At 72.7% G+C, this 400,340-nt stretch carries 261 protein-coding genes, 2 tRNA genes and 3 pseudogenes (1 of these 266 running past the window's edge); 132 read left to right on the top strand and 134 right to left on the bottom strand.

Annotated elements, in window-relative coordinates:
* The first annotated feature begins 833 nt into the window (after positions 1–833).
* Positions 834–1,385 carry a BON domain-containing protein gene (locus tag WMF31_RS18250; RefSeq protein ID WP_436603172.1) on the top strand — a complete coding sequence of 184 codons (552 nt, stop codon included), beginning with the start codon at positions 834–836 and terminating at the stop codon, positions 1,383–1,385.
* 270 nt (positions 1,386–1,655) lie between these two features.
* Positions 1,656–3,212 carry a hypothetical protein gene (locus tag WMF31_RS18245; RefSeq protein ID WP_436603171.1) on the top strand — a complete coding sequence of 519 codons (1,557 nt, stop codon included), beginning with the start codon at positions 1,656–1,658 and terminating at the stop codon, positions 3,210–3,212.
* Between the two features lie 76 nt (positions 3,213–3,288).
* Here the strand turns inward: WMF31_RS18245 and WMF31_RS18240 are convergent, their stop codons facing one another.
* Positions 3,289–3,756, bottom strand: coding sequence for a hypothetical protein (locus tag WMF31_RS18240; protein ID WP_436603170.1), 468 nt, complete (start codon positions 3,754–3,756; stop codon positions 3,289–3,291).
* 220 nt (positions 3,757–3,976) lie between these two features.
* Here WMF31_RS18240 and WMF31_RS18235 point away from each other — a divergent pair, with 220 nt between their 5' ends.
* The 3 genes from WMF31_RS18235 to WMF31_RS18225 all read left to right on the top strand — a co-directional run bounded on the left by WMF31_RS18235 (position 3,977) and on the right by WMF31_RS18225 (position 6,214).
* Positions 3,977–4,279: a DUF3817 domain-containing protein gene (locus WMF31_RS18235; protein ID WP_436603169.1), complete on the top strand. Its 303-nt coding sequence runs from the start codon at positions 3,977–3,979 to the stop codon at positions 4,277–4,279.
* A 167-nt stretch (positions 4,280–4,446) separates the two neighbouring features.
* Entirely contained in the window at positions 4,447–4,833 is a 387-nt protein-coding gene (locus tag WMF31_RS18230) for a PEGA domain-containing protein (RefSeq protein WP_129348247.1), read from the top strand.
* A gap of 31 nt (positions 4,834–4,864) precedes the next feature.
* Positions 4,865–6,214, top strand: coding sequence for an adenylate/guanylate cyclase domain-containing protein (locus WMF31_RS18225; protein WP_436603168.1), 1,350 nt, complete (start codon positions 4,865–4,867; stop codon positions 6,212–6,214).
* Between the two features lie 51 nt (positions 6,215–6,265).
* Here the strand turns inward: WMF31_RS18225 and WMF31_RS18220 are convergent, their stop codons facing one another.
* The 4 genes from WMF31_RS18220 to uxuA form a co-directional block, all read right to left on the bottom strand.
* Positions 6,266–6,865 (bottom strand): SgcJ/EcaC family oxidoreductase, encoded by a 600-nt coding sequence (locus WMF31_RS18220; protein ID WP_436603167.1) that lies wholly within the window; start codon positions 6,863–6,865, stop codon positions 6,266–6,268.
* A 174-nt stretch (positions 6,866–7,039) separates the two neighbouring features.
* Positions 7,040–8,665 carry a BNR repeat-containing protein gene (locus WMF31_RS18215; protein ID WP_436603166.1) on the bottom strand — a complete coding sequence of 542 codons (1,626 nt, stop codon included), beginning with the start codon at positions 8,663–8,665 and terminating at the stop codon, positions 7,040–7,042.
* Positions 8,666–8,842: 177 nt separating this feature from the next.
* Entirely contained in the window at positions 8,843–9,226 is a 384-nt protein-coding gene (locus tag WMF31_RS18210) for a VOC family protein (RefSeq protein ID WP_129348251.1), read from the bottom strand.
* Complete coding sequence (uxuA, locus tag WMF31_RS18205) at positions 9,223–10,302, bottom strand: mannonate dehydratase (RefSeq protein ID WP_436603165.1); 1,080 nt, start codon at positions 10,300–10,302, stop codon at positions 9,223–9,225. The genes WMF31_RS18210 and uxuA overlap by 4 nt, the downstream gene beginning before the upstream one ends.
* A gap of 520 nt (positions 10,303–10,822) precedes the next feature.
* Between uxuA and WMF31_RS18200 the strand changes: the two genes are divergently transcribed.
* The 3 genes from WMF31_RS18200 (at position 10,823) to WMF31_RS18190 (ending at position 14,294) form a co-directional block, all read left to right on the top strand.
* Positions 10,823–11,584 carry an SDR family oxidoreductase gene (locus WMF31_RS18200; RefSeq protein ID WP_436603164.1) on the top strand — a complete coding sequence of 254 codons (762 nt, stop codon included), beginning with the start codon at positions 10,823–10,825 and terminating at the stop codon, positions 11,582–11,584.
* Positions 11,585–11,961: 377 nt separating this feature from the next.
* A complete protein-coding gene (locus WMF31_RS18195) occupies positions 11,962–12,540 on the top strand; it encodes a Uma2 family endonuclease (protein WP_436603163.1) in 579 nt (192 codons plus the stop codon).
* 203 nt (positions 12,541–12,743) lie between these two features.
* Positions 12,744–14,294, top strand: a complete 1,551-nt coding sequence (locus tag WMF31_RS18190; protein ID WP_436603162.1) for an Hsp70 family protein — start codon at positions 12,744–12,746, stop codon at positions 14,292–14,294.
* Positions 14,295–14,796: 502 nt separating this feature from the next.
* Here WMF31_RS18190 and WMF31_RS18185 read toward each other — a convergent pair.
* The 4 genes from WMF31_RS18185 to WMF31_RS18170 form a co-directional block, all read right to left on the bottom strand.
* Positions 14,797–15,735, bottom strand: a complete 939-nt coding sequence (locus WMF31_RS18185) for an AEC family transporter (protein ID WP_436603161.1) — start codon at positions 15,733–15,735, stop codon at positions 14,797–14,799.
* Between the two features lie 59 nt (positions 15,736–15,794).
* Positions 15,795–17,783: a transketolase gene (gene tkt, locus WMF31_RS18180; protein WP_436603160.1), complete on the bottom strand. Its 1,989-nt coding sequence runs from the start codon at positions 17,781–17,783 to the stop codon at positions 15,795–15,797.
* Between the two features lie 503 nt (positions 17,784–18,286).
* Positions 18,287–19,186, bottom strand: a complete 900-nt coding sequence (locus tag WMF31_RS18175) for a DUF4041 domain-containing protein (protein WP_436603159.1) — start codon at positions 19,184–19,186, stop codon at positions 18,287–18,289.
* Between the two features lie 291 nt (positions 19,187–19,477).
* Positions 19,478–20,419 (bottom strand): hypothetical protein, encoded by a 942-nt coding sequence (locus tag WMF31_RS18170; protein WP_436603158.1) that lies wholly within the window; start codon positions 20,417–20,419, stop codon positions 19,478–19,480.
* Positions 20,420–20,592: 173 nt separating this feature from the next.
* Here WMF31_RS18170 and WMF31_RS18165 point away from each other — a divergent pair, with 173 nt between their 5' ends.
* Both WMF31_RS18165 and gstA read left to right on the top strand, forming a co-directional pair.
* A complete protein-coding gene (locus tag WMF31_RS18165; protein ID WP_436603157.1) occupies positions 20,593–21,099 on the top strand; it encodes a GNAT family N-acetyltransferase in 507 nt (168 codons plus the stop codon).
* A gap of 132 nt (positions 21,100–21,231) precedes the next feature.
* Entirely contained in the window at positions 21,232–21,840 is a 609-nt protein-coding gene (gene gstA, locus WMF31_RS18160; protein ID WP_436603156.1) for a glutathione transferase GstA, read from the top strand.
* Between the two features lie 91 nt (positions 21,841–21,931).
* Here gstA and WMF31_RS18155 read toward each other — a convergent pair whose 3' ends face one another.
* From WMF31_RS18155 to WMF31_RS18145, 3 genes and pseudogenes are all read right to left on the bottom strand, one after another.
* Positions 21,932–22,702: a Uma2 family endonuclease gene (locus WMF31_RS18155; protein WP_436606573.1), complete on the bottom strand. Its 771-nt coding sequence runs from the start codon at positions 22,700–22,702 to the stop codon at positions 21,932–21,934.
* Positions 22,703–22,860: 158 nt separating this feature from the next.
* Positions 22,861–22,995, bottom strand: a pseudogene (locus WMF31_RS18150) (sugar O-acetyltransferase); the annotation flags it as partial.
* A gap of 66 nt (positions 22,996–23,061) precedes the next feature.
* Positions 23,062–23,961 (bottom strand): S-adenosylmethionine decarboxylase, encoded by a 900-nt coding sequence (locus WMF31_RS18145; protein ID WP_436603155.1) that lies wholly within the window; start codon positions 23,959–23,961, stop codon positions 23,062–23,064.
* Positions 23,962–24,480: 519 nt separating this feature from the next.
* Here WMF31_RS18145 and WMF31_RS18140 point away from each other — a divergent pair.
* The 6 genes from WMF31_RS18140 (at position 24,481) to WMF31_RS18115 (ending at position 35,933) form a co-directional block, all read left to right on the top strand.
* A complete protein-coding gene (locus WMF31_RS18140) occupies positions 24,481–26,805 on the top strand; it encodes a response regulator (RefSeq protein WP_436603154.1) in 2,325 nt (774 codons plus the stop codon).
* A gap of 222 nt (positions 26,806–27,027) precedes the next feature.
* Positions 27,028–28,989 carry an ATP-binding protein gene (locus WMF31_RS18135; protein WP_436603153.1) on the top strand — a complete coding sequence of 654 codons (1,962 nt, stop codon included), beginning with the start codon at positions 27,028–27,030 and terminating at the stop codon, positions 28,987–28,989.
* A gap of 83 nt (positions 28,990–29,072) precedes the next feature.
* Positions 29,073–29,693, top strand: coding sequence for a class I SAM-dependent DNA methyltransferase (locus WMF31_RS18130; RefSeq protein WP_436603152.1), 621 nt, complete (start codon positions 29,073–29,075; stop codon positions 29,691–29,693).
* 123 nt (positions 29,694–29,816) lie between these two features.
* On the top strand, positions 29,817–32,189 hold the full coding sequence (locus WMF31_RS18125; RefSeq protein WP_436603151.1) for a heavy metal translocating P-type ATPase: 2,373 nt from the start codon (positions 29,817–29,819) through the stop codon (positions 32,187–32,189).
* A 741-nt stretch (positions 32,190–32,930) separates the two neighbouring features.
* Positions 32,931–33,326, top strand: coding sequence for a hypothetical protein (locus WMF31_RS18120; RefSeq protein WP_436603150.1), 396 nt, complete (start codon positions 32,931–32,933; stop codon positions 33,324–33,326).
* Positions 33,327–34,097: 771 nt separating this feature from the next.
* On the top strand, positions 34,098–35,933 hold the full coding sequence (locus WMF31_RS18115) for an alpha-amylase family glycosyl hydrolase (protein ID WP_436603149.1): 1,836 nt from the start codon (positions 34,098–34,100) through the stop codon (positions 35,931–35,933).
* A gap of 69 nt (positions 35,934–36,002) precedes the next feature.
* On the opposite strand, the gene pucL is transcribed toward WMF31_RS18115, so the two are convergent.
* Entirely contained in the window at positions 36,003–36,851 is an 849-nt protein-coding gene (gene pucL, locus WMF31_RS18110) for a factor-independent urate hydroxylase (protein ID WP_436603148.1), read from the bottom strand.
* Between the two features lie 169 nt (positions 36,852–37,020).
* Between pucL and WMF31_RS18105 the strand changes: the two genes are divergently transcribed.
* From WMF31_RS18105 to WMF31_RS18095, 3 genes are all read left to right on the top strand, one after another.
* Positions 37,021–38,517 (top strand): cobalamin B12-binding domain-containing protein, encoded by a 1,497-nt coding sequence (locus tag WMF31_RS18105; protein WP_436603147.1) that lies wholly within the window; start codon positions 37,021–37,023, stop codon positions 38,515–38,517.
* Positions 38,518–38,975: 458 nt separating this feature from the next.
* Positions 38,976–40,262: a sensor histidine kinase gene (locus WMF31_RS18100; protein ID WP_436603146.1), complete on the top strand. Its 1,287-nt coding sequence runs from the start codon at positions 38,976–38,978 to the stop codon at positions 40,260–40,262.
* Positions 40,259–41,419: an ATP-binding protein gene (locus tag WMF31_RS18095; RefSeq protein ID WP_436603145.1), complete on the top strand. Its 1,161-nt coding sequence runs from the start codon at positions 40,259–40,261 to the stop codon at positions 41,417–41,419. The genes WMF31_RS18100 and WMF31_RS18095 overlap by 4 nt, the downstream gene beginning before the upstream one ends.
* Before the next feature lie 48 nt (positions 41,420–41,467).
* Here WMF31_RS18095 and WMF31_RS18090 read toward each other — a convergent pair whose 3' ends face one another.
* Entirely contained in the window at positions 41,468–42,376 is a 909-nt protein-coding gene (locus WMF31_RS18090; protein ID WP_436603144.1) for a CAP domain-containing protein, read from the bottom strand.
* Between the two features lie 769 nt (positions 42,377–43,145).
* Here WMF31_RS18090 and WMF31_RS18085 point away from each other — a divergent pair.
* Positions 43,146–47,843: an nSTAND1 domain-containing NTPase gene (locus WMF31_RS18085; protein WP_436603143.1), complete on the top strand. Its 4,698-nt coding sequence runs from the start codon at positions 43,146–43,148 to the stop codon at positions 47,841–47,843.
* A 99-nt stretch (positions 47,844–47,942) separates the two neighbouring features.
* Here WMF31_RS18085 and WMF31_RS18080 read toward each other — a convergent pair whose 3' ends face one another.
* The 5 genes from WMF31_RS18080 to WMF31_RS18060 all read right to left on the bottom strand — a co-directional run bounded on the left by WMF31_RS18080 (position 47,943) and on the right by WMF31_RS18060 (position 60,055).
* Positions 47,943–50,633, bottom strand: coding sequence for a glycoside hydrolase family 15 protein (locus tag WMF31_RS18080; RefSeq protein WP_436603142.1), 2,691 nt, complete (start codon positions 50,631–50,633; stop codon positions 47,943–47,945).
* A 399-nt stretch (positions 50,634–51,032) separates the two neighbouring features.
* Positions 51,033–52,160 (bottom strand): ABC transporter permease, encoded by a 1,128-nt coding sequence (locus tag WMF31_RS18075; protein ID WP_436603141.1) that lies wholly within the window; start codon positions 52,158–52,160, stop codon positions 51,033–51,035.
* A gap of 49 nt (positions 52,161–52,209) precedes the next feature.
* A complete protein-coding gene (locus WMF31_RS18070) occupies positions 52,210–53,676 on the bottom strand; it encodes a sugar ABC transporter ATP-binding protein (RefSeq protein WP_436606572.1) in 1,467 nt (488 codons plus the stop codon).
* 44 nt (positions 53,677–53,720) lie between these two features.
* Entirely contained in the window at positions 53,721–54,752 is a 1,032-nt protein-coding gene (locus tag WMF31_RS18065) for a sugar-binding protein (protein ID WP_436603140.1), read from the bottom strand.
* A gap of 224 nt (positions 54,753–54,976) precedes the next feature.
* Positions 54,977–60,055 carry an AAA family ATPase gene (locus tag WMF31_RS18060; RefSeq protein WP_436603139.1) on the bottom strand — a complete coding sequence of 1,693 codons (5,079 nt, stop codon included), beginning with the start codon at positions 60,053–60,055 and terminating at the stop codon, positions 54,977–54,979.
* 257 nt (positions 60,056–60,312) lie between these two features.
* Here WMF31_RS18060 and WMF31_RS18055 point away from each other — a divergent pair, with 257 nt between their 5' ends.
* Complete coding sequence (locus WMF31_RS18055) at positions 60,313–60,753, top strand: VOC family protein (protein ID WP_436603138.1); 441 nt, start codon at positions 60,313–60,315, stop codon at positions 60,751–60,753.
* A gap of 10 nt (positions 60,754–60,763) precedes the next feature.
* Here the strand turns inward: WMF31_RS18055 and WMF31_RS18050 are convergent, their stop codons facing one another.
* Both WMF31_RS18050 and WMF31_RS18045 read right to left on the bottom strand, forming a co-directional pair.
* Positions 60,764–61,351 carry a type 1 glutamine amidotransferase domain-containing protein gene (locus WMF31_RS18050; RefSeq protein WP_129348281.1) on the bottom strand — a complete coding sequence of 196 codons (588 nt, stop codon included), beginning with the start codon at positions 61,349–61,351 and terminating at the stop codon, positions 60,764–60,766.
* 405 nt (positions 61,352–61,756) lie between these two features.
* Entirely contained in the window at positions 61,757–66,670 is a 4,914-nt protein-coding gene (locus WMF31_RS18045; RefSeq protein WP_436603137.1) for an MG2 domain-containing protein, read from the bottom strand.
* A 745-nt stretch (positions 66,671–67,415) separates the two neighbouring features.
* Here WMF31_RS18045 and WMF31_RS18040 point away from each other — a divergent pair.
* Positions 67,416–68,225 (top strand): hypothetical protein, encoded by an 810-nt coding sequence (locus WMF31_RS18040; protein ID WP_436603136.1) that lies wholly within the window; start codon positions 67,416–67,418, stop codon positions 68,223–68,225.
* Positions 68,226–68,452: 227 nt separating this feature from the next.
* Positions 68,453–69,424, top strand: a complete 972-nt coding sequence (locus tag WMF31_RS18035; RefSeq protein ID WP_436603135.1) for a bifunctional methylenetetrahydrofolate dehydrogenase/methenyltetrahydrofolate cyclohydrolase — start codon at positions 68,453–68,455, stop codon at positions 69,422–69,424.
* Positions 69,425–69,505: 81 nt separating this feature from the next.
* Here the strand turns inward: WMF31_RS18035 and WMF31_RS18030 are convergent, their stop codons facing one another.
* Positions 69,506–70,336 (bottom strand): hypothetical protein, encoded by an 831-nt coding sequence (locus WMF31_RS18030; RefSeq protein WP_436603134.1) that lies wholly within the window; start codon positions 70,334–70,336, stop codon positions 69,506–69,508.
* Between WMF31_RS18030 and WMF31_RS18025 the strand changes: the two genes are divergently transcribed.
* From WMF31_RS18025 to WMF31_RS18015, 3 genes are all read left to right on the top strand, one after another.
* The gene (locus WMF31_RS18025; protein ID WP_436603133.1) at positions 70,330–71,580 is read left to right on the top strand and encodes a hypothetical protein; all 1,251 of its coding nucleotides are present in this window, start codon (positions 70,330–70,332) and stop codon (positions 71,578–71,580) included. The genes WMF31_RS18030 and WMF31_RS18025 overlap by 7 nt on opposite strands.
* Before the next feature lie 200 nt (positions 71,581–71,780).
* Entirely contained in the window at positions 71,781–72,800 is a 1,020-nt protein-coding gene (locus WMF31_RS18020; RefSeq protein ID WP_436603132.1) for a hypothetical protein, read from the top strand.
* A gap of 164 nt (positions 72,801–72,964) precedes the next feature.
* Positions 72,965–73,837 carry a DUF4351 domain-containing protein gene (locus tag WMF31_RS18015; protein WP_436603131.1) on the top strand — a complete coding sequence of 291 codons (873 nt, stop codon included), beginning with the start codon at positions 72,965–72,967 and terminating at the stop codon, positions 73,835–73,837.
* A gap of 704 nt (positions 73,838–74,541) precedes the next feature.
* On the opposite strand, the gene WMF31_RS18010 is transcribed toward WMF31_RS18015, so the two are convergent.
* Positions 74,542–76,119 (bottom strand): 5'-nucleotidase C-terminal domain-containing protein, encoded by a 1,578-nt coding sequence (locus WMF31_RS18010; RefSeq protein WP_436603130.1) that lies wholly within the window; start codon positions 76,117–76,119, stop codon positions 74,542–74,544.
* Positions 76,120–76,836: 717 nt separating this feature from the next.
* Here WMF31_RS18010 and WMF31_RS18005 point away from each other — a divergent pair.
* From WMF31_RS18005 to WMF31_RS17995, 3 genes are all read left to right on the top strand, one after another.
* Positions 76,837–77,037: a hypothetical protein gene (locus WMF31_RS18005; protein WP_436603129.1), complete on the top strand. Its 201-nt coding sequence runs from the start codon at positions 76,837–76,839 to the stop codon at positions 77,035–77,037.
* Between the two features lie 71 nt (positions 77,038–77,108).
* Positions 77,109–77,291, top strand: coding sequence for a hypothetical protein (locus tag WMF31_RS18000; RefSeq protein ID WP_436603128.1), 183 nt, complete (start codon positions 77,109–77,111; stop codon positions 77,289–77,291).
* 291 nt (positions 77,292–77,582) lie between these two features.
* The gene (locus WMF31_RS17995; protein ID WP_436603127.1) at positions 77,583–78,110 is read left to right on the top strand and encodes an HD domain-containing protein; all 528 of its coding nucleotides are present in this window, start codon (positions 77,583–77,585) and stop codon (positions 78,108–78,110) included.
* A 477-nt stretch (positions 78,111–78,587) separates the two neighbouring features.
* On the opposite strand, the gene WMF31_RS17990 is transcribed toward WMF31_RS17995, so the two are convergent.
* The 4 genes from WMF31_RS17990 to WMF31_RS17975 form a co-directional block, all read right to left on the bottom strand.
* Complete coding sequence (locus tag WMF31_RS17990; RefSeq protein ID WP_436603126.1) at positions 78,588–79,727, bottom strand: cytochrome c biogenesis protein/redoxin; 1,140 nt, start codon at positions 79,725–79,727, stop codon at positions 78,588–78,590.
* Entirely contained in the window at positions 79,724–80,548 is an 825-nt protein-coding gene (locus WMF31_RS17985; RefSeq protein WP_436603125.1) for an anti-sigma factor family protein, read from the bottom strand. The genes WMF31_RS17990 and WMF31_RS17985 overlap by 4 nt, the downstream gene beginning before the upstream one ends.
* Positions 80,488–81,072, bottom strand: coding sequence for an RNA polymerase sigma factor (locus tag WMF31_RS17980; RefSeq protein ID WP_436603124.1), 585 nt, complete (start codon positions 81,070–81,072; stop codon positions 80,488–80,490). Before WMF31_RS17980 ends, WMF31_RS17985 begins: the two co-directional genes overlap by 61 nt.
* A gap of 221 nt (positions 81,073–81,293) precedes the next feature.
* Positions 81,294–84,839 carry an SNF2-related protein gene (locus tag WMF31_RS17975; RefSeq protein WP_436603123.1) on the bottom strand — a complete coding sequence of 1,182 codons (3,546 nt, stop codon included), beginning with the start codon at positions 84,837–84,839 and terminating at the stop codon, positions 81,294–81,296.
* Between the two features lie 200 nt (positions 84,840–85,039).
* Here WMF31_RS17975 and WMF31_RS17970 point away from each other — a divergent pair, with 200 nt between their 5' ends.
* The 3 genes from WMF31_RS17970 (at position 85,040) to WMF31_RS17960 (ending at position 98,455) form a co-directional block, all read left to right on the top strand.
* The gene (locus tag WMF31_RS17970) at positions 85,040–87,775 is read left to right on the top strand and encodes a bifunctional acetate--CoA ligase family protein/GNAT family N-acetyltransferase (RefSeq protein WP_436603122.1); all 2,736 of its coding nucleotides are present in this window, start codon (positions 85,040–85,042) and stop codon (positions 87,773–87,775) included.
* Between the two features lie 223 nt (positions 87,776–87,998).
* On the top strand, positions 87,999–93,050 hold the full coding sequence (locus WMF31_RS17965) for an AAA family ATPase (RefSeq protein WP_436603121.1): 5,052 nt from the start codon (positions 87,999–88,001) through the stop codon (positions 93,048–93,050).
* A 245-nt stretch (positions 93,051–93,295) separates the two neighbouring features.
* Entirely contained in the window at positions 93,296–98,455 is a 5,160-nt protein-coding gene (locus WMF31_RS17960; RefSeq protein WP_436603120.1) for an AAA family ATPase, read from the top strand.
* A 3-nt stretch (positions 98,456–98,458) separates the two neighbouring features.
* Here the strand turns inward: WMF31_RS17960 and WMF31_RS17955 are convergent, their stop codons facing one another.
* Positions 98,459–99,430: a LysR family transcriptional regulator gene (locus WMF31_RS17955; RefSeq protein WP_436603119.1), complete on the bottom strand. Its 972-nt coding sequence runs from the start codon at positions 99,428–99,430 to the stop codon at positions 98,459–98,461.
* 77 nt (positions 99,431–99,507) lie between these two features.
* Here WMF31_RS17955 and WMF31_RS17950 point away from each other — a divergent pair, with 77 nt between their 5' ends.
* A complete protein-coding gene (locus WMF31_RS17950; RefSeq protein ID WP_436603118.1) occupies positions 99,508–100,182 on the top strand; it encodes a glutathione binding-like protein in 675 nt (224 codons plus the stop codon).
* Positions 100,183–100,227: 45 nt separating this feature from the next.
* Here WMF31_RS17950 and WMF31_RS17945 read toward each other — a convergent pair whose 3' ends face one another.
* Positions 100,228–101,448 carry a cytochrome P450 gene (locus tag WMF31_RS17945; protein ID WP_436603117.1) on the bottom strand — a complete coding sequence of 407 codons (1,221 nt, stop codon included), beginning with the start codon at positions 101,446–101,448 and terminating at the stop codon, positions 100,228–100,230.
* A 6-nt stretch (positions 101,449–101,454) separates the two neighbouring features.
* Positions 101,455–102,195, bottom strand: a complete 741-nt coding sequence (locus WMF31_RS17940; RefSeq protein ID WP_436603116.1) for a TetR/AcrR family transcriptional regulator — start codon at positions 102,193–102,195, stop codon at positions 101,455–101,457.
* A gap of 229 nt (positions 102,196–102,424) precedes the next feature.
* Between WMF31_RS17940 and WMF31_RS17935 the strand changes: the two genes are divergently transcribed.
* Positions 102,425–103,660, top strand: coding sequence for a peptide-N-glycosidase F-related protein (locus WMF31_RS17935; protein ID WP_436603115.1), 1,236 nt, complete (start codon positions 102,425–102,427; stop codon positions 103,658–103,660).
* A 340-nt stretch (positions 103,661–104,000) separates the two neighbouring features.
* Positions 104,001–104,882, top strand: coding sequence for an alpha/beta hydrolase (locus WMF31_RS17930; RefSeq protein WP_436603114.1), 882 nt, complete (start codon positions 104,001–104,003; stop codon positions 104,880–104,882).
* A gap of 123 nt (positions 104,883–105,005) precedes the next feature.
* Here the strand turns inward: WMF31_RS17930 and WMF31_RS17925 are convergent, their stop codons facing one another.
* The 7 genes from WMF31_RS17925 to WMF31_RS17895 form a co-directional block, all read right to left on the bottom strand.
* On the bottom strand, positions 105,006–106,802 hold the full coding sequence (locus WMF31_RS17925) for a CotH kinase family protein (protein WP_436603113.1): 1,797 nt from the start codon (positions 106,800–106,802) through the stop codon (positions 105,006–105,008).
* 228 nt (positions 106,803–107,030) lie between these two features.
* Positions 107,031–108,248, bottom strand: coding sequence for a PAS domain-containing protein (locus tag WMF31_RS17920; protein WP_436603112.1), 1,218 nt, complete (start codon positions 108,246–108,248; stop codon positions 107,031–107,033).
* Positions 108,249–108,695 (bottom strand): response regulator, encoded by a 447-nt coding sequence (locus tag WMF31_RS17915; RefSeq protein WP_436603111.1) that lies wholly within the window; start codon positions 108,693–108,695, stop codon positions 108,249–108,251.
* Complete coding sequence (locus WMF31_RS17910; RefSeq protein ID WP_436603110.1) at positions 108,692–114,088, bottom strand: AAA family ATPase; 5,397 nt, start codon at positions 114,086–114,088, stop codon at positions 108,692–108,694. The genes WMF31_RS17915 and WMF31_RS17910 overlap by 4 nt, the downstream gene beginning before the upstream one ends.
* 347 nt (positions 114,089–114,435) lie before the next feature.
* Complete coding sequence (locus WMF31_RS17905) at positions 114,436–115,818, bottom strand: hypothetical protein (RefSeq protein WP_436603109.1); 1,383 nt, start codon at positions 115,816–115,818, stop codon at positions 114,436–114,438.
* A gap of 222 nt (positions 115,819–116,040) precedes the next feature.
* Complete coding sequence (locus WMF31_RS17900; RefSeq protein WP_129348308.1) at positions 116,041–119,235, bottom strand: hypothetical protein; 3,195 nt, start codon at positions 119,233–119,235, stop codon at positions 116,041–116,043.
* A 237-nt stretch (positions 119,236–119,472) separates the two neighbouring features.
* Positions 119,473–120,348: a Kazal-type serine protease inhibitor family protein gene (locus WMF31_RS17895; protein ID WP_436603108.1), complete on the bottom strand. Its 876-nt coding sequence runs from the start codon at positions 120,346–120,348 to the stop codon at positions 119,473–119,475.
* A gap of 370 nt (positions 120,349–120,718) precedes the next feature.
* Between WMF31_RS17895 and WMF31_RS17890 the strand changes: the two genes are divergently transcribed.
* From WMF31_RS17890 to WMF31_RS17880, 3 genes are all read left to right on the top strand, one after another.
* Positions 120,719–121,612, top strand: coding sequence for a class I SAM-dependent methyltransferase (locus WMF31_RS17890; protein WP_436603107.1), 894 nt, complete (start codon positions 120,719–120,721; stop codon positions 121,610–121,612).
* 366 nt (positions 121,613–121,978) lie between these two features.
* The gene (locus WMF31_RS17885; RefSeq protein WP_436603106.1) at positions 121,979–124,495 is read left to right on the top strand and encodes a PEP/pyruvate-binding domain-containing protein; all 2,517 of its coding nucleotides are present in this window, start codon (positions 121,979–121,981) and stop codon (positions 124,493–124,495) included.
* 113 nt (positions 124,496–124,608) lie between these two features.
* A complete protein-coding gene (locus tag WMF31_RS17880; RefSeq protein ID WP_436603105.1) occupies positions 124,609–125,874 on the top strand; it encodes an MFS transporter in 1,266 nt (421 codons plus the stop codon).
* A 22-nt stretch (positions 125,875–125,896) separates the two neighbouring features.
* Here WMF31_RS17880 and WMF31_RS17875 read toward each other — a convergent pair whose 3' ends face one another.
* The 8 genes from WMF31_RS17875 to WMF31_RS17840 form a co-directional block, all read right to left on the bottom strand.
* The gene (locus WMF31_RS17875) at positions 125,897–126,484 is read right to left on the bottom strand and encodes an ATP-dependent Clp protease proteolytic subunit (protein WP_436603104.1); all 588 of its coding nucleotides are present in this window, start codon (positions 126,482–126,484) and stop codon (positions 125,897–125,899) included.
* A gap of 312 nt (positions 126,485–126,796) precedes the next feature.
* Positions 126,797–128,002 carry a Bcr/CflA family efflux MFS transporter gene (locus WMF31_RS17870; protein ID WP_436603103.1) on the bottom strand — a complete coding sequence of 402 codons (1,206 nt, stop codon included), beginning with the start codon at positions 128,000–128,002 and terminating at the stop codon, positions 126,797–126,799.
* A gap of 59 nt (positions 128,003–128,061) precedes the next feature.
* Entirely contained in the window at positions 128,062–128,808 is a 747-nt protein-coding gene (locus tag WMF31_RS17865) for a class I SAM-dependent methyltransferase (protein WP_436603102.1), read from the bottom strand.
* 88 nt (positions 128,809–128,896) lie between these two features.
* On the bottom strand, positions 128,897–130,138 hold the full coding sequence (locus tag WMF31_RS17860; RefSeq protein WP_129348323.1) for a cytochrome P450: 1,242 nt from the start codon (positions 130,136–130,138) through the stop codon (positions 128,897–128,899).
* The gene (locus WMF31_RS17855; protein WP_129348325.1) at positions 130,135–130,368 is read right to left on the bottom strand and encodes a ferredoxin; all 234 of its coding nucleotides are present in this window, start codon (positions 130,366–130,368) and stop codon (positions 130,135–130,137) included. Before WMF31_RS17855 ends, WMF31_RS17860 begins: the two co-directional genes overlap by 4 nt.
* A gap of 44 nt (positions 130,369–130,412) precedes the next feature.
* Positions 130,413–135,137 carry a beta-ketoacyl synthase N-terminal-like domain-containing protein gene (locus tag WMF31_RS17850; RefSeq protein WP_436603101.1) on the bottom strand — a complete coding sequence of 1,575 codons (4,725 nt, stop codon included), beginning with the start codon at positions 135,135–135,137 and terminating at the stop codon, positions 130,413–130,415.
* 61 nt (positions 135,138–135,198) lie between these two features.
* Positions 135,199–149,322: an ACP S-malonyltransferase gene (fabD, locus tag WMF31_RS17845; RefSeq protein ID WP_436603100.1), complete on the bottom strand. Its 14,124-nt coding sequence runs from the start codon at positions 149,320–149,322 to the stop codon at positions 135,199–135,201.
* Positions 149,323–150,182: 860 nt separating this feature from the next.
* Entirely contained in the window at positions 150,183–150,719 is a 537-nt protein-coding gene (locus WMF31_RS17840; RefSeq protein WP_436603099.1) for a chorismate--pyruvate lyase family protein, read from the bottom strand.
* Between the two features lie 540 nt (positions 150,720–151,259).
* On the opposite strand from WMF31_RS17840, the gene WMF31_RS17835 reads away from it, so the two are divergent.
* A complete protein-coding gene (locus WMF31_RS17835; RefSeq protein ID WP_436603098.1) occupies positions 151,260–151,724 on the top strand; it encodes a ferritin family protein in 465 nt (154 codons plus the stop codon).
* Positions 151,725–151,726: 2 nt separating this feature from the next.
* The gene (locus tag WMF31_RS17830; protein WP_436603097.1) at positions 151,727–152,530 is read left to right on the top strand and encodes a family 1 encapsulin nanocompartment shell protein; all 804 of its coding nucleotides are present in this window, start codon (positions 151,727–151,729) and stop codon (positions 152,528–152,530) included.
* 82 nt (positions 152,531–152,612) lie between these two features.
* Here the strand turns inward: WMF31_RS17830 and WMF31_RS17825 are convergent, their stop codons facing one another.
* On the bottom strand, positions 152,613–153,953 hold the full coding sequence (locus WMF31_RS17825) for a hypothetical protein (protein ID WP_436603096.1): 1,341 nt from the start codon (positions 153,951–153,953) through the stop codon (positions 152,613–152,615).
* Positions 153,954–154,378: 425 nt separating this feature from the next.
* Here WMF31_RS17825 and WMF31_RS17820 point away from each other — a divergent pair, with 425 nt between their 5' ends.
* From WMF31_RS17820 to WMF31_RS17800, 5 genes are all read left to right on the top strand, one after another.
* A complete protein-coding gene (locus WMF31_RS17820) occupies positions 154,379–155,635 on the top strand; it encodes an efflux RND transporter periplasmic adaptor subunit (protein WP_436603095.1) in 1,257 nt (418 codons plus the stop codon).
* Positions 155,636–155,660: 25 nt separating this feature from the next.
* Entirely contained in the window at positions 155,661–158,807 is a 3,147-nt protein-coding gene (locus tag WMF31_RS17815; RefSeq protein WP_436603094.1) for a multidrug efflux RND transporter permease subunit, read from the top strand.
* A gap of 276 nt (positions 158,808–159,083) precedes the next feature.
* The gene (locus WMF31_RS17810; protein WP_436603093.1) at positions 159,084–160,673 is read left to right on the top strand and encodes a serine/threonine-protein kinase; all 1,590 of its coding nucleotides are present in this window, start codon (positions 159,084–159,086) and stop codon (positions 160,671–160,673) included.
* A 53-nt stretch (positions 160,674–160,726) separates the two neighbouring features.
* Entirely contained in the window at positions 160,727–161,704 is a 978-nt protein-coding gene (locus WMF31_RS17805) for a tetratricopeptide repeat protein (RefSeq protein WP_436603092.1), read from the top strand.
* Between the two features lie 35 nt (positions 161,705–161,739).
* Positions 161,740–162,492 carry a hypothetical protein gene (locus WMF31_RS17800; RefSeq protein WP_165373275.1) on the top strand — a complete coding sequence of 251 codons (753 nt, stop codon included), beginning with the start codon at positions 161,740–161,742 and terminating at the stop codon, positions 162,490–162,492.
* An 81-nt stretch (positions 162,493–162,573) separates the two neighbouring features.
* On the opposite strand, the gene WMF31_RS17795 is transcribed toward WMF31_RS17800, so the two are convergent.
* The 5 genes from WMF31_RS17795 to WMF31_RS17775 form a co-directional block, all read right to left on the bottom strand.
* A complete protein-coding gene (locus WMF31_RS17795) occupies positions 162,574–163,320 on the bottom strand; it encodes a phospholipase D-like domain-containing protein (RefSeq protein ID WP_436603091.1) in 747 nt (248 codons plus the stop codon).
* 71 nt (positions 163,321–163,391) lie between these two features.
* Positions 163,392–165,257, bottom strand: a complete 1,866-nt coding sequence (gene drmB / locus WMF31_RS17790) for a DrmB family protein (protein WP_436603090.1) — start codon at positions 165,255–165,257, stop codon at positions 163,392–163,394.
* Positions 165,257–168,688 carry a DISARM system helicase DrmA gene (drmA, locus tag WMF31_RS17785; RefSeq protein WP_436603089.1) on the bottom strand — a complete coding sequence of 1,144 codons (3,432 nt, stop codon included), beginning with the start codon at positions 168,686–168,688 and terminating at the stop codon, positions 165,257–165,259. The genes drmB and drmA overlap by 1 nt, the downstream gene beginning before the upstream one ends.
* A gap of 67 nt (positions 168,689–168,755) precedes the next feature.
* Positions 168,756–169,835 carry an MBL fold metallo-hydrolase gene (locus WMF31_RS17780; RefSeq protein ID WP_129348391.1) on the bottom strand — a complete coding sequence of 360 codons (1,080 nt, stop codon included), beginning with the start codon at positions 169,833–169,835 and terminating at the stop codon, positions 168,756–168,758.
* Positions 169,822–171,807: a hypothetical protein gene (locus WMF31_RS17775; protein ID WP_436603088.1), complete on the bottom strand. Its 1,986-nt coding sequence runs from the start codon at positions 171,805–171,807 to the stop codon at positions 169,822–169,824. Before WMF31_RS17775 ends, WMF31_RS17780 begins: the two co-directional genes overlap by 14 nt.
* 15 nt (positions 171,808–171,822) lie before the next feature.
* Here WMF31_RS17775 and WMF31_RS17770 point away from each other — a divergent pair, with 15 nt between their 5' ends.
* Together WMF31_RS17770 and WMF31_RS17765 are read left to right on the top strand one after the other, a co-directional pair.
* Positions 171,823–172,080 (top strand): ImmA/IrrE family metallo-endopeptidase, encoded by a 258-nt coding sequence (locus WMF31_RS17770; RefSeq protein WP_129348395.1) that lies wholly within the window; start codon positions 171,823–171,825, stop codon positions 172,078–172,080.
* Between the two features lie 153 nt (positions 172,081–172,233).
* A complete protein-coding gene (locus WMF31_RS17765) occupies positions 172,234–172,410 on the top strand; it encodes a hypothetical protein (protein ID WP_436603087.1) in 177 nt (58 codons plus the stop codon).
* 452 nt (positions 172,411–172,862) lie between these two features.
* Here the strand turns inward: WMF31_RS17765 and WMF31_RS17760 are convergent, their stop codons facing one another.
* The 6 genes from WMF31_RS17760 to WMF31_RS17735 form a co-directional block, all read right to left on the bottom strand.
* Complete coding sequence (locus WMF31_RS17760; RefSeq protein ID WP_436603086.1) at positions 172,863–176,927, bottom strand: type IIL restriction-modification enzyme MmeI; 4,065 nt, start codon at positions 176,925–176,927, stop codon at positions 172,863–172,865.
* Positions 176,928–177,089: 162 nt separating this feature from the next.
* A complete protein-coding gene (locus tag WMF31_RS17755) occupies positions 177,090–177,899 on the bottom strand; it encodes a hypothetical protein (protein ID WP_436603085.1) in 810 nt (269 codons plus the stop codon).
* Positions 177,896–178,489: a hypothetical protein gene (locus tag WMF31_RS17750; protein WP_436603084.1), complete on the bottom strand. Its 594-nt coding sequence runs from the start codon at positions 178,487–178,489 to the stop codon at positions 177,896–177,898. Before WMF31_RS17750 ends, WMF31_RS17755 begins: the two co-directional genes overlap by 4 nt.
* Complete coding sequence (locus tag WMF31_RS17745; RefSeq protein ID WP_436603083.1) at positions 178,486–179,862, bottom strand: AAA family ATPase; 1,377 nt, start codon at positions 179,860–179,862, stop codon at positions 178,486–178,488. Before WMF31_RS17745 ends, WMF31_RS17750 begins: the two co-directional genes overlap by 4 nt.
* 93 nt (positions 179,863–179,955) lie before the next feature.
* Positions 179,956–183,564, bottom strand: a complete 3,609-nt coding sequence (gene drmD, locus WMF31_RS17740) for a DISARM system SNF2-like helicase DrmD (RefSeq protein WP_436603082.1) — start codon at positions 183,562–183,564, stop codon at positions 179,956–179,958.
* Between the two features lie 251 nt (positions 183,565–183,815).
* Positions 183,816–184,193, bottom strand: a complete 378-nt coding sequence (locus tag WMF31_RS17735; protein ID WP_436603081.1) for a hypothetical protein — start codon at positions 184,191–184,193, stop codon at positions 183,816–183,818.
* Positions 184,194–184,832: 639 nt separating this feature from the next.
* Between WMF31_RS17735 and WMF31_RS17730 the strand changes: the two genes are divergently transcribed.
* The 20 genes from WMF31_RS17730 to WMF31_RS17635 all read left to right on the top strand — a co-directional run bounded on the left by WMF31_RS17730 (position 184,833) and on the right by WMF31_RS17635 (position 216,078).
* A complete protein-coding gene (locus tag WMF31_RS17730; protein WP_436603080.1) occupies positions 184,833–186,410 on the top strand; it encodes a phage tail sheath family protein in 1,578 nt (525 codons plus the stop codon).
* A 13-nt stretch (positions 186,411–186,423) separates the two neighbouring features.
* The gene (locus WMF31_RS17725; protein ID WP_436603079.1) at positions 186,424–188,277 is read left to right on the top strand and encodes a phage tail sheath family protein; all 1,854 of its coding nucleotides are present in this window, start codon (positions 186,424–186,426) and stop codon (positions 188,275–188,277) included.
* 9 nt (positions 188,278–188,286) lie between these two features.
* Positions 188,287–188,808: a phage tail protein gene (locus tag WMF31_RS17720; protein WP_436603078.1), complete on the top strand. Its 522-nt coding sequence runs from the start codon at positions 188,287–188,289 to the stop codon at positions 188,806–188,808.
* Positions 188,801–189,526, top strand: a complete 726-nt coding sequence (locus WMF31_RS17715) for a phage baseplate protein (RefSeq protein ID WP_436603077.1) — start codon at positions 188,801–188,803, stop codon at positions 189,524–189,526. Before WMF31_RS17720 ends, WMF31_RS17715 begins: the two co-directional genes overlap by 8 nt.
* A complete protein-coding gene (locus WMF31_RS17710; RefSeq protein ID WP_436603076.1) occupies positions 189,523–190,353 on the top strand; it encodes a hypothetical protein in 831 nt (276 codons plus the stop codon). The genes WMF31_RS17715 and WMF31_RS17710 overlap by 4 nt, the downstream gene beginning before the upstream one ends.
* A complete protein-coding gene (locus WMF31_RS17705) occupies positions 190,350–191,564 on the top strand; it encodes a DUF4255 domain-containing protein (RefSeq protein ID WP_436603075.1) in 1,215 nt (404 codons plus the stop codon). Before WMF31_RS17710 ends, WMF31_RS17705 begins: the two co-directional genes overlap by 4 nt.
* On the top strand, positions 191,561–193,471 hold the full coding sequence (locus tag WMF31_RS17700; protein ID WP_436603074.1) for an ATP-binding protein: 1,911 nt from the start codon (positions 191,561–191,563) through the stop codon (positions 193,469–193,471). Before WMF31_RS17705 ends, WMF31_RS17700 begins: the two co-directional genes overlap by 4 nt.
* Entirely contained in the window at positions 193,459–193,719 is a 261-nt protein-coding gene (locus WMF31_RS17695; protein ID WP_436603073.1) for a hypothetical protein, read from the top strand. Before WMF31_RS17700 ends, WMF31_RS17695 begins: the two co-directional genes overlap by 13 nt.
* A complete protein-coding gene (locus WMF31_RS17690; RefSeq protein ID WP_436603072.1) occupies positions 193,716–201,092 on the top strand; it encodes an eCIS core domain-containing protein in 7,377 nt (2,458 codons plus the stop codon). Before WMF31_RS17695 ends, WMF31_RS17690 begins: the two co-directional genes overlap by 4 nt.
* Before the next feature lie 29 nt (positions 201,093–201,121).
* A complete protein-coding gene (locus WMF31_RS17685) occupies positions 201,122–202,246 on the top strand; it encodes a hypothetical protein (RefSeq protein ID WP_436603071.1) in 1,125 nt (374 codons plus the stop codon).
* A 119-nt stretch (positions 202,247–202,365) separates the two neighbouring features.
* On the top strand, positions 202,366–202,998 hold the full coding sequence (locus tag WMF31_RS17680; protein WP_436603070.1) for a hypothetical protein: 633 nt from the start codon (positions 202,366–202,368) through the stop codon (positions 202,996–202,998).
* An 8-nt stretch (positions 202,999–203,006) separates the two neighbouring features.
* Complete coding sequence (locus WMF31_RS17675; RefSeq protein WP_436603069.1) at positions 203,007–203,303, top strand: hypothetical protein; 297 nt, start codon at positions 203,007–203,009, stop codon at positions 203,301–203,303.
* A gap of 11 nt (positions 203,304–203,314) precedes the next feature.
* Positions 203,315–204,460: a hypothetical protein gene (locus WMF31_RS17670; RefSeq protein ID WP_436603068.1), complete on the top strand. Its 1,146-nt coding sequence runs from the start codon at positions 203,315–203,317 to the stop codon at positions 204,458–204,460.
* Positions 204,457–204,954: a phage baseplate assembly protein V gene (locus WMF31_RS17665; protein WP_436603067.1), complete on the top strand. Its 498-nt coding sequence runs from the start codon at positions 204,457–204,459 to the stop codon at positions 204,952–204,954. The genes WMF31_RS17670 and WMF31_RS17665 overlap by 4 nt, the downstream gene beginning before the upstream one ends.
* On the top strand, positions 204,954–205,289 hold the full coding sequence (locus WMF31_RS17660; RefSeq protein WP_436603066.1) for a PAAR-like protein: 336 nt from the start codon (positions 204,954–204,956) through the stop codon (positions 205,287–205,289). Before WMF31_RS17665 ends, WMF31_RS17660 begins: the two co-directional genes overlap by 1 nt.
* The gene (locus WMF31_RS17655; protein WP_436603065.1) at positions 205,286–205,645 is read left to right on the top strand and encodes a GPW/gp25 family protein; all 360 of its coding nucleotides are present in this window, start codon (positions 205,286–205,288) and stop codon (positions 205,643–205,645) included. The genes WMF31_RS17660 and WMF31_RS17655 overlap by 4 nt, the downstream gene beginning before the upstream one ends.
* 1 nt (position 205,646) lies before the next feature.
* Positions 205,647–208,625, top strand: coding sequence for a putative baseplate assembly protein (locus WMF31_RS17650; RefSeq protein WP_436603064.1), 2,979 nt, complete (start codon positions 205,647–205,649; stop codon positions 208,623–208,625).
* Positions 208,622–211,198, top strand: a complete 2,577-nt coding sequence (locus WMF31_RS17645; RefSeq protein ID WP_436603063.1) for a putative baseplate assembly protein — start codon at positions 208,622–208,624, stop codon at positions 211,196–211,198. The genes WMF31_RS17650 and WMF31_RS17645 overlap by 4 nt, the downstream gene beginning before the upstream one ends.
* Before the next feature lie 25 nt (positions 211,199–211,223).
* Complete coding sequence (locus WMF31_RS17640; RefSeq protein WP_436603062.1) at positions 211,224–213,389, top strand: phage tail protein; 2,166 nt, start codon at positions 211,224–211,226, stop codon at positions 213,387–213,389.
* Positions 213,390–213,399: 10 nt separating this feature from the next.
* Entirely contained in the window at positions 213,400–216,078 is a 2,679-nt protein-coding gene (locus WMF31_RS17635; RefSeq protein WP_436603061.1) for a DUF6519 domain-containing protein, read from the top strand.
* 842 nt (positions 216,079–216,920) lie between these two features.
* On the opposite strand, the gene WMF31_RS17630 is transcribed toward WMF31_RS17635, so the two are convergent.
* From WMF31_RS17630 to WMF31_RS17615, 4 genes are all read right to left on the bottom strand, one after another.
* Positions 216,921–218,210: a vanadium-dependent haloperoxidase gene (locus WMF31_RS17630; RefSeq protein WP_436603060.1), complete on the bottom strand. Its 1,290-nt coding sequence runs from the start codon at positions 218,208–218,210 to the stop codon at positions 216,921–216,923.
* A gap of 576 nt (positions 218,211–218,786) precedes the next feature.
* Positions 218,787–219,461: a hypothetical protein gene (locus tag WMF31_RS17625; protein ID WP_436603059.1), complete on the bottom strand. Its 675-nt coding sequence runs from the start codon at positions 219,459–219,461 to the stop codon at positions 218,787–218,789.
* A 172-nt stretch (positions 219,462–219,633) separates the two neighbouring features.
* Positions 219,634–219,708 (bottom strand) — tRNA-Glu (locus WMF31_RS17620).
* Between the two features lie 262 nt (positions 219,709–219,970).
* Positions 219,971–220,216: a hypothetical protein gene (locus WMF31_RS17615; RefSeq protein ID WP_436603058.1), complete on the bottom strand. Its 246-nt coding sequence runs from the start codon at positions 220,214–220,216 to the stop codon at positions 219,971–219,973.
* Between the two features lie 440 nt (positions 220,217–220,656).
* Here WMF31_RS17615 and WMF31_RS17610 point away from each other — a divergent pair, with 440 nt between their 5' ends.
* The 3 genes from WMF31_RS17610 to WMF31_RS17600 all read left to right on the top strand — a co-directional run bounded on the left by WMF31_RS17610 (position 220,657) and on the right by WMF31_RS17600 (position 225,906).
* On the top strand, positions 220,657–222,888 hold the full coding sequence (locus tag WMF31_RS17610) for a TonB-dependent receptor plug domain-containing protein (RefSeq protein ID WP_436603057.1): 2,232 nt from the start codon (positions 220,657–220,659) through the stop codon (positions 222,886–222,888).
* Positions 222,885–223,964 carry an HmuY family protein gene (locus WMF31_RS17605; RefSeq protein ID WP_436603056.1) on the top strand — a complete coding sequence of 360 codons (1,080 nt, stop codon included), beginning with the start codon at positions 222,885–222,887 and terminating at the stop codon, positions 223,962–223,964. The genes WMF31_RS17610 and WMF31_RS17605 overlap by 4 nt, the downstream gene beginning before the upstream one ends.
* 133 nt (positions 223,965–224,097) lie before the next feature.
* A complete protein-coding gene (locus WMF31_RS17600; protein ID WP_436603055.1) occupies positions 224,098–225,906 on the top strand; it encodes a hypothetical protein in 1,809 nt (602 codons plus the stop codon).
* 38 nt (positions 225,907–225,944) lie between these two features.
* Here WMF31_RS17600 and WMF31_RS17595 read toward each other — a convergent pair whose 3' ends face one another.
* The 6 genes from WMF31_RS17595 to WMF31_RS17570 all read right to left on the bottom strand — a co-directional run bounded on the left by WMF31_RS17595 (position 225,945) and on the right by WMF31_RS17570 (position 233,644).
* Positions 225,945–226,772, bottom strand: a complete 828-nt coding sequence (locus WMF31_RS17595) for a CBS domain-containing protein (RefSeq protein ID WP_436603054.1) — start codon at positions 226,770–226,772, stop codon at positions 225,945–225,947.
* A gap of 563 nt (positions 226,773–227,335) precedes the next feature.
* The gene (locus WMF31_RS17590) at positions 227,336–227,806 is read right to left on the bottom strand and encodes a hypothetical protein (protein WP_436603053.1); all 471 of its coding nucleotides are present in this window, start codon (positions 227,804–227,806) and stop codon (positions 227,336–227,338) included.
* Between the two features lie 567 nt (positions 227,807–228,373).
* Positions 228,374–229,441: an alpha/beta hydrolase gene (locus WMF31_RS17585; protein ID WP_436603052.1), complete on the bottom strand. Its 1,068-nt coding sequence runs from the start codon at positions 229,439–229,441 to the stop codon at positions 228,374–228,376.
* A 367-nt stretch (positions 229,442–229,808) separates the two neighbouring features.
* Entirely contained in the window at positions 229,809–230,900 is a 1,092-nt protein-coding gene (locus WMF31_RS17580) for a hypothetical protein (RefSeq protein WP_436603051.1), read from the bottom strand.
* Positions 230,901–231,080: 180 nt separating this feature from the next.
* Positions 231,081–232,202, bottom strand: coding sequence for a hypothetical protein (locus WMF31_RS17575; protein ID WP_436603050.1), 1,122 nt, complete (start codon positions 232,200–232,202; stop codon positions 231,081–231,083).
* Positions 232,199–233,644: a sigma factor-like helix-turn-helix DNA-binding protein gene (locus WMF31_RS17570; RefSeq protein ID WP_436603049.1), complete on the bottom strand. Its 1,446-nt coding sequence runs from the start codon at positions 233,642–233,644 to the stop codon at positions 232,199–232,201. The genes WMF31_RS17575 and WMF31_RS17570 overlap by 4 nt, the downstream gene beginning before the upstream one ends.
* A gap of 456 nt (positions 233,645–234,100) precedes the next feature.
* On the opposite strand from WMF31_RS17570, the gene WMF31_RS17565 reads away from it, so the two are divergent.
* From WMF31_RS17565 to WMF31_RS17550, 4 genes are all read left to right on the top strand, one after another.
* The gene (locus WMF31_RS17565) at positions 234,101–235,507 is read left to right on the top strand and encodes an FAD-binding oxidoreductase (RefSeq protein WP_436603048.1); all 1,407 of its coding nucleotides are present in this window, start codon (positions 234,101–234,103) and stop codon (positions 235,505–235,507) included.
* A gap of 177 nt (positions 235,508–235,684) precedes the next feature.
* Positions 235,685–237,655: a hybrid sensor histidine kinase/response regulator gene (locus WMF31_RS17560; protein ID WP_436603047.1), complete on the top strand. Its 1,971-nt coding sequence runs from the start codon at positions 235,685–235,687 to the stop codon at positions 237,653–237,655.
* 107 nt (positions 237,656–237,762) lie between these two features.
* Positions 237,763–238,986 (top strand): MFS transporter, encoded by a 1,224-nt coding sequence (locus tag WMF31_RS17555; RefSeq protein WP_436603046.1) that lies wholly within the window; start codon positions 237,763–237,765, stop codon positions 238,984–238,986.
* Positions 238,987–239,330: 344 nt separating this feature from the next.
* Positions 239,331–240,899, top strand: coding sequence for a hypothetical protein (locus tag WMF31_RS17550; RefSeq protein ID WP_436603045.1), 1,569 nt, complete (start codon positions 239,331–239,333; stop codon positions 240,897–240,899).
* A 106-nt stretch (positions 240,900–241,005) separates the two neighbouring features.
* Here the strand turns inward: WMF31_RS17550 and serA are convergent, their stop codons facing one another.
* Positions 241,006–242,256: a phosphoglycerate dehydrogenase gene (gene serA, locus WMF31_RS17545; RefSeq protein WP_436603044.1), complete on the bottom strand. Its 1,251-nt coding sequence runs from the start codon at positions 242,254–242,256 to the stop codon at positions 241,006–241,008.
* Positions 242,257–242,592: 336 nt separating this feature from the next.
* Here serA and WMF31_RS17540 point away from each other — a divergent pair, with 336 nt between their 5' ends.
* On the top strand, positions 242,593–243,762 hold the full coding sequence (locus WMF31_RS17540; protein WP_129348512.1) for a S1C family serine protease: 1,170 nt from the start codon (positions 242,593–242,595) through the stop codon (positions 243,760–243,762).
* A 191-nt stretch (positions 243,763–243,953) separates the two neighbouring features.
* On the top strand, positions 243,954–244,196 hold the full coding sequence (locus WMF31_RS17535; RefSeq protein ID WP_436603043.1) for a hypothetical protein: 243 nt from the start codon (positions 243,954–243,956) through the stop codon (positions 244,194–244,196).
* 1,653 nt (positions 244,197–245,849) lie between these two features.
* On the opposite strand, the gene WMF31_RS17530 is transcribed toward WMF31_RS17535, so the two are convergent.
* A protein-coding gene (locus tag WMF31_RS17530; protein WP_129346188.1) for an IS5 family transposase occupies positions 245,850–246,652 on the bottom strand; the annotation gives its coding sequence in 2 pieces (ribosomal slippage) (positions 245,850–246,328 and positions 246,328–246,652; 804 coding nt in all).
* Between the two features lie 176 nt (positions 246,653–246,828).
* Here WMF31_RS17530 and WMF31_RS17525 point away from each other — a divergent pair.
* Positions 246,829–247,740, top strand: coding sequence for a trypsin-like serine protease (locus tag WMF31_RS17525; RefSeq protein WP_436603042.1), 912 nt, complete (start codon positions 246,829–246,831; stop codon positions 247,738–247,740).
* A 341-nt stretch (positions 247,741–248,081) separates the two neighbouring features.
* Here WMF31_RS17525 and WMF31_RS17520 read toward each other — a convergent pair whose 3' ends face one another.
* Together WMF31_RS17520 and WMF31_RS17515 are read right to left on the bottom strand one after the other, a co-directional pair.
* Positions 248,082–249,461, bottom strand: coding sequence for a DUF1552 domain-containing protein (locus tag WMF31_RS17520; RefSeq protein WP_436603041.1), 1,380 nt, complete (start codon positions 249,459–249,461; stop codon positions 248,082–248,084).
* Positions 249,458–251,188 (bottom strand): DUF1592 domain-containing protein, encoded by a 1,731-nt coding sequence (locus WMF31_RS17515; RefSeq protein ID WP_436603040.1) that lies wholly within the window; start codon positions 251,186–251,188, stop codon positions 249,458–249,460. Before WMF31_RS17515 ends, WMF31_RS17520 begins: the two co-directional genes overlap by 4 nt.
* 508 nt (positions 251,189–251,696) lie before the next feature.
* On the opposite strand from WMF31_RS17515, the gene WMF31_RS17510 reads away from it, so the two are divergent.
* The 3 genes from WMF31_RS17510 to WMF31_RS17500 all read left to right on the top strand — a co-directional run bounded on the left by WMF31_RS17510 (position 251,697) and on the right by WMF31_RS17500 (position 255,263).
* On the top strand, positions 251,697–253,481 hold the full coding sequence (locus tag WMF31_RS17510) for a hypothetical protein (RefSeq protein WP_436603039.1): 1,785 nt from the start codon (positions 251,697–251,699) through the stop codon (positions 253,479–253,481).
* A gap of 116 nt (positions 253,482–253,597) precedes the next feature.
* Positions 253,598–254,968, top strand: coding sequence for a sigma 54-interacting transcriptional regulator (locus WMF31_RS17505; protein ID WP_129348526.1), 1,371 nt, complete (start codon positions 253,598–253,600; stop codon positions 254,966–254,968).
* Between the two features lie 142 nt (positions 254,969–255,110).
* Positions 255,111–255,263, top strand: a complete 153-nt coding sequence (locus WMF31_RS17500; protein WP_436603038.1) for a hypothetical protein — start codon at positions 255,111–255,113, stop codon at positions 255,261–255,263.
* Between the two features lie 20 nt (positions 255,264–255,283).
* Here the strand turns inward: WMF31_RS17500 and WMF31_RS17495 are convergent.
* Positions 255,284–255,565: pseudogene (locus tag WMF31_RS17495) on the bottom strand (MBOAT family O-acyltransferase); the annotation flags it as partial.
* On the opposite strand from WMF31_RS17495, the gene WMF31_RS17490 reads away from it, so the two are divergent.
* Together WMF31_RS17490 and WMF31_RS17485 are read left to right on the top strand one after the other, a co-directional pair.
* A complete protein-coding gene (locus WMF31_RS17490) occupies positions 255,564–255,839 on the top strand; it encodes a hypothetical protein (RefSeq protein WP_436603037.1) in 276 nt (91 codons plus the stop codon). The pseudogene WMF31_RS17495 and the gene WMF31_RS17490 overlap by 2 nt on opposite strands.
* Before the next feature lie 93 nt (positions 255,840–255,932).
* Positions 255,933–256,103, top strand: a complete 171-nt coding sequence (locus WMF31_RS17485; RefSeq protein WP_436603036.1) for a hypothetical protein — start codon at positions 255,933–255,935, stop codon at positions 256,101–256,103.
* Positions 256,104–256,318: 215 nt separating this feature from the next.
* Here WMF31_RS17485 and WMF31_RS17480 read toward each other — a convergent pair whose 3' ends face one another.
* From WMF31_RS17480 to WMF31_RS17445, 8 genes are all read right to left on the bottom strand, one after another.
* Positions 256,319–256,783: a hypothetical protein gene (locus WMF31_RS17480; RefSeq protein WP_436603035.1), complete on the bottom strand. Its 465-nt coding sequence runs from the start codon at positions 256,781–256,783 to the stop codon at positions 256,319–256,321.
* Positions 256,784–256,866: 83 nt separating this feature from the next.
* The gene (locus WMF31_RS17475) at positions 256,867–258,450 is read right to left on the bottom strand and encodes a peptidylprolyl isomerase (RefSeq protein WP_436603034.1); all 1,584 of its coding nucleotides are present in this window, start codon (positions 258,448–258,450) and stop codon (positions 256,867–256,869) included.
* A gap of 188 nt (positions 258,451–258,638) precedes the next feature.
* A complete protein-coding gene (locus tag WMF31_RS17470; RefSeq protein WP_436603033.1) occupies positions 258,639–259,217 on the bottom strand; it encodes a hypothetical protein in 579 nt (192 codons plus the stop codon).
* A 515-nt stretch (positions 259,218–259,732) separates the two neighbouring features.
* On the bottom strand, positions 259,733–261,121 hold the full coding sequence (locus WMF31_RS17465; RefSeq protein ID WP_436603032.1) for a serine/threonine-protein kinase: 1,389 nt from the start codon (positions 261,119–261,121) through the stop codon (positions 259,733–259,735).
* Between the two features lie 73 nt (positions 261,122–261,194).
* Positions 261,195–262,457, bottom strand: a complete 1,263-nt coding sequence (locus WMF31_RS17460) for a hypothetical protein (RefSeq protein ID WP_436603031.1) — start codon at positions 262,455–262,457, stop codon at positions 261,195–261,197.
* Between the two features lie 284 nt (positions 262,458–262,741).
* Entirely contained in the window at positions 262,742–267,049 is a 4,308-nt protein-coding gene (locus tag WMF31_RS17455) for a protein kinase domain-containing protein (protein ID WP_436603030.1), read from the bottom strand.
* 360 nt (positions 267,050–267,409) lie between these two features.
* Complete coding sequence (locus WMF31_RS17450; protein ID WP_436603029.1) at positions 267,410–267,841, bottom strand: hypothetical protein; 432 nt, start codon at positions 267,839–267,841, stop codon at positions 267,410–267,412.
* 114 nt (positions 267,842–267,955) lie between these two features.
* Positions 267,956–269,083, bottom strand: coding sequence for a lysylphosphatidylglycerol synthase domain-containing protein (locus WMF31_RS17445; protein WP_436603028.1), 1,128 nt, complete (start codon positions 269,081–269,083; stop codon positions 267,956–267,958).
* A 322-nt stretch (positions 269,084–269,405) separates the two neighbouring features.
* Here WMF31_RS17445 and WMF31_RS17440 point away from each other — a divergent pair, with 322 nt between their 5' ends.
* On the top strand, positions 269,406–270,713 hold the full coding sequence (locus WMF31_RS17440) for a PAS domain S-box protein (RefSeq protein ID WP_436603027.1): 1,308 nt from the start codon (positions 269,406–269,408) through the stop codon (positions 270,711–270,713).
* Between the two features lie 3 nt (positions 270,714–270,716).
* On the opposite strand, the gene WMF31_RS17435 is transcribed toward WMF31_RS17440, so the two are convergent.
* Entirely contained in the window at positions 270,717–271,529 is an 813-nt protein-coding gene (locus WMF31_RS17435; protein WP_436603026.1) for a HugZ family protein, read from the bottom strand.
* A gap of 404 nt (positions 271,530–271,933) precedes the next feature.
* Here WMF31_RS17435 and WMF31_RS17430 point away from each other — a divergent pair, with 404 nt between their 5' ends.
* The 5 genes from WMF31_RS17430 (at position 271,934) to WMF31_RS17410 (ending at position 276,002) form a co-directional block, all read left to right on the top strand.
* Entirely contained in the window at positions 271,934–273,019 is a 1,086-nt protein-coding gene (locus tag WMF31_RS17430; protein WP_436603025.1) for an acyltransferase family protein, read from the top strand.
* A gap of 275 nt (positions 273,020–273,294) precedes the next feature.
* The gene (locus tag WMF31_RS17425) at positions 273,295–273,735 is read left to right on the top strand and encodes a hypothetical protein (RefSeq protein WP_436603024.1); all 441 of its coding nucleotides are present in this window, start codon (positions 273,295–273,297) and stop codon (positions 273,733–273,735) included.
* Positions 273,732–274,565 (top strand): class I SAM-dependent methyltransferase, encoded by an 834-nt coding sequence (locus WMF31_RS17420; RefSeq protein ID WP_436603023.1) that lies wholly within the window; start codon positions 273,732–273,734, stop codon positions 274,563–274,565. The genes WMF31_RS17425 and WMF31_RS17420 overlap by 4 nt, the downstream gene beginning before the upstream one ends.
* Positions 274,566–274,691: 126 nt before the next feature.
* Positions 274,692–275,549, top strand: a complete 858-nt coding sequence (locus tag WMF31_RS17415) for a CvfB family protein (RefSeq protein WP_436603022.1) — start codon at positions 274,692–274,694, stop codon at positions 275,547–275,549.
* Positions 275,550–275,669: 120 nt separating this feature from the next.
* Entirely contained in the window at positions 275,670–276,002 is a 333-nt protein-coding gene (locus WMF31_RS17410) for a hypothetical protein (RefSeq protein ID WP_436603021.1), read from the top strand.
* Between the two features lie 39 nt (positions 276,003–276,041).
* Here WMF31_RS17410 and WMF31_RS17405 read toward each other — a convergent pair whose 3' ends face one another.
* Positions 276,042–277,871, bottom strand: a complete 1,830-nt coding sequence (locus tag WMF31_RS17405) for a radical SAM protein (RefSeq protein ID WP_436603020.1) — start codon at positions 277,869–277,871, stop codon at positions 276,042–276,044.
* A 26-nt stretch (positions 277,872–277,897) separates the two neighbouring features.
* Positions 277,898–279,184 (bottom strand): glycoside hydrolase family 1 protein, encoded by a 1,287-nt coding sequence (locus tag WMF31_RS17400; RefSeq protein WP_436603019.1) that lies wholly within the window; start codon positions 279,182–279,184, stop codon positions 277,898–277,900.
* A gap of 278 nt (positions 279,185–279,462) precedes the next feature.
* Here WMF31_RS17400 and WMF31_RS17395 point away from each other — a divergent pair, with 278 nt between their 5' ends.
* The 4 genes from WMF31_RS17395 to WMF31_RS17380 all read left to right on the top strand — a co-directional run bounded on the left by WMF31_RS17395 (position 279,463) and on the right by WMF31_RS17380 (position 282,853).
* Positions 279,463–280,140, top strand: a complete 678-nt coding sequence (locus WMF31_RS17395; protein ID WP_436603018.1) for a tetratricopeptide repeat protein — start codon at positions 279,463–279,465, stop codon at positions 280,138–280,140.
* 149 nt (positions 280,141–280,289) lie between these two features.
* Complete coding sequence (locus tag WMF31_RS17390; RefSeq protein WP_436603017.1) at positions 280,290–281,042, top strand: hypothetical protein; 753 nt, start codon at positions 280,290–280,292, stop codon at positions 281,040–281,042.
* Between the two features lie 104 nt (positions 281,043–281,146).
* Positions 281,147–281,761: a GNAT family N-acetyltransferase gene (locus WMF31_RS17385; RefSeq protein ID WP_436603016.1), complete on the top strand. Its 615-nt coding sequence runs from the start codon at positions 281,147–281,149 to the stop codon at positions 281,759–281,761.
* A gap of 39 nt (positions 281,762–281,800) precedes the next feature.
* Entirely contained in the window at positions 281,801–282,853 is a 1,053-nt protein-coding gene (locus tag WMF31_RS17380) for a cation diffusion facilitator family transporter (RefSeq protein WP_436603015.1), read from the top strand.
* 224 nt (positions 282,854–283,077) lie between these two features.
* Here WMF31_RS17380 and WMF31_RS17375 read toward each other — a convergent pair whose 3' ends face one another.
* The 6 genes from WMF31_RS17375 to WMF31_RS17350 all read right to left on the bottom strand — a co-directional run bounded on the left by WMF31_RS17375 (position 283,078) and on the right by WMF31_RS17350 (position 294,577).
* Complete coding sequence (locus tag WMF31_RS17375) at positions 283,078–284,394, bottom strand: PAS domain-containing protein (RefSeq protein WP_436603014.1); 1,317 nt, start codon at positions 284,392–284,394, stop codon at positions 283,078–283,080.
* Positions 284,395–284,612: 218 nt separating this feature from the next.
* Entirely contained in the window at positions 284,613–286,472 is a 1,860-nt protein-coding gene (locus tag WMF31_RS17370) for a phosphoenolpyruvate carboxykinase (GTP) (protein WP_436606571.1), read from the bottom strand.
* 348 nt (positions 286,473–286,820) lie between these two features.
* Positions 286,821–288,323, bottom strand: a complete 1,503-nt coding sequence (locus WMF31_RS17365; RefSeq protein ID WP_436603013.1) for a complex I subunit 4 family protein — start codon at positions 288,321–288,323, stop codon at positions 286,821–286,823.
* Positions 288,320–289,783: a proton-conducting transporter transmembrane domain-containing protein gene (locus WMF31_RS17360; protein ID WP_436603012.1), complete on the bottom strand. Its 1,464-nt coding sequence runs from the start codon at positions 289,781–289,783 to the stop codon at positions 288,320–288,322. The genes WMF31_RS17365 and WMF31_RS17360 overlap by 4 nt, the downstream gene beginning before the upstream one ends.
* Positions 289,773–292,829, bottom strand: a complete 3,057-nt coding sequence (locus WMF31_RS17355) for a YbcC family protein (RefSeq protein WP_436603011.1) — start codon at positions 292,827–292,829, stop codon at positions 289,773–289,775. The genes WMF31_RS17360 and WMF31_RS17355 overlap by 11 nt, the downstream gene beginning before the upstream one ends.
* A gap of 107 nt (positions 292,830–292,936) precedes the next feature.
* Complete coding sequence (locus WMF31_RS17350; protein ID WP_436603010.1) at positions 292,937–294,577, bottom strand: SulP family inorganic anion transporter; 1,641 nt, start codon at positions 294,575–294,577, stop codon at positions 292,937–292,939.
* A gap of 301 nt (positions 294,578–294,878) precedes the next feature.
* On the opposite strand from WMF31_RS17350, the gene WMF31_RS17345 reads away from it, so the two are divergent.
* Positions 294,879–295,007 carry a hypothetical protein gene (locus WMF31_RS17345; protein ID WP_436603009.1) on the top strand — a complete coding sequence of 43 codons (129 nt, stop codon included), beginning with the start codon at positions 294,879–294,881 and terminating at the stop codon, positions 295,005–295,007.
* A gap of 151 nt (positions 295,008–295,158) precedes the next feature.
* Here the strand turns inward: WMF31_RS17345 and WMF31_RS17340 are convergent, their stop codons facing one another.
* The 3 genes from WMF31_RS17340 to WMF31_RS17330 all read right to left on the bottom strand — a co-directional run bounded on the left by WMF31_RS17340 (position 295,159) and on the right by WMF31_RS17330 (position 298,863).
* A complete protein-coding gene (locus WMF31_RS17340) occupies positions 295,159–295,893 on the bottom strand; it encodes a Uma2 family endonuclease (protein ID WP_436603008.1) in 735 nt (244 codons plus the stop codon).
* A 172-nt stretch (positions 295,894–296,065) separates the two neighbouring features.
* On the bottom strand, positions 296,066–296,734 hold the full coding sequence (locus tag WMF31_RS17335; protein ID WP_436603007.1) for a hypothetical protein: 669 nt from the start codon (positions 296,732–296,734) through the stop codon (positions 296,066–296,068).
* 179 nt (positions 296,735–296,913) lie between these two features.
* Positions 296,914–298,863, bottom strand: coding sequence for a DUF6345 domain-containing protein (locus WMF31_RS17330; protein WP_436603006.1), 1,950 nt, complete (start codon positions 298,861–298,863; stop codon positions 296,914–296,916).
* A 315-nt stretch (positions 298,864–299,178) separates the two neighbouring features.
* Here WMF31_RS17330 and WMF31_RS17325 point away from each other — a divergent pair, with 315 nt between their 5' ends.
* From WMF31_RS17325 to WMF31_RS17295, 7 genes are all read left to right on the top strand, one after another.
* Entirely contained in the window at positions 299,179–300,291 is a 1,113-nt protein-coding gene (locus WMF31_RS17325; protein ID WP_436603005.1) for a polyprenyl synthetase family protein, read from the top strand.
* A complete protein-coding gene (mvk, locus tag WMF31_RS17320) occupies positions 300,288–301,313 on the top strand; it encodes a mevalonate kinase (protein ID WP_436603004.1) in 1,026 nt (341 codons plus the stop codon). The genes WMF31_RS17325 and mvk overlap by 4 nt, the downstream gene beginning before the upstream one ends.
* Entirely contained in the window at positions 301,310–302,362 is a 1,053-nt protein-coding gene (mvaD, locus tag WMF31_RS17315; RefSeq protein ID WP_436603003.1) for a diphosphomevalonate decarboxylase, read from the top strand. Before mvk ends, mvaD begins: the two co-directional genes overlap by 4 nt.
* Positions 302,359–303,375 (top strand): hypothetical protein, encoded by a 1,017-nt coding sequence (locus WMF31_RS17310; RefSeq protein ID WP_436603002.1) that lies wholly within the window; start codon positions 302,359–302,361, stop codon positions 303,373–303,375. The genes mvaD and WMF31_RS17310 overlap by 4 nt, the downstream gene beginning before the upstream one ends.
* A gap of 481 nt (positions 303,376–303,856) precedes the next feature.
* Complete coding sequence (locus WMF31_RS17305) at positions 303,857–304,762, top strand: hypothetical protein (protein ID WP_242516604.1); 906 nt, start codon at positions 303,857–303,859, stop codon at positions 304,760–304,762.
* Positions 304,763–304,986: 224 nt separating this feature from the next.
* Positions 304,987–306,078 carry a histidinol-phosphate transaminase gene (gene hisC, locus WMF31_RS17300; RefSeq protein WP_436603001.1) on the top strand — a complete coding sequence of 364 codons (1,092 nt, stop codon included), beginning with the start codon at positions 304,987–304,989 and terminating at the stop codon, positions 306,076–306,078.
* Positions 306,069–307,280 (top strand): tetratricopeptide repeat protein, encoded by a 1,212-nt coding sequence (locus tag WMF31_RS17295; protein WP_436603000.1) that lies wholly within the window; start codon positions 306,069–306,071, stop codon positions 307,278–307,280. Before hisC ends, WMF31_RS17295 begins: the two co-directional genes overlap by 10 nt.
* 18 nt (positions 307,281–307,298) lie before the next feature.
* Here the strand turns inward: WMF31_RS17295 and WMF31_RS17290 are convergent, their stop codons facing one another.
* From WMF31_RS17290 to nuoE, 8 genes are all read right to left on the bottom strand, one after another.
* Entirely contained in the window at positions 307,299–308,270 is a 972-nt protein-coding gene (locus WMF31_RS17290) for a hypothetical protein (RefSeq protein ID WP_436602999.1), read from the bottom strand.
* Positions 308,271–308,540: 270 nt separating this feature from the next.
* On the bottom strand, positions 308,541–310,067 hold the full coding sequence (locus WMF31_RS17285; RefSeq protein ID WP_436602998.1) for an NADH-quinone oxidoreductase subunit N: 1,527 nt from the start codon (positions 310,065–310,067) through the stop codon (positions 308,541–308,543).
* Positions 310,064–312,088 carry a complex I subunit 4 family protein gene (locus WMF31_RS17280; protein WP_436602997.1) on the bottom strand — a complete coding sequence of 675 codons (2,025 nt, stop codon included), beginning with the start codon at positions 312,086–312,088 and terminating at the stop codon, positions 310,064–310,066. Before WMF31_RS17280 ends, WMF31_RS17285 begins: the two co-directional genes overlap by 4 nt.
* Positions 312,085–314,643, bottom strand: a complete 2,559-nt coding sequence (nuoL, locus tag WMF31_RS17275) for an NADH-quinone oxidoreductase subunit L (protein WP_436602996.1) — start codon at positions 314,641–314,643, stop codon at positions 312,085–312,087. Before nuoL ends, WMF31_RS17280 begins: the two co-directional genes overlap by 4 nt.
* 1 nt (position 314,644) lies before the next feature.
* Entirely contained in the window at positions 314,645–314,956 is a 312-nt protein-coding gene (nuoK, locus tag WMF31_RS17270) for an NADH-quinone oxidoreductase subunit NuoK (RefSeq protein ID WP_436602995.1), read from the bottom strand.
* The gene (locus WMF31_RS17265; RefSeq protein WP_436602994.1) at positions 314,953–315,606 is read right to left on the bottom strand and encodes an NADH-quinone oxidoreductase subunit J family protein; all 654 of its coding nucleotides are present in this window, start codon (positions 315,604–315,606) and stop codon (positions 314,953–314,955) included. The genes nuoK and WMF31_RS17265 overlap by 4 nt, the downstream gene beginning before the upstream one ends.
* Positions 315,603–316,955 carry an NADH-quinone oxidoreductase subunit NuoF gene (gene nuoF, locus WMF31_RS17260; protein ID WP_436602993.1) on the bottom strand — a complete coding sequence of 451 codons (1,353 nt, stop codon included), beginning with the start codon at positions 316,953–316,955 and terminating at the stop codon, positions 315,603–315,605. Before nuoF ends, WMF31_RS17265 begins: the two co-directional genes overlap by 4 nt.
* Positions 316,956–316,959: 4 nt before the next feature.
* On the bottom strand, positions 316,960–317,442 hold the full coding sequence (nuoE, locus tag WMF31_RS17255; protein ID WP_129348607.1) for an NADH-quinone oxidoreductase subunit NuoE: 483 nt from the start codon (positions 317,440–317,442) through the stop codon (positions 316,960–316,962).
* 558 nt (positions 317,443–318,000) lie between these two features.
* Between nuoE and WMF31_RS17250 the strand changes: the two are divergent.
* The 3 genes and pseudogenes from WMF31_RS17250 to WMF31_RS17240 form a co-directional block, all read left to right on the top strand.
* A pseudogene (locus WMF31_RS17250) lies at positions 318,001–318,261 on the top strand (zinc ribbon domain-containing protein); the annotation flags it as partial.
* A gap of 39 nt (positions 318,262–318,300) precedes the next feature.
* Positions 318,301–319,593 carry a hypothetical protein gene (locus WMF31_RS17245; protein ID WP_436606649.1) on the top strand — a complete coding sequence of 431 codons (1,293 nt, stop codon included), beginning with the start codon at positions 318,301–318,303 and terminating at the stop codon, positions 319,591–319,593.
* A 118-nt stretch (positions 319,594–319,711) separates the two neighbouring features.
* Positions 319,712–320,071, top strand: coding sequence for a DUF2752 domain-containing protein (locus tag WMF31_RS17240; RefSeq protein WP_436602992.1), 360 nt, complete (start codon positions 319,712–319,714; stop codon positions 320,069–320,071).
* Positions 320,072–320,084: 13 nt separating this feature from the next.
* On the opposite strand, the gene WMF31_RS17235 is transcribed toward WMF31_RS17240, so the two are convergent.
* Together WMF31_RS17235 and WMF31_RS17230 are read right to left on the bottom strand one after the other, a co-directional pair.
* Positions 320,085–320,651 (bottom strand): hemerythrin domain-containing protein, encoded by a 567-nt coding sequence (locus WMF31_RS17235; protein WP_436602991.1) that lies wholly within the window; start codon positions 320,649–320,651, stop codon positions 320,085–320,087.
* Positions 320,652–320,832: 181 nt separating this feature from the next.
* Complete coding sequence (locus tag WMF31_RS17230) at positions 320,833–321,834, bottom strand: serine/threonine-protein kinase (protein ID WP_436602990.1); 1,002 nt, start codon at positions 321,832–321,834, stop codon at positions 320,833–320,835.
* Between the two features lie 372 nt (positions 321,835–322,206).
* Between WMF31_RS17230 and WMF31_RS17225 the strand changes: the two genes are divergently transcribed.
* Positions 322,207–322,761, top strand: coding sequence for an exonuclease domain-containing protein (locus WMF31_RS17225; RefSeq protein WP_436602989.1), 555 nt, complete (start codon positions 322,207–322,209; stop codon positions 322,759–322,761).
* A 28-nt stretch (positions 322,762–322,789) separates the two neighbouring features.
* On the opposite strand, the gene WMF31_RS17220 is transcribed toward WMF31_RS17225, so the two are convergent.
* Positions 322,790–325,186 carry a spermidine synthase gene (locus WMF31_RS17220; protein ID WP_436602988.1) on the bottom strand — a complete coding sequence of 799 codons (2,397 nt, stop codon included), beginning with the start codon at positions 325,184–325,186 and terminating at the stop codon, positions 322,790–322,792.
* Positions 325,187–325,246: 60 nt separating this feature from the next.
* Entirely contained in the window at positions 325,247–327,163 is a 1,917-nt protein-coding gene (locus WMF31_RS17215; RefSeq protein ID WP_436602987.1) for an ImmA/IrrE family metallo-endopeptidase, read from the bottom strand.
* A 143-nt stretch (positions 327,164–327,306) separates the two neighbouring features.
* On the opposite strand from WMF31_RS17215, the gene WMF31_RS17210 reads away from it, so the two are divergent.
* Entirely contained in the window at positions 327,307–327,999 is a 693-nt protein-coding gene (locus tag WMF31_RS17210; protein WP_436602986.1) for an HAD family hydrolase, read from the top strand.
* A gap of 22 nt (positions 328,000–328,021) precedes the next feature.
* On the opposite strand, the gene WMF31_RS17205 is transcribed toward WMF31_RS17210, so the two are convergent.
* Both WMF31_RS17205 and ileS read right to left on the bottom strand, forming a co-directional pair.
* Positions 328,022–329,239 carry an AAA family ATPase gene (locus tag WMF31_RS17205; protein WP_436602985.1) on the bottom strand — a complete coding sequence of 406 codons (1,218 nt, stop codon included), beginning with the start codon at positions 329,237–329,239 and terminating at the stop codon, positions 328,022–328,024.
* 167 nt (positions 329,240–329,406) lie between these two features.
* Entirely contained in the window at positions 329,407–333,291 is a 3,885-nt protein-coding gene (gene ileS, locus WMF31_RS17200; protein WP_436602984.1) for an isoleucine--tRNA ligase, read from the bottom strand.
* A gap of 104 nt (positions 333,292–333,395) precedes the next feature.
* On the opposite strand from ileS, the gene WMF31_RS17195 reads away from it, so the two are divergent.
* Entirely contained in the window at positions 333,396–333,986 is a 591-nt protein-coding gene (locus tag WMF31_RS17195; protein WP_436602983.1) for a Uma2 family endonuclease, read from the top strand.
* 43 nt (positions 333,987–334,029) lie between these two features.
* Here the strand turns inward: WMF31_RS17195 and WMF31_RS17190 are convergent, their stop codons facing one another.
* The 4 genes from WMF31_RS17190 to WMF31_RS17175 all read right to left on the bottom strand — a co-directional run bounded on the left by WMF31_RS17190 (position 334,030) and on the right by WMF31_RS17175 (position 337,641).
* Positions 334,030–334,650, bottom strand: a complete 621-nt coding sequence (locus tag WMF31_RS17190; protein ID WP_436602982.1) for a thiamine phosphate synthase — start codon at positions 334,648–334,650, stop codon at positions 334,030–334,032.
* A gap of 17 nt (positions 334,651–334,667) precedes the next feature.
* Positions 334,668–335,000: a tetratricopeptide repeat protein gene (locus tag WMF31_RS17185; RefSeq protein ID WP_436602981.1), complete on the bottom strand. Its 333-nt coding sequence runs from the start codon at positions 334,998–335,000 to the stop codon at positions 334,668–334,670.
* 67 nt (positions 335,001–335,067) lie between these two features.
* Positions 335,068–336,342 (bottom strand): glycosyltransferase family 4 protein, encoded by a 1,275-nt coding sequence (locus WMF31_RS17180; protein ID WP_436602980.1) that lies wholly within the window; start codon positions 336,340–336,342, stop codon positions 335,068–335,070.
* A gap of 516 nt (positions 336,343–336,858) precedes the next feature.
* Positions 336,859–337,641, bottom strand: coding sequence for a thiazole synthase (locus tag WMF31_RS17175; RefSeq protein ID WP_436602979.1), 783 nt, complete (start codon positions 337,639–337,641; stop codon positions 336,859–336,861).
* Positions 337,642–337,774: 133 nt separating this feature from the next.
* Between WMF31_RS17175 and WMF31_RS17170 the strand changes: the two genes are divergently transcribed.
* From WMF31_RS17170 to WMF31_RS17155, 4 genes are all read left to right on the top strand, one after another.
* Entirely contained in the window at positions 337,775–338,449 is a 675-nt protein-coding gene (locus tag WMF31_RS17170) for a hypothetical protein (RefSeq protein ID WP_436602978.1), read from the top strand.
* Positions 338,436–339,392, top strand: a complete 957-nt coding sequence (locus tag WMF31_RS17165) for a matrixin family metalloprotease (RefSeq protein ID WP_436602977.1) — start codon at positions 338,436–338,438, stop codon at positions 339,390–339,392. The genes WMF31_RS17170 and WMF31_RS17165 overlap by 14 nt, the downstream gene beginning before the upstream one ends.
* Positions 339,389–340,600, top strand: coding sequence for an HRDC domain-containing protein (locus WMF31_RS17160; RefSeq protein WP_436606570.1), 1,212 nt, complete (start codon positions 339,389–339,391; stop codon positions 340,598–340,600). Before WMF31_RS17165 ends, WMF31_RS17160 begins: the two co-directional genes overlap by 4 nt.
* Positions 340,601–340,718: 118 nt before the next feature.
* On the top strand, positions 340,719–342,395 hold the full coding sequence (locus WMF31_RS17155) for a mechanosensitive ion channel family protein (protein WP_436602976.1): 1,677 nt from the start codon (positions 340,719–340,721) through the stop codon (positions 342,393–342,395).
* A 39-nt stretch (positions 342,396–342,434) separates the two neighbouring features.
* Here the strand turns inward: WMF31_RS17155 and bioB are convergent, their stop codons facing one another.
* Together bioB and WMF31_RS17145 are read right to left on the bottom strand one after the other, a co-directional pair.
* The gene (gene bioB, locus WMF31_RS17150; protein WP_436602975.1) at positions 342,435–343,508 is read right to left on the bottom strand and encodes a biotin synthase BioB; all 1,074 of its coding nucleotides are present in this window, start codon (positions 343,506–343,508) and stop codon (positions 342,435–342,437) included.
* Between the two features lie 472 nt (positions 343,509–343,980).
* Positions 343,981–344,865, bottom strand: a complete 885-nt coding sequence (locus tag WMF31_RS17145; RefSeq protein WP_436602974.1) for a hypothetical protein — start codon at positions 344,863–344,865, stop codon at positions 343,981–343,983.
* Between the two features lie 358 nt (positions 344,866–345,223).
* On the opposite strand from WMF31_RS17145, the gene WMF31_RS17140 reads away from it, so the two are divergent.
* From WMF31_RS17140 to WMF31_RS17115, 6 genes are all read left to right on the top strand, one after another.
* On the top strand, positions 345,224–346,669 hold the full coding sequence (locus WMF31_RS17140; RefSeq protein ID WP_436602973.1) for a hypothetical protein: 1,446 nt from the start codon (positions 345,224–345,226) through the stop codon (positions 346,667–346,669).
* Positions 346,666–348,876, top strand: a complete 2,211-nt coding sequence (locus WMF31_RS17135; RefSeq protein WP_436602972.1) for a hypothetical protein — start codon at positions 346,666–346,668, stop codon at positions 348,874–348,876. The genes WMF31_RS17140 and WMF31_RS17135 overlap by 4 nt, the downstream gene beginning before the upstream one ends.
* Entirely contained in the window at positions 348,873–350,027 is a 1,155-nt protein-coding gene (locus tag WMF31_RS17130) for a hypothetical protein (protein ID WP_436602971.1), read from the top strand. Before WMF31_RS17135 ends, WMF31_RS17130 begins: the two co-directional genes overlap by 4 nt.
* A gap of 264 nt (positions 350,028–350,291) precedes the next feature.
* Positions 350,292–351,581, top strand: coding sequence for a hypothetical protein (locus tag WMF31_RS17125; RefSeq protein ID WP_436602970.1), 1,290 nt, complete (start codon positions 350,292–350,294; stop codon positions 351,579–351,581).
* A complete protein-coding gene (locus WMF31_RS17120) occupies positions 351,578–352,630 on the top strand; it encodes a hypothetical protein (protein ID WP_436602969.1) in 1,053 nt (350 codons plus the stop codon). The genes WMF31_RS17125 and WMF31_RS17120 overlap by 4 nt, the downstream gene beginning before the upstream one ends.
* Positions 352,631–352,659: 29 nt before the next feature.
* Positions 352,660–353,721 carry a hypothetical protein gene (locus WMF31_RS17115; protein WP_436602968.1) on the top strand — a complete coding sequence of 354 codons (1,062 nt, stop codon included), beginning with the start codon at positions 352,660–352,662 and terminating at the stop codon, positions 353,719–353,721.
* Positions 353,722–353,798: 77 nt separating this feature from the next.
* Here the strand turns inward: WMF31_RS17115 and WMF31_RS17110 are convergent, their stop codons facing one another.
* From WMF31_RS17110 to WMF31_RS17080, 7 genes are all read right to left on the bottom strand, one after another.
* Complete coding sequence (locus WMF31_RS17110; protein ID WP_436602967.1) at positions 353,799–354,851, bottom strand: type IV pilus twitching motility protein PilT; 1,053 nt, start codon at positions 354,849–354,851, stop codon at positions 353,799–353,801.
* Positions 354,852–354,996: 145 nt separating this feature from the next.
* A complete protein-coding gene (locus tag WMF31_RS17105) occupies positions 354,997–355,749 on the bottom strand; it encodes a thiamine biosynthesis protein (RefSeq protein ID WP_436602966.1) in 753 nt (250 codons plus the stop codon).
* The gene (gene thiC, locus WMF31_RS17100; protein WP_165373657.1) at positions 355,746–357,137 is read right to left on the bottom strand and encodes a phosphomethylpyrimidine synthase ThiC; all 1,392 of its coding nucleotides are present in this window, start codon (positions 357,135–357,137) and stop codon (positions 355,746–355,748) included. The genes WMF31_RS17105 and thiC overlap by 4 nt, the downstream gene beginning before the upstream one ends.
* 120 nt (positions 357,138–357,257) lie before the next feature.
* Entirely contained in the window at positions 357,258–357,710 is a 453-nt protein-coding gene (locus tag WMF31_RS17095) for an ExbD/TolR family protein (RefSeq protein ID WP_436602965.1), read from the bottom strand.
* A complete protein-coding gene (locus tag WMF31_RS17090) occupies positions 357,707–358,132 on the bottom strand; it encodes an ExbD/TolR family protein (RefSeq protein WP_436602964.1) in 426 nt (141 codons plus the stop codon). Before WMF31_RS17090 ends, WMF31_RS17095 begins: the two co-directional genes overlap by 4 nt.
* 102 nt (positions 358,133–358,234) lie before the next feature.
* Complete coding sequence (locus WMF31_RS17085) at positions 358,235–358,957, bottom strand: MotA/TolQ/ExbB proton channel family protein (RefSeq protein ID WP_436602963.1); 723 nt, start codon at positions 358,955–358,957, stop codon at positions 358,235–358,237.
* A gap of 170 nt (positions 358,958–359,127) precedes the next feature.
* Entirely contained in the window at positions 359,128–359,919 is a 792-nt protein-coding gene (locus WMF31_RS17080; protein ID WP_436602962.1) for an energy transducer TonB, read from the bottom strand.
* Positions 359,920–360,194: 275 nt separating this feature from the next.
* Here WMF31_RS17080 and WMF31_RS17075 point away from each other — a divergent pair, with 275 nt between their 5' ends.
* Together WMF31_RS17075 and WMF31_RS17070 are read left to right on the top strand one after the other, a co-directional pair.
* A complete protein-coding gene (locus WMF31_RS17075; RefSeq protein ID WP_436602961.1) occupies positions 360,195–363,401 on the top strand; it encodes a TonB-dependent receptor in 3,207 nt (1,068 codons plus the stop codon).
* A 30-nt stretch (positions 363,402–363,431) separates the two neighbouring features.
* Positions 363,432–364,430, top strand: a complete 999-nt coding sequence (locus WMF31_RS17070; RefSeq protein ID WP_436602960.1) for a hypothetical protein — start codon at positions 363,432–363,434, stop codon at positions 364,428–364,430.
* Positions 364,431–364,610: 180 nt separating this feature from the next.
* Here the strand turns inward: WMF31_RS17070 and WMF31_RS17065 are convergent, their stop codons facing one another.
* From WMF31_RS17065 to WMF31_RS17055, 3 genes are all read right to left on the bottom strand, one after another.
* On the bottom strand, positions 364,611–365,912 hold the full coding sequence (locus WMF31_RS17065) for a hypothetical protein (RefSeq protein WP_436602959.1): 1,302 nt from the start codon (positions 365,910–365,912) through the stop codon (positions 364,611–364,613).
* Between the two features lie 69 nt (positions 365,913–365,981).
* Positions 365,982–366,647 carry a class I SAM-dependent methyltransferase gene (locus tag WMF31_RS17060; RefSeq protein WP_436602958.1) on the bottom strand — a complete coding sequence of 222 codons (666 nt, stop codon included), beginning with the start codon at positions 366,645–366,647 and terminating at the stop codon, positions 365,982–365,984.
* Between the two features lie 11 nt (positions 366,648–366,658).
* On the bottom strand, positions 366,659–367,624 hold the full coding sequence (locus WMF31_RS17055) for an NAD-dependent epimerase/dehydratase family protein (RefSeq protein WP_436602957.1): 966 nt from the start codon (positions 367,622–367,624) through the stop codon (positions 366,659–366,661).
* Between the two features lie 100 nt (positions 367,625–367,724).
* On the opposite strand from WMF31_RS17055, the gene WMF31_RS17050 reads away from it, so the two are divergent.
* Positions 367,725–368,651, top strand: a complete 927-nt coding sequence (locus tag WMF31_RS17050; protein ID WP_436602956.1) for a lysophospholipid acyltransferase family protein — start codon at positions 367,725–367,727, stop codon at positions 368,649–368,651.
* 124 nt (positions 368,652–368,775) lie between these two features.
* On the opposite strand, the gene WMF31_RS17045 is transcribed toward WMF31_RS17050, so the two are convergent.
* The 9 genes from WMF31_RS17045 to WMF31_RS17005 form a co-directional block, all read right to left on the bottom strand.
* Entirely contained in the window at positions 368,776–369,750 is a 975-nt protein-coding gene (locus tag WMF31_RS17045; protein ID WP_436602955.1) for a S66 peptidase family protein, read from the bottom strand.
* Positions 369,751–369,939: 189 nt separating this feature from the next.
* Positions 369,940–375,270 carry a hypothetical protein gene (locus tag WMF31_RS17040; protein ID WP_436602954.1) on the bottom strand — a complete coding sequence of 1,777 codons (5,331 nt, stop codon included), beginning with the start codon at positions 375,268–375,270 and terminating at the stop codon, positions 369,940–369,942.
* Between the two features lie 175 nt (positions 375,271–375,445).
* Complete coding sequence (locus WMF31_RS17035; protein WP_436602953.1) at positions 375,446–376,876, bottom strand: serine/threonine-protein kinase; 1,431 nt, start codon at positions 376,874–376,876, stop codon at positions 375,446–375,448.
* A 260-nt stretch (positions 376,877–377,136) separates the two neighbouring features.
* Complete coding sequence (locus tag WMF31_RS17030; RefSeq protein ID WP_436602952.1) at positions 377,137–378,186, bottom strand: hypothetical protein; 1,050 nt, start codon at positions 378,184–378,186, stop codon at positions 377,137–377,139.
* Positions 378,186–379,277: a tetratricopeptide repeat protein gene (locus tag WMF31_RS17025; protein ID WP_436602951.1), complete on the bottom strand. Its 1,092-nt coding sequence runs from the start codon at positions 379,275–379,277 to the stop codon at positions 378,186–378,188. Before WMF31_RS17025 ends, WMF31_RS17030 begins: the two co-directional genes overlap by 1 nt.
* A 90-nt stretch (positions 379,278–379,367) precedes the next feature.
* Positions 379,368–379,676, bottom strand: a complete 309-nt coding sequence (locus WMF31_RS17020; RefSeq protein ID WP_436602950.1) for a hypothetical protein — start codon at positions 379,674–379,676, stop codon at positions 379,368–379,370.
* A 58-nt stretch (positions 379,677–379,734) separates the two neighbouring features.
* A complete protein-coding gene (locus WMF31_RS17015) occupies positions 379,735–380,715 on the bottom strand; it encodes a DUF4190 domain-containing protein (RefSeq protein ID WP_436602949.1) in 981 nt (326 codons plus the stop codon).
* A 153-nt stretch (positions 380,716–380,868) separates the two neighbouring features.
* Entirely contained in the window at positions 380,869–382,053 is a 1,185-nt protein-coding gene (locus tag WMF31_RS17010) for a hypothetical protein (protein ID WP_436602948.1), read from the bottom strand.
* 167 nt (positions 382,054–382,220) lie between these two features.
* Positions 382,221–382,307: transfer RNA gene (locus WMF31_RS17005), tRNA-Leu, on the bottom strand.
* Between the two features lie 295 nt (positions 382,308–382,602).
* Between WMF31_RS17005 and WMF31_RS17000 the strand changes: the two genes are divergently transcribed.
* From WMF31_RS17000 to WMF31_RS16960, 9 genes are all read left to right on the top strand, one after another.
* Complete coding sequence (locus WMF31_RS17000) at positions 382,603–383,931, top strand: dihydroorotase (protein ID WP_436602947.1); 1,329 nt, start codon at positions 382,603–382,605, stop codon at positions 383,929–383,931.
* Entirely contained in the window at positions 383,931–385,400 is a 1,470-nt protein-coding gene (rimO, locus tag WMF31_RS16995; protein ID WP_436602946.1) for a 30S ribosomal protein S12 methylthiotransferase RimO, read from the top strand. The genes WMF31_RS17000 and rimO overlap by 1 nt, the downstream gene beginning before the upstream one ends.
* Positions 385,401–385,520: 120 nt before the next feature.
* Complete coding sequence (locus WMF31_RS16990) at positions 385,521–385,913, top strand: hypothetical protein (protein ID WP_436602945.1); 393 nt, start codon at positions 385,521–385,523, stop codon at positions 385,911–385,913.
* Positions 385,914–385,993: 80 nt separating this feature from the next.
* A complete protein-coding gene (locus WMF31_RS16985) occupies positions 385,994–387,472 on the top strand; it encodes a sigma-54-dependent transcriptional regulator (RefSeq protein ID WP_436606569.1) in 1,479 nt (492 codons plus the stop codon).
* 84 nt (positions 387,473–387,556) lie between these two features.
* On the top strand, positions 387,557–388,216 hold the full coding sequence (locus WMF31_RS16980; protein WP_436602944.1) for a type IV pilin protein: 660 nt from the start codon (positions 387,557–387,559) through the stop codon (positions 388,214–388,216).
* Positions 388,217–388,361: 145 nt separating this feature from the next.
* Complete coding sequence (locus WMF31_RS16975; RefSeq protein WP_436602943.1) at positions 388,362–388,973, top strand: type IV pilin protein; 612 nt, start codon at positions 388,362–388,364, stop codon at positions 388,971–388,973.
* A gap of 77 nt (positions 388,974–389,050) precedes the next feature.
* On the top strand, positions 389,051–389,665 hold the full coding sequence (locus tag WMF31_RS16970) for a type IV pilin protein (RefSeq protein WP_436602942.1): 615 nt from the start codon (positions 389,051–389,053) through the stop codon (positions 389,663–389,665).
* A gap of 62 nt (positions 389,666–389,727) precedes the next feature.
* On the top strand, positions 389,728–390,228 hold the full coding sequence (locus tag WMF31_RS16965) for a hypothetical protein (RefSeq protein ID WP_129348696.1): 501 nt from the start codon (positions 389,728–389,730) through the stop codon (positions 390,226–390,228).
* Entirely contained in the window at positions 390,228–391,217 is a 990-nt protein-coding gene (locus WMF31_RS16960; protein WP_436602941.1) for a hypothetical protein, read from the top strand. Before WMF31_RS16965 ends, WMF31_RS16960 begins: the two co-directional genes overlap by 1 nt.
* A 171-nt stretch (positions 391,218–391,388) precedes the next feature.
* On the opposite strand, the gene WMF31_RS16955 is transcribed toward WMF31_RS16960, so the two are convergent.
* From WMF31_RS16955 to WMF31_RS16945, 3 genes are all read right to left on the bottom strand, one after another.
* Complete coding sequence (locus WMF31_RS16955) at positions 391,389–393,326, bottom strand: PEGA domain-containing protein (protein ID WP_436602940.1); 1,938 nt, start codon at positions 393,324–393,326, stop codon at positions 391,389–391,391.
* A 13-nt stretch (positions 393,327–393,339) separates the two neighbouring features.
* On the bottom strand, positions 393,340–393,642 hold the full coding sequence (locus WMF31_RS16950) for a hypothetical protein (RefSeq protein WP_436602939.1): 303 nt from the start codon (positions 393,640–393,642) through the stop codon (positions 393,340–393,342).
* 454 nt (positions 393,643–394,096) lie between these two features.
* Positions 394,097–396,916, bottom strand: a complete 2,820-nt coding sequence (locus WMF31_RS16945) for a hypothetical protein (RefSeq protein ID WP_436602938.1) — start codon at positions 396,914–396,916, stop codon at positions 394,097–394,099.
* 221 nt (positions 396,917–397,137) lie between these two features.
* Between WMF31_RS16945 and gatC the strand changes: the two genes are divergently transcribed.
* The 4 genes from gatC to WMF31_RS16925 form a co-directional block, all read left to right on the top strand.
* Complete coding sequence (gene gatC / locus WMF31_RS16940; protein WP_129348706.1) at positions 397,138–397,449, top strand: Asp-tRNA(Asn)/Glu-tRNA(Gln) amidotransferase subunit GatC; 312 nt, start codon at positions 397,138–397,140, stop codon at positions 397,447–397,449.
* Between the two features lie 5 nt (positions 397,450–397,454).
* Complete coding sequence (gene gatA, locus WMF31_RS16935; RefSeq protein WP_436602937.1) at positions 397,455–398,993, top strand: Asp-tRNA(Asn)/Glu-tRNA(Gln) amidotransferase subunit GatA; 1,539 nt, start codon at positions 397,455–397,457, stop codon at positions 398,991–398,993.
* Positions 398,994–398,997: 4 nt separating this feature from the next.
* Positions 398,998–399,585, top strand: coding sequence for a GNAT family N-acetyltransferase (locus WMF31_RS16930; RefSeq protein ID WP_436602936.1), 588 nt, complete (start codon positions 398,998–399,000; stop codon positions 399,583–399,585).
* A 128-nt stretch (positions 399,586–399,713) separates the two neighbouring features.
* Positions 399,714–400,340, top strand: partial view of an NAD-dependent epimerase/dehydratase family protein gene (locus WMF31_RS16925; protein WP_436602935.1) — the 5' portion only. It continues 561 nt past the right edge of the window; the window shows 627 of its 1,188 coding nt (coding positions 1–627); the start codon lies at positions 399,714–399,716; the stop codon falls past the right edge of the window.

The raw sequence follows: 400,340 nt of genomic DNA, 5'->3' as shown, positions 1-400,340 counted from the left end.
CACTGCCGGGCTCCCAGTCCCGCCGACGCGCGACGTGTCCTTCAAAGACCTGCCGCGGTGCTGTCAACCTTCCTCCTTCGAGGAAGGTTGACCGAACGGCCCAGAGCGGCAGCGCTGTCGCCGCCAGCCTCCAGTTCCGCCGATTCGCAAGGGCTTGGTCTACACCACGGTCACGCAGGTGTCAACCGTCCGAGACGGCTCTCGAAGGCGTGCCGGAGAGCGGGCCCGAGCTGTCTTCGCCTGTCTCGCCAGCCTCGACGGGTTCGCGGGTTCTGCCGGATTCGCAGGTTTCGCCCTGTCCTCGGCAGAGCGGCCAGTCCGTGATGAGACGCCGGCGCCGCGGGCCGGCTGTTGAGGCCCTCGTCAGAAGGAAAGAAGACGAGAACGCGAAGCTATGATCATCTGTCCAGTGCGTGAAAGCAGGGCGTTGCGCTCGCTCGCTTGTGCATCGTGCCGAGGCGCCGTGACTCGCCGCGATGCGTCACCGACGGCAGCAGCGTCCTGCGCGCCGCTCCCGCACGAGCGCCCGAGGTGAGCGGCGCTGCTGTCTCGCGGCGCTGCTGTCTCCTGGCTCGCTGTCCGTTGTTGAGCGGACATGCGGGTCGCCCCGACAGGCGAGAGCGGACATGCGGGTCGCCCCGACAGGCGAGAGCGGACATGCGGGTCGCCCCGACAGGCGAGCTCGGCAAGTTCGGCTCATCGTCGACGCGGCCCGGCGCGTCTACCCGGCGCAGAGGCCGGGCGCAGCCGCGGGCATCCGGCGGCTCGCCCCTTACGCCGGGCGTGGCCCGCACCCATGGAAGCGCCAGACGGCTGCGCGATGGGGGTGAGCCATGACAGGCAGCAAGGACGACAGCAAAGGCCAGGTCCGCAGCGCACGCGGCGAGTCGAGCTCGGCAGAGCAGGACAGCGGCCCCAGCGCCGGGCGGCCCGGCGGAATCGCCCCCGGCCTGCCCGGGAGCCAGACCGCGTCCGAGCGCGAGGGCTGGGGGAGCCTGGGAGGCGGCTACGGCGAGCAAACGACCGGCATCTCCGGCCCACGCCGCCGCGCACGGCCGCCGACCCGGGGCGGACCGGCGGCGAGCCCCGGCCCGGACGACGAGCGGACCGATGAGCAGATCCGCGGCGAGGTCTGCGAGCTCCTCGCGGAGCACGACCAGCTCGACACGGCCGACATCCAGGTCGAGGTGCGCGACGCCGTGGTGCGGCTCGAGGGCGACGTGGACAGCGACGCCCTCAAGGCGCTCGCCGAGGAGGTCGCGGGCTCCGTCGGCGGCGTGAAGCGGATCGTCAACGCGCTCCGTCTCCCCGAGACCGGCGTCGGCGGACGCGTCGGCACACGCGGCGGCGGCCGCGGATCCGCGCTCACCGGCCGCGGCACCTGATCCGCTCCCGCTCCCTGGCGCGCGGCGCCGAAGCCGCTCCCGCGCCCCGGCGCGCGGATGGCGCGGTTGGTCGTCGGCGCGCTCCCCACGCTCCAGACACAACGAAGTCGGCCGCCCATCCGCGTCACCGCGGCAGTGCCTATGTCCAGGCGCGACGCGGCTGCACCCGCGTGCAGCGATTGCGCTCTGCGCTCACCCCCCAGCTGGCCTGACCTCTGCAGACATCAGCGACGCAGGTGGCAGGACGTAGGCATCCAGGGAGAAGCAGCCATGACGACGCGGATCAAGGCAGGATCGGTGAGCTCGGTAACCCTAGCGCTGGTCGGTCTCGCGCTGGGCTGTATGGACACGGACCAGCAGCTGCAGAACGAGAGCGCGGCCGCGCTGGAGAGCGGTGGGACGACATCACGACCGCGCTTCATCGAGGGTGGCTCGATGCCGTACGTGCTCGGCTTCTCGCCGGAGACAGGGCAGATCCTCGGCGGCTCGCACACGCTGCTCATTCCCGTGACCGGGGCGCGCGAGATGATGGACGCCGCGAACCTCCCCACGAGCCTTCACCCGGAGCTCGGGGGAGCCTACAACGTCTTCAACTCGAGCGTGAGGCACGGCCAGGCCACCGGACCGTTCGCCTCGCAGTGGTGGCCTCACAGCAGGAACGGCATCGCGGACCGGTGGAACTCCGTGGTCAAGGACTATGGCAACCTGACGTCCGATCCGGACAACCTCTCTCCGGCGGAGAAGTACGATCTGCTGTTCTACGCGGGACAGGCCCGATCGCTGGAGCCGATCACGAGCTTTCGCGTCGACGAGATGAGCCGGCCGGAGGGGCTGCGCGCGGCGCCGCACCTCGCCCGGGCAGCGCGGGTGGCGGGGCCGACGACCGAGTGGGAGCTGCGCCATCACGGCCTGTATCAAGGCGTGACGCCGGAGTACTGGTGGGGGCACTGCAACGGCTGGGCGGCGTACGTGGTCGCGGAGGGCGGCGGGCCGCCGCGGCGCGACGTCCGCGTCAGGCTCGCCGGCGGCAGGCTGATCGAGTGCGCGTCGGTCGAGCTGGGCTGCATCCTGTTCCGGACGGCGGACATCGAGGCGCTCATGACCGAGGTCTACCACCACGACGCCGTCACCTCGTCCGGGCGACGGTGCGAGATGCGAGCGGACCAGGTCCTGCGCGATCACTACGGCAGGCCCATCGATCCAGCGTGCCGCGACCTGAACCCCGGGACGATGCACGTGGCCATGACCGGCCTGCTCGGGCTGGGCGCGGGCCCCATCAGCGCCACGTCGAGCGGAGGACGGGCGCGCCGCTCGTTCGTCGTGGACCACACGTGGCATCGAGAGGTCTGGAGCTATCCGGTGACGTCGTTCTCGATCGACGCCATCGAGGAGGTGAGCGCGCAGCGGGCGGCGCAGCTCGTCTGCAGCGGCGGGTTCCAGGGGGCCGATTGCTACAATTACAGGTTCAACCCGAGCGCGAGCCGCTTCGTCCGCGTCGCGGCGCGCTACGGGATGATCTCGGACGAGGTGAGCACCGCGGCGCTCCTCCAGCCGCCCGCGCTGCGCAACGTCGCGCCCGTGAGCTCGGAGCTCCATTACGTGCTCGAGCTGGACCACCAGCTCCGGGTGCTCGGCGGCGAGTGGATCAAGAACCCCGCGTTCATCAACGGCATCAACGGCAAGGAGATGCACCCGGATTACCTCTGGCTGCCGGTGAGGCCCCAGGGCGCCGGGGAGGACAGCGACGATCTCGGCGGCTCCGGGGACAACCCGTACATCTCGTATTCGCGCGCGAAGGCGCTGCTCACGCTCTCGCGGGGGTACTGAGCCCCCGGCCTCCTCACGCCCGCGCGCGCGGGCGGCCGCCCTCGCCGGCCGGAGCGGCGGCCCCGCGGCCGGCCCCTCAGTCCGCGCGCGGCCCCCTCACCTCGCCGGGCGCCCCGCCGGCCCCGAGGTCCTGTTCGCCCGCCCCCGCCGCCTGCGGCACGACGCCGCGGTCGGGCGCTCCGAGCACGCAGGTCTCTCTCCCCTCGACGACCTTGCAACGGTGGTCGGCCGGGCACTTCCCGCCACACGGCAGCCGCACGCACATCCCTGTCTCGGGATCGCACGTCGTCCCGGCCTGACAGGACGCATAGCAGATGTCGTACACCTCGCGCTGCACCACGGTCGCCCCGGCCGCTCCGACGAGGGTCGCCGCGGCGCCGGCGTAGTCGTTGCCGTGGCTGGCGGGCTCCGTACCGTCGCCGACGGGCGTCGTCCGGACGACGCCCGGTGAGAGCAGGAACTCGGGTGGCCCGTGCTTCGGCTTCAGGCAGCCGACCAGCGCTGGCGCCGCGCAGCAGGACAGCAGAAGGAAGGCGATCCGCATGGAACCGAGATCCTGCATACGACCGATCCAGTTCGCGAACAAGGCAAGAGCACGCCCCCGGTCCCGCTGCCCACGCCCGACGCGCCGCGGCCGCAGCCGCGGGCGGTCAGGTCCCGCCGAGGACCGCGCCGCGGATCGGACCGCGAGAAGGAGCACGCACGTCTCCGACATGTGAGCTGGTCCACGTGACCTCCCCGGCCCTCTACCCTACCCTCCCGCCATGAACGCGCTTCGCCAGCTCCGCCTCATCGCGCTCCTCGAAGGCCTGTCCTTCCTGCTGCTGCTCTTCGTCGCGATGCCGCTCAAGTACCTCGCCGGGCTGCCGCTCGCCGTTCGCGTCGTCGGCAGCGCCCATGGCCTGCTCTTCGTGCTGTTCGTCGCCGCGCTCGTCCGCGCCGCCGCCAGGCACCGGTGGTCGATCGGCCGCGCGTCGCTCGCGTTCGTGTCGTCGCTCATCCCCTTCGGGACGTTCGTCCTCGACCGCTCGCTGCAGCGCGAGATCGCGGCCACCCCGCCGTCCTGACAGAGGGTGCGCGGGCGCCCCTCCGTCCCAAAGATACCGCTTCAGCAGAACCTTGATCCTTCGTATCGACGGGGTGCGCGCGGGCCTCGCGGAGGCGCCGTGAGCGTCGCTCGCGCGGCGCCGCTCGGCCATTTCCTCGCGCGCGTTTCGTGTCTAGCCTCGGCCTCATGCTTCGTCTTCCCACGCTCCTCCTCGTCGTCGCGCTCGCCGGCTGTGGCAGCGCCCCGAGCGCGCCGCCGCAGCCGGCGCCGAAGCCTGTGCCGGTCGCGCCCGAGCCCGAGCCCGAGCCCCCGCTGGACGACACGCCCCTGCTCGACGTCATCGCGGCGCAGCCGACCGAGATCCTGCTGGACGGCGAGCCGATCGGGACGACGCCGATCTCGGGGCGCAAGGTCGAGCCCGGGCTGCACGAGGTGACGTTCGTGGACCCGGAGCGCGGCAACCGGACCATGATGGTCGAGCTCAACCCCGGCGAGGCGAAGACCGTCCAGTCCGACCCGGTGCCTCCCATCAAGGAGATGGGCGGCGGCGACAAGGAAGGCGCCAAGGAGTAGAAGGAAGGCGCCAAGGAGTAGCCGGTTGCCCGTGGACGTGAGCGAGACAGGTCATCGCGTGCTGGTCGTGGACGACACGCCGACCAACCTGCGGGTGCTCGTCGAGCACCTCGATTGTGCCGGGATCGACGCCCTCACGGCCTGCGACGGCGAGAGCGCGCTGGCGCTGCTCCGCCACGAGGTCGCCGATCTCGTCCTGCTCGACGTCGTGATGCCGAAGGTGAACGGCTTCGAGGTGTGTCGCCGGCTGAAGGAGGACCCTGCCACGAGGGACATTCCTGTCATCTTCATGACCGGCCTCACCGAGACGGCCGACAAGGTGAGGGGGTTCGAGGTCGGCGGCGTGGATTATCTGACCAAGCCCATCCAGCACGAGGAGCTCCTGGCGCGAGTGACCACGCACCTCTCGCTGCGCGCCCTGCAACGAGCGCTGCAGGAGGCCAACAGCGATCTCGAGCGCCGCGTCGCGGAGCGCACCGCGGATCTCGAGCACCTCAACGAGGAGCTGCGCGCGACGAACCGGGCCTACAGCCGGTTCGTACCGACCGAGATGCTCGGCTTCCTGGGGCGAGACCGGGTCGTGGACGTCGCGCTCGGCGATCACGTCCAGATCGAGATGACCGTCCTGTTCTCCGACATGCGCGGGTTCGCCGCCCTGACGGAGACCATGACGCCCGGCGAGGCGTTCTCCTTCATCAACTCCTACCTCGGCCGGCTCAGCCCGATCGTCAGGCACCACGGGGGCTTCATCGACAAGTACATCGGCGACGCCATCATGGCGCTCTTCCCGCGGGCGGACGACGGCGTGCGCGCGGCCGTCGCGATGCAGCATGCGGTGAGGGAGTTCAGCGAGGAGCGCCGGAGCGCGGGCCTGTCGCCGATCGGCATGGGCATCGGCCTCCACACCGGCAGCCTGATGCTGGGCACCATCGGCGAAGCGGCGCGCATGGAGGCGACGGTGATCTCGGACACCGTGAACCAGGCGTCGCGCCTGGAGGGGCTCGCCGCCCGTTACCGCGCGGCCATCGTGATGAGCGAGCATACGATGGCGGCGCTGCGCGCCCGGGAGGGCTACGGCCATCGCTCCCTGGACCGGGTGCGGCTCAAGGGCAAGCGAGAGCCCGTCTCGATCTTCGAGGTGTTCGACGGCGATCCCCCGGAGACGAGGGCCCGCAAGCAGAGGAGCCGGCCTCGCTTCGAGCAGGCGCTGGCCGACTATCACGCCCGGAGGTTCGCGGAGGCCAACCTGGGCATCGCTCACGTGCTCTTGCAGGACCCGGCCGACAAGGCCGCGCAGGTCTACCAGCAGCGCATCGCGCACCTGATGGCGCACGGCGCGCCGGACGGCTGGACCGGCATCGAGAACCTCACGGAGAAGTGATGCTCCCCGCCCGGGGCCGCCGGGCCCGCGCGCGGCCGCGCCGGCGGGCGATCACGGGGGCGGGCTGGCCGGCCGATCCATGCCGCGCACCGCGCGGAACGCGTCGGCGGTCGCCTGCGTGTTCTGCGTCGACACGATCCGGAGCCGGTCGCCCTCGCGCCGCGCCACGTGCACGAGGATGCCCTGCATGTCGGGCACCGGTTGGCCCTCGGGGGACAGGACGCCCGTCAGCTCCCAGGCCCAGCGGACCACCGCGATGTCCGGCGCGACGAAGCGAGTCTCGACACGCACGCTGGAGAGGCGGCTCTGCCGGAAGACGGTCTTGTGGATGCCCACGTGGCTCTCGCGGATCGCCGGCCGCCCGTGCCACCACAGCCCGAAGATGTTCACGAAGTCCGCGTCCTCGGCGTGCAGGGCCGCGAACGCATCCATGTCGTGCCGGTTCCAGGTGTCGTTGAAGGCCGCGACGAGCTGCTCTCCCATCGCCTGCTGCGCGCGCGCGTCGGGCATCACCGGCTCTGCGGCCGGCGCGGGCGTCGCAGGCGCGGGCGTCGCAGGCGCGGGCGTCGCAGGCGCGACGGGCGGCGGCGACGCCGGGGCGCACGCGAGGACCGAGAGCGGCAGAGCCAGGGCGGCGAGGGCTCGATGCATGGGGCGTCCTTACATCCGATCTGCGCGGGACGTCAACCGGCGGCGCGCTCGACCGGGGCCACGGGGCTTGTCCGCCGGATCCTGCCTTGGCGCCGCCTGGCGGAGATCGATGGCCAGCGCTGCGGCAGGGCCGGCGAGCTCCGCATCATCGCGAGAGCCCGCGCCGCGCTGAGCTCACCGGAGCGCGTACTCCAGTCCCCAGATGTTCACGGAGCTCCGCTCGGGATAATAGACGGTGAGCTCGTCCGAGGTCTCGAGCCGGGCGGCGTCGATCAGAGGATCGGAGAAGAACCGGCCCGCGTCGGCGGCGTCGAGGAGCTCCCAGGTCGCGTAGCCGTCGCTCGGCGAGGCGCCGGCGATGCGCAGATCGGGGAGGATCGCATAGACGTTCTCCGTGGAGGAGATCGCGAGCTTGCCACGGAAGTTCTGGATCACCCGCAAGCCGAGGCCGTGGCGCGTCCAGGTCCCGTCGGTGTCGCGGACGTAGTGGAAGAACTCGCTGCGTGAGCGGGCGCTGGTGAAGTTCGCGTTGTTGGCCTCGCCGTCGGGAAGGTGCGAGAGCAGCACGTGGACGCGACCGCTCGCGTCGACCGCCATGTGCTCCTGGTTGATGAGCCCGCGGTTCTGGCCGATGGGCCACACCGAGAGGCCGGCGGTGTCCCGCGTGACGAACGACGCGCCGGTCGTCGCGACCTTGTCCCCTGCGCTGTTGTGCCAGGTGCGCCCGTGATCATCGCTGTAGATGTACAGGAGGTCGTGGTTCGTCGTGGGGTCGGGCGTGTCCCGCCAGCACCACGCCGCGTGGAGCCGCGCGCCGCCGCGCGTGTACGCGAGGCCGTGCAGGTACGCGTTCATGCTGGCGTCCGTGCCCTCGATGTACTCGCCGAGCGAGGTCCAGGCGTGCGTCGTGGTGTCGTATTCCCACAGGTGCTCGTCGCCGCTGCCGCTCTCGCCGATCCGCGCGCTCAGGAGGAGCTTCTCCCCGCCTGGCTCGGTGACGAACCGCGGGTACGTGACGAGGGCCACCCTGGTCGAGCCCTCCAGCGCGCTCGAGACCGCGCTGAAGCTCGCGGCGGCCCAGGCCACGTTCTCCGGGTCCGTCAAGAGGCCCGCGACCGAGCGGCGGTAATGCAGCGGGCTGCCGTGGTGGTCGAAGGCGAGGTGCAACGTGCCGTCGCCGGGCGCGATCCCGAGGGAGATCGTGTTGTGGGCGTCGTCGGCGCTCAGCCGGTGGTCCTTGAAGTCGAACTTCTGCCAGGCCCCGGCGGCCCCGCCGGGGCTGGACGGCAGCCGCCGGCGCGCGAGGACGACGTTGCGGTTGGTATTCCAGAAGGCCGTGTACTGGTAGCCGCCGAACGACACGATCGCGTCCTGCTGGAACGACTCGCCGTTCACATAGCCGCCATAGGACACCACGGTGAGCCCCGACTCCGCGAGCTTCCCCTCGCCGAGCTTGTCGATCCCGGGCGCGACGGCCTCCGCACCCCCGCCGCCCCCCGCGCTCGTGCCCCCCTCGCCCGCGCCGCCGGTCCCCGCGCCGCCGGCTCCCGTGCTGCCGGTGCTTGCGCCACCGCCCGCGCCCCCCGCGGGGACCTCGCCCGTCGCGCCGCCGCCCGCGCCGGTGGTCGCCGGGGTCGTCGCGCCCGCGCCCCCCGAGCCCGAGGCCGCGCTGCCCGCGGCGGCCTCCCCGCCCGAGGCCGCCCCGCCGGGTGGGGGTGCGCCCTCGCCGCCGCCGCAGCTCGAGAGGCAGCCGACCGAGACAAGGAAGAGCAGCAGGGAGGAGCGATGGCCGAGGGTCATGGCGAGACGTCCTGGGAATCGATCTTCATCGGATCGTAGGGGGCGGTCATTTCCGGGATGATATCGCAGTTCGGCGCGAGGATACGCTCGTGCCAGCAGGCTCCAGAAGACATCACCGGAGGAAAGATCCGCTGGCGTCACGCCCCCGCACCGCGATCACCGCGGGCGCGTGGCGAGTCAGCCGCTGCTGTCGTAGGGACGGGTGAGGATCTCGAGGTAGTGCCCGTCGGGATCGGCGAAGTACAGGCCGCGCCCGCCATTTTCGTGGTTGATCTCGCCGGGCCGCTGGGCCCGGGGATCGGCCCAGTACGGGATCTGACGCGCGCGGATCCGGCCGAAGATCTCGTCGAACCTGGCCTCGCTGACCAGGAAGGCAAAGTGCCGCGAGCGGATCTCGCCGGGGCTGTCCATGAAGTCGAGCGTGACGTTGTTGTCGAGCCGCACCGCCAGGAAATGCCCGAGGGGCACAGGATCGGAGAGGCCGAGGATCTCGGTCATGAAGGAGGCGGACGCCTTCTTGTCCCGCGCCGCGACGATCGTGTGATTGAGCTGCACTGTCATGCTCTCCCCCTGGTGGTGGCCGAACCGGCAGGTCTCGGTGAAAGCTTGCACGTGGCTTCCCACAAACCGTTGAGATAGACCAGCCCCAGCGCGCGGTCGTACAGGCCATACCCCGGCTTGCCGGTCTCGCCCCAGATCATGCGGCCGTGGTCCGGGCGCACGTAGCCGTCGAAGCCGACGTCGTGATACGCCTTCACGATGGCGGCCATGTCGAGCGAGCCCTCGCAGGACAGGTGGGCCGACTCGAAGAAGGTGCCGTCCTCCTGGACCGCCACGTTGCGCAGGTGGGCAAAGGGAATGCGGCCCATGCCGCCGAGCTCGTACACCAGCGACACGATGCTGTTGCACGGGTCCGCGCCCAGCGACCCGGAGCACAGCGTGATGCCGTTGGCCGGGGAGTCGACCGTCTTCACGAGGCGCATGAGGTCGTCGCGGTTCTTGAGGATGCGCGGCAGGCCGAAGATCGGCCGGGGCGGGTCGTCCGGGTGCATGGCCATGCGGACGCCGACCTCCTCGGCGACCGGGATGATGCGCGCGAGGAAGTGCTCGAGGTGCGCCCAGAGGGCGTCCTCGCCGACGTGCTTGTACTCGTCGAGGATGGCGCGGAGCTGCTCCGGCCTGTAACTCGTGTCCCAGCCGGGCAGCGCGATGCCCTGCTCCGGATCGATCCCCGCCACGGCCTCGGCGTCGAAGGCCAGGGTCCGCGAGCCGTCGGGGAGCTCCCGGGACATCTCGGTGCGGGTCCAGTCGAAGACCGGCATGAAGTTGTAGCAGATCACCTTCACGCCGGCGGCCGCGCAGCGCCGGATGTTCTGGCAGAAACTGTCGATCAGGCGCTCGCGGGCCGGCTTGCCGAGCTTGATGTCCTCGTGCACCGGCACGCTCTCCACCACCTCGAACCTGAGGCCGACGCCCTCGATGCGCGCCCTGAGCGCCTGGAGCCTCTCGGCCGGCCATACCTCGCCCACGGGCACGTCGTAGACCGCCGAGACGATGCCGTGGATGCCCGGGATCTGGCGGATGTGCTCGAGCTTGACGGGGTCGTCCTCGCCGTACCAGCGGAAGGTCATCTTCATCGTTGCGATCTCCTCGGGCGACGGGCTCGGCGAGAGAGCGTGGCGCGGTCGGTTCCCGGCGGGACCGGGGCGCGCGACGTCGGGTCTCGCTGCGAGGCATCGTACAACCAGCGGGGAGCAGGTCCAAGCGATCGGCGAGCGGGCGAGGACTGGGGCCGGCGCGCGGAGGGCGCGGGCGGGGGCCGGGCGTGGAGGGAGGAGGGATAAGCGTGCACGCGCACGCGCACGCGCACGAAGAGGCCAGACGAGGACGGGAGACGGGAGACGGGAGACGGGAGACGGGAGACGGAAGACGGAAGACGGAAGACGGAAGACGGGAGACGGGAGACGGGAGACGGGAGACGGGAGACGGGAGACGGGAGATGGCGGGGTTGCCAGCGTCCGTTTTGTGGATTCGAGAGCAAGATCCGGAGCGCGGGACTCTTCGGGCGTCGCTAGCTTCCCTCGTGATGCGGGCACGCGCAGGGGAGGTCGTTGGACGCGTCTGCGTGCAGACCGCCTTGCACAAGGAGAAGACACCATGACCAGGCGACTCGAGGGGAAGGTTGGTATCGTGACGGGCGCGAGCTCGGGGATCGGGCGGGCGACCGCCGTGGCGTTCGCGCGGGAGGGCGCGAAGGTGGTCGTCGCCGGCCGCCGCCCCGATGAGCTCGAGGCCACGGTGCAGGCCGCCGCCAGGGCCGGAGGGCAGGCCGTCGCGCGCGCCGCGGATGTCACCAGGGAGGAGGACGTCCGGGCGCTCGTCGGCTTCACCCTGGAGAGATTCGGCCGCCTCGACGTCGGGTTCAACGCCGCGGGTGGGACCTTCGGCGGCGCGCTGACCCACCAGCTCGACGTGGGCGACTTCCGCTCCTGGCTGGAGAGCTACCTGGTGGGCGCGTTCCTGTCGACCAAGCACGAGGTCGCCGCAATGCTGGAGTCGGGCGGAGGCAGCGTGATCAACGTGGGCACGTTCGTCGGACACACGAAGGCGCTCCCCGGCACGGCAGGGTACGCCGCGGCCAAGACCGGGCTCATCGGCCTCACGCGCACCGTCGCCGCCGAGTACGCGACGCAGGGAATCCGCGCCAACGTGCTCATCTCCGGCGGCGCCGACACCCCCATGTTCCGCCTCTGGAACGACACCGACGAGAAGCGCGCCTTCGCGGCAGGGCTCCACGCCATGAAGCGCATCGCGTCCCCCGACGAGATCGCCAGCGCGGCCGTGTTCCTCGCGAGCGCGGACGCGTCGTTCGTCACCGGGACCACGATGGACGTCGACGGGGGTGTGTCGCTCGGATAGGCGGCGTGACCACCGCGCTCGCCCCGCGAGGGCGGGCGCGATGACCCGCGGCCCCGGCGCGCGCCGGCGCGATCCCGATGCCATCGATGACATGAGAAGCTCCTGAATCACAAGCCGGGCGGCGCCCGGACAGGCCGAGGGGGATCGGGGGGCTCAGGAGCGGTGGGTCATCGCGCGCACGACCGTCCAGGTCACGCAACGCGGACCCTGGCCCCCGGATTGCGCGCAGAAAAGCCCTCGATGCACCTCGGGCTCGCCGCGGCGTTTCGCGGTGGGAGATCGCCGCGACCGCCAGCCCGGTAACGCGACGCTCCGGCGGCGCCCGCCGTCCCCTCGCCCATCGCCAGCCGGCGGCGCGCCGCGCTAAGGTGCGCGCCATGGGCAACGCCGCCGTCCGCCGGCGCATGAGCGCCGCAGAGTACCTCGCGTGGGAGCGCGAGCAGCCAGCAAAACACGAGTACCACCTGGGTGACGTGTTCGCGATGGCCGGCGGCAGCCCACGGCACGACTTCCTGTCGAACGCCGTGGGCGCAGAGCTCCGCGCGAGCGTGCGCGGCACGGGGTGCCACGTGCTCTCGTCCGATCAACGGATCTCCGCCCGGCAGGGCGAGCGCTACGTGTACGCCGATGCGGTGGTCGTATGCGGTGGTGTGCGGACGGAGCCAGGCGAGAGCGATGTCCTCGCGAATCCCACCGTCGTCGTCGAGGTGCTTTCGCGCAGCACCGAGACCTCCGACCGCGGCGAGAGGTGGGAAGGATACCAGCGCCTCCCCTCGCTGACAGACTATCTGCTCGTCTCGCCGTGGCACGTGCGCGTCGAGCACTTTCGACGGGAGGGGGATGGCTCCTGGCGGTATCGTGTGCACGAGCGGGGCGACACGATCGCGCTGGCGAACGGCGCGCAGGTCTCGGTCGATGCCATCTATGACGGTGCCTTCGAGCTCCCGGCCGACTGACTGACGCCGTGGGCCGTCGCGGCTCGAGGCGCAGCGGATCGCCGCAGCGGGCTCGCCGCAGCCGCGGGCCCGAGGTCGCGCGCGGCGCGCGCCCCGCCCCGAGCTCGCCCCGCGAGGGGCCTGCGACCGGCCCTCGGCCGACCCCGCGGAGTTTCACACCGGGCGGCCGGATGTGGCAGCATGCCGGCCGGAGGAACCCTGCCGTGCGCCTCGGGATCGATTTCGGAACCACGCGGACCGTGGTCGCGTGCTGCGACCGCGGGAACTACCCCGTCCTCAGCTTCCAGGATGCAGCGGGGGATCCCGTGGATTTTTACCCCTCGGTGGTGGCCGAGCGGGGCGGGGAGCTCCGGTTCGGCCTCGACGCCCTCGCGGTCGCCTCGGACCCGGCGTGGTCCGTGCTGCGGTCGTTCAAGCGCGTGCTCTCGGGCCCCGGCGCCTCGCCCGACCTCGAGGTCGCGATCGGCGGGACCCGGCTGCGCGTGCTCGACCTGCTCACCCTCTTCCTGAGGTCGCTCCGGGACGCGGTGCTCCACCGGTCGAACCGGCCGAAGAAGCGGCAGGACGACGAGCGGCTCATCTGCGTCGTGGCCACCCCGGCGAACGCGCACGGGACGCAGCGCTTCGTGACGCTCGACGCCTTCCGCCGCGCCGGCTTCGAGGTCGTCGCGCTGCTCAACGAGCCGTCGGCCGCCGGCTTCGAGTACACCCACCGCTACCGCAGCACCATCACCTCGAAGCGCGAGCACATCGTCGTGTACGACCTCGGGGGCGGGACGTTCGACGCGTCGCTCGTCCACATGACCGGGCGGAGCCACGACGCCGTGGCGACGGCCGGGCTCAACCACCTCGGCGGCGACGACTTCGACGCCGCGCTGGCCTCGGCGGCGCTCGCCGCGGCCGGCGTCGAGCGCGAGGCGCTGCCGGCGCGCGCGCTCGCCGCGCTCGCCGACCAGTGCCGCGAGGCCAAGGAGCGCCTCAACCCGAACACCCGGCGGATCGTCATCGATCTGGAGGCCTGCCTCGGCGATCGGGCGCCGGCCCCGGAGGTCACGATCCCGGCCGCCGACTACTACGACCGGTGCGCGCCGCTCGTCGAGTCGACGATCACCGCGATGCAGCCGGTGATCGCGCGCCTCGACGCCGGCGCGGGCGAGGCGCTCGCCGACATCGCGGGGATCTACGTGGTCGGCGGCGCGAGCTCGCTGCCCATCGTCGCCCGGACGCTGCGCGAGCGGTTCGGGCGGCGCGTCCACAGGTCCCCGTACCCCTCGGCGGCGATCGCCATGGGCCTCGCGATCGCGGTCGACGAGGACGCGGGCTTCGAGCTCTCCGACCGGCTCTCGCGCCACTTCGGCGTGTTCCGGGAGGGGAGCGGCGGGAGCGAGGTGATCTTCGATCCGATCTTCGACCGGGAGGCGCGCGTGCCGTCGAGCCGCGAGGCGCCCGTGGTCTCGCGCCGCGTCTACCGGGCGGCGCACAACGTCGGTCGCTACCGGTTCGTCGAGTGCGCGACGCTCGACCGGCTCGGCGTGCCCCACGGCGACATCACGGCCTTCAACGAGGTCGTGTTCCCCTTCGACCGGCAGCTCCGCGACCGCAGCGCCGAGCTCGCCGCCGTGCCCGTGCAGCGCATGGGCGACGAGGGGCCGCTCATCGAGGAGCAGTACGCGATCACGCCGCACGGGATCGTCGAGGTGACGATCACGGACGTGGAGGCGGGGTACAGGCGCGTGTACCAGGTCGGGGCGTGAGGGGCGCGGTCGCGCCGGGTTGACCGCCGCCGGCCCGGCGGGGGCGCGTGGAGGTCCTCGAGGGCAACGGCCATCGGTCGAAGCGGCAATCGCCCGAGCGGGTCGACGCGCTCGTCGCCGGGTTCCTCGCCGAGGGGCGCGACCGGCACGTGGACGATCGCTGACATCACCTGGGTCACTGCGGCCACCGCAACCTGGGTCGGGATGGAGGCGCCCGAACCGCTCCACGGGTGCCCCGAACCGCTCCACGGGTGCCCCGAACCGCTCCACGGGTGCCCCGAACCGCTCCACGGGTGCCCCGAACCGCTCTACGGGTGCCCCGAACCGCTCTACGGGTGCCCCGAACCGCTCCACGGGTGCCCCGAACCGCTCCACGGGTGCCCCGAACCGCTCCACGGGTGCCCCGAACCGCTCCACGGGTGCCCTTTTCGCCTCAGACCCCCGGTGGCCCCCCGGTCTGGTGCCCTTTTCGCCTCAGACCCCCGGTGGCCCCCCGGTCGCGTCACGGGAGCAGCCGGCGCAGCGCCTCGATCACGAGCGGCAGGCTCACGAGCGCCCCGAGCGTCGTCACGACCGCGGTGGCCGCGGCGAACGGTCCATCACAGCCGTAGCGCGCGGCGATGATCACGGAGACCATCGAGGTCGGCATGGCGGACTGCAGGACCGCCACCTCGGAGACGGGCCGCTCGAGGCCGAGCGCGACCGCCGCGCCGAGCGCGACCGCCGGGGCCAGGAGCAGCTTCACCGCGGCGACCGCCGCGAGCGGGCGCACGCGGCCGCGGAGCGATCGCAGATCGAGGCTGAGGCCGAGCGCGAGGAACACCAGCGTCGGGGTCGCGCTCCCGAGCGCGTCGAGCGCCCGCGTGAGCCACGAGGGCAGCGGGATCGGCAGGGCGTGGAGCGCGAGCCCGACCGCGATCGACGGCACGGCCGGCTGGCGGAGGAGCGCGAGCAGGCTCCGGCCGTCCACGTCGCCGCCCCCGCCCATGCGCGCGGCGATCGCGACGCCGAGCGTCCAGAGCATCAGCGTGGTGACGATGCTGTCGACGAGGATCGCCGTCCCCGCCGCGCCGCCCGTGGGACCGTACAGCGCGAGCACGACGGGCACGCCGAGGAAGCCGGTGTTGGAGAAGCTGCCGACGAGGCCGGCGGCGCCCTGCGCGGCGCGCGGGAGCCCGAGCGCCCGCGCGACCGCGACGCCCGCGAGGGCGCACGCGAGGAGCGCGGCCGTCGAGGCAGCGACGGCGCCCCACGCGCCGTGGCCGATGCCCGAGCGGCGCAGCACCGAGAGGACCAGCGCCGGCGTGGTGACCTCGATGACCAGCCGGTGCAGCACGGCCGCCTCGGCCTGGCCGCCTCGGCCGAGGGCGCGCAGGAGCACGCCCACGCCGAGCACCGCGAACAGGGCCAGGAGCTGCGAGATCAGGTCGCCCGACGGCACGGGCGGCTCTTAGCTCGGCCGGGGGCGCCGTCCAGCGCCCCCTGGGCTCGCGCGCCGCCTCAGGGCACGAGGTCCTGAACGGCCTGGACGATGGCCTTGGGGTTCATGCCCAGGCGATCCATGACCATGTCGCCGGGGGCGCTGGTGCCGTAGCGGTCGATCCCGAGGGCGATCCCCTTGGAGCCGACCCAGCGGTGCCAGCCGAACGTGACGCCGGCCTCGATCGACACGCGCCGGGTGCACGCAGCGGGCAGCACGGCCTCGCGGTAGGCGTGGTCCTGGCGCGCGAACCGCTCGATGCAGGGCATCGAGACGACGCGGACGCCGGGGCCGAGCTGCTGCGCGGCCGCGACCGCGTGCTGCACCTCGCTGCCCGTCGCGATCACGAGGGTCTCGAGCGCCGCGGTCTCCTTGACCAGGACGTAGCCGCCGCGCCGGACGCCCTCGCGCTTCGCCGCGGCGTCGCCGGGCAGCAGCGGGACGGCCTGCCTCGTGAGCGCGAGGACCGTCGGGCCGTCGTTGCGCTCCAGGGCGGCGATCCAGGCGCCGGCGGTCTCCTCGGCGTCGGCCGGCCGGATGACGTCCAGATCGACGATGGCGCGCAGCCCGGCGACGGTCTCCACGGGCTGGTGGGTCGGGCCGTCCTCGCCGACGCCCACGGAGTCGTGCGTGAAGATGTAGATGACGGGCAGGTGCGAGAGCGCGGCGAGGCGGATGCTCGGCCGCAGGTAGTCCGCGAACACGAGGAACGTGGCGCCGCTCGGGCGCAGGCCGCCGTGGTACGCGATGCCGTTCAGGATGGCGCCCATGCCGTGCTCGCGGATGCCGGCGCGGATGTTGCGGCCGCCGGGGTGCTCCGGATCGAAGTCGGCGCTGGACGCGATGTAGTTGAACGTCGAGCCGTAGAGGTCGGCGCTGGAGCCGATGAGCGAGGGCACGGCCTCGGCCACGGCCTGCAGCACGGTCTCGCCGGCCTTGCGCGTGGCGACCTTCGTGCCGGCGGGGAAGGCCGGGACGCGCGCGTCGAGATCGGCGGGCACCTTCCTGGCGAGGGCGTCGTCGAGCTCCTGGGCGAGCGCCGGGTTCTTCGCGCGCCAGGCCTGGAAGGTGGCCTCCCACGCCGCGCGCTGCTTGCCGAGCTCCTCCTTGCGCCGGGCGAAGAACTGCTTCACCTCCTCGCTGACGTAGAAGTGCTCCTGGGGCAGGCCGAGGCTCTTGCGCGCCTGGTCGATGAACTTGGCGCCCCCCTCGCCGTGGGCCTTCTGCGTGCCGGCGACCTCGGGGATCCCCTTGCCGATGAGGGTGCGGGCGATGACGAACCTGGGCTTCCCGCTCTTCGACGCGCGCGCGCGGCCGAGCACCTCGTGCACGGCCTGGAGATCGTTGCCCTGCTCGATGGTGAAGATCTCGAAGCCGTAGGCCTCGAAGCGCTTGGCGGTGTCCTCGCTCTGGGTCTTCGCGGCCATCGCGTCGAGGGTGACGTCGTTGGCGTCGTAGATGAGGATCAGGTTGTCGAGCTTGAAGTGCCCGGCGAAGGCGGCCGCCTCGGCGGCCACGCCTTCCTGGAGACATCCGTCGCCGGCGAGGCAGTAGACGGTGTGATCGACGATCGTGTGGTCCTTGGTGTTGTAGCGGGCGGCCAGCATCCGGGCGGCGACCGCGTGCCCCACCGCGTTGCCCACGCCCTGGCCGAGCGGCCCGGTCGTGGCCTCGACCCCCTCGGTGTAGTGGAACTCCGGGTGGCCGGGCGTCTTCGACTCCCACTGGCGGAAGCGGCGGATGTCGTCGAGGGACAGGGGGTATCCGGCGAGGTGCAGCCAGGCGTAGAGGAACATGCTGCCGTGGCCGGCCGACAGGACGAAGCGGTCGCGGTTCAGCCAGTGCGGGTCGCTCGGGTCGTGGCGGAGGAGGTCGCCATAGAGGACGGCACCGATCTCGGCGGCCCCGAGCGGCAGGCCGAGGTGACCGGACGAGCAGGCGTGGACGGCGTCCATGGCGAGGCCGCGGGCGATCGTGCTCGCGGCGGCGAGCTTGGCGAAATCAGGCATGGCGCGCACTCTATAACCCAAGTTCGACGCGATGCGCGCCCTTTTGCGCACCCTCCCTCCCCCGCCCTTCCCGTGGCTGGTCGGTTCGGGGCGTGCCTCGGTGGGCGATGAATCGTGCGGCCCTCGGCGGGGGCCGGGTCGAGCGCCGCTCGGTGGGCGCCGGGTCGAGCGCCGCTCGGTGGGCGCCGGGTCGAGCGCCGCTCGGTGGGCGCCGGGTCGAGCACCGCTCGGCGGGAGCTCGGTTGTCCACGCTCTCTCGGGATGCGCGAGACGCGTGGGTCGGCTGTCTGGCCAGGGCCTGGCGGGGGCGGCCGCGCGCCCGGAGCTCGCCCGGAGCTCGCCCGGAGCTCGCCCACCGTGCGCTGGTAGACCGCGTCGACGCGGAAGTGCGTGCCGCTGCACGGCCGCCCCGGCCACGCGGTGCGGCGCTCCGCGGTCGACGGCGAGCGCCGCCTGCGGCCCGACAGGACCACGGCCACGCGCTCGATCGGCGGCACGGGCTGTCAGGCGGGCGCAGGCGCGGCGGCCGGCTGCGGCGCGAGGCGGACCGGCGCCGACGCCTGCTGCGCAGCCTCTCGCTCACGCCTCATTGCAACCGTCTTGCGGTACTGCTCGGCCTTCTCGGCCTGGACCTTCTCCTGATACTCGTGCGCGAGATACAGCTCTCGAAGCTTGAGATCGAGGTACACTTTCGTGATCTCGCATTCCTGAACTCCGACGAGCCCGTTGATGGCCTCCCACGACTTCTTGATACGAGACTCCATCACGTTCACGTTCTTGTAGCTCACCTTCGCGATGGCGGCGTCAGATTCGCCGTTGAACGCGCGCAGGATGAGCTTGAGGGTCTGGCTGATCTGCTTCCGCCCTTCCGCGACGCTCCCGTTCACCGTCCATTCAGTGCGGCAGATGGCGGCCGACCTGTCCTTGAGCATCTGCTTCTGGCGCTCGCGAATCCGCTCCAGCTCCTTCTGGTAGTGCTCCGAAGACGAGAAGGCGTACCGGGGCCGGTAGAAGCCAAAGGACTGGAGGTTCGACTCCTCGTCGAGCGCGCGCTGCTCGGCGCGGAGCTTCTCGATACCGGCCTGCAGCGATGCCAGCTCCGCCGTGCCCTGCTGGAGCTGCCCCTGGAGCCCCTGCTGCGCCTGTTCCCACTGGGTCCTGGCCTGTGTGATCTCCCCCTGCAGGCGCGCCCGGTCCGTCTCGAGCTGAGCGAGCACACGCTGTCGCTCGGCTTCGACGTCGAGGACGCCGCGGAAGCGCTCGAGATCCGCCTTCATCCGCTCGGCGGCCTCACGGACCCCGTGGAGCTTGGCCCTCTCGGCCCTCAGCTTCACGACCCATCCGACGAGCACGGCGATCGCAAGGAGCGCGACGCCGAGCAGGGCTCCCGAGAGTTCTTCCATGGCCGAGCACCCTCCCGTGAGGGGCAAACCTGCCAGGGACGATCGTAGGCCCCCTCGCCAGGATCAACGTACAGGGCGTGTCATCGCCATGAAAGGCGTTTCCTCCCGAGCAGCACCATTCGCACCGCTGCACACTCTTCGGCAACCCACGCCTGGGTTGGTTCGCTGCGGCCCGGTGCGGGTTACCCCGAGCTGGGTGGATCGCCGGACGGGATCATCCCACCTGGACACGGTCGCGGGTGCCCGCGCATCGGTGGTCGCGCGTCCGGCAGCCTGTGCTCCCCGGGGAGCTCACGAGGGGCGGATGGGCTCCGTGAGCCAACGAAGCAGCGCCTCGCTCTCGAGATCGAGCAAGGCATCCTCGACCTCGCCCGGGCCGCTCGCGCGCGCTCGCTCGACGATCATGCGCTCCTCGTCGGGCGTCGGGCGCCGCCCGAGCCGCCGCGCGAAGAGGCGACCGAGCAGCTCCGCGATCGCCTTCTGCTCCCCCCGTTGCTCCCCTCGTTGCTCTCCTCGTCGCTCGGCCTCGATGATCATCTCGCCGATGATCGGCGTGCGCCGGAGCAGCCCCTCTTCCTTGTCCTCCACCATCGTGACGAGCTCCTTCCACAGAGTATGCCCCCAGGGATCGAGGGTCGCCATCACCAGCAGCGCCGTGTACAGCTCGGCCCGCTCCTCGGCGCTCGCCGCCCGTGCGTCGATCTCCGCGACGACCCCCCGCAGCGCCGCCGCGGTCGCGTCCCGCGCGAGCGGCGCGAACAGCAGCCACAGCACGCTGCCGCGCGCCCGGAGCTCGCCCACCGTCCGCTGGTAGACCGCGTCGACCCGGAAGTGCGTGCCGCTGAACGGCCGCCCCGGCCACGCCGTGCGGCGCTCCGCGGTCGCCGGCAAGCGCCGCCTGCGGCCCGACAGGACCACCGCCACGCTCTCGATCGGCGGCACCGGCTCGCCGGGCGCCTCGAGCCGGAGCGCCGCGAAGAGAAAGCCGAGGTACTCGAAGATGCGGTCCGGTACGTCGTCACGGAGCGCGAAGCAGAACTCGACGTGCAGCACCCGCGGCTCGCCGCCCACCCGCAGGCGCAGGGCCTTGTCGAGCCGACGCTCGATGTTCGTGACCTGGCTGTCGACCCAGCCGACCACCTCGATCGGGCGGCCCTCGGAGACCAGCGCGCGCACCAGGTCCTCGGGGCGCCTCCGGGCGAGGTGGCGCAACGTGATGTCCGCATCTCCCATGCCCGGCGCCCACGGCAGATCGCGTACCAGGCATTCAGGACACCGGAACCGTGGCCATCCGGGCGGTGGTATGCCCGCCGCGCGCATGGCGGCGCCATGGCGGAGGGCCGCCGCGCGCCCCCCGGGCGCGAATTCCGCGTGCGCCGACAGCGCTCGTCCTGTAGGGCAGATCCATGGCCGACATGCTCGTCAACCTCCTCAAGCTGCCACCCCTGACGCCGCTGCTCCAGGACCTGCGGCGGGCCGGCATCGTCGTGCGCCGGGCGGCGCCGTACGAGATCAGCCGCGTCCGGCAGTTCGTGGAGCGGCACTTCACGGCGGCGTGGGCCGACGAGATCAGCGTGGGCTACGCGCACAAGCCCGTCAGCGTGTTCCTCGCGATCCGCGAGGGCGACGTGCTCGGCTTCGCCGCCTACGAGTGCACCCGCCGCGGCTTCTTCGGCCCCACCGGGGTCGAAGAGCGCGAGCGCGGCAAGGGCATCGGCAAGGCGCTGCTCCTCGCCGCGCTGCACGGGCTCGCGGAGATGGGTTACGCGTACGGCATCATCGGAGGCGTCGGGCCGGCCGAATTCTACGCGTCCGCCGTCGGCGCCACGCTCATTCCCGACTCGACGCCCGGGATCTACGCCGATCCGCTCTCCGACACGGACCCGCGCGACGGCGAGGCGCCGCCGCGCTGACGGATACCCCGGCTGGCGGGCCGGCGGCCTGATCGTCGCCGCGTGCCTCCGCGCGATGACCACCTCGATGGGCCTTGACGGGCCCCGGCGCCGGGAGGAACGATGTCGCCCCGAGCTCCTCCAGAGGTCACGATGAGGCTCTATTTCAGCCCCGGCGCCTGCTCTCTCTCCCCCCACATCGCGCTGCGCGAGGCGGGCCTCGAGTTCCATCTGGAGCGGGTCCACCTCGGCACGAAGAAGACGAGATCAGGCGCGGATTTCACCAGGATCAACCCCAAGGGGTACGTGCCCGCGCTGGAGCTCGAGGACGGCCAGGTGCTCACGGAGGGGCCCGCCATCGTGCAGTACATCGCCGATCTGCGGCCCGGGTCAGGGCTCGCCCCGCCGGCCGGCAGCCTCGATCGGTACCGGCTGCAGGAGTGGCTGAGCTTCATCGGCACCGAGCTGCACAAGCAGTTCTCCCCGCTCTTCACCCCGCGGGCGCCGGACGAGCAGAAGACGGCGGCCAGGGCCTACCTGGGCCGCCGCTTCGCGTTCGCGGCGCAGCGCCTCGACGGCGCCCCGTACCTGATGGGAGATCGATTCACGGTCGCGGACGGCTACCTCTTCACCGTGCTCACGTGGACGCGATTCGCGAGGATCGATCTCGGCGCCTTTCCGGCCCTCGTCGCGTACGCCGAGCGCGTCGGCGCCCGCCCCGCCGTCCAGGCCGCCATGAAGGCCGAGCGCGAGGAGAGGTAAAGTCCGGAGTGTAAGCCGGCACGTGATTCACCGCCGCCGGACAGGCCGGCCGGGCGTCCGGGAAGGCCCTGGCCCCAGGCCGGACAACCCCTCATCCCCGAGAGCGCCGCCGCGCCCGCCGCGTCCCCTTGGCCTGCGCGAGCTCCGCCTGCAGCGCCTTCACCTCGGCCTCGAGCTTCTGGTTCACCTCGCGCACCTTCGCCTCGGCCTCGCGCGCCTGCGCCTCGGCCTCGACCGGCGTCGGCAGCAGCTCGCGGCCCTCGCGGTCGCGCGAAAGCCGGAGCATCGGGCCGATCGACGGGTCCTCCACCACCGTCCACCAGAGGCCCAGCGCCTCGCACACGCGCAGATCCGGGTCGTCCGGCGCTCGCTCCACCAGGTCGCCGTCCAGCGCGTCCCAGACGCGGATCGGTCGCTCCCGATCGTCGGGATGGAAGCGCACGAGCTCGCGGATGCCCGCGGCGCGGTACCGCTCGAGCTTCTCGTCCCAGTCAGGCTCGCCCTCGTCCGACTCGCTCACGATCTCGACCCCGACATCGGGCGCCCCGTGCAACCAGGTCTTCCAGGTGCGGAAGACCCGGTGCGGCATCCCCAGGCGCACGAAGGCGTCGGGGGCGAGGCGCTTCTTCGAGGTCGTCGGGTCCCAGTAGACGAACTGATCCGAGCCGACGGTCGCCACGGAAGCCAGCTCGCGCTTGAGGATCAGGTAAAGCGCCGTGCGAAGCTCCAGGTGGCGGTTCGTCTCGGGCACCTCTTCGGCCTCGGGAAAGTACACCGGCTCGGGCTGGCGGCTGTAGACGTGGGCCCGCGCCCGCGCGCGAGGCGCAGCGGACGGGCGGGCGGTGGGCTCGATCGCGGACATGGCCTTCACGACGATATCATGACCGCCACGGCGCGGCATCGAAGAGCCCGGGGCCGCGACCCGGGAAATGAGCCTCGCCTGCGCGCGAAGCTCCCGCAAGAGCGCCGAAGAAAACCGGACCGAGCCAGCCGGCCGCGGGAGAGGCGCGGAGCCGACCCTCACGCTCTGGCCGGTTCGGCCAGCGGCCGCACGACCCGGCACGGGTTGCCAGCGGCGAGGACGCCCTCCGGGATGCTGCGGGTGACCACGCTGCCGGCGCCGATCACCGAGCCGGCGCCGCCCCACGAACCCCCTCGCCGGGGGCGGGCAGCTCGGCAAGGCCTCCCTCGCCGCCCCGCCCCGCACCCGCGCTCGGGCGCTCAGCCCTTCGAGCTCTTCGGCCCGAGCGGCCCGCCGTCGCCCGGCATCCGCGCATAGACGCCCGGATGCGCGGCCGCGAGCCACTGGTTGACGTGGCTCATCACGTGCGGGCGCTCGGTCCTGAGCTGCAGGTAGCGCTGGCCGCGCGGCACGAGCACCTGCTCGGACACGTCGCTGCCGAACTGCTCGGCCAGCACCTGCACGACCGGCCCCACGTCGAAGAACTTGCAGCTGAAGAGATCGAAGAACGCCTCCTCGCTGTCCGGGAAGATATGCAGCGTGATGTGCGACTCCGCGATCATCACCATGGCGCTGATCACCGGAGTCCCGTCGCGCGTCGCCGTCTTCACCACGAACGGCCGCATGATCGGGGTCATTCCGATCTTCGAGGGCAGGTGGTCGAAGATGTCGAAGAGCGAGTCCAGCGAGGTCGGCCCGCGGTACGGGCTGAAATGCAGGAACAGGTGAGGGCCGAAATCGGCGTCCGGGCTCACCACCTCATGGCCCCTGCGCTCCCGGATGTCCCCGCCGTCGCCGCGATCGACCGTCTGCGTGAACACGCTGCGGCAGGGGAGCGTCGTCTGGAGCATCATCTGCACCCGCTGGGGGTCGAACGTCCCCGGGTACACGAGATCCGCGAAGAAGCACTCGCGGAAGCTGAAGGTGTGGATGGTGAGGTGGCCGCCGAGCAGCAGCACGAAGGCGCTGATGCCGCAGTCCTCCGCCACCACACCGTTGTAGTACGGCAGGATGAACGGGGGCATCACCGGCTTCAGCCGGAGCACGCCGGGCACCTCCTCCAGGAGCTCCTGCGCCAGCTTCACGTCATCAAAACGGCTCCTGAAGCCGTGGAAGCCATCCATCGTGAAATGGGTGAGGTTCTTGCGCGCCTTATGCATGTTGCCCCTTCGTCGACGAGTTGAGCGATGCTACTCCACACGGAGCAGGCGCGAGCGGAGAATTTGAGGATCCGGCGCTCAATCCGCCTCGCGCATGTGCTCCACCCGAAGATCAGGTGGGGAAGCCGGGCACAAGCATGCCTGTCGTGCGTTCCGGCTGGCGTTCCGCTGCTGCTTCATCCAGCCGCTCCCCGGACGACGGCGGCGCGCCCTCGCCACCTCGGATGAGCTCGCCCGCGGCCCGCCGCGCTGGCCAGAGGGCCGGACCAGGAGCCGTGTCGACACAGACCGATCCGTCATGTCCACGCCCAGGACGACAGGGGCGATATCACGTCTCGCTTTCTGGGTGCCGGCTCACTGAAAGAGTTCAGCCCGATGCGCCGCCGTCCGGGCGCGCAGGCTCGCCGGCGCCGGCGATCCACCCGCGCTGGATCGGGCGTCGAGGTGCGATAAAAAAGGCGCGGCCCCGGCGTCATCCGTCGCTGGCTCGACGCGCGGAGGCGTAGAATCCGGGGAACCATGACCCGATCCCCCTCCGACAAGGACCCGCCCAAGATGGCACCGAGCAGCGCCGTGCCGCCGCGAGGGACCCCGCCGGAGCCGACCGCGACGCGCATCCAGAGCAGCAGCTACGTGCCTTCGGCGCCGTCCGCGGCGCGCAACGGCAACAGCAGCTGCCTGCCGCCGGCGCCGCCCTCGAACCGCAACGGCAGCACGCTGCCGCCCCCGCAGCAGGTGCCCGCCCCGCCGCGGGCCAGCCACTTCCCGCAGGACGCGCGCGTCCGGCGCGACCGGCCGAGCGCCCCGCTCGGCGCGCACGCCGGCCCGCTCGCGCAGGACCTGCGCGGCCTCCGGGACCGGCCGAACGCCGCGGCCACGGCGCGCAGCGGCCAGCTCGCGCAGGACCCGCTCAGCGGCTGGGACCCGGCGGAGACCCAGCCCGCGCCGCTCGTGGCCCAGCCGCAGGCGGAGCCGGCGAGCGCGCGCGCGCCGGAGGGGCTGCGCCACGAGGAGCTGGGCGCGGCGCCCGCGCGCGGCCCCGCGCCGGCCTCGTCGCCGGGCCGGCGGCTGTCGGCCGCGGCGTCGCCCTCCTCGCACCACGGCGCGCCGACGGGGCGGCCGGCCGCCGCGCGCGAGCCGCAGAAGGCCCAGGAGGCCCAGGGATCGGGGCACGACCCGTACACGCCCATCAACCAGATCCTCGGGTACACGCGCCTGCTCGTGGCCTCGCTGCAAGGCAAGGTGGCCCCGCAGCACATCGAGGACATCCGCAGCATCGAGCACGCCTCGCGCAAGCTGCTCCGCATCGTGCAGGCGATGGAGGGCGGCGAGGACACCGCGCCGTCGAGCGTGCGCGTCCACGTCCCCTCCGCGCACGAGGAGCCCGCGGCGGTCCACGCCGCCGAGCCCGAGGGCGGCACGCGCGGATCCATCCTGGTGGTCGACGACAGCCGGGGCAACCGGGACGTCCTCTGCCGGGTGCTGCGGACGAACGGCTACCGCACGGCCGCGGCCGAGGACGGCCCCCGCGCGCTCGCGCTCGTCGCGCGCGAGCGCTTCGACACCGTGCTGCTCGACGTGAACATGCCCGGCATCAGCGGCCTCGGCGTGCTCTCCGCGATCCGCCAGGGCCGGTCGCCGGCGGAGCTGCCCGTGATCATGGTGACCACGCGCGGCGCGAGCGAGGACGTGGTGGAGTCGCTCAAGCTCGGCGCCAACGACCACGTGACCAAGCCGATCGACTTCGACATCCTGCTCGGGCGCCTGGACACGCAGCTCACGCTCAAGCGATCGCGCGAGCAGCTCTCGCAGCTCGCCGCGGAGCTGTCGGTCAAGAGCGAGTTCATCCGCAAGACGTTCGGCCGCTACCTCAGCGACGACGTGGTGAACCGCCTGCTCTCCTCCCCCGAGGCCCAGCTCCTCGGCGGCGAGGAGCGCGAGGTGACCATCCTCATGACCGACCTGCGCAGCTTCACCACGATGACCGAGAACATGCCGCCCGACGTGGTCATGCGGCTGCTCAACGGCTACCTCGGCGAGATGGCGCGCATCATCGTCGCGCGGGGCGGCACCATCATCGAGTTCATCGGCGACGCGATCCTCGCGCTGTTCGGCGCCCCCTTCGCGGGCGGCGACGACGCCCGCCGCGCGGTCGCCTGCGCCGTCGAGATGCAGCTCGCGATGGACGCGGTGAACGACAGGAACAGCGCCGAGGGGCTGCCCACGCTCCAGATGGGCATCGCGCTCAACACCGGGCCGGTCGTCGTCGGCAACATCGGCTCCGAGGCGCGCACCAAGTACGGCGTCGTCGGCGCCCAGGTCAACCTGACGTCCCGCATCGAGTCGTGCACCGTCGGACGGCAGATCCTCATCGCGGACAGCACGCGCCGCGCCGCGGGCGCGGGGCTCCTGCTCGGCCAGAGCCACGCGCTCTCGGTCAAGGGCTTCTCGAGCCGCGTGCTGGTCCACGAGGTGCTGGGCCTCGACCACCCCGAGCGGCTGTACCTGCCCGAGCGCCGCGCCGAGATCCTCCCGCTGTCGTCGCCGCTCCCGATCCTGTGCGCGCGGCTGGCCGGCAAGCGGCTGGAGGGCGAGCCGCAGTCCGCCCTCATCCTCGGGCTCTCGCCGTTCGGCGCCGTGCTGCGCCTCCACCCCCGCCCGCCGCCGTTCACGAACCTGAAGCTCCACCCGCCCGGCGCGCTCGCCGAGCAGCTCGGCGGCGAGCTGCACGCGAAGGTGATCGAGCTGGATCCGCGGGCCGAGGATCAGGTGCGCATCCACTTCACGTCGTCGCCGCCCGGGCTCGTCGGGCTGGTTCAGGAGCTCCACCGCGCGGAGGCGTGACCGCGCCGCGACCGCCCGGGCAGGAGCGGAGGAGCGCCAGGAGATCCCATCGGCCGCGCCCGGTCGATCCGGCGGCCGCGGCCCGGCGATCGGGAGCGAGCGAGGCGCCGCGGCCCCCGGCGCCGCGGCTCGACGCCGGAGCGCTGCCAGACTACACCTCGAAATCGAGCACTGTTGCTGCTGCTCGAGCCTCGGTGCTGCCGGCCTGCGCGCATCACGAGCATGACCACGAAGAACCTGCCCGCTCCGGCGCGGTACGCCGCCGCGTTGCTCATCGCAGCCCTCGCCCTCGCGCTGAAATACGCCCTCGGCGGGGCGTCGGAGAGCCAGGTTTCGTTCATTATCTACGTTCCCGCCGTGATCGCCAGCGCGTGGCTCGGAGGGCTCGGGCCGGGCCTCCTCACGACAGGGCTCTGCGCGGGGTTCATCTGGTATTTCATGCTTCCGCCCGCCGGCTCCTTCGGGAGCCCGCCGCATGACGACGCGGCGCAGCTCGGCACGTTTTTCGTCACGTCGGTGCTGAGCTCGGTGATCGCGGAGAACCTCCACAGGGCGCAGCGGCACGCCGAGCGCAGCGCGGCGCGGCTGCAGATCGCGCAAGATCACTCGCTCGACGGCTTCACGACGCTCCAGGCCGTCCGCGATGCCTCGGGGAAGATCGTGGATTTTCTCTGGGAGTACGCGAACCCCGCGGCGGCGCGCCTCCTGGGTCGCGACCGGGAGCGCCTCGTGGGCCGCAGGCTGCTCGATGGGCTGCCGGGGAGCGCGACCACGGCCGAGCTCCTCGAGCGGTGCGCGCGCGTGGTCGAGACGGGCGAGCCCCTCGACCTCGAGCTGCCCTACGCATGCGCTCGGCCCGGTGAGCCGGAGGAGGACCGCCGCTGGTTCCGGATCATGGTGGTCCAGCTCCAGGACGGGATCGCCGTCCACTTCGGCGAGATCACCGGGCGCAAGCGGGCCGAGGCGGAGCGCGCGCGGCTGCTCGAGAGCGAGCGCCGCGCCCGCGCCCAGGCCGAGGGGGCGAACCGCCTGAAGGACGAGTTTTTGGCGACGCTCTCCCACGAGCTGCGGACGCCGCTCAACGCGATCCTCGGCTGGTCGCAGCTCCTCCAGGCGCCGGGCATCGACCCCGAGAAGCGGGCCCGCGGGCTCCAGGCCATCGAGCGGAACGCGCGGGGTCAGGCCCAGATCATCGAGGATATCCTGGACGTCTCCCGGATCATCACGGGAAAGGTGCGGATCGCGCGCCGGCTCGTCGACGCCGGCGCGATCGTCGGGGCCGCGGTCGAGTCGCTGCGCCCGACCGCGGAGGCCAAGGGGGTGGCGCTCGATCTCGCGATCGAGACGCCGGACGCGCGGCTCTCCGCCGACGCCACGCGGCTCCAGCAGGTGTGCTGGAACCTCGTCTCCAACGCCATCAAGTTCACCCCGGCGGGCGGGACGGTGCGCGTCGCGGTCGCCCACGAGGGCGATCGGCTCCGCCTCGAGGTGAGCGACACCGGGCAAGGCATCGCCCCGGACTTCCTGCCGTTCGTCTTCGATCGCTTTCGCCAGGCCGACAGCTCCACCACGCGCCGTCACGGCGGCGTCGGGCTCGGGCTCTCCATCGTGCGCCACCTGGTCGAGCTGCACGGCGGCCACGTCTCGGCCCGCAGCGAGGGCGACGGCAAAGGGGCGACGTTCGAGGTCACGCTGCCGATCACGGGCTCCCCGGGGGCAGAGCGCGCGGGCCCCGCCGAGGCCGGGGGCGCGGCCCCCGGGGACGGCGCGCCCGTGGAGGCCACGCCCGCCCGCCTCGACGGCCTGCGCGTGCTCGTGGTCGACGATCAGCCCGACGCCGCCGAGGTCGCCGGCGCGATGCTCCAGGAGCTCGGCGCGCGGCCGTGGGTGGCGAGCTCGGCGCGGGAGGCGCTGCGCGCGGTCGCGGAGCTGCCGTTCGACGTCATCGTCTCGGATCTCGGGATGCCGGACGAGGACGGCTACGCGCTGATCCGGGAGCTGCGCGCCCTCCCGCCGGCCGCGGGCGGCGCCATTCCGGTCGTCGCGATGACGGCCTACGCGCGGCGCGAGGATCGCCAGCGCGCGCTCGCGGCGGGCTTCCAGGCGTACCTCGCGAAGCCGGTCGCCGCCGGAGAGCTCGCCAGCGTCGTCCGCGGGCTCGCGGCGCCCGCGTTCGCGACCTAGAGCGGCTCCCCCCCGCCTCTGGAACCGGCGCCGCAGGGCGCGCCGGCCTTCTCTCCGGGGCGCGCCGGGACCACACTGCCGCCATGCGCGACCACGACGTCTCCGGGATCACCGCGAGGACCCTCGCCCACTACGGCCAGCACGCCGCGTCGTTCTGGGAGGGCACGCGCGATCACGATGTATCGCAGAACCGCGCCGCGCTGCTCGCGGCGCTGGAGGGGCCGGGCCCCTTCACGATCCTCGATCTCGGCTGCGGCCCGGGGCGCGATCTCGCGGCGTTCCGCGCCGAGGGGCACACCCCGATCGGGCTCGACGGCTGCGCGCGGTTCGTCGAGATGGCGCGGCAGCACGCGGGCTGCGAGGTGCTCCACCAGGATTTCCTGCGCCTCGATCTCGAGGCCGGGCGCTTCGACGGGATCTTCGCGAACGCGTCGCTGTTCCACGTCCCGAGCGGCGAGCTGCCGCGCGTGCTCCGCGAGCTCCACGCCGCGCTCCGCCCGCGCGGCGCGCTGTTCAGCTCCAACCCGCGCGGCGACGACCGGGAGGGGTGGTCCGGCGATCGGTACGGCTGCGCGTGGTCGCTCGAGCGGTGGCGAGAGCACGTGACCGCGGCCGGGTTCGAGGAGGTCGCGCACTACTACCGACCGGCCGGGCTCCCTCGCGAGCAGCAGCGCTGGCTGGCCACGGTGTGGCGCAAGCGCTGAGCGCGCGGCGCCCGAGGCGTCCTGGCGCCTCGCGCCGCGCGGCAGGCCGTAATGGCCCGAAGGGCCGCGCGTCTGCACGGGAGAAGAGGAGACGAGCGCCGCGCTCGTGTCGAAGGAGAGATCATGGCAACGACTTCCCATCCGCTGGACACGAGCGCGGCGCCGGCCGCGCAGCGCGCCCAGGCGGACCTCCCCGTGCAAGGCATGACCTGCGCGGCGTGCGTGCGCCGCGTCGAGCGGGCGTTGCGCGCGGTGCCGGGCGTCCAGGGCGCCACGGTCAACCTCGTGACCCGGCGGGCGACCGTCGCCTACGACGCGCTGGCGACCACGCCTGCGGCGCTCGCCCGCGCCATCGTGGACGCGGGCTACGAGGTGCCGGAGGCCGCCGAGGCGCCGGAGACCGCCGGGGCACCCGCGGCGCCCGGGGCCGCGCCGTCGCCGAGCCCGCGCCCGCTGGCGTCCGAGCGCGCCGCGGCCCTGGAGGAGGCGGAGCTGCGCGAGCAGCGGGCGCTCCGGCGCGACGTGGCGCTCGCGATCGCGCTCACCGTGCCCCTGCTCGTCATGGGCATGTCGCACGGCGCGATCCCCGGGCTCGACGGGGCCTTCGCGCGCTGGCTCTCGCTCGCGCTCGCGACCGTCGTGGTCCTCGGGCCGGGGCGCCGGTTCTTCCGCCTGGGCTGGGCCGCGCTCCGGCACCGCGCCGCGGACATGAACACACTCGTGAGCCTCGGGACCGGCGCCGCCTGGCTCTACTCGACCGTCGCGGTCGTCGCGCCCGGCCTGTTCCCGCGCGCCGAGCACGGCCACATGCCGGCCGTCTACTTCGAGGCCGCGGCCGCCATCGTCACCTTCGTGCTGATCGGCAGGCTGCTCGAGGCGCGCGCGCGAAAGCGGCTCGCCGACGCCGTGCGCGGGCTCGTCTCGCTGCAGCCGAAGACCGCGCGGCGCGTCCGCGGCGAGGCCGAGGAGGACGTGCCCGCCGACGCGCTCGCGCCCGGCGACCTCGTGCTCGTGCGGCCCGGCGAGCGCATCGCGACCGACGGCGAGGTGGTCCGCGGCGCGTCGGCGGTCGACGAGTCGATGCTCACCGGCGAGAGCATGCCCGTCGACAAGGCGGCGGGCTCCCCGGTCTTCGGCGGGACGCTCAACCAGAGCGGCGCCATCACCTTCCGCGTCACGAGGACCGGCGCGGACACGGCGCTCGCGCGCATCGTCGAGGCCGTCGAGCAGGCGCAGGGGTCGCGCGCGCCGATCGCGCGGCTGGCCGACGTGGTGAGCGGCGTCTTCGTGCCCGTCGTGCTCGGGGTCGCGGCGCTCGCCTTCGCCGCGTGGCTCGCGATCGACGCGGCCGGCGCGGCCGGCCTCACCGCCGCGGGCTTCGCCACGGCGATCGAGCGGTTCGTGGCGGTGCTCGTGATCGCCTGCCCCTGCGCGCTCGGCCTGGCCACGCCGGCGGCCGTGGCCGTGGGGACCGGGCGCGGCGCGGAGCTCGGCGTGCTCGTCAAGGGCGGCGCGGCGCTCGAGGCGGCGAGCCGCGTCGACATGGTCGTGCTCGACAAGACCGGGACGCTCACCTCGGGGCGGCCCGCGCTCACGGACGTGCGGAGCCTGACGGAGGGCGGCGACGACGCGCTGCTCGGCCTCGTGGCGGCCGCGGAGCGCGCGAGCGAGCACCCGGTGGCCCGGGCGATCGTCGAGGGCGCCCGCGGCCGCGGGGTGGTCGTCCCGCCGGCCTCGGAGTTCCGCGCGGAGATCGGCCACGGCATCGAGGCGCGCGTGGCCGGCCGCCTCGTGCGCGTCGGCACCGCGGCGTGGCTGCGCCGGGCGGGCGTCGGCGCGGACGCGCTGGAGGCGGAGGCCGAGCGCCTGGCCGCGCTGGGCCGCACGCCGTCGTTCGTGGCCGTGGACGGGCGGCTCGCGGGCCTCGTGGCGGTCGCCGACCGGCCGACCGAGGAGGCGCGGCGCGCGGTGGAGGCGCTGAAGGAGCTCGGCGTCGAGGTGGCGATGGCGACCGGCGACCGGGCGGGCGCGGCGCGCGCGGTGGCCGACGAGCTCGGGATCCACACGGTGTTCGCGGAGGTGAGGCCGGAGGACAAGGCGAGGATCGTCGCCGAGCAGCGGGCCCGGGGCCGCCGGGTGGCGATGGTCGGCGACGGCATCAACGACGCGCCCGCGCTGGCCGGCGCGGACGTGGGCATCGCGCTCGGCAGCGGCACGGACATCGCGGTGGCGTCGGCCGACGTGGCGCTCCTCCGCGGCGGGGTCGCGGGGCTGCCGACGGCGCTCGGGCTGGCGCGGGCCACGCTGCGCACGATCCGCCAGAACCTGTTCTGGGCGTTCATCTACAACGTCATCGGCATCCCGGTCGCGGCGGGGCTGCTCTATCCGCTGACCGGGTGGCTGCTCTCGCCGGTGCTGGCGAGCGCGGCGATGTCGCTGTCGAGCGTGTCGGTGCTCGCCAACTCGCTCAGGCTCCGCGGGTTCGGCCGCGGATAAGAGCGCCGAACAAGACCGGACCGAGCCAGGCGAACGAGGGTGGGTGCAGCGCTAGGCGCGACGAGGAGCCCTGCTGAAGCAGGGCGACGAGGAGCAACGACGCGATGCGCCCGCCCTGGTCCGCCGGGCGACGGGAGTTTTCGAGAGGCGCTCCAAGCTGCGTCGCCCGGGTCTTCGTCCGTTGATGCGCGCACGGAGCGCGAGGCATGCGTGCGGCGGTACCCGCGCGGCTTCGCGGTGGTCGACTTCGGCGCCCCCTCAAGCCGGGCGGCGCGCCCCTGTGCGGCTGAGCAGGAAGGCGTGCATGTCGCTGAACCGAAAAAACAAAGCAACCGCCTCTCAAAAATCGCCCTGCTGGCGGCGTGGGGCGCCGCTTCGTCCCGCGGGGAAGCTATCGACCGATCATCGATTCTCCACAGGCTCGGCGGATTGCATTGGGATTGCGTCTGTCCATTCCGGCGAGCGGGGCGATTCACCATTGACTCCATTGAATCGTTATGTTTTCTCTTGGCGCCGCGCGAGGCGATCCAGCGGACAGGGGGGTGGCGCCTTCGGGTACCAGCGCTCGCGGCGCTGCGATCGTGGAGCTGTTCGTCGGCCCAACTTCGCTGACCAGAGCATCCGAGACACCTCGTGAGCGCAGGGACAGGTTTGTGACCAGGAGGAGAGATCATGCAGACTCGTCACCACAGGAGATACGCCATGGGTAGATGGGCTCGTCGCGTCGGTGTCGCCGCAGCGGTGGGTTCCATCAGCGCCCTCGCGACCCAGGCCGGCGCGCTGACGACGGCGGGCTCCTGGAAGGGCAACACGTACAGCGCTTCCGACATTGTAGGTGCCCACGCACAGGGAAACGCCTATGTGAGCGGCAACCGCGTCTACGTCACAGGCTACGTCCGCGACACCCTGAGCGACGGACATGGAGCCTGCCTCCAGATCCAGGCATGGTATGACGACGATTTCTTTCCCCGCGAGGAGTTCGTCGCCGACACGGACGGAAACAACAGCAGCTACGAGTATTTCAGCCTCCACTTCGACGCCAGCACCATCGAGGAGATCTGGATCCAGGAGTGCCTCACCGAATCCGGAGACATCTGGGACACGGCACCTGGGTGGCAGGTGATCGTCTGGCCGTGAAGGCACCGGGAGCATCTCTCGAGCTGATGCCGGACCACTGGTAATGTTTGTCGCCCCCCCGGACATCGGTGTTCACCAGGCTCGTTCACTCGCGATCAGGGCACCAAGCCCGCCCCCCCAGCGATCACCAACGTGAACGTGGTCGTCTCATCATCCGTCACATCTCGCTCAAGCCCTCGAAATGATTGGACTTTTTCCTCAGGCCAAATGCGAGTAATTTCGCGAGGTTAGGCGAGATGTGACGGATGCTCAGACGTTTACGTTTACGTTACCGCTGGGGGTCGGGCCTGGGGCCCTGCTCGTGAACGGATGAGCTTGGTGAACACCGACGAGGGAGACGGGATAGTAGGAGGGTGTTATGAGGCCGCCCCACATCGGTCCGCACCGCTCGCCGCTCCACGAGAATGGGAGTTGACGGGGCGAGGCGGGATGCGGTTTGCTCCCCACGCTCCGCACGGAGCGCTGACGAATTTTGCATCGCTGGCACGCAGTGCCCCGGCCTTCATGGTTGCTCGATCCGACATGGTGAAGCGCGTCCTCCGCCGCTCGCCCCCCTCGCCCCCGGCTCCGCCCTCCTCTCCACCGGTCGTGTCCAGCGAAGGAAGCCTGCTTGGCCGGCGACATCGCGCGCCTCTCCCGGCTCACCGTCCGCGACCGCTCGAGAGGCTCGCATGGACTGCGGCGCTGCTCGTTTCCGCGTCGTCCTGCGAGCCGGCTGCGACGCCGGGAGCGCAGGCCGCGCCCGGCGCGGCGCAGGCCCGCCTGGAGCTCATGGCCGGCGACGCCGAGGTCTGGGCCTTCAGCGCGCGCATCCACGGCGCCCTCGTCGGACCGGGGACGCTGGAGCGCTGCGTGGTGCAGGTGGGCAATGACCCCCTCCCCGCCGCCGTCGACCGGCAGCGGCTCTCCGCCGACGTTCCGCTGCGCGAAGGGGAAAACGTGATCTTCGCGAGTTGCCGGGAGAAGAGCGGGGGCGAGCTGCGCTCGCAGCGCGTCCGGTACCGCGTGATGCTGCGCGACGCGCCCAGGGCCCACGCCCGCGCGACGCGCGCGGGCGACAGGCTCGTCCTCGACGCCGCCGGCAGCGAGCCGGCCGAGCGCTCGCGCACCGAGCTCGTCGCGTTCGACTGGTACCGGCTGCGCGACGGCGCGCCGCCGGAGCACGTCGGCCACGGCCCTCACATCGAGTTGCCCGCGCCGGACGCCGGCGCCCCCGCGCTGTACGAGCTCCGGGTGCGCGACGCGCGCGGCCGGAGCGACGCCGCGCGCGCCGCAGCGCCGCGCGAGGGGCAAGACGCGGCGGGCGCGCCGGCCTGGATCGACGAGGCCGTCGTGTACGGCGTCGTGCCGCCGTTCTTCGGATCCCCGCCGCTCTCGAGCGTGCGCGCCGCCCTGCCCACGCTCGAGCGGCTCGGCGTGACGGCGATCTGGCTGTCCCCGATCTTCGCGGCTCCCCGGGGCGACTTCGGTTACGCCGTCACCGATTACTCCACGGTCCGCGGCGACTACGGGACGGAAGAGGACCTGAAGGAGCTCGTCGACGACGCCCACCGGCGCGACCTCCGGGTCCTGCTCGATCTCGTGCCGAACCACTCCTCCGCAGAGCACCCGTATTTCCTGAAGGCCGAGCAGAGCAAAGGCCGTCACCATTACTTCTCTTTCTACGATCGCGACGACGAGGGAGAGCCCACCCACTACTTCGACTGGGAGCACCTGCCCAACCTGAACTACGATAACGCCGAGGTCGATCGCTGGATGCGCGAGGTCTCGCTGCACTGGGTGCGTCGGTTCGGCATCGACGGCTACCGCGTCGACGCGGCGTGGGGCATCAAGGAGCGCCGGCCAGACTTCTGGCCCGCCTGGGCCGCCGAGCTCCGGCGTGTGAACCCCGAGCTGCTCCTCGTCGCCGAGGCCTCGGCGCGCGACCCGTACTACGTGCGGCACGGGTTCGACGCGGCCTACGACTGGACCGAGCAGCTCGGGCGCTGGGCCTGGGAAGGGGTGTTCGCGTCGCCGCGCGGCATCGCGGCGCGGCTCGACGCGGCGCTCGCCGAGACGGCGCGGAGCACCCCGCGCCCCGAGCGGACGCTCAGGTTCATCAACAACAACGACACCGGCGCCCGCTTCATCACCCGCCACGGGCCAGGGCTGACGCGCGTCGCGGCCGCGGCGCTGCTGACGCTCCCGGGCATCCCGTGCATCTACTCGTTCGACGAGATCGGCGCCGAGTACGAGCCCTACGCGGGCCTCACGCCGGTCGCGCGACCCGCGCGCGACGATCTGCTCCGCCATTACGAGCGGCTGATCCGGCTCCGGCGCTCCACCGCGGCGCTCCGGTCCCCGGGGCTCCTCACGGTGCACGCCGGGCCGGACGACGAGGTCCTCGCCTACCTCAGGTATGCCGACGGCGAGCCCGGCCTGGCGCTCGTCGTGCTGAACTTCAGCGACCAGCCGGTGAGCAAGCGGCTGGTCGTGCCGGAGCCGTTCGCCACGAGGGCGCGCGGGGGCCTGCGCGAGCGCCTGAGCGGCGCCGCCGCGCGCCTCGACGCGGGCGCGCTCGCGCTCGACCTCGATCCGTGGGACGTCCGGATCTTCACGCCGCGGTAGGCCAGGCCGTGGCCGGGGCGGCGCGCACCGCCCCCCGCGCCGCGCGCCGGGGCGAGCGCTCGCGCGGCGTCACCCTCCCCGCTTCAGGGTGGCCTCGATCAACCCGTGCGGCTCGTCCACCGGGACGAAGATCTCTCCCTCGTTGGCGAGCCCGAAGGGCGAGAGATCGACGAGCAGGCAGTGCTTGTTGGGCAGCGACAGGCTCACCTCGGAGATGGCGGGGCACGCCGCGAACACCGCCTCTCCCAGCGCGTGGAGGGTGTGCTGCACCGAGAGGCTGTGCTGCTCGGCGAACGTCTCGAGCAGGGCGCGGCGGGCGGCCTCCCACGTCCTCGTGGGGGCCTCGTCGCGCCCCGCCGTCCGCCAGCGCGCGACCATGACCGTCGCGAGGATGCGGTCGTCGGCCTCCTTCAGCGTGGTGAACTGATCGCGCGGGAAGCCCGAGAACGCCGATCCGGTGGTCTTGAGGACGAGCAGATCCGCGATGCCGGACTCGACGGCGATCTCCGAGGCGGACGCCGCCGAGATCTCCGCCGTGCGCCGCTCCTGGCCGGCGCGGAGGAAGGCGTGCCGGTGCGGCCCGCCGCCGGCGTCGATGCGCGACCAGACGTGCTCCGTGATCGCGATCCTCACCCGCCGGACGTGGGGCTTGCCGAGGAAGTGCTCGGCGAGCAGGACGCCGAAGTCCTCGATCGGCTCCACCGGGTGGCCCTTCGCGAGCGCGTACACGGTGTTCTTCATCGTGTCCGTGGGCAGCACCCTGCTGTTGTCGCCCCGCGTGTAGGCGTCGTCGAAATCGCCCGCGAGCTGGACATCGACGGAGAGGTCGGTGAGCTCGTGCCGCCCGTCCGCCCGGCGGACCTTGACCAGCCGCACCCGCGATTTGCCGTAGCTGTTCTGCACGAGGGAGGTCGACATCGTCCTTCAGCTCCCGCGCCGGGCGACGGCGCTCCGGCGCAACGCGGCGAGATCGTAGCTTGAGCGATGAGGCGAGCTCAAGCTCGGCGCTCCGGAGGGTGGTGCGCTCGGGCGAGCCCGTGCGCCATGGGACGTGCGCCCGTCGGCGCCCCCGCCCAAGAGAAGCGGCATGGCGATCGCACGACGCGAGAGGGCCGCCAAGCAACTCCTCGCCCACCGGGCGTCGTTGACGGACGCCGCGCTCGACCGCCTGGAGGCCGGGGCGGCCGGGCGGCGCCCCGACGGCGAGCGCGACGAGCTCGCGCGTCGCCGCCGGGACATCGGGGCGCACATCGACGCGCTCGCGGCGGCGCTCCGCGGCCTGGGGCCCGAGGAGTTCAGCGAGTACTGCGCCTGGAGCGCGGTGTTCTCCGCGGGGATCGGGGCGCCGCGGGGAGCGCTCGGCGCCGCGCTGGACGCGCTGCGCGAGAGCGTCGGCGAGCAGCTCGACCCCGCGCTCTCGCGGACCGCGCAGCGCGCGCTCGAGGCTGGCCGGCGGCGCATCGAGGCCTCGCCGCTCGTGACGCCGGCCGAGCTCGCGGCCATCCCCGCCGTCGCCGACGAGCGCGCGGCCGCCTCGGCGGCGGAGGCCCTGGAGCAGGCGGGGCCGCGCATCACCCGGATGACCGTGGCGCTCGCGTACATGCGGCGGCCGGCCGACGCGCTCGCCCACGGCGAGCGGCGCGCACGCTGCCTCGAGGACGCCGGGTTCCACCTCGCCCAGCTCGCCGCCGCGCTCAGGCTCGGGGCGGAAGAGATCTTCGTCGAGTACGCGGACTGGACGCAGACGCTGCTCGTCCGCCGCGGCCTCGCCCCCGCCGAGCTCGTGGGCCACCTCGGCGCCGTGCGCGACGTGCTCGCGATCGCGCTCCCTCCGCACCTCGCCGACGCCCCGCGCCGGTACGTCGCCGCGGCGCTCGACAGGCTCACCTCGCCCGCGATCGAGGCGCCGAGCTACCTCGACCCCGACGCCCCGCTCGCCGCCCTCGCGCGCCGCTACTTCGACGCGCTCCGCGCGGGCGACCGGGCGCGAGCCCACGCGCTCATCATGGAGGCGGTCGAGGCGGGCACGCCCGTCAAGGACATCTATGCTCACGTCTTCGAGCCGTGCCAGTACGAGGTGGGCCGGCTCTGGCATCTCAACCGGATCAGCGTCGCCGAGGAGCACTACTGCACGGCCGTCACCCAGATGATCCTGAGCCGGCTCTATCCGCTCATCTTCAGCGCCGAGCGCGTCAATCGCCGCCTCGTGGCCACCGCGGTGCAGGGGAACCTCCACGAGGTCGGCGCGCGCTTCGTGGCCGACTTCTTCGAGATGGCCGGGTGGGACACCTACTATCTCGGGGCCAACGCGCCGACCGAGCACGTGCTCCACGAGGTCGCTCGCCGGGGGGCCGACGTCCTCGCGGTGTCGGCCTCGCTCAGCGATCACCTCCCCGGCGTCCGCGCGCTGATCGACGCCGCGCGCGGCGACGCCGCGTGCCGGAACGTCGTCCTCCTCGTCGGCGGCCGGCCCTTCCGCATCGTCCACGACCTCTGGAGGCAGCTCGGCGCCGACGGCTCAGCGCCCAGCGCGGAGGGGGCGGTCCCCGTGGCAGAGAGGCTCCTCGCGGCGCGACGCCCATGATCCCCGCCGGTCCGCCGCCCCGGCGCGGCGACGGCGGCGATCCTCAGCGACTCCTCCCTGCCCCCCTTCGAGCGCGGCGGAGCGCATCACCACCGACTCCCCCGGAGACCTGCCGGCCGCAGCGGCGACGTCGCCGGGCAGGGGCAGCGCCCGGAGCCCCCACCCGCCGGCGAGGCGGCCGGCCGCGGCGAGGACCTGGCGCATCCCCCGGTCGATCGTACCGACGGGGACCGGCGCACCGGAGCTCGCTCCATTTTCCCTCCTCTTCGCGGGATGGCGCCGCTGTCGCCCAGCCCCCATAAGAGGGGAGCCGAGATCCAGCTCGGTACGCAATAGGCATAGCGACCGCCGCGCGGGCTTGCCAAACACATCACCTCACCGCGACCGGCGATGAGGGCTGCATTCCAATGGAATCGCGCGAGCTGCGAAGCACAGGAGAAAGCGAAGAAACCTCGCTCATGATCCCGCCCGAGGGGCAGGCGCTCGGCGGCCGGATTGCGGAGCTGGCCTGCTCTTTCCTCATGGACGCCACCGCGCTGGCGATCGGCGTCTTCACGCCGGACGGCGCCCCGCGGCTCCAGAACCGAGGGATGCGCCGGCTGGTCGGCGAGGACGACGGGCCGCCTCGCGCGGCCGCTCGCCTCGTCAGCCCCACCTTCCTGCAGCTCGCCGCGGCAGGCCAGGGCGGCGAGGCGCCGATCTACCGGGGCATCCTGCATTTCGGGGATCTCAGCGCGCGCGCGCACAGCCTGATGGGCGAGGTCTGGCGGGTGGGCGAAGATCTGCTGATCCTGGCCGAGTTCGACGTCGTCGAGCTCGAGCGCGTCATCGCCGAGGTGTCCGCGCTCAACTCGAAGATCACGAACCTGCAGAGGAGCCTCGTCTCCGAGCAGAGGGCCCTCGAGCGATCGCTCGAGCAGCTCCAGGCCACGCAGGCGATGCTCGTCCACGCGGAGAAGATGAACGCGCTCGGCAAGCTCGCCGCGGGGATGGCCCACGAGATCAACAACCCGCTCGCCTTCGTCCGCAGCAACGTGCGCACCCTGGGCGGGTCGCTGGAGCGGCTCGTCGCCGCGTATCAGGCGCTCGATGGGGCGGTCCTCCGCGAAGGGCCCCACGGCCTGCGGGAGCTCGCCGGGGCGCTCCGGGGCGAGATCGATCTCGAGTTCCTGCGCGAGGACGCGGGCGATCTCGTGAAAGGCACCCTGGCCGGGCTCTCGCGCGTGCAGAGGATCGTGGAGAATCTCCGGACCTTCATGCGGATCGACCGGGCCGACGTGGAGCTCTCCGATCTGCGAGAGAGCCTCGACAGCACGCTCGAGATCGCGGGTCCGATGCTGAAGGGCGCCGACGTCCGGGTGACGATCGACTGGGCCGACCTGCCGCGGCTGCGCTGCATGCCGGCGGAGATCGGCCAGGTGTTCCTGAACCTCCTCATCAACGCCGTCCAGGCGGTCGAGTGCCGCGGCAGAGGGGGCGGTCGGATCGCGATCCGCGCGCGCGACGAGGGGAGCCAGGTGGCCCTCGATTTCGAGGACAACGGCGCCGGGATGACCCCCGACGTCCTCGGGAGGATCTTCGATCCGTTCTTCACGACCAAGCCCGTCGGACAGGGGACCGGGCTCGGGCTCACCATCTCGCACAAGATCATCGTCGATCAGCACGGCGGCGCGCTCTCGGCCCGATCGACGCCGGGCGTCGGGAGCACCTTCACGATCGTGCTGCCGAAGGAGCGGGCTCGATGACACGAGCGGCCTCCGAGCAGCGCACGCTGCTCATCGTGGACGACGAGCGGGAGACCTTGAAGGCGCTCCGCCGCGAGCTCCGGCGCGACTACGAGGTCCTCGTCGCGGAGAGCGCCGAGCAGGGGTACGCGCTCCTGCGCGAGCGTCGCGTCCAGGTCGTCCTCAGCGACCAGCGGATGCCGGGCATGACCGGCACGGAGTTTCACGCGAGGGTGAGGGCCGATTTCCCGGACACCGTCCGGCTGCTGATGACCGCGTACGCGGACACGAGCGCGGCGATCCAGGCGATCAACGAGGGCGGCGTGTACCGGTTCATCGCCAAGCCCTGGGATCCGGACACGCTCGCCGCCGTGGTCCGGGACGCGTTCTGCCAGCACGATCGCCTGTGGGAGAGCCGGCGGCTCCTCGGCAGCCTCCAGGCGAAGGCGGAGGGGCTCGAGCGGGAGAACCAGGAGCTCGTCGGGCTGAACCAGACGATCCAGGAGTTCGTGGGCATCGCCGCGCACGACCTGCGCAATCCGATCGCGGCGATCCAGTGGCTCGCGACGATGCTGCTCAAGAGCGCCGGCGATCCCCGCAAGGATCCCCGGGGCCATCTCCAGAAGATCCAGTCGAACGCCGGGTTCACGCTGCAGCTCCTCGAGGACCTGCTCGACATCACCATGCTGGAGCACGGGGACGTCGCGCTGCGGGAGCAGGACGCCGATCTGAGGAGCCTCATCGCGGCGGCCGTGTCCCTGAACGAGCACAGCGCCCGCCAGAAGGGCATCGCCGTGGTGGTCGATGTCCCCGCCGGGATTCCGCAGGTCCGGTGCGATGTCGAGCGGATCGAGCAGGTGCTGAGCAACCTGCTCAGCAATGCGTTCAAGTTCTCCCATCCGGGCACGACGGTGACGGTGAGCGCGCGGGCGGCGGATGGGGCGGCCCTGGTGACGGTCGAGGATCAGGGCCTGGGCATTCGCCCGGAGGAGATCAGCGATCTCTTCTGCAAGTTCCGGAGGACGAGCACCCGGTCGACCGGCGGCGAGAAGAGCACCGGTCTCGGCCTGTCGATCTGCAAGGCGCTCGTCGAGCGCCACGGCGGCGCCATCCGCGTGGAGAGCGAGCTGGGCCGGGGAACGCGGGTGCTCTTCACGCTCCCGCTGTCCGCGCGGTGACCCGCCGCGCCGGGGAGCCCGGCAGGGCGGCGCCCCCCGCCGTGCCGGTCACCGGAAGTTCTGCACCGCCCAGACGCGCCCATCGGGGAGGGTGTGAAACCCGCAGGCCACCTTCGTGTACGAGGTGCTGCTCATGTTGAGGAAATGGCCGTGCTTCGAGAAATCCTCGCCGGGCCCCTCGTCCCACATCATTTGCAGGCACCGGCCGATCATGGATTCGGCGGGCCCTGGCCAGCCGGGGCACTCGTTCTGAGCCCCCTCGTGGCAGGCGCCGAACGCGCCGTGCGCCGTGCCGGTCTTGCTGTCGGATTCGGCCTCTCCGTCCGAGCACGACTCGGCCTCGACCCACCGCATCAGGGGCGGCAACCCGAGCGTGGCGCGGTGCTGGTTGATCGTATCGACGCAGAGCTGCTGCACGCTGCCCGAGCCGTCGTCGCCGCCGCCCGAGCCGCTGCTCCCGCCGCTGCCCGGGCCCCCGCCGCCGCCGTTGCTCCCGCCGGAGCCCGGGCCGTCGTTGCCGCCGCTGCCCGGGCCCCCCCCGCCGCCGCCGTTGCTCCCGCCGGCGCCCCCGCCGCTGCCCGGGCCGTCGCCCCCGCCGCTACCAGCGCCGTTGCTCCCGCCGGAGCCCGGGCCGTCGCCCCCGCCGCCGCCAGCGGCGCCACCACCGGGAACGCCACCGCCGCTGCCCGTGACACCGCTGCCCGCGGTGGAGGATCCGCCGCTGCCAGCGACACCGCCGCCGCTGCCCGCGGTGCCGCTGCCAGCGACACCGCTGCCCGCGGTGGAGGATCCGCCGCTGCCGACACCGTGGCTCCCGGCGCCGGGCTCGCTCGATATCTCGCTGTCTTCGCCGTCGACCGCACCGCCGCCCAGCTCGCCCACGCAGCCAGCGAGCGCCGAAACGAGGAGCGCCGCGGTGAGCCCGATTGCACATTGACGAATCGATGAGTCAAGCATCGGACAAGTCTATTGGCATTCCGTGGCATGCTCAACCTTTACCGATTACGCCACACTTTTGCATGAGTGATCCGCACACACGATAGGCTGACGCTCAACCCTCCTGTGCGTCCAGGGGCGCACACGCCACACAGGCCACCATCTATCAATTTCGAACGCCATTGAACTGACAGGCACTGCGCCTCACCGAGGGAGGGCCCGAATCACCGGCGCTTCGCCGGCCCGGCTCACCCGCCGGCAGCAGGGAGGCAGGAGTCATGGTCGCCCGCCCGCCTCGATGCTGCGATCCGTCCGCCCCCCTCCGGCGTGCCGGGCGTGGCGGCGTGCGTCCGCCCGGCCGCAGCGCCCCTGTCGCGCGAGCGAGCGACCGTATCGGGCAGCGTCACCGCGCTGTGCTCGTCCGGTACATCGCGCCGCGCCCTCCGCGGCGCGCGGCGCCCTGGCGCCGGACGACGAGCGGGGGTCACTCTATGTAATGAAGTGATGGGTAGCGAAGCTCGGCTGCCCGAGCATCCGATCGGCCCCAGCCTCGGGCTCTCCCCCGCGCGCGCGCCTGGAGAGCTCGACATCCGTGCTCGTCGCGATGCTCTCGTGGCATGGAGACGTTCACGCGGTGGTGCCACAGGGCGGACGGCCGCGACCGGAGAGGCTGCGATGAACCAGGAGAGTCTCGCCCCAGGGGCGGTGTTCCAGGGCCGCCACGAACTCCTCTCGCTGCTCCGGGAGAGCCCCGCCAGGCGGGCTCGGCGCGCCGCGCGGAGGGCCTGAGATGAACCGGAAGGGCGAGAAGTGCCGGGCATCCGGGGTGCGCCCGCTGCAACAACCCTCGCCGAGGCGCCTCCCGGATGCGCCGACCGGGGAGGCGGAGACGGCGGTGGCGCCCGGCGCCGCGCCCCTCGGGACCGACGCGACGACGACGCCGCATCTCCCCGTCGCGGGCGACATGCCCGCGGACATCGGCGACACCATCAAGCATTACGAGGTCATCCGCAAGCTGGGTCAGGGCGGCATGAGCGTCGTGTTCCTGGCCCGCGATACGCGGCTCGGCCGCCTGGTCGCGATCAAGTTCCTCCGCGAGCACGGCGGGCAAGGAGCCGGGCGCTTCCTGGCCGAGGCGCGGGCCACGGCGCGCTGCCGCCACGAGAACATCGTGGTCATCCACGAGGTCGACGAGATCCGCGGACACCCCTACCTCGTGCTCGAGTACGTCAAGGGCCGCACGCTGCACGAATGGATCAACCAGCGCGAGGTCCCCGACGCGCCCGGCGCGCACGCGCAGCCCCGAGCGGTGTCGCCCAGCCTGGCCGTCGAGATCATGATCCCGGTGCTCCGCGCGCTCGTCTGCGCGCACGAGCTCGGGATCGTGCACCGCGATCTCAAGCCGGAGAACATCGTGCTGGATGAATCGGGGTGCATCAAGGTGCTCGATTTCGGCATCGCCAGCCAGATCGAGGCCCGGCTCGCCTCGACGGTCACGGACGTGCAGGCCGCGCTCCCCGGAGGCGCCGGCGCGGCGCCGGAGAGCTCGATCCTCGGCACGCCCCGGTACATGTCGCCGGAGCAGCTGCTGCGCCTGGACATCGACCCTCGCGCGGACCTCTGGGCCGTGGGCATCATGCTCTACGAGCTGGTCACGGGGGCGCACCCGCTCGACCCGTTCTCGCTGGCGCGGCTCATGGACATCGCCGCCCTCGACGTCCCCATGCCCAGCGCCGAGGAGCGCCCGGAGGCCGGCGCGCTCGGCGCCGTGATCGACCGCTGCCTGAAGAAGCGCGCCGCCGAGCGCATCGGCTCGGCGAAGGAGCTCCTCGCCGAGCTCGAGGCGCTCCTGCCCGGCCGCAGGGCGCCCGCGCCGGGGGGGGACGAGCCGCCGTTCGCCGGCCTCTCCGCGTTCCAGGAGGAGGACGCCGCGCGGTTCTTCGGCCGCGAGCGCGAGGTCGCGGCCATGGTGGCGAGGCTCCACAAGCAGCAGCTCGTGGCCGTCGCCGGGCCGTCCGGCGCGGGCAAATCGTCGTTCGTGCGCGCGGGCGTGATCCCGGCCCTGAAGCGCTCCGGCGACCGCGGGGAGGTGTTCGTCCTGCGCCCGGGGCGCCGCCCCCTGTCCGCGCTCGTCGACGTGCTCGCGCAGATCGTCGGGGCGGAGGCGGAGTCCACCGGCCCGAGGGCAGGCCCGCTCGAGCTCCTGGACCATGACGAGCTCGTCGCCACCCTGCGCGCCCAGCCGGGCTACCTGGGCGCGGTGCTGCGCGCGCGCTGTCGCCGTGAGGGGCCGAGGCATCGTATCCTGGTCTTCGTCGATCAGTTCGAGGAGCTCTACACGCTCGGCGCCTCCCGCGAGGAGCGGGCCGCGTTCGTCGCCTGCCTGGAGGGCGTCGCCGACGACGCCTCCTCGCCCCTGCGCGTCCTGCTCGCCGTTCGCTCGGATTTCCTCGATCGCATGGCCGAGGATCACCAGTTCATGACCGAGGTGGCCCGCGGGCTCTCGTTCCTGCCGCCGATGGGGCGCGAGGGCCTGCGCGAGGCCCTGACGAGGCCGCTCGAGGCGACCGCCTGCCGGTTCGAGACGCCGGAGATGGTGGAGGACTTGCTCGACACGCTCGAGCGCACGCGCAGCCCCCTGCCGCTCCTCCAGTTCACGGCCACGAAGCTCTGGGAGGCGCGGGATCGCGCGCGCCGGCTCCTGACGCGCGACGGCTATGACCGGCTCGGCGGCGTGGCCGGCGCCCTGTCGGCCCACGCGGACGCGGTGCTCTCGGCGCTGCCGCTGCGCGAGCAGCGGCTGACGCGGGCGGTGCTCCTGCGCCTGGTCACGCCCGAGCGCACGCGCGCGGTGGTGAGCCTCGCCGAGCTCTGCGAGCTCGCGGCGGACGGCGAGGAGGACGCCGCGCGCGCGATCGCGCAGGTGGTCCAGCACCTCGCCGACGCGCGGCTCCTGCTCATCGAGACCGGCGGCGAGCGCGAGGGCACGACCGTGGAGCTGGTGCACGAGTCGCTCATCGACAGGTGGGCGAAGCTCCGGCAGTGGCTCGCCGAGAGCGAGCAGGACGCGCAGTTCCTGGCCCGGCTCCGCGCCGCGGCCCAGCCGTGGGAGGCGAGCGGGCAGGCCCAGGGGCTGCTCTGGCGTGATCGCACGGCGCACGACGCCTGCGCGTGGTACGAGCGCCGCCGCGCCGCGCTGGGCGCCGAGTGGCGCGCCGGGCTCGGCAAGCGCGAGGAGCGCTATCTCCTGGCCGTCGTGGCGCTCTGCGAGCGCGTGCGGCGCCGGCGCTTTCACCTCGCCGTGGGCGCGCTCGCCGCGGTCGCCACGCTCGCGCCCACGGTGTCGTACCTGGCGATCCGCGCCGAGGCGACGACCCGCGCGCAGGCCGAGGCCCTGCTGGCGCGCAACGCCACCCGCATGGCGACCGCGCGAGAGCTGCAGGCCGACCCCACGACCGTGCTCGCGCTCTTGCGGGAGGTCGAGCCGCCCGACATGCCGCGAGGGTGGGCCGTCCTCGCGCGCTGGGCGCTGCACAGCCGGGTCGCGCATGCGGTGCTCACCCATCCGGATGCGGTCCTGTTCGCGGGCTACAGCCCCGACGGGCAGCGCGTCGTCACCGCGTCGTATGACAAGACCGCGCGGGTGTGGAGCGCCGACGGCACGGGCGAGCCCCTCGTCCTCCGGGGTCACGCCGATTCGGTGCTTTCGGCGGTGTTCAGCCCGGATGGCCAGCGCATCGTCACCGCGTCGTATGACAAGACCGCGCGGGTGTGGAACGCCGACGGCACGGGCGAGCCCCTGGTCCTCCGGGGTCACGCGGGTCGGGTCTACTCGGCGGCGTTCAGCCCGGATGGCCAGCGCATCGTCACCGCCTCCGGAGACGGCACCGCGCGGGTGTGGAGCGCCGACGGCTCCGGCGTGCCCCTCGTCCTCCGGGGCCACGACGACGGGGTCCTGGCGGCGGCGTTCAGCCCGGATGGCCAGCGCATCGTCACCGCGTCGTATGACAAGACCGCGCGGGTGTGGAGCGCCGACGGCTCCGGCGTGCCCCTCATCCTTCGTGGCCACGAGGGCGCGGTCTCGTCGGCGTCGTTCAGCCCCGACGGCGAGCGCGTCGTCACCGCGTCGCAGGACAAGACCGCGCGGGTGTGGCGCGTCGACGACGCGGGCGAGCCTCTGGAGCTCCGCGCTCACGAGAATGGAGTCTACTGGGCGGCGTTCAGCCCCGATGGCCGGCGCATCGTCACCGCGTCGCTCGACAACACGGCGCGGGTGTGGAACGCCGACGGCTCCGGCGAGCCCCTGGTCCTCCGAGGTCACGACGAAGCGGTCCGGTCCACCATGTTCAGCCCGGATGGCAAGCGCGTCGTCACCGCGTCGCAGGACATGACCGCGCGGGTGTGGGACATCGACGAGACGAGCGATCCCCTCGTCCTGCGCGGCCACGGGAACGGCGTCATGGGGGCGGCGTTCAGCCCCGATGGCCAGCGCATCGTCTCCGCGTCGTTCGACATGACCGCGCGGGTGTGGAACGCCGATGGCACCGGCGCGCCCCTGGTGCTTCGCGGGCACGAGGATACGGTCTATTCGGCGGCGTTCAGCCCCGATGGCCAGCGCATCGCCACAGGATCGTGGGACAGGACCGCGCGCGTGTGGAGCGCCGACGGCTCCGGCGCGCCCCTCATCCTCAGGGGTCATTCGGGTCCGGTCTATTCGGTGGCGTTCAGCCCCGATGGCCGGCGCATCGCCACAGGGTCGTGGGACAGGACCGTGCGCGTGTGGAACGCCGACGGCTCCGGCGTGCCCCTGGTCCTTCGGGGCCATGACGACGTGGTCTGGTCGGTGGCGTTCAGCCCTGACGGCGAGCGCATCGCCTCCGCGTCCGACGACGAGACCGTTCGGGTGTGGGACGCCGACGGCTCCGGCGTGCCCTCGGTCCTTGGCCACGACGAGGGGGTTTACGCGGTGGCGTTCAGCCCTGACGGCAAGCGCGTCGCCACCGCGTCCGACGACAAGATCGTTCGGGTGTGGAACGCCGACGGCTCCGGCGCGCCCCGGGAGCTCCACGGTCACGAGCACTGGGTCCTCGGGGTGGCGTTCAGCCCCGACGGCACGCGCATCGTCACCGGATCGCAGGACAAGACCGTGCGGGTGTGGAACGCCGACGGCTCCGGCGAGCCCCTGGTGCTCCGCGTCTCCGACTCCGCGGCGAACAGCGTGGCGTTCAGCCCCGACGGCAAGCGCATCGTCGGGGCGTCCGACGACAAGGTCGTGCGGGTGTGGACCGATCTGGAGCCGCTCCGCGGTGTCGACGACCCGAAGCTGTGGCGCGCGACCACCTACTGCATGCCCGTCGAGCGCAGGATAGAGCTCCTTCGCGTGCCCGAGGCCCTGGCCGAGGCCCATCAGCAAGCCTGTCTGCGCCGCGTCGAGGAGGCCCGCGCAGCGACCCCGGGGCCGGAGGCGGCGCGGCAGGGCGACCGGTGAGCCGCGGGGCGCCCCCGTCCAGGGCTCCGCGCGCGGCCGCCAGCGCCCCTGGACCTGGGCGGCGCCCCGCTCGGGTCGCCCCGGTCTGCCCGGGCCGCGTTACCAGATCACCGTGTCGTTGAGGGTGACCGTGCCGCTCGACGGCGTGGTCAGCGCGCGATTGCCGCCGTTCGGCAGGCTCTCCCAGGTCACCTCGCCGTTCTCCTTCCGATAATACTTGTACTGGATGCCGGCGCTGGCCGGCAGGTTGACGCGGTTCGTCCACACCGGGTAGCTGCGCGGATCGACCGGGATGCCGAGATCGGTGTTCCAGTTGCCCAGCGCCGCGGTGTTGCCGGTCACGTACACGTGCTGCCCAACCACGGTGCTCGCGGTCACGTGGAGGGCGACGCCGACCTCGCCGGCCGCGGGCGGCACGACGCAGGCGTCGTAGCGGTCGCAGACCACCGACGGGATGTCGACGACCTTGCCCGCCTGGATCGACGCGAGCAGGCTGATGTACTCGCCCATCGCCCAGTTGAGGGGGTTCATCGACCCCGTGGGGGTGCCCGGCGTGACGGTCGGCGGCGTATCGACGACCCAGCCGGTGACGTTCGTCGACGCGTTCCAGACCTGCTCGGGGATGAAGCCCTCCGGCGTCGAGAACGCCTTGACCGCGGTCAGGAAGGGGATGCCGTCGCTGCCGACGCCCGTGCTGGCGATCGTGAACATGCCGCGCTCGGCGGTGAAGATGGGCCACAGCCGGCCGCGGCCGGTGCCGTCGTAGTTGCTGCCGTCGTTCTTCTCGCCATACCCGTCGTAGTTGTAACGAAACCAGGCGTCGCCCTTTCCGCTGAGGGTCCGCTTCAGGATGGCGTCGTACTCCGGCAGCGTATCGAGGATCGACGGGTCGTCCGGCCGCTTCACGCCCATCCGCACGAGCTCGAGGAACCCGCCGTCGACGATGTAGCGCTGGTCGTGCGTGCCGCCGCCGTTGCCGAGGGTGACGGTGATCGCGGCGTCCGGCCCGGACACCGGGTCATACCGCCCGGGCCCGTCGCCGCTGTTGACACGCACCGACGGGTTGATGCGCAGGTAATACCTGCCGTTGCCGTGATAGCCGGTGGTGGTGAACGTCCAGCGGTCGACGCGCTGCTGCCAGGTGTCGGCCGCGGCCAGGTAGCGGGCGGCGCTCGCGGTGTCGCCGCTCGCGCGGGCGATGGTCGCGGCGCACACGAGGCCGGCGATCTCCGCGGCGATGGTCGACGGCGAGTAGCCCGAGTTCTCCTCCCAGCGCTCCTGCTGGGTCCACGGGCCGACCTCCAGGATGTAGTCGGCGGTCTGCTTGATCTTCGGCCACAGCGGGCCGTACACCGACGGGCCGAGGCGCCACGCGAGGACGATCGGCATCGCCTGCTCGTCCATCTGCGTGCCCTGCCAGTACGGCCAGCCGCTGACCCAGGCGTTCTGCGGGAAGCGGCCGACGCGGCTGTAGCCCTGGGGGCAGCCGGGCGCGTCGTACTCGGCGACCCCGCAGTCGCTCGTCTGCTGGAGCGTGTTGAAGAGGTAGTTGACGACCGAGGTCGCGGTCTGGGTGTCTCCGGCCGTCACCAGCGCGCTGGCGAACTTGAACAGATCGCGCGGCCAGACCAGGTGATAGCCGCCGCTGTTGCTGTCGCCGCTGGTCTCGCCCCACGGCGTGCCCATGCCGGCGATCATGGCCCCGTTGGATTTGTCCTGGATCGACTTCAGCGACATGGCCGCGAGGTAATACTGGTCGTCGGCGGTGCCGCCCTGGGTGCTCAGCGCGCTCGTGTAGCCGTGCCATCCGCTGTCGTAGGCGGCGCTCAGGCTGGCCACGGCGTCGCCGAGGGTCGCGCTCGCGGTGGTCATCGCCTCGGTCTCGGTGGCGCCGAAGCCGAGCACCACGGTGAACGAGGCGCTCTTGGCGGTGCTGGTCCCGAGATCGATCCAGCCCATCTGCGCCACGTTGCCGCCGCTCGCCACGTCGCTGCGAAGGTCCATGGTCCTGTCGGCGCCGCCGCCGAGCAGATCGGTCCAGCCGTCGGTCTCGCCGACGAAGCCGTTCGACACCATCGCCGCGCCGTCGCTCGCCGTCCTCCAGGGCAGCGACGTGGCCAGCGCCGAGGCGCGGCTGTCCTGCGAGGCGACCAGCATCTTGCGCCCGCCCGCGGTCAGGCTCAGCGTCCTGGACGTGTCGCCCGCACCTGAGTTGTCCATCGACGGGTTGTGCAGGAGATAGAGGTTGAAGTGGCCGAGGTTCTTGTCGCCGAGCGCCTCGAACGTCACGCACTGGATCAGCGTGTTGCGACCGGGATCGGAGAAGATGTTCTTGGTGATCCGCCAGTGATGGTCGGCGTTGGTGGTGGTCACCTGCCACCGCATGGATCGCTTGTCCGGCTGGGCGACGGAGTAGGTCTGGAGCTTCTCCTCGTCGACGAACGTCTTGGCGGAATCTCCCACGAGGAACTGCAGATCGACGGTGTTGACCGTGTCGAGCACGGGGTAGAACACCTCGGACACGATCCCCCGGTATCCGGTGAAGTAGACCCTGGAGGCCGCGCTCACGGAGGTACCGAGGAACGACTTCTGGGCGGGCGCCCACACCGGGGGGGCCCCTGCCTCGGCGGCGCCCCCGACGAACCTCAGGTCGTTCCCGGGGTCCGAGTCGCCGTCTTCAGGAGCGCTGACCGCCTCCCCGAGCGTGGCACTCTCCGTGCCGGCGACGCAGCCCGCGAGCCCCAGCGCAAGGGGAACGAGGTTGGCGGCCCATGAACATCGCTTCACCATCACGTCTCACCTCCTGGAAGCGCCCGATGCAGAGATCCGCGCGACCCTTGTAAGTCATCGATTTCGATAGCTATTTGCATGACGCGGCCGGCCCGTGGGTCGGGCCCCGCGCGACCTGCTCGCCCCCCGCCGCGCATGGATCGCAGGCGCTCCTCCAGCGTAGCACGCAGGCGCGCCTCCCCTCCCCTCGGGCGCCACGCGCGCCATCACGGGGGCTCGGGATCCCGCCGCGATCGCTGCCGCGGCCCCCCCGCAAACGTGGACCTGAACGTCTCATCATCCGTCACATCTCGCTCAAGCCCTCGAAATTATTGGACTTTGCCCTCAGGGCAAATACGAGTAATTTCGCGAGGTTAGGCGGGATGTGATGAACGCTCAGACGTCCACGTAAACGTTTGATCAATCGCTCTGAAGCAGCCGGACCTTCCTCGCGGCGGAGTACCGTCGGACCACCTCATCCGCAACGACCCCGATCAGGATCACCGCCCCGATCACCGCAAACTCGATCTGCGTCGGGACCCCCAGCATGTTGATGGCATTGCGCAGCACCTGCATCAGCGCGGTCCCGAGCACCACCCCCGCCACCGACCCCTCGCCGCCGCGCAGGCTCACGCCGCCTAGCACCGCGGCCGCGATCGCGTAGAGCTCGTAGAAATTGCCGAAATCGACCGGCTGGGCCGAGTTGACCTCGAGCGTGAACAGCATGCCCCCGAAGCACGCCAGCACCGAGCAGATGACGTAAGCCAGGATCGTCATCGCGTCGGTGTCGACCCCGCTGTAGCGCGCCGCCTGCTCGTTCCGGCCGAGCGCCATCAGGTAACGGCCGTAAATGGTCCGGTTCAGGAACACCGACGCCGCGAGCGCGATCGCGAGGAAGAGCAAGAACGGCATCGGCACGTCGATCCACGTGATCACGTCCAGGCGCGTCTTCACGCCGGTGAACGGGTGCACCGCGTACGGGCTGAGCTGCCCCTCGGCGATCCACGACAGGAACGGCACCGGGACCGAGAACGGGCTGCCGACCGCCAGGTAACGCAGCGACTCGAACCCCACGCCGAACCCCTGGGTCTGATCCCCCGAGATCCCGCGCGCCGTGCCCCGGTAAAGCAGGAGCCCGCAGAGCGTGACCACGAACGGCTGCAGCCGGAGCTTCGTGACGAGCACCCCGTGCGCGAGCCCGATGAGCACCGACGCGCCGAGCAGCGCCGGCACCGCCACGGCGGGCGGCCAGTGCTCGGCCGCGAGCAGCCAGGGCAGCATGCAGCCGGCGAGCGCCACGACCGAGCCGATCGACAGATCGATGCCCCCCGTGATGATGACGAAGCTCGCGCCGATGCCGAGGATGCCGAACAGCGCCGTGCGCCGGATCAGGTTCTCGATGTTCTCGGCGAGGAGGAACCTTGGGTTCAGGAGCGCCGTGGCCAGGGACACGGCCACGAGCAGCCAGAAGACGCCGACGACCTTCCGCCGCCCCTCGGGCAAGAGCGACGCCGCGCCGCGCGTCCGGGGTTCCGATCTCGTCGCCAAGGGCTCGCTCCTCACGCTCCGCTCCTGCCTCGATCCCGCGGGCTCCTCGTCACGCCGCGGCCTCGCCGCCGGTCGCGAGCCGCAGGATCGCCTCCTCGCTCAGCGCCGCGCGGCCGAGCTCTCCGGCGATGCGCCCCTCGTGCATCACCAGCGCCCGGTCGGACATCCCCATCACCTCGTCCATGTCGCTGGAGACGAACAGGATGGCCATGCCGCCCGCCGCCAGCCGCTCCATCAGCTCGTAGATCTCGTATTTCGCGCCGACGTCGACGCCGCGGGTCGGCTCGTCCATCAGGAGCACGCGCGGCGACATCGCGAGCCACTTGCCGATGGCCACCTTCTGCTGGTTCCCCCCGGAGAGGTGCTGCACCGGCTGCGCGTCGCTCGGCGTCTTCACGTCGAGCTCGCGGACCATCCGCGCCGAGATCCGGGCCTCGCCCCGCCGGTCGAGCACCCCGTGGCGCTGCGCCCGGCGCAGCGTCGGGAGGCTCAGGTTGTGCCTCACGGCCATCTCCAGGATGACGCCCTGCTGCTGCCGGTCCTCCGGGACGAGGCCCATCCCGGCGGCCATGGCGTCGCGCGGCGTGCGCAAGGCGATCCCGCGCCCGGCCACGCGGACCTCGCCGGAGACCGGAGGCGTGACGCCGAACAGCGTCCTCAGGAGCGACGAGCGCCCCGCGCCGAGCAGCCCCGCCACGCCGACGATCTCCCCGGCGCGGACCGTGAAGGTCAGCGCGTGCCCGGGGTGCCTCGGCGTCCTCAGGCCGACGGCCGCGAGCATCGGCTCGCCCGGCGGGTGGGGCACGTGCGGATAGAACTGCGACAGATCGCGGCCCACCATGAGCCTCACCATGCGATCGTGGGAGATCTCCTCGCGCTTCAGCTCGCCCGCGTTCGCGCCGTCGCGCAGCACGAGGACGCGGTCGCACAGCGCCTGCACCTCGCCGAGGCGGTGAGAGATGTACACGACGCTGATGCCGTTCGCGCGCAGCTCCCCGACGACCCGGAAGAGGCGCTCGACCTCGTGCGGGGTCAGGCACGACGTGGGCTCATCCATGATGAGCACCCGGGCGTTCGCCGAGAGCGCCTTCGCGATCTCCACGAGGTGCCGCTGCCCGAGGGAGAGGCGCTCGACGAGCGCCCGCGGCGAGCGCTCGAGCCCGACCTGCGCGAGGAGCGCCCGCGCCTCCCGCTCCATCCGCCCCTCGTCGATGAGGCCGCCCCGCCGCGGCTCCCGGCCGAGGAAGAGGTTGGCCGCGATGTCGAGGTTGTCCGCCAGGTTCAGCTCCTGGTGGATCAGCGCGATCCCGCGGGCGAGCGCCTCCTTCACCGAGCCGAACCGGACCGGCTGCCCGTCGAGGAAGAGGCCCCCCGCGTCGGGCGCCTCGACGCCGGCGAGGATCTTCATGAGCGTGCTCTTGCCCGCCCCGTTCTCGCCGACGATGCCGAGCACCTCGCCGCGGCCGAGCGCGAGGCGCACGTCGTCGAGCGCGAGCACGCCGGGGAAGCGCTTCATGAGGCCGCGGGCCTCGAGCAGCGGGGGCAGGCCGGCCCGGGCGATCACTCGGGCTTCGCGGTCTTCGCCTTCAGATCGGCCCAGAACGGCTCCAGGTTGCCCTTCTGGATCTTCCGCGCCGGCAGCGAGATGAACCGGTTCTCCGGGACCACGGAGGTGTCGCCCCGCACGAGCGCCGCGAGCACGCGCACCGACTCCTTGCCGTACATGTACGGGTTCTGCACCACCGTGCCGACGGTCTGACCGTCCTTGATCGCCTGCAGCGTCGCGTCCTGCTCGTCGAAGCCGACCACCTGGATCTTTCCCAGCTTCCCCGACTGCTTGAGCGCCTCCAGGAGCGCCGGCGTGTGGTACGCGTTCAGGCCGATGAGCCCCACGAGGTCGGGGTGCGCCAGCATCATGTCCTCGGCGTTGCTCTTGGCCTTGGCGGCGTCGATCTGGTCGGTCAGGGTCGCGACGACGGTGTACTTCTCGCCCTTGATCTCCTGGCCCAGGGGGTCCATTCCGGCGCTCGTGTCCGGGCGATCGAGCAGCTCGTCGAGGACGCCCTGCCGGCGCTTGCGGGCGTTGTCCCCCTCGAGCCGCCCCACGAAGATGGCCACCTTCCCGCCGCCCGGGATGGCCTCCTTGACGAGCTCCCCCGCCATCCGGCCAGCGACGTAGTTGTCGATGCCGATATACACGATCCGGTCGCTCTTCGGAGCGTCCGAATCCTGCGTGATGAGCTTGGTCTTGGCGGCCGCCTTGTTGAGGAGCGGGACCTGGTTCTCCGCGTCGATCGGGCTGATCGCGATGCCGTCGACGCCGCGGATCAAGAGGTCCTCGACCCGGTGCATCTGGTCGTTGACGTCGCTGGGCATCACGACGCTCACATCGACGTTGTGCTCCTTGGCCCCGTCGAGCACGCCCTTCTCGGCGATGGTCCAGAACGGCGCGACGCCGTTCGTGATGTAGGCGAGCCTCGGCCTGGCCCCCGCCCCCGGCGCCCCACTGCTGCCGTTGCTGTTGCAGCCCAGCGCGCCGAGCGCCGCCGCCACGCAGGCGCCCGCGATGAACCGACCGATGCTCTTCACCATGACCTCTCCCCTCCTGCCGGGAGCCCGCCGCGCGCAAACCACCCTTGCCGGTCCATCGGAACAGCGCGTAAGCCCGTGCGGCGCGCGATGCAGCAAAACCCCCTGCCTGAATCGCGCCCCCATCATGCGCCGCCCACGGTGTAGCTGTCCACACGATTCAGCACCGACCAGGACATATCCGGCCCCCTCGTCGCCGCCGTATCCTCCGTTGTCGCTGCGCGCCCTCACGCGAACGCCGCGCCCGCGCGCCCGACCGCGTAGGCGATCCCGCTCTGCAAGGTCCCGCGGATGACGATGCGCTCGAGATCGACGTCGAGCCCGACGAGCGCCCGCGCGACCTCGCCGCGGATGCCGGTGAGCACGGCCTGGGCCCCGAGCAGCCGGAGCGCGTTGGCGGCGTTGATCAGGGCGTTCGCCACGCGCTGGTCGACCTCCTTGATCCCGGTGACGTCGATGATGACGACCCGGGCGCTGGTCCTCGTCGCGCCCGCGAGCAGCGTCTCCAGCACCTCCTGCGCGCGCTCCTCGTCGAGCGTGCCGATGAGCGGCATGACCATGACGTCCCTCGTGATGGGGACGAGCGGCGTCGAGAGCTCCGAGATCTTCTCCCGCTGGAAGCGGATCACCTCCTCTTGCAGGGCGAGGCGGTCCTGCTCGGCGCGCTCGCGCTCGCGGAGCTCGTGCACGAGGCGCAGGTTGGCCTCCGAGAGCTCCTCGCTCTGCGCGGAGAGGCGCGCGTTCGCCTGCGACAGCTCCTCGGTGCGCTGCTTGACCTCCCCCTCCAGCCGCTCGTTCGCCTGCCGGAGCGCGGCGCTCGCGGCCTCCAGGTTCGCGTAGAGCAGCGCGTTCTCCAGCGCGGCCGCGGCCTGCGACGACAGGAGCCTGAGCAGCTCGATCCGGCCCCTGGTGAAGGCGTGCTCGGCGAGGTGGTTCTCCAGGTACAGGACGCCGCGGAGCCGCCCCTGGTGGAGCAGCGGCAGGCCCAGGATGGACTTCGGCCGGCGCGAGCGCACGTGAGGATCGCCGGCGAGGCGCGGGTCGTCCTCCGCGCGCCCGATCACGACCGGCTCGCGCGAGCGCGCCACGTAGTGCACGACCGGGCGGGCCAGATCGAGCCGCTCGTCCATCGGCGTGGAGAGGCCGAGGCTCACGGCGTCCGGATCGGCCGAGATGGTCGCCTCGACCCGCAGCGCCTCGCCGCGCGCGAGGATCAGGAACCCCCGGGTCGCCCCCGCGCTCTTCAGCACGCTCCGCAGCACCTGCTCGAGGACCTTGTCGAGCACGATCTCGCTCGAGATCGCCTGCGCGGTCCGGAGGACGGTGGCGAGATCGCAGACCTCGTCCGCGGCGGGCCCCCCGAGGGCGGTGCCCGTCGTGGAGGGCAGGCCGTCCGGCGCCTCCGGCCCGCCCTGGGGCGAGGCGCGGAGCGCCGCGTGCTCCTCGCGGAGGGCGTCCACCTTTCCGCGCGCGCCCCAGCGGTCGTACAGATAGACCGCCTTGCGCAGGAACATCATCGCGAACTCGGTCCTCCCCTGGGCGAGCCAGAACCTGCCGTACAGCTCGTTCCCGAGGGCCTGGTGCTGGATGTAGTCCTGCTGGCGCGCGGCCTCGATCGCCTGCTCGTAGAGGTCCATCGCCTCCGCGACCCGCCGCTCGACGCGGGCCCGCTCGGCGAGCAGCAGGAGGAGCCTGTGCTGGACGTTCTCCGGCCCGCTGTCGGCCCAGCGCCTCATCCGCTCCAGGAGCCGCTCGAGGTGCGCCTCGTGCTCGCGCCGCTCGGCGGGGCCGGCGCCCTCCAGGACCGCGATCCGCATGAGCGCCGCGTAGAACGTCGCGTCGGGGACCTTCGCGTGCGTGGGCAAGGCGCCCTCGACGACGGCGAGCTTCGGCATGAGCTCGGGGAAGCTCGCCCTGTCGCCGAACAGGTACGCATTCCGGATCTTGGCGTGATGGAGCCACCCCATGTGGTAGGGCGAGCCGCCGTGCCTCTCCGCGTAGGACGCCTCGCTGAACGCCTCGTCATCGAAGCTGAGTCGGCTCCTCGTGAGCCCCTGCAGGCACCGCATCGGCTGGATCACGCCCGCGAGGAGGATATCGATGATGTCGTGGCTCCTGGCGCGCTTCAGGAACGCGAGGTGCACCTCGGTCAGCTTCGACAGCTCCGCGAGGGGCATCCCGTAGGTGAGCCGGTCCGAGCCGCTCTGGCTGATGGTGTATCCCATGGCCGTCCAGTCGCCGGCCTGGAGCCCGAGCTCGTAGACCCGGTCGTAATAGGGATCGGCCCGCCTGAGGTGCTGTGTCCAGCTATGAACGTCCGCGGAGAAGATGTGGTACGTCTTGGCCCGGAGCACGAGGTTGTCGAGCCGGTCGGCCAGCTCGATGGCCATCCTGCCGAACCGGTAGGCCGTCCTGTACTCGCCGAGCAGCGGGCCCACCACCATCCCGTAGGCGACGTACCCGAAGGCGGACATGTCACAATTGCCGTGCTGCAGGGAGATCGTCACCATCTTGACGATGGCGAGGTTGGCGAGCGTCTGATCGCTGGAGTTGTAGGCCCCGAAGAACAGGTTCTGGAGGAGCTCGAGCATCACCGGGGGCTCCGGGCTCGTCATCCTCGGGGCGTCGGCGAGCTCCTCGATGCTCCGGCCCGCGAGGAGGACGGGCACCGCCTGGAGCTCCCGCTCGAGCATCGCGGCGACCTCGTCCTTCGCCTCGGGGATCGGGCACCCGAGCAGCCGGAGGCCGGCCTTCTGGACCAGCGTCGCCTCGTGGTTGCGCCACTGGAGCAGGTACTGGTTCGCCTGGACGAGGAGGATCGAGACCTTGTCCATGGCGGTCCGGGCGCGCGCGAGCGCCGCGGCGGCGAGCCGCTCGGCCTCGTCGAAGGCGCCGCACAGGGACTCGACCTCTGCCCGCTCCCGGTGGAGCGCGAGGGCGAGGTCGTAGTGCTCGTCGAAGCCGCCGCCGGGCAGGAGATCCATCCCCGCCCGGAAGTAGCCCGCGGCGGCCTCGTAGGCCGTGGCCGCCCTGGCCTTCCTGCCGGCGGCGAGGTTCAGCGCGGCGGCCTCCGCCCGCTCCTCCGCGGACCGCACGAGGGGCGCGGCGATGTTGAAGTGGTTCACGATATCGAAGATCGCCTCGTCGCGCGCGGCGCCCTCGCTGCTCGCGAGCATGAGCCGCCCGATGCGCAGGTGGACCGCGCGCCGCTGGTCCTCGCCGATGAGCGAGTAGGCCGCCTGCTGGATGCGGTCGTGCACGAAGCAGTAGCGAGCGCGGAAGTCGAGGGCGCTCCGCGCGTCGGCGTCGCTCGCGTGCGCGAGGCGGTACTCGGTGGAGAGGGGCGCGATCAGCCCCTCTTGCAGGACCTTCCACAGCGCGGCCACGGTCTCGTGCGGCGGCCGCTCGTCGATGACCGCCAGCGTGCGGAGGTCGAACTGGTGCCCGACGCACGCCGCGAGGCGCATGACGCGCACGAGCGCGGGGTCGAGCTCCCGCATCTTGCGGGCCATGAACTCGACCACGTTGTCGGTCGCCGAGCGGCGCCGGATCCGCTCGAGATCCCACGTCCACGCGCCCGCGTCGAAGCGGAGCATGCCCTCGGCGTGGAGCGCGCCCAAAAACTGCCGGACGAAGAAGGGGTTGTTCTGGGTCCGCTCGAACACCACGCGCGCGAGCGGCTCGACGCGGTCCGGGGCCGCGGAGAGCGCGTCGGAGAGGAGCGCCGTCACGTCGGGGAGGGCGAGCGGCCTGAGCGCGATCTCGCGGAGCGGCGCGCCCGCCTTCTCGATGGCGGCGAGCGCGAGGCGGAGCGGGTGCGCCGCGTCCACCTCGTTGTCGCGGTAGGCGCCGATCACGAGCAGGTGGGCGCGCTCCGGGTCGGCGGCCAGGACCTCCAGCAGCTTGAGCGAGGCCGGATCGGCCCATTGCAGGTCGTCCAGGAAGAGGACGAGCGGGTGCTCGGCCGCCGCGAAGACGCGGACGAACGCCTTGAAGAGCGCGTGAAAGCGGCCCTGCGACTCCGCCGGCCCGAGCGGCTGGACAGGCGGCTGCGGGCCGATGATCCACTCGAGCTCGGGGACGAGATCGACGAGGAGCTGGCCGCTGCTCCCGAGGGCGCGCCGGAGCTCCGCGCTCCAGCGCGCGAGCCGCTCCGGCCGCTCGGTGACGATGTGGCGGATGAGCTCGCGGAAGGCGCGCGCGACCGAGGCGTACGGGACGCCGCGGTTGAGCTGCTCGAACTTGCCCGCGGTGAAGTAGCCCCCCCGCTGGGCGATCGCCTTGTGGATGTCGTTCACCAGGGCGGACTTGCCCATGCCCGAGTACCCGGACACGAGCAGCAGCTCGCCCGCGCCCTCGGCGGCGCGCTCGAAGGCGTCGAGCAGCGCGCGCTCCTCCGCGGCGCGGCCGTAGAGCTTCTGCGGGATGCGCAGCGTGTCCGGGGTGTCGCGCTGCCCGAGCGCGAACGGCCCCACCGCGCCGGAGGCGTCGAGCCGAGCGAGGCACTCCTCGAGGTCGGCGGAGAGCCCGGCGGCGCTCTGGTAGCGGTCCTCGGCGTTCTTGGCCAGGAGCTTCATGACGATCCGGGAGACCTGCTCGGGCACCTCCGGCGCGCGCTCGTGGGGCGGCGCGGGCGTCCTCGCGATGTGGCCGTGGATGAGATCCATCGGCTCGCTCCCGGAGAACGGCAGGGCGCCGGTGAGCATCTCGTAGAGGGTCACGCCGAACGAGTAGAGGTCGGAGCGGCGGTCGATGACGCGGTTCATCCGGCCGGTCTGCTCGGGCGACATGTACGCGAGCGTGCCCTCGAGCGCCTCGGGGCTGATCGCCTGCTGCGTCTCCTGCGGGAGGAGCGTGGCGATGCCGAAGCCGAAGAAGTGGACAGTCGGCCCCTCGGGGTCGACGAGGAGGTTGTGCGGCTTGATGTCCTTGTGAATCACCTTGCGGCGGTGGATGCCGTCGAGGACGCGGGCGGCGGCGAGGGCGATCGAGAGGGCCGCCCTGATCCCGAGCCCGCCTTCGCGCAAGAGGTCGTGGAGCGTCCGGCCGCCCGGCCGCTCGAGCACGAGGGCGAGCCCGTTCCTGTGCTTCACGAGCCCGCAGGGCTTGACCACCCCCTGGATGTCGAGCTCGCGGAGGACGTTGTACTCGTGCCGGATCGACGCGAGCTCACGCGCGCTCGGGAACTCGCTCTTCAGGATCTTGATGACCGCGGGCCGTCTCTCGGCGCCCCAGTGACCTTCGAAGACCGCGACGCAAGCATCGCTGTAGATCTGCTTCCCCACCGCGTAAGACAAGTGAGCCATCGCACCTCGCCAGGTCATCGGCTGCTCCGCCCCGGACGGCTGTCTGCGCCGAAAGTGCAGCATTATCACAGGATGCGCGCTCCGGTGAATTGCAGCCGAGATCCCGGGGGGGCGAGCGCGGGCCGGCCCCCGGTGGAGTGGAGGCGAGGGCGGCGCTGGACGCGGGCGCAGGCGAGGGCGACGCTGGCCGCGGGCGCAGGCGAGGGCGGCGCTGGCCGCGGAGGCCGGGGTGCGGACGGGCCCCACCCGCTCGCGCCTTGTCATCCAGCCCGACGCGGAACACCCTCGCCCCGGAGATCATGTCCAGCGACGACGCCCGGTACCTGATGCCTGCCTACGTCAAGCTCCTCGTCGCCGACGCCGAGCGCTCCGCCTCGTTCTACGGGCTGCTCGGCTTCGCCCGCGTCCACCAGGATCCGGTGTTCGTCCACCTGCGCTGGGCGCGGTACGCCGACGTCTTCCTCGTCGCGACGCCGCCCGGGGTCGCGCTGGCCGGGCCGCGCGGCCTCGGGGTCATCGTCTGCTTCAGCGCCGCCGGCGACCTCGGCATCGAGACCATCGCCGCGCGCGCCGCGGCGGCCGGCGCCGCCGTGGACGGCCCGCGCGACCAGCCGTGGCACACGCGGGAGGTCCTCGTCACCGATCCCGACGGCTACCGCCTCTGCTTCGTGGAGCCGGGCCCGCTCGTCCCGGTCTGACCGGGCGCTTCTAGGCAGCGCGGCCGGGCGCGGGCTCTTGCGCCGTGCCCTCGGGCGCGGTCGCGGGCTCCGCGCGGGCGGGGGCGCCGCGCTCGAGCTGGCCGAGGAGCGCGTCGCAGAAGGCCGGCAGGTCGTCCGGCTTGCGCGACGTGATGAGGTTGCCGTCCTCGACCACCTCGCGATCGACCCAGCGCGCTCCGGCGTTCAGGAGATCCGTCTTGATGGACGGCCACGACGTGAGCGTCCGCCCGTCGGCGATGTCGGCCTCCGCGAGCACCCACCCGGCATGGCAGATGGCCGCCACCGGCTTGCCCTGGTTGAAGGCGTTCCGGACCAGACCGACCGCGGCCGTGCTCGTGCGCACGTGGTCCGGCGAGTAGCCCCCGGGGATCACGACCGCATCGAAGTCGTCCTCCGAGACGTCCTCGGCCGCCCGCTCGGTCCTGATCGTCTCCTTGCCTCGCTTCCCCACGAGCTCCTTGCCCGCGGCGAGGCCCACGAGGACGGCCTCGTGCCCGGCGCTCCTCACGCGATCGTACGGAACCCGAAATTCCGAGTCTTCGAACATCTCATCCACGAGAAATGCAACGCGTGCCATGGTGACCGGCCTCCGCGCGGAAGCTTGTGCCCCGGGGCGCGCGCGCAAGCGCGCCGGACCGCGCGAGCTCGCCCGGCGGGGCCGTCCGGGCGGCGGCGGCCTGAGGCGTCGTGGATCATCGCGCGGGCATGTCGTCGGAGCCGTCGCAGCCCAGGCGCGTGGGTCGGTACCTGCTTCGCGGTCCGATCGCCTCCGGCGGGATGGCTTCCGTGCACCTCGGCCGGCTCGTGGGCGAGGCGGGCTTCTCGCGCATCGTGGCCATCAAGCGGCTGCCCCCGGAGCTCGCCGCGGCGCCCGAGATCGCCGAGAGCCTGCGCGAGGAGGCCCGCATCGTCGCGCGCATCCAGCTCCATCGGCGCGCGCGCCGGCCGCGCTCCGGCGGCCGGCGCTCCCCCCCTCGGCCGCTCACTCCCCCAGCACGGCCAGGGTCTGCGCGCCGGCGAAGCCCTGCTGATCCGGCTGGTAGTACGGGTGCACCTCCGCGCCGCCGTCCTCCGCCTTGACCGGCATGGTCGCCTGCAGCCGGTAATTGAAGGTGGCCGCGCCGCCCGCGGGGAGCTCCTTCACGTACAGGATGAGCTGCTTGCCCGTCATCTCGAACCTCGAGAGCTGCCCCGCGGCGATGTACTGCTGGAGATCCTCGGTCAGGAGCTGGAACCCGGGCGGGAGCCCGACGGTCACGAGGATCATGTTCTGCGCCGATTGCGTCGTGTTCTGGACCTCCACCGACGCCGTCACCGTGTCGTTCACGTAGAGCTCGGTCTTGTCGTAGCTCACGCTGACCGCGAGCGGCCCTCCCCCGTCGCCCTGGACCGCGGTCCACGGCAGGTTGTGGCGGCTCACCAGGTTGTAGCTGAGCTTCCCCTCCCCCGCGAACGAGAGCGTGATCTCGTGATCCCCGGTCGCCGCGAGGTGCGTGAGATCGACGGTCGTCATCACGTCGGCCTGATCGTCGCGCAGCGAGACCACGCCCGCCTCCTCGCCGTCGACCACCACGGTGAGCGACCCCGTGGCGCCCTCGGTCCCCTTGCTCGCCGCGAGCAGCAGCGTGCGCAGGCTCCAGATCGTCGCCTGCGTCGAGCCGAAGTTGCCATTGGGGTCCTTGGCCCCGGTCAGGAACTTCACGCCGCCGTCGGCGCTCGCCCGGTGAACGCCGGCCGCGAGCAGCGCGTGGGCGGCGAGCGCGGTGGTCGTGACCCTGGCGTCGCCGCCGATCTCGTAGAACGTGGTCTGCGTCCCGCCGTCGTCCCAGAAGAACGCGTCGCCCTCGGCCGACTTGCGATCGTCCAGCGCGTCGAGCACCGTCGCCGTCAGCCCGCCCGAGGGATCGGCCACCGCGAGGGCGTTGGCCACGATGGCCAGCGTGTACAGGTCGTCCGTCGCCGGCTGGACCGACCGGCCCAGGTACCCGAGCCCCGTCGCGACCTCGGGCCCCGTGTACCCCGCGCTCGCGAGCGCCCAGAGCACGAAGGCGGTGTTGCGGAGCGTGCCCGTGTGGAAGCTGAAGAACTCGGTCTGATCGCCCTCCCACGTCCCGTCGGGCTTCTGCTGCCCCGCGAGCCAGGCCACGGTCCGCGCGAGCATCGCCTCGTCCACCGGGTGGACCTTGATCATGTCGGCGAACTCCATGACGCCGAACGCCGTGACCGACAGATAGGGGTGCCCGTCCTGCTCGCCGAACCACGAGAAGCCGCCGCCCGGGTGCTCGAAGGTGAGCAGCCGCTGGTACCCCGCCGAGATCAGCGACTCGGCCTTCACCTCGATCTCCGGCGTGATCTGGCCCGTCTGCTTCATGTACTGCGTGACGAGCACGTTGGGCCAGGTCGTCGAGGTGGTCTGCTCGAAGCAGCCGGACGGCACCTGGAGCATGCTGTCCATGCCGCTCACGACCTGCGACAGGAACGCGGGATAGACCTCGAGATAGAGCTGGTTCGAGCCGGGGACCGCGCCCTCGGGGAACGACGCGACGTGGCTCTCGCTGCCCGGATCGAGCATGCCCGACCGGCTCTCGGCGAACGGCTTGCCGTCCGGGACCACGCGCACGGTGCGCGCCACGGCGTCGGCGCCCTGGCCGCCCCGCGCCGTGACCGTGAGCGCGTTGACGCCCACGCTGTCCACGCGCACCGGGAAGCGCACGCCGCGCACCTCGCCCGGCTGGAGGTCCACCTGGGTGGAGGTCGCGCCGAGCGGCGTGTACCAGCTCCCGGGCTCCAGGCTGAGATCGACCGTCTGCGGCGTCTCCAGGTAGTTGTAGACCGCGATCGGGAACTCGACCTCATCGCCGCGCGTGAGCGTCGCCGGGAAGTTCACGTCGACGAAGAAGTCCTGGAACACCTTGAACCCGCTCTGCACCCCGCCGAGCTTGCCGTCCGCGGAGTTGGCCAGGGCCGAGAGCCGCCACTCGGTGATGCTGTCCGCGAGCGGGATGCTGATCGTCGCCGTGCCGTCGGAGCTCGTGATGACGCTCGGGTTGACGTAGAGGGTCTCGGGGAACTCGCGCCGGACGCGCGGCGCGCCGTCACCGCCGCCGGCGCCGCCGGGATCCATCCCCGCGCCGCCGGATCCCGTGCCCGTTCCGCCGGTCGCCACCGCGCCTGGCCACCCCCCGTCGGCGGCGTCCCAGCCGGCTTCAGGCACCGGCATCGCCTCGAGCCCGGCGACCCCGAGCTCGGCGAACGTGGCCGAGAAGCTCCCGTCATCGACGGTCTCCGAGAGCTCGTCAGGCCCGGACGTCCGCACCGTGAACCCGTTCCAGTTGGCGCTCACGCGGTAGGGGTTGCCCCACACGTCGTAGGCGCGGAGGCCGTCGTAGACCCGGCGCCCGAGCAGATCGACGAACGAGCCCTGTTCCTCTTCGCAGTAATACTGGCTCGGCTCGCAGCCGAGCCGCCGGAGATCCTGCATGGCCCGCTCCGTGGCGGCCCTGAGCACGGGCACGAGCTCGCCCTTCTGGCGCTCGTAGAACGGCGTGAGCTCGGCGCTCACCTCGCGCAGCACGGTGGGCCAGGAGCGCGCCTGCAGGCCGGTGAGCGACGTGCCGGCGAGCGCGGCGAGCGTGGCCTGGGTCGTGCGCTGCGCGGCCTCGGCCTGCTCCGGGTCCTCGCTCGCGGTCGCGCTGAACAGGAGGTCCTGGAGGTTCGCGGACGGGCCGCGGATCTGGTAGGTGGGCTTGGCGAACTCGTCCTCGAGCTCGAAGTAGGTGCGCAGCAGCCCGGGCTGGGCGTCGACCAGCGCGAAGACGGCCTGATCCACCACCTGCAGGCCGAGCGCGGCGACCTTCGGCTGGCCCGCGTCGTCCTTGACCGAGAGCCGCAGCGTCGCCGTCTCTCCCGGCGCGTACAGGGGCTTGTCCGCGTCGACCTCGATGTGGAGCGAGGAGTCGCCCCGCGCGAAGACCGTGCGGCCGGAGCGGACCAGGTTGCCGTCGTCGTCGACCAGGTAGGCCTCGACCCGGTTGCTCCCGAGCAGCTCGGCGTCGACCGGCATGCTGAAGGTGGCGCGCCCGTCCACGAGCTCGAGCGAGCGCATGTCCACGGCCTGGCCGTCGTTCAGCCAGTCGACATAGACGCTGCCCGTCTCCTCGGTGGACTCGATGGCGACCTCGATCGTCTCGCCGGTCTCGTACACGGCGCGGTCGGTGCGGACGATGAGCTGCTCCTTGCCCTGCTGCGCCGCGAACGCGAACTGCCGCTCGACGGCGCGGCCGTCGACCGTGACCCGCACCGAGAACGAGGCGTCGGCCGTGGCGCCGAGGGGCGGCGTGAAGCTCACCGCGGCCTGCCCGAAGGCGTCCGTGCGCGCGGAGAGCTCCGAGCCGTCCGGCGCGACGATCACCGCGTCCGTGTCGGCGAGGGGCGCCCCGAGCGGGTCGGTGACGAAGAGCAGGAGCGTGTTCGGGACGCCGCGGACCAGCTCGCGCGCCTCGGGCACGAGCACGAGGGAGGCCCCGTCCGCGGAGACCTTCACCGGGATCGCCTTGGTGACCTCCTGCCCCGCCGTGTCCTTGACGGTGACCGAGAGCGTCACCGCGGCGTCGCCCTGCTCCAGCGGCAGGCCCGCGAGGCTCGGCGGCAGGGTCAGGCTGAACCCGTAGTGCCCCTCGGCGTCGAGCTCGCCCATGATGCGCTGGAACGTCGTCTGACCGACGTCGAGCGACGCCGCCTCGATGGTCACGGCGCCGCCGGCGACGTCCTTGCCGAAGAAATACCGCGCGTCGACGGTGCCGGTCACCGTCTCGCCCGCGCGGTACCACGGCCTGTCGGTCTTGATCGCGACGTCGAACTTCGGCAGCGCGTACTGCCCCACGGTGACGACCTTCTCCGTCGTGGTCTCGCCGCTCACGACGCGCACCTTGAACTCCCCGACGTTCACGATGGAGCCGATGCGGAAGGTCGTGGAGGCGACGCCGAACGCGTCGGTCGCGACGGGCTTCTTGAAGATCTTGTTGCCCTTGCCGTCCTCGACCTCGAACGTGATCTCCTCGCCGGCGATCGGCGCGTTGTTCCCCCGCTCGAGCGAGAGCGCGCGGAGGTGGATCGTCTGCCCGGGCTTGTAGAGCGGCTTGTCGGTGGTGAGGAGCAGCTTCGGGCCGGGGCCCTCGACGGTGATGCTGTCGTCGATCGCGGCGCTCACCCCGAAGGCGAGCGCGCGCGCGGTCACGGGGTGCGCGCCGAGCGCGTCGGTCTCCACCTCGAACACCGCGGCGCCCAGGTCGTCGGTCGTCCCCTGGAGCCGCCGCGCCGCGTCGCCCTCGCCGACCGCGAGCTGGACGTCGACCTCGGGCACGGGCTGGTGCGTGAAGACGTCCGTGGCGCGCACGCGGTAGCTCGCGGCGCGCCCTCGCACCACGCGGGACGGCCCTTCGAGCTGCACCTCGTACGGCGGGATGGCGCGGAGCAGGCTCCGCGACACGACCAGCCCGTGCTCCGAGCCGTCCTCGATGCGGACGAGGTACCGCGCGAGCGCCGGCTGCCCGTCCACGGGCGGCGCTGGAAGGCGCGCCTCCGCGGTCGCCGAGGCCGAGCCCGCGAGCTCGATCTCGACCTCGGTCGCGCCGCGCTCCGCGTTCGCGTCGAGGTCGACGAGCGTGACGCGCAGGCGGCCGCGCGTCGCCGCCCGGGTGAGGTTGCGCACCGGGATCTGGAGCCGCAGGTCGTCGTCCTCGATCGCGCCCCGGAGCGCGGCCTCATCGACCGCGATCGTGCCGTTCTCCGGCTGGTCGGGTCGGCCGTGCTCCGTCGTTGTCGGCGGGGACTCCGAGTCGGAGGAGCAAGCCCCCGAGATGGCGCCGGCGAGCGCCAGCACGGCCAGGAGGCCCATTGAGCTCCAGGGTCGTCGAAAGGCAAAGAAGCGGTTGCGCATGGTCGTGGTCTCCGCGGAAGGCGCTGGCACACTCCAGCGGCCGGGGCGTGAAATGCATCGATCGTACCAGGCAGGGAATAGCGAGAATTGGCGGAGATCGCCGGCGGGATGGCACAGGGAAGTGTGCCATGCTGCGCCGAGGGCGGGCTGGTGCGGGGAGCGTGGCCCCCTCCGTGTTCGGTCCACCGTCTTCCGTCTGGCCTCCGCGTGCGCGTGCTCGCTCATCCCGTGCACGTCCTCGTGCTCGAACGCATTGAGCATACCCACGATCACGAATCCGCGGACGGGTGCAGGAGCGTATGACGAGAGACGCGGACGGGATGAGCGCGCACGCGGACGCGGACGCAGACGGAAGACGGGAGACGGAGGACGGATGATGGGAGATGGATGACGGATGGGGGATGGCGAAGGGCGGAGGCGGATGAGGGGACATCAGAGGGCCGGAGGCAGGCGACGGGAGGTGGATGATGAACGGCGGATCGCGGAGAGGGAAATCGACTCCGCGCGCATCGATGGCAAGGGACTCCTCCGCGCGAAATCCGTTCCTCCGGATGGGACTGCCCGGATACAGGCGCGCTCCTCAATCCGCGGATCGCTCGCCGCCGGCCGCTCGTCGCAAAGACTCCGTGGCTCCCCTGGACATCGGCGCCCGCTCGCCTCAGGTCTCGATCGAGCGCGAGGCGCGCGGTCCGGGGAGGGAACCATGCAACTCGACTTCGACATGCCCGTGGTCGCCGACGACGGCCTGGAGGCCGGCGTGCTCGACCGGGTCCTCGTGGACCGGGAGCGGGGTGTCTTGACCCATGTGGTGCTCCGCGCTCCGTTCGCGAGCGAGGAGCTGCTCGTCTCGATGGACCTCGTGCAGGGCACGACGGGAGGCGCCCTCCGCCTGCGACCGGGCCGGGACGAGCTCGCGGTGCTGCCCCGGTACTACGAGGGTCGGACGAGCTCCCTCGCGCAGGGGCGAGTCGACACCTCGCGCGTCCCGCAGCCGCCCGAGCGGCGGCAAGAGCTCGACGAGGCGCTGGGGCTCTCGACGGACACCATCGAGCTCGGCCCCGAGACGCGCGTGATGACCACCGACCAGGCCGAGGTGCAGCTCGTGGGCATCGGCGCGAACGATCCGGGCAATGACATCTCGCGGCTGCGCGTGCGCGGCCCGGCGGGCGCCAGGGCCGATTTCCCCGCGTCGTGGATCGACATCCTGCGCGAGGACGTGGTCGCGCTGACCGTGGCGCGCGACGACATCCTCCGGTCGCGCCCCGCGCCCAGGCTCGAGGACGACAAGCTCACCGACCTGGAAGGGCTCTCGGGCATGGGCGGGCTCGACGGCGACACACCGGAGGAGATGTTCGGGCCGGACTTCGTCGACGAGCTGCGCGACAAGAGCGGCGCGTTCCTCGGGGTGCCCGCGACCGGCGGCCCCGCGGAGGCGACCGACAGCCGCGCCGTCCAGCCCGTCGGCAGCGGCAACGAGGCCGGCGCCGAGCGGCGACGCTCCCCGCGCGGCTGAGGCGGGGGCGCGACCGAGGCGGGGGCGCGGCGCGCGGGGGCTCACCTCCGGGGCTTGCGTTCCGGCGAGCCCCTTCTGTGGCTCGCCTGCACTCCAGCCCCTCCGGTGAGCCCCGGCGCGCCGCGCCCCCGCCTCGGCCCCGCTCGTCGGGAGAAGGGATTCCCCTGGTGAGCTCGGGAGACCCTCACTTGACAGCGATGCTCGCGCGTGCTCGTCTCCGCCCCAGAATGGACCCGCACAACACGCAGCCGAGCCCGGACGCCCGCACGGCCAGCGTCCTCGACCCGGCCGCCGTGGCGGAGATGTTCCGCCGCGAGATCCGCGCGGAGCTCGCCACCCTGTCCCAGCCCCTGGTCCTGGTCGGCGTGCTCGCCGCGGATCACGGCCCCTCGTTCACCTACGCGGAGTACACGCGCAAGGCGTGCGAGGACGTGGGCGTCCGCTTCGAGATCCGGCACGCCACGCGGCTCACGGCCGAGGAGGCCATTCGCGCGGCGAACGCCGACCCGGGCGTGCACGGGATCATGGTGTATTACCCGATCTTCGGCACGGAGCAGGACGCGTACCTCCGGGACACCGTCGATCCGTCAAAGGACATCGAGGGGCTCCACACGTTCTGGGCACGTTGCCTGTACGGGAATCTGCGGTTCCTCGACGCGGCCAGGACCAGGAAGGCGATTCTGCCCTGCACGCCGCTGGCCGTGCTGAAGCTGGTCGAGGCCGCGGGCTTCTTCGGCGCCGGGGAGCGGCCGCTCGAGGGGCGGAGCGTGTGCATCTTCAACCGGAGCGAGGTGGTCGGCAGGCCGCTCGCGTGCATGATGGCGCACGACGGGGCCCGCGTGACCTCCTTCGATATCGACGGTCCCCTGCTCTTCGCGCCCAGCGCATCCGGCGAGATGCACGAGGCGAAGGAGACGACGGTGGACCGGGCGACCGCCCTGCGGGAGGCCGACATCGTCGTGACCGGCGTGCCCTCCCGCGAGTTTCCCCACGTGCGGGCGGCGGAGATCCGCGAGGGCGCCCTGTGCATCAACTTCTCCACCTTCAAGAACTTCAGCGACGATGTCCTGAGCAAGGCGAAGGTGTTCGTGCCCCGCGTCGGCCCCATGACCGTGACCATGGCGATCCGCAACAGCCTGCGGCTCTACAAGAACACGCACGGGGGCGGGAAGGTGGAAGAGACGTCGGCGCCGGCGTGATGCGCGCTGCGCGTCACGCGATGGCGGCGGCGCCGGCGTGATGCGCTGCGCGTCACGCGACCGCGCCCGCGGGGCGACGGCTCATCGGCCGCGCGGTCGTCTCGACGAGCCCGCGGCGTCGAGCGCTCGGGGTGCGGCGTCGTCCAGTTGTCCGGCGCCCTGGGGCCTCCGGAGGTCGCTCGCCCGCCGCCGCCGCGCGGGCGGGCCCCCCGGCGTCGTCAGCTGCGCCAGCTCGGCGCGCACATCGGCGCGCACGTGCGGCCCGAGGAGCTGCTCCGCCATGGCGTTCAGCCGTCCGGCGAAGGTGGCCATGATGCAGCCCGCGCGCTGATCGTCGTGCTCCGGCGCCCCCGAGCGCCGGTGATGACGGCCGTAGTCGCGCGTGATGGCCCCGAGATCGCCGCCCACGTGGACTGCCTGTCTCATGAAGAGCCTCGCCGCGCGCTCGTTGGCGATCGGCGGCATCTGCCCGAGCACCAGCGCGACATCGGGCTTGCCCGCGGCGAGCAGCATGGAGATCACGCGCTTGCGGGCGAGCTCCACGAGCCTCGGCGCGAGGGTGTGCTCGTCGAAGACATGGACGTCCACCGACACGAGGTCCCCTCTCGCTCCGCCGAGCTCGTTCAGGAACGCGTTCAGCACCGGCGACCGCGTCGGCTCGGCGTGGAGGTAGCCCCGCGCGCCGCCCGCCGCCCTCGCCGCGCCGCCCGGCGGCGGGTTCGAGGCGGCCCCGGCGGCCTCGGGCTTCCCGGCGGCGTGTCGCGCGGGCTTCGGCCGGCGGGAGCGCTCGAAGTGTCGCTTCGCGCTCCCTGCGCGCTCGTTCATCGCGGCGGGGTCTGTCGCGCCGAGCAGCGCGACCAGCTCGGCGGCCTGCGCAGCGGTGCTTTGCGGGGGAGGCTTCTTGCTTGACATGGGAGCGGATTTCTCCGGGCCGAGAGCTGCTCAGGTGTTTACCACGCCGCTCGAACGCTTGTACAGCACTGAACCCCGGTTCCGATCGCTCGCGCGCTGGCGCAGGGCCGGGCGCCGCGCGTGGTAGCCTGTTTTCATGTCCGCCGGCCTCCCGAGCAGCTTCGCGGTCCACTCGCCCGGAGGTACGCATCGCCTCGAGATCACGCCGACGGGCCCCGCGAGGTTCTCGGTTCTCCCGTGCGCTCTACGAGGAAACGCCAGCGCGCCTCGTATGGCGCCGCGACGCGAGCCCCGGTGAGCTGCATCCCTCGTTCGCGTACCTCGACGACGGCGGGCGCGCCGTCCTCCACACGACGACGTGGAAGGATCACCGCTTCGTCGTTCTCGACGACAGCGGCGACGTCCTCAGCAGCGTCGCGCTCTTCGGCGACGTGATCCCGTGGGACGAGATCGACGCGCACGCCCGATACACCACGGCAGGCGTCGACTGGACGGGCCTCTCTCTCGTCACCTACCCGAGCCTGGAAGGGAGGGCCCATTTCTGCCTGCGCACGTTCTGGGGTCGTCGCATCCTCATCGAGCTTTCGACGGGGCGGGTGATCCCGGCGGGCGAGGGATCCTCCGCGCTCGACGCCGTCGAGCGCGCGTTCGTGGAGGACACGCTGCGGCAGGCGGCGGAGAGCCCGATGGACGCCCTGACGGAGCCGCGCCTCGCGCCCATCCGGGCCGCCGCGCTCGTCGCGGGGAGCCTCGGGGTGCGCTCGGCGATCCCTGCGCTTCAGGCGCTCGAGGCGGTAGAGGACGTGAGCAGCGTCATGGGCGGCGGCTCCAACCCGATCGATCTCGAGATCAGCCGCCACCGGCTCCGATCCATCGTGCATCTTTCGCTGCGGCGCCTCGGAGTCCCGCCCGCAGGGTATCCCGCGACGTGCGTGAGGCTCCGAGGGACCGATCTCCGCGGACGCGTCCCGCTGCCGGAGCGCGCCGCGCGCGCCGCGTCGTTGCGCCTTGGCGCGCGCCGGCTCGATGTGCTCACCGCCCTGGGCCCGCCGGATGCCGTCCCGCGGCGCACCGGCGGAAGGGGTCGATTCGACCCCTGGGAATACGATCTCGACGGGCCAGCGTCGAGGACGCTCCGGTTGTCGTGGCAGGACAAGAAGCAGCCACTCCTCGAGGCGATCGAATCCATCGTTCCGCCGGTGTGGGCGGGGGACACGCGTGATGGGGAGCTCGCGCGATGGTAGTACGTTGTCACCCAACCAGCGGCAGCGGCCGGCCGTACTGCGCTCGGCGGCTGAGCCGCAGGTCGTTGGGCCGGCGTACCATGGCGTGGGGAGTGGGGGCCGCCCCCCTCCGCCATGGCGCCGCCACCCGCTGAGCTGGAGCTCTCCCCGCGTTCTCCCGTCGATTCGCGTCGGTATGGGGCGTGCTCAAGGCCGAAGTCATGCCGACGCTCGAGCATAGCGCCCTCGTCGAGATGTTCCGTGAGCGCCCGGAGCTCGCGCCCCACGTGCTCGCGACGCTCTTCCATGTCGAGGTGCCGCCGCACGCCTCGGTCGCGGTGGTCGAGTCGTCGCTCGACCAGCTCATCCCGGTGGAGTTCCGCGCGGACCTGGTGCTCGAGCTGCGCGATGCGAACGGCACGCTCGTGCTGGCGATCGTCCTCGAGGTCCAGCGCGACGTGGATCCGGACAAGAAGTTCTCGTGGCCGACGTACGTCACGGGCGTGCGCGCCAGGAGGCGCTGCGCCACGGTCATCCTCGTGGTCGCGCCGGACGCCGCCGTGGCCGCCTGGGCGGCGGAGAGCATCGACCTCGGCCTGGGCCTCGGCACCGTCAAGCCGCTGGTGCTCGGTCCGGCCGTCGTCCCCGAGATCACCGACCCTGCCGGCGCGGAAGCGGAAATGGAGGCCGAGCTCGCCGTGCTGTCGGCGGTCGCGCACGGCAACGGGCCGAACGGGCTCACCGTGCTCCAGGCGGCGCTCGCGGCCCTGGGCCGGCTCGACCAGGAACACGCGATGGTCTATTTTCAGCTCATCTGGGACGGGTTGCGCGAACCCATGCAGCAGGCTCTGGAGGCGTTGGTCATGGAACGGCAGATCGAAGGCGAGGCGACTCTCCCCCCGTTCGTGCAGAGGCTCATCGATCGCGGCAAGCTCGAGGGCATGCGTGAGGGAAAGCTCGAGGGCATGCGTGAGGGAAAGCTCGAGGGCATGCGTGAGGGAAAGCTCGAGGGCATGCGTGAGGGCGAGCTCAAGGGCATGCGTGAGGGAAAAGTCGAGGGCGTGCGTGAGGGAAAGCTCGAGGGCAAGAGGGAAATCCTCCTGCGGCTGCTGGCGCGCGCAGGGATCGGGCTCACCGAGGACGAGCACGCGCGCATCCAGGCATGCTCGGACATCGCGACCCTCGACCGCTGGATCGAGAACGTCCTCGGGGCGAAGACTGCCACCGAAGTGCTCTCCTGACGGGTGGCGGTTTCCTTCAACAAGGCATTACACGCGACGACCTCCGGCCGCGTGGATAACGACAGCGTCGGGCAGACACGCGGTCCGCGTGTCGCCGGACCGGCGGCATGCGCTGAACTTGGCCGCCGGCGCGCCCCCGTGTGAGCAACGGCGCGATGCCCTCCATGGCCCACGAGATCCTCGTGGATCTCTTCAAGAATCGCCCGTCGCTCGCCGCCGAGATCCTCGTCGATGTGCTGGGCGTCCCGCTGCCGGCTTACACCGGAGCGCGCCTCACCTCGATCGATCTGACCGACATCCAGCCTGCCGAGTACCGCGCCGACGTGGTCGTCCTCCTGCTCGACGGCGACGTCCCGATCTGGGTGCTCATCGTCGAGGTCCAGCTCGGCGTCGATCCGCGAAAGCGCTTCAGCTGGCCCGACTACGCGATGGGGGCGCGCGCCGCGCATCGCTGTCCGGTCGGGCTGCTCGTCGTCGCCCCCGATCCCGCCGTCGCCGCGTGGTGCGGGGAGCCGATCGAGACCGGAATCCCTGGCTTCGTCCTGTGCCCTCCGGTGCTGGGGCGCGAGGCGGTTCCGATCGTGACGGACCCCGGGGAGGCCGCCCGCCGACCCGAGCTGGCCGTGCTCTCCGCCATGGCGCACGGGCAGGGCGAGCACGGCGTGGCGATCGCGGCGGCCGCGCTGCCCGCGATCCGGGGGCTCGATGACGAGAGGGCCAGGTTCTACGGCGATCTCGTGCTAAATTCCGTGAACGAGGCGGCCCGCCGGGCGCTGGAGGCGATGATGAAGGGCTACGAGTACCAGAGCGATTTCGCGAAGAAGTACGTCGCGCAGGGCCGCCTGGAAGGCCGCCAGGAAGGCCGCCAGGAAGGAGAGCGCGCCATTCTGCTGCGGCAGCTGCGCGCTCGCTTCGGTGAGCTGCCTGCGGCCGCCGTCTCCCGGCTCGAGCAGGCCGAGAGCGCCACGCTCGAGCAGTGGGCCGAGCGCGTGCTCAGCGCGAAGACCCTTGCCGAAGTGCTCGACGAGCCGAGCTGAGGATCGAGAGATGCGGCTCATCCGATGGAATACGAAGATGAGCCCCAGCCGCTCGCGACCTGCATGCTGGACCATGGAGACAGCTCGTGCGTCACAGCGCATTGCGACATCAGGCGCCCCATGTGCCTCGGTACAACAATGAACGTCCCGCGATCGGTAGCGCAGAGAGCTCTGCTGGCTGTTGCATCGCACCCGTTGCACGGAGAAGCAACGGGGTGGGCATATTGCGCGAGCGATGTCTTTGCGGAGCCGAAGAGCTTCCTCGATCGCGCTCGCCTCTCGGATGAAGACAGAGAGCGAATTCAGTCTGCTTTACCCGATGTCGAGACGGTTCTCCTGGTAAGCTACTGGACCTCGGCGGAGAAGCCCGAGCCGCTCTCCGGTGGAGGGAAACATTACGCGTTCCTCGTGCATCCGGCATCGTTTGCCGTCCTGCATGCAGGCGTGGGCACGTGGCGGTCATGAATCAGAGTGCATGGACAGAAGCGCCTGCCCCCCAGCGAGCGGGCAGGCTCCGGCGAGCTGGAAGCTGCCGCTCATGCCGAACCCTGGGCGGCGATCATCATGAAGAGCAGAAGAGACCACGAGGCAACGCTATCCATGGTTCACTGAGTCCTGAATCGATGGGATCCGGCATCCCCTCCTGACGCGCAAGCGACGCGCTTGGCGCTCCGCGTCCCTCGAGCTCCGTGCGCAGGGGTCCCTCAATCCTCGTAGCCATGCTCCGACGGGGAGGACAGCGCGTCCACCTCGCCGCGCGTCACGAGCGTGTCGCCGTCGCGGTCGAGCGCCTTCATCATCTCGCCGACGACCACCTGTGACGGCGTCTCGGAGGTCGCCGTCGCGATGGCGGCCCCCAGCTCTTCGGCCGAGACGCGGCCGTCCCCGTCGGCGTCGATCGCCTCGAAGGCCCCGAGCTGGCGGACGAGGTCCGCGGCGAACGACTCGACGAGGACGAGCTTCGGCTCGCGCCCGCTGTCCGCCGGCGGCACCTTCTCCGGGTGCTCCTCGGCGAAGCGGACCAGCGGCGCGATGTCGTCCATGCCGCCGAGGAGCCCGCGCGGGAGGGCGATCCGGTACTCGCGATCCTCGACCAGCGGAAGGTCGTCGATCGCGGTCAGGACGCCTCGGGCGTCCGTCGCCATCCGGTCGTCGATCTGGAGGTAACCGGCGTGCTGGACCGGGGCGCGCGACCGCGACGCGGCGACGGCATCGCGGACGACGCGGCCCGGCAGGAGGGCCACCACCACCTCGTTGCTGAAGGGCACCTCGGCCTTGAGGTCCCCGTAGGTGAAGCGCTCCCGGTACGCGCGGCCGCCGCGGATGCCGCCGCCGTTGAAGAGGCACCCGTCCGCCCCGAGGGCGTCGCGGATCCGCGAGCAGAGCAGCGCCCCGAGCGAGGTCTGCTGCACCCGCGTCCCGATGGACGAGAGCGCGCTCCCCGGCGGGAGCCGGAGGAGGGTGGCCGCGTCGAGGTCGCGCACGATCTGCATGTGGCGGTCGACCCGCGCGCGCATCGCCGGATCCTCGGGATGGGCGCCGACGTCCTCGATCCGGACGGTGACCGCGGGCAGGTCGGGCACCCCGGCAGGCGGCGCATCGGCCGGCCACACGAGGTCGATGATCGCGGCGCTCTCCGCGTCGGTGCCGGCCTTGACGACCCAGCAGCCGTCCACGTCGTCGAGGCTCACCTCGTGCTCGTGGCCGCCGAGGATCACGGGAAAGCGCGGATCGCGCTGCGCCCGCGCGAGCGCGAGGTCCTGGTCGCGGCTCTGGTGCGTGATCGGGATCACGCAGGCGCACCCCTCGTCGCGGAGGAGCCGGCGGGTCCAGCGGAGGGCCGCCTCGTTCGCCGGCTCGATGTCGATCCCCCCGAACGCGTCCCGTCGGTAGAGGCCCTGCGCATGGACGAGCAGGCCGAGGAGGCCGATCCGGACCGTCCGCCCGCCGGGGCTCGAGAGGTCGAGGATCTCGTGCGTCGGCAGCGCCGGAGCGAACGAGGGCATGTTGGTGTTGAGCCACGTGCCCCGGAACTCCTGCACCCGCGCCCTGAGCTCCGGGAGCTCGACGTCGGCCTCGTGGTTGCCGAAGATGGCGTGGGTGATCGGCAGCGCATTCATGCAGTCGACCATGCCCCTGCCGTGATCGAGGCTCGACAGCAGGCTCGGCGCGAGGAAGTCGCCGGCCATCACCGCGATGAAGCGATCCGCGGGCCCGGCGGCGCGGCGCCGCACGAGGGTCGCGAGCCGCGGCAGGTTGTCGAGCAGGTACACGTCGTTCACGCAGACGATCCGCAGAGAGGGGCCTCTCGGCGAGGCTTGTGCGCCGGCGGTCATGGCCATCGAGGATAGCCCAGGCGCTCGTGATCGCGCACCCCGTCGCTCGCCACGACCCGCGCCGCGGCGAGCTCCGACATGGATGTCGGCGCCGGCTCGCCTCGATGGTCTCGTCGCTGCGCTCCTCTCGGCCGCGCGCTCGTCGAGGGAGCCGTCCTCAACGCGCGCTTGCGGGTGGCCTGAGTTCTGAAATCTGAAGACGCCGAGCTGACCCGGTTCGGCCACCGGAACAACCGGCCGGATCCCGACGCGACGTATCGCAAGTCAGGAATCCGGAGTGTACCTCGGAGGGGTGCATGACTGGCAGCAGCCTCTCGATCTCCTCAACTGCACATCGGGTGCCCCCATGGGCCCAGTGAGCCCATGGCCACGGCGCCAGTACTGCATCACCGAAGCTCGTCCCGGGGTCGTCGCGGGGGGGGCCGGAGCGCACGCGGGCCACAAAAGGGGCCCGCTGGAGCGCAGGCCCCGTGAGCGACGACCCCGGGACGAGCTTCGGTGACAACGTACTATCTGGGCACTCGGACATCGTGAGGTGGCGTGAAGCGTCGATCGCCCCGACGGATCGCGGACACGAGCGAGCCCGACGGATTGTTCATCAAGGCGGCAGCGCTTGCGACGATGAGTGCCCGATGGTAGAATTTCGAGTCGAGGCAATGCGCCATGTCCCTCGTGGAACTGCTCCCGGATATCCAGTCTTTGCCGCGTGCTGATAAGCTCAGGCTGATCCAGTTCCTCGCACAGGAACTGGCGGAGGCGGAGGGGCAGCGGACGCTCCAGGCGGACCAGTCCGCCCCCGCAGGGTCACCTGACCAGGCGTTTGCGACGACCGAGACGCTCCTCCAGATCTTGCGCACCGAATAGGCAGATCTTGCGCACCGAATAGGCGCCGCGACGGGTCCGCCGCTCCCCATTCCTGGCGCGCGCCTCTCTGCATGTGGCTGGGAGTCTCGACGTCCTGCGCGCCGAGGCCGCGCGTGGGGGTCCTCACGCCGGGCGTGGTCAACGGCTGGCCGCGCGGGGGCGCGACGATCGCCGAGACGAGCGGGCGGGAGCTCGCCAGGCTGCGCGATGCGCTCGTCGTTCGCGAGGGCGGGCCGGCGCTCCGCCTGAACTGAAAACGATTACCCCGGAGCCTGACCAGTGCCCCCGACCTGAATTGAAATTCAACCCGGAGCCTGACCAGTGCCCCCGACCTGAATTGAAATTCAACCCGGAGCCTGACCAGTGCCCCCGACCTGAATTGAAATTCAACCCGGAGCCTGCCCAGAGCCCCCAACCTGAATTGAAAATTCGATCCAGCCCCCCATCCGACCCCATCAACCTGCATCAAAATTCACCCCGGACGTTCGCTCACCGGGCCGGATTCCCCCTGTGCACGCCGGGCTCGACTCCTCTACGCTGGAACCATGCCGGAACCCCCTGCTCCCACGCCCTCGACCGGCGCGAAGGCCGACCAGCACGCCATCGAGGCGGCGGCGCAACGCCTCGCGGAGGAACGACACGCCGCCCAGCGGTACGGCAAGCTGCCGTACGTCGTGCACCTCGCCCAGGTCCGCGCGGTGCTCTCGGCGTACGGGTACGGCGGAGCGCTCGGCGTCGCCGCCTGGCTGCACGACACCGTGGAAGACACCGACACCACGCGCGAGGAGATCGCCGCGCGCTTCGGCGAGGAGGTCGCGGCGCTCGTGTGGGCGGTGACCGGGACCGGCGAGAGCCGCAAGGAACGAAACCGATCCGCCTACGAGAAGATCCGGAAGCACCCGCAGGCCGCGATCCTCAAGCTGGCCGACCGGATCGCGAACGTGGAAGCGTCGCGAGAGCACCCGGACAAACGCGCGATGTACCGCGACGAGCACGAGGCCTTCGAGCGAGCCCTGGCCGGCCTGGGAGATCCGCGCATGTGGGCCAGGCTCCGGGCAGCGCTCCTCGCCTGAGCGCGCCCCGGAGGCGAGATGCGCCGCTCCCGCCCCCAGAGCGCAAGCCCCTCTGGGAAAAGGAGCGATGACGTGCGGCCCGGAGGGCGGAGATGGCGATTCCCAGGCTGGATGGACAACATCGCCGCCCTTCCCGTGCGCGCCTGCCAAGGGGGCTGCGCGCCCGCCATGCGCGCCTGCCAAGGGGGCTACAAGCCTACCTCTACTGCGGGAAGTCGGCCTGGAGAGCGAACCGCCATGCCGCCAAGGGCGCCAAGAAATAAGGGTAACAGGAGGGGAAATGCTGGGACGGCCCTCCCCCTCTCCTCTTGGCGGCCCTGGCGTCTTGGCGGTTCTTCTGCTGATCCGGGGCAACTTCCCGCAGCAGCGCTACAAGCCTACCGTCCTCTCCCGAGAAAGGCCCCGCGTGACATCCCAGCTCCGGGACCTGGCCCGCCGGCCCGCGAATGCGCTCGCGCGATCCCCACACCGGATCCGTCAGAGCGTCGGGGGGCAAGCCTCGCCGCGGACGTCTCCGAACAGGCTCGCGAGGCGCTCGCGAGGGAGCTCGCCCACGGCGCGCTCCACCTCCTGCCCGGCCGCGTCGATGCCGAGGAACGTCGGCACGAAGTGCACGCCGTAGCGGGCCGCGAGCGCCCGCCCGCGCGGCTCGTCGACCCGGATCCGCAGCAGGGTGCCGGCCTCCTTGGCGCAGCGCGCCTCGAGCTCCCTCACGAGCGGCGCCATGCGCTTGCAGACGGCGCAATCGGCGCTCTCGAACTCGACCAGGCGAGGCTGCCCCACGGGGAGCGCGACGTCGCCCTGCGCCAGAGCAGCGCCCTCCTCCACCCCCACCCCGCACGCCCCCGCGGGGCCGCCGTCGCACCCGCACGCCCCCTCGGGGCCGCCCTCGCACGGCGCCCCCTCCGCCGCGACCGCCGCGGGCCCCGGCGTGAAGGCGTCCAGGCGGCCGCTGGCGAACGCGATCCCGAGCGCCACGAGCAGCGCGCCCATCACGCGCTGCAGCGTCGGCGTGGCCGGCGCCACCCGCCGGGCGAGCGCGATGGCCGTGGGCGCCGCGAAGGCGGCCGCCACGAGGGGCGCCGCGAGCCCCGCCGCGTAGGCGCCGAGCTGGATCGCGCCGCGGAGCGGATCGGCCCCCGCGCTGGCCGCGTACGTCAGCGCCGCGCCGAGCACCGGGCCGACGCACGGCGTCCACCCCGCCGCGAAGCCGACGCCGAAGAGCAGGCCCCCCCAGAAGCCGTCCGCGCGCGGGAGGCGGGTGAGCAGCGGGCGCGCCTCGCGATCGAGCCACGGGAGGCGCAGCACGCCGAGGAGCTTCGCGCCGAAGAGCGCCATGAGCACGCCGGCCGCCACGACCAGCGCGCGCCGGTGGGCCCCGAGCCCCCCGGCGATCGCCGACGCGAAGGCGCCGAGCGCGACGAGCACGAGCGTGAGGCCGAGCGCGAACCCGAGGCCGGCGGCGCGCACGCGGCGCGTCGTCGCGCCGTCCGGACCGCCGTTCACCCCCGCGCCGCCGAGGGTCGCGAGGTACACGGGGAGCAACGGGAGGACGCAGGGCGACGCGAACGTCAACAGCCCCGCGCCGAACAGCGTCAGCAGCGAACCGATCGTCATGGATCCCTCGTGATGGACAGGTCAGCGCCCGCGAGCGCCGGCGCGAGCGCCGCCGCGTCGACCTCGGCCACGGCCAGCATCGGCTGCGCCACGCTCTTCGCGCAGATCACGTTGCCGAGCGGCCCCCTCGTGCACCCCACGCCGCCGCCCGCGAGGGCGCGCGCGGCCGTCGCCGCCCCGGAGCTCGGCGGCGGGACGAACACCGTGAGCGGGCTTTCCCCGCTCGTGTACATGAGCGCCGCCGTGCGCGTGCCCTCGATCTGGCAGAGGCGCGCGCCGAGCAGCCGGGCCCCGGGCAGCGCCGGGACCGTCACGGCGTAGCCGAGCCGGCCCTCGAGCCAGCCGGCGACGGCGTCCGGGTCCGACGACTCGATGTCGCACGGACGCTCGCGCGCGAACCCGCGCACGTGGTGCGTCACGAGCTCGTCGGCCATCGCCGCGCTCACGCCCCGGCCCGGGCCGCCGACGAGCAGCGCGGCGACGCCCGCCGCGGCGGCGAGCCCCGCCGTGATCGCCCACGGCCACGCGCGCGGGGCGCGCGCCCTGCGCGCAGCAGCCTCGGCGCGCTCGCGCACGCGCGGCGGGACCTCCGGGTCCGCCCCGCGCGCCGCATGCTCGGCGCGCTCGCGCACGCGCGGCGGGACCTCCGGGTCCGCCCTCGCGACGAGCGCGCGCCGCACGCGACCGAGCGCCTCCGCGGCGCCCCGGCACGGCGCGCAGCCGGCGAGGTGCGCCTCGATCCGCGCCGCGTCCTCGGGCGTCACCTCGCCGTCGTGCCACGCTGAGATGTTCTCGAACCAGTCGTCGTCGCACCCTGCCATGACGTCACCTCGCGCCGCTCGGAGAGGCGCTCGATCAGCGCGCGCCGCGCCCTCGAGAGCCGTGATCGCACCGTGCCCACCGGGCACCCCTTCAGCTCGGCGATCTCCTCGTACGAGAGATCCTCGACCTCCCGCAGGAGCAGCGCCTCGCGCCACTCCTGCGGCAAGCTCGTGAGCGCCCGCTCCACCTCGTCGTCGAGCCCGCGCTCGACGATCTCCGCCTCCAGGTCGCCCCGCGGCTCCGGCACCGACTCGGCGCCGCGGCCCCCCTCGATCACCTCGAGGCGCTGCCGCGCGCCGCGCGTCGCGTTGAGCAGCACCGATCGCTCGACGCGGAGCAGCCACGCGCGCATGCGCTCCTCGTCGCGCAGGTCGGCGCGCCGCTCGATCGCGCGCACCACCGTCGCCTGCACGAGATCCTCCGCGTCCTCTTGCGAGCGGGTCAGACGGCGCGCGGCGCGCAGGAGGCTCGGCAGCTCCGCGAGGAGCCGGTCGACGAACGAGGAGCGGGAAAACGAAGGCACTGGGTCGGACCGAGAGGAGGAGAGCCGTACGCCGTCTCCTCTCCCAGGACACGCCGGGCGATGCAAAAAGTTCCCGCGCCGAGCGCCGAGCGCCGAGCGCCGAGCGTCGAACGCCGGCGCGGCGCGGCGCGGCGCGAGCACGACGTTTCCGCCCGAGAGGTTGGCGAGCACCCACCTCCCCTCGCGCGCGGCGCGCGTGTCGCCTGCCCCCCCTGCCCCGCCTACCCGCCCCGCGCCTCCGGCCCGGGCGGCCGGGAGAGCAGCCCCACGAGATCCTCGGTCGAGAGCCGGGCCGCCTCGTCCTTGCCGCGCAGGACCTCGGCCACCAGCGAGCGCTTCTCGGCGTGCAGCGCCAGCATCTTCTCCTCGATCGTCCCCAGCGCCACCAGGCGGTAGATGGTGACCGGCCGCGTCTGGCCCAGCCGGTGCGCCCGGTCCGAGGCCTGGTCCTCGACCGCGGGGTTCCACCACGGGTCGAGGTGGATGACGTTCGTGGCCGCGGTGAGGTTGAGGCCGAACCCCCCCGCCTTGAGCGAGATGAGGAACAGCGGCGCCGTGCCCTCCTGGAACGCGCACACCCGCTCGGCCCGCGCCGCGCGCGGCGTCCGGCCGTCGAGGTAGACGTACGCGACGCCGCGCGCCTCGAGCGCCTCGCGCACGAGCGCGAGGTGCGAGGTGAACTGGCTGAAGACGAGCGCGCGCTGCCCCTCGGCGCAGAGCTCCTCGACGAGCTCCAAAAAGCGCGCGAGCTTGGACGAGCCGAGCTCGGAGCGCGGGTCGTGCAGGCGCGGGTGCGAGGCGAGCAGCCTGAGCCGCGTGAGCGCGGCGAGGACCTCGACGCGCCGCTCCTGCTGCCGCAGCGCCGACCTCCGCGACTCGAGATCGGAGAGGGCCGCGAGGCGCGCGTCCTCGTAGCGCTGCCACTCGGCGCTCGAGAGCACGACCGGCACGCGCACCTCGGTGCGCGCCGGCAGCTCGGCCTCGACCTCGGCCTTCGTCCGCCGGAGGAGGAACGGGGCGAGCACGCGGGCGAGCGCGGGCGCCGCGGCCGGGTCGGCCTGCCGCTCGATCGGCGCGGCGTAGCGGCTCCGGAACGACTCCCAGCCGCCCAGGAGGCCGGGGAAGACGACCGCGAACAGGCTCCAGAGCTCGCCGAGGTGGTTCTCGATCGGCGTGCCCGAGAGCGCGCACCGGAAGTCCGCCTGGAGCGCCCGCGCGGCCCGGACGCGCTGGGTGGTCGCGTTCTTCAGGGCCTGGGCCTCGTCGAAGACGACCGTCGCGAAGCGCCGGGCGGACAGGCGCGCGGCGTCACGGACGAGCAGGCCGTAGCTGAGCACCAGCACGTCGCCCGGCCCGAGCCACTCGAGCGCGTCGTCGCGGTCGGCCGCCTCCGCGTAGAGCGTGAGCCGCAGGGAGGGCGCGAAGCGCTCCGCCTCGGCCACCCAGTTGAAGGCCACGGAGGTGGGGGCGACCACGAGCGCGGGCCCGAGCTCGCGGCGATCGAGCAGCAAGGCGAGGGCCTGCACGGTCTTGCCGAGGCCCATGTCGTCGGCGAGCACGCCCCCCGCGCCCCACGCCGCGAGCCGCGAGAGCCAGCGGAAGCCGTCGACCTGGTAGGGGCGGAGCTCGGCCCGGAGCGCCTCCGGGACCGCGGGCGAGAGCTCCCGCGCCGCGGCGACGCGCTCGACGAGCCGCCGGAAGGCGGCGTCCGCCTCGAGCGCGGCGCCGTCGGCCTCGAGCGCCCGCAGCGCCTCGGCGGCCGAGAGGCCCACCGAGAGGCCGTGCTGCGAGGCGTGGACGTGGTCCGACAGGCGCTCCAGGTGGCGGCGCAGGGCCTCGCTCAGCTCCACGTAGGTGTGGGCCGTGACCTCCACGTAGCGCTCCTTGCGCCGCGCCGAGTCGAGCAGCCGGGCCAGCGTCACCCGCTCGCCCTCCACGCTCAGGCCGCCGAGGACGCCGAACCACGCGCGCCGCCGCTCGAGCACGACCTTGAGCGCTCCGGGGCCGCCCGCGCCCACGACGCGCAGGGGCGTGCCCACCCACTCGAGCTCGGGCGGGGGCGCGCGCCGCGCGCAGGCGGCGACGAGATCCAGCGCCCCCTCCGCGCTCGCGAAGCGGAACTGGAACCTCAGCGGAAGCGCCTCGGCCCCGGCCAGCGGGAGCTCGGCGGCGAGCGCCCGGAAGGCGTCCGCCTCCCGGTCGAGGTCGCGCACCGCGTGCAGGGCCCGCTCGCCGCGCCGCGCGAGCACGTCGCGCGCGCCCTCGCCCGGCACGAGGGCCGGGCTCTCGGGGAGCGGCCGCACGCGGAGCTCGACCTCGACCGCGCCGGCCGGCTGGGGCGTGAGGCGCAGGACCGGCGCGAGCGCCGCGGGGACCGACTCGCCCATGACGCTGCGGGGCATGGCGACCGGGAGGCGCTGCGCCCACCGCGCGAGCGCGCCGAGCAGGGCGCCGCGGCTCTCCGGCGGGAAGACGTGGCCCTCGCGCTGGAGCACGCCGAGCAGCGCGCGGAGCTCCGGCTTGACGTCGAGGAGCGTGAGCCGCCGCGCGTCCCTGTCCCAGTCCCAGAGGAAGAGCGCCTCCTCGGGCCGGGCCCGGCGCACGCGATCGAGCAGCGCGGCGGGCAGCGCCGTCCCGTCGACGCCGGCGCTCACCCGCACGGCGCCGCCGCGCTCCTCCGCCACGAGGCCCACCGGCGCGCGCTCGATGCGCACCGCGACGTCGGGCGCCTCGCCGAGGACGAGGCGCGGGTGGCCGATGAGGGCCTCGAGCAGCGCCCGCGAGGCGAGGCCGTCGCCGTCGGGCAGGAGCGCGGCGACGCGGGCGTCGTCGGCGGAGAGCTTCGCGCCGTGCTCCTGGAGGAGGCGCCGGCGGGTGAGGCGCGTGCCCGCGCCGCCGCGCTGGCCCTTCCTGTTCAGGCGGTGGAGCCAGGGCGCGACCTCGACGCGGGCGTCGTCGAGGACGTCGAGGCGAAAGGTGATCTCGACGCCGGCGCGCGCCGCGGGGCTCTCGTCGAGGGCCCTGTCGAGCAGGAGGAGGGTGCGCTCCCAGGCGGGTCGATCGAGCTCCGCGAGCGCCTCGAAGAAGGCGTCGCCGGGGGGCTGGCGCAGCCAGCGCAGCGCGGCGTCGATGGCGGCGAGCGCGTGGACGCAGGCGCTCGCGCCGCAGGTGCACTCGGCGCGGAGCGCGCCGGGCGCGAGGCACAGCCGGGCCTCGGGCACGACGAAGCCGGGCGAAGCGGGCAGCGCCGACTCGAACGGCCGCGGGTCGTCGAGGCGGAAGCCGGGCAGCGCGGCGTCGAACCGGAGCGCGCCGGCCGCGAGCGCCCGGGCGGGGCGCGGGGCCACGGCGTCGGGCACGCGCGCGCGGAGCTCGCGGAGGCGCGCGTGGACGGCGCGGGCCCGCGGCTCCTCGGGCGGCTCGAGCAGCGCGGGGAGCGCCGCGCGCGCCTCGTCCGCCTCGGCGCGCGCGTCCTCGAGGAAGCGAGCGACCAGGGACGGCAGGGCGTCCCGGAGGCGCGAGGGCGAGAGCCACGCGCGCGCGCCCGCGAGCGCCTCGGCGCTCGCGAGCTCGGTGAGGCGCCGCCGCGCGCCGAGCGCCCGCAGCTCGGGCCAGAGGGCGGGGTCGACGCCCGGCGCCAGCGCCTCGAGGTTGAGCCGGGCGACGTGGGTGATGCCGTGCTGCGAGAGCCAGGCGAGGAGGGCGGCGTGGGTCGCGAAGGGCGCCGTCCGCGCGACGGGCGCGGCGGCCTCGGGGGCGTGGGCCATGGGGGGTGGATGTGGAATGAGCGGGAAAGAGAGAACCGCAAGGGCGCAAGGGGCGCAAGGGACGAATCTGCATCTTCCCGCGCCCGCCCGCGCCCCGGAGACGGCCGATGCATCCCGCCCGGCACCATGGCAAGACAGCCGCCGGTGTCCCCGGGCGATGCGCCCGGAAGCGCCCGCCGCACACCCCTGCGAGGAGCCTCATGGTGGATCCCCTGCCCAAGACGGACCGTGCCCACGACGTGCTTCACCAGCAGTTTCACAGCCTGGATCCGATCTTCAAGCCCCGGAACGTCGCCGTCCTCGGCGCGACCGAGAGCAGCGGCGCCGTCGGCCGCACGGTGCTCTGGAACCTGATCAGCAACCCGTTCGGAGGGACCGTGTTTCCGGTGAACCCGAAGCGGGCCAGCGTCCTCGGCATCAAGGCGTACCCGAACATCGCCGCCGTGCCGGCCAGGGTGGACCTGGCGGTCATCGTCACGCCGGCCGCGACCGTGCCGGGGCTCATCGGCGAGTGCGTGGACGCCGGGGTCCCCGGCGCGATCGTCATCTCGGCCGGCTTCAAGGAGCTGGGCGCGCCGGGCGCGGCGCTCGAGCAGCGGATCATGGAGCGCGCCCGCGGCAAGATGCGTATCATCGGCCCGAACTGCCTCGGCGTCATGAACCCGATCGGCGGGCTCAACGCCACGTTCGCGAAGGGGCAGGCGCGGCCCGGCAAGGTGGCGTTCATCAGCCAGTCCGGCGCGCTCTGCACGGCGGTGCTCGACTGGAGCCTGAAGGAGCAGGTCGGCTTCAGCGCTTTCGTCAGCATCGGCTCGATGCTCGACGTGGGCTGGGGCGATCTCATCGATTATCTCGGCAACGACCCCAAGACCACCAGCATCCTCATCTACATGGAGTCGATCGGCGACGCGCGGTCGTTCCTGTCGGCCGCCCGCGAGGTGGCGCTCAACAAACCGATCATCGTGATCAAGCCCGGTCGCAGCGAGGCGGCCGCGAAGGCGGCGGCGTCGCACACAGGGTCGCTCACCGGCTCGGACGAGGTGCTCGACGCGGCGTTCCGCCGCGTGGGCGTGCTGCGCGTGAACGACATCGCCGACCTGTTCTCCATGGCCGAGACGCTGGCCAAGCAGCCGCGGCCGCGCGGCAACCGGCTCTGCATCGTCACCAACGCCGGCGGCCCGGGCGTGCTCGCGACCGACGCCCTCGTCGCGCACGGCGGCGAGCCGGCGCCGCTCTCGCCCGGGATCGTGAACGAGCTGAACGGCTTCCTCCCCGCCGCCTGGAGCCACAACAACCCCGTCGACGTGCTCGGCGACGCCGGCGCCGACCGGTACGCGAGGGCCCTTCAGGTCTGCGCCAAGGACCCGGACAACGACGGCGTGCTCGTCATCCTCACCCCGCAGGACATGACCGAATCCACCCAGACCGCCGAGGCCCTGCGCAAGCTCGCGCAGCTCGACGGCAAGCCGGTCCTGGCGAGCTGGATGGGCGGCGTGGAGGTGGAGGCGGGCAAATCGATCCTGAACCGCGCCGGCATCCCGACGTTCGAGTACCCCGACGTCGCCGCGCGCGCGTTCTGCTCCATGTACCGCTACACGTACAACCTCAGGGGCCTGTACGAGACGCCGAGCCCGGACGAGCGGGCGGTGGGGGTCGATCGCGAGAGGGCCAGCGCGCTCGTCGCCGCCGCCCGAGCGTCCGGCCGGACGCTGATGGACGAGCACGAGTCCAAGCAGCTCCTGGCCGCGTACGGCATCCCAACGGTGCCGACGGCCACCGCCGGGACCGCGGACGAGGCCGCGGCCGCGGCCCGGCAGATGGGGTATCCGGTCGTCCTCAAGGTGTACAGCAAGACGATCACCCACAAGACCGACGTGGGCGGCGTGAAGCTCGACCTCGCCGACGAGGGCGCCGTCCGCCGGGCGTTCGACGAGATCCGGGAGAGCGTCTCCCGGATGGCCGGCGCGCAGCACTTCCAGGGTGTGACGGTGCAGCCGATGATCTCGCTGAAGGATGCTTACGAGATCATCCTCGGCAGCTCCATCGATCCTCAGTTCGGCCCGGTGCTCCTGTTCGGGGCCGGCGGGCAGCTCGTGGAGGTCTTCCGGGACCGCTCGCTCGGCCTGCCGCCGCTCAACGCGACGCTGGCCCGGCGCATGATGGAACAGACCAGGATCTACCGCGCCCTCAAGGGCGTGCGCGGCCGCGCGCCGGTGGACCTCGAGGCGCTGGAGCACCTGCTCGTGCGGTTCTCGCAGATGGTGATCGAGCAGCGGTGGATCGGCGAGATCGACATCAACCCTCTGGCCGTGAGCGCCGATCGCGTGATCGCCCTCGACGCGCGGGTCGTCCTGCACCCGCCCGACACACCGGAGTCGGCGCTCCCGCGGTCGGCGATCCGCGAGTATCCCACACAGTACGTGACCGAGATCACGAGCAAGGACGGACAGCGCTTCACGATCCGCCCGATCCGGCCCGAGGACGAGCCGCTCCTCGTCAAGTTTCACCAGAAGCTCTCGGAGCGGACCGTGCGGCTGCGGTACTTCTACCCGATGCAGCTCGATCGGCGCACGGCGCACGAGCGGCTGACGCGGGTCTGCTTCGTGGACTACGACCGCGAGATGGCGCTGGTCGTCGAGCGGCCGCCCGCGGGCGGCGCGGAGCGCGAGATCATCGGCGTCGCCCGGCTGAGCAAGCTGCCGGGCACGGACGACTCGGAGTTCGCCATCCTGGTCAGCGACGAGCACCAGAACAAGGGGCTCGGGTCGAGGCTCCTCGGCATGCTCGTCCAGATCGCCCGCGACGAGCGGCTCGCCCGCATCAGCGCCGACATCATGGCCGAGAATCAGGAGATGCAGCGCGTCGCGCAGAAGCTCGGGTTCCGGCTGGCGCGCGATCTGGAGGACTCGACCGTGAGGGCCGAGCTCACGCTCTAGAGCCCCTGTTGCGCCGCCCACATCCGCGGCCGCGCCCCGTCCAGCGACAGCGCGCGCGCACATCGACCTCTCCCCCGATCCATGATGGCGTAAACGCGGTGAGGCGCGTGGCGCGGGCCCACTCCTGGTCACGCGCGGCAGCACAGATTGGGCTTGACAGGACGCATGGCGCCTGCGTCTTCTAGGTGTTCACATCGACGTTCGAAGACGGAGAGAGCTCGAGATGGCGGGCGCAGCGTTTCATGTGCCTCGGTTCACGATCACCTCGGAGATCCAGCAGGGCTCCGACGCCGTGCTGTACCGCGGCCACCGAGACGCCGATCGTGCGCCGGTGGTGATCAAGCTCCCGAGGAGCGATCGCCCCGACCCGAAGGTGCTCGCCAAGCTCAGACACGAGCATGGCATCCTGAAGGATCTCTCGCTGACAGGCGTCGTGAGGACTCACGGCCTCGAGAAGCACGGCGGCGGCCTCGCGCTCATCCTCGAAGACTTCGGCGGCACCCCTCTCAACATCCTCCTGAAGACGCGGAGGCTCGATCTCGAGTCCACGCTGAGGATCGCCTCCTCGGTGGCGGACGCGCTGGCGTCCATCCACCGGCACGGCGTCATCCACAAGGACATCAAGCCGCACAACATCCTCGTTCGTCCAGACACGTGGTCGGCGCAGCTCATCGACTTCGGGATCGCCACCCGGCTCTCGCGGGAGACCCAGGGCGCCGGGCGCCCCGACACGCTGGAGGGGACGCTGGCGTACATGTCCCCGGAGCAGACGGGCCGGATGAACCGGGTCCTCGACGACCGCACCGACCTGTACTCCTTCGGCGTCACCCTGTACGAGATGTTGACCGGCGCCCTCCCCTTCCCGTCGACGGATCCGGTGGAGCTCGTCCACAGCCATATCGCGCGGAGGCCGGTCCCTCCGCACGAGGTCTCGCCCGAGACCCCGCGGGTCGTCTCCGACATCGTGATGAAGCTCCTCTCCAAGGCCGCGGAGGATCGCTACGAGACCGCGAGCGGGCTCAAGGCCGATCTGGACGAGTGCCTGGCGACGCTCTCGTCGACGGGCCGCATCACGCCATTTCCGCTCGGCCGGCACGACCGGTCGGGCAAGCTCCGCCTGCCGCAGAGGCTCTATGGGCGCGAGGCGGAGGTGGCGGCGCTCGGGAGCGCGTGGCAGCGCGCGACCCAGGGCGCGGCCGAGCTCCTTCTGGTCTCCGGCTATGCGGGCGTCGGCAAATCGGCGCTGATCCAGGAGATACACCAGCTCATCGCCCGCGACGGGGGCGATTTCATCGCGGGGAAGTTCGATCAGCTCGACCGCGGCACGCCGTACGCGCCGATCGCGCACGCGTTCCGGGAGCTCGTCCGGAAGCGCCTCGCGGAGCCGCGCGAGGCGCTCGCGGGCTGGAAGAGGCGCCTGCAGCTCGCCCTCGGCGCGAACGGGCAGCTCCTCGTCGACCTCGTGCCCGAGCTCGAGTTCCTGGTCGGGCCGCAGCCGAGCGTCCCGCCGCTCGGGCCCACGGAGTCGCAGAACCGCTTCGCGCTCCTCTTCCAGCGCTTCCTGCGCGCCATCGCCACCCGGGACCGTCCGCTGGCGGTCTTCCTGGACGATCTCCAGTGGATCGATCCGGCCTCCTTGAACCTCATCGAGCAGATGATGTCGGATCCGGACCGCGGTCACCTGCTCGTGCTGGCGGCCTATCGTGACAACGAGGTGGACGGGGCCCACCCGCTGACGCTCACCCTGGAGCGGCTCCGGAAGGCCGGGGCCGCCGTGTCGGAGATCGGGCTAGGGCCGCTCTCCCTGCCGGACGCCACGCAGCTCGTCGCCGACGCCTTGGGCTGCGACAAGGGGCCGATCGCGCCGCTCGCAGCGCTGGTGTGGGATAAGACGCACGGCAATCCATTCTTCCTGAACCAGTTCCTCGGAGCGCTCGAGCAGGAGGAGCTCCTCGCCTTCGACGCGCCCTCGGGCCGATGGACCTGGGATATCGAGCGCATCCGGCGGCGGATGGTCACGGACAACGTGGTCGACTTCATGGCGGGCAAGATCCTGCGCCTGCCGGAGCGCACCCGTCACGCGTTGAGCCTCGCCGCCTGCATGGGTCACCGGTTCGACCTGAGCTCGCTCTCGATCCTCTGCGAGCGATCGCCGGCCGAGGTCGCCGCGGATCTCTGGGAGGCGCTGCGCGAGGGCCTCGTCCTGCCCCTCCACGCCGAGTACCGCTTCCTGGACGGCCGCGCGGAGCAGGACGCGGCGGTCTCCGAGATGTTCCACGTCGCCTACAGGTTCGTGCACGACCGGGTGCAGCAGGCGGCCTATTCGCTCGTCGGGGAGGCCGAGAAACAGGCGGCGCACCTCAGGATCGGGCGGCTCCTCCGGGCGAGGAGCGACGCCGAGCCGCGGGACGAGACGCTGTTCGAGATCGCGAACCACCTGAACCTCGGCGCCGCGCTGATCGAGGATCCGGGCGAGCGGCGCGGCCTCGCGCGCCTCGATCTCGCCGCGGGCCGGAAGGCCAAGGCGTCCGCGGCTTACCAGGCGGCCGCCGGCTACTTCCGGGCCGGCCTGTCCCTGCTCGGCGCGACGGCCTGGGAGGAGGAGCACGCGCTCGTGTTCGCGCTCCACATGGAGCGGGCCGAGTGCGAGTACGCGATCGGGGCGTTCGACGCCGTGGAGTCCTCGCTCGACCCCCTCCTCGGACATGCGAAATCCCAGGTCGACGTGGTGCGGGTCCGAAGGCTCAGCATCGCTGTTTGCTGCGCGAGGAACCAGTTCGAGAGGGCCATCGAGGTCGGCCGGGCGGCGCTCTCGCGCTTCGGGATCGAGCTGCCCGAGACCCCCGAGGCGTGCCAGGCGGCGGCGGACGCGGAGATCGCGCGGGCGCAGGCGATGCTGGTCGGGCGGCGGATCGAGGATCTGCTGCACGCGCCCCTGATGACCGATCCCGACAAGAAGGCGGCGATGCCGATCCTGAGGATCCTGGCCCCCGTCGCCTACATGGTCGACGCCAGGCTCGTCGCCTTCATCATGGCCAGGGAGATGACGCTCTCCCTGCAATACGGCCTCTCGGAGCAGTCGCCCGGCATCTTCGGAGCGTATGCCGTCCTCCTGAGCGGCTGGCTGAGCTCGTACGAGCAAGCGTACAAGTTCGCCAGGCTCGCCCTGGACCTCTGCGAGCGGTTCAACGCCGTCGAGCAGAGGTGCCAGGTGAGCTTCATCTTCGGGCAGGTCAACGCCTTCTGGCGGCCGCTCCGGTCGTCGCTCGACCACTTCGAGCAGGCCATCCACGCGGGGCTCGAGTCGGGCGATCTCATCTTCCTCGCCTACAGCGCTCACCGCTGCCTCGACTTCCGGCTGGGCCTGGGCGACGAGCTCGGCGCGGTGGAGGCGGAGGCCGACCGGTACCTCGCGCTGATGCAGCGGACCAAGACCCCGCTCACCGAGGTCATCCTGCGGATCAGCAAGCAGATGATCGCGAACCTCGCGGGGCGCACCAGGGGCCGCGCCACGCTCAGCGACGAGGCCTTCGACGAGGGGTCGTTCGTCGCGACGCTGGGGCAGCCCGGCATGACGATGGCCGCGGCCTGGTACTACGCGGTCAAGATGCAGCTCGCGACCCTGTACGGGGAGCACGAGGAGGCCCTCGCGATGGCGCGCCTCGGGGACGCGCAGAACGCGGTCGCCAACGGCACCTACGCCGAGACGGACCGGGTCTTCTTCCTCTGCCTGGCCCAGTGCGGGAGCTACCCGGCGAGGCCGGCGGCCGAGCAGCGGGAGATCGCGGAGCGGCTCGCGGACCACCAGCGACAGATCGCGGAGTGGGCGGAGAGCTGCCCCGAGAACTTCCTGCACAAGAAGCTGCTCGTCGAGGCGGAGCGGGCGCGGATCGAGGGCGACGAGCTCAGGGCCATGGGCCTCTACGACGCGGCCATCGAGGCCGCGGGGCAGAACGAGTTCTTCCACCACGAGGCGCTGGCCAGCGAGCTCGCCGCGCGGTTTCACCTGAAGAGCGGGAGGAAGAAGATCGCGTCCGGCTACATGCGGGATGCGATCCAGGGCTACCTGCGGTGGGGCGCGACGGCGAAGGCGGCCGCTCTCGCCGAGGAGCACCCGCACCTCTCGCGGCAGCCGGCGGCGGCGCCCGCCGCGGACGGCGTCGATCTCGTCACGAGGACGACGACGGGCAGGGGGTCCGCGATCCTCGACACGGTCACGATCAGCCGGGCCGCGCAGACGATCGCCGGCGAGATCGTCCTGGAGCGGATCATCGACCGCCTGCTGAGGCTCGTGATCGAGCACGCGGGCGCGCAGCGAGGCGTCCTGCTGCTCCAGCAGGACGGCCGGCTCACGCTCGACGCCACGATCACAATCGACCCCCACAGGGTCACGATCGGCCCCCCCGTCCCGGCGGAGACCAGCGCGGATGTCGCGCTCTCGGTCGTGCATTACGTCGAGAGGACCCGGGAGCCCGTGGTCCTCGGCGACGCGTCCAGCGAGGGCTGCTTCGCCGGGGACCCCTACATCGCCGAGAGGCGGCCGAGATCGCTCCTTTGCCTGCCCATGATGCACAAGGGAGAGCTCACGGGGCTCCTCTATCTGGAGAACAACGCCGCGACCGAGGTCTTCACCCCGGCCCGGCTCGACCTGTGCGCGCTCCTGTCGGCGCAGGCCGCCATCGCCGTCGAGAACGCGCGGCTCGTCGCGCGCGCGGAGGCCGCGGCGCGCGAGCTCGGGCGCGTGAACGAGGCGCTGGAGGACCGGATCGCCCACCGCACGGCGGAGCTCCACCAGGCCAACGAGCGCCTCGTCCTCGAGCTCCGCGAGCGCGAGCGCGCGGAGCAGGAGCGGGCGGCGCTCCAGGAAGAGATCATCCGGGTGCAGACGGAGCGGCTGTCGGAGATGTCGACGCCGCTCATCCCGATCACCGACCGGGTCATGGTGATGCCCCTCATCGGGACCGTGGACGAGGCGCGGGCGCGCCAGGTGATCGAGACCACGCTCGACGGGGCTCAGCGATGCAGCGCGGCGGTGGTGATCATCGACATCACCGGCGTGAAGGTCGTCGACACGCATGTCGCCGCGATGCTGGTGCGGGCGGCGACCGCGCTGCGGCTCATCGGAGCACAGGCGGTGCTCACGGGCATGCGCCCCGAGGTGGCGCGGACGTTCGTCGAGCTCGACGTCGCGCTCCAGTCCATCGTGGTCAAGGGGAGCCTCCAGAGCGGCATCGCGTTCGCGCTCCACCGCCTGGGTCAAGATCGACTGCGATAGCCGCCGCGGGGCGATGTCTCTTGCAGATCGCGCGGAGGCGACCGCCCCGTGAGGCCGGGCCCATCTCCAGCCCCGACCCCGATCACCGTACGAGCGAGCGAGCGAGCGAGCGAGCGAGAACGGACACCCCAGATTTCGAGTGCATCGCGTCGCGCCAGACAGGCTAACATGCAGATCCTCCTGCATGTGCCACGCCGCAATCGCGGTCCGGTGGATTACACATCATACATCGGGGGATCCACAGAATGCTGCTCGAGCTGCCGGGCTACACGCTCACCACCAGGATCTACGAGGGCTCCGAGACCGTCCTCTACCGCGGCCGCCGGGATGCCGACGGCGCGCCGGTCGCGATCAAGGTCACCAGGAACGAGTACCCGACCGGAAGGGAGCTGGCCAGGCTGCGGCGCGAGTTCGCGCTCCTCCGGCAGATCGACGACGTGCCCGGCGTGGTGCACGCGTACGCGCTGGAGCGGTGCGGCAGGAGCCTGGCGCTCGTGATGGAGGACCTCGGCGAGACCTCGCTTCACGACCTGCTCGCCGAGCAGGGGCGGCTCGACGTGGAGGCGGCCCTGAGGATCGCCGCCTCGCTCGCCGACACCCTCGAAGCCCTCCACGGGCGCGACGTCATCCACAAGGACGTCAAGCCGCGCAACATCATGATCGACAGGTCGACGAGCGCGCCCCGCCTGGTGGATTTCGGCATCTCGACCTGCCTCGCGCGCGAGACCGCATCGGCGGCGACCCCCGACGCGCTGGAGGGGACTCTGGCTTACATGTCCCCCGAGCAGACGGGCCGGGTCAACCGGGCCGTCGACCTGCGCACCGATCTCTACTCGCTGGGCGTCACGCTCCACGAGATGCTGGCGGGCGCGCCGCCGTTCTCCGCCGCCGACCCGATGGAGCTCGTCCACAGCCACATCGCGCGCGCGCCGGCGCCGCTGCACGAGCTCTCGAAGGGGGTGCCAGAGGCCCTGTCCGACGTGGTGCTGAGGCTCCTCTCGAAGACGCCGGAGGAGCGTTATCAGAGCGCGCGCGGGCTCAAGGCCGACCTGGAAGCGTGCCTGTCGCAATGGACGGCGACGGGCCGGATCGATCCGTTCCCGCTGGGGCGGCAAGACCGGACGGGCGCGCTCCGCATCCCGCAGAAGCTGTACGGCCGCGAGCGGGAGGTCGCGGCGCTCCTGTCCGCCTTCGAACGCGTGCGGGAGGGCGCGCCCGAGCTCATCCTGATCAGCGGCTACTCCGGCGTCGGCAAGTCGGCGCTGGTGAACGAGCTCCACAAGCCCATCGCCCAGCGCGGCGGCGCCCTCGTGCACGGCAAGTTCGATCCGCAGAGCCGCGACACCCCCCTCGCGCCGGTGGTGGACGCCCTCCGCGAGCTCGTCCGCCAGGTCCTCACCGAGCCGCCGGCCGCGCTCGACGCGTGGAGGACCGCGCTCCTCGACGCCGTCGGGCGGAGCGGGCGGCTGCTCACCGAGCTCCTCCCCGAGCTCGAGCTCGTGATCGGCCCGCAGCCCGAGGTGCCGGCGCTCGGGCCAGCCGAGGCGCGCAACCGCTTCGATCTCGTGATGCGGCGCTTCGTGCTCGTGTTCGCGACGGCGGAGCGCCCCTTGGTCCTCTTCCTCGACGACCTGCAGTGGGCCGATCCGGCCTCGCTCCGGCTGCTCGGCCTGCTGCTCGGCGACAAGGACCGCGGGCACGTCCTCCTCGTCGGCGCCTATCGGGACAACGAGGTGGACGGGGCCCACCCGCTGACATCGACGCTCGACGAGCTCCGGAAGGCGGGCGTGGCGATGACCGAGCTCACGTTGCGCCCGCTCTCGCCGCCCACGGTGACGCAGATCCTCATCGAGACGCTCCACAGGGACGAGCGCGACGTCGAGGAGCTCTCCGCGGTGATCTTCGAGAAGACCCAGGGCAATCCGTTCTTCTTGAGCCAGTTCCTGGACGCGCTCCACGAGGCGCAGAGCCTCTGGTTCGACGCGGGGACCGGCGCCTTCCGCTGGGACCTCGCGCGCGTCCGGGGGGCCCTCGCGACCGATAACGTCATCGATCTCGTGCTGAGCAAGCTGCACCGCCTCGCGCCCGGCACGCAGCGCGCCCTCTCGCTCGCGGCGTGCATCGGCCACGAGCTCGATCTCCCCGCGCTCTCGGTCATCCATGGCAAGCCGCCGGCCGAGACGGCCGCCGATCTGTGGGAGGCGCTGCGCGAGGGGCTCCTCGTGCCGCAGGGCGGTGATTACCGGCTCCTCGACGCGAACCATGGAGTCGAGCCGGGCTCGGACGTCGTCGATCTCGATATCTCCTACCGGTTCCTGCACGATCGGGTGCGAGAGGCCGCCTACAGGCTCATCCCCGACGAGCGCAAGGAGGAGGTGCACCTGTCGATCGGCCGGCTGCTCTGGGCCCGGAGCGGGGAGCCTCCGGCCGACCGCGATGTCCTGGAGATCGTCCGTCACCTCCGCCTGAGCGCCCGCGGGATCACCGACCCGGCGGAGCGGCTTGCCGCGGCCCGGCTCGACCTGCGCGCGGGCAGGACGGCGAAGGCCCGCGCGGCCTACGGCGCCGCGGCCGACCACTTCACCGCCGGCCTCGAGCGGCTCGGCGAAGGCGGCTGGGAGCGCGACGCCGCGCTCTCGTTCGACCTCCACATCGAGGCCGCGGAGTGCCTGTTCCTGAGCGGCAGGACCGAGCAGGCAGAGCCGCTGCTCGACGCGCTCTTGCAGCGCGCCCCCTCCCGCCTGGAGCGGGCGCGGGTCCACCGCCTGCGGGTGATCCTGTACTCCACGGTCACGAACTTCAGCGGCGCCGTGCGCGCGGGGCTCGCCGGGCTCGAGTGCCTCGGCGTGCCCCTGCCCGCGACGTCGGACGAGCAGAAGGCGGCCTTCGGCCGCGAGCTCGAGCAGGCCGCCGCGGCCCTGCAGGGCCGCCGCGTCGAGGACCTCATCGACGCTCCGGAGATGGACGACCCCGAGCAAAGGGCGGTGCTCCAGCTCTTCATCGACGTGATCTCGCCGATGATGCACGTCGAGCTCGATCTCTTCTTGCTGAGCGTCCTCAGGCTCGTGAACCTGTCCTTGACGCACGGGCACTGCGATCTCTCGGCGTACGGCTACATGGCCTATGGCTACCTGCTCTCCCTTTACCTCGGGCGTCCGGACGAGGGCCACGCGTTCGGGAAGCTCTCGCTCGCCCTGAACGAGAAGTTCCCGAATCAGGCCCTCTCCGTCAAGCTGGCCACGAGCCTGGGCATCTACTGGCACCTCCGCGAGCCGATCCGCGCCGCGATCGCCCTCCTCGACGACGGGCGCAAGGCCGCGCTGGAGTGCGGGGATCACGAGAAGCTCGTGGAGAACTGCCATCTCACGATCGCGTTCAAGCTCCTGTCGGGGTATCCGCTCGACGAGATCGAGGGGGAGATCGAGCGGTTCCTGACGCTCCTGCAGCGCACCCGGAGCGCGCGGCCCCTCGCGGACCTGACCGTCGCCTACAAACAGGGGGTCGCCTGCCTCAAGGGGCGCACCCAGAAGAGGACCTGTCTGAGCGACGGGAGCTTCGACGAGGACGCCTACCGGGCGAGGCTCGCGGAGGAGGAGCGGCCCACGGTCGTCTTCGACTTCCACCTGGTCAAGCTGCTCCTCCACGTCCTCCACGGGGAGCACGGGGCCGCGGGCGCGCACATCGAGGCGCTCGACGGCGTGACCGTGTTCGCGAGCGGCAGCTACCTCGCCGCGGCGCGGCTCCAGTTCTACGCGTGCCTCTCGCTGCTCTCGCTCCCTCCCGCCGAGACGCCGGGCGAGGCGGAGCGCCGCGGGTCGTCGCTCGCCCGCCGCAAGGCCAGGCTCGCGGAGTTCGCGGCGGGCTGCCCCGCGAATTTCCAGCACCTCTCGCTGCTCGTCGAGGCCGAGGAGGCGCGCCGGGCCGGCAAGCACGACGAGGCCGCGGGCCTCTTCGATCGCGCGATCACCCTCGCCAGGGAGAGCGACGCCCGGCACGACGAGGCCCTCGCGAACGAGCGGTGCGCGATGATGTACCTCGCCCTGGGGAGGCCCAAGGCGGCGCGCGGCTACCTGAGCGACGCGTACCACGGGTACCTGCACTGGGGCGCGCTCGCCAAGGCAGAGGAGCTGGAGAGAGCGCACGGCGACGCGCTGCTCCTCCCCGCCGCCGGGGGGCGGCGCGCGACCACGTCTCGCTCCTCCGCGAGCACCACGACCATGAACACGACCCTCCTGGGTCACACGCTGATGGGCAACCTCCGCGACGCCGCCCTGATCGTCCAGGCCGCGCGGATCATCGCGCAGGAGAGCGACCTCCCGAAGGTGATCGAGCGGCTCGCGAAGATCGTGCTCGAGAGCGCCGGCGCCGAGCGGGGCGCGCTCCTCCTCGATCGGGACGAGCAGCTCTTCGTCGAGGCGACGTTCGGCGTGAGCCCCGAGCGCCTGCGCGTGGGGCCGAGCGCGCCGCTCGACGCGTCCGCCGGCCTCGCGCGCAGCGTGGCGCTCCTCGTGGCCCGCACCCGCGAGCCGCTCGTCCTCGACGACGCCCGCGACGACCGGCGCTTCGCGGCCGACCCGCACGTCGCGGCCGACGCCGTCCAGTCCGTCCTCTGCCTGCCGCTCCTCTACCAGGACCGCCTGACCGGCGTGCTCTACCTGGAGAACAACCGGGTGTCGGCCGCCTTCGACGCGGCCCGCGTCGAGCTGCTCCAGCTCGTCTCCTCCCAGGCCGCCATCGCGATCGAGAACGCGCGGCGGGTCGCGGAGATCCGCGCCGCCAACGCGCGGGTCCGGCGCGTCAACGAGCGGCTCGAGGCGGAGATCGCGCAGCGGACGGAGGAGCTCCGCGTGGCCAACGGCGAGCTCACCGCCGCGAACGAGCGCCTCCGGCTCGAGCTCGTCCAGCGCGAGGAGGCGGAGAGCGCGCGCGCCGCGCTGCAACAGCAGATGTTCGAGGCGCAGCAGGTCCGGCTCGCGGAGATGTCGACCCCCTTCATCCCGATCACCGATCAGATCATGGTGATGCCGCTGATCGGCACCGTCGACGCCGAGCGGGCGGCGCAGGTGCTGGAGGCCGCGCTCCGCGGCGCGGAGCAGCGGGGCGCGCGCGTCGTGATCCTGGACGTCACCGGCATCCGGCGGATGGACATCACCGTGGTCCGCACCCTCCTCGGCTGCGCGGCCGCGCTGCGCCTCCTCGGGACGCAGGCCGTGCTCACCGGCATCCGCCCCGAGGTGGCCCGGACCATGGTCGAGCTCGGCACCGACCTCACGGCGATCGTCACGAGGGGCACGCTCCAGAGCGGCATCGCCCACGCGCTCCGCCTCACCGGCGAGCTCGTCGGCCACGGGCCCTCCGCTCCTCGGAGCGGCGCCCCCGGGCCGCGGAGCGCTCCCGCGGGCTGAGGGTCACCCGGCGCGCGGGTAGAGCCGCGGCGCCGAGGTCTCGAGCGCGGCGAACAGGCGCTCCACGGCGCCCTCCGCCGCGCGCCGGTAGGCGATCCGCCACGGCCGGCGCAGCGGGCCGGACGACAGCCGCCTGGCCAGGAGATCGCCGCCCCCGAGGTACACCTCCGCCATCCACTCCGAGAGGATCGCGATCCCCATGCCCGCGCGCGCCGCGTCGATCACGGCCTCGGTGAGCGGAAAGCGCAGGATCTCGAGCCTGGGCTTCGTCCGTCCGAAGACGCTCGACATGAACCGCTGCGCCTCGGCGGGCGGCATGTTGGTCCCCGTGATGAGCGTGCTCTTCCGGAGGTCATCGCGCGTGAGCGACGCCCGCCCGGCGAGCGGATGCGAGGCCGATATCACGAAGACGACCTCGTCCGAGAAGAGCGGCCGCGCCACGAGCGCGCCCCGCGCCGCGCGATCGCTCGGCAGCGACGCCGTGGTGAGCAGCGCGACGTCGAGGTCGCCCCGGACGAGCGCGCCGACCGGGTCCTCGGCGTGCTCGAGCGCGAGCTCCACCTCGAGGCGGGGCAGCCTGCGCCGGAGGCTCGCCATCGCCGAGGGCAGCCAGCGGTACGCGGTGGCGCACTCGCACACGAGGCGGAGGCGCGTCGGCGTGACGGCCGGCGCCGCGACCTCGCGCTCGAGCTCCCGGAGCTCCGCGAGCAGCAGCCTGGCCCCGGCGATGAGCCGCTCCCCCGCGGACGTCGGCGCGACCCCGCGCGCGGTGCGCTCGAACAGGCGCACGCCGGCGCGCTCCTCCGCCTGGGTGAGCGCCCGGCTCACGGCGGACTGCGTGATGTGCATCGCCGACGCGGCGCCCGCCGTGGTGCCGGCGGCCGAGAGCGCGAGGACGAGCTCCAGATCGCGGATCTCGAGCTGAGGGCGCGGCGCGAGCGCCGAGGCCCCGGGCGGGGCATGTATGCGTGCCACGCATCGATGCTATCACGAGGATGCGTTGGACGCAGAGCGCCCCGCGAGGCACCTTCGTCGCCGTCAGGAGGTCTCTCATGAAGCTTTATTTCTCTCCGCTCGCGTGCTCGCTCGCCCCCCGCATCGCGCTCTACGAGGCCGGCGCCGAGGTCTCGTACGTCGAGGTCGACCTGAAGGCGAAGCGGACCGAGGACGGCGCGGACTACCGCGCCATCCACCCGCTCGCGCTCGTGCCCGCGCTCGAGCTGGAAGGCGGCGAGCTCGTGACCGAGAACGCGGCGATCCTGCAGCTCATCGCGGAGCGGTTCCCGGAAGCGGAGCTCGCGCCGCGGGACGCGCTCGGCCGGGCGCGGCTAAAGGAGTGGCTCTCTTTCGTCGGGACCGAGCTCCACAAGGCGCTCTACTCACCCCTGCTCAGCGCGGAGGCGCCCGCCGAGATGAAGGCGTATGTGCTCACCAAGGCCGGCTCGCGCCTCGGCCGGGTGGCCGACCGGCTCGAAGGGCGGGAGTTCCTGCTCGACCGCTTCTCGGTGGCGGACGCGTACCTCATCACGGTGCTCAACTGGTCGCAGGTCACGCCGATCGACCTCGCGGCGTGGCCGGCGATCACCGCGTACCAGGCGCGCCTCCAGCAGCGCCCCAGCGTCGCGCGCGCCATGGCCGAGGAGCGGGAGCGCTACGCCCGGGCGCTCAAGCGGCGCGAGGAGCCCGCGGCCGCCCCCGCCGCGCCGGCGCCGAGCGCGGACCGCTGACCGCGCCGCGGGAGCGCGCCCGCCGGGCGACGGGCCGGCGCTGCGCTAGGCGGAGGCCGCGAAGCGCAGCACGTCCACGGGGAGCCGCCGGGCGCTGGCCATGGCGAACGGGTTGTGGAACTCGCAGCGATCATCGCGGGCCACCGCGATGGACCGGTACCGGTCGAGCAGGATCTCCAGCGCGATCCTGGCCTCGAGCCGGGCCAGCGGGGCGCCGAGGCAGAAGTGGATGCTGTGCCCGAAGCTCAGGTGCTGGTTGGGCTTGCGGTGGATATCGAACCGGTCGGGCTCGGGGAACTGGGCGCTGTCCCGGTTGGCCGAGGCGATCCACAGCACGAGGAGCTGATCGGCGGGGATCCGCTGGCCGCCGATCTCCACCTCGGCGGTGGTCCGCCGCGCGAGCCGGGGGAACGGCGCACGGTAACGGAGCACCTCCTCGATGGCCGCCGGGAGCTTGGTCGGATCGGCCCGGAGCTCCTCCGCGGCGGCGGGGTGCTCGTCGAGGCAGAGGATGGCATTGCCCACCAGCGCGGTCGTCGTGATGTGGCCGGCGAGCAAGAGCAGGCCGACGAAGCCGACGATCTCCTCGTCGTCCAGGCGGTGGCCATCGACCTCCGCGCGCACCAGCCTGCTGATCAGATCGTCCGAGGGGCGGGCGCGGCGCTGCCGGATGTGCGAGAGGAGATAGCCGTTCATCTCGCGCAGGATCAGCGCGGAGCGCTCCATCGCGGCCGCGTCCGGCAGGGAGGTCGGGTCCTGCTCTTCCCTCGATAGCAGCGTGTCGGCCCACTTCCGGAAGACATCCCGATCCGCGACGGGGATGCCGAGCAGCTCGGCGATGACGATCACCGGCAGCGGATAGGCCAGGGCGCCGACCAGCTCGAAGCGCTCCTCGTCGCCCACGCCGTCGAGCAGCTCGTTCGTGATCGTGGCGATCCGCAGCCCGAGCGCGGAGACCACGCGCGGCGTGAACGCCTGGCTGACCAGATCGCGGAGCTTCTTGTGCTTCGGCGGATCCATCCGGACGAAGTTGCCCCTGTTGAACAGCTCGAAGTCGGGCTGCGACGGGACGAACATGGACAGGTCCGACGAGAACGTCGCCGGATCGGACAGCACACGGAGGATGTCCGCATGGCCGAAGAGCTGCCAGTAGCGCTGCTTCTCTTCATACTGAACCGGGCTCGATTCCCGCGCTGCGCGCAGCCAGGACAGGAAGGCATCGAAGGTAGGCCGGCTCGGCTGAACGGTCACGTCGGTCGTGCTCATGTCGGATCACTCCTCGGGGCTCTCCCGCGTTGATGTGGAATTTCCTTGTGCGAAGTGCATGTAGTCAGCGCGCATCCGCTCGAACCACCCGATGACCTCGGGCGCGAGCGCGCGCAGGACCTCGGGATCCGGCGGCTCGGGGGGCTCGAAGGCGCGGCGCACGAGCGTGGCGGTCATCTCGGCCCGCTCGTCGACAGACCGCCTTGCCTCGGGCGGAAGCAGCGGATCGATCACATAGAACCCGAGCACCGCGGCGTTGAGCGCGTACATCTGGGCCTCCGGATCCTGATCGGTGCGCAGCAGGCCGTGCGAGCGCAGGAGCGCGCAGTACGCGCGGGTGGCCAGGAATTTCTGGCTCTGGAGCGACCGCGCCGAGCTCTCGTTGACGAGGTTGCCGAGCACCTCCGTGTCCCGGGTGAACATCGCTTGCAGCAGCGGAAACTCCTTCAGCAGGAGGAGCCGCCTCTTCATCACGCGGTGCAGCAGGATCTCCGCTGGATCCTCGCGGATCGCCTCGGTGAACCTGGCGACCATCCTGACCGAGTCGCGCGCGAGCACGGCGAGGAAGAGCGCTTCGCGCGTCTTCCAGTGCAGGTAGACGGTCCCCTTGCCGATGTTCGCCCGCCTGGCGACCTCATCGATGGTGACGCGCTTGTACCCCCAGCGGAGCACCAGCTCCGCCGCCGCATCCAGGATCCGCTCGGCCCGCTGCCGCTGCTTCGAATAGTCCCCGTCGGCCATCATCATTCCCCGTCGGCTGAAGAATGACGCGAATCGAAAATTGGTCAACGGTCAAACGTCATCCGGTCATGGGCCGGATCACGCCCCTGCCCGCCGGCCGCGTGGTCGTGCCGGTCCCGTGGCACGAGCGCAGCACCTGCCACATGCACCGGGTTGGTAGGACCGGCTACCTCCACGGCCTCGTGGGCCCGGGGTGCTCAGGGTCGGAGAGCCGGCGCTCTGATAAGTTCGACGAATGAACCTGCGTCGCGCGACCCCGTACTTCTGTCTGTTGCCCCTGCTCGCCGCGTGCACGAAGGAACAGCGCTCTGACGTGGGCGCTGGCGGAGGCACCGGCGGGACCTCCGAGAGCACCGGGAGCACGACCGCAGCGACCGGGAGCAGCGCAGGCAGTGGCGGCACCGACGGCATGGGCGGCACGGGCGGCAGCGGCGACGTGCCGCCCCCGGCCCCCGAGGAGGTCCCGGTGCTGGAGAACATCGTGTTCTACGACGGCTACGCCGCGACGGTTGACGAGCCGATCCCGGACGGCGTGATCCGCCACAACAACTCGCTGGTCGCGACCCGGTTGACCGACGAGCTGCTCGCCAAGGTCCAAACCACGCTGAAGGTCCGCGTGGTCGTGGGAGCGCTGTGCGACAACTACGATCGACTCGGCTCGGTCAACCTGGCGCTGGTCCCCAAGGGTGCCCAGACCTACGTCCCCGGCGAGGTCGACCGGATCGAGGTCGCACGGTTCATCACGCCGTTCATGAACATGAACGAGCAGCCGACGACCGTCCCCTACGAATGGGAGGCCAGCAACCTCGTCCCGATCTTGAAAGATCCCGACCTCCTGGCCGATCACGATCTTTGGTTCGAGCTGGGCATCTTCGGCGTGCCTTACGCCGCGAACGAGGAGGTCGCCGGTTGCGCTGGTCGCAATGACACGCAGCTCGGATCGCTGCTGTTGTATACCGACAGCACGCAGGAGGCCCAGGACTTCAGCGTCCTGTTGCCGCTGGCGATCGGCGAAGATTTCAACAATTACGCCATGGGCGCCAGCGACAAGGTGGGCACGACCCGCAAGACCGTCCGCTTCGAATTGCCGGCAGATACACAGAATGCACAGCTCGTGCTGATCACGTCGAACCACGGCGCCAACCAGGGCGGCGAGGAGTATATTCGCCGCGAGCATTATGTGTACGTCGACGGCATGCTGGCCTTGCAGTACAAGCCCGGGCGCATGTCGTGCGAGCCGTTTCGCAGGTACAATACCCAGGGCAACGGCATCTACGGGCCGTCCCCGCGCTCGGACGAAGAGTGGCAGTCGTTCAGCAACTGGTGCCCTGGCGACGTGATCGACACCCGGATCGTCCCGTGGGGGGCCGCGAGCTCCGGCATGCACGAATTCGTGATCGACGTCCCTGATGCGACCTTCATCGACGGACAGGGAAATTTCCCGTTCTCGCTGTACGTGCAGGCGCAGTAAATGTGTTCTTGACGTTTTCGACGACTTGTGTCGCGATGCCGTCGTCGTGCTTGAGGTCGAAGGTTCGGCGCTCGCGCCTGCGGTGACGGCTTTGAGGTCGTCGAGTGCCGCGCGGATGACCACGCCCCGGGGGTCGTCCCGCCCGGCCGACGCGCGGAGCGCCAGCAGACGGGCTGACTTGTGTCCACCCCGTCTCCCGTCCTATCCTGACAAGATGCTTGTGCTCTCTCGAACCCTGAAGCAGCCCCGCTCGTGGATTGCCAGCGCCACGCTCCTCGGCGCGACGCTCGCCGGCCTCCCTGCGGCACGCGCGGACAGCGGATCTCTGACCCGAACGCCCGTGACATACCGCGTCACGGATCCCGTCGCGCGCAGCGTCGAGCACGAGATCCACGGCTTTCGCGTCGATCCCCCCTGCGCGGCCGCGTCGGTCGTGCTGCTGCAGCACGGGCTCTCCTACAGCGCCGAGGCCTGGGACTTCCTCCCCGAGCACGGCTATTCCTACGCGCGCACCCTGGCCGAAGCCGGCTATGCGGTGGTGGCCATCGACCGGCTCGGCTACGGCGCGAGCACCCTGGACAACGGATATGCGGCGACGGTGGCTGCCCACGCCGACATCGCGCATCAGATCGTCCAGGAGCTCCGCGGCGAGTTCGAGCACGTCGCGATCGGCGGCCACAGCGCCGGCGCCGAGATCTCGGAGCTCGAGGCGGGCCTGTTCGACGACGTCGACGCCGTGATCGCGATGGGGTATCACCAGTTCCCCTCCACGCAGTTCTTCGCCGACTTCATCACCGGCGACATCCCGCGCGCCCTTCACAGCGATTACGAGTACTTCCTGGGCACGCCGTCCCGTCGCGCCGCGATGTTCTACACGACCGCGGCCGAGCCGTGGATCGTCGCCGCGGACACCGCCGCCGCCCTCCCGACGCCGAGCGGCGAGATCCTCACGATCACCCTCCAGCCCTCGCGCGTCCTCGCGCCGTTCGTCCGTGTCCCGGTGTTCCTGCAGCTCGCCGACGGCGATCGGCTGTTCCCCTCGGCGTATGCGGCCCTCGCGGCGAAGAGCTTCGTCCGCTCGCCCTCGGTGACGCTCGATGTCGTGCCGCAGGCCGGTCACACGTACATGCTCCACCGGAGCGGCCCGGCGGCCGGCGAGCGCATCGCCGACTGGCTGCGCAGCCGGCCCGAGACGCCGAGCTGCGAACCCGCCTCGTCGTAGGATAGATCGCGTGGCCCAGGGAGAGCGCACCGGCCCTCCCTGCGGGGCAGCGCAGGGAGAGCGCACCGGCCCTCCCTGCGGGGCAGCGCAGGGAGAGCGCACCGGCCCTCCCTGCGCGTCGGGTCACTTCCCGAGGTACTCGGCCACGTCCGCCTGACGCCCCCTGGCGTGGGCGATCAGCGTGGCGAGGCCGTTCTCGAAGTCGTCCGGCGACGCGAGGTGCGTGTGCCCCTCGATCTCGCCCTCCGGCCCGACGACGTACGGCGCGATCAGGTCGTGCGCTGCCTGGAACCACGCCACCGCGGCCTCCGGCTCGTACTCCTGCTGCACGGCCTGCGCCACGTACTTGCGGTAGACCTCGAGGTACACCGGATCATCCAACAGGAAGCGGATGAGCGGCCAGTTCTCGGTCACCTCATCCATCGAGAGGGGCAGCGCCGTCAGCCCGATGTTCGCGCCTGCGTCGGGGTCCGTCCACGCGAAGGTGTGGTCCCACGGGATCCACGTGAATCGCCCGCCCTGGTTCGGATCGGAATAGAGATAGTAGTTGTGCGGCAGGCGGCCGTACACGTCCCAGTCCTCGATCACCGCGTTCAGCGCCAACCAGTGCAGGAAGCCGTCGACGTCGAGGCGCGCCTCGAGCCCCGCGCGCCAGGCGGCGGCGTCGGTCCGATCGGCGTGCAGCGCGTCGAACAGCGCGCGCGCGTCCGAGAAGTCGGCCTCTTCCTCGTGGTTCTTCTTGACCAGGGAGTCGGGATCCCACTCCGCCCACCGCGCGCCGGTGCCGTCGGGCTTGTAGATGTTGCCCTTGTGGCCGCCGAAGTGCGTGTCGAGGAACGAGTCGTCCGACGGGACCTCGATCCCGGTGTACAGCCCGAAGTAGATCGGCCCCTCCCCGTGATCGACGAAGACCCGGTAGAACGCGGTCGCGGGCACGGGGATCCCCGCCTTGGCGAAGATGTCGGTGCCGAGCTTCTCGCGCAGGAGCGACGGATCCAGGTAGCTGCTGGTGAGCGCCAGCCCGTCGAACCCGTAGAAGCGCTGGTTCTCGATCTCGGGGTAGGTGTCCTCGAACTTGTCGAAGTTGAGCCGTATCGGCAGCTTCCAGTTCCCCTGCTGCCAGGGCATGAGCAGGCTGACGTTGCCCCGGAAGCGGACGCCGACGTTCTTCCACGTCCGGTCCTCGGTGGCGACGTCGCACTCGACGTACATCGGCGAGCGCGGGAAATGATCGACGCTGCTGATGAGCCCCGGATCGCCGCCCGGCCCGCCCGGCCCGCCCGGCCCCCCGGCAGGCGTGCAGCTCAGCCCGTCGGGCGCGTCCGCGCACGTCCCCGGGACCTCGCTGCCGAAGATCTCGACGGTGCAGGCGTCGCCGGCCGCGAGCCCGACGCAGGGGGTGAGGAAATCCGGCGGCTCGGGCGGGGGCAGCTGGCAGACGAGGTCGTCGCCCTGAGCCCCGCACGTCCCCGCGGTCTCGGTGCCGAAGAGGTCGATGGTGCAGGCGTCGCCGGCCGCGAGTCCGCTACAGGCGTCGATCCACTCCTGCGGCGGCTGGAATCCCCCCGGCCCGCCCGTCGCGCCGAACTCGCCGATCATCTCCGTCATGTCGTCGAGCATCGCCTGCCACTTGTCGGGCGCGATGGTGATGTCGATGCGGGGAACCCGGTCCTGCGGGAACGCCTTGGCGTAGTCGGGCGCCTCCTTGTCGCTGCTCTCCGAGCCGCCCGCGCCCGTGGTGGCGCCCGCGCCGCTGCCGCCCGCGCCGCTGCCGGTCGTGCTGCTGCCGCCCACACCCGTGGTGCCGCCGCCGCCCGTGCCGCCGCTGGTCGCGGTCGCGCTGGGATCGGATGCGCCGCAGCCCAGCAAGGGTGCGGCAGCTAACGTGGCGAACGGCAGCACGTAACGCAAGATTTGCACTATCATCGCCTACTCCTACGAAGCTCGACGGTTCGCGGGCGATATTATGTCAACCTCGCATCGTCTGTGTTACAAAATCGTAACCAACCGTCGAGATCTCGGGGGACGTCCACCTCGAGTCGTTGATTGAGAACGCGTGCTCTATCGGCCGGGTGCGCGCCGAGCAGAAGAACATCTGCTCCGCCCACGAGCACGCCGTCCCTGCGCTCGGCGGCGGCGCGCGCCAGCTCAGCGCCGCGGCGAAGGAGGCGCGGCGCTCCCCATGCAATGCACCAGGGCGTCGCGGAGGTTTGCCAGCGTGGTGATCCTCGAGAGGTCCACGCCGAGAGATACGATGGTCTGCGCCACCTCGGCGCGGATCCCCACCACGATCCCGCGCGCCCCGAGGAGCTCGACGGCGCGGACGAGCCTCATGACGTGATCGCCGGTGCGGTGATCGATCACGTCGGCGCCGGTCAGGTCGATGATGGCCGAGCGACATCGGGTGCGCACGACGGCGTGGAGCAGCACATCCATCATCTGCTCGGCGCGGTGCTCGTCGACGGCGCCGAAGACTGGCATGGTGATCACGCCGTCCCACACCTCGATGATGGGCGTCGAGAGCTCGCGGATCGCCTCTTGCTGCCGCTCGATGATGTCGAGCTTGTCCAGGAGCGTCGCCTCGGCCTGCTTGCGCGCGGTGATGTCGCTGAGCGAGCCCGCCATGCGCGTGGCCCTCCCCTCGTCGTCCCAGAGCGCCTGACCCCGGGAGCAGAGCCAGCGAAGCTCGCCGGCATCCGTGCGGCGCCGGAACTCCACATCGTAAGGGTCGCGCCGCTCCAGGTGGCCGCGGAGGGCGCTCGCCACATGGTCGCGGTCCTCCTCATGGATGAGGCTCAAGAAGGACTCGATGGAGTCGCGGAGCGCGCCGTCCCGGCACCCCAGGATATCCTTGAAGCGTTCGGAGTAGTAGGCGCCCCCGGTGACGAGGTTCCAGTCCCAGAGCCCGTCGCGCGAGCCCTGCACCGCGAGCGCGAACCGCTCCTCGCTCTCCTTGAGCGCGATCTCCGCGCGCCTGCGCTCCCTCCGCTCGTCCAGGTCGCGCAGCGCGCGCTCGATCGCGGGGACCAGGCGCCGCAGGTCGCTCTTCAGGACGTAATCGTGCGCGCCGGCTCGCATGACCTCGGCGACGATCGTCTCGCCGATGCTGCCCGAGACGAGGATGAAGGGCAGATCGAGCCCGCGCTCCTTGAGGATGCGCAGCGCCGAGAGCGAGTCGAACCGGGGCATGCTGTGATCGCAGAGCACGACGTCGTACGCCTGCCGCGCCAGGATGTCCGCCATCCCCTCGGGCGTATGCACTCGCTCGTGCGACGGGCCATAGCCCCCCCGCTTGAGCTCACGCAGGATCAGCCGCGCGTCCAGCTCGGAGTCTTCGACCAGGAGGACGCGAAGCGGTGTGTCCATCTACGACGCTCTCCTCGGCGACGCGACCTCGTTCATCTGCCAGTAGACGTGCAGCCTCTCGATGGCCCTCGTGAGCTCGACGAAGCTCGTGGGCTTGCGGACGTAGCTGTTCGCTCCGAGCCTGTAGCTCGCGGCCACGTCCTGCTCCTCGTCCGACGAGCTGAAGATGATCACGGGCACGAGCATCGTTTGCTGGTTCGCGCGCAGGTGCGCCAGCGTCTGCAGGCCGTCGACCCGGGGGAGCTTCAGATCCAGGAGGATGATCCAGGGCACCCGGCGCACGTCGCGATGGATATACGCACCGGCGCCGAAGAGGTAGTCGAGCGCCTCCGATCCGTCGTGCATCACGACGAGATCGTGGCTGATCTGGCTCTTCTTGATCGCGCGGATGGTCAGCGCGACGTCGCGTTTGTTGTCATCGACGAGGAGGATCGGTCCGTCAGTCATGATGATGTCTTGCCGGCAAATGGGGTTCCAGGCTGGAGGGTGAAATAAAACGTCGCCCCCTGGTCGACCGCGCTCTCGGCCCAGATGCGGCCTCCATGGCGCGCGACGATGCGGTGTACGGTCGCGAGGCCGATACCGGTCCCCGTGAACTCCTCCTCGGTGTGCAGGCGCTGGAACGTACCGAACAGCTTCGCGGCATACTTCATATCGAACCCGGCGCCGTTGTCGCGCACGAAATACGTCGCACCGACGTCGCGCCGCTCCTCGGGCCCGCCCTCGATCTGCCCGAACTCGATCCGGGCGTCCGCCCGCTTGCTCGTGAACTTCCACGCGTTGCCAAGCAGGTTCTCCAGCGCGATCTTGAGCAGGTGCGAGTCGCCGCTCGCGGTCACCGCCCCGGCGACAGCGCACTCCACGGCGCGATCCGGCTGCGACTTCTGCAGCGCGGCGAGCACCTCGCTCGCGAGCGCGCTCATGTCGACGGGCTCGCGCTGCATCTCGGCGCGCGTCACGCGCGACAGCTTGAGCATGTCATCGATGAGGTCCGACATCCGCTCGCTCCCCCAGCGCACCTGCATCAAGAGCTCGCGCGCGTCCTCGTCGAGCGCGTCGCCGTGGTCCTCGAGCAGGGCGAGGCTGAAGCCGTCGATGACCCGGAGCGGCGCGCGCAGGTCGTGCGAGACGGAGTGGCTGAACGCCTCCAGCTCCTTGTTGGCCACCTGGAGCTGCGCCGTCCGCTGCTGGATCCGGAGCTCCAGCTCGGCGTTGAGCTCCCGGAGCGCCTCCTGTGCCCGCCGGCGCTCGGCGTTCTCCCGCGACAGCTCCGCATAAAGCCGCGCGTTCTCCAGCGAGCTCGCGGCCTGGGACGCGAGCAGATCCAGCGTCAAGGCTCGCTCCGGCGTGAACGCGCCGGTGGTCAGGTTGTTCTCGAGATAGAGGAGGCCCACGAGCGCCCCCTGCCGCAGGAGCGGGATGCACAGCACCGACTTCGGCCGCTTCACCCGTATGTACTCGTCGTCCGCGAACCGCGGCTCGCCCGCCGCGTAGTCGAGGACCACGCTCTCCCTCGTCCTCCGGATGTGCCCGAGGAGGGTCATGGGCGCGGCCGAAGCCGGCAGCGGCGCCGCGGGGCTGCGGACGCTGACCACCATGCCCTCGGCGGTCGCCTCCGCCTCGAGGAGCAGCTCCCCGGCGTGATCCCGGATCAGAAACCCCCTCTCGGCGCCCGCGTTCTCGAGCGTGATCCGCATCAGCTTCTGGAGCAGCCGCTCCAGGTCGATCTCCTCGGAGAGCGCCTGGGATGCCTTGAAGACGGTCATCAGATCGATCGCCATGGTCGCGATCGGGAGCCCGAGCCTCTCCGACGTCGAGGGCGAGCGCGCGGCGAGGACGGCGCCGTATTTCTCCTCGAGCTGCGCCACCTTGGCGGATGCGCCCCACGCCTTGTAGCACCGGTGGGCCTCGGTCATGTAAACGCCGGCGACCTTCTCCCGGCCCAGGTTGAGATAGAACCTGGCCGCGAGCTCGTTGGCGAGCGCCTCGTCGTGCGCGAACCGGTTCGTCCTGGCCACCTCGATCGACCGATCATAGAGGTCCATCGCCTCGATCCGCCTCCCGGCGGCGCGCGCCTCCTCGGCCTCGATCAGGAGCCTCTTGTGCTGGAAATTCTCGGGGCACCCCTCCGCGTAAGCGAAGACCTTGCCCCGGTGGCGGGCGAACATGCTCCCGAGCGGCTCCCCGGACGCCTGCGCCGGAGGCAGCGCGAGGATCACGAGGCACAGATGGAACGCCATGTCGACCGAGAAGATGAGGCCCGCGCTCCCTCCGATCGTCCTGTCGGCGATGATCCCCATCTCGATCGCCCCGGCGAGATCTTCGGCGAGCAGCGCGAGCCGGAGCTTGGCCGCGGCGTACCAGCACAGCGTGCTGACGAGCTCCGGCGCCTGGATGCTCTCCACGAAGGCGGCCTCGTCGAGGGTGTCGTCCCCGATGGAGTGGAGCCCCTTCGTGAGCCCTCGCAGGCACGCGACGAGCTGCCTCCCGACCGTCACGTTCGCCGTGCTCGCCGGGTTGTAGGTCTGCCGCACCAGGAGCAGGAGCTTCTCGATCTCCTCGCCGACGGCGCCGAGCTCGTCGCCCAGGCTGATCCTGGTCCAGACGATGTTCGAGAGGGTGTAGGACAGATAGTTCAGGTCGCCCGACTCCGGGCCGGCACGAACAGCGCGCCTCGCATGCTCGAGGGACAGACGGAGCGACTTCCGGCAGAAGCTCACGTTCAACGCGAACATGTAGTGAAGCCGGCACTTTATCGAGATGTTGTTGTACCTCTCGTTGAGATCCAGCGCGAGCTGACCGAACTCGTGCGCTGCCTGGTACTCGCCGCGCGTGGCGAGCACGAAGCCATAGGTCAGGTAGCCGAAGGCCGCCTCCTCGGACTGCCCGTGCTTGAGGGAGATGTTGGCCGGCATCACGCAGACCAGCGCGAGCAGCACGGGGTTGATGATGAAGGCCACCCCCCACAGGTTCGCCAGGATCTTCAAGGCGAGCTGCTGCTCGGGATCGGTCATCGCCGGCGAGTCGATGAGCTCGTGGACCCGGCGCCCGCCGAGGTTCACGCGCACCTGCGCGAGCTCCGCCTCCAGCGCCGCCTGGCACTCCTCCTCGGCCTCGGGCACACGGATGCCGAGGAGCGCGAGCGCGGCCCGCCCGACCTCCATGGCATCGACGTAGCGGATCTGCATGCAGTAGAGGACCACCCTCAAATTGAGGATCCGGGCGCGCTCGAGCGTCGATCGGGCCCGACGCAGGATGACGTCGAAGAGCGCCTCGGCCTCCTCGTGCTGGCCGTTCAGGTACGCGCACTCGGCCAGCTCCGCGGAGAGCTCGAACGTCGTCGCGTACTCGTCGCCCCACCCTGCCTCTCCGAGCAACGCGGCCCCGGCCCGGAAATAGCCGACCGCGGTCTGGAAGGCGGTCGCGGCCTTCGCCCGCTTGCCGGCCACGAGGTTCAGCCGCGCGACGTCCACCTGCTCGCTGCGCTGGGTGATCAGCGACGCGCCCAGGTTCGTGTGGTAAACGATCTGGAACACGTCCTCGTCGTGCCCCTCGTCCCCTCGCGACCTCCTGAGCAGCCTGCCGATCTGGAGGTGGACCTCCTGCCGGCGGTCTTCCTCGATCATCGAGTAGGCGGCCTGCTGGACGCGGTCGTGCAGGAACTTGTACGATACCCGGAGCGCCTCGACGTCGTGCTGCTCCTCGACGTCCTCTCCTCTGGGCGCGTGGAGGAAGCGGTACTCTGCCGTGAGCGGCACGACGAAGCCCTCCCGGAGCGCCTCCCACAGGTCGGCGGCCGTCGCGGCGGGCGTCTTCTCGTGGATGATGGAGAGCGTCTTCAGCTCGAACTGATGGCCCATGCACGCGGCGAGCTTCAGGACACGCTGCGTGCCGGGCGCGAGCTTCCGGATCTTGCCGACCATGAGGACGACCACGTTGTCCGTGATGTCGGCCTGCTGGATGCCCGCGAGATCCCATTCCCAGGCGCCGGTGCCGGCGTTGAAGCCCACCAGTTTGTCCCGGTGGAGCGCGCCGAGGAGCTGACTCATGAAGAACGGGTTCCCCTGCGTCTTCTCGAAGACGATCTCGGCGAGGGGGCTCACCCGGTCCGTCTCGGTCGCGAAGGTGTCGGCGATGATCTGCGAGACGGTGGATGGCGCGAGCGGCTTCAGCGTGATCTCGCTGAGCTTCGCGCTCCCCTTCCTTATCTCCTCGATCGTCAGCGCGAGCGGGTGGGCCGGGCCGACCTCGTTGTCGCGGTACGCTCCGAGGACGAGGAGATGAGCGTTCTCCGGGTTCGCCAGGATGATCTGGAGCAGCCGGAGCGACGCGGAGTCGGCCCACTGCAGGTCGTCGAGGAAGAGCACCAGCGGGCGCTCCTTGGTGGCGAAGACCCGGAGAAAGCTCTGGAAAACGATGGCGAAGCGGTTCTGCGCTTCCGTCGGCCCGAGCTCCGGCACGGTCGGCTGCGGCCCCAGGATGACCGCGAGCTCCGGGAGGAGATCGATGATGAGCTGCGCGTTCGGCCCGAGCGCGAGCAGGAGCCGCTCCTTCAAGGCCGCGAGCTCCTCGGCGGATCGCTGGAGGTGGCCCCGGATGAGATCCCGGAAGGCGTTCGCGATCGGCGCGTAGGGGACGCTCCGGTTCAGCAGATCGAACTTGCCCGAGATGAACGCCCCGCCCCGCGCCGCGATCGGCTTGTGGACCTCGTTGACGAGCACCGATTTGCCGATGCCCGAGAAGCCGGCGACCAGGAGGAGCTCGACGCTCCCCTGGCCCACGCGATCGAACGCGAGCAGCAGATCCCTCGTCTCTGCCTCCCGGCCGTAGAGGCGCTGGGGGATATGGAGCTCCCCGGAGAGGTCGCGCCGGCCCAGCGGGAAGGCCCCGATCGTCCCGTTCGCCTCGAGCCGCGCCAGGCACTCGCGCAGATCGACGGTGAGCCCGAAGGCGCCCTGGTAGCGATCCTCGGCGGCCTTCGCGAGCAGCTTCATCACGAGCTCCGAGACGACCCTCGGGATCTCGGGTGCGATCTCGTGCGGGGGCACGGGCCTCCTGGCGATGTGGCTGTGCACCATCTCCATCGGGTCCGACGATTGGAACGGGAGGCGGCCCGTGAGCACCTCGTACATCACGACGCCGAGCGAGTAGAGGTCCGTCCGGTGATCGAGGAGCCGATTCATCCGGCCGGTCTGCTCGGGCGACATGTAAGGGAGGCTCCCCTCGAGCATATCAGGGCTCTGGGCGCGCTGGATCTCGTGGGACAGGCGCGTCGCGACGCTGAAGGCGCTCAGCCTCGCCGCGCCCGTGCGCATGTTGACGAGGATGTTCCTGGGATTGATGTCCTTGTGGATGACGTGCCGGCGATGCAGCGCGTCCAGCGTCTCCGCGACGGAGGCGGCGATCCGGAGCGCCATCATGAGGTCGACCCGCTGCGCCCTGAGGACGTCCTGGAGCGCCTGCTCCCCGAGGTCTTCCATGACGAGCGCCAGGCCGCTCTCGCTCCGCTCGAGGCCGTACGCCGTGACGACCCCGGGCAGACCGAGGTCGCGGATCATCATGTATTCGTAGCGAAGCTTGGCGACCTCTCGAGGGCTCTCGTGCGAGCGCTTGAGGAGCTTCACCGAGACCGGGGCGTGATCCGAATTCCGGTACCCGCGATAGAGAGCGGTGTCCAATCCAGAGTGGAGCACCTCGGTAATCGTAAATTGGCTCACACCAACCTCCCGCGCCGATGGCTGAGCCCAGCGCTGGGTCGCCCGTGCGGTGGTGACCGATGCAGCCTCACCCGAGCGGACGCCTCGGCGAGGCACACAGCGGCCACAAATGACCCTCCGCATGCGGCGGACCCAGAACCAGCAGGCGACAAGGCCCCGGCCCCCGTTGTTGGGTAGACATACTATTCCTATTTTCCAGACTCAATCAACTGCGAACGCATGCGTCCCGAGCGGGCAGCCGGCGCGATGCCGTCGGGCGTAAGAAAATGCACACCTGACCAGCGGCCTGTGCACAAAGACATACATCGAGCGACCCTGCTCACCCCACGGGAGGCATGTGAAGCCGACAGCACCGGACGCGCCAGCGCGTCCGCTCCTCGAGGACGGCCGAGGATCCTGCGATGCCTGAATGGCGTGGAGTCGAGCTGGAGGGTCGCGCGGAGGGTGGGCGCTCTTGCCGCGCCGCGATCCTACAGCGGCTTCAGGAAGCGCCGATGGACGTATTTGGCGATCTTCTTGCCGGTCCTGGCCCCGACCTCGCCCGAGCTGCGGTAGTGGATGCCTCCCCACACGCGGGCGTTGATCACCCCCTCGACGGCATCCTTGAGGGATGAGAACACGATGTCTCCACAGGTGTTCGTCCCGACGAGCGGCGCATCCAGGCGGCCGCCGCCGAAGAATTCCATCAGCGCATAGAGGGTCGCGCCGCTCACCATGGGGTGGCCGGCGGGGTATTCTTGGTTCGGCGAGGTGAGCATGAGCGGCTTCCAGTCGGAGCCCGGATAGTAGTGGTCGATCGCCGTGATGGGCCGCCAGAAGTGGTAGAAATTCTTGCTGTTCACGTTGGAGATCATGGCGTCTGCCTGGGTGAGCATGGCGAGCGCAAACACCCGCGCGGCGTCGTGGTTGTCCAGCCCGAAGTCCGTGACGAGCTGCCGGGTGAACGAGTACGTGCCGCCGAAGACGAACCCATCGCAGGCTTCCCACCAGAGGGCCTCGAAGGCCTGCTGCGGGGTGCGCACGGCGCTGTCGGCCGCGCCGTAGACGCGGGTCTCCTCCAGGTCCCTGCGGAAGGCGCCGTTTCTGTGGCTGGGCGGAGGAGCGCAACGGAACTGATGGTTCGAGGTCATGGTCCAGGGGGTCATGTACCCCCACCAGAAGAAGAACGGCTGCGACGAGCCGGGGAACGTGTCGGCCGGGTCGAGCATGACATACTCCCCCGGGAGACCGGTCATCGGGTCGTCATCACCGTCGTTGTCGAGGAACTCGAACTCCAGATCATCAGGGTTGTTCCACCCGTCGCCGAGGCGCTCGTTCCACAGCTGGATGGCGGCCGCTTCGCCGATCCGGATCCCCTCTGTCTTCGCCGGGCCGTCCGCGATCGCCGCCAGCTGCATGTCATAGGTGGTCTCCACCATCGGCAACATGTCCTGGAGGAGCGGATTCGAGAACTCCGGCGGGAGGCTCTGGTTCGAGTAGAAGTTGATGTAGGTCGCCAGCATCGTCCGCCCTGCCGCAGCCAGGGCCGCCTCGGGCGAGGCGGGGCCCTGGGTGGCCACGGGCGGCAGGTACGTGTGATAGCGAGCGGTCTCGGGGATCGCGTTGAGCGCGTCGTGGATCGAGACGTGCAGGAGCGCCGCGAGCCGCGAGGCCATGAAGAACCCCGTCAGCGGCTCCATCTGCGCCATGACCGTGTTCCAGTCACGTACCTCCTGGCTGGCGCGAGCCTCGCCGGACCAGGAGAGCGCGGCGACCGATACCGCCGCCGCCAGGATCCCCCTCCACCCTCGGCCCATCATGCCGGTGCTGATCGGGGCACACGCGTCCTTTGGGTCACGTTCGGACAGAAGCATTGAACACCCCCTAGCAAGATCAGGCAGAGACGCCGCACCATGCTGTGCGACCCCCCCGATCCTAGAAATACGATTTCGTCCAAGACGTGCCAATGCATTCCGCCAGTATTTTTGTGTTTTGCGATTTCCCCCTGGAAACGGAGCGCACACATCGCCTCGATTTTGTATGCGGCACCACGGGCCGCACGGCGCTGTGCGCGCTCCGGGACCGACCGTGTTCGCTCAGCCGTCCGGCGTCTGCGCCGCGAGCAGGTGCAGCCGGGTGAGCGTCCCCTCGACGAGCGTGTGGCCCTCGGCCTCGCCGGTCGCGGCGATCTCCGCGATGATGCCGTTCAGCGCCTCCAGCAGCCGATCGGAGCGCTCCGTCGACAGCGACACGACCGCGGGCAGGATGTTGTCCGCCGGAGGATCGTAGGACTGGCTCATGGCCAGGTAGATGGCGCGGACGCTGTTCAGGTGGGCGTCATCGTCGCCGTCGCCGGTGAGCAGCGACTCGCCGCCGTAGAGGAGCGAGCGCAGGGCGTCGTTCTGCTCGAGCGAGCGCGGGAAGCCGAGGGCGACGTACGATTCCCAGAGCCGCTTCGAGCCGGTGAGCTGCCTGCCGGCGGCCTCGATGGGGTCGCCGAGCTGCGAGAGCCTGGCCGCCACCTGGCCGTAGAACACGCGCTGCAGATCCACGAGCTTGCGCTGCACCGCGGCGCGCGTCTGGCTCAGGAGGGACGAGGTGGCGAGGAGGCGGCGCGAGACCAGCGAGCGCTGGCTCCAGACCGACTCGGAGAGCCGGCCCTCCGGCGACCAGAGGGCGTCGGGGTTGAACGGCGGATCGTTGGTCCGGATCAGCCGCTGCGCCCGCTCGTTGGTCTTGAACCGGATCTCGTGGACCGCGGTCGAGCCGTACATCACCCGGATCACGACATCGAGCCGGAAGGTCCAGAACGCGCCCCAGGGGACCTCCGACCACGTGTCCCAGGTCCACGTGGCGAAGATGCACGGCTTCATGTCGGAGAGCCCGCCCAGGTTGTCCGCGATCATGAACGGCGCGAGCGGGGCGTAGTCGGCGGCGAAGGCGCTCAGGTCGAGCGGAAACGATGCCCGGCCGTCCTTGAAGGCGATGTTCCGGCACGAGCGGAGCTCCTTCGTGCCCTTGATGTCGTGCGTGGTCGGGACCTGGTCCGGGCCGCGCCACAGGTCGATGCCGTGGAGCCTGTTGCTCGGGGTGCTCTCGAACGTGGCCTCGAGCTGCGAGATGGCGTTGCGCAGCGCGGTCATCCGGCCGCGGTGGTGGTCCGAAAGCCGCGTCATCAGCGCCGTCGAGGCGATCCGGTCGAGCCCCGCCGCCACGTCCTCGCCCGCGTCGAGGACGCGCGCGAGCCGGCCCGGGTCGATCTGGCTCGCGTGCGCGGGCCACTCCTCGCCGAGCTGCGCATAGCTCTCCGCCGCGATCATCCAGGTGAGCGGGTTGGCCAGCCGCTCGGCCGAGAGGCGCGGGAGGCCGAACCGGACCGAGGGGAGCTCGCTCAGGTAATTGATGTTGGTCGCGAGCGGGTAGTTGCCGAGCTCGGACGCGAGCTGGCCGTCCTGATAGGACCGGCTCGCCGGGCCCGCCTGGATGGCGTCCTTCGCGGTGAAATAGCCCCAGGTGTAGAAGCGGTTCTCCCCGTCGAGGTACGTCGGGGAATACGGCATCTCGAGCCCGGTGCGCCGCCGGTAGTCGAGGAAGCCGGCGATGCCCTCCACGAGCGGCTGCCGCTCCGCCGCGTCGAGGAACGCGTACAGGTCGCGATCCAGCCGGTCGAGGTCGGCCTGCACGGTGTAGAGGGCGAGCTGCACCTCCTCGAGATCCGCCTCGATCTCGCCGAGCTCGAAGTCGATGTGGGCGAACTGCTCCATCATCGCGTCGTAGACGTCGTTGAGCTTCTGATCGAGGCGGTCGAAGCGGGCGTGCATCTCGGTGCGGACGTCGGCGACGAGCGCGCGGATGTCGCGCAGGCTCTTCAGGATCTTCTGGTTGACCGACTCCTGCTCGCTCTCGCCGAACAGCGACGCGATCTGGAGGACGGCCGCGACCATGCCCCCCGTGAACACGGCGGCGCCGATGACCTTGAGGCCGGTCTCCCCGAGGTCGAGGAGGTCGACGAGCTTCGAGGCCGTCTCGATGGCGCTCTCGGAGTATTTCGAGAAGCTGTCGAGGAGGATCGAGGTCGTCCGACTCAGGATCTCGATGTCCTTCGCGAACGCGGGGTCGTTGGAGAGCGACGCCAGCTTCGCGGCGGCCCGGAGCGCGGAGGTGGCGCCCGACTTCACGGTGTCGAGCTTTCCGGCGAGCGCTTGCTGCTTCTTCTTCGCGTCCTCGATGGCCTTCTTCAGCTTCGCCTCGGCGTCGCTCGCGGAGAGCGCGGTCGAGCCGGCGCCGGGCGCGCCCACGATCGATCGCGCGGCCAGGAGATCCTGCTCGGCGGCGTCGAGGGCGAAGAGGCTGTCGGCGTAGCCCCGCGTCTGCGCGAGCGCCGAGCTGCTGGCGGCCTCGATGAGGGTCTCGACCGCGCCCTGGGTCGCCACGAGGCTGCCGTCCGCCTGGAGGTTTCCGAGGACGAAGCCCCGGAGCGGCTCGACGGGGTGGACGCCGAGGATGTGGCTCGCCGGGTCGGTGGTCCTCACGGCGAGGCGCTGCTGGAGGACGCTGTCGTCGACGGCGGCGGCCAGGGCGCCGCTCTCCCGCGCCGCGGCGTGGAGGCGCTCCCAGGACGCCTCGCGGAAGCGCGCAGCCGCGCCGAGCTGGTCGTGGAGCGAGTCGAGGGGCGACACCTTGCGGATCTCGTCGAGGTCGCTGCGCAGGGCGGAGAGGTAGCCGCGCGCGGCGTCGCGCAGGGCGTCCGCGGGCGCGCCGGCGCCGAGGCCGGGGATCAGGCGCGCGAGCGTCCGGCTGATGAAGCGCATCTCCTGGCCGCTCAGGTCGTGCTGCGGGCTGGGCTGGCTCGCCTCGAGGAGCGCCCACATCTCGGCGATGGCGCTCTGGTACTCCTCTGCCGGGAGCCCGGGGTGGCGCGCGGCGAGCCGGCCCGCGGCGTCGGCCAGGAGGTCGAGCCTGGGGTCGTTGACGGTCGCGGCCGCGGCGGCGTACGCGAGGCGGTCGACCTCGGCCGCGGGGAGGACCGCGGCGGTCGTCACGAGCGCAGACCGCGCCCGGCCGGCGCTGCCGCGGAGGGCGGCGCCGGCCGACGCCGACGAGGACCAGGGGGACGAGGAGACCGCGTAGCTCGCCTCGGCGTCGGGGGCGCCGGTCTCGTGGGGCGCGGCGCACGAGACGCCGGCGAGCACGAGGAGCGCCGCGAAGGGCGTCGTGCGGCGCGCCGGCGGCGAGCGGAGGGGGAGAGCGGGGTGTGGACGTCGGGGCGACTCGTCGATTCGAAGGCTCATGTCGATCACCTCTTCCAGCGTTGCGGCCAGAGAGAACAGGGGGCGGAAGGTGGGTTTGGCTACCGAGCGTGTTCGCGTATTTACGCGCGCGCCGTTCCAGCTCGCGCCGGGGGGATCGCGCAAGGTGGTGCAGGCGACGGCGCGGGCAGGGGCTGACCGGTGGGCTGCGACCGGAGCGGGAGCCATCGAGTCGACGTCACGAGACGACGCGACACCGACGGCCCCCGCGGCGCTCTCTCACAGGCGCGCTGCGCACGCGCCGGGCGACGCCACCGACACGCCCGCCGCGTTCGCGACGCACGCGTTGCTGTACGTCTTGCCGTCGCAGCCGCAGACCGGATCGTACACCTGCAAGCACAGCTCCGGCCTGGGCTCGCAGGTGCCCATCTGGTCGCCCGCGCCGCACTGGGCCTCGAGGCTGTAATTGCAGAACTCCCCGCGCTCGCACATGAGCCCCAGGAGGCCGCCGCACGCCCGCTCCGGCGGAGACGCGCACGCGCCGGGCGACGCCACCGACACGCCCGCTGCGTTCGCGACGCACGCGTTGCTGTACGTCTGACCGTCACAGCCGCAGACCGGCCTGTACTCCTTCGTGCACGCCCGCGGGATGGGCTCGCAGGTGCCCATCTGGTCGCCCGCGCCGCACTGGGCCTCGAGGCTGTAGTCGCAGAACTCCCCGCGCTCGCACGTGAGGCCGGCGATGCCGCCGCACGCATCGTTCGGCGCAGGCGCGCACTCGCCGAGCGACGCCACCGACACGCCCGCCGCGTTCGCCTCGCACTCGTTGCCGTACGTCTTGCCGTCGCAGCCGCAGACCGGATCGTACACCTTCAAACACATCTCCGGGATGGGCTCGCAGGTGCCCATCTGGTCGCCCGCGCCGCACTGGGCCTCGAGGTCGTAGTTGCAGAACTCCCCGCGCTCGCACATGAGCCCCAGGAGGCCGCCGCACGCGTCGCCCCCTCCCCTCACCTCCTGCGACGCGGCGTCGATCGAATCGGCGTCGCCGTCGATCGCCTCCACCTGACAGCCCACGGTGAGCGGAGCCACCGAGAGAGCGAGGAAGAGAACGGACGCGATACGGCTGTTCTTGATGCAATCCCGAATGTTCATGAGGTTCCTCCAGCATCGCCTCGCCGCGCGGCGGGCGATCGTCATGCACGAGCTCCTCCCCGCGGCGGCGACCGACGCGCCCGTGGCCGGGTCGAGCGCCGGAGCGCGGACGCGTCGGCGACGAGACCTTCAGGCGACGGTCGCGATGCCGCGGAGTCGTGGTCCCCTTGGCAGGAGTCGGGCCATGCGAGATCGGCGGCTTTCGTGCGCGGCCGTGGGATCCGGGCCGTCCGGTTCGAGCGAACGCCTGCTCGAACAGGCAGGCGGTTGCACAAGTTGTGCAGTGGCGCTCCGGACGGGGATCTCGGGCGCGGGCGCGCGGGCCCTGCCCCCTGGGGCTCCCGCCCTCGATCGTGGTAGGGAAACGCGCATGCACCGCCGTCCTTACCCCGCCGCGTCCTTCGTCGCCCTCGCCGTCCTCCTCGGCGGCTGCAACGCCACCCCTGACGCTGCCGCTCCTGGCAGCGGCGGACGACGCGATCCCGCGAGCGGCGCGCAGGCCGGCCATGCGGACCACGCCGCCCCCGGTCGGCAGGCAGGCGCTGGTCATGCGGGTCACGCAGCCCACACCGGCCACGGCCATGCCCACGGCCACGGCGCCCACGGCCAGCAGGGCCACGGCGCAGGCCACGGCCACGGCGCAGGCCACGGCCACGGCGCGGGGCCGCTCGTGCACCGCTTCGAGCGGGCCGATGACTGGGTGGCCGCCTTCGAAGGCCCCGAGCGCGACGCCTGGCAGAAGCCCGCGGAGGTCGTCGCCGCCATGCGGCTCGCCCCCGGCATGCGGGTCGCCGACCTCGGGGCCGGGACCGGCTACTTCCTGCCCCACCTCTCCCGCGCGGTCGGGCCGGCCGGCGCGGTCATCGGCCTGGACATCGAGCAGGACATGGTCCGCTACATGACGGAGCGCGCCGCCCGCGAGCGCCTCGCCAACGTCACCGCGCGCCGGGTCAGCCCCGACGATCCCGGGCTCGACCCCGGCTCGGTCGATCGCGTCCTCGTGGTCAACACCTGGCACCACATCCCGGAGCGCCCCGCCTACGCGGCGAAGCTGAGGGCCGCGCTCCGCCCGGGCGGCGCGGTGGTCGTCGTGGATTTCACCGACGCCGCGCGCGTCGGCCCCCCGAAGGAGCACCGCATCGGCGCCGAGACGGTCGCCGCCGAGCTCCGCGCCGGCGGCCTCTCGCCCGAGCTCATCGCGGAGGACCTGCCCGAGCAGTACATCGTCGTGGGCAAGCGCGCCGACGCGGGCGCGGCGCCCTGACGCGACCGGGCACTCCGCGGGCCCGACCGGGGCCTGCATGTCGATGACGTGACGCGGCCTTGCCAGTTATAAGTAACATGATAGTTACTAACCGGCGAGGCGAAGACATCCAAGGACGCTTCCGGTGACGGGGCGAGCGATGCTCGGCCCCGACGGCTCCCGTCCATCGGCAACGACCAAAGGACGGGGCGTCGCTCGGCGCTGATCATCCAGGGCGCGCCGCGTCGCTCGGCGCCCCCGGCGCCCTGCTGGCGAGGCGGTGGCGGAGGGCCGATGGCCGACCGTCTCGATGGGGGTGCTCCGTGAACCCCGCGTGCGCGCCGCGCATGCGGACAATGCAACTTTCTTGTCGCAAGGAGACGCTTGATGCCTGTTCATCCCTTGAGCCAGCTATCCCGAGCCTCCCTGTCCACGGCCGGCGGCAAGGGCGCCAATCTGGGCGAGCTGATCCGACTCGGGCTCTCCGTGCCGCCCGGGTTCGTGGTGAGCGCCGACGCGTACGCGGAGCAAGCGCGCGCGTGGGGGCTCGCCGAGCGCCTCTCGGCGCACCTCGCCGCGAGCCGCTGGGAGGCCGCCTCCTCGGCGGCGGCGGAGCTCTTCCAGCAGGGCGCGATGCTGCCCAGGATCGAGGGCGCGGTCCGCGACGCCCACCGCGACCTCGGCGCGGCGCGGGTCGCGGTCCGCTCCTCGGCGACGGCCGAAGATCTCGCCGACGCCTCGTTCGCGGGCCAGCACGAGACGTACCTCGACGTCGCGGGCGAGGACGAGCTCCTCCTCGCGCTGCGGCGGTGCTGGGCGTCGCTCTGGAGCCCGAGGGCGCTGCGCTACCGGGCGGCGCGCGGCGTCGATCACCTGGGGGTCAACATCGCCGTCGTGGTGCAGCGCATGGTGCCGGCCGAGTTCGCCGGCGTCCTGTTCACCGTGGACCCGGTGGCCCAGCGCGCCGACCGCATGCTCCTGGAGGTCGCGCCGGGCCTGGGCGAGGCCGTGGTCTCAGGGCACACGAGCGGCGATGTATATCGCCTGCGGCGCGCGCCGTTCGCCGAGCCCGCAGGGGCCCGCCCCGCCCCGCCGAACGGCGCCCCGGCCCCCGGCGCGGACGACCTCGCGATCGAGGACCGCGACCGCCGGGAGGCCGGCCGCCCCGCGCCGAGCGACGCCCTGGTGCTCGAGCTGGGCCGCCTCGCGCTCCGCCTCGAGGCGCACTTCGGCTGCCCGCAGGACGTGGAGTTCGCCTTCGCGGGGGGCTCCATCCACCTCCTCCAGTCGCGCCCCATCACCACGCTCGGCGCGGCCGAGATCGAGCCCCTCCCCCCGCTGCCGAGGCTCACCCGCCTCCAGCAGAAGATGCTCGAGGCCAACGACAACGACCGGTTCCCCGTCGCCCCGAAGCCGCTCGATCAATGGGGCCTCCGGATCGCCATCCCTGCGCTCCTCCGCGCGGTGCGCTTCATCGGGGCCGACGTGGACGAGGCCGAGGAGCGCGCGCTGGTGGCCCAGGTGTGGCGTGAGCTGTTCGTCCTGCCGCCGATGCGCCCCACGCTCCGGCTGCTCGGGCTGCCGCGGAAGGTCGCGGCCAGCCTGCGCGACGACGGGATGGCGTGGTGGGAGGGCGTGGCGCTCCCGCGGATCCAGGAGGTCTGCGCGCCGGCCGATCTCCGCGCGATGGACGACGCCGCGCTCCTGCGCCGCGCCGACCGGATCGTCGAGACCACGACCGACGTCCTGGGCGAGCGGTTCGAGCGGAGCGCCAGCCAGATGGTCGCCATCGCCCTGCGCATCCCGGTCACCCTCGCCGTGGGGAGGAAGCGCGCAGACGCCGTGATGGGCGATCTCGTCTCGGGCCTGCACACCCGGACCTCCGACGTCAACCTCGCGCTCTTCCACCTCGCGCGCAAGGCGGTGAGCGCCGCGCCGGAGGTCGCCCGCGCGATCCGCGCGGGGCGCCCGGAGGATCTCCGCGCCTCCGAGGCCGGCCGGGCCTACGTCGCCGAGGTCGAGGCGTTCCTGGACGAGCACGGGCACCGGGAGAGCACGGGGTTTTACCTCTCGGCGCCGACCTGGCAGCAAGACCCCACGCCCGTGTGGAAGCTGCTCCGCGGCCTGCTCGACGCCGCCGAGCCGCCGTCCGAGGAGGCCGGGCTCAAGCGGTATCGCGCGGCGCTCGAGGAGGTCACCCAGGCGCTCCGCTTCGTGCCCCGTCTGCCGGCCGCGTTCCAGGTCGCCCTCGAGCGGCTGCGGCGCGCGATCGTCTTCCGGGAGCGCTCCCACTTCGATCTGATGCGCTCGTTCTCGGCGCTCCAGGCGATCGTCGCCGAGCTCGCGCGCCGCCTCCACGAGCGCGGGCACCTGCCGGGCCCCGACGACATCTTCTACCTGACCGACGCCGAGGTCCGGGCGTGGCTCCGCGGGGGGGCGCCGCCGCTCGACGAGGCGAGGCGGCTCGTGCGACGCAGGCGCGCGACGTACGGGGTGGTCAACGGGAGATGGCAGAAGAGGGCGTTCCAGCCGGCCGCGGGGGGCGCCGCCGGCGGCGAGCTCCGCGGCGTCGGGGCGTCGTCCGGGGTGATCCGTGGGAGGGCGCGCATCGTGCGCGACGAGCGCGAGTTCGAGCGGCTCAAGGCAGGGGAGATCCTGGTCTGCCGGTACACGAACCCCGCATGGACACCGCTGTTCACCCTCGCCGCGGGCGTCGTGACGGACACCGGCGGCGCGGTCTCCCACGCGGCCATCGTCGCGCGCGAGTACGGGATCCCCGCGGTGCTGGGGGCCGCCGGGGCGACCGAGCGCATCCCGGATGGCCAGGAGATCCTCGTGGACGGGACCGAGGGCCGGGTGACCCTCTTGCGCCCGGGGCCCGCGGGCGAGATCGTCCCGGGCTGAGCTTGCTTCGCGCCCGGCGGGCCACCGACGCCTTTCGCGTGGACGCTCCCCCCGGATCCCCTGCCGCGCCGGACACCACGCACGAGCCCCTGCGTGGGAAAGAGAGTGAATCGATGAGCACTGCAGTCGTGGGAGGGCGTCCACGCCCGAGCCGGTGGAGCGACCCGGCGCTGCGCCGCACGGCCGGTTACTATGCGCTCTTCATCTGCCTGGGCCTCAACATGGCCATCACCGGGCCGACCCTCCCCGATCTGGCGCAGCAAACGGGGTCGAGCGTCGGGGACATGGGCTCGCTGTTCCTCGGCGGAGGGGTCGGCTACACGCTCGGTACGCTGTGGGGGGGCAAGCTGTACGATCGCGTGCACGGGCACCTGCTGCTCGGGGGAGCGCAGCTCGTCGCGGCCGCGTGCTTCGCCGCCGCCCCGTCCATCCCCTGGCTGTGGCTCCTCGTGGCCCTCTCGTTCTGCCGGGGCCTCGCGGAGGGGCTGGTCAACACGGGCACGAACGCGCTGCTCCTGTGGACCCACGGGGAGAAGGTCAGCCCGTACATGAACGGGCTGCACTTCTGCTTCGGGGTGGGCGCCTTCATCTCGCCGCTGATGGTCGCGCGCATCCCGGTCGCCTGGGGCGGTTACCGCGCGGCGTACTGGGGCGTGGCCGTCATCTCCGTCCTCGCCGCCCTGAGCGTGCTGGCGATGCGAGACAGGCCCGAGCCCCCGGAGCGGGCCGCGCAGGCGTCCGCAGCGCAGGGCGCGGACCGCGACGTTCGCCTCCTCCCGGTGCTCGTGGCGGTGGTGTACCTCTTCGCCTACGTCGGCGGGGAAATCTCGTTCGGGAGCTGGATCTACACCTACGCCGTCACGCTGGGCGTCGCCTCGGCGGCCGGGGCCGCCTACCTCACGTCGGGGTTCTGGCTCTCGTTCACTGTCGGGAGGCTGGTCTCGATCCCCGTGGCGATCCGCTTCACGCCGCGCCAGGTCATCCCCGTCGCGCTGGGCGCCTGCCTCGCGCTGTCCGCGCTGATGCTGCTCCTGCCGCCCTCGATCGCGCTGCTGTGGGGCGCCACGCTCGGGCTCGGGTTCTGCATGGCGCCGCTCTGGCCCAGCGGTTTCACGCTCGCGGGGCAGATCATGCCCATGACGGCGTTCGCGACCGGGCTGGTGCTGCTCGGCGACAGCCTCGGCAGCATGGTCCTCCCGGCCATCACCGGAAAGCTGATCGAGGGGGTGGGCCTGGACAGGCTGGCGTACTCGCTGCCGCTGCTCGTGCTCGGGAGCCTCGTGGTCACGGGGCTCGCGTACCTCGCGCTGCTCTTCCTCGGCCGAAAGACAGCGGCGGCGCCGGCGTCGAGCGTGGCGCGCGACGGCGCGCAGCCGTGAGCCGCAGGCGCGCCGCGGCCGCCTAGCGAATCTCGTCGGACTTCTGGATGATCTGGCCCACGAGCCCGTACTCCTTGGCGGAGACGGCATCGAGCCAGAAGTTGCGCTTGGTGTCCGCCTCGATCCTCTCGAGGGGCTGGCCCGTCTGACGCGCGAAGATCCGGTTGAGCCGGTCCTTCATCATGAGGATCTGCTGCACCTCGATATCGATGACGCTGTAGGGCCCGCTCATCCCGCCCGAGGGCTGGTGCAGGAGGAAGCGCGTGTTGGGGAGGCAGTACCGATCCTCGACCGGCACCGCGACGTAGATCAGCGCGCCCGCGCTCGCGACCCACCCGCTGCCGACCATGCGCACCCGCGGCCGGACGAAGCGGATCATGTCGTGGATCGTGTCGCCCGACTCGACGTGCCCCCCCTGAGAGTTGATGAAGATCGTGATCGGAGCGTCGCTGTCGGCAGACAGCGCAAGGAGCTGAGTCGTCACCTCACTGGCGAGCGACTGATTGATGTCGCCGCTGATGACGATCGCGCGCTGCTTGAAGAGGCGATCGCGCATCGATTCGGTGAGGACGGTCGACGGACGTTTCTCGTCATCCGGTTCGGGCGGCATCGTTAGTACTCCAGAAGAGATGGACAGACGTGGAGCCTGGTGCGGGGTGCAGGGTTCGCGTGATACGGGCTCATCCGAGCCGTTCGGCTCACGGCGACGTATTGATTGATTCTCATCCGTCGCCTGGAGGCTCCGCCCGTACCCCTCGGGCCTGCTCCCCGCTCTAGATCGGGCGCGATGCCATGTCAAGGCGACGTGTACCATGTGGGGGCACATCTCCACGCGCGCTGCTGTGCTCCCGAGAACGCCGCCATCGCCTGCGCGGCGCGGCCCCTGACGCGCGGGCCGCGCGTGGAGGCGTTTGGGGTGGGCTCACCCGCCGGCCACCGCCGTGATCTGCGCGCCTCGCCTGCCCCAGTACAGCGACACGTTCATGACGAGCGCGAACAGCAACATCGTGCCTGTCATGGCCAGCACCCCTATCCGGTCGAACGCCAGCGACGCGAGGAACGTCGACGCGAAGGCCATGAGCGCGACCAGGAACCCGGCCGCGCTGGCGCACGCCCCGGCCCGATCCGGATGAGACTTGATGAGGTAGGCCGTGCCGGTCGGCACGAGGAACCCGTTGCCCAGGGTCAAGAGCATGGCCGGCGGCACGAGCTGCCAGTGCGACGAGACGCCCTGGCTCGAGCTCGCCAGCAGGATGACCGCGCCCGCGAGCCCCAGGCCGGCGCCGAGCGCGCAGCTGCCCCGGTCGCCGAGCGACGGGTGGACGCGCCGCCCGATCTCGGCGCCGACGATGAACGCGACGACGAGGGGCAGGTACATCGAGCCGATGACGTTGGGCGGGTAGCCCAGCCCCGACAGCACGAGGGGCAACAGGGTCAGAAAGGCGAAGTACGCCCCGAGGCCACAGCCGATCGCGCCGGCGTGCCCGAGGAAGAAGCGGCTCCGCAAGAGGCCCGCGTACTGGCGGAGCAGCTTGCTCGCCGAGAAGGGCTGGCGCGCCTCGCGCGAGAGCGACTCGCGGTACACGAGCGCCGTCCAGGCGAGGAGCGCCACCGTGAGGCCCGTGAGCAGCCAGAACACCGAGCGCCACCCCAGCGACTGGGCCATGTAGCCGCCGAGCAGCGGCGCGAGCGCCGGCGACAGGCTGCCGACGGCCATGAGCCGCGCGAACAGCCGCTGGACCTCGTCGCCCTGGAAGAGGTCGAACACCATCGGCTGCCAGAGGACGTACGCCGCGCCCACGCCGATCGCCTGGACCAGCCGGAACGCCAGGAACGCCTCGATGCTGCCGGCGGAGATGCAGCCGAGCGTGCCCAGGAGGAACAGCGTCAGGCCGACCAGGAGCGGCGGCTTGCGCCCCACCTGATCGGACAGGGCGCCATAGAAGAGCTGCGCGACGGCGAACCCGGCCATGTAAATGCTGATCGACAGCCCCACCCTGGCGGCGTCGCTCTGAAAATGGCGCTGGATCGCGCCGAGCGACGGAACGAACATCTCGGACGCGAACAGCCCGACGACCGACAGCAAGGTCGCGTAGACCAGGAACAACGCTTTGCCGAACCCTGACATCGACTCTCCTACCCTGTCCGCGGGCGGACGGAGCGAGACATTTCCCTTGAAAGGACCGCTCAGGGGCGGACCGCGATCACCCCGAAGCTCTCTCGACCGTCGAGGCGAATGGCGTCCGGATAGTACGGTCGGGGGATGAACGACGACCGCTCGATCCGGAACCCGGCCCGCGAGAAGAACGGGGGGAACGTGTCCTCATCGAGGAAGTGGGCCGACTCGGGCACGAGGGCGCGGTACTCGGGAACGACGATCTCCCGGAAGTTCTCGCACCAGCCGGGCCACACGTCGCCCCGGGCCTTGCGCTCGCGGTAGACGGGCATGAACGCCTGGATCGACCTCAGGTAGACCGTGTCGACCACGGCGAACACCTTGCCGCCCGGCGCGAGCGCCGACCACAGCCTGGCCACCGCGGCCTCGATCTCCCGGGGCATCATGTAGTGCATGACGCGCGAGATCAAGACCGCCCCCAGGCTCCCGGGGGGGAGATCGAGCTCGTCCGGAAACCGCCCCGGCATCAGGCGCAGGAGGGGCCGCAACGCCGGTGGGGTGCGCTCCCTGAGGATCTCGAGGTGGCGCGGCTCGATGTCGTTGGCGATGATCGGGACATTCCGCTTCAGGACCTGCAGGGAGGCCGCCCCGAAGGCCGTGCCGATCTCGAGCGCCTGGCCCGGGGCCTGGCCGGCGAACTCGATGAAGGCCTTGGTGTACTCGTCGTCGACATGCTCGATCGCGAGCCCGGTCTGGTTCAGGGTGGAGACCAGGCCATCGCGGGCCTCGGGCATCGGGTGCGGGGCAGCGTCGGACATGCGCGAACTCTCCTCTAGCTGGTTCATGACAAGCAGGTGATGGACGTTGAAAGGAAGCCGGGGCCTCGCGGGCGCGCGGCGCGACACCTTAACCGCGCAGGCGCACCTTGAGCGAGCTCATGCTGCGGTGAATCGGGTGCTTGTATTCGTACACGGGGGGCGCCTCGAGCCGCATCTCGGGGTAGCGCTCGAGCAGCGTGCCGAGCGCGACCCGGCCCTCGAGGCGCACGAGGTGGGCGCCCAGGCAGTGGTGGGCGCCGCGGCCGAACGACAGGGTGGCCGACGGGTCGCGCGTGACGTCGAGCCGGTCGGCGTCGGGCCACACCTCGGGGTCGTGCATGGCCGCGCCCACATAGCCGTTCACCAGGTCGCCCTTCTGGATGGGCTGCCCGCGAATCGTGAGGTCCTCGAGGGCGAAGCGGGGGATCGCCGCCTTGCTCGAGCTGTCGTAACGCATGAGCTCGTCCATCGCGCCGCTCAGCAGCGACGGGTCCCGCTGCACCAGGCGGCGCTGGTCCTCGTGCCGCAGGAGGTTGTAGAGCGCGAAGTTCAGGGCGTGCACCGTGGTGTCGGTGCCGGCCGCGATGATGATCGTGACGAGCGACACGAGCTCGTCCTCGGTCAGGCGGTCGCCCGCCTCCTGCGCCTGGATGAGCTGGGTGAGCAGGTCGTCGCCGGGCCTGCGGCGGCGGTCGGCGATGATCTCGCGCATCATGCCGACGCCGCGCTCGGCCACGTCCATCGTCTCCGCGAGCCGGTGCGGCGCCATCAGGCGCAGCAGGATCTGCTGGAGGATGGCGTAGCCCCACCGCCCGAACGCCTCCTGGTGCTCCCGCGGGACCCCGAAGATGCCGGCGATGACGCGGATCGGCAGGGGGTGGGCCAGCTCGGCGGCGAAGTCGATGACGTCGCGCTCGTCGGCGCGGGCCCGCGCGAGGAGCTCGTCGAAGAGGGCGCGCGTGTGGCGCTCGAGCTGCGCGACCGCGCGCGCGGAGAAGCTCGGCGCCACCAGGCGCCGGATGCGCAGGTGGTTCTCGACGGACGAGTGGAAAGGGTTGTGATCGAAGATCTTCTCGAGCTCCGAGCCCCTGGGGTACGCCGGCGGCTGCGGGTAGCGCCACGCCCGGGGGTCGATCGTGAAGCGGGGATCCCGGGTCAGCGCGTCGATGTCGGCATACCGCGTGAGCACCCAGAAGCGGCCCGGCTCGTAATAATAGACCGGCGCCCGCTCGCGCATCGGGGCGTAGAACCGCTGCGGGTCCTCGGTGAACTCGAGCGACAGGGGGTCGAACTGGATGTCGAGCGCTCGGCTCGGGGAACTCTGGCTCACGGCTGCGTCCTTTCGGGCTGATGGATCGGGTGGTCGTCCTCGACGAGGCGCAAGGCGCCCTTCGGGCAGTAGCGCACCGCGCGCGCGGCGCGGTCGCGCTGCTCGGCGGTGGGATCGGAGGCGGCGTGGACGTGGAGCTGGCCGCCGCTGTCCAGGCGGAACAGCTCGGGCGCGATGCCCTCGCACACGCCGTTGCCCTCGCAGAGGTTGGCATCAACGATGATCTTCATGGGTGAGACTCCTGGGGCCGGGCCGCGCTCGGCCGGCAATCCGTTCAGGTCCGCTCCTGCGCATAGAGCTCCTCGCACGCCCGGCCGATCGCGCCGAGCGGCCCGTCCTCGTACAGGATCGTCATGTGGTTGGACGCGTCGATGTCGACGATGCGCAGCCGCTTCAGCTCGCGCTCCCAGTCCTGCCAGTAATTCACGTGGTCGAGCGAGAACGGATCTTCCGCCACCTTGTAATACGAGCCGAGCTCGCCGAAGAACAGCCCGCGGCGGTTGCGGAAATAGGTGCAGTCGACGGCATCGGCCCGGGCGAGGGGCTGGATGACGTACTCGCCGACCTTGTAAGCCGCCTGCACCTTCAGGTTGCGCTGGATGAACTCGAGCGCCGCCTCGGGGGTCATCGACAGGCCGCGCTCCGCGACGAGCGACGCGAGCCGCGCGATGAACGCGTCGTCATCGAGGGAGCTGTCGACCTCGCCCTGGTGGATCAGCCGGCGCGTCACCCGCGAGAGGTCCTTCTCGTTGGCCGGCCAGAGCAAGGTGTTGGCGAGCTGCAGCGCGGCGTTCTTGATCAGGAAGTCGGGGCTGACGTTCGTGTTCGTGAAGCCCGTGTTGTCGGGCGAGTCGACCATGACGACCGTGTTCACCGCCTCGCCCTGGAGCTGGAGCTGCCTCACCATCTCGTACGAGATGATGCCCCCGAGGCAGAAGCCGCCCAGGTCGTAGGGCCCCTCGCGCTGCACCGTGCGGAGGATGTCGATGTAGTGCGACGCCATCCTCTCGATGCCCTCGATGGGAGGGTGATTGGTCATGAAGCCGCGCGCCTGGATGGCGTAAAACGGCCGGTTGCTCCGGCGGGCGATCGCCTGGAACGTCTCGACGCTGCCGAGCGCGCCGTGCACCCAGAACACCGGGCGGCCCTGCGTCCTGTCGTTCAGGTGCACGAGCTCCGGGTACCGCACGCGGTGCGCGGCCACCCCCCAGCGCGCGCCGTCGCCCGCGACCTGGAGGAGGCGCGCGACCACGGCGTCGAGCGTGTCGTGCGGCTGCAGCCAGCCCGGCTGGAACGCCGGGAACACGCTCCGGATGTGGCTCACCATCGCCACGAGCAGCAGCGAGTTCAGCCCGTAGCGGTCGAGCGGCTGCCGCCGGTCGATCGTCGCCAGATCGAGCCCCAGCACCGACGCGACGAGGCCGGTGACGAACTCCTCCGGGCCGAGCGCGACGTCGCGCTGCGGGCCCGCCGGCGCCCGCGCGGCCGGGGGCGACGCGCGCTGCGCCTCGGGCTGGCTCCAGCAGCGGAGTCGCCTGAACGGATAGCCCGGCAGCGGCACCCGCCGGCGCGGCGCGCCCTCGTGCAGGAGGCTCCAGTCGATGGATGCCCCCTTGACCCAGTAGCCGGCGATCGTGTCGAGCGCGCCCTCGGCCACGAGCGACCGGACGAGCGCCTCGCCCGCCCGGGTCGAGCACAGCGCGACGATCTCGGCGTTCCTTTGCTCGGCGGTCGCGAGGGCGAGCCGGTGGCCGCCCGTCGGCCTGCCGGCCAGGAGGTCCTCGAGCGCGGCGACGACCGCCTCCCGGGTGTCGGCGACGACGGCCAGCCGGCAATCCATCTCCTCGCGCCCGCGCTGCAGCGTGTACGCCACGTCGGCGAGCGGCAGGTCGGGGGCGCTCGCGAGCCGCGCCGCGAGCAGCCGGGCCCGCTCCCGGAGGCGGTCCTCGTCCTGCGCCGAGAGCACGACGATCTGGGCGGACGCGGGGCCCGCGCCCGCCCCGCCGCGCGGCCCACCCGGCGCGGCCTCCTCCAGCACGGCGTGGGCGTTGACGCCGCCGATGCCGAAGCTGTTGATGCACGCCCGGCGCGGCAGCGGCCGCCCGTCGGCGCCCGTCAGCGAAGGCCACGGCATGTTCTCGGTGGCGATCGCGAGCCGGCTGCCCTCGAGCGAGATGCCGCCGTGGAGCCGGCCGAAGTTCGGAATGGCGGGGATGGTCCCGTGGCGGAGCGCCATGACCGTCTTCATCAAGGCCGCGAGCCCCGAGAACACCTCGGCGTGCCCGAGGCACGGCTTCAGGCTGCCGACGTACGCGGGGGCGACGCCGGGCCCCCCGTCGCCCGCCGCCGGCGACGTCGCCCGCAGGCCCGAGCTCAGCGCCCCGATCTCGGCGCTGTCCGCGAGCGGCGAGCTCATGCCGTGCGCCTCGACGTAGGTGACCGTGCCCGGGTCGATCCCCGCCTCGCCGTAGGCCTGCTGCATGGCGGCCTTCATGCCCCGGATGTTCGGCGCGGTGAACGAGACCCCCTTGCCGCCGTGGGCGACGCCGGTGCCCTTGACCACGGCGTAGATGAAGTCGCCGTCCTCCACCGCCTTCGACAGCGGCTTGATCACGATCGCGCCCACCCCCTCGCTCCGGACGGTGCCCTCCGCGTCGTCCTGGAAGGGGCGCACCTCGCCGCTCGGGCTCAGCATGCCCACCGCCTCCATGCTGGCGAAGCCGGTCGGCGACAGGATCAGGTTCACGCCCCCGACGAGGGCCTGGGCGCACTCGCCCCGCCGGATCGACTGGATCGCGCGGTGCAAGGCCACGAGCGACGACGAGCAGGTCGTCTCGCAGCACTCGCTCGGCCCGTGCAGGTTCATCGCGTAGGAGATGCGGCTCGGGATCGTCGACGGGAGGGGCGTGCTGAGCAGGCTCGCCTCGCCCGGGGCGCCCAGGGGGCCCGGGCCGGGGCGGTACTCGCTCGGGCCCGTGGCGATGAACACGCCCGTGGGGCGATTCGCGAGCTCCCTCGGCGCATAGCCCGCGTCCTCCACCGCGTTCCAGGCCGCCATCAGCATCAGGCGCTGCTCGGGGCTCATCTGCCGGGCCTCCGTCATCGAGACGCCGAAGAACATCGGGTCGAACTCGTGCACCCCGTCGAGGAACCCGCCCCACCGCGCCGCGACGTCGCCCCCGCCGCCCGGGCCGCCGTCGGCGTACGCCTTCCAGTCGTCGCGCTCCAGCGGGGGCGCGGTGATGCAGCGCCGGCCTTGCTCGATGATCTGCCAGAGCGCGTCGACGCCCTCGGCCTGGGGGAACCGGCCGCTCATGCCGATGATCGCGAAGCCCTCGGCCCCGTCGCGGGCCCCGGGCGCCGCCTCCGGCCGCGCGCTCGCCTGCGCCGCCTCCGGCCGCGCGCTCGCCTGCGCCGCGGCCGGAGGCGCGCTCGCCTGCGCCGCGGCCGGCTCCGCCTCGGGGGGAGCGCCCCGGGCCGCCTCGGGTGGCGCGAGCTCGGCCGCCGGTGGCGCCTCGCCCAGGCGCGCCTCGTGGTTCGCCACGATGAAGTCGCGGAGCTGCGCCACGGTGCCGTGCTCGAACATCGCGGTGATGTCGAGGTCGATGCCGAGCCGCTCGTTGATGGCGCGCGTCACGCTCACCGCGAGGATCGAGTCCAGGCCGTAGGTCGAGAACGGCTCGTCCGCGCGGATGCGGTCGCGCGCGATGCGCAGCGACGCCGCGAGCTCGTCGACGATCGCCTGCCCCACGCGGTCGCCGGCGGCCGGGGGCCGCGGGGCGCCGCCGTTCGCGGCGCGCGCCCCCGCGCCCCCGGCCCGGTCGCCGGGCGCGACGCGCGCCGCGGCAGCGCCGTTCGCGCCGTTCGTCGGGCGCGGCTCCCGCCCGGGGGCCGGACGCGCCTGGGCCTCGCGCGCCTGGGGCCCCTCGCCGTCGAGCAGCCACACGACGCCGTCGCTCTCGGCCACGATGAGCTCGCCGAGCTCGGACGCGCCGAGGCAGGGGAACGCGACCGACACGAACCGCTCGGCCTCGAGCACATGGCGCCACGTCTCGACCGAGAGGCCCGGGCTGCCCGGGAGGCGCAGCTCCGGGTCCTCGTACAGCCACCACCCCTCGAGCAGCCCGAAGGTCAGGTGGTTGAACAGGTTGTTGCCCGTCATCTCGTTCAGGAAGAGCAGGCCGTTCTTCTTGAGCAGCGCCTTCGTGTTGCGCAGCGTCCTCCGGATGCTGCGGGTCGCGTGCAGCACGTTCGCCGCGATCACGAGGTCGTAGCCGGCGACGTCGAAGCCCTGCCCGGCGACCGGGAGCTCGATGTTCAGCGCGCGGAAGGTCAGGAAGGGATATGCCGGGCCGTACGAGGTCTCGGCGTGGTTCAGGAACGCCCTGGAGATGTCCGTGTAGCAATACTCGCGCACGGCGAGCCCGCGCTCGGCGAGGGCGCGCAGGACGACGGCGCTCGTCGACCCGGTGCCCGCGCCGATCTCGAGGATCCTGACCCCCGCCCCCGGCTCCAGGGACATGCGGTGTCGCACGTGCGCGGAGACCTGCGCGGCCAGCACCGCGTTGAACAGCGCCACCATCGGGTTGCTCTTGTACGCGGCCTCGACCAGCGCGAGCGACGAGCCAGGGAAGATGACCTCCGTCGCCGCCTTCCGGCCGGTGAGGATCTCCGGCAAGGCGCGCATCGTCGCCTCGAGCAGGACGTGGCCGGCGGCCAGATCGGGGTTCTGCAGCCAGCGGGCCTTCTCCTCGTCCCACCGCCGCCACAGCGCGTCGGGCCCGCCGGCGCCGGCGGCGACGGCCGCGCGGATACGGTCGCCTTGCCGTTCGAGATAGCCCTCTCGCTCGAGGACGCGGACGCACTCGCGGAACCACCCGTCGTAGGCGGGGAGCAGGCCGCCTGCCTCCCTCGCCTCGGTCACGGTCTGCCCCCGCCGGCCGAGCGCGCCGAGCTCGCGCAGATGCCAAAAGACCATGTCGATCAGCAGTTTCTTCATGACAGGTTTCCTCTGAACTCGAGACACGGACGCAGCGCCCCGGCCCCAGCCGGCCATCACGTCAGATCGAGAGCGCGGTGAGCTCCCGCATCCGCGCCTGGATCTGGGGCAGTTGCTCGAGCAAGCCCCGGATCTCGGCCGCGCCGGCGCCCTCGCCCTCCGGCGGCGGCGGGGCCTCGCCCCGGCCGAGCACCACGCCGCCCTCGCCCACGACCATGCCGCGCGTGTTCTGCGCCGGCGAGAACTTCATGAGCGTCATCTGGCGCATCGCGCCCGCGAGCAGCGCCTCCACGCCGGAGAGGAGCTCGCCCCGCTCGATGAAATCGATGTCGCCGCTCGCCGCGCCGCCCCGGCCGCCGCGGTCGACGGCGTTGTTGAAGCAATAACCCAGGTTGATCACCTTCGCGGCGCACCCGTACGCGCGCCCCGCCTGGAGCGCGAACGCGTCCAGGAAGGTGCAGGCAGCGGCGTAGCTCGCCTGCCCCATGGCCTTGAGGTACGCGTTGATCGACGAGAGGAACAGCGCGAGCTCGAGCGACGGCCCCCGGAATTCTTCCATCAGCCGCACGCTCACGTCGACCTTGCCGCGCAGCACCTCGTGGAGCTGCGCCTCGGTCATCCGGGCGAGGCTCGCGGCGGAGAGCGCGAGGGCCGAGTGGATCACCCCGTTCACGGGCCCGAAGCGCCGCCTGACCTCGTCGTGCGCGCGCCGCAGCGAGCCGGCGTCGACGGCGTCGGCCTGGATGTAATGCGGGGCCGGCCCGGCGGCCGCGAGCGCCGCGACGGCCGCGTCGATGCGCGCGTCCTTCGCCCGCCGCCCCAGCCACGCCACCCGCGCGCCGTACTGCCGGATCAGGTGCTCGCTGAGCGCGACGCCCAGCCCGCCCGCGCCCCCGGCGATGACGTAGACGCCGCCCTCGCGGAAGCCCCGCCCCCCCGGCCCGGGCGCCGTGATGGGCACCAGGCGGTGGCTGAACCACTGCCGGCCTCGATGAAGGCGCGTGTTCCCGTCCGGATCGGCAGGCAGCTCGAGCACCGCCTCGAGCGACCGCCGGTCGAGCTCGTCCACGTCGGCCGCCCGCACCCGCCAGTGCGGGTGCTCCTTGGCCAGCGAGCCCACGAGGCCCATGACGCTCGCGTGGGTCGGGTCGATCCGCTCGGCCTCGTGCAGCGCCTGCGCGCGGTGCGTGACGAGGGTCAGGCCCAGCGGGCGCCTGTCGTAGCCCGCGGCCAGGAGGGCCTTGTGGAGGCGGAAGACCTCCAGCACCCCGCGCGACTGGCCCCGCACGAGGTCCTCGGCGGTCGGCGCCGGCGCCGCCTCGGGCGAGAGCCAGAACAGGTGCTCGAACGCGGGGGCGGCCCGGACGACCCGCGCGACGTCCTCGGCGGCGCCGCCCGGCGGGAGGTCGAGGACGTGGGCCGCGGGGAACATCCCGGCGAGCGCGGCGCGCGCCTCGCGCGTGCCGCCGGCGATCGCGACCGGCCGCGAGGCCTCCGGCCAGCGCCCGGCGCCGGCGTCGCGCGAGACCTCCCACACGGGCAGCAGGGCGACCGCCGGCGGGCCCTTCGGCGCGGCGCTCGGCCCGGCGCCGGCCGCGACGCGGCGGGCGGAGGCGCCCCGGAGGAGCACGCACGCCCGGCCCTGCTCGTCGACGAGATCGATGTCGATCCGCTCCGCCCCGCGCGGGCCCTCGGCGTGGCGAACCCAGGCCCACATCCTGGCGGCGCAGGGCCCGACGATCTCGACCTGCTTGATGGCGAACAGCACGCCGGCCTCGCCCGCCTCCCCGCCGGGGGTCGTGAGCAGCCGGATGCACTGCAGGGCCGAGTCGACGACGACCGGGTGCACGGCGAAGTCGGCCAGCGTGCCCGCGACCGCGTCCGGCAGCGCGATCTCGGTCAGGACCGCGCCGGGCGCCGTGTACATCGCCGCGCAGCCCCGGAACGCCGGGCCGTAGTCGATGCCGAGCGCGCGGAACTCCTCGTAGAACCGCTCGGCCGTCGTGGCGACCCGCCGGAAGCCGCTCCGCATCGCGGCCACGTCGAGCCGGGGGGCGTCGGGGCGCTCGACGAACGAGGCCTCGCCCTGGCAATGGCTCGTCGCCTCGCCGTCCGCGCCGTGGCTCTGGATGTCGAACCGCGTCACGCCACCCTCGGCGCGGAGCTCGGTGCGCACCCGCACCGGCCCGCCCTCGACCCGCAGCGGGCGCAGCAGGACCACGTTGTCGAGGCGGACGGCGGCGCCCTCGCGGGCCGCTGCCCCGTCGCTCCGGGACAGCGCCGCGCAGGCCAGCTCCAGGTACATGGCCCCGGGCAAGGTCGCGGCGCCGCCGATGCGATGATCGCGCAGGAAGAGCTCGTCGCCCGCGAGCGTCGTCGTCCCCCCCGTCGGGCCCGGGGCGGGGGGCGACGCCGGCTGGGCGGCGCGCTCGCCCCGCGCGGTCGTCGACGGCGCGGGGGCCCGGGGCACCCAGTAGCGCGTCCGCTCGAACGGGTACGTCGGCAGCGACACGTACCGGCGCGGCTCGCCGCCGAACAGCGCGGCGAAGTCCGGCAGCTCGCCCGCGACGTAGCGGGCCGCGAGCGCCCACGGCAGGCCGAGCGCCGGCCCCGCCGCCCCATGGTCGGCCGCCGGCGCGCCCGGCGGAGGGGCGCCCGCGCCCGACGCGAGCACGCCGTCCGACGCCCCGGGCTCGCCCGAGAGCCACGCGTCGAGGCGCCGGCCCAGCTCGGCAGCGTCCTCGACGACGCAGGCGAGCCGGTGCTCGAAGTGCTGCCGCCCGAGCAAGAGCGTGTAGCTCATGTCGGCGAGGTCGATGTCCTGGTGCTGCCGGCAGCGCTGGGCGAGGCGGGCCGCGAGCTGTCGCCGCGCGTCGGCCGTGCGCGCCGACAGGGCGATCAGGCGCGGCCGGCGCGGCCCGGCCGGGCGGGGCGCGACCTCGGCCTCCTCGATGACCGCGTGCGCGTTCGTGCCGCTCGCGCCGAGCGAGGTGACGGCCGCGCGGCGCCTGCCGCCGGCCTCCACGACCCAGTCCCGCGCGTCGGTGTGCACGAAGAACGGGCTGCCCTCGAGCGCGATGTTCGCGTTGGTCCTCTCGTGGTGCAGGAGCGGCGGCAGCTTCCTGTGCTTCATCGCCAGGAGCACCTTGATGATGCCGATCACGCCCGCGGCCATCTGCGCGTGCCCGATGTTGGCCTTGGTCGACCCCAGCGAGCAGAACTGCCGACGATCGGTGTAGTGACGGAAGGCGCGCGTGAGGGCGTTGAACTCGACCGGATCGCCGAGCTTCGTGCCCGTGCCGTGGGCCTCGATCATCTGGATGCCCGCGCAGTCGATCCCGAACTCGTCGTAGATCTGCCGGATGAGCTGCTCCTGCGCCACGGCGCTCGGGGCCGTGATGCCGTTGGTCGTGCCGTCCTGGTTGATGCCGATGCCCTGGATGACGCCGTGGATGTTGTCGCCGTCGGCCTCGGCCTGGGAGAGCCGCTTCAGGATCAGCACGCCGACGCCCTCCGACGGCACGAACCCGTCGGCGCCGTTGTCGAACGAGCGGCACCGCCCCGACGGGGAGAGCATGCCCGCGCGCGACCCCGAGACGTAGCCCTTCGGCGTGCACTGCACGAACACGCCCCCCGCGACCGCCACGTCGGCCTCGCCGGCCCAGAGGCCCTGGCACGCGAGGTAGACGGCCACCAGCGAGCTCGAGCAGGCCGTGTCGACCGTCAGGGCCGGGCCGTGCAGGTCGAGGTAATACGCGACGCGCGCCGGGATCAGCGAGCCCATGTTGCCCCAGAGCGCCTGGGCCGGGTAATCGGCGCGCGTGCCGACGTCGAAGTAGTCGCCCGACGCGCTGCCCACGTAGATGCCGCAGCGCGCTCGCCGGAGGCGCTCGCCCGCGTACCCGGCGTCCTCGAGCGCCTTCCACGTCTCCTCGAGGAACAGCCGCTGCTGCGGCTCCATGTACTGCGCCTCCAGCCCCGAGATGTTGAAGAAGAGGGGGTCGAAGGCGTCGATGTCGTTCATGAACCCGCCGTGCAGACATCGGCTCTCGGCGGCCGTGAGGTCCCAGCGATCGATCCGGGTGATGAAATCGGCGCCTCGCTCCAGGCCGCGCCAGAACGCGTCGACGTCGTTCGCCCCGGGGAAGCGGCCGCTCATGCCGATGATGGCGATCGGCTCCTTGCGACCCCGCCCCGCCCCGCGATCGGCCGCCGCGGGCCGCGGCGCGGGCTGCGCCGCCACGCCATCGGCCGCCGCGGGCCGCGGCGCGGGCTGCGCCGCCACGCCATCGGCCGCCGCGGGCCGCGGCGCGGGCTGCGCCGCCCCTCCGGACGCGGCGCTCGGGCCGTGGTCGTCAGGGCCGCTCAGGCGCGCCGCGATCCGGTCCCGGTACGTCTCCGAGATGAACGCCGTCAGCCGACCGAGGGTCGGGCGGTCGAACAGCACCGTCGCCTCCAGGTCGGTGCCGAGCGCCTGATTGAGCCGTCGCACCAGGTTGACCCCGGTGAGCGAGTCGAGCCCGTAATCGGCGAACGGCCCGTCGCTCTGCAGCTCGTCCCGCCCGAGCTTCAGCGAGGCGATCAGCGCCTCGCGCACCGCCTCCTCGACGTACGCCTCGACCGAGCCCGCGCCCCCGGCGGCGGGCCGCTCCGGCCGCGGCGACGGGCGCCGCGGCGCCCCGTCGTCGCGCGCGGCGTCGACGACGACGACGGCGACGCCGGCGCCGCCGACCGCGCGCGGGATGGCCGCCTGGGGCCTCCGGGCCTCGTCGCCCGCGGCGCCCGCCTGCGCCACGATGACCTGCGCGCCCAGCCGGTGGGCGCGCTCGGCCGGGAACGCGACGGCGTGGAACCCGGCCTCGCGCAGCACCTCGGCCCACGACGCGGGCGAGAGGGCGGGGCCGCCGGCGATGCGCCGGCCGTCGACGTACCGCCACCACCCCTCGAGCAGGCCGAACGTCACGTGGCCGAACAGGTCGTTCTCGGCCATCTCGTTGAGCACGAGCACGCCGCCGGGGGACAGGAGGGCCCTGGCGTTCGCGACCGTCTCGACGATGTCCCGCGTCGCGTGCAGGACGTTGTTGGCGATGACGACGTCGTAGGCGCCGGCCGCGATGCCCTGCGCGCCGGGCGCCCGCTCGACGTCGAACACCCGGAACGTCGCGTACGGCGCGCGCCCGCCGAAGCGCCGCTCGGCCTCGATCACGAACGCCTTCGAGATGTCGGTGTAGCAATACTCGGCGATGTCGCCCGCGCGGCCCGCGAGCCGCTCGAAGACGTGCTCGCTCGCGCTCCCCGTGCCGGCGCCGATCTCGAAGAGGCGGACCGCGGGCCGCGCGCGGCGCCGGCCGAGGGCCTCGACGACGGCGTGCGCCGCGCTCGCCACCACCCCGTGGAGGAGGTCGGACCGCGCGTTCCGCTTGTAGATGGCCTCGACGAGCTCGAGCGACGCGCCCGGGAACATGATCTGCGTGGCCGCGACCTTCCCGGTGAGGACGTCGGGGGTCGCCGCGAGCATGAGCTCGGCCAGACGGGCCCTGGCGAGCGCCTCCGGGTCGTCGCGGCGCGAGGCCTCCCACGCCCGGAAGGCCTGCCAGGCGAGGTCCGCCGTCGGGCCGTCGCCGCGCCGGCGGAGGAGCTCCCCGTCGCGGGCCAGGTAGCCGTGGCCGATCAGCACGTCGACGCTGTGCTCGAGCCACCTCGAGTAGCCCTCGCGGATCCCGTGGCGCGCGCCGAGGCCAGGGGCCCGCTCCGGGGCCTCGAACAGGCCCATCGCCGAGAGCTGCGCGAACAGCACCTGGCCCAGCGCTGCGTCCTGCTCGGCCGTGGCCCGCGCGTGCCGCGCCAGGAACGCCTCGGCGCCGCCCTCGCCGGCGACGGCGTCGAGCCGCGCCGCGGCGTCGGCCTCCAGGGCCTCGCCGAGCCCCGCGAGCAGCCCCCCTCCGGCCGCGGCGGGCGCCCCGTCGACGGCCGCGGCGGGCGCCGCGTCGACGGCGGCCGGCGCGGCCTCTGCCCCCGCGAGCCAGCAGCGCTTCGCGGCGAACGGGTAGGTCGGCAGGCGGACGCGCTCGGGCGCCTCCGCCCCGTAGCAGGCCGCCCAGTCGATCTCGACGCCGCTGACCCAGAGCGAGGCGACCTTCGGCCAGTCGCGCCGCGCGAGCCAGGCCGCCTTGAGCGCCTTCAGCTCGCCCTCGCGGTCGAAGAGCGACGCGAGGTCGCCGCCCTGCGGCTTGACCACGCCCTCGAACGCGTCGGCGGCGCGCCCCTCGACGTAGGCCGCGAGCTGCCGCGAGAGCCCGTCGAGGCCCTCGACGACGAAGGCGACCCGGCTGGCCATCGCCCGGCGGCCGACCTGCAGGGTGTAGGCGAGCGACCGCAGATCGCCCCCCTCGCGGCGGTACTCGGGCAGGAACTCGAGCAGGGACCGCGCGAGCGCCCTGAGCCGCTCGCCGTCCCTCGCGGACAGCACCACGAGGAGCGGCCCCTCGGCCGCCTCGGCCCTGCGCCGGGCGGGCCGGCGGGCCTGCTCGAGCAGGCAGTGCACGTTGGTGCCGCCGATCCCGAAGGAGCTCAGGCCGGCCCGGTTGGGCGGCGTTCGCGCGGGATCGAGCCGCAGGTTCTGGTCGACCACGAAGAACGGCGAGCCCTCCCAGTCGATCTCGGCGTTGCCCTTCTCGTGGTTCAGCGTCCTCGGGATCTCGCCGTGGCGCAGGCCCAGCGCCACCTTGATCAGGCCCGCCATGCCCGCGGCGGCGTCGAGGTGGCCGATGTTCGTCTTGACCGAGCCGAGCCCGCAGAACCGCTTCCGCGCGGTGGTGCGCCGGAACGCCTCGGTCAGCGCCGCGACCTCGATGGGGTCGCCGAGCCGGGTGCCGGTGCCGTGCGCCTCGACGTAGCAGATCGACTCGGGGTCGATCCCGGTCTTCTCGAGCACCTTGCGGATGACGTCGGCCTGGCCGCGCACGCTCGGCGCGTAGAAGCCGGCCTTGTCGGCCCCGTCGTTGTTCGCGGCGATGCCGCGGATCAGGCAGTAGATGGGGTCGCCGTCGGCGATCGCGTCGCGGGCCCGCTTGAGCAGGACCACGCCCACGCCCTCGCCGCCGGCCATGCCGTCGGCGGCGGCGTCGAACGTCCTGCAGCGCCCGCTGCTCGAGAAGTTGAGCCCCGGCTGGTGCACGTAGCCCAGGCCCGCCGCGCCGAAGATCGTCGCCGCCCCGACGAGGGCCTGGTCGGCCTCGCCGGCGAGCAGGCCTTGGCAGGCCAGGTACAGGGCGCTCAGCGCCGACGAGCAGTTGGAGCTGACATGGACGCTCGGCCCCGTGAGGCCCAGCTTGTTCGAGATCATCGTGGGGATGCTGCCGCCCTGCGCGAACATCCACGCGGCGTAGCCCTCGGCGCTCTCGAGGATCCGCGGGCCCGTCGTCGCCCTGGCGAGGCTCGACAGCAGCATCTGGTAGAAGTTGTTGCCGGCGGACGTGAAGACGCTGGTGTTCGGCGTGTCCTGCGGGCGATGGCCGGCGTCCTCGATGGCCTTCCAGGCGTGCACGAGGAGCAGGCGGCCCTGCGGGTCCATGAGCTCGGCGTCGCGCGGCGAGATGCCGAAGAACGCCGGGTCGAAGTCGGCCTGGCCGTCGATCACCGACCGCTGGGGCACGTAGTCGGGCCGGTGGATGAGGCCCTCGGGCACGCCGAACGCGCGCAGCTCGTCGGCCGACCAGAACGCGACGCTGTCCTTGCCCTCGCGGAGGTTCTGCCAGAACGCGCGGGCGTCCCTCGCGCCGGGGAAGTGACACGACATGCCGATGATCGCGATCGCGTCGCCGACGTCGGCGGCGTCGCCCGCGGCGGCCCTCGCCCGGGGGCCCGGGCCTGCCGCCACGGGCGCGGCGCGCCCCGCGGTCGCCTCCGGGGCCGCCCCGAGGGCCGGAGGCAGCAGGGCCTCGAGGCGGCGGCCCATGGCCTCGACCGAGGGGTGCGCGAACAGCTCCGCGACCTTGAGCTGGCAGCCGAACGCCTGGTTGATCCGCTCGGTCGTGACGACGGCCGAGAACGAGTCGCCGCCGGCGTCGAAGAACCCCTCGTCGCGACCGAAATCGTCGCGGCCGAGCGCCTCCTGGAAGATCGCCCGCAGGCGCCGCTCGATCGCGCCGGCCGCGGCCCGGTCTCGCGCGGCGGGCGCGGCCCCCTCGGCGGGCGCGGGCGCCTCGAGCGCGCTCAGCTTCTGCCGGTCGACCTTGCCGTGGGGGGTCAGCGGCAGCGCCGGCAGCTCGACGAGCTCGCTCGGCACCATGTAGGCCGGCAGCGCGCTCTTCAGGTGGGCGCGCAGCGCCTTCACGTCGGCGCCGGCGGTCTCGACGGTGAAGTACGCCGCGAGCCGGTCGCCGTGGTCCCGCTGCTTGACCACGACGGCGCTGGCGGCGACGCCGGGATGGGCGTTCAGCGCCGCCTCGATCTCGCCCAGCTCGATGCGGTAGCCCCGGAGCTTGATCTGATCGTCGAGCCGCCCGAGCAGCTCGATCTCGCCGTCGGGCCGCCGCCTCGCCCGGTCGCCCGTCCTGTAGAGCAGCCGCCCGGGCCGGAAGGGGTCCTCGACGAACCGCTCGGCCGTGAGCGCGGGCTGGTTGAGGTAGCCCCGGGCGACGCCGTGGCCCGAGATGCACAGCTCGCCCGGCACGCCGACGGGCACCGGCCGCAGGTGCGCGTCGACGACGTACACCTGCGTGTTCGCGATCGGCCCGCCGATCGTCACGGGCCCGTCGCGGCGCAGCCGCTTCGCGGTCGCGTGCATCGTGGCCTCGGTGGGCCCGTACAGGTTCCACGCCTCGCCGCCACCGGCGAGCATCTGGTCCTTCAGGGCGTCCGACAGGGCCTCGCCGCCCGACAGGATCTTGACCCCTTCCCTGTTCCGCCACCCGGCCCGGAACAGCCTGCTCCACGTCGAGGGCGTGGCGATCATGACGGTCGGCTGCACGCGCGCGATGACCTGCGCCAGCGCCGTCGCGTCCCTGACCGCGCCCGGGTCGCACGCGCAGTGATGCCCGCCCGCGACCAGCGGCAGGAACAGCTCCATCGCCGCCATGTCGAAGCTGAGGGCGGCGACGGCGAGCAGCCGGTCTCGCGCCGTGATGCCGAGCCGCCGCATCGAGTCGACGACCACGTTGGTGAGCCCCCGGTGCGTGAGGACCACGCCCTTGGGCCGCCCCGTGCTGCCCGAGGTGTAGATGACGGCGGCCACGGGATCCTTCGCGGGGCGATCGGCCGCCGACGGCGGCGCTCCTTCGGCGTCGCGCGCCTCGCCGGTCTCGCGCGCCTCGCCGGCCTCGCGCGCCTCGCCGGCCTCGCGCGCCTCGCCGGCCCCGTCGATGGCGTGAAGGCACACCCCCGGCAGCCCGAGCCCCACCAGCCGGTCGAGCGCGTCCTGCCGGCCGAGGACGAGCTTGCACGCGCTGTCCTGGATCATGTGCGACAGGCGCCCCGGCGGCAGCTCGGCGTCGAGCGGCACGTAGGCGGCGCCGCACCGCATGAGCGCGAGGAGGCCGACGATCGTGTCGAGCGACCGGTCGGCGCACAGGCCCACGAGGTCGCCCGCCGCGACGCCGTGCCGGCGCAGCGAGGCGGCCAGCGCGGCGCTCCGCGCGTCGAGCTCGCCGTAGGTCAGCGTCCCCCCGCCGCACGTGACCGCCGGCCGGCCGGGGCTCGCTGCCGCCCGCTCGGCGAAGAGGTCGACGCACGTCTTCCCGTCGGCGCAGTCGGCCTCGGTCCGGTTCCAGGCGTCGATGAGCTGCTCGTAGTCGCCCTGGCCGAGCAGGCTCAGGCGGCCGAGCGCCGCCTCGCCGGACGAGGCGAGGGCGGCCTCGAGCAGGTGGACGAAGTGCCCCGCCATGCGGGCCACCGTCTCGCCGGCGAACACGTCGGGGTGGTACTTCCAGTGGACGGCGAAGCCGTCGTCCGGCACGACGTCGAGCGCCAGATCATACTCGCCCGTCTGGTGCAGGCCGCCCACCAGCGCGAAGGGCAGCGTCACGCCGACGCGCTCCCGCAGCGCGCCCAGCCGCGAGGCCAGCGAGAAGTTCTGGTAGTTGTACCCGACCTGGAACACCGGCGAGCGCGCGCCCCGCTCGCCGAGGTCGCGCACCAGCCTGCCGAACGGGTAGGCCGCGTGGCCGAGCGCGGTGAGCACGCTCCTCTGCAGGCGCGCGGCGTACTGCGCGAAGCCCTCGCCGTCCGTCAACCGGCTCCGGATCGGGAGCATGTTGATGAAGTGGCCGACGACGTGATCGAAGCGCTCGAGCGGCCGCACGGCCGCCGCCATGCCGACGACGAGGTCGTCGTGCCCCGTGATGCGGTACAAGAGCGCGTTGAACGCGGCCAGGAACACGACGCCGGGGCTGATCCGGTGCGCCTCGGCGAACGCCCTGACGGCCTCGGCCTGGGCCTGCGACAGGCGGTGGCTGTGCACCTCGCCGTCGTGGGGGGCGTCGGCGGGGAGGGCGCGCTCGATCGGCAGGCCCGAGAGCGGGGTCGCGCCGGCGAGCTCCTGCACCCAGAACGCCCGGTCCTCCTCGGCCCGCGGGCCGCGCAGCGCCTCGCGCTCCCACGCGACGAAGTCGTCGAACGACGCGGCGGCCGCGCGCGCCGGCGGCTCGCGGCCCTCGACCCGGTCGTGGTACGCGCCGAGCAGGGTCTCGAGCACCAGGCCCGTCGACGTGCCGTCGAGCACGACGTGGTGGGCGACCAGCAGCAGGTACGCCTCGTCCTCGGCCCGGGTCAGGACCGACAGGCGCACGAGCGGCTCACTGGCCAGGTCGAACGGCCGGCGGGCCTCGCGCTTCAGGCGGCCGAGCACCTCCTCGCGCGACAGGTCCGAGAGGTCGACGCGCTCGACCCGGAAGCCCTCCGCGTCGCCGTAGGCCAGGTACGGGACCCCCTCGTCCTCGCGGACGTTCGCGGCCAGGATCGGGTGCTGCGCCACGGTGTGGCGGAAGGCGGCCTCGAGCGCGGCCACGTCGACGCGGGCGCAGGCGAGGCCGATCGGCACGTTGTACGCGGAGAGGCCCGGCTCCCGCCGCTGCAGCGCCCACAGGCCCCGCTGCGCCTCCGAGAGCGGCCGCCTCGCGCGCCGCGCGTCGTCGGCGGGGGCGCCCGCCGCCGGCGGCGCGCCCGGGCGCTCGTCGCCCTGACGCGCGACGCCCTGGCGCGCGACGCCGCGCGCCGCGAGGTGCTCGGCGAGCGCCGCGCAGGTCGGGTGCGCGTAGAACATGTCCGGCGTGAAGGGCACGCCGAAGACCTCCTCCACCCTGCGGGCGAGGCGGATGTACTGGATCGAGTCGAGGCCGAGCTGGCCGAGCGGGCGCCGCGCGTCGAGCGCGCCGGCGGCCTCGCCGACCACGGGCAGCAGGACCTGCCGGCGGATGCCGTCGACCAGGTCCTCGCGCGCCGGGCTCGCGGCGCTCGCGGCTGCGGCGCGCCCGGGCGATCGCCGCTTGCGGTCGAGGTGAAAGAGGCGCGGCAGCGAGCCGCTCAGGAGCTGCTCCTTGCAGGCCCTGCGGCGGATCTTCTTGCTGCCCGTCACGGGGATGCCCCCCTTCGCCACGAGCAGCACGTCGGAGACCTCGAGCTGGAACCTCTCCGAGACGACGCCGACGATCCCGCTCGAGAGCTCGGAGCACGCCTGCTCCGACGGCTCGCCGTCGACCTCCTGGACGACGGCGACCCGCTCCCGGCCGTCGGCCTCGTACGAGAAGGCGGCGCAGGGCAGCCGCGCGCCGCTCGACCGGTCGTTCGCCGCCGGGTAGCCGTCGAGCGCCCCGCCCAGCGTCAGCTCGACGTCGGCGGCGTCGTACTTCTTGCCGTGGACGACGATGACGTCCTTCTCGCGGCCGACGAGGTACACGTCCCGGCCGACGACGAAGCCGAGGTCGCCGGTGCGCAGGAAGCCGCCCTCGCCGGTCGTCTTCAGCGCGGCGTCGAACGTGCGCCGCGTGGCGTCCTCGTCGTTCAGGTATCCTTGCGCCTTCCGCGGCGTCTTGACCCAGAGCTCGCCGATGGCGTCCGGCGGGCACGGCTCGCCGCTCTCGGGGTCGACGACGACCACGCGGGTCACGTCGTCGGTCTCCCCGCAGCTCACGACCACCCGCGCGTCGTCGCCCGGCGCCGCCGGCTCGACCCGCCGGGCCTCGAGCCCCTTCTTGCTCAGGGCGAGGTGCCTGTACGGGGTCCCCGTCGCCTTCAGCGTGATGGGGAAGGCCTCCGACATGCCGTAGTGCGGCGCGAGCGCGTCGGGCCGCAGGCCCAGGGGGGCGAACTGCCGCGCGAAGCGCTCGTACTGCCGCTGGTCGATGAGGTCGCCGCCGCAGACGAGCGCCCGCAGCGAGGCCAGCGAGAGGCCCTCGAGCGCCCGCGCGTCGATCGAGCGGCAGCAGTAGTCGAAGGCGAAGCTGGGCGCCCCGGTGTGGGTGGCCCCGTGGCGATCGATCAGCGCGAACCAGCTCGCGGGCTCGCGGATGAAGCGCTCGGGCGAGGTGGCGACGCCGAGCGCGCCGTGCGCGAGCGGCGCCAGGGTCCCGAAGCCGAGGCCGAACGCGTGGAACTTGGGCAGCCACGTCACGACGCGGCTCTCCTCGGTCATGCCCCACTGCGCGGCGGTCGCGATCCGGAAGATCGCGGCGTGATCCACCATCACGCCCTTGGGCTGCGACGTCGAGCCGGAGGTGTAGAGCAGGAGCGCGAGGTCGCCCTCGCGCGCGGCCCGCGTCGCGCCGGGCGAGCCCGCGCCGCCCGTCGCGCGCGAGACGTCGACGAGCTCGAGCCCGTGCTGCCCGGCGAGCCGCGACGCCTCGACGCGCATCGCCTCGTCGCAGATCACGTGGCGCGCGCCGCTGCTCCGCAGGATGGCCCGCAGGACGTCGGCCTTCTGCTCGAGCTGGGCCGCGCTCGTCACCGGGGTGGGGATCGCCACGACGTTCGCGTGCCAGCAGGCGAGCAGCGCGCACACGTAGCTCGACCCCTGCGGAAAGCAGAGGACGGCCCTCTCTTGCGGCCGCATCACCGAGGCCAGGGCGTCGCTCAGCGCGCCGACCCGCCCGGCGAGCTCGGCGCCCGTGACGCGCTCGACCGAGTCCTCGTGGTGAAACACGAGGAGCGTCCTGTCGGGGTGGGCGGCGCAGCGCTCGACGATCGCCGAGAGGAGCGGCGCTCCCGGGCGCGGCCCCTCGGGGCGCGGCGGGTCCCCGGGCGCGGCGTCCCCGCCGCGGGCGGCGAGGCGCCCTCCTCGGCGCGCCTCGCCCTGGTCCGGGTCTCCCTGGCCGGAGGGCTCGTCCTCGGCGGGCGGGGGCGGCGCATCGGCCAGGATCCGGTCGATGAGGGTCGTGAGCATCTTGCCCTCGCCGACCTCGATGAAGCTCGAGACGCCGGCGCGGCGCAGGAACTGGATGCTGTCGGTCCAGCGCACCGGCCTCGCGATCTGCTCGGCCAGGAGGGCCGCGACGGCGCCCTTCGGGTACGGGCGGCCCGTCGCGTTGGCGATGACGGGGGTGGCCGGCTCGGCGAGGGCGAGGCCCTCCAGAAACGCCCGGAACTCGCGGCCGGCGGCCTCCATGTGCGGTGAGTGGAAGGCGCCGCTGGTCCGCAGCGGGATGAACGCCTTCACGCCGTCGATCGCCTCGAAGATCGGCTTGAGGCGCCCGAGCTCCGCCCTGTCGCCGGAGAGCACGAGCTGGGCTGGCGCGTTGTGGTTGGCGATCGTGACGTCGACGGCGCCGTGCGCCCTCAGCGCGTCCTCGACCGCCCGCGCAGGGAGCCCGACGACGGCGGCCATGCCGCCGCCGTCGGCCTTCGCCATCAGCTCGCCCCGCCGCTTCACGAGCGCGAGCCCTGTGCGAAAATCGAACGCCCCGGCCGCGAGGAGCGCGTTGTACTCGCCGAGGCTGTGGCCCGCCAGGTAATCGGGGCGAGGCGAGCCCTGCTCGAGCTCCTTCATCAGGTGGAGGGCATTGACGACGTAGATGGCCGGCTGGGCGTATTCGGTCCTGTTCAGCAGGCCCTCGGGGTCGTCCAGACACAGCCTCTCGATCGAGTACCCGAGCACCTCATCGGCCTGCCCGATCAGGTCGCGAAACCGCTCGAACAGGCCCGCGCCCATTCCCTTCTTCTGCGTCCCCTGCCCTGGAAATACGTAGGCTCGCATAAGCTGTCCGTGGTCGATGGCTCGTTCGGGTTGCAGGTGGCGCCGGCGGCTCGCGGTCGCTCGGCTCATCGGTCGGGCGCGCCTCCGGCTGGCCCCCGGGCCGGCGCGCCCGGAGGGGCGCGTCGGGTGGCCGGAGAGGGTCAGCCAGCCGGCGATCGGGCCCCGCTCACCGGGGCGCTCGGCGCTGTCTTACGAACTGCTGCGCGGCCCGATCCGTCGATCGAGCGCGCTCGAGACACTGCAGGTTTCCTCATTCGCTCTCCCCGGGCTCGGGCCGCTCGCGACGCTCGTCAGACAGCGCCTTGGCCCGCGTCCAGCGAGGACGCGGTGACGTGCTCGGCGCCCGCGGCGCCCGCCGGAAGGCGCCTCTTTCGGAGCTCGGACGCCCTCGCGGCCTCGGGGGGCTCGACCTCCCCGGGCGACGTGACGAATCGGCCGCCCGCGAGCGAACGACGCAATGCCTGATCAGCGGTCTCCATGAGGATTCCTGCGACGTAAGCGAATCACAAGAGCGTGTTGCAACAGCCCCCGCGGGCGCACAAACCACCACCCTACCGCGGGCGCAAGGGCGCGAAATCACTGCCCCTTCGTGGACACGGAACGCGAACGGGAGCGCTATACACCATCGAATCGAGAGTATGTCAAGGCACAGTTGAAATAACCGAATGCCGCGAGGCAGGCATGCGCCATTCCGATAACGAGATGACGTCATGAGCCATGGGAGCGACAACCACCACGATCTCGCACCATCCCCTCCAGCGATGTACCCGAGAAGATCAAGCAAACTCACGTGAACCCATGTTAAGTTGTGCAAATCGACGCGAGCCCGATGGAACGATCCTTGATTCATCCGACAGAGCCTAGAGCTGCGTGGCGACGAGCTCAGCCTGGGTGATGCTCACGGGGAACGTCTCGATGAGGTGGGCGACCGCGGCGCCGTCGTCGAGCCGCATCACGTAGCTGCGCCGCACCGCGCGGGTCGCGGGCGGCAGGCCATCGAAGAATGGGCAGAGCTCGCCGAGGTGCTGGTCGACCCCGAAGAGATCGGTCCGGACGATGCGGACCTGCGCGTCGTGGAGGAGCCGCCCGAGCGGGATATCCGAGCGGAGCAGCCCCATGCGCACCGCCACCGGCAGCCGGCGCACCGCAATGCTGGTCGTGGCGTGCAGGTAGGCGCGACCCGACGTCGCGCCGCGCAGCAGGACCGATCGACGAAGGACCTCCTCGTCGGGAGCCCATAGCCCGCGATCGGCCGCCCCGTCGCTGCGCTCGACCGGGGTGAGCACCTGGCGGAGCACCTGCGCACGGACCGGCTCGCCGGCGAGCCGTTCGAGGAGCGTGGTCACGTTCGAGCCGGGAGCGTCCGATGCGTCGGGCCAGAGGGAACGAAGCGACATGCAGGCATCCTTGCGGAGCTGAAGGTGATAGCTCCGTGTCGCAAATGTTAATTTTTGATAAATTTCACCCGTCCAGGACCACCCGCGTGGCGCGAGAAATACAGCGCCGGGGCTGGAGCCGCGAGTATCCTCGGCTCCAGCGCATTGCAGCGACCTCGTCGCAGGGACCCCCGGTGCGCGCGTACTCCTGCCATGGCCGCGGTGGCAGCACAGAAGGGCGAAAGCGGCCCTGAACCTAGTCCATGATTTCTCCATTTTCAAGCGGCCGATATGACCTGATGAAGGGATGATTGTTGCTGCTCGGAGCTGTCGGCGGACGGCATGAGCACGCGATGACGGCTCGCCGTTCAACCCCGGCGCTGTCGACGACACGAAGACGTCGCGCCCGCGCCGGCGACCAGCGCGGCTGAGCTCCGACAACGCTGCCGAGCTCCTCTGCAACCGAGCTCCTCTGCGACGCTGCCGAGCTCCTCCGCAACGCCGCGTCTGGCCGGCGTCGCGCGCGCTCGGCGAACCCCGCGCCGCGTGATACACAGCGAGATGTCGAGCGAGAACTATCATGAGCCGCTCGAGCTCCTGTCGGACGCGACCAAGGAGCGGCACCGCGCGATCGTGTCGCTCATCGAGGAGCTCGAGGCCATCGACTGGTACCAGCAGCGCGCCGAGGCGTGCGTGGACGCGGAGCTCCGCGACGTGCTGCTCCATCACCTCGAGGAAGAGGTGGAGCACGCGATGATGAACATCGAGTGGCTCCGGCGGAACGACCGCCTCTTCCGGGAGAAGATCGGTATCTACGTGGGCAGCCAGGGGCCGATCGTCGAGGTGGAGGCCGCCGAGGAGGCCGCGAAGCTCGGCGCCCCGGCGGGCCGGCTCGCGGCCGCGGAGGCGGCGAGCGACGAGGGGGACGCGCGGCGGCCGCCCGCCGAGGAGGCGCGGCCCGGGGCGGCGGGGGGCGGGCCGGCGCGCCGCGGCGCCCTCGGCATCGGGAGCCTGAAGGGAGCCTGATCATGGATCTGCTCAAGCGTGAGCTCGCGCCCATCCTCCCCGCCGCGTGGGATCTCGTCGATCACGAGGCCGCGCGGGTGCTCAGGCTGCACCTCGCCGGCCGCAAGCTCGTCGACTTCTGCGGTCCGTTCGGCTGGGAGCGCGCCGCGGTCAACACGGGCCGCCTGCGCCTCCTCGAGCAGGATCCCGCGTACAAGATCGCCGCCGGCATCCGCCTCGTGCGGCCGCTCGTCGAGCTCCGCGCGCCCTTCCGCCTCGAGCTCGCCGAGCTCGACGCGGTCGGCCGCGGCGCGGTGGATCCGGACCTGGACGAGGTCGTGCGCGCCGCCGAACGCGTGGCGCGGTTCGAGGACGGCGCGCTCTTCAACGGGCTCGCGGCCGCGGGGATCGAGGGGATCCTGGAGGCCGCGCCGCACGAGCCCGTGAGCGTCCCGGCGCCGGAAGCGTGGCCGCGCGCGGTGGTCGCGGCGAAGGAGGTGCTCCGCGGCGCGGGCGTCGGCGGCCCGTACGGGCTCGCCCTCGGCTCGAAGGCGTACGACGAGGTGGCCGCGGCCTCGGAGGACGGTTATCCGCTCCTCAAGCACATCGAGCGCCAGATCATCGACGGGCCGATCGTGTGGGCGCCCGCGCTCGAGGGCGCCGCGCTCCTGAGCACGCGCGGCGGCGACTTCGAGCTGACCGTCGGGGGGGACCTGGCCATCGGCTACGAGCGGCACGACAAGGACGTCGTCGATCTCTTCCTGACCGAGAGCTTCACCTTCCGCGTGCTCGAGCGCGCCGCGGCCGTCGCCCTGCGGCGGGGCTGAGGCGAGAGGCCCCTCGTCTGCTGGACATCGCTCCGGAGGCGGAGCCCGGCCGCCTCCGGCCCCCCCCCCCGCGCGCGGGCCGTCAGAACTGGTACAGGCCGCCCGCCTCGACGCCCCAGCCCAGTCGGTCGGCCTCCAGCTCTGCCGCGGCCGCCGGATCGAGCTTGTGGCGCGTGAGCATCAGGGACGGCTCGACGACGAACGAGAGCCCCTTCATGGGCGCGAAGGCGTAGCCCGCGCGCAGGGTCACGTTGCGCTCGATGCCGGGACCATTGCCGCCCACACGCACGGGCGCGGTGGCCGGCGCGGCGCCGGTCGCCGGGGTCCCGGGCGTGTAGCCGAGCCGCATCTCGTCGGTGCTTTGCACCGCCGCGGCCCCCGCGACGAGGTGCACCGCGTGGGCGTCGAGGAACGTGAGCTTGCCCGACACCCAGCCGCCGACCTCGGCGACGTCGTTCGTGCGGTAGCCCTGCCCGAGCGTCAACAGGCCCAGGTTGGCGAGGTTCTGGCCGCCGTACGCCTCGGCCCGCACGTTCAGCGCGCCGGCCGTGAGCTCCGCGAACAGGTTGCCGCCGAACGCCGTCCGCGCCGCCTCGGACTCCTGGTTCGCGTCGAAGGTGAGCCGCGTGCCGATCACCGAGGCGCCCACCCACGCGCTCTTCTCGGCGCGATAGCTCGCGCGCAGCGCGACGGTGGGCGTGCGCGAGTACTCCACGTTGTTGAGGAGGGCCGTGACGTTCTGGCCGACCAGGCCGAGCGCGGCGCCCACCTCGACGCTGCCGAGGCTCGCGACGTACATGAGCTGGTGCCGCACGAAGCCCGAGTTCCCGGACTGAAAGAGCGCGCCCACGAGGTTGTACGTGTGCGTGTTCAGCGGCGAGAACAGGTCCCAGGTCTGACCGAGCGTGAGCTTGTGCCCGTCCGCGGGAGACCAGTCCACGAACGCCTGGCGCACGCGGAGGCTCGTCGCCTGCGCCGGCGAGGACTTCGAGAGATCCACGAAATCGACCTCGATCTGCCCCTTCACGGGCGTGCCCTCCCCGACGGCCACGCCGACGCGCGTCTGCTGCGCCTGGAAGCTCAGGCCGACGGCGTCCGGATCGGCGAGGAACAGCGGATTCACCGCGGCCGTGGGGGCGACATAGTTCGGGCTGCCGAAGGACTCGAGGCCGTTCCCCACGACGATCGTGGGCTTGATGATGCCGTAGAGGCGAATGAGAGGCTTGTCGTCGGGCGCCTTCCGCTCGACCGGAGGAGGAGCAGGACGGGGCTCCGCCCCGGAGGGCGGCGCGGGCGCGGGCTCGACCGGCGCAGCCTGCTCCGGCGGATCCGCCGCTTGCGCATCGGCCGTGGCCGGAGCAGCGACCCCGGCCAGCGAGAGCGATACGACGAGGGTTGCGCTGGGCGTCTTCCAGGTGCTCATGAGAATCTCCTCTGGCGGCGATCGGATACGCGGGCTCAGTCCTGTTGAGATCTCGTGGATATCGGCGTCGACGCGACACGCTCGCGTTGCCGAGCCGTCACGCTCCGTCGCTCGCTCGCGGGGATAGCCGATCATCGGCCCGCGCTGAACAGCAATCCTCGCCGACGCGCGAGATCGTCGCGGCCCCTGCGCGTCCGCTCGCGCGAGCGGCATTCGCCCCGGGCCGGAGGCTCCCGGCGGGGCGTCACCGCTCGAGGCGCCCTCGCGACGTCCGTGGGCGCCGGCGCGCTCACGCTCCGGGGCCTATCCCGCTCGGCGCTCGGGCGGCCCCGGAGGTTGAAAGCACCCCTCGATTGCAGTACGTCAGGGCGAAATCACGGGGCGACACCCTCCGTGGCCCCCCCGAGCCAGGCTGAATGTGACGTATGATCGATCTACGTAAGCTCGGCGGGCTCCTCCCGGCCGCCCTCCTCCTCGGCGCGTGCCGCGCCGCGCCCGACGCGCCGCCGCCGCCCCCGCCCGAGGTCAGCGTCATCGAGGTCGCGATGGAGCCCGTCACCCTCCGCGACGAGCTCCCCGGCCGCGTCGCCCCCCTCCGCCTGGCGCAGGTGCGCGCGCGCGTCGCGGGCGTCGTCCTGAAGCGCAGCTTCGCCGAAGGGAGCGAGGTCAAAGAGGGCCAGACGCTCTTCGTGATCGACCCCGCGCCGTTCAAGGCCGCCGTCGACAGCGCCCTCGCCGCCCTCGCCAAGGGGCAGGCCAACCTCGGCCACGCCGAGGCGCGGGCGAAGCGGGCCGGCGCGCTCGCGCAGGAGGGGCTGGTCAGCCGCGAGGCGTACGACGACGCGATGACGGCGCAGGCCATGGCCCGCGCCGAGATCGCCCAGGCGCGCTCGGCGCTCGCGCTGGCCCGCCTGAACCTCGGCCACGCGACCGTGACGGCCCCGATCAGCGGCAGGATCGGCGGCGCGCTCGTCACCGAGGGCGCGCTCGTCGGCCAGGCCGAGGCGACGCCGCTCGCCGTCATCCAGCAGATCGACACGGTCTACGTCGACATCAAGCAGCCCGCCTCGCAGCTCACGCGCCTGCGCCGCGCCGCGCTGGGCGGCGCGGCCAGGGGCGAGGCGGGCGAGCACGCCGCGATCCTCGTGCTCGACGACGGGGGCGAGTACCCCGAAAAGGGCGAGCTGCTCTTCTCCGACATCAGCGTCGATCCCGGCACCGGCGAGGTGACGCTGCGCGCGCGCTTCCCGAACCCCGACCGGCTGCTCTTGCCCGGCATGTTCGTGCGCGTGAAGCTCGCCAAGCACGTCGACCAGGCGGCCCTCACGGTGCCGCAGCAGGCGGTCGGGCGCGACGGCGGCGGCAACGCGACGGTCGTCGTCGTCCAGCCCGACGGCAAGACGGCCGTGCGCCAGATCCAGACGGGCGGCGTCGATCGCGACCGCTACATCGTCACGTCCGGCCTGAGCGCCGGCGACAAGGTCGTGGTCGAGGGCCACCAGAAGGTCGCCCCGGGCGCCGAGGTCCGCGCCGTCCCCTTCACGCCCGCGCCCGCCGCCTCGGCCGTCACACCCGCGTCCACGACCTCGGCGATCGCGCCCGCGCCCGCCGCCTCGGCCGTCGCGCCCGCGTCCACGACCTCGGCGATCGCGCCCACGCCCGCCGCCTCGGCGGCGCGCTGAGATCGACGGAGCAGATCGAGCCAGCATGTCGCGCTTCTTCATCGACCGGCCCATCTTCGCGGTGGTCATCGCGATGTTCATCGCGCTCCTCGGGGCGATCGCGCTGCCGCGGCTCCCCGTGACGCAGTACCCGTCGGTCGCGCCGCCGACCGTCACCATCTACACGAGCTATCCCGGCGCGACGCCGCAGACGCTCGACCAGAGCGTCGTCAGCCTGATCGAGCGCGAGCTGACGAGCGCCAAGCGCCTGCTCTACTTCCAGTCGTCGAGCGACACCTCCGGGACGGCCCAGATCACCGCGACCTTCCTGCCCGGCACCGACCCCGATCTCGCGCAGATCGACGTCCAGAACCGGATCAAGGCGGTCGAGCCCCGCCTGCCCGCGCCCGTGAGGCAGGCCGGCCTCTTCGTCGAGGCCTCGACGTCGAGCTTCCTGATGGTCGTCAGCCTGTCGTCGCGCGACGGCAGCCTGAGCCCCACCGCGCTCGGCGACATCCTCGCCCGCTCCGTCATCGACGAGCTCAAGCGGGTCCCGGGCGTCGGGCGCGTGCAGCTCTGGACGAGCGAGCGCGCGATGCGGGTCTGGATCGATCCGACCAGGCTCGCGGCGCTCTCGCTCTCCCCCGCCGACGTGACGGCCGCCATCGCCGCGCAGAACGTCCAGTTCGCGTCGGGCCGCATCGGCGACCTGCCGAGCCCGCCGACGCAGCAGATCAGCGCCGCGCTCATCGCCGAGGGGCAGCTCGAGACGCCCGAGGACTTCGGGGCGATCGTGCTCCGCGCGAAGCCCGACGGGTCGCGCGTGCTCCTCCGCGACGTCGCGACGATCGAGATCGGCGCGCAGAGCGCGCTGTCGTCGTCGCGGAGCAACGGCAAGCCCGACGCCGCGATCGGCATCCAGCTCGCGAACGGCGCGAACGCGATGAAGACCTCCGACCTCGTGCGCGCCCGCATGGAGGAGCTCTCGCGGGGCCTGCCGCCCAACGTGACCTACAGCGTGCCCTACGACACGGCGCCCTTCGTCAGGATCTCGGTCCGCAAGGTGATCCAGACCCTGGCCGAGGCCATGGTGCTCGTGTTCGTGGTGATGTTCCTGTTCCTGCAGAACATCCGCTACACGCTCATCCCGGCGATCGTGGTGCCGCTCGCGCTGCTCGGCACGTGCGCGGTGATGCTCCTCGCCGGCGCGTCGATCAACATGCTGAGCCTGTTCGGGATGGTGCTCGCGATCGGCATCATCGTCGACGACGCGATCGTCGTGGTCGAGAACGTCGAGCGGCTGATGGCCGAGGAGGGGCTGTCCCCGCGCGAGGCGACGCGGAAGGCGATGGCGGAGATCTCGGGCGCCGTCGTCGGCATCACGCTCGTGCTCTCGGCGGTGTTCGTGCCGATGGCGTTCGCGTCGGGCTCGGTGGGCGCGATCTACCGGCAGTTCTCGATGTCGATGGCGGTCTCGATCCTGTTCTCGGCGTTCCTGGCGCTGACCTTGACGCCGGCGCTCTGCGCGGTCCTGCTCGAGCCCGTCCCCGCCGGTCACGCGAGGCGCCGCGGCCCGCTCGGCTGGTTCAACGCCGGCTTCGAGCGGCTCACCTCCGGGTACCGGCGGTGGGTCGCGGGCTCGCTCGACCGGCGCGCCCGGATGCTGCTCGGGTTCACGATCGTGGTCGCGACGCTCGGCCTGCTCTACGTCCGGCTGCCGACCGGCTTCTTGCCGGAGGAGGATCAGGGGCTCGTGATCGCCGCCGTGGAGCTCCCGCCCGAGGCCACGCAGCACCGCACGCTGAAGGTGGTCGAGCAGGTGGAGGCGCACTACCTCTCCCGCCCCGCGGTCGGCAGCACGGCGGCCTTCCCGGGCTTCGGCTTCTCGGGGTCGGGGCAGAACGTGGCGACGATCTTCCTGAACCTGAAGGACTGGGACGAGCGCCCGGACGGCGCGACGGCCCAGTCCGAGGCCGCGCTGGCGAACGCGGAGCTCGGCCGGATCCGCGACGGCGTGGTGTACAGCCTGGTGCCGCCGCCGATCATGGAGCTCAGCAACACCTCGGGCTTCAGCCTGAAGCTGCAGGACCGGGGCGGTCGCGGGAACGCGGCGCTCGTGGCGGCGCAGCAGCGGCTCATCGAGCTCGCGTCGGCGAGCCCCGTCCTCACGCAGGTGCGCGCCGAGGCGCAGGCCGACGCCGCGCAGATCCGGCTGCGGATCGACCGGCAGAAGGCGAGCGCGCTCGGCGTGAGCTTCGAGCGCGCGGCCGCGGCGCTGTCGACGGCGCTGAGCCCGACCTACGTGAACGATTTCCCCAACCAGGGGCGGCTGCAGCAGGTGATCGTGCAGGCCCACGCGGCGAGCCGGATGCAGCTCGAGGACGTGCTGAGGCTGTCCGTGCCGAACGACGCCGGTCAGATGGTGCCGCTCTCCGCGTTCGCGACGGCGGCGTGGGAGCGCGGCCCGCTCCAGCTCGCGCGCTTCAACGGCTTCCCGGCCGTCGGGATCGGCGGCGCGCCGGCGCCCGGGCGGAGCAGCGGCGAGGCGATGGCCGAGATCGAGCGCCTGGCCGCGCAGCTCCCGCCCGGGTTCGGGGTGGAGTGGATCGGGCAATCGTACCAGGAGCGGCTGTCGGGGGCCGAGGCGCCGGCGCTGCTCGCGCTGTCGCTGATCGTGGTGTTCCTGGTGCTGGCGGCGCTCTACGAGAGCTTCGCGATCCCGCTCGCGGTGATCCTCGTGGTGCCGCTCGGGGTGGTGGGCGCGGTGCTGGCCATGACGGCGCGCGCGCTGCCGAACGACGTGTTCTTCAAGGTCGGGCTGATCACCATCATGGGGCTGTCGGCGAAGAACGCGATCCTGATCATCGAGTTCGCGAAGAGCCTGCACGAGCAGGGCAAGAGCGTGCGGGAAGCGGCGATCGAGGCGGCGCGCCTGCGCTTCCGGCCGATCCTGATGACGTCGCTGGCGTTCATCCTGGGCGTGGTGCCCCTGGTGTTCGCGAGGAACGCGGGCTCGGCCACGCAGCACGCCATCGGGACGGGGGTGTTCGGCGGCATGCTCACCGCGACGGTGCTCAGCATCTTCTTCGCGCCGCTGTTCTTCGTGCTGGTCAGCCGCCTGCGGCGCGGGAGGGCCGCCGGCGCCCCGCGAGGGCCGGAGTCCGGTCGAGCGGCCGAGAACCGCTCTGGGTGATCAGGGGACTCGGAGGCTGGCTCATCCCGCGGCGCGGGGCCGGTGCTCGGCCGATCGCCTCCGGCGCGCGCTCCCCGACAGCATGGGGCAGAATGCTACGGCAATGAGCCGGGGAGCGGCATCTTTCCAGTGAGACCGATGATTGCTCTCCCGGCGGGCGTAAATGAAAGAGCCCTGGCGTTGACGGAGCTCCGCGGCAGCCGTTACGATTGCTTATGATTGCTGCGTCCTCCTGACGGTGGTCGCGTTGTCCTCATCAGCCCGGGGTGAGACGCCGTGAAGGAGCTCGATTCGCCGGTCCATGTGGGAGATGTCCTGCTCGGCAAGTACACGGTGGAGCGGCTCCTCGGCCGGGGCGGGATGGGGGTGGTCGTGGCGGCGCGCCACCGGGAGCTCGGTGAGCTCTTCGCCATCAAGCTCCTCTTGCCCCGGGCGCTCGCCGACGCCCAGGCCGCGGAGCTCTTCCTGCGCGAGGCGCGCGCCGCGGTGCAGCTGAAGGGCGAGCACATCGTCCGCGTCCATGACGTCGGCAGGCTGGAGACCGGCGCCCCTTACATGGTGATGGAGCACCTGGTCGGGTGCGACCTGCAGCAGATCGTCTTTGAGCGCGGGCCGCTGCCCGTTCGCGAGGCGGTGGACCACGTCCTGCAGGTCTGCGACGCGCTGGCCGAGGCGCACGCCCAGGGGCTCGTGCACCGCGACCTCAAGCCGGCCAACCTGTTCCTCACGCGCCGGCCGAGCGGGGCGCCGCTCGTCAAGGTGCTCGATTTCGGCATCTCCAGGCGGATCAAGCCCGACGCCACGGATCTGACGAACACCCTCGTCCTGCACGGCTCCCCTCTTTACATGGCGCCGGAGCAGATGAGACGCGCCAAGCGCGTGGACACGCGGAGCGACATCTGGTCGATGGGCGTGGTCCTGCACCACCTGGTGACGGGGATGATGCCCTTCCCCGCAGAGACGCTGACGGAGGTGGTGGCGCGCGTGCTGCAAGAGGAGCCGATCCTGCCCAGCCAGCAGCGGCCGGGGCTCCCCGACGCGCTGGACACCGTGGTGGCGCTGTGCCTGCAAAGGCGGCCGGAGCACCGGTTTCAGGCGATCGAGGAGCTGGCCGCCGCGCTGCGGGTGCTCACGTCCGAGAGCGGGCCGGAGGCCACGGCGCCTCTGGCCATGAGATCGGCCCCCGGCGCGGCGTCGACGCTGGCGGACACGCAGGCCGCGCTGGACCTGACGCCCGTGCGCCCGTCGCGGCCCACGGTGGAAGCGCCGGCGCCGACGTCGGGCCACGACATGGCGCGGACCCTCTCGGAGTCCGTCGACCGCGCAGCGCCGGCCGCGCGCTCGAGCGACTGGGCGTGGAGCAGGCTGCGCAGGTCCCCCGGGGGGGCGTCGATCGCGGGCGCGGCGCTGGCCGCGCTCGCCGCCGGGATCGGCTGGGTGGCCCTGTCGGGGCAGCAGCGGTCGGCTCCGGCAGCGTCGGCGAGCGTGGCGCAGGAGCGGCCCGCGCCGGTCGGGCCCCCGCCGGTCGCGCCCCCGCCGGCCGCGCCCCCGGCCGGCGTCGTGCCCCCGGCCGGAGAGGGGGCGCCTGCCCCGGCCACGGCGGACACCGCGACGCCCGGCGCCGTCGCCCAGTCGCCGGCGCCGGCCTCCGCCCCGACGCCGGCGCCGCCTCCGAGCGCCTCCGCGCCCCTGGCGCCGGCCGCGCCGGCGAGCGCGGCCAGCGAGCCGCCATGGCAGACGGCGCCCGTGCGCCGGCTGGGCTCGGCGCCGGCCCGGAGGCCCGTCACGCGGAGGGCGGCGGGCGCGGCCGCCTCCTCGACCGCGGCGCCGGCGGTGCCGCGCAGGAAGTACGAGGGAATCTACTGAGCACGTGCCCGCGCGGCAGCCCAGGCCGGACCAACGGGAGGAGTGGAGCACCGATGTTTTCAGCGGATCGAGGCGCTCGTGGGCTCGCCCCAGCCGCGCTCGTCGCGGCCCTGATCGCGCCCCGCCCGGCGCAGGCCCAGGAGGTCGACAGGCACGCCGCCTTGACCGCCCAGGCGCTCTACGATCAGGCCACCGCGGAGATGGATGCCGGGCGCTTCGCGAGCGCGTGCGGCAAGCTGGAGGAGGTCACGCGGCTCGTGCCGGACGGGCTGGGCGCCAAGCTGACGCTGGGCCAGTGCTACGAGGAGTGGGGGAAGCTCGCGAGCGCGTGGGCGCAGTACACGATGGTCGAGGCCCTCTCGGCCAAGGCCGGGCAGGCGGAGCGCTCGGCGCGCGCGGGCGCGTGGGCCGCGGCGCTCAAGCCCAGGCTCGCGACGCTGACGGTCGACGTCCCGGCGGCGGTGCGGGCCTATCCAGGGCTCGAGATCACGCGCGACGGCGTGCCGCTCGGCGAGGCGCAGTGGGGCGCGTCGCTGCCGGTGGACGCGGGAGCGCACGAGATCGTGGCGACGGCGAGGGATCGCAGGCCCTGGAGGGGGTCCGCCGTCGTGACGGCGGACGGCGAGGCGGTGTCGGTGGCGATCCCCGCCCTTTCGCCCGTCCCTGCGATCGTGCCCCAGCGAGCGCGATCCACGACGGGAGGCGCCCAGCGCGCCGCGGGTCTCGTGGTCGGGGGAGCGGGGCTGCTCGGGGCCGGCGTCGGTGTGTTCTTCGGGGTTCGCGCGGTGCTCAAGCGGGACGAGAGCAACGCGGATGGCCATTGCCACCATGGAAACATCTGCGATGACATCGGGTACGAGGCGCGCGAGCAGGCCGTCGCGGCGGGCGACATCAGCACGGTGATGCTCATCGCCGGCGGCGCCGCGCTCGCCGGCGGCGTCGCGCTGTTCCTGACGGCGCCGACGCCGGAGCGCCCGGGCGCGCACATCGCCCTGGGGCCGCGCGGGATCGCCCTGCGGGGGCGCTTCTGATGCGACGCCGCCGGCGCAGGACGGGTGGCGGAGCCGTGGCGCGCGTGCCCCTCGCGGCGGGCGCCGGCGCGCTCTGCGCCGCCGCGGTATGGCCCGGATGCAACGCGATCCTCGGGATCGAGGCGCCCGAGCGAGAGGGCGCGGGCGATCAGCTCGACTGCACCATGCTGGAGGTCGTGCCGGGGGAGCCCCTGGAGCTGTCGATGATCGACGACATGGAGGATGGAAACACCGCCATCCCAAAGGGTGACGGCGCAATCCCTCGGCAGGGGGTCTGGATCCTCTTCCACGACAACTCCGAGGACGGAGATCAACAACCTCCCCACCAGTCCAAGCTCGTCGAGGCGATGAGCCCCGCGCGCGGCGACAGCGAGAGGGGCGTGCACACGAGCGGCAACGAGCTCTTCACCGAGTGGGGAGCCGGCATCGGCATTCGCCTGAGCGGCTACTACGACGCGACCGCGTACCGTGGGGTCACCTTCTGGGCCCGCGCCGAGGAAGGGTCGTCCACGGACCTGTTCGTGACGCTCGTCGATCAGCAGACCGATAACGAGGGTGGGATCTGCGGTGACGACGAGGGGCAGGTGCCCTGCTACGACCATTTCCACACGATCGTCACCCTGACGCCCGACTGGAAGCACTTCAAGGTCCCTGCCGGGTGCCTCGTCCAGACCGGATATGGCGTCTTCGAGGCGCTCGCGCAGGACAGGATCCGGAACATCCAGTTCAGCTTCGGCCCGGGCCAGGCATTCGATATCTGGATCGACGACGTCGCGTTCTACAGGTGACCGCTTCGCCGGCGGGGCCGGCGGGAGGCCGCGCCGTTCGCCTGAACGTCGGGCTGACCCGCGGCCCCGACACGGAGCACCTCATGCCCTGACGACCACCGCCGCGTCCACCAGGTTCCACCATTGCCTCTCGAGGCTCGCGGCAAACCCCCGGTCCTCGATCGCCACGCCGGCCTCTAGATTCCGCGTCTGCCCTCGGTCCGTGAAGTTCGCGGAGGTGATGAGCGTGTACTCGTGATCGATCACGACGCACTTGGCGTGCAGGCTGACCGCGCTCTGCTTCTCCGCCGTCCGCGGGTCGAAGTACACGACCGGCCTCGGATCCCCGAACGGCCACATCAGCCGGTAGAACAGCGCCACGACCGCCCTCCCCCGCTCCACGTTCCCCTGCGCGGCCTCGAGCGGCGCCGACACCAGGGACCAGCTTTGCCCAGCGCCCTTGACCGCGTGCCGCAGCCGCTCCGCGAGCTGTCCCACGTCGACGAAGAGCTCCACCGTCACGCCATGGTCGGCCATGACCCGGTGCAGCGACGCGAACAGCTCCGCGCCGTGGTCGATCGAATACCCGGCGATGAGCACGTGCTCCCGCGCCCGCGCGAAGAGCTCGGGCAGGACGACCCGCGTGTGGCGGGAATGGCTGACGCCCGGGTCGTCGCCCGTCCAGACCAGGGTGAGCCTGGGTGTCTTCCGGTGCCGCCGCTCGGCGAGCGCGACGTCGACCAGCGCGCGAACGCCCTCCCGCCCGAGCCGGAGATAGGGCCTCAGCGGCTCCACGAGGTGCCCGAGGCCGCTGGCTCGCAGGCTCGTCTCGTTGATCGGTACGCGCACGCCCTCTCGGTCGAGAACGGCGACGAGTCCGAGCAGATCCTGCTCCGTGACGGCGGATAACCCCGGTCCCTTCACGGCCGGACCGAGAAGAAAGCGAGCTCGGGATCGTGCCCCATCGCCGGCGCGACGAGCGCTCGGTCCAGGTAGCGGTTGAACCGCTCGCACGCCGGCTCTGCGACGTACAGGCACCCGTGGCACGCGGCGCCCTCGAGGTGGCGCCCCGACTGATCCCTGGGCGAGTGGTGGGCGCACACGGGATCGCTGGAGCACAGCGAGGCCATGTCCCAGGCGCGGCGGAGGTGCCGCTCGATGAAGCGCCCCTGCTCGACGAGCCCTCCGAGCGTGCCCTCCGCGCCGCTCGTGCCCGTCATGATGAAGATCGCCGCCATCGGCAGGTCATCGTTCGCCGGCGCACAGTAGATGCGCTCGGACAGCGCGCTCGCGGAGTAGCCGCACTGGAGCGAGATCGAGGCCATCAGGAGGTGCGAGAGCGAGTGCAGCAGGTAAAACCGGGCTCCAGGGAACGCGGGCCCTCGACTGCTGCCCTTGAACTCCTGCTTGTACCCGTCCTCGAGCTCGTCCGCGCGCCGGATCACCGCCGGCCGGCCCTCCCATTCCTGCACCTTCGCCTCGTCGAGGCAGATCAACACGCCCTCGCCGAAGATCTCTGCCGCCGGCAGCCATGTCGTCGTGAGCCCGAGCGGCTGGAGGTTGCTCACGTCCTCGGTCTCGCCCTGGAGGTTCAGCGGCGTCGCCGACAGGCGGGTCAGGCCGATCTGCGCGCGCACCTGCCGCACCTTCTTGGCGAGCACGATGCGGCTCACCTTCGGCGGCAACGGATAACGCTTCGGCGGGAGGCGGCAGGCGAAGAAGTCGTCGTCCCGCGGCGGGAGCTGGCCGTCGATCTCGTCCCTCGCCTCGAGGAAGACCCTGTACTCCGCGGTCTTGAGCCCGTCCCGCGCCGGCGGCTTGCCCTTGCGGATCGTCTCGATGGCCGCCCACACCTGGTCGTCGCTGTGGCCGCGCAGCGCGTTGCGCACGGCGGCCACGACCTTGCGCAGCACCGGGAGATCCTCGCGCGTGACCTCCGTCACGACGTTCCACACGTCGGATTGCTTGACCTTGTTCTCGATCTCGCGCGCCTTGTCGGGGATCGACAGCGCGCTCATCCATTGCGAGAAGTACCCGCTGCTCGCCGTGCGGACGAGCAGGTTGAGCTTCTCCTGACACCCCTTCTCCTCGCGCCCCTCCGGCCCGAGCCACGGCCTCTCCCCGCGGCACTGCGGCAGGACCTTGGGCTCGCGCGCCTCCGAGAGCTTCCTCTCCGCGCCGCACACGCCGCAGCACACGCGGATATGGGCGAAGTCGCCGGACGCGTCCTCCTTGAGGTAGAGGTCCGGCGCGTCGCACCGCGCCTCCCGGGACGTGTGCACGAACCAGCTCCAGGGGAACTCGTCGAGGTGCCCCCGCTTGCACGTCGCCACGAACCGCACGGGGACACAGACCTCCTTCTGCGTGTTGGTGCAGTGATGGTAATAACGCCCCTTCTCCCGCTCGAGGTTCTTCGACGGGCCGAGCGCGCGGCAGCGCTGGCAGACGAACCACGACGGGAACTCGGCGACCTGGATGCCGCTGTACTGGGACGGCGCGTCGTCGTCGCCCGCGGGGGGCAGGCGGAACGCGCGGTTGATGCTCAGCTCGATCCCGAGCTTCGGGCCGACCTTGGCCACGATGGCGTCACGCAGGCGGGGCTCGTCGATGAAGCCCTGGTCCTTGTACCTGTCGTAACGCCAGAAGTCGGTGCCGCCGATGAGCACGGCGTGGTCGAGCAGGTCGACCATCGCGCCCGGGCCGAACGTCGTCACGACCTGGCTCAGCCGGATCTTCCCCTCGGGGGGCCTGTGCCCGCCCTTCGCGTTCTTCTTCGGCGTGGCCATCAGTCTTGCCTCCCCAGCCGGCGCCCGACGAGCCAGAGGTGCGCCGTGGACTCGACGTCTCGCAGCGAGGTCGGCGCCGCGAAGCGCCCATCGGCCGTGTCGGGGCCCGGGCGCTCCTCGTCGAGCGGCGTGTAGAGCAGCGGCTTGCCGCCGACCTTCTCCCGGTCGAACTTCGAATACCGGCGCTGCTTCGGCTCCTCGGGGGTCGAGCGCACGAGGTCGGTCCACGTGTCGAGCAGGTTGTGGCCGCGCAGGCGGAGCTCCTCCGCGAGCTTCTCCTGCCCGTCCTTTTGCAGCTCGGGCTGACAGCTCGCGCGCGCGGCGATCCGCTCGACCACGGCGTCCGCCAGGTGCCGGTTCGCCGGCAGCGCCATGGCGCCCCTCGGCGGGGTCAGGTCGTGCGACGCGAAGCGGATCATGGAGGTGAGCGTGCCCACGAGCCCCCGGTCGAGGGCGGGGCCCGAGAACGGCGTCACGCTCGTGGCCTCGACGAAGCGGTAAAAGCTCTCGTGGTAGGCGGCGAAGTGCTCGTAGTGCGAGCGGTCCCGCGACTTGTGGAGGTTGTACACGGTGACCACGAGCCCGGGCCACCTCTCCTGGCGGCCGACGCGGCTCGACGCCTGGATGTACTCGGCCGTCGTCTTCGGCTGGCCCGCGACCACCATGAGCCCGAGTCGATCGATGTCGACGCCGACCGAGATCATGTTGCTCGCGAGCAGCACGTTGATCGCCTCCGGATCGCGCCAGGGCTTGTTGAGCCGGTCCTTGGTGCGCTTCACCTTGTCCGTGTGCTCGCGGCTCGTCAGCTCGACCGGCTCGTCCCCGAGCTCCCGGTTTTCGAACCAGAGGTGCTTTCCCGTCGCGTTCAGGGGACGCGCGTCTTCCGCCTGCTTGGTGCGGGCGAGCACCTCGTCGTCGACCAGCCGGCGCATGCCGCCGAGCTCCCGGAGGCTGTTGAAGTAGCCGGCGAGCGTCATGTACGCGTCCGCCGTCTGGTCGGGCGGCAGCGACGGGTCATAGGCCTTCATCGCCCCGGCGAGCAGCGTCCGGTACACGCGCAGGAGGATCGCCTTCATGCTGCGCCCCTGCGCCGCGACGCCCACGTACTTGCGGCCGGGGCTCTTCCCGTCGACGGTCGCGAAGTACGTCTCCGAATCGTCGATGCCGGGCGGCGGGAACACGCTCACCGCGGCGGCCGGGCGGCCGAACAGGGCCTGGATCTGCGTATCGGCGCGGCGGACCGTCGCCGTCGCCGCCAGCACCTTGGGCCGCACGACGGAGGGCGCCGCCGTGGATCGGGGATCGGCGCTCGCCGGCCGCGAGCAGAGGGCGTCGACCGCGGTCTCGTAGAGACCCACCATCGTGCCGAGGGGCCCGGAGATCAGGTGAAGCTCGTCCTGCACGATGAGCTCGGGAGGGGCGAGGCCGCCGGGCAGGCTCTTCGCGGCGCGCGGCGGCTTCCCGTCCATCGGGCCGTAGAAGCGCCGGCCCCCGCGCGCGCTCGCCTTGCCGAACAGCATGCCGGCCTCGCCGCGCCAGGGCATCATCGCGAGCTTGTCGACCGTGGCGATGAGGAAGCTCGGCAGCTCGCGGTAGACCTGATCGTCGACGAAGACGACGGGGATGCCCTCGCTGTTGTTGGCGCACGAGAACTCGCACGTCTCGCTGGTGCAGCCGACCCGCACCTCGTCGGGCGCGGTCTTCGAGGGCAGGAGCGACAGGCTGTTCGGGCCGAGCTCCTTGCCGCACCACGGGCACGCGGGCAGCGGGCACGGATTGCCGTTCACGCCGAGCTTGAAGCCGGTGACGAGCCTGGACGCCTCCTCCATCGTGTTGGCCGTGGCGCTGCGCCCGACCCAGAGGCCGACCGAGAAGCGCGTATCACCGAGCACCGCGGGCCTCTTCCGGCGCTGCGACTCCAGCGCGCAGAGGAGCGTCGCCGCGCGGCCGAGCTGGTCGAGCGTGAGCAGGCGCAGGGTGTACCGGAGGAGCACGGCGACGCCGAGCCCGCCATCCGGCAGCTTCGCCCGCCGGAGGCGGCGGAGGAGCAGGCAAAAGGCGATCACGCCGAGGTACGCCTCGGTCTTGCCGCCGCCGGTCGGGAAGAAGATGAGCTCGACGCGCTCGCGGTCGGCGTGCTCGCCGTCGGCCACGCCGTTCAGGTTCATGAGCAGGAACGCGAGCTGGAACAGGCGCCACTCGGGGCGCTTGCCGCCCTGGTAGCGGGAAGGGCTCCTGTGCCTCGCGGCCTCGGCCATGGCCTCGTTGGCCATGCAGAACGCCTGGCGGATCTGCGCGTCGCTCGCGAGGAGCTCGATCCCCGCCTCGATGCGCCGCCGGGCCTCCTCGGCCTTGCGCATGAGCTCGTCGCGGGTCTCGGCGCGCTTGTCGCCCTCGACCTGCGTGCTCCGCTGCTTCTGGATCCAGGCGCCGTAGGCCGCCGGCAGGCGCTCCAGCCGCGCGCGCACGTCCTCTCCCCGCTCGAGCTTCGCGAGCTCGTCCATCGCGACGGTCACGCCCTCTTCCTCGTGGGCGACGACCCGCCGCACCTCGTATTCGGGCAGCCAGGTGGTCTTCACGCGCGTGACCGGGGGTCTGGGGGCAGAGCCCGGCTCGCCGGGCGAGCCCCCATCGCCGACCCCGCCCTGCCCCGGGGGCACCTCCACGGCGACGCCGTGGCCGACGGCGTACTCGACGCGCTCGCGAAACTGGAGATCGGCGACCTTCTGATCCCACTGGTCGCTGTCCTCGTCGGAGAAGTTCGGCCGCGGGACGATGCCCTCCGCGCATTCGATCTCCAGCTCGACCTGGAAGATCATCTGCTCGTCGCGCCGGCCCTTGTCGCCCTGTCCGCGCCGGTTCACGACGAAGAGCGCGAGCGCCTGTGTCCCTTCCGGGATGCCCCGGGCGCGCTCGACGGCCTTGACCTGGCCATAAAGCATGATGCCCACGGTGTCCTGGAGGCGGATGCCGCTCTGGAGGATCCGCGCGTCGAGCGGCACCTCGGTGACGATCGTCTGCCGGGGTTTCCGCTTCCAGACGCGGTGTCCCCGCCCGCGCCCCTCGGGCTTCACGGTGTCGGGAGAGTACTCGGCGAAACGCACGGTGGCCTTGACCGCGCGAGTCTCCCTCGGGACGAGCACGCTCATGCCGATGGAGGCCGGCCACAGGTTCGGGCGCTTGTCCTCGGGCTCCTCGCCGCCGCCCTGGTTCTCCTCCTCGGGCTCGTCGGGCCCGGCGCCGAGGCCGTCGTCGGCGGTGTCGTCCTCGGGCGAGCGCTCTTCCTCCGACGCGAGGAAGCCGGTGAGGTAGTGCCGGGACGGCGGGAGCTCCAGGATCTCCTGCTCGGCGATGGCCCCCTCGTCGAGCTGGTAGGGGCCGACGAGATCGGCGTGGAGAGCGCGGACGAGGTGGTCTCGGGGAGCGGTCACGTCGGGCATGCGGGCTCCCCAGCGTATCAAGCGCGGCGTGGGACCGGAACCCGCGAAGCGCGGCCGGTTACCTCTCGCCGCCGAGGAGGTGAGTGTGCTCCGTCGTCGGCGCAGCCCCGCTGGAGTCCCGCATGACGCGGAGGCTCCCCGGTCCCTGCACGACCGTGGGAGGTCCGTCGTCGGGTGGGATCGACACGAGCACGTAACAGTCCGGGAAGCCGGTCGTCGTCGGGTCGAAGGAGATCTTGTGGTGCGCCCCGAGCTCCGTGAGGGTGCGGACCTCGGCGCGCCCGGATTGCTGATCGTGGCGTCTCGGCAAGCCTGTGAGATAGCTGGTGCCGCCAAGGGATACGACGCGGTGGGCGCCCCGCCCGGCCGCGAAGCTCGGCAATCGCTTCGTGCTGAACGGCGCGAAGATCCGGAGGGGATCGGGCACACGGGCGCCTGGTCGCAGGATGTCGTCGTGGAGTGCCTCGTCGGAGCCGTGATGAGGCACCTTGAGGACGTCGTGATCACCGAGCTGCGGCTCGACCTCGAAGCAATGGCTCCAGCCGTTGCCAGGCCGCTCGACCAGATCGGAGCCGAGCAGGAGGCGCCGCTTTCGCCACGTCAGGAGTAGCGCAGTGGAGAGGATATTGCTGTTGAACGGCTGCCCGATCCCCCATCGCCTGAGTGCTTCGGCGCGCAGATCCGTGCGCGGGGACACCACACGCAGCGTGGCCTCGCCCAGAGGCTCGAGATCGCCGATGATCATATCCCAGCGGCAGGAGGGCACCTCACTCCAGCGTGTCTCGATCGCGGCGATGACGTCTTCCGTGGCGCCGCCGACGAAGCCCGACGGCCGGCCTCCCGGCGGCGGCACCATACCAATGCGGGGCCACATCTCCTTGCGATCGCGCGGCGTCGCGGCCTCGATCACGCTGGTCAGACCTCCGCTGTGATCATCGTGGGGATGCGTGAGGATCACGATGCGCGGATGAGCATCGTAGTGCGATAGCGCCGCGGCTGCGTAGTCGATCCTGTCGGCGCTACAGCCGTCCACGACCATCCACGCGTCCGGCGGCACACGGACCAGGACGAGCTCTCCCCTGCCGGGGCCGAAGGCGAGCACGACCAGATGATCCGGGGCGAGCTCAGGCAAAGGCACGGCGGACGTACCGGTCAGGATGAGGAAAGAGCTTCGGAAGGCCAGGGACCTCCTCGAAGGACGAGGACAGGCGATCCCAGATCTCCACCCCCTTCGTGCCGTCGGCGTATTCGATCAGCTCCACGAACGTACCCGGGCGCAGCTGGCCCGGCAATGCGCTCCACGCCTCCCGCAGCTCGTCCGCCGAGAGGTCAACGGTCGAGACCGTGTCCGGGCCACTCGCCACGAGCAGGAGCACGATCTCCTCGTCCAGGCCGAGCACTCGCCCCGGCTTCCAGTCATTGACCTCACGCTTGTCGGCGAGGTGTGGTCCCTCCCAGCGCTTGGCGAGCGGCAGTATCGGGGGGAAGACGAGCCGCTCGTCGCGGTCCTCCTCGAGGCAAATTCGAAGCTGATCGAGCGCGTGCCACCAGGAGCCCCGCAGCTCTCGGGGCACGTCTTCGAGCACCTCCGCGGCGAAATCGAGCCTGCTGCGCGACAGCAGGAGCCGCGCGACCGGCCCGTGCAGCTCTTCGTACACATGGGCCTGCAACGGACCGCTCCCCGCGAGCTCGTTCAGCGCGCGGTCCCAGGCGGCCCGCGCCTCCTTCATCCAGACCCTCGTCACGAGGAAGCAGACATAACGACCGTGATACCAGGGATGCCACGGAGCGAGATCTCGCGCCTCGATGTACTCCCGCTCTACCCGTTCGGGATCCATGCCGAGGACATCGAGGTTGAACGCGATGTAATGATGAGCATACGCGTCCCGTTCGTCATGCTCGATCGCCCGCTCATAGGCCCGGACCGCGTCGCGGCGCAGCCTCTCCTCTTGCTCGCGCGGAGCGCGGAGCGCCTTCTGGCTCAGCGCCTTGCCGAGCGCGTCGTACTGCTCGACGAACTGGAGGGATCGGGAGAGCAGCGCTACGGCGTCGCCCGCCTCCGTGAGCTGGTGGATCTCCTCGAGCTCCTCCCGGACGGCGGCGGCGACGTCGCCGCGCTCGTGCGCGGCCTGGAAGCGCTCGCGGTGGTACACGGCTGCGAAGTGATGCGCGTCGGTTTGCAGCTCGTCGAGCTTCCAGTCCCAATGGCCGCGGATCGCTCGCGCCAGCGCATCCGGAATCAGCTTCGATCCATCGTCGAGCTCCTCCACGAGCGGGTCGATGATTCCCCTCACCCGGTCCGAAAGCGAAACGAACCCAGCGCGCTCGAGCAAACTGCTCGAGAACGGGACGCGGAGGGCCGTGAGACGTGCGATGACGCGCCGCCCCTCCGGGCACTCCGCGAGCACGCGTCCGAGCTGTCGGACCAGGTGATCCAGCCGGATCTGCTGGGCGGGGATGCGCGCCACGTCGACGTTCGCCGCGACGAGCGCCCGGAGCACCTGCTGCACGACCGGCGGTGGGACGTGCGGAAGGCGCCCGCCCAGCCGATGGACCGCGTCCTGCGCGTGCGCCGTCCGCGGATCTCGAACGAGTGGCAGCCGGAAGCCAGCGTCCTCGGCGACCCCACCGGGGATCCATGGGCCTGCGAGCACGAGCGTGCCGGTGCATGCGTCGAGCAGCATCTCGGTCAGCTCGACCGCGCGCCGGGCGAACAACTCGCCCTCGGGGCCGGAAGCAGTCTGGAAGCGGGGGCCATCGAGGAGGACCACGACATCTTGCCCTCCGCGGGAGAGCGCCTCCCGTACCGCCAAGAGCCTGCTCGCCCACGCAACCCGGGCGGGCTCGTGCCGCGGCACCACCCGGTCCAGCAGCTCCGGCGTCCCACCGTCGAGCTGCGCCGCCGCCTCGACGAGCGCCACCAGCGCCGCGTCGTCACCCTCGGGCACCTCGATCCGCACGACGCGCCGGCTCCCGGCGAGCGAGTCGGAGAGCCCTCGCAAGACCGTCGTCTTGCCGAAGCCCGGCGGCGCCCGGAGCGCGATTCTCCGCGCGCCGGCTGCGATGCGCTCCCGAAGTTGCTGGATCGCTTCCTCGAGGAGGACGGCCATGGGCAGGCTGATACCATGGCAGCTTCGCGCGAGCCAAGCTGGCTCCGGCCGGTGTCGCTGCCCTGGGCGCCTGCCTCCGTCCGTTCCCCAGCATGGACGGCCAGCGTCGACCTCGCGCACGAGCTCGGGCACATCCTGTTCGATCCTCCGCAGGGAGAGATCCACCTCGTCGTCGATCAGGAGGACGACGTGGGCAAGGGCGTACGGCATGTAGAGCAGCGGGCGCGCGCCTTCGCCGCCGAGCTCCTCATGCCCGCGGAAGGACTGCGGTAGCTCCTGGGGCCATCACCGTACGAAACGGCGCTGTTCCCGGCGCTCGATCTGCTGACCCGGGTCCGGCAGGAGTTCCATGCTCCCATCGAGATCACGGCCGTCCAGGGCAAGCCCAGGCTCTATCGTGAGCTCCCTGGCGACGTTGGCCGGGTCATGGGGCTGCACGCCCTCCTGTGGACGCTGGTCGAGCGAGGGACGCTCTCCGTGACGCTCTCCCTGACGCTCGCCGAGGCGGTGGCGGCTTCCCGTGATCTCGAGGCTCCGCTCTGGTGGGCGGGGTGGATCGCCACCCTCCCGCCGTGGGAGGAGAGAACCCCGGGCGAGGATTGAAATTCAACCTGGAGGCTGCCGACAGCCTCCGGCGAGAATTGAAATTCAACCTGGAGGCTGCCGACAGCCTCCGGCGAGAATTGAAATTCAACCTGGAGGCTGCCGACAGCCTCCGGCGAGATTTAAAATTCAACCTGGAGGCTGCCGACAGCCTCCGCGAGAATTAAAATTCAACCTGGCTGTAAACGGCACATGAAGCGCCGTCGGCCTCGACCTCGGCGAGCGAGCTGCTCGCGGCGGCTGCGGCCAGCGCGCGCCGGGTCGTTCGCCCTCGGCGCGCCCGGCGTTGAGGGCGAAGACGCGGTCGATGCCCGCGTCCTCCAAGGCCTGCACGGCGGCGCGATCCTCGCTGGAGGTCGAGCTCTCCCTGACCGCCGTGTTCCCCGATCGTGGCCCGTGCGGGGCGGCTCCGGGGTGCCCTCGTCGTCGAGGTCTTCCCGCGGCGCGCCGGGTCACGGCTCGCGCTCGTCCTCGAAGCCGGGCAACGTGGCCGTCGCCTTCCTGCGCGGGGAGCGCGGCTTCTTCGCGGGCTCGGCCGGCTTGTTGACGGCGGCTCTGCTGGCGCCCTTCGCGGCCGGCGCGGTGGCGGCGGCGGCCTGCTTCTCCTGCTCGGCGCGCTCGGCGTTGAGGGCGAAGAGGCGGTCGATGACGGCGTCCTCGAAGGCCTGCACGGCGGCGCGATCCTCGTCGGCCTTCGGGCAGTACGGGGGGACGGCGATGTCGCTCCAGCCATAGGCGGCGAGGACGGCGCGGTCCATGTCCTCGTGGAGGGCGCGAAGCTCGAGGATGCGGGGGTCGTCGTTGTCGGGGTCCTTCAGGGCGTTGTAGGTCCTTGTGAGGCCCTGGTTGGTGTCGACCATGAAGCGGGCGCGGGTCTCGTAGAGCTTCTCGCCGATGGCTTCGAGCTCGGGGATGACGGCGCGAGGGTCGGGCTTCGGGAAGGGGAAGGTCTCGAAGCAGTCGGAGGCGGCGTAGCGAAGCCGATCTTCGAGCGAGGACGACAGGAGGCGGGCCCAGGGCTCGTGGATGCGGGATTGGAGAGTTGCGAAGGCGGTCGAACAATCGAGAGCAAACACATACAGCTGCTCGCTAAAGAAGATCTTCTTCTCCTGAAAGGAAAACATAAGATGCTTCGTCACGCGTGCAGTCACCATACAGCGCTCTCGATCCTGCAGAGCTGAGTACATAGCCCCACCGCTCTCCCCCGGTCGCCACCAGTACGTGCGGTAAGTGCCGCGCTTGTCACGCTCTCTGGCCGGGCGAACCTTCTCCTCGGCGATACGAAGCAGCATTGGCCACTCTCGTGCCTGCTCGAGCGACTTCGAGGTAAAGTCGATCATGTAGCGATCGAACTTGCCTCCCGGATTCCGGTTGACCTCTTCACCGCCGAGATATGGCCGCAGGATCCGAGCGTTCTTCGGATCCGCGGCGACCAGCTCGTGATACTGTTCAAGCGTCACGGCGAGCCCTGCACCCACGAGCTTGCCGCCCATGAAGCTGATCTGCTTGTTCGCGGACAAACGCTGCGGATCGCTCCGTTCCCGCTGAGCCAGCAACCTCGAGTCTATCGCCGATACGGGGCGCCCATCAAGGTACCGCTGGCCAACGTCGCGACTGGTCGACCCGAAGGCGATATGCACCACGGAGACCGTGACGGCCGCGTCGCCTGGCCAGGGCTGGTTGGCATCTGCGCGGTAGATGGTTCCGCCGGCGTCCACGAGCGCCTTGAGTGACATCAGACGCGAATCGCCCTCCGCAATCGTGTTCGTGGCGACAAGCCCCAGCGTCCCATTGGCCCCGAGCAGGTCCATGCCGCGTCGAAAGAAATAAGCGCAGAGATCGGTGTTGGGCCGGCCCTGCAACTCCGGCATCAGCGCCATGAACCAGTCGATGTAGTGCTCGCCGCCCGCCGCGCTGATCCCGTTCTTGCCCGCAAACGGTGGGTTTCCCACGAAAGCGTCGATGAACGCTCTCCCGGTCGCCCGATTCCCCTCCAGCGGATCCGCCCTCCCCGGCGCAAACACCTCCGGAAACTCGATCATCCAGTGGAACGGCACCTGCTCCCGCCGGATCTCCGCCTGCATCCCCCGCAGCTCGCCCAGGATCGCCCCCGCCCTCGCCGCGTCCCCCTCCCTCTCCGCCGCGAGCCACGCCGTCACCCGGTCCAGCCGCCGACTCCGCTCCTTCTCCCGCTCCTTGTCGTTCTTCCGCCCGAAGAACGCCCCCACCACCAGATCCGCGATCAGCCGCACCCGGTCGAGCGCGTCCTCCGCGTCGGCCAAAAGCAGCTCCTTCTCCCGCTGCGCCGCGTACGTCCCCTCCCCGGCCAGCTCCAGGATCTTCTTCCGGATCCCGATCGCCTCCTCCAGCGCCTCGCTCAGCAGCCCCGCCGACAGCTCCACCTGCGCCTTCGGCTTCCAGTGGAACGCCCGGATCTGCTCGAACCCGAGCCCCACCAGCGAGTCCCCGTGCCGGATCGCGTGGTCCACGAACGTGAACGGCTCGTTCCGCGCCATCGTCACGAGCCACAGCGACAGCCGCGCGAGCTGCACCGCGTACGTGTTCTTGTCGACGCCATACAGGCACCGCTGCGCCACCAGCCGCCGCGCGTGATTCACGACGTCGTCGTGCGCGCTCGCGACGACCTCCAGCCGCCCCTCCCGCGTCCACGCCGCCACCACGTGGTCCGCCAGGTACCGGCACGCCGCCACCAGGAACGCCCCCGAGCCCACCGCCGGATCGCAGATCACCAGGTTCAGCAGCGTCTCCGAGCTCGGCGCCTCCCCCATCGCCTTGATCAGCGGATCGAGCGTCCGCTGCACGATCGGCTCCGTCAGCTCGCGCGGCGTGTAATGGCTGCTCGTCCTCCGCCGCTCCGGCCCCGGCTGGATCACCAGCGCCCCCGCCCCCGCCCGCTCCGGGGTCCTCCCGCTCAAGGGCTCCAGCGCCCCGAGCGCCTCCTCGGCCGTCCTCGCCCCCTTCACCGCCCCGGCGATCTTCGCCGCCACGTTCTTGTCGAACCCGAGCTCGTCCTGGAGCCACCGCTCCCGCCGGTTCGCCGGCGCCGCGAGCAGCGCGTCCGCCTCCACCCAGACCCGCGCCGCCCCCCTCTTGCTCCCGAGCCGGATCCGCGCCGCGCCGCGCTCGATGCGCCTCACCCCGAAGCCCATCAGCGCCTCGTACACGCTCCCGATCTGCTCCACGTCGAGCGCCTTGTACGAGAGCCGCTGGCCGCCGAGATAAAGCAGCCTCTCCAGGACCGAGTACACCGTGAGATCGTCGACGCTCGGCAGCTTCACCGCCGCGCGCGCCTCCGCCTGCGTGATCGGCGCGCTCCCCTCCGCCCCCCACCCCTCGAGGAACGGATACGCGTTCGGATCGAAGAGCTGCCCGCGCCGCGCCGGGATCACGAGGTCCCGGTGCGACACGCCGAGGAACGCCACGCGGAACAGCCCCACGAGCCGCGGATACGCCCCGAAGCGGCGGTGCATCGTGTCGGGGTACTTCCCGAAGTCGGCCTGCAGCGCGTCGAACAGCCCGAGCAGGCTGTAGTTTCGCGCGAACAGCGGGTGCTCGGTCGGCAGGAGCCCCCGGTCCTCGCAGTAGAGCAGGAACACGAGCCGCAGCAGCACCGTGAGCAGGCCCGCGTAGAGGTGGTCGTCCCCCCGCTCCAGCGCGTCCCGGAGCGCGCCCGTGCCGTCCCGCTCCTCGGCCGCGGCGAACCCCGCGAGCAGCACCTCGAGCGCCTCGAACACCTGGCGCGACAGCTCGGTCGTGACGTCGGCGTTGCGCTTGCGGCTCTCGGCCAGGATCGCCGGGAGCTGCTGCTCCGCCGCCACCCCGAACCAGCGCTGCCGCGACAGCAGCATCACGAACGCGTCGAAGATCGGCCGCCCGCTCACCGACGCCATGTCGGCGGCGCGGAACGCGATCCAGCCGCTCGACTCGCCGTGCGGCGCGTAGACGAGCCGGATCTCGTGACCGTTCGAGAGCAGCCCGATGGGCACGCGGCACTCCCGCAGCAGCCGCTCGAGCTTCGCCTGGGCAGGGTACTCCCACGCGCCCGTGACCTTCTCGGGCCTGTCGAGCAGCTCGACCTCGGGCGGGACCTCCCAGACGAGCATCGCGTACGGCCGCCCGGCCTGCGCCGCGGGCGTGCTGTCGGCGGCGGCGGTCGACTCCTCCCGCGGCTTGTTCCACCGGAGCGCGCGCGTCGGCCGGAGGAGCTGCTTGCCCTCGACGACGTAGAGGGAGAGCTCCTTCGGGAGCGCGTCGCCCACGTCGAAGCGCTCGGGACCGAGGTCGAGGACGGTCGAGAAGAGCCGCGCGAGATCGGAGACGCGGAGCCTCTCCTCGGGGTCCTCCTCCAGGCACTCGAGGAAGGAGAGGTGCGCCTCCCGCGGGAGCTTCTCGGCGCACTGGGCATCGACCAGCACGGGCACCGACACGACCAGCCCCTCGGAGGGCTGCGCCATGCCGAGCCACTGCTCGTGGAATCGCTTGTCGGCGTCGCTCATGTTCGTTCCAGGACCCACCGCATCGGCGTGCGGGCGGACGGAAGGTACGCCCCTCGGACGAGCCGGGGAAGCACGTCCCGAGGGCCGGCGCGCAGGGGAGCGGCCTCAGCGCTGGCCCGGCATCGAGATGACCTCTGGCGACATCGAGGCCCGAGGTGGCGCTCAGGGGGCCTTGGCCGACGGGGGAAAACGGTAGATGAGGGGGCTCGTCGCCGGGATGCGGAGCTCCGAGCGCTCCTGGTCATCCAGGCGCCATTGGCTCGTGAGCAGCCTGAAGACCAGGTTGTGGTAGCTCCACAACCAGATCCACGCGCGCGAAGCGCCGTCGAGGACCGTCGCTGCGTCGAGCTTGCGCGTCACGAGCCGGCGATGGTCCTTGAAGAAGTCGAGGTACAGGGACGGCTCGTCCATCTCCGACCGGATCGCCCAGAGATAATCGACGAACAAGAGGCCATCCGAGTCCACCCGGAGGACCCTGCGAATGTAACCGAGCTCGTCCATCACGGAGTGGTGCGAGGCACGCAGATTCGCGTTCTGCTCGGTCTCGCGGAGCAGGCGGGGATCGACGACGACCCGGGGGACGTGCGCGACCTCATCGCGCAGGCGCTCTGCTTCCGCGATACCACGGCCGAGGAGGAGGTTGCCGTGCGCGACGGCGTCGCCGAGCGCGACCGCGCCGCGCACGAGCACGCCGAGCGGCACGAGGGCCGACTGCAGGTGGACGATGTTGAGCGCCTGCCAGAAGGGGAGCATCCCCGCAGGCTTGATCGGCGCGACGTGGAGCATGCAGCGGGCCGCGATGGACAGGTGGCTTCCGAACAGCCTGGCGAGCTCGGAGTCGCCAAGGTGGCGCTGGACGATAGAGATCACCTGGCGCGCCCGCCCCTCGGGCATCTCGGGGTCATCGACCCCGAGCAACTCCAGCGCCGTGACGATGCACGGGCGCGGCCTGGGCAAGGGGGTCGACGTCATGCAGGCTCGTCCGCGAGCCGGCGGAGCGCGGCGTCGAGCGTGTCCAGCCCCACCCGATCGAGGAGCCCGCCCAGCTCGGGATCGGTGTCGTCGGTCACGAGCATGCACCTCTCGGCCCGGGCGTGCCCGCCGATGAGCCAGTCGACCGTGGCGCCGCAGGTCCGGCCGGTGCCGGGAGCCTGCGCGGCGCTCGCGGGCAGCCCCAGGCACTGGAGGCAGCGGTCACGCTTGGCGCGCTGCCAGGCCGCGTCGTTCGGGTACCGCTCGCCGAGCCGCGCCGCCGTCTCCAGCGCGTGCCGGGCGTCGAACGGCTGCACATCGATCCCCTTGGAGCGAAGCCCGTCGAGGATGACATCGAGGTTGAATGTCCCTCGCCATCGCTGCTTGAGGTCGAACAGCTTCTCGGCGTACGCGACGGCCGAGATCACGAGGCGGACCGGCGCGCGGCCCTCGGCGGCCAGGCGGAGGTTATGCCGTGCGATGCGGTCGCAAAGATCGTTGAGCCGCCGGTCGCGGTACACCGCGTTGGTGTCGAACGCCAGCGTGACGGCGCCCTCGCGCAGGAGCGCCGCGAGCTCGTCGGCCGTCACTGCTGCGGCCCCCGTTCCTCGAACAGGTCGGCGTACTGGTCGTTCGTGAGCATGCGATAATGCCCGTCCTTGTCGCGCACGAAGACCACGCCGCCGCCGTGCGAGAGGCCGAGCTGCTGCCGGACCTCGGGCGGGACCTGCACCACCCCTTCCATCGTCACGTATCCCCGCGGCGCGCGCGCGCTCGAGGGCGGCGACGGCGCCGCAGGCTGGGTGAACTCCCAGGCCTCCTCCGCAGACACCTCGTGGATCCGCGGCCCGTCCTCCGAGCGCGTGAGCAGGTAGAAGGGGGGCTGCTGCTCGAACTGCCCGGAGTGGCTCGTGATGAGGAGCTGTGACGGGGCTTCGGGGTCGGCGGCGAGCTCGTCGAGCACGTCGCGCAGCGCGCGTTGCGCCGACCAGCGCAGGTTCAGCTCCGGTTCCTCGATACCGATGATGTCCGCGCCCGTCATCACGAGGCGCGCGCAGAGGACCGCGATCTGCTGGATGCCGGAGCCCATCAAGCGCAAGGGCGAGAGATCCGATCCGGTATCCAGGACCAGCTCCGCGCGATCGGCCTCGGTGTCGAAGCGCATGCGCCATTGCCCGGGGCCGACCAGATCCCGGAAGCGATCGAGCGCCGCCACGAAACGCTTGAAGCGCTCGCGGGGGGCGCCGATCGCGCTCTCGGCGTCGTGCAGCGCCTTGCCGAGCGCTCGGGGGAGCGGCTCGCGCGTCGCGAGCGGCGAGGCGCCTTCCGATGCCTCGCGCGTGAGGGTGCGATCGGCGCGCACCAGCGCAAAGCGCGGCACGACCTCCTTGCGGCGCACGCGCTGCCCGAGCCGCTCCAGCACCAGGGCAAACGCGGCGTCCGTCGCCGCCTGGTCCCCCGCTCCGGCCGCCAGCTCCGCGCCGTCCGCGGTACGCCGGAGCTCGGTGATCTCGACGGTCACCTCCTCCTCACCGCGCTCGAGGTGGACGCAGGCGACGATCGGCTCACGGAGCCAGGGCGGATCGTCCTTCTCGCAATCGAGCTGGAGCTCCGCTTCGAGGACGATCGGCCCCGCGTTCTTCAAGTTGAAGATCTCGGCCGGCGGGTACCCTTGCTGGGCGAAGTGCCCGTACCCGCGCACAGCCCTGCGCGGCGGCCGCTCGTCCGGCGCGGCCTCGGGCGGCGGCGCGTGGCGCGCGTAGAGCTCCTTGAGGCGCGGGCCGCCCTGCGCCTCCTCTCGCAGCGCCTGGATCGCCACGAAGAACAGCCCGATGCTCTCCAGCAGGTTCGACTTGCCGACGTTGTTGTCGCCGTGCAGCACGTTGAGCCGGCCGAGATCGGCGAGGCGCACCGGAGCGCGGAAATTCTTGTAGCCCTGGACCTGGAACCACTGGAGCCGCATCGTCGGGACCAGGGCATCCTAGGCCACGATTCTTCGAACCGCCAAGCCACTGGCGGGCGGGCCGCAACTGGACCGCCGGCGTCCGGGACACCGCTAGAGGCTCGTCGTCGGCCAGAGGTACACGAGCCCGACCGGCGAGAGCCGCTTCAAGCTCACGGCGTAGAGCGCCTCGAGCTCCGCCGGCTCGTTCCGGATCTCGTCCTCGATGCGGGCGAGGCGCTTTCTCATGTCCTGTCGCTCGCTCTCGAGCTGCTCGCGCTGCGCTTTCATCGTGTCGCCTTCGAGGTGGTCGAAGAGCCCGAGCTGGACGTTGAGCTGGTCCTCGATCGCAGTGCGCTGGGCCCTCAGGATCTGCCGGAGATCCTCGGCCTCCTCGGCGCCGCGGGCCGCGAGGAGCTGCGCGGCCTCGTGCGCCCGGCCGTCGGCCTCGTCCTGCACGTGCCGCCAGAGCACGCCGAAGTCGGCGGCGGCCGTCTTCGCCAGGCGCCGGCGGAGGGGCTCCGGGACGGGCGGGAGCCGGTCGACGCGCGTGAGCAGCTCCTCGAGGTGGGCGACGGCCTGGCGATCCTCGTCGGTGCCCGTGGGCTTCAGGTGGTCGCCCTCGCCGCTCTCTCGGAACGGCGCGGCGACGGCGACGAGCTCGTCGTGCAGGCGCGCGGCCCCGGGGCCGAAGAGCGAGAGGCGGCCGAAGGCGATGACCCGCGGCTCGCCGGAGCGATCGTCGGGGACGACGGCCACGCGCGAGAGGTCCTGGGCGCCGAAGCCCTGGGCCAGGAAGCGCGCGAGGATGCGCTGCACGAACGGGTGCTCCAGGTGCAGGTGCACGCGGTCCTCGCCCATGCGATCGAGCGCCTTGAAGACCACGGGCTGCGGGGGCAGCTTCCGCCACGCCCACTCGGGCTCGTCGCGGCGGCGGGGGCGGCGGAGGCTGTCGAGGGTGCGGTCCCAGCTCGCCGGCAAGGGTGGCAGCGCGAACGCCTGCTGCCCCTCGATCTTCTCGTCGAGCGGCGCGAGGGGCCCGGCGCCGGCGAGATCGAGGCCGACGTCGATGGCGTCGCGCAGGAGCTCCTCGCGGAAGTCCATGACCTTGCGGGACCGGCCGAGGATGCGGCGGGCCTCGTCGATGTCCCGCCTGAGCGTCGCCGCGTCGGCGCGCTGGCTCTCGAGCTCCCGCCTCGTGGTCTCGGCCAGCTCGGGGAGCCGCTCGGCCTCGTCGAGGGCGTCCGCGGTGCTCCGGTCGATACCCCGGCTGAGCGCGCGCTCGATGTTCGCCATGACGACCTCGCCGAGGCTGCCGAGCTCCCGCTGGATGCGCTCGACCTTGCCCACGAGCTTCTCGAGCACGGCGTCCTCGGCGCGCTCCGGGTAGACGAAGTAGTGGCAGCGGACCTCGCGCGCGGGCTGGAGCGTGCGATCGATGCGGCCGTTGCGCTGCTCCATGCGGGCCGGGTTCCACGGCACGTCGACGTGGAAGAGATCGGCGCAGTGGTTCTGGAGGTTCAGGCCCTCGCGCGCGGCGTCGGTGGCGATGAGGATCCGCACGGGGTTCTCCGCCGGATCGCCGTTGAACGCCCGCTGCAGCTCCTCGCGCGCCTCGTCGCCCATGCCGCCGTGGAAGACGGCGATGCGCTCGTCGCCGCGATCGGTGTCCTCCACGGCGGCGCCGAGCGCCTTCTGGAGGTAGCGCATCGTGTCGCCGTACTCGGTGAAGAGGATCACCCGCCGGTCGTTCCACGCTCCGCTCGCGCGCTCGCCCCCCGGGACGCTGACGCCGGGGCAGAGCTCCGCGCGCAGCCAGTGCAAGAGGGCCACCACCTTGGCGTCCGGACGGTGCCGATGCTGGCGGGAGAGGTCGAGCATGCGCTGGAGCAGCTCGCGGGCGCGCCCGTCGGGGGACGCGAGCGCGGTCGACGCCGAGGCGACCTCGGCCGCGTCCTCCACGTCGCGCTGCTCGTCGTCGACGCCGTACGCATCGTCATCCTCCTCGGGACGCCGGCGCGCGATCGGGGGTTCGGGGCGGAGGGCGCCGGAAGGCGACCCGGAGCCCCGAGCGTCGATGCGCAGATCGCGCTGGGCGTCCTCGGCGGCCGCGCGCTCCTGCGAGGTCCGCGGATCGGCGCTCACCGCCCCGGAGGCGACGCGCGCGGCGTGCGCGCTCAGGGTGCGGTGGAACGCCTCGACGCTCGAGAGCAGCCGCTTCTGGAGGTTGATGAAGACGAGCCGCCCGCGCCCGCGCCCGGGCTTCATCACCTCGGTGTACTCGGCGAGCAGCCGCGAGAGCTCGAGCTCGGGCGCGCCGACGGGGCCGAGCGCGACCTCCGCGGTGCGCCGCTCGGCCTTGCCCGGCTCGGCCTCGAAGTAGCGGGCGCGGAAGCCGTCGACGTCACGCTCGAGCGCGATCCGGACGACGCTCCGGACGGGGAAATCGCTCTTGCCGAGCGCCTGGAGGTCGCGCTTGAGCCTGCGGACCATCACGGCGGAGAGCGCCCTCGAGCCGGCCTGGATGGGCACGCCGCGCGTGAAGCGCTGGGGGTCGAGCATCGCCATGAGGGCGCTGAAGCTGTTCGAGTGGCCGTTGTGCGGCGTCGCCGAGAGGAAGAGGCGGTTCTCGAAGCGCGGGCCGAGCTCGTCGCGGATCATGCTCGTGAGGTGGGAGTCGACCGCGTACAGGCTCGCCGAGGCGGGCGCCGCGGTGTGGGCCTCGTCGAGCACGAGCAGGCTCTTCTTCATCCGCGGGCCGAGGTGGGCGAGGAGCGGCTCGCGGTAGTCGGGGCGACGGAGCGTCTGGTACGAGACGATGAACCGGTTGTGCGTGCTCCAGGTGTTGACGCCGAAGCCTCGCTCGCGACGCCGGCGGGCGACGAGCTCGCGCCCCATGATCTCGAAGCGCTGGCCGAAGCGCTTCTCCATCTCGCCGCGCCACTGGAGGCAGAGCGCGGCGGGGCAGACGACGAGGACGAAGTCCACGCGCTGCCGGAGCGCTAGCTCCTGCATCACGAGCCCGGCCTCGATGGTCTTGCCGAGGCCCACGTCGTCGGCGATGAAGAGGTTGGCGCGCGGCAGCTCGAGCGCCTTCTTGAGGGGCGTGAGCTGGTGGTCGAGGAGCTTGATGCCGGCCCGGAACGGCGCCTGGAAGAGGTCGGCGCGCGTGGCCGTGACGCTGCTCCACGTGAGGGCGTGGAAGTAGGCGGCGAAGCGGCGCGGGGGGTCGAGCGAGGCGACCGTGCCGAGCCCCTCGGCCTCGGGCTGGAGGACCTTCGCGCCGAGCTCGATCTCCCAGAGCACCGAGAGCCGGACGCCTTGCGCGTCGTCGTCGAGGCAGACGAGGTCGACGCGGGTGGCCTCGTTCGGCGCTTCGGGCGGGACGACGTCCTCGACGAGGCACTGGCGCTGTCGGACGAGCGCGATGTCCCCCTTCACGGGCGTGAGGCGCTGGGCGCTGGGCGCCCCGAATAGGCCTGTCGGCGGGGCGCTCTTGCGGTCGCCGAGGGCCTGGAGGAGGCGCTCCGCGAGCTCCTGGCGCGCACGGCTGGAGGCGTTCACGCCGAGGGCCTGGCAAGCGGCGCGGAGCTCGTCGCGGCCCATCCATCCGACCAGGGAGCGGGTGCGGATTTGCTCGGAGCGGGCCAGGGCGGCGACCAGCTCGGCCTTCGTGCCGCGCTGGGGTACGAAGACGCCGACGTGGCGCGCGAGCTCGATCAAGCGTCCTCGCGACGGGAGGGATTCGAGGAGAGCGCGAACGGAGGGCGAGGTAGAGGACATCGGGCTTGCACGCGCCGCGCAGGGCGAGGCGCGGACGGCCAAGGTACGCGCCGACCACGACGGGGTGAAGATTGTCGCCGCGACGGAGCCATCCGGCGCGATCGCGCGTGGGATGACCTACGCCAGGGCCTTACCCTCGGCGTGGCCCAGGAGCGAAGACCACCGGCGGCAGCTCGCGCTGACGGGATATCCTACAGCCGCCGGAGGAGGTTCCTGCGCACGTAGCGGGCTATCTGCCTGCCCGCCTCGGCGCCCACCTCGGACGACCCGCGGAAGTGCATACCCCCCCACACGCGAGCGTTGATGACGCCGTCGATCGCGTCCTCCAGCGACGCGTATTCGATGGTGCCGCACCCGCCAGTCCCCATGAGGGGCGTGGCCAGCTCCCCCAGGCCGAAGAGGTGCGCCAGCGCGTACAGGCCCGAGCCGCTCACCATGGGGTGGCCGGCGGGGTACTCCTGGTTCGACGGGGTGATCAAGAAAGGATCCCAGTCGCCCCCCGGATGGTAGTGCTCGATCGCCGTGAACCTGCGTGTCTCCCCACCGGTGGAAGGATGGCTGCTCGGCACCGGGATACGTATCTTCGGAGGCGAGCTGCACGTACTGCCCCGGAGGGCCGGTCCTCGGGTCGTCGTCGCCGTCGTCGTCGGGCCACACCCACAGCGTGGCGTTGGGGTTGTTCCACCCGTCGTTCAGGCGCGCGTTCCAGAGCCGCCGGGCCGCCTTCCGCCCGACGCGAATCCCCTCTGCCTTCGCGGGGCCGCTCGGGATCGCGGCGAGCTGCGCGGCGTAAAGGCTCTCGACCTGCGGCCGGAGGTCCTCCAGGAGCGGGTTATGGAAGGGTGGAGGGAGGCTCGGGTCGGAGAAGAAGTCGATGTACCGTTTCAGCATCGTCCGCCCCGCGGCGGCCAGGGCGGCCTTCGGACTGGCGGGGCCCGTGGTCTCCGCGGCGCCGACACCAAAGGCCACGCTGGGGACGCGCCAGGGGCGTGCTTCGCGCGACGCCCCCGCCCCACGGCAGGCGCCCCGTCGGGTTGGGGGGAGGACCTCCGGACGCACGTGTCCCCGCACGCCGAGGGCCCCCGTCGGCGCGATACGAGGGTCAGCGGACCTTCTACAATCACCGCCCGGGGCGGACCGTGATGATATAGTGGCGCCTCGCTTGCCCGAAGAGAGAGAGCGCTGGGCTGGCGATGGAGGCCGTGACAATGCCCGTACCGTTGCCGTTCCCTGGCGTGCAGATTCAGGAAATCCCAGCCGGCGTGCGGGCAATCGTCGGAGGATCGACCTCCGTGACCGCCTTCGTGGGGCGCGCGTTGCGAGGCCCCAGCGAGGTCGCGACGCGGTGCTTCTCCTTCGACGACTTCGCGCGCAAGTTCGGCGGGCTCTGGGCGGCGAGCCCGATGAGCTACGCCGTCTACCACTACTTCCAGAACGGCGGGACCGAGGCCGTCATCGTGCGGCTGGCGCCCGGGGCGAACAAGAGCACAGTCGACCTCGCGACCGGCGCGCCGCAGGGCCTGACGCTCGAGGCGGCGAGCGAGGGAGCCTGGGGCAGCAACCTCCGCGTGACGGTGACCCACCCGGCGCCGGGCGTGATCCCCGCGGCGGAAGAGGCGCAGGTCTTCACGCTCACGGTGCGCGAGGTGGATCCCGAGGCGCCGAGCGATACGAGCCGTGATCGAGCCACCGAGACGTTCATCAACGTGTCCGTGTCCAGCAGCAGCGCGCGGTACGTGAAGCGGGTGCTGGAGCAGCAGTCCCGCCTGGTGCGCGTGAAGACCGACGCCTCGCAGCGGCCGAGCATCGTCACCGACGAGGCCCTCTCGAGCGTCACCGACGGCGACGACCTCGAGGCCACGGACTACGACGACCCCTCGGACGCGACGTTCCGGTCGAAGCGCCGCGGCATCTACGCGCTCGACGCGATCGACACGGTGAACCTGCTCTGCCTGCCGCCCCCCGCCCGCGCGGTCCCGATGTTCCCCAGCGTGTGGACCGCGGCGGCGGCCTACTGCGAGGGGCGCTTCACGATGCTGCTCGTGGACCCGCCGTCCTCGTGGGTCACACCGGCCGACGCCGCCGGGCGCAAGAGCCTCACGAGCCTCACGAGCAAGAACGCGGCCCTCTACTTCCCGCTGCTCGTGATGCCGGACCCGCTCGCCGCCGGCCGGCCGGCGAGCTTCGCCCCGTGCGGCGCGGTCGCCGGCGCCATCGCGCGCACCGACGCCGAGCGCGGCCTGTGGAAGGCGCCGGCCGGGCAGGACGCGGGCCTGCGCGGCGTCGACGGGTTCACGACGAGCCTCTCCGATCCCGGCGCGCGGCTGGTCCTCACGGACGCGCAGTGCGGCGTGCTGAACCCCGCGGGCGTGAACGCGCTGCGCCCGCTCGGCGTCGCCGGCCCGGTGGTGTGGGGCGCGCGCACGGCGCAGGGCGCGGACGTGCTCGCCTCCGAATGGAAGTACCTCTCCGTGCGGCGCCTCGCGCTCTATGTCGAGCAGAACCTCAAGGACGGCACGCGCTGGGCCGTCTTCGAGCCGAACGACGAGCCGCTCTGGTCGCAGCTCCGGCTCTCGATCGGCACGTTCATGCACCAGCTCTTCCGTCGCGGCGCGTTCAAGGGGGCGCGCCCGCAGGAGGCCTATTTCGTCAAGTGTGACGCCGAGACGACGACGCCCGCCGACCAGGATCGCGGCATCGTCAACGTGATCGTGGGCTTCGCGCCGCTGAAGCCCGCCGAGTTCGTCATCCTGCAGTTCCAGCAGATCACCCGGGCGATCGCCTGAGCGGAGGTAGGACATGCCCGCGAACCTGACAGCCCCCGGCGTCTACATCGAAGAGATCCCGAGCGGAGTGCGCACGATCGTCGGCGTCTCCACCTCGGTCACCGCGTTCATCGGACGGGCGCGCCGCGGTCCCGCGGACGTGGCGACGCGGGTCACGAGCTTCGGCGAGTTCGATCGCGTCTTCGGCGGCCTGTGGAGCCAGAGCGATCTGGGCCATGTGGTCAGCCACTTCTTCCAGAACGGCGGGCGCGAGGCGGTCATCGTGCGCGTCCACGCGGGGGCGCTCGCGTCGACGGCGACGGTGCCCGGCGACATGGTGCTCACGGCGACGGCCGACGCCGCGGCGCTGTCGGGCTTCGATCACCTCCGCGTGGCGGTGACGCACGAGGCCGCGCCGGAGGCCTACACGCTGCAGATCACGGCGGAGGACGCCGAGGACGCCGCCCTGACGGACGGGGACGGCGTGGCCTACCAGGTGACGATCCCGCTGAGCCTCGAGGGCGACCCCGCCGCCGCGATCGCCGGCGCCACGACGGGCACCGCCCCGGCGATCGCCCTGGCGGAGCTGTCGAGCGCCCCGCCCGCGGCGCGCCCGAGCGCCACGGCGGGCGTGCGAGGCACGGGCGACGCCGTGCGCCTGCCGATCCCGGGCGCGCTCTCGTTCGCCGCGGCCAACCCGGGGACCTGGGGCGATCAGGTCCGCATCCAGATCTCGCCCACCGGCTCCACGTTCACGCTGCAAGCGCGCCTCGTCGACGCGACCGGCCGCGAGCTGGAGAGCGAGATCTACTACGGCCTCGTCCACACCCAGGGGGCGCTCACGTACATCGGCGACGTGCTCCGGACGCGCTCGTCCCTGCTCCGGCTGGCCGCCGTGCCCACCGCGGTCCCGGCCGTGGAGGCCAGCGCGACCCTCTCGAGCGGCTCGGACGGCACGCCGCCGGCCATCGGCGCCTACGAGGGCAACGAGGCGAGCCGCACCGGGCTGTATGCGCTCGACGAGCTCGACGTGGTGAACCTGCTGTGCGTCCCGTTTCCGGCGGAGGACGTGACCCAGATCGACGAGGCGGCCCGCGCCGGCTTCTGGAGCGGCAAGGCGCTGCCGTGGTGCCGGGCGCGCGGCGCGTTCGCCGTGATCGACCCGCCGCCGTCGTGGTCGAGCTTCGACGCCGTGAGCGCGGACCTCGCGAACGCCGCCGGGTGGATGAGCAGCCTGCAGTCGCCGCACGGCGCGCAGTACTTTCCGAACGTCCGCGCGCCGGATCCGCTCCAGGAGAACAGGCTGCGCACGTTCGCGCCGTGCGGCGTGATCGCCGGCGTGTTCGCGCGCACCGACGGGGCCCGCGGCGTGTGGAAGGCGCCCGCGGGCCTCGAGGCGACGCTGGCCGGCGTGCTCGACCTGACCGTGGGCCTCACGGACGGCGAGCAGGGCACGCTCAACCGGGAGGGCGTCAACTGCCTGCGCGCGTTCGCGGGGGCGGGCCGCGTGGCGTGGGGCGCGCGCACGCTCACGGGCCAGGACCGGGCCGCCTCGGAGTGGAAATACGTGCCCGTGCGGCGCCTCGCGAGCTACCTCCAGCAGACGCTGCTGCGCGGCACCCGCTGGGCCGTGTTCGAGGGCAACGACGAGCCGCTCTGGTCGCAGCTCCGGCTCAACATCGGGGCTTTCATGCACCAGCTCTTCCGTCAAGGCGCGTTCGCCGGTCGCACGCCCGCGGAGGCCTATTTCGTGAAGTGCGACGCCGACACCACGACCCAGGCCGACATCGACGCCGGGATCGTCAACGTGATCATCGGGTTCGCGCCGGTGAAGCCCGCCGAGTTCGTCGTCATCAAGCTGCAGCAAATCGCCGGTCAGAGCACATAGGAGGAGACGATGCCTGCCTTCACGGTCAACACGCAGCGCTTCGACCCGTACAAGAACTTCAAGTTTCGCGTGAAGTGGGATGGCCGGTACGTGGCGGGCGTGAGCAAGGTGAGCGCGCTCAAGCGCACGACGGACGTGGTGGAGCACAGGAGCGGCGGCGACCCGTCGAGCGCCCACAAGTCGCCGGGACAGACCAAGTGGGAGGCGATCACGCTAGAGCGCGGCGTCACGCACGACACGGCCTTCGAGCAGTGGGCCGCCAAGGTCTGGCGCCTGGGCGCGGGTCTCGGCGCGGAGGTGTCGCTCGCGGACTTCCGCAAGGACATCCTCATCGAGGTCTACAACGAGGCCGGCCAGGTCGTGCTCGCGTACAAGGTCTACCGGTGCTGGGTCTCGGAGTACCAGGCGCTGCCCGAGCTCGACGCGAGCGCCAACGCGGTCGCGATCCAGTCCCTCAAGCTGGAGCACGAGGGGTGGGAGCGCGACGTCTCGGTGGTCGAGCCGACCGAGCCGACGCTGTCCGATGGCTGAGCTCGTGCCGCTGCGACCGGCCGCGGTGCTCGAGGCCTGGGAGGGAGGCCTCGCCCAGGGCACCGTGGAGCGGGCTCTCACGCTGCTCGCGCTGGCGATGCCCGGCGCGACGCGCGACGCGCTCGCCGATCTATCCATCGGTCAGCGCGACGCGCTGCTGCTGGAGCTGCGCACGCGGAGCTTCGGGCCCACGGCGCCGTGCGTGGTGCGCTGCCCCCGCTGCGAGGAGACCCTGGAGTTCCCCGTTCGGCTCCCGGATCTTCGCGTGCCGGCGCCCGCCGCGGCGGAGGCGGTCGTGACGTTCGGCGATCTTCGCCTGCGCGTGCGGCCCGCCACGAGCCGTGACCTCCTGACGATCGCCGGCGCGGCGGATCCGGTGCGCGCGCTGCTCGATCGGTGCGTGATCGCGGAGCGCGCGTCGGCGGGCGATCCCGCGGCCGTGCCCGCGGAGGCGGCCGAGCTCGTGGCAGCCGAGATGGCGCGGCTCGATCCGCAGGCGGACGTGCGCTTCGATCTGTCGTGCGCCGCGTGCGGCGCGGCGTGGACCACCGTGTTCGACGTGGTGTCCTATCTCTGGCGCGAGATCGAGGCCGAGGCGCGGCGGCTGATGGCCGAGGTCGACGCGCTGGCGCGCGCGTACTGCTGGCCGGAGCTGACGATCCTCGAGATGTCGCGGCCGCGGCGCCTCGCTTACCTCCGGCTCGCGGGTGCCGCGTGAACTTCCTGGAGTCGCTCGCGGGGCGCGCCCGAGAGGCCGTGGCGGTCGTGGAGCCGCCGCGCGTGCCGTTCGTGAACGTGTTCCCGGACGGCGGGCCCGCGGCCCAGCGCGACGAGGGCGCGCGCGACGCGGCGCCGGGGGTGGCGATCCTGCGCCCTCCTTCGGGTGAGCCGGATCTCCCACGGGCCGCGCGCTCGGCCCGCGGCGAGGAGCGTGTCGTGACGGCCGCGCTCGGGGAACGGCGCTCGATGGACGTGCCGCTCCGCGCGAGCCCCGTCGCGCCGGCGCCCGAGCCGCCCGAGCCGCCCGAGCCGCGCGCGCCGCGCGTCGAGCGCGGGGTCGAGCAGCGCGTCGTGCGCTCCGGGCCCGCGGCGCAGGAGCCGCCGGCGATCGCGCCGCCGCCCGCGCGCGTCGAGGCGCCGCGCGTCGTGCGCGAAGAGCGCTGGATCCACGAGGTCCACGAGGCGCGGGAGCGCCTCACGGAGCGGCACACCGAGCGCGTGGTGGAGCGCGTCCCGGCGCCGGTCGACGCGCCTCCGATCGTGGCCGCGCCCGCGCCGCCGCGGCGCGCGCGGCCAGAGCCGCCGCGATCGCCGTCGCCCGCGCCGCTCCCCCCTGGACCCAGGAGGGTCGCGCTCCCGGAGGAGCCCGCTGCGCCGAAGGGGCCCGCGGCCCCGCCGCCGCCGGTCCATGTCTCGATCGGCCGCATCGTGGTCCGCGTGCAGGCGCCGGCCGCGGCGCCGCGGACAGAGGTCTCCCGTCCTGCTCCCCCGGCGCTCAGCCTGGAGGCGTACACGGCGGAGCAGCGCCGCGGAGGGCGTCGATGAGCAACTCCCTCGCCATCGCCACGGTCACGGGGACGCTCGTGAACCGCGTGCAGGCCCTGATCAACAGCGTCGGGCTCACCGGCTACGAGGCCTCGGCCGATCACCCAAAGACCGATCCGTCGCCGGGCGTTTACCTCTCGCTGTATCACCTCGCGCCGAACCCCGCGCTGCGGAACCTCGATCTGCCCACGCGGCGCTCGAGCGGCGAGCCGGGCCAGCGCCCCGTGCTCGCGCTCAGCCTGCGCTACCTGTTCTCGTTCGTCGGCGACGCGGCGACGTTCGACGCGGAGCGGCTCGCGGGCCTGGTGCTCACGGATCTCCACGCGCGGCCGGTGCTGACCCCCGACGAGATCACGACGTACCTCGGCACGCTGGGCGACGGCCACTACCTGCTCGCGTCCGACCTCGGGCGCCAGATCGAGCGCGTCAAGCTCACGCCCCTCAGCCTGGACACGGAGGAGCTCTCGCGCGTCTGGGGGCTCTACAACCAGAGCTTCTTCGCGCTGTCGATGGCGTGGGAGGCGACCGCGGTCCTGCTCAGCGGAGAGATCGAGCCCAGGGCCGCGCTGCCGGTGGCCACGACCGGGCTCGTGGTGCGGCCCGCCATCACGCCCGCGATCACCCGCCTGTACGAGGTGTCGAGCCGGCAGCCCGTGGCCGGCGCGGACGACGTGCTGGTGATCGAGGGCACCGGCCTGCTCGGCGAGGTCACGCGCGTCTTCATCGGCGCGGCGAGCGTGAGCGTCGGCGCCGCGGATCTGCAGGACGACGCGCTGCGCGTGGACCTGTCGACCGTGACCGGGCTCTTGCCCGGCGTGCACGCGGTGGTGATCGAGCACCAGGTGCTGGTGCCGGGCGCGGCCGGCGCCGGGCTGCGCCCCGGCGGCGTGTCGAACCCGCTCGCCTTGAGGGTGCGGCCCACGCTCGGCGCGATGTCGTCGTCCGTCGTCGCGCTCACGAACCGGCGCGTGCGGATCGCCGTCACGCCGCTCCCTTCGGCCGACCAGTCCGTGGAGCTCGCGCTGGAGTCGACCACGGGGCCCGATCGGCGCAGCAGCGATCGGTTCACGATCGACGGCGCCGACGTGGTGTTCGACGTGGCGGATCTCCCGAGCGGAACGTGGCGCGTGCGCGTGTCGATCGACGGCGCGGACAGCCTGCCCACCATGACCGCCGGCGTGTACACCGGCCCCACGCTCACCGTGCCATGAAGCCAGCGCGGGCGGCGACCGGGTCCTCCAATCCGCTCTCGGCCTCGCTCGCCGCGGTGCGCGCCTGCATCGAGCGCGCGAGCAACACCGGCCCTCCGCCCGCGCTGCCCGAGCCGCCGTCCGGCTCGCCGCTCGCGGCGCTGCGCGATCGCTTCCACCTGTCCGCGTTCGATGTCGCGGTGATCGCGTGCGCCGCCGCGGTCGAGCTCTCGCCGGGCTTCAGCAAGAGCTGCGGCGCCGCGCTCGGGGATCCGGCGCGCCGCGCGCCCACGGTCGCGCTCTGCATCGCCCGCCTCCCGGGCGCGCGCTGGGACGCGTTCTCGCCGGGCGGCCCGCTCTGCCGCTTCCGCCTCGTGCGCCTCGGAGAGGGCGACGTCTTCACGGGGCGCTCCGTCACGCTGCCCGAGCCCGTGCTGCATTTTCTGGTGGGCGCGCCGGCGCGCGACGAACGCCTGGAGGCGCGGCTCCGGGACGTGGAGCCGCGCCGCGCGCTCCCGCCGTCCCGCGCGGCGGTGGCCAGGGTCATCGGCGAGATCCTGCGCGATCCAGGCGCGCCGCACGTGCAGCTCGTGGTCGCGAGCGCCGAGGAGGCGAGGCCGCTCTTCGCCGCGGTCGCGGCCGAGCAAGGCCGGGCGCTGTGGGAGCTGCCGGCGTGGGCGCTGCCCGACGCGCCCGAGGAGCGCGTGGACCTGCTCTGGACGTGCGCGCGCGACGCGCGCCTGTGCGGCGCGCTGGTGCTGCTCGACGTCGCGAGCGCCGGCGAGCCAGCGCACGCCCGCGCCACCGTCGATTTCGCGACCCGCGCGCCGGACCCGCTGCTGCTCTGCGGGCCCGAGGTGGTGCGGCCGAAGGGGCGCCGCGTCTTCAGCGCGTCGCTCCCGCGCCTGCCTCACGAGGAGGCCAAGGACCTCTGGCGCCAGGCGCTGAACGGCGCCGCGGACGCGGAGTCTCTCGACGTGGCGGGGCTCGCCGCGCGGTTTCAGCTGAGCCCCGACGGCATCGCCTCGGCCGCGACGAGCGTCGCGCACCGGCCGGCCGGCGAGCCCCCGGGCCGCGCCGTGTGGCGCGCGTGCCGGCTGCTCTCCCGCGCGCGCCTCGACGATCTCGCGCAGCGCATCGAGCCGGACGCGGACTGGGATCGGCTGATCCTCCCGCCCGAGGAGATCCGGACGCTGCGCGCGATCGAGGCGCAGGTGCGCCACCGCGCGCGCGTGTTCCACCAGTGGGGCTTCTCCCGCCAGGGGGAGCGCGGCAGCGGCACCGCGGCGATCTTCTCGGGGCCGAGCGGCACCGGCAAGACGATGGCCGCGGAGGTGCTCGCCGGCGCGCTCGAGCTCGATCTCTACCGGATCGATCTGTCGTCGGTCGTGAGCAAGTACATCGGCGAGACCGAGAAGAACCTGCGCCGCGTGTTCGACGCGGCCGAGGAGGGCGGCGCGATCCTGCTGTTCGACGAGGCGGACGCGCTCTTTGGCAAGCGCACCGAGGTGAAGGACAGCCACGACCGGCACGCCAACATCGAGGTAAGCTACCTGCTCCAGCGCATGGAGAGCTACCAGGGCCTCGCGATCCTCACGACGAACCTCCGCAAGAACATCGACGACGCGTTCCTGCGGAGGATCCAGTTCGTGGTGGAGTTCCCGTTCCCGGACGCCACCCAGCGCGAGCGCATCTGGCGCGCGGTCTTCCCGCCGCAGACGCCGATCGACGGCGTGGATCCGCGGCGGCTCGCGCGCCTCGCCGTGGCGGGCGGCAACATCAAGAACATCGCGCGCAACGCCGCGTACCTCGCGGCGGCCCAGGACCGGCCCGTGGGCATGCAGCACCTGCTCGAGGCCACGCGCCTCGAGTACACGAAGCTGGGGCAGCCGCTCACGCCCACCGAGCTGCGCGGGTGGCTGTCGTGAAGCCGCGGGCGGTGACGCTGCACATCGGCGAGCTGGAGATCGCCGGCCTCGATCCCGCGGGGCGCTTCGACGTGGCGCGCGGGCTCGAGGGCGAGCTCGCCAGGCTGCTCGCGAGCGAGGGCGTGCCGGAGGGGCTGCTCGAGGGGCGGGCGGTGCTCCCGCAGCTCGCCCTCGACCACGGGGCCGCCGCGGTCCCGCTGGAGCTGGGGCGCGCCGTGGCCCGCGCCCTCTACGAGGGGTGGCGGTGAGGACCCACGCGACGCGGAAGCACGCGCACGGCGCGCGGCGCGACAGGCGCAAGGACCGCGGCCGGCCGCAGCCCGCGGGGCCGGAGCGCGAGCTCACCGACCGGGAGAGCTTGCTCGATCACCTCGACGCGGAGCCCGTCGAGGCGGCGCCGGCCCCGACGCTGGCCGAGACGTGGGCGCAGGTGACGGCCGGATCCGCGATGGACCTGCCCTACCGCGCCGAGCTCGAGGCGCGCTTCGACCAGGACCTGGGCCACCTCCAGGTGTTCGGCGGCGCGGAGGCGCGCTCGCTCCTGGACGCGCTCGGCGCCGAGGCCGCGACCCGCGGCGCGCAAATCGTGCTTGCCGGCCCGGACGTGCCGCTCGAGACCGTGGCGCACGAGATCGCGCACGCGTTGCAAGGCGGCGGGACGGTCGCGGACGAGTGGCCCGGCGTGCTCGCGGAGAGCCACGAGGCCGAGGCGCGCGCCGACGCCGCCGCGCAGGCCGCGGCGCAGGGCGAGCAGGTCTCGCCCGACCTGCTCTCGGCCGCGCCGATGCGCCGCGGCTTCGTGGCGCTCCGGCGCGCGGGGGCGACCGCGCCCCGCCCGGGCGCCGCGCTCGGCTCGGCGCGCGCCGCCCGCGACATCGACGTGGACGACGCCCCGTCGGCCCGGGACGCCGAGGCGCGCGCGCGCCGCCGGTCCTCGCCGGGGCGAAGGGCGTCGCCTGCCTCGAGGGACGAGGCCGTTGCCCGGCAGCCGCGCGCGCCCCGGCCGCGCGAGGCGAGCCCACGGGCGCCGGCGGCCGCGTCCACCGAGGAGGCGCAGGAGCCCGCCGCGGCGGAGCCGGCCGAGGCGGCGCCGGAAGAGGCGCGCGAGGCCGAGGGGGAGCGGCGCGAGGCCGAGGCCGAGGTCGCTCCCGATCGCCAGCAGGAGATCCGGGATTCGCTGCGATCGGGCCAGGCGACGTGGGACGGCGCGAGCGAGGAGGCGGACCGCCACGAGGTGTCGGTCTGCCCGCGCAGCGCCGTGGGGCCGGGCGAGCGCCCGTTCGCGCGGGGCCCACCGCTCGACGTGCCCCCTGTGTCGGAGGAGACGCCCGGCGCCCCCGCCGAGCCGGAGGAGGTCGACCCGGAGGCGCTCGTGCGCGAAGCGGATGCGGCCGCCGCGCGGCAGGTCGAGTCCGGCCCGGGGACGCGGGGCCGCGGCGATCTGGGCGCCGACGCGCGCGCGCTCGAGCGCCAGATCGACGGGGAAGAGCTCCCGCGGATCCCGGAGGCGCCCGAGCTGGCGCTGACCGAGGAGGCGGATCCGGCGCAGATCGACGAGCGGCACGAGGCGCTCGGGGGCGAGCTCGACCGCGGCACGGAGACCGCGCGCGCGCAGTCCGACGAGGACTTCGGCGAGGATCGCCTCGCGCCCGCGGACGATCCCACGCTCGGGCACGATCAGGGGCTCGACGAGCTCGAGATCCCGGAGGTCGGGCTCGAGGAGATGGTGTCGAGCGAGAGGCTCGACCGCGTGATCACGGACGCGAACGCGGGGGCGCTGCCCCTGGACGAGGCGCTCGTCGTGCGCGACGAGGAGATGGCGCGCTACGAAGAGGCGCTGTCGCTCCAGACGGAGACGCGCGCGGACGTCGATCGGCACATCGGCGCGAGCGAGCGCCGCGTCGACGCCATGTGCGCGCGCGCGTGCGCCGACCGCGATCGGCGGATGACCGAGGCGCTCCGCGGCGTGGACCAGCGCCGGACCGACTGGCGAAAGGAGGCTGACGAGCACATCGGCGCCCGCCGCTCGGAGGCGAAGACGCTGGTCCAGGAGAGCGACGATCACATCGAGCGGGTGCACACCGACACGAACGAAGAGGCCAGCGGGTGCATGGAGACGGCGCGCACCGAGGCCGAGGGCTACTGGAGCGACGCGCAGGAGCGCGCGGAGAACAAGCTGCACGAGGAGCAGGACAGGAGCCTCCTGGAGGAGGCGCTCGACTGGCTCCTGGACCAGTTCCGCGAGTGGATCACTGACTTCTTCGACGCGTGCCGCGAGGCGGTGGACTCGCTGCTCGACGCGTGGAGCGAGGCGGCGCACGCGATCGTGGACGCAGGCCACGCCGCCATCACCGCGACCATCGAGACCACCCAGGACGCGCTCGACCTCATGGCGGACAACCTGCCCGGCGAGCTCGGCGAGATCGCGCGCGCGTGGCGCGACGACGCGCACGCGTACCTCGACGAGGTGCAGGCCGACGTCGATCGCGCGGCCGAGGACCTCCACGCCTCGATCGACGAGAGCATCGAGGGGCTCCGCGAGGACCTCCACGGCGCCCTCGACGACCTCGAGGAGGGGCTGCTCGAGGCCGTCGACGACCTGGAGAGCTTCCTCGAAAACCCGATCTCGACCATCCTGCGCCAGTTCTCACCGGAGCTCGCCGACCTCGTCGACGAGGGGCTCGACGGGCTCGCCCGGCGCGCCGCCGATCACATCAACTCCTGGATGGCGTCCGCGGTCGAGAGCACCGGCCTCGGCCGGCTCACGCGGTGGCTCCAGGACCTGCACACGCAGAACGTGTGCAGCGAGGAGGCGTTCGCCGAGGCGGAGCAGCGGACGTGCGCCGCCTTCGAGGCGCTGCTCCAGCAGGCGCTCGGCTGGTTCGACGGGCTGCTCGCGAGCCCGGCCGCGCAGTCGGTCCAGGAGAGTCTCCAGGAGCAGCGGGACCAGGCCGCCGAGGAGCAGGTGAGTTCCGTGATGGGGTTCCTGGACTTCCTCCAGGACTTCGCGGGGCCGATCTACGAGGTGTGGCTGGTCGTCGAGCAGGCCGCCGGGAGCGTGATCGACGCGCTCGGCGACATCGGCCAGACGGTGTGGCGCCACGTCGCCGAGGCCCTCGGGATCGACCCGAACATCGGCCCGCTGGAGGCGCTCCGGAGCGGCATCCAGAGCGTCTGGGACGGCATCGTCGAGTTCGTGCGGCCGCTCGCCGACGGCATCCTCAGCGCGTGGCGCTGGCTGCGGGACAACACGCCGATCGGCGCCATCATCGATTTCTTCGCCAGCCTGCCCGAGGCGTGGAACACGCTCACCGAGCTCGCGGGCAGCGTCGCCGACGGCCTCGGCGAGGCGCTCGCGGAGGCCGCCGAGCTCCTGAGCGGCACCGTGATCCCCGCGATCGAGGGGGCATTGCAGGCCGTGAGCGGCGTCCTGCACACGCTCATCGACGTCGCGTCGCGGTTCGTCGACGGGATCCTCGGGACGCTGGAGGGCCTGCTGAGCTGGGAGTCGGGCCTCGCGCTGCTCGACGCCCTCGTGGGCGTCGTGCAGGCGGTGTTCTCGCCGATCGTCGCGGGGATGCGCCTGCTCGCGGACTGCGCGATCTTCTTCTGGCGCACCATCGCCGACGGCGTCGCGAGTTTGCTCGACTGGCTCCGCACGCTCGCGGACATCGCCGTCGGCGTCGTCACGGCGCTCGTGGCGCCGCCGCTCTCGTTCGTCACGTTCTTCGCGGGCGCGGTGTGGCTCTACGTCGTCCCGCAGTGCTGCAAGGCGCCGATCCTCAACTTCTTCCTCGACGTCTGCATCCGCATCCTGCGCTTCTTCCCCGAGCCGGCCGATTTCCTCCTGGCGGCCGTGTACAACGGCGCGCTCGCGTTCCTGGAGACGATCCGCGGCTCGCCCGACGAGCAGAAGGTGAAGGCGATCGATCTGTTCGCCAGCATCTTCGCGGGCAACGCGGAGCTCGCCGCCGGCTTCGCGGTCGGCCTGGTCAAGGGCGTCTGGGAGAGCACGGGCGGCACCATCATCTTCCTCCTCCAGGCGGTCGCGTGGCTGATCGCGCTGCCGTTCCGCCTGGTGCAGTGGGCGACGGGCCTCGCCGACGGCACCACCGAGGAGGACGGGGTGAGCCCCGGCGGCGCGGCCGGCGAGGAGCCCGCCCCGGAGAGCGAGGGCGAGGGCGCCGAGGAGGTCATCGACGATGGCACGACCGTGCTGCGCCGCGCGCGCGATCCGCCGGGATCGCGCGCCGCCGAGGAGCGACCGCCGGGCGAGCCCGCGCGGCAGGAGGACTCGCTGCCCGCGGACGGCGCTGCGGCTGGTGGGGCCGGCGCCGGCGGGCGTCAGGCTCGATCGGCCGAGACGCGACCCGCCGAGACGACGCCGCAGCCTGCCGCGCTGTCGGCCACGGCCGAGGGCGCGGCGCGCGCCCGCGCCGAGCCCGAGGACCCGGCCGAGCGGGCCGAGGAGATGGAGGGCGCGGTCGGCCCGAGCACCGACGAGGAGGAGGAGCGCGAGCAGGAGGGCCAGGACGAGGACGACGAGATAGAGGACATCGACGAGGCCGAGGCCGGCGTCGAAGAAGGCGGGGAGCTGGGCGGCGACGAGGGTGACGAGGGCGCGGCGCCCGCGGCGTCCGAGGCGCCGCCCCAGATCCGCACGCCGCCGGGGAGGCCAGCGATCGCGGTGGCCGCCACGACCGGCGGTCGCGTCGCGACGCCGGCCGTCGGCGCGGCGCGGTCGCCGGGGGCGCGTCCGGCGCCGCCGGCCTCGGTGGCTGGGCAGGTCGCTGCCACGGCCGATGCGCCCGTGGCCGCGCCGCCGGAGGAGATCCCCGGCGAGCCGGTGTCCGACGAGGAAGAGGAGATCGACGGCGAGGCTTCCGGCGAGCGGGAGGAAGGCCTCGAGGGGGCGACCGGCGGGGATGGGGCGACCGGCGGCCAGGAGGAGGGCGCGGAGCCGCCCGCGGCGCCCGATCTCCCGTCCGTCGGCGAGTTCTTCCGCCAGCTCGCGACCGAGGGCTTCACGCGCGAGGACGTGCGCGGCCTGCTCGACGGCATCCGCGCGGCGTCGCGCGGGCTCGTGCGCTCGCTCGCGCAGAGCGCCGCGCGGTCGCTCCTCGACGCGCTCAACGCGCGCGGCGCCGCGTACCAGATCGGCGAGACCCTGGGCACGATCGCCGGCATGGTCGTCGTGGAGGTCGTGCTGGCCGTCTTCACGGGCGGCGGCAGCACGGCCGTGACGGCGGCCAAGGCGATCCTCCAGGGGAGCCGCGGCGTGGCGCGCCTCGCGGGCGTGGTGTCCCGGCTGCGGCGCGCGATCCAGCCCCTCTTCGAGATGGTCAACCGCCTCCGGCGCACGGCGCAGGGGCTGCTGTCGCGCGTGATGGGGTGGCTCGACAACGTCGTGCAATGGATGCAGCGCACGCTGCGCCGCTTCCTCGGCCGCGGCCCGCGCGCGCCGCGGCCACGCGCGCCGGCGGCGCGGCCACGCGCGCCGGCGGCGCGGCCGCGTGGGCCGCGGCCCGCAGGACCGCGTAGCGTGGGAGCGCCGCGGAGAGCAGGAGGGCCGCGCAGAGGGACGGGACCGCGAAGAGCGGGGGGACCGCGAAGGGGGACGGGACCGCGAAGAGGAACCGGCCCGCGCCGAGGCCCTGGGCCGCGGCGCACCGGCGCGGGACGCGGTCGCGGCGCGGGACGCGGTCGCGGCGCGGGACGCGGTCGTGGCACCGGACGCGGCCGTGGACGAGGGCGGGGGCGCGGTCGCAGCGGAGGGCGCCGTCGGCGTCGCAGGCGCCGGCGGCGTGATCGCGGCGGGATCGCAGGCCGCGTGCGCATTGCGGCCGCGGCCGCGTGGCGCGCGGTGACCGGGCTGGCACGCACGCGCGTCGTGCCTCGCAACCAGGTCCTGCAGACCGCGCGCGGCGCCGCGCGCTCGGCTGCGCCGGGCATTGCCATCCGAGTGGCAGCGCGCCATCTCGGAACACACATGTGGACACTCCGCATGACCGGCCGGCAGGGCCGCCGGCGCGCGACCGTTTCCCGCGGCCGGGCATGGTTCGGCCGCGACGAGCGGCGGCGACCGTGGTACTCCGCGGCGCCGGATCAGACGCGGCGGCACCGGCGCGCGGTGGAGCACATCGCACAGGATCTCGGCCGCGAGGCCCGCAGGATCGCAGAGCACGAGGCCAGTCCGCGGGAGATCCATCGCAGGTTGTCGCCGGACGTTCGTCGAGAGGAGGCTTCGCCGACACCGCGGCTGCTCACCGGCGTGCGACTGGATGTCGACGAAAACCACTTCGAGACCGATCGGAGGCGCACCGAGCTGCACTATCCGTACGAGCTGAGCCCCAACATGGCCAAGAAGACGCTCCCCCCGATTCCGATAACGGTCACCTATCCCACGGGGCTCACGGACAACACGGGACACTTCCTCGCGACGAGCGCCGATCCACCTATCCGCAACTTCGGGCCGTACTTCCTCCAGGCAGAGGCATTGACGTCCACGACGCACAGCCATTTCGTCCCGATCACGAGCACCAACAAGGGCTCGCTGTCGTCGGGGGACTGGAGCGCCTCCAGCCGCCAGGGACGCGACCGCCGATGGCGCGCGTGCCTGCCTTCATCGAGGTACGCTCCTGAATATTACCATTGGGATGCGACGGGGCGACGATTCAAGAGGGGAGCGTGGAATGGCCCTCTCTTGAACCGGGAAACGGAGATGAGGGCGCTGGCGGTGGCGCTCGACCAGACGCAGACGGACGCCGGGACGGTCGGCGCGCTGCTCTCCAATCCCAACCCCGAGCAGCCGCGTATGCCGACGAACCTCGACGCGGAGGACAGGATGGGGTTGGGCGGTCACGGGGCGTCGAGGCACGTGCTAGGCACCGGGTATGGCGTGGACAACGTGACCGACCTCGCGTTCCGCGCTGCTTTCGATCACATCGTCGAACCGGATTTCAGCGCCGGCGGTGCGAATCGCTTCGTTCGCGCGCCTGTTCCCGGCAACGCGCCGCTCGGCGGGCCGAGACCCGGAGTCGCCTCCTCGTTCAGGGATCTCGCCTCGGCGAACGCGGCGCTCGTCGACGCATTCAGGACGATCGTGCGGGGCTGGCGCCGAGCCGGGTCGGAGTATCGGGACGCGATCGCCAAGCCCTACGGCAAGGCCGACCCAGAAGTCACGTTGAGATCCCCGGTCCGCGTCGTCATCGCTGAACGGCCGTCGACGACCACCCACACGAGTCAGGTTTCCGCTCCTCTCCCGACGACGGACGTGCCGCAATACGTCGGTCATCCCGGCGCGGGGTTGGCCCACGTGAAGAGCAATGGAGCTCCGGTCAGCGCTGCGGTGCAAGCGGCGTGGGCCGCTTTGACCGCGGCCGGACTCCGGCCGCTGTCGAGCGATCCAGCAGAGCGCGCACGTTATCGGGCGTGGTGGAGAGCGAACCATGCGGCCCTCGGGCTGCCCGCGCGGCCGCCGGGGTGGCGGACGATGGCCGGACAACCTCTGACGACGTTGCGTGAGCGGAACACGCGGCGCGTCCAGCTCGTCGTGTTCGGCACGCACCAGCACTCGCCCGCGCACGGCCTCTATGTCAAGACGTTTTACCCCGTGCTATAAGCTCGACGAGGGGAGCGGCGCGGGGTTGTATGGTCTTCGACACCGTCCTGGAGTGGCTGAAGATTGCGGACGCGTGGCCGGGCGTGCGTTCGTGGCACTGCCTGCTGCATGCCTGGGAAGAGCTCGCGTGCCTCCCCGTCCAACGGCCCGCGCTCGTGCAGCAGATGAACCGCCGTCTCGCGTCGTGGCCGGCGCAGGAACGCTCACTGTGGCTCGACAGCCGTCAGGAGCAGATGGAACCCGACCCCCGCGGGTGGCAGGCCGGCTTCCTGACCGCCGTCGAGCAGGAGCTGATCTCGCTCGTTCGCTCCCTGTCGTGCAGCCCTCGCTCGTTGAGCCCGGCCGGCGTCCTTGGGGCGCAGTGGCTGCAGCAGGTGCAGCACTGGACCGTCCTGTTGCCCTGGAACGCCAAGAGCACCCGAGAGGCCGCGCGGCTGTTTCCCGCGCTCGATGCCTTGACGTTCACCGGAAATTTGAGTGGCGACGGAACCTGGTCCAAGCGTCAGCGCGCCGAGCTCCTCTCGTTCGCCGCCACCGAGCTGCCCTTCCACCTGCGGGGCCTCGGCGTCCCCGGCGCAGAGCTGGGCGCCTGCGAGCTCGGGGAGCTCATGGCATCGCCGATTGCGCGAGAGGTGCGTCGCCTCGCGCTGGACAGCGACGGCGCCGCCGCGTCGGTGTTCGACTCCGTTCCGGGGAACATCCCGCTGTCCGAGCTCGAGGAGCTGGATCTGAGCGGCAGCTCCCACATGGCTTACGGAGACAGGCTATCGAACGTCCTCTCATTGACCGCCGGCCTTCAATCGCTCTCCTTGCGCCGCGTGGGCATCGACGAGGATCGGTTGATTCGCCACTTGACGGCTGCCCCGCTCCCTCGGCTCCGAGCTCTCAGCCTCGCCGATACCGCCGCCACCGAGCGCTTCCTCCGCTGGCTGGCAGGCTCACCGCTCGCTGCCACGCTTCGGAGGGTCGATCTGCGCCGCTGCAAGATCCTCCGGGAGAGCGCGGTGGAGAGCGCCCGGCTCATGCTGGCGCAGCGCGCGCCGGACACGGATGGCACGGATGCGGAGCCCCGTCTGCGCATCTGGCTCGACGACGATCTCTGGCTGGACGACACGGCCCCGGTCGAGCTCGCTCTCAGATCCGCTGACGGATGAGGCTCCACGGGCCTCCGCGGGGGTGTCTGCGCGCCGCTGAGGACAGCCGCGGCTCCCGAACGGCGGCCCTTTACCCCGCCCCTCCGTCCGTGGTCTACTCCGTCCCCGGAGGAGCTTCCGTGTCCGCATTCCCCGGCACGCCACGCACGTTGAAGGGGGCGCTCGTGGCCATCGATCCGCTCGTCCCCGTGCCGACGGTCGTGCTCTTCCAGTACAACCCGCACACGCTCACGCGCCAGCTCGAGGCGCGCGGCGCGGACGGCGGGCCCGCGGCCACGAGCTACACGGGCGCGCCCGTCGAGACCATCAACGTCGAGATCGAGCTCGACGCCACCGACGGCCTCGAGACCCAGGACCCGCTCGCCGTCTCCCTCGGCGTCCACCCGCAGCTCGCCGCGCTCGAGAAGCTCGTCTACCCGCCCTCCGCGCGGATCATCGCCAACACCGTGCTCGCGGCGCTCGGCAGCATCGAGGTCGTGCCGCCGCAGGGGCCGCTCATCCTGTTCATCTGGGGGCCCAGGCGCGTGCTGCCCGTCAGCGTCAAGCAGTTCTCCATCGTCGAGGAGGCGCACGATCCGCAGCTCAACCCGATCCGCGCGCGCGTGTCGCTCGGCCTGCGCGTGCTCTCCACCGACGATCTCGGTCCCATGCACCCGGGGCACGCCCTGTTCCTCGCGCACCAGATCGCGAAGGAGGTCATGGCCGGCCTCGCCTCGGTGACGAGCACCGCCAGCGCGCTCAGCGCTTCGTGAGGCAAGCCATGGTCGATCCCACCAGCCGTTACGCCGCCGCCAGCCAGTCCCCGCTCCTCTGGGTCGACGCCACGGGGCGCGAGATCCGCTACCTCCCGCGCAGGTTCCTCGCGCCGGCCGACGCGTTCGAGGTCCTCGCCGAGGTGAGGGTGCAGGGCGGCGAGCGCCTGGACCTCATCGCCGCCCGGACGCTCGGCTCCGCGGAGGCGTGGTGGCGCGTCGCCGACGCCAACGAGGCCCTCGATCCCGCCACGCTCACCGCCGAGCCGGGCGCGCGCCTGCGCGTGCCCGTGCCGCGCCCATAAAGGCCGTCCGGATGCTCCCGGGCGCCGTCCTGACGCTCCTCTGCGGCCCCGCGGTCCCGCTGCCGGCGCCGGATCTCGCCGCGCTGCTCGACACCGTGTCCGTCAGCCACAGCGACGAGGGGCGCTCGACGTTCCAGATCGTGTTCCGCGCGCTCCGCGACACGGTCACAGGGCTCATCGATTATCCGGTCCTGCTCAGCCAGCGCGTGAAGGTCGGCACGCGCATCGTCCTCGTCGTCACGGTGAACGCGATTCCGCAGGTCCTGATGGACGGGATCATCACGCACCAGCAGCTCAACCCGGGCGACAAGCCGGGCAGCGGATCCATCACGGTCACCGGCGAGGATCTCGGGGTGCTCCTCGATCAGCTCGAGGTGCGCATGCCGTTCCCGGGCAACGACACCGCGCTCGCCTACACGCTGCTCGGGCCCTACGCCGCGCTCGGCCTCACGCCCATGGTGCTGCCCCCGCCCACGGACGTGCCGCCGGATCCCACGCGCGAGCTGCCCCACCCCCAGGGCACCGCCTGGGCCATCCTCACGCAGAAGGCGCAGCAGCACAGCTTCGTGTTCTTCGTCCTGCCGGGCCCCCTGCCGGGGCAGAGCATCGCGTACTTCGGCCCGCGCATCCCCGCGTTCTTGCCGCAGCGCGCGCTCACCACCGGCATGGGGGCGGCGAACAACGTCACCAGCATCTCCTTCCAGCACGACGGCACCCAGTCGACGCAGGTGATCGGCCTCGTGCAGGACGACAACCCCGCGGCCACGGTCCCGCCGCTGCCCGTCTACGGCCTGCCGCTGCTCACGCCGCCGCTCGCCGCGATGCCCTCGCTCTATGTCAACGCGCCCATCATGAAGACCAAGTTCCTGGAGGCGACGGCGCGCGCGAACTACGTCCGCGCCCTGCTCCAGGCCTCGTCCGAGACCACGGCCTCCACCGTGAAGTCGGTTACGGCGTCGGGCGAGCTCGACACGGCCCGTTACGGCGCGCTGCTCTACGCGCGGCAGCTTGTCGGCGTCCGCGGCGTCGGATACAGCTTCGATGGCCTCTATTACGTCAAGAGCGTCTCGCACTCGATCCGGCGGGGCGAGTACAAACAGAGCTTTCAGCTCTCGCGCGAGGGCCTGGGGGCCACGGTCCCGGCGGTCATCCCATGAGCACCTACTTCGGCAAGTACCGCGGCACCGTGATCAACAACTTCGATCCGCTGCAGATCGGCCGCGTCCAGATCAGCTGCCCGGCCGTGCTCGGCGAGAGCGTGCTCGCGTGGGCCATGCCGTGCGCGCCCTACGCCGGCGACGGAGAGGGCCTGTGGCTGGTCCCGCCGATCGGCGCGAACGTGTGGATCGAGTTCGAGGCCGGCGATCGCGACAAACCGATCTGGGTCGGCGGCTTCTGGAACGTGGGGCGCACGCCCGCGCTGCCCGGCCTGCCCACCACGAAGATCCTCAAGACCTCGGGCGCGACGCTCAAGCTCGACGATCTGCCGGGCGCGGGCGGGGTCACGATCGAGGTCGGGCCGCCGGTCGTCGGCGTGCCGGTGAAGATCGTGCTCAGCGCGCAGGGCGTCGAGATCTCCTGCGGCGCGGCGAGCGTGAAGCTCGATCCGGCCCGCGTGAGCCTCAACAACGGCGCGCTGGAGGTGATCTGATGGGCTCTCCGGTGCTGCACCAGGGCGCGCAGATCCAGTGCCCGCACGGCGTGCCGGCGCAAGCCGTCCCGTCGCAGGTCCGCGTCACCGTCGGCGGCCAGCCGATGCTCACGCAGATGGACACGTTCACGGTCGGCGGCTGCCCGTTCCAGCTCCCGGGGCCCACGCCCTCGCCGTGCGTGCAGGTGCGCTGGCTCGTGGCCTCGACGCGCGTGCGCGCGGGCGGCGCGCCGGTGCTGCTGCAGACGAGCACGTCGCTGTGCCTGGCCGCCACCCAGGCGCCGCAGGGCCCGGCCGTCGTCGCGGCCGCCTCGCCGAGGGTGACGGCGCTATGAGGGCGCTCTCGTTCCCCTACCGGATCGACCAGACCGGCCGCACGGCCACGGTCTCCGCCGACGACGAGGTGCGCGAGCTCATCGAGCAGCTCCTCTTCGTCGCGCCGGGCGAGCGGATCATGCGGCCCACGCTCGGCAGCGGCGTCGGGCAGCTCGTGTTCGCGCCGGCGGGCGAGCAGCTCGCGGCCACGACGCAGCACCTGGTGCAGGGCGCGCTCCAGACGTGGCTCGGCGATCGCATCCTCGTCGAGAGCGTCGACGTCGCGGCCGAGGAGGCGACGCTGACCGTGTCCGTCCGGTACCGCGTGCGCCTGACCGCCGAGGCGAGCACCGTCGTCGTCCGGGGCGAGGTGTAACGTGAGCGCGTTCGAAGGCCGCCGCCGCGCCCTCGAGGCCGCCTACTCCCTCGCGGACAACGGGCTCGAGCGCCTCGTGATCCCGGGCGCGGATCCGTCGCGCGACCCGGCCGATCTCCCGCTCCCCGCGGCCGGCCTGCCCGCGCGCATCGCCGGGCGCGTGGCGCTGCTCCGGTTCGTGACCCCGCGCGACGTCGCGGCGCTCTCGCCGGCCGAGGTGCACGTCGAGGGCGCGACCGCGCGCTGGATGGTGACGGCCCCGGAGCTCGGGACGATCCAGGGGCTCGACGGCGCGCTGCAGCAGGACGAGCTCGACTGGTTCGCCGCGCTCGCCGCGGCGATCGAGGCGCACCCGGGGCTGCCCGGGCGCTGGCTGATCGTGCACACGGAGGCGGCGCTGCCGGCGACCGTGACGGTCGCGCTCCGGGCGGGCCCGGGGAGCACGGCCCCGCCGAGCGGGTTCGAGGCGCGCCTCGCGTCGCTCCACGCCGCGCAGGCCCCGCCGTTCTCGGCCGCGGCGCGCGCCGCGTGGCTCAACGCGATCCACCACGTGCTGGTCGCGGATCAGCGCCCGCTCCTGTCCGAGCGGCTCCGGCAGCGCGTGGTGTTCGTGCGCTTCGCGACCGCGTTCGGCGTGACCGACCTGCGCGCGTCGAACCTGTCCATCACCGGCGGCGTGCGCCAGCCCGAGGTGCGCGTGCGCTGGGCCTGGCCGCTCGCGGACATCGCCGCCGTGGTCGATCCCGAGCTGACCGGCGCGGAGCGCGCCGAGCTCGGGGCGTTCGCCGCCGAGCGCGCCGCGCGCGGGGACGCGGAGGCGTGGCTCGCCGTCTGCACCGAGGAGCGCGGCGACTTCTCGCTCTACACGCTGCGCGTGTCCGGAGACCCCCTCTTCGACGTCCTGCTCTCCGCCGCCACCGTCAACTTCAAGATCGACTGCCCCTCGCCGCTCGATTGCCGGACCGACGCCTCGTGCGCGGCCGAGCCGCCCGCGCCGCCCGTCCTCGACTACCTCACCCGCGATTTCAACGGCTTCCGGCGGCTCCTCCTGGATCGGCTCGCCGTGCTCGGCGCGGCGGACGCCGAGCAGACCCCCGCGGGCATGTGGTCCGTGCTCGCGGATCTGATCGCGGCGCGCGCCGACCAGCTCGCGTACGCGCAGGACGCGGTCGCGACCGAGGCGTACCTGCACACCGCGCGGCTCCGGCCCTCGGTGCGGCGCCACGCGCGCCTGCTCGACTACCGGATGCACGACGGCGTGAACGCGCGCGCCTTCGTCCACCTCGCCGCGGGCGCGGGGGTGGACCGCGCGGACGCGGTCGCGGTCGGCGACCTCTTCCTCACGCGCCTCCTCGGCGCGAGCGCCCTCCTGCCGCCGAGCGCGCTCGAGGCGACGCTGCCGCCGGAGACGCAGGTGTTCCGCGCGATCCTGCCGCTCGGCAGGCTCGCCGAGGCGCACAACGAGATCACGATCTACGCGTGGGGCGAGAGCGATCTGTGCCTGCCCCGGGGCACGACGCGCTGCGCGCTCCTCGACGCGGGCCGCGCGCTGAAGCTCAAGAAGGGCGACCTCCTGCTCCTGGAGGCGACCGCGAGCGCGGCCACGCGGGCGGCCGAGGACGCGGACCCCGCCCTGCGCCACGTCGTGCGGCTCTCGAAGGAGCCGAAGGAGGTCACGGATCCGCTCCTCGCGCAGGACGTCCTCGAGGTGGAGTGGCTCGTGGAGGACGCGCTGCCGTTCGACCTCCCGGTGCTGCAGGACGGGCGTCCGCTCGCGGTCGCGCGCGGCAACCTCACGCTCGTGGATCACGGCCGGCCCTTCACCGAGGCGCTCTCGGTCGCCTCGTGGGGCAGCCGCGGCCGGCTGGGGGCGCGGCTCGGCCGGACGGACCTGACGTTCGCGACCCCGCCGCCGATCTGGGACGACACCGCCGCGCCCGACTGGGAGAGCACGACGTGGTCCGCGAGCGCGGTGGTGCGCCAGGCGCCGCAGCGAGCGTTGCCCGCCGTGACGCTGCGCGGGGACGACGGCGTGACGTGGGCGCCCCAGCGCGATCTCCTGGCCTCGGATCGCTCCGCGGCGGAGTTCTGGGTGGAGATGGAGTCGAGCGGCCGCGCGTGGATCCGCTTCGGCGACGGCACCACCGGCCGGAGGCCCGGCGGCGATGCCGCGTTCGAGGCGAGGTACCGCACGGGCAACGGCGTGCTCGGCAACGTCGGCGCCGGCGCCATCGCCCACCTCCTGTCGACGAAGCTCCCGGCCTCGGAGCTCGTGGCCGTGCGCAACCCGCTGCCCGCCACGGGCGGCGTCGATCCGGAGCCTCTGGACGTGGTGCGGAAGTCGGCGCCGTACGCGTTCCGGACGCAGGAGCGCGCGGTGACCCTGGCCGACTGGGCCGAGGTCGCGGGCCGGCACCGCGAGGTGCAGCGCGCGGTCGCGCGGATCGTGTGGACCGGCTCGTGGCACGCGGTGCGCGTGCACATCGATCGCGTGGAGGGCCGCCCGGTCGACGCCGAGTTCACGGCGGAGATCACCGCGTTCCTGGAGCGGTACCGGATGGCCGGGTACGGCCTCGAGGTCCGGGGGCCCGAGCACGTGCCGCTCGACATCGTGCTCGCGATCTGCGTCGAGCACGACGCCTGGCCCGAGGCCGTGGCGAGCAACCTGCGGCGGGCGTTCGGCACCGGCCTCCTGCCCGACGGCACGCGCGCCTTCTTTCATCCCGACAACTTCACCTTCGGACAGAGCGTGTACCTGAGCCAGATCGTCGCGGCGGCCATGGCGGTGCCGGGCGTGCGCTGGGTCGACGCGCGGCCGGAGAACCCGGCGAACCATTTCCGGCGCTGGTCGACCGCCGGGCACGACGAGCTCGCCTCGGGCGTGCTCCGCGTGGGGGCGCTGGAGATCATCCAGTGCGAGTCGAACCCGAGCGCGCCCGAGCGCGGTCGGATCCACTTCAACGTGGAGGGCGGAGCATGAGCGCGATCGGATGCTGCGAGCCCGCGGAGCCCGAGCGCGACAACCCCCCCGGGCAGCCGGCCCTGCGCTACCGCACGGGCACGTGGGCCACGTTCCGCGCGGCCATGGTGGCGAGGCTGCCGCTGCAGACGGTGCCGCCCGATCGAGAGGACGGCGCGCGGCCCCTCCAGGCGCTCACCGCGCGCGACGCGTCCGACCCGACCATCGCGCTCCTCGACGCCGCGGCGTGCGCGCTCGACGTGCTCACGTTCTATCAGGAGCGCCACCTCAACGAGGTCTTCATCGGCACCGCGACGGAGCGCGTGTCGCTGGTGCAGATCGCGCGCGCGCTCGGGTACGAGCCCGGCCCGGGCGTCGCCGCGTCGGGCTACCTCGCGTTCACGGCGTCGTCGCTCTCGACCGGGCCCGTGATCGTGCCGACCGGCACCGCGGTGATGGCCCTCCCCGAGGGCAACGCCCCGCCGCCCATCTTCGAGACGAGCGAGGCGATCGAGGCGCTCGCGGCGTACAACGCGCTGCCCGTCACGAAGCGAAGGCCGCTCACGCCGCTCGCCACGGGCGACGGCTGGGTCTGGGTCTCGGGCGTGGCCACGCGCGCGCAGCGCGGCGACGGCGTGCTGCTCTACGGCGCCGACCGCGACGCGACCCCGGGGAGCGAGCGGTGGGAGTTCCGGCGCATCACCTCGATCGAGATCGACGCCGCGCGCGATCAGACGAAGCTCGTGTTCGAGCGCGGGCTCGGCGACTCGAGGACGCCTCCGCCCGAGCAGGTGCTCGCGGTCTTGATCTTCCGCAACCGCGCCTCCCTCTTCGGGCACAACGCGCCGGACTGGAAGACCCAGTCGGACCAGGCGCAGCTCACCGCGTGGTGGAGCGCGGGCGGCGCGATGGACGGCGTGCCCACCGAGGGCACGGACGGCCGCACGCGCCTGCTCAGCCGCACGCGCCCCGATACGAAGGCCCCGTGGCCGGTGACCGAGTGGCCCAGGTTCGCGCTGTCCGAGGAGTCGGCGGTGAAGAACGGCTTCGTCGACCTCGACCGCGAGTACACGGGCATCGTGCCCGGGAGCTGGGTGGTGCTCGCCGACCCGTACAACGTCGAGGCGTACCGCGTGCGCCGGGCGAGCCCGAGGTCGCGCGTGGACTTCACGCTCACGGCCAAGGTCACGCGGCTCAAGCTCGAGGGCGAGCGACTCGACGAGCTCGATCGCCGCGCGACCACGGTGTGGTGCGAGCCCGACGCGTTCCTCCGTGTCGGTGAGCCCGACACGAGCGCGGTCACGGGCGCGACCGTCACGCTGAACGGCGTGTTCTCCGGCCTCGAGGAGAGGATGCTGTCCGTGTACGGCCCGGACGTCTCGACCGGCAGCCCGCGCGGCGAGGTCGTGAAGATCGTCGCTGCGAGCGTGGCGGACGGCCTCACGACGCTCACGCTGGACCCGCCGCTCGCCGGCGCGTACCTGCGGGACGCCGTGGTGCTGAACGCCAACGTGGCGCGGGCCACGCACGGCCAGACGGCGCCGAGCGAGGTGCTCGGCAGCGGCAACGCGGCGCAGCCGCTCCAGCGCTTCGTCCTCAAGGGCAAGCCGCTCACGCACGTGTCCTCGCCCGCGGATCCGAGCGGCGCGGAGCCGGCGCTCACCGTGCGCGTCGGAGGCGTGGCGTGGAGCCGCGTGCCCTACTTGCACGGCCAGGCACCGGACGCGCTCGTGTACGCGCTCCGCTACGCGTCGGACGGGACGACCGTCGTGGAGTTCGGCGACGGGATCACGGGCGCGCGTCTCCCCGCCGGCGCGGAGAACGTCGTCGCCTCGTACCGCACGGGGCTCGGCCTCGCGGGGGAGGTCGGGCCGGGCCGCGCCTCGCTGCTCACGCGAAAGCCGGCGGGGATCGACGGCGCCATGAACCCGACCGCGTTCTCCGGCGGCGCGGACCCCGAGGGGCCGGACGAGATCCGGCGGAACGCGCCGACCACCGTGCTCACGCTCGATCGCCTGGTGTCGCTCCAGGACTACGAGGATTACGCGCGGACGTTCGCCGGGATCGGCAAGGCGCTCGCGGTCGGCATCTGGGCCGGGCAGCGACGCCTCGTCCACCTCACCGTCGCGAGCGCGAGCGGCAAGCCCCTGGCCCCGAGCGATCCCGTGATCGTGGACCTCGAGCTCTCGCTGCGCAGCTACCAGGATCCCATGCACCGCGTCGTGATGGACAGCTACAGCGCGCGGTGGTTCGGCGTGGAGGCCCGGCTCCTCATCGAGCCCGCCCATCGCTGGGAGGACGTCGACGCGGCGGCGCGCGCGGCGCTCCTGTCGCGCTTCGACTTCGCGAGCCGCGCGTTCGGGCAGGGCGTGACGCCCGCCGAGGTCGTCCGCGTCCTCACGTCGGTGAAGGGCGTCCGCGCCGTGGATCTCGACAGGATCTTCCGCGTCGACGATCCGACCCAGGCTGCCCCGCCCGGCCTCGTCCTGGAAGCGCGCGGGCCCCAGACCAGCGGCGGCGCCCGGCAGATCGCGGAGCTCCTCCTCGTGTCCACGGCCGCTTCCGACGTCGTCCTGACGAGGATGTCCGAATGAGCGCCCGTCCGAAGAGGATGTCCGAATGAGCGTCCGCGAGACCCTTTACGCGCAGCTGCCTGCGGTCTACCGCCGCCGCGACGCCGAGCTCGGCGGCCCGCTGCGCGCCTTGCTCGCCATCATCGACGAGCAGCTCCAGGCGGTCCAGGCCGACATCGAGACCGCCTGGGACAACGCCTTCATCGAGACCGCCGAGGAGTCGCTGGTCCCTTACATCGGCGAGGCGCTCGGCCTCCCGGTCGCGCGCGAGGTGCGGGCCATCGCGTTCAGCCGGAGGGCCTTCGTGGCCAACACGATCGGCTACCGGAGGCGCAAGGGCACGGCGGCGATGCTCGAGCTGCTCGCTCGCGATCTCACGAACTACCCGGCGCGCGTGGTGGAGCTCTTCACCCGCATGACGTGGAACGAATCCATCAACCACCCGACGGGGCGCCCCGCGACGCTGGACATCCGGCGCACGAGCGCGCTCGAGCGCCTCGGCGGTCCCTTCGAAGAGGCGACGCGCACCGCCGAGGTGCGCCGGATCGCGTCGGGGCGCGGCACGCACAACCTGCCCAACGTCGGGTTGTTCCTGTGGCGCACGCGCATCTGGCCGCTCGCGGGCGTGACCGCGACGTCCATGTCGCTCGCCGGCCAGGCGGCGTATCGATTCAGCCCCCTCGGCGAGGATCGGCCGCTCTACGCCGCGATCGAGACCGAGACCGATCCCGCGGCGATCGCGACCGAGGCCTCGGTGCCTCTCGCGCTGTCCAGGCGGCGGCTCTGGGCGCGGGCGCGCGCGCTGAAGGCGGACATGACCTGGCCGTTCTGGATCGAGGTCCACGGCCGCGACGCCGGCGACGCCCCCGTCGTGCGCAAGGTGGCCCCCGGCCAGATCGACATCTGCGACCTGTCGGCGATCGCGACGGTGCCCGCCGCGCCTGCCCCTGACCGCGTCGAGGTCGATCCGCAGATCGGCCGCCTCGTGCTCGGCTCGGATTTCACGGCCGGGCTGAGCGACATCGAGGTCACGACCGGGCATTTCATCGCCACCACGGGCGAGCTCGGCGCCGGCCCCTGGGAGCGCGACGCGCTCGTGCAGGAGTGGCTCGCGCGCTGGACCGGGGCGCCCGAGAGCCGGACGGTCACCTTCCAGATCCTCGTGGTGCGCGACCGCACCGGCCCGGACATCGTGGCCACGCTCGACGACGCCGTCCAGCAGTGGAACGGCTTCGTCGCCGGTCTCCCCGACGACGAGGCCAGGAGCCGCGCGCTGGGCCTGATCCTCGTCGGCGACAGCCGCACGCACGCGGCCCCCGCCACCGCCATCGAGGTGCCCTCCGGCGCCGTGCTCGGCATCCTCGGGGCGACCTGGCCGGAGCCCCCGGACGGCGCGCTGCCCGGCCGCCCGAAGGGGCAGCTCGCAGCGGACTCGGTGCGGCCCATCGTGGCAGGCGACCTTCGTGTCCGCGGCGCCGCGACCACCGCCGAAAACCGCGGCGAGCTGCTCGTCAGCGGCCTCGTCGTGACGGGCCGCGTGGTCGCCCTGGCCGGCTCGCTCCAGGGGCTGCGCCTCGTGTCGGCCACGGTGCTCGGCACGAACGCGATCGACGTGGTCACCGCGAACGCCGACAACGCCGCGCTCGAGGTCCACGCGTCCCGCTCGATCCTCGGCGACATCGAGGCGGCCGGCGCGATCGGCGGCATCCACCTAATCGACACCGCCGTCACGGGCCGAGTGCACGCGCCCGAGACCGCGATGACCGCGGACGGGTCCACGGTGCTCGGCGCGTGCGAGCTCGGCGCGCTCAGCGCGTCGAGCTCGATCTTCGCGGGCCCGGTGACCGTGGAACAGCACCAGGAGGGGTGCCTGCGCTTCTGCTACGTGCCGGCCAGCAGCCGGACGCCTCGGCGGTTCCGGTGCCAGCCCGACCTCGCGCTGGAGGAGGCCACCCAGGCGGGCGACGCGTCCGCGGCCGCGCTGGTGCCCCTCCGCGTCCGCCCGCGCTTCGTCAGCGCCGATCCGATGGCGCCGGGCTTCTTGCTGCTCGCCCCGGACGCGGCGCCCGAGCTCCGGGGGGCCGCGGAGGACAGCGGCGAGCCCGGCTCGTGGAACCACCTGCAGCACGGGATCCGCCTCGCCAATCTCCGCAACGCTCTCCCTCAATTCCTGCGCTTCGGCCTGGAGCCGGGCATTTTCTTCCTCGTGTGAGGCCACAGCCATGAACGGCGATCTGACCCGCTCCACGTTCGACCCCGACGACAACTTCACGGCGGTCCGTTCCCAGCAAGGGCGCGTGACGCTCGACGCCGACCACAACGAGCAGGTCGATATCCAGCTCCACGACACGCGTGAAGGTCGCGCCCGCCTCGTGGGCGGCTCGGGGGCGCCGGCCGACGACGCCGGCTTCGCCGTCACGCTGAACGGCGCTGGCGTCCCCGAGGTCGGTCCGGGCCTTTACCTCGTGAACGGCATCCGCGTGCGCAACGGCGCCTCCTTCCAGCTCGGCGCCGCGCAGCCGTTCCTCCCGGGCCTGAACCCGCTGCCTGCGCAGGACGGCGCGTGGCTCGCGTACCTCGAGGTGTGGGAGCGTCCGCTCACCGCGGTCGAGGAGCCGTCCATCCGCGAGGTCGCCCTCGGCGGACCGGACACCACGCTGCGCGATCAGGCGGTGTGGCAGGTCCGGTGGCTGCGGGTGGACGACGTCAACGAGGGCACCTGCGCGTCGGCCGCCGTGGCGCTGGCGTCGCTGGCGCAGCGCTACGACGGCACGCTCCAGCCGCGCCTCGAGCCGAGCGGGGTGAGCGGGCCCTGTATCGTGTCCGAGGCCGCCGCCTTCCGCGGCCTGGAGAACCAGCTCTACCGGATCGAGATCCACGCCGGGAACATCGCCGCCGACGGGTCGTCCATCGCTCAGACCCCCACGTTCAAGTGGAGCCGGGACAACGGCGCGGTCGTCGCCTCGGCCGTGGCGCTCACCTCCCAGTCGCCGGTCGTCCTGCAGGTCGATCGGCTCGGCCCCGGCGGCGCCGCCGGCTTCGAGATCGGCTGCTCCGTCGAGATCCGCGGCGAGGCGGCCGTGCTGCGCGGCGAGCCCGGCATCCTGGCTCGCGTGGACGACGCGCGATCCGACGCGCTGGAGCTCACGTTGCTCGGCGGCGCGACGGTCTCCGCGCTCCAGATCGTGCTCGGCGGCAGCCGGGTGGTGGTCCGCCGCTGGGACGGCGCCGGCGCCGTCCCGATCACCGGCGGCTTCCAGAAGATCGAGGACGGGCTCGAAGTGCGCTTCGACGTCGGCGCTCGTTACCGCACGGGCGACTTCTGGCTCATCCCGGCGCGCACGGCCGTGCTGCCGGGCACCGGCCAGCAGCTCGACTGGCCGTTCGTCTCGCCGAGCTTCACGGCGCGGGGGTCCCAGGGACCTGCGCGCCACCGCGTGGCGCTCGCGCTGCTCGATCGCAGCGGGGGCACCTGGTCGCTCCGCAGCGATTGCCGCAAGCTCTTCCCGCCGCTGACCTCGATCTGGAGCCTCGACATCGAGGGCGGCGACGGGCAGCACGGCCGCGGCGGCGAGTGGCTGCCGGCGCCGCTCACCGCGGTGCTCACGCGCGGCAGCGCGCCCGTGCCGGGCGCCACGCTGCGCTTCCGCGTCGCCTCGGGCGCGGGCCTCATCAGCGCGACCGCTCCGACGTCGCCGGCGCCGGTGACGCAGGTCGATCTCGTGACCGACGGCAACGGCGAGGCGCGCGTCTACTTCCAGCTCGGCGCGGCGCCGACCCCGCGGCTCGCGGAGACCACGTGGGAGCCGGCGCTCGCGCAGACGGTCGAGGTCGCGCGCATCGGCCCGGCCGGGACGCCGGTGGGCGCGGCGATCACCTTCGTCGCGCAGGCGCTCGATCACTTCAACCTGCACATCGCCGGGGGCAACGGGCAGAGCGGCCGGCCGGGCGAGACCCTCGAGGTCGCGCTCCGCGTCCGCGTCGATGACGGCCAGCGACCGGTTCAGAACGCCGTCGTCGAGTTCGCGGTGCTGAACCGCGTCTTCGAGGGGACGCCGCTCAACGAGGCCCAGGGAGGCGGCGTCCACGACTCGAGCCAGGGCTTCGTGTCCGGCGAGAAGTGGCCCAGCGGCAACCTCTACCACACGGTGCGCACGCGGACGGACGCGAGCGGCGTCGCGCAGGTGCAGTGGAAGCTCGGCGAGCACCTGGGCCTCCCCACCCAGCGCGTCGAGGCTCGCCTGCTCGACCGGGTCAACAACCCCACCGCGCAGACCGCCCTGTTCCTCGCGCAGCTCGACGTGGCGCGCGAGATCACGTGGGAGCCGCTGGTGCCGTGGCTCGCCGCCGAGCTGCCCGGATCGCAGAACCGGCGCGTGCAGGCCGCGATCGACACGCTGGCCAGGCGCGTGGAGGAGCTCGCCGCGAGCACGAGCGCGTTCGATCCCTTCCTCGGGCTCGAGTGGCGCAACACGACCAACGGCGCGCTCACCGCGGTGAAGCCGCAGAGCGTCATCCTGCTGTCGGAGTTCGCCGCGCTGGTCTTCCGGAAGGATTTCCTCCTGCCGGATGGGCGCGACATGAGGGAGACCTCGCTGCACTCGGGCGTGCGCGTCTATGCCGAGCTGCCGGAGGAGCGCATGGACACCGGTCTCAAAGGGCTCGCACGCGTCCTCCACGTCAAGGGGAACGTCGCGAGGGGCAACCTGGACCGCTGGGAGTGGACGCTCTCCAGCGAGGCGCGGAGCGGGTTGATGGCGTTCCTCTCGTCCGTCCCGTCCGGGCTGGTCGTCCCGCTGCGCGTGAACGTCGTCCCGCGCTGGTTCCCCGGTGTCCTGCCGACGGACAGCACGGTGGTTCACGAGCTCTTGTTCGGCGTCGTCCGCATCACTGCCCAGTGAGGGGTCGAGAGCACCGAGCGCGCCGGCGAGCCTGCTGCGCGCTCCGCGGCGTCGATCGACGCTCGCTCCCAGCACGGCAGGATTCCTCGCTCGCTCGCGCTCTCTTGCCTCGGGACGCTGGCGACGGACGACGGGTACGGTCCTGGCGCCGCCTCATCCAGCTCGCGCGCCGGGCGGGCCACAAAAAAAAGCTCGGAGCCGTGGTTGGCCAGCACCGGCTCCGAGCTGTCGCTCACCCGCTTTCCCGAGGCCTGGCTGGCACGTAAACCCCGCGGGCGCATTCCTGGTGCGGTTGCTACTGGACACTCCGCCACGGCTTGGACCGAAAGTCCTGCTGGTCGAGCACGGCGCAGAGACTCTTGCCAGAGCGCATAGCGTCCAACATGAGGCTGAACCGATCGACCTACATAACCCCGGGTTTCGACGCAGCTAAAAGATGCTGTTCGCTTGCCTTTGATTGGTCTTCGCTTCGTCCGCCGGCCTGTCCACACCGGCTCGCTCTACTATTTCCGCTCGCAGACTCCGTCTCAGGATCTCTATCCTACCGCGACGGTGCAGGCAGATGCAAGGTCGACGAGGGGCTGGGCCCGACCGGCCGAGGGCGCAGGGCGGCTGCCCCGGAGCGGCCGGCCGGGCGCCGACGTCCCCGCGGCGGCCTCGCGGGCCTCGCGGGCCTCGCGGGGAGGCGCGCCGCGGTATCCGGCGCGATGACGGAGGCGGCGAGCCTGAGCGCCGTCGCGAGATCGACCCGCTGCGCCGGGAGCACGGTCGCAGGAGCAAGCGAGAGCTCTCGGCCAGCGACGATGGCAACGAGACTGGCGCCCCTGGCGGGCGCCGGTCTCCTACAGCCGCCGGAGGAAGCTCCTGCGCACGTAGCGGGCTATCTGCCTGCCCGCCTCGGCGCCCACCTCGGACGACCCGCGGAAGTGCATACCCCCCCACACGCGAGCGTTGATGACGCCGTCGATCGCGTCCTCCAGCGATGCGTACTCGATGGTGCCGCACCCGCCAGTCCCCAAGAGCGGCGTGGACAGCTCCCCCAGGCCGAAGAGGTGCGCCAGCGCGTACAGGCCCGAGCCGCTCACCATGGGGTGGCCGGCGGGGTACTCCTGGTTCGACGGGGTGATCAAGAAAGGATCCCAGTCGCCCCCCGGATGGTAGTGCTCGATCGCCGTGAACGGCCGCCAGAAGTTGTAGAAGTTCTTGCTGTTCACGTTGGAGATCATCGCGTCCGCCTGGGTGATCCCCATGAGCGCGAACATGCGCGCGGTCCTGTGGTTGTTCAGGCCGAAGTCGCTGGCGAGCTGCCTCGCGAACGTCAGCGTGGAGGCGAACCCGACCCCTGGGCAGGCCTCCCACCAGAAGGCCTCGAACGACTGCTGCGCCGTGCGCACCGCGCTGTCGTCCGCGGCGTACGCGCGGACCTCCTCGATGTCGGCGATGTGCGCCGGGTCGTCGAAGCTGGGCGGCGGATCGACCAGGAACTGGTCGTTCGAGGTCATCGCCCACGGCTGCACGTCTCCCCACCAGTGGAACGATGGCTGCTCGGCACCGGGATACGTATCTTCGGAGGCGAGCTGCACGTACTGCCCCGGAGGGCCGGTCCTCGGGTCGTCGTCGCCGTCGTCGTCGGGCCACACCCACAGCGTGGCGTTGGGGTTGTTCCACCCGTCGTTCAGGCGCGCGTTCCAGAGCCGCCGGGCCGCCTTCCGCCCGACGCGAATCCCCTCTGCCTTCGCGGGGCCGCTCGGGATCGCGGCGAGCTGCGCGGCGTAAAGGCTCTCGACCTGCGGCCGGAGGTCCTCCAGGAGCGGGTTATGGAAGGGTGGAGGGAGGCTCGGGTCGGAGAAGAAGTCGATGTACCGTTTCAGCATCGTCCGCCCCGCGGCGGCCAGGGCGGCCTTCGGGCTGGCGGGGCCCGTGGTCTCCACGGGCGGCAGATAGGTCTCGAAGCGAGCGCTTCCGGGGATGGAGTTGAGCGCGTCATGAATCGAGACGTTCAGCAGGGCCGCGAGGCGAGAGTGCATGAAGAAGCCCGACAGGGGCTCCATCTGCGCCATGATCTCGTTCCAGTCATTCACCTCCTCGTGCGCCCGGGCCTCGCCCGCCCACGAGAGGGTGACGGCCGACACGACGGCTGCCAGCAGGCCCTCCCGCCCTCGGCCGGCGAGGCCGACGCGGCGTGAGGTAGATCCTCGCGCTTGGTCACCTTTGAGTAAAGTCATTCGACGCCTCCAGTGCAGGGGCAGATCGCCCGATGGGCTCATCGGGCGCATGGCCCCTAACATAGGAGTACCCTCGGGCTCAGTCGCTGTAAATCCAGTTCGATACCGCGCGCGCGAGGACGCCCGGTGCGCGCCTCGGTCCTCGCATTCCGTGGGCCGCCGTGACCCCTCCGCGGCGAGCCCACCCCACGAACGGTGACCGGGTTCGCACGCACGACCGACGACGCGACCCGCCTTCGCGGGCCGCAGGCTGGCCCCGCCGCCCGGCACCAGCAGCGCCAGGCGCCGGGCGCTCTCGCCGGTGGCGGCGACGCTCTCGGGCGGCGCCGCGCTCCTCGGTGGCGCCCTGGGCGACATGAGGAGTTCCTCTGTCTCGCGGCGCACGCGCATTCGACAGGCGCCGCCGATCATCATGATGGCGCGCTGGCCAGTGACAGCGAGACGACCGTCTCGTTGTCTCAAGCAGCATGCAACGTGGCAGGCTCAACCGCCCGAGACCCCCATTCTCTGTCCTTCCGCGCGGGTCAGCCCCATGGCGACGGCCACGCCGAGGGCCCGCTGCTGGCCCTGGGCCTCCTCGTAGGCGTCCATGATGATCGCCGAGCGCTCCTGCTGGCCGAGCGCGCCCCAATCATCCCAGATGACGTAGATGTGCACGGTCGCCCCAGTATCATCGGTCTCTTCCACGATATCTGGACGTGGCTCCACGGTACCCTGGTTGCGCCACTCATCGACCAGGCGCGCCCTGAGCTCGTCATGATGCCTGGGTGCGCGGCGAGCCCCACGCAAGCTGACTCTCTGTACTGGCATGATCACCTCCACGGCGACGACCAGTGCTTCCTGATCCAGGACACGAGTCCTCCGGACGAACTGCGCCCAGAACCAGAGGCTGTGCTTCCTCTCGGGGTCGATCGTCCGGATGAGCTCCGTCGCCCACTTCATCGCCGGACCGAACGACGGCCCGACCGCCGTCCCCGGGCCGGCGCCGCGCAGACGGAACGCCGCGTGCTTCAGCAGCATCTCCACCACGAACCCCGCAAGATCAATTGCGCCCGTCGTACGACCGCGCGTGAGCAACTCGGCCGCGTCGAAGTACCGCTCCTCCGCAGCGAGCAGGAAGCTCTGCGGCGTCTCCGGGGGCAGAAGGCTGCTCCGCAAGGCCGTGTCGACGCGCTCCTCCAGCGAGGATCCCGTTCCACCGCGGGAGGACGAGGACCGCGAGCGCGCCGCCGGAGCCCCCCTTCCCTTCCGCTCCGCGGGACACCGCTCGTTTCGGCAGAAGGGCCGGCCCACGGGGCTCACCTTCGGGAACCTGCTTGCGAAACCGGGGCGTCCCCAGCGGGATTCGAACCCGCGTAACAGCCTTGAAAGGGCTGGGTCCTGGGCCGGGCTAGACGATGGGGACCGGCGATGCGGCGCGGGAACCTACCGTCCGTCGTCGAGCAATGCAAGCCCAACCCGCTCCCTTTCGTTCAGTCGCCCCGCGCCGGCAGTCGCCCCGCGCCGGGTCCGCCGCCGCACGAGCCGGCCGCATCCGGCGGCAGCGGCTCGTCGCGGCGAGCTTCGCGGTTCGCGGCGGATGTCCCGCCCCGGCGCGCAGCGGGTGGCCCCGCCCCGGCGCTCCGCGACCTGGACCCACGACGCGCCCGTGCGTGGCCGCGCCGGTCTCAGCCCGTGGCATGCGTCGGCGTCCAGGCAGGAGCATCGCTCGCGGGGAACGACTCCTCCGAGGTCTCGTCGACCTTCTCTTCGTCCGCCGTCGTCTCGGAGCGCTCCTCGGCCGGTGTCCCCGGGGTCTCGCGGCGTTCCCCCGGCCCGCCCTTCCGTTCGCGGGGAGTGTCCCCGGCGTTCCTGGGGGTTTCCTCCCCTCGTTCCTCCCCTCGTTCCTCCGTCGTGTCCTCGTTCGCCTTCATGCGCACCTCCTCGGCCCGTTCCTGCTTCTTTCCGTGCACCTGGAGCCCTGCAGGCCCATCGCAAGGGGGGCCGGGCGAACGCACCGGAGCGCTGCGTTCCGGCCGCACCGGAGCGCTGCGTTCCGGCCGCACCGGAGCGCTGCGTTCCGGCCGCACCGGAGCGCTGCGTTCCGGCCGGGTCCCATCGGGGCCGCCCGGGCCGGATCGCCCGGTCCGGAGGTCCGCGCAGGGCGCAGCGCTCGCGCAGTTCGCAGCGGTGCGCGACGGCTCCTGCTGGCGCTCTTCCCGCTGCCCGGAGGCCCCCGAGGCGCTGGACGACCGCCCTGAATCGGGAGAGCATTCTGCCGCCTCGGCCGCCCTCGCGCCGACAGGGCCGAGCTCGCCTCCATGTCCTTGCCTCCGCGCCTCGAGCCTGCCGCTCCGCTGTCCCAGGGACGACCATGGCCCGTATCCGGCGCCTGACGCGCGCCGCGCAGCTCGCCGTCTACCTGCTTCCGCCGCTGCTCTCGGCGGCCCTGTCCCGCCCGGCGCTCGCGCAGCCTTCTGCCGCGCAAGCACCCGACGCACCGGCCTCCGACGCGCAGGCGCCCCGTCCCGCCGCACCGGCGCCCTCTCCCCCCGCGCCGGCTCCCGCTGCCCCCGCGCCCCCTCCCCCCGCGCCCACCTCGCCGCCCCCCGCGCAGCCCCTCGAGGTCGTCGTCACCGGCACCCGCACCCCCGAGAGCAGCCAGCGCGCCACGGTGCGCACGCGCGTCATCTCCCGCGAGGAGGCCGAGCGCCGCGGCGCCACCAACGTGGGTGAGGCGCTCGACGGAGAGCTCGGCGTCCAGGTCAACCCGAGCGCCTACGGCACGCTCGGCAACCCGAGCGCCATCCAGATCCAGGGCTTCGACCTCGACCGCGTCCTCGTCCTCGAGGACGGCGAGCGCGTCATCGGCGACGCCGGCGGCGCCATCGACCTCTCTTCCCTCCCGCTCGGCGACGTCTCCCGCATCGAGCTCGTCACCGGACCGACCAGCTCGCTCTACGGCACGAGCGCCATCGGCGGCGTCGTCAACGTGCTCACCGCGCCCCCGGCCCACCCGGGCTTCAGCGGCCGCGGCCGCCTCGAGGTCCGGAGCCGCGCCGGGCTCCTCGTCCAGGCGTCGGGCGCGTACCGCGGAGACCGCGCCTGGGCCAGCGCCGACGCCGCGTTTCAGCGCGAGGACAGCCTCTCCCTCGTCGAGCCCGCCGCCACCCCCGCTCCCCCGGATCCCCCGGATCCCACCGATCCCTCCAGCCCGCCCCCCACCCCCGGCGCCGCCTCCACCTCCTCCTCCGTCGCCCCCACCGCCCTGCCCGCGCGCTCGCAGCACCTCCTCGGCCTGCGCGCCGGCGCCGCGCTCGGCGACGGCATCGACCTGCGGCTCCGCGCGCGCTGGATCCACGACGCGCAGGACGGCATCGAGCAGATGGAGCGCCCCGGCCTCGGCGCCTACCTCGTCGACCTCCCCGAGGTGACCGACCGCATCTCCCTCCACCTCGCCGAGACGCTCGACCTCGGCGGCGGCTCCTCCCTCCGCCTCGCCGCCGGGCGGCAGTGGGCGTTCCGGACGAGCGGCCGCGACCTGCGCGGCTCGCCCGCCGAGGAGGAGCGCGAGCGCTCCAGCACCCTGCAGAGCTACGAGGCAACAGCCACCCTCGCCGATGGACGGCGCACCTGGGTCGCCGGCGCGCGCGCCGAGGTCGAGACGCTCGAGCAGGTGCTGAAGGTCACCGCGGTCTCCACCTCCGGCACCTCGGCGCGCCCGCCGCGCGACGAGGTCCCCGACACCCGGCTCGGCAGCGCCGCGCTCTACGGACAGCTCGCGTGGAAGCTCACCGACACGCTCACCGTCATGCCCGGCGTCCGCGGCGAGCTCCGCCTCCGCTACGGCGGCGTCGTCGCCCCCCGCCTCGCCCTCGCCTACCGGCCCGCGCCGCCCCTCACGCTGCGCGTCTCCGGCGGCCGCGGCTTCCGCGCGCCCAGCGCCAAGGAGCTCGGCTTCTCCTTCGACCACTCCGGCCTCGGCTACGTCCTCGAGGGCAACCCCGATCTCGCCCCCGAGACGTCCTGGGGCGTGAACGGCGACGTGACCTTTCGCCCCCGACAGGACCTCACCCTGCGCGCCGGCGGCTTCGCCAGCTGGGTGAGCGACCTCATCGACATCGACCCGAGGCCGCTCCGCTCCTCGGGCGGCGTCGATACCTATACCTACTGGAACATCGCCCGGGCGCGGACCTCTGGCGTCGAGCTCTCGGCGACCTTCCAGGCCGCCCCGTGGCTCCGCGCCGAGGCCGGCTACGCCTACCTCTGGACGCGCAACGACACCGCCGAGCAGCCGCTCGCCGGCAGACCGCCGCACACCGCGCAGGCCGCCCTCCGCGCCGACCTGCCGCTCCGCATCGAGCTCGTCGCCCGGCTCCGCGCCGTCACCGGCGCGTTCGTCGAGGAGGGCCTGAGGGCGCCCGGGTTCAGCACGCTCGACGCCCGGCTCGCCCGGCCGCTCTGGCCGTCGTCGCAGGCCTACGTCGGCGTGAGAAACCTGCTCGACGCGCAGAAGGACCCTGCCCGCCGCGGCGATCACCGCCCGCTCGAGGGCCGCACCGTCTACCTCGGCGTCGCCGCCGAGCTACCGTGGGAGGACTCATGACCCGATGGACCATCACCGCAGCGCTGCTCCTGCTCACCCCGGCGTGCAGCGAGGACGTGGGCGCAGGCGGATCGCGGGACGGCGGGGACGGCGCGCTCCTCGCGGTCGAGGTGCCGGCGTCAGGGAGCGTCCATGTCCGGCTCGCCACCCCCGAGGTCGTGGTCCCGACCGGCGACGCCGCGGCGTCGACCGCGTGGGATCTCGCCTTCTCGGGCTACGACGTCTTCACCAACAGCGGCCTGAGCGGCCCCGGCGACGGCGGGGCCCTGCCCCTCGGCCTCGAGGACTACAGGGCGGGCGACCTGCCGAGCACCCCCTTCCTGCTCGAGGACGAGCCCGGCGGCGCCTTCTCGAGCTGGTATGCCTACGACGGCGCGCAGCACGTCCTGTTCAGCCGCTTTCACGTCCACGCGATCGCGCACGAAGGCCGCTATTGGAAGCTCCAGATCCTGGGCTTCTACGGGGAGGTGGACGGGGCGCCGCTCGCGGGGATCTACCACCTCCGCTACGCCGAGGTGCTCCCCGAGGGCCCCGGCCCCACGGTCGAGCTCGCGGCGCTCGACGCGACCGCGGGCGGCGACGTCGACGACGACGCGGCGAAGGGCGCGTGCCTCGACCTCGCGCGCGGCGAGGCGCTCCCGCTCACGCCCGCCGAGGCGAGCGCGTCGACCGCGTGGCACGTCTGCTTCCGCAGGTCGCTCATCCGCGTCAACGGCGAGCTCGGCGGCCCCGGCGCCGCGCGCGGCGCCGACCTCCACGAGGCCGAGACGCGCTCCGAGTCGCTCGCCCAGGTCAAGGAGCGAACCGCGGCGTCCGAGGCGGCGCGGTTCGACACGGTCGGGTACGACACCCTCACCGATCCGACCGTCGTCTACCGCGGCGATCACATCACGACCGCCTTCACCGGGCGGTGGCTCGAGCCCGGCGCGAACCCCCCCGCGCCCGCGAGCGACGCCGCGTGGCTCATCCAGGGCGCAGACGGCGCGTCGCGCTTCGTGGCGGTGATCGAGCGCTTCGAGGGCGCGACCGACATTTCGCCGGGACGGGTGATAATTCGGGTCAAGCAACTGGAATGACATGCACTCGCGTCTTTCTGTGCGAGGCGGCGTGACAGCGGTGCGCAGCGCGTGACTTCACGCGGGGCCAGGGACATACTGCGCGCGCCGTGAGGGGGCGCCTTCGCGGCTCCGGATTCGAAGGAGCATGCTTATGTCAGAGTCGCCTGTCCCCGCGTCGGTCTCCCGATCTCCGTCTCCCGGGGACGGCACGTCGCCAGTCGGGCGCGGGGCGACGTCGGCGCGCGCGCGCCGCGGAGCGCTCCTGGTCGCGGCCGCGCTCGCCGCGGGCGCCTGCGGCGGCAAGGTGGTGGTCGACGGGGTCGCGCCGCTCGAGGGCGAGGGCGCCGGGGGCTCCGCGCCGGCCGGCGGCGGGGGCGCGTTCCCCCCTGGCGCGCCCCCGGCGAGCCCATCGGGCGCCGGGGTGGGCGACGACCTCGGCGAGGGCGGCGCGCCGCCGATCCCGCCGCTGGTCGCGACGGAGCACCACGTCCCCTTCGGGACCCCCGCGCCGGTGGCGATCCCCCCGGGCACCCTCGGCTTCACGGCCATCGCGAGGCGCGACACGCCGTCGCCGAGCTTCGAACCGGTCGGGATCAAGGAGATCCGCGACCCCGAGGGGACGCCGCTCGCCGCCGACTACTCGATCCCGGGCACCCTGGCCTTCTTCTACAACCAGGGGATCGGCACAGCGGCCGTGCCGCAGACTGGCACGACCGCGTCCGTGCCACTCGTGCCAGGCATCTACTGGGTCACCGTCGGCGACGGCACCTCCGAGGATCCGGACCTTCTGGCCCACCTCACGGTGTGGCGCCGCCAGACCCTCGATGGGCGCTTTCACGGCGGGATCATCGACATCAATGCGTTCATCGCCGGGGACGCGCACCCCGCCGAGTACGTGCAGCAGGCGCTGCGAACGGCCTACCAGGGCTACGTGGGGCTCCGCGTGGGACGGATCACGCCTCATTCGCTCGGGCGGGAGTGGGAGCGCATCGACGAGGAAAACCTCCCCCATGTGTTCGAGCAGACGGCCGGCGCGCCTGGCCGGCCTGCGCTGAACGTCATCGTGGTGTCGCAGCTCGACGGGGCGCTCCTGGGCGCGTCCGGCGCGACGCCCTCGGCGCCCGCGGTCGCCCTCGAGCACGGCACGCGCCTCAGCGGGCTCGTGGTCTTGCTGTACGGGAATCCGGTGATCGACACCATCATCCTGCGCCACGAGCTCGGCCATCTCGCCGGTCTGTTCCACACGACCGAGATCCAGCCCGGCTTCGGCGACCCGCTCGACGACACCGCGCAATGCGACGACGTGAATCGCCACATGGAGTCGTGCCCCGACTTCAGCAACATCATGTTCCCGACGGGCGGCGACTTCTCGGGCAAGATCACGCCGCAGCAGACGACGGTGATGCAGGCGAGCGCGTTCTACCGCGGCATCGTCGAGGAGGGCGGCGGCGCGGCCGATCCGCTGCCGGTGGATCCTGCCACGCCGGCGAGCGGGCCGAGCAGCGCGCCCCCGGCCGGCGGCGCGCCGCCGCGCGGGCCGGCGCCGGCGCCGGGACGCGGCGCCTGGGCGGCCGCGCTCCCGCCGCGCGCCGCGACGCTGCTCGCGGGGCACTTCTGCGCGCACAGCGTGGCCGCGGGCGTGGACTACTTCGCGCTGCTCCGCGCGGCCGGCGGCGCCGGGGTCGACCCGCTGCTCGCGGTGGGCCGCGATCCGGGCGCGCCGGCGCACGTCCGGGCGCGCGCCCTCGCCGCGGTCGGCCGCGCGGCCGCGCCGCCCGCGGGCGCGCTCGCGGAGCTCGAGGCGCTCGCCGCCGATCCGCGCCTGCCGCGGGTCGCGCGGCTCGGCGCCATCCAGGGCGTGGCGTCCGCCTCGCCCGCGGCCGCCCGCGCGCTCGCGGCGCGCCTGATCGCCGATCCCGACGAGGTGGTCGAGCGGATGGCGATCCACGCGGCGCGCTGACGTCGCGCGCGGCCCGGGCGGGCCGGCGCCGGGACGCGCTAGCTCGCCCGGGATCTCGCGGCCACCGGGAGCACCCCCGTGCCGGCGACGGCGCGCGCGAAGTCGAGCCCCGTCAGCACGCCGCGCAGCCGCCGCCCCTGCACCACGAGCACGCGCCGCGCCTGCGCCGCGTGCGCGGCGGACGCGGCCCGGTGGAGCGGCGTGCGCGCGTCGAGACAGACCATGGCGGGGCTCATCACATCCTCGACGGGCGAGTCGGAGAGCACGCCGTGCGCGAGCAGCGCCTCGGTCTGGGTGAACATGCCCACGGGCCAGCCGCCCGGGTCCACCACGACGAGCCCGCTCACCTGCGCGGTCGTCAGCCGATCGGCGGCGAGCGCCAGCGGCGCGTCGAGCGGGATCGTGTACGCGGGGGCCGACATGAGATCGCCGATCGGCGTCGCGACCCGCCCCTCGACCAGGGCGAGGAGCAGGTCCTTCGTGCTGAAGACGCCGGTGAGGGCGTCGTGCTCGCGGACGAAGACGCGGTGGATGCGGTGCTTGAGCAGCACGCTCGCCGCCTGGACCACGAGCGTCGCGCGCCCGACCGTGATGATGCCCGGGCGCAGCACGTCGCGCGCCGGCACGTCAGGCAGGGTCAGCAGCGTCCCGCGGCAGTTCGTCTTCGTCTCGAACCGGCCGAGCCGGAGCAGATCGGTGCGGGACAGCACGCCGATCGCGCGGCCGGCCGCCTCGTCGAGGATCGGGACGCAGGAGATCGCATGATCGCCGAGGGCGCGGTGCACCTCGGAGAGCGGGGCGGTGTCGGGCGCCGTGATGACCTCGCAGGTCATGTAACGCGAGACCGGTGTCGCAAAGCGCATCATGGGGAATCCTCGACCGGACGCCGGCGCGAAGGTCGGCAGACGGCGCGTCATCGCGCAACAGCGGTGTCAGCAAGAACCGATCCGTGGCGCGACCGGAGCGCGCCCGGGCCTCGAGGCCGGCGAGCGCGACCTGGGGCGCGCCGTCATGAGCTGGCCCGCCGCGGCGGGCGCGGGCGCAGAGGCAGCGCGTCGGCGCTCGATCTGCGCCACCTGCGCCACGACCCCCCTGCGCCACGATGAGCAGCGGAGTGGGCAGGGATGTCAGGGGCTCGACCCAGCGTGCCCCGCCGAGCGGCGGTGTCTCAAAATGCGACACGTGGGGAGCCCTGGAGTGCGATCGCCGCGGCCAAACGGCCGCCGTGAGGCCGGAGATGGCCGAGGGGCCCCCGGCCGCGCGAGCAGCGCATCGGCCGCGCGCTCCCGTCGGCCGGGGCCCTCGAGGCGCTGCGAAGAGCGATCCGCGGCTCAGGCCCCGGGGTGCGCGGCGGCTCCGGGCCGACAGGCCGAGGCGCGATCACGCCGCGATCCGGGGCCAGGGCTCGCCTCCGCAGACGGGCTCCGAGCTACCAGGGCCTGCTGCTGCAGGGCCTGCGGAACGGGTTGATGTACGGATTGCCCCCGCCGAGCCCGCCGGGCACAAAGCTCCCCGGACCGCCGCAGGGCCGGCCTCCCCAGCCGCCCCACGTGCCCCCCCCGCCCGGGGGGAAGCCGGCCGGCGGCCAGGCCGACCCCCAGCCGCTCCCCGGGAAGCTCGATCCCCAGCCGCTCCCCGGGAAGCTCGATCCCCAGCCGCTCCCCGGCCGATTCGATCCCCAGCCGCCGCCCGGCCAGCCCGGCCAGCTACCGCAGTTCCTCCCGGGGAGGCCCGGATAACCGCCACACATCGCCTGAGCGGCCTCGTCGACCTCCACGACATCGGCCTCGTCCATGTCGAGCTCGTCGGCGCTGCCGTCGCCCATCGCGCACCCGGTGGCCGTCGCCGCCATCGCCACCATCGCGACGGCCATCCACTTGCCATTCAACAGCTCATTCATTTGTCCTCCTTCCACGGCCCCGCGACGACCGCGGGACCGTCGGTCCATCGGATTGCGCAGAGAGCAGCGCTCGTGCCCGACAGCCGTGTGCACAGGCTGCCGCTCGAGATCGCGCGCAGCGGACGCGGGGCGCCGACAAACCGAGATTCCTCAACAGAGCTGAACTCCGCGGCACGGCGCCGTTCAATCGCGCCGGATCGATGCGCAGAGAAGGCCCTTCGAGGTGCGCCGAGCGCGCAGCGGCGCTCCCGGCGCTCGACTCGACGACTCCGATAAAACACGCCTTTCGCGAGGGGTCGACTTTCGCAGCGCGCGCGGCGCGGCGTCGCCGGCGACTCCACACCTCCTCCATGCGACGAGGTGGTCAGCGCTCACGGCAAGGTAGTCGAAGAGACGACATCACCACAGGCCATCTCGCCGTCCACGGGCGATCGGGCCTGCGCTGGTCGACGTGCTCGACCCATCGTCCAGGCGCCCGTGCCGGCGGGCGCGGTGGAGGTCCGCGCAGGGCGCCTCGCGACGCGCGCCTCAGCCCCCTGCCGCCCTGGTCCCGGCGCGCGGCTCGGCTCAGGGCGCGGCGGTCCAGGTCGCCCACGCGCGCGTGAAGTCGTCGGCGTGGATCTCGTGGCCGCGCCCGGGGTGCACCACGAGCTCGTGCTCCCAGCCGTGCTGGGTGAGCAGGTCGGCGAGGTTCTCGGCGCTCGCGATGGTGGAGGCGAGCTCGCGCTCGCCGACGGCGATGTAGATCGGCGGCCTCTCCTGGGAGAACAGGTGCTCCTCGATGACCATGCGCCCCGCGCCGACGAGCCCTGCGCCGTCGACGTGGAGGAGCCCCTCCAGCGCGATATAGCTCGCGAAATAGCCCCCGTTGGAGAAGCCCATGACATAACGCCTGCTGAACGAGTCCCCGAGGACCTGCGCTATCCGCGCCTCGGCGCGCGTCCACTCGTCGAGCAGGGCGGGCGCCTCGGCGTCGACGATCTCGCGCCGTGTGGGCCAGCAGAAGTAGCTCGCGACGGACGGACTGAAGGTGCAGAGTCCCTGTCTTCCGCGCGGGAACACCGCGACGGCGCCGAGCGCCGCGGCGGCCTCGGCGGCGATCGCCTGGAGGCTCACGGGCAGCGCGTCGGGCGCCATGATCCCGTGCAGCACGTGGAGGATGGGCGCGCCGCGGGCTGCCGTCTCCGGCACGTGAAAGCAGGTGTGATCGTCCAGGCCGCTCCACCCTTCCGAGCACCAGTCCGTCTCGACCGGCTCCCAGCTCCGCGCTCCGCCCTCGCCGCCAGCGCCGCTGCTGCCCGCGCCTCCCTGCCCGCCCGCGCCGCCGTGCCCGCCCGCGCCTCCCTGCCCGCCCGCGCCGCCGCTGCTGCCCGCGCCTCCCTGCCCGCCCGCGCCTCCCTCCCCGCTCGCGCCTCCCTGCCCGCCGGCGCCGCTGCTGTCCGCTCCTCCCTGCCCGCTCACGCCGGACGCGCTGCTGCTCGTCGCGATCCGGTCCGGGGCGGCGCCGCCCCCGCCGCCGTCGGCGGCACCCGTGGCACCGGACGCCCGCGGCGCCTCACCGGCGGAGCACTCGCACGCGGCCAGCGTGAGCGTCGCGATGGCCGCGAGGAGGGTCGCGCCGTCCGCCTTGTCCATGCGCGTTCGTTCAAGATGCCCTGTCGGCCGCGGCGCCGCAATGCTCGCGCTGCGCCCGCGCAGCGAGGACGCCCGCCGGAGATGCGATCCGCCGGAGATGCGCACATGGTGCGCTAGCGCTGCTCGAGCGCCTCTAGAGCATCCGAGCGCGCTGCGAAGCATGGGACGGCGCCGAGGCACCGCCCGCGCCATTGCAGCAGGCGGCGCCGGCGGTGCTCATGCATCGACCTCGAGCCTCCCGACCCGCGCGTCGCGTGGGCTCGACAGATTGAGTCTTGGAGCCCATCGACCGCCACGCCACACCCCCAAGTGCATGGCATGACGCGCTGGCAGCCGATCGCTGCGCCGGGCGGCGGCGCCGGCGGGCTCAGGCGATGCAGCAGAACGTGGACGGCTCGGCCGGCTGGAGCTCGCCGACGGGCTCGCCGCCCTGCGGGGCGCACGCGCCCGGCTCCACCGCCACGACCGCGGCCGACTTGCTCCCCAGGCCGACGCCGGGCGGCGTCACCACGCAGAACGGGACGCTCGAGCTGACGAGGCTCGACGCGATCAGATCGGTGCAGGCCGCGTCGCGGTACACGGACGCCATGACCGTGCACGAGGCGCCGGTCGGCTCGCCGCAACCGCAGGGGGTGCAGTCGCGGCCGTCGAGCACGTCCCTGTAGAAGAGATGCCTCTGGGCGTAGCCCTCCGGACAGGCGGCGTCGCCCTCGTGGTAAATGCAGGTCAGGAACCCGGGCGCTGCCGGCACGCACGTCGTCGCGTCGGCACACGCGGTGTGCGCCCCGGCCACGCAGGCCGTCGCGCGCGTCGCCCACGGGGGCGCGCGCTCGTGGAGCGGCGGCGGGATGTCGATCCGCGGCGTGCACGCGCCGGTCGTGATCGTGGGCGCCGCGATCGTCAGCGACTGCACGCAGGGCTCGCCGTTGCAGTCCTGATCGGCTGGGATCGCGGCCTCCGCGGTGCAGGCGCCATCCCAGGCGTCGGGCGCGGCGAACGGCGTCGCGACGGCGTCGGGCTCGTCACCGGGGCACGAGGACGACGACGCCGCGGCCCACGCGGTGGGGAGCGAGCACGAGGCCTCGGGCGGGTCGCACGCGCAGGTCGGGCACGCCTTCGGCACCTGCTGGAGATCGGCGAAGCCCTCGTACCCGATCGTCGGCGCATCGGCGGGGCAGTCGGGGGTGGCCTCCGGCGGGCCGAACCAGAGGAGCGCCGGGCCGGACCAGCCGAGCGGCGCGGGGGGAACGCACTGGCCGGAGCAGAGCGCGCTGTGCGCCTCACCACCCTCACCGCCGGCGCCGCCCTCACCGCCGGCGCCGCCCTCGCCACCCTCGCCGCCAGCGCCGCCCTCGCCGTAGCCCTCGATGCACCGCTCAGGAAAGCGGGCGCGCTCTCCGTCCGTACATGGGCCATAGAGGATGATTGGGTCTGTGGAGCACCCAGCGCTCAACAGCACTCCTGCAAGGGCAATAGTCGGCACGCGCATGCGTGGTACCTTACGTGAATGATGGTCCTCAGCGCAAGGCGGGAGGCGCCCTGCGAGCCTCGCAAGGATTGAGCATTCCGTGGATCGAGAAAAATTTCTCATACTTTCTCACCTTCGGAGACGGCAGATGTCGTTGCCGCCGGATCCCCCTCACAGGTTCAGTCGTAGACCGATCCCGAACGCCACGCCGAGCGCGGGAGCGCTCCAGAGCGTGCGTTCTGATTCGGCGATGCCTTCGTCGCGGAGGAGCGACGAGTCGACCAAGCGCTGAACCGCCTCGGTATATCCGTACCCAGAGAGGCTCTCTGAGAACGGCCACGCAACGCCGGCTCGCACGCCGATTCCGGCACGAAGATAGAGCAGGGATCCCCCGCTCACTGGCGCTTCGGGCACGACACGGCGCACGCCGATCTCTCCGACCCCGCACGCAAAGAGAACAGGTCGGTGAAGGCACAAGGCAGCGTTCGTGATGAGCGCCGATGTCGCCACGCGCACGTCCTCCACGTCGCTCGACAGCGAGGAGAGCCCGCGGGCGTCCAGCGCGACCGACCATGCCGGCCAGCGTCCCGCGACCGACAACGCGGGTCCCACCGCAACGCCGGGCGTCAGCCCCAGCGCGATCGTGGCGCCGGCGCCAGCGGTCCAGCGGAAGCGCCCCCCCGCAGCGTGCCCCGCGCTGCTCGGGGGCTGCGCCCGCACGGGCGGCGCCTCGCTCGGCGGCAGCGCCGGCTGCGCCGCGCAGGGGCGCTCGGGGGAGCACGGCGCCTCCGCCGGCGCCGCGGGCTCTCCCGGCACGGCCGGCGTTGCCTGCGGCGGCAGGCGCTCACCCATCTCGTCGAGCTGCACGGCGATCGACAGGGCCACCGTCGAGACCAGCGTCTTGCAGGCAGCGCGAGTCCTGTAGCCGTCGGCCCAGAGCACCAGGCCGGGGCGATCGCGGAGGTAGATCGACGCGATGAGCTCGCCCTGCTCCTGTTCCATCGACGCCGTGATCGCGAGCGGAGCCTCCGCATCGAAGGGGTCGAAGCCCATGTACCGGGCGATCTCCGCGCGCAGAAACTGCGCATCGGGGCAGCGCTCGGTGCCCGGGCCGCGCGTGAGCTCGAGCCGCACGCGGGCCTGGCGCGGCCCGGAATCGGCCCGGACCGGCGCGGCCGCGAGCTGCGCGACGGCGACCGCGACCAGCGATGCGAACGCTGCGCGCCATGCCCGCTCGCCCCGTCGCCGGCCGTGCGACGGGGGGCTCGTGCGCCGCGACGGCTCGGCCCTCATGGCCGCTCCTGCCGCGTCGTGCCGCCGGTCGTGGTGACCGGCAGCGCTTCCGCGCTCGATCGCAGCCGCTCGCGCAGCAACGCCAGCCGGCCCCGTGGAAACCGCTGTGCGTGCGCCTCGATGCGCTCCAGGGCGGCGGCGCGCTCGCCGCGCAACAGCGCCTGCCTGGCCGCCTCGAGCAGCGTGAGCTCCTCGCCGAGCCGATTCTGGCCTTGGTCTGGGGGCGCCGGGTCGCGCCTCGAGGCGGCGGGCTTGCGCTGGCCTGGCCCATCGTTCCTCTCTGCCGCGGGCGCTCGGGGGCCCTGGGCGTCGCCGGAGCGCGTGGCGTCGTCGGGGCGCGGCGCGTCGCCGAGAACGCCCCGGGGTCGTGGCTCCGGCGCCAGGTCAGGGCGTGCGGTTCCTGAGAGGAGGAGGGGCAGCGCGACCGGGGCGAGGTGGCGAGCCCAGGCCACCGGTGCTGGAGCGAGCCCGGCGACCAGCAGGACGCCGCCGGCGGCGCCGGCCGCCCCCCACCCGAGCGCCGGGCGAAGGGGTCGGGCGAACGGGCGCGCGAGACGCGCGAGGCGTGCGCGCCACCGCCCCCCGTCGAGGCGCGCTCGGGAGCCCGGCGCGGCCGGATCGCTCGCGGACAGGATCGTCTCGGAGAGCGAGCGCAACGAGGTCGCGGAGAACAGCGGGAGCACGAGGACGCTGGACCGGAGCGCCCGCTTCTCCTCGGGCCGCAGCCGCTTCTCGGCGGCGCGGTAGTCCCGGCGCGCGAGGCGCAGCCGGCTCGCGGCGGTGTTCTCGTTGAGCGAGAGGGCGCGCGCGATCTCGTGCATCGGGACATCGTAAGCGTCGGCCAGGACGAGGATGGCGCGGCGCTCGGGCGCGATCTCCGAAAGGAGACGGATCGCGAGCGCGCGCCGCTCCGTCGCGGCGATGTGGTGCTCGCTGCTCGGCGCGGCGTCTGCCCGCTGGAAGCAGGCCGCGTCCGCGAGCCCTACCGGCACCTCGCGGCGCCGGTAGGCGCGCTCCAGGTGATGGCGGACCTGCCGCCAGGCGATCCCGAAGAGCCACGTCGCCTCCGCTCTCCAGTTCCTGCCGAGGCGTTGCGGTCGCGATGGCTCGGGCGGGCCCGCGGGGTCCCTGCGCGGGCGCGCAGGGGGGTCGCTCGGCGCGCTGTCCGCCGCGGCGGCGGCCGGCGCGGGCGCTCGGGCGGAGGCCACGAGGTCGGGCGAGTCCAGCGGGGCCGCAGCGCGCGCGCTGCTGGAGCGCATGGGGTCGTACCGGGGCAAGCTGCGGAAGGCGCCCAGCAGGACGTCCTGGCACAGGTCGTCGAGGTCGTCCTCGGCGACGCCGAGGAACCGGAGCATGCCAGGGAGGACGTGAACGGCGGTCGCGTGCAGGGACGCCCAGGCGCTGTGCTGGACCGGGTCGGTCGGAGGAGGAGAAGGGCTCATACTCAGAGTTACGGGGCGTCTCCCGTGGCCGTCACAGAATCGGACCGGCCATCCGGACACGCCCCCTCCCATCCGGACACGCACCCCGCCCATCCGGACATCCCCCCGCCCATCTGGACACGCCCCCCGCCCATCTGGACACGCCGGCCCGCCATCTGGACATCCCCCCGCCCATCTGGACACGCCGGCCCGCCATCTGGACATCCCAACTCGACCCACTCGCCCCCGGTACCCCGCCCTCGCGTCCAGATCCGGCGTTTGCGTTGGCGAGGAATCGCGGCGAACACCCTCTCCGGGGGCCGGGCAGCCCGTCGAGGCCTCTCGTCCGTGCCCCGCAGCGCCCCGCAACCGGCCCTCCCGCCCCCGCTCCCGCCCCCGCCCGCCCCCTCCGGGCGGGCGAGCCGTGAAGCCCGCTTGCCCTTGCCCTCCCGGCGACATCGCAGTACCGAGCCGGCCATGACGCCCTTCCCCGGCCTCCCCGGCGCCTTCCTCGCGGCCCTCGAGCGCGAGCTCCCCGCGGATCTCCTCTCGACCGACGCGGCCGACCTCGCGACGTTCGGCCGCGACTGGACCAAGGTCCACGAGCCCAGGCCGTCCGCCGTGGCCCGCCCGCGCTCGACCGAGGAGGTCTCCCGCCTCCTCCGCCTCTGCGCCGAGCACCGCGTCCCGGTCGTCCCCTCCGGCGGCCGCACCGGGCTGGCCGCCGGCGCCGTGGCCGCCACGGGCGAGCTCGTCGTGTCGCTCGAGCGGATGCGCCGCATGGGCCCGGTCGACGTGCTCGGCGCCACCGTCCGCGTCGAGGCCGGCGCCGTCACCGAGGCCGTCCACCAGCACGTCGCCCCGCACGGCCTCACCTGGCCCGTCGACTTCGCCTCCAAGGGGTCGAGCCAGGTGGGCGGCAACATCGCCACCAACGCCGGCGGCGTGAAGGTCATCCGCTACGGCCTCACCCGGCAATGGGTGCTGGGCCTCACGGTCGTCACCGCGAGCGGCGCCGTGCTCGAGCTGAACGGCGCGCTCGAGAAGAACAACACCGGCATCGACCTGCGCCAGCTCTTCATCGGCAGCGAGGGCACGCTCGGCATCATCACCGAGGCCACGCTCAAGCTCACGCGGCTGCCCGAGGCGCTCAACGTGTTCCTGTTCGCCGTGCCGGACCTCGCCGGCGTGCTCGCGCTGTTCCGCGAGGCGCGCATGGGGCCGTTCGTGGTGATGGCCTACGAGTTCTTCACGGAGAAGTGCCAGGCGCGCCTCCGCCGGCACCGGAACGTCCGCATGCCGCTCTCCGCGCCGTCGGACTACTACGTGCTCATCGAGGTCGAGCGCGGCGAGCCCGACGCCCTCGAGGCCTGGATCGCGTCGCTGTTCGAGCGCGGGCTGGTCACCGACGGCACGCTCGCGCAGCACGGGACGCAGGCGGCCGAGCTCTGGGCCCTCCGCGAGGGCATCAGCGAGAGCCTGTCCGCGACCGGCCTGCCGCACAAGAACGACGTGGCCCTGCCCATCCAGGAGCTCGAGGGCTTCTGCGCCGAGCTGGAGAGCGTCTTCGAGACCCGCTATCCAGGGTGGGAGATCGCGCTCTTCGGCCACATCGGCGACGGCAACCTCCACATCAACGTGATGAAGCCCGACAGCCTCACCCGCGAGGAGTTCCTGCAGCGCACCCACGAGGCCGATCACGCGATCTTCTCGCTCGTCAAGAAGTACCGCGGGAGCATCTCCGCCGAGCACGGCATCGGCCTGCTCAAGAAGGACTACCTGCCCTACTCGCGCTCCCCCGAGGAGCTCGCGATCATGCGGTCGATCAAGCGGGCGCTCGATCCGCTGAACCTCATGAACCCCGGGAAGATCCTCGACGCCTAGCGCTGCGTCACCGAACGCTCTCCAGCCTTCCGGCCCGCTTGTCCCTGACGGCGCGCGGCCCGAGCGTTGCATCTTCGCAGCGCGACCTCGGGGACGTGAGGACCACGGAGGACGCTCCTGCCATGCCCCCCGATCGCCGCTCGAGGAGCAACAGGAAAAAGCGAGGCACTGCCACCCATGGAGCAGGAGAAGCGACCACGGCAGGACGCGTGGCAGGATGAGCTCTACCGGCTGCTGATCGAGAACGCGAAGGACTACGGCATCCTCATCGTCGATCCCGAGGGGAAGATCATCGCCTGGAACCCCGGGGCCGCCGCGGTCCTCGGGTACGCCGAGGAGGAGATCCTCGGCGCGCCCGTCGAGCGGATCTACACGCCCGAGGACGTCCAGGCCGGCTTGCCTGCGCTGGAGATGGGGACGGCCCGCTCGGTGGGCCGAGCGTCCGACGAGCGCTGGCACCTCCGGAAAGATGGGACGCGCGTCTATTGCAGCGGCGTCATGACGCCGCTCCGGGACGAGCAGGGTGACCTGCGCGGGTTCGCGAAGGTCTTGCGCGACTTCACGGACCGCCACCTCGCGAACAAGGCGCTGCGCGAGAGCGAGGAGCGGCTGCAGATCGCGCTCGAAGCGGCCCAGATGGGCACCTGGCTCTGGCACGTCCGCCCGGACAGGCTGTCTCTGGGGCCGGGCCTGAGACGCCTGATGGCCGTGCCGCCGGACCGCGAGGTCCAGAGGCTCGACGACTTCATCGGGCTCGTCCACCCCGACGACCAAGGCGCCGTGCGCGAGGCGTTCGACGCCGTCCTCCGCGAGGGCGCCGAGCTGGCCGTCGACTTCCGCGTCGCGCGGGCCGACGGCTCCGTGCGCTGGCTGCGAGACCGGGGCAAGCTCTTCCGCGACCCGTCCGGCACCCCGGCGTACATGACGGGCGCGTGCGTGGACATCACCGAGCGAAAGCAGCTCGAGGAGGCGCTGCGGGAGCGCGCGGAGCAGCTCGCGGAGGCGGATCGGCGCAAGGACGAGTTCCTGGCGATGCTGGGACACGAGCTGCGAAACCCGCTCGCCCCGGTCCGCAGCATCCTGGAGGTGCTCCGCCACGCGAGGCACGATCCCGCGCGCGTGGACAGCGCCTGCGCCATGATCGAGCGGCAGATCGAGCACCTCGTGCGGCTGGTCGACGACCTGCTCGACGTGGCGCGCATCACCCGCGGCAAGATCCACCTCCACAGGGGGGCGGTCTCTCTCTCCACGATCGTGACTCAGGCCGTCGACACCGTTCGTCCGCTCGTCGAGGCGCGCGGTCACGAGCTCATGATCTCGCTCCCCATGAAGCCGGTGCAGCTCGACGCCGACGCGACCCGGATGATCCAGGTGATCGACAACCTGCTGCACAACGCCATCAAGTACACGGAGCCCGGGGGCAAGATCTGGCTGACCTGCGAGCGGGCGAGGGGCGGGCTGGAGATCCGGGTCAAGGACACCGGCCAGGGCATGGCGCCGGACCTCGTGCCGGACGTGTTCGACCTGTTCACCCAGGGGGAGCGCCTCCCGGACCGGTCCCAGGGCGGGCTCGGCATCGGCCTGACCCTGGTGCGCCGCCTGGTGGAGATGCACGGAGGGACGGTCCATGCCCGCAGCGAGGGGTCCGGGAAGGGCAGCGAGTTCAGCGTGTGGCTGCCGCCCGCGGCCGTCCTCGACGACGCCCGGGGGGCGGCGGGCCCCTCCGCCGCGGCGCCCGCGCCCGGGCGCCCGGCCGCCGCGAGCGCGCGGCGCATCCTGGTCGTCGACGACAACGCCGACGCGGCCGAGTCGCTCGTGATGCTGCTGGAGGCGCTGGGACACGAGGTGCGCATGGCGAGAGACGGCCACGAAGCGCTCGAGACCGTCGCGGCCTTCCAGCCCGAGCTCGTGCTCCTGGACATCGGGCTCCCCGGGATGGACGGGTACGAGGTCGCGAGGCGGCTCCGCGCGTGTCCCGGCCTCGCGGGCGCTCGCCTCGTCGCCCTCACCGGGTATGGCCAGGACGAGGATCGCCGCCGCTCCCGGGAGGCGGGCTTCGACCACCACCTGGTCAAGCCGATCTCGCAGAAGGTGCTGCTGCCGCTCATCGGCTCGCTCGAACGCCGGCGCGACCAGGACGCGGTCTGAGCCGCGACGGGCTCACCGCGCCGCGGCCCGGCCCCGCGACGCCGCTCCCGGCGCGCCGAGCACGCGTTTGACGCGGCAGAGCGGCCGGTGGAGCCTGCCGGGCCACCATGCTTCGCCGCATCCCTGACCGGAACATCTGGCTCATTTACGGCGCGATCTTCCTGCTCGGCCTCGCGTACGGCATCGCCATCTCGCTCACGGCGGTCTTCCTCGACACGCGCGGGTTCGACAAGCGCGACATCGGGATGCTCGCCTCGTGCTTCGCGCTCGGCATCGTCGTGCTCTCGCTGCCGATGGGCGCGCTCATCCGCCGGTTCTCGGCCAAGGCCACGCTGGTCCTCTCGCTCGTCGGGTACGCGGCCGCGGTCGGCGTCTTCCCCTTCCTGCCCGGCTTCGCCTCCATCGCGGCCGTGAGGTTCCTCGACGGCGCGTGCTCGGTCGGCATCTGGGTGAGCTGCGAGACCATCCTGCTCGCCCGGTCGGATCAGCACAACAAGGCGTTCGTCACGAGCCTCTACGCGGTCGCGATGGCGCTCGGCTACGTCCTCGGCCCCCTCTCCGCGAAGGGGATCGTCGCGCTCTCGTCGATGCCCGCCGCGTTCGTCGTCTCGTGCGTCATCTCGGCGCTCTCGGCGCTGCTCGTGCTCGCGCGCCTCGACCGCGACCCGCCCGAGGCGCGGGCGCACGGCGAGGCCGGCGCCCAGGGCGGCGCGGAGCCCCCGGCGTCCTCGGCCGCGATCCTCTGGCGCATCAAGACCTCGTGCTTCGCGACGTTCGCTTACGGCTACTTCCAGGCGTCGGTGGTGCTGTTCCTCCCGCTGTACCTGATGGCGTCGAAGGGCGTCACGCTCGAGCAGACGATCCTGATCCCCGCCTATTTCGCGGTGGGCATGCTCGTCTTCACGAACGTCGCCGGCCGGATCGGCGATCGCCGCGGCCACCTGTCGCTGATGCGCGCGCTCGGCGTGATCGGCACGCTGATGATCCTCGGCTTCGTGTACCTCGACCGGTACGCGGCGATGTGCGCCGCGGTCTTCATCGCGGGGGCGACGCTCGCGTCGATCTCGCCGCTCAGCCTCGCGCTCCAGGGCGTCGTGACCGCGCCGCGCGACTACAGCCGCGCGAACTCGATTTACAACGTCTTCTATGCGGCGGGGATGCTCCTCGGCCCCCCGGTGTCGAGCGCCATCTACCAGGCGACGGACGGGGTGATGATGCTCTATCACCTGGCGGCGCTGTGGGCCGCGTTCGTCGTCTTCACCATCGTCTTCGCGGGCGACGACCCGGCGGCCCGGCGCGGCGAACGCGCCCGGGTCGGCGTCCCGGCCTGAAGCGGAGGCGGTGCGCACCGCGGCCCCCGCGGGGGCGCGCCGGCGGCGCGTCGCCCCGGGCAGGCGCTCGCCTCCCGGACCAGGATGAATCCTGTGCACGCGGTCCATGACGGCTATGCATTGGAAGCACGTCGTCCGTTGATCCATGGATGCGGGCGCATCCGACCTCTGCAGTAGAGAGGTCCGCGCAGGCGCCGCCGGCCGTCGCGGGCGCCGTCGTCATCCTTCTTCGCACACGGCCCATGGGCGCCGGGCGCCGGGCGCCGCGCGCGCCCGGAGCAGGCCCTCCAGGGCGGTGCGCGGACAGCGAACACCGCACAACGGCAATCAGGAGATCGTTTGACATGTCATTCCCGAAACCCGGGTTCTTGTTCCTCGGCTCGGTCATCGCCTCTGCCTTGCTCACCGCCTGCGCCCCTCCCGAGCCCGAGGGGGACGCCGAGCGCCATGAAGCCGTGTCGAGCGCGCTCACCGCGCAGGACCGGCTCGCCGCGTGCAACCTGGATCCGCGCGTGATCGCCGGGCTCGTGTCCGCGGAGGTCTGCGCCGGAGCCGACATCTTCTTCCGCGAGACGTTCGATGGCAACGGCCGCACCTGCGGCACCTGCCACCCGGTCGCCAACAACTACACGATCGACGTCCCGTTCATCTCCGCGCTCGATCCGAGCGATCCGCTGTTCGTCTTCGAGACCGACCCCGCCCTCGCCGAGCTCGAGAACTTCGAGCTCCGGACGCTGGGGCTGATCCGCGAGAACGTCGACGGGTTCGAGGACCTCGACAACAAGTTCACGATGCGGGCGGTCCCCCACATCTTCTCCATGGCGACGACCATCACCCCGGATCCGGCGGACGGGACGGCGGTCCCGCCGGTCCATCGCACGGGCTGGTCGGGCGACGGCGCGCCCGGCGACGGCTCGCTCCGCTCGTTCCTCACCGGCGCGATCAACCAGCATTTCCCGAAGGATCTCGGTCGCCAGCCGGGGGTGTCGTTCCGGCTCCCGACCGAGGAGGAGCTCGATCTCACGCTGGCGTTCCAGATGAGCGTCGGCCGGACGAACGAGCTCGATCTCACGCAGGTGAACCTCTTCGACCCCCAGGCGAACGACGGGCGGCAGGCGTTCCTCGACCCGCAGCGGGGCCGCTGCAACGTGTGCCACACCAACGCGGGCGCGAACCACATGGATTCGGGGTTGAACCGCAACCTGGACACGGGGACCCGGAAGGCCCCCGCGACCAGCACCATCGGCGCGTTCGACGGCGGGTTCGGCGGGCTCGGGCAGGCCGCGCCCAACCTCGACGTCCTGGACATCGGGTTCCTCCACGGGTTCGGTGACGGCACGTTCAGCACGCCGCCCCTCATCGAGGCCGCGGACACGCCGCCGTTCTTCCACACCAACGCCTTCGGGAACACGATCGAGGACGGGATTGCCTTCTACGTCACCCCGAACTTCTTCCCCAACTCCCCGGCGGGCCTGGAGCTGGAGACGCGGTTCGGCACCCCGGTCGCCTTCACCGGCGACGACATCGTGAAGATGGGCCGGTTCCTCCGCGTCCTCAACGCCGCCTTCAACCTCGACATCGCGAAGCAGCGCCTGGAGGCGGCCCAGACGCTCGTCAACCAGTTCCAGGACACGCGCGCGGACATCCAGCTCCGCCTGATGGAGCTCGCGGAGGTGGAGATCGACGACGCGCTGGGGGTCCTCGGCGTGCCGCCCCCGAACCCCCCGCTGCATACGATCTCCCAGGATCACCTGCAGCAGGCGAAGGGCGAGATCGCGGCCGGCCTCGCGGCCGCCACCTGGTCGCAGCGCCAGAGCCGGATCTCGACCGCCATCTCGCGGGTGACGAACGCGCGTGACCAGTTCGGCGCGAACATCACCTACCAGCTCGGCCAGGGCACCCTGATGTACTAGCGCGGCGGCTGAGAGCTGCTCCGGGCCGCTCGCGCAAGCCCCGGAGAGGGGGCCGGGCTGCCCGGCCCCCCCTGCCCAGCCGTCCCCCCCCCGACTTCGGGCGCCTTCAGTAGAGCACGCGCGTCCGGAGGCTGGTCTCCAGCGCGCCGATCCGCCGGCTCACCTCCGCCGACACGTCCTGCGCCAGGTCCATGATGAGGTAGCCGATGTTGGCGTCGGTCGACAGGACCTGGCTGTCGATGTTGGCGTTCACGTCCGACACGATGCGGTTCACGTCGCGGAGCACGCCGGGCACGTTGCGGTGGACGTTGAGGATGCGGTGCGTCCCCTTGAGCGGCGGCAGCTCGACGTTCGGGAAGTTCACCGCGCCCGTCGTCGCCCCCGTGGTCGCGAACTGCGTCAGCGCGCGCGAGACCTCGCGCCCGATCGCCTCCTGCGCCTCCTCCGTCGAGCCGCCGATGTGCGGCGTCAGGATGACGTTGGGCAGCCCTTGCAGCGGCGTCCGGAACCCGTCCGAGTTCGACTCGGGCTCCTCCGGGTAGACGTCAATCGCCGCGCCCGCGAGGTGGCCGCTCTTCAGCGCCTCGGCGAGCGCCGGGATCACCACGACCGACCCGCGGCTCGCGTTGAGCAGGTACGAGCCCTTGCGCATCTGCGCGAGCTCGGCCGCGCCGATCATCTCGCGCGTCTCCGGCGTGGCCGGGACGTGGAGCGAGACGAAATCCGACGCCGCGAGCAGCTCGGAGAGCGTGGGCAGGGGGCGGTTGTTCCCCATCGGCAGCTTCTGCGCGATGTCGTAGTACAGGACCCGCATCCCCATCGCCTCGGCCAGCACGCCGAGCTGCTGGCCGATGTGGCCGTAGCCGATCAGCCCGAGCGTCTTGCCGCGGACCTCGTAGCAGGCCTTCGAGACCTTCTTCCACGTGCCGCTGTGCACCTCGCGCGAGCGGTCGCCGAGCTGCCGCGCGAGCATGACGCACTGGGCGATGATCATCTCGGCGACGCTGCGCGTGTTGCTGAACGGCGCGTTGAACACCGGCACGCCGCGCCGGTTGGCCGCGTCGAGATCGACCTGGTTCGTGCCGATGCAGAAGCAGCCGATCGAGAGCAGCCGGTCGGCCTTCTCCAGGACGCGCGCCGTGATGTGCGTCTTGCTCCGGATGCCGACCAGATCGACGCCCGCGAGGGCGGCGATGAGCTCGTCTTCCTTCAGCGCGGAGCTGCGCGTCTCGATCTCGAACGACCGCGATCGAAACAGCTCGTGCGCGCTCTGGTGGATGTTCTCGAGCAGGAGCACCTTGACGGGCTCCTTCACGACCGGGGGGGTGGACTGGAACTTGTTTGCAGTTGGCGTCATGGGCTTTGTCCGTCAAGGCCACCTCTACCGCAACTTCGCCCGTTTGCATCTCGGATCCGATCCGGCGCGAACACGACGAGGCGGCCGTTCCGCGCATCCTTTGCGCGCCCCGGACCTCCGCGCCGCCTCCCCCGCGCCCCGCGCGCCGCCTCCCTCGCTCCCCGGGCGCGGGCACGACGGCGCGGCCGTCCCGCGCAGCCGTTGCGCGCCCCGGGCGCGCAGCGCGCCGCCTCCCGCGCGCCCCGGGCGCGCAGTGCGCCGCACGTCGTCTCCCGCGCGCACCCGGCGCGCTGCGTGGAGCAGACGCCTCGCCCATCGCAGGCTAGATTGCGGCGCATGCGCCACCGCCGACACGCCCGTCTCCCTGCCGTCCTCCTCGTCGCCGCGCTCGCGGCTGCCCCTGGATGCAAGGGGAAGCCCGGTCCGGCCGGCCCATCGTCGAACGCGACGACCGTGCCCACGCCGGCGACCGTCGACACGCCCCCGTCGCCCATCCCGCCCCCGTCGCCCGTCCAGCCCCCGTCGAAGGCGGCGCTCATCGAGGACGAGCGCAACACGATCGCGGTCTTCCGCGAGGTCGCCGCGTCCACGGTGTTCGTCACCCAGCGGCGCCTCGTGGTCGACCGCTTCTGGGGCACCGCGGTGGAGGTCCCCGCCGGCTCCGGATCGGGCTTCGTCTGGGACGCCGACGGGCACATCGTCACGAACTTCCACGTCGTGGACAACGCGCAGTCGCTCCTCGTCCGGCTGCAGGGCGAGAAGACGTTCCCGGCGCGCCTCGTGGGCGTCGAGCCGCGCAAGGACGTCGCCGTGCTCAAGATCGACGCCCCGAAGGAGCTGCTCAAGCCGATCCAGGTCGCGCCCCTGCGCGAGCCGCTCGAGGTCGGCCAGAAGGCGATCGCGATCGGCAACCCCTTCGGCCTCGATCACACCCTGACGACCGGCATCATCAGCGCGGTCGGGCGCCAGGTCGAGGGCGTGGGCGGCGTGAGCATCCGCGACATGATCCAGACCGACGCCGCCATCAACCCCGGCAACTCCGGCGGCCCGCTGCTCGACTCGAGCGGGCACCTCATCGGCATGAACACGATGATCTTCTCGAAGAGCGGCGCCTCCGCCGGCATCGGCTTCGCCGTGCCCTCGACGACGATCGCGCGGATCGTCCCGCAGATCATCAAGACCGGGAAGGCCGAGCAGGTCGGCCTCGGCATCCAGCTCGACCCGGCCCGCCGCCTCGAGCGGCGCAACGGCATCCGCGGCGTCATCGTGATGAGCGTCATCCCGGGCGGCCCCGCCGCCAAGGCGGGCCTGCGCGGCCTGTCCGAGGGCGATCGCGGGCTCGTGCTGGGCGACGTGATCGTGGGGATCGACGGCAAGCCCGTCGAGGACTACGACGGGCTCTACAACGCGCTCGACACCAAGCGTCCGGGGGAAAAGGTGAAGGTCGACCTGCTCCGCAACGGGCAGAAGACCACGATCGAGATCGCGGTCGAGCTGCTCTCCTGACCCCTGGCCGCCGCTACCCGGGCGCGGGTAGTGGGGCTTCCTGGATGCTCCCCGGAGGGGCTTGTGCTCCGGTGGGCCACAAAAGAGGCCCGCCGGAGCACAAGCCTCGGGAGTGAGCACCCCGAACGCGACCACCACCCGGCTCCGAGACGCTGACGCCCCCTGGATCGCCCGGCGACGGCGCGGCCTCGGTGCACCGCTTCCGCCTCGACCTCGCCGAGCGGCCGGCCACGGGCACCGTCTGGGACTCGTCCGCGGCGCGGTGCTCGCTCGGCTCGGGCGACGGCAACGACCCCGTGATCGCGGCCCCGACCGTCTCGCGCTCCCACTGCGAGATCCTCATCGACGACGCCTGGGCGCGCGTGTCGAGGACCGACTCGATCGGGACGAGCACCACGTCGACTCCACGATCGTACGGGGACAGAAGCACGTAGCGGGTGCACAAGGGGATCCAGAAGTGGAGGGGCTCGGCCGCCGTCAGGGCGTCTTCGCCACGAAGCTCCACCTTCGCGCCGGCAACGGAGGCAAGCCGATCGCCTTCCCCCCGACCGCGGGGCAACGGCACGAGACCATCGCCTTCAACGACCTGATGGCACGCAGCACCGTCCGCCGCCCTGGCCGTGGACGCCCGCGCCATCGCCCCCGTGCCATCGTGCGTGGACGCGTACACCACCCGCGCCGTGCGCGCATGTGCGCTCGTATCGGATCCGCCCGGGCATCCCCCCCAAAATGCAATCAGCCGTGTGCCACGCTGTGCGATCGCGCGCGGGACAGGGCACGGAATGAAGTCGAGCGTCTCATCAGCGGATGGAAGCAGCCCCGCCGTGTATGTAACCACGCGCTATGAGAAGCGCGGCGCCAGCTACCTGGCCATGGTGGTCGTCGCGGTGATTCGGCTATGATTGTAGGATTCACAAACACACCCTAGCCCGCGCCGCACGGACGGTCACGATGCCCTGGGCCGTGCGCTTACGTCCAGATGTCCAAATCTGACCATCTGAGCCGTAACCGATCACGGATGCGAGAGTCAAGCACCTCGTAGCAACCTTCCGGCGCACAGTAACACTGTACGCACAAACGTACCAAGGGCAGTACCGAAAATTCGACCACACGCTAGTATGCGCGGCTACCATATCGCGGCAAGCACCCATCGGGTGCGTCCACTCCGGGCTCCGCGGAATATGGGGCCAGCATGGTCTGGTCGGACCTCACTCAGTAATAAAACGCCATGGATCGAAAGCACGTACAGGATACCGTTCGGCTCTTCATTCTCTTGCAAGCGTTACGCAAGTGCATCGGACGCTTACATGAGGTGCGTTCAACCCGTCCACCCCTTGGCGAGATATGCTGCATAGTCCTCGCCCTTGCCGGCGTCGCGAGCTGCGCCGAGCAGGTTGCTCACACGCGTACGCCCGCGACGCAGGCCCCCGCGAACGAGCCCAATCTGCCGCCTGAACCGCCTGCTAACTCGAACCAACAAGAGAAGTGTGGAGCCATGATCGCTGGCAGCAGTTACTGCTTTCCCTCGGAAGCGGAGGCTTGCGCTTATCTCAACTGCCCCGGCAACCGATGTTCACTCGGTTACTCATTGCCACCCGTGGTAAGCTGCGCGAGTGCCGACGACGAGGCCGCATACAGACCTTGATCGTGAACGCGGCATCGTCCGCTGCCCTTGCGACGCATGAGATACCTCTCCGGCAAGAGCGGGTGCGGGTCGTGTCTTGGCTCAGAGGCCGGCGCACGAACCGCGACGCTGTCTGCGCCCTACCGCCCTCACTCCCGCACGTCGCCCCCCCCCGAGCAGACGCGCATCGTCGGGCGGTCGCGTCCGGCAGAGAGCTGGGCCCGCGCGGCTGACTTCTGGCACCGGCATGCGAGCCCATGATCAACCCCGCAGGCAGTGATACAAATCGACCCATTCAATACATGGACAAACCATTAATATAGTGTCACCCTGCCAGGAGGGAGACGAATCGCGCAAGAGAATCTTCTGTCCCCTAAAGCAAGCGCGTCGACTCACCTTGCCACAATCAAATTGCCTTGAGTTTCCTTTCCTCATGCAACACCGAACAGCAGATTAAGAGCGCCTAACAAAACCCGGCCTGGATATGGCAGAGGCAGATCAGGCACACGGCGAGCTGGAGGAACGCTCGGTGAATATCGGCACGGCGTTCATACCGCACAGTCAAGCGCCGAAAGCGGCGGAGCCATGCGATCGTCCGTTCGACGACCCAGCGGTAACGGCCGAGCTTCTCCGACGACTCGATGCCCTTGCGAGCGATGCGGGGCACGATGTGGCGCAGATGGCAAGCCAAGCGCAGGGCCGGGTCGTCGTAGGCCTTATCGGCGTGCAGTTTCTTGGGGCGGCGCCGCGGTCGGCCGCAAGGCCGCGCGATCGTCGGTACCGCATCCACCATAGGCGTGAACATCTTCGAGTCATGGACGTTCGCCGGCGTCATCTCGACGGCGAGCGGGATACCATTCTGATCGACCAAAATGTGATATTTCGTGCCCGGCCGGCCGCGATCTGTGGGGTTCGGGCCAGTCTCTTCACCCCCCTTTTTACCGGAACCAGCGAGGCATCCAGCGCAGCACGCTCCCAGTTGATCTTGTCGGCCCCGCCGAGCTCATCCAGCAATGCCTTGTGGAGCTGACCCCAGACGCCAGCCTGCTGCCAGTCGCGCAACCGGCGCCAGCACGTCATGCCGCTGCAGCCGAGCTCTTGCGGGAGATATTCCCAAGGAATCCCCGTTTTCAGCACGAACAAGATCCCCGTCAGGGCGATTCGATCAGGCGTGCGCGGCCGGCCGCCCTGCGGCTTCGGCTCCGCCTTCGGCAATAGAGGTTCGATTCGCTCCCAGAGTTCGTCCGGCACCAACAGCTTGCCCACGCGTGCAATCTAATGCGCGTACCGTTTGTCTCAAGCGAGCGGGCGCTCGAGCGAGGTCGGCGGGCTATTGTTAGGCGCTCTAAGCGCGGTGCCTACCCACAGCATCAGCACCACTTAATGAACCGCCCCATTTCGCACCAACAACAAAACTATTAAAGCGAACAAAAGAAATAACAATGACACACAATACTCATTACCATTTCCTGCAGCCCGCACGTCTGGTTGGAACCACCGGCCTGTGTGCTGCGCTCGCCGGCTGCGCAACCGAGGTCGACGATAGCCACAAATTCGAATCCATCGAATCCATTAGTGATCCGATATGGTACGGCGATTCCGCCGCAGCAAATTTGGCCGTCGTAGAGCTCACACGAAGCGGCGCAAGCGGAATTTGCAGCGGCTACTTCATAACCAGACGCCACATTATGACGGCGGCTCACTGTACAGATTCATTCTATAGCAGCCAATGGTATCAAGTTCGCGCCAAGACGGGGTACACCACCTTCATGAACCTGACGGATTCAGCCCGGACCGACAACTGGATCCTCATGGAAGAGCACGCCGCGCCGGGATGGGACTTCAATGCCCAGAGCGCCAGCACGGACACTGCAATTCTTACGCTTCCCTCGACGGCCTGGGCATCCGTAGTCGCCAACCAGGATGTCATGCGCATATCGACGGCCGCCCCGTATCTCACTCAACCGCTTAGCATCTGGGGTTGGGGGGCTCGCCATCCGACGGATACCGCTGGGGCGGGCGACCTGCTCACCGGAGCCACATTCTCGCAGGTCTACGTATCATCCGTTCCTGGAGACGGTTCATTTTACGCGGTTGCCTTGACAAATGCGCGGACCTGCAAGGGAGACTCCGGAGGCCCTGCCACGCGCTACTACGATAATGCCTATATCGCGGCAGGTACCCATCGGGGCGCGACCACCCTGGGCTGCGCGGAATTTGGGGCTAACATGACCTGGTCGGACCTCAGCAACAAGACGTCATGGATTCAAGACACGCTCAGGCTATCATTCGGCCCTTCGTTTGCGTGTAGCCATTTCGCGAGCGGAGCGAACGCTTATATGAAATGCCTTTGAGCAAGAGCCCCACGGGAAAGTCGAGACCTTCGTAGTACCGAGCGCGGTACTTGATGCAAAGCAGACCATCAGCGATCCGGTTCTTTGATGGCAGGTGCGCGTAAGCACGCGACACCTGGACGAAGTGGATCGGCGGGTATCGCCGTCGATGATGGGCTCGCGTTCGCGCGAATCCCGCACCATGACGCGTAGCTACCCGGTCTCCCTAGGCCGCCGCGACCCGGGCCCGCGTCCGGGGGGGCAGCGCGCTGGGGGCTCGCCGGAACGCAAGCCCCGGAGGTGAGCACCCAGCGCGCTGCCCCCCCCCGGACGCGCGCCCGGCGAGGCCGGCGCGCCCGCGCTCACGAGGCGAGGATCTCGCCCACCAGCCCGCCCTCGAGGCTCTCGTCGCCGAAGTCGTCGAGCGGGCCGCCCTCGGCATTGGTGCAGCCGACGGCCGCGCCGATCGTGTTCAGCAGCTTGTTGTTCGTGATGGAGACGTCGACGAACCGCCCCGTCTTCAGGAAACCCGACGCGCCGCCGGCGAGGATGTACGGGACCCTCTTGTAGGAGTGGTACTTGTCGCCGAGGTCGTTGAGCCACACGGCCACGCCGTGGTCGAGCAGCGTCCCCGAGCCGAGCTGGTAGGCCGAGAGCCGGTCGAGCAGGTGCTTGAACAGCCGCGCGTGGATCCGGTCGATCTGGTGGTGCAGCTCCTGGGCGCCCTCGATCGGAGGCCCCTCGGAGCCGTCGCCGTCGATGCGGTGGGAGATCTTGTGGAAGCTCTTCTGCCGCACGCCGTGGATCGTGTACTCGGTCGAGTCGTTGCCGTCGCCCACCTGGAGGGTCGCGGCGCGCGTGACGCCGCACGCCATCGCGAGCGCGATGATGTCCATGTGCATGCGGGCCACGGCCTCCACGTTGTCGTTCGCGCGCACCGCCGGGGCGATCGCCTCCATCTCGGCGACCCGCTCCGGCGGGAGCTTGCAGGTGAGCGTGACCTCGAGGTCGCGGATGCTGTCGAAGTGGAGCTCGAGCCGCTCGCGGTCGGCCTTGCTGAGGTCGGCCCGGCCGAGCAGCGCCCTCATCTCCCCGCGGACCAGGTCGTTCACGCTGGCGCGGCGCTCGGCCAGCGCCTTCATGACCTCGGGCTCGACGTCCGCCAGCCCGAAGAGCTTCTGGTAGGCGTTGAACGGGCTGCGCTCGGCGGCGCGGAGCTGCTTCGGCCCGCGGTAGGAGAGCACCTCGTTGATGTACCCGACCGCCTTGCCGGCGTAGAGCGTCAGCGGCTCGACGCCGGGCGGGTTGAGCTCGGTCGCGATCCGGTTGTCGATCGACTCGCCCATCGCGAGCGACTCGTTGCCCGACGGATCCTCGGACACGCGCGCGGCCGTGAGGCACTGGTTGCCGCCGCCGGAGTGGCCGCACCCGTTGCCCTCGAACGCGAAGCGGACGCCGCGCACCAGGATGAGCCTGTCCGCGTAGTCCTTGAGCTCGCTCACCGCCCGGTCGCTCTCCCGCTCCATCCCGGCGGCGGTCAGGGGGCCGGGCTCGCTGGGCCAGAACATCTCGGGCTCGTCGTCGATCGCCTGGGCCACGCCGTTCGCCTGGCGCATGAAGATCGCGAACGGCGGCACGTCGCCCGCGCCGGCCGAGGCGCGCCGGGGCGCGAGGCTCTCCAGGAACGGCAGCGCGACCGTGACGCCGAACAGGCCTCGGAGCACACGTCGTCGGGTGATCATGGCGCCTCCGCGGGAACGCGAGCGAGGAAGGACGGGGAGGAGACGATCTGGAGGAGCAGCTCCCGGGTCGAGGCGCCGCCGCGGGACGCCTCGGCGAGCGCGGAGAGGAGCGCCCGGTCCTCGGGGCGCGCGTCGCGCCCGTGGGCGAACTCGATCCAGCGCTTCGCGTAGCACGCGTGCGCCTCGCTGCTCTCGGCGAGGATCTGGCTGAGCTCGACGGCGTCCGCGAAGCTCCGCGGCTGCCCGCCGAGCGCGTAGACGTCCGCGGCGTTGACGGGCTCGCCGTTGTCGGTCGTGCGATACTGGCCGATCGCGTCGTAGTGCTCGAAGGCGAAGCCGGCGGGGTTGATGAGCGCCCCGTGGCACGCCGCGCCGCACGTCCCCTTGCCCGTGTGCGCCTCGACGCGCTCGCGGTTGGTCCTGTGCTCGCCCGGCGGCAGCGCGGCGACGTTGTCGGGCGGCGACGGCAGCGCGACGCACAGGATCCTGAGGTTCACGAAGACGCCGCGGTGGATCGTGTCGGGCTCCCGCGCCGTCGCCTTCGCCGCGAGGAAGCCGGCGCGCGTGAGCAGCCCCGAGCGCTCCGCCGCGTCGAGCTCCACCCGCTCGAACGCCTCCGAGAACTCGCCCTCGAGGCCGTAGACCGCCGCGAGGTCGTCGTTCACGAAGGCGGTGCGCGACGTGAGCAGGTCGGTGAGCCCGCCGTCCCTGTCGAAGACGATGTGATCCACGAAGAGCTCCGCCTCGCGCTGCATCGCCTCGCCCATCTCGGGGCCGAACTCGGGATAGAGCTCCGGATCCTTGTTGAGGTCGTGGTACTGGGCGTAGTCGTAGAGCTGGCGGTGGAACGCGCCGACGACCTCGCGCGCCCGCGGGTCCTCCAGCATCCGCGCCGCGTAGGCGCGGACCGCCTCGGGGCTCGACAGCTCGCCCGCCGCCGCGGCCAGGAACAGCTCGTCCGACGGCATGGTGTTCCAGAAGAGGTACGCGAGCTTCGTCGCGATCTCGTGGCCGCTCAGCGGGACGAGCCCGCCCTCGGCCGGCCCGGCGCCGATCTCGACGCGGTAGACGAAATGGGGCGATTGCAGGAACGCCTCGAGCGCCGCGCGCACGCCGGCGACGAACGGGTCCTCGCCCGGGAAGAGCGCCTCGCCGCGGTCGAACAGCGCCGCGTACGCGTCGATCTCCCCGGCCGCGAGCGGCCGGCGAAACGCCCGCTCGCCGAACCGCTCGACGAACGCCCGCGCCCGCGCCTCCGGCGCGGCGGGCAGATCCGCGGGCAGGACGCGGCCGAGCTTCGCCTCGTCCGCGGTGACCATCGCGGCGAGCTCCTCGGCCGCGCGCTGGTAATCGCCCCAGAGCCCCGGCGTCACCTGGAGCACGGCCTCGTTGTTGTCGAACACGCCGCCGAGCGGATCCGTCGTGAAGGACGCCGAGAAGCCGGGCCCCTCGTCGAGGCGCAAGAGATCACGCACCGTGTTCTCCCACTGCGCATGGCTGAGCCGCGGGAACATGCTGCGCGCGGCGACCTGCGCCCCCTCCGCGCCCTCCGGCAGATCGACGCCTCCGCCGCCCGGCTGGTCGCTCCCCTCGCCGCCCTCCCACGGAGCGCCCAACGAGCCCGTGCACCCCGGGAGCAGCAGCGCCGCGGCGCAGAGCCCCGCGCCGAGCAGCCGCCTCGCTCCCCGTGGACCGGAGGTGGTCCTCGAACAAGACGAAGACATCATCAAGCTCTCCTGACTAAGCAGCTCCCTCAGCTTAACCCATCTTGCCTTGAGCACCCATCAGAAACAGCCTTGATGCGCGCCATCCATCGCATCACATCGCATCGTTCACGAGTCCTCGCACACGCGGCCTGGCCGAGCTGGACAATTCGAGCAGCACCGAAACTCCCACGCTCAAGCACGCCAGAACGCGCGCCGGATCGGGATATCGACCCATCACGGTCACCCAACGCGGCCGCGAAGCCCCGAGGGTCGACGAATCTCATGACATCGCCTTTCTCCTCTCCGACGCCATCAAACGACGAGCCGCGCCAGCAGCGCAGGATCTCCGGAGCGTCGCAGGGCGTCACGGCGTCTCGCGTCTCGGTCGCCGCCGGGCGCGCGCGGGCGGCGCGAGGCGCGCCTGTCACGCGCCCCGGGGCGACATGCGCCCGGCGTCGGACCGCGGCGCGCGGGACGGCGCCGCGTCCACTGCACGGCGCGCCTCGCGGCCCCTACGATGTGGGCCGAAATGAGCCCGACCCCTCCCGATCGCCTCGCGCGGTGGCTTTGCCACCCTCACTTTTTCAAGGTCGTCCTGCTCCTCGCGCTCGTCATCTCGGCGCCCACCGTCGCGATCGGCTTCTACGCCGACGACTATGTCCTGCTCTCCTACCTCGCGGGGCGGATCCCCGGCTCGCCGCCCTGGTACGATCTCTACAACTTCTTCGACGGCGACGCGCTGAAGCTGCAGGCGAACCTCGTCTCCGGGTTTCCGTGGTGGACCGACCCCGGCCTGAAGCTCCACCTCGTCCGCCCCCTGGCGAGCGCGCTGTTCACGCTCGAGCACGCCGTCTTCGGCCACGCCCCGCTCGGGTACCACCTCGTCTCCATCGCGCTGTACGTCGCCCTGGTCGCGGCCGCAGGCAGGCTCTTTCTGCGGGTGCTCCCGGGCGCGACCGGGGCGCTCGCGCTCTTCCTGTTCGCGGTGTGCGACAACCACCTGCACCCGGTCGGCTGGATCGCCTGCCAGCACCTCTTGCTCGCGGCGCTCCCGGCGGTGCTCGGGCTCCTGGCCTACCTGCGGTACCGCGAGGAGGGGTGGCGGCCCGGGCGGTACCTCGGCCCGCTCGGGCTCGGCGTCGGGCTCCTCGGCGGCGAGGCGGCGCTCGGCGGGGCCGCCTACTGGATCGCCTACCAGCTCGCGGGTCCGGTGCCGCCGGGCCGCGCGGCCGGCCTCCGCGCCCGCGCGGCCGCCGCGCTCCCGGCGCTCGGCCTCCTCGTCTACTTCGCCGCCTACAAGGCGGTCGGCGGCGGCGCCGCGAACACGGGCGGGTACGTCGACCCGCTCGCGAGCCCGCTCCGGTTCGCGGCCGCGGCGGCGGAGCGCCTGCCCGTCCTGCTCGGCGACGCCCTCGTGACCATGCCCGCCGACCTCACCTCCGCGCTCCCCAGCGGCCCCTTCGTCGCCGTCGGCCTCGCGGCGGTCGCCGGCCTCGCCCTGCTCTACCGCGCCTGCCTCCCCGCCATCCCCGAGCGCGAGCGGGCCGCCCTGCGCTGGCTCGTCCCCGGGGCGCTCCTCGCGCTCGTCACGAGCCTCGGCGGCTTCCCCGGGTCGCGCCTCCTCCTGCTCCCGAGCCTCGGGATCGCGCCGCTCCTCGCCGTCGTCATCCTGCGCGGGCTCCGCCAGGGCCCCTCGCCCGGGCGCGCCCCGTGGCCCCGCCGCGCCGGGGCGGGGTTCCTCGCCGCCGTGCACGTCGCGATCGCGCCGCTGCTGTTCCTCGCCGCCACCGCCTCGAGCGCGGACATCGCGCGCAAGCTCGAGGGTGTCGCCCGCACCGCGGAGCTCGGGGCGCCGCCCCGCGAGCGGGCGTTCATCGCCGCCGCGTCGGATCCCATGGTGACCATCTATCCTCAGGCGATCCTCGGCCTGGCGTCGCCCGACGCCCTGCCCTGCTGGTCGGCGCTCTCGATGGCCAGGGCCTCGCACCGCCTCACGCGCACCGGCCCGAGCTCGTTCACCCTCGAGCCGCTCGGCCGGACGATGCTGACGGGCGCCTTCGAGACGCTCTACCGCGCGCCGTCCGCGCCGATCCCGCGGGGCTACCAGGTCACCCAGTGCGGCGCCACGATCCGGGTCGCGGAGGTCGAGGACGGCAAGCCCTCGCGCCTCGAGGTCGATCTCGGCGCGCCGCTCGAGGATCCGGGGCTCGCGCTCCTCTCCTGGCGCGACGGGCGGCTCCGCCGCATGGCGCTGCCCGCGATCGGCGAGGCGGTGGAGCTGCCGTGGTCGCCGGGGCCGATCGGGCTATTGTGAGCGGCGATCGCGCGCCGGCCGACGCCGGTGCGCCGCGCGGCCGCCGCCCTCGGGGCGCCCGGGCGCGGCGCGAGGGGTCGCCGCCGGGCGTGATCCGCGTGTGATAACGTGGCCGCGTGCCCAGCAGACCCCCGAGCAAGGCGGCCCACAGCGGCTTCGAGACGCTGACGCACCCTGGCTCGCCCGGCAGCGACGGCGCGGGGGCGGTGCGCCGCTTCCGCCTCGAGCTCGTCGAGGGGCCGGCCAGGGGCACCGTCTGGGACTCGTCCGCGGATCGGTGCTCGCTCGGCTCGAGCGACGGCAACGACCTCGTCATCGCGGACCCGACCGTCTCGCGCTTCCACTGCGAGATCCACATCGACGGCGCGGGGGCGCGCGTCCGCGACCTCCGGAGCCACAACGGCACGGTCGTCGACGGCGTGCACGTGATCGAGGCCCTGCTGCGGACGGGGAGCCACATCCGGCTCGGCAAGACGGTCGCGCGCTTCGAGTTCGGGACCGAGCACAACCGCCTGCCGCTCTGGGACGAGGCGCGGTTCGGCGCGCTCTCGGGCGCGTCGGCGGCGATGCGCGCGGTGTTCGCGCTCCTCGCCCGGGCCGCGGAGCGCGACGTCACCGTGCTGCTCGAGGGCGAGACGGGCACGGGCAAGAGCCAGGCGGCCCGCTCGATCCACGAGCGGAGCGCGCGGCGGGATCGGCCGTTCGTGGTCGTGGACTGCGGGGCGATCCACGGCAGCCTGATCGAGAGCGAGCTGTTCGGGCACGCGCGGGGCGCGTTCACGGGCGCGGCCGAGCAGCGCGTCGGCGCCTTCGAGGAGGCCTCGGGCGGGACCATCTTCCTCGACGAGATCGGCGAGCTGCCGCTCGACCTCCAGCCGAAGCTCTTGCGGGCGCTCGAGGCGCGCGAGATCCGCCGCGTCGGGACCAACGCGCCGCGGCCGATCGACGTGCGCGTCGTCGCGGCCACGCACCGGGACCTGCGCGCCGAGGTCAACGCGGGTCGCTTCCGCGCCGATCTGTATTTCCGGATCGCGGTCGTGCGGATCTCGATGCCGCCGCTCCGGCAGCGCCCGGAGGACATCCCGGCGCTGCTCGACGATCTGCTCGCGTCGCTCCACGCGACGCCGGAGGAGGCGGCGGCGCTGCGGGAGCCGAAGGTCGTCGCCCGGATGAAGCGCGCCGCGTGGCCGGGCAACGTGCGCGAGCTCAGGAACTACGTGGAGCAGTCCCTCGTGTTCCGCGCGCCGCCGCCCGTGGGCGAGCGGGCGCCGGAGAGCGCGCCGGCGCCGGTCGACGTGAGCCTGCCGTACGCCGAGGCGCGCGATCGGGTGCTCGCCGATTTCGAGCGCCGCTATTTCGAGGCGCTGCTCGCCGCCCACGGCGGCAAGGTCTCGCGGGCGGCGGCGGCCGCGGGGCTCGACCGGCGGTACCTGTATCGCCTGCTCCACCGGCACGGCCTCGGGCCGGAGCGCGAGCCGCAAGGTTAGCACGACTGCGGGGAGTTGCCCCGGATCAGCAGAAGAACCGCCATGGCGCCAAGGACGCCAAGAAGAGAGGGGAAGGGGTGTCCCTGTCGACGCGCCGGCGAGGGCCGGATAGAGCCAGAGGAGCATCACGAGGGAGAACTGGATGAAGAGGAGCCGCGACGCCGCGCGCGAGACGGCGGATCCCGTCCCGCGGCCGGCGCGCGCCCGAAGCGCGCGCGCCGCCCCGTCCCACGCGATGAGCGCACAGCCGTGCACGACGAAGGCGACCACCACCGTCCACGGCGTCCGGCCGTGAATCAAGCGCTGCACGCCTGCGTGGAGGACGCCGCACGCGACGAACGCGGCGAGCACGGCGAGCGCACCGGCGACAGGCACAGGCGCAGGCACGCGCCGCCCGAGCGAGCGCGCGCAGGGGATGTAGACGTAGCATCGGAGCCACTGGCCGAGGTAGACGTTCCAGCGGCGCCAGAAGTCGCGAGGGCTCGTGGCGGCCAGGGGAAACAGGTATCGCTCGCCGGCGCGATACCCGAGCATCGACAGGAGCGCGATCTGGATGCTCGCGACCCCCGAGTGACCGGCATAGAAGGAGAGCGCCATGGCCCCGGCGATCGCCATGACGCGCGCGTACTGGGCGGCGCCGCTCACGAGCCAGGGCGGGCTGGAGAGGAGCGGCGCCGCGGCGAGGGCGAGCGCGACGCTGCCCGCGACGGCGGCCACCCCGAGCAGGAGGCGCGCCGCAGCCGGGAGCCGGAGCCCCGGCGCCTCGACGCGGCGCGCGCGCTGCGCGAGCACCAGCGTCGGATCGACGAAGACGAAGAACAGGCTGTCGCGGAGGGGCATTCGCGGGTTCCCGTCGCGCGCGACGCTGTAGATCGAGAGCATCCCGTCGACGCCCGCCAGCACCACGGCGGCCCGCGCCGGCCCGGTCAGGAGCGCGGCGGGGGCGACGAGCCACACGGCGGCGATGGCCACGAAGGAGACCGGAGCGGGCACGCGTCGCCACGCCCCGGCGCGCGCGAGCGCGGAGAAGGCCGCTGCGGCGACGATCCAGTACCCGAACGCAGCGCAGAGGACGGCGAGCCGCTCGACGTGGACGGGGGCCAGGCGGCCCACCCAGGCGGCGAGCGCCGCGTAGAGCAGCAACACCACCCCCCTGTCGCCCGCGCCCACGCCCCTAGAGACGAGCGCGACCGCGAGGACCGGCAGCGCGCGAAGCAGGAGCACGGCCATGGCGGTCGTGACGACGCCGAGCCCGTCGATTCCGTGGATCATCATGGCCCCACAGGAGCAGCGGGCAGGGCCCGCGCGGCGTGATGCCCGCGCGAGCCCTGCCCCGAGGACGCCTCCGGCTCAGTTGAAGGCGCAGATCTGGTCGAAGGGACAGAGCTCGTCAGGGAGATAGATCCTCGCGTCGGCGCGCACGGGGGTCGTCCCCGACGGGCAGAAGACCGTGCGAGAGCCGGTCTCGTGGAACTCGATGAGCTCCGAATACGTGTTGCTCGAGCACGCGATATCGCCGTAGACGGTGTGGAACGAGCTCCCGACCTCGGTGGCCTCCACCGTCAACCCGCCGCCGTTGCCGGCCGTGGTGCGGCGCGTCCGGAACGACGTTCGAGCCCCGTTGATGTCCGTCGTCGAGCGGACCTGCCAGGCGGTGCCGGTGATCCCGAGCGCCCACGCGGTGCTGCACGGCGCGCAGCCGAACGCCACCTTGCACTCGCTGTCGATGGTGCATGTCGCCTCGGCGTTCGACGAGACGAGCGCCCCCGCGAGGGCCACCGCGCCGAGCGCGCCAACGGCCAGTTTCTTCATCATGGTCACAGCTCTCCTTCACTGAACGAGATAGGGTGTCTTCTCGCGGGCGGAGCCCGCGCTGCGAGGACGGCGGGGTCGCCGCCTCACATCCTGGTCATCGCCTCGAACCAGCGCTCCCGCGCCTTGACGAGCTCGGCGTAGCGACGACTCCCGAGCATGAGCGCGGCCTCCCGCTCCGCCTCCTCCACGAGCGCGCCGCGCTCCTCCGGGGCGCAGCGCTCGAGGGCGGACGCGAGCGACGACAGGATCGCCGTGATCTGCGCCCGCTCCTCCTCCGAGAGGCGCATCGCCTCCGTGACGTGCCGCCCGAACTGGCGCGTGAACAGCGCGACGCGCTGCCCGTCGAGCTTCTGGAGGTAGTCGGCCATCTTCCAGGGGCTCGAGTCGGGGAACCGGGTCGTCGTCGGCGCGCGCCGCGGATCGTCGTCGCTCAGCGCATGGCGCGCCGGGTCCTCGCGCCGGACGACGACATGGCCGAGGAGCGTCTCGACGGGAGCCGCCCCGATCTCGCCGATCTGGAGCCGGCGCACGGCCTGCTCGATCTCGGGGATCATCCTCCCCTGCGTCCACGGCGCGGGGCGCCCGCTGCACAGCCAGGCGTCGCAGTGAGCGCGCGCCAGATCCTCGAAGCTGGCGGCCGATCCGCGGGCCTCCCGCGCGATCTCCTCGGCGAGCCGCCTCGCGTCCTCCGCGGTGCGCGCGGCAGGACGCGAGAGGAACCCCGGCGAGACCCCCTGGTGACCGACGACGATCGTGGAGGCGGCGAGCTCCTCCCGCTCGACGCGGCCGTCGCGCCGCAGCACCTGGAACCCCCATCGGGTGTCGATGACCGGGGTGACGGCGCCCTCCCCGGCCTGCCCGAGCACGCTCAGGAGGAGCGGCTCGGCGCCGAGCTCGTGGGTCGAGAAGGCGCCCAGGTCGCCTCCTCCCGCCACGTCGAGCGCGTCCGAGTACCTCGGCACGAGCTCATCGAACGAGGCGGGCGCCGCGGCGGCCAGCGCGCGCGCCTCCTCGGCGAGGCGGAGCGCCTCCTGCCTCGTCCGCTCGCCTCGCCCGGGCCGGAGCCCCTCCGCCTGGACCCCCCGATAGCCGATGAGGATCCTCCGCGCCGACAGCCGGCTGGGCTGCTCCGGCGCCGCCCTCCGCAGGAGGATATGAAACCCGAGCTCGCTCTCGACGATGCGCGAGACCTCGCCCGGCCTGAGCGCCGCGATGGCGTCGACGAGCGGCGGCGACAGCCTCATCACGCGGAAGAGCCCGAGCTCGCCGCCGTGGGGCGCGGAGGCCTCGTCGTCCGAGAACCGGCGGGCGAGCTCGCCGAACCGCTCCGGCTCGCCCGCGAGCTGCCGGAGGACGTCTTGCCCGATGCGGAGCGCCTCGGCGCGCGTCCTCTTCACCTGCCGCACCGGCATCCACAGCCTCGTCCGGGGAGGCCTGCCGGAGGGATAGGCGATCAGGATATGGGCCGCCGAGGCGACGACGCGATCGAGCCTCTCCGGGTCACGCCAGTAGCGCCCGCGCGGATACCCGAGCGCCGCGGCGGCAGGCTCGCTCCGCGCGGGCGCGGGCGCCGTGTCTTGCGGTGAGCAGGCCGCGACGAGGAGGCAAAGATAACCCCATGTCATCGCGCCGCGCGCGAGCGAACGTTTATGCTCATGCCTCGACATGAACGCACCTCGATGGTCACGGTGAGAACCCAGCACGGGAGTGGACGAGCTCCCAGGGACAGGCGAGCCCGTCGGATCCGCTCGCGACATCCCGCGGCAGGGGCAGCGGCCGCCCGGGGCTCACGCGCCCCGGGCGAGATCGCGGCCTCCCGCCTCGCGTCCCGTGGACTCCGCGGCGAGCCGCGGGGCTAGCAGGCAGCGTCGTAGTTGGGGCAGCAGTCGCCGAAGCGCGAGCACTCCGCGTCGCAATAGCAGCCGTCCGGGGCTCGCTGTCCGCAGCGGTTGACGCAGCTCGCGGCGGGGTTGAGCGTCGACTGGACCTCGAGATGGCAGTCGCCATAGAAGAACCCGCCAGAGTCCTTGATGCGCACATTGACCCGGCAGTCCTTCGGATCGCTGGACACCCAGCCGAGGGCCCAGCAATTCCCGTGGCCGGAGTTCCACACCTTGTAGGAGCTCTTGATGTAACCGTCCCCGCAGGCGCAGCCCATCACCTTGTCGTACGTCTGCTCCCAGAGATTGCCGCCGTGATGCCACGTGGGCGCGCACGCGAGGAGCGCCTCCTGCGCCTCGCCGACGTCCTCCGAGGCCTCGCCGGCCTCCTCCTCGCCGGCGCCCTCCGCGAGATCGTCGATCTCCGCCCCGCGCTCCGCCGACTCCGCGTCCTCCTCGACGGCGGGGGCGTAGCACCCCGCCGCGCCGAGCACGGTGAAGGCGACACAGGAAGAGAGAAGAACAGCAACGTTCGTCAGCATTCGATGGTTCATGATGAGAATCTCCTTCGTGGGCGAGCGCGATCGAGGCAGAGGGCGCGCGGGCGCGCGGGCGGGATCCGAGGCGCCCCACGGCGCGCGATCCATTCCAGGGGCGGCGTGTCGCCCCGCGGCCACGACCGCGTCGACCGCGTCGACCTCACCGGCCTCGTCCTAGATAGGAGCACGGCACGTGCCAGCCTCGACCAGGCGGCTCCACCTCGCGCTATCGAGGCGCCGCGAGCGCCGCGCGCCGCGCTGTCCCGGTGTCGTGTCGCCTGGGAGGCGACACGATCGCGCCTTGCCTGCGACGCGGCGGCGACAGCATCCGCCGCCCTCGGCCGCGGGGCGGCGGGAGGTGTTGAGAGGCGCTCTTAGAGCGCCGAACAAAACCGGACCGAGCCAGGCGGCCGAGGGTGGGTGCAGCGCTAGGCGCGACGAGGAGCCCTACTGAAGTAGGGCGACGAGGAGCAACGACGCGATGCGCCCGCCCTCGGCCGCCTGGCGACGGGAGGTGTTGAGAGGCGCTCTTAGCCCTCGTCGAGCCCCGCGCGCGCCGCGGGCGTGATCGTGAGGCCGCCCCCGCGATGCGCGGCGGTCCACGCGCCGACGCGCAGCAGCTCCCCTCCCTGGAACCGCAGCCGGCCCGGCGCGCCCTGGACCCGCGCGGGCGCGGCGTGCAGCACCAGCGCGACCTGCACCGCCGGGCTCGGCCGCGGCCGCGCGGCGATCGTCGCCTCGAGCGCGCGCGCCGCGCGGACGAGCCGGGCCCGGGCGGCGCGGCTGCCCTCCGGATCGCCGGGGAGCGCCGTCGCCCCGACCAGCACGCCGCCGCCGTCGACGACCGGAACGAGCCCCGCGTCGGCCGCGGCGCGCCGGGCCATCGCGAGGACCGCCTCCGCGTCGTCGAACGCCGCCGCGTCGATCCCGTCCTCCCCGTCGATCCCCTCGATCTGCACCCCGACGTGCAGCGCAGCGGCCTCGCCGGCCGGGGCCTCGTCGGGCGCGGCGAGCGGCGCCGCGCGGAGATCCGCGAGCAGCGCGGCCACGCTCGGGTAGCGCGCGTCCGGCGATTTCTCGAGGCACCGCGCGATCGCGGCGTCGACCCCGGGCGGCACGGGCACGAGATCGCTCGCCCGGGGCGGCGGCGCGAAGAGCTGGAGCTCCTCGAGCTCGATGAGGTTGTCCGCCTGGAACGCGGGCTGCCCCGTCAGCATCTCGTATAGCAGGAGGCCGAGCGCGTAGACATCGGTCCGCGCGTCGACGGGGCGGCCGGCGATCTGCTCGGGGGCCATGCTGCCCGGCGTCCCGAGCACGCTGCTCTGCGTGAAGATGGGGTCGCGGCCGAGCCGCTCGGGCTCGAGCAGCTTGGCGATCCCGAGGTCGACGAGCCGCGTCGTGAACCACCCGCCCCGCGGGATCGCCATGATGTTCTGCGCCTTGACATCGCGGTGGACGATCCCGAGCGCGTGCGCGGCGGAGAGCGCGCCGCCGACCTCCTCGAGCACGGCCAGCGCCTCGGCGGCCGAGAGCGCGCCGCGGGCGCGGAGCTCCTCCTTGAGCGTCCGGCCCTCGATCCACTCCATCGCGAGGTAGGGCCGGCCGTCCGGCAGGTCGCCCACGCCGACGATCTCGACGAGGTGCGGGTGCGCGAGCCCCCGGAGTGCCGCGGCCTCTTGCTGAAATCGCGCCAGGATCCGCGTACTTGCGGCGAGCCGACGCCGGAGGACCTTGAGCGCGACCGGCCGCCCGGTGCCGAGCTGCGTGGCCAGGTAGACCACGGCGAAGCCGCCATGGCTGCGGGCCGCCTCGACCAGGAACTCCCCGGCGAGGGTGCCGGGGGCGAGATCGTCGGACGCGACCGACGCCTCGTCGACCAGGGTGACGGCAGGGTCAAGGGGTCGTGTGGTCGCTGTCACGGCGATCCGCAGATCGCAGCAGCCGGCGGCGGGGCGCAAGCCCCGTGACGCCAGCGCCGGGCCGCCGCCTACCTCAGCGCGCCGGCGCCTGGAGACGCTGGCGGAGGGCGGGGTTGACCGCCGGCGTGACGCGTTGCTTGCGGATCGTCTTCACGCGGTCGTCCGGCGCGCCGGGCTTTCGCGCGCGGGCGCGGTCTTCCGGGCCGGGGTCCGGGCTCGGGCGGTTGTGGTCGCGGAGCCGGTCCGGTTTCCGCTGCGGTCTGCACGCGTGCCGGTCGGCGTCCGTGGATGGCATGGGGGGGAGGAACACCGAGGCGGGCCGCTCCCAGGTGCGGCCGCCCGCGGTGCAGCTCGGGTACGCGTCCCCGGAGCCCTTGCTCGCGGGGGCACAGACGTTGACGCGGGTCTCGGCAGGGGCGTTGGGCGTCGCTTCGCGGCACGAGCCGGCGTACGTCGCGACGCACCCCTCGTGTCGAGCGCCGCCGTTCAGATCGGGGACGGCGCAGACGCGCGTCGAGATCCAGACCTGAGGCTTCATGTTGTCGCACCCGATGCTCATCAGAAAGCGGGGGTCCGGCGGAGAGCAGACGAAGGCCTTGTTGTAGATGACGCCCACCCTGGGTGGGGCCTGGTCGACCGCGGTCTTCTCCGCGGCCGGGTTCAGCCCGTCCGGATCGAGGATGTTGCCGAAGAAGGCGCCCTCGAGCTCCTTGTACCGCTCGCGCTCTTCCCTGGTGGTCGCGAGCGCGGCGTGGGTCCCCCGGATCGAGATCGAGGCGGGCCTGCCACGGGCGTTGTTCCTCGTCAGCAGGCAGGCCGACACGAGCTCCTGGCAGCTCGCGTCGGGCGCGCCGGTGGCCCACGCGGGGCAGAGGCCCGCGCCGCGGCCCGTCCAGGTGAGCTTGCCCGTCCGCGCCACCGCCGACGACTCCTCGGCGGTCGGGCGCCACGCCTCCTTGGCCCCGGGCGTCCACGAGACCCTCTGGTGGCCGCCGAGCGCGCACTCGACCAGGTCCTTCATCACCTCGCGCGCCGGGGGGTCGAGCAAGGCCCGGTGGAGCGTCCCCGCGGGGACGGGCGCCCCGACCCTGCCGGCGAGGCGCGCTCCCGCGGAGAACGACGCGTCATTGAACGGATTGCTGACGAGCGCCGTGAGGCTCCGCCGGTTGGTCGTGAGCATGTTGAAGCCGAGCTGTTCTAGCGAGAGGTGGTTGCCGGCTTGCATCATCGGGACCGGGAGCGCCGGAGGAGCGCCGGAGGCGCTGACCGCGAGCGCGAGGCCCGCGCCCGAGAGCAGCGTGGAGAGGCCGAGGCAGACGGTTCGTCGATTCATCATCGCGCCTTTCGTGAGGTGTGCTGGGGTCATGAGCATCGGTCGTGCCACGCGGAGGCTCCTCGCGAGGGGGGTGCGGCCCTCTGGGGGCTCACCGGAGGGGCTGAAGTGCAGGCGAGCCACAAACGGGGCTCGCCGGCACGCAAGCCCCGGAGGTGAGCCCCCAGAGGGCCGCACCCCCCTCGCGCGCCGCGCGGCAGGAGGGCTGACCGGCGCGCCGTGGCCTGCGCCGCGACACGGGGAAGGTTCCTGTCGCCCCGGCCGCGACAGCGGCATTCCACCGGAGCTCACGGGGGCGATCGCTGCTCGATCGCGGCGGCGAGCCGGGCCAGCCGCCCGCGCCAGAAGCGCGAGCCCGAGGTCTCCGCCGTCGCCTCGGCGAGCCAGCGGCGCGCCGCCGCGAGCCGGCCGCCGCGGAGCGCGGCCTCCGCGGCGAAGCAGAGCACCTCGATGTGCTCGCTCAGGAGCGCGGCCCCCCGCACCTCGGCCACGAGCGCGTCCCACAGCGCGTCCGGCGCCTCGCCGCCCTCCACCACCTGCGCGCAGAGCCGGACCAGCGCCCGCGTGACCGGCGGCAAGGCGTCGAGATCGGCGTGGCCGAGCACCCAGTCGAGGTGGCGCCGGGCGTCGTCGAGCTCGCCGCGCGCGCAGTGGATCCGCGCCACGAGGAGCGCATAGTCGGGCACGAGGCTCGCCTCGAAGAACCGCTGCTGGAGCTCCCAGGCGCGGACCGCGAGGGGCAGCGCCTCGGAGAGCTCGCCGCTCCAGTAGAGCAGCTCGGCGAGGTTGTGCGTCGGGCCGCGCTCGAGGAACGCGCTGCCGAGCTCGCGCGCGAGGGCGACCGCGATCCGGAGGTCGCCGACGGCGCCCTCCGGGTCCTCGCGCATCAGCCGGACGAAGAGGCGGTTCATGTAGGCGACGCCGAGGTGCAGGCGGTCGCCCGCGCTCGAGCAGCGCGCCATGACCTCCTCGAGCCGCGCGTCGGCCTCGTCGACGCGGCGGGCGTAGACGAGCGCGGGCGCGAGCAGGAGCAGGGCGATCACGTGGCTCTCGTGGTCGCCGAGCGCCGCGGCGCGCCGGGCCGCCGGCGCGAGGCGCGCGATGGCCTCCTCGATCTCCTGCCGGCGGAAGTGGCCGCGCCCCGCCGCGACGTCGCAGCGCACCCCGAGCCCGGCGTCCCCGAGGCGCGCCGCGAGGGGCGCCGCCAGGTCCACGAGCGCCTGCGAGCCCGCGTAATCGCCGCACCAGTCGAGCACCGTGGCCTCCTCCAGGAGCAGGTCGGCGACCAGGGCGGCGTCCTCCTCGGCCTCCGCGAGCGCCCGCGCGGCGCGGAGGTCGCTGGCCGCGTCGTCGAACCGCTGGATCCGGTGGCGGACCTTGCCCCTGCCCGCCAGCACGGCGGCCTGGCGCACGGCGCGCTCCGGCGTCCGGCGGAGCGCCGCGCGCGCCGGCCTCGTCCCGGCGGCTTCCGCGGCCTCCGCGGCCTCCAGGACCTCCGCGGCCTCCAGGACCTCCAGGACCTCCGGGACCTCCGTGGCCTCCGGCGCCTCGGCGGCGTCCGCGAGCGCCGCGAGCGCCGCGAGCGCCGCGGTGTAGTGCCGCTCCGCGTCGACGTAGAGGTGCCGCCGCCGCGCATCCTCGGCGAGCTCGAAGCAGGCCGCCGCCGCCTCGGCGTGCGCGCCCGCCGCCGCGGCGTGCCGCGCGATCCGCGCGAGGCGGGCGCCGCCCTCCCCGGGCGCCGCGAGCAGGCCGCGGAGCGCGACGCCGTGCAGCCGCCGCCGCGCCCCCGCCGGCACCTCGGCCTCGATCGCCTCGCGGAGGAGCGGGTGCGCGAACGCGAGCCGCCCCGCGTCCACCTCGCGCAGCAGGCCGCGGCGCGCGAGCCGCGAGAGGCCGACGCCGGGGTCGAGATCCCCGCACGCCGTCACCGCGCGCGCGCGCGCCGCGGCGTCGAGGAGCCTCCCGATCTCGTCGACCGCGAACGCGTCGCCCGCCACGGCGCAGACCTGCGAGAGCTCGGCGAGCGGCGGCGGCAGGCTCGCGAGCGCGCGCCGCGCGAGCCGGCTCATGACCGGCGCGGCCTCGCCGCGCGCGGTCTCGTCGCCGGCGAGGTACCACCCCGGGCCGCCGCGGACCCTCCGGATGGCGCCCGTCCGCCGGAGCGAGGTGGCGAGCTCGACCAGGAAGAGCGGCACCCCCTGGGCCGACTCCAGGAGGCCCGCGATCACGGGCTCCGGGACGAACTCGACCGGGTGCAGCCGGTCGAGGAGCAGCGCGCGCGCGGCGTCCGCGTCGAGCGGCGCGAGCGTCCGCTGGAGGGAGCGCGCCGCGCGCTCGCCGTGGAACGGGCGCATCGCGCGCAGGGCGGGGCTCGCCGAAACGATGACGGCGAGCGGCGCGCGGGCCTCCGAGAGGGTCGCGATCTCGAGCGCGTCGAGGCCGCCCTGGTCGCCCCAGTGCGCGTCGTCGACGAGGAGCGCGAGCGGCCGCTCCTCGGCGAGCCGCCGGAGCGCCTCCCCGGCGGCCCGGGCGAGCGTCTGGCGGAGGGCGCCCGGCGCGGCGAGCACGGCGGCGACGGCGGGCTCTCTGCCGGAGAGGACGCCCTGCGCGAAGGCGATCGCCGGCCACGAGGCGAGGCCGAGCTCCGGGCCGAGGCGCGCGACGCAGGCGTCGCGGAGGGCGTCGGCGCCCGCGTCGGGCTCCGCGGCGAGGCAGGCGCCGAGCAACGCGCGGACGAGGCCGGCCGGCGCGGCGCGGTCGGGCGGCGTGGCCGCGACGGCGATCACGCGCGCGCCGGGCTCCGCGGCGAGCGCCTCGGCCAGCGCGGCGCAGAGGCGCGTCTTGCCGAGGCCGACCTCGCCGAGCAGCGTGCACAGGAGCGGCGCGCCGTCGCGAAAGGCCGCGCGCGCGTGCGCGACGACCTCGGCGACGAGCTCGTCCCGCCCGCGGAGCGGCGGCGCGGCCGCCGGGAGGTCCGGCGCGGCGGGGCTCTCGCCCGGGTCGTCCTCGGCGCCATCGTCGAGGAGGGCGGCCGCCTCCGCCGTGATCGCCACCGGATCGGCGGCGTCGGGGGGCCACAACGCCGCGGCCTGCGCGAGCGCCGGGCCGGCGAAGATCATCCCGGCGGCGCCCTCGCGCACCATCAGGTCGGCGACGTGCACCGCCGCGGAGGTCCCGTCGGAGAGCGCGGCCACGAGCCGCCGGGCCGCCTCCAGGGCGGCGCGGACGCGCGGGCGCGGCGGGCCGGGAAAGGCGACGACGTAGAGCCCGTCCTGCACCCGGACGAGCCGTCCGCCGAAGCACGACGTGACGCCCACGACCTGGTCCATCGGCGCGCCGCCGCGGACCGCGACGAGCGCGACGGGGCTGCGCCGTGGCGGGGCGGTCGGGCGCGGCGGGGCGCCCTGGGGCGATTCGCCGGGGCTCAGGCGCGGATCTTCGCCCTCCCCATCGAGCGGGATTCGACCCCATCGAGCGGTCTTCGAGCCCATCGAGCGGTGTGGCCCGTCGTGCCCTCCGGCGGGGTCATCGCGCCCTCCGGCGGGGTCATCGTGCCCTCCGGCGGGGTCATCGCGCCCTCCGGCGGGGTCATCGTGCCCTCCGGCGGGGTCATCGTGCCCTCCGGCGGGGTCATCGCGCCCCAAAGGCACGATGGCGCCCGTGAGCGCCGCGCGGAGCGCCTCGGAGAAGGCGCGCGCCGATCCGAAGCGCTCCTCCCGCGCCTTGGCCAGGGCGCGCAGCAGCACCTCATCGACGCTTCGGGGGACGGGCGCGAGCGCCGACGGCCGCGGCGGGCGCTGGGCGACGTGCGCGTGAACGACCGAGGGCGCCTCGCCCACGAAGGGCGGCCGCCCGGTGAGCAGCTCGAAGGCGAGGACCCCGAGCGCGTACAGGTCCGCGCGGGCGTCGACGTCGCGCGCGTCGAGGCACTGCTCCGGGGCCATGTACGTCACGCTGCCGAGCCGCAGCCCGGTGTGCGTCGGCGGAGGCCCCTCCCCCCTCGCGCGACTCCCCTCCTCCAGGCGCGCGAGCCCGAGATCGAGGAGGGCGACCTCCGGCATGGGCCCCGCCTGCCGCCGCAGCATCACGTTCTCCGGCTTCAGATCCCGGTGCACGACGCCGGCCGCGTGGGCCCTGTCGACCGCGGCGCCGAGCGCCCCGACGAGCCGCGCGGCCTCGGCCGGCGCGGCGGCGCCCGTCCCCGGGAGCGCCGCCATCCACCGCGAGAGCGTCTCCCCCTCGAGGAGCTCGAGGACGAGGTACGGAACGCCTCCGTCCAGCTCCCCTGCTCCGAGCAGCCGCGGCACCGTGGGCGGGCCGAGCCGGCGGAGCGCGGCGGCCTCGCGCGAGAAGCGCGGCTCGCCCCGGTAGCGCGCGATCTTGAGCGCCACCGCGAGGCCGTCCGCGCGCCGCGCGGCCGCGAACACGCGCGCGAAGCCGCCCTCGCCGAGCAGGCGGAGCGCCTCGAACCCCGCCACCCGGGGCGCGGCCTCCGCCGCGACGACCTCCGCCGCGGGCGCCTGCGCCGCGACGCCGCGGTGCAGCGGGCACCCTGCGATGGCGCCGATCCGGCGATGACAGACAGAGCAGCGCATCGCGGTGTGAGCCTCTGGCGCGGATGTTATCCCACCGAGGACACCACCGGAAGGGTGATGCGGGGCGTCTCTCCCGACGACGCGAAAGGCTGGCCCGCCTCACCGCCGCTGGCATGGTTGTTCGCCATGAAAGATTGGATTTCAACGCAAAGGCGCGGAGGCGCAGCGTCGCAAAGCCTCCTTCGCCTTTTGCGCCTTTGCGCCTTTGCGCCTTTTGCGCCTTTGCGCCTTTGCGCCTTTGCGTTGAAATTCGGGCTTCGAGATGCCGTCGGGGGGAAGGGCGAGGATGCGCCGGACCGTGCAGTCTGCCCTGGATCGCGCGCGCGGCCGCCCGGCCGCTGGGCTCCGCGCGGGGCGGCCTCAGCGCTCGCCGACCGCCTTCTCGAGCTGGGTCACCAGCGCGATGGCCGCCCGCTGTTCGCCGGGCGACGCGTCGAGCTCCCGCAGCGCCTCCAGGAGCTGGGCCCGCTTGAAGAGCTGATATTGACCGCTGATCGGGTTCAGCGCCGGTGCATCCATCCCCTGGACGACGCCACGCACGAAGGTCGAGTCCGTCACCACGCAAAGCTTGCCCTTGTGAAAGGTGATCTCCGGGTGGGTCACGAGGCGCTGCCACTGGGCCGGGCTCGGCGCGCCTCCCTCCGTGACGATCAGCGTGCGGACCCGGGAACGTCCGCGATAATGGGCCATCACCGCGTCGAGGTATCGATTCCACTCCTTGTCCGACGGCGCCAGATGGCCGTGCACGACCACGAAGACCTCCCCCACCGCCCCGAACGCCATCGTCCGCATATCATACAGGGTACCACAGCAAACGAACGGGCGAGGCGAAGCAAAGCCAAGCGATACGCGTTCCGCCCCGGGCACGGATGCAGGCCAGATCCGTGCGTGTGTGGACAGGAGGGCTCACCTCGCGTGCGCGGGAGAGCGCTCCGGCTCACGCCCTCTCCCGGGCAGAGGCCGGAAGAGCGCCCGGCTGCAGAAGAAGACGAGCAGGCCGAGGGCGATCCAGACGATCTCCTTGGCGCGCTTGAGGACGACGAACGCGGCGCCGGCCGTGGCGGCGTCGGGCACGCCGAGGGCGTGCAGGAAGGCGACGTAGCCGGCGTCCTGAACGCCCAGCCCGGCCGGCACCATGAAGGCGGCCGCGCGGAGCAGCGCGAGGACGACCTCGAACGACAGCACCTCGGCGAGCGAGACGTCGACCCGGAGCAGGCGGAGCAAAAAGAGCGTCTCCAGCCCCTCGGCGAGCCACATGCCGAGCAGGAGGAGCGCCGAGAGGGCGAGCGCGCCGCGCTGCTTTCCGAGCGCCGTGGCGTGCGTATCCATGGCGGAGAAGCTCGCCGCCTTCGCCTCGAAATAGGCCCCGGCGCGCCGCCCGGGCAGCCGCCGGAGCAGCGCGAGCGCCCGCGACGCCACCGTGCCGGAGAGGAGCGCGCTCGACATCGCGATCGACGCCGCGAGCAGGCCGAGCCCCGAGAGGACCAGGAGCCACGGGAGCCCCGGCGCGCCGAGCAGCGGGCGCGAGGCGCGCTCCAGGTGGCCGAAGCCGAGCGCGAGGGCGATCGCCACGTACGCCGCGTTCGCCAGCAGGATGAGCGACCGCCGCGCCGCGATGCCGGCGACGCCCTGCGGCCCCGGGACGCCGCACCACCTCTGGAGCAGGTAAAACGTGGCCGACTCCGACACGGCGGGCCCGGCCGGGACGCTCAGGACCAGCGCCTCGGTCGACAGCGTGAGCGAGAGGTAGCGCCCGAACGACGCGGTCCGCCCGAGCGCGTCGAAGACGCGCCGGCTGGCCTCGGCCTGGAGCCCGCGCGCGACCAGGTTGGGGAGCAGGCCGAGCGCCATCATCGGCGCGCCCACGGACGCGAGGAGCGCCGCCACGCCGTCGAGATCCGCGCCGCGGAGCGCGCTCCAGAGCGCCGCCGCGGCCACGGCGGCGCCGAGCCACTTCAGCAAGACGGCGCCCGCGCTGGAGCGCCCTCTCGCCTGGGCCTGGGGAGGCAGCTTGTCCTGGGCAGGGGCGTCCATGGCGAGAGCGCTCCCGGGCCGCCGCCCGGGCGAGCGCTCGTATCCCAGAGGCGCGCCTCGACCTCATGTCATGGCGGCAACACCGCGGCGACACGTCCGTCCCTCGCCGGCCCGGCGCGCTCATCCGCCTCTGTCACGAAAAAAGTCTGTGGCTCCCCGGGAAATGAGCGATCCTCTCGGCAGGCTGCGATGAGACGGCGCGCGTCCGGTCGCCGGGCTCCTGGCTCCAGGGGGAGCACGGGCCGAGAGGCGCGCTCGATCCGGTGCCCTCGTCAGGCAGCGCGCAGGGCGACGCGAGGATGTGCGGGAGGCAAGAGCGAAGGTGGCGACAGATCAAGACACCATCGAGCGGCTCCGGGAGGAGAACGCGGGCCTCCGCGAGGAGCTCGAGAGGCTGCGGGAGCAGATCGCGAGGAAGGAGGAGCGGACGCGGCTCATCCTCCAGGCCGCCCTCGAGGGGTTCCACGTCGTCGCGATGAACGGCGACATCCTCGACTGCAACCCGTCGTTCGCCAGGATCGTGGGTTACGAGCGGAGCGAGCTCCTCTCGATGAACATCGCGCAGATCGACCGGCAGGAGCCGGGGGAGATCGCCGCGCTCCTCGAGGAGCTCAGGGCGAAGGGGGCGATGCGGTTCGTCACGAGGCACGTCCACAAGGACGGCCGGCCGATCGACGTCGAGGTCAGCGCGCACCTCGTGAGCATCGACGGGGAGGAGGTCTTCTCGGCGTTCTCTCACCCGATCACCGAGCAGATCCGGCGCGAGCAGGCGCTCCGCGAGAGCGAGCAGAAGTTCCGCGCGATCTTCGACGAGACGTCGATGTTCATCGGGCTGCTCACGCCCGCGGGGGAGCTGATCGAGTGCAACAGGACGTTGGCCGAGTTCACCGGCGCCCGGTCGGGCGAGGGCCGCGGCGAGCCCCTCTGGCAGGCGCCCTTCTGGGGCGGCGACGCCCGCGCCGAGGAGCGGGTGAAGGCATGTGTCCAGAAGGCCACGTCGGGCGTCCCCGCCGCGTGCGAGGCGGTGCTCCACGGGCCGGGGGGCCGCGCGGCGACGCTCGAGCTCAAGATGAAGCCCATCCTCGAGGCGTCGGGCGAGACGGTGCTCGTGATCGCCGAGGGCTACGACGTGACCGAGCTCAGGCGGGCCGAGGCGGAGCGGGCCTCGCTCCAGGAGCAGATGATCCACGCGCAGGAGGCGACCATCCGGGAGCTCTCGACGCCGCTCATCCCGCTCGACGCGGGGATCCTCGTCACGCCGCTCGTCGGGCGGCTCGACAAGGTGCGGATCGGGCAGCTCCTGGAGCGGCTGCTCCACGGGGTGGTGGCCCAGCGGGCGACCACGGTGATCCTCGACGTCACCGGCGTCCCGATGGTGGACGCCGAGATCGCGGACGCGCTGCTCCGGGCCGCGCAGGCGGTCAAGCTGCTCGGCGCGGAGGTGATCCTCACGGGCGTCGGCCCCGAGGTCGCGCAGACGATGGTGAGCATCGGCATCGATCTCCGGGAGATCACGACGCTGAGCTCGCTCCAGAGCGGGCTCCACCACGCGCTCTCGCGCTCGCGCGGCCGGCGGCGCTCCGGCGGACGGCGGGTCGGCGGGAACGGATCGGGGGCGCCGGGGGCGTGAGCGTCAGGCGCCGCCGCCGCGCGCCGCGCGCGCCAGGGCCACCATCGCCTTGCGGACCTCGTCGGTCGTCGAGACCGGCGCGTCGAACGCGAGCCGCGCCGCCCTCGGCCCGGCCGGCGTGATGACGTCCAGCTCGAACCCATAGCGGTCGACCGAGGTCATGGTCGCGGCCGTCGCGTCCTTGATCCCGGCGAGGACCTTCGCGTAGGCGAGCACGGCGTCGGCGTGGTCGGCGTTCATGTGCTCGAGGATGTGCGCGGCCTCGGACGCGAGCGGATCGGGCTCGGCGGCCGCGTACTCGCCGGCGTCGACCCACGACATGCGGCCGAAGCCGCCGACGTAACGGATCGACGCCGGGTCGAGCCGGTAGAAGGCGAAGTCGGCGAAGTCGACGTAATGCGCGGCGCGCGGGTGCGCCGCGAGGAACCGCGCCCGGGCGGCGGCCGCCTCCGCGGGATCGAGCGGGCGGCACGGGCCGAGCAGCGTCATGCGCCCGAGGGCGAGCGGGTCCGCACGGCCCTGGGCGGGCTCCGCGAGGAGCAGCGACGCCTCGGGGCGCGCCTTGAGGTTGCCGGTGTGCTCGGCCAGCGCCGACAGCAGGAGGAGCGGGCGCCCCTGGGGGTCCGCGGCGACGGTGACGAGCGATCCGTACGGGTAGCCGGCGGGATCCCGGGCGATCGTGCACAGCGTGGCCGTACGGGCCTGCTGCGCGAGCGTGCGGCAGCGCTCGGCGTGGCTCGGCGCGGTCGCGCGCGGGGCGGGTTGCTCGGCCTCCGGCTCCGCAGGGCCGCCGGGCCGACCGTGGTCTGTGCTCATGCAGGGCGGGTAGCACGCCGGGAGGCCCGCAGAAACCCGATCGGGGCACGCCGAACGGCCTGACGTGTCACAGGGCATCTCGGCAGGGCGCCTGGATCGTCCCTGCTTCTGGCGATGTCGCCACGGCCGCTTTGGACGAACTCCTGCTTCTGGCGATGTCGCCACGGCCGCTTTGGACGAACTCCTGCAGTCTGGCGGTTCGAGCTCCGCGATCCGCGCCGGAATTTCGGCGCGGACTCCGCCGCACGCGCGTTCATCGAGCGTGTGTCCCGGTAGCGGGAGGCTCGCAGTTCTTGTAATGATGACCGATACGCCCGATTTCGCGCACGGTCGCATGGTGACGCGGCCGTGTCGTCGGGCAGGCGTCGACGAGGTCGTGACCGGACATGATGGCTTCTGTCCCCATGCAAGCCGCGGGTGAACCGCCCGCGATCGAGCCGAGCGCGCGGGCCGCGAAGCCGCGGGTGGAGTGGGTCGATTACGCGAAGGGCATCTGCATCTTCTTCGTCGTGATGCTGCACGCGAACGGCATCACGCAGGAGCGGATGCACGAGATCGGGTGGCTCGAGGAGGTCGTCGAGTTCGCGCGGCCGTTCCGCATGCCCGACTTTTTCCTCATCGCCGGCCTGTTTCTGGCGAGCGCGCTGCGCCGGCCGTGGCGGCGCTATCTCGACACGAAGGTCGTGCACTTTTTCTACTTCTACCTGCTGTGGATGACGCTGCGCTTCGTGGTCGTGGACCTCGACAACCTGGTCCGCGCGGACGGCGCCACGGCGCACGGGGTCGTGCTGGCCTACCTTCGGCGCTGGATCGATCCGATCGGCACGCTGTGGTTCATCCACATGCTCCCGATCTTCTTCGTCGTGACCCGCCTCCTGCGTTCGGTCCCGCCGTGGGGGATGTGGCTCGGCGCCGCGGCGCTCCACAGCGCGCAGATCGAGACCGAGTGGACCGTGATCGACAACTTCGCGTCACGGTACGTGTTCTTCTACTCGGGGTACGTGCTCGCGCCGCACATCTTCCGGATCGCCGCGTGGGCGCACGCGCGGGCGGGCGCGGCCCTCGGCTATCTCCTGGGCTGGGGCGTCCTCAATGGGCTCCTGGTCGCCGCGGGATGGGCGCTGCTGCCGGGCGTGAGCCTCGCGCTCGGCTACGCGGGCGCGCTCGCGGTGATCTTCGTGGCGGTGATGTTATCGAAGCTGTCGTGGACCGGGCCCCTGCGGTACCTCGGCGAGAACTCGCTCGTCGTGTACCTGGGCGACTTCTGGGTCAGCCGGATCGCGAACCGGGCGCTGGCCCTGGCGATCGGCGATGTCGGATCGCTCGCGCTGGCCACGACGGTGGCGAGCGCGATCGGGACGGTCCTCCTGTGGCGCGTGGTGATGCGCAGCCCGGGGCGCTTCATGTACGTGCGGCCCCGCTGGCTCCGGCTCGACGACGGGCCGCCGCCGCGCGAGCAGGAGGGGCGCGGGCCGCTCCTCGCCGCGTGAGGTGTCATGGCGAGGGCGTGACAGGGGCCGTGACATGTCACGGCCTCGAGCGTGACATGTCACGGCCTCTCGCCCGACGCCCCGTCGAGCCCCTGTGCCCGGCGCGCCGCGGCTCGCCCATGTCGGCCTGATTTGCCGCGCCGGCCGCTCCCCGGCGTCAACGCAGGTCCCGCCGGCGAACGCGCGGCAGGCGGCATGTGCCTTGCCAGAGCGCCCGTGGACCCACCCCCCACGCGCGCGCGAGGCGGCCGCGCCATCACGCAGGGAGAAGCATCATGATGTCTGCACCGATACGGAGGACGACAAGGGATCTCCTCACGGCGTCCATCTCTCCTGAGGACCTGCTCGACGCGGCGGTCGTCTGCGCCAACGTGCCGAGCCCGCTGTCCTCGGTCGCGTTTCACCGGGAGGTCGAGTGTATCCGGAGGTTCTTCGCCGCGGGGTTCCCGGTTCACCTGGCGATCCACCGCGTGGACGACGCGGAGCCGGCCCGCCGGGACTACACCGAGCTGCACACCCACGATGTCCCGGAGATCAACCTCATCCTCCCCGATCCGACGGGCCTCGAGTACCGCGTCGAGCTCGGCGACAGCGTCCATCACCTCGTCGAGAGCACGAGCCTCTGGATCCCGCCGGGCGTCCCGCACGCCGCGAACGTGGTCCGCGGCTCGGGTTACCTCGTCGCCGTGCGCCTCGATCACGGGGGTGCGACATGAGGTGTGACCTCCCCCGGGAGCGCGACGAGCAAGCCCGCGCGGTGGCGAGCGCCGCGAGCCTCTCCCCTGTCGCGCAGGCCTACCGGAGCGGGAGCGTCTGGCAGAGGGGGCGCGGCGAGCACCTCATCGCGCTCGCCAGGGTGAGGCGCGGCGAGCGCGTGCTCGACCTCGGGTGCGGCACCGGCGGCCTCACGCAGCAGCTCGCCGCGCTCGTGGGTCCTGAGGGGCGCGTGCTCGGGCTCGATCCGGACGCGGCGCGGATCGCGCTCGCCCGGCACACCGCCGGCGCGCCCAACCTGGCGTTTCACGTGGGGGCGGCCGAGCGCCTCGGCGAGCTCGCCCGGGGCCGCTCCTTCGATCTCGTGTTCTCGAACTTCGTGCTCCACTGGATCCGCGACAAGCGGGCGGTCCTCCGCGCGATACGCGACCTGCTCCACCCCGCGGGGCGCATCCTCGTCCAGTGCGTCTCGTCGCTCCCCGCGCTCGTCGGCGAGCTCTCACGGCTCGCGGACCCTTCGGGGGAGAAGATCCTCGGGGGCTTTGCGTTCGAGGGCGCCGCGGCGCTCGCCCGCCACGTCGAGGGCGCCGGCCTGCGGCTGATCCGGCTGGAGGAGCAGCAGGGGACGCACGTGTACCCGTCGCTGGACGCGCTGCTCACCTGGTGGCAGGCGACGACGCACGACCGGTTCGACCCGCGGACCATCGAGCCCGCGGCGCTCTCGCGGTTCGCCGCGCTGCACGGCGAGGGCGGCGCGTTCCCGGTGCGCGAGACGTTCTGCTGGTTCGAGGCGCGGCTCGCCCCGGCGCACGCGCGGGGACGCGGCGGCTGACCCGCGCGGGGGGATGCGTGCTCATCGCTCGCGTGTCCCGGTAGCCGCAGGTGGGTAGAGCGCTCGGCAGCGCGATGACGCTCGGAGCGACGACACCCCGCGCGGCCTGTGCAAGACTGCGCGCCGATGCCCTACGACGACCTCCTCGGACGCCTCGTGACCCTGCCGATACGACGGTTCGGCCCGCCGGGCGCCTTCCTCTCGCCCGATCCGGGCGACCTGCGCCCGAGCGCGCCGGTGCTCCTCCTGCCGGGCGGCGAGGTGCCCGAGGGCGCGAAGGAGGGAGACACGCTCGAGGTGTTCGTGCACCTCGACTCGGAAGATCGGCCCATCGCGACCACGCGCCGGCCGAAGGTCGCGCTCGGGGAGGTCGCCTTCCTCCCGGTGACCGACGTGGCGCCCTTCGGCGCGTTCGTCGACTGGGGCCTGCCGAAGGAGCTGCTCGTGGCGCACGCGGAGCAGACCCGCGATCTGCGGGTCGGGCAGCGGCACCCCATCGGGCTCATCGTGGACAGGACCGGCCGCCTCGCGGGGACGATGCGCGTGAGCGAGATGCTGCGTGACCAGGGCGAGTTCGATCTGGACGAGTGGGTCGAGGGCGAGGCGTGGCGCAACGAGCCGGAGATCGGGCTCTTCGTCATCATCGAGCGCAGGTTCGTCGGCCTGGTCCCCGCGGACGAGCCGCACGGGCTCGCGCGCGGCGAGGCGGCGCGATTCCGCGTGACGAGCGTGCTGGCCGACGGGAAAGTCGAGCTGTCGGTGCGCGGCCACGCGCACGAGGAGCTCGAGAGCGACGCGGAGGAGGTCCTCGCGAGGCTCTCTCGCCCGGGCGCGCCGAGGGTCGGCGACCGCTCGAGCCCGGACGAGATCCGGGCGGTCTTCGGCCTGAGCAAGAAGGCGTTCAAGCGCGCCGTCGGCCGCCTCCTGAAGCGGCGCGCGGTCGCGGTCGACGGCGAGGGGTTCGTCGTCCCGCACCGGCGCTGATCCGGGCCATGAGCCCGGCCCACCTGGCGGCGGTGGACGACATGGCGTATCCCGAGGACCTGAAGCGCGACCGCGCTGGTCGAGCCAAGGCCGGCGACGCCGGAGGAAGCGGAGTCTGTCATGACCACCCGGGAGCGCGTCGAGCAGTCCATCGGGCAGGGGCGCGAGCGGCGGAGGGCGGCGCGCGTGCCCATCGCCACGCTCCTCGCGCTCCTCGTGGCGGGCGCCGCGCCCGCGGCCTGCTCCAGGGGCGTCGGCGCGCCGAAGCACCGCGAGGCGGCGCCGGAGCGAGACAGCGCCTGCGCGGATCCGGCGAGGCCCAGAGCGTACTTCTACCCTGCCGAGAACCGGACCGACTACGCGCCCGACGACCCCTGGAAGGACGGCTGCGCCATGCTGGTGCCAGATCACCTGTTCTGCTGCCCGGAGAAGGCCCCTGAGCGGCCGAGGTGAAAGGGACCGCCCGCACCCAGCTTCTCCGTCTGCGCCCCCTTACGACGGCACCACCCGGAGCCGCCCGCGCTGCCCCGCCGCCTCGCGCCCGCCCTCCTCGCGCGGGAGCGCCGGACGACGTCGCTCCCCGGCCGGCGGCCACACCGCGAAATCCTCCGGGAGCGGCCCCGGCAGCGCCGGCTGCGCCGTCCTCTCGAGGAGCTGGAAGTCGCACCGCGCGACGAGATCGAGCGGCAGCCCCCTGCCCGGCCCGCCCTTCGCGAACCACGCCCGCGCCACCTGCACGTTGCGGATCAGCACCGGATGCTGCGGGTCGCACCTCGCCGCCGTGGTGAAGTGATCCTGCATCGCCTGGATGTCGCCCCGGCGCGCCGCGATGCAGGCGAGGGCGTTGTACGCGAGCCCCGGCACCGGAACCCCGAGCTCCAGGGCGCGCGCCACGTGGCGCTCCGCGAGGTCGAGCTGCCCCGCGTCGAGATAAGCAATCCCGAGCTCCAGGTGCGCGGCGTGATGGTCGCCGAGCCGCGCGAGGATCGCCCGGCGCTCGTCCACCCCCTCGCGGTAGAGCTCGCGCAGGCCCTTGTTCTGCTCGAACCAGGCGCCCATGAGCGCCGTGTCCTCCTCCGAGGCGTCGAACGGCGTCTTGAGCTCCTGGAAGTCGCCCCGGAAGTAGACCTCGCGGTCGAGCCACCCGGCCGCCTCCGCATCGTCGAAATCGCGCGTCCCGGGGTAAATCGACAGGCACGAGAAGATGTATTGATGCGGCCTCGCCGCCTCCAGGAATGCGAGCGTCTCGCGGAACGTCTGGGCCGTCTCCCCGCGATTGCCCAGCATCATGTAATAACGGACCTGGATCCCGTACTTCTTCGCGAGCTCGGTCGACTCGATGATCTTCTTGACCGTGATCTTCTTGTCGATGTTCTTCAGGATGGCCGGAGACCCCGACTCGACACCGAGGCTCAGGCGCTGGCAGCCGGCGAGGCGCATCTCCCGGAGCAGATCGTCGCCGAGGACGTCGACGCGCGTGTCGCAGCTCCACAGAAACGAGATCTTCCGCGCGCGGATGCCCTGGCAGATCTCGATGACCCGCTTGCGGTTGGTGGTGAAGGTGTCGTCCTTGATCTGCACCATCTTCACGGGCAACCGCGCCACGGCCGCCTCGAGGGCGTCGAGCACGTAAGGCACCGACTGACCGCGGAAGCCGCGGCCCCAGGTCGTCTCCGCCCCGCAGAACGTGCAGGCCCAGGGGCAGCCGCGCGAGGTCATCACGATGTGCGTCGTGAAGTGGTCGTGCGGCGACGCCAGCGCGTCGAGATCCTCGATCGCCGCCCGGGGCGGGCCGAGCTCGACGCGGCCCCCCGCCCGGTAGGCCGTGCCGGCGATGCCGGTCGCCGGGAGGCCGGCCTCCAGGCGGTCGAGCAGCTCCAGGAACGAGAGCTCGCTCTCGCCGAGCGTCACGGTGTCGACCTCGAGGTGGTGCCGCAGCACCTCGGCCGCGAGCGGGGTCGCGTGCGGCCCGCCGACGACGATGTGGGCGCGGGGGTGGAGCGCACGGATGCACCGGGCCGTGAGCGCCACGCCGCGCCGGTTGGCGGTCCAGCACGACATGCCGAACACGTCGGCGTCGAGCGCGCGCACCACCCGCTCGACCTCGGAGAACGGGTACGAGGAGAGGTTCAGCACCTTCACCTGGTGGCCCGCGCGGATCGCCTGCGCCCCCAGCGAGAAGAGGCCGTACGGCGTCTGGTGGAAGTCCGGATCGAGGTCGCCCTCGCGGTACTCGGCCGGGGGGCCGTCCCCGCCCGTGTCGGGCGCCTCCCCCGGCGCGGGGATCTTCCAGGGCGGTGGGTAGAGCAGCGCGATGCGCATCGGTCGGGCCTCTCGGGTGCTGTCGGTCACGCGGGCGCCGCGGCCCGCCCGGAGGAGGGCGCGCCGCCCGCGCCGTCCGTGTCGATGCGGCGCGCGCGCGCGATCCGCGCGTAGAGCTCGGCGCTCGGCCGCGGGCTGCGCTCCTGGGTCGCGTGGTCGACCTGGACCAGCCCGAAGCGCGGGGCGTAGCCCTCGGCCCACTCGAAGCTGTCGAGCAGCGACCAGTGCATGTAGCCGCGCACGTCGACGCCGCGCGCGATGGCCCGGGCGACCTCGGCGAGGTGCCGCACGAGGAACCGCGGGCGCTGGTCGTCGTCGGCGTCGGCGATGCCGTTCTCGGTGATGTACATGGGCACCCGGGCGCGGGGCCACCAGGCGTCGAGCACGTAGCCGAGCCCCTCCGGGTAGATCTCCCACCCGAGATCGCTGACCTCCGCCCCCTCGGGGACCAGGCGCCGGAGGAACCCCGCGCGCGCGTGCGCGGGCGAGAAGCGGACCAGGTCGCGGCTGTAGTAGTTCACCCCGAAGAAGTCGTGCAGGCCGCTGTCGCAGACGGCGCGCGCGAACGCGTCGTTGAACAGCCGCTCGAACAGCGCGGCCCACATCCGGTCGGCGAGGCGCCCGAAGCGCTCCGGCTCGATGACGCGCAGGTGGTGCGCCACGCCGATCGAGAGGGCGTGGCCGCGGCGGCCCGCGGCCTCGTGCATCGCGCGGTACATGGCCGTGTGCGCGCGGAAGAGGTTCTGGTGGGCGCGCACCGCCTCGACCGGCGAGCTGCGCGCCGGCGGCCAGACGCCGAGCAGGTGCGCCTGCAGGGCGAGCATGTTGGGCTCGTTGAGGGTGACCCAGAGCTGGCAGAGGTCGCCGAGCGCCTCGACGGCGCGCTCGGCGAAGCGCGAGAGCAGCGCCGGCAGCTCCTGCGAGAGCAGCCCGCCGCGCTGCGCGACCCAGCGCGGGAGGGTGAAGTGGTGGACGGTGACCATCGGGGTGATCCCCGCCTCGCGGTGGGCGCCGAGCACCTCCCGGTAATGGTCCCACGCGGCCGGATCGAACTCGCCCGGCTCCCGCTCCACGCGGGCCCACTCGATGGAGAGCCGGTGCGCGCCCATGCAGAGCCGCGCCTGGAGCGCCACGTCCTCGCGGAAGCGGTGGAGCTGGTCGCACGCGCCGTCCGGCGTGTCGCCGCCGCGGACGCGCCCCGGCTCGCGCGCGAACGCGGCCCAGTCGCTCTGCTCGCAGTGCCCCTCGACCTGCGTGGCAGAGGCGGCGGTGCCGAACAGGAACGCGTCCGGGAAGCGCAGGACCTCACCCATGGCCGCGCATCCTACGCGAACTCGCGCCGTGCGGCTGCCCTCCGGACACGGGCGCGGCGCCGGGTGGGGGCGGGCGCCGGGTGGGGGCAGGCGCCGGGTGGGGGCAGGCGCCGGGTGGGGGCAGGCGCCGGTGTCGCCGCGGGGCGTCGCGGTCCGCGGCGCGGCGGCGATTGCCCGGGCGGCGGGGCGCCGGTACGCTGGGCGCGGTGTGCGCGGGGCGTTGCGGAGCGGCGGCGAGGGCGCGCCGGCGAGCGGGTGCCCTCGCCGTCACGCTCGCCGTGGCGCTTTTGCACGGGGCCGCGGTGGCCCGGGCCGAGGAGGTCGGGTGGGCCACGGCGCAGGCCGCCGAGCTGACCCGGCAGGGCGAGGCGCGCGCGCTGGCCGGCCAGGCCGACGTGGCGCTCTCGCGGTACCTGGAGGCCCTGCGCTTCGACGCCACCTACGGTCCGGCGTACCTCGGGCTGGGCGCGCTGTACGAGCGGGCGGGCGATCCGCGCGAGGCGGAGCGCACCTACTCCGTGGGGCTGGACCACGTGCGCGGCTTCGTCGAGGGCTACCGGGCCCGGGCGGCGCTCCGGGCGCGCGCGGGGCGGCGCGCCGACGCGATCGCCGACCTGGAGGCGGCGGTGACGCTCCGGGGCGACGACGCCGCCCTGCTCCAGGAGCTCGCGGCCGCATACGTGGCCGCGAGCGCGCTGCCGGCGGCGCTCGGGGTCACGCGGCGGCTGGCCGCGCTCGCCGCGCGGACCGGCGACGGCGTCCTCGAGGCCAGGGCGACGACCCAGGCGCGCGCCCTGGCCGCGCTGATCGACGAGGCCGATCCCGTGCGAGCGGGCGGCCGCGACCGCGGCCCGGTCCGGCGCGCGATCGCGCGCTACGCGGCGTCCCCCGCGGCGGCGCGGACGCGCGGCGGCGCGCCTGCCGGGCGCGCGCCGCGTGAGCCCGTCCGCCCCTGACGCCACCCGGCTCCGGGCCCTGCACAGCCTCCCTGACACCGCACGATCGGCCGTGCCGGACAGCCGTGCTGGCGACGGGAGCGGCCGTTGACGATGGGTGATCCGGTGGCTAGCGATCGGTCGACGCCAGCCGAGGAAGGAGCCCTGATATGCTCTTGATCACCGGAGAGGACCCCGTCCTCACGGAGCAGGTCTGTGATGGGCTGTCGCAGCGGAGCATCGCGCACAGCCGGGTGGACGCCGCTCATGCCACGGCCGAGCGCGGCAACCTGTTCCAGGCTGCGCTCGACGCGCGCGCGACCGGGATCGTGGTCATCGAGCCGGTCGCGTGGCGCGGCGCGCCGCCGCCCTCGCCGTCGTCCTCCGCCGGGCTGCTCGCGGCGGCCCTCTCGGCGACGCGCGCGCCCGGCGTGACCTCGCTGCTCCTCGTGACCTCGCGCCGGGACGACGACGAAGGCATCCGCCGGCTCCGGCGGGACGGCGCCCCGTACATCGTGCTCAGACCAGCTCCGCTCTTCCACGTGCTGCCGCGCGGCGCGGAGCGCTCGCTCCGGGATCGGCGCGTGCTGATTCCGCCGGAGGTGGCGGAGGCGTTCAAGGAGGCGATCCCGTTCGGGGCGCTCCTCCTGGCGATCGAGCGCGCGCTGGCGGGTGAGACGCCTCAGGGGACGATCGTGGAGGTCGCGGCGTCTCCGGAGCACTCCGTCATCGAGGTGCTCTCGCGGGCCGGCGCGCGGCCCGAGCTCGCCGGGGGGCTCCGTTCCCGGATCGGCCGGTGGTTCGGCCAGGCGATCGCGCGGGCCGACGGGGCGGACCTGCGCCTCGACGGCGTCGAGGCGCCCGCGACGAGCGAGGCGCCGCGGCGCGCGGTCGCGGAGGCGCTCACGGCCGCGGGCTCGTAGGGCCAGCGAGCTGCCTTCGCCGGGGGCTCGGTCGCAGCCTCCTCCGGCGCGCGCCGGGGCGCCTTCGACGCGCGGGCCCGATGGAGGTAGCCTCGGCGCTCCCCATGCCGATCGCTCCGATCCGAGCGCCGCTCCGGGACGGCCGCCATTGCGTCGTCCGCCCGTTCTCGGAGGAGGACGCCGCCGCGCGGCTCGCGCTCGAGCGAGCGATCGTGCGGGCCCGGCACGGCGTGGTGAAGCACGAGGACGAGCTGCCCGCGGACGCGAGCGCCTACGCCGAGCGGCTGGAGCGCGCGGGGCTCACGGCCACGGACAGCTCGGCGATGTGCCTGGCGGCCGAGATGGATGGCGGCCGCCTCGTGGGCGAGGCGACGCTGCTACGGCTCCAGCCGAGGATGCTGCGCCACGTGGGGGTGGTCGGGCTCGGCGTGCACCCGGAGGCCCAGGGGCTCGGCGTGGGGCGGGCCTTGATGGGGCGGCTGCTCGAGTGGGCGCGCGCGCACCGCGACGCGGACGGCGGGCGCGTGCTGCGGGTGGAGCTGCAGGTGCGGTCGGACAACGCCCGGGCGATCGCGCTGTACCGGTCGCTGGGGTTCGTGCTGGAGGGGACGCGCCGCGCGCTGGTCCGCCGCGACGACGGGGTGCTCGTGGACGACCTGGTGATGGGCCTGCTCCTGGAAGGCGCGCACGCCGCCCCCGATCCGCGTGCTGCCCCGTGAGCGTGACGGCGCCGGGCGCAACGGGTTAGCCTTCGCGCGATGAGCGGACCGCCTGCCGCCGCGGCCTCCAACCTGGGTGCCGGCCGGGACCCCAACCTGGGTGCCGGCCGGGACCCCAACCTGGGTGCGGCCCCCGGCCGGGACCCCAACCTGGGTGCCGGCCGGGACCCCAACCTGGGTGCGGCCCCCGACCCGGGCGCCCGCGCCGCCGAGCGCGCCCACCTCGCGCTGCGTGCCGGACGGATCGCTGCGTTGACCGCCGGCGGCCTCGCCCTCGGCAAGCTCATCGCCGGCCAGCTCGGCCACTCCATGGCCGTGACCGCGAGCGCCGTCGACTCCCTCACCGACCTCTTCGCGTCCTCGGCGAACGCCCTCGCCATCCGGCTCGCCCACGCCGCGCCCGACCGGTCCCACCCGTTCGGCCACGCGAAGATCGAGACGCTCGCCACCGCAGGCCAGGGCCTGCTCATCGGCGGCTCGGGCGTCTACCTGCTCATCGAGGGCGTCCGCCGGCTGCTCTCCCCCGAGCCGCTCCGCCTCGCCGCCGTCACGCTCGGCGCCATGGCCGTCGCCGCGCTCATCACCGCGGCGCTCGTCGCCTACCTCGGCCGCGTCGCCGCGCGCACCGGGTCGAGCGCCATCCAGGCGGACGCGGTCCACTACCGCACCGACATCGCCGCGAACCTCGCGGTCTTCCTCGGCGTCGCCCTCACCTACGCGACGGGCATCTCCCGCGTCGACGGCGTCCTGTCGATCGCCGTCGCCGTCTACATCCTCGCCTCGGCGGGCTCCCTCCTCCGCCTCGGCGTGCGCGACCTCATCGACACGAGCGCCCCCGAGGAGCGCGTCCGCGCCATCGAGGCCGCGCTCGACGCGCTGCGCGCGGTCGGCGAGATCGCCGGCCACCACGCGCTGCGCACGCGGATCGCCGGCCACACGCTGTTCGTGGACGTGCACATCGAGCTCCCCGGCGACCTCCGCCTCGCCCGCGCTCACGCGATAGGCGACCGCGCGCGCGACGCGATCCTGGCCGTCGAGCCCGACGCCGAGGTGCTCGTGCACATCGACGTCGAGCGCGACGAGCCCGCCTGAGGCCAGGCCGGCGCACTCCCGGGCGGCACTCGCCGGGAGTGCGCCGGACGGAGCCGGCGCCGACGCGCCCTCCCCCCCCGCCCCGGGTACAAGCGCCACCGAGCGGCGGTCCCCCGCACAGGAGACGGGCCCAGATCGGCGTTTTCGGCGCGGAAGCGCACTCCGGTGCGCTGAGCACCGAAAACGTCGAGATGGGCCCGTATCCGAAGCGGGTGACCGCCGCTCTAGCGCCCGGCGTGGCGGAGGGCGTGGGCGATGCCGCTCTGCAAGGTGCCCAGCGTGGTGATGCCGGACAGATCCACGCCGAGCGTGACCAGCGTCTGCGCCACCTCCGGGCGGACGCCGGTGAGCACCACGCGGGTGCCGAGCAGCTGGGCGGCGCGCGCGGTCCGCGTCAGCGCGTCGGCGACGAGCGTGTCGACCGCGCGAACGCCGGTGATGTCCAGGATCGCGGTGTGGGCGCCCTGGCTGCTGATGCCGGAGAGCAACGTCTCCATGATCTGCGTGGCGCGCGCGCTGTCGATCGTCCCCACGAGCGGCATCGCCACCACCCGGTCGGCGAGCGGGATGAGCGGCGTGGACAGCTCCCGGAGGGCAGCCTGCTGGGCGACGATGATCTTCTCCTGCAGCGCCGCCCGCTCGGCCTCCGCGCGCCTCAGCATCGTGATCTCGGTCACGATGCCGCCGAGACCGATCGCCTGGCCACGCTCGTCGAGGATCGGGAACTTGACCGTGGAGAAATGGATATGCGTGCCGCCGAACGGCAGCGCCTCCTCGAACTGCATGACCCTGCCCCCGGCGAGCACCTCTCGCTCCTTCGCCAGGAGCATCTCGGTGCCCTCGGGGGTCAAGGTGTTCACCTCATGTTCTTTCTTGCCGATGACCTCGATGGCGTGCCTCTGCAGGACTTGCGCGAGAGCACGGTTGACGAAGACGTAGCGCCCCTCGAGATCCTTGACGAAGATCGAGCTGCACGCGTTGTCCACCAGCTGGAGGAGCAGCTGATACCGCCCGCGCATCATCTGCTCCCTCCGCCGCGGATCGCTGGTGTCGTCGACGATCGCCGCGATCTCGCGCACGTCGCCCCCGTCGTCGCGCAATACGGTGTACGTCCAGCGGCAGGGGCGCGTGTGCCCGTCTCTCGCCCTGGCCTCGCCCTGAGCCACGGCGAACCGGCTCTCCATCCAGTGGAACTCGAAGGCGCTCACCGCGTCGGGGGTCACGGGATCCGCGGCCACGAGGTCGGACAGCCTGCGACCGACGGCCTCGCTCGCGCGCCAGCCGAAGATGCGCTCGGCGCCGTCGCTCCAGCGCGTCACCGTGCCATCCGGGCGCCAGTGGATCAGCGCCGGTGACGTCGTGAGCACCCACTCGAGCCCGACGTGACCGCCCGCGTCGGTCGCGTCGCGCTGCGCGGATCCCTCGGGCGAGCGGCCACGCGACCGCTCCGCCAGCGCTCCCTCCAGCGCCTCGACGCGCGCGTGCAGTGCTGCGTTCTCTGCCCTGAGTCGCCCGAGCTCGTCCAGTTCTTCACGCACCATTCGCCAGAGGCTGGAGCGTACGCCGGGCGTGAGCGGGGTTTCAAGGCTGCCGTCCGGCACGAATGCACAGGAACGCACCGCAGCGCGCAGACACGATGGTGCCCTCGACCACCCAGCCCCCCGATGTGAGGGGCTACCGGCGAGATCTGGAGTCGCCCGGTGGAACGACTCGAGGCCTCGCCGACGTCGGTGTCCCGCGCGATGGCCCCTACCCCGCCCTACATACCGTGATCATCCAGGTAGCGCTCGGGCGCGAGCTCCCAACGCTCCGGCGAGCGCCAGAGCTGCGACAGGAGCAGCTCCCGCATCAGCATGAACTCCTTCGGCAGCCGATCATACAGCCGCTCGAAGAGGTCCCCGTGCGAGCCGAGCTCCACCTTCCACGCCTCGCGGTCGACGGCCATGAGCTGATAGAACCTCTCCTTCGAGAAGCCCTCCATGCCCTTCCACTCGAGATCCTCGTAGCGGGGCATCCATCCGAGCGGGCTCTCCTCCGCGAAGCCGCGCCCGTGCACCCGGTCGACGATCCACTTGAGGACGCGCATGTTCTCGCCGAAGCCCGGCCACAGGAAATTGCCCTGCTCGTCCTTGCGGAACCAGTTGACCGAGAAGATGCGGGGCGGATTGACGATCTCGCGCCCCATCTGCAGCCAGTGGTTGAAGTAGTCGCCCATGTGGTAGCCGCAGAAGGGCAGCATCGCCATCGGGTCACGGCGGACCTCGCCGAGGGGGCCGCCGGCCGCCGCCGTCATCTCCGAGCCGATCGTCGCGGCCATGTAGACGCCGAAGCTCCAGTTGAACGCCTGGTACACGAGCGGCACCGTCGTCGCCCGCCGCCCGCCGAAGACGATGGCGCTGATCGGGACCCCGTCCGGATCGTCCCAGCGCGGATCGATCGACGGGCACTGCGACGCGGGGGTCGTGAAGCGCGCGTTCGGGTGGGCCGCCTTGCGCCCGCACGCCGGCGTCCAAGGGTTCCCCTGCCAGTCGATGAGCTCCGGCGGCGGCTCGGCGGTCATCCCCTCCCACCAGACGTCGCCGTCGGGCGTGAGCGCCACGTTCGTGAAGATCGTCCCCCGCCGGACGGTCGCCATCGCGTTCGCGTTCGACCGCTCCGACGTCCCCGGGGCCACCCCGAAGTACCCCGCCTCGGGGTTGATGGCGTAGAGCTGCCCGTCCCGGCCGGGCTTCATCCAGGCGATGTCGTCGCCGACGGTCGTGACCTTCCAGCCGTGGAACGCCTTCGGCGGGATGAGCATGGCGAAGTTCGTCTTGCCGCAGGCGCTCGGGAAGGCCGCGGCGACGTACGTCTTCTCGCCCTTCGGCGACTCGACGCCCAGGATGAGCATGTGCTCGGCCAGCCAGCCCTGCTCGCGGCCGATGGCCGAGGCGATGCGCAGCGCGAAGCACTTCTTGCCGAGCAGCGCGTTGCCGCCGTAACCGCTCCCGAACGACCAGATGAGCCGCTCGCCCGGGAAGTGGACGATGTACTTCTGCTCCCGGTTGCACGGCCACGGCACGTCGCGCTGGCCCGGGGCGAGCGGCATGCCGACCGAGTGCAGGCACGGGACGAAATCGCGGTCCCCGAGCGCCTCGAGCACCTTGCTCCCCATGCGGGTCATGATGCGCATGCTCGCGGCGACGTACGGCGAGTCGCTGAGCTCCACGCCGATGTGCGCGTAGGGCGAGCCGACAGGGCCCATGCTGAACGGGATGACGTACAGCGTCCGGCCGCGCATCGCCCCGGTGAAGAGCCGGCGCAGCGTGGCCTTCATCTCCTGCGGATCGGCCCAGTTGTTCGTGGGGCCGGCGTCCTGCTTGCGGCGGCTGCAGATGAACGTGCGATCCTCGACGCGGGCCACGTCGCTCGGATCCGAGCGCGCAAGGTAGCTGTCCGGGCGCCTCTCCGGGTTGAGGCGGATGAGCATGCCCGCCTTGACCATCTGCTCGCAGAGCGCGTCGTACTCCTCCTTGGAGCCGTCGCACACGTGCACGCGGTCCGGCTGGCACATCGCCACGACCTCCGCGATCCATCGCCTGAGCTTCTCGTTGGCGATCGTCGAGCGCAGCTCGGGGATCGAGGTCGGCGGCTGCTCCGGCTGGCCCTGGTTCTCGCTGCTCTGGCTGGCTGCTGCGGACAATGGCGTACCCTCCTTACCGTGTGCGACGAGCGCGCTCTGCAAGCCGCGGGCCCCGCACGCCATTTTCCGTAGTCTGGCCGGAACGCGGCCTCCGGGCCGCCCCGATCCACCTCGAGCCCGCTCGCCCCGGCGAGGTCGCGCGCACGCGCTGCGCGCCGCGGCACGGCCTGCGCCGCGGCACGGCCTGCGCCGCGGCGACGGCCTGCGCCGCGGCGTCATGCCGAGACGCACATCGCCCGCGCTCGATGCCATCTCCGGCGCCGGAGCTCTCCCCGGCGCCGGTGCTCACTCCGCCCGCGCGTGAGGCGACGCCTTCACCGGGCCGTCGCCGACCTCCGCAAGGACGCGCTCCACCACCGGCGCGTGCAGCGCGAGCAGCCGGGACGGCGCGACGCCCAGGGTCACGATCAGCGCCAGGATCGACAGCAAGGCGGCCCGCTCCCGGAACAGGAGCGACTCGATCGCCGCGCCGCTCGCCCGGCCGCGCGGGACCGGGCCCAGGAAGGTGCGCTGGAACGCGCGGAACATCGTGATCCCGTTGAGCGCCGTCGCGCCCAGCATCATCACCGCGAGCGCCGGGCTCACGTGCAGGACGCCGTGCAGCAAGAGATCCTCGCCGATGAACGTCAGCGCCCCCGGGAACCCGATCGCCGCGAACGCGAGCAGGAAGAAGAAGGCGGCCATGCGGGGCGTCTTCGCCACGAGGCCGCCGAGCTCCCTCATGTCCGCCGTGCCCGTCCGCGCCTCGATCGCCCAGACGACCATCGCCACCCCGATGACCGCGATCGACAGGCCGAAGCTCTGCACCAGCGCGCCGCTCACGCTCTGCGGGTTCATCGACGCGATCCCGAGGAGGATGAGCCCCTTCTGGCTCGCCACGAGGTACCCGATCATCCGGCGTAGATCCGTCTGCGTGAGCGCGAGGACCGAGCCGTGCAGCGCGCTGAAGAGCCCCAGCGCGGCGAGGATCGGCATGTCCTCGGCGCACGCCTCGGGCAGGAGCGGCGCCGCCACGCGGACCAGCACGCAGACGCCGACCTGCATCTCGGCGAGCAGGACGGTCACGCCGATCGGCCCCCGCTCGAGCAGCACCGGCAGCCAGCCGTGGAACGGCACGGCGGCCATGCGCATCAGCACGGAGATGCCGACGAGCGCGAGCAGCGGCGACTGCCACGCCTCGGGGATGCCGACGCGGGCGATCTCCTGGAGGTCGAACGGCAGCGCCGCGCCGCGGCGCGCGGCGAGCGCGGCCATGGCGCCGATCGCGAGGACGAGCGGCGCCGCGCCGCCGATCAGGAAGATGCGGTAGGTGCGCCGGAGGAGCTGGTCGGACGCGCCACCCCTGGCGACGAGGCGCGCGCCCGGCAGGAGCGCGGCGACCCACGCCACGGCGAGCACCGCGAGGTCCGACGCGCAGTAGACGCCGAGGATGGCGCTCGCCGTGGCGAGCAGCGCCGCGAGGTTCGGCCGGTCGAGCGCGGCGCGCGGACCCGCGGCGATCAGGGCGAGCAGCATGAAGCCGAGCAGCGGCAGCAGGGAGGCGCTGAAGCCGTCGAGCCCGAGGCGGAGGCGCACGCCGAGCGGCGGCACCGCGGGGCCGATCGCGTCGAGGGCGACGCCGCCCCCCCTGTGGAACAGCGCGAGCGCCACGAGCGAGAGCAGCAGCGTGAGCGCCGCGCCGGCGAGGGCCACGCGGCGCGCGGCCTCGTCGCCGCGCGCGCGGGAGGCGGCCAGCGCGGCGAGCGCGGGCGCGAGGACGAGCGCCGAGAGGAGCAGGAACATCGTCATGACCGCGCCCCCTTCGCGTCGACCGTGGAGGCCGCCACGCCCACGGAGGCCGGGGCGCCCGCGGGGGCCGCGGCGCCCGCGCGCTCGCCGTGGGCGCGGCCGTCGTCGCGCGCGCCGCCGGGGTGGCGCTCGGCGACGCCGCTCAGCGCCGCGACCCAGCGGCGCTCGAGCCGGTCGACCGCCTGACCGAGGCGCATGAGCGGCGCCGCGATGAACCGCTGCTGCAGCGCCTCCAGGTGGAAGCGCTCGAGGGCGAGCCAGTACGCGCGCCGCACGAGCGGCGCCGGCAGCACCCGGCCGGCGATCCCGAGGCGCGGCAGCGGGTCGCCGGCGTGCGCGGCCCGGATCTCCTGCGCGTCGCGGAGCGCCGAGGGGGAGCGCAGCATCTGCAGGCACCTGAGGCACGCGTGCGCGAACAGGTGCACGAGCGCGAGCCAGTAGAGCCCGAGCCCGATCTCCACGAACATGATCCCGACCTGCGACATCGTCGCGTACGCGAGCGCGCTCTTCACGTCGGCCTGCACGCGGCCCACCAGGGTCCCGTGGACGGCCGTGAGCGCCCCGACGACGGCCACCACCGCGCTCGCCGCGGGCGAGCGCTCGAGCACGGGCGCCGCGCGCAGCATCAGGTACACGCCCGCGTGGATCGAGATCGCGCCGTAGAAGAGCGCGCTCGAGGGCGTCGGCCCCTCCATCGCCCGCGGCAGCCAGCTGCCGACGGGGAACTGCGCGCTCTTGCCCATCGCGGCGAGGAACAGGCACAGCGCGAGCGCCGTCGCCCCGGAGCCGTTGATCGCGGCGGCCGTCCCGGGCCAGGCGGCGCCGCCGAACACCTCGCCGAAGTGGGTGGAGCCGGCGATCTGGTGCATCAGCACCACGCCCACGAGCAGCCCCACGTCGCAGAGCCGGTAGGTGACGTAGACCCTGAGCGCCGCCCGCGCCGGCGCCGCGCGCTCGTGGAAGAAGGCCACGAGGAGCACGCTCGTCACGCCGACGAGCTCCCAGCCGGCGAAGAGCAGGTCGATGCTCCCCGCGGACACGAGCGCCAGCATGCCCGTCGAGAACAGCGCGAGGAGCAGGAAGAACCGCGCGAACCCCGCCTCGCGGTGCAGGTACGCGACCGAGAACCTGCCGGCGACGAGCGCGATCAGCGAGACGAGCACCATCATCGTCGCCGACAGCCGGTCGACGAGCAGGATGACGTCGAACGAGTAGCCAGACGCCTCGAACCAGTGCCCGAGCTCCACGGGGAGGAAGGCGTAGGGCGCCGCGACGGACGAGCCCCAGACGACGAGCGAGGCGGCGAGCGAGATCGCGAGCGAGGACTGCACGACGCCGGACACCACGCGCTCGCTCGGCGTGCGCAGGAGGAGCAGGAAGGCGCCGAGCGCGGCGAAGGCCACCGCCGGCGAGAGCACGGCGAGCGCGGCGAGCTTGCCGAGGACGAGATCAGGCAGCATGGTCGGCGATCTCCAGCGAGGCCCCGCGGGGCGCGGGGCGGACGATGGCGGGCGGCACGAAGTCGCGCTTGCCCGCGTACCAGTCGGAGGACCGCGCCACCGTGGGCAGAGGACGCTCCGGGGGCGAAAACGGCGCGAAGGCGCCGCGGGCGAAGTGCTCGATCCGGCCCGTCGCCGGATCGATACAGGCGAGCTGGATCCAGCCGTTGAAGATGAGCTCGCGGAGCGACGGCTGCCGCGCGCAGATCGCCGCGGCCGTCTCCGTGCTCGCCTCCACGACGGTGAGCATGCGCACCGGCTCGTGGATCTCGATCATCTGCTTCGGCAGGCCGGTGCGCAGATCGCTCAGCGCGCCGTCCATGACCCCGAGCAGCGAGACGAGGTTGTGGGGGAGCTTGGTCCCCGCGCCGAAGCGGAGGTTGTCGACGCGGGAGAAGTAGTACTCCAGGTTGATCCCCGCCCCGACCGGCCCGGCGGAGAGCAGGACGCGCTCGAGGACCGCGCCGGTGGGGTCCTGGGTCGGGTCGTACGAGGTGAGGAACACCCGGCGGTCGAGGAAGAGCCCGCGGGTGAGCTCGCGGCGGCCGATCACGCAGACGGCGTTGGTCGCGTGTCCGAGCTCGGGCCGGGCCTCGCTGAGGTCCACCGCGCGCGCCTCGACGTGCGCGAGCGCCTGCTCGGGGCTCAGGCGCTCCGGGGCCGACGCGAAGCGGCGGCAGCGCTCGTGCGCGTGCCGCTTGCGCGCCTCGACGAGCGCGCCCTTGAGCGCGGCGATCTCGCCGCGGTGCGACGGCGGCGCGAGGATCTCGTCGTAGAAGACGATCTCCTCGGTGGTCGTGTTGTTCATCCCGCCGAGGAAGAAGGTCCCCTCCGGGATGTCGATGCCGCGCGCGCGGAGCAGCGCGCGCACCTCCCGGTCGTTGGCCATGGCGGCGAACAGCCGCGCGTTCGGGCCGCCGTGCCGGCCGCCGCACGCGCCGCAGTCGTACGCGGAGTGGTGCGGGTTGTTCACGCTGCTCGCGCCGTGCCCGAGCACCACCACGAGCGGCGCGAAGCGCCGGGTGAGCCCCATGATCTCGAGCGTCGCCGCCACCATCGCGGCCTCCTCGGCGGCCGCGAGGGGCGCGCCCCCGCGGGCCGCCGGCGCCCCCTCCTCGTGCGGGCTGTGGAGCTGGGTCGGCACCGCCGGCAGGAGGCGCCGCGCGATCGCGCCGCGCAGCCGCGCGTACGCCCGCGGGAAGAGGGTGCGCCCGACGAGCGGGATCGTGGAGAACAGCCCGAGGGTCGGCGTGAGCAAGAGGCCGCGCGAGAGGGTCCGTGTCCCGTGCCCGAGCGCGTGGACGAAGCGCGCCCAGCGCCTGCGGCGCGCCTTCCGGACGAGCCCGAAGCCCTCGACGCGGGGTCGCTCGACGATCTCGTGCGCCGGCACGACGTTGACGGGGCAGAGGCTCGCCTGGCCGGCGTCGTCGAGCCCGCGGTACCGGATCGGCACGCCGAAGAACCCGGCGATGCCGAGCGTCTCGTGCCGCGGGGAGAGCTCCTCGAAGTGCCGCCGGAGCCCCTCGCAGCGGTCGTCGATGCAGAGCGCGACCTGGAACCGCGGATCGGGGACCGCGCGCTCGCCCGCCGGGCGGCGCAGGTTCGCCGCGATGCCGTGCAGCACCTCGGCCCGGTGGTGGTGCTCGTAGGCCTCGTGGAGCAGGCGCCGCCGCGCCATCTCGTCGAGCCCCTCGAGCACCTCGAGCGCCCAGACGCGATCCTCCACCGGGAGCGGATGGATCTGGGCGACCGACAGCCCCGCGAGCTGCGCGAGCTGGAACAGGCGGAAGGGCCTGTCGCCGTCGGGCGAGCGCGACGGCGGCTCGACGGGCCTCGCGGCGCGCCGGGCGTGCTCGACGAGCCCCGCGAGGGGCCCCTCGTACCCGAGCTTCCGGCGCGCCACGTGGCGCAGCGCGTACCGGGCGAGGGTCAGGCGCACGGCGAGGTAGTCGACCAGCGACGCGGGCGGCGCGCCCTCGGGCCGGTCGCCCGGCGTGCGCTCGAGGCGGTGGACCATGCCGGCCCAGCCCGGCAGCTCGAGCAGCACGCGCGTCACGTAGCCCTCCCACCGGTCCTCGGCGACGCCGAGCTCGCGCAGGGCGGCGACGGCGACGGCGGCGGGCGGCGTGCTCGCCCCGATCGCGCGGAGCTCCGCGTCGAGCCCGGCGAAGCACGCCTCGGCCGGCCTCGACCCGTCGAGCACGAGGCCGCGGAACGCGCGGAAGAACCCCTGCGCGCGGTCCGGCATCGCCCAGTGCGCGATCCCCTCGTCGAGGTAGGCGCCGAGGAGCCGGATGAAGAGCGGATCGATGAGCTCGGCCGGATCCTCCCCCGTGAGCGCGAGCAGGAGATCGCGGTGCGATCGATCGACGCCCACGCGCTCGATGAGCGGCGGCGCGGCGGGCGTCGCGGGCGGCAGCGGCACGCTGCGGCAGGCGTCCCAGAGGGCGAGCGCGGCGCGCGACTCCGGGTCGCGGGCGCCCTCCTCGACGAGGCGCGCGGCCGCGTCGGGGCGCTCGGCGAGCCAGCGCTCGGTACCGACGATGAGGCGGCGGTACGGCTCGGGCGGGAGGTCGGGCCGGAGCCTGCGCGTCTCTCCCGCCTCGGCGATGCGCCACCGGAGCCCCGCCTCGGTGACGCCCTCGATGGGGAAGCGCAGCGCGAGGCGCTCGATCTCGTTGCGTGACAGCGGGCCCCGGCGCTCGTCCGGCCTCTCGGCGAAGCGCTCGGCGAGCGCCGCCTCGATGTCCTGGTCGTCGATCCGGCCCGACGCGATGTGCGCGCGGTACTCCGCCTCGGGGAGGTACGGCTCTGCCTCGAACAGCGCGCTCGCCGCGGCGAGCGCGTCGTGGAACGGCAGGTGCTGGAACGCGTGCAGCGTGTTGTGGTGGACGAACACGCCGATCGGCCCCTGCGCGGGCAGGAAGTGACCGGCGTGCTGGAGGAAGATGCGCAGGCGCTCTTCTGGAGCTTCGTCTGCGCTGGACGTCGAACTTGGCTCGTTCATCTCAATCGTGGAGTGGTAGTATCGTCTCAAATCTGCGGCGCGCACGCGCATCCTTCGCGCGTCTCGCCATCCTTCACGTCACGTGCCTCACGCCCCGCCGTGCGGGCTCAACGGATCACCACGGGCGCGAGGACGACCTTTTTCCTCGCGGAGAGCGGGTGCGACGACAGCGGGCCGTGGTCGTCGAGGCCCGAGAGCGTCAGCGTCCGCCCCTTGCGCTCGAGGGTGGCCTTGAGATCGTGCAAGTTGGCCATGACCGTGTGATCGACGAGGCGGGTGTCGGAGAAGTCGATCTCGATGGCGGAGGCGCTCGGGTGCCGCGCGAGCCTCCGCTTGATCGAGAGGTAGTTGCTGAAGACGGCGGCCTGCTTGACGCGCAGCACGAGCCGCGCGCCGTCGACGCGCTCCTCGATGTCGGGCCGGAAGAGGCCGCGGAGCGGCGCGCCGTGGAGCACGTGGATGAACATCTCCACCGCGATGCCGGCCGCGACGCCCATGAGCAGATCGGTCGCAATGGTGATCACGGCGGTGGCGACGAAGACCACGAGCTGCTCCTTGCCGATGCGGAACGTGTGCACGAACTCCCTGGGAGACGCGAGGCGGACGCCCGTGAAGACGAGCATCGCGGCCAGCGCGGCCAGCGGGATCCTGTGGATGAGCCCCGGCGCGAAGGCGACGAAGACCAGGAGGAATGCGCCGTGGAAGAAGTTCGAGAGCCGGCTCTTCGCGCCGTACCCGATGTTGGCGGAGCTGCGGACGATCTCCGAGATCATGGGCAGCCCGCCGAGCAGGCCCGCGGCGAGGTTGCCGACGCCGGTGGCGAGCAGGTCCTTGTCGAGGTCGGCGTTGCGCCTCTCGGGATCGAGGGAGTTGACCGCCTTCGCGGACAGCAGCGACTCGATGCTTCCCACCAGGGCGAACATCACGACATACTTGAGGGACGCGGCCGTGGTGACCTGGCTGAAGTCCGGCAAGGCGATCGCCTGAACCAGGCTCCCCGGCAGGCTGACGAGGAACTTCGGCCCGACCGTGTAGATCGAGTCCGTCATCGAGAAGGTGTACGTGTGCCTGTGCTCGAGGTCGAAGGCGAGCGCGAGCGGCATCGCGGCCGCGAGCACCAGGAGCGGCGCGGGGATCTTCTGCATCCATCGCCCTCTCCGGGCCAGCAACGGATAACCGAACAGGAGGACGAGAGACAGGGCGCCTATCAGGGCGATCGCGGGGTTCAGCCGGAGGACGCTCGCCGGGATCTCCAGGAGCAGGGGGAGCGGCTCGTTGGCCGTCGGGGTGACGCCGAGGAGCGTGTGGACCTGCTTCGAGCAGATGATGATCCCGATGGCCGCGAGCATCCCGTGCACCACCGAGGAGGGGAAGAAGTCGCCGAGGGTGCCGGCGCGCGCGAGCGCGAAGGCGATCTGCACCACGGCGGCGACGACGATGCAGGCGAGCGCGCGGCGGTAGCCCGTCGCGTTGTCCCCGCCGCCGAGCTCCTGCACCGCGCCGAGCGCGATGACGATGAGCCCCGCTGCCGGGCCTTTGATGGTGAGCCGCGCGCTGCCGAGCCAGGTGGCGATCACGCCGCCGACGATGGCGGTGAGCACGCCGGAGATGGGGGGGAATCCGCTCGCCATGGCGATGCCAAGGGAGAGCGGGAGAGCTATCAAGAAGACGAGGAATCCCGAGACGAGATCGCTCTTCCACGTTGATGGTGCCGGTTCTGGTGGCTCCGGCATGTTCGTCATGGACATGGTGGTATTCGACCCTCGGATACGCGGGCAGGACGCCGTCCTGCAGTCTCCGTCCCGACCGCTGGTGCGTTGTCGTCCAGGTTCGTTCCAGGCTCGTCGCTCACGTGGCCAGCGCGCCAGCGAGCCTCCTGTTGCGGCTCGCCTCCACACCGGTCCCTCCGCGGCGGACCTCGGACGAACTTGGGCGACGCGTTACTAGGAAACGGGGTGTTTCATTTCCAGTACCCGGCCACACGATTTTTTAGAATGTCGACCGGACGCGCTGCGCTGGAATATTGCAACTTAAACGGATCCGCGTACCGTGCCAGCGCCGTCGAAGCCGGGCTTGAGCGGCGCCGCGCCGGGCAGCGGGCTCGGCACGCTGCCGAGGAGCAAGCCGGGGGCGCTCCCCAGGCTCAACAGGATGACGTCGATCTCCGAGACCGCCTGAGCGCGGCGCCCTTCACATCGCCCTCGCTGCCGATCACGTCCACGAGGTCGCCGCGCTCGCACCTCGTGAGGTCGCCGCGCTCGCACCTCGTCTCGTCGGGGACGACGGCGAGCCCTCCGCCCCGGCGCATGCCCCCACCGCCGCGGACGCTTCAGGACCCGTCGCTGTCCGGATCGATGCCCATCGCGCGCAGCCGCGCCGCGAGCCGGCGCGCGCGCGCCTCGGCGTCGGTCGCGCGCGCCTCGGCGTCGGTCGCGCGCTCCGCGCCGGTCGGCACCACGGCGCCGTCCGCGGTCCGCCACCGCAGCCAGGTCGTGTGGATCCCCTCGAACGTGCCCTCCCAGAGGACGAGCCCGAGCCCCGCGAGCCCGAACCACGGCTCCGTCGGCACATAGAACCTGCCGTGAAGCTCGAAGGCGTGCAGCGGCTGCTCGCCCAGGTGATGTGCGGGATCGAAGACGACGTAATACGGGATCCCCGCCCGCGCGTAGCGCGCCCGCTTCTCGCCGAGCTCCCTGCCCTCCCGGTTCGAGACGATCTCGATGACGATCTCGGGCGCCTTGCCGAACTCCCAGAAGAAGTACGTCCGGTTCTTCTTTGCCCAGAAGTCCTCGCGGACCTGGACATCCAGGCTCAGGAAGACATCGGGGACGATCGGCGGCTCGTGCAGCGCCGGGAACAGCCCGACGTTGGCCGCCGCGACGAACGGGCGCGCCTGGCCGTCCTCGCCGGGCGGGGGGCCGGACCAGGAGCTGTAGAGCGGCTCCGTGAGCAGGCGCTGCTGCTTCTCCGAGGGCAGGTTGTCCACGGGGGTCTCGTCCTCGGTCACGATGCCGGAGACGTCGGGCTCCTCGGGCTGCAGGAGGACGGCGGTCGAGGACCTCATGCCGGAAGATTCCCAACCCAGGGCCGGGATGTCAACGAGGGCCAGGTGGGAAGGCGGGCTCGGAAGGCCGGGCGGGCCCCCGGAGGCCATGCGCGGGGCGGGCGCGACCCGCGAGCCGCTGGCCCCGCCCCCTGCCCGGGCCGACATCGCTGCACGCGCTCAAGGCACGCGCTCAAGGCCCTATCCGGACGAGCCCGACCCAGTCGAGCCGGGCGCCGTCCTCCCGGCACTCGAACGAGACGGTGTGCTCTCCGGGGTCGAGCGCCACGAGGACCTCCGCGTCGTCGGCCTTCGAGTCCTTGACGCGATCGAGGTGGAACTCGGCCCCGCTGAAGCTGTAGACGATGCCCGCCTCCGGCTGGCGATCCACGCGGACCAGGAACGAGTTGTCCGTGCTCGGATTGGGCCCCACGGCGACCTTGACCTTGATCTGATAAGAGCCCGCCTCGCCGACCTCCATCCGGCATTCGACCCGGTCCCCGTGGCAGCCCGCGTCCTCGGGGACGACCACGTACTCCGCGCCGCTCGGGTCGGTCTCGACGACGAACCTGCCGTCCCGCGCGCAGCGCTCGGCCTCGCGCGCCAGCGGATCCCCCTCGCCCCCGCCGGCCGCGCCCGTGGACGCCGAGGACGCGTCCCATTCCGCGGACAGCCCCTCGAGCGAGCAGCCGCACAGGAGCGCCGGGAGCAGCGCGACCCAGCTCCCCCACCCCGGCGCGCCGCGCGCGCCGGCGAGCGCGCGGCGCGCCGGCGCGCGCGGCGACCGGCCGCCGCCCGCGCCTCGTCTCGTTCCTTCATGCAACTCCGGGTGCCCTGTCGGCTGGACAAAGAATGGCAGCATCGCGCGGACCGTCAGCGTCTGATCCAGCGACTCTACCAGCGTCTCGATGCGCCCGCGAAGGTTCTCCAGCGTGTCGATGCGCCGCGTGAAGGTGGTCCTGGCCCCGCGTGGCTCGCCCGGCAGGCGCCGCCGGGGCGCTCGCGGCGCTCGACGCGCGAGCCCGCGGCGAGTGCGGCCGCTCAGGTGGGCCCGGAGATCCGCCAGAACCCGATCCTCGCGGCGCCCCGGAGGTCCGGGCCGACCGGGCCCTTGCCCCAGAAGTGATCATCGTAGTTGGGGATCGTCCAGCCCGGGCCGTACACCCCCATCACGGCGTAGATCACCCTGTCATCCGGCTGGACCTCGATCGCCGTCGTCGCCCACGCCTGCCGCAGCGGCGCCGGGCTCGCCTCGTCGAGCAGGCGGCCCGCGAACAGGGCCCCCTCGGTCGTGTCGTCGTACGAGATGGTCGCGTAGCCGAGCAGGAGGTGCAGGCCGTTGAACGCGCCCGACCAGCGGAAGCGCCACGCGCCCGCGTCGTCCTGGAGCGGGCCGCAGGCGGCGACCACCATCCATTCCAGGTTGGAGTTCCCCCAGTGGGCGTCGCCGAAGTGCAGGAAGCGGTCGCTCATGCTGCTGCAGAACATGAACCCGGAGCCGTTCGCGTGCCCCGTGTAGAACGTGAGATCGACGGAGTCCACGAAGGACGCGTCCTGGCCCCCCATCACCGGATCCTTGAAGTCGATCTCCCACGCGCGCTGATCACCCCAGTTGAACCGGGGCGTCACGCCGCCCGCCTCGAAGCGCTTCAGCAGCCCGTCGACGTTCGCCGCCGAGTGATCGAGGCCGCCGCAGCGCCCGACCCACTCGGCGCCGACCACGCCGCGCCCGTCCTCGTCCGGCGCGGGGACAGGCGCGCTCGGCGCCTCGCCCCCCGGCGCCGCGCGGAGCACCGGGATCGTGCGCGAGGCGGTCGCCACCAGGCCGTCCGCGTCCGTGACGTACAGCGAGAGCGTCTCCGTCTGCCCGCGGGCGAGAGGGCCGCTGCCCGGGAGGGCCATCGGATACCGCACCTCCGCGGCGAGGGGGCCCGCGCCGTCGAGCGAGCGCGCTGACGATACCCACCTGTACGTGTACGGCGCAGTGCCCCCGGCGACGATCGCCTCCGCGGTAACGGTCTCGCCATCCATGCGCACGGCGACGGCGGCGCGCGGAGCGTCCTTGACGGCCGGCACGACCCCCCTGCGCACGTCCACGACCTCACCGCCGGAGAACCGCCGGGCGCTGCATATATAATGAGGCAGGATCCGCGTCACCTCGCGGGAGAGCGGCGGCGCGTAATACACGAGCTCCGGCTCGGCCGCGATCTCCGCGCCGGCGCCCAGCGCGCGGGCGCACAGCGCCGGGGCCTCCGAGGCCGGGACGATCGCGACGTCCTCCCCGCGCTCCAGCTCGCGCCGCGCATAGATCAGGTGGGTCACGGCGCCCTCGGCGTCGAACGTGATCCTGACCTTGGCGCCGGGGCCGATCAGCCGTAGTCCCTCCAGCTCGTCGCGGAAGCTCACCTGCGTGTCGAGCTCGGCCCGCGCCCCCCGCAGCCCCGCGGCGTCGATCGACTCGAAGACGGAGTGGCCCACGGCGATATCGCGTCCGACCGGCAGGCGCGCCGCCTCCAGCGCGGCCCACGCCCGCGCCGCCGCGTCCTGCTCGGGGAGGACGCGGATCGCCGAGAGCGCCTCGAAATCCACGGCGTCATCGCCGGCCACCGTGGCGAAGCCGCGCTCGTCGCGAAATCCGGGCGCGGGCGGGGCGACCTTCCTCGTCGGCAGGCGCTGGAACCGCGCGCGGTCGAGGTATCGAATCGCGCCATCCGGCGCGAGCGCGGCGCCGCCCCGGAACCCCTCCCGCGCGAGCCCCAGCGCGCCTGCGAGCGCGGCCGCCCGCCCGGCGTCGGCGCTGCGGCCGATCACGCGGTAGCTGGGCAAAAAGCTCGCTTCTCCGGCGAGGGGCGAGAGATCGTCCCCCGTGCCGGACACACGGCGATCGGCGCTCTCCTGTGGATCCTCGCGCGCGTGGCCGCCGCCGCACGCCGTGACTCCGGACGCCACGAGGAAGAAGATTCCAAACACCTCAACCGGCGATCTCTTCATGAAGTCCCCCCTTTTCTTCGGTTGCGGCGTGGTCCGGCGCGCAACTCCGGAGGATCGATCTCGCAGGGAGCTTGCGGCGCTCCCGGCCCGCGACGCGCGACCGGCCCGTTGCACGACCCAAGCCACCCCGGGGCCCGCGGTGCGGCGCGGACGCAGCGCGCTCGCGCGGCGCGGGGGTGGGCCGCGAGGGGCGCGGCCACGCCGGCGTCCCGCCCCGGGCCCGGCGCGCGACCGCCGCGGGACACCGGCGCCATCCCCCTTCCGCCGGGCGAGATTGACCGGCTCCCGTCGGGCTCCTAGGCTGCCGCGCACTCCATGACAGCGCACACGAAGGACGCAGCGCGCGCCCCGCAGGCCGGCGATCGGACGCTCGAAGGGACCGCGGACCCAGGCGCGCGGCTGTTCCTCGACTTCCTGTCGTCGATCCGCCCCGAGATCGAAGCCGCCCTCGAGCGGCGCTGGCGCGACAAGGTGAGCGACGTGGAGCGCTACGGCCGCGAGGTCGCGGCGATGGCCATGGAGGCCAGGAGCCTGACCCTGCGGGGCGGCAAGCGCTTCCGCGCCGGGCTGCTCGTCGCCGCCTACCAGGGCGTCGCGCCCGACGCGCCGCTCGCGCCCGCGATCGACGCCGGCGTCGCGCTCGAGCTGCTCCAGACCTACCTGCTCATCCAGGACGACTGGATCGACGGCGATGCCGTCCGGCGGGGCGGCCGCACCGTGCACGTCGGGCTGACCGAGGTGCTCGGCGACGCGCACCTCGGCGCCTCTTCCGCGATCCTCGCCGGCGATCTCACCTGGGGCTTCGCGCTGAGCACGCTCGCGGCCGCCGCGGCGCCCCCGGACAGGACGCTCGCGGCCGTGCGGAGGTTCTGCAAGATGCACGAGGACGTCGTGATCGGGCAGCACCTCGACGTGGTCGGCCGGGCCGAGGACGTCGAGCAGATGCACGCGCTCAAGACCGGCAGCTACACGGTGCGCGGCCCGCTCGCGCTCGGTGCCACGCTGGCCGGCGCGCCGGCCGAGACCGTGGCCGCGCTCGAGCGGTTCGCCGAGCCGGTCGGCGTTGCCTTCCAGCTGCGCGACGACCTGCTCGGCACCTTCGGGAGCGCCGCCGCCACGGGCAAGCCGGTCGGCAACGATCTGCGCGCTGGCAAGCGCACCGCGGTGCTCGCGTCGGCCGAGGGGCGCCTCGACGCCGCGGGGCGGAGCGCGCTGGAGCGCGTGCTCGGCCGGAAGGACGCGAGCGACGAGGCCGTGGCGGACGCCGCCCGGGCGCTCGAGGCGTGTGGCGCGCGGGGCGCGGTCGAGGCGCGGCTGTCGGCCCTGTGCGGCGAGGCCGAGGTCCTCGGCCGCTCGCTGCCCGTGATCGAGCGGGCCCGGCAGATCCTGTGCGGCGCGGCGAGCGCGCTCCGGTGGACGGGCGCATGACGGAGGCGCTCGGCGCCGCCTCGGGCAAGGTCATCCTGCTCGGCGAGCACGCGGTCGTGTACGGGGCGCCGGCGCTCGCCGCCGGCATCGAGCGCGGCGCCCGCGCCCGGGCCACCCGCGCCGCCGGCGCGAGCGCGCTCTGGCTGGGCGGGCGCGAGGACGGCCCGCTGCCGGCCGGCGGCGACGTCGCGGAGGCGTTCGCGGCGCTGCTCGCGGAGCTCCCCGGCGCGAGCCCGGCCCGCGTCGAGGCGGAGAGCGATCTGCCGCCCGGCGGCGGCCTCGGGAGCTCGGCGGCGCTCGGCGTCGCGATCGCGCGGGCGATCTCCGCGCTCACGCCCCTGGGCGAGCCCGCGCCCCCGGGTGAGCCCGCGCCGACGGAGCCCGCCCGGGCCACCCACGCCGGCCCGGCGGAGCGCGTGCTCGCGGCGGCCGCCGCCTGGGAGCGGGTGTTCCACGGCAACCCGTCGGGCATCGACACCACCGCGGCGGCCCTCGGCGGGTGCTTCCGCTACACCCGGGCGCACGGCGCGACCCCCGTCGTCCCGCGCGACGACCTCTGGCTCTGCGTGGGCTCGACGGGGACGCCGTCGTCCACGCGGAGCATGGTCGAGCTCGTGGCGCGGCTCTTCGAGCGCAAGCCCGCCCTGGCCGAGCGCTCCATCGCCGGCATCACCGCGCTCGTCGAGAACGCCGCGCTCGCGATCCAGGCCGGCGATGTCGTCGGGCTCGGCCGGCTGATGGACCTGAACCAGATGCTCCTCGCCGGGATGTTCGTCTCGACCGAGGCGATCGAGGCGCTCTGCCAGCTCGCCCGCGAGGCCGGCGCGCTCGGCGCCAAGCTCACCGGCGCCGGCGGCGGCGGCTCGGTCCTCGCGCTGCTCCCGCCGCCCGAGCCGGGCGACGACGGCGCGCCCGGCGCGGCGGAGCGCGTGCTCGCCGCCTGGCGCGACGCGGGGTACAGCGGCTTCGTGACCAGGGTCAAGGGGGGCCTTTCGACGACGGAGCCAGAGAAGCACGCATGAGCGTCGTGAGCCGGGCGACGGCGATCGCCCACCCGAACATCGCCCTCGCAAAGTACTGGGGCAAACGGGCCTACGGACACAACCTGCCCGCGGTCCCGAGCCTCTCGGTGACGCTCGCCGGCATGGCGACGACGACGGAGGTCGCCTTCGACGCGTCGCTCGAGCGCGACGAGCTCCACCTCGGCGGCGCGGCGCTGCCGGAGGGCGCCGAGGCCACGCGCCGCGTGGCCGGGCTCCTCGACCGGGTCCGCGCCGCGTCGGGGCGGCGCGAGCGCGCCCGCGTGGTCAGCCGGAACGACTTCCCCACCGCGGCGGGGCTCGCCTCCAGCGCGTCGGCGTTCGCCGCGCTCGCGCTCGCGGCCAGCGCCGCCGCGGGCCTGCCCACCGCGCCGGCCCAGGTGAGCGATCTCGCCAGGAAGACGTCGGTCTCCGCCGCGCGCTCCGCGTTCGGCGGCTTCGTCGAGCTCCGCGCCGGGCGCCCCGGGGACGAGGCGCTCGCGGCGACGCCGCTGGCGCCGGAGGACCACTGGCCGCTCGCGGTCGTGATCGCCGTGACCCGCGAGGGGCCGAAGGACGTGGGCTCCAGCGACGGCATGCGGCACACGGCGGCGACGAGCCCGTACTTCCCCGCCTGGGTCGACGCCGCGCCGGCGCTGTTCGAGGAGGTGCGCGCGGCGGTCCTCGCCCGCGATTTCGCGGCCCTCGGCGCCGCGGCCGAGGCGAGCGCCCTCCGCATGCACGCCTCGAGCATCGCCGCCGCGCCGGGGCTGCTCTACTGGACCGGCGCCACCGTCGAGGTGCTCGCCGCGGTGCGGCGGCTCCGCGGCGAGGGCGCGCCGGCGTTCTTCACCATCGACGCCGGGCCGCACGTGAAGGTCTTCACGACGCCCGAGGCGCAGGGCGCGGTCGAGCGGGCGCTGCTCGCCGTCCCCGGCGTGCTCCGCACGATCTCGGCCGTCCCCGGCGGCGCCGCCCGCCTCGCGCCGGCCAGCGCGGCCGGCGCGCCGCCGGCGGCCGGGGGCGCCGCGGACCGGAGCGCGGGCGCGTGATCGTCCGGGCGCCTGGCAAGCTGGTCCTCTCGGGCGCGTACGCCGTGCTCGAGGGCGCGCCCGCGCTCGTGGCCGCGGTCGACCGGTACGTGATCGCCGATCCGGCGCGCCCCGCCGAGCGCGTCACCGAGGAGGTCCAGGCGGCGATCGACGCCGGCGCGCTCGACCGGGCGGTGTGGTTCGACGCGTCCGCGCTCCGGTCGACGGAGCCGGCGGCCGCCGGCGGCGCGCCGGCCGCGCTGGCCGGCGCGAGCCGCAAGCTCGGCCTCGGCTCGAGCGCGGCCATCCTCGTCGCGACGCTCGCGGCGCGCGCCGCGGCGGCGGCCGCCGGTGCCGCGGCGACGGCCGCGGGCGCCGCGGCAGGAGCGGCGAGCCGCCGCGCGGCGCCCGCGTGGGACACGCGCGCGATCTTCCTCCAGGCGCTCGCGGCGCACCGGCGGGCGCAGGGCGGCGGCAGCGGCATCGACGTCGCGGCGAGCGTCCACGGCGGCGTGGTCTGCTGCCGGCTCGGGCCGGGCGGCGAGCTCGCGGTCGCGCCGCACGCGCTGCCGGGCGGCCTCGCGATCGAGGTGCTCGCCAGCGCCCAGGCGGCGCGCACGAGCGCCATGCTCGAGCGCGTGCGCGCGCTCGCCGCGCGCGAGCCCGAGGCGCACGCCGCGCTGCTCGGCGCGGCCGCCGCGTGCGCGCGCGCCGCCGTCCTGGCCATGGACGTCCGCGCGTTCATGGCCGCGCTGGACGGCCAGGTCGACGCCCTCGCCGAGCTCGGCGACCGCGCCGGCGCGCCGATCGTCACCCCCGAGCTCAGGCGCCTGCGCCGCGCCGCGGCCGCCGAGGGCGCCGTGCTCGCGCCGAGCGGCGCCGGCGGCGGCGACGTCGCCCTCTTCGTCGGCGGCGCGCCGCCCTCGGCGGCGTTCCTCGCGGCCGCGCGCGCGTCCGGCATGGAGCGCGAGCCGATGTCGCTCGGCGCCCCCGGCGTCCACGCGCTGGACGCCGACCGTCCGCCCCACACCTGAACGCGCCCCCCCGCCGGGCGTGCGCCGCGCGGTGCCGCGGCGCTTGGCACGGCGCCCGCTCTGCTCGCTCCGGGATCCATCGCGACGCTGCGCCTCGGCGCCGCACCGCGGGTGTCCGCGGGGTTTTTGAGATGCGAAGAGCATGGAAGGCACGAACTTCATGGAGCGCGCGACGCCGTCATGCCGTCAGGAAAACCCAAATTTCCGCGGATTTACCGCATGGGCGGCCGATGAGCGCGGCGGGCTCCGGGTCCTCCGAGGCGGGCTCCGCCGGACTGGCCGCCGCCGGCGTGAGCTCCGCGAGCGTGAGCTGCGTTCACAGGGCGCCGGGGCGCCGGGGCGGTGCGCGGGCATCGGCTGACCGGCTGTTTCCCGCCGCAGGGGGTGGTGAACGGGGCGAGGTGGCACGAGGACCAGAGGACCAGGTGAGAAGGGGGGCTCCATGACGAGGTGCGATCGAGAGCTTTGCCGGTTGGAGGATGTGCTTGCCGCGAGCATGGCCGAGTCGCGGGCGACGCTGGCCGCGTTCGGCGTCCAGGTCGCACCCGTGCGGCGGCGCACCGCGCGCACCTACCTGGGGCGCGTGCTGGTCCACCCGTACAACCTGCTCGTCGTGGGCAGCGCGCTCCTCCTGAGCTTCATCGGCTGGAGCCCGCTCCTCCTGCTGCTCGGCCTCGGGGCGGAGCTCGCGATCCTGTGCATCGTCCCGTGGCGCGGCTACTTCCGCCAGCGCATCGACGCGCAGCTCGACGAGATCGATCGGGCGTCCTGGGCGAGGGCGCGGGAGTCGCTCATCCGGCAGATGGACATCCGGCACCAGCAGGAGCTGGCGAGGCTCGATCGGCTGATCGAGCGGACCCGCGAGAACATCCGGCGGCGCGGCGGCGCCGTCCCGATGCTGCTCGACGACGGCTTCGGGCTGAGCCACCTCCTCATGAGCTACATCCGCCTCGCGATCGCGCACCGGGCCGGCCAGGAGTCGCTCGCGATGACGAACCATACCGAGCTCATGGAGACGATCCGCTCGCTCGAGGCGGTCCGGAACACGTCCGCGGGGCGGACGCGCGGTCTATCCGAGCGGCGGCTCTCGATCGCCTACCGGCGCGCCGAGTGCTGGAGCCAGACGCGCGAGGGGCTGGAGGTCGTCTCGCAGAAGCTCGCCACCATCCTGGAGCTCATCCAGCTCATGCACGAGCAGTCGATGACGCCGGTCGACTCGCCGTCGACGTGCGCGGAGATCGATCGGTTCATGCGCGAGCTCGACGACCTCGACAACGGCGAGAGCACGCAGCGCGAGCTCGAGGAGCTCGACGTCGAGAGGGCGTTCGAGCTCGAAGAGCTCGAGGCCGAGCAGGGCCGCCCGGCGATGCGCCTCGTCGCGCGCTGACGCGCGGACGACGCGCGTGAGGCGCACGCCGGTCTCTCGCGAGCCCGCCTGAGTGTGTTCCGCACGATGGGCGCCCGCTCCTGCCTGCTGGTCACGCGACGTGCCCCGCCCGTCGTTCCGGCCTGATCGCCCCTCTCCAGCACGTCGGCCACCGCCTCGGGGGTCGCCTGGTAGTATACCGCTCCCCGAACCCCCCGCGCCCGCGACGGACGCGGACCGAACCGATGCCGCCGCCCGACTTCCTCCCTGCGCTCCTCCGCCCGGAGCTCGCCGAGCTCCACGCCTACACCCCCGTCGCCGGTCAGTTCGCCGTGCGCCTCGACGCGAACGAGAGCCCGCCGCTGCTCTCGGCCGAGGCGCGGGCCGCGCTCGCGCGCGCCGTGGCGCCCGAGGACTGGGGCCGCTACCCCGACGCGCGCATGCTCGAGCTCCGCGAGGCCATCGCCGCGCGCTGCGGCGCCGAGCCCGACGAGATCCTCGCGGGCGCAGGCTCCGACGAGGTGATCGCGACCTTGCTCACCGCGCTCAGCCGCCCGCGGCCGGGCGCGCCCGCGGCGAGCGTCGTGACGGTCACCCCCACCTTCGTCATGTACCGGCTGAGCGCGCGCGCGCGGGGCCTCCGCGCCGTCGAGGTCCCGCTCGACCCGAGCTGGGATCTCGACGTCGCGGGCCTCGTGCGCGCCGTCGAGCTCGCCCGCCCCAACGTGGTCTTCATCGCCTCGCCGAACAACCCGACGGGCGCCCTCATGTCGCGGGACCGGCTCGAGGCGGTCCTCGCCGCGGCGCAGGACGCGCTGGTGATCGTCGACGAGGCGTACATCGATTTCGCGCCGCACGATCAGCTCGCCCTGCGGCGCACGTACCCGAACGTCGCCGTGCTGCGGACGCTGTCGAAGATCGGCCTCGCGTCGCTGCGCGTCGGCTGGCTCGTCGGCGCCCGGGAGCTCGTGGCCGAGCTCGACAAGGTCCGCCAGCCCTACAACGTCCCCGTCCCGTCGCAGCGCGCCGCGGCCTTCGCGCTGCGCGAGCTCGACGGCGAGCTCCGCAGCGCGGCGGCGACCGTGGTGAGCGAGCGCGAGCGGCTCGCGCGCGAGCTCGCCGGGCTCGGGCTCGAGGTCGCGCCGAGCCACGCCAACTTCCTGTGGGTCGGGACGCGGCGCCCTGCCGGCGAGGTGTTCGAGGCGCTCGCCGCGCGCGGCGTCCTCGTGCGCAGCTTCCACGCGGCGGGCGGGCGCCTCGCCCGGAGGCTGCGCATCACCGTCGGCCTCCGGGAGGAGAACGATCGCCTCCTCGCCGAGATGGCCGCGTGCGCGTAGCCCCGCCGCCGCGAGCTCGCCGCGAGATCGCCGCCCTGCCGCGCCGTCGCGGCGCGCGCGCCGCCCTGCCGCGCGCGGGCGCGCTGCTCGCGCTGCTCGCGACCGCGCAGGGCTGCGGCGCGCCCACGGTCGCGCGCTCGGTGGACGGCTTGATCGTCGAGGGCCGCTTCATCTCCCCGCACGCCTACGCGCTCTACGCCATCGGCGCCGAGGCCGAGGCGCGCGGCGATCTCGAGCTGGCCCTCCTTTCGTACGAGCGGGCAGAGGACAGCGACCCCGAGAGCGCGGACATCTGGACCCGCGTCGGGGCCGTCCGCTGCCGCCTCGGCCGCGGGGAGGCCGCGGCCGACGCGTTCGAGCGCGCCCGCGCGATCGATCCCGAGTACGAGCCGGCCCACCGGGAGCAGGCGCGCTGCGATCTCGCGGCCGGCCGCCTGGAGGCCGCGCTCGGCCGCATCGACCGGGCGGTCGCGCTCGATCCCGACCGCGACGACGGCCTCCTGCTCCGGGCCGAGATCCTCCGGCGGCTCGGCCGGACGGACGACGCGCGCCGCGCGTTGCGGGCGCTCCTCGTGCGCCGCCCCCGGTCCGTGGACGCCTGGCGGGCGCTCCACGCCGTCGCCGTGGCGGCCGCAGATCGTCCGGCGGCCGAGCAGGCGTCGCGGCGCCTGCTCGAGCTCGCTCCATCGAGGCGCGCCGCCGCGCTCCCTTCGCCCTCGCGGCCGCTGCTGGCCGAGCTCGACCGGGCGCTCCAGTCGGGGCAGCTCCGCCGCGCGCGGCGCCTGGCGCGCGACGCGGGGCTGCCCCCCGCCGAGGTCGCGGTGCGCGCGGCCGCCCTCGGCCGCGCCCGCGAGGCCCACGAGCAGGCCGAGCTCGTCTCGGGCGCGGACCCGGCGAGCGCCTCGGCCCTCGTGGCGCTCGCCGTGGCGGCCGACCTGATCGGCGACGAGGCGACGCTGGCCCGCGCGTGCGACGCGCTCCACTCGCCCGCGGCGGGCAGCGGCCCCACGGTGCCCCCCTCGCCGCTCGCCCGGCTGCTCTTCGCCGAGCTGCTCTCCCGGCGGGTCGGCGGCGACGCCGCGCTCGCGTGGCTGGGCCCGCTGCCGGCGGTGCCCGCGGCCGGCGCGCCGGATCCGCTCTCTCAGGAGGTCGAGCGGCGCGTCCGGCGCGAGCTCGCCGGGCGCCCGCCGGCCGCGCCCTGAACCCGGGCCCGGGGGGGCTCACGGCGACGCCGGATCGCCCTTGACGCGCTTCTTTGCGTTGTGCTTCTCGAGATCGAAGCGAAGCTCGAAGTCGAGCGTGTTGTCGCCCTCCTTGATCTCGATCTGCTTCTTCGAGTCCTGGCCGAGCGCCGGCAGGAGGGCGGCCGAGAACACCTTGCCCACCGGGATGCCCTTGATCTCGTACCGCCCGTCGAGATCGGTCACGTCGTGCGTCGCGTACTTGAGCACGAAGACGTCCGCCTTGAGGAACGGCTTCGCGAGCTTGTCCGTGAGCTGGTAGTAGCCCGGCTGCAGCGGGGTGAACGTCACCGGGTCGCCCTGCGGCATGGCGACCATGACCGCCGTGAAGGGGGCGCCGTCGAGGTTCGGCATGTACGGCTCGAGCCGGTCGAGGTTCGCGACCTCGACCCGCTGCCCGTACGACACGGCCACGGTCCGGCTCGAGAACGCGCACCCGTGGATGGTCACCTTTTCGGTCTCCTCGCGCTCGGGCACGTAGCCGTCGTAGTTGACGACGGTGACGAGCGCGTCGGCGAGCCCGTTGTTCTGGCCGACCCGGAACAGCCTCCCGTAGGTGGCCGCGGCCTCGCCGCACTTGCCGACCGGGAAGCTGAGCCCCGTGTCGGGCGGCGGATCCCCCACGATCGTGACCCGGCCCCGCAACGTCCCCGTGGGCCCGCTGTGCGGCGGCTGCTTCTTCGGGTTCATCACCTTCAGGACGTCCTCCGACGTCAGCGAGATCTGGGGCACTCGCTGCGGCTCGGCCTGGGCGCTCGCCGCCGCGGGCGCGCTCGCTGCCGGCGCCGCGCTCCCCGCCGGCGCGGCGCTCCCCACGGTCGCCGCGCTCCCCGCCGGCGAGCTCCCTGCCCCGCTGCCGCCCTGACACCCGACGGCCCCGAGCAGCGCGAGGCCCGCCGCCCGCACCCACCCAGCGCCCGCATTCGCCAGAATCGTCTCGCCAATTCGCATCGGCGCCGACTTTAGCAACTTGCGAGCCGCGCGCGATCCGCACGACGGAGCGCGGCGCGCAGAAAACGGCGGCGCCGACGGCGTCAATCGAGTTGGCGGCGGGACGCCCCCGAGGTGAGCGCCGCCACAAGGCGGGAGGAGATCACGTGACGCTGCGGGCAATCAACCCACCGCGCAGCGGAGCCGGCCGGGGACCGGCCCGGATGGTGTCCCCGTGCAACCGGGGACGGAGCTGTCGTGTGGGGGGTCTGGAGCGCCTGTTCGGCGCTCCTAGAGCGAGGCGAGGACCGCGCGGACGGCGATCCCGAGGGAGGTCGTCGGCCAGATGCCGAGGACCATCACGAGCGCCGCGGACACGACCAGGGCCGCGTTGACGTAGCCCGAGCGCATGGGCCGGGCGATCGGCGCGCCGGGCGCCGGCTCGCGCATGTACATGAACACGAGCACCCGCAGGTAGTAGTAGGCCGACAGCACGCTGTTGAGGAGCAGCGCCACCGACAGCGCGTACAGCTCGGCGCCCATCGCCGCCTTGACGATGTAAAGCTTGCCGAAGAAGCCGGCCGTCGGCGGGACGCCGGCGAGCGAGAGCAGGAACAGCGAGAAGGCGAGCGCGGCCACGGGGTGCCGCTTGCCGATGCCGGCGAGGTCCTCGTAGCTCACCGCCTCGGCGCCGCGGCTGCCGCACAGGATGAGCGTGCCGAAGGCGCCGACCGTCGAGACCGTGTAGACGAGCAGGTAGAACATCACGCTCGCCTGCGCGTCCTCGCTCGCGCGCACCGTCGCCGCGACCCCGACGAGCAGGTAGCCGGCGTGGGCGATGCTCGAGTAGGCGAGCATCCGCTTCACCGAGTCCTGCCGGCCCGCGATGAGGTTCGCGACCGTCATCGTGAGCAGCGCCATCACCGCCACGGCCGGCGGCCAGCCCGCCGCCCACGACGCGAGCGCCGGATCGCTGAACGCGCCGAGCAGCACGCGGAGGAGCGTCGCGAACGCCGCGCCCTTCACCGCGACCGCCATGAACGTGGTGGTCGGGGTCGGGGCGCCCTCGTACGCGTCGGGCGTCCACATGTGGAACGGCACCGCGCTCACCTTGAACGCGAGCCCGACGAGGATCAGCGCCACCCCGATGAGCAGGAGCGCCGGGTTCGGCGCGCTGGCCCCCTTCGCGCCGGCGATGGCGTCGCGGATCCCGGCGAGATCGGTGTGCCCCGTCGCCCCGTAGATCAGCGCGCCGCCGTAGAGAAGGAGCGCCGCCGCGAACGAGCCGAGCAGGAAGTACTTGATCGCCGCCTCGGCGCTCCGCGGCGACGTGCGGCGGAAGCCGGTCAGCGCGTACGCCCCGAGCGACATCGTCTCCAGGCCGAGAAAGAGCGTCAGCAGATCCCCCGCCCCGGCGAGGATGATCGCGCCGACGGTCGAGAAGGTCAGGAGCGGATAGAACTCGCCGCGGTCGAGCCGGTGCTCCGGGAGGTACCCCCCCGCGAGCAGCGCCGCGAGGGCGCCGCTCAGGCAGAGCATGAAGGAGAAGAACAGCGTGAAGCGGTCGATGATCAGGTACGGGGCGAGCGCGTCGACCCCGTCCAGCGTCTCGGGGCCGACGAACCCGACCGCGGCCGCGAACACCGCCCCGGCGAGGAGCGTGATCGCGGTCCCGAGCGCGATGTCCGACGAGGGGCCGGACTTGCGGTCGTGCGACTCCTCACGGCGGCGCGAGAACGCCTCCGCGAGCATGAGCAGCATGCCGCCGAGCGAGACGACGAGCAGCGGCGACGCCGCGAGGAACGGTCCGTAGCTCATCGCCCCGCCTCCTCGCCGCGCGCCGCGAGCGCGCCCCCCGCCCGCCGCGGGGCCCGGGCCTCCTCATCGCCCTGCCCTGCGCCGCCCTCCGGCGCGCCCCCGCTGGGCCGCAGCGCGGGCGCCCCCTTGAGGAACGCAGGGGAGAACGTGTCCTCGGGCAGGAGCTTCGCGTCCCGTTCGTCCGCGAAGAGGATCGCCTGACCGGAGACGACCTTGAACTGGTTGTACGTAGACAGGACCGACTCCTTCATCCGATCGAGGAAGATCGCTGGGAACAGGCCGATCACGAAGATCATCAGCACGAGGGGCGCGAGCGCGAGCGCCTCGCGGGGCGTGACGTCGGGCAGGTGCTTGTTCTTCGGGTTCGTGAGCGGGCCGAAGAACATCTTCTGCACGACGCTCAGCATGTAGACGGCGGCGAGGATGACGCCCGCGGCGGCGCCCACGGTGTGGAGCCCGCTGAACGTCCCGAGGCGCTCGGAGACGTAGGTCCCGGTGATGATCATGAACTCGCCGATGAAGCCGTTCGTGCCGGGCACGCCGACGGAGGCGAACGTCACGATCAGGAAGAGCGTCGCGTAGACCGGCATCACCTTGGCCAGGCCGCCGAACTCGGAGACCAGGCGGGTGTGGCGGCGGTCGTAGATGACGCCGACCAGGAGGAAGAGCGCGCCGGTCGAGATGCCGTGGTTCACCATCTGGAGCACCGCGCCCTGCATCCCGCTCGGCGTGACGCCGAAGAGCCCCAGCATCACGTAGCCCAGGTGGGCGACCGACGAGTACGCCACGAGCCGCTTCACGTCGGCCTGCTTCCAGGCGACGAGCGCGCCGTAGAGCACGCCGCCGAGGATCGCGATGCCCGCCAGGTTGGCCGCGAGGCTCGACGCCGGGCCGGGGAAGAGGCCCATCGAGAAGCGCATGTACGCGTACGTCCCGATCTTCAGCATCACCGCGGCCAGGATGACCGAGCCGCCGGTCGGCGCCTGCACGTGGGCGTCCGGCAGCCAGGTGTGCACCGGCCACATCGGCACCTTGATGAAGAACGCGAGCGAGAACGCCCAGAAGAGGAGCATCTGGGTGTCGCGCGGCAGCACCACGCGCGAGAGCGCGAGGTAGTCGAACGTGTACGCGCCCGTGAGCTTCTGGTTCGCCCACACGAGGTACACGATGCCGGCCAGCATCAGCATCGAGCCCGTCATCGTGTAGATGAACAGCTTGACCGCGGCCTTGATCTTCTCGACGCCGCCCCAGATGCCGATCATCACGAACATCGGCACCAGCATCAGCTCCCAGAAGACGAAGAACAGGAAGAGGTCGAGCGCAAGGAAGGCGCCGAGCATCGCCCCCTGGAGGAGCAGGAAGCAGAAGCAGAGCTCCTTGATCCGGGTCTTGATCGAGCTGAACGACGCGTACGCCGCGATGGGCGCGATGAACGTCGTGAGCAGGACCAGCCAGAGGCTGATGCCGTCGATCGCGACGTGCCACCGGATGCCGAGCGACGGGATCCACTCCTTGATCGACTGGAAGTGCCAGCCCGGCGTCATCGGCACGCTGAGCAGCCAGAGCGACGCCACGAAGCCCACGCCGAGCACGGCCAGCGTGAAGCCCCGGAGCAGCGAGAGCATCTGCCGCGGCACGAACAGCACCGCCGCGGCGCCCACGAACGGCAGGGCGATGAGCAGGTCGAGCAGCGACGACCACTCCCCGTCCGCGGACGCGGCCGCGGCGGCGCCGGACGGCCAGAGCCACTGCACGCCGAGGACGGTGAGCGCGGCGATGAGCCCGAGGCCGAACCGCTGCCACGGGGTCCACGCGGAGCCCGCGGCCTCGCCGGCGTGGGCCTCCCCGTGATCATCGCCGCCCGCGTGGTGGTCGTCGCCGCCCGCGTGGTGGTCGTCGCCGCCCGCGTGGTGGTCCACGTCGCTCGCCTGGGCGCTGTCCGTGCCCCGCGGGAGGAGCGCCCCGGCGACGCCGGCGGCGAGCGCCGGCCAGTTCTGAGTTACGAGGTCGAGCGCGCTCATTGCAGGCCTTCCGGCTTGATCATGTCCTGGGTCGGCTCCGCCGGGGTCGCCCCCGCGGGGAGCCTGGGCACGTTCGGGGTCACCATGGAGGTCGGGCCCGTCGGGAATCCACGGCCCGTCGGCCGCACGAAGGAGAAGGTCTCGGTCGCCTCGCGATCGAACGCGTTGCGCACGCGGAGCACGACGTCCTTCTTCTCGCCGGGCTCGAGCTTCAGCGTGAGCTCGTTGTCCTCGGAGAAGTCGCTCGCCGGCACCCCGGGCGCCTCCCAGCGGTACCGGTAGCCGAGCCCCGGCGCCGCCGTGAGCGTCACCTCACCGGACCGCCGCAGCGCCGCGTCGTCGACGGTCGCGTCGGCGTGCGGCCGGACCAAGAACCAGCCCGTGGCGACGAGGCCGACGACGATCGACGCGGCGTAGACCTGCACGCGGCCCGTCTGGAGCGCGCGCAGCACCGTGCCGAAGAAGCCGACCAGCGCCGCGGAGAGCTTCGCGAGGACGCCATCGATGATCCACTTGTCGGCCGTCGTGAAGATATCGGCCAGCGCGTCGACCATGCCCACGACCGTGGCGTCGTAGAGCTCGTCGATCCGCCACTTGTCGTAGATGAGCCGGTGGAGCCCCGGGAACCGCTCGGCGAAGCTCTTCTCGGGCTCGCCGCGGCGGTTCCAGTACACGAACATCGCCGCGCCGGTGCCGGCCAGGAACGCGCCGACGCCGGGGAGCATCATCGGGAAGAGCAGCCCCTCGGTGCCCTCGCGCGCCTGGATCGCGCTCGATGCGCCCGCGAAGACCGGCTCGAGCAGGTGGGCGAGCGGCGCGAACGCGTGGTTGTGGGTCAGGTGCACGAGCGGCTCCGCCATGAGGAAGCCGGCGAAGACCGAGAACGCCGCGAGCACGAGCAGCGGGATCGTCATCGGCAGCGGCGACTCGTGCGGCTCGGGGCCCTCGAGCTTCTCGCCGTGGCCGTGGTGATGATCGTGGTGGCCGTGGGGGTTCGGGTCCTTCCAGCCGCGCACGATCGTCCAGCCGCGGAACTCGCCGTGGAACGTCATGAAGTAGGCGCGGAACATGTAGAACGCGGTCATGGTCGCGGCCGCGATGCCGGCCCAGTAGATCGCCGGGCCGAGCCAGTCGGGCCACTGCCACGCCGCCTGCCCGCGCGCCGCGACCGCGGCGACCTTGCCGGAGAAGGCGCGCCACAGGATCTCGTCCTTCGACCAGAACCCGGCGGAGAAGGGGAAGCCGGCGATCGAGCAGCAGGCGAGCAGGAACGTCAGGTGCGTCAGCGGCATGAACCTCCGCAGGCCGCCCATGTTCCGCATGTCCTGCGACTGGTCGGTGTCGTGGATGCGGGCGTGCATCGCGTGGATCACCGAGCCGGCGCCGAGGAAGAGGCAGGCCTTGAAGAAGGCGTGCGTGAAGACGTGGAAGAAGCCGGCGGCGAACGCCCCGACGCCCACGCCGATGAACATGAACCCGAGCTGGCTCACGGTGGAGTAGGCGAGGACCTTCTTCAGATCGTGCTGGAACAGCCCGATCGAGGCCGCGAACAGCGCCGTCAGCACGCCCACCACCGCGACCACCGCCATCGCGAACGGCGACAGCACGAACACGGCCGCGAGCCGCGCCACGAGGTAGACGCCGGCGGTCACCATCGTCGCGGCGTGGATGAGGGCCGAGACGGGGGTGGGGCCGGCCATCGCGTCGGGCAGCCAGACGTAGAGCGGGATCTGCGCGCTCTTGCCGGCGCAGCCGAGGAACAGCGCGAGCCCGACCAGGGTCGAGGCGTACACGAGCACGGGCTGCGCCGGGACGAGGAACTCCAGGAACCCGGGCACCGTCGCGGCCGACATGTTGCCGATCGGCCAGACCTTCACCGCCGTGAGCAGGCTGTTCGCGTTCGCCGCGATGCCGTCGAACGTGAGCGTGCCGCCGTAGTAGGCGAGCATGGCCATCGCGACGAGGAGGCCGAAGTCGCCGATGCGGTTGACGACGAACGCCTTCTTGCCGGCGGTCGCGTTCTTGTCCTCCTTGAACCAGAAGCCGATGAGCAGGTAGCTGCACATTCCGACGCCCTCCCACCCCACGAAGAGGACGGGGAGGTTGTCGGCCATGATCAGCACGAGCATCGAGAAGCAGAACAGGTTCAGGTAGGCGAAGAACCGGTAGTAGCCCGGGTCCTCGCGCATGTACTCGGACGAGTACAGGTGGATGAGGAAGCCGACGCCGGTGACGACGAGCATCATCGTGGCGCTCAGGCCGTCGACGCTGAAGGCGACGTCGATCGGGATCGACTGGCCCATCCGGCCGGTGATCGAGAACCAGTGCCACGCCGTCCAGCTCAGCTTGCCGCCGTCGTGCGGCAGCAGGAGGAAGGTCACGACGCTCGCCAGGAAGGCGCCGCCGAGCGCGGCGAGCGCCATCAGCCGGACCGCGTCCTTGCCGAGGCGCTTGCCGAAGAGGCCGTTCACGAACGCGCCGAGCGCCGGCAGGCCGAGCACGACGGCGAGCAGCGCGAACTCCGACGCGGGGAATAAGACTCTCAGGGCTTCCACGCTAACTCCTCAGGAGATCGGCGTCGTCCGAGCGCATCGTCTTCCGGACGCGGTAGAACGCGAGCACGATCGCGAGCCCCACGGCGGCTTCCGCCGCCGCGATGGCGATGACGAAGAAAGTGAAGATTTGCCCGGCGTGATCGTGCGGGTGCATCCGGTTGTACGCGACGAGCGTGAGGTTCACGGCGTTGAGCATCAGCTCGATGCTCATCAGGAGGACCAGGAGGTTCCTGCGCAGCAGGAACCCGGCCGACCCGATCACGAACAGCACCGCCGCGACGACGAGGTAGTACTCGATGGGGACGGAGATCACGACTTGGATTCCTTCGTCGACATGGTGAAGTGGCCGGTGAGGGCGCCGGGCTGCGGGTCCGGCGTGGCGGCGTCCCGGGCCGGGACCTGATCACGCGGGTCCGGCGAGCCGGCGCTGGCGGGGAGGAGCGTGGGGTCGACCTGCCGGCCGCGGGCGACGGCGACGGCGCCGATGACCGCGACGAGGAGCAGCGCCCCCGAGAGCTCGAACGGCACGATGCCCTTCGTGAACAGCTCGTGCCCGAGCGCGTCGATGGTCCCGAGCGACTCCGGGGCGGGCGGCACGGCCGCGGCGCCGGGCTTCGAGGCGCTCGCGACGAGGGCGAGCGCGCCGAGGCTGCCCGCAACGAAGACGCCGGCGCCGATGTAGCGCGGCACCGCGGTGCGGGCGTCGCGCGGCGACGTCGCCGACGGGCCGAGGAGCATGATCACGAAGAGGAAGAGGACGACGACCGCGCCCGCGTACACGAGGATCTGGATCGCGGCGAGGAACTCCGCGGACAGCATCAGGTAGAGGCCCGCGATGCCGAAGATCGTCGTGAGCAGGCCCATCGCGCTGCGGATGGGGTTCCTGGCCGCGACCGTGGCCAGGCCGCCCAGGAGGACGAGCAGCGACGCGAGAGCGAAGAAGCCGAATTCGAAGATTTTCACGGCGAGAGCACCCCTGTCGACGATCGCCCCTTGGTCTGTATGTACGCCTCGAGCTCTTTGCGGAACTTGCGCAGGAAGCCGAGCGCGGGCATCGCCGTGCCCTCGCCGAAGGCGCAGATGGTGTTGCCCATGATGTTGTCGGCGATCTCGTGGAGCCGATCGAGCTCCTCGATCGTCCCCTCCCCGTGCACCACGCGGTCGAGGATCCGGTGGATCCACGCGCTGCCCTCGCGGCACGGCGTGCACTGGCCGCACGACTCGTGGCGGTAGAAGCGCATCAGGTTGTGCATGGCGAGCACCGGGCACGCCTTGTCGCTGAGCACGATGGCGCAGCAGGTCCCGAGCATCGTCCCGAGCGCGCGGAACGTGTCCACGCCGAGCGGCACGTCGAGCACGCTCTGGCCGTGCCACGGGTGGAGCGGCGACTTCTCGCTCGGCGCGTTCACCACCTCGTCGGCGCGCAGGATCGGGCACGACGAGCCGCCCGGGATGACGCCGAGGAGCTTGCCGTGCTTCACGCCGCCGCCGAGGTCGTAGATGAGCTCGCGGAGCGTGAGCCCGACGGCCGCCTCCCAGATGCCCGGGTTGTTGACGTGGCCGCTCACGCCGAAGAGCCGGACGCCGCCGTCCTTCAGGTGGTGCAGCGCCGAGAGCTTCGAGAAGCTCTCGCCGCCGAGCTCGAGCGCGGTCGGCACCGCGGCGATCGTCTCCAGGTTGTTCACCGTCGTCGGCATCCCGAACGCGCCGAACTGGGCGGGGAACGGCGGCTTGAGCCGCGGCTCGCCGCGCTTGCCCTCGAGCGAGTTGAGGAGCGACGTCTCCTCGCCGCAGATGTACGCGCCGGCCCCCGTGTGGACGTAGACCTCGACGGGGTAGTCGATCCCGAACGGGCGCTTGCCGAGGTAGCCCTTCGCGCGCGCCTCCTCGATGGCGCCCCAGAGCCGGGCCTTCGAGAAGTGCAGCTCGTCGCGCACGTAGATGTACGCGGCGTGGGCGCCGATCCCGAAGCAGCCGATGATGCACCCCTCGACGACCGCGTGGGGGTTCTTCTCCATCAGCGTGCGGTCCTTGAAGGTGCCGGGCTCGCCCTCGTCCGCGTTGATGACGAGGTAGTGCGGCCGCTCGGGCTTCGGCGGCCACGGCATGAAGCTCCACTTCACGCCCATGGCGAAGCCGGCGCCGCCGCGGCCGCGGATGTTGGCCGCCTTCATCTCCTCGACGAGCGCCTCGCGCGTCATCCCGAGGGCGCGCTTCGCCTGCTGGTAGCCGCCCCCCTTCTCGTAGACCGAGAGCTTGTGGCCGTCGGGCGTGTCGTAGTTCCTGGTCAGGTAGCGCGTCAGCCGCAGCATCTCGTCACCTCGTCAACCGATCGAGGATCGCGTCGACCTTCTCGAGGGTGAGCCCCTCGTGGTAGTCGCGATCGACCTGCATCATCGGGGCGGTGCCGCACGAGGCGAGGCACTCCGCCGTGCGCAGCGTGACCTTCCCGTCCTTCGTGGTCTCGCCCGCGCGGATCCCGAGCCGCTTCTCGCAGTGGTGCAGCACCGCGTCCGCGCCGTTCAGGGCGCAGCTCAGCGTCCGGCAGACCCAGACCTGGTGCTTGCCCACGGGCTCCTTGTTGAAGAGCGTGTAGAAGGTCGCGACGCCCTGTACGTGCGCCGCCGAGAGGCCGAGCTGCTCGGCGACCCAGCGGATCACCCGCTCGGAGACCCACCCCTCCTGGCTCTGGCAGAGGTGGAGCACCGGGATGCACGCGGCCTGGCGGTTCGGATAGCGCGCGAGGATGTTCTCGAACTCGGTCCTTCGCTCGGCGCTCAGTGCAAATTCATGCGTCATGTCGGCTGCTGGCACGGTCCGCTGGCTCCCTGGGCGCGCCGCGTCTGGCTGCGCGCCCGCTTCGGCATGGAGTCGGGACTCCGCGACGCGGGTCCCCATCCAACGAGGGGCTCGCCCGGCAGAGCCGGGCGCACCCTCGTGCGCCCCCTGTGTGGAGGCGCCCGCCGGAGGCGGTCAGCCCCGCGCACCGGCGGCCGGGTATTCGGTTATCCGTCGTACGGAGCCGTTCCCGAGGCGCGGGCACGCTAGTGAGCGACGGTGGCGGATGTCAAGGCACGCCGGGGGGAAACCTCCGGCGAATAACAGAAAAGCGCGGGTCGACCCAGAAACCGGGTGCGGGGGTGCTCCGGCGCCCGGCGCTCCGGCACACGCGCCGGTCCACACCCCCGGGCCCCCGCTCCACCTGCGCGCCGCGACGGCCCCGAAGTTCAAGGACCATCTGCCGTCAAGCCCCTTGGTGGCTGGTGCCGTGAATTGACCGGTTGAATCCGGAGGTTCCAGGGCGGCCTTTGCCCAGCGCGCGCTTTTCCTGGAGAGGAGGCGCACCCGGGTGAGCGCGTGCGCTGCGCCGCCGATCTGCAAGAACTCCCTGGGTTTTCTGTCGAGGAAAGCGTAGCCTCGGGCGTCGTCCGTGGCGCTTTTCGTCTTTCGCTTGAGAACCGGAAGGCGCTTCAACTACCCTCCGCGCCCATTGCGACGCGCGCAGGGCGCGGCATCCGTAGTAGCAGCGAACCCCCCATCCGGAGGTGGTGCGTGTTCTGTCCGAATTGTGGGACGCAAAACTCGGAAACGGCGTCCACGTGCACGAAGTGCGGCTTCAACCTGAAGGGAGCGGCCGCGCCGAAGTTCAAGGGCACCATGCTGATGAGTCAGCCCTCGGGAGCGAGCCCGCCGCAGGCTCCGGGGGCGCCTCCGCCGCCGGCGCCGCCCGCCGGCGCTCCGCCGGGGATGCCTGCGGCGCTGCCGAATCCGCCGCAGGGGCTGGCCGGCACGATGGTCGGTGTTCCTCCGGCAGGGCTCGGCGCTTCCGCGGGGCCCCCCCCTGCGCCGCCGCCGCCCGCGATGGGCGGCTACGGTCCTCCGCCGTCCCCCGCGTCGCCGCAGGCGTCCGGCCCGGCGTTCGGCGGCGCGGCCGCGAGCCCGTCCGGCGGCTACGCGCCGTTCGGCCAGCCGCCCAACCAGGGCGTGAACCCGCTGGGCGGCACCATGGCCATCGATCAGATGCCGCCGTTCGGCCCGCCCGGCGGGCCGCAGCAGCCCGGCGCGGGCGGCGGCGCGCAGCCCGGCGCGTTTCCGCCGCCCGGCGGCAGCTACGGCCAGCCCCCGCAGGCGGGCGGCGCGGGCGGCAGCCCCTACGGAGCGCCCCCGGGCCAGGACCCGATGGGCGGCCCCGGCGGCGCCCCTCCCGGCTACGGCCAGCCTCAGGGCTACGGTCAGCCTCCCGGGTACGGCCAGCCCCAGGGCTACGGTCAGCCCCAGGGCTACGGCCAGCCTCCCGGGTACGGTCAGCCCCAGGGCTACGGCCAGCCTCCGCAGCACGGCCCGAGCGGGTACGGGCCGCCTCCGGGGCAAGATCCGCAGGGCGGCGGCTACGGCAGCCCCCCGGGGGCCTACGGCGGCGGCAGCGGCCCTCAGGGCTACGGCGCGCCCGCCCAGGGCTCGAGCGATCCCGGCGCGTTCGGCGCGGCGCCGGCGTACGGCTCGTCGCCTTCGGCGTACGGCGCGGCGCCCGGCGGCGCTCAGCTGTCGGCGCCTGGCCAGTTCGGCCAGGCGGCCAGCAACCTGGGCGTCTACGGCGGCAGCGGGTCGCTTTCGCCGGGCGGCAAGGGCGAGACGCGCAACCCGGTCATGGTCTGCGTGATCGGGATGGTCTGCTTCATCTACGCCATCTGGCAGCTCTGGGCGATGCTGAACGAGCTGCAGCAGGCGACCAAGGATCCCGAGTTCAAGCCCTGGTACGTCTTCATCCCGCTGCTCAACTACTACTTCCTCTGGGTGAAGGTGCCCGAGCAGGTGACCAGGGCCAAGCAGATGGCGGGCTCGCGCAACCCCCAGGCAGAGGGCATCGTGCTCTACATCTTCCTGCCGCTCTATGCCCTCGCGAAGGACCTCAACGAGGTCTGGGACCCGAACGCCGCGCCGGCGTCGTAACGCGCGCCGCCGCCTCTCTCCGTTGTCCTCGCCCCCATCGAGCAGAGCCCCCTCGCCCGCTCCACCGGCCGCATCCCGGTGGAGCGCGGCGTCCCCGCTCGGCCGCGCCGCCCGCGTCGTGGCGGTCGCGGCGGCGCTCGGGCTCGCCGTGGCGTGCGGCGTCCCGCTCTGCCCGTTCGCGATCGTCACGCGCCACCCCTGCCCCGGCTGCGGGCTGACGCGCGCGACCCTCGCCCTCGCCCAGGGCCGCGTGGCGGAGGCGCTGCGCTTCCACCCGCTCTGCCCGGTCGTCGCGCCGCTCGTGATCGCCGCGCTCGCGTACAACGCGGCGATCTACGTGAAGGAGGGCCGCATCGCCGCGGCCGAGTCGCTGCAGGGCGCGTGGGTGACGCGGCTCGGCCTGGCGCTTTCGGCCGCGATGCTGGCGGTCTGGATCGCGCGCTTCTTCGGAGCGTTCGGCGGCCCCGCGCCGGTCTAGCGCCAGCACCCCCTCAGCAGCCGCGGGCGCGGAGCGGCTCGCCGCGTCGGCGCGAGACCGGGCGGACGATGCGGCAGGGATAGGTGCTGCGCCTCGACCAGCCGCGCGGCGGCCTCGCGAGCGGGCCGATCGCGGGCACGCCGACGCGCAGCAGGACCTCGTACGCCCGCTCGAGATCGCAGCCGATCACGTCGAGCTGCTCGTCGGTGAGGCCGCGCTTCGCCTTGGGGAAGAGGACGCCCTCCTCCTCGTCGGCGTGGTGGGCGAAGACGTCCCGCAGGAGCTTCAGCCGCGCCTCGAAGCGCACGTCGGTCGCGCGCGTGCGCAGCAGGTTGTCCGCCGCGAAGCGCGCGAGGCCGTGCTTCTCGTACGCCTCGTGGAGCGGCTTTCTGTCGCCGGTCATCCGCTCGGCACACACCGGATAGAGGTACGTCTCCTCGATGCGTACGTGCGCGTCGATCATCCGGGAGAGCTGCGCGACCATCGAGGTCCGGCGGCCCGGGCTGGACTCGGCGGCGATGCGCTCCATCAGCGCCCTGACTTCGAGATGCTGCTGCTCCAAGAGATCGAGTGCGTCCATGGGGTTCCCCTCGCGTGAGATCACCGCGCCGCGTCGCCGCCCGTGGGCAGCGCGTGCACAGCCCGGCTCGCGGTGCTGCGTGGCGCGGTGCAGGCGGGCACGGTCGTGGCAAGGAGCGGGCCGGCCGTTCGGCGCGCGCGCAGCGCCCGCGCCGCGCGCGCCCCCTCGCCGCGCCGAGGGGCTACGCGCGGACCGCGGCGAGCGCGTCGCGCATCGCGGCGGCGCCGGCGAAGCGGTGGTCGGGGTGCTTCGAGAGCGCGCGGGAGAGCACCTCGTCCAGCACGCGCGGGACGTCACGGCGCTCTCGCCGGAGGGGCACGGGCGAGGAGCGCACGATCGCCACGAGCACGTCGAGATCGCCCCGACCCCGGAAGGGGAGCTTGCCCGAGAGCGCGTAGTAGATGAGCAGCGCGGCCGCGAACAGATCGCTGCGCTCGGTGATGGCGCGGCTGCGCATCGCCTGCTCGGGCGACATGAACCGCAGCGTGCCCACGAGCGAGCCAGGGCTGTCCGGCGTGACGCCGTCGCCCGTGTCCGCGCCGGGCTCGTGCGCGAAGCCGAGGTCGATGAGCTTGACGGTGGGCGCGGCCTCGCTGGCGCCGGACGGCGCGTCGACGAGCAGGACGTTGCCGGGCTGGAGGTCCCGGTGGACGACCCTGGCCGCGTGCATGGCCGCGAGGCCGGCGAGGATCTGGTCCGCGAGGGCGAGCGCGCGGCGGAGCGGCAGGGGGCCGTTCCGCCGCACCTCCTCGCCGAGCGTGACCGCCCGGAAGAGCGGCATGAGGAAGAACGGGCGCCCGTCCTCGAGGCGCCCCTCGCCGAGCACAGGGCAGACGTTCGGGTGATCGATGCGGCGGGCGAGCCGCACCTCGCGCGCGAACCGGCTCGCGATCCCGGGATCGCCGGCGTGCACGCGCCGGAGCACCTTGAGCGCCACCGGCTCCCCGGTCGCGGTGCGACGGGCCGCGTACACCGCGCCCATCCCCCCCTCGGCGATGAGCCGCTCGATGTGCAGTCCCTGCTCTGTGCGGCCGACGAGCGGATCGCCCGAGGAGACCCCATCCCCGGGGCGCCTGGCGCCGGCCCGGCCCGCGGCCGCGCCGTCGAGCGCCCCGGGGTGGTGCGCCCTCGCCGCGCGCCGTTCACGGCCCGGATGGCATACGATGCCGGAACGAGGGGGCACCGATCCCTCCTCGGGGCCGTCGCGATCCACCGACGCAGCCTCGGGGATCGCCCCAGCAACCTCGGAGGGGTCCCTGGCTGAACCGGGAGTGGTACGGAGATGACAGCCAGGTGTCACGCGGGGAACCTCGTCAGAAATTACCTGACGAGTGTCCATGGACCTGGCCCCTCAAGCAAGCGGATTAGGGCCCCAAATGACGGGTTGGTGACGGACCACACCTCGTCTTATGTCCCGTTTTTACTAGTTTTTTTCCCTGGACACAGCAGACCGTCCCAGGCGCTCCTGATTGTCGGGGAAATCCCGAACATCATTGCGTCCCGATCGCCGTTACCATGCCAGCGTACACATTCAAAAACGTGAGGATTATTACTTATGGCAAAGCGCCTTGATCTCATCCTCGTGGTGGATGTCGAGTCGACGTGCTGGGAGGGCGACCCGCCGCGGGACCAGGAGAACGAGATCATCGAGATCGGCGTGTGCACGCTGGAGGTCGCGTCGGGCCGGCGCCGCGATCGGCGCTCGATCCTGGTGCGCCCGGAGCGCTCGGTCGTGAGCCCGTTCTGCACGAGCCTCACGACGCTGACGCAGGAGCAGGTCGACGCGGGCGTCTCGTTCAAGGAGGCGTGCGCGGTGCTCCGGGGCGAGCTCAAGGCGCAGGACCGCCTCTGGGCGAGCTACGGCGACTACGACCGGCGCATGTTCGAGCGGCAGTGCGAGGCGCGCGGCGTCCCGTTCCCGTTCGGGCCGAGCCACCTCAACGTGAAGAGCCTGTTCGCCGTGACCTACGCGCTGTCGCGCGAGATCGGGATGGCCGAGGCCCTGGAGCGGGTGGGCCTGCCGCTCGTGGGCACGCACCACCGGGGCGACGACGACGCCTACAACATCGCCGGCCTGCTCGCGCACCTCCTGCTCGCCGCGCGGCGGTGAGGCGCGCCGCGCGGAGGCCGGGCCGCGCTCACGCCCCCGGCGCCCCGGACCGCGCCCCCGCGGCGCGCGCCGCGGGGGGAGCCTCGGGCATCGCGGCGCCTGCGCCGTCCTGCGCGCCCGCCTCGTCGTCCGGGGCGACCTCCCCGGCCGCGGCGGCCGGCGGCACGGCGGCGGCGAGGAGGTACGCGAGGCCCGCGCAGAGCAGCAGGGCGCTGTAGCCGAGGTTCATGGCGCACAGGGCGCCGACGGCCATGGCCACCGCGCCGGCGAGCGCGGAGAGCCCGAAGCACCAGGGGAGCAGCGCCGGCGAGCGCGAGGCGACGAGCTTGACCCCGAGCGGCGCGAGCGAGCCCGCGAGCAGGCCGACCGGCGCGAGGACGACGACGGCGAGGGCCGCGCGCAGGAAGGGCGCGAGGCCGAGGCTCCATTGCGTGAGCGGGACGAGCCCCACCGCGGCGAGCGCCGCGGCGGCGACGAGCAGCGCCGCCAGCGTCGCGGCGGCGCCGGCGGCGGCGGGCGGCGCCACCCGGGCGGTGAGCAGGCCGCCCCCGCCCACCGAGACGAGGAGGACCACGAGGACGGCCGGGAGCTCGTGCGCAGGCAGGTCGAGCAGGACGAGCGCGTGCCGGACGAGCGCGAGGCCGACGAGCGCGAAGCCCGCGCCGATCGCGGCGAAGAAGAGGAGCGCGCGGGCGCGCGGCGCGGGGGCCGCCGCGCGCGGGCCGAGGCGCCCCGCGAGCAGCGGGAGGAGCACGCCCAGCGCGAGGAGCCCCGATCCGCCGGCGAGCAGCGCGAGCAGCGCGGAGAGGCCCGCGTGCTCGGCGCGGAGCGCCTCGAGATCGCCGAGCACCGCGGGGAGGCGGCGGGCCGGCACGCTGTAGGAGAAGAACGGCCTGTCGTCGGTGGGCGGCGTGAGGTCGACGCGCGCGTCGGGGGCCGCGGCGCGGGCGTCCGCGGTCGCGACGAGCCGGCCGCGCGCCGGGGTCCGGGGGCGGTCCGGGGCGAAGGCCTCCGAGAACCTGTGCCTGCGACAGTGGCGGCGCAGCGCGTCGATCTCGGCGCGCGCGAGCGGCGCGCGCTTGACGAGCAGCGCGGTCTGCTTCGCGGCGCCGCACCCGAACAGGTGGTCCCCCGGCGCGCCCGCGCCCGCGCGGCGCAGCGCCGCGGCCGCGAGCGAGAGGAGGCGGTCGAAATCGCCGTCGGCGCGGGTCACGACCAGCGTGCCCTCCGGCGCGAGGCGCGCGAGGAAATCCGAGAGCCCCTCGAGCGTGTGGAGCCGGCTCTCCGACAGCGCGAGCGCGCCGACCGTCGATCCCGCCGGGGCGTCGGTCGACGCGATCACGATGTGCCTGAAGCGCAGCGGCGTGCGCCGGATGAAGCTGCGCCCGTCCGTCACGGCGACGCGGACCTCGGGTCGGTCGAACAGGTGACCGCTGAACTCGGCGTAGCGGCCGCGCATCGCCTCGACGACGTCGCGGCTCTCCTCGACGGCGTGCACCTCCTTCTGCCCGGCCTTGAGCGCGGCGCGGAGGTCGCGCCCGCCGCCCGCGCCGACGACGAGCACGGGGCCGCGGTCCCGGTGGAGCGCGTAGGCCATGTCCTCGGGCCGGGGAGGAGGCTGCGTCTTCGCCGCGAGGATCGCGCTGGCCCCGGCGCCGTCCCTCCGCATCCACGCGGTGCCGGCCCTCGCGCGCTCGACCGTGATCAGCGCCTGCTCGCTCCAGGACTCGAGCTCGGGCGCCGCCCCGCGCAGGCCGGTGAGCCGGAGCCACGGGGCGCCGATGTCGCCCGCGAGGAGCACGGCGCTGCCGAGCACGAACGTGGCGACGAGGCCGCCCGACGCCCGCGGCTCGTCCTCGCGGACGCGCGACGCGAGGTAGAAGAAGACGCCCGCCACGGCGAAGAAGATCGCCGCCGCGAGCGCGGCGCGGGGCGCGCCGGCGCGGAGCGCGGCGGCCGCCGCGAGCCCCCCGAGCGCGCCGCCGACGAGGGAGAGCAGGTGGAGGCGGGGCATCTCCGCCGCGGCGTGCCGGATCGCCGCCGCGACCGCGAGGCCCGCGAGCGCGAACGGCACGGCGGACGCGGCGTAGAGCAGCGCGAGCCAGAGCAGCGACCGCGGGGCGGGGCCGGCGGCGGCCCCGCGCTGCGCGAGCAGGATGACCGCGGCGAGCGTGGCGCCCGACGCGAACGAGGAGAGCGCCGCCATGCGGGCGAAGAGCGAGGGCGGGCGGGCGATCGAGGGGGCGAGGTGGAGCAGCACGCCGCCCACGCCCGCGCCGAACGGCGCGAGCGCGAGCGCGAGGAACGCGTAGGGCCCGCCGAACAGGGCGGCGAAGATCCGCGTGAGCGTGATCTCGAGCAGGACCGTGGCGCACGCGAGGGCCGCGACGCCGCTGAACAGGCCGCTCCGCTGGGAGACCCACATGGGCCCGCTCCTACCACAGCGCGCAGCGGTCGCTCACCTCTCCCGGCGCGGAGCGGTCGCTCACCGCTCCCGGCCGAGCGGCACGAGCGGCCAGGGCGCGAGCAGGGGCACAGGTCCGCTCGGCCGGAACCCGGGCGCGCGGCCCTCCCCCTGCCCGGCCGGCGCCGGGCCGCGCGCGCCCGGCCCGAGCGGCGCGCCCGCGTCGCGCGCCGCCGCGCCGCTCTGCCGGATGGCGCGCGCGCACTCCTCGACCGTGAGGCGGCGCGGGCCGTAGGCCGACGCGTTCGCGGCGTCGGCGTCCATCAGCCGGGTCGGGGTGTCGATCCCGAAGTCGTCGGGGTGCCCGGGCTCGTCGAGCAGGACGTGGCCGAGCTCGTGGGACAGCGCGAACGAGGCGCGATCCGCGCGCAGGCCGGCGCGGTCCTCGATGATCGCGTTCCGGATCGCCCCGCCGTCGGCGAAGATGAACGACTCGCCGATCCGCCCGCCGCCCGCGAAGCTCGGGACCATCACGACGTCGACCGTCGCGGGATCGCCGTCGTCGAACGCCTTGAGCAGCGCGCGCTCCTCGACGGTGCCGGCGATCGCGTCCGTGTCGCTGAAATGCTGGAGGCCGTCGTCGAGGTCCACGGCGCCGATGCACGCCGTGAGCGTGGCGTCGGTGCTCAGCGCGCCCGACGCGGGCGGCTCGATCGTCGCGAGCGCGCCGCCCGGGCGCCGCACGAGCACGTCGGTGGTCCCGTGGGCGCCCGCGCCGATGACGGGGTTGTCGGAGAGGCGCACCGAGAACCCCGCGGCGCCGATCGCCGCGGCGACGGCGCGGGCCGCCGCGGCCGGGCGCATGCGGGGCGCGATCGCCGCGGTCACCTCGCGGCCGTCCACGCGCACCCGGATCGCGCCGCCGCTCGCCGGCAGGCCGTGGTCGCAGCCGATCGCGAGCAGGTGCGGGCGCGGCGGATCGACGAAGGTGATGTCGAGCTCCTCGGGCGGGCCGAAGCTCACGCCGCAGGCGCCCCAGAGGGCGTTCGCGCGCTCGACCTCCGCGCGCGCGATGGCGATCGCGCCCGCGTCGTCCCCGCCCATCGGCGGCGGTCCGCCCGCGCGCGGGCGCACCATGAGGATCCGGAGGCGCGCGCGCGTGCGCCCGAGCGGCCCGAGCGGCGAGGAGCGCGGGCCGGCGATGCGGATCATCTGGAGCTTCGGCCCGCCGGGCAGGGCGACGACGAGCGCCCCGCCGACCTCGCCCTTCACGGACCGGTCCGCGATCATCGGGTGGCTGCGGTCGATGTCGTCCGCGACCGCGCGGATGGGGCGCGTCGATCCGCACGCGAGGCCCGGCGCGACGTCCCCCGGGCACGGCACGTGGCCGAGCGGCACGCCCGGCAGGCGGTCGATCACCTCGCCGGAGGGCGCCATCGCGTGCAGGTCGAGGGTCGTCGGGATGTCCTCCGGCGCGCCGATCACGAGCAGCCGGATCGCGTCGGGGTCGTCGAGGTTCCCGAACGGGTCGTCGCCGAGCCGATCCGGGGGCGTGCGCTGCAGCGACGCGTGGGAGCGCGCCATGTCGATGCGGCGCCCGGCGCCGTCGAGCGCGCGGACCTCGAACGCGCTGATCTGCAGCGCCCCGCCGGCGAGGGGGATCTCGCTGCGCCCCGGCCGGGTCGCCTGGATCTCGACGCGGCGGGCGCGCGCGGGGATCGCGCCGCCGGGCGCGAGGGGGCTGCCGTCGACCAGGAGGCGCACGCCCGCGGGGAGCGACACGGGCCCGCGGAGCGCGCCGCGCGGCCCCGCGTGGCGCCGCAGCGCGAAGAGCTCCGGGGAGGGCGGGACGCGCGGCTGCTCGCCGTCGGGCACGCCGTCGGCGTCGTCGTCGTCCTGATCGACGACGAGCAGGACGCGCTCGGGCTCCGCGCCGGACGTCGCCGGGCAGAGGAGCGCGGCGAGGAGCGCCGCGTGTGCCAGAAGCCGCCGGTTCATGTTCGCATCGCCCGTGCCCGCTCGCCCTCCCCGGGGAGTCTATCGCGCCCTCGGTCCGGCGCCGCTCGCGCTCGCGCGCCGCGCGAGATCCGTCGGGAGCGCTCCGATGGCGGTGGGTCGCCGGCCGCGCCACGTGTCGTGCCATGGTCAGCGTCAGCGCGGTCATTTTCGACGTCGACGGGACGATCCTCGACACCGTCGACCTGCAGGCGACCGCCTGGCAGCGAGCTCTTCAGCGCTTCGGCCACGAGGTCTCCCTGGAGAAGCTGCGCCACCACATCGGCAAGGGGGCGGATCAGCTGCTGCCGGTGTTCCTCTCGGCCGAGGAGCTCCGCCGGATCGGCGCCGGGATCGCGGCGCTGCACGGCGAGCTCTACGGGCGCGAGCTCCTCCCGCGCGCGCGGGCGTTCCCGAAGGTGCGCGAGCTGTTCGAGCGCGTCGCGCTCGACGGGCTCCGGATCGTGCTCGCGTCCTGCTCGCCGCGCGGCGTGCTCGACGCGAGCATCGAGCGCGCCCGGGTGGGCGATCTGCTCTCGGGGGCGGTCTCGGCCGACGACGCGGACAGGTCGAAGCCGCACCCCGACGTCTTCGAGGCCGCGCTCGACCGGCTGGGCAGCGTCGATCCGCGCGAGGTCGTGATCGTGGGCGACGCGCCGCACGACGCCGAGGCCGCGGCGAAGCTCGGCATCCCCACGGTGGGGCTCCTCTGCGGGGGCTTCCCCGAGATGGAGCTGATCGAGGCCGGGTGCGTGGCCGTCTACCGCGATCCGGAGGATCTCCTCGCGCGGCACGAGGCCTCGCCGCTCTCGCCGTCCTCGCCGCGGCGCCCGTTCTAGATCGGCCGCGGCACCGGGGGGCTCAGGAGGCGCCGGGGACGAGATCGGGGGGTGACGGGCGGGCGCGCTCGCCTTCCGAGGCCAGGAGCCGCTCCCGGAGCGCGCCCCGCTGCGACCCGTCGAGGGGCGCCGCGGTCGTCGCGCCGTCGCGGCGCTCCACGGCGTAGACGGCCTCGCTCGGCAGGAGGTCGAGGAGCGCGGGGCTCTCCGTCGTGAGCAGGATGTGGCGCTGCGCGGAGGCGGCGCGCAGGTACTCGAACAGCGCCGGCAGCGCGCCGCGCTCGACGCCCGCCTCGGGGTGCTCGAAGCCGGCGAGCACGAGCGGAGGCTCCTGCGAGAGCGCGGTGACCATGGCCGCGAGCCGCAGCGTGGCGTCCGGCTCGTCCGCGGCGGCCCTCCAGCGATCGCGCCCCTCGCCGTCGACGCCGTGACGCAGCTCCGTGACGAGGAGCCCGCCGGACGACGACACGCGGGCGTCGTCGACGTCGCCGGTCACCTGGGCCAGCCCCGCGAGGAAGTCCGCCTTCCAGCGCTCTCGCTCGAGCGCCCGGAGGACGGAGCCCCAGTTGTCGCCGCCCGCGCGGAGGCGCCGGGAGGCGCTGAGCTTCTGGGGCGCGCGGAGCGTGCGCGGCGCGAGGGAGTACAGGACGGCGCGGCGCAGCTCGTCGAGCATGGGGGTGAGCGGGCCGTCGGAGAGCAGCGGCAGGACGAGCCTCGCGCCGCTCACGGCGATCGGGGCGACCCCGCGGTAGGCGAGCATGCCGCTCCGCCCCTTGTCCTTGCGCGAGAACCCCTTGGGGCTGCCCTTCAGCCGGTCGAACGAGACCTCCGGCGGATCGCTGCCGGGGTCGAAGACGTCGCGGAGGCCCGGCTTGACGAGCCGCGTGAGCGCGCTGCGCTGCCACCACGCGGCCGTCTCGCTCTTCACGCGCGTCTCGCCCTCGCGGTCGCCGGGCGCGAGCTGCACGAGCCAGAACCCGTGCCCCTCGGTCCTGGAGACCGCGACGCCGAGGGTGGTGAGGGTCGCGTCGCCGCGCAGGCGCTGCAGCGCGCCGCCGCGCCGGCTGGCCGCGGCCTGCTCGAGCGCCCCGCTCGCGCACTCGGCGAGGAAGCGCACGGCGTCGAGCAAGCAGCCCTTCCCCGAGCCGGGCGGGCCGACCAGCGCGGTCAGCCCCCCGAGGGTGAGCTCGAGGCCGGCCCCGATGCCGCCGTAATTGCTGGCGTAGACGTGGGTGATCATCGCCGCGCGGAGCCCCTCGTCGAGGACATCCCCCCTCCTTCCCGCGCTGCGGCGACCCCTGTGCCGGCCCCGGCGGCGCAGCAGGGACGAGCTTACACCAAGCGGGTATGGGATCGACGCGCGCGGCGCGCGCGGCGCGTCGATCCCTCTGCGTGCTGGCTGACCGATCAGGACGCGCGCGCCAGGCCGATCTCGAGCGCCTCGCCCTCGACGGAGGCCTCCGTGGCGCTGGATTCCCCGTCGATCTGGCCGCCCACCACCAGCTCGGCGGCGAGCGACTCGGCCATGATCATCGCCCGCGCCGCGTCAGCGACGCGGCACACGCGCTGGCTCCCCCGGATCGCGAGGCGGATCCGGTCGGTGAACTCCAGCCCAGCGCCCTTCCTGGCCGCCTGCACGCGCGAGAGGATCTCCCGCCCGAGCCCCTCGTCGCGGAGCGCGTCGGTGAGCGCCGTGTGCAGCACGACGACCCCCGCGCGGCCGCCGGCCGCCGCGAACCCCTCGCCCGCCTCGACCGCGACGTCGATCTCCTCGGGGCCGAGCTCCACCGGCTCGCCGTCGAGCGCGATCGTGATCTTCCCCTCGGTCGCGAGCGCCGCGCGCAGCGCCGAGGCGTCGGCCTTCGCGAGGACCTGCTTCGCGAGCTGCACCTTCTTGCCGAGCTTCGGGCCGAGGGCGCGGAAGTTCGGCTTGAGCACGTAGCGGACCGCGCTCCCCTCCTCGCCGGGCTTGAGGAAGCGCACCTCGTGGACGTTCAGCTCCTCGGCGATGAGGGGCACGTGCTCGGCGAGCGCCGCCGAGAGCCCTTGCTGCGACAGCACCACGTCCGCCCGCGAGAGCGGCTGCCGCACCTTGAGCTTGTTCGCCGTGCGCACCTGCAGGCCGAGCGAGACGAGCTCGCGCACCGCGCGCATCTCGACCGCGAGCGGCTCGTCGATCGCGGCCGCGTCCGCCTCCGGGAAGGCCACGAGGTGCACGCTCTCCGGCTGCGACGCGGGCCACGGCCGCCGCACCAGGTTCTGGTACATGGCCTCGGCGAGGAACGGCGTGAACGGCGCGATCAGCTTGGCGAGCGTGACGAGCGCCTCGTACAGCGTGAAGTACGCGTCGCGCTTGTCCTGCGCCGCGCGCACGGCGCCCGGCGCGACCTCGAGCGGCTCGGCCGACGGGGCCCAGAAGCGCGCGCGGCTCCGCCGGACGTACCAGTTCGAGAGCGCGTCCACGAGATCGACCAGCCGCTGCGCGGCCTCGTACAGCCGGTACTCGTCGAGGTGCGCCGTCACCTCCCGCGTCGCGAGCGCGAGCTCCGAGAGGATCCACCGGTCGAGCAGCGACCGCGCCTTCGCCGGCCGGTAGCCGGCGCTCGCCGCGAGCGCCGCGGGCGAGGTGTCCCTCGCGTCCGGGTTCCCCTCGGCGGGCGAGAACCCGTCGATGTTCGCGTAGATGGTGAAGAACGAGTAGACGTTCCGGAGCTTGACCGCGAACTCCTTCTGGGTCGCGCGCACGTTCGTGAGCGAGTGGCGCGTGTTCGTCCACGGCGGGGAGGACGCGTAGAAGAACCAGCGGAACGCGTCGGCCCCGGGCGCGGGCGTCGACGGATCCTCGATGATGACGCGCTGGTCCTGGGGCAGACGAAACACCTCGTTGGGCTTCACCTCGGCGCCCGCCGCCCGCTCCTTCTCTCCGAGCGGCTGCGAGAGCGGCGCGAGGCCCAGCCGCGCTCGGCCCCCCGCGCTCAGCAGCACGACCCGTCGAGGCACCCTCTTCGAGGGGCGCAGGCGGAACTCCAGCGCGTCCGCTTCCCGATCGGCGCGGTAGATCCTGACCTTCGCCGCGTCGCCGGTCAGATCGAGCCCCTCGTAGTCCTCCCTCGCGATGACCGCGACGTCGTCCTCCTCGGGCTGCCGCTCGTGCACGTTGCTCGGCGTCTCGATGGGCGCCGCGAACTCCATCCGCACGCGCTCCAGGATCACCTCGGGCGGCGTGTAGTTGCCCTTCGACTTGCTCTCCTTCTTGCCCTCGCGGTCGCCGACGTGCCCCAGCACGACGCACGTCCGGTACGGGTGCGGGTAGCTCCGGGGCCGCGACAGCCCGAGCTTCTCCTGCGTCGCCTCGTCGAAGACCAGCGTCGAGACCATGAGCAGCGAGTAGAACCAGCCGCGCGTCTGGTCGATCGCCTCGCTGATGAAGTCGGCCGGGAAGGCGCGGTCGAAGAGCTCCTTCGAGCCGGGCGCGTGCGGGTAGCCCCACTGCGCGAACGGCATGCTCCCGCTGTCGAACCAGGCGTCGATGACCTCCGTCACGCGCCGCATCTCGCCGCCGCACGTCGGGCACGGGAACGTGACCTTGTCGATCCACGGCTTGTGGACGATGAGGTGATCGTTCAGGCCCGGATCGGCCCTCTTCGCCGCGTGGAAGTGGTCGAACGCGCGCGGGTTCAGCGCCTCGATCTCGGCGACCGACGCCGGGGCGTGCTGGTGCTCCTCGCTCTCCTTGCAGACCCAGACGTTGAGCGGCGTCCCCCAGTACCGCTCGCGCGAGAGCGCCCAGTCGACGTTGTTCGCGAGGAAGTCGCCGAACCGGCCCTCCTGGATGTGGGGCGGGAGCCAGCGGATCGCGCGGTTGTTGGCGATCGCCTTGTCGATGTTGTCGCGCGTCCTGATGTACCAGGCGGGCCGCGCGAGCTGGATGAGCGGGTCGTCGTCCGCGCGCCAGCAGAACGGGTACTCGTGGCGGTACTTCTCCTCGTGGACGAGCAGCCCGCGCGCCGCGAGATCCTTGACGATCAGCGGATCGGCGTCCTTCACCCAGACGCCCGAGAACGGCGTGAGCCCCGGCTCGAACGTGCCGTCCGGCCGCACCGCGCAGAGCATCGGGATCTCGCCCGCGGCGCCCGGATCGAGCTCCGCGACGCGCCGCCGGTGCGCGTTGAAGTCGTCCTCGCCGAACGCGGGCGCGACGTGGACGACGCCGGTGCCGGCGTCGAGCGTGACGAAGTCCGCGCCGAGGACCAGCCAGTAGAACGGCTCGTCCCCGCCGTCCTTCCTGCGCGCCCGGGCGTCGAACAGCGAGCTCGAGAAGCCGTCGAACGGCGGGCGGTAGCGCTTGCCGACGAGCTCGCTCCCCTTGAGCTCGCGCAGCACGGGCAGGTCCCGCTTGAGCTTCTTCGCGAGCTCCTCGCGCAGCGCCGCGGCGACGATGAGCTTCTTGACGGCCGGCGCCGCCGCGCCGCCCTGCGCCCCCGCGTCCACGACCACGTAGTCGAACTCGGGCCGGACCGCGGCGTACCCGTTCGAGGGCAAGGTCCACGGGGTCGTCGTCCACGCGCAGAGCGCCGTGTCCGGCTCGTCCACGAGCGGGAACGCCACGAACACGCTGGGGTCGTCGACGGTCTTGTAGTTCGAGCCGACCTCGGCCGCGCTGAGCGCCGTCCCGCCCTGGGGCCACCACCAGCAGACGCGGTGGCCGCGGTAGAGCAGCCCCTTCTTGTGCAACTCCGACAGCGCCCACCAGACGCTCTCGACGTAGCTCCGGTGGTAGGTGACGTAGGCGCTGTCGAGGTCGACCCAGAAGCCGATCTTGTCGGTCAGGCTCTCCCACGCCTCGGTGTACCGGAAGACGGAGTCGACGCAGCGCGAGATGAACGGCTCGACGCCGTAGCGCTCGATGTCGGCCTTGCCGTGGATGCGCAGCTCCTTCTCGACCTCGACCTCGACCGGCAGCCCGTGCGTGTCCCAGCCCGCCTTCCGCGGGACGTCGTAGCCGCGCATCGTCTTGTAGCGGGGGAAGACGTCCTTCACGGCGCGCGTGAGCACGTGGCCGTTGTGCGGCATGCCGTTGGCCGTCGGCGGGCCCTCGTAGAAGACGAACGTGCCCTTCGACGGGCCGGTGGCGCGGGTCTCGGCGCGGAGGGTCTTCTCGAAAATGCGGCGCTGCTTCCAGAAGGCGAGGATCTTCGCCTCGTCCGCGGGGAAGTTCAGCTCGGTCGCCACCTTGTCGAACAGGGGCTCGAGCGGGCCGTCGGTCGGTTTCTTCGAGGGGGCTTCGGACATGGCCCGGCCTAGTAGCAAGGCGGGTTGCCAGCGTCGAGGAGGCGCTGGGGCCCGCGGGGCAGCGCGCGGGGCGCGGGGCGCGGGAGGGGTGCTAGACTCTGGCGATGAGCGCGCAGCACCCGCTGTTCCCCGGCAACGCACCCGACGTGGAGGCCGCGTTCCAGGCCGTACCGGACGAGATGGTCGCCGAGATCCTCGACGGGGAGCTGTTCACGTTCCCGAGGCCGGCGCGGCCGCACACGCGGACGGCGTCGCGGCTCGGGCGCCGGCTCGGTCCGTTCGATGACGATCCGGGTGAGCCCGGGGGCTGGGTCATCCTCGACGAGCCCGAGCTTCACCTCGGACCGGGGCCCGACAAGGTCGTCCCCGATCTCGCCGGCTGGCGCCGCGAGCGCATGCCCGATGCGCTCGGTCCCGACGACGCGCCGGCGCACTACGACATCGCGCCCGACTGGGTCTGCGAGGTGATCTCCCCCGGCACCGAGCGCGTCGATCGCGGCAAGAAGATGCGGATCTACCGGCGCGAAGGCGTCCGCCACGCCTGGCTCATCAACCCGGTCGCGCAGACGCTCGAGGTGTACCGGCTCGACGACGGACGGTGGTCGCTGCTCGACACCCACGAGGGCGACGAGGCCGTGCGGGCCGAGCCGTTCGACGCGCTCGAGCTGCCGCTCGCCGCGCTCTGGGCCAGGTAGCGCGCCGCCCGGCCCGGGGCGCGCGAGGGCGCGGCGGCGAGGCTCACGCGCCGCCGGGCGGGGCCGGCAGCGCGCCGCCGAAGTCGGCGCGGATGGCGGCCACCCCGTCCGCGCCCGCCGCGAGGCAGCGCGGTGCCGAGGCCGCGTCCACGCCGCCGAGGGCGATGAGCGCGACGCTTCGCGGGGCCGCCGCGAGGCGTGCCCTCGCCTCGCGGAGCGCCTCCGGGCCGAGCGGCGGGCCCTTGCCGGGGGTCGCGAAGATCGGCGAGAGCACGGCGGCGTCCGCCCCGGCCTCGGCCGCGCGGAGCACGTCGTCCACGCCGTGGCACGCGACCGAGACGAAGGCGCCCTCGCCGAGCAGGGCGCGCGCGTCGGCGACCCCGACCGAGCGGCGGCCGAGGTGCACGCCGTCCGCGCCGAGGAGGACCGCGAGGTCCAGGCGGTCGTTGACGATGAACGACGCGCCGAGCGCGGCGGTGGCGTCGCGTAGCCGCCGGCCGAGCGCGTGGAGCGCCGCGCCCGAGAGCGCCGGGTCGCGGAGCTGCACCGAGACGCGCGCGCGGGCCTCGGCGGGCAGGGCGCCGAAGGCCGACAGGCGCGCGAGCAGGAGCGGTTCGGGGACGTCTGCGGTCTGCGTGATCAGGGTGAGCCGCGGGGTCAGCATGGGGCCGTCGTCGCTCGCTAGCGCGCGGGGTCGTCCGGGGCGCGGTCGTCCGGAGCGCGCCCGCCCGGAGCGCCCGCGTCGCCGAGCGCGTCGAGGTCGCGCCGGGCCATCCGCGCGAACCGGCTCGAAGGGTAGCGCTCGATCAGGAAGCGCAGCGTGTCGACGCGCGCGCGGCGCTCGCCGCTCGCCTTGAAGCGCTCGGCCAGCTCGTACAGGGCCTCGCTCGGATCCTCGTACAGGCGACGATCCGGATCGACCTCGCTCGCGCACTGGTAGGGCGCCCGCGCGACGGCGGCGAGGACGACGAGCGAGCCGAGGACCGCGCGGAAGCCGGTGAGCACGAGGACCATTCGCCGACAGGGGGCCGCGAGCGTCAAGGGCCCGCGCGCCCGGAAGCCGCGCCCCCCGGCGAGGCGCCTAGGTCAGCGGAGCGCCCGCCCGCGCCGCGCCGTTTTCCATCCCGCTCTTCGGAACCGGGGCGCAGAACGGCAGTTCGTCGCCCTCGCGCCCGTCCGCGCCCCGCCGGCGCGCGCTGCGAACGGCGCAGAGCAGCGTCTCGTGGAGGGCGCGCGCGCTGTCGTCCCAGTCGCGCCCGCCGGCGAGCTCCGCGACCCGTGCCGGATCGTACGCCTGACGCGCGGCGCGCCGCAGCGCGTCGGCGAGCGCGGCCCTGTCCCCCGGGGGGACGAGCTCGCCGAGCTCGGCGCTGTGCAGGATGTCGGGGATGCCGCCCACGCTCGTCGCCACCACGCGCCGCCCCGCGGCGAGCGCCTCCAGCACGACGTTGGGCGTCCCCTCGTGCAAGCTCGGGAGCACGAGGGCGTCGCACGCCCCGAGCCAGAGCGACACCTGATCGTGCGGCAGGTAGCCGGTCACCGTCAACCTGCCGCCGAGCCGGGCGGCGACCGCCCTGCACGCCTGCTCTTCCGACCCGCTGCCCACGATCGCGAGATCGATGTCCGGGTCCCCGCGCGTGAGCTGCTCGAACGCGGCGAGGAGGTCGAGCACCCCCTTGTCGCGGTTGAGGTGACCGACGAAGAGGAGCAGCTTCGAGCCCGCGGGCCGGCCGAGCGCCGCGCGCGCCTCGGCGCGGCTCCGCGGCCGGAACAGCCGGAGATCGACGCCGTTCATGATGAGGTCGATGCGATCGCGCGGCACGCCGAGCGCCTCGACGCCGTCGGCCAGCGTGCGGCTCACCGCGACGACCCGGGTCGCCCGGGAGAGCCCCCAGCGGAGCGGCCCCCGCATCCGCGGATCGCGCGGGATCACGTCGATGTCCGAGCCATGGACCTTGATCACGGCGGGCACGCCGAGCAGCCGCGCCAGGCAGACGGAGGCGAAGCCGTCCGGATAGGCGAACGCGCCGACGATCACGTCCGGCCGCGGCCCGAGCCGGACGATCTCCGGGAGCATCGACGCCGCGTAGAGCGGGCCGTTCAGCGCCGGCGCGACCCTCGGGACGTACAGGTAGCGCGGGTGCCGGACCGGCAGCCCGTCGATGACCTCCTCGCGCGGCGCCTTCGCGCCGACAGGCCACCTGGAGAGCCGCTCCATGCCGGGGAACCACGGGATCGTCGCGAGCACCCGCACGTCGCAGTGGCGCGACAGCGCGGCGAACTGCCGACGGTTGTACGGCGCCTCGTCCGGATGGACCGCGTTGGGAAAGATCTTCGTGATCAACAGCACGCGCATGCGCCGCAAGAGCTCCTCCTGTCTCCTCGATCCGAGGCGGCGAGCGCCCCGATGGATGCCGTGGTTGGACCGCGTTGCCCACGCAGTATGACGGGCGCGCGGGCGTGCCGCGAAGCGCGGCGCTGCGCCACCCGCGCGCCGTCTCCGCCGTGGTCGTCGAGCCGCTCGCCGCGCGCGGTGGTCTGCGCTCCCGCCGGAAGGGACGTGGGCTCGGCGCGGGCCGGGCGCGCCGGGCCAGGGAGTCGGCCGCGCGCTCAACGTTCCATGGCATGGTGGCTCAAGCAGGTGAGCGTACCATGGCAGTGGCGTGTCGTTTGATTGAGTTCTCACGCCGCCTCGCCCGCGGGACGCTTGGTGGCGTCCATGGCGTCGGCGGCGTCGGTGGTATCCGCTGCGTCGGTGGCGTCCGCTGTGTCAGTGACGTCGGCGGCGTCCGCTGCGTCGGTGGCGTCCGCTGTGTCAGCGACGTCGGCGGCTTCCGCTGCGCCGGCGGCGTCGGCGGCGCGGCGCTCCGCTCTACAGCGCGCCGATCTTGCCCTGCTCCGGCGACGACGCCGTCGCATAGAGCCGCTTCGGCATCCGCCCCGCGAGGTACGCCATCCGCCCTGCCCGCACCGCATCCCTCATCGCCTGCGCCATCAGGATCGGATCCCGCGCGGACGCGATGGCCGTGTTCAGCAACACCCCATCACAGCCGAGCTCCATGGCCACGGCCGCGTCGCTCGCCGTCCCGACGCCCGCGTCCACGATCACGGGGACCCTCGCCGCCTCGCGGATGATCATCAGGTTGTAGGGGTTGCGGATGCCGAGCCCGGAGCCGATCGGCGCCGCCAGCGGCATCACCGCCGCGCACCCGATGTCCTCCAGCTTCCGGCAGACGATCGGGTCGTCGATGCAGTAGGGCAGCACCGTGAAGCCCTCCTTGACCAGGATCCGCGCCGCCTCCAGCGTCGCCTCGTTGTCCGGGAACAGCGTCCGCTCGTCCCCGATGACCTCGAGCTTCACGAGGTCGGACAGCCCGAGCTCGCGCGCGAGCCGGCAGGTGCGGACCGCCTCCTCGGCCGTGTAACAACCCGCCGTGTTCGGCAGGATCTTGAATCGCCCCTGCTGGAGCAGCGACATCATCGATCCCTCGCCACGAGCCTTCAGGTCCACGCGGCGGAGCGCCACCGTGACCACCTCCGCGCCGGACGCCTCCAGCGCGCGACGGGTCTCATCGAGATCCTTGTACTTGCCGGTCCCCACGAAGAGGCGGGAAGTGAACGTGTGGCTGCCGATCGTCAACGCGTCGCTCGTCATCGCAGGCTCCTCGGGTCTCGACGGGTCCCGACCCAGACGATCTGCTAGTCGGACCGGGACACAGGGTCCAGCGCCTCGACCACGCTCGGGGTTGCCGGCGCGCCCCGCTCGGCAGCGTGGTATCGTTGCGCGCATGTCTCCCAGAGCGTTTGGTTTGACCCTCCTCGTCGCGCTGCCCGCCGCGCTGACCCTCACGCCGGGGGGCGGCTCCGGCACGGCAGCTCAGGGGAGCGCCGGTGCGCTCCCGCTCCTGTCCGGTCCGCGCGAGGCGCATGCGGCCGTGTCCATCCAGCTCTCGCTCGATGAGCTCGTCTCGTTCGCCTCGTACGTCGTCGTCGCGACGGCGACCGAGCAGCGCAGCCAGTGGGAGGAGATCGGCGGAGCCAGGCGGATCGTCACCTACACGCGCCTGACGGTCGACCGCGCCGTCGCGGGGCAACCCGACGCGGACGTGTGGGTCAGGACGCTCGGGGGCGTGGTCGGGGACGTCGGGCAGCAGGTGTCCGGCGACGCCCACCTCAAGCTCGGGACGCAGGCGATGCTCTTCCTCACGCGGGCGGGCTCCGCCGTGGTCGTCTCCGGCATGGCCCAGGGGCACTACCCCGTCGTCGACGGCGCGGAGCCGCGCGGGCTGACCGGCGGGCCGCGCGTCGCCGCCCGGCGGCTCGCCCCGAGCCCGGGCAGCGGGACGCTCCTGCCCCGGCCGGGGCCGTCGATCTCGGCGCGCGAGCAGCTCGTCGGCGCGACGCTCGACGCGGCGATCGACCTCGTGGGCCGGGCCTGGAAGGCGAAGCATGCGCAGCAGTGATCCCGTGATCTCCGGGCGCGCGCGGCGCGGCGCCGCCCTGGTCTCCAGCCTGATCGCCGCCGCCGCGCTCGCCCACCCCTCCCCCGCCCTCTCGTACTGCCGCACCAGCGTCTGCCCCGAGACGAAGCAGACCGCGGCCGTGTGCACGCCGGCCCAGCCGAACGACTGCGGCATCCCGCTCGCCTGGCCGTCGCCGTGCGTCAGCTACTCCATCCAGGAGGACGCCTCCACGCAGGTCTCGCTCGCGGAAACGGAGGCGATCTTCGAGGAGGCGTTCGCCGCCTGGACGCAGGCCGACTGCGGCGGCGGGCGGACCCCGCGCATCGAGCTCGTCTACACCGGCCCGGTCGCGTGCGACGCGCACGAGTACAACCAGACGAAGGGGAACGCGAACATCATCACGTTCCGGGACGACGGGTGGCCGTACGCGGGCGCCGGCAGCACCCTCGCGCTCACGACCGTCACCTACAACCTCAAGACCGGCGACATCTACGACGCCGACATGGAGATCAACTCGTCCGACGTGGACCTCTCGATCGGCGACTCCCGCCCCTCGTTCGACCTGCTGAGCATCGCGACCCACGAGGCCGGCCACTTCCTCGGGCTGTCCCACTCGAGCGAGCTCGAGGCGACCATGTTCGCCGACTACCGGCCGGGGACCGTCGCGCTCCGCGACCTCGACGACGACGACCGCGCCGGGATCTGCGCGGTGTACCCGCCCGGCGCGCCGATCAAGGGGTGCGATCCCACGCCGCGCCACGGCTTCTCCGGCGAGTGCGCCGCCGATCAGCCCGACGAGGAGGACGGCGGCTGCGCCGCGGCGCCGGGCCGCGGCGGCGCGCGCGGCGCAGGGATCCTGCTCGCCGCGCTCGCCTCGCTGGGCGCGGCCGCGAGGGCGCGGCGCGCCGCGCCCGGGCGCCCGCGCCGGGAGAGGTCCCGCTGAGCTCGGCCGCCCTCGTCCTCGTCGAGCGCGACGCCGATCTCGCCCGGCTCGTCGAGCGCGCCGCGCGCGCCGACGCGATCGCGGTCGACGTGGAGGCCAACGGGCTGTTCGCGTACCGGCCGCGGCTCTGCACGGTCCAGCTCGCCTTCCGGGAGGGGGATCGCGTCGCGGTCGGGATCGTCGACGCGCTCCGCGTCCCCGTCGCCCCGCTCGCGCCGCTCCTCGGGGCCGCGGGGCCGCCCAAGGTGCTGCACGATCTCACCTTCGACGCCCGCATGCTCGCCGAGGCGGGGGCGCCGCTCGCCGCGGCGCGCGACACCTCGGTCGCCGCGCGCATGCTGGGGCGCGCGGCGACCGGGCTCGGCGCGCTCCTCCTGTCCGAGCTCGGCGTGAAGGTCGACAAGCAGCTCCAGCAGCACGACTGGGCGCGCAGGCCGCTCGCGCGCGCCGAGCTGTCCTACCTGGCCGACGACGTGCTCCACCTCCTGCCGCTCGACGCGCGGCTCGCCGAGCAGGGCCGCGCGCTCGACATCGAGGACGAGATCGCGGAGGAGTGCGCCTACAAGCTCGGCGCGGCGCTCGGACCGCCGCGCGATCCGCGGCCCGCCTACGCGCGCATCAAGGGGGCGCAGGCGCTCGATCCGGAGGGCCGGGCGATCCTGCGGCGCCTCGTCGACGCGCGCGAGGCCGCCGCCGCGGCGGCGGACGTGCCCGCCTTCAAGATCGTCGCGAACGAGGTGCTGCTCGAGCTCGCGCGGCGCAAGCCGGCCCGGGCCGACGACGTGCGCGCGGTCCGCGGGGCCGCCGCGGGCCGCGCGGCGCCGCTCGTCGAGGCGTGGCTCCGCGCTGCCCTGCAGGGGCGCGCCGACGGCGACGTGCCGGAGGAGGACCGCGCCCTCTTCCAGCCGGTCCGCCCGTCGCGCAGGGAGCTCGCCGCCCGGCGCGCGCTGGAGGGCCGGCTCACGGCGTGGCGCCGGGCCGAGGCGAAGGCGCGGAGCGTGGACGAGCAGGTCGTGCTCCCGGGGCACTGCGCGCAGGATCTCCTTGCCATCGCGCTCGCGGAGGGCCACGCCGGGGACGCGGCGGTGGCCGCCGCGATCGCGCGCATCCCGGGGCTCGGGGCGCGCCGGCTCGCGCGGTACGGCAGGGCGCTCGCGGCGCTCGTGGCCGCGGCGCGGGAGAGCGAGCCGCCAGGCGCGGCGGTGTAGCCGGCCCCTCCGGAGCGCCCCCGGGGCGCGGCGCCGCCCGCGAACGCGCCTTCGCGCGCGGTGCGTCGGGCGCCGCGCGGTCGACAGACCCGCCGCGCGATGGAAATAGGAGGGCCCCATGCCCCGGACCGATCCTGACGCGCCGCGATGGCGCCGCTTCCTGCCGGCGACGTGGAGCTTCCGCGCCGCCTTCGCCTTCGCGCTCGTCTTCGGGTGCGTGCTGCTCGGGGCGCGCGCCGGAGAGCTGTCCCCTCCCCCGCCGCCCTCGACGCCGCCCCCGGTGAGCGCCGCCGAAGGCGTCGACGAGGCGACCCAGGTCGCGCCCGACTCGCCGCGCGCCTCCCTCCGCAAGTTCATCGATCTCTGCCGCGCGGGCAACTACGCCGAGGCGGCGCGCTACCTCGACGTGCCCCCGAGGGCAGACGGGGTGGCGCTCGCGCAGCGGCTGAAGGCGGTGCTCGATCGGCACCTCTGGCTGGAGCCGGACGCCCTCTCGCCGCACGCGCTCGGCGACACCCAGGACAACCTCGGCAACGGCGTCGAGCAGATCGGCACGATCCCCACGCGGACGGGGGCGCAGCCGGTGCGCCTGGTGCGGCGCGTGACCCCGGACGGCGTGCGCTGGCTCTTCTCGCGCGCCACCGTCGTGCGCATCGACGAGTGGTACGCGCAGCTCGAGGATCGCTGGCTGCGCGATCACCTGCCGCCCGCGCTGCTGCGCCCCGGCCCGCGCGAGCTGCTCTGGTGGCAGTGGCTCGCCCTGCCGATCCTCGCGCTGGCCAGCTGGGTCGTCGGCGCGGTGCTGAGCTTCCTCCTGCGCGCCGCGCTCCGCCACCTCGTCCTCCGGACCGAGTCGACGCTCGACGACGCGCTCCTCGCGGTGGCGCGCGGCCCGCTCACGTTCGCGGGGGCGCTGCTCGCCATGGCGGTGGCGCTCCCCTGGCTCAAGCTCTACCTGCCGGCCGAGCAGTTCCTCGACGCGGTGCTGCGCGCCGGCGCCTTCGTCGCCGTCTTCTGGCTCGTCCTCCGCGGGATCGACGCCGTCGGCGGCCGCCTGCTCGAGGCCCCCGCGACGCGCGACAACCCCGCGGCGCGCTCGCTCGTGCCGCTCATGGGCCGGATCGCGAAGGTCACGATCCTGATCATCGGCGCCATCGCCGTGCTGTCGGAGCTCGGCTACCCGGTGGCGAGCCTCATCGCCGGCCTCGGCATCGGCGGCGTCGCCCTCGCGCTCGCCGCGCAGAAGACGGTGGAGAACCTGTTCGGCTCGGTCTCGATCGGGATCGACCGGCCGCTTCAGGTCGGCGATTTCGTGAAGATCGACCTGGTCCTCGGCACCGTCGAGAGCATCGGGCTCCGCTCGACCCGGATCCGCACGCTCGACCGGACCATCGTCACGATCCCGAACGGCAAGCTCGCCGATCTGCAGATCGAGTCGTACACGGCGCGCGACCGGATGCGCCTGCACTGCTTCCTCAACCTCGTCCGCGAGACCACCCCCGCGCAGCTCCGGGCCGTCCTCGAGGGGTGCGAGCGCGCGCTGCGCGAGCACCCGCACATCTGGCCCGACGACGTCGTCGTGCGCTTCGTCGGCCTCAGCCCCTCGTCGCTCGACGTCGAGATCATGGCCTGGTTCCAGACGCAGGACTTCGGCGAGTTCCGGACGATGCGCCAGGAGGCGCTGTTCTCCTTCCTGGAGGTCATCGCGTCGTCCGGGTCGAGCCTCGCGTACCCGACCCAGACGGTGCGCTTCGCCAAGGGCGCCCCGGAGCGCCCGCAGCCCGGCCTGTCCTAGCGCGGGCGGCGCTCGGCCCCGAGGCGGAGGCGGACCGCGCTAGGCGCGGGCGTCTCCCCTCGCCTCGGCGCACGCGGCGGGCGCCATCGGCTGGAGCCCGGCCTTCTCGATGAGCGCGCGGTCCTCGTCGGGGCCGGGGTTCGGCGTCGTGAGCAGCTTGTCCCCGTAGAAGATCGAGTTCGCCCCGGCGTACATGCAGAGCAGCTGCGCCTCGCGCGAGAGCTCGGTCCGGCCCGCGGACAGGCGGACCATCGAGCGCGGCATCATGAGCCGCGCGACCGCGATCATCCGGACGAACTCGATCGGGTCCACGGGCGGCAGGGCCTCGAGCGGCGTGCCCGCGGCGCGCACGAGGGCGTTGATCGGCACGCTCTCGGGGTGCGGATCGAGGCGCGCGAGCTCGACGAGCATCTCGCAGCGGTCGGCGATGGACTCGCCCATGCCGATGATGCCGCCCGAGCAGACGGTGATGCCCGCCCGCCGGACGTTGCGGAGCGTGATCAGCCGCTCGTCGTACGTGCGCGTGGAGATGATGGACTTGTAGGCCTTCCGCGACGTGTCGAGGTTGTGGTTGTAGGCGTCGAGGCCGGCCTCCTTGAGGCGGCGCGCCTGGTCCTCGGTGAGCATGCCCAGGGTGCAGCACGCCTCGAGGCCGAGCGCCTTCACGCCGCGCACCATCTCGACGACGCGGTCGAAGGCGGGGCCGTCCTTCACCTCGCGCCACGCGGCGCCCATGCAGAACCGGGTCGAGCCGCCGGCGCGCGCGCGCTCCGCCGCCGCGAGGACCGCGCCGACGTCGAGCATGCGCTCCGGCCCGACCTCGGTCTCGTGGTGGCTCGACTGCGGGCAGTAGGCGCAATCCTCGGGGCAGCCGCCGGTCTTGACGCTGAGCAGCGTGCAGAGCTGCACCTCGTGCTCGCCGTGGAACGCGCGGTGGACCGAGCGCGCGCGGTCGATCAGGGCGAAGAGCGGGAGATCGTGGAGCGCCGTCGCCTCCGCGACGGTCCAGTCGTGGCGCACCTCGCCCGCCGCGCCCGCCGCTGGGGCGCGCTCGCCCAGATCACCGCGCCCACCCGTGTGCCCCGCCGCTTCCGTTTCGATCCCATCGAGCATGGGCTCGCTCATAGCCAGGCTTGGGGCGCCGCCGCAAGCGAGGCGCGCCGACCAGGGCGATCCCCCTCTTCCCGAGCGGTGGGTTCCGGGGGAGTCGAGCGGCCTTCCGGGAGGCCCGCCGCCCACGTCCTCCGTCGTCCGTTTCGACCCCTCCACCCGAGAGACGCCTTTGCCCGTCTCCGTGCGGCGGCACGTCCACCGCCCCCCTGGCAGCTCCCGTCTCCGGGGGGTGGATCCTCCACACACGAGATGCCTCTAGCCCGTCTCCATGCAGCGGCATGTCCACCGCCCCCTGGCAGCTCCCCGTCTCCGGGGGGTGGCGCCTTCATGGGCGAGACGCCCGCCGACCGTCTCTGGTGGATCCCTCTGCACAACAATACGGATGCCACCCGTCACTCCGGTGGACCCCCCTCCACAAAAATACGGAGACCACCCGTCTCACCGGTGGAGACGCGGTGGCATCCGGACGGGCTCAGGGCATGTCGCTCGCTCCGGACGGCAGCGCCGGCGCGGGCTCACCCTTCTTCGGGCGCGCCCTGCGGCGATCCCTGGCCACGTCGTCGACCAGCTCGACATACGGCCCCAGCAGGAACGCGACCAGCGCCTCGCTGCCGGCGATCTCGGGGTCGGCGTGGCCTTCGATCCTCTGCAAGAGCGCCCGCAGCGCCTCGCGGGCGGTCACCCACTGAGGCCGGCCGTCGCTCGGCCCCCCCGCGGGCTGCACCACCGCCGTGAACCCGAACGCCTTGCCAAAGCGCGCGTGGGCCGCGGCGAGCTGCTTCATGTGCCGCGCCCCGCCGAAGCCGGCAATCACGGCCTGAGCCCTCTCGCCCTGAAGCACGCTCATGCGCTGCACCATCGCCGTCCACTGGGCGCGGGGCCGGCGTGTGATGAAGCGCAGCCCCTCGGGCGCCGGGAAGAGCTGCGCATAGAGCCAGCGCGCCCCGGACGGTGAAGGGCTCTCCCCGTCGTCGGACAGGCCCGCCGCGCCCGCGTTCCATTGCTCGAAGGCGCGCCACCGATCGTCGGCGTCGGCGTTCGCGGCGCTCTGCTCGCTCGCGTCCGAGGCCGTGTGCGCCTCGTTGGCCAGCGCGTCCGCGCGCCTGGCGCGGAACGCCTGGAGCTCCTGCGCGGCAGCGTCGAAGCGCCGCCATGACAGCTCGATGTGCGGCGGCAGCGCGTCGAGCGGCTCGAGGCCCTCGGGCAAGGCCACCTCGCTGTCGGCGCGCTCCCGGCCCTTCATCGGCCGGAGCACCGCCGCGATGCGCGCGGCGAGCTGGTCGCGCAGCGCGAGCACATCAGCCGTTTCGAGCTGCGGGGGCAACGTCAGTGTGGATAAGACCGGTACATCAGCCAAGGAGACCTCCCTCTATCGAGTGACACTCCAGCGTATCGAGCCCTCTTGTGACCATGCAATGGATATGTGTCCCGAGCGGCGGCGCCCCTCCGCATAGCGAGAGGCCCTGCCGCCAGACCCAGACAATGCAGGTGGACGAGGGGCGCGCGAGGCGTTCGCGCCGACGCAGACAAGCGCTCTGCGGCGTTCACGGGGGGAGGTCGAGGGATGTCCTGTGCGCCGAGGACGGACGAGATGGCGCTCGGGGGCGATGCCAGGCCGAGCAATGTCCTATCGCTTTGCTGGAGACGCTTGCCGCTGGAGAGCGAGCGAATGAGCGTCCGCGGGCGAGAAAAATCTCGGGGTGGAGGCAATGCGAATGAGAGCGAGGCGACAGACGAAGATCCTCGTGGTGGCCGTGGCCGCCCTGGCGGTCGGCGCGATGGTATCCGGGTGCTGGAAGCGCAGCGATGACACGCTCGGGCGCTTCTGCGCGATGCCGGCGAACGGCGAGGAGTACTGCGTGGGCGAAAACATGGGCCCGGGCAGCGCATGGAGCCAGGCCGAGGACCACGGCGCGCTGCCGATCGCGATGTGGGCGACGTGGCCGAGCGACGAGACGCTCGATGACGTCGTATCGAGCTCGTACTGGCTGGATGTCTGGCTCGGCCACCTGGACGAGGCGGTCGCGTACGTGCGCGACGAGGCGAAGAACGCCGAGTCGCTCCGGGCGACGCTCGAGGGCAGGCTCGAGGACCTGCTCGACGAGGCCACGATCCGCCAGCGAGCGCTCCTCGCGCAGACGCCGATCGACGCGGCCGGCAACTTCAAGGCGGCGATGATCGACAAGGCGAGCGCCGAGGAGGAGCCGCTGCTCGCCGCGCTCGCGGCGGACAAGCAGGCGATGGCCGCGGCGCAGGCGGTCTTCGAGCAGGCGAGGCGCGACGCCGCGCCGCTGCAAGACAGGTACGCGGGCGCGGCGGCGCGGTTCGTTGCGTACCGCGCGACCGAGGCGGCGGAGACGGCGGCGTACGCGGCGCTCTCGGAGCGGGCGTCGCGGTCGGGCATCGAGGAGCTCGACGCGGTCGAGGAGGCGATCCTCGCGGCGGCGCGCGACGCGAGCCGCGCGCCGAACGAGCTCGCCGCGGAGGTCATGACGCTGTCGGCGGAGCTCCAGGCGCTCGCGGCCTCGTTCGAAGAGGCGATCGCGCCGCACAAGGACCTCCTCACCACGCACGGCGCGCCGATGCCGGACCTGACCTCGGGGGCGCTGCGCTCGCTGAGCGCGATGCTGGGTTATGTGCAGCGGCGGGTCGCCCGGAGCGACGCGGCCGCGACCGCGCTGCTCGGCGGCGTCGCCCTGCGCCGGCACGCGCTCGCGGCGCTGCAAGCGGACCAGGGGACGCGCGAGGCGCTCGTGCGGTCGCGGACCGAGAGGGCGTCGGCGGCCTTCCGTGAGGGGGCGCGCGCTCGGGCCGCGGCGGTAGCGGCGGCGCCGCCGGTGAGCGAGAAGCTCGGGCTTCCGCTCCTCGCCGACCGATACGGGGAGCTGACCGCGCTCGTCCAGATGCGGCCGCTCTGCGAGGCGGCGTCGTCGTCGTGGCGCGAGGCGGGGTGCGCCGTGCTCCGAGGGCGGTTCGACGCCGCGGAGGCCGAGCTCAGGACGAGCCTGCCCCGGAAGGTCGCGGCCGGCCTCGCGTCGCTGCGGGAGATGGGGATGGAGGCGGCGCTGCTCGACGCCGCGCAGGCGAGGCTCGATGCGGGCGACGTGAAGGGCGCCGCGATCGCGCACGACGCCGCCGTGCGCGGCGCGGAGGGGACATGAGCCGGTCGACCTGCGCCGCGCTGCGCGACCGGAGCGCCGCCGCCTTCCAGAAGCTCGTCGCGCTCGTCACGGCGCTGGCGGTGCTGGCGCCGTCGTTTGCGTGGGCGGGCACGCCGTACAGCCTGAGCTGGGAGCGCACGGCGTTCAGCGGGTCGTGCGAGAGGGCCTACCTCGTCGGACACCAGTTCTTTCGTGTCAACGACACGCCGCTGACCACGGTGGAGGTCCCCGAGGCGCTGGTGGACCTGCCGGATGGCTCGGAGATGAACAGGTCGGAGACCGAGTTCGACTCGGTGCTCCTCCGCATCGGAACGAACAATCTCCATTTCGACGTACAGCACGCCGCCGGCAACGACTGGTGCTCCGACACGCACGAGGTGGTGAACCTCGTGTCGGCGCCGCTCGGGCTGAACAAACCGCTCTTCGATGTCCGGCGCCGTGGAGCGAAATTCTCCGGCGACACCCGGATCAACCTCGGGCTCGCCGAGATCAACCCGCCGCTCGCGCGCGACATCGCGATCCTCGAGGCGACGGTCGCGGAGCTGCGCAAGGCGCTCGTCCGGAACGCCGCCAGGATCGCCGACCTGCGGGAGCGGATGGACCTGCTCCAGCAGCTCGACACCGAGCTGCACGACCTGGTGACCCGGCCGCTCGACGAGATCTCGCGGACCGACCTCGACGCGATCCTGGACCGGTACCAGGACGTGGTCGACGCGGAGACCCGGGCGGCGATGGAGCAGCTCGTCGACGACCTGAAGCAGAGCGTCCGCGATCTCGAGGGCGAGCTCGGACGGCTCATCGACGAGTTCGGCGCGCAGGCGGACGAGGTGGCGGATCTGGCGACGCAGACGGCGCGCGTCGAGGGGTGGGATCCGGACGATCCGCAGGCGTACGCGCTCGGCGAGAGCGACGTGCCGTGGGTCGAGGTGCCGGACATCGCGGAGGTGCCGGGAGCGTTCGAGGCGGGGAAAGACCCGTACGCGGCGTACGCGGACGCGGTGATCGCGGCGCTGGAGGAGGATGTCAGCGGCGGCGTGGTGGTCGCGCGGGCCGACTTCGTGGCGACCGTGCGGGCGTGGCGGGCGAACAGCGTGGCGCTGGAGATCGCGCTGCGTGACCGGATGGGCGTGTCGATCACCGAGACGAACGCGTTCCTGAACGCGCAGAACCGGGTCACGGCGTACGTGCGGCGGTTCATGGATGCATCGGACTGGTTCGTGGACACGCCGGTGCCGCCGGACCTGCGGGCGCAGGTGGACCTGGTGCTGAGGCCGCGGTTCGATGCGCTCGCCGACCAGTTGAAGGACAGCCTCAACCAGTGGACCGGGGAGGCGCTCGACCTGGAGCAGACGCAGCTCTACCAGACGATCAGCGCCTTCGCGGCGGCGGTGTCGACGGTCGGCGAGGGGTTCGTGGCGTACGGGGAGGTGCTGCAGACGCTCGTGCACGCCACGACGCGCATCGGGGTGGGGTTCGTGCCGGTGGTCGGGCCGGCGCTCGACCTGTGCGAGGCGGTCACGGGCAAGGCGTTCTGCCTGCCGTCGGGGCAGGAGCTGAGCGACGAGGAGAGGATCTTCTCGGGCGTGGGGTTCGGGCTCGGGGCGGTCGGGCCGATGTGGCGCGCGGTCAGCGCCGCTGGCGGGCTGACGCCGGGAGCGGTCCGGGTCGCCAGAACGATCGCGGAGATCGAGGATCCCGTTTGGGCAGCCATCCGCGCGAACCGGCGCAACTGGTACAAGACGCTGCGCGGAGCGGTCACGAGCATGCCGCTCGATGCGATGGAAAAGAAGGCGGCCAAGTTCATGCTGGACGACGGGAGGGCCTTGATCGGCGTGGGGGACGACGGCGTGCGCGATGTCCTGGGCATCCCGAGGGATGGTCGCAACGGCATTGCGAAGGCGCCCGACTTCCTCACAGTGACCAAAGGGAATAAGCTGGCGTTGAGCGAGGTGAAGTCAATCGCCAGTGAAACTGGAAAGGTTGATGTTGACAAGGCGATCGAGCAATTGGAAAACGCGATGAAGAAGCTCGATAAGGAGTGGGGACTTGCTGGTGATGTCGAGAGGGTTGAGCTCATCATGCCGAAGGGCGCGCCGCTCAACAATAACGATCTGAAGGTCGTGAGCGGCTATTTAGTCAAGGTAAGCACGGGTGAGCGGGTGCGCGTCAGAGGGTACAAGAACCTCGTCATGGTGATCGAGCTGTGAGCGACGGAAGTCCCTATTTCTATGCATGGTGTGACGAGGCGGACAGGGTCGATGCGTTCGCGGCGGCGATGTCTGTCCTTGTTGCTCGCGGCGCAACGTGTAATGTCGATATTCAGTCGATCGAACATCCAGATGTGGCATGGCGCCGATCGATTCCCATCGATGAGGCCATCGCGACGGTGCGTACTGCTTTTGCCCCTGGTACATACGTCTTCGCGTCGCTTCCAGTGGCGTTGAGCTCCGGATCTAGCGTTCGCTTCGCGGTTGTATGCAACGGTGATGATTATGAACGTCGCGGGCCCTCCGGGCCTCTGTGTGCGTCGCCGTTCGACCGGAGGGATCTGCTTCCGTGGACTCTCAAGATCGCCACTGGCGGCAGCATGCGCGGCGTGGAGCTCGAGGCGGCGATCGCGTCGATGCAAGTCCAGCGAGACGTCGAGGATCTCCTGATCCGCCTCTGCGCTCCGGAGACGCATGTGCGCGTGAAGACCGGCGCGTGCGTGGACGTCGGAGATTGGGGAGCCCCCGTCGAGACGTGCGCGACCTACCACGCGGACGCCGCGTCGGTTGCGCGCGATCTCGCCCTCTCGTGGGTCCATCTGTACGAGGGTGACAAGACAGCACTCACCGCGGGAATGTCGCTTGAGCTGCTGCGCGCGCGCATCGACGCCGCTCCGCATGGGGCCTGCGTCGGTATCGCAAGCGACATCGATCTCGTGCGCCAGCACATGCGGGTGGACTGGGCCATGGCGGCATCGAGAGAGACGCGGCCCACGCGCGCCGACGTCGCTCGTCGCGGAGCGCGCACCGCCATCGACGGGGACGCCGAGCTCACGCGCGAGACCGTCCTCAAGGCGCTCGATACACCCCCGCCCGTGCTTCTCGACGCGCTCGAAGCCTCTGCGGTGCCGGACGACGAATGGCGCAGCGTCGAGTCGGCCGCCATCGAGACCATCGCAGCGACGAAGGCGGGCGCGCCCACGTACGAGGCCGACCTCACCTCGCGGAAGCACTTCCAGTTCATCGAGCGCCACGCTCCCTTTCACGTCCGCCGCCTCCCGAGCGGCGGCGTGGTGCTGGCCACCCACCCGTACCGGACGCTCTGGCCGCTCTGGTCCGACGCTCTCTTCGTGCTCGGCCTGATGTCCTGACGCATCTCGTGGATGCTCTCCCTTCTCCAAACTTGGTGCCTTCGGCCGCAGGTCCCCGACGGAGCACCCCTCCCTGAGCGCGCGGAGCGCGCGATTTGGGAGGGGCGGACCGCGCGCAGGCGCGCAGCGCCGAGCACGGGCCGGGGGTGGGCATCCGCTCTCTCGAGGCCGTCCTCCGCACTTGCCGAACCGTCCTCATCGGCGACCAACACCGAGGGGTGGGATCCGGACGATCCGCAGGCGTACGCGCTCGGGGAGAGCGACGTGCCGTGGGTCGAGGTGCCGGACATCGCGGAGGTGCCGGGGGCGTTCGAGGCGGGGAGAGACCCGTACGCGGCGTATGCGGACGCGGTGATCGCGGCGCTGGAGGAGGATGTCAGCGGCGGCGTGGTGGTCGCGCGGGCCGACTTCGTGGCGACCGTGCGGGCGTGGCGGGCGAACACCGTGGCGCTGGAGATCGCGCTGCGCGACCGGATGGGCGTGTCGATCGCCGAGACGAATGCATTCCTGAACGCGCAGAACCGGGTCACGGCGGTCGTGCGGCGGTACATGGATGCGTCGGACTGGTTCGTGGACACGCCGGTGCCGCCGGACCTGCGGGCAGTGGTGGACACGGTGCTGAAGCCGCGGTTCGATGCGCTCGCCGATCAGATGAAGGACAGCCTCAACCAGTGGACGGGGGACGCGCTCGACCTGGAGCAGACGCAGCTCTACCAGACGATCAGCGCCTTCGCGGCGGCGGTGTCGACGGTCGGCGAGGGCTTCGTGGCGTACGGGGAGGTGCTGCAGACGATCGTGCACGCCACGACGCGCATCGGGGTGGGGTTCGTGCCGGTGGTGGGGCCGGCGCTCGACCTGTGCGAGGCCGTGACGGGCAAGGAGTGGTGCCTGCCGGCGGGGCGCGAGCTCAGCGACGAGGAGCGGATCTTCTCGGGGCTGGGGTTCGGGCTCGCGGCGGTCGGACCTGGCTGGCGCGCGATCAAGGGCGCCGGCGGGATGACGCCGGGGGCGGTCCGGGTCGCCGGGGAGATCGCGGAGGTCGATAAGGTCGTTGTCAAGGGGTTCGAGGTATGGAGGCTCCGCGGGTACAAGACGCTGAAAGGACACGTCACGGAAGCCGGGTTCAACACCTTCGAGAAGGCGGCGATCAGTTTCATGACCCGCGACGAGCGGGCGCTCCTCGGGGTCGGCGACGAGGGCGTGCGCAAGATGCTCGGCCTTCCAGACGAGTCGCTCCCCGGCATGTCCGGCGGGAGGGCTCCTGACTTCGTGACGGTGTCCCGCGGGCAGAAGCTCATCGTGAGCGAAGTGAAAGGGGGAGACGCAGTAAGGATCAAGGACGTGACCGACCAGTTGTCGAACGGGATGGAGGGGCTACGGAAGGAGGGGGTCGCCGGGGATGTCGAGCAGGTCGAGCTCATCATGAAACGCGGTGCGAAATTCAAGCCGGAAGATACCTATACCGTCAAGGATGGGTACCTCTTCAATGTGAAGAAGGGCAAGCGGGAGACCCTGAACGGGTTCAACAGACCCATCCGGGTGATCCAGCTATGAGCGACTCGGGACCGTGGTTCTTCGCCTGGTGTGATGGTCCACAGAGGCTCGACGCGTTGCTCGCCGCGCTGTCCGCCCTCGTATACCCAGGGACTCGTATCGGCGTGTTGCACGACGCTACCCTCATCCACACGACCTCCATGGATGAGGCGGTCGCGATGATCCGCGCCGAGTTCTCCGAAGGTCCTTCTGGTGGAGCAATCTTTGACGTGATGCTGAGCGGCTCCAAACGTCTCTTCGGTTGCAGCAGCGACTGCTACACGGAAGAGGCCGGCCGCGACATCTCGGCCGGCCCCATCGACATGGCCACGTGCGACCAGCGTAGGTTTCTCTGCTCGTACCTCGAGCTCGCCTGGGGCAGGGGCCCGCGCTCGATCGAGGCCGAGGCCGCGGTCGCGTGGCACCTGCTCCGGGATGACCTCGAGGACCTCCTGCTCCGCCTCTGCGCGCCGGACGCGAGTGGCCGCGTCCGCACCGGCGCATGCACGAACGCAGGAGACTGGATCGCACCCGTCCGCATGTGCGCGACGTACAACGCGGACGCGCGGGACATCGCGCGCGACCTCGCCCTCTCATGGCTACAGCGCCACGACAAGGAGATGGTGTCGCGCAACGCGGGCCTGTCGCTGGAAGCGCTCCGCGCGCGGGTGGAAGTTGCGCCGGCGGGGGCGCGCGTCCCGCTCAAGGGGGGCAGCGACCGCGCGCACGCGCTCTCCCGCGAGACCGTCCTCAAGGCGCTGGCAACGCCGCCCTCCGCCCTGCTGGAAGCGCTCGAGGTCGCGGCGGCGCCCGACGACGCGTGGCGCGCCGCCGAGCCGCGCGCGAGAGAGATCCTGGCGCTGACGAGCCAGATCGCGGAGACCGGGGAAGGCCCGCCCACGTGGCAGGTGCACACGGACACGCGCGCCCACGTCCGCTTCCTCCGCAAGCACGCGCCTTTTCACGTGCGCCGCCTCGCGGGCGGCGGCGTGATCCTGGCGACCCACCCGTACCGCTCGCTCTGGCCGCTCTGGGTCGACGCGCTCTTCTCGCTCGGCCTGATGCCCTGACCCAGAAACCTCATGAGGGTGAACCAAGGATGAAACCAGGGCCGTACTTCTTCGCCTGGTGTGACGAGGCAGAGCGGGTCGACGCGTTCGCCGCGGCGTTGCCGGCGCTCGTCGCGCGCGGGAGTTCCATCCGCGTGAGGATGGGCTCCGACGTGGATCGCACGGTGAATTTCGTGGACGAGGCGGTCGCGATGATGCGCGCCCACTTCGGACACACCGACACCGAGACCTGCTTCGACATGGAGCTCGACGATCGACGCATACTCTGTGGCCACTATCGCTGCTTCACGGACAAGAGCGAACGTCTCAAGCCACGGGGCCCCATCCACCTGGTCTCTGCCGACGTGGCGGACATTCTCCCGCTGGAAATGTACCTCGCCCTGGGCAGCGGCCCGCGCTCCGTGGAGGCGGAAGCCGAGCTCACGTGGCACATCGTTCTGGACGACCTCGAGGACCTGCTGCTCCGCCTCTGCGCGCCCGACGCGACCGGGCGCGTCTCGACCGGCGGCTGCACGAGCGCGTGGACCTGGCTCGCGCCGGTCTCGATGTGCGCGACGTACCACGCGAACGCCCGCGACATCGGGCGCGATCTCGCCCTGTCGTGGGTCAGCCTCCACGACGGCGAAAGCGTCTCGCGGATCGCGGGCCTGTCGACGGAGGCGCTCCGCGCGCGGGTGGACGCCGCGCCGGCCGGGGCGCGCGTGGTTCCGACGGACAAGAGCGGGCGCTCGATCCCGCTCTCGCGCGAGACCGTCCTCAAGGCGCTGGGCCTGCCGGGTTCCGCCCTGATCGAGGCGCTCATCGCCGCGGCGGACGTGCCCGACGAGGCGTGGCGCGCCGCGGAGCCGCGCGCCGAGGAGATCCACAACCTGACGGTGCAGGCCCGGGCGCGCGGTGAGTCGTTCACCCGCGGCGGCGGGTCCCTCGCCTGGGTGCAAATGACGGGCGAACACGTCTACTTCCTGGTCGATCACGCCCCGTTCCACGTCCGGCGCCTCCCGAACGGTGGCATCGTGCTGGCCACGCACCCGTACCGCACGCTCTGGCCGCTCTGGGCCGACGCGCTCTCCGCGCTCGGCCTCATGTCCTGACGCCGGCCGCATCCCCTCCCCGTCCGCGGGCCTCGCGCCCGGCCGCGCGGGGCGCGCCGGCCCACCGGCGCGGCCCCCTACAGCGACGTCACCGCCTTGGCCGTCTCCTTGGTGATGATCCCCTGGCCGACGAGCTGCCGCACGTGCGCCTCGAACGTCTGCATGCCGTACGGCGTGACCCCCTTCTCCATCAGCTCGCGCAGCGACGGGCTCCCCTCCGGGCGGCGGATCGCCTCGCGCACCGCGGCCGTCGCGATGAGCACCTCGGCGGCGAGCACCTCCCCCGTGCCGTCGCGCCGCGGGAGCAGGCGCTGCGCGACCACGCCCAGCAAGCAGTCCGCGAGCCGGTCGCGCGCCTCGCCCGGGCTCTTGCCCAGCGCGAGCAGCCGCCCGAGGGTGCGCGCGACGTCCGGCGTGTGCACGGCCGCGAGCACGAGGTGGCCGGTCTCCGCCGCGTGCAGCGCGAGCTCGAACGACGCGCCGTCGTGGAGCGAGCTCACCATCACGACGTCCGGGTCCTGCCGCAGCGCCGCGCGCAGGGCCGTCGGGAAATCCGCCGTGTCGACCCCGATCTCGCGCTGGCTCACGCTCGAGCGGTTGTCGTCGTGCACGTGCTCGATCGGATCCTCCAGCGTGATGATGTGGCGCGGCAGCGTCGCGTTGATGTGCCCGACGAACGCGGCGAGCGTCGTGCTCTTGCCGCTGGCCGCGGTGCCCGCGACCAGGACGAGGCCGTGGTCGTGCTCCGCGAGCGACCGCACGGCCGAGGGCACGCCGAGCTCGTCGAACGAGGGGGCCTGGAGCGGGATGCTGCGCAGCACGATCGCGAGCGAGCCGCGCTGGCGGTAGAGGTTCACCCGGAACCGGCCGAGGCCCGGGACGACAACCGAGGTGTCGTGCTCCTGGAGCGCGGCGAGCTCGTCGCGCGCAGGCCGCCCGGCGAGCAGCACGCGCGCCGCGGCCTCGCTGTCCTCGGGCCGGATCCTGTCGACCCGGAAGTAGACCATGTCGCCGCGCACGCGCGCGCCCGGCGGCTGACCGACCTTGAGGTGGATGTCGCTGGCGTGGGCGGCCAGCGCCTTGCCGAGGAGCTGGTGAAGGAAAGCCTCGGAGCTGTACGGCGTCGTCACGGGGGCAACGTACCAAAATGGCCCCCCGCGGGCCCAAAGCGCGGCGCGCGCGACCCGATCCCCGGGGCGTCACCACCGCGCGGCGCGCGACGCGACGGCGGCGGCGCCTGGCCGGCGGCCGAGCCCGCGGGGGCGGCGGCGGACGCTACGGCGGCGCCTGGCCGGCGGCGGAGCCCTGGGGCGAGACGTCGGGATCCAGGTCCGCGGGGATCCGGCCCGGATCGAGGAGCCCCTTGTCGGCCAGGGCGCGGGCCGCCGAGATCGCCAGCGCGCGCTGCGCCGCGGGGAGGTCCTGCCGGCCCGAGAGCTCGATCAGGACCGCGGCCGCGACGCGGAGCCCGTCCGGGTCGAGCGGCTCGCGCGGGCGCGGCGGGCGCCCGGCGATCCCGAGGAGCGCCTCGAGCAGCGGCCCGAGCGACGCGACGGGCGCGGCGCGGGCCCGCTCGGCCAGCGGCGCGAGCCCGAGGTCGGCGTCGTCGGCGTACGGCAGGGCGCGCAGGGCGGTGCGCTCGATCTCGCCGCCGTCGTCGAGGGCGGCGAGGAGCCCGGTGGCGCCCTCGGCCTCGGCGAGCCGGGCGAGCTCCAGCGGGTCGTCCCCGGCGGCGCGGCGCCAGCGGGGGTCCGTGAGGCGCGGGCTCGGCGGGCGCGGCGCCGCGGTGGGCGGGGGCCCCGAGGGCGGGGGGGCCACGGTGGCGCCGGTCGAGCTCTCCCGGCGGCACGCGAGGGGCGCGCACAGCGAGAGCGCGAGGAGCGCGACGGACGCGAGGCGCGCCGCGGCAGGCGCCGCCCCCCGCGCGCGGCCCACGGCCCCGCGGCCCACGCCCCCGCGGCCCACGCCCCCGCGACCGACGTCCCCGTGGCGCACGCCCCCGCGGCCGCTGCCGGGCGCCCGCCTCACGCCGGATCGATCAGCGAGAGCGAGCGCTTCGTGGGCGCGTTCTCGGCGGCGGCGTCGAGCTTCGCGTTGTACTCGTCGACCACGCGGTTGATGTGCATCGAGCAGTACTTCGGCCCGCACATCGAGCAGAACTCCGACGTCTTGAAGTACTCCTGGGGGAGCGTCTCGTCGTGCATCGCCCGGGCCGTCTCCGGATCGAGCGCGAGCGCGAACTGCTTGTTCCAGTCGAAGGCGTAGCGGGCCCGGCTCAGGGCGTCGTCGCGATCGCGCGCGCCCGGCCGCTTGCGCGCCACGTCCGCGGCGTGGGCGGCGATCTTGTACGCGATGAGGCCCTGCTTGACGTCCTCGGCGTTCGGCAGGCCGAGGTGCTCCTTCGGCGTCACGTAACAGAGCATCGCCGCGCCGGCGAAGCCGGCCATGGTGGCGCCGATGCAGCTCGTGATGTGGTCGTAGCCAGGGGCGAAGTCGGTGACGAGCGGGCCGAGCACGTAGAACGGCGCCTCGTGGCAGAGCTCCATCTCCTTCTGCACGTTCATGGCGATCTGATCGAACGGCACGTGCCCCGGGCCCTCGATCATGACCTGCACGTCCTTCTCCCACGCGCGCTTCGTGAGCTCGCCCAGCGTCTTCAGCTCGGCGAACTGGGCCGCGTCGCTGGCGTCGTGGAGGCAGCCCGGCCGGAGGCCGTCGCCCGCCGAGATCGTGACGTCGTATTTCGCGCAGACCTCGAGCACCTTGTCCCAGTGCGCGTAGAACGGGTTCTGCTTGCCGTGCTCGATCATCCACTGCGCCATGATCGAGCCGCCGCGCGAGACGATGCCCGTGATCCGGCCCTTCACGAGCGGCAGGTGCTCGAGCAGCACGCCCGCGTGGATGGTGAAGTAGTCCACGCCCTGCTTCGCCTGGTGCTCGAGCATGTCGATGAGGTCCGAGGCCGTCATCTTCGCCGTGCCCTTGCAGGCCTCGAGCGCCTGGTAGATCGGCACCGTGCCGATGGGCACCGGGGAGTCGGCGATGATCGCGCGGCGGATGCCGTCGATGTCGCCGCCGGTCGACAGATCCATCACCGTGTCGGCGCCGTACTTGATGGCGTAGCGCAGCTTCTCGAGCTCGCCGTCCACGTCGCTCGTGGTCTGGCTGCTGCCGATGTTGGCGTTCACCTTGCAGAGCGACGCGATGCCGATGCACATCGGCTCGAGGTTCACGTGGTTCTTGTTCGCGGGGATGACCATGCGGCCGCGCGCGACCTCGCTGCGGATGAGCTCGGGCGCGAGGTTCTCACGGCGGGCGACGTACTCCATCTCCTCCGTGATGACGCCCTTCCTCGCGAAGTGCATCTGGCTCTGGTTCGGGCTCCCGGCGCGCTTGCTCACCCATTCGGTCCGCAACATCGACAACCTCGCTTTCGAGGTCGGCGATGTAGGTCGCGACCGCGCGCGACGCAAGCCTGGCGTCGAGCCCGGCCGCCCCTCACGCCCGGCCCGCGGCGCGCGGCGGACGCGCCGCGCTCACGGCGGCGTCGCCTCGGGGAGCTCGGTCATCATGCCGAGCGTCTGCGCGCCGGCCGCCTTCGCGCTGTCCAGCACCTGCACGACGGTGCCGTAGACGGCGCCGTCGTCGGCGACGATGAACACGATCCTGTCCTCTGGCCTGCGCTGGCGCTCGAGGATCGGCCTGAGCTTCGCCGCGAGATCGGCGCGCTCGACCCGCTCGTCGTTGAGCTGCACCTCGCCCTGCGCGCTCACCCGGACGACGAGCTGATCGGGGGGCGGGGGCGTGTCCTCCCTGACCTGCTCGGTGTCGGGGACGCGCACGCCGATGTCCTTCTCGAGCAGCGGCGTGACGACCATGAAGATGATGAGCAGCACCAGCACGACGTCGACGAGCGGCGTCACGTTGATGTCGGAGTTCAGCGGCACCGCCGGCTTGACCACGAACTTCTTCTTCGCGCGCGCGCTCATCGCCGCGACCTCTCCTTCAGCTCCTCGACCGCCAGGGACACGCTCTTCGCGCCCGACCTGCGCGCCGTCTCCATCACCTTGCGGACGTCGCCGAACGTGAGCCGCTGGTCCCCCTTGACCAGCACCTTGCGCCCCGGCTGCGCGCCGAGCTCGCGCGAGAGGCGCTCGGCGAGCCCGGCGTCGTCGTACGGGTCGTTCTCGACCCACACGGTCTTCTCCAGCGTCACGGAGAGGATCAACGGATCCGCCCCCTTGCTCTCCTCGTCCACGCGCTCGGCCTGCGGCAGCTTCACGTCCTTGCCGCGCTGGAGCATCGGCGTGACGACCATGAAGATGATGAGCAGGACGAGGACGACGTCCACGAGCGGCGTGACGTTGATCTCACTCTTGGGGCCCTTCTGCGGGCCGACGGCCATTCCCATGGGAACGCTCGCTTCCGGCTGGGCGCGGCGCGGGGCGCCTGGGGCGGGCGCGCGCCGCGCGCGCCGCGTCCGCGAGGGCCCCCGTGCCGCGCGGGCTCTCCGCTACGCGGCCTCTTCTTCCGTGGTGGTCGACGAGAGGCGGCCGTCGAGCCGCTTCGCCACGATGTCGAGGAACTCGTTCGACGACTCCGAGATATCGATCGCCCGGGCGTCGATCCACCCCTGGAGGTAGTTGTACGCCATCACGGCCGGGATCGCGACGAGCAGGCCGAAGGCGGTCGTGATGAGCGCCTCCGCGATGCCCGCCGAGACGGTGCCGAGGCCGCCCGAGCCGGCGACCGCCATCTGCTGAAAGGCGGTCACGATGCCCATGACCGTGCCGAGCAGCCCGACGAACGGCGCCGTGGAGCCGACCGTGGCGAGCAGGCCGTAGCCGCGCTTCAGGCTGAGCACCTCGCGCTGCGCCTGCCGCTCGAGCGCCCGGGACACCGACTCGAACACGCCGTCGCGCTGGTGCCCGTCGGCGGGCAGCCGCGACGGGGCGCTCGACGCATAGGCGGCGAGCCCGGCGCCGATCACGCGCCCGAGATAGCCGATCTCGTCCTTGCCCCTCGTGGCGGCCCGGGCGCCCTCGAACTCGCCCCTGGCGAGGAGCGGCCCCACCTTCTCCGCGAACTCGCGCGAGGCGGCGCGCGACTTGAGCGACACGACGAGCCGCTCGCCGAAGATGATGAGGGACGAGACCGACATGAAGGCCAGCGCGAACACGACCGCTTTCGCGAAGGGCCCCATGTGCCCCCAGAGCTCAATCAATGTGAATTGCATCGTCTCGCTCGCGCCTCCTGGCGCTCCGTGGTGTCGTGGTGGTTTTCACTGTGCGGGACCGGCGCCGCCGGACGCCGATGAGAATCGAACCATTCCGAAGAGCGGGCCTGTCCGCTGCCCTCCCTGCCACGCGCTCCGCCAGCCCGACAACGCCCGCGCGCCATCATGGATCAAGGGAGCTTGAGGCGGATGGGGATCACGTAATCGACCGAGACCGGGCGCCCCTGGTACATCACCGGCGTGTACCGGGACGCCGCGAGCGCGGCGAGGATCTCCCGGTCCATGTGGGGGAGCGACTTGACCATCCGGCAGTTGGTCAGCGTGCCGTCCACCTTGATGACGCACTTGGCGAGGGCGAGGCCCTCGACCCGCGCGGCGAGGGCCTCGCGCGTGTACACGGGGTCGCGCCCCGCGACCTTGGTCGGCCGGTTCATCCCGGGGCCGAACGGCAGCACCACGTTCTGCGGCGGCGCCGGGCTGCCCAGCTTTCCGCCGAGCGTCCCGCCCAGCTTTCCGCCGATCTCCCCGCCGAGCGTCCCGCCGACGGTGCCCCCCTGCACGCCGCCCTCGACGCCCCCCTCGACCCCGCCCGGCTGCTCCGGCGCCTCCGCCTTGACCGGCTCGGGCTCCGGCTCAGGCCGCTTGGCCTTCGGCTTCTCCGGCATGTCGTAAATGGTGTCGGGCGTCTTGACGGGCTTCGGCTTCTCGATGCGCTCGACCTTCGGCGGCTCCTTCGCCTTCGCCCCGCCGCCCGCCGGCGGCGGGGGTGGCGGGGGTGGCGGCGGCGGCGCCGGGGCGAAGAAGGTGACCTCCACGTCCTTCTTGTGCTGCTCGACCCGAGGACGCGTGGCGTGCCAGAGGAGGGCCCCCGCGATCGCCGCGTGCGCGACGAGGGAGAGCACGGCGCCCGTCCCGAGGCGCCCCTGGGTGGCGGTGGCGCGACCTAGTACCGAGTCGAACATGAGGGGTGATGACTCCTTGGATTCGAGCTGAGCCGATCGGCGCGGAGACACCGGTACCGTGAGGCGGCGCGCCGCGCCCACCCGGAGTGTACCAGCGAGCAGGTACTACAAAAAAGTCTATTGTCTCGTGCGATTCCTGTCTAGGGTAAGGCAGCACTCGCGGGGCCTACTTTCCTGGAGGGAATTCCGTGAATTTTCTCGCAATGACGATGAAACACGGAGCGCGCTCACCACGTGCGCCGTTGGGGTTGTGGGTGGCATTGCTGCTGCTCACCATGACACTGCTCACCGCCGTCCCGGCGTTCGCCCAGACCGGCAACAGCGTTCTTCTTGGACGGGTGACCGACGCGTCGAGCAAGGCGCCGGTCGCCGATGTGGTCGTGACGGCGACGTCGCCAGCGCTGCAAGGGGAGCAGCTGGTGGTCACCGACGCATCCGGGCAATACCGTATCCCGAACCTGCCACCGGGCGACTACACCCTGCGCCTGGAGAAGGAAACGTATAGGCCGTACGCGCGCGGCGGAATCGCATTGCGCGCCGGGATGACCCTCCGCGTCAATGTCGAGCTCCTCCCCGAGGCGCTGAAGGCGCAGGAGATCATCGTCGTCGGCCGCCCGCCGACGGTCGACATCGGGTCGAGCTCGGTGGCGCAGAGTATCACGGACGACTTCTCGCGGCGCGTCCCCGTGTCGCCGCCCGGCGGCAAGGGGGCGGCGTCGCGTTCGTTCGAGTCGATCGCCGCGGTCACCCCCGGCGCCAAGAGCGATGAGTTCGGCACGTCGATCGCGGGCACGTCCTCGCCCGAAAACCAGTACGTCATCGATGGGCTCTCGGTGAATGATCCCGCGTATGGGATCATCGGGACTCCCCTTACGATGGAGTTCATCAAGGAGGTCAACGTGGTGAGCGGCGGGTACATGCCCGAGTTCGGCCGCGCCACCGGGGGTGTCCTCGACGTCGCGACCAAGAGCGGTGGCAACGAGCTCCACGGCTCGGTCTTCTTCAACATCACGCCCGGCCTCCTCGAGGGCGAGAGCACGAAGGTCCGGCGCCAGGGCGAGACCATCCAGACCGACGACCGCCTCTCCTCGATCCGCGACTACGGCTTCACGGTCGGCGGCCCCATCCTGAAGGACAAGCTCTGGTTCTTTGGCGGGCTCAGCCTCGCGTTCCAGAGCGTGACGCTCGAGCGCAACCTCTTCGCGACCCGGTACGACGCCGAAGGCAAGCCGGTCGTGGGCGAGGACGGGTTCAACGTCATCGATCGCCTCCCGGGCTCGCAGCGCTTCGATCGCGCCGAGGAGCGGACGCTCCAGTACATCGGGAAGCTGACCTACCAGATCGATCCGGACCACAGCGTCGCGCTGTCGGTCTATGGCTCGCCGACGAGCTCGGGCGGCAACGGCACCTACGGGTTCGATCCGCATCAGGGCGCGGTCCAGGTCTCGAACCTCATCGGCGAGTACGGTCCGCTCGCGCACGAGTTCATCGCGTCCTCGACCGACGTCGCGCTGAAGTGGTCGTCGGCGTTCAACAACAAGACCCTCCTGTTCGACGCGACGCTCGGCTGGCACAGCCAGCGGCACGGGCGCCTCCCCCCCGACGGCTCGAGGCTCGGATCGAGCGAAGGCCTCGCCGGCGTGCCCATGGTGATCTGGCAGAGGACCCGGAAGGACAACCGCCCCTGGCGGCATTCCATCGACGAGTTCGAGGCGCTCTCTCCCGAGGCGAGGGAGATGTGCGAGCAGCGCGACGTGGGCGACGTGCGCGTGGTGCCGTGCGCGGTGCGCAGCTACTGGACGGGCGGCCCCAACTTCCTCGAGGACTCGTCGCAGGACCGCTTCCAGCTCAAGGCGATGGTGACGAGCATCTTCGAGGGCCTCGGGCACCACGTCGTGAAGGGCGGGCTCGACGCCGAGATCATGCTGTACGACCACCAGAAGGCCTACCCGGGCCTCGTCGTTTACACGGAGAGCTCGGACGGCTCGTTCTTCTCGGACGCGCGACAGCTCGGCTTCCTGACCGGCCCCGAGATCGCCGATCACGTCCTCCAGCCGACGACCGAGGTGTCGTCGCTGTCGACGACGATCGGCGGCTTCGTCCAGGATAGCTGGAGCATCCTGGACAAGGTGACGCTGAACGTGGGTGTTCGTTATGACGCGCAGTACCTGTTCGACAACGACGGCGAGCTCGGGATGGCGCTGCCGAACCAGTGGTCGCCGCGCGTGGGCGTCGTCTACGACGTCACGCAGCAGGGCCGGTCGAAGGTGTTCGCGAATTACGCGCGCTACTACGAGAGCGTGCCCCTCGATCTCGTGGATCGCGCGTTCGGCGACGAGCGGCAGATCCGCGCCTATCACAGGGCGGCGACCGACTACGACGACCCGAACGATCCGGGCTGCAACCCGCGCGATCTCGAGGACGCGCTCGGCACGGGGCCGGGCCAGTGCATGAGCCACGAGAACCGGATCGAGGGCACGGAGGCCGCCTCGCCCTACGGGATCACGCCGGCCTCGTACGATCCGAACCGGCACTGGATCCCGACCGGCAGCGGCAAGACGCCCGTGGATCCGGACATCAGCCCGCAATCGTCCGACGAGCTCGTGCTCGGCGGCGAGTACGAGATCATCCCGACCGGGCGGATCGGCGCGATGTACACGAAGCGCTGGATGAACAACGTCATCGAGGACATGAGCCGAGACGAGGCGAGCACCTACTTCATCGGCAACCCCGGCAAGGGCATCGCCAAGGACTTCCCGGAGCCCACGCGCGACTACGACGCGCTGACCCTCTACTTTCAGAAGTCGTTCGACGATCTGTGGCTCGCCCAGGCGAGCTACACGCTCTCGTTCCTGCGCGGCAACTACTCCGGCCTCTTCCGTCCCGAGACCAACCAGCTCGATCCGAACATCACCTCGGATTTCGACCTGACCTCCCTCCTCGACAACCGCGAAGGCTACCTGCCGGGCGATCGCAGGCACGAGCTCAAGGTGTTCGGGGCGAAGTCGTTCTTGCTCCCGCGCGGCGATCTCGTCGACCTCGGGCTCACCTTCCGCTCGCGCTCCGGCGGCCCCACCGACTTCTGGGGCGCGCACCCGCTCTATGGCAACGACGAGGCCTTCATCCTGCCCCGCGGCTCCGGCGAGCGGCTGCCGTGGGTTCATAACGTGGATGGGCACATCGGCTACTCGGTGAAGCTCGCGAAGGACAGCTATCTCACCGTCACGATGGACGTCTTCAACCTCTTCAACTTCCAGGCGGTCACGTCGACGGACCAGCGCTACACGGTGGCCTACGTGGACGTGAGGGAGTGCCGCAACGGGACGTTCGCGGACCTGGAGCCGGCCAGCGGCGAGAGCTGCCTGAAGACGCTCGACGGCGAGCGGTTCGACAAGGCAGCGGACAAGAACCCGAATTTCGGCAAACCCACGTCCTACCAGGCGCCCCGGCAGCTCCGGTTCGGCGCGCGGGTCACGTTCTAGCCGCGACGCGCTGGCGAAAGGAAACAGGCGATGAAGATACGATTGCTTGGTTGGTTTGCAGGCCTCGCGGCGGTGGCGGCCGCGACGTCTCCGGGCTGCTCGCAGCCCAAGCCGGAGTGCACCGTCGGCAGCGCCACGAATTTCCCGTTCGCGGCGAAGCTCGTCCTCGTCGACGGAGATCCCGAGAGCCCGTGCGCGCAGAAGAAGGGCCTGACGCTGGGGATGCAGACCTACAACCCGGACGCGGGGGGGAATCCCGATCGGGAGACGAAGCTCGTCGCGCTCCAGACGGATCGCGACGAGTGGTCCGAGGGCGGCATGATCCTCGAAGAGAGCGAGGATCGGAAGACATATGCGCTCGGAGCCTTCGAGTCGATCGCGCCGGACGCCAACAACCTGTGCCGGATCCCGTCGCTCTCTCCTGCCGAGCTGCTGGTCGTGCCCGGAGGCGAGGGCGGGGCTGGCGGTGGCGGCGGTGGGGGCGGCGCAGGAGAAGGCGGCGCCGGTGGTGAGGGCGGCGCCGGCGGCGCCGGCGGCGAAGGCGGCGCCGGCGGCGCCGGCGGCGCCGGCGGCGAAGGCGGCGCCGGCGGCGAAGGCGGCGCCGGCGGCGAAGGCGGCGCCGGCGGCGAAGGCGGCGAAGGCGGCGAAGGCGGCGCCGGCGGCGAAGGCGGCGCCGGGCCTGCCGACGAGGGGCGCTCCATCAGGTACGAGTGGAGCAACATGGAAGTGTATGTGACGGCCGCGAACCTCGGGAATCAGTTCCAGGCCGACCTCACGTACTCCGAGGGCAGTTGCACCGCGAAGTACAGGGTCGTCGGGCTCTGGCCCGAGGTGCATTGCGAGAAGCTCAACGACGAGGGTGAGCCGACCGGAGAGCCGGAAGACAAGCTCTGCGACAACATCCCGGATCCCGAGGCGCCTTACTACCTCCCCTACGCCTCCGGCATCTCCGCGGATCTCAAGGTGAAGTGCGATCCCGACCTGCTCGTCTGCGTCCTCGACTCCGACACGATCCAGACCTTCGAGTAGATCCCGAATCGCCCCGCCGGGCGCGGCGCATCGCCCCGCGCCCGGGCTGGCACCGCGTCCCCCCAAGCTCGCCCACGCCTCGTCGCTCACGGGGCCTGCGCACCGGCGGGCCCCTCTGAAGCCCGCCGGAGCGCAGGCCCCGTGAGCGACAACCCCGGGACGAGCTTGGGTGACAGCGTGCTAGGGCGATCGCTTCGCGGTCACCTTCTCCAGCGCCGCGCAGGCGTTGCCGCTCGCGATGTCGAGCGCGGCGGTGAGCGCGCACAGGCGCGACGCGCGCCCGAGCGCGGCCGGGTTCCCCGACACGATCGCCCTCTTGGCCTCGTCGATCGCGCGCACCGAGAGCATCGTCCGCGCGCGGGGGGTAAGGTCCGCGCGGCGCGGCGCGAGCACCTCGCCGAGCCTCGGCCCCGGATCGGCGGCCGGCCCCCACGTCCAGACCGAGGCGACCAGGGCGTCCGCGAACGCCGCGCGCAGCTCGTCGCCGCCGCGCGCGCCGTCGCACGGCAACGCAGGGCCGCTCGGCCCGACGTCGGCGGCCGTGAGCCGCCGCTGCGCGATCCGCCGGAGCAGCTCGCCGCTCACGCCGGAGATCGCCTCGTCCTCGGCCGAGAACGCCCCCGCCTTGAACCGCACCGCGAACGCGGCGCACTTCGCGTCGCGCTCCTCGCGGCGCCGCTGCTCGTCCCGGGCCTTCTCCTCGGCGCGCTCGCGCGCCTCGCGCTCCCGCGCCTCGCGCGCCTCGACCGCCGCGCACGCCTCGATCCGCGCCGCCACGCGCCGCTGCTGCTCGCTCGTGGCCCGGTCGAGGTCGCCCTCCGAGATGCCGCGGACGGCGCACACCGCCGGCTGGCCGAGCAGGGCGTCGATCCGCGCGCGCGCCATGTGCACGCGCGCGATGACCGCGAGCGCCGCGACGATGACCAGCCCCGAGATCACGACCGTGGCCAGCCGGCGCAGGCGCCTCCGGCGATACGCCTTCTCCAGCGCGCCGCCGCCGCCCTCGTCGAGCAGCTTGCGGCAGCGGGCGAGCGTCGCCTGCCAGTGCACGACGTCCTCGGCGAGCACCTGCAACGGCTCCGAGAACGGGCCGTCGCGCCGGACCTTGCTCGCGAGCCGCTCGAGGCACATGCCCACGTCCGGCCCCGTGCCGTGGTTCGTCACCTCGGCGACCCCCTGCAGCATCCCGCCGAGGCGCCCCGCGTGGACGTTCCAGGCGACGACCGCCTCGGAATGGCTCTCCTCGAGCCGCAGGATCGCCTCGCGCACCTCGTCCATCGGCAGGAGGCGCTCGACGTCCTCGACGCGGACGCCGGCGAGCTTCGCCGCCTGCTCGACGCCGCGCCGGAAGCCGCCGAGCAGCCCCGCGGGCGCGAGCTCGTGGAGCCCCTCCGGCATCCTGCTCGCCTGGATGGACACGCCGGCCTGGTGAAGGGGCCCCATCGCGCAGGTGAGGAAGGTGCCCCCGAGCTTCACTTCCATGGAAATCGTCGCTCTCCTCTACCGCGGACGCCGCGGCGCGAAAAGCCTCGCCGCGGCGTCCGCGACGGTTCACCGGCTGCGGCGCGACGCCTCGAGGTCCCAGAGCGCGTAGAGCACATCCACGTCGTACTCGGTATGTCGCCACCCCGGGTGGAGCCGGTAGCTGCGCGGGAGCAGGCCGGCCCGCTGGATGGCCTCGGTCTGCTCGGCGAAGGTGTAAAGATACATGCTCACGCCGGACAGCTCGACGTCGGAGAGCGGGCGCGCCGCGCGCTGGTGCATCCGGACGTGCGGCCTGCGCTCGACGATGCTCACCAGCATCCGGCCGCCGGGCCGCAGCGCGCCGGCGAGGTTCGCGAGGACGAGCCCGAGGTCGTCGCAGAACTCCAGCGTGCCGAGGGCGAGGACGACGTCGAACCGCCCCCAGGCGCGCGGGATGGGCAGGTGGTAGTCGTGCTGGTGATAGGCGCCGTGGGGCCGCTTCTTGCGGGCGATCGCGAGCATGGCCTCGGCGATGTCGAAGCCCACGACGTCGACGGACGGCGGGAGATCGCGGGTGAGGTGGCCCGGGCCGCAGCCCGCGTCGAGCACGCGCGCCTCCCCGGAGACCGCCTCGCGCAGGAACGCGCGCACGAGCTTGTCGTAATGCTGGATGTCCTTCCAGGTGGAGATGTAGTCAGGGGCGAAGTCCTCGTAATACTCCGCGAGCCGCTCGATCCGGGTCGACCGCTTCATGGCGCGGCCCATCACGTGATGTCGTCGACCGCCTGGACGGTCTCGTGGATGTCGTGCTCGTGCGTGTAGCCGAGGATCTCGCGCGCCCGCCGGTCGTCGACCATGCACACGTAGCGGATGTGATCGAGCTCGGGGGCCGGGAACGAGGTCGCCCGGAACCGCCACAGCCGCGGGACCATCGTCTGCATGAGGAAATGAGGGATCGCGACGCGCGTCCGCCCGGTCATCGCGATGACGCGCGACAGCGGCAGCGGCGCCGGGCCCGCGAGGTTGAAGATGCCGCGCACCCCGGGCCGGAGCGCCGCGATGATCGCGGAGACGACGTCGTCCTGGTGGATGACCTGCACCATCGGATCGAACCCGAGGAGCGTCGGGATCACGTTGAGCCGGAGGTAGTTCGACGGCGCGTTGCGCACGGAGCCGAGGATGTGGACCGGCCTCAGGATGACCGTCTCGGTCTGCGGGTGCTTCCAGAAGAACGACTGCGCCAGCATGTCGACCTCGATGAGGTCGCGGATCTCGCTGAACGACGCGCCGCCGAGCAGCGGCGCGTCCTCGGTCAAGAACTGCGCGTTGTCGGGGCGCGGCCCGTAGGCGTTCGCGCTCGACAGGACGACGAGCTTCTGCACGTCGTACTGCGCGATGAACTCGAGCAGCCGCTGGAAGCCCGCGAGGTTCCAGCTGTGGTGCTCCATCTGGTTGACCCGCGGATCGTGCATGACCCCGAGGTGGACCACCGCGGCGAGCTGCTCCTGGCGGAAGAGGTCCTGGGTCTTCTTGCGGCGGATATCGAGCTGGTGATGCTCGATGTCCTTCGGCCGCCCGTCGAAGCTGCGCCGGTCGACGCCGATCACGCGCCGCTCGCGGTGGAGGCGCCGCGCCAGGCGCCGCCCGAGGCGACCGCAGATGCCGGTGACGAGGATGGGCCTGAGGGACGGATCGGTGTCCGCGCCGGGGCGGCGGACTCGGCCGAGCATGCGTTCGCTCATCGGCTCGACGGTCGCTTCGGGGCGGCCACTGGTCAAGTGGCTTCCTTCCGGTGCAGGCCCACGCGAGTTTTGCTATCGTCGCGCGCCCATGCCCAGCACGAGGGCGCTCGCCAGGCTCAGCCACTTCGCCACCCACAGCGCGCTGCCGCTCGTGCGGCTCGGGATCGACGGCGTGCGCGGCACGATCGACGACGCGACGATCCGGCTGCTCGGCCGGGACTTCGAGGATCGGCTGCGCCGGGTCGCGCTGCCGCTCGCCGCCGAGGGCGTCGACCCGTTCGGGCTCGACCCGGCGTGGGCGAAGTACGCGGTCGGCGTCGCCGCGTTCTTTCATCGCTGCTATTTCCGGACCGAGGTGCACGGCATCGAGCGCGTCCCGACCGGCCGCGTCCTCCTGATCGCCAACCACTCCGGCCAGCTGCCGTTCGACGGGCTGCTCATCGCGGCGTCGCTGTTCCTCGACGCGGAGCCGCCGCGCGTGATGCGGAGCATGGTCGAGAAGTGGACGCAGACCCTGCCGTTCGTGTCGACGTTCTTCTCGCGCGTGGGTCAGGTGGTCGGCGTGCCCGAGAACGCGCGGCGGCTGCTCGACATGGGCTCCGCGATCCTGGTGTTCCCGGAGGGGACGCGCGGGATCTCGAAGGGGTTCTCCAGCCGCTACCAGCTGCTCGATTTCGGGCTCGGGTTCATGCGGCTGGCGCTCGAGACCGACACGCCGATCGTGCCTATCGCGGTCATCGGGGGCGAGGAACAGTACATCTCGCTCGGCAACCTCGAGGCGGTCTCGAAGGCGCTCGGGATGCCCACGTTCCCGATCATCCCTCAGCTGCTCCTCCCCGGAGGCCAGCTCCCGCTGCCGACCAAGTACCGGATCTATTTCGGCGAGCCCATGACCTTCCGCGGCGACCCCGACGACGACGACGCGGTGATCCAGGAGAAGGTCGCGCTCGTGAAGGGCAGGATCCAGTCGATGCTGAACCTCGGGCTGAAGGAGCGAAAGAGCATCTTCTGGTGAGCGCGTGAGGGTGGCGGCGTCGTTCGGGGGGCTCCCCGGAGGGGCTGGAGTGTAGGCGGGCCACAAAACAGGCCCGCCGGAACGCAAGCCCCGGAGGTGAGCCCCCCGAACGACGCCGCCACCCTCACGCGCCCGCGAGCGTCACGGCGGCCTCGGGGCCGTGAGACAGGACGCGCGCGCGGCCGCCGAGGATGGCGGGCTCGTTGCGCCGCCCGTGGCCGATCGGCAGCCCCGCGACGACGGGGATGCCGAGGGGGAGCAGCCTGTCGCGCAGCACGTCGTCCACGGTGACGCCGTCCGGCCCCGGATTGCACTGCTCGAAGTCGCCGAGGACCACCGCCGCCGCCCGGGCGAGGTGGCCGCCGACCTCCAGCGTCGCGAGCATGCGATCGATGCGGTAGGGGCGCTCGGTGACGTCCTCGAGCAGGAGGACGCACCCGTCCGGCACCTCCAGGCGACCGGCCGCGGCGCAGGCGTGCAGCAAGGCGAGGTTGCCGCCGAAGAGCGGCCCCTCGGCGGCGCCGACGCGCAGCGCCGTGAGGCCGTCGAAGCGGCGCTCGCCCAGCGGGTCCTCGAGGGTGCGGATCAGCGCGTCGCGGGCGCGGGCGTCGCCGCGCCCGAGGGCGGCGACGTGGGCGCCGTGGAGCGAGGCGACGCCGACGCGCGCGGCCTCGACGTGGAGCGCCGTGATGTCGGAGAAGCCGACGATCCAGCGAGGGCGCTCGGCGAGGAGGCGCCAGTCGAGCCGGTGCACGAACCGGTTCGCGCCGTAACCGCCCCGGGCCGCGAAGATGGCGCGCACGTCGGGGTGCTCCAGCGCGCGGACGAGCTCGTCCCGCCGGCGCGCGTCGCTGCCAGCCAGGTAACCGGCCCTCGAGAACAGTCCTCGGCCCGGCGGGCCGGAGAGCGGGAGATCCATGCCCTGGTCAGCGTCACCTGCGCGCGGAGCGCCGCTGTCCGTGTCGAAGAGCACGCGGTAGCGCCGGGCGAGCCAGCCGAGGCCGACCCAGGCGAGGACGTGCTCGAACGGGCTGGAAGGGGCGATCACGGCGATGGTGTCGCCCGGTCGAAGCGCTGGAGGGAGGATCGGAGAGGGCATGATCGCAGAGGGCGTTCGCGGGACCAGCGCGCCGGGGACACGGCTTTCGGACGAGGATGCCGCGCTGGAGAGGCGCAGTCCCGAGGGGCGGCGGAGCCGGGTCGACTTTGCCTGTCGAGGCCGCCTGCCGCCCTGCGAGAGCGCAACCCGCCGGACGCGCGGCCTCGCCGAGGGGTGAGGCGCCGACGTTTAAGGAGCCCCGGAGTCGTCGTCGAGGAACTCCACCTCTTCTTCCACGTCACCTTCCACGTCACCGACGTCGACCGCCTCGGAGGCGGGCACGCCCGATGCCGCGGGCGGCTCGCCAGGATGCTGCGGCTGCGCCGCGAAATCCCCGGGCACCACGGGCTGCGGCTGCGCGTCGGGCTGCGCGGACGCCCACGGGGGAGCGACCGCCTCCATCAGAGAAGTCTGCTCCTGCTCGATGGCCCTGCCGTCGAGCAGGGGCTGGGTCGCGCGCTCGTCGAGATCGGGCTGCTCCAGGAGGACCACCTGCGCGCCAGCGGGCGGCGCCGCCTCGGCGCCCTCCACCACGCCCTCCTGCGCCGGGTACGGGGCGACGCCCTCCTGCGCCGGGTACGGGGCGACGCCCCCCTGCGCCGGGTACGGGGCGACGCCCCCCTGCGCCGGGTACGGGGCGACGCCCTCCTGCGCCGGGTACGGGGCGACGCCCTCCTGCGCCGGGTACGGGGCCGGCTCGTCGGCGCCGTGGCCCGCCTCGGCGCCGACGTACGCGTCCGCGTACGCCTGGGCCTGCTGCTCCGGGTCGACCTGCGGCGCCGGCAATGCGGCCAGCCCCTGGGATTCCGCCGCCGCCTCGGCGCCGACAACCGTGCCGGAGCCCGCGTAGCCGTTGCTCACCACGGCCGCCGCCACGGCGGCCTCCGCGCCGCCGGCCTCGACGCTCGGCAGCCGCGGGGCGAGCGGCGGCTCGGTCGGGGCGCGGCCCGGCGGCCTGGTCGGCAGCACGGGCGGCGGGGGGGTGCGCCGGAGGTTGCCGGACTTCGCCCGCTCGAGGCCCGCGGTCGCGTCGGCGTCGCCCGCCTTCATGCGGAGGACCCGGCGCCAGGCGTCCGCCGCCTCCCGTGCGTCCCCGAGCTCCTCCTCCCAGATGCGCGCCACCTTGCGGGCGAGCTCCGCCCGTTGCGCCGGATCACGGCCGCGGAGGATCTGGTCCTCGTAGAGCTGGATCATACCGCGGTGATCGCCGAGCTCCTGCAGCAGGCCGGACAGGTCGTTCATCACGTCCTGGTCCGAGGGCGACAGGTCGTGCAGCTTCTTCAGATCCGCGGCGGCGCCCTGCCGGTCTCCGAGCACGTCGCGCCGCAGCCTGGCCCGCCGCTGGAGGAGCTTGCGCACGAGCGGGCCGTCGAACACCCCGTCCAGCGCGCGGCTCAGCGTCGCGCCGACGCGGGGCATGTCGCCCACCTCGCGCCCGAGGGCCTCGAGCGCGTCCAGCGACGCGTCGTCGACCTGCGTGAGCAGGGCGTCGCCGAGCCAGCCGAAGGCGCGGTCGACGTCGCCCAGGTCCTGACGGGCGATCGTGGCCGCGCGGCGCAGCAGCGCCGCCCGGGTGCGGCCGCCGTCGCGCGACCCCTGGCCGCCCGCCGCGAGCGCCTCGGCGAGGATCGTGCGGAGCGCGACCGACTGCGATCGCGCGTCGCCGTCCCGCGCCACGCGCTCCAGGGTGGCGATCGTCTCTTCCTGGACGCCGCCGCCCAGCGCCAGATCGAAGAAGCTCCGCGCCCGATCGATGGCGCCGCGCTCGCAGGCCATCTCGGCGGCGCGGGCGAGCGCCGCGAGGCGATCCGACGGCGTGCGGCACCGGCTCACCTGGCGCTCGTACAGATCGATGAGGTGGTCCGAGGTGGGCATCAGCGCCGTCAGCCGCGCGAGCAGCGGCTCGACCTCGGCGGGCGGCACGCTCGCGAGCGCGCTCTCGCCGTGCTGGACGGCCTCCAGGGGATCGACGCCCAGCGCGGCGCGCACCTCGGCCTGCCGCACGAGCTCGGCGGCCCGGGCCGCGCCCGCCAGCTCCTTCGCGAGCAGCTCGTGCGCCACGGCGAGGGCGTCGAGATCCTTGAGCTCCACCGCGATCGCCTCGAGCTTCCCGGCGAGGGCGGCGTCGGCGGTGCGCGAGCGCGCGAGCTCCATGGCCACGCGCGCGGCGTCGCGGAGGCGATCGACCTCCACGAAGCGCTCGAACGCGCCGCGCAGCGCGAGGTCGCGCCCCGCGCGCGCGATGGACTCGTTCCAGGCGACCAGCTTGGTCGCGACGATCCCCTTCCACCCGATCCGGTCGCCGAGCGCGACGTACGCCTCCCTGCAGAGCTCGTCGCCCTGATCGGCGAGCCGCTCCAGCAGGGCCAGCGCCTCGTCGCTCCTGCCCAGCGCGCGGTCCAGGATCTCGGCCAGGCGGCGGGTCATCCTGGACGCTTCGTCCTCGTCCCCCTCCACCTCGATCAGGGTCGCCATGAGGCGCGCGACCTTCGGCCAGTCGCCCAGCCGCTCGGCGAGCCGCTGGAGCCGGGCGATCGCGTCGAGGTCGTCCGGCTCGGCAGCGTGGACGACCTCGAGCGCCCTCACGGCGCCGTGCGGGTCGTCGAGCGGCCCCTCGTACAGGGACGCGAGCCGCTGCGCGATCTCGACCCGCTCCGGGCCCTCCTCGAGCGCGAGCTCGCGCTCGAGCGCGCCGGCCGTGCCCCGCAGGTTGCCGCGCCGCTCCTCCAGCGCGGCGATCGCCCGGAGCGCGGTGCGGTTCTGCGGGTCGATCGTCCTCACGATCTCCTCGTAGCGCTCGATCGCAATGTCGACCTCGCCCGCCCCCTCCGCGAGCATACGCGCCTCCTGCAGGGCGATCGCGAGCTTGCCAGGCTGGCTGTCCGTGAGCGAGCCGAGCCTCCGGAGGAGCTCCACGCCCTGCTGGTGATCGCCGCGCTCGCGGGCGTCCTCGGCGAGCTGCGCGAGCGCCTCGGCGTCGTCGCCGTCCGAGAGCAGCAGCGTCAGGGTCTCGCGGGCCCCGGCGAGGTCGCCGAGCTCGCGCTGCGCCGCGGCCGCGGCCCGCCGCGCCGCCACCCGCTGCGCCCTGTCGCCGACGTTGTCGGCGCGGACCAGCAGGAACCGCACGAGCTCGGGCCGCCGATCGGCGCGGCGGTAGATGTCCTCGATCATGTGGGCGCAGGCGTCGCTCACCGGGTCGATCTCGATCGCGCGCTCGAGCTTGTCGACCGCGCCGTCCACGTCGCCCGCGCTGAGGAGCAGCTCCGCGGCCTGGACGAAGAGCGCCGGGCGCGCCGCGCGGCCCTCGAGCAGCGCGCGCTCGCAGAGCGCCCTCGCCGCCTCGGCGAGCCTCCCCGCCGCGACGTAGGCCTGCTCCGCGAGCTCCCACAGCCTGGCCTGCTTCAGCAGCGCGGCCGCCTGGATGTAGGCGTCGCCCGCGGCGCCCGGCTCGGCGAGCCGCGTCCGGAGCTCGCCGAGCTTCTGGAAGAGCGAGCCGCGGGTGAGCCTGTCCTCGAAGCGGGGGGCCGCGTCGCTGAGGGCCAGCGCCGCGAGATCGAACCGCTCGCCCCGCTCGAAGAGCTTGACGGCCGACTGGAGCGCCATACCGTCCTCCGGCGACAGGCCCGCGATGCGCAGCCAGGCCTCCGCGGCGGCGATCGGATCCCGCCGCTTGTGCTCGTGGAGCGAGGCGAGCTGCTTCTTGAGCTCGATCCTCTGCTCGACGCCGGGCGCCGCGGCCGCCTCCTGCTCGATCAGCGCGGCGAGGTCGTCCCAGCGGGCGCTCCGCTCGAGCAGCCGCCGCAGCTCGGCCGGGGCCTGCTCGTCGCCGGGATCGAGCTCGCAGAGCAGCTTCCAGGCCTGGACCGCCGTGTCCACGTCGCGCAGGTGCGCCTCGCAGAGCGCCACGACCTCGCGCAGCTGCGCCTTCCTGTCCTCGAGCGGCGCGGTCGGGACGCGCGCCGCCGCGAGCAGGACGTCCCGCAGCTCGGCGAACATCCGCTTCTCGCGGAGGTGCTCGTCGATCTGCGAGAGCGCGTCCGGGTTGGCCGGGTCCACCTTGAGCGCCTCGCGCAGCCTGGCGAGCGCCTGCGGCTTGCGGCCCTTGAGGAGCTCGTCCTGCGCGTCCTTCAGGAGCTGCGACGCCTCCGGGCCAGCCGGGTCGCCGCCGGGCTCGGGGGCCGGCCGGGAGCTCGGCACGCCTCGCGCCGACGCGGAGCTCGGCGCGCCTTCGTCCAGCGCCCTCGGCGCGGGCGCCGACGAGGCCGGCGCGAACGCGGCCACCGCGGGCTCGGTAAGCGGCGACACGCTCGCGGGGGCGGGGGCCACCGGCGCGGCGCCGATGGGCGGCGCCGACGGCGCGGCGCCGACGGGCGGCGCCGACGGCGCGGCGCCGACGGGCGGCGCCGACTGCGCGCGCGCAGAGGCGATCGCCGCCGCGCTCGGGGGCGGCACCGACGACGCGCGCGTGAGCGGCGGGGGAGGCGGAGGCGGCGGGGGCACGGACGCCCGCTTGCGCGCCTCGGCGGCCATGAACCCGTTCGGGTTCGCCTGGAGGTAAGCGAGGTACTGCGGGCGGAGCTCGACCGTGCGGCCCAGCTGCTTTCCGTAGTGATCGGCGAGCTGCATCGCGCGGTCGTGCCCGGGCGCCGCGCGGAGCGCGTACACCGAGTACGAGTAGCCGTACTCCCCGTCGTACATCTCCGCGAGCGCCACGAAGAGCTCCGCGGCCTCCTCGCGCTCGGGCTGCGGCACCGGCTCGCCGGCGTCGATGCGGTCGACGATGGCGACCCCGAGCGCCTGGATCAGCCCGACGTCGTGCGGCACGAACGCGCGCGCGCTCCGCAGCGCCACCGTGGCGCCCGCGAGATCGCCAGCGCGGCGCCGGATGTCGGCCTCGTCACGCAGGAGGGCGAGCCTCCGGTCCGGGTCGTCGATGAGCGCCTGCTCCATCGCGAAGTACGGGATCGCCTCCACGTACTGCTGCTGGGCCTTGAGCAGCTCGCGCGCGGCGTAGATCGCGTACACGTTGTGCGGGTCGAGCTCCACCAGGCGGCGCCAGTTCTCGAGCGCCCGGTCCGGCCGCGAGAGCGGGGGCTCACCCCACAGCCGGCCGAGCTCTTCGTGCAGCGTCGAGAGCTGCGCGCGCACCTCGGGCCGCTCGAAGAGCAGCGGCGTGAGCGCCTTGACCAGCCGCTCCAGCAGCGCGACGAGCGCCTTCTGGTCGCCCTTGTCGCGGTAGAGCTGCGCCAGCCGCTCCGCCGCCGTCCGCTGCGTCGGGTCCTTGTCGATCGCGATCATGAGCGTGCGCGCGGCGTGGTGCGCGTCGCCGATCGTCGTCGACCACACGTTGGCGGCCTCGCTCAGCCAGTGCGCCGCATACGACGGATCGGCGGTGGAGCTGCCGACCCGCTCGAGCAGCATCGCGTACGATCGTGGGTCCTGCTCCCCGGCGCGGTGAGCATATGCCAGGGCCTCCGCGTCATGTGGATTCGTGACGAGGCGCTGGATGAGCGTTTCCATCTCCCGGGGATCCATCGGTGCGCGGCGAAGGTACACGTTCGCTTCCGCTTCGTACAGCGGACTCTCGGCGCGGATCGCGATCGACCGCGGCCGCCTTTTGCGCCCCCAGCGCCTCGCCGGCGCGGCCTCGACCGCCGCGCCGCGCCTCGCGCAGCGCGGCTGCGCGGATGCACCATCAGTCGAATTTCACGTACGGCTTGCGCGACTGCGCCGGCTTGCGCCTCGGCGCCAGCGCGGGGGGGCGGCTCGCCGGCTCGGGGGCGGCGCTGGCGGTGGCCGCGGGGACCGGCGCCGGAGGCGGCGCGGCCTCCGCGCTGCGCGCCGCCATGTCGCGAGAGACCGCGTCGGCGAGCACCCTCACCTCGCGCGCCACCCCCGCCTCGACCCTGCGCACGCCGCGGTCGACCGGGCCGCGGAGCTCGCTCACGGCGAGCGCCATCACGGCGAGGGACAGGGCGACCGATCCGGCGGCCACGAGCGCCGTGCGCCTTCGCCGCGCGGATCGCAGCGTGCTCGGCGACCGCGCGCCGTCGATCTCGTCGCCCACGACCGCCAGGAGCTCGCCGGTCGCCCCGACCTCACCCGGGGCGGGCGCGCTGATGCGCTCGCGGCTCAGGTTGGGCCTGGCCTCGTCCATCGCGCGGTCGAGCTCCGCGATGAACTCCTGCGCGCTGTGCGGCCGCTCTTCGGGCCGCTTGGCCAGCGCGCGCTCCAGGAGCCGGGAGAGCGACGGCGGGATCCCGGCGTCCGGCGCCGCCTCGATCGCCGGCACGGGCAGCGACGTGATGTGCCTCGCCATCACGACCACGGCGTCGTCGTCGATGAACGGCGGCCGCCCCACCAGCATTTGGTAGAGCAGCACGCCGAGCGAGTAGAGATCGCTGCGCGCGTCGAGCGGCCTGCCTTGCGCCTGCTCCGGCGACATGTACCGCGGCGTCCCGAAGACGGTGCCGGCCTGGGTCTCGAGGGCGTCGACCGGCCGCTCGGTTCCGGTCATCACCTTCGCGATGCCGAAGTCGAGCACCTTGCAGATCTCCTCGCGCTCGCCCGCCGGCGGCCTCGCGAGGAACAGGTTGTCCGGCTTGAGGTCCCGGTGGATGATCCCCTTGTCGTGCGCCTCGGCGAGGGACAGGAGCGCGTGCCTGGCGAAGCGAGCGGCGTCGCCGACGCGCAGCCGCCGCGCCCGCTTGAGCCGCTGCCCGAGCGACTCGCCCTCCAGGAGCTCCATCGCGAGGTAGAGCGAGCCGCTGCTCCACGGCGCGTCCTCCCCGGGCGCGCTCTGCTCTGCGGAGCGGCCCCGGCCGAAGGCCGCGTCCGTCGAGTCGTCCACGACCTCGCCGAAATCGAAGACGGTGACCGTGTGCGGAGATCGCAGCAGGCTCATCGCCCGCGCCTCCCGCGTGAAGCGCGCCTTCGCTTGCGCGTCGAACGCCCGGTCGGACCGCAGGATCTTGATGGCCACGTCGCGGCCCATCGCCTCCTGGCGAGCGCGGTACACCGTGCCCATCGAGCCCGCGCCGAGCCTGCCCACGACCACGAACCGCTCCGCGATCGTGATCCCCAGGAACGGATCGCCGTCGGCCTCGGCGAGCGCCTCGCGGCTCACGAGGGCCAGCCCGTCATGAGGGCAGCGCGGCAGCCTCGGTCCTGGCGGCGCGCCCTGGCCAGCCCGGGCGCCGCGCTGGCTGCTCGGGGGCGCGGGCAAGCTGGACGGGCGCTGCGCGTCCAGCGCGACCGCCGCGAGATGGTGGCATCGCGGGCAAATCACCGCCGCAGCCCGGCTGGGCTCGCCCGGCGCGCCGGGTGCGCTGGCAGGGGACTGACCGTCGGCTGTCGGAGCTACCACCGCGATGCGGGGATCGTCCGTTACTTGGGCGCACATCGCAAGGCCAACGACGGACCCGTCGCGTAGGGGCGACACCCGAAGCGCGAGGCGTCGCCGCAGGACGCATCGCTGCAACAGACATCGCTGCAACTACGCTCGCCATCATCGGCCCCCCCGACGCACATGCCGCTCCGGCACTCGTCATCCCCGCCGCACGGAACGCCCACGGAAGCAAAGCCGCCCCCGGTGCGCAGCGCCGCGCACGCCCGGACCGTCGCGCCGTCACCGGCCTCCAGCAGGGCGCAGCCGACGTTGTAGACGGTGTCGCCGACCCGCACGCTCGGGCACATCTCCGAGCTGCAGCACGGGATCGTGCACCGGAACCCCAGGTCGCCGAGATCAGCGCAGATGCCGGAGGCGCAGTCGCCGTGCACGTCACACTCCTCCAGGGGACCCTTCATGCCCTGGCCGGGCGGCTGGCACGCCCAGGCCGAACCGGCCGAGATGAGACCCGTCGTGAGCTGGCAGGTCATCCCGGTCGCGGCGCAGTGGGTGTCCGAACAGCAGGAGTCGACGCAGACGCCGTCGCTGCAATGGCCAGAGCGGCAATCGCCAGGCGACGAGCACGCCTCGCCGGCGAGGCGCGTCCCCACCTCGGGCCGGTGGACGTCCCGGCCGACGCGACAGACGCCGGCCCCGCCCCCGGGTGGAACCCAGCAGACCGCATCCCGGCGAGGATCGCAGTCGCTGGAGCTGCAGCAGGGGCGAGCGCAGACGCTCTGCCGCTCGCCGTCGGGCTGCGTGACGCTCTGCCCCTCGCCGTCGAGCTGCGAGAGATCGAGGCAGAAGTCGAGCGGACGACAATCGCCGTCCTCGACGCAAGGCGCGCCCAGCGCGCGCTTGGCGACACAGGTCCCCCCCTCGCAGACGGCTCCCTCGGGGCACGACGGCGGCCCGAGGAGGCCCTCGTCCTTGTCCGCGCAGCGCACCGAGCCCAGCTCGCCGTCCACGAGGGCCTCGCACCCGATACCGAGGACCGCGAGCACCGAGAGCCCGCGGAGGAGCCTCCGCCCCGCGGCGCGCGGCCTCATCAGAACCGCACCTGGAGCCCGGCTCCCCCGGCGCCCAGCAACACCCTGACCCCCGGTCCTCCTTCGCCGGTCCAGGCGTCGCTCACGCGCAGCGCGCCGCCGTGATCTGCGAGCGGGGCGCGCTGCGCGGCCGACGCCGGGCGAGCGGCCTGCGAGCTCGCCGCCGGAGCGCGCGGCGACAGGTACAGATAGAGCGCCGCCGCCCCGGAGACCCCGGCGCCCAGCAAGGCGATGTCCGCGGCGACAGCCCACGTGTGGGCGGCGGTCGCGTCGGCCTGCAGATCGGCGATGGAGACGCCTCCCCCGGTCCGCGCGCCGACGCCGGGATCCCGGGCCATGGCGAGCGCGGCGAACACACCGCCGGCGACGAGCGCCCCGGCGGCGATGCCCCCGCTGACGAGGAGCGCGGGGGACAGCGGGCTCGCGCGAACCGCCGCGCCCGTCGGGCGCAGCGGCGGCGCCTCCGCGTAGCGGACCCGCGGCGAGGCCGCCTCCGCCGGGGTCGGTGCGCTGGCGAGCTCCCGCTTCGCCCCCTGGAGCCGCTTGAGGACCGCCGCGACCTCCTCGCGCTCCTTCGGCAGCGTTTCCATGGCGAGGTAGTGAACGTAGTAATGCTCGGCCTGCTCGATCTGGCCCAGCCGCTCGTGGATGACAGCGAGGTTGTAGACGAGCTCCTTCCCCTCGGGATCGAGCGCCACCGCGGCCTCCAGCTTCGCGATGGCGGCGCGGTACGCGCCGCGCTGGTAGAGCACCCGCGCCGCATCGTGCAGCGCGGTCGCCCGCTCGATGCGGCGCCGCCTCTCCTCCGCCTCCGGATCCCTCTCCGCCGCCTCCGGCTCGCTCTGCGCCCCGTCCGGCGACGGCGGAGGCGACGCGGGAGGGGCCGGCGCCTGGCCGGGCGAGGGCTGCGCGGCGGCGGGCGATACGGGCATGCCCCTCGGTGAGCCGAGCGCTTCCCGCAGCGGCTCCTGGGCGGCCCGCGCCGGCGACGCCCAGAGCGCGGCCGCCGTGAGCCAGCAGGCGAAGCACACCCGGACACGCCGGCCCTCGGGACCGCTCGACGGACGCAGGCGTGCGGTGAGGTTCGTCACGGCCGCCCACCATAGCGTAACTTCCGCAAAGACATGCCCTTCTTGCGTCGAGCGGGTCGGCGCGGACGCGACACGTCGGCGTGCCGCCGTTCACCTGAGCCGGCAGGTGTACTCGCCGAGGAGCACGAACGCCCTCTCACACCGGACGTCCACCGTGCGCTTCGCCGTGGTGAACTCGAAGGTCTGGCCGAACGGCGTCCTCTCCATCCGGGTCATCTGCGCCCTGCAGCCCTCGCCCTCGGCGCGCCGCGCCGGCGCCCCCGCAGCGCCGTCCCCGCCGCACGCGACGAGCGCGGCGCGCCGCTCGACCGCGGCGTTGTCGGAGAAGACGTTGTAGGCCGCCGAGACGCTGAACACGACGCAGAGGCCGAAGACGAGGAGCTGGACGAAGCGCTTCACGGGCCGAGCTTATCCTGTCCGGCGCGCGAGGGATGGATCCTGCGCGGCGAGGCGCTGCTCAGAGCCGCACGCCCGAGCCGGGCAGCGGGTGCCACGGCTGGCGGCGGGTCGTGTACTGACCTCGCACGAACGCCCCGAGCACAGGCGCGATGTTGCGCGCGATGTCGTCGTCCCACTCGCCGCCGTTGATGCCGTCCCGCGGGGTCAGATCCGGGGAGAGCAGGAAGAAGCCGGGGTAGAGCCGCCGCGGCATCTTGATCTGGTCGAGGTCCTCCTTGAAGACGTCGATGTCCACGCGCACGAGCCGCACGCTCCGGAGCGCGGTCTGCATCAGCGGGTCGCTGAGCGACCGGTCGACGCCGCGGCACGGCTCGCAGGCGTCGCTCGTGGTCATGACGAGGACCTTCTCGCCCTGCGCATACGCCTCCGCGCGCTGCTTGGCGAGCTCCTCGCTCAGCGTGGAGACGTCGACGCCGATGTCGACGATGGACAGCGCGCCGAGGCGCCGGTGGGTCGTGCGCAGCGGGACGCTGCCGCCGGGCTGCGCCGCCGGGGGGGGCGCGTCTGGCAGCGGCGCCGCCGGCGACGCGGTGCTCACGGGCTCCGGCAACGCCTCTGCCTCTTCGAGGGCGGACGCGACCTCCGCGCCGCTGTGCACCCGCCACATCCACGCGCCGAAGCCGATCGCGGCGCACCAGCCGAGGGTGAGCAGGACGCCGAGCGAGAGCCCCACGCTGGCGAGCGCATGGCCCCTGCGCCGCTCGGGGGCCTGCTCGATCTCGCGGCGCGCGGCCCAGCCGAACACGACGGCGGCGACGGCCCCGAGCGGGCCAAAGAGCGTCGCCACGACCGAGCTCACGGCCAGCGTCGACAGCTGCCGCCGCTCCGGCCGGAGCGGCGGGGTGAGGTAGGGATCCGGGATGACGGGCAGCGGCGATGGTGCGTCGCCCGACGGCGACGGAGCGGGCGCGCAGGCGACGCGCGCGCCCTGCTCGCAGGAAGGCGCGCTGACGGGCGGCTCGCCTTCATGGGGTTGCATGCCGTCGCGCGCCGCGGTACGGAGCGCCTCCCCGGGATCGTTCGCATCACGGTTCGGCGATGACTGACTCGGGCCGAAGGCGTGGATCACGTCCCTCATCGTAGCGCCAGAGTCCGCGCCATGCCCGCAGTACGCGCTGTCCAGGGCCAGGGCTCAGGGGATACAGGCGCGCTCGATCACCCGGAGGACTGCGCGCTTCGTGCTCACACCGCGGCTCATCGGCTCCGTCCATGCGACGCCGATGCGCTCGCCGGCGGAGGCCAGGCTGGGAGAATCCTTTACGGGATTCACCCCATCCGACATCCGGAGACCACGGGCAGAGGGTGCGCCGTCGGCGGCCAGCCTGACGAGCAGGAGCTGCGCGTCCGCCTTGCCGTCGTGGCCGACCCACGCCACGACCGCCCCCTCCCCGCTCGGCAAGAGCGCCCGCCACTTGCCCTTGCCCACGATCCACGGCGCCGAGCGCGGCCGCGCCCCGGCGTCCAGCGCGCGGGCGATCAGGGTGTCCCCCTCGCTCCAGACCACGAGCGCCCCGCCCCCCCCGGTGGCGACGAGCCCGAGCCGCTCCCTCGCCGGGGCTCCCGTTCCCGCGCTCGCCGGGCGGTCGCTGCCCTGAGGCTTCGCGACCACATGGGCGTCCCCTTCCTTGCCGGAGGCGTCGAACCGCGAGGCGCGGATACTCCCGTCCTCCTCCTCGTACCATGCGAGCACCTGGCCGCCGGAGGTGTCGGCGGCGATCGCCGGCCAGCGCGGCTTCCTGGTGTGGTGCGTGACCCCGAGCGCCTTCACCTGCGGCTGCGCGGGATCGACCGGCGCGAACAGGAACACGCCGAGCTGGCTGCGCTCGGCGCCGAAGGGCGCCGCCGCGACCAGGGCGCCCCCCGGCGCGGGCGCGAGGGCGACCTGGTCGCCCACATCCCGTCCGATCGCGCCGATGTGCTGGATCCCCACCGGCGGATGCGTCTCCCAGCGGGGTCGGGCGTACGCGAGGCCCTCCGCGTCGAACCACGTGACCGCCCACTCCTCTCCAGAGGAGAAGATCCGGAGCCACTCCTCGCGGGTCTGCGAGATCGCCCTGGCGCGGGCGATCTGCTTCGCGTCGACGTCGAAGCCGGCGAACGCGATCTGCGCGTCCCCCCGCTTGAGGTCCACGAACCACGCGGCGCCGAACGAGCCGTCGGCCCGCCCGGCGATGCCCATCCCCGGGCGCTGGATGTAGGTCGCGATGTCCCCGGACTTCACCTTGCAGCCGGCGACGTCCGCGACAGGAGTGAACTCCTGCACCCCGGCCCCGCGCGGAGGCCCGAGCTCCACCGGCGCCGCGCCCAGCGGCTTCACCGAGGCACTGGCGGCCGCGACCGCCGAACCGGCATCCGGTGAGCTCGCCGCTGCTTTCGCCGTCGCGGCGCCCCCGGAAGGGGCGGCGCCGCGGTCGCAGGAGGCGGCAAGGAACGCAAATGTAGAGAGGGCCACTACAGTGGCTGAGGAAAGATAAGGCGAGAGCGTGGTGCGAAGCAGAGGACTTGAACCTCCACGGGAGTTACCCCACTGGAACCTGAATCCAGCGCGTCTGCCAATTCCGCCAGCTTCGCGAGCGGGACGGCATCACTACCCGCCCCCTCCCCTCCCGTCAAGCCCTACGTTGTGCCCCGAGCGTCTTTTGTTCTGCGTCGCGCTCTTCCCCCCGCGGAGATCCTGCCCGCGTGCCCGCCATGGCCCGCTCGCCTCCCCGGTCCGCCGCGCCCCGTGGGTCACCCGGCCTCTCGCGCCCCGTGCGCGTCGCCCCGCTCGTCCCGCCCACCCCCCCGCCCGTCCTGTGCCGCGGTCGCTCGCCGGCGCCGCGGCGGTGCACGGCGTGAGGCGCATGTGCTAGGGGAGCCCGCTCCCATGGCGGTCATCGGCTCCCCTCCCCCTCTCCTTCTCTTCGTCGGCGTGCGCGCCGTCGACCCGGCTCAGCAACTCGACGACGTGGTCGATGTCGTCGTGGAAGACGGCGTCATCAGCCGCGTGGGGCGCGGCGCAGCGACCGACGATCTGCGCCGCGCCGCCCAGGCCGAGATCGTCCAGGGCGACGGGCTGCTGCTCCTGCCGGCGTTCGTCGACCTCCACGCCCACCTCCGCGAGCCCGGGCACGAGTACAAGGAAGACATCGCCTCCGGGCTGGCCGCCGCCGCGGCCGGCGGGTTCGCGCACGTGTGCGCGATGCCGAACACGAAGCCCGTCAACGACACCCGCTCCATCACCGAGGCCATGGTCGCGCGCGCCCGCGCGCTCGGCGGGCCCGCGCTGCACCCCATCGGCGCGATCACGATGGGCCAGCGGGGCGCGGAGCTCACCGAGATGGCCGACCTCAAGGACGCCGGCGCGGTCGCGGTCTCCGACGACGGGCGCTGCGTGACGTCGAGCGCCGTGATGCGCCGCGCCCTCGAGTACGCGAAGACGTTCGACCTCACGGTCATCCAGCACGCCGAGGATCACGCGCTCACCGAGGGCGCGCTGATGCACGAGGGCGCGGTCGCGACGCGGCTCGGCCTCCGGGGCTGGCCCCGCGTGGCGGAGGACATCATCGTCGCGCGGGACGTGCTGCTCGCCGAGGCCACCGGCGGGCGCTACCACGTGGCGCACGTCTCGTCGCTCGGGGCGGTCCGCATCCTCCGCGAGGCGAAGTCCCGCGGCATCCCCGTGACCGCCGAGGTGACGCCCCACCACCTGACGCTCACCGACGCCGCGGTGATCGGCTACGACACCGCGTGCAAGGTCAACCCGCCCCTGCGCGAGCAGGCGGACGTCGACGCGCTCCGCGAGGCGCTCGCGGACGGCACGATCGACGCGATCGCCACGGACCACGCGCCCCACTCGACGCTCGAGAAGGACTGCGAGTTCGCCGAGGCGTCGCCCGGCCTCATCGGCCTCGAGCTCGTCGTGCCCGTCCTGCTCGACCTCGTGCGCGCGGGCGCCCTGCCGCTCGGGCGGCTCGTCGACGCGCTCACCCGCGCGCCCGCCCGCGTCGCGAGCCTCGCGGCGCCCACGATCAAGGCCGGCGCGCGCGCCGAGCTCTGCCTCGTGGATCCGAACCTGACGTTCGTGCTCGACCCGGCGCGGCTGCGCTCGAAGAGCAAGAACACGCCGCTGCTCGGGCGGCAGCTCACCGGCCGCGTGAAGATGACGCTGGCGGCCGGCCGCGTCGTCTTCGTCGACGGCGAGGGGGCGGCCTGATGAGGTCGCGCACCGTCCACTTCGTCAGCCTCGGGTGCCCCAAGAACCGCGTCGACTCCGAGGTGATGCTCGGCGTCGCCCGCGCGGCCGGCTACGCGCACGTCGACGACGCGGCCGACGCCGAGGTGATCGTCGTCAACACCTGCGGCTTCATCGGCGAGGCGAAGAAGGAGTCGATCGACGCCATCTTCGAGATGGCGCAGCACAAGGAGGGCGGCCGCTGCAAGCGGCTCGTGGTCGCCGGCTGCCTCTCGCAGCGCCACCCGGAGGAGCTCGCCCGCGAGATGCCCGAGGTCGATCACTTCCTCGGGTCGAGCGACATGCTCAAGCTCGGCCGGGTGCTCGCGGGCGACGCGGAGCGGATGCTCGTCGGCAACCCCGCCGAGTGGCTGATCCGCGCCGCCGATCCGCGGACCCTCTCCACGCCCGGCGGCAGCGCCTACGTCAAGATCGCCGAGGGCTGCAACCGCACCTGCTCGTTCTGCGTGATCCCGGACCTGCGCGGCGGCCAGCGCTCGCGGCCGATCGCGGACGTGGTGCGCGAGGTGGAGCAGCTCGCGGCGGCGGGGGTCCGCGAGATCAACCTCATCTCGCAGGACACGATCGCCTACGGCCGCGACGCCGGGGGCCGCGCGGACGGGCGCGCGACGCTCGCGGAGCTCGTGCGGCAGGTCGCCGACGTGCCGGGCGTCCGCTGGGTGCGGCTGTTCTACCTGTACCCCGAGACGATGACCGACGAGCTCGTCGAGCTGCTCGCGGGCCACCCGCGGGTCGTCCCGTACGTGGACATGCCGCTCCAGCACGCCGCCGACGCGATGCTGCGCCGGATGCGGCGCGGCCACGGCGGCGACCGCCTGCGGCGGGTCGTCTCCACGCTGCGCGAGCGCGTCCCCGGCCTCACGTTCCGCACCGCGTTCATCGTCGGCCACCCGGGGGAGACCGACGCCGAGTTCGAGGAGCTCTGCGATTTCGTGCGCTGGGCCGAGTTCGAGCGGGTCGGCGTGTTCCGCTACTCCGACGAGGAGACGAGCCAGAGCCACGCGCTCCCCGACAAGGTGCCCGCGCGCACGGCCGCGAGCCGCTACCGCCGCCTCATGACGCTCCAGCGCCGCATCTCCCACAAGAAGAGCGCCGCGATGATCGGCCGCGAGCTCGAGGTGCTCGTCGAGGGGACGAGCGACGAGCACGAGTACGTGCTCATGGGCCGCCACGCCGGGCAGGCGCCGGAGATCGACGGTCAGGTCTACCTCTCCGGCGGCGAGGTCCGCCCCGGCGAGATGTGCCGCGTCCGGATCACGCAGGCGAGCGACTACGACCTCGTGGGCGAGCTTCTCGACGAGGGCGAGCCCGAGCGCGACGCCGCGCTGCCGCCCGCCGTGATCGCCGGCGCGGCCCCGTCGCTCACGGCGAAGCGGCGCGTCGCGCTGCGCGTGCTGCAAACCGATGGACGCGAGCGCCAACAGAATTGACGGCGCCCGCCGGCGCGTCGCCGCGCGATCGCTGAAATGACCAGGGGGCGCGCGGTCGCGTCGCCCGCACGAGCGCGGCACACCGTGTGCTATCACGGCCCATCGATGCTTCGCCGCGCCGTGCTTCGCTTCGCCCTCGCCGCCCTCGCCCTCGCGACCTCGCTGCTCGCCGGAGCGGCGTGCCTGAGCCCAACGCTGCCGCTCCCTCCGCCCGAGCCGGCCGACACGATACGGCCGTCCGCGGCCACGGAGGGCGTGTGGCAGATCTCGGGTAGCTGCACACCCGGCGCGCGCGTCAGCCTGTTCAACCAGCGGACGCAGCGGGGCGTGATCGAGGACGACGCCGACGGCAACGGCCGCTACCACCTCGAGATCGAGGCCGAGGTCTGCGACACCCTCCTCGTCTGGCAGGAGCTGATCGTCGAGGGCAGCGGGACCGAGGTGAGCGAGGCGGCGTCGTTCGTCGTCGAGGAGCGCACGCCGCTCGGCGTCGTGAGCGACGCCTGCCCCTGAGGCGATCGGCGACGCAGCGCGCCGCCCCCGCTCGCCGCCGCTGACGGGGGCGCGGGGCCTCGTGATAGGGTGCTGACGTGATGGCGTCGATCCCGCCGAGCGTCCCGCTGAACGCCACCCGGGTGCTGGTCGTCGATGATGAGCCGGGGCTCCGCCAGGTGCTCACCGTCGCCCTGCGCCGGCAGGGCTACGAGGTCGCGGTCGCGCCCGGCGCGGGCGCCGCGATCGAGGCGATACGCCAGAACCCGCAGCCGTTCCCGCTGATCCTCACGGATCTGGTGATGCCCGACGGCTCGGGCATCGAGGTGCTGACGGCCGCGAAGGCGCGGAGCGGCGCGACCGAGGTGATCGTGATGACCGCGCACTCCACCGTGGAGAGCGCGCTCGACGCGATGCGCCACGGCGCGTACGACTTCGTGACGAAGCCGTTCTCGCCGGCGGAGCTCGCGGCGCTCGCCGCGAAGGCGCTCGAGAAGAGCTCCATCGTCACCGAGAACCAGCGGCTGCGCGCGCAGCTCGAGCGGCGCGACGCGGGCGCGCGCGAGCCGCTCGGGGCGGGCGCCGCGATGCAGCGGATCTCCGAGCTGATCGGCAAGATCGCGCCGACGCGCACGACCGTGCTGATCACGGGCGAGAGCGGGACCGGCAAGGAGCGCGTCGCCCGCGCGATCCACGATCAGAGCGACCGCGCCGGGAAGCCGTTCCTGGTCGTCAACTGCGGCGCGATGCCGGAAGCGCTCATGGAGAGCGAGCTGTTCGGCCACGAGAAGGGCGCGTTCACGGGCGCGGGCGCGCGCTCGCTCGGGCTGTTCCGGGAGGCCGACGGCGGGACGCTGCTCCTCGACGAGATCGGCGAGCTGCCGGCCGCGCTGCAGGTGAAGCTCCTCCGCGTGCTCCAGGAGCGGAAGGTGCGCCCGGTCGGCGCCGCCGCGGAGATCGCGGTGGATGTCCGGGTCCTGGCCGCGACCAACCGGGACGTGGAGGCCGAGGTCCGCGAGGGCCGGTTCCGGCAAGATCTGTATTACCGACTCAACGTCATCCGCATCGAGCTGCCGCCGCTGCGCGAGCGGCCCGAGGACATCTCGCGGCTCGCCGAGCGCTTCATCCGCCGCTTCGCGGCGGAGCTCGGCAAGGATGTGCGCGGCCTGACGACGGACGCCGTGCGTGCGCTCGACGCCTACACCTTCCCCGGCAACGTGCGCGAGCTGGAGAACATGATGGAGCGCGCGGTGGCGCTCGCGGGCGGGCCGACGATCGGCCTCGGCGATCTCCCGAGCGCCGTCGCCGGGCTCAGCGCGAGCCCGGCCCCGCTGCTCGCGGAGCTGCCTCCGGGCGGGTGCGCGCTCGACGACGTGCTCGGCGAGGTCGAGCGCCGGCTCATCCTCCAGGCGCTCGAGCGCACGGGCGGCGTCCGCAAGGCGGCCGCGAAGCTGCTCGGCGTCACGTTTCGCTCGCTGCGCTACCGCCTGGCCAAGCACGCCCTCGCCGCCGAGGGCGAGGGCGACGACGACCAGGACGGCGCCCGCCGAGAATCGTCACCGCCCGGCGCCCCGGGGTGACGGTTTTCGTCACCGCCGGAGGCGAAACCCACCTCGGCTCACCTGCGGCCCGAACCGCTTCATTCAGGAAAACGGAGTCGATCCATGAGCATTCCGCGCAAATCGCCGACGCTGCTGGGCCGCGCTCTCCGTGGCATGGCACCTGCTGAGAGAAGCGAACGAATGCAGCTCACGCGGCGACAGCGAGGCGCATCTCGGCGGGGGTTCACGCTCGTCGAGCTCCTCGTCGTCGTGACGATGGTCGGTGTGCTCGCGGCGCTCGGTATGGTCGGCTACCGCAAGTACATGGACGCGGCGGGCATGGCGGAGCCGAAGGCCGTCATCCAGGGGATCCGCGGTGCGCAGGAGGCCTACAAGGCCGAGATGCTCGTGTACCTGAATGTCTCGGGTGCGCTCGACGACTGGTATCCCACGGGCCCTCTCGACGATCGGAAGCGCGGCTGGAACGACTCGAGCCACAGCGACTTCGCGAACTGGCAGCGGCTCAACGTGACCACGGACGGCGCGGTCCGCTTCGGATACGCGGTGGTGGCAGGCGTCGGGACCGGCTTCACGGTGACGGCGCACGACGACTTCACGTGGACCGGGCTGCCCGGGCCACCGCTGGCTGACCCCAATTTTGCGCCCAGCGGTCCCTGGTATGCCATCCAGGCGGCCGGTGATCGTGATGGGGATGGCACCCTGGCCTTGCTCCTGACGACATCGACGATGTCCGGAATCTACTGGGAGAACGACACGGAATAGAGGATGTTTTGCCCCGGTGCGGACGCCCGGAGCGCCTGCTTCCGCGAAAGAGGATCATCGCATCGCGGGCCGGCCGGGCCCCGCATCAAGACGTTACGCAGTCAGGTCTATCAGCAACCGAAAGCATCACGGAGGATCGACACCCATGCGTGCACTCAAGCGATACGACAGAAGAGGCTTCACGCTCGTCGAGCTCATGATCGTCGTCGCCATCATCGGCGTCCTCGCCGCGCTGGCGGTCTACGGCGTCACCAGGTACCTCGCGAGCGCGAAGACCTCGGAGGCCAAGAACACCGTGGGCGCGATCTCCCGCGCCGCCGCCGCCGCATATGATCGGGAGATCGCCGCCTCCGAGATCCTGGAGAATGGCACGGCGACGCAAGCGAGCCGGGCCCTCTGCGATACGGCGGGCGCGGTCCCGACAGACCTTGCCGATGTGGCGAACAGGAAGTACCAACCGAACACGGCTCCAGACACGGACTTCGATACGGGCACGGATCAGGAAGGGTGGCGGTGCCTGAAGTTCTCGATGTCGCAGCCGATCTACTACCAGTACAACTACACGCGCGGCGCCAATACCCCGAACATGCCGGGCACACCTCCGGGCGTCGGCGCCGGCGCGGCCGGCTTCGAGGCGGGCGCCATCGGCGATCTCGACGGTGATGGCGTCTACAGCGGCTTCGCGCGCGGCGGCACCATCTTCAGCGGCCAGCTGGCGCTGGCCACGACGGTCTACGCCTTCAACGAGTTCGAGTGATCTCTCCGGCTGCCCGGCTCGCGTGAGCCGGGCAGCACCCGTCCATGGGCGTCGTCCGCGAGCGGAGGGAGCGTGTCATGTCGCGCACGACAGCGATCCGTGGACGAGCCTTCACGCTCGTCGAGCTCATGATCGTGGTCGCCATCGTCGGCGTCCTCGCCGCCCTCGGGGTCGCCGGCGTGCGTGGCTACCTCGCCACGGCCAAGACAGCGGAAGCGAAGCAGACCGTCGGCGCCATTGCCCGCGCCGCCGTCACGCAGTACGAGCGCGAGCGCGGCGTCCCGGAGCTGCAGCCCAGCAACAGCGCCCCCGCTACGCCAAGCCGGGTCCTCTGTGCTTCGGCGACGCCGGTACCCTCCGATTTCGCCTCCGTGCAGGGGACGAAGTACCAGCCGAGCGCGGAGCCCGGCGACGACTTCATGACGGGCACGAACCTCGCCGGCTGGCAGTGCCTCGGCTTCTCGATCGCCCACCCCATCTACTTCCAGTATTCGTACCTGGTCGGCGGCGACTACGTCAGCCAGGACATGCCCGGCTCGCCGCTCCCCGGCGGCCCGGAAGGGTTCGAGGCGGCGGCGCGCGGCGACCTCGACGGCGACGGCCAGACGTGCACGGTAGTCCGCACCGGCGAGGTGTTCGGCGGCCAGCTCGTGACCAGCACCTTGATCTACACGAACGGCGACCCGGATTGACCCGGGCCGCGCGCCTCGGTGGCGCTTGTTGGATCGCGGCGGGGTGAGGTAGAGAGAGAGCCATGACCTGGCGCTCCTGGAGCGCGCTGGAGCTCAGCGCGGCCTTCGCGGTCGGCGGCAGCGTCCTCGCCGTCGCTGTTCCGGCCTTCTTCCGGAATCTCAGCGCTTCCAAGCTGAGCGAGCCGATCGAGGGGCTCGACCGGCTGGTGACCAACGCGGTCGTCTACGCCGAATCGAAGCCGCAGGAGATCAGCTTCCCGCCGTCCGCCCCGCTCACGCCGGCCCAGGTGCCGCGCGGCGTGCGCTCGGTCGACCCCAAGGACGCGTGGGAGCACCTCACGTGGAAGTCGCTCGATTTCCGCTTCGACGAGCCGCACGCGTTCTCCTTCCAGTTCACGAGCGAGCTCGACGCGTCGACGAAGATCATGCGCTTCGTCGCCACGGCCCACGGCGACCTCGACGGCGACGGGGCGCTGTCCACGTTCGAGGTGCGGGGCGATCGGGTCCCCGGTCAGCCCGCCCGCGTGCTCCCGGGCATGTTCGTGGACCGCGAGGTGGAGTGATGGGGGCTCGCGCGGCGTCCGGGCCCGACGGCCCGCCGGCGGCCCGCCCCCGGCTCTCGGGCGCCCGCGACGCGCTCGTCACGCTCGCGCTCGCGGCGGTGGCCGCCGTGGCGATCGGGAGCGTGCGCGCGCCGGCCGCCGACCTGGAGCGCCGGGTCAAGGAGACCTCCGACGTCTACGTCCTGCCGCCGCCGGACGATGTGGTCACCCTGTCGCTCGGCTACCGCGCCGCCCTGGCCGACCTGCTCTGGTCGCACGTGCTCGTCTCCCAGGGGCTGCACACCTTCGAGCGCCGCCGGTTCGAGAACCTCACCCTGCTGCTCGACTCCATCAATGCGCTCGATCCGACGTTCCGCGACCCTTATCTGTTCGCCGACGCGCTGATCACCTTTCAGGCGAGCACGACGCCCCGCGAGGAGATCCTCAAGGCGCGCGAGATCATGGAACGCGGGGTCAAGCACCGCCCGCTCGACGGCGAGCTCTGGCTCGCCCTCGGCCAGTTCGTCGCGTTCATCGCGCCGGCCGGCTACCTGACCGATCCCGACGAGAAGGCGCAGTGGCGCCTCGACGGGGCGCGGATGCTCCAGCGCGCCGCGGAGCTCGGCGGCAACGACGCGAACATCAGCTGGCAGGCCCTCGGCGGCGCGGGCATCCTGGGGCGCGCCGGGGAGCGCGAGGCGCAGATCCGGTTCCTCCAGCGCACCCTCGCCGTGACGGACGACGAGGAGCTGCAGCAGCAGATCCGCGCGCAGCTCGATCACCTCCTCGGAGAGCGCGCCGCGGAGGCGTATCGCCGCCGCCTCGATGGCTTCGCGGAGATCTGGCGGCGCGACCTGCCGTTCGTCAGCAAGTCGATGATGCTCGTGCTGGGGCCACCGCGCGACACGGCCTACTGCGCGGGGGGCGCGCACGCGGACGAGCCTCGTTGCGCGCCCACGTGGCGCGCCTGGGCGGAGCGGCTCGAGAGCCCGGGCGAGAGCGCGAAGTGATCCAGGAGCCTGCGGGGCCCGGGGGGAGACTCTCCTCCTCTCCTGGCGCCTTGACGGTTCGAATCGCTCATCGCTCTGGCCAGAGAGACGACCAGCCGCCGGAGGAGCAGAGAGCACGGCGCGCTCGATTCTCCCGCTCCTCTCTGCGCCTCCGCCGACAACCGCTCGGGATCAGTCGAACCTGACGGCCGCGGTCTTGGTCTCTCCGGCCTTCAAGGAGACGGTGACCGACTTCCTCCCGAGCTCCGGATGGATGAACGTCACCGTGTGCGACCCGGCCGAGACGCTCAGACCGACCTTCGGCGTGCTCCCGAGCGGCCGCCCGTCGAGGACCACCTTCGAGACCGGGATCGAGTTGATGTTCAGCGTCGCGCCCGCGGCGGCAGCCTCGGACGCCGGCGCGGACGCCGGGCGATCCTCCCGCGGCGCCCTGACCGGCGCCGGCGTGGCCGCGACCGGCGCGGGCTTGCTCGCCTCGCGGAGCTCGATCCGGACCGTCTTCTCGGCCTGCCCGTCCTCGAACGAGAGCTCCTGGCTGAAGTTGTCATACCCCCTCTTGGAGGCGACGACCTTCCAGCCCTCCGACGGATCCACCTCCACCTGGACAGGCGGCTTCTTCCAGGCCGAGTCCGGCAGCTTCTTCTCCACCCCCTTGGCGTTCAGCAGCTTGACCGACGCCCCCGAGGTGGCGAGCTCGAACGTGACCTGCCCCTTCCGCACCTTGAGCGCGACCGCGCCCAGGTCCTTCATCTGGCCCTGTCCGACCTCCACCGTCTGCTCCAGAGGCTCATAACGCTCGCCCCCCTCGAAACGGACCTTGTGCTCCCCCGGCGGGACGCTCACCTCCACGGGCAGCGTGCCTTTCTCCTCGCCGTCGACGAGGACCTTCACGCCGGGCTGCGCGCCCGACGCCTTCAGGCCGGTCGACCCCGGCGCCCCGTCGGCGTCGAGCGTGATCACGACGACCTTCTCCTTGCCGCCCTCGACGACCTCGGTGGCGTCGCGCGGCGGGAAGTCGGGGGCGAGGATCTTGACCGCCTTCGAGCCGGGCTCGAGATCGCGCACGATGCACGGCACGGTGTCGCAGCGCTTCTGACCGTCGATGAAGATCTCGGCCCTGGCGACCGAGCTGCCGTCCGGCGTCTTCAGATCGATGGAAAGCGCGCCCTTCTTCGGAATCAGGATCACCGCGGCGAGGACGAGCACGGCGACCAGCGCGAGCCCGCCGAGGACCACGCCCGCCTTGCTGCCCCCCTGCGGCACCACGTGGCGCGGGCGGATCGCCGTCGGCTCGTCGTTGCGCGACAGCGGGCGGTGCCCGATCTCGGGCATCGGCGGCGCGGGCGGGGCGCTCGGGATCGGCGGGGCGCTCGGGATCGGCGGGGCGCTCGGGATCGCCGGCGGCGTCGGGATCGCCGGCGGCGCCGGGATCGGGGTACGCGCCTTCGCGGCCGGCGCCGTGCCGCCGGAGGTCGCGAGCAGCGCCGCCGCCGCCTTCGGGAGCCCCGGCGAGCTCACGGTCGGCGGCGGGCTCGGTCGCACGGGCACGACCTCGTTCCCCTGCCGGTCGTAGACATGGGTCGACTCTTCATCATCATCGTCCCAGTCCATGTCGACGGCGGCGCCCTTCGCCCGGCGCGGCCTCGGCTCTCCCAGCGGTGGCCTCTGCGACGGCTTCATCGACGGCGGCCTCATCGGCGGAGGGACCACCGGGGGCAGCGAGCCGGGCGGGACGCTGGTCGGAGGCGGCGGCACCACGCTCACGGGCGGCAGCTGCGGGGGCGGGATCGCCGGGAGAGACGGGTGACGCGAGGGGGGCGGAACCACGGGCGGCAGGGCGCTCGTCCTGGCCGAAGGGGGCAGTGGCGGGGGCAGCGAGCCGGGGCTGGTCCCCTTCGGGAGGGGCGGCGGGGGCAGCGGCGAGGGCACCCCCGAGGGGAGCGTCACGGCATGGTTCGGCGGCGGCAGCGCGCTGACCCCTCCCGCGAGGGTGCGCTTTCGCTGCGGCGGCGTCGAGGGAGGCGCGAGCGCAGGGCCCGTGGGGCGTGACGACTTCTTCGCGAGCCCCTCGAATACGTCCAGATCGCTGCCGCCCTTGTTATCGGCCATGTTCGAGAACTCCTCAGGACATGCGGCGCCGTTCGCCGCGGCTTCCGGGAAAACGATCGCGCATGCACCGCGCGACGCGCGCAACATCGACGAGCAAGCCCTCCTCGCGGGCGAGCCCGGGTAGCTCTGCGTGACCCTGGTCTGCTGCAGGGTACCGCTGCTCCGGTAATTTCGCGAGCGCCTTCAGGGCAGCTCCGGCGCGGCCCGGCGCGGCGCGCGCCGCCATTTCACGCCGATCCCGAGCATCGCTCTCGGCGATACACCGCGCGACGTCCGCGGCATGCGTCCGCCCGAACGAGCGCTCGAACGTCGACATCTCCCGGAGACAGACGTCCATCGCGAGGCGACCCCGCCGCCCCGTGATCGCGCCTCGATCCGCCGGCGCGGACCGCCCCGCGCCGAAAATTCCGCAATACCGTCCGGGCACATCGTCGTATGCAATGGACGCGACTCGGTCCCCGCCGCCGGCGACGGCGGCCCGGGCCGCGCGGTCGAGCGCGCGCGCAGGCCGCGCGGCAGGACGAAGCCCGCCGCCCGCGCCCGGATCGCGGCAGGGATGACGCAGCGCGCGCCTCATTACGACGGCACGCTCGCATTTCCAGCACATCGCGCGGATGACGTCACCCAGCGAGCCCACGCCGATCCGCGCTGAGAGGTCGTGAGCTCCAAAGGACTGCAAACGGCGCACCGGCCACCCTCTTCTAGTCCGTCGGGCCACCCGCGCACAAGCGCCTACTGCACACAGGGGAGGTTCCAAGACGCCCCTGCGCTCAGTCGCTGACGTCCGAATTTTCCTCTTTCTTCGGCTTCTTGAAGTACCTGACTCGCTTCTGCTGCAGCGGATACCAGACGCTGCGCGGAACAACCGGCGTGTCCTCGAACATCCGACCTGCGCCGGGAGCCTCCGCGCGCGTGAGCCGCACGACCCGCGGCCCCGAGGGCGGGTGGACGGCGGCACCGGAAAGATCGGTATCGCCGCCGAGCGCCAGCGAGAGCGGCCGGAGGAAGAAGATGCGCGAGGAGCAGCCGAGCCCCGCCAAGAATTCCTGGATCAGCCTCGCGTCGCGGGGGTCCGCGCGGGGCGCGGGAGGCGCCGAGGCGGCCGGCGGCGGCGCGGCCAGCGGCGCGGCGGGGCGCTCGGCCGTCGCCCGCTCGACGTAGATCAGCATCCCGTCCTCGTCGTTGACCCCGACGCCGGCCACGGCGCCGGCGCTGCCGCTGTACCCCGTCGCCAGGCGGACCGCGCCGCGCACCGGAGCGGTGGGCGAGATCGAGAACGCTCCGGCCGAATGCCAGGCGCCCGCCACGTCGCCCTGACCTGCCCCGGGCGCGACCGCATCGGCGGCGAGCACCGCCACGGTCGCGCCGCTCGCGGCCGCGCCAGGCGGCGTGCCGGGCTCGCCGTCCGCGGCGACCGCGACGGTGCGCGGGTCCACCTTGAGCACGCGCAGCCGCACGTCCGGCCGCGCGGGGTCGGGGCGGATCTCGGTGGTCGCGAGCGCGTACGGGAAGCCGTGCTGCGGGAGCCCCTGGGTGCGCCAGACGCCCTCCCCCGCCTCGGGCGGGGCGACGCGCGGCGCGAGCGGCGGCCCCGGGAGCAGGTGCCGCAGCGTCATGTAGAAGAAATCGCGCGACTCCCGCCGGATGTAGCGGGGGAAGTTCATGAGGCCCATGCCGCGGATCAGGCGGCGGCCGCGGAACCGGTATCCCGAGAGCCCCGAGACATCCCCCTCGGCCTCCCATTCCCCCCGGAGCGCGCGGCCCAGCACCGGCAGCTCGCCGCCCGGCGCCACGTAATAGAACTCGAGCCCGCTGTGACCCGCGTTCATGTCGAGCGCGATCCCGTAGGCGCAGCGGGCCTGGATCATCGCCCGGGCGAGGGCCTCGGGGCTGATGTCGCCCCCGTAGAAGTACGCGACGAAGCGCTCCTTCGTCAGGCAGATGCCGCTCCGGACCGTGTGGGTCTTGTCGGCCCACCCGGGCGGCGTGCCGCCCCACCACGTCCGCCCGTAGGGGTTCCACTTCTCGTCCTGCACCATCACCGTCATGTTCTGGCGGTACGAGAGCATCCACTCGGGGATGGTCTCGTCCTCGGACCAGGTCCCGAAGACGGTGCTGCCGTCGCGCCGGACGGCCACGGTGGCGGCGTAGGGCTTCGGCGGGAGGTACACGACCCCGTCGGCCATCATGCCGAACTCGCCGTGCATGGCCTGGAAGCCCGCGTTCGACGCGGCGACCACGCGCTTCATGACCTCGGGCGTGCGCGGGATGAGCCCCGGCCCCGCCTCGCCCGTCGCGCCCTTGGGCTCCACCGTGCCCGCCATCATGTGCAGCTCCACCTGGCGGGGATCCCAGAGGGCGATGTAGACGCGCGTCGCCTTGCGCGCGCGATCCGCCCGGAGGAAGGTGGTCATGAACGCCGGCGGGAGCCCGTCGAGCTTGCGCACGAAGGCGTCGCCGCCCTGCGGGGTCCACTGCCCCTCGCCGGGCAGCGGGGGCGTCACCCACGGCACGAGCGGCGGCGGCGGCCAGCCGATCTCGGGGTCGATCGGGATCTGGCGGACGGGCGGATCGAGCGCGCTCTTGCCGAGATCCGCGGCGATGTCCTCGGCGCCCGTGTCGCCCGTCACCGCCTCCTTGTTGCGCAGGATGAAATCGAGCGCCGTGAACGCCACGGCCTTGACCGTCTGCATCGCGTCGTCGCCGATCACGAACCGCACGCGATCGACCGCCCACGTGACGACGTTCCCCGGCCGCGCGGTCTCGCTCGCCTCGGCGCGGATCCACGGGGGCAGCGGCGCGTCCGCCGCGCCGCGCAACGGCAGGCGCGCCTCGCGGCCGCTCGCGCGCACGACGACGGCGCGGTCGTCTTCCAGGGCGATCTCGACATCGCGCGCGCTCGATGGGCGGGTCGCCCCTCCGGGCGCGTCACCTCCGGGCGCCTCGGCGCCGGGTTCCTTGGCGTCGGGTTCCTTGGCGCCGGGCTCCTCGGCGCCGGGAGGTGCGCCCCGGGAGACGTCGATCGCGAACGTCCGCCGTCCGATCCCGCGGAACCGACCAGTCGTCTGCCAGTTCGTGACGGCGTTCTGCAGCCGTTCGATCCGGGACCAGTCCCCGCCGCTCCGCACGGGCTGACCGTCGAGGTGGAGCACGTGCACGGTGGGCGACGCGGCCTCGATCAGCGGGCGCGAGACGTACGCGAGCGTCTCGCGGCGGACCACGGGCCTCGACTCCTCCGCGCCGCTCGTCTCCGTGAGGTTGTGGATCCCCGAGACGGCGAGCAAGACGCCCTCCGGCGAGAGCTCCGTGTCGACGAGGTACAGATCGGTGGGCTCGCCCCGGACGGCGCCGCGCGCGACGGCCCGCGCGCTCAGGCCGAACGGCCGGAACGCCCCGCCCGGCGGGTCCACCCACACCACGTCGCCGGGCGCCGCCGCGATGCCCTGCTCCGCGAGCGCCGTGGCGAGCGCGGTCGACCGGTCGCGCGCGCCGCCGCCCACGCCCGGCGACATCGCCACGGCCGCGGACGCGCAGAGGACGATGATGCCGATGCGCTCGCGGCGCAGGGAGGGCGTTTCGGGGGACTGCATTCGCCAGCAACAACGCGCGGGGGAAGAGGCTCCTGCCCGTGCGGCCGAGGACGACCGGGCGCGCGGGAGCCCGCCGTTATCACCGTTTCTGCACCGTGGCCAGACTCGGGGGGGGCGCGCCGGCGGGCCCATCGCGCCGCGGCCGCCCCGGCGCCGGCCTCACTTCGTGCGACCAGCGCTAGCCTCCTCGGAACCGGCGGTGCTACATCGGGCGCCTCGCCATGTCGAACGCTGACTCGCCCCCCATCCGCCGCGACGAGGCGGTGACGATCGCGCGCCTCGCCCACCTCGATCTCTCCGCCGAGGAGATGGAACGCCTCACCGGCGATCTCGGCAACATCCTGCGCTACGTCCGGCAGCTCGAGGAGCTCGACGTCTCGGCCGTGCCGCCGACGGCGCACGTGCAGATCGAGCGGCTGCCGCTGCGCGCCGACGAGGAGGCGCCGAGCCTGCCGCGCGAGGTCGCCCTGCGCGAGGCCCCGCGGGTGGAGGACGACGGCTTCGCCGTGCCGGCGTTCGTGGACGAGGGGTGAGGCCGATGGACACAGCGATCCTCGATCGATCCATCCCCGAGATCGCGGCGCTCGTGCAGCGCGGCGAGGTGAGCGCCGAGGAGGTGGCGAGGGCCGCGCTCGCGCGCATCGAGCAGCGCGACGGCGCGCTCAACGCCTTCCTGACGGTGCAGGCAGAGCAGGCCCTCGAGGCCGCGCGCGCGCTCGACGCGCGGCGCGCGCGCGGCGAGGCGCTCGGCCCGCTCGCGGGCGTGCCGATCGGGCTCAAGGACGCGCTCTGCACCGAGGGCGCCCCCACCACGGCGGGCTCGAAGATCCTCACGCGGGCGGCGGCGGGCGCGGCCCGCGCGCCCGACCCGGCGCGCGGGTACCGGCCCCCGTACGACGCGACGGTCGTCGCCCGCCTGCGCGCCGCGGGCGCGATCCTGCCGGGCAAGTGCAACATGGACGAGCTCGCGATGGGCTCGTCGAACGAGAACAGCGCGTTCGGCCCGGTGAAGAACCCGTGGGACCGGGCGCGCACCCCCGGCGGCTCGTCCGGCGGCAGCGCGGTCGCGGTGGCGGCGGGGATGACCCCCGGCTCGCTCGGCTCGGACACGGGGGGCTCCATCCGGCAGCCGGCGAGCCTCACCGGCGTGGTCGGCCTCAAGCCGACGTACGGCCGGGTCTCTCGCTACGGCCTCATCGCGTTCGCCTCGAGCCTCGACCAGATCGGGCCGTTCGCGCAGGACGTGAAGAGCGCGGCGCGCCTGCTCGAGGTGATCGCGGGCCGCGACCCGCGCGACGCGACGAGCCTCGACGCGCCGGTGGGCGCGTACGAGGCCGCGTGCGGCCGCGACGTCGCGGGGCTGCGCATCGGCGTGCCCGAGGAGTACTTCGCGAAGGGCCTCGACGAGCAGGTCGGGGCGAAGGTGCGGGGGGCCATCGACGGCCTGCGCGGGCTCGGCTGCGAGATCAGGCCGGTGCACCTGCCGCACACGCGCTACGCCGTGGCGGCCTACTACATCGTCGCGACCGCCGAGGCGTCGTCCAACCTGGCGCGCTTCGACGGCGTGCGCTTCGGGCTGCGCGTGGACGGCGAGCGCGGCGGCAAGGCGGACCTCCAGGCCCTCTACGGCGCCACGCGGGGCGAAGGGTTCGGCCGCGAGGTCAAGCGCCGCATCCTGCTCGGCACGTACGTGCTCTCCGCGGGCTACTACGACGCGTACTACCTGCGCGCGCAGAAGGTCCGCACGCTCATCCGGCGCGACTTCGACGAGGCGTTCCGCGAGGTCGACCTCGTCGCGGCGCCCGTGTCGCCGACGGTCGCGTTCCGGCTGGGGGAGCGGGTGGACGACCCGCTCTCGATGTACCTGGCCGACGTCTACACGCTGCCCGCCAGCATGGCCGGGCTGCCCGCGATCAGCGTCCCGTGCGCGACCGCGCCGGCGCCGGACGGCGGCCCGCCGCTGCCCGTCGGCCTGCAGCTCATCGGCCCCGCGCTGGAGGAGGCCCGGCTCCTCCGGGCCGCCTACGCGTGGGAGCAGATCTCTCCGGTGCGCGCGCTGCGCGCGCCGCTCGCGTGACGGGATGAGCGCGGCGATCGCGATCGCGGCGGCCGGCCCGGAGCACCTCTCCGGGCTCGAGGCGCTGTTCGAGGCGGTCGGCACCGCCTGCTACTGCCGGTTCTTCCACTTCGGGGGCACCAACAACGCGTGGCTCGCGCGGTGCTCGGACGGCCAGGGCGAGAACCGCCGGGAGTTCGCCGAGGCGCTCGCCGCGGGCAGCGACGAGGCGCGGGGCGTCGTGGCGCTCGCGCCGGACGTCATCGGGTGGCTCAAGGTCGCGCCGGTCGCGGCCGTGACCAAGGCGTACGAGCGCCGGCCGTACAAGGGGCTGCCCTGCTTCGCGGGCGATCGCGACGGCGTCTTCCTGATCGGCTGCGCCGTGGTGCACCCGGACCACCGCCGGCGAGGCGTCGCGACGGCGCTCGTCGCGGGCGCGGTGGAGCTCGCGCCCGCCTGGGGCGCGCGCGCCCTCGAGGCCCTGCCCCGCCGCTCGAAGGAGCCGCTGCGCGACGAGGAGCTGTGGACCGGCCCTGCCTCGGCGTTCACGAAGAACGGATTCGTCGAGGTGCATTCGTTCGAGCCGTATCCGGTGCTTCGCCGGGCGCTGTGAGCCGCCGGCGCCGGCGGCCGGCCGCCGGCCGCGCCGCGGAGATCCCGGGCGCTCCGGCGGGCTCACGCTGCCGGGCGCGCGCCGCTCTTGCTTGCGCCAGCCGACCAGCTAGTGTCGCGGCCGCGCGCATGGCTTCCCTGTCCGAGCCCCCCGACGCTCCGGCCCTCGACGCCACCGAGCTCGACGCCACCGAGCCGCGCTCCGCCGCCGGAGAGGAGCGGGCCGTCCCCCCACGCCAGGCCGACGCGGCCACGGACGACCCGGGCGAGCCCGCGTCGACGTCTGCCGTGGAGGCCTCGCCGTCCAGCCGGCGAGGGCCCTCGTCCCGGAGGGGCCGCGTCGTCGCGCTCACCGGCGCCGCGTCCTTCCTGGGGCGCAACCTCATCGGCATCCTCGAGGAAGACCCGCAGATCGCCCGCGTCGTGGCGATCGACGTCAAGCCGCCGGACACGGGCGGCTCCAAGCTGCGCTTGCACACGATCGACCTGACGGCGCCCGCGTCCGAGGAGCGCGTCACCGAGGTGCTCGCGGCCGAGCGGGTGGACACGCTCGTCCACCTCTGCTTCCTCTCGTCGCCGACCCCGGCGACCGCCTGGGCCCATGAGCTCGAGTCGGTGGGCACGATGCACCTGCTCCACGGCGCGCGCCAGGCGAGCCTGCGCAAGCTGGTCCTCTGGAGCCAGACGATCCTCTACGGAGCCCACCCGACCAACCCCAATTTCCTCACGGAGAAGCACCCGCTCCGCGCCGATCCG

Origin of the sequence: Sorangium sp. So ce1036 (assembly GCF_051369805.1) — a bacterium.
In the GTDB taxonomy this organism is placed as follows: Bacteria; Myxococcota_A; Polyangia; order Polyangiales; family Polyangiaceae; genus Sorangium; species Sorangium cellulosum_F.
This window is presented reverse-complemented; position numbering and strand designations above follow the sequence as displayed.

What these genes read in the sequence shown, in the direction of transcription:
- WMF31_RS17725 (WP_436603079.1), top strand. Translation starts at nt 186,424, where the DNA reads ATGCCCGCGAACCTGACAGCCCCCGGCGTCTACATCGAAGAGATCCCG.
- gstA (WP_436603156.1), top strand. Translation starts at nt 21,232, where the DNA reads ATGAGGCTCTATTTCAGCCCCGGCGCCTGCTCTCTCTCCCCCCACATC.
- WMF31_RS18080 (WP_436603142.1), bottom strand. Translation starts at nt 50,633, where the DNA reads ATGGTGAAGCGATGTTCATGGGCCGCCAACCTCGTTCCCCTTGCGCTG.
- WMF31_RS18220 (WP_436603167.1), bottom strand. Translation starts at nt 6,865, where the DNA reads ATGCATCGAGCCCTCGCCGCCCTGGCTCTGCCGCTCTCGGTCCTCGCG.
- WMF31_RS17960 (WP_436603120.1), top strand. Translation starts at nt 93,296, where the DNA reads ATGCTGCTCGAGCTGCCGGGCTACACGCTCACCACCAGGATCTACGAG.
- WMF31_RS16945 (WP_436602938.1), bottom strand. Translation starts at nt 396,916, where the DNA reads ATGCAGTCCCCCGAAACGCCCTCCCTGCGCCGCGAGCGCATCGGCATC.
- WMF31_RS17865 (WP_436603102.1), bottom strand. Translation starts at nt 128,808, where the DNA reads ATGTCCGACGCTGCCCCGCACCCGATGCCCGAGGCCCGCGATGGCCTG.
- WMF31_RS18155 (WP_436606573.1), bottom strand. Translation starts at nt 22,702, where the DNA reads ATGTCCGCGATCGAGCCCACCGCCCGCCCGTCCGCTGCGCCTCGCGCG.
- WMF31_RS17120 (WP_436602969.1), top strand. Translation starts at nt 351,578, where the DNA reads ATGAGCGACTCGGGACCGTGGTTCTTCGCCTGGTGTGATGGTCCACAG.
- WMF31_RS17040 (WP_436602954.1), bottom strand. Translation starts at nt 375,270, where the DNA reads ATGGAAACGCTCATCCAGCGCCTCGTCACGAATCCACATGACGCGGAG.
- WMF31_RS17855 (WP_129348325.1), bottom strand. Translation starts at nt 130,368, where the DNA reads ATGAAGATCATCGTTGATGCCAACCTCTGCGAGGGCAACGGCGTGTGC.
- WMF31_RS18215 (WP_436603166.1), bottom strand. Translation starts at nt 8,665, where the DNA reads ATGACCCTCGGCCATCGCTCCTCCCTGCTGCTCTTCCTTGTCTCGGTC.
- WMF31_RS17420 (WP_436603023.1), top strand. Translation starts at nt 273,732, where the DNA reads ATGAGGTGTGACCTCCCCCGGGAGCGCGACGAGCAAGCCCGCGCGGTG.
- WMF31_RS17995 (WP_436603127.1), top strand. Translation starts at nt 77,583, where the DNA reads ATGCCGGAACCCCCTGCTCCCACGCCCTCGACCGGCGCGAAGGCCGAC.
- WMF31_RS17910 (WP_436603110.1), bottom strand. Translation starts at nt 114,088, where the DNA reads ATGCGGAGGGTCATTTGTGGCCGCTGTGTGCCTCGCCGAGGCGTCCGC.
- WMF31_RS17825 (WP_436603096.1), bottom strand. Translation starts at nt 153,953, where the DNA reads ATGAGCACCTGGAAGACGCCCAGCGCAACCCTCGTCGTATCGCTCTCG.
- WMF31_RS17225 (WP_436602989.1), top strand. Translation starts at nt 322,207, where the DNA reads ATGGCAAAGCGCCTTGATCTCATCCTCGTGGTGGATGTCGAGTCGACG.
- WMF31_RS17115 (WP_436602968.1), top strand. Translation starts at nt 352,660, where the DNA reads ATGAAACCAGGGCCGTACTTCTTCGCCTGGTGTGACGAGGCAGAGCGG.
- WMF31_RS18230 (WP_129348247.1), top strand. Translation starts at nt 4,447, where the DNA reads ATGCTTCGTCTTCCCACGCTCCTCCTCGTCGTCGCGCTCGCCGGCTGT.
- WMF31_RS17705 (WP_436603075.1), top strand. Translation starts at nt 190,350, where the DNA reads ATGAGCAACTCCCTCGCCATCGCCACGGTCACGGGGACGCTCGTGAAC.
- WMF31_RS17720 (WP_436603078.1), top strand. Translation starts at nt 188,287, where the DNA reads ATGCCTGCCTTCACGGTCAACACGCAGCGCTTCGACCCGTACAAGAAC.
- drmB (WP_436603090.1), bottom strand. Translation starts at nt 165,257, where the DNA reads ATGGCCACGCCGAAGAAGAACGCGAAGGGCGGGCACAGGCCCCCCGAG.
- WMF31_RS16985 (WP_436606569.1), top strand. Translation starts at nt 385,994, where the DNA reads ATGGCGTCGATCCCGCCGAGCGTCCCGCTGAACGCCACCCGGGTGCTG.
- WMF31_RS17335 (WP_436603007.1), bottom strand. Translation starts at nt 296,734, where the DNA reads ATGCTGCCATTCTTTGTCCAGCCGACAGGGCACCCGGAGTTGCATGAA.
- WMF31_RS17445 (WP_436603028.1), bottom strand. Translation starts at nt 269,083, where the DNA reads ATGGACGCCCCTGCCCAGGACAAGCTGCCTCCCCAGGCCCAGGCGAGA.
- WMF31_RS17670 (WP_436603068.1), top strand. Translation starts at nt 203,315, where the DNA reads ATGCTCCCGGGCGCCGTCCTGACGCTCCTCTGCGGCCCCGCGGTCCCG.
- WMF31_RS17205 (WP_436602985.1), bottom strand. Translation starts at nt 329,239, where the DNA reads ATGATCACCCACGTCTACGCCAGCAATTACGGCGGCATCGGGGCCGGC.
- WMF31_RS17350 (WP_436603010.1), bottom strand. Translation starts at nt 294,577, where the DNA reads ATGTCCATGACGAACATGCCGGAGCCACCAGAACCGGCACCATCAACG.
- WMF31_RS17170 (WP_436602978.1), top strand. Translation starts at nt 337,775, where the DNA reads ATGTCTCCCAGAGCGTTTGGTTTGACCCTCCTCGTCGCGCTGCCCGCC.
- WMF31_RS17520 (WP_436603041.1), bottom strand. Translation starts at nt 249,461, where the DNA reads ATGATCACCCGACGACGTGTGCTCCGAGGCCTGTTCGGCGTCACGGTC.
- WMF31_RS16955 (WP_436602940.1), bottom strand. Translation starts at nt 393,326, where the DNA reads ATGGCCGATAACAAGGGCGGCAGCGATCTGGACGTATTCGAGGGGCTC.
- WMF31_RS17390 (WP_436603017.1), top strand. Translation starts at nt 280,290, where the DNA reads ATGCTCTTGATCACCGGAGAGGACCCCGTCCTCACGGAGCAGGTCTGT.
- WMF31_RS17375 (WP_436603014.1), bottom strand. Translation starts at nt 284,394, where the DNA reads ATGGTGCGTGAAGAACTGGACGAGCTCGGGCGACTCAGGGCAGAGAAC.
- WMF31_RS18245 (WP_436603171.1), top strand. Translation starts at nt 1,656, where the DNA reads ATGACGACGCGGATCAAGGCAGGATCGGTGAGCTCGGTAACCCTAGCG.
- WMF31_RS17660 (WP_436603066.1), top strand. Translation starts at nt 204,954, where the DNA reads ATGGGCTCTCCGGTGCTGCACCAGGGCGCGCAGATCCAGTGCCCGCAC.
- WMF31_RS17450 (WP_436603029.1), bottom strand. Translation starts at nt 267,841, where the DNA reads ATGCGGACGATGGCGTTCGGGGCGGTGGGGGAGGTCTTCGTGGTCGTG.
- WMF31_RS18065 (WP_436603140.1), bottom strand. Translation starts at nt 54,752, where the DNA reads ATGGTGAAGAGCATCGGTCGGTTCATCGCGGGCGCCTGCGTGGCGGCG.
- WMF31_RS18045 (WP_436603137.1), bottom strand. Translation starts at nt 66,670, where the DNA reads ATGGGCCTCCTGGCCGTGCTGGCGCTCGCCGGCGCCATCTCGGGGGCT.
- WMF31_RS17885 (WP_436603106.1), top strand. Translation starts at nt 121,979, where the DNA reads ATGCCTGTTCATCCCTTGAGCCAGCTATCCCGAGCCTCCCTGTCCACG.
- WMF31_RS17515 (WP_436603040.1), bottom strand. Translation starts at nt 251,188, where the DNA reads ATGATGTCTTCGTCTTGTTCGAGGACCACCTCCGGTCCACGGGGAGCG.
- WMF31_RS16975 (WP_436602943.1), top strand. Translation starts at nt 388,362, where the DNA reads ATGCGTGCACTCAAGCGATACGACAGAAGAGGCTTCACGCTCGTCGAG.
- WMF31_RS17215 (WP_436602987.1), bottom strand. Translation starts at nt 327,163, where the DNA reads ATGAACCGGCGGCTTCTGGCACACGCGGCGCTCCTCGCCGCGCTCCTC.
- WMF31_RS17950 (WP_436603118.1), top strand. Translation starts at nt 99,508, where the DNA reads ATGAAGCTTTATTTCTCTCCGCTCGCGTGCTCGCTCGCCCCCCGCATC.
- WMF31_RS17755 (WP_436603085.1), bottom strand. Translation starts at nt 177,899, where the DNA reads ATGACGTCGACCCCCTTGCCCAGGCCGCGCCCGTGCATCGTCACGGCG.
- WMF31_RS17480 (WP_436603035.1), bottom strand. Translation starts at nt 256,783, where the DNA reads ATGATGAAGAAACTGGCCGTTGGCGCGCTCGGCGCGGTGGCCCTCGCG.
- gatC (WP_129348706.1), top strand. Translation starts at nt 397,138, where the DNA reads ATGTCGAACGCTGACTCGCCCCCCATCCGCCGCGACGAGGCGGTGACG.
- WMF31_RS17490 (WP_436603037.1), top strand. Translation starts at nt 255,564, where the DNA reads ATGGCCCCGGCGATCGCCATGACGCGCGCGTACTGGGCGGCGCCGCTC.
- WMF31_RS17380 (WP_436603015.1), top strand. Translation starts at nt 281,801, where the DNA reads ATGAGCGGACCGCCTGCCGCCGCGGCCTCCAACCTGGGTGCCGGCCGG.
- WMF31_RS17415 (WP_436603022.1), top strand. Translation starts at nt 274,692, where the DNA reads ATGCCCTACGACGACCTCCTCGGACGCCTCGTGACCCTGCCGATACGA.
- WMF31_RS18210 (WP_129348251.1), bottom strand. Translation starts at nt 9,226, where the DNA reads ATGACAGTGCAGCTCAATCACACGATCGTCGCGGCGCGGGACAAGAAG.
- WMF31_RS18135 (WP_436603153.1), top strand. Translation starts at nt 27,028, where the DNA reads ATGACCACGAAGAACCTGCCCGCTCCGGCGCGGTACGCCGCCGCGTTG.
- WMF31_RS18070 (WP_436606572.1), bottom strand. Translation starts at nt 53,676, where the DNA reads ATGAAGCGCTTCCCCGGCGTGCTCGCGCTCGACGACGTGCGCCTCGCG.
- WMF31_RS16980 (WP_436602944.1), top strand. Translation starts at nt 387,557, where the DNA reads ATGAGCATTCCGCGCAAATCGCCGACGCTGCTGGGCCGCGCTCTCCGT.
- WMF31_RS17820 (WP_436603095.1), top strand. Translation starts at nt 154,379, where the DNA reads ATGATCGATCTACGTAAGCTCGGCGGGCTCCTCCCGGCCGCCCTCCTC.
- WMF31_RS18100 (WP_436603146.1), top strand. Translation starts at nt 38,976, where the DNA reads ATGATCCCGCCCGAGGGGCAGGCGCTCGGCGGCCGGATTGCGGAGCTG.
- WMF31_RS17455 (WP_436603030.1), bottom strand. Translation starts at nt 267,049, where the DNA reads ATGCGCTGCTCTGTCTGTCATCGCCGGATCGGCGCCATCGCAGGGTGC.
- WMF31_RS17090 (WP_436602964.1), bottom strand. Translation starts at nt 358,132, where the DNA reads ATGGGAATGGCCGTCGGCCCGCAGAAGGGCCCCAAGAGTGAGATCAAC.
- WMF31_RS17065 (WP_436602959.1), bottom strand. Translation starts at nt 365,912, where the DNA reads ATGGAAGTGAAGCTCGGGGGCACCTTCCTCACCTGCGCGATGGGGCCC.
- WMF31_RS17140 (WP_436602973.1), top strand. Translation starts at nt 345,224, where the DNA reads ATGAGAGCGAGGCGACAGACGAAGATCCTCGTGGTGGCCGTGGCCGCC.
- hisC (WP_436603001.1), top strand. Translation starts at nt 304,987, where the DNA reads ATGCCGCCGCCCGACTTCCTCCCTGCGCTCCTCCGCCCGGAGCTCGCC.
- WMF31_RS17840 (WP_436603099.1), bottom strand. Translation starts at nt 150,719, where the DNA reads ATGTCGCTTCGTTCCCTCTGGCCCGACGCATCGGACGCTCCCGGCTCG.
- WMF31_RS17745 (WP_436603083.1), bottom strand. Translation starts at nt 179,862, where the DNA reads ATGCGGCTCCAGTGGTTCCAGGTCCAGGGCTACAAGAATTTCCGCGCT.
- nuoE (WP_129348607.1), bottom strand. Translation starts at nt 317,442, where the DNA reads ATGACGCATGAATTTGCACTGAGCGCCGAGCGAAGGACCGAGTTCGAG.
- WMF31_RS17640 (WP_436603062.1), top strand. Translation starts at nt 211,224, where the DNA reads ATGAGCGTCCGCGAGACCCTTTACGCGCAGCTGCCTGCGGTCTACCGC.
- WMF31_RS17500 (WP_436603038.1), top strand. Translation starts at nt 255,111, where the DNA reads ATGAAGAGGAGCCGCGACGCCGCGCGCGAGACGGCGGATCCCGTCCCG.
- WMF31_RS17045 (WP_436602955.1), bottom strand. Translation starts at nt 369,750, where the DNA reads ATGCCCTCTCCGATCCTCCCTCCAGCGCTTCGACCGGGCGACACCATC.
- WMF31_RS18095 (WP_436603145.1), top strand. Translation starts at nt 40,259, where the DNA reads ATGACACGAGCGGCCTCCGAGCAGCGCACGCTGCTCATCGTGGACGAC.
- WMF31_RS17095 (WP_436602965.1), bottom strand. Translation starts at nt 357,710, where the DNA reads ATGAGCGCGCGCGCGAAGAAGAAGTTCGTGGTCAAGCCGGCGGTGCCG.
- WMF31_RS17605 (WP_436603056.1), top strand. Translation starts at nt 222,885, where the DNA reads ATGACCCGATGGACCATCACCGCAGCGCTGCTCCTGCTCACCCCGGCG.
- WMF31_RS18170 (WP_436603158.1), bottom strand. Translation starts at nt 20,419, where the DNA reads ATGGGAGATGCGGACATCACGTTGCGCCACCTCGCCCGGAGGCGCCCC.
- WMF31_RS17510 (WP_436603039.1), top strand. Translation starts at nt 251,697, where the DNA reads ATGAGCCCGACCCCTCCCGATCGCCTCGCGCGGTGGCTTTGCCACCCT.
- WMF31_RS17475 (WP_436603034.1), bottom strand. Translation starts at nt 258,450, where the DNA reads ATGTCGAGGCATGAGCATAAACGTTCGCTCGCGCGCGGCGCGATGACA.
- nuoF (WP_436602993.1), bottom strand. Translation starts at nt 316,955, where the DNA reads ATGCTGCGGCTGACGCGCTACCTGACCAGGAACTACGACACGCCCGAC.
- WMF31_RS17815 (WP_436603094.1), top strand. Translation starts at nt 155,661, where the DNA reads ATGTCGCGCTTCTTCATCGACCGGCCCATCTTCGCGGTGGTCATCGCG.
- WMF31_RS17570 (WP_436603049.1), bottom strand. Translation starts at nt 233,644, where the DNA reads ATGAGCCCTTCTCCTCCTCCGACCGACCCGGTCCAGCACAGCGCCTGG.
- WMF31_RS17900 (WP_129348308.1), bottom strand. Translation starts at nt 119,235, where the DNA reads ATGAGCCTTCGAATCGACGAGTCGCCCCGACGTCCACACCCCGCTCTC.
- WMF31_RS17615 (WP_436603058.1), bottom strand. Translation starts at nt 220,216, where the DNA reads ATGAAGGCGAACGAGGACACGACGGAGGAACGAGGGGAGGAACGAGGG.
- WMF31_RS17460 (WP_436603031.1), bottom strand. Translation starts at nt 262,457, where the DNA reads ATGATGAATCGACGAACCGTCTGCCTCGGCCTCTCCACGCTGCTCTCG.
- WMF31_RS18060 (WP_436603139.1), bottom strand. Translation starts at nt 60,055, where the DNA reads ATGGCTCACTTGTCTTACGCGGTGGGGAAGCAGATCTACAGCGATGCT.
- fabD (WP_436603100.1), bottom strand. Translation starts at nt 149,322, where the DNA reads ATGCGAGCCTACGTATTTCCAGGGCAGGGGACGCAGAAGAAGGGAATG.
- WMF31_RS17970 (WP_436603122.1), top strand. Translation starts at nt 85,040, where the DNA reads ATGGTGGATCCCCTGCCCAAGACGGACCGTGCCCACGACGTGCTTCAC.
- WMF31_RS17965 (WP_436603121.1), top strand. Translation starts at nt 87,999, where the DNA reads ATGGCGGGCGCAGCGTTTCATGTGCCTCGGTTCACGATCACCTCGGAG.
- WMF31_RS17560 (WP_436603047.1), top strand. Translation starts at nt 235,685, where the DNA reads ATGGAGCAGGAGAAGCGACCACGGCAGGACGCGTGGCAGGATGAGCTC.
- WMF31_RS17220 (WP_436602988.1), bottom strand. Translation starts at nt 325,186, where the DNA reads ATGTGGGTCTCCCAGCGGAGCGGCCTGTTCAGCGGCGTCGCGGCCCTC.
- WMF31_RS16930 (WP_436602936.1), top strand. Translation starts at nt 398,998, where the DNA reads ATGAGCGCGGCGATCGCGATCGCGGCGGCCGGCCCGGAGCACCTCTCC.
- WMF31_RS17285 (WP_436602998.1), bottom strand. Translation starts at nt 310,067, where the DNA reads ATGAGCTACGGACCGTTCCTCGCGGCGTCGCCGCTGCTCGTCGTCTCG.
- WMF31_RS17050 (WP_436602956.1), top strand. Translation starts at nt 367,725, where the DNA reads ATGCCCAGCACGAGGGCGCTCGCCAGGCTCAGCCACTTCGCCACCCAC.
- WMF31_RS18235 (WP_436603169.1), top strand. Translation starts at nt 3,977, where the DNA reads ATGAACGCGCTTCGCCAGCTCCGCCTCATCGCGCTCCTCGAAGGCCTG.
- WMF31_RS17700 (WP_436603074.1), top strand. Translation starts at nt 191,561, where the DNA reads ATGAAGCCAGCGCGGGCGGCGACCGGGTCCTCCAATCCGCTCTCGGCC.
- WMF31_RS17135 (WP_436602972.1), top strand. Translation starts at nt 346,666, where the DNA reads ATGAGCCGGTCGACCTGCGCCGCGCTGCGCGACCGGAGCGCCGCCGCC.
- WMF31_RS17610 (WP_436603057.1), top strand. Translation starts at nt 220,657, where the DNA reads ATGGCCCGTATCCGGCGCCTGACGCGCGCCGCGCAGCTCGCCGTCTAC.
- WMF31_RS17175 (WP_436602979.1), bottom strand. Translation starts at nt 337,641, where the DNA reads ATGACGAGCGACGCGTTGACGATCGGCAGCCACACGTTCACTTCCCGC.
- WMF31_RS17920 (WP_436603112.1), bottom strand. Translation starts at nt 108,248, where the DNA reads ATGGACACACCGCTTCGCGTCCTCCTGGTCGAAGACTCCGAGCTGGAC.
- WMF31_RS17850 (WP_436603101.1), bottom strand. Translation starts at nt 135,137, where the DNA reads ATGAAGAAACTGCTGATCGACATGGTCTTTTGGCATCTGCGCGAGCTC.
- bioB (WP_436602975.1), bottom strand. Translation starts at nt 343,508, where the DNA reads ATGCTCGATGGGATCGAAACGGAAGCGGCGGGGCACACGGGTGGGCGC.
- WMF31_RS18145 (WP_436603155.1), bottom strand. Translation starts at nt 23,961, where the DNA reads ATGCATAAGGCGCGCAAGAACCTCACCCATTTCACGATGGATGGCTTC.
- WMF31_RS18030 (WP_436603134.1), bottom strand. Translation starts at nt 70,336, where the DNA reads ATGTCAAGCAAGAAGCCTCCCCCGCAAAGCACCGCTGCGCAGGCCGCC.
- WMF31_RS17280 (WP_436602997.1), bottom strand. Translation starts at nt 312,088, where the DNA reads ATGAGCGCGCTCGACCTCGTAACTCAGAACTGGCCGGCGCTCGCCGCC.
- WMF31_RS17405 (WP_436603020.1), bottom strand. Translation starts at nt 277,871, where the DNA reads ATGCGCATCGCGCTGCTCTACCCACCGCCCTGGAAGATCCCCGCGCCG.
- WMF31_RS17830 (WP_436603097.1), top strand. Translation starts at nt 151,727, where the DNA reads ATGGATCTGCTCAAGCGTGAGCTCGCGCCCATCCTCCCCGCCGCGTGG.
- WMF31_RS17600 (WP_436603055.1), top strand. Translation starts at nt 224,098, where the DNA reads ATGTCAGAGTCGCCTGTCCCCGCGTCGGTCTCCCGATCTCCGTCTCCC.
- WMF31_RS18040 (WP_436603136.1), top strand. Translation starts at nt 67,416, where the DNA reads ATGCAACTCGACTTCGACATGCCCGTGGTCGCCGACGACGGCCTGGAG.
- rimO (WP_436602946.1), top strand. Translation starts at nt 383,931, where the DNA reads ATGAGGTCGCGCACCGTCCACTTCGTCAGCCTCGGGTGCCCCAAGAAC.
- WMF31_RS17805 (WP_436603092.1), top strand. Translation starts at nt 160,727, where the DNA reads ATGTTTTCAGCGGATCGAGGCGCTCGTGGGCTCGCCCCAGCCGCGCTC.
- WMF31_RS17635 (WP_436603061.1), top strand. Translation starts at nt 213,400, where the DNA reads ATGAACGGCGATCTGACCCGCTCCACGTTCGACCCCGACGACAACTTC.
- WMF31_RS18195 (WP_436603163.1), top strand. Translation starts at nt 11,962, where the DNA reads ATGGGCAACGCCGCCGTCCGCCGGCGCATGAGCGCCGCAGAGTACCTC.
- WMF31_RS17210 (WP_436602986.1), top strand. Translation starts at nt 327,307, where the DNA reads ATGGTCAGCGTCAGCGCGGTCATTTTCGACGTCGACGGGACGATCCTC.
- WMF31_RS17055 (WP_436602957.1), bottom strand. Translation starts at nt 367,624, where the DNA reads ATGCTCGGCCGAGTCCGCCGCCCCGGCGCGGACACCGATCCGTCCCTC.
- WMF31_RS17715 (WP_436603077.1), top strand. Translation starts at nt 188,801, where the DNA reads ATGGCTGAGCTCGTGCCGCTGCGACCGGCCGCGGTGCTCGAGGCCTGG.
- uxuA (WP_436603165.1), bottom strand. Translation starts at nt 10,302, where the DNA reads ATGAAGATGACCTTCCGCTGGTACGGCGAGGACGACCCCGTCAAGCTC.
- WMF31_RS18115 (WP_436603149.1), top strand. Translation starts at nt 34,098, where the DNA reads ATGGCCGGCGACGCCGAGGTCTGGGCCTTCAGCGCGCGCATCCACGGC.
- WMF31_RS16960 (WP_436602941.1), top strand. Translation starts at nt 390,228, where the DNA reads ATGGGGGCTCGCGCGGCGTCCGGGCCCGACGGCCCGCCGGCGGCCCGC.
- WMF31_RS16965 (WP_129348696.1), top strand. Translation starts at nt 389,728, where the DNA reads ATGACCTGGCGCTCCTGGAGCGCGCTGGAGCTCAGCGCGGCCTTCGCG.
- WMF31_RS17565 (WP_436603048.1), top strand. Translation starts at nt 234,101, where the DNA reads ATGACGCCCTTCCCCGGCCTCCCCGGCGCCTTCCTCGCGGCCCTCGAG.
- WMF31_RS17945 (WP_436603117.1), bottom strand. Translation starts at nt 101,448, where the DNA reads ATGAGCACGACCGACGTGACCGTTCAGCCGAGCCGGCCTACCTTCGAT.
- WMF31_RS18090 (WP_436603144.1), bottom strand. Translation starts at nt 42,376, where the DNA reads ATGCTTGACTCATCGATTCGTCAATGTGCAATCGGGCTCACCGCGGCG.
- WMF31_RS17890 (WP_436603107.1), top strand. Translation starts at nt 120,719, where the DNA reads ATGCACCGCCGTCCTTACCCCGCCGCGTCCTTCGTCGCCCTCGCCGTC.
- WMF31_RS17385 (WP_436603016.1), top strand. Translation starts at nt 281,147, where the DNA reads ATGCCGATCGCTCCGATCCGAGCGCCGCTCCGGGACGGCCGCCATTGC.
- WMF31_RS18250 (WP_436603172.1), top strand. Translation starts at nt 834, where the DNA reads ATGACAGGCAGCAAGGACGACAGCAAAGGCCAGGTCCGCAGCGCACGC.
- WMF31_RS17070 (WP_436602960.1), top strand. Translation starts at nt 363,432, where the DNA reads ATGAAGATACGATTGCTTGGTTGGTTTGCAGGCCTCGCGGCGGTGGCG.
- WMF31_RS17155 (WP_436602976.1), top strand. Translation starts at nt 340,719, where the DNA reads ATGCCCCGGACCGATCCTGACGCGCCGCGATGGCGCCGCTTCCTGCCG.
- WMF31_RS17765 (WP_436603087.1), top strand. Translation starts at nt 172,234, where the DNA reads ATGGGGCTGCACGCCCTCCTGTGGACGCTGGTCGAGCGAGGGACGCTC.
- WMF31_RS17880 (WP_436603105.1), top strand. Translation starts at nt 124,609, where the DNA reads ATGAGCACTGCAGTCGTGGGAGGGCGTCCACGCCCGAGCCGGTGGAGC.
- ileS (WP_436602984.1), bottom strand. Translation starts at nt 333,291, where the DNA reads ATGTCCGAAGCCCCCTCGAAGAAACCGACCGACGGCCCGCTCGAGCCC.
- WMF31_RS17760 (WP_436603086.1), bottom strand. Translation starts at nt 176,927, where the DNA reads ATGAGCGACGCCGACAAGCGATTCCACGAGCAGTGGCTCGGCATGGCG.
- WMF31_RS17400 (WP_436603019.1), bottom strand. Translation starts at nt 279,184, where the DNA reads ATGGGTGAGGTCCTGCGCTTCCCGGACGCGTTCCTGTTCGGCACCGCC.
- WMF31_RS17365 (WP_436603013.1), bottom strand. Translation starts at nt 288,323, where the DNA reads ATGACGATGTTCCTGCTCCTCTCGGCGCTCGTCCTCGCGCCCGCGCTC.
- WMF31_RS17905 (WP_436603109.1), bottom strand. Translation starts at nt 115,818, where the DNA reads ATGCTTCTGTCCGAACGTGACCCAAAGGACGCGTGTGCCCCGATCAGC.
- WMF31_RS17340 (WP_436603008.1), bottom strand. Translation starts at nt 295,893, where the DNA reads ATGAGGTCCTCGACCGCCGTCCTCCTGCAGCCCGAGGAGCCCGACGTC.
- WMF31_RS18005 (WP_436603129.1), top strand. Translation starts at nt 76,837, where the DNA reads ATGTCCCTCGTGGAACTGCTCCCGGATATCCAGTCTTTGCCGCGTGCT.
- WMF31_RS16970 (WP_436602942.1), top strand. Translation starts at nt 389,051, where the DNA reads ATGTCGCGCACGACAGCGATCCGTGGACGAGCCTTCACGCTCGTCGAG.
- WMF31_RS17245 (WP_436606649.1), top strand. Translation starts at nt 318,301, where the DNA reads ATGCTGATGAGTCAGCCCTCGGGAGCGAGCCCGCCGCAGGCTCCGGGG.
- WMF31_RS17675 (WP_436603069.1), top strand. Translation starts at nt 203,007, where the DNA reads ATGGTCGATCCCACCAGCCGTTACGCCGCCGCCAGCCAGTCCCCGCTC.
- WMF31_RS17470 (WP_436603033.1), bottom strand. Translation starts at nt 259,217, where the DNA reads ATGAACCATCGAATGCTGACGAACGTTGCTGTTCTTCTCTCTTCCTGT.
- WMF31_RS17360 (WP_436603012.1), bottom strand. Translation starts at nt 289,783, where the DNA reads ATGCTGCCTGATCTCGTCCTCGGCAAGCTCGCCGCGCTCGCCGTGCTC.
- WMF31_RS17985 (WP_436603125.1), bottom strand. Translation starts at nt 80,548, where the DNA reads ATGGCAGGGTGCGACGACGACTGGTTCGAGAACATCTCAGCGTGGCAC.
- WMF31_RS18165 (WP_436603157.1), top strand. Translation starts at nt 20,593, where the DNA reads ATGGCCGACATGCTCGTCAACCTCCTCAAGCTGCCACCCCTGACGCCG.
- WMF31_RS17655 (WP_436603065.1), top strand. Translation starts at nt 205,286, where the DNA reads ATGAGGGCGCTCTCGTTCCCCTACCGGATCGACCAGACCGGCCGCACG.
- WMF31_RS18125 (WP_436603151.1), top strand. Translation starts at nt 29,817, where the DNA reads ATGGCAACGACTTCCCATCCGCTGGACACGAGCGCGGCGCCGGCCGCG.
- serA (WP_436603044.1), bottom strand. Translation starts at nt 242,256, where the DNA reads ATGACGCCAACTGCAAACAAGTTCCAGTCCACCCCCCCGGTCGTGAAG.
- WMF31_RS17185 (WP_436602981.1), bottom strand. Translation starts at nt 335,000, where the DNA reads ATGGTCCTCGTGCTCACCGGCTTCCGCGCGGTCCTCGGCTCGCTCGTC.
- WMF31_RS17180 (WP_436602980.1), bottom strand. Translation starts at nt 336,342, where the DNA reads ATGCGCGTGCTGTTGATCACGAAGATCTTTCCCAACGCGGTCCATCCG.
- WMF31_RS17325 (WP_436603005.1), top strand. Translation starts at nt 299,179, where the DNA reads ATGACAGCGCACACGAAGGACGCAGCGCGCGCCCCGCAGGCCGGCGAT.
- WMF31_RS17030 (WP_436602952.1), bottom strand. Translation starts at nt 378,186, where the DNA reads ATGAGGCCGCGCGCCGCGGGGCGGAGGCTCCTCCGCGGGCTCTCGGTG.
- WMF31_RS17550 (WP_436603045.1), top strand. Translation starts at nt 239,331, where the DNA reads ATGTCATTCCCGAAACCCGGGTTCTTGTTCCTCGGCTCGGTCATCGCC.
- pucL (WP_436603148.1), bottom strand. Translation starts at nt 36,851, where the DNA reads ATGTCGACCTCCCTCGTGCAGAACAGCTACGGCAAATCGCGGGTGCGG.
- WMF31_RS17430 (WP_436603025.1), top strand. Translation starts at nt 271,934, where the DNA reads ATGCAAGCCGCGGGTGAACCGCCCGCGATCGAGCCGAGCGCGCGGGCC.
- mvk (WP_436603004.1), top strand. Translation starts at nt 300,288, where the DNA reads ATGACGGAGGCGCTCGGCGCCGCCTCGGGCAAGGTCATCCTGCTCGGC.
- WMF31_RS18130 (WP_436603152.1), top strand. Translation starts at nt 29,073, where the DNA reads ATGCGCGACCACGACGTCTCCGGGATCACCGCGAGGACCCTCGCCCAC.
- WMF31_RS17915 (WP_436603111.1), bottom strand. Translation starts at nt 108,695, where the DNA reads ATGACTGACGGACCGATCCTCCTCGTCGATGACAACAAACGCGACGTC.
- WMF31_RS18015 (WP_436603131.1), top strand. Translation starts at nt 72,965, where the DNA reads ATGGCCCACGAGATCCTCGTGGATCTCTTCAAGAATCGCCCGTCGCTC.
- WMF31_RS17645 (WP_436603063.1), top strand. Translation starts at nt 208,622, where the DNA reads ATGAGCGCGATCGGATGCTGCGAGCCCGCGGAGCCCGAGCGCGACAAC.
- WMF31_RS17355 (WP_436603011.1), bottom strand. Translation starts at nt 292,829, where the DNA reads ATGAACGAGCCAAGTTCGACGTCCAGCGCAGACGAAGCTCCAGAAGAG.
- WMF31_RS17555 (WP_436603046.1), top strand. Translation starts at nt 237,763, where the DNA reads ATGCTTCGCCGCATCCCTGACCGGAACATCTGGCTCATTTACGGCGCG.
- WMF31_RS17425 (WP_436603024.1), top strand. Translation starts at nt 273,295, where the DNA reads ATGATGTCTGCACCGATACGGAGGACGACAAGGGATCTCCTCACGGCG.
- WMF31_RS17575 (WP_436603050.1), bottom strand. Translation starts at nt 232,202, where the DNA reads ATGAGGGCCGAGCCGTCGCGGCGCACGAGCCCCCCGTCGCACGGCCGG.
- WMF31_RS17940 (WP_436603116.1), bottom strand. Translation starts at nt 102,195, where the DNA reads ATGATGATGGCCGACGGGGACTATTCGAAGCAGCGGCAGCGGGCCGAG.
- WMF31_RS17730 (WP_436603080.1), top strand. Translation starts at nt 184,833, where the DNA reads ATGCCCGTACCGTTGCCGTTCCCTGGCGTGCAGATTCAGGAAATCCCA.
- WMF31_RS18020 (WP_436603132.1), top strand. Translation starts at nt 71,781, where the DNA reads ATGCCGACGCTCGAGCATAGCGCCCTCGTCGAGATGTTCCGTGAGCGC.
- WMF31_RS17770 (WP_129348395.1), top strand. Translation starts at nt 171,823, where the DNA reads ATGGCAGCTTCGCGCGAGCCAAGCTGGCTCCGGCCGGTGTCGCTGCCC.
- WMF31_RS18050 (WP_129348281.1), bottom strand. Translation starts at nt 61,351, where the DNA reads ATGGCACGCGTTGCATTTCTCGTGGATGAGATGTTCGAAGACTCGGAA.
- WMF31_RS18000 (WP_436603128.1), top strand. Translation starts at nt 77,109, where the DNA reads ATGTGGCTGGGAGTCTCGACGTCCTGCGCGCCGAGGCCGCGCGTGGGG.
- WMF31_RS18035 (WP_436603135.1), top strand. Translation starts at nt 68,453, where the DNA reads ATGGACCCGCACAACACGCAGCCGAGCCCGGACGCCCGCACGGCCAGC.
- WMF31_RS18175 (WP_436603159.1), bottom strand. Translation starts at nt 19,186, where the DNA reads ATGGAAGAACTCTCGGGAGCCCTGCTCGGCGTCGCGCTCCTTGCGATC.
- WMF31_RS17435 (WP_436603026.1), bottom strand. Translation starts at nt 271,529, where the DNA reads ATGAGCACAGACCACGGTCGGCCCGGCGGCCCTGCGGAGCCGGAGGCC.
- WMF31_RS17190 (WP_436602982.1), bottom strand. Translation starts at nt 334,650, where the DNA reads ATGCTGACCCCGCGGCTCACCCTGATCACGCAGACCGCAGACGTCCCC.
- WMF31_RS17060 (WP_436602958.1), bottom strand. Translation starts at nt 366,647, where the DNA reads ATGAAGCGGTCGACCCGGATCGAGCGGCTCGCGGAGTATTACGAGGAC.
- WMF31_RS17080 (WP_436602962.1), bottom strand. Translation starts at nt 359,919, where the DNA reads ATGTTCGACTCGGTACTAGGTCGCGCCACCGCCACCCAGGGGCGCCTC.
- WMF31_RS17085 (WP_436602963.1), bottom strand. Translation starts at nt 358,957, where the DNA reads ATGCAATTCACATTGATTGAGCTCTGGGGGCACATGGGGCCCTTCGCG.
- WMF31_RS17195 (WP_436602983.1), top strand. Translation starts at nt 333,396, where the DNA reads ATGAGCGCGCAGCACCCGCTGTTCCCCGGCAACGCACCCGACGTGGAG.
- WMF31_RS17975 (WP_436603123.1), bottom strand. Translation starts at nt 84,839, where the DNA reads ATGGCCCACGCCCCCGAGGCCGCCGCGCCCGTCGCGCGGACGGCGCCC.
- WMF31_RS17990 (WP_436603126.1), bottom strand. Translation starts at nt 79,727, where the DNA reads ATGACGATCGGTTCGCTGCTGACGCTGTTCGGCGCGGGGCTGTTGACG.
- WMF31_RS17835 (WP_436603098.1), top strand. Translation starts at nt 151,260, where the DNA reads ATGTCGAGCGAGAACTATCATGAGCCGCTCGAGCTCCTGTCGGACGCG.
- WMF31_RS17015 (WP_436602949.1), bottom strand. Translation starts at nt 380,715, where the DNA reads ATGCAACCCCATGAAGGCGAGCCGCCCGTCAGCGCGCCTTCCTGCGAG.
- WMF31_RS17540 (WP_129348512.1), top strand. Translation starts at nt 242,593, where the DNA reads ATGCGCCACCGCCGACACGCCCGTCTCCCTGCCGTCCTCCTCGTCGCC.
- WMF31_RS17590 (WP_436603053.1), bottom strand. Translation starts at nt 227,806, where the DNA reads ATGAATGAGCTGTTGAATGGCAAGTGGATGGCCGTCGCGATGGTGGCG.
- WMF31_RS17165 (WP_436602977.1), top strand. Translation starts at nt 338,436, where the DNA reads ATGCGCAGCAGTGATCCCGTGATCTCCGGGCGCGCGCGGCGCGGCGCC.
- tkt (WP_436603160.1), bottom strand. Translation starts at nt 17,783, where the DNA reads ATGCCTGATTTCGCCAAGCTCGCCGCCGCGAGCACGATCGCCCGCGGC.
- WMF31_RS17235 (WP_436602991.1), bottom strand. Translation starts at nt 320,651, where the DNA reads ATGGACGCACTCGATCTCTTGGAGCAGCAGCATCTCGAAGTCAGGGCG.
- WMF31_RS17775 (WP_436603088.1), bottom strand. Translation starts at nt 171,807, where the DNA reads ATGGCCGTCCTCCTCGAGGAAGCGATCCAGCAACTTCGGGAGCGCATC.
- WMF31_RS17330 (WP_436603006.1), bottom strand. Translation starts at nt 298,863, where the DNA reads ATGAAGAGATCGCCGGTTGAGGTGTTTGGAATCTTCTTCCTCGTGGCG.
- WMF31_RS17075 (WP_436602961.1), top strand. Translation starts at nt 360,195, where the DNA reads ATGACACTGCTCACCGCCGTCCCGGCGTTCGCCCAGACCGGCAACAGC.
- WMF31_RS17410 (WP_436603021.1), top strand. Translation starts at nt 275,670, where the DNA reads ATGACCACCCGGGAGCGCGTCGAGCAGTCCATCGGGCAGGGGCGCGAG.
- WMF31_RS17525 (WP_436603042.1), top strand. Translation starts at nt 246,829, where the DNA reads ATGACACACAATACTCATTACCATTTCCTGCAGCCCGCACGTCTGGTT.
- WMF31_RS17585 (WP_436603052.1), bottom strand. Translation starts at nt 229,441, where the DNA reads ATGGACAAGGCGGACGGCGCGACCCTCCTCGCGGCCATCGCGACGCTC.
- WMF31_RS16950 (WP_436602939.1), bottom strand. Translation starts at nt 393,642, where the DNA reads ATGTCGACGTTCGAGCGCTCGTTCGGGCGGACGCATGCCGCGGACGTC.
- mvaD (WP_436603003.1), top strand. Translation starts at nt 301,310, where the DNA reads ATGAGCGTCGTGAGCCGGGCGACGGCGATCGCCCACCCGAACATCGCC.
- WMF31_RS17665 (WP_436603067.1), top strand. Translation starts at nt 204,457, where the DNA reads ATGAGCACCTACTTCGGCAAGTACCGCGGCACCGTGATCAACAACTTC.
- WMF31_RS17595 (WP_436603054.1), bottom strand. Translation starts at nt 226,772, where the DNA reads ATGATGCGCTTTGCGACACCGGTCTCGCGTTACATGACCTGCGAGGTC.
- WMF31_RS17000 (WP_436602947.1), top strand. Translation starts at nt 382,603, where the DNA reads ATGGCGGTCATCGGCTCCCCTCCCCCTCTCCTTCTCTTCGTCGGCGTG.
- WMF31_RS17870 (WP_436603103.1), bottom strand. Translation starts at nt 128,002, where the DNA reads ATGTCAGGGTTCGGCAAAGCGTTGTTCCTGGTCTACGCGACCTTGCTG.
- WMF31_RS17875 (WP_436603104.1), bottom strand. Translation starts at nt 126,484, where the DNA reads ATGCCGCCCGAACCGGATGACGAGAAACGTCCGTCGACCGTCCTCACC.
- WMF31_RS18200 (WP_436603164.1), top strand. Translation starts at nt 10,823, where the DNA reads ATGACCAGGCGACTCGAGGGGAAGGTTGGTATCGTGACGGGCGCGAGC.
- gatA (WP_436602937.1), top strand. Translation starts at nt 397,455, where the DNA reads ATGGACACAGCGATCCTCGATCGATCCATCCCCGAGATCGCGGCGCTC.
- WMF31_RS18105 (WP_436603147.1), top strand. Translation starts at nt 37,021, where the DNA reads ATGGCGATCGCACGACGCGAGAGGGCCGCCAAGCAACTCCTCGCCCAC.
- WMF31_RS18240 (WP_436603170.1), bottom strand. Translation starts at nt 3,756, where the DNA reads ATGCGGATCGCCTTCCTTCTGCTGTCCTGCTGCGCGGCGCCAGCGCTG.
- WMF31_RS18085 (WP_436603143.1), top strand. Translation starts at nt 43,146, where the DNA reads ATGAACCGGAAGGGCGAGAAGTGCCGGGCATCCGGGGTGCGCCCGCTG.
- WMF31_RS17895 (WP_436603108.1), bottom strand. Translation starts at nt 120,348, where the DNA reads ATGAACATTCGGGATTGCATCAAGAACAGCCGTATCGCGTCCGTTCTC.
- WMF31_RS17485 (WP_436603036.1), top strand. Translation starts at nt 255,933, where the DNA reads ATGGCCACGAAGGAGACCGGAGCGGGCACGCGTCGCCACGCCCCGGCG.
- WMF31_RS17685 (WP_436603071.1), top strand. Translation starts at nt 201,122, where the DNA reads ATGGTCTTCGACACCGTCCTGGAGTGGCTGAAGATTGCGGACGCGTGG.
- WMF31_RS17935 (WP_436603115.1), top strand. Translation starts at nt 102,425, where the DNA reads ATGAACCTGCGTCGCGCGACCCCGTACTTCTGTCTGTTGCCCCTGCTC.
- WMF31_RS17290 (WP_436602999.1), bottom strand. Translation starts at nt 308,270, where the DNA reads ATGCGAATTGGCGAGACGATTCTGGCGAATGCGGGCGCTGGGTGGGTG.
- WMF31_RS18140 (WP_436603154.1), top strand. Translation starts at nt 24,481, where the DNA reads ATGACCCGATCCCCCTCCGACAAGGACCCGCCCAAGATGGCACCGAGC.